The organism is Pantoea sp. CFCC18179, from assembly GCF_059412405.1.
This window is the reverse complement of record NZ_JBNBPM010000003.1, coordinates 1-428,329: the sequence shown is the minus strand read 5'-3', so window position 1 is coordinate 428,329 and position 428,329 is coordinate 1. Positions and strand designations below refer to the sequence as shown.

Sequence of the window (428,329 nt, the reverse complement as noted above, 5' to 3'; positions counted from 1 at the left end):
TGCTTCCCACCCGGCGACCAAGACACTATCCCCGGGCAGTAAAGAAAAAGCCGAAACGCTATGCGTTCCGGCATGTTTGAGGCTTAACTGACGAGCATTACACCATAAATGGCGACCCTACGAAATCTTGATGGATGCGCTACCTGCGCATCCACCCATTTCATTAGAAACGATAACTCGCCGAAACCGAGAAGTTACGCGGATCGCCGTAGACAATGCCGCCGTTGCTGACGTTGGTGTCGTACTCTTTATCGAACAGGTTGTTAATGTTGGCCTGCACCGAGACGTTTTTGGTGACATCGTAACGGGCAAACAGATCCACCAGTGCGTAGCTGCCCTGACGTGCGCGCCAGGTGCCGTTGCCATCTGGCCCACCAATATCACCGTAGGTTTTCGACTGCCAGGTCACACCACCGCCCAACGTCAGCTGATCAAGCATCGGCAAGCGATAGCTGCTGAACAAGTTGAACGAGGTTTGTGGCAGTTGTGAGTTGTAGCGTTCACCCTCGGCGTCTTCCGCTACGTAGCTAGTGCCGCCAAAGGTCATCTGCCAGTTATCGGTCAACGCGCCGTTCACTTCGAACTCGACGCCGCGGCTCACCACGCCTTTCTTACCGACATAAATCGCATTGCCGGTTTCCGCATTGGTCGCGCCAGTCGCCTGAGCCACGTTATCCAGTTCGGTACGGAACACGGAAACGGAGGTGGTCAGACGGCTGTTAAACCAATCCGATTTCACACCAGCTTCATAGTTCTTGCCGATCACTGGCGAGAGATATCCGCCCGATGCATCTTGATAATCCTGCGGCTGGAACACCGAGGTGTAACTGGCGTAGGCCGACCAGTTATCGTAGAAGTCCCAAATCACCCCACCGTATGGCGTAATGTTGTTCTTCTCCATCTCCGCATCCAGCGTCTGGCGGTTCCAGTTGGTATAGCGTGCACCTAAAATCACATGCAACGGATCGGCAAGCGAAATGCGCGTGGCTAAATAGGCCGATTTCTGACGTACCAGTTGGGTATCCGAGGCCGGTTCACGCGGATTCCAATCCGACTCTGGGAAATCGCCATTGTAATCATTGAAGTTGCCCAACTGCTCAGACGAGATATTGGTCCAGGCGCTGTAATACTTGTTGTCCTGGCGGCTGTAATTCACGCCAAGCATCAACTGATGTTGACGGCCTAACAGTTCGTATGGACCGCTGGCGAACGCATCTACTGCATCCACTTTACGTTTGCCGGTGTTGTAACCGGTACCGCCGATAACCGGCCAGCCCGCATAAGAAGACGATCCCGCGCCAGTGGCTTTATCGAAGTAGCCATCGATATACAGCTGTTTGCTGTCGAGGAACATTTCGTTGTGCGTGCCGTTAAGCGTGATGTTCCAGCCGTTGTCGAAATTCTGTTGCAGGTTAACAAAGACTTTTTTGTTTTCTTTGTTGTTGTAAGCCCAATCCGGCGCGGTGTTGTAGCCGCGACGCGCCTTGATCTGCGTGCCGTCGGTGTACCAGCGCGGAGAACCGCTCCACATCGGCGAATCGGTATTCACTTGAGTGAATTCATAACCGACAGACAGTTTGGTCGAATCGGTAAGATCGGCATCAACCACGCCATAAATGAATTTTTTGTCTGCGCCGTAACGTTCGATAAAGCTGTTGCGGTCTTCATAACCCGCCACGATACGGCCGCGCACGTTGCCTTCTGGCGACAATGGCGCGGAGAGATCGGCGACATAACGCTGCTTGTTCCAGCTGCCGTAAGTCGCCGAAACATCGCCCGTGAACTCTTTGCTATCGGCGTGTTTGCGCACCATGTTGATCGAAGCCGATGGATTGCCCGGCCCCGTCAGCAAACCGGTGGCACCGCGCACCACTTCTACCCGCTCATACAGCGCCATATCAGTTTGCGCATCGCCCAAGTTCCAGCGAGAGGCGAAAGCGGTAGGAATGCCATCAACCATGTAGTTGTCGATCAGGAAACCGCGCGAGTAGTAATTGGTGCGATCCATATCGGAAGATACGCCGTGAATACCAGTGGTATTCGACAGCACATCATTCAGCGATTGCAGCTGTTGGTCTTGCATACGCTGCTTGCTGACAATCGAAACCGATTGCGGGATATCGCGCGCGGTGAGATCCATTTTGGTGCCCGCGCGGGTGATTGGCACGCTGTAATCCTGTGCTGCCTGCTGCTGTTGATCGGCGTTCGCGTTGGCATCAACATTCAGTGTTTGTTCGGTTTGAGTGGTTTCTGCTGCTTGCGCAATACTCGACGCAACCAACATCGCCAGTAACGAGTGACGCAGCACGCGCTGCGATGTACCGGCGGTTTTCCTGACGCGCAAATCTTCGAAAGACATACAATTCCTCGATCAACTTTTCTTTATTTTGTTTTGGCGGCATCGCTGCTGACGTCGATTGAAGGGATGACAGTAAGGATGCCGTTAAGAAAGCAAATGAGAAATATACGCATTAAGGTTTTCAATGCAAGAAATTGTTACCGGTTATCTGACACTTTTACATTTAGATAAAAGCGTTATTCTTCAATGGGTAATAGTTGTGAGAGGGTATTTTTTGACAATTAACAGAGATCGCTAGCGGGTAAGTTGTTGAAGTATATAAGGATGAGAAAAAACCGAGGGAGAAAGGAAGATAGCTTTGGAGGCAATAATTTTATTCAAACTCTTAACAAAATAAAAAATGGAAGTGGTTAAATACACCCACCTCCAATAATGTCCTTTCAAACATTGGGCTGCGAAATTTTTAGTGGCTTATTTAACATTGCGCATTTTGATGACAGGCTTCTCCATTACAGCATAGTGGTTCGCGGCAATATCGGACATCACAATTGCCCCTGCACCTATAATAACGTTATCACCAATTTCAATGTCATCCCCTAGTATGCAGGAATTCACACCCATTGAGACATTGTCTCCAATAATGAATTTTTGGGGATATGGCAATTTATTTCCACCAACGGTGCAACACTGTCGAATGGTAAAATTTTCACCAATCACGCATCCGCTATTAATCACAATCGAATAAGCATGCCAAATGGTAAAACCATAACCAATTTTGGTTCGATAAGAAATCTCAACACCAAAAAAAAATTCATTTAATAACTTGTGCAGCACAACAAAAAAAAGAGTAATCGGATATAAGACCATGCCATGCTGGTTATGAAGTGACGCTAGCCTATATAACAACACAACAAGTTTTGATTTCACTCCAGGATTAGATTTAACTTCTGAAATTGTAAGCCTGATTTTATTCACTGCATTCACTTTAAGATATCCTGCTTTGTAGTCGATTTGATAAACCGGGTTGAGATTGAATTAACAGCGATAGTAAACATCCTAAGATGAAGTGTGAAAACCATCCCACCTTTAAAGAAATAGTTAAATAAGGTCAATGAAACAAATTCGGTTATTAATGTTGCAAGTGCCGCGCCATTCATACCAAAGTGGTGTATCAATGGTATGTTTACCGTGACACTGAAAATAAGAACCAGAATGGTTTTTTTAGATAAGAATGCATATCCCGAATATTTTGCAATAAACCTCGCCGATATGGTTCCCAACGCAGAAAGTAACGTAGATGCTGAAATAATCAGTAATGGTATCAATGCGGCCTCATACTTATCACCATAAAACAATTTAATAAAGAAAGGACTAAAGAAATACACCACCACGAAGATAGGCAAGGATAATAGCACCACAACGATAAGAAGCTTAGCTGTTTTAAGCAATGCACGTTCGTGGCTAGATTCAGAAAATATCGAGGGTAAAGTCGACGTTATAAATGCATTGAAGACAAAAGACCAAGATCCAGCTAAACTCGCAGCGACAGCAAAAATACCTACGCTCTCATGCCCATTGAAATACTCTAAACTCAATATAGATACGCGGGTATATAGTGCGACGGAAATAGATGTGACGACGAAGGTTAAGCCAGAAAAGAATAGATAACGGGCATAGCGTAATTGGTTCTTGAATACTATCTTTGGCTGGGCTGTGAAACGGTTAAAGATGATACGACGCAGAATAAAAGGCACCAATCCCGCTAGAATTATTGGCAAGCAAAGCCAGGCAGGTGCTAATTCGAGACTGGCAATCAACCAGCGAATAGCCAGACTGACTAGCAAGCCGAACACATTGATCAATGTATTTTTTTTCGATTCTAATTTAGCATCGAAGTACACATTATAGACGTCGAGCGTGATGAACAAACAAGATAGACAACAGGCAAATATGAAGTATATCCCCTCCTCCCCTAAGCGAAAGTAAGTAAATGCAATAAATGGGACACATAAAACCATAAAAATAAGCAGTCGAAGCCAGGTCGTGGTAATCACCAACTTAACCCCGGAATGCATATTGGCACTCATTCTTTTTAAAATTATTATATCGCCGCCCATTTGAGCAACAATTTGAGTAATTTGAAAGATCGATGTGGCAAATGCTATTTCACCAAAAACCTCCGGCCCCACATACTTTGCCACAAAAGAAGTGACAAAAATCAAGCCTAATACAGCAATCAACTTTTCGGACATGATCCAAAAAGCATTAGACATCACTCTCTTATTCAAAATACTATCCTGACGAGATGTTTATTGAGTTAATCAGTTGGCTATATTTTGGCTCGATCGTTACGATAAAGGAACGAGAGCACATATTCAGGAGCTATCCGAGTACAAACTCGAACAATCAGGAAGGCAATATTTCTAAGTGGTGAGATAATCCCAAGGCTATTTTTCAGTTTAAAAAGAATTAATTCACTTTTGATATAATTCAAACCCCTTCTCTTTTTCAACATGCCACTACCAGCGCGTACATGTAGTAGTACATCAGGTAGATTGTGGACCTGGTGGTTTGCTGCAATAATCCTCAACCATAAGTTATAGTCCTCCATAAATAGGTGGTGACGATAACCTCCCACATTTTCAACTACACTTCGTTTGAAGAATACACTCATGTGATTAAAGGGATTTTTTAATCTGGAGAATTCTTTTATTTCAGTATGGTTTACAGGCAAGCGCTTTAAACGCTGCTCTCCACACTCATCAAATTCAATCACTGCCGTGCCCAATAATGCCACGTTTGGATTCTCTTGCATGAACTGAACCTGTCGCTGGAACCGTTCAGGCAAGCAAATATCATCGGTATCCATTCGAGCAATGTATTCACACGAACAGTGTTTAATTCCCTCCGCCAGCGCCATTCCTAAACCAACATTGACAGGCAGTTGTACGCGATGAAGAATAATTTTCTTCTGCCAACGGGTTAGCACTTGTTCAAGATCAGTGCCGACTGGACCATCAATAACTAATACGATTTGTTTAGGTTGTAAAGTTTGATCATGGATACTCTGCAAACAACGTTCGAGATTATCCACACTTTCTTTAACGTATAGTGACATTAATACCGAAAATTTCATATATGACATGAAGCTTCCTTAACATGACAAGAATAAATCAGATATAGCTGTAATATTCGATATACTGCATAGCCATTTTTTTTGCAGAGTAGTTTTGTAGGTAACAACCCCTGGCATTCTTTGCCAATAATTTTTTTTCTGACGAGAAGTGATACGCTTCAAAACAATCAATAAGTCCTGATAGCGTTTTATCAAAGATGAAACCTGCGGTTTCATTATATGAATTGAGTACCTCCCTATGTGGATCAATATCTGAGCATATGAAAGTTTTCCCTAATGAAAGAGACTCCAATAAAGCTAATGGAAGTCCTTCATTATGCGATGCGGAAACAAAGCAGTCGAAACTTTCATAAATAGTTTCAGGCTTATCGCTGTGTCCATGAAAAAATATCTGTTCATTATTATATTTCTGTTGCAAATGCGTCTCATCGGAGCCGGTGCCAATGATGTGGAGTACTGCGCGCTTATCACTACACCATTGACTAAACGCTTCAAGAATCATTGCTACATTTTTTCTTTTATTCAAAACCCCTAGGTAGTAGAAGTGTGTGTAATCATCCTTCTTCTGTAAAACTTTTGATGGCTGCGGTTCGACCCCGTTGGGAATAGCAATTATTTTTTTCATGCTATGCGTTTTGACACAGTGTTCCATTACTGAATTTGAACAAGCGACTTTGTTAAAATTTCTCACGATATAGCGACCTACAAGTCCTTCCATCTTTCCTTTTATAAAACCTTTGGTCTGAACAAAATCGAGTTCAAAATAGTTGTGAATAGTGGTTACTTTTCGCGCAGGAGAATGAGATAGGTAGTTAAATATATCCGCTATAGTGCAATGACTGTGAATTATATCGAAATTATTTCTTTTGATATATTTTAATATCTGAAAAACTTCTGTTCGCTTGAATACAATAACTTTTGCTCGAGTAGAAAACGCTTCCTTCCACTCACCATCATTAAGTGCAATGACTTCAACACAGTAATCATGGGGGATATTATTTACAAGTGTCAGGCATACATTTACCGGCCCGGCATTTTTTAAACTGGGGACTATGAAAAGGATTTTATTTTTCATATTAATTTCATTGTATGGTGGAAAATTACTTGTCTCTTACCCAATAGCCATCCGAGTCAATTTCGCCAAGATATTGATTAAACTTTTCCATATTATAATTCAATAATAATATTGGACTGGTATACGCGTAAGACCATAACCCTCCCATTGTTAGCGTCCTTCTCTGCGTGTAAATATTTATAACCAACAGACTGATTAACATGAAGCCAACCAGATAAAGTTTTAGAGCCGATTTAAATGCAGGAGTCTGATAGATTGATGAGAAAAGGAATGCATAACAAATCCTAATTACCAGAAAATAGTGCGCAATGTTAAGATATCGACCCATTGCGGTATACGATATTGACATGAAAAAACAGCAAGGAATGAATAGATTCAAGAATCGATCAAAACCAGCTATTTTATCTCTACTAAGAAGATAGAATACGAGCAGTATAAAACTTAGCGTTCGTGTAATTAATGCAACAATTAGCGTATTAGTGTCATCCGGAACGGCACTCCATGACCCATCTACATAACCAGTCAAGGCATAATCGCCTATCCCCATAAATGTTATATTAGGCAATACTAAACGTAAAACATTTGAGCTTAATATGAAGAAGACGATTGAAAGTAACACAATATGTTTTTTCTTTACATTGACATATCGGCTAAAAACAAAGACCAACAGAACAAATACCATCGAGAAATGCATTAACAACGAAAGAATTATAAATATATAGGTTCTTGTCTTACTTCGGCTAAAGTAGCTGGTAATGCCATATATTATTAGAACTAAAGCTGCACCATATCTTATACCCAAAACTAAATTGAAGATATTTAATGCGCAAAATGCTGTTAGGTAGGTTAACGTGATCAGTTGTGGCGATACAATAGTTCCAGGTAAATTATTAAATTGTATGAGCTGAAGGTTTCTAAATGATGCCAGATAAAAATAGCACATCAAAAAAGCATATATCGCCGGAATATAATAAAAATCTATATGCAACAATTGAAATATCCATCCATGCATATAAAGAAGAACATCCGGATGCGAATTTAAAATTTCAGATACTTTCGTAGTTGAACTGTAAGCATTGATCTCAAGATATCGTCGGTAAAGATCGCCCAGCGGAGGTATTTTTATTACGATGAAAAAATAGAACATAGAAATACTAGCCAATGCCAACCTATTCATTCCTTTTCTATTAAATGATAGAAAAGAGAGGATTAGCCCAACTAACGGAACTGTTATACTCATGACTAAGCTGAGCGGAAGGTTTCTATTAATTTTCATTGTGATTATTTAACACCAGCGACTTTCTTTAATTTGTATTTTAAAAAAATCAATAGATTCCGAAATCCGGGGTAGAGAACTACATCATTAAAACTAATGGTGTCTTTTCTGTTTAATTTATCCTGAAAGTATAGCGAGTTTAATTTCTGTTTACTTAACGAATGATGATGAACCGATATAAATTTTTGATAACCTTTCCATGCATTGCTTCCTGTTGTGATCCTCGGCCTATCATTCTCCATGTTTACGATATAAGTAGCATCATTGGTCCTGTAGCAACTACCGAAACGTTGAATCATCCGATACCAAAGATCATAATCTTGCCAAGCTGGAAAATCAGTATCAAATCCGCCAATTTCTTTAATTAACTTTGTTTCAACAAAAACTTGATTGCCTACTTTGTTTTCAAAACCCATCATATCTAAGGTTATTTCGCCAACGTAACCTTTCCATTTCCTCTCTGTATTTTTGTTTTTAAAAATCATATTAGCACAGAGAAAGTTTATTTTGTTTTTCAGCGAGAAAGATACAAATCTTTCAATCCTATCGTTCAAAAAGTAGTCATCGTCATCTAAGCCTGTAATAAACTTCCCTGAGGCAATTTCGATACAACGGTTACGCGCATGACATGCACCTTTCGGCACCTCGTTTTTGAGGTAAATAATGCGACTATCTTTGTTTATTAAATCCGCGATAACAAACTCAGTTTCATCTGAAGAACCGTCGTCACAAATAATGATCTCAAGGTTCTTGTAGGACTGGAGTTGGACTGATGCAATGGCTTTGCTCACCAGTTGAGCACGGTTATGAGTGGGAATATATACTGTTACTAATGGACCATTGAGTTCACTCACGCAACATTCCTTTTGATTTAATATGTAATTTATAAAGCCATTTTGGTCATTGAATACAAAACAATCAAATCTTAAGAGCATAAAGATTTTAAAACTATTTTCTCAACATCAATCTGTTATATATTGTGAACTTGAAAATGATGAGGTTAAGTGATGTGAATAGGCCAATAAGCGTACCTTGAATGATAATTAAAAATTTTCGTGTGAACTCTTCCCCAGAATCGTCTATAGCTGAATCAATGACACGAATATTACTTATTGCAGATGAAGCCAGCACTTCCAATTGATTACGCTTGGTCACAGCTTGCATATATAGATTATTCCTCACCTCAACAATGTGTTTGAGATTAATGATCTCTTGATGCAGATTTGGTGTCTCTGCCAGAGTTTTTTTATGCTCTGCTTTTATTTGTAATAATAAACGACGTTTTTGAAGTAAAACCTTGTATGAAGGATGACCAACGTTAAACATTTTCAACATTTCGATTTCATCGATGGATAATTCATTGAGTCGGTCATCAATGAATGCCATTTGATTGATTAGGGATTCAGCTTGCAATTTCAGGTCTAAAACTGCAAATTTATTACGTGCGTCTATTAGCTTATCTTCATCTCGTTCCAATTGTTGATGAATACGATCCATATGTACCGAGAGGTGTTTAATCCCCTTCTCTAATTTCTCTTTACGATCTCTAACATTATATTTTATATGATTATAAATAATCGCATTTAATATCTGTGTATTAAGGTCTCGATTAGGGCCAGAAAAAGTCAACTTGATAATATCGCTAAACCTGGAAGGTGACATCAATGAAAGGTTATTTAATACGTTATCGATACTATCCTGTCGTGATAGATATGATATAATATACTTAGAACCTGAAGGTATTTTAATTGGGTTAACTAAAATCCTTACACCTGCATGTTTAGTCAGCACCCCAAATCTAGCCTTAAAAATTTCGCCTCGATAGTTAACCTGGAAAACCTCATGATCAATGACGGTCAATAAAAGGTTATCTGGTGCACCATCCGCTGCATTGGGCAAATATAATTCGTGAACCGATAATTTCTCTGACCTCTCATTATTTAGATAAGCCAAAGTTTTCCCAACTATAGGTCTATATTTAGGTTGGACATCTACTTGGAGGCTAAGCTGATCGACAGTTGCTCCAATCACTCGTCTGGACTGTAGCAACACAATATCCAGTCCAGAGCTTGCCTTAAGACTCTGTACTATTCTTCCTAACTTTGTTACATCTGAAATATTTTTTTTAGGCTCAACTTGAATAATCGCATTAGACTTATATTCGTTTGGGGTTTGAATTGCACACATAATAGACAGCATAATACAAAATGAAGTTATATATAGGATAACCCGATAAGACTTGCGCAATTCAAAAAGAACAAACTTTACGTCAATCTCTTCTTTGACGGCCGCTAAATTTACACCATCTAACTCAGTGGTCACGACTGCCACCCTTTCACTCGCTGGCTAAATAAATAAATAAAACTAAAACAGCAGTACAGTTATTAAGTTATTCAATGCTGTTTTTACGCAAAAATTTGTGGGAAACCAAAAAAAGCATCATAACAATTAGAAATTTTTACATAAAAATCAGTAACGTACTCTTTCATTGGAGAAATATCGTTTCACTACAGAAATAAAATAACCACACCGGCTTTCATTTTTAAGTTTTACGGGCAAGGTGAACACTTCAATTGGTGAGTTCAGCATTTCCCTTCGAATACGTTCGTGTAGAATAGAGTCTTGATTCACCAATCCAATGTCATCAATTTCACCACATTCAATTAAAGATCGATATATAACTAAACCTGGATAAAATTTTTTTCGTTCAAGGTCTCTTCCTATATAATTATTTAGCATATCATCCAGGACCATAGGACGTAATTTTATTTTACTTCTAAAATCTAACGCATGTATTTTTAAGCTGCTATTTTTTTTATTGTACCTATCAAGATTATGAACAAATTCTCTATCAAGATTTACATCATCATTTATTAATATATATCTACTGTAGTCTGTGCTCTCACTGATCTGTTGAGTGAAGATACTGAACAGTGATCTAGAGCCAATGTACTCTTTGATAGTAATACTCTTTACGTAAAGACCTAAAGTGTGTATGAAATCTTTATCAAATTGTAATGAAAATGGCCCTCTATTAATAATCACAAGATCTATATCTCTGAATGACTTTGTCATCATAGACTTTAATGCTTCAGAATATTTATATTCCTTCCCTTCAATAAATATCAAAATCATAGTTTCTTTCATTAATAACCTTAATTAAAGATGGTGGAATCCTATTTTGACGACACTGTTTTGCATCAAGCACGCTACCGCCCTTGGTTTACTGGCACCAATGACCTAATAGCTAATCTCGCCGAAAATAAGCCAAACTCTTTTAAAAGAGAGTCGAGTCACATCAACCCTGTCATTTACTATATCTATATAACCAATCAGCCAGTTTTATTATTTTTTTTAGTTTTCTTCATAGTGAAGATTAGCATATTGTAAAAGTTGAAATTACAAGACCACTCTCGATTTCGCTTAGGAATATACTTACGTCATTGCGATTTTTCATACAACATGGAATACAAATCGATCAAAGTGCTATACATCCATAATTGCTTAGTAGGGGGGGAAGTGCAGGGGTAAAATCTTAACTACCATAAGAATGAGATGTTTAAATTTTTGACGTGATTTTTATTTATCTTTCAGATTGCCCTTTTGAATCACCCACATAGAATAATAAACAACCTCGTTTGATGCCTATATAGCTTCCGCTTATCCACTAATATTTATGTGATAGAACATAACTAGAATCAAATCATCTTACACTTTCAGATCGTTAATTTTTCATAAAAAAATAAAATTTTAAGGAATCAAGGTGCATATAAACCTTATGGCAGCACGTATCTTGTAGATCAGCCACCCTTTAATTCTATATATCTAAATTTAAAGGGCACAGTACGGTTTTATTTATTTTTTAATAATGAAAATTAAAAATTGTTAATTTAAATTGCATACTGCAACCAAAAAAAACGAGACCATTCTCAATTCAATGCATCAATGCGAAATAAATTCACGGCATGTGTATTCTCGTTAACAATTGATAAACATGGAATAAAATCACATATTGTTAATATATTAAGATACATCCTATAGCTGCTCTTGAGCCTTCTCTTCCCCCATGTGGTTATGATTTTAATTTGGTAAAAATTTTCGTAGAATGCACGGCTTCAAACCAGTTGGAAAAGTAATAAGGATTTAACCATGAGCGATGCACTTAAAGCATTGAACAATATTCGCACGCTGCGCGCGCAAGCACGTGAAACTGAAATTGCGGTATTGGACGAAATGCTGGAAAAGTTCGCTGTAGTAGTCGCAGAGCGTCGTGAAGAAGTGGAAGCGGAAAACGCGGCACAGCGCGAGAAAGAAGAAAAATTAGCGCTATATAAAGAGATGCTGTTGAAAGATGGTATTGATATTAGTGACCTGGCGCAATTAACACCGCAGGCAAGCAAACCTAAAGCTAAACGTGCACCGCGTCCGGCGAAGTATAAATTCATCGATGAACAGGGCAACGAGAAATTGTGGACGGGTCAAGGCCGTACACCATCGCCGATTAAATCTGCCATTGATGCAGGTAGTTCACTGGATGATTTCCTGATTTAATTTGTTATTGATCGCCTGGATAATAAACAGTTGTTTCAAGTTTATCAGCAGTGTGCTTTACAAATTAACAATGAGTATTAATTAAACGCAGCAAGCTCAACAGCTTGCTGCGTTTTTTATTTATTTATGTTCAGCATTAATCTGCTTGATATACGCCTTCAGCACATCGTAGACATAATCCTGGCAAGCGATGCCGGTTTGCGCGTCGTACTTACCATTATTAGTGATGTTGTTAGATAACACGCGGATGCCAATAAACGGAATGTTGAACAGCGACGAGATTTGCGCTGCAGAAGCGGTTTCCATCTCTTCTACCGAAGTGTGGAAATTGTCGTGGAAGAAGCGGATGCGGTCTAATTCGCTGTTCCACACATCCGCTGAACCGATCACGCCCTCAACCACTTTGCCCTTTTTGTAGCTCGGTATTGCCTGTTCGGCGGCTTTCATCAACACAGGATCGGCAGCAAATTGACGAATGCTGTGGGCATTTTTATCTTCGCCAGCGCTGCCTTTAGAGGCCATTAAATCCATTGGCTTCCACTCAACCGAATTACTGCCTGCGCCCGCTAATTTGTGCGGCGTTTTGAACGCGCCAAGGTTAACCGAATATTTACCCACTACGATATCGTAGACGTTTAATGCCGGATCGTGACCACCAGCGGTGCCCTGATTAATAATCGCTTTAGGCTTGAATTCCACCGCTGCAATTGAGGTTGCCGCCGCGACATTTGACATGCCTTTCAGCGTCTCAGACACAATCACCGGATAACCATCGACGGTGCCGCGCCAAAAACGCCATTCACCAATTTGTTGTTCTTTGGCGTTATCCAGCTTGGCAGCGAAATGTTCCGCTTCCACCGGCATCGCGCCCTGAATAATGATGGGTGCTTGAGAGGTTTCTGTATTGGCGATGGCATGCAGCGGCGCAGCAATTGCCACAACACTGGCGAACAGCATATTGCGTTTCAAGGATGATTTAGACATGAAATAGTAACCGGAGAAAAATGAAAAAACGCATTATGCGTGAAGTGAGTTAACAAGCAAAGCGTTGCTTTAAAATTGCCGAAAAAGAGGAAAAGGTTAGGAATTAACCCAAGAATATTCTGATGTTTTCAGAAAATAACAAGCAGCGAAGGAAAATAATATTAACTTGTTCGCTGCTTGTTTATAGCAGGATTATTTCAACGCTGCGCACGCCTNACCCAAGAATATTCTGATGTTTTCAGAAAATAACAAGCAGCGAAGGAAAATAATATTAACTTGTTCGCTGCTTGTTTATAGCAGGATTATTTCAACGCTGCGCACGCCTGCGCAATTCTGCACCCTGCTTCACGCACCGTGTCGATATCGGTGGCAATTGACAAACGGAAATACGGTGATAATCCATAAGCGCTACCGGCAACGCCCGACACGCCGCTTTCCAATAAGTAATTCATTACGTCCTGTTCGGTTACAATTTTCTGACCATCGGGGCGCGTTTTACCGAGCAAACCGGCGCAACGGCAGAAAATAAAGAACGCGCCATCGGGATTGAGCACTTCAATTTCCGCCACCGGACGCAGCAACGTCATAATTGCATCACGACGATCTTGATAAGCACTGCGCTGCGGCGGCAGAAAATCAAGCCCGCCATTAAACGCCGCCACTGCCGCGCCCTGACTGACCGCGCTGGCACCCGAACTGTTTTGCGACTGCACCACCACCATTGCGTCAATCAACGCTTTTGGCCCGGCACCAAAGCCGATGCGCCAACCGGTCATCGCGTAGGTTTTCGACACGCCACCGACCAGCAAAATACGCTCAGCGAGATCCGGCGCAACCTGCAGCAAACTAACGTGCTCGCGTCCATCAAACAGAATATGTTCGTACAATTCGTCCAGCATGATCAGTACGTTGGGATGATCGCGCAGCACCGTCGCCAACGCCGTTAATTCGTCGGCGCTGTACACCATGCCGGAAGGATTGCCGGGATTATTCAGTACCAGCCAGCGCGTTTTGGCGGTGATCGCCTGCGCCAGTTGCTGCGGTTGCAGCTTAAATTGCTGCTCAAGCGGGCACTCTAATAGCACCGCTTCGCCGCCGTTGAAACGCACGCTATCCGGGAAGGTCGGCCAATACGGCACCGGCACCAGCACTTCGTCGCCATCATTCAGCGTGGCAGCAAAGGCATTGAAGATGATCTGCTTCGCGCCGTTGGCGATGCAAATCTGCTCCAGTGGGTAATCCAGCTGGTTCTCGCGCTGCAACTTCGCCTGCACCGCTTTACGCAACGGCGTGGTGCCGTTGGTCGGCGTATAACGCGTTTCACCGGCTTCCATCGCCGCCACGGCCGCCTGGCGAATATGCGCGGGCGTGTCAAAATCCGGCTCGCCGGTGGTGAGATCGAGAATATCCACGCCCTGCTCTTTGAGCTGACGCGTCAACTGGCGCGCCGCCGCATTGGCAGAAAGCGACACGGACTGCACACGCTTAGATAAGGTGACCATGTTGAGCTCCTGAATGGCTTAAGCGACCGGCAAACCGAGGTTTTCGCGCAGCGTGGTGAATTCGTAGTCTTCGCGGAACAAGCCACGACGACGCAGTTCTGGGATCACCAACTCGACAAACAGATCGAGTTGCTCAGACATAATCGCCGGCATGATGTTGAAACCATCCGCGCCGCCTTCTTTAATCCACAATTCGAAATCATCAGCGATATCTTCGGCGGTGCCGACAATCACGCGGTGTCCACGCGAACCGGCAGCAACCGCGGCCAATTCACGCAGCGTCAGATTTTCACGCTTCGCCATATCGGTCATCAATTTGACGCGGCTCTGGTTGCCTTCACCCAGCGGCACTTCCGGCACCGGTCCATCCAGCGGGAACTGGCTGAGATCCATGCTGAAGCGCAATGAAAGCTGACGCAGACCGTTTTCGATGTCCACCAGCGTGTTCAGCTCTTTCCACAACGCTTTGGCTTCTTCACGGGTGCGGCCGACAATTGGCATCACGCCCGGCATGATCACCACGTGATCGGGATTGCGACCGGCGGCGATCACCTGATCTTTCTGCGAGCGATAGAAGGTTTGCGCGGCTTCAAGGCTATCCGCTGCGGTGAAGATCACCTCGGCGGTTTCCGCAGCCAATTTCTGACCGTCGGCGGATGAACCCGCTTCGATAATCACCGGACGTCCTTGCGGCGAGCGCGTAATGTTCAGCGGGCCTTGCACCTGGAAGTGTTCGCCTTGGTGGTTAATCGGCTGAATCTTCTCATCAACAAAATATGCGCCGGTTTCTTTATTTGGCTGCACCGCGCCCTCTTCCCAACCCGCCCACAGCTTGTTGGCGACCTCAAGGAATTCACGCGCACGCGCATAGCGTTCGGCATGATTTGGCATGTCGTTGCGGCTAAAGTTGCGCGCCACATCGGTAGAGAACGAGGTCACCACGTTCCACGCCGCACGACCACGGCTGATGTGATCCAGCGAGGAGAAGCTGCGCGCCATGGTGAACGGATCGCTAAACGTAGTGGACGCGGTGGCCGCCAGACCAATGCGTTTGGTATTCACCGCCAGCGCCGACAGCATGGTCAGCGGTTCAAGGCGCGCCATGGTGGACGGCAAGCGATACATGCTGGTTGCCAGCGCATCGCCGACGAAAAACAGATCGAATTTACCGGCTTCAGCTTTTTTGGCGATGGTGATCAGCCAATCGATATCGGTTGGATCGCCGAGTTTTTCGGTTAAGCGCCAACCGCTAACGTGTTGTCCAACCGGTTGAACGAAAAGGCCTAAGCGAATGTGGCGTTGTTGTTGTGAGTTAGCCATGAATTTGTCCTGGTCAATAAAAGGTAAGACGTTTTAAAAGGTGTCCTCGGTTGCCAGCATCGCTTGTTCCAGCGCATCGGCAGAGATGCGAAACGGCAAACGCTCGGCGCTGGCGGCCGGGAATTTAATTTGTTCAGCGATGCTGCGAATGGTGGCCGCGCGATCGCCGGTTAATGGCGCCAGCGTCAGCGGCATATCGTATTCGCGCAGCAGCGAAAGTAGATCGGCATCCGGCACGCCATCACGTTCAATCAGCGATTGCACCAGCAGGCTGTACCCGACTTTTTCGCCGTGCAGCCACTCGTGAAGCTCTGGCTGATGCGTCAGTCGATTATGGATCGCATGGGCAAATCCCGGCGTTGGCAGCACATCGCGCACGCTGTTGGCTAAACCGGCCAGCACAATATTGGCGTCGATGATTTTCACCAGTTCCGGCGTAACCTGCTGCTGTTGGTTAGCGGCAACCGCGGCAGCGCCGAATTCTCGATAGATATCCAGCGCGCGTTTAGCGTTCATCACTTTGAGATCGAGCGCTAAGTCGTTGGGATTGTTACGCTGATAAGGATAGAACTCGTAATACTTCGCCAGCGCATCAACGATGCCAGCCTTTAAATAACGCACATCGCTACGGGCGATCACTTCGCTATCGACTAATACCAGCTCGGGCATTTTTCCCAGCCCCTGGCTGCGCACATGTCCACCGTGCTCGTTGTACACGATGGCAACCGGCGACCACGCCGCACAGGTTGCCGCAACGGTGGCAAAGTTAATCACTTTGAGATCGGGCAATTGACTGCCGACCGCTTTCGCCGCATCGAGCACGCGTCCGCCGCCGACCGCAAACAGCAATTCGGCGCCCTGCTGTTCAACATTTTGCTTGAGCGCCTCAATCGCTGCATCGGTGCATTCGCCGTGCAGATATTCCAGTTGCCAGCGTATTCCGTTGGCTTCGAGGCTTTGGCTTAATTCTGGATTTACCGCCTGCCAGGCACGTGGCGAAGTAAATATGCGGATGTGTGTGGCGTAAGGTTTAATAAATTCACCGGCACGCGCGCGCAAGCCGGATTCATGTGCATAAGCACGCGGAGATTTGATCGCTAACACGGCGTCACCCTGATTAAGAATAAGGCTATAACGAATTAAATTAAGATAATTCAGAGGGTTAATACGGAATAGTTATAGCGCTATGGCTTTTCTGCATACTACGGTAAATAACGATTTAAGCAATGCAAAACGGGCGATTTCAATTTCACAAATTCGCATTAGCTTAGTTATTTTTCACATATAGTCGGGAATGTGTTTGCTGGTAATCTGCTGGATATATGGATGGGTGTTAGCTAGGTCACCATAAATGGCGACCCTACAAAAACATGCCACAGCGCGGAATCATTTATCGCGATTCGGCAAAAACATGCCATATCGCGGGATCATCATTTATGGCGATTTGGCAAAACGCACCATACATCGTAGGGTCGCCGTTTATGGTGACCGAAAATTCACAACATATTAAGCATCAATTCTCCGCCTGAAGGCGGTTTATCCGGGGATGTCTATGTCACTTGAATTTCGTCAGGTTCGCGAAGACGAGGTGGAAACCTATCAGGCGCTGATGCATGCCGCCTACGCGCCAACGCTGGCGTTGGGTATCAAATTCGATGCCGCCAGCGCCGATCTGGCTAAAACGCTGCGCCATCTACAAAACCACGGTGTGTATGCGCTATACGCGGATGGCGTCATGGTTTCCTCTGTCACCGTGCGTTATCCGTGGGGACCGCTGCCCGGCCCGTTTGGCTTGCCGCACATCGGCTGGTTCGGCGCGCATCCCGATTATCCCGGCCTGCAATATGGTCGTCAGGTGCAAGATCGCCTTGAGCAGGAGATTCTGCTCGGCAAATTGCGCGCGCCTGCGGTATCGCTCGGCACCGCCACCAGCCATCCGTGGCTGATCGAAATGTACAAAAAACGTGGCTTCCAGTTGATGCACACCACCGATCTCGGCAAAGGCCACATTACGCAATATATGAAGAAAGTACTGGATGAAAGCGCCCATGACGCGTGGTTAACCCGTCAGGCCGCTCTACAAGGAATCAAAGCATGAGCCAAACTCTCGATAATTTAGGCGAACAGCTGATCGCATTCCGCCACGAACTGCACCGTTTCCCTGAACTCTCTAATCAAGAATTTGAAACCACCGCACGGATTCGTCAGCAACTTGAGAAACACGCTATCCGCGTGCTGGATCTGCCGCTCAAAACCGGTTTAGTAGCGGAAATAGGCAGTGAAAATGGCCCGCTGATGGTGCTACGTTCAGACATCGATGCGCTGCCAATTGAGGAGCAATCAGATGTGGCTTTTCGATCAGAACGTCCCGGCGTGATGCATGCCTGTGGGCATGATTTCCACAGCTCAGCTGCGCTGGGTGCGGCAATCTTATTGAAGCAGCAGGAAAGCAGCTTGCCGGGTCGCGTGCGCATTCTGTTCCAAGCGGCGGAAGAGACCGGACAAGGCGCGCCGGATGTGATTGCTACCGGCGCGCTGGATGATGCGGTCGCCATATTTGGTATCCATAACGATCCGTCGCTCCCGCCGGGCGTGATCGGTAGCAAAGCTGGCCCGTTAACTGCGGCGGTCGATCGCTTTGATATCAGCATCACCGGCATTGGCAGCCACGCTGCTAAACCGCATCAGGGCAACGATCCGATTGTGATTGCCGCGCACATTGTTTCGGCTGCGCAAACCTTGATCAGTCGTAATGCGCCGTCTGGTGATAACGCGGTGGTGTCGATTACTCAGATTCACAGCGGCAGCACGTGGAATGTGATTCCCGACAGCGCCTGGCTGGAAGGCACCGTGCGTTCGTTCTCGCAGGAAACTCGTGAGCGCCTGGAGCAGCGCTTCCGTGAAATTGTGCTCGGCATTGGCGCCGCCTTCGCGGCTGAGGTGAAATTCAACTGGCACGCCGGCCCGCCGTCGGTGGTCAATGACGCTCATTGGGCTGATTTTGCACTGCAACAAGCCAGCGTCAGCGGCTTTGAAGCGCGCGTGGTGGAAGCCAGCCCGATTGGCGAGGACTTTGCTTTCTACCAACAGCAATTGCCAGGCGCCTTCATGATGATTGGCACCGGCGAACCTTATGCGCTGCATCATCCGGCGTTTCGTATTAATGATGATGTGCTGCTGCCAACATCACGCTATCTGGCGAATCTGGCGGTTGCGGCGTTGCAGAGTGTTAGCGCATGAATCTGACCGCCGCGCTGGCTGAGCGCATTGTTCACAGCCAACCGGATGCCGCCGCGCGTGGTGCGGCGCGTGAAGGCGTGCGGGATTTTCTCGCCGTGAGTTGGCCGGTATTGCAAGCGCAGGTTCCCGATAGCGGTTTACCGGCGCTGCGTAGCGTTTATCACGATGGCAGTGTGCGTTCGCAGGCGCTGTTGCTGGGTTATGCCAGTCACGCGCTGGATTACGATGATTTCCACGCCGATTTTCGCGGACATCCCAGCGTGGTGATTCTGTCGGCGCTGTTTGCCTGGCAGCAACAGCAACCGTCAACGCCGGATGATTTTCTTGATGCCTACGCGATTGGCGTAGAAGTCGCCGGACGTTTGGGTTTAGCGGTAAGTCAGCAGCACTATGCATTAGGCAATCACAATACCGCAACGCTTGGCACACTCGCCGCTGCTGCTGCGCTGGCACGGTTGCTCGATTTGGATGTGGCCGCCACCGCCACCTTATTGGGCATCGCCACCACGCAAGCCAGCGGATTGCGCGCGCAGTTTGGTTCGGCAGTCAAACCGCTGCATGCCGGTTTCGCCGCTGAACGTGCGATCACATCAGCGCAACTGACGCTGGCGGGTTTTGACGGCAAGCAGGAAGGCGTAATCGAGGCCTTTATCGCTGCCAGCAGCAATGGCCAATCGCAGCCGGGTAAACTCATCGAGAATTGGGCTGAGCCGTGGCGCATCGTCGCACCTGGTTTGGAATTCAAGCCGTTCCCCACGTGCGCCGGAACGCATAGCGCTGCTGAGGCCGCGCGTATTTTGCGCCAGCAATGGTTGGCGAGCGGTGAAACGCTTGATGCGCTGTTGGAGAACATCAGCGATATCAGCGTGGCGTTTCCGCCCGGCGGCGATATTGCAGCTTCTGTTCGCGTGCCGACCAACGGCATTGAAGCGCGCTTCAGTCTGGAATATGCGATTGCCGCGATGTTGATATATGACGATTTGCGTTTGCAGGATTTTGCCGAGGGCGATCTCAATCGGGCAGTGATGCCGCTGGCGGCTAAAGTGCGTCGCACGCCGGATGAAACTGCGCCGCCGGATGCTGTTAACCCAGCGCTGCGCTTTCATCTGGTGACACTGTCACTGAAAAATGGCACGCAGTTGCAGCATCGCCGTACCCGTCAGCAATCATTGGCGGATGGCGTCGATGTCACCGCTAAACTGCGTGCGGCGTTGCAGCAAGAATCAGCGCAGCGCCAGCAGCAATTGCTAGCGTGCGCTGAACTGCGCTCTTCCGCCGATTTGGCCAGCTTAAGCCAATTGCTACGCGTGCAATAAAGTTGCGTTACAACACGCCGCTAAACAACACCGGGCCGGTCGGTTGACTGGTTGGCGAGCCGCCGTGCGGTTCAAGGCTGATGGCAACCACCGCGCCCGGCGGCAAGGTGATCTGATTGAGCGTGAGTTGTGTCGGCGTACGTTCATCAACCAATCCCAGTGAAACCGGTTTTTGACCGTTCGGAATCAGCCAGAGCTGCAAACTGTTTTGTGCCGCCACCGTCACGGGCTTAAGCGGCGTTAACACCAACCGTTGACGATCGCTGCTGCTGCTAACCACCCATTGCGCCTGCTGCTCGGCATTGCTGAGCACGGTGAGCGGCATAACGTCAGGCGCGCGACCATGAAAACTGGAGATTAAGGTGAATGCTGCCAGTCCAGCGGCAACCAACCAGCCCCAATAAGGCTTCAGCGTTTTTTTAGTCGCGGGTTGAGGCAGATTAAGCGTGATTTTTTTCCATACGCGTTCCGGTGGAATCTGTGGCACCACTTGACTATCCAGACCGCTGAGCATGTTCTGCCAACGCGCCAACTGTTGTGCCAGCTCAGGTTCTTGCGCCAGCCGTTTTTCAAAGCGTAACCGCGCATTGCCACGCAAGGTGCCAAGGGCATATTCAGCTGATAACGCATCATCTCGTTGATGTTTATCATTCATAGTCCCACACACTCCCGTAAATGCTCCATCGCGCGGCGTATCCAGCTCTTTACCGAACCCACGGGTTGATGAAGCCAGGCAGCGATGTCGCTGTGTGACATTCCCTGATAATAGGCCAGCGCCACGCTTTGCCGCTGTTCACTGCTGAGATGGCGCAAACAATGCTGTAAACGCGCCACCTGAGAATCTTCGCTTTCATTTTCAGCTTGCTGATTTTCATCGAGAAAAACCTGGTCGTCGTACTCATCCTGTAATGCTTCTTCGCGTGCAGGACGACTGCGTAACCCATCAATACAGCGATTGCGGATGATGTGCGTCATCCACGTCATCGGTGCTCCCAGCGCGGGATTGTAGCGATCGGCTTGATTCCATAAGGTGATAAAACCGTCGTGCAACACTTCTTCAGCCCAGGAACGTTGGCGTAAAGTACGTAGCGCGACGGCAAAGAGGTGTGGTGACATCTGTCGATAGAGTTGTTCAAATGCGTGGCGATCGCCTTGAGCAACCGCCTGCATCAGTTTCACCTGCTGTTCCGCCTGAGACTTATCCATGTTTTTCCCGGATGGCTTGATTGCCCATCCCGAGTATAGACAATTACTTAGGCATCAGAACGGTATCGATCACATCGATCACGCCATTTTTCTGGTTTACATCATAGGTGCTGATATTGGCCACGTTGCCTTGACCATCTTTGAGTTGAATGTTGTGCGGGCCATTATTCATAATCCACAAAGGCTGGCCGTTGACGGTTTTCAGCTCGGCATTACCGCCACCTTGTTTAATTTTCGCTTCTAACGCTTTCATATCCAACTTCCCAGCCACCACGTGGTAAGTCAGGATGCTGGTGAGCATGGCTTTGTTTTCGGGTTTCACCAGATTGTCCACGGTACCGGCGGGCAGTTTGGCAAACGCGGCGTTAGTTGGCGCAAACACGGTGAATGGCCCTTTTCCTTGCAGCGTATCAACCAAACCGGCCGCTTTCACCGCAGCCACTAATGTGGTGTGATCTTTGGAGTTGACGGCATTCTCGATGATATTTTTCTGCGGGAACATGGCAGCACCGCCGACCATTACGGAGTCGGATTGCATAGCAGCCATTGAAGTTGCGCTGAACAGTAATGCGCCTGAAACGATTGCGGTAGCGAATAACGTTTTCATCATAAATCCTCATTGTAGGGGAGCAGATTAGGTGCTCACATGGGGATATACGTAAACGGTAGGCGAACTGGATGCAGTTTTTTTAAATTTATTTTTTTATGGGATGAAAACAGCCAAAAATGACCAAAACTCAGCGCCTGCTTGAACTGGTACAGCTGTTGCGTTGCCATCGCTATCCGGTTACGGCGCAAAGCCTGGCCGAGCAACTCAGCATCAGCGTGCGCACGGTGTATCGCGATATCATTAGTCTGCAACAGCAAGGTGTGGATATTGAAGGCAGTGCCGGATTGGGCTATTTGCTGAAATCAGATGGGCATTTGCCGCCGCTGATGTTTTCTCGCCATGAGTTAGATGCGTTGATGTTGGGGCTGAATTGGGTGAGTCGTCACACCGATCCGGAGTTAAAATCGGCGGCCAATCATGCATTGGCGAAAATTCAGGCGGTGATCCCACAACATCTTAGCCTGGCGATTGATCATCAATCCTTGCTGATTGCATCACGCGGAGAAGTGGTATTTGAAACCCATCTGCCGGCCATTCGCCAGGCCATTCATCAGCGCAATAAAGTGTCATTGCAATATAAAGATCTGAAGGATGCCTCATCACAACGCGTTATTTGGCCGGTGGTGATTGGTTATTTTGATCGAGTGAGATTGTTGTGCGGCTGGTGCGAATTGCGTCAGGATTTTCGTAATTTCCGCGTGGATCGTATTGAGCAGATTGAAATTAGCCACGAAGTATATCCGGGAACGCGTCATCAATTATTGAAGCGCTGGAAGGAGTATCAACAACTGCGTTACCCGGAAAGTGGCTAACCCTGCTGTTAGCCACTGCGCTTGATATTTAGACGTTACAATCGATAACCACGCGTCCGCTGACTTTACCATCAAGTAATAAATGTGCGGCTTCAATGGCTTGGCTGAGTGGCAATACGGTGCTCATTTTTTCGAGCTTTGTCACCGGCAGATGTTCACACGCTTTCTGCCAAATCTGCGGCCTCTTTGCTGCATCAACCATCACGCTATCAATGCCTTTGAGCGTCACGCCGCGCAAGATGAACGGGGCAACACTCCCCATCAAATCCATGCCCTGCGCCATGCCACAGGCCGCCACAATGCCGGCATATTTTGTCCCTGCGCAGACATTGCATAAAGTGTGACTTCCCACGGTATCAATCGCTGCCGCCCAACGCTCTTTCTGCAACGGCTTGCCGGGTAGATTGAGCTGATTACGATCGATGATTTCGCTGGCACCCATCTCCTTGAACAAGCGCGCGTTCTCTTCTGGTCGGCCTGTCGAGGCAATGACTTGATACCCGAGCGCCGCTAAGATGATCACCGCACAACTGCCCACGCCGCCACTGGCGCCCGTCACCAACACTGGGCCGTCGGACGGTTTGACGCCATGTTCAACAATGGCATCAACGCATAACATGGCGGTGAATCCGGCGGTGCCAATCGCCATTACCTGACGCGAATTGCTACCCGATGGCAACGCTGTCAACCATTCACTTTTCACCCGTGCTTTCTGTGCGAGCCCGCCCCAATAACGCTCGCCAACCCCCCATCCGGTGAGCAGCACCGCATCACCCTGCTGAAATGTCGGGCTATCGCTATGCGTCACGGTGCCAGCAAGATCGATGCCTGGGATCATCGGAAAGCTTCTGACAATCGGTCCTTTGCCGGTGATGGCAAGCGCGTCTTTGTAGTTGATTGACGAATATTCGACATCAATAGTGACGTCACCCGCGGGCAAAACGTCATCGTTGAGTTCGGTAAATGCGGCAGCGTAAGTGCCATCGGTGTTATTGATGAGAACTGAACTAAACACTGAACCTCCAGTTACAGAGCGGCGTCTGCGTAATTAAGGTGCGATGGGTGCAGATATTGTCTGATTTAAATAATAGACCGATCGTCTAATTAATTCCATCACCAGATTTAAGCATAATTTAACTTGCTGAAATAGAAGATGATTTAGGGAATGCTACACATTTGTGCGAGGGATTAGGCCGGCAAGAAATTGCACGAGAAAATTATCTAGTGGCTTGCGGCTTTCATGCAGCTTGGCCTGAAGTACCGCCCCTTCCCATCCCGTCCAGAAGTAATCAGCTAAACCGGGTAAGTCAGCGTTGGCGGAGAGATGACCGGTTGCCGCCAGCTCGTCTAAACACCTCAGCATCATCGCCTGCCATTTTTCAAATATCACTTTCAGCTTTTGGCGGAAGCCTTCGGGCAACGTGGCGACTTCTTGCGTCAAATTGCCGACCGCACAACCACGACGAAAAGCATGTTTGGCCATGCCAATTGCCGCAGCATTAACGAACGATTCGATGCGCTGCAGTGGCGGCAGCGCGCTGTTTGCCAGCGTTTTACTTAATAGATGGTCAAAGAAGCTGTCGTATTGATCGAGTACCGCCAGACCAAAGGCTTCTTTGCTTTCAAAGTAGTGATAAAAGGACCCCTTTGGCACGCCTGCGCGCTTAAGAATGACATCAAGGCTGCTGGTGCCAAAGGCAGATTCCGTTAACACCTCAACGCCGGTACGCAGAATGGCGCGGCGCACGTCACGCTGCGCAGACTCGGCTTTAGGCGGACGTCCACGTTTTTTGGCTGTTGGCGCGAAGGGAATATTCATCAGATTATGCGGAAATGGCTAACAACCTGCTGCTAGCCATATTGATTGATTAAATCGCGTCGTCAGGTTCTAACGCATCTTGAATCGCATCGGCGAGATTAGCCACTTCGTTTGCCACCGCCTGCAAATCCCATGATGCTTTCGAACCACTTGCCGAGGTAGACGCACTTACCGACTCTTTAGCCACTGCCAGAGCGGCGGCGACCGCGATGGTACGCTTATGCTGCTCAACTGAAACGCCAATCGGCGGTTGCGTGAAGTAATCGTTTACCATGTGGATTATCCTTTTAAGTAATAAAAAATAAAAAAATGAGAACGGTCATTATGGGCGATTCCTCACAAAGTGCGAGCAATTGTGCGTTTAAAGCAACTGCGAACGTCCGATCCTCGCTCGTAGTGGGCATTCCAACCTATTAATTAGAAACCTTAAGCTAGATTCCTAACCTATCGCCCACAATGCCTGCGATATTGAAGCTGTTTTGTCATGTTATTAACTCGACAATATGAATCTTATGGCCGTCCACAGCACATAGATTCCTAGCAAAAACTGCACTGCCCAAACTCCCCATCGAACATAGCGCCACGCCTGTCGTTCTTTTTCATTGGCCGCTGCGATAATCGGGTTAGCATGGAGTTTTCTTTTTTGCGGCATAAAGTATAACCAAATCAAAATAACCGTCGTTATTGCGGCAACTATTTTGAGCATCACGTGTCCGTCCATGAAAATATTTCCTTATTTTTTTATAAAAACCAGCCCGCTAAAGCAACCAAACCGACAATTAGTGAGGCAAACACCGCACCCGTTGTGAAAGCATGCGTTGTCTTCTGCTCTTCTCTGCGGATGTCATGAAATCGGGCGAGAGCCCCCTTTTCATCCGCGGCACTTAATTCTTCAAACTGCTTATCATAACCCTGCTCAGTCAGGACGGCAGCTCCCGCGCTATCCGTTTTCTTCAGTGCTGTTATCTGGTTATCCTTTTTATAAAAACAGTATTCCGGCATATGTTCCTCCTGAGTGATACGACGCGTTACGTCAACGACCATATAATAGACGTTGACGGTGGAACATTGAGATTTTAGAGGTTGAGCTTAAGCTAGAAGGCTACTGACAGAATCTGTCATCGCTTGCTCATAGTATGCATCGCACATCCAAAGGAGAATGCCATGCTTACTGCCAATATGACCATCATCTATGTTCCAAACGTCGTAAAAAGCGCCGATTTTTATGCTGCCTTATTTGATTTAAAACCGGTGGAATTAAGTCCAACCTTTGCCATGTTTATTTTTAATGGCGGGTTTAAATTGGGCATCTGGTCTAAATACACCGTGGAACCGGCGGCGCAACAACTGCCTTTCAGCGCTAACGGCGAACTGGTATTTAAAACTGAAACCAAAGCAGACGTCGATTTCCTCTATAACGAATGGGGCACGTTCCGCGAAGTGACCATTATTCAAACACCGGTGAAAATGGATTTCGGTTATACCTTCAGCGCCATCGATCCCGATGGTCACCGCTTGCGTGTGTGTTATTTAGATTTAGATGGTGAATAATCATTAATAAGCGCGCCGCACAGGCGCGTTTATACGTTTATAATTCAGCGCGGGTCAATTAGGTCCACCACCATCGATAGAATTTCATCCATGATGTGTGGCTCAACCTTTGCTGAAAAACTCGCATTACGCGCTGCTAGATCAAGAGAGCGAAGTTGATAGCACAACGCGACACCGGTAACGTTCCCAGTGTCGGTACTATTGCCATCCAGATACACCGTCACGGCTTGCGAGCGCGAGGCGTTGCCACCACTGGTTACCGGAATGCAAACGGCTGTCCCTAGCGCGGCGACGAGTTCCCGCCGTGAAATCACCAGATAATAATGCGGCCCCTTAAACTCCCTGCCTTCAACGGGATCATCGTTGACGTGCCAGATTTCACCCAACTGCGGAACTCTACGCGATATCATCAAATAGCCTCCTTGCCTTGCGGTTCATCCTGCAAATCGTCACTGATTGCTTCATTTAGCTGGCGAATCTCATCCTGATCAATGCCTGCTAACAGTTGCTCCATGGTTTTTCTACCGCGTGCGACCCGGTTAACAGGTTTAATGTTGATTGACTCATCAGTTGCAGTCACATCAAGCTCAATGCCCACATGCCATCCCGCTTTGGTCGCAATGTCACTGGGAATCGTTAGCACGACGGCTCCGCCCTGTTGGCGCAGTTTAGTTAATGCCATACATCCTCCTGAGTGTAACTTTGTCACACTCAGCGTAGCATTAAGTGAGACAAAGTCACACTGTTCTTTTACTGCTCAATCCAACATGGTCACCATAAATGGCGACCCTACGGGATGGATGCGGAGTTGGGGGGGATAAATGCCTGCACCGGAGTTAATTCGCCGCGATATTTACGCGCCGCTACCACGGTGATTTGGCCACTGCAACCTTGCGCCAGCGAGGAAGTGCCAATGTCTAGCGTCAATACGTTGGGATTGCCATGACGGCATAACGGGCGCAGCGCCGTCGGATCTACCGGATCGTACCAGGCACCGGTAGGCAATTGCACCACGCCGCGCATGATGGTTTGCGTCACGCGCGCGCTCGCCAGCACGTGTCCACGCGGGTTATACAACTCAATAATATCGCCATCATTAATGCCCAAAGACGCCGCATCTTCAGGATGCAAGCTGCATACTTCGCGGCCGTCGCGTTTGCCGCTCAGACTGTAATCACCAAAATCCAGTTGGCTATGCAAGCGCGTTGCCGGTTGGTTGGCGATTAACCAAAACGGATGCTCAGCATCCGGTTGCTGCTGCGGCTCGCGCCATACCGGATGTCCCGGACAGTTTTCGTAATTGAAGCTGGCGATGGTGGCGGAGAAGATTTCGATTTTGCCGCTCGGCGTTGGCAGCGGCGCGGCGTCGGGATCGGCGCGGAAAGCATTGATCATGCGGCCACCATCTTTCAACTGCGGCAACTCCAGCACGCCTTGTTGCCAAAAAGTGGCGAAATCGGGGATCTCAACCTGCTGCGCCGCCAGCTTTTGTTGCAACTGCGCGTAATGATGTTCAAGCCAACCGCGCGTGTCACGACCCTCGGTGAAAGCCTGTTCATGGCCTAAGCGGCGCGCCAGCTCGGCAAAAATGGTGTAATCATCTTTGGCTTCACCAAACGGCTCGGCCACCGGCTGCATGGCAAATAGATGGCGATCGGTCGGCGCACCGCCAATGTCTTCGCGCTCCAATGTCATGGTGGCGGGCAACACGATATCGGCGTGACGCGCGCTGGCGGTCCAGGCGATTTCATGCACGATCAGCGTATCTAACTGGCAAAACGCCTGACGCAAGCGAGCCAAATCCTGATGATGATGGAACGGATTGCCGCCCGCCCAATAGGCCAAACGGATGTGCGGATAGGTTAAGCGGCGGCCATTGTAATCAAACTGTTTGCCGGGATTGAGCAGCATATCGGCAATACGCGCCACCGGAATCAGCCGATCAATGCCGTTTTTGCCCTGCGGCAGCGCCGGGAAACTCACCAAATTGTGATGCTTGCCGTAATGCCCCAACGCGCCCAGCGCATAGGTGTAACCGCCGCCCGGCAAGCCCGGCTGTCCGAGCGCCGCCGCCAACACCAATCCCAGCCACACCGGCTGTTCGCCGTGTTCGGCACGCTGCAACGCGTGCGCTACCGTGACCAACACGCGCTTGCCATAAAGGTGGCGCGCGAAGTCCTCGATAAATGCCGCATTCACGCCGCATATTTCGGCTGCCCACGCTGCATCACGCAACGTTCCATCTTCTTCACCACGAATGTAGGCGACCATTTGCGGCCAGCCAACGGTGTAACGTGCGAGGAAAGCTTCGTCGGTAAGCTGTTCATCGATCAACACTGACAATACGCCAAGGATAAAGGCCGCGTCGGTGCCCGGTCGCAGTGCCAACCATTCGCCCTGCGCTTCGTCCGGCAGATCGCTTTTCAACGGGCTAATCGAGATGAAACGCGTGCCGCGCTGTGCTGCCTGCTGCATAAAACCGCGTTCGGTGTGTTCGCTTAATCCGCCGCTGGCGACCTGTGAGTTTTTCAACGCCAGGCCGCCAAAGGCCAGCACGATTTCGCTGTGCTGGGCGATCTCTTCCCAACTCACGCCGCGTCGGGCGATTTCCGTCATATCACCGACAATGTGCGGTAGCAAAACCGAAGCGGAACCCGAGCTGTAACTGTTTACCGAACGCACGTAACCGCCGAGCGTGGTATTGAGGAAACGATGCACCTGGCTTTGCGCGTGATGGAAACGTCCGGCACTCGACCAGCCGTAAGAGCCGCCGAAGATGCCTTCCGGGCCATAATTATCTCCAACGCGTTGCAGTTCGCGCGCCACCAGCCTGTACGCTTCCTCCCAACTCACCGCGATATAGTCGTCATTGCCGCGCCGATCGTCCGGGCCAGGGCCGTTTTCCAGCCAGCCGCGACGCACCATCGGACGGGCAACACGCGCCGGATGGTTGAGTGCGGTGCGAAAATTTTGCAGTAACGGGCTGGGATCGGGATCGCCCTTGAACGGTTCGATGGTGAGTTGATCGCCCTGCTGTTGGGCATGAAAAGCGCCCCAATGCGCGCTGTGCATTACCGGTTTTTGCGTCATCATTGTTCCTGGCATTAAAAATGAAAAACGGTGCCTAAAGCACCGTTGCAATAAAGTTTCTTACGCGCCCGTTTTCCGGGTCGTCGAGGACTTGCTGGGTTGGACCGGCCGCCACGATCTTGCCGCTTTCCATAAACACAATGTTGTCGGCCACCTCGCGCGCGAAGCCGATTTCATGCGTGACCACCACCATGGTGATGCCAGAGTGCGCCAGCTGTTTGATCACCTGCAACACTTCACCGACCAGTTCCGGGTCGAGTGCTGAAGTCGGTTCATCAAACAACATCACACCGGGATCCATCGCTAGCGCGCGAGCAATCGCCACGCGCTGCTGCTGTCCTCCCGAGAGATTTTGTGGCCACTCATCTTCGCGACCCGATAATCCCACTTGCTTCAACAGCGACAGCGCTTTGCTGGTGGCTTGCTGGCGACTCTGCTTTTTAACCCGCATTGGCGCATCAACGATGTTTTGCAACACGGTACGATGCGGGAACAGGTTGAACTGCTGGAACACCATGCCGATTTCGGCACGCTGACGCGCCACATCCACGCTGCTTAATTCATGCAGCGCCTGACCTTTCTGCTTGTAGCCAATGATCTCGCCGCCAATGCGAATGGTGCCGCCATCCAGCTTTTCCAGATGGTTGATGCAACGCAACAGCGTCGATTTGCCGGAACCCGACGGTCCAAGGATCACCGTGACCGAACCGGCGGGAATATCCAGATTCACTTCATCGAGAATCGTCACGCCTGAGAAGCGTTTGGTGACTTTACGTAAGGCGATTGCTTCAGCCATTGCTCACGCTCCTTACGGCTTTCACGCCTGATAATCCCGGCAGCGATTTGAAGAAACTGCGCTTTTCACGACGCGTAACGCCACGGCCAAAATAGCGCTCAACGTAGAATTGGCCGACCGACAATACGGAAGTCATCAGCAGATACCACAAGGTTGCCACCAACAGCAGCGGAATCACTTCATAGGTGCGCTGATAAATAATCTGCGCCGAAAACAGCACGTCTTGCAGCGAGATCACCGACACCACCGCGGTGGTTTTCAGCTGACCAATAATTTCATTACCGGCAGGCGGCATGATGGCACGCATCGCTTGCGGCAACACGGTATGACGGAAAATCTGTGACGGGCGATAGCCCAGCGCGCGCGCCGCTTCCAATTGTCCGTTGCCGACACTTTGAATCCCGGCGCGCACAATTTCCGCTGCATAGGCAGATTGGTGCATCACTAATGCGATCACCGCCGCACTAAAAGGACTCACTAAGGCGTTGGATTGCGTGCTCCAGATTTCGCCGAGGCCGGGAATCGACAAGGCAATCGTCGGATAAAGTGCGGCGATGTTGTACCATAAGAATAGTTGCACCAGCATCGGCACGCCACGGAAGAACCAGGTATAGAACCAGCTCACGCCGACCAACACCGGATTCGACGAGAGACGCATCAGCGCCAGCACCGTTCCGAAAGCAAAGCCCAGCACCACAGATATTGCAGTCAGCTGCAACGTCATTAATACGCCTTGCAGGATTGATGCGCCGGTGAAGTTCTCCGCAATCACGCCCCATTCGAAGCGTGGATTGTTAATCATCGAATGCGCCATCGCCACCACGCACAACAGCACCACCAGCGCGCTGAACCAGCGTCCGTAGTAACGTTTGCCGACGATTTTCAAATCGTCGGTTGGGTGGTGAATATCACTCATTGAAAGATTTCCTGATTGCGTTTCGCTTCTTTAACTGCACCAAAACCGATACCCCAGTTATCAAGGATCTTTTTGTAGCTGCCATCTTTGATCAGCGAGTTCAGCGCAGCTTGCACCGCCGGTTCCAGCGCGGAATCTTTCGGGAAGGCGACAGAAACTGGCGCATCGTGCACAGTGATTTCGCCGCTCATGGTCAACGGTTTGATCACTTTCACCTGCCACAGCAAACCTTCGTATGGACCCAGGAACATCGGCACGCGACCGCTCACCACCGCTTGCACGCCAGCAGGACGATCCGGGAACACTGACACTTTGATCGGTTTGTTACCGGCAGCTTCACATGCTTTGCTGGCTTCTTCCAAACGCGTTACCTGCGTGGTGCCGGAACCCGCACCGACTTCTTTGCCACACACATCAGAAAGGTTTTTGAACGGCGCGATGTTGGCATCTTTGCGCGAGATAATGCCGAGCAAGCTGGCATCGTAGTAACCGACGAAGTCGATGATTTTGGCGCGCGTTGGCGTGGCGTTGATGTTAGACAGCGCGACGTCATAACGACCGGTTTTTAAGCCAGGAATGATGTTGTCGAAACCGCCGGTGTCGCGCCATTGAACCTGGATTCCCAGGCGCTCGCCCACGGCATTCATGATATCGATTTCACGTCCCGCCAGAGTTTTGTTGTCTTCTTTATAGAAGGTGGTTGGCGGCGTGTTGGGATTGGTTCCGGCCACGATGTAACCACGCTTGACCACATCCGCTGGCAGCAAACTTTTCAGCGCAGGATCGGCCTGCACGTGTAACGAGCTGTCGGTTGGCACGGATTGATCGGCGGCGAACGCGGTGTGGGCACTCAATGCGAGCGCTAAAAGAGTCATGCCTTTGGCGAGTTTCACTGGAACCTTTCTCCTGATTTATAAAAAATTTCCCGGCAGGGAAAAGGCGTTGAGGTAGCGATGGTTTTGTCTCCTGTCTCACCCGTTGGCGGCAGGAATTGTCATCCTCAAGACGTCCCAAAGACATTCTCTTTGAATGAGTGCAACGATCACAAATGCGAAAAAAACATATCTATTGCCGAAATTCGGCAATAGATATCAAAGCCATATCGGCAAGGGATTGCCGCGCCAGTAAAGACGCGGAATTAAGCGAGGATTTCAGATTTTGCCACTGAATCAATGGCCTGCTTTTGCCGTAGGAAACGCACAATTAGTTATGAGTCATCGCGGATTTGTCTAAGCGTTTGCGGATAGGCTCGAACTCTTTGGTGGCATTACGCGGAATGGTGTCAGGCAGATTTTGCTCCGCCGCCTGCCAGTAACGCCACGCCACTTTTTTATTGCCCAACTCGTAATCCATGCCGTCCCAACTGTCTTCGCGGAAACTGTAAAACGCCCAGTGCGCTTGCTGTTTGTCCAATACCTTCAGCACATCTTCAAGATATTGCGTGCAGCCTTTTAGGGTGCGTACACAACCAAATTCCCCCACCACCATTTGATGCTTGTCGATACCTTTTTCCGCTGCCCAGTTAAAGGGCAACGTTAAATAAGCGGCCACCCGCGCCGCATCCCAACGCTGCATCTGATGGGCATAAGGCACCATGCCGGGATAATTCCACGGTTTTTGCCGTTTAGCATTGGGCGCGCTGGTGGCTTCATAGGGTTCATACATATGCACGCTATAAAGAATGTGCGGATCGCTGAGCGCCTGCGGCCAATAGCTAAATGCATCGGCGGCGGCGTACCAGCCGCTATCTACCATAATTGGTGTTGCGGGATCGACTTCTCTAATCGCGGCAATAATCGTGCGATAAAAAGCAGATAAATCTCGCGCGCTGCCTTGATTACGCTGATACCAGGCTTGCATTAATTCAGGCGTCGCGTGTTCTGCCAGATCGCTATTTTTTTCCGGTGCCGGCTCATTAATGATGTTGTAGGCGGCGATGGCAGGATGATCTTTCAAGATGCTGGCCAAATCGTGCCAGTAGCGCGCGCTTTGTTGCCAATATTGTTTGTCTTGCCATAAGCGATCATCAAACTTGCCGCCGTTATTTTGCGACCAGCGCATTCCGGGCAACGATAAAGGAGTGATAACCACTTTGAGACCGGCGGCTTGAGCGTTATCCAGCACCTGCTTTAATGTGGCGACATCCTCCGCCACCAAACCTTGATAATGATCCGCACTGCCTAATAAGAAATCACGCTGCTGCTTCGGCCACTTATCCCATGATAATCGCACCCAACTCGCGCCGTAATCATGTAACGCTTTGAAATACGCTTCGTTGGGCGGCAAACGGTTAAAACTGTTGCCGCCATGCTGCGGTTGCTGCCAGAAATCCATCTTTTCGGCCGCATTTGTCGGCCCCGCCATGAGCAGGATGCTCAGCACAAATGTAAAGGTTTGTATGATATAGCGCACATTTTCTCCTTAATTTATTTTCCATCCGTATCACTGTTTTCAGCGATGGCGAGCAGCATAAAGCAAATAAAGATAATTACCGTGCGTAACCTTTATTTTTATCATTATGATTTAATTCAAAATATGTCACCCTTTCGCCATAAAACCGTCTCAATAATCTGCATTTCAACCGCGTTAGAATAACCCTACTTTCAGCACACCTTTCCATTATAAATCAGCACAATCATGGAGAGATTGTGGAGACGACCTTCGCCACTTATATACAATGATAATTGTTATCATTATCATGCGCATTTACTTACAATTGTTAACCTAACAGGGAGAAACCTTAAGTGAATGTAACTATGCGTGGCAAAAAGCGTCCAATAGCGCTTTTTTTAGCGGGAATGCTAACGTCGCCAGCCTTTGCTGCGGAAACCACTGAAAAACTGGCGGATGACGAATCGATGATTGTCACCGCCGAGCAGGAACTGAAGCAGCAACCAGGCGTATCGACCATCACAGCGGAAGACATCAAGAAAAATCCCCCTGTTAACGATCTCGCCGACATCATCCGTAAAATGCCCGGCGTGAACCTTACCGGCAACGGCGCCAGCGGCAGTCGTGGTAATAACCGTCAAATTGATATTCGTGGCATGGGCCCGGAAAACACCTTAGTGATGATCGATGGCGTGCCGGTTTCATCGCGAAATTCGGTGCGTTATAGCTGGCGCGGCGAGCGTGATTCTCGTGGCGATACCAACTGGGTGCCCGCGGAAATGGTTGAACGCATTGAAGTCATTCGTGGTCCAGCCGCGGCACGTTACGGTTCTGGCGCGGCTGGCGGCGTGGTAAACATCATCACCAAACGCCCGACTAACGACTGGCACGGATCGCTGTCGCTGTACACCAGCCAGCCGGAAAACAGCAAAGAAGGCGACACGCGCCGCGCCAACTTCAATCTCAGCGGTCCGCTGGCCGGCGATGCGCTCACCATGCGTATGTATGGCAACATTAACCGCACCGATGCCGACGCCTTTGATATCAACACCGCAGAAAACGGTTCTTATGCCGCTGGCCGTGAAGGCGTGCGCAATAAAGACATTAATACCGTGCTGTCGTGGAAAATCACCCCGCTGCAAATTGTCGATTTCTCCTACGGCTATAGCCGCCAAGGCAACATCTATGCCGGTGATACGCAAAACAGCAACAGCAACGCCAGCACCGACGGTTTAGTCGAATCGCTGTACGGCGATGAAACCAACCGCCTCTATCGCCAAACCTACGGCATCACTCACAACGGTATTTGGGATTGGGGCACCTCGAAGCTCAACTTCAACTACGAAAAAACCAATAATACTCGCTTACAGGAAGGCACTGCCGGTCGTACCGAAGGGATGATTAACAGCGAAACCTACGCTACCAGCCGCTTAGAAAGTTATCGTGCGGGCGGCGAAATCAACTTCCCGCTGCAATTGCTGGTCGATCAAACCGTCACGCTGGGCGCGGAGTGGAATCGCGATGAGTTGAACGATCCGGCTTCAATGCTATCGGCTAGCGCGACCGGCGTGAATTTGCCGGGCAGTTCGGGCGATCCGAGTGAACGCAGCAGCAAAAACAGCGCTAGCCTGAGTTCGCTCTATTTCGAGGACAACATCGCCGCCACCGACAGCACAGAAATCATTCCGGGCCTGCGCTTTGATTATCACGATGAGTTTGGTGCTAACTGGAGCCCAAGCCTGAATATCTCGCAAGGTTTGGGCGAATATTTCACTTTGAAGGCCGGTATCGCTCGCGCCTTCAAAGCGCCGAACTTGTATCAATCGACGCCAGGCTATTTGCTGACCACACGCGGCAACGGTTGCCCGATTGGCTTAACGCAATGTTATTTATTAGGGAATGACAATCTCGATCCTGAAGTCAGCGTCAATAAAGAAGTCGGATTGGAATTCACCCATACGGGCTATGTCGCGGGCATCACCTATTTCCGTAACGATTACAAAAACAAAATCGTTTCCGGCACCGATCCGATCTACACCAACGGCAGCTATAACGTGCTGCGCTGGGAAAATGGCGGCAAGGCGATTGTTGAAGGTTTAGAAGGCAATCTGACCATTCCTTTGATTACCGATACGCTGGAATGGCGATCCAACGCCACGTATATGTTCCGTTCGGAGAGCAAGAAAACCGGTAATCCGCTGTCAGTGATTCCAGAATTCACCATCAACTCGCAGTTGGAGTGGCAAGCCACGCAGGATCTGAGCGCTAACATCAACTGGACGCAATACGGTCGCCAGAAGCCGCGCCAAAATGCTGAAACCAATATCGATCAAACCAACATGACGTCGCGTGAAATCAGCCCGTATTCGGTGTTTGGTCTGAATGTGAATTACGACATCACAAAAAATCTGCGCGCTAATGCCGGTATCAATAACCTGTTTGATAAACGCATTTATCGCGAGAATTCCGGTGCTTCAACCTATAACGAGCCGGGTCGTGCCTATTATGCTGGCGTGACAATGTCGTTTTAATCTGATGTTTTGGCGCACTTCGGTGCGCCAGTTAATTAGTGAAAGAACTCAGCTAGCGCTTCAGCCAGCGTCTGCGGTTGCTCATCGGGGATGAAGTGGCCGCAGTGCGCGATCGTAATTCCGGTGACATCGTCAGCAAATTTGCGCAGCGGCTCCGCCATATCCGGAATCGAGCCTTGATCGGCGCTCACCGCCAGCAACGGCAGTTGCAGCTTGCTGAAATCTTTTTGCAATTGTTGATTCTGCCTGGCCGAATGCATGACATCACGATATGGCGCTAATCCTGCGCGCAACGCGCCGTTTTGTTGCAATAAGCGCAGATATTCCGCCATCTCTTCTTCGCCAAACACCATTGGACTGACCGCTTTGCGTTTAAGGAACCATTCGAGATATATCGCTTCGCGCCCTTCAATTAACGTTTCAGGCAAATCCGGCAATAAATGGAAGGCAAAATGCCAGGTTTTCCACGCTTTATCCGGCGTCGCAGGCAAAGCTTCCGGCAACGTGACGCCGGGAATACCCGCATCCAGCAGCGCCAGCTTCTTCACCTGATGGCGATATAACGTGGCATACGGCCAGGCAACCCACGCGCCGACATCGTGTGCGGCAAGATAATAGCGATCCAGCTTCAATTGCTGCATCAATCCTTGCACTTTCTCTGCCAGCGATATGGTGTCGTAGCCGCTGATCGGTTTGTCGGAGTCGCCCTGGCCGGGCAAATCGGGCGCGATGATAAAGTAGCGATCGGCCAACAACGCCATCACCTTGCGCCACGCAAACCAACTTTGCGGAAAACCGGCCAGCAGCAGTAAGGTTTCGCCGTTGCGATTACCGCCGCTGACATAATGCATACGCACGCCATCAACCGTGGCGTACTGATGGGTAAAACCTTCGAGCTGATCTACTGCTTGCGACCAACGTGGCGCGTCTTTCAAAGCTGATGCGGTCATTTTGTTCTCCAGTCATTTAGGAAATGATCACTTCCTAATTAAGTAAAATTTTTAATCGAGCAAGGTTAATACAGTGGCGATCAGAGAATCTTGCTGCGGCAGATTTTGCATTTTGCCTGCCACGCGCATGCCCAAAACCATGCAAAGCAACACGCCGCTTAACGGCTGAATATCATGGCGCGGGTTAATCGATCCGTCTTGCTGCCCTTGTTCGATTAACGCGACGATGGCATGCAGATTGCGCTGCAATGCGCGGCGCACCAACTCCGCCAACTCGCTATCCAGCACCTGCAATTCAATCGCGCTGCCGACCACTAAACAACCGCGCCGCCCTTCTACATCACTCGCCGATTCCAAATAAAAACGCAGCAGTTCAGCGATGCGCGCACGCGCGTCAGGTTGCTGCTCTAATCGCTGACGTAGCACCTCATTACGCAATGAGGTGTAACGCGCAAACACTTGCAAAAATAAGCCACGTTTATCACTGAAGGCTTTATAGATACTTCCCGCCGTCAATTCCATCGCCGCACTGAGATCGCTGATGGACGCGCCGTGATAACCTTTTTCCCGGAACACCAGCATGGCACGATCCAAGGCAATGTCGGTATCAAACTGGCGTGGACGTCCACGCTCACGCGTTACATTGAGTGGTTGCGCCATAACAGCACCATTAAGGAAATGATCGATTCCTAAATGATAGCCGCGAATTGCGGGGAAAGGCAACGCTATAAATGATCTGATTTGTTATGCTGCTGACAAATTTTTGTTAACTATTGTGGAACCTATGAGAACAGCGGATTTGTTGCGACTGCTAATATTGGCAGCGATTTGGGGTGCCAGTTTTCTGTTTATGCGCATTGCGGTGCCCGCGTTAGGTGCGGTGAATACTGCATTTTTGCGCGTATTTTGCGGCATGTTGGGCTTGTTGATCATCATGGCGATCATGCGTATTCCGCGCCGTTTTGATGGCAAGTTAGGCTGGGCCATGTTGCTCGGCGTCATCAATTCCGCCATTCCATTTCTGATGTATTGCCTGGCCGCACGCGTTTTGCCGGCGGGTTATTCAGCCATCCTCAATGCTACCACGCCATTAATGGGCGTGATTATTGGTGCAGCCTTCTTCGACGATAAATTAACGGTGAACAAAGTGCTTGGCATGATCGCTGGATTCAGCGGCATTATCGTCATCAGCACCACCGGTGAAGCGCACTTTTCCAGCACCTTGATCTTGGGAATTTTGGCCTGTTTAGTCGCCACCGCCTGTTACGGTGTGGCGGGTTTTCTGACCAAACGCTGGATTGGCGCACGCGGCGGGCTGGATGCCACCAAAGTAGCCTTCGGTAGCCAGCTTGGTGCATCGGTGTTCTTGCTGCCATTCTTTGCCTTCAGCGCACCGCAAACACTCGCTGCAAACTGGCAAATTCCCGAAGTGTGGGTGTGCATTTTGGCGATTGGATTTATTTGCACCGCGCTGGCCTACATTCTTTACTTCCGCCTGCTGGCCGATATCGGCCCACTGCGCACCTTAACCGTCACTTTTATGATCCCGCCGTTCGGCATTTTATGGGGCTGGTTAGTGCTGGATGAGCAAATTAACCAGGGATTTATTAGCGGTTCATTATTGATCGTCTGCGCTGTTTGGTTGGTAACCAGCAAAGGATTGGGTAAAACTGCGGTAATAAATAATCAGACCAATAAATAATCGCTCGCGCTGCGCTTGTGATTAATTGGAAGCTAACTAACCTTAATCTTGCAGCATGGGCATGGCGTTGAAGCAATTATTTCCGCCATGCAGTAACAACTCACAAGAGGATGTTTTATGGCTGAGCATAGAGGCGGTTCCGGTAATTTCGCTGACGATAAAAAGAAAGCGTCTGAAGCCGGTAAAAAAGGCGGACAAAGTAGCGGCGGGAGCTTTAAAGACAATCCCGAAAAAGCATCTGAAGCCGGTAAGAAAGGCGGTAAAAAGTAACTGCATCAATGGCTTTGATTGTATGAGCCGCCAGGGCAAGGATGCCCACTCAACATCCCTTCATTCCATCCCATCCTCTCCTATTAATTACTGACATTAACTAAATTTTATTGCTTAAATTTCGTTACCGCTTCGTCTTAATAAAACGCTTTGTAGGTTTTCAACGTGACAATTATCACATTTATGCCAGGCTTAAATTAATCACTTTCATCACAAGGAGAAATTTATGACTGCACCAACCAACAATAAAAGCTTAATTATTGAAGAATATCCGGTACCGCCTTTTAAACAACAAACACAACCGATACCGGGTTTAGCCAGCAAAATGGAACCGCGTCCCGATCACGGTGAAACCAGCTATCAGGGCAGCGGCAAATTGACCGGACGTAAAGCGCTGATCACCGGCGGTGATTCTGGGATTGGTCGCGCCGTAGCCATCGCTTACGCACGTGAAGGTGCTGATGTGGCAATTAACTATCTGCCAGAAGAGGAATCTGATGCCGCTGAGGTGGTGCAATTAATCGAGGCCGAAGGTCGTAAAGCGGTGGCGATTCCGGGCGATATTCGTTCTGAATCCTTCTGCAAACAGCTGGTGCATCAAGCCGCTGAGCGATTAGGCGGGCTGGATATTCTGGTTAACAACGCAGGACGCCAGCAGTTCAATGAATCGATTCGCACCCTTTCGACCGAAGATTTTGACGCTACTTTTAAAACCAACGTTTACGCGATGTTTTGGATCACCAAAGCGGCGCTGGATTATCTGCCAGCGGGTTCATCGATCATCAACACTTCTTCCGTGCAGGCATATAAACCCAGCGAGATTTTGCTGGACTATGCGCAGACCAAAGCAGCGATTGTTGCTTTCACCAAGTCGCTGGCGAAACAGTTGGGTAAAGAGAAGATTCGCGTCAATGCGGTAGCGCCCGGCCCCTATTGGACCGCATTGCAGGTAAGTGGCGGACAACCGCAGGAGAAAGTACAGCATTTTGGCGAGGATGCGCCGTTAGGACGTCCGGGACAACCGGCTGAAATCGCCTCGTTGTATGTGACGTTCGCGCAGTTGGATAACAGCTTCACTTCTGGTCAGGTTTGGTGTTCTGACGGCGGTACAGGAACGTTATGATTTTCCAGGTGCGCAATAATGCGCACCCTACAATTTACTTGTACATAAGTGAGTAGACGACGCTGCTGTTAACTAAGCCTGGCGTGGTTGCGCCTTCGGCGTAATATTGCACGGCGTAAACCAGAGCCGTACTGCCTTTAATCAGCACAAATCTGGTATTGCTTACCTGGTTTTGATTACCCACCTGAATGGGTGCGCTATTGTTTGGAACATCCAGTAATTGCAAGCTGACATTAGTAGCGCCGGTGAGGTTGGTGTTTTTTAAACGGCCTGTCAAAGCATTAACTGTCTGACCCGCCTCGAAAAATGCTGCAACGGCGCCTAATGAGCCCGCGCAGTTACTCAGCGTCATGCCAAATCGTTGCTGACCTGCTGTTTGACCAGAGCTTTGCAACAAACTGGTTTGTACAGTAGGCAATACTATTGTCGCATCAGGACCTTGGCCACCGATGTTGATGTCACAAGTATTTTGCGTCAGCTCACCGTTAAACGTTACTGTTCCGGTTGATGCGGCCTGTGATGTCGCGCTCAACAGTAGTGCTAAAGCTGAAGCAGCGAACAACGATTGAGTCGATTTACGCACCGAATGTCTTCCATATTGTTTATGTAATGTGGGAACGAATCGGTTCCCATCTGATCACATGAATAATATGTCGCGTTGTGAATCACGAATATCGGAGCGGCGGCGCACAGTTGTAGGCGTTTTGATCGCTTTTTGTCATCCTTGCGCGGGAAGTTTGTAGTCCTTATTCCCCTGCCAATCTTGCAGGAAATACCTCGCGCAACCATTCGATAAACACACGCAATCGCTGCGTGAGATGACGATTCTGTGGATACACCACGTGAAACGGATAGTGAGCCGGTCGCCACGCCGCTAGGATTTCCACTAACTTACCCGCCTGCAAATCCGCTTTCGCCGCGTAGCGAAAGGTTTGAATAATGCCTAATCCCGCCACTGCCGCCGCCAGATGCGCATTGCTTTCATTCACGCCAATGCGATGATCGGTCTTAATTTCCAATTTGTCCTCGCCGCTGGCAAAACGAAACGGGAACGCCCTGCCGCTTTGCGGTGCCAGATAGCTCACCAACCGATGACCGTTTTTCAATTCTTGCGGATAAGCCGGAATGCCGTAGGTTTTAAAATAGCTCGGCGCTGCGCAGGTAATCATCTCGGCATCGCCCAAATGGCGCGCCACCAGCGAGGAATCACTGAGCGGGCCGCCGCGAATCACGCAATCCACGTTGTCACTGATCAGATCCACCGCACGATCTGAAACGCCCAAATCGAGACGGATATCGGGATAATGGGCGATGAAATCGGGCAGCGCCGGAATCAGCACATCACGCGCCGTCGATCCGCCGATATCAATGCGCAGATAGCCGCTCGGCTTGCCGCTCTGCGCGTTGAAAGAGTGATCGATATCTTCCAAATCGCGCACGATGCGCAGCGCTTTTTCGTAATAGTCGCGCCCTTCCGGTGTCACCGTCACGCGTCGCGTGGTGCGTTGCAGCAAGCGAATGCCAAGATGCGCTTCCAATTCCTGCACCAATTTGCTGAGTGTGGCATTGGGCATATCGAGCGAATCCGCGGCACGCGTGAAGTTGCCCGCTTCTACCACGCGCGCAAAGACGCGAATCGCCATTAATTGATCCATTACATTATCCACACACAGAAATAGTCCTTTCGATTTTACACCATTTATTCACAAATGCCGCAGCGCTACATTGCTTGCCATGCACTGCAACGCAGTGATTAAAACCTCAACCATCATTGGAGAAGCAAACATGAACGCATTGAACGGTAAAATCGCATTAGTCACTGGCGGCACCAGCGGCATTGGTTTGGCATCGGCACAAGAGTTGGCGGCGCAAGGCGCGCGGGTATTTATCACCGGTCGTCGTCAGGCCGAATTGGATGCGGCGGTCGCCAGCATTGGCTCACAGGCCAGCGGCATTCGCGCCGATGCTTCAAAACTCAGCGATCTTGATACGGTGTATGCCGAAATCGCCAAACAGGCGGGACGTTTGGATATCCTGTTCGCCAACGCTGGCGGCGGTGACATGCTGCCGCTTGGCGCTATCACCGAAGAACATTTCGACCGTATCTTCGGCACCAACGTACGTGGCGTGTTGTTCACGGTGCAAAAAGCGCTGCCATTGCTCAGCGATAAAGCCTCGGTAATCCTCACCTCGTCAACTACGTCGATTCAAGGCACCGCCGGATTCAGCGTCTATAGCGCCAGTAAAGCCGCGGTGCGCAACTTCGCACGTTCCTGGGCGTTGGATGTGAAAGAGCGCGGCATTCGCGTCAATGTGGTCAGCCCCGGTCCGGTGCGCACGCCAGGTTTGGGTGAGTTGGTCAGCGAAGATCAACGTCAGGGATTGTTTGATGCATTAGCCGCGCAAGTACCGCTGGGTCGTCTTGGCGAGCCGGGAGAGATTGGTAAAGTGGTGGCGTTTTTGGCATCAGATGCATCCAGCTTTATCAACGCCACGGAATTGTTTGTCGATGGCGGCATGGCGCAAGTGTGATGTGAAAAGGCGATTTTACGGGCAGGTTCCCGTAGGGTCGCCATTTATGGTGACCGCATTATTACCCTGCACTCGGATCGGCTTCGACATACAAATAACCAATTCCCAACACCTGCTGTGCGCGATCCAACTGACCGAAGTGCACATTGGTGCCTTTGCTTTTCAACGCATCTCGCGGATCGAAAGGATTGAAATCAATCTGGCGCACGATGGCCTGCAACCAGTTTTCGCCAAAAGTACAACTGCGGCCATACAACCAAATCTGATTGATATTCAAGGTATTGAGGAAGTTGTACAAACTCAAGCCAATCGCTTCAGCCGATCGCTCGGCCCACGCGATAATCCAGGGTTCACCGGTTTGCCATGCCGCCAACAGCTGTTTGCTGCTCACCAGCGGCACGTCGAGTAATTGCTGCTGCGCCGCCTGTTTCAACGCGCTAAGAGATGCCACGGTTTCGAGACATCCCTGGCGGCCACAGCTGCATCGCACGCCGTTAGGCTCAATAATGGTGTGCCCAATTTGCCCGCTGCCATATAAATTACCGCGAAAGATCTCGCCATTAATCACAAAAGAGGAGCCGATGCCGTAATCAACGTTGATCACGCAGAACTCGCTCAACGCATTACGGCTCAACCACTTCTCGGCCAACGCCAGCATCACGCAATCATTATCGACGCGTACCTCAACGCCGAGCTTCTCTTCCAATAAAAACTTCAGTTGCAGCGGTGTTTTCCACGCGGCTTGCGGCATATGTTGTGACACGCCGGTCACCGGATCGACCTGGCCGTGTACCGCCAGCGCCAGATTGATACGCCGCTTCGGCCACAGTTTGCAGGTTTGTCGCCACACAATCTCAATCTCATCGAGCAATGCCTGTGGCGTCTGCGCCTTGATGCCGATTTGCTGATAACTGCCCTGCGCCACCAACTGCGCATCGGCCAGTTGCAGTTCAATGCTGGTCGGCTTGATGCACAAACACAGCGTCCACGTGCCATCCGACGGCAACTGGAAACTGCCGTTGCTGTTGCCGCGCGCGCTCATCAACGCAGCGGAATGTTGCAGTTTTCCCTCGTCTAACAACGCCTGCAAAATTTTACTCGCCGCCGGAATGGTTAATCCGCTGAGCTGTGCCAAGTGCGATTTGCTTAGCTGTTTATGTCGCCACATCAGCGCCATAAACAGCGCTTTGTTGTATTGGCGCACCTGAACGTTGTTCATGCCAACCGGTTTCATTTTCTCTCCTGCATCACTTTTCACCTCAGTTTACTAAACAGTGTTTACTAACTTCTGTGATGCTCTCGCCATCCTGTGCACGGTCATTGCTCTAGAGTTCGTCCTCATCAAATAACAATAACCCTCATCACCTCGAAGAGAACTTACAATGACAACATCACCTGCAAAACATCCGTGGCTGATCCGCCTCGGCATTCCACCGGCGCTGGCTTGGGGCTACGTCGCTGTGCTGTTATTCATGATTGGCGATGGCGTGGAATCCAACTATCTCGCGCCCTATTTGCATCAAAACGGTTTCTCACTGAATATCGCCGCTGCGGTCATCGCCTTTTATGGCGTCACCGTGACGCTCGGTTCGTGGCTGGCGGGTTCGCTTTCTACGTTGATTGGTCCACGCAAAGTGATGCTGGCGGGCGGCCTGATTTGGATCGTGTTTGAAATATTGTTTCTCGCCATTGCGCTGCCCTCGCACAGCGTGTTGCTGCTGGCGTTGACTTACGGTTTGCGCGGCATTGCTTACCCGATGTTTGCCTATGCTTTTTTGGTGTGGATTCAAGCGGCAGCTCCCGCCGATATGCGCGGATCTGCCACCGGCTGGTTCTGGCTGGCGTTTACCGGCGGATTACCGACGTTGGGTTCGTTGGTGGCAATCTTCTCCATCCAGCTGATTGGCGAATACGCCACCTTCTGGCTGTCGTTAGGTTTGGTGGCGTTGGGATTGCTGGTGATGTTGATTGCGCTGAAAGAGCGCAGCGGCTATCAATCGCTGCTGGACGATCAACATCGCCAACAAGGTGTTGCGCGCACGCTGATGGGCGGCATCGATATCCTGTGGCGTGAACCGCGCATCGCCGCAGCGGCAGTGGTACGCATCATCAACACCACGCCGTACTTTGGCTTCTTCATCTTCCTGCCGGGCTTTTTCACCGAACAAATCGGCTTTACGCAAACCGAATATCTCAGCCTGATCACCATCATGGGATTAGTGGGGATGAGCTTTAACCCGATTGTCGGCAAAATCAGCGACCGCATCGGCTGGCGCAAAGTGCTAACGGTATTTGGCGGGCTCGGTTCAGGCATCTCAATGCTGTTGATGTATTTCGTGCCGCAGTGGAGCCACGGCAGCTTTGTGCTCAGCGTGATCTGCGCCTGTTTGTACGGCATCACCTTGTGCGGCTACGTTCCGGCGGCAGCGCTGTTCTCTTCACTGTGCCAGCCGAAAGATAAAGGCAACGCGATGGCGATTTACTGCTTCGCCGCCGGACTTTCCACCTTCTTCGGACCGGCGTTATATGGCGCTTTCAACGCGCTGTTCGGCACCTCCGGCGTGATTTGGGGCTATGCGCTGCTTTATTTAATTAGTGCCATCGTCTCCTGGTGCTTCCTGCTCAGTCCGCTCGATCCGGGTGAACAACACAATCCCGAGGCGCAGCGTCTGCGTCGTTTAGATTCCGTTACTTCAGAGTAAAGAGTGAATAATGAAAGAGTTTGATTACATTGTGGTCGGCGGTGGCAGCGCGGGCTGTATCGTCGCCGCCAGGCTGGTCAAAGAGGGCAACGCGCGCGTGCTGCTGTTGGAAGCCGGTCGCGATGAATATCATCCGGTGCTGAAAATGCCAGCGGGATACATGAAGTTCCTCGCCAGCGATAAGTTTCTCACCATGCATCAAACCGAACCGCAACCGCAGCTGAATGGACGCGGCGTGATTGTGCCGCAGGCGAAAGTGCTGGGCGGCGGATCAACGGTGAATGCGATGGTGTATATGCGCGGACATCGTCAGGATTACGCCGACTGGAACAGCGCGCTCAACCATCAAGGCATCGACTGGTCGTGGGATGCGCTGCTGCCGCACTTCACCGCCATCGAAGATAACGATCATCTCGGCGCGCCCGATCACGGGGTTGGCGGGCCGATGAAAGTGTCTCATCTTGGCCACTTCAGTCCGCTGAGCCGTGCCTACGTCAAAACCATGCAGGGTTTGGGCATTCCCTACACGCCGGATTTCAACACCGGCAATCCGTTTGGCGTCGGATTTATGCAGCACACCATCAATGGGCAAACGCGCCAGCGCTGTAGCGTAGTGGATGCGTTTATCAATCCGCTGCGCGAGGATGCGCGTTTGACGATTGCCACCGGCGCACAGGTTGAAGAAATTCTGTTCGAAGGTGCTAACGCCGTCGGCGTGCGTTACCTCCAGGATGGGCATCCGCAACAAGCGCGGGCGCGCAAAGAAGTGATCCTTGCTGCCGGAGCGTATCAAACGCCGAAGCTGCTGATGCTTTCCGGCATCGGCCCACAGGAACAACTTAAGCAACATGGCATCGCATTGCGTCAGCATTTACCGGGCGTGGGCAAGAATTTGCAGGATCATTACGAAGTGCCGGTGGTCGCCAGCACCAACGGCGCGTTTGGCTATTACGGGCAGGATCGTGGCTGGCCGATGATCAAAGCGGGTTTGCAGTACATGCTGTTCAAAACCGGGCCAGTCACCACCACCGGCGTCGAAACCTGCGCCTTCTTTGATCCGCTGGATTTGAACGCCACGCCAACCATTCAAATGTTCTGCGTGCCGACGGTGTATCTCGATCGCGATGTGATGGGTGCCGATCCCGGCCACGGCGTCACGGTTAACGCATTGTTGTTGCGACCCAAAGCCACCGGCGAAGTGACGCTGCGTGACAAAAACGCCAGCAGCTTGCCGATTATCGACACGCAAATCTTCGGTCATCCCGACGATTTAGCGCGCACGCTGGCGGGTTTCCGTTTTGCGCGCAGCGTGATCGCCGCCGCGCCGATTCAGGAAATGGTGCAACAAGAGATCTTTCCCGGCGCAGAAATCACCTCAGATGAAGCCATTACCGAGCACTGTAAACGCATGGTGAAAACCGGTTATCACCCGGTCGGCACTTGCCGTATGGGCCACGATGACGATCCACTGGCGGTGCTAAGCGCTGATTTGCGCGTGCGCGGCGTGCATCGCCTGCGCGTGGTGGATGCGTCAATGATGCCCAATATCATCAGCGGCAACACCAATGCGATTGTGATGGCGGTAGCACATCGCGCCGCTGAACTGTTGATGCAGACTGAACAAATCGACGCCAGGGAGCTTGCTTATGAGTGACAAATTGATGCGCCTGCAACAGGCATTGGCTGATTGGCAACTGGACGGCGTGCTGTTGACGCGACGCGATAACATCGCCTGGCTAACCGAAGGTGCCAGCTATTACGTGGTGGAGCGCGCGGAAATCGGCGTAGCCAGTTTGCTGATCACCCGAGACAAGGTGTTGCTGATAGCGCCCGACAATGAACTGCCGCGTATTCTCGCCGAAGAAACGTTGCCATTTAGCTGCGAGACGCGCAGCTATGCGTGGTTTCAAACGCTGGAGGGCGTGTTACCGCCAGGCAAGTTCGCGAGTGATATGCCGCAACATGGCATGTCCGATGTTCAGTTACAGATGATTAATCTGCGCCAGGGTTTAAACACGGTTGAGCAGCAACGATTCCGGACTTTAGGCCGTGAAGCCGCACATATCGTGGAACGTGTTGCGCGCCAGTTACGCGCTGGCGTAACGGAATGGCAGGTAGAAGCCGAGATTGCTGCCGCCTGCCTTGCACGGGGTATTCGCCCAATGTGCACCTTAGTCGCCGCCGATGAACGCATCGCCGCATTTAAACATCCGGTTCCCACAGAGAAAAAGCTGCAACGAAAAATGCTGATTACGCTCGGCGCGGAGCGGCAAGGATTGCACGTTAGTCTGACCCGTTTAGTGCACATCGGTGAACCTGATGAAGCACTGCGCCAGCGCCATCAGGCTTTATGTGAGATTCATGCTGATATGCTGTGCGTCACACAACCAGGACGCCAGTGGAAAGCCGTATTTCAGTCGATTGAGCAAGCTTATCAAACGCATGGCTACGCCGACGGCTGGCGCGATCATCATCAAGGTGGGCCGGCTGGCTATGGCTGCCGCGATTGGATTATCACGCCCGAAACTCAAGGCGAAGTGCGGAGTGAAACGGCTTTGGTGTGGAATCCCACCTTAAGCGGCGACAAGAGCGAGGACACTTTCTTACTGCACGCCGAGGATTATGAAGCGCTCACTCGCACCGCCGATTGGCCGCTAATTAGCGTGCAGCGCGGCGAACACACATGGCAGTTTGCCGATTGGCTGGTGTTGCCGGCATCTTCATAAGGACGCGATTATGTCTCAACGATTACGCAATAAAACCGCGATTATTACCGGTGCGGGCAGCGGCATTGGTAGCGCGATTGCCCGCTTGTTTGCCGAGCATGGCGCACGCGTGGCACTGTTTGATCTCGATACACAAAACACCGAGGCGCTGGCCGCGCAATTGCAACAGCAAACCAGTCAGCGCTGCATCGCCTGCGTTGCTGACGTTACCGATCCCGACCAGGTGCAACGCGCAGTTTTGACCGCGCAACAGGCGCTGGGTGAGATTGATATTCTGATTAACTGCGCAGGCGTCAATGTGTTCCGCGATCCGCTGGCTTTGGAAGATGCAGAGTGGCAACGCTGCATGGAGGTCAATCTGAAAGGGCCGTACAACCTGATTCGCGCAGTGCTGCCGGGCATGTTGGCGCGTCAATATGGCAACATCGTCAACGTCGCCTCGGTGCATGGGCAAAAAATCATTCCCGGCGCATTTCCCTATCCGGTGGCAAAACACGGCTTAATCGGCATGACGCGCTCGCTGGGCGTGGAATATGCCAGTAAAGGGATTCGGGTGAACAGTATTTCTCCGGGTTTGATCATGACGCCCGCCGCTGAAGCCTGGCTGGCAAGCTGTCCAAATCCGCAACAGGAGCGCGACCGACAAGCGGCATTGCTGCCGTGCAAACGCATTGGTGAACCGCAAGAAGTGGCTTACACCGCACTGTTTCTCGCTTCCGATGAAGCACGCTTTATTAACGCTAGCGATATTTTGGTGGATGGCGGGCGCAGTCAGGTTTATCACGAATAAGATTGTAAGTTGCTGCCATCGTTGCCGATGGCAGCAGATTGGGATTATTTATACACCGTCGCCGTGCCCTGCACTTTATCTTCGACGCGTGCCGAGGTGATCACGTAATATTTACCGCCCTTCTCATCGGCCAGTTTTGATAATTCTTCCTTGGCATCATGAGGATCGGTGAAAGTACCCGAAGTGGAAACGGTGCCAACTTCAGTATATTGTTTTGCTTCCTCTTTAGTGATTTCCTTGGCAGCCATTGCGCCCGCAGAAACAAAGAAGAGGCTTGCCAGTACCAGGGATTTCGTCATCATGCTTTTCATCATTTACACTCCAGGGGTTTTATTTTGGCGGTAATATCATTCCCAAATGATCAATTCATTGGGTATGAATTTGTGAGCACGTCTCAGAGACATTTGCTCAGTTATTGCTGGCTGAAATCAGGGCAACGGATGGTATTCAATATCTGCTGATACTGATCTTTTTTACCGGCTTTCAATGCCGTCGCCGCCGCGCTCAACTGGTTATGATTAACTTCGCTGTTAATAAACACCGATTTCACTTTTTCATCAGGAACGGTAGCGGGAATGTCGCACTGCACGCGCAGATCTTTCACCAGCACTTGTTCATTCAACGCATAGGCTAAATTGTCATAAGGCGATGCCGTTGCAGTCAGTGCGGTTAGCAACAGCGGGAGCAATACCAATCGCATCTTCATATCTCTGAGCCTCTTATTCAGCGGAAAAACACCTTGCATTTTCTCTAAACGCAGGGCATTGGCTTATGGCGTCACAATATTGAACCAGAACTCAAAGTTATCCATATAACCCAGCAGTTCATCGACTTTCGCCGCATCGCCGCCGACTTTCACTTCGCCTTTATCTTCAGCTTGCTTCAGCGTTTCATCTTTCAGAATGATTTTGTTCAGCGTGTCGCGATTGAGCGTAAGCGTGGCGTCCGGTTTATCCGCCTGGATATTGGCGGAATGGTTCAGCACGCCATTCTCCAATTCCAACTTGTATTTGCCGCCGTCATCGCCCAAATCGACGTTAATCACCGCTTTGGCATTACCGGCTTTCTCGCCGTTGATATGCACCGCGAGGAAGTCGAAGAACATTTCTGGCGTCATGGCACGCACCGTATCCGGGCTAGCAGTATTCGGCGTTGGCAGTTTCTGCACGCCGTTACGCAACTCTTGTGCGCCGGTGAGGTAGAAGTTGCGCCACGGACCCGATTCCGCCTGATAACCTAACTGCTCCAGCGCATCAGCTTCTAAATCACGCGCCGCTTTATTTTGCGGATCGGCGAATACCACTTTGCTCACCACTTGCGCTACCCAGCGATAATTACCCTGATCGAAGTCAGTTTTGGCTTTCTTCAGGATGCTGTCGGCACCGCCCATGTATTCGACAAATTTCTTCGCCGCTTCTTCCGGTGGCAATTCATCCAAGGTTGCCGGGTTGCCATCGAACCAGCCGAGATACAGCACGTAAGTGGCTTTAACATCGTGACTAACCGATCCGTAGTAACCACGGTTCGCCCAAGTATTTGACAGACCAGCCGGTAGTTTAAAGTTGGCGGCGATTTCATCACGCGTTAGGCCCTGGTTGGCCATACGCAAGGTTTGGTCATTGATGTAGCGATAAAGATCGCGTTGCGTGCGCAGCAATTTGTTGACGTTGTCATTGCCCCACGTCGGCCAGTGATGCTGCGCGAGAATGATTTCGGCCTTGTCGCCCCACAGATTGATCGCGTCATTAATGTATTTCGACCACGGCAGCGGCTGGCGAATTTTCGCGCCACGCAATGAGTAAGTATTGTGCAAGGTATGCGTCACGTCTTCTGCGGTCTCGATGATTTTCTTCTCTTCGATGTACCACAGCATTTCTGACGGCGCTTCCGATCCCGGCGCCATCATGAAATCGTAGGTGAGACCATCGATGGTGCGCTTCTCACCGGTTTTGGTGATGTAATCGGTTGGCGCAATCAGTGTTACCGTACCGGCTGAGGTAGTGGTACCCAAACCGGCACCGACCTGACCTTTTTCATCGGCTTTTAGCAAGTTACCGTACATATAACTGGCGCGGCGACTCATCACGTTGCCGGCCATAATGTTCTCGGAAACCGCTTCTTCCATAAATCCAGCCGGCGCATAGACTTTCACTTTGCCTGATTTCACATCCGCTTCGTCAATGACGCCGCGCACGCCGCCGTAATGGTCAACGTGGCTATGGGTATATATCACCGCCACCACCGGCTTTTTGCCGCGGTTTTTGTAATATAAATCCATACCGACTTTGGCGGTTTCAGCAGAAACTAACGGGTCAACAACAGTAATCCCTTCCTTGCCTTCAATGATGGTCATATTGGAAAGATCGAGATTACGAATTTGATAGACGCCATCAGTGACCTGGAAAAGTCCGCTGATATTAATCAGCTGCGATTGGCGCCATAAACTGGGGTTTACGCTGTCGGGTGCTTTTTCACCCTCTTTGATAAATGCGTATTGTTGCGGATTCCAAATAACATTGCCGGATTCACCTTTAATAACCTCTTGCGGCAGCGCGGCAATAAAGCCTTTGTGCGCATCGGCGAAGTCAGTTTTATCAGAGAACGGTAATTGATTATATAACGCGTCGTTGGCGCTTTTGGTCGCCGCAGCAGCATCTTTTCTGCTGTCATCTGCGGCGTGGGTTAAGGTGATTGATCCTAGCGAAGCGGCAAGCGCCATGCATACTATCAGCGGTTTCAGTTTCATGATGATCCTCGAAATGTACCTTAAACGAATGAATTTAAAGCAAATAAATTTCTTTATAAGCCTGTCAGAAGTGGATCCCTTCCCCTGACAGGAAGTACATGGCGAAATGGATGAGAACTGAAACATTTCGAAGTAAACTTAGCGCAAACTTTACGTCTGACAACTTTCCTATCGCTAATTGCAGATCGAAATGCCATGAAATTGCGTTAAATTGGTTGTTTGATCTGCCGTTGCAGCATTATTTTTTCCGCATATTTTATGGGAGAAACTACAGTTAATTCAGCGCCTAAGATGCATTTCATCAACATCTTTGATAATGGTCGAATGTGATCTGTAACGCGAAATAAAAAATTTAATCTGGCACTGATTTAATTGATAAAAAATTGAACGGTTATGCTTGAATGCATTAAGTAAACATTGCAGATGCAAAAGGGAGTTTGACCTATGTTAATTAATCCCGAACACGACAAGCGCGAGTTGTTGATGACACGCACCGGTTGTGTGTGGTTTTTATTTCTTAACATCGCTTTCTCGCTTTATTTGATCATGCGGCACACGTTCCACGAAACCGCGCAGGTAAATACCCATGCGGTTTTATGGCTGAGTTTGGTGGTTTTGGGCTTTTCATTTTGGAATTTGCTGCTAACGGCGATTATTAGTCGTCACGGATTTTTTGTTCGCCGCAGCTTATTATTAATCAATATGCTGTTGTACGGGATTATCTGGGCATTATTACTGCATACGCTGTATAAAACTTTTGCCACTCACGAATTAATTTTCCTGATGTCTTTATTAATGATTTTCGCGGCAACGATTGCTTTTCACCTCTCTGCTGCGCTGATTGCCGCATTCACCCTTCCCGTCGCGCTTATTGTTATCGGTGAGGTGATTGTTTTAGGCATGAAAGCGAATCTATTTATGCTGTTCTCGTATGGGGTGGCGCTATTGATTGTGTTGTCATCACGCGTGGTGTTAATGGAATGGTTTCGCAAATCGCAAGAGAGTGAAAAACAGAACAATCTACTCATTCAACGACTGACCGATCTTGCCGATCGCGATGGCCTTACCGGTCTGGTGAATAAGCGTTATCTGCGTGAATATTTTCAGCTTAAAAGTGCGCAGAACGCGTTAAACCGCGCAGCGATCTATCTCATCATGATCGATGTCGATTTTTTTAAAGCTTACAATGACCTATACGGCCATCTCACGGGCGATGAGTGTTTGAAACAGGTGGCTGATTGTATTAAAGCCTCCATTCGTGGTGAATCCGATTTGGCAGTGCGTTTTGGTGGCGAAGAATTTGCCGTGTTGTTGCTGGCAACAGACAAAGCTGGTGCGCTGGCGGTGTGCCAACGTATTCAGCAAAACATTGCCGATGCAGCGATTGTTCATGCAGGTTCTAAGGTTAATCAACATGTCACGGTCAGCCAGGGCGTGGCGCATCTGTATAATGGTGCATCGCTGGATGCATTAATCGCAGCCGCCGATCAGCAGCTTTATATACGCAAACAGCATGGCCGAAATGGTTATAGCGTTGCTGATAAATGAACGCGGCATTTATGCTGATCGCCAGCATGGTCAACTTGCTGCAATAAAAACACATTACCGTTGTGTTACCGCTAAGCTTCTTGCCTGAAGCCATAACGCGGCATTTCAAAATCAGGAGTTTGCATAGATGTCTGAAAATCCAACTATCGCGCTGATTGGACCGGGCGCGATTGGCACCACCATTGCGGCAGCATTGCATGAAGTGGGCCGCACCCCGACCATTTGTGGCCGTACCGCACATGCGCAACTGGAATTGCGTCACGACAGCGGAAAAATCATCGTTCCCGGCCCAGTGCTGAGCAATCCGGCTGACATTGCCAAACCATTTGATCTGGTGTTCGTGGCGGTGAAAACCACCCAGGTTGCCGACACCGCGCCATGGCTGGCCGCATTGTGTGATGAAAATACCGTGGTGTGCGCACTACAAAATGGTGTTGAGCAGAAAACACAACTCGCGCCGTATGTGAACGGTGCGACGGTGCTGCCTTCGGTGGTGTGGTTCCCGGCGCAGCGCGAACCGGATGCTTCTGTGTGGCTGCGCGAGAAGCCGCGCTTAACGCTGCCTGAAACACCACAGTCCAAGCTGGTTGTGGCCGCGCTGCATGATACGCGCTGCGCCGTCGATCTCTCGGCTGATTTTATTACCATCGCCTGGCGCAAGCTGCTGCAAAACGCGGTGGCAGGATTGATGGTGCTGGCTAATCGTCGTGCAGGCATGTTTCAGCGTGACGACATCACCGCGCTGGCGCTGGCTTATCTGGGCGAATGTTTGACGGTGGCGCGCGCTGAAGGTGCTGCATTAGCCGATAGCGTGCCACAGGAGATTGTGACGCGTTTCCATCAAGCACCGCTGGATTTGGGTACTTCAATCCTTGCCGATCGCCAGGCCGATCGTCCGCTGGAGTGGGATATTCGTAACGGCGTGGTGCAGCGTCGTGGGCGCGCGCATGACATTGCCACGCCGATCAGCGATGTGATTGTGCCGTTGTTGGCGGCCGGCAGCGAAGGCCCAGGTTAATATTTGTAGGCTCGCCATTTATGGCGACCTCCAAAATATCGTTAATAAACACCAGGTCACCATAAATGGCGACCCTACGATGTTAATCGTTTTAATTTTGTCCGTTAATTCCCCTTTCTCCGCCGCAAACTTGCGTCTCGCTAGATTGTTTACTAGGGTTTGCGCTTCTTCAGCCTCTTATAGCTTTCATTTCCATTCATGAAATATCGGCTGCGAAAGCTATAAGATCGCGCCAAATTGTCTCATGGGAGGTTTATGAGCAGCGAAACAACAACCCGTACATCCAATGATTTAACCGTGGATGACATTACCGTTATCGACAACAAATTACTCAAGCGCGCGGTGAGCGCCGCGGCGTTAGGTAATGCCATGGAGTGGTTCGACTTCGGCGTATATAGCTATCTCGCGGTGATCATCGGCCAGGTGTTTTTTGCCGATGCCAGCGCCGCGGCGCAATTAATTGCGTCCTTCGGCACCTTTGCCGCGGCGTTTTTAGTGCGTCCGATTGGCGGCATGGTATTTGGCCCACTCGGCGATCGTATTGGTCGCCAGAAAGTGTTGGCGCTCACCATGATTTTGATGTCGATTGGGACGTTCTGCATTGGGCTGATACCAAGCTATGCCAGCATTGGTATCGCCGCGCCAATTCTGCTGCTGTTGGCGCGCCTGCTGCAAGGTTTCTCGACAGGCGGTGAATATGGCGGAGCCGCCACCTTTATCGCGGAATACTCCACCGATAAACGCCGTGGCTTTATGGGCAGTTTCCTTGAATTCGGCACACTTGGCGGCTATTTACTCGGTGCCAGTTTGGTTACGGCGATGATCGCCTTCGTACCGCATCAATCGATGATGGATTGGGGCTGGCGTATTCCGTTCTTCCTCGCCGCGCCATTAGGTCTATTCGGCTTGTATATCCGACTCAAATTGGAAGAGACGCCGGCGTTTAAAGATCATATGGATAAGCGCGAAGAGATGGAACATAACAAGCCGCGTTTGAGCGTGTGGCAAATGCTGCGCGACCAACGCAAACCGCTGATGAAATGCATCGGTTTAGTGCTGTTGTTCAACGTCTCAAATTATATGCTGACCGCTTACATGCCGAGCTATTTAACCGGCATTCTCGGGATGAGTGAATTATCCGGCCTGCTGTTGGTGATGGTAATTATGTTCATCATGATGCCCTTAACCTTAATGTGGGGACATTTCACCGACCGCATTGGTCGCCGTCCAGTGATTGGTTTAGGGGCGTTAGGATTATTATTGCTGGCGGTTCCAAGCTTTATGCTGATTGGTTCCGGCAATATGTGGTTGGTATTTGCAGGTTTAGCGATTCTTGGCTTATTGCATACCTGTTTCAGCGGCACCATGCCTGCCACGTTACCGGCGCTGTTTGTCACCGATATTCGTTACAGCGCACTGGCGATTGGCTTCAATTTATCGGTTTCGCTATTTGGTGGCACCACGCCATTAATCACCGCGTGGCTGGTTGATACCACGCACAATAATATGATGCCGGCTTATTACATGATGGGCGCAGGCGTGATTGGTTTGCTTACCGTGCTGACCTTGAGCGAAACGGCTCAGAAACCATTGAAAGGTTCATCGCCAGCGGTGGCCACCCAAGCCGAAGCGCATAAGTTGATCGATAAATTGCGTAAACGTAAGGTGAAGCACAAACCAGCCTAGCCTTTCGTAGGGTCGCCATTCATGGCGACCTCATTCCTCCCTCTCTCCAGACAATTTCCGAAACCCTCCGAGACGCGCCAGAAAAAGCCAAATTATCGACTATGCTCAGTTTTCCAGTGTCCTTGCGTAGACTAACGAGGCAATTGAATGGAATTCAGATCATTTGAAAAATCCTGGGGCGCTGAGATTCTTACTGACGGCAGCGCACGTTTTCGCGTCTGGGCGCCGGGGCAGCAACACATCACCTTACGGCTCGCCGAACAGGATCGCGCCATGCCAGCCATGGAAGATGGCTGGTTCGAGTTGCAAATCAGCGATATAGCCGTCGGCAGCGAATATAATTTCGTACTGGCCGATGGCACCGTGGTGCCCGATCCCGCTTCACGTGCGCAGAAAGATTCCGTCAACGGCCCATCGCTGGTGATCGATCCGCGACACTACCGCTGGCAGAACACCTGCTGGCAAGGTCGTCCGTGGCAGGAAAGTGTGGTGTACGAACTGCATATCGGCACCTTCACACCCGAAGGCACGTTTCAGGCGGCGATAGCCAAACTGCCGTGGCTGGCCGAGCTCGGCATTACGCAACTCGAAGTGCTGCCGGTTTCTCAGTTTGGTGGCAATCGCGGTTGGGGCTACGACGGCGTGTTGCTGTACGCGCCGCATGCGGCATACGGTTCACCGGATGATTTCAAAGCCTTCATCGATGCCGCGCACGCGCACGGTTTGTCGGTGGTGTTGGATATCGTGCTCAACCATTTCGGCCCGGAAGGCAATTATCTGCCGTTGCTGGCACCGGATTTTTTCCATCAGGAACGCATGACGCCGTGGGGCGCGGGGATTGCCTATGATGTCGATGCCGCACGCCGTTATATCGTCGAAGCGCCGCTGTATTGGCTGCAAGAATACAACCTTGATGGTCTGCGCTTTGATGCCATCGATCAGATTGAAGATAGCTCCAGCAAGCATGCGTTGATTGAGATCGCCGAGCGTATTCGCCAGGAAATTAATGATCGCCCAATCCATCTCACCACCGAAGATTGTCGCAACGTGATTTTCCTGCATCCGCGCGATAAGCAAGGCAACGCACCATTGTTCACCGGCGAATGGAACGACGATTTTCATAATGCGGTGCATGTATTCGCCACCGGTGAAACCCACGCGTATTACCAGGATTTTGCCGACGTGCCGGAGAAATTGGTGGCGCGCGTGCTGACCGAAGGCTTTGCTTATCAAGGTGAGCTATCGCCGCAAAGTGGTCAACGTCGCGGCGTACCGAGCGCCAGCCAACCGCCAGTGACGTTCGTTGATTTTATCCAGAACCACGATCAGGTCGGCAACCGCGCACAAGGCGATCGCTTGATCAACCTGGCTGGCAGCGATCGCACCAAAGTGTTGCTGGCGACGCTGCTGTTGTCGCCGCACATTCCTTTGCTGTTTATGGGCGAAGAGTACGGCGAAACCAATCCGTTCCTGTTCTTCACCGACTTCCACGGTGATTTAGCCAAAGCGGTACGCGAAGGCCGCGCCAGGGAATTTACTGGCCATGCCGGACACGACGAAGAGGTGCCCGATCCCAATGCGGAGCAGACCTTCATACGTTCGAAACTCGACTGGGACAAACTGCAAACGTCGTCCGGTCAGGCGTGGCTGGCGTTAACGCGTGAACTGCTGGCGCTGCGTCAGCAATATATTGTGCCGCTGCTGGCGGATGCAGGCGGTCATTGCGGCAAGGTACTCGCCACTGCGCCCGGCTTTGTGGCGGTTAGTTGGCGTTTTCCGCAAGGCGAACTGTCGCTGGCCCTCAACATCGGCAAGACAGCGCAGCGTTTACCACAGATGCCGGGCAACACGATTTTTGCCTGGCCGCAGCAAACGGAAACTTTAGCGCAGCACGCCATTGTGGTGCGTTTGTCCCAGGGAGCATCTGCATGAACATTCCAACCGCCACCTATCGCCTACAGTTCCGTAACGGCATGACGTTTGAGCGCGCCATCGATCTACTGCCATACTTAAAACGCCTCGGCATCAGCCATCTTTATGCTTCACCGATTTTCAGCGCCACGGCCGAATCGACGCACGGTTATGACGTCACCGACGCCAATCAAATCGATCCGGCAATTGGCGGACGCGACGGTTTTGACCGCTTAGTTGAGGCGTTGCAGGAGGCGAATATCGGTTTGATTCTCGATATCGTCCCGAACCACATGGCGGCGTCGCTGGAAAATGCCTGGTGGCGCGATGTGATTGAGCACGGTGAAAACAGCCGCTATGCGCAGCATTTTGATATCGATTGGTCGCGCAAACTGACGCTGCCGTTCCTCGGCGATAGCTTTGAGAACGTGCTGGAAAATGGCGAGTTGAGCGTGCAACCGCATCCTGAAACCGGCAAACCCACGCTGGCCTATTACGACAGTTTTTACCCGCTGACACCGGCAAGTTGGCAGGATCGCGCCGATGTAGTGTTAGCCATCACCGACGCCAAAGCGATCGCTGAACTGCATGCCCAACAACCGTGGCGCTTAATGAGCTGGCGTGCTGCACGCAGCGAGCTTTCTTATCGTCGCTTCTTTGAAATCACCGGTTTGGTTGGCGTACGCGTCGAGGATAAAGCGGTGTTCGCGGAATCCCACCAGCTGATTCTGGAGCTGGTGCATTCTGGTGCGGTGAACGGTTTACGTGTTGATCACGTTGATGGCTTGGCCGATCCGCAGGGCTATTTGCAGCGTTTGCGTAACGCCACCGGCCCGGATTGCTACATCACGGTGGAAAAAATTCTCGCCGCAGGGGAACAGATCCCTGCCGATTGGCCGGTTTCCGGCACCACCGGCTATGAATTTATTGCCGCCCTTTCGCATGCGTTGATTGACGATACGCAGATCGATAGTTTGCATTGGGCTTATGAAGCCGCCGCGGGTCAACGCTATGACGTTGCCGCCGGTTTACGTGCTGCGCGCGAATTGATGGTCGATCGCAATTTCGCCGGTGAATTTTCCCGCCTGGTAAAATTGGCGTCACGCATTGCATTGCTGGAGCAGCGCAACCTGGGCGAAGCGGAATTACATGTTGCCCTGCGCGAACTGCTGCTGGCGTTCCCGGTATATCGTACTTACGGTAATCTGGCTGAGATGCCGAATGAAGGTGAAGAGCTGTTACAGCGGGTGCTGGAGAGCGTGAAGAATAGCGCGTCACCCACAGCCTTGAGCTTGTTGCAGGCAGCATTGTTAGGTGCAGTGGATGAACAAAGTGAAAAGGATGCCGATGAGTTCCGCACCCGCTTCCAGCAACTCACTGGCCCGCTGATGGCGAAATCAGTGGAAGATACGCTGTTCTTCCGCAATCACGCCGCGCTAGCGATCAACGAAGTCGGTGCCGAGCCGTTACCGCACACCTTCTCGTTGGCGCATTTTCATCGTGAGATGCAAAACAGGCTGCAACATCAGCCCAATGGTATTACCTCAACCTCAACCCATGACACCAAACGCGGTGAAGATGCGCGTGCGCGCCTGTATACGCTGAGTGAAGCGCCGGGATTGTGGGCAGAAAATGTGGCGCGCTGGCGCCAGATGAATGCGGGCAAAGTGGTTGAGCTGGACGATGGCCCGGCACCGGAACCCGCAGTGGAGTGGATGCTGTATCAGGCGCTGGCGGGCGTGTGGCCCGCCAATATGCAGCAGCAAGACGTGCTACGACTTGAGGAGCGCTTCCTGCCGTTTGTGGAAAAGGCGCTGCGCGAAGCTAAGCTGCGTACCGATTGGGCTGAAACTAACGAAGCGTATGAAACGGCGGTGATGGATTATGCGCGCCATTTGCTGTCGCTCAACAATCCCCAATTCCTTGACGATTTCAGTCAGTCGTTACGTCCGTTTATTCAGGCCGGATTGATCAACAGCCTGACGCAAACCACCCTCAAATTGACTGCGCCTGGCGTGCCAGATATCTATCAAGGCAGCGAAGCACTGGACTTCAGTTTGGTTGATCCTGACAACCGCCGCCTGCCGGATTTCGGCCTGCTCGCCCAGCAATTAGATGTCGCTACGCCACCGGATTTCACCGAACCGCCTGACTGGCTGAATGGCAAAATTAAACAGCAACTGATTGCACGTTTGCTGCATTTACGCCTCAAGCATCCTGCGTTATTCCGCTTTGGCGATTATCAACCGCTCGAGGTGAGCGGCGAGCAGCGAGATCACGTCATCGCGTTTGCACGGCAATACGGCGATCACGCGTTGATTGTGGTGCTGCCGCGTCTCAGTTTTGCCGGCATCGACTGGTCGCAATGCGTAATCACCTTACCGGAACCTCTCGCCCATTGCCGTTATCGCAATCTGCTAACTGGGGAGAGTGAATTAATCAACGAACAGGTGTTACTGGAGAATGAGCCCTGGTACGCGCCACTGGTGTTAATCAGTTAGCCGTTTGAGAGGTCACCATAAATGGCGACCCTACAAAACCGCGCCCAACATTCGTAGGGTCACCATTTAGGGTGACCACTTACAACATTGGTTAACAGGATTGGAGAGTCTTTGATGTCTAACGATCAATCTTTAACAATAACATCAGGTTCCGCGCTAAAACTCGGTGCGAACTATGATGGCAATGGCGTCAACTTTGCCCTGTTTTCGGCCCATGCCGAGCGCGTGGAACTGTGTCTGTACGATCAAAGTGGCGAGAACGAAATTGCCCGTTTTGATCTGCCGGAATATACCCATGAAGTGTGGCACGGTTACATTCCAGACTTGCAGCCAGGCGCGCTGTACGGCTATCGCGTGCACGGCCCATTCGAGCCAGAAAATGGCCATCGCTTTAATCCCAACAAATTGTTGCTCGATCCTTACGCACGCGAACTGGCGGGTGAATTGCAGTGGGATGAATCGCATTTCGCTTATGACCTGCAAGATGAGGAAAAAGACCTCAGCTTTGATACCCGCGACAGCGCGCCGTTTACGCCTAAATGCCGCGTCATCGATGAAAATGAATTTGACTGGCAGGACGCCAATCGCCCAAATATTCCGTGGTCCAAAACGGTCATTTATGAAGCGCACGTTAAAGGCTTCAGCCAGCTCAATCCGGCGGTGCCAGCCGAAATGCGTGGCACTTATGACGGCATGAGCAATCAGGCTTCGATTGAGTACATCAAAAGCCTCGGCGTGACCACAGTCGAACTGTTGCCGGTACACGGCTTCCCCGACGACCAACACCTGCTGGATCGTGGCCTGAAAAATTTCTGGGGCTACAACACGCTGGCCTTCTTCGCGCCTGCCACACGTTACTTCGGTCCGCGCGGCATTCAGGGCTTCCGCGATATGGTGCGCGCCTTCCACGATGCCGGGATCGAGGTGATTCTCGATGTGGTGTACAACCACACCGCGGAAGGCAACGAGCTTGGCCCAACGTTGTCGTTCAAAGGCATCGACAACTACTCCTATTACCGCACGCTGCCCGATCAGCATCGCTACTACATCAATGACACCGGCACCGGTAATACCGTGAATACTTCGCATCCGCGCGTGTTACAGATGATCCTCGATTCGCTGCGTTATTGGGCGGAATCGATGCACGTCGATGGTTTCCGTTTCGATTTGGGTACCGTGCTGGGCCGCGAGCCTGAAGGCTTTGATCAGCGCGGCGGCTTCTTCGACGCCATCATGCAGGATCCGGTGCTTTCCAGACTGAAACTGATTGGCGAACCGTGGGATATCGGGCCTGGCGGTTATCAGGTTGGCGGCTTCCCACCAGGCTGGGCGGAGTGGAACGATAAATACCGCGATACGGTGCGTGAATACTGGAAAGGCGACATGGTGACCAATGATTTTGCCGCGCGCCTGCTCGGTTCTGGTGACCTGTATGATCAGCGCGGTCGCCGTCCGTGGGCCAGCATCAATTTCCTGACGGCGCATGATGGCTTCACGCTGAACGATTTGGTGTCGTACAACGAGAAGCACAACGAAGCCAACGGTGAAGACAATAACGACGGTCACAACGAAAACCGCTCCTACAATTACGGTGCCGAAGGGCCAACCGATGATGAAGGCATCAACGCGGTACGCGAGCGTCAGAAACGTAACTTCCTCGCCACGCTGCTGTTTTCGCACGGCACGCCGATGATCCTCGCGGGCGATGAATTTGGTCGTAGCCAACTCGGTAACAATAATGGCTATTGCCAGGACAGCGAGATTTCCTGGCTGCACTGGGAAAATCTGCCGCCATCAGCCGATGCGCTGCGCGATTTTACCCGCCATATTTTGGCGCTGAGAGCCAAACAGCCATTGCTGCGCCGTGAAAGTTGGCGCGATGGCATGGAGATTAAGTGGTTTAACGCCGGTGGCGGTTTTCAGCAGGCCGATCAATGGGATGATGGTTCGACGCTCGGCGTGTATCTTGGCCGCGCGGATTTAGAAGTTGAGGAAGGCATTTGGCATGATGTGTTGATGCTGTTTAATCCGTATGAAGGCAATGTGCCATTCCAAATTCCGCAGTTTGGTGAAGGCGGTTGGGTACTGGAATTGAGTACCTCGGATTCGGCGAAGAAAGGTTTGGTGATTACCAAAGAGAAGGATTTCGAATTGGAAGGACGGAGTTTGGCGTTGTTCCGCCGTCCTTGATTGACCTGATTATATAGGGTCGCCGGTCACCATAAATGGCGACCCTACAGATTAAGCGATTTTTGTGGGGTCACCATAAATGGCGACCCTACGGATTACATGGTTTTTGTGGGGTCGCCATTTATGGTGACCAAAAAACCTCGCGATTAGAAATTGACCTTCACGCCCACCATCGCGCTGCTGTCGCTATAACCTTTATCGCCCATCTGCTGACCGATATTGCCCCACAGATTCACGCTGTTGTTCAGCTTAGCATCAACGCCGACTTTCAGCTCGCCGAGATCACGCGCACCCGCTTGCTTCACCGTTACGCCGTTCAGGCTGCTGCCAAAGGTTTCGGTGTTATGAATCCAGTTGGCTTCGATAAACGGTTCGAAGGTACGATTTTTGCCGTCATCAATCGGGTTATGGCCTTTAACGTAGGCGCGCACGCCCAAACGAGTCTGCACATTGTTGTTGCCTTCACCGACTACGCGGGTGCCGTTACGCTCCTGATGATCATCAGCCTGCACGCCCATCCAGGTTGCCTGCGCTTTTGGTTGCAGATAGAAGCTGGAACGCTCGCTCAGATCAGCCATTTTAACGCTGTAACCCGCTTCCAGCGACGCGGTGATCCCTTTGGATTTGTAGCTTTCGGGCGCGATATCCTGGCCTTTCACGCTGTTATCAAACCAGTTGTACAACATCCAGCTATCCACATATGCGCCAGTTTGCTCGGCATTGTCCTGCAACCAGGTTGCGTACACGCCAGTGCTGTAACCGTGCACTTCGCCTTTGGCTGAATAACCGGTCACGGATGAAAGGGTGTTGCTCTGTGCGTTGGCGTATCCGCCCATCACGCCGAGGTGGAAACGATCGTCGCCATTGCTGCTCCATTGCGCGATATCGCCGCCCAACTGCATCACATAACGGTTGCCGGTGGTTTTCAACTGACCAGAACTGTCGCTGAAGCGCGTGTGTCCACCTGCATTACGCAGCCATAAGCTGGTGCTGTGTTTGTTGCCGTCCGCGCCGATGTAATGGGTTTCACCCAAACGATCATCAAGTGAAGTGGTGAACAAGGTGTTCGCCGCCGCGAGGTTGGCCGCGTAGCTGCCGGTTTCTGGACGGGTAATCGGCGCGCTTTTAACTGGCGTAATGCCATCGCCAATAACCGGTGCGCCGCTTTCCCCGCCAATCGCGCCAACCATATCGTCACGCAGTAACCATTTGTTGCCGTCCTGCACCAGATGGTAATCGTAAGCGCCCGCCACAATGCGGCCTTGCTGCGCGAACGTTCCGTTGATGTCGCCGTCAACGCGGATTAACTCGATGCCGTTGAGTGTTTGCGCGCCGGTGCCGCCCGCGTTTTTCACTACGATGTTGCTGTTGCCACTGTAATCGCCGGTGATCACCAGATCGTCAGTGACCGAATCATCGCCCTCTAAATGGGTTTTGAAATCGATGGTGCCATTGTTGCTGGTCAGATTGCCGATGGTCACTTCGCTGTAACCGGTGCCCGGTGCGGTCATATCCAGCGTGCCGTTATCCAGCGTTAAATTATCTACTGCCGAACTGCGCGTAACGTTCCATGCGCTGCCGCTGGAAACGTTCAATGTTTCCAGTGAATCTGTTGCGCCAGTCCAGGCTGAGTTATTGGTCAGATTAATGATGTTTTTTGCGGTGTTGGCACGTTGAATAATTACATCACCGTTAAATGCAGAACCATTGTCGCCGGTTAATTCCACATTACTCATCGTACCGCTGTTATTAACGCCAGCAGAGAGCAATGTTGCGCCCGTTAATAATGAGCCGGAGGTGTTCACTACAGTATCCGCCTTACCTGCAACCAAAAGAACCGTTCCTTCACTAGCGGCTATGCTGCTGTTGCTGAGTGACAAGGTATTATTGCTATCAGGCGTGGAGCTAAATTGTGCGCCGATGCTATTAGCACCGTTGAGCGTAATCTGAGAATTACTCAACGCTAATTGGTTTGTTTTACTGTTACCAATGGCAAGAGCATGAGAGGCCGCTCCGCTATCACTGCTATTAATATTAATACGGACGTTATTGCCAGTGGCCGTACCACCCGCCAATACCTCTAACCCCCGTGCATTGCCAACTTGGTTGATCTCGATATTGTCAAAGGTGGCACTGCCACCGAACGCGACTTGAAATGCGAACAAGCCATTACTGTTGTTAACCTGAACGTTATTTGCCGTCAGTTGGCTATTGGTACCCGAAACAAAAACACCTGAATTATTGGCGTTAATAGTGACACCCTCAAGATTCGCTTTCGAGCCGCCTTCAATATCAACTGCCATGTTTTCAGAATTGATTGTGGTATCCCGGATGTCCAATCGGGAATTCGACAATACCTGAACGGCAGAGTCTGCGGAATTAATCGTGGCGTTACGAATATTCATCTGTGAATTAGTAAACGCCTGAATGGTTCTGGTTGGGCCGGTTGTCGTAATGGTTCCACCATCAAAATTCACCGTGGAATTGGTGCCGTTGGTACGTAAACCGTAAGAGTTAATTCTGTCAGTGAATATAGTAGTGTTATTCAGATTAACCTTGCCGCCATTCTGCGCATAGACCGCCTCAGAAGAGGATCCCGCAGTACTGATGTTGCTGTTATTGATATTGATGGTGCTGCCTGCCCCGGTAGCATAAGCGCCAACAGACATATGTCCTGTGGCTTTAATGACGCTGTTATCTACTGTCATTTGCCCGCCGGTCATCGCATAAAGCGCATGCGCTTTTTCACCAGAAGCTTCAACCGCCGTTTTCGTTAATGTGATATTACCCGCTGCACCTTGTGACCATGCGCCTACAGCGGCTGCCCCAGAGGTTTTGATGGTGCTATTTGTCAAACTCGCTGTACCGTCAGCAGTTTGAACGCCATAAGCCGTTGATCCACTGGTGGAGATGTTCACGCCATCACCTTTTACTGTGCCACCGGTTTTTGCATAGATACCGTGCGCGCGACTACCTTTGGTGCTGATGTCAGTTTGACTCAGCGACACCACAGCTCCTGAATCGGCAAATGCGCCAAATGCAGTACCGGCGCTGGTGGCGATGCTGCCATTACTGAAATCAATCGTGCCGTTGTTGGTTGCACTTAAGCCACGCGAATTTTCTCCCGTGCCCGTTGCAACGATATCTTGCCCATCAACGACAACGGCAGAACCATTCGCCACCACAGTAGAAGCGGCAAATACGTTGGTTACAGGCAACGCCAGGGCTATCGCAACAGCCAAACCTGACAGCACAACCGTTTTTTCCGCCGTACTTGCCACCGCTCTGCGCGATGATTGGGATTTAACTTTGCCTTTAGCCAGCTCAGAGGTGACAACAAACTGCTGCATTGCTGCATTCCAGATAACACGGAAAATTTTATTCATGGGTTTGATCACTCTCAATAATTGCTGCGGCTTAGGGAAACCCGCCAGATTGCAGTGATCTTATGTTGTAGTCCTGTAGGGGAATATGGGAGGAGAAGTGGTGATTTGTAGTCCTGGGATGATCTTTTGTAGGACATTACTGACAGACAAAGTCAGTGTTGGGAATTTGCGCGACATATCACCTAAAGCTTAACGAATGGAAAAATAAATTAACTAAATCTCCCAATCTGCCGATGTTTATTAATCTGCCCTTTTCCCTGAACGGCTTTACAGGGATGCCTTTAGATTAAGGATAATAAGATGAACATCTCGCAACGTCTGTTTCTCACCTTTTCCATGCTGTTTGGCGCGATTATCCTGCAAGCAGTGCTCGCGATTTCGTTGCTGTCGGGTTTCCAGGATCGCTTTGAATATGTGCAAACCAATGCTATTCCTTCGATTAAAGATCTCGGCAAACTGATTGATAACAGCAACCAGCTCGCACTGACGTTATACAAACATAAAAGCCAGACCGATGACGGCAAAATGCCCGCGGTAGAAAATGAAATTCAACAGCAACTGGCTGCTTTGAAATCGCTCACCGATTACTACATGGCGAATGATATTTCCAACGATGAAGATCAACGGCTGACAGAGTTGGCTTACAGCAATATCAACCAGGTAACACAGGCGCTACCGGCGTTTCTTGCGGCCTCGCGTGCGCATCAGAACGATGTCAGTCTGGCATTGATGGAGGGCAATGACGGCATCGGCGCCGCGATTCATCAATTGATCCGCGATTATCAAAAGCAGCTGGTACTGAATATTTCACTCGGCGATAGCCTGCGCGCCACCAATCGTAGCACTTTCCATTCCGTGTTATGGACCACCATCGCGGGCGTGGCCGGCACCGTGGTGATTTTTGGCTTGTTATCGCTGTTCACCGTGTTGCGCATTCGTCGCAGCTTGTCTGCCGCCGGTAAAGTGATGATGGCTGCCAGCGAAAACCTCGATCTGACGCTCAAAGCCGATGAAAGCCGTCGCGATGAAGTCGGTAATATGGCGCACTCGTTCAATATTTTGATGGAGCGGGTTGCCAGTGCTCTGCTTTCAGTCCGTCAGGCTTCGCAATCGGTCAGTAGCGCGTCGGTGCAGATTTCGGCGGGTAATGAAGACCTTTCCGCGCGTACTGAGCAGCAAGCCGCTTCACTCGAACAAACCGCCGCCAGCATGACCGAGTTGAGTGAAACCGTGCGCCAAACCGCCGACAACACCCATCAAGCCAGTCAGCTAGCCGCCAACGCCAGCGGCTTATCCGAGCAAAACAGCGCCTCGCTGAGCACCATGCTATCGACGATGGATAACATCCGTGGCAGTTCACGCAAAGTGACCGAGATTGTGTCGATCATTGAAGGCATCGCCTTCCAAACCAATATTCTGGCGCTTAACGCCGCAGTCGAAGCCGCACGTGCTGGCGAACACGGTAAAGGTTTTGCGGTGGTCGCCGGTGAAGTTCGCAGCTTATCGCAGCGTTCCACCACTGCCGCACGCGAGATTAAAGCATTGATTGAAGAGTCACATCGCCTGACCGAAGCCGGTGCCGCGCAGGCCAACGATGTCGGCCGCAATATGGGCGTAATGAACGATGCGATTCATCAGGTTAGCCAGTTAGTCGAAGAGATCGCGGCGGCGGCGGTTGAGCAGAGCCAGGGCATTCTTCAGGTGCAGCAAGCGGTAAATCAAATGGATGATGTGACGCAGCAAAACGCCGCGCTGGTAGAACAGGCTTCTGCCGCTTCACAGTCGCTGCAACAGCAAGCCGGCAGTTTGAATCAGTTGGTGGGGAAATTTCAGGTTGCGGATGCGGGAATTGCACCTCAATCACCGCTGGTGATGCGTTCGCCTGCACTTGCCAAACCCGCGCGGGTTGCGGTGGTGAACGACGCTGATTGGCAGAGTTTTTAATCCACAAATTCAGGTGCGCACTCATGCGCACCTGCATGCCGAACTCACTTCATCTTAAGCATTTTCACCGTGGCATCGATGTCGACTTCATCCGCCGAGAAGATCAGCGTCGAGCCCTGGAAAGTGGTGATCGCCAGCTTTTTCAGCTCACGCATTTCGCCTGGTTTGCTGTCTGACTTCGGCTTGATGCTGTTCATCAAAATGCCGACTGACAGCACCGGATTCTCTTTATCAATGCCTGCATCTGCTGGCACTTCTTCGCTGTAAACCAGAAACGATTTGATTGCGGTGAGTTTGAGACGCTCACCGGCGATAAAGATGTATTTGCTTTCCGGCACCACTTTCACTGCATACGCAGACAAACCTTTGTTATTGGTGGTCGGTTCGAAGGTGACAGCGGCGTTTTTCTTAATCAGCTCAGGATTGGCGACCTTAATCACATGGAAATAACGGTTATCACCGTTTTCATCTTTAATAAATCCAAAACCTTTGTCTTCAAACCAGGTTGTGATTGTTCCGTTCATCGCCAGTGCCGCCTAATTAATCATTAATCTAAAAAAGTTCGACGCGCAGTTTAATGCACATCGTCCGCGCAGACCACTTAAGTCTGGACGATAAATTTCGCCTGTGCGAGCGGGCATCCAGATTCGCCAGCTCAGGCTAAATTGGTTATCATCCGCCTCCCTTTGCAACCGGGCAGCATGATGTCAGTCATTGTCGATACCTTTATCGCCCCGCCATGCCACGACGAGATAGAGATTCTCTATCAGGACGCGCATCTGGTGCTGATCAATAAACCCAGCGGCTTGCTTAGCTTGTCAGGCAAGAATCCGCAAAATCTCGATTCAGTGCATTATCGACTGGTGAAGATCTTTCCCGGCTGCACGCTGGTGCATCGATTGGATTTTGGTACATCAGGGTTAATGGTGATTGCGCGTAATAAGGCGATCAATGCCGCTTTGTGTCAGCAATTCAGCCAGCGCAGCGTCACCAAGATTTACAGCGCGCTGCTGTGTGGGCGTGTAAACCCAGAGGAAGGTGTGATTGATGCGCCGATTGCCAAAGATGCCGAGCTGTTTCCGCGCATGAAGATTTGCGCCATCAGCGGCAAACCGGCGCGCTCGCGCTATCAGGTGATTGAGCGAATTGAACGGCCGATGGAAAACGGCGTTTTGTTGTCGGTGACGCGGGTGCAACTCACGCCAGAAACCGGGCGCACCCATCAACTGCGTATTCACTGTGAGCAATTGGGGCACCCGATCTTAGGCTGCGATCTGTATGGTGGGCTGTTGGTGCCAGGCAGCGAACAAACATCTCGTTTGATGTTACACGCCAGCGAACTGCATTTTGTCCATCCAATCACCGAAGAACCGATTACTGCACACAATCCCAGCCCATTTTAATTACCACATCAAATCGTCTGGGACTTTGAAATCCGCATACGGATCGTCTTCATCCTGCGCTTCCTGACTCAGCGCACTATTTAATACAATACTGTCGGCATCGCGCTGGGCAATTTTATCCGCCACGCTAGCTGGGATGATGGCGTATTTGGCTTCACCGTTGTTGTCTGCGATTAAACGTGCAATCGCCAGGCGACCATTAATCAGCTGGGTTTGTGTCAGCTTATCCACCGCGATTTTTTTGATTAAGTTGTTGTCGGTGAAGTTGAAATCAATCGTGCCTTTGGCGATGTCGATTTTATTCATCTCAATCAGCTGCTTGACCTGCGCTTTTACTTCCTTCGCTAACGTGGCTTGCTTCTGCTGTTCACTAAGTTGCTTATCACGCTCGATTTGCGCTTTCTTATTCTCTTCTACCGCTTCTCTGGCTTCACGTGCCTGCACGCGCGATTTTTTCGCCGTGCGCTGCACTTTTTCCATCTTTTTATTGCTGACCAGTCCTGCTTTTAGCAGCTGCTCTTGTAAGGTAAGTTTTGCCATTTTGATATCTAAGCCAGTTGAAAAAATTTCAGCGATTATAGCGGCAATGCTGGTTGCTGTGCCAGCTTGCCTGCCTTGTTCGCGGGTGATACGTGGGTGCAGGACAAAATTTCATGTGGCGAGATATTGATGCTCAGGTAACAAATGGATAACATCTTCGCTTTCGGAGATAGAAAATGTCAGTCCACGATTCACTCCTCGCGTTTTCCTTTGCTGCACTGCTACTGACTTTGACGCCCGGCCTCGATACCGCGTTGATCCTGCGAACCGCCTGCGCTGAAGGCGGTAAAAAAGCCTTCCATACCGCATTGGGCATCAATACCGGTTGCTTCATTTGGGGCGCGGTTGTCGCACTGGGATTAGGGGCGCTGCTGGCGGTTTCTGAGCTGGCTTACACCATCCTGAAAATTTGCGGCGCGGCTTACTTATGCTGGCTGGGTTTGCATTTGCTGATGCGCCCGAGATCGACATTCATTCAAGAAGAAGGTGCCACTTCCCCGCGTAACAATTGGTTTATCAAAGGCATGCTGGGCAATGTGCTGAATCCAAAGGTGGGGATTTTCTACGTATCGTTTTTACCGCAGTTTATTCCTGCCGGGCATTCGCCGTTCATCTGGACATTTATTTTGGTCGGTATTCATGTGCTGATCGGTACGGTTTGGTCGACTACGCTGATTCTCTCCACCCATTTTGCCTCTGGCGTGTTGAAGAAAAGTCGCGTGATCAGGGCAATGGATCGCGCAACCGGCGGACTGTTTTTGTGTTTTGCGGCGAAATTGGCGTTCAGCACATCAGGCAAGTGATCGCGATTAGCTGAATTTTCTTCATGACCAACGTTTTCGTAGGTGCGCGACACTAATATTCGTAGGGTCGCCATTTATGGTGACCGCTTGTTACTTCCTTCGATACGTTCATTTTTTTCCAAAAAATGATATCGAACCTTCAATCCTCCGCATGAAAAACATTGAACATGAAATTCCTTCATGTTCGGTGAATTTATATCACTTTAACTTAATCAACGAGTTAGGCATAAATAGGCTCTGTTATTTTTTTGTAGTCAAGATGAAGACTATTGAAGAAGTAAGTAAATGAAAAAATCCTGAAAAGTAAGCAATTCGTTCAGGTTATATATCAGAAATTAGGATGCCAGATTGCGATGAACAACGATTTTGCCTTTACCATTAAGAGCACGCGTTTCGATGAGAACTACAACCCTTCTCAGAACACGCGTATCACTACTAACTTTGCCAATCTGGCGCGAGGAACCCATCGCCAGGCCAACTTGCGCAACGCCTTAATGATGATGGACAACCGTTTCAATTCCCTGGCGCACTGGGATAATCCCAACGGCGATCGCTATGCTGTCGAGCTGGATATCATTTCAGTGGAAATTGATATTGAAGGTAACGGCAAAACCTTCCCGGCGATTGAGATCCTAAAAACCATTATCGTTGATAAAAAAACCCATCAACGCATTGAAGGGATTGTCGGCAATAACTTCTCTTCTTACGTGCGAGATTATGACTTCAGCGTCGTGCTGTTGGATCACATGAAGAACCAGCCTGAGCAAAGATTGCCAGAGAGTTTTGGCGAGCTGCACGGCAATATTTTTAAATCCTTCGTGAACTCTGACGTTTATAAACAGCATTTCAGCAAAACACCGGTTATCTGCCTGAGTGTGTCCAGCAAAAATGTTTATCGTCGAACGGATTACCAACATCCGGTTTTGGGTATTGAATATCAGCAAGATGAATATTCTTTGACCGATAAATATTTCGCTAAAATGGGCCTGCATGCGCGCTATTTCATGCCTGCTAATAGCGTGGCGCCGTTAGCGTTCTATTTCACTGGTGATTTAACCGCTGATTACAGCGATTTGGAGCTGATTAGTACCATTAGCACCATGGAAACGTTCCAGAAAATCTACCGCCCAGAAATTTATAACGCTAATTCAGCGGCGGCAAAATGCTATCAGCCAACCCTGAATCACCAGGATTATTCATTAACGCGCATTGTTTACGATCGCGAAGAACGCAGCCAATTAGCGGTTGAACAAGGGAAGTTTACGGAAGAGACTTTCATTAAACCTTATCAATCCATTCTTGAGCAATGGTCTGCTAATTACGCGCTTTGATTAACTAAGATTACAAGGTTATTTATCATGAAAAGATTGTTACCCACTTCGACCGCTGGCAGCTTGCCAAAACCTTCCTGGCTGGCACAGCCAGAGACGCTTTGGTCACCGTGGAAATTGCAGGATCAAGCGTTAATTGAAGGCAAACAAGATGCGTTGCGTTTAACCCTGGAAGATCAACTTCAGGCCGGGATTGATATTGTTAGCGATGGCGAGCAGACGCGCCAACACTTTGTCACCACCTTTATTGAACACTTGAGCGGCGTTGATTTCGAGAAGCGTGAAACCGTGCGTATCCGTAATCGCTACGATGCCAGCGTACCAACCGTGGTGGGTGCAGTATCGCGTCAAAAACCGGTGTTCGTTGAAGATGCGAAATTCCTGCGTCAATTAACCAAGCAACCGATCAAGTGGGCGCTGCCTGGCCCGATGACCATGATCGATACGCTGTATGATGCCCATTATAAAAGCCGTGAAAAACTGGCTTGGGAATTCGCCAAGATTCTGAATGAAGAAGCGAAAGAATTAGAAGCGGCTGGCGTGGATATTATCCAATTCGATGAACCGGCCTTTAACGTGTTTTTCGATGAAGTGAATGATTGGGGCATTGCCGCATTAGAAAGAGCGGTTGAAGGCCTGAAATGCGAAACAGCGGTGCATATTTGCTACGGTTATGGCATCAAAGCCAACACCGATTGGAAAAAGACCTTAGGCACTGAATGGCGCCAATACGAAGGTATTTTCCCTAAACTGCAAAAATCAAAAATCGATATTATTTCGCTGGAGTGTCAAAACTCGCGCGTTCCAATGGAATTAATGGAGCTTATTCGCGGTAAAAAAGTGATGGTTGGCGCGATTGATGTGGCGACTCATACGATTGAAACCGCAGAAGAAGTGGCGGAGACCTTACGTAAAGCGCTGCAATTTGTTGATGCTGAAAACCTCTATCCATCCACCAACTGTGGCATGACGCCATTACCACGTGGTGTCGCGAGTGGCAAACTGCGCGCATTAAGCGCTGGTGCAGAAATCGTTCGTAACGAACTGTTGGCTAAATAATCTTTCCGCCCGCTTCGTTCCAGAAGCGGGCTTAATATACTCAACTTTAAATTCAACTTTTTCGATATCAATGATGCAGTAGGTCTTCAACAATTTCCTGTTTAGTTAACTGATACGGGAAGAATGTCGGCCAATTCTCAAGTTCGGCAAAGAGCGCTGCTTGCGAGTGATTTCCGGTGAAGATATGGAAATGCGATGATTTCCGCGGGCTGATAATATGGTCACTGAATTGCACATATTTAGGTGCAGTGCTTTTCTTTTCACTGCATTCAAAAAGATAGCGAACGCCTCTTTTACCTGAAACGTAGTTAAGCACCTTATAACCTTTGTAGTCATATTTGCAGGCACTTACTGCTCCGTTCACGGTAAATTCCATCGTGCCGTTTTCAATGCCAATATCGGTCATGGTGCTAGCATAACCCTTCAAATAGTAATTCTTAATATCAGCGAATGACTTGGTTTTATCCGCTTCAGCCTTCTTACGGAAAACCGGATCCAGGCTGCCATCTTTGGCGTATGGATAGATCGACTGCCATACGCCGTCCCAATCAGAAAGATGGCGATCTTTGATATCGCTGTTAGCAAACACGCCATTCGCCGCGCTAATTTCTTTCTCACTGAGCGGTGCGCCATGTGAATGACCCGCGTGTGCAAACGCTTGAGAACTCAATACCAACCCCAGAAGTACGGCATACTGATTCAATTTCATGATAATTTCTCAACCCACCAAAAGATTATGTTATAACATAACATTTTAGTGTTTGTTACAAATATTTCCACTTTGGCGATTAATATCATTTCCTATTCTCAGGAGATCGCTGACAACGCATTGGCTCTACTGAGTATCAGCGGTAATGAATGAATAACGGTTTTTAGCAAGATAGAAATGCCATGCTAAATTGGTTAGACGAGAGACTTTTGGCAAAAGGACATTGATTGATGACGATCCCCACGTTAATAACCGAACGCCTGCAACTTCAACCACTGATGGCGGAAGATGCGGTTCAAATTCAGAAACTCTATCCGCGTTGGGAAATAGTGCGCTATATAGTCGCCTCAGTGCCCTGGCCTTACCCTGACGACGGTGCCAGTAGTTATGTGAATAATGTGGCACTGCCTGATATGGCAAAAGGAATTGCGTGGTTCTGGACCATAAGAGGTCATAAAGCACCTGAAGATATAATGGGTTTGATCTGCCTTTATGACGTTGAAGATAACAACCGTGGATTCTGGTTGGCGCCGGAATATCAAAAGCAGGGCTATATGCGCGAGGCCAGTATTGCTGTGACAGATTACTGGTTCAATATCCTTAATAAGCCGCTGTTGCGCGCACCGAAAGCAGCGCTGAATAATCGATCTCAGCGCATCTCATCCAGTAGCGGCATGCGGCTCATCAGTACAGGCAAGAAAGAGTATGTGAGCGGTTTACTCGATTCCGAGCTGTGGGAGATCACCCGCGACGAATGGAATGCGCTTCAGTCTTGATTAAGTTTGCCCTTAGCTTCCACGTTAACGGGCAATTCAACACGCTTTTCCCTTACTCCAGTACGCCATAAAACTGACATTCTCGCTGGCGACATGGCGTTCACCGACCAGATAACGCCGGATATGTTTTACCGCAGAAGATTCAGCGGCAACCCAGCCATAAAATTGATTACCTTGGTTCTCCGCTCCGCGCCAAAGCACATCGCCTTCAACGTCGATGTCATCATTCTGTGAATTAAGGGCGTAAGCTGGAATCATTACCCGGTTTTTTAGTGCACTTAGCAAGGCAGAACCATACTCGGCATTGCCGCGCGGCAGCCAATAAACCTCAGCAAACCCATACGCACGCCAATCGAGGCGGTCTTCGTCCAGCGGGATTTCCTGAAAAATCTGCACCTTGGGCGGATGAGCCCACTTCGCCATCTGCTCTAGAATCCCCTTCACCGCTGGCAGCGCGGTTTCATCAGCAACGATCAATGCGCGCTCAACGTTTGGATGCGGACGCCATTCATAGCCGCCACTGTCAGCGATGTGTTGTTTGTTGGGCGCAACGATTTGCAGCGCATCGCCTGGCTTGGCATCAATCGCCCAGGCTGACGCGATCCCTTCGCGACCATGAATCGCAAACTCAACATCCATCAGACATTCGGCAGCCGCAACGCCGCGCAACGTGTAGGTGCGTGGAATTGGCCTGTGCGCCTGCGGCAAGCTTTTAAGCTGTTCCCACCAGGATTGGTCAGACACTAGCGCAGGCGCCAGGCCACTCAGCGATGGGAACAACAATTTTATCCGCTGATCGGGGCCATCCATCTTCATCATGCCAACCTCTGCTCCGGTGAACACGCAACGCATGATCGAAGGCGATAACCATGTTTTATGCAGTAGCGTGACATTGAATACCCGGTAGCCGAGAACGCTAGACATAGTGTTTCCTGGCGCTTAGCGCGCACGTTGAGAGTGAGTGGTGAATCCCAGACCGCAGGTGATCACGAGGAAGATAAGTGACGCGATACACGCCCCCGCCAGCAAATGGTGTTGTCCCGAAAGCCACGTGATGAAAGGGACCAGCAAGGCACTGAGGCCGTAACCCAGCGTATGGCTGGTGGCGATCAAACCCGCGCCCTTACCGAGCGAAAGCTTTTGATTAAGCAGCAATTGGTAGGCAGGCGTAGCCATCGCCGCACCGAATGATGTCACGGCAATGCCGACATACAGCGAGAGTAGCTGGCCCGTGACCATCACGCTAAGCCCGACGCTCATCAAGATGGCGGCAACCAGCAGCAGCGGTTTCACGCTTAATCGCTGCGGCCGCACAATCAGGAATTGCGCCAGCAAAGTACTCGCGGCCGCAAGACTCAACAGCCACGCAACATGATGACTAACCGCTGCCGGGGTTGCAATAAAACCACCGAGGAGCGGTGAAAGACCGATTTGCATCAAGCTAATGCTGACGGCAAGCAACGCCGCCAAACAGAGAAACGGCAGTAATCCGCGGTTCATTCGCGCTGATTGATGTGTGATGGCTTGCAGCGGAGGATCGTTGTATTGCCCGTAAATCAGCAGCAACCCAACAAGAGGCGCGATAGCCATTAACCAGAGTGGCGCGGTGGGATGAATGCTCAAGGTGAGCGCTGCCAACGGTGGCCCAAGCAATCTCCCACAACTTAAGCCTGAGCTGATAGTCGCCAGTGCTTGCATGCGCTGGTCCGTTCCTGCGCGTTGCATCGCCCATGTCTGCGCGGCAGGCACCATTCCCGACACCGTTAAGCCATAGATCACGCGTGAGATCACCAATCCGCTCAGCCCTAAACCCAAGCCGATGGTTTTTTCAGCCATCAGCCACACCACCAGCCCCATCAGGCAAAAACTGAGTAAATAGCCGACCAGCGACGTCACAACCACCCACTTACAGCCTTTCTCTTCCGAGACTCTGCCCCACCACGGCGAAGCAGGTAGAAACAGCATCGAACCAAACAGCAGCAGTCCTGCCCAGGTCGACAATGACAGGCCGGTCATCGCCACCATTTGCGGCAACACTACCAATAAGCCGTTCTGACCAATCCCCAGCAAACCGGCGCATAACGCCAGTGGCCAATTGGATTTCCTTATCACTTTCCTACTTAACAAATCAGCAAAAGAAGCCATTAATATGTAAAAACACCGTTAAAAACAGGGGAATAATCGACATAACTTGTATGTAAATATTGCAAAATCTGTTGCCAATGTAAATGAAATACTTATCATAACGATAATCATTATCAGTTGCTAAGTGAGATTATCTTATGGATTACCTGCCTCAGCCGTCAGGCGTGGACGTGGCGGCACAGTGTTTTCTCAATGCATTTTTTCGGGAAACACGTGACTGGAAGTACATTCCAGATGCACAGCAAGGACAGCAAGCCCACATCTATCTGGCGCTGTCGCCATCGCATGCACTGCGTTTGCCACTGCGCTATTTTTCTCCCACTCAGCATCATCAGTATCAGTTTCCCGCCCTGCTGGTCAGCCCAGAATCACCGCAAGGTAAACCGATCAGTTTTGAGACGCTGGTATCACTGATGATGGACATGCCCGCCATCCGCGCAGAGTTGAGCAGCAACGTCATCGATTTATTCCAGCAGCGAGTGTGTGAAAGTCATGCCAATACCTGGCAGGCGATCAATTTGCGCCATCGCTGGCCAACGTTGCGACACAAGCCACTGTCATTTGCCGATGCGGAACAGGCGCTGCTGGTGGGGCACGCGTTCCATCCCGCACCAAAATCGCATGAACCTTTTGATGAAGCAGAAGCTCGCCGCTATCTGCCTGACTTTGGTTCAGACTTCCCGCTGCATTGGTTCTCGGTCGATTGTCAGTATGTGACGGGCGAGAGTTTGGGATTGTCACTACGCGCCCGTTTGCAGCGTTTTGCCGCGCAGAGTGCGCCTGAACTGTTGAGCCAGTTTACCGACACGCGCTGGTTGGTGCCGATGCACCCATGGCAAGCGCGTCATCTGTTATCACAGGCATGGTGTCAAAAGCTGATATCCAACGGCGCGTTGGTCGATGTTGGTGAATCCGGTCATGCCTGGCTACCAACCAGCTCGTCGCGCTCGCTCTATTCGCCCATCAGCAATGACATGATTAAATTTTCCCTTAGCGTACGTCTGACCAATTCGGTACGCACCTTGTCGGTGAAAGAGGTGAAACGTGGCATGCGTCTGGCGCGTTTAGCCGATACGCCGCAATGGCAGGCGCTGCAAATGCAGCATCCCACTATGCGCGTTATGCAGGAGGATGGCTGGGCCGGATTACGTTCGGTTGATGGCAGCGTCCAGGAAGAGAGCCTGATGGCGTTTCGCGTGAACCTGCTGTTTGACACCCCACAAACCCAGACCAACGTGCTGGTGAGCTTGACGCAAGCGGCTCCGGATGGTGGAGACAGCTTACTCGCGGTGGCAGTAAGACGTCTGAGTACCCGACTGGGATTGTCGTTAGCGCAGGCGGCGCAGTGCTGGCTCAATGCTTACTGCGATCACGTCTTGTTGCCGCTATTCAGTACAGAAGCCGATTACGGCCTGGTGCTGCTGGCGCATCAGCAAAACATCCTGGTTGAAATGCAGCAGGATTTGCCGGTTGGATTGCTGTATCGCGACTGCCAGGGCAGCGGCTTCACTGCAAACGCCCGCGAGTGGATCAGCCAAATCGGTGAGGCCGATGCGGAAAATACCTTCAGTCGCGAACAGGTCTTGCGCTACTTCCCCTATTACCTGCTGGTTAATTCCACGCTTGCCGTCACCGCCGCGCTCGGTGCGGCTGGCTTTGCCTCAGAAGAACATCTGATGTCGATGGTTCGCGACAAGCTGGCTGAGTTACGCCAACGCGTCCGAAACACCGATTGCCTTGATTACGTTCTCGACAGCAAACACTGGAACTGCAAAGGCAACTTCCATTGCTACCTGCACGATCACAACGAAAACACCATCGCCGATCCGGCCGTGATCTACTTCGATTTCCACAATCCGTTTTACCGGGAGAAAGCGTGATGCCACAGGCAAATATTGTTCACGGCCTCAATGGCTTCCAATGCACGCTTACCGATCAGGCGCTGCCGTTGCAGCTGGGGCTGGATAACAGCGCGACATTGCAGTTTGTCGCCGATATTCCCGATGGCTGGCTGGTGGAAGCGATCGATCAGTTACTGATTGCCGCGCCGCAGCTTAGCGGCATCCAACTTCCGTGGGATCAATGGCGGGATGAACCGCAAGCGCAAGCGCTATTCGCTGCTGTCAACGGCGACTATGTTGTACGTGAAGCCTTCTGGCAGTTACCGCTGTGGCTCCGTGCTAAACAGGCAAAACCCCATGAAAAAATGCAGTTCGATGCGGCACGTCAGCTCTACTATCCGGTTCGTCCGCTCAGGCCCGCTGGCGAGGTCTATCGGCGTTACGATGCGCAGATCAAACGCACGCTGAGTTTCCGCGTTGCTGATGTGGCAAAGGACGCCGAGCGCTTTACCCGCTGGATGAACTCACCGCGCGTTAACGCTTTCTGGGAAATGGCCGGCCCGCAGGCCGATCAGGAAAATTACCTGCGCAAGCAACTCGACTCCGCCTACTGCTATCCGTTGATCGGTTGCTTTGACGATCAACCATTTGGCTATTTTGAGATTTACTGGGCCGCCGAAGATCGTATTGGCCGCCATTACCGCTGGCAGCCTTTTGATCGCGGTCTGCATATGCTGGTTGGCGAAGAAGCCTGGCGTGGCGCGCACTTTATCCGTAGCTGGCTGCGCGGGCTCACACATTACCTGTATCTCGATGAACCGCGCACGCAGCGCGTGGTGGCGGAACCGCGCTACGACAATCAGCGTCTGTTCCGCCATCTGCCGGTTGCAGGTTTTGACACCCTTAAAGAGTTCGATTTTCCCCACAAGCGTTCCCGCTTGGTGATGAGTGAACGCCACCGTTTCTTTGCGGAGGTGGGCTTGTGATGTGGCAACGTGTGAATCGCGAGATGATCGCCAAAATTCTCGCCGAACTTGAATATGAGCAAGCGCTCGACGCGGTCGAAAAATCATCAGGTCGCTGGGAAATCCCCGTAGGTTCAGTGTGTTGGGAACTTAATGCCAATCGCAGTATTTGGGGCTGGCTGCACATCGATCCGGCTTCATTGAGTGGTGGGCCGCTGGAAGCCGACACGCTGTTGCGCCAGCTGGCTCAGGTTTTACAGATGAACGATGCACAAACCGCCGAGCATCTGGAAGATCTCTATGCCACGCTGCGCGGCGATATGCAGTTGCTGGAAGCGCGCCAGCCGCTGTCCGCCGACGATCTGATTAATCTTGATGCTGATGAACTGCAATGCCTGCTCAGCGGGCACCCTAAATTTATTTTCAACAAAGGCCGCCGTGGATGGGGATTGGATGCGCTGCACGCCTACGCGCCAGAGTATCAAAATCGCTTTCGTCTGCACTGGATTGCGGTGCGACGCGACAAGTTAGTCTGGAGCCATGAAGAAGACTGCGATATCTCAGCACTGCTCGCCAGTGCCCTGGATAAAGCCGAATTGGCGCGCTTCCACCAGCGCTGGCAATCCTTAAATCTGGATGACAACTGGCTAGCCTTGCCGGTTCATCCGTGGCAGTGGCAGCAAAAAATTGCCCTGCATTTCCTGCCTTATCTGGCGCGCGGCGAGTTGATCGAACTGGGCGAATTTGGTGACAGCTATTTGGCCCAGCAGTCGCTGCGTACGTTGACCAATGCCAGCCGTCCTGCACGCTTTGATATCAAACTGCCGCTAACGATTTATAACACCTCGTGTTATCGCGGCATTCCCGGCAAATACATCGCTGCCGGGCCGCAAGCCTCTGCATGGTTAAAGCAGCAGTTCGCGCAAGACCCCACTTTACGCGCCACTGGCGCGCAGATTCTGGCGGAACCGGCCGCCGGCTATCTGGCTCATGAAGGTTACGCCGCCTTGCCGCAGGCGCCTTATCGCTATCAGGAAATGTTGGGAGTCATCTGGCGCGAAAATCCTTCCGTCTATCTCCAGCCGGGTGAGCAAGCGGTGCTGATGGCCGCGCTGATGGAAACCGACAACGCAGGTCGTCCGCTGATTGATGCGTGGATCAAGCGGTCGGGGCTGGATGCGGAAAGCTGGTTGAGCCGGATGTTTACCGTGGTGGTGATCCCGTTCTATCACCTGATGTGCCGTTACGGCGTGGCGCTGATTGCGCACGGTCAGAACGTGACGTTGGTGATGAAAGACCATATTCCGCAGCGCATCCTGCTGAAAGATTTTCAGGGCGATATGCGCCTCGTCGATCACGATTTCCCGGAGCTGGCTTCCCTGCCCGCCGCGGTCAAAGATGTCACCGCGCGCCTCAGCGCCGACTATCTGATCCACGATTTGCAAACCGGCCATTTTGTCACCGTGCTGCGCTTTATCTCGCGTCACACCATCAGCGCGGGCATCAGTGAACGGTATTTCTATCAACTGCTTGCCAATGTACTCCAGCAATACATGGCCAAACATCCGGCAATGGCCGATCGCTTTGCGCTGTTCGATCTGTTCAAGCCGCAGATCATCCGCGTCATCCTCAATCCGGTAAAGCTGACGTTCTCCGAGCATGACGGCGGTAGCCGTATGTTGCCGAACTACCTTACCAATCTTGCTAACCCACTCTATCTGGTCACCCAGGAGTCCGCAGAATGAAGACGTATGATTTCATTGGCATCGGCATTGGGCCGTTCAACCTCAGCGTAGCCGCGCTCGCTGAAGGGCTGGAAGGATTTAGTTCGCTGTTTCTCGAGCGGAAACCGCATTTTGCCTGGCATCCAGGCATGATGGTGCCGGACTGCGCGATGCAAACCAGTTTTCTCAAAGATCTGGTGAGCGCGGTCGAACCCACCAATCGCTACAGCTTTGTTAACTATCTGGTTCAGCGAAAAAAATTCTATCGTTTCCTGACTACCGAACAGCGCACCGTTTCGCGCGAGGAGTTCTCAGATTATCTCGCCTGGGTGGCCGCGCGCTTAAGCAATCTGGCGTTTAACCAGCCGGTTACCCGCGTCAGTTTTGATGATGCTACGCAGCTGTTCACTGTTGAAACCGCCAAAGAGCGTTTCCAGGCGCGACATGTGTGCCTCGGCATCGGTAAACAGGCCAATCTGCCCGATTGCGTGACGGAACAGAGCGATCGCTGCTTCCACGCCAGTGAAATGATGCTGCGCAAGCCGGATTTGGCCGGCAAACGCGTCACTGTGGTTGGCGGCGGTCAGAGCGGAGCCGATCTGTTCCTCAATATCTTCCGTGGCGAATGGGGCCAGCCTGCGGCCCTGAACTGGGTTTCACGCCGCAATAACTACAACGCGCTGGATGAAGCCGCCTTTGCCAACGAGTACTTCACGCCGGAATATCTCGAAAGCTTCTCGACATTAGGGGCAAGCGCACGCCAGCAGATGCTTAGCGAGCAAAAGATGACCTCCGATGGCATCACCACCGAGTCGTTACTCGCCATCTACCGCGCGATGTATCACCGTTTTGAAGTGCTGCGCGAACAGCCTTGGGCACATCTGATGCCTTCTCGTTCGGTGACGCGTATTCAGCCGCAAGCGGATGCGCAGCAGTTAACATTGCGTCATCGACTTGATCACGGTGAAGAACAACTCACCAGCGATGTGGTGATTTTCGCCACCGGCTACCAGCCCACGCGTCCTGCGTTCCTGGCGCCCATTGCCCATCGCTTGCAACTGGATCGTGATGAGAATTTCCACATCAACACCGATTTCACCCTCAACTGGGATGGATCGGCGACCAACAGCCTATTCGCCGTCAATGCCGGGATGCAAAGCCTCGGTATTGCCGAACCCCAACTCAGCCTGATGGCCTGGCGTGCTGCGCGCATCCTTAACCGCGCGCACCCGAATGAGCCTTTCGAGCTGGCGACTACCCCTGGCGTAATCCAATGGCGCACACAGCAGCCAGAAACGCACGTTCAGGATCATCAACAACCCGTTAATTCTGTTCAGTATTGAACACGTCATCGGAAAAAAATAACAAATGAAACAGCCGTATCTCTGGGTATTAAAACCTTGTTTGCTTGCAATGATCTCTTCTGGCGCCTGGGCCGAAGAAGCAAAGGACGATCAAATGGTGGTTTCTGCCAGTCGCGCGCATCGCAGTGTGGCGGAAATGGCGCAAACCACCTGGATTATCGAACAGGCCGAAATTGAGCAGCAGGTGCAAGGCGGGAAGGAATTGAAGGAAGTGCTGGCGCAGCTGATTCCGGGCATGGATGTCAGCAGTCAGGGCCGCACCAATTATGGCATGAATATGCGTGGCCGCTCGATGATGGTGATGGTTGATGGCGTGCGCCTCAACTCATCGCGCAGCGACAGTCGCCAACTGGATTCCATCGATCCGTTCAACATTGCGCATATTGAGGTGATTTCCGGCGCGACGTCACTGTACGGCGGCGGCAGCACCGGCGGCCTGATCAACATCGTGACTAAAAAAGGCCAGGCGGATAAGCAAGTTGAGCTGCAAACCGGCATGAAAAGCGGCTTTAACAGTCACAATGACCATGATGAAAACGTCGCTGCGGCGGTGAGCGGCGGCAACGATAATGCCTCTGGACGCTTGTCAGTTGCCTATCAGCGTTACGGCGGCTGGTATGACGGCAAAGGCGATGAGGTGATCATCGATAACACCCAAACCGGATTGCAATATTCCGATCGTCTGGATGTGATGGGCACCGGCACGATTAACATCGATGACAATCAGCAGCTGCAACTGACCACGCAGTATTTTAAGAGCGAATCAGACGGCAAGCATGGCTTGTATCTGGGGCAGAATTTCTCCGCCGTCACCGGATCGGGCAATGCTTACAACTCCGGCAATCTTAACTCGGATCGTTTACCTGGCACCGAACGCCATCTGATTAACCTGCAATATTCCAATACCGATTTTCTCGGTCAGGATTTGGTGGCGCAGATTTACTATCGTGATGAAAATCTGACCTTCTATCCTTTCCCGACGCTGAGCGGCGGTCGCGTGACCAGTATCGGTGCCTCGCAGCAGAAAACCGATTTTTATGGCGGCAAGTTGACCCTCAACAGCAAGCCAGTTGACGCGCTGACGCTGACTTACGGCGTTGACGCTGAGCATGAAACCTTTGATGCCAACCAACAGTTCTTTGACCTGAATACCGCAGCCCAAAGCGGTGGGATGACGTTGGATAATGCCTACAATGTCGGCCGCTATCCGGGCTACAGCATCACCAATCTCGCGCCATTCCTGCAATCCAGTTATGACTTCGATGCCATTACGCTGAGCGGTGGCGTGCGTTATCAGTACACCAAAAATAAGGTTGATGATTTTGTTGGCTACGCCCAGCAACAAGCCATCGCCACCGGCCGCGCAACCTCAGCCGATGCTGTGCCCGGTGGTTCGACCGATTACAACAATCTGCTGTTCAACGCCGGTATTTTAGGACGCATCACCGAACGTCAGCAGGTGTGGTTTAACTTCTCGCAGGGCTTTGAAATCCCCGACCTGGCAAAATATTACGGATCGGGCACCTATCAGTTAGCTAACGGGCATTACAACCTCACCAACAGCGTGAACGTTAATGACTCGAAACTGGATGGCATCAAAGTTGATGCGTACGAGCTGGGCTGGCGTTATACCGGGGATAATCTGCGTACGCAGTTGGCGGCCTATTATTCGCTGTCAGATAAAACTATCAGCATCAATAAAACCGACATGACCATCAATCTGGAAGATGACAAGCGCCGGATTTATGGTGTCGAAGGACAGGTTGATTACTTCTTTACCGACAGCGAATGGAGCACCGGTTCCAATTTCAACGTGATCAAATCAGAAACGCGCACCGACGGAAAATGGGAAAAGCTGACCATCGACACCGCCAGCCCTTCCAAAGTCAGCGCCTGGTTGAACTGGGCTCCTGGCGACTGGAATCTGCGCGTGCAGAGCACCCAAACCTTTGATGTATCCGATGCCGATGGTAAGAAAATTGATGGTTACAACACCGTTGATTTACTCGGCAGCTACAGCTTGCCGGTCGGTAAACTCAGCTTCAGCGTAGAGAATCTGCTGGATAAGGATTACACCACGGTGTGGGGACAACGCGCGCCGGGCCTTTACAGCCCAACCTACGGCGATGCTGGGCTTTACACCTATAAAGGTCGCGGCCGTACCTTTGGCCTGAATTATTCTGTGTTGTTCTGATGTAAATAACGGGTAATGACGGCCTAAATGTCTGGCCGCCATTACCCGCTTCGCACAAAACGGAGTTTAACGCACCAGCGCAGCGGAACGGTCGCGGGAATTTTTCACCAGCAGCCAGACCGCTGAAATCAGAAAATACAGCACCCCGAAAGCCGCATAAGGCGCAACTGTCGTCACATCCAACATCATTGCGCTGCTGGCCTGCTTGAACATAAATACGCCAGCTAAAGTTGATTGCGCGCCACTCAGAATCATCGCCCATTGACCGCTTGAGGTTTTCCAGCGACGAACCGACGCTGACAATTGCAGCACGCCGGAAAAAATCGCCCACAGTCCAAACACTTTGATCGTGGCATTCATGCTGATGGTCAACGCGCAGGCGATAGCGATTGCAACGATGACACTGACGATAAAGTTAAACTTCTGCGGCGGATTTTTGCTTAAACCACCACTGCGGCGCGCATCAATCACGTTGGCCAGCGCATCCCATGCCGGGTAAATCACCAGCAAAACCGCGCCAATCATGGGATGGTGTTTACCCAACACCACGGCGAGCACAATCCACAAGATCGAAACGCCAGCGCGCAGGAAGTAGTAAGTCTGAAGCCACTGATTTGAAGAAGAATTTGGTGCATCGATATCGCTGTTCATGGTTCGCCGCCCGTTAAAATTAGATGATGAGAAGAAGAAAGCTGTGTAGGTTTGCAAGCCTGTGGTTATTATATCTACCTACTAGTAGATAGATTGTCAATCGCTGGCTAAACTTCTTTCGTTAACGGTTTGAGGGATTGGTAGAAAACGCGCCATTACATTGAAGGGTCGCCATTTATGGTGACCGCAACGCTTAATTGATCTTCATTAGGCGAGATATAGCTCGAATGTTGGCAATCTTGACAGCCAACCTTCCAACGAGTAGGTTCGGTTTAACTGATTGATTTAGAGATTATTCATAAGGCATCACATGGTCGCTGAACGCTCCGCAAAATCTGTAGAAATTATTAATCACACCAGACAATTGCTCACCGCTGGAGGCTACAAAAGTTTCAGCTATGCCGACTTGGCCGAGCGGGTAAATATCCGCAAAGCCAGCATCCATCACTATTTTCCTGGCAAGGCCGATTTGGTTCTCACGGTGGTGCAGGATTATCGCGCCGAAGCGCGTGCGGGCATGGCGGCAACCAGCCAGCATTTTAACGACGATGCGTTGGGCGAGTTGCAAGGCTATATAAATTATTGGGCAACCTGCATCAGAGATAATACCTCCCCTTTCTGCATTTGCGTGATGCTGGCGGTGGAACTACCCACTTTGCCAGAAGAGATCGCCGCTGAAGTTAGCGGGCATTTTAACGACCTGTCGCAATGGTTAACATCGGTGCTCGATAAAGGTGTAAAGCGTGGGGTATTCGCGTTAGAAGATAATATCGACCATGAAGCAAGAACAATAATGGCAACAGTGCATGGTGCGATGATCACGGCTCGCGCATTGAATCAACCAGAGATGTTTGTGAAAATTACGCAGGCAATGCTCAACAAGCTGATTAATTAATCGTAGTCTCCCCTTTCTTTAGCCATAAAAAGCCGGTTTTCCGGCTTGTTATTTATCGCAGCGAGATTCTTTCATTAAGAGAACAATCACTTTATCCACCAGTAATGGCGCGATGTGATTAATTTCAACATCGTTATGCAACTGGGCCGCAATTTTCAAAGCAAACTCGCGAATAATACGGCATTCCGTTCCATCAATATCAGCCGACGTCGCTGCATCAAGGCAAGCAGCACGTTTCCCCGTGGGAAAATTAATGATATTCACTCTGCCTCCTGGTGAGATGACTGATAAGTCAATCTACTAGTTGGTAGGCAGAAGATCAACCAGGCATTGGCGAATAAATGGCAGAGTACGTTTTAAATCACCGCATATTCCGTAGCGGCGCGATTTATCGCGTTGTGTTGACCTTTAAAAATCAACTGAACGCGATAAATCGCACCGCTACGATACGTGCGTTTCAGCCATTTTCTTGCTTAAGGCGATCATGCTGCTCAAGTTCATAATCAATAAATGCATCAATCATGCTGCGGTAAATCTTCTCAATGATCACTTCCGGAAGTCCAGCATCGGCAGCTTTCTCACGGACTTTATCGATCACCTGTTGCACACGATCCGGCGCACGAACCGCAGAATGGTCGGTTTTAAATGCCGCAGCCGCTTTCACGCATTCAGCACGTTGCGCGATGATCTGGACCAATTCGCTATCAATCTGATCGATACGACTTCTTACGTCTTCAATAGTGGAAAATGTCATCATTTGAACTCATGAACTAGTACAAGAGTTCGGCAGGATACTATAAATTTGGCTGAAATCCACACCTAAAATAGTGCGGTGTAGAAGCGTAAATTATCGATAGTTGTCAAATATGTGCCAGCTTCGTTAACGAAAATCGCGGACGTAATTTGCCAGCGCCCTGAGTGCAGGCGGCACCAACCGATGCCCCGGATAGTAGAGACAAAGTGCGCCGAGATACACCTGCCATTCGGGTAACAGATGTACTAGCCTGCCCTGTTTCACATCTTCAGCAACATACGTCTCAGCAACACAGGCAATGCCCAATCCGCCTAATGCTGCTTGATGGAGTGACGCCGCATCGCTAACGGCGAAACGCGGCTGACCTTGCAACTTATAACGCTTTTCATGGCACGCCAACTCCCAGCGATAAACGCTGCCATCCGCCATACGCATACATAAGGTTTGATGCGAGTTGAGTTCTTCTGGCACTTCAGGGGTGCCGAAACGTGTCAGATAATCCGGCGAAGCCACCACAATCATGCGCAAATCCTGCGTGAGCTTAACTGCGATCATATCGATAGGCACATCCTCTGCCAGCCGAATACCCGCGTCATAGCCTTCAGCGACAATATCGACCTGTTCTTTTTGGCTGTAAATATCAGCCCGGATACGGGGGAAACGCTGCAAAAAGGGCAATAGAATGTCATCGAACCACAGAGATCCGCTGTCTGGTGGGACATTGAGTCGTAACGTCCCTGCTGGATCGCCTGCATCACCTCCAACCTCCTCTGCTGCCAACCGAATCATCTCAAGCGCCGGGCCAATCTTTGCCACATAACGCGTTCCCGCTTCTGTCAGCGCCACGCTGCGAGTGGTGCGATTAAATAACCGGACGCCAAGTTTATTTTCCAGTCCTGCAACCGCATTGGTGATCGCCGAAGGTGACATTTCCAGCTCACTGGCTGCGGCTTTGAATGTGCCACGGCGAGCTACCGCCAGCACAATTTCAAGTTCAGTTATTCCTGTCCGGCTCATTGATTATTCCGTTTTACGTAATACCCCTTGCAGGGAGAGGCGGATTATCGCCGCTGGGTGCACATGTTACTTTGCCTTAACGCAATGAGACTACGGAGTTACGCATGCACATTATTGAACACGTTTACATTAATGGTCGTTTTGTTATCCCAGAAGGAGACGAATGGCTGGATATTATCAAACCCGCCGACGGCAGCGTAATCGGGAAAGGTCGACTCGCCAACGCCGCTGATGCCGAACATGCGATCGCCGCTGCGCATGCCGCGTTCCCTGCATTTGCCAAAACCAGCGTAGCCGAACGTATCGCGCTGTTAGAGCAGATGCATGCAACAGTGAAACAGGCTGAAGCTGAACTGCATGAAGCCATTTTATTGGAGTATGGCGCACCTTCGTCACGCTCGCAGTGGATGTCAGCTTATCCGGCTGGCGTTATTCTTCAGGTCATTGAAGAGCTCAAAAACTATGCTTTTACGCAGCAAGCAGGTCGCGCCACCGTGCAAATGGTGCCACTTGGCGTGGCCGGATTGATCACGCCATGGAACAGCAACGCCGGATTTATCTGTCACAAGCTGGCGGCTGCGATTGCTGCAGGCTGTACAGCCGTGATTAAACCTAGCGAATTAAGTCTGTTACAGACAGATGTGATCACTCGCGCACTACATCAAGCTGGATTGCCTGACGGTGTATTTAATATCGTTACTGGCCGTGGCAACACGACCGGCAATGTCATCAGCTCAAGCCCATTGGTCGCGAAAATCTCTTTCACCGGATCGACCGCAAGTGGCAAAACTATTTTGCGCAACGCTGCTGATACCTTTAAACGTGTCACATTAGAGTTAGGTGGCAAATCACCCACTCTGATTTTACCGGATGCTGATGCCACGAGCGCCGCCGAGTTAGCGGTTCAGGCTGGATTCATGAACAGCGGTCAGGCATGTATTGCTGGGACTCGCATTCTGGTGCCTTCAGCGCGTAAAGAAGAATTTGAGCGGGCACTAACAGCAGCGGTTGAGGGACATCATTCCGGCGATCCGGCTGATGCAGCCACAACTATTGGTCCGATGGTGAGTGAGCAGCAGTGGCAGCGCGTGCAGCATTACATTGCTTTGGGCGAGCAAGAAGGCGCACGCTTGCTAACCGGCGGCATTGGTCGGCCCGGCGAGCTACAACGTGGCTGGTATATCAAACCCACGTTGTTTACCGATGTCACCAACGATATGCAAATTGCACGGGACGAAATATTCGGTCCGGTGTTGAGCATCCTCACTTATCACGACGAAGCTGAAGCGATTGCCATCGCTAATGACACTGACTACGGTTTGTCGGCACTGGTGATTGGCAAAGATGAGCAGCACGCACAACAGGTTGGGGAACAGATTCTGGCAGGACGCGTGATGATCAACACGCTGGCACACGAAGCGCGCGCCCCTTTTGGTGGCTTCGGTCACTCGGGTATGGGCCGGGAAATGGGCCACTGGGGTATTAGCGCTTTCCTTGAACCGCGCGCGGTAACGCGAGCTTAATGTTCTATAGTGAGGAATTAAGTTCAACGGATAGGTGGGAATGGGTAAAATGCGCCCACTTAATCTCATAACAGGCAACATCAGCAATGGCTCTGATCCCTAAAAACTACTCGCGGCTGGAAAGTGGCTATCGTGAGAAAGCATTAAAAATTTATCCGTGGGTGTGCGGTCGCTGTTCACGCGAGTTTGTTTATTCGAATCTGCGTGAATTAACTGTTCATCATATCGATCATGATCACACCAATAATCCAGAAGATGGCAGCAATTGGGAGCTTTTGTGCCTCTATTGTCATGACCACGAACATTCGAAGTACACGGAAGCCGATCAGTACGGCACATCAGTGATAGCTGGAGAAGATGCGCAGAAAGATGTTGGTGAAGCCACCTACAATCCATTTGCTGATTTGAAGGCGATGCTGAATAAGAAGAAATAACGCTATTCCGAAAGCAGGGCTGCGCAGGCAGCCCCAAAAATTACAACTTCAGTTGGCTACCTAGAATCACATCGGCTTCCTGCAAGCTGACATCCAGTCCGGCAGACGGCGTGAAGGTCAGTTCACCGAAAATAACCTCACCATTTAGCAGATAAAAATCAGCGCGTACGAATTTAAAATCAGACGCCAATTTAATCGCGTAACCTCTCATTTTATGAAAACCATCAGGCATCGGTGGATATTGCTTTTTATCAATCAGCTCAACAGTATCTTCAAAAGGAAGGGGATTCCAATCCATATCAAAATAATAGAATTTGGGGGTGCCATTTTCTCGCCCAACGCAGACCATTACCGCATAAGGCTTGCCATTGAAACAGTAGAATTTATAGTCATCAGGAAAACCACCACGATCATTTTCAATAAACTTTTCACACAAAATTTTTCGTTCAATCTTCTTATATTGGGGTTCAATAAAATGCGCAGAGAAATCCTGCTTCATCCACTCATCCAATTGAAGATTGGTTTTTGCAATATCCATGGCGGCCTTGTCATTACAGATGATGTTATAACCTGCCCCGTGATTACATTTTAGCGCAAACTTCTCAGGCAGTGATTTATAGTCAATGCTTTGAGCGTTATCATAAACACCATACAATTGATTGAGGATTTCACCACATCCTTTGGATTCGATGTACTCTCTTACCTTGTACTTATCCGCACACAGGGTGTAGATATCACCGCTGAACTCATTAAATTTCAGCCATTGTATCTTTTCGTTGAATCGGGTGGGATTGGTTAGGTTAAGTTTCTTCTTAAACTTAATAAAATAGTGCGCCTTGGCACAAAACTCAGGATAATGGTGGGCACTTAATTTTAACGCTGATTTGACTGTGTGTTTTATCATTCTCATTTGAATTATCTCGATTTGAAAATGTTAAGGTGCATTTTGATAATTGTTCTATCTCTAAAGAAATAATTAAGTAACGTGCAAGACAAAATTTCGACAATCAAAAAGCAATACGCAGCACCAATAATCCCGTAGCGATTAATCATCAGCCAGGATAAAGGTATGGTGAGTAAGCAACATAAAATCATTTTTTTTGCCAGGTAACTGTAACCTGACTCTTTGATCATATATCTATAACAAATCGTCCCTAATGAAGAGAACATGGTGCCAATGATGATAATGGGGATGATATTGATGGACTCCATGTAATCATCGCCATAAAGCAAATGCACAATGAAATTGCCGAACAGATAAAATCCACCTAAAGCCAGCAGAGAAAGCAGGATCACCAGTCGGTTGATTTTAATCAGCAAACGATCAACAACCAATTGGTTTTTCTCACTGTAAACCTTTGAGAAAAAACTGGTTATCAATGCTAATACAATGAATGACCACGCGCCGCCTATCGTCAAGGCCACGCTGTAGATGCCTAAATTTGAGTAAGAGAGCACTTTCGCCAGGAAGATACTGGATATCTGGGTATATATATCCGCGGATATACTTGATAAAATTAATGCGCCTCCCGTATATAACATATGCCGATGATAGATGCCGCCGCCTTTGCTGCTCTCTTTGGTAATGGTGGTATATTTGAAATAAATCAGCCGCATGACATACGGAATCAACGGGATGATAATGATTGGAATGGTGAAGTAATAAATAGGCAGTTTGAAATGGGCAATCAAGAATCGAACCAGCAACGCGAAGGACAAGCCAATCACATTGGTAATGGTGTTAATCTTTGATTTCAACTGCGTGTTATTGTAGATAGAAAAGAAATCCATCACGATATAATAGGTGGCGATGCAATTCGCCAAGCCAAAAAAGAAAACGATCAAATCGGTATACAAATAGAGATACAGCAATACCGCACTTGATGACAGAACAAAGAAAAGTCGTCGTTGATTCCGCGTATGCATCGCCAACGCGATACCCGAGCGAGTGTTTTCACTCATACGTTTGAAAATAATATTCTGGCCACCAAACCATGACAAGGTTTGCACAAAAATAAAAAGTGATGTGGAGATATTTATTTTGCCGAAATTATCCGGACCAATGTATTTCGCCATCAGTGAATTAATATAAATCAGTCCAATGATATTGACTGACTTTTCTAGCATGATCCATATTGCGTTAGAGTACATTTTAAGTCTCACATATAGATTGCTTTACAAATCCAATATTCCATTGCGACCGCACATTTAATTTGGGTGCTAGTGTGACCACTTGGATAAAAACAGGAAAGAGAATTTTTAATTAATCAGATTAGTGACAAGGCTTTGCCGAAAATGGATCCGATTATTTACTGGCTTTTATTCGATTGCTGCGCGGAGTACAAGGAAGGAAGATGTTAATTCTCCAATAAATTTTGGCATCAACGCCAATAGAGGTACTTTTGCAAAGAAATGAAAAAGCACCTGCAATATCATTCGCACGCGAATAGAATGCGGCGGCTAAACTGAGATCAAGATCATATAGTCAAAATAGTAATATTCTCTGCCACAAAAGCGTTATAGAAATCTTTATTGAGCTTTTCCTCAACCACCAAAATATCTATTGCTTCACAGCGGGCAACAGCGAAACGGGCGATGCCGGGAATCTTCTCTGCCGTCAGGCCGACAACGGTTTGGCTGCTTTGCGCGATGGCAGCTTTCTTGAATTCGCAATCATCGAAATTAAATCCCGTGAGTCCGGCTTCGGGGCTCATGGCACATCCACCGATGAACGCTTGATCAAACATGATGTTTTTCAATTGCTCAATGGCCGTATTCCCGACGCAACCGCCGGTGTCTTTCTGCATTCGCCCGCCCAGCATGATCACTTCTACATGCGGATATTTCAGCAGTGCGGCGGCAATATCTGGCGCATTGGTGACAGCCGTAATCGTGAGCGATTCCGGTAAAGCCTGCGCCATCGCCAGATTTGTGCTGCCTGCATCAATAAAGATGCAGCTCTGATTTTTAATCAGGCTGGCACACTTCTGCGCGATCATGTCTTTTATTGAGAGGTTTTGCTCTTTTCGCGTGGCAAAGGTGCCGGCATCCGGCAGTTGCAGCACCGCCCCGCCATACACCTTTTTGCATATCCCCTCTTTGCTGAGTTCATGCAGGTCGCGGCGCACCGTATGCTCTGAAACCCCCATTTGTTGAGCCAGTTCCACACAAACCACTCGGCCTTGGTCACGTAAAATTTGTCGAATCAGATCTTGTCGCTGATCGGGGAAAGCTGCATAATCGAGCACGAAAACTCCTTAAATCATCATAATCGAGCTTAAGTGAGCATGGTCGCGTAAGGTGCAGAGCTTGTCAATCTCTGCTGAGTTTCAACCAGCCTGCGGCCGAATTTACCCAAACGAGGAACGTCATGGTTCAGATACGCCACCGAATCTCTTCCAGCCGGGCAACGCGACTGGCCTTCTTCATCGCCGGATTTGTCACGGCAACCTGGGCAGTCATCGTCCCCTTCGCCCGCAGCAATACCGGCGTCAATGATGCAACACTGGGCATGTTGTTGCTGTGTCTGGGCGTGGGTGCGCTGATTGCGATGCCCGTAACCGGCGTATTAACCAGCCGATTCGGTTGCCGCCGCGTCATTATCGCCGCCATCATTTTAGTCATCATCAGCACGCCTTTTCTGGCAGTAATTGCCGATCCGCTACTGCTTGGCCTGACATTACTGCTGTTTGGTATTGGCGTTGGGGTAACGGATTGCGCAATGAATATTCAGGCCATCCTGGTAGAGAAAGCGTCATCGGTGCCGCTGATGTCTGGTTTTCATGGCATGTATAGCTTCGGCGGAATTGCTGGCGCCGGTTTGATGACGCTGTTGTTAGCAGCAGGCCTCAGCGTATTTAGCGCCACAATGCTGATTACGTTGATGGTTTTTGCCTTAACCGTATTGAGCTTTCCCGGCCTGCTAACCTACGCCAATCCGCAAGAAGGCCCAGCGTTCGCGATGCCACGCGGCATCGTCTTGTTGCTCGGGATTGTTTGCTTTTTGGTGTTCCTCACCGAAGGAACGGTGTTGGACTGGAGCGCCGTATATCTGACGCAGGTGAGAGAGATGCCGGAAACGCTGGGTGGCCTCGGATACACCTGTTTCGCCATCGCCATGACAGCCGCGCGACTCACCGGCGACCGCATAGTTGAAAATCTTGGCCGCTTGACCGTGGTGGTTGCCGGCGCGTTAACCGCTGCAGTCGGGCTGGCGTTGGTGACCTTCATTCCTGCCTGGCATCTGTCCCTGATTGGCTACGTTCTGATTGGTGTCGGCTGCGCGAATATTGTGCCGGTGATGTTCTCCGCCGTCGGCCAGCAAAGCGTTATGCCGCAAGCCGTCGCGGTTCCCGCCATGACCACCATGGGCTATCTCGGCGTATTGAGCGGCCCGGCATTGATTGGCTTCGTCGCGCATCTCAGTTCATTAGCGATTTCTTTCTCACTCATCATGGCGTTGATGTTGTTCGTCGGCGCAATCGCATTCACTTTGAATCTAGGTCAAACCCATTCAGCGAGGAAGAACGCATGAAAATAGCCCATGTCGCGTTGTGGACGACAAATCTTGCAGCGCAAAAAGCCTTTTGGTGTGAGTATTTTGGCGGCCAGACCAACGACTTATACATCAGCAAAAACCGCCCCGGCTTTAAGTCTTATTTCGTCAGCTTAGCCGAAGGCCCGACCATTGAATTAATGTCTCTGGAAGGCATTGAGACCGGACCGATCGGCAAGGAACTGACCGGCTGGGCGCATCTTGCCATTTCGTTGGGTGGTAGAAAGCAGGTTGATGAGATGGTCGATAAAGCCACTGCGCAAAATATTCTGGTTAGCCCAGCGCGCGTGACTGGCGATGGCTTCTATGAAGCGATCATTCGCGATCCCGACGGTAATTTGATTGAGATTGTGAGCTAGGCACCTGGACTCCACTGTATCTCTCGCTGCTGGAATATTTGAATAGGCCGGGCAACTGCGCCCGGCCTTCTATTTCAGATTAAGGAGATCAGTTGTTGCATTCGCAGTCAATTAGCTTCGTACTCATCAGCACTGTTCCTGATAATAAACATTTTCGCAGGATCGATTCCTCAAGTCAGACAGACATTTTCCAGTTCTTCAATGAAACGTGCAGCAACCTCCTGAATGGTTGCATCACCGACTTCCCGACAGTCGTAGAACAGCACAAAGCCAAAATTCTCGATATCAGGCAGCAAGCACAGTACCGTCTGATGGTTACTGCCACTGGTGCCATCAAACGGCCGCAGGGTGAAGGGTAAATCATCTGCAATTTCCGGTGCCGGCATGCTTTCAAAAACCAGCAAACTGCCAAACGGTGATGTAGGCCGCCACACGTCATCATAGTGGTTGAGCTCATGGAAGGCATATTGCTGCCTGTCCGGCTGGCTACTGGCAATATCAGCAAGCAGGTCTTCATCGCTTCTGCTGTGGATCTGTTGCAACCTCAACACTGGGCTTGCGACGAACATGCCGACCAGCTTGTCAACATGCATAATCTCAGCGGGCCGCTCACTCATGGTAGTGCCAATCACAATATCATCACCTGGAATATGTGCCGCCAGCGTCTTCATCCAGGCTAACTGCGTCAGTTGATTGACGGTATAACCCGTTTCGCTTGCAAACCGGTACAACGCAGCAGTGAGGGTGCCCGAAAGCGTGTGCTGAACTTTTCGCATCCGCTTTTCCTGCTGGAGCTGAACAAGCGGTAATGTCTCCAGCGGCAGGCGCTGGTTCAGCGGAGCATCACGCAAATAGGCTGACCAGAATGCTTCAGCTGCCTGATGGTTTGTAGAGCGAAGCCATTTAATGAAAGGTTCAAAGCCAGACGAAGTCACATCAATAGTCCGTTGAGCCTGCAGCGCGCGGTAGTCTTTTATGAGAGTGGTAAAGATATTACTGTTTGACCAGCCGTCGATAAGCACGTGATTAAATGTCTGCATCATATAATGCTTGCTGTCCGGCCCAATAATGATCACCACGCGGATCAGTGGCGGTTGCTCCAGATTAAAGGGTTTAAGGCGCTCCTCAAGCAGCCGCTGCTGAAGTGCTTCCGTCAATAAATTGAACGGTACATCGCGCCAGTCTTCAACGGCAACGGGGATTGATGTGTCTTTGCAGACAAAGGCGACCGGCTCGCCCGGGCAGGCACGGTCGCTGTAGCCCGTGCGGAATACATCATAGCGCATGGCGGCATACTGCCAACTGGTGCGCATCAGATTAGGATCAAAGTCTCCCTCTATCACAACCATCCCCTGGTCAATCTGATAGTCGCTGTTGATGCGATTGAAATAAAGCTGCTCACGCTGTGTTGGCGTAACTGGGTAAGCGTTTTCCAGCGAGTGTCGTCGCTGTAAACGGTCCAATTCCTGCAACGTCAGCACGCAATGCGGAAAATCAGCAAGGCTAAACCAACTCTCACCAGCAGCCTGTACGGTCAGACAGTGTTCAATAAGCACCTGCAAGTGATGCTGGTATGCCCGAACCAGCTTCTCCAGGTCTTCTGCAGAAAGTGATGCGCTGAAGCTCAATGACAGCTGTCCCTCTACCACCCTGCCCACCACGTCGAGCACATTACCGCTGCGGTTTTCCGCCGCCACTGTTTCACCGCACTGGGTCTGATCAATCACCCAGCTTCCATCACTCTCTTCAGTTACAAACTGGCCAAGGTAGTTGAAGCTGATAGCAGGCAGCTTGTGATGCTTCAGCGTAGTTGATTGCGCGCTGTATTTAAGCGCGGAATACCCCAGTCCTTTATCTGGGATCTGACGAAGGGTGTCTTTCACCTGTCGCAGTGTCTGTGCAGGAGAAGCCGAAAGTGCCAATTTCACCGGGTACATCACCGTAAACCAGCCTACGGTACGGCTCAGATCGACGTCCGCTGAAACGGCTTCACGCCCATGCCCCTCAAGAGTGATATAACTGTGCTTCAGGCCATGCCAGTCCGATAAGGCATACGCGAGTGGCGTCAGCAACAAATCGTTAATTTCCGTTTTATAAGCATCATGTACCTGCGTCAGCAGGGCACGCGTCTGCTGCGGGGTCAGCGTTAGCAAACGCTCAATATGCGCTGCGCCTTTCGTGTTCGTGCTTGCGGTGAGCATTTTTCGATAATCCGGCTGCCCGTCAATCATCTGCTCCCAGAAGTGAAGTTGCTGTGGAACGTTATGCGCATATTCATGCATTTTTTCTGCCCACTGACGATAGCTCGTGCCCTTGCTTTCGAGCACTCGCCCTTCGCACAGGGTTTGCAGATCACTTGCCAGCACGCGCCAGGAAACCGCATCGATAATCAGGTGATGAAAAGCGCAGAATAGCGCTGGAGGCTCAGCGACCAGACTGTTATGCAGCATAACAAATCGCAAAAGCGGCCCGTCGGTTAGACAAAAATCACGCTGCCAGTCGGTGAGCTTTTGCGCCACATCAGCGCCCGTCATGCAGGCAGCCATGTCAAACACACTAAAGGGGATGTCTTCCGTAATTGAATTAAAGCGTTGCTGTATACAGTTTTTACCAACCTGATAACGCAGGCGCAGCACATCATGGTGACTAATAAGTTTATGCAGGCTGGCTTGCAACGTCTCAGCGTCTGTTCCAGCCGGTAGCGAGAGGGTAAAGGCTTGATTAAACCAGTTTGGCTGTGCGAGCGACAGTTCAAAGAACCACTGTTGCACCGGCAGCAATGGGCAAAATCCTGCCAGCTCACCTTGCTCGCTGATGATCTCAGACTGGCTGGTGTTTTCCAGAAGTCTGGCAAGCTGCTGCACGTTTTTTGCGTTGAAAATATCGCGGGTGGTGCACTGGATTCCACGCTTACGCAGCGCGGTCGTAACGAGAATGCTCTGAATGGAATCCCCACCAATGCGGAAGAAGTTGTCAGTCACACTAATGCGTTCAGCTTTCAGTACCTGCTGCCAGACTTCGGCAATCGTCTTTTCTAAGGCCGTGACCGGAGGCTGAAAATGCACCCTACGCGCCTCAGTTGCCCTCGGCAGCCTGTCACGGGCAAGCTTGCCGTTTAGCGTTAGCGGAATTTCTGCAATGGGGATGATGCTGGCAGGGATCATGTAGTCAGGAAGGCGACTTTCCAATGCAGTAAACAGCGCCTGGAGGGACGGTTCCTCCGAAGTTTTAGAAACATACCAGGCACACAAGTGGGTCGTATTTTCTGCATCCTGCAGTAGCACCACTGATTGTTGCACACCAGGCTGCTGGTTGAGCACGGCTTCAATTTCCTGCAGTTCAACACGGTAACCGCGAATTTTCACTTGCTGGTCTTTACGTCCTAAATACTCCAGCTGACCGTTTGGTCTCATCCTTACCTGATCACCCGTTTTATAGAGTCGCCCGCTAACATGTGGCGAACTCACAAACTGTTGAACGGTCAAATCAGGGCGGTTCAAATATCCCCGGGCAAGACCACGGCCGCCGACATACAGCTCACCGACCGCGCCCGGAGGAACCGGTCGCATGGTGTTATCCAGTACGTGTAACTGCCGCCCTGCAATGGCCCGGCCAATGGGGATGCTACCGATGGCGTCATTGGCAAAGATTTCAGCCGTAGTGGTAAAGGTAGTGCATTCTGTCGGGCCATAGCCGTTGATAATGTGCTGTGGTCGGGGCGACTGGCGGGCCAGCGAATGCATAATTTCAGGCGTCAGCGCTTCTCCCCCCACTAACAGATAGTTCAGGCTGTCAAACAGATGGTTATCTCGTTTCCAGAGATTATCGAACAGCGCGCGCGTCACCCACATGACGCTCACTTGGTGCTGCTTCACAAGCGCCCGAAATGCCCGGGTATCACTCGCCAGATCCTGCGTGCTGAGCTCGGGTATCACTAACTGCCCACCATTGAGTAAAGCCCCCCAGATTTCAAAGGTTGCGGCGTCAAACACCGGGCTTGAGAGGAAGAGAACGCTGTCGCTGGCGGTCAGTGGCAGCGACGGGTTTTCCACGACCAGCTCGACCATTGCGGCCTGCTCTATCAAGACCCCCTTCGGCGTTCCCGTGGTGCCGGAGGTGTAAATGATGGCACCCAGGCTGGCGTCTACGGATACATTGATGCTCTTGCACATCTGCGGAGTGAGGGTGTCTACGCAAAGCGCATTATAATTCGTTACCAGCGCCAGGTGAGACTGCTGAGTGAGCACCAGTGGCGCTGCGGTATCATCAAGCATCCAGCGGATGCGCTCTTCCGGATAGTCAACAGAGAGAGGAACGTAGCACCCACCCGCCTTTAGAATGGCCAACATTGCCACCACAAAATCCACGCTTTTGTCCATCAGCAGAGCAATCGGTGTATCCGGCCTGAGCGCGCCCAATTGTTCTGTAATGACGCCAGCAAGATAACTGGCATGCTGGTCCAGTTGCTGGTAGGTCAGCGACGTCTTGCCACAGGAAAGAGCGACTGACTGGCCGTAATGCTGAGCACTCCAATCAAAACGCGTTGCCAGCGAAGACGTGCAGGCAGGTGGTAACAGCGGCACCTGCAGTTCCTCTGCCGGTAACCGCAGTTGTCCGTGTGCGCAGGAGACATCCTGCAGCGCCTGAGACATCAGCCTCACCACCGAATCCACCAATGTGGCGGCATGGTCGTTGCTCAGCCAGTCAGTGTGATAGTTCAGCTGAAGCGTCAGGCCATTCTCCTGTTCAAAGGCCATCAGTACTAACGGGTAGTCGAGCTTTTCATAGACCTTCTTAAGCGCCCATGCGGCAGCAATACCTTCTTTATCCCGACTTTGTGGGTAGTTTTCACAGACAACCAGGCTTTCAAAGAGCGAGACGCCTTCATCCTGAAGGCTGCTCAGCGAAATATTACTGTGGCTGTTAAAATCAACCACGGTTTCCTGAATGGCGGTGAGCAGTTGCGCGCAGCTACTCTCTGCTGCCCACTCCACTGTGAGCGGCAGAGTATTGATGAAGGGTCCGACGCACTCTTCAATGCCTGCCAGAGGAATGCCGCGACCCGACACAACGATGCCAGCCTGTGTCTGCGTATCCTGAGTGTAAATCTGGATAAGCTTATGCCAAGCGAACTGCAGCAACGTATTCAGGGTGTAACCGCTATCGGATAGCCGCTGTTTTAGCCTACCAAACGTCAGGGCTTCCAGAATATGTTGTTGTGAGGCTGTCGGAGGGTGTTTCTTATCCAGAGAGGGGCGCATCAGCACCTGAAGCCTATTAGGCATAGAAAATCGCTGCTTTTGCTGTTGCCAGAATTCTGCTGTAACGGATTTGCGGCGTTGCAGCCAGTTCAGCGCTTCTCCCCAGCTCAGTTGCTCGGTCACCTCTGGCTGTTCGTCCTTCATCAGACAATCGTAAAAACGATGCACCTGCTCGAGCAATAACGTCATACTCCAGCCATCACAAATTGCATGGTGCTCACTTTTCAGTAGATAAAACTCATCATGCTGACATTTAACGACGAGGATTCTGAATAGTGAGGGCTCAGAAAGATCAAAGCGTTTCAGCCTGTCCTGCTGTTGCAGACGTGCAATCTCCCCCTGTTGTTCTGCGAGCGGAAGGTCACTCAGGTCAATCACCTGGAACCATTGCTGTGCCAGCGTGTTGCTCTCGCTCACAACCTGCAGGATGTCTTCCCCCTGCCAGTCAAACGCCGTTCGCAGTATCGGGTACCTCTGAACCACCAGCGTCCATGCCTGTCTATAACAGGCGATGTCCAGCGGACTACGATAGTGCATTAATTGCTGCACATGATAGGCATCATCGTTGGGCGAGCGTAATGCGTGGAACAGCATGCCCTGTTGTAGAGGCGTGGCAGAGTGAATGGCTTTCATCTGCGGATAACGTTGTCGTAAACGCACCACCTCAGCATGCGCAAGAGGATTGATGCCATAGTCACTGGCCGTTTTACCTGCATGGTCTGCTAAATCAGAGGTGGCAAATTCAGCAATAGCATTAAGCGCGTCGTAAAATGCTCGGGTAAAATTCTCTGTTTGCTCGCGGGTAAGTTTGCTCTCAATCATAAAGCTGAGTTGCCCACCATTTACCGCACCGTTGATGTTCAGCAACTGACCCGGAAGGTTAGCACTGTGCACCCACTCACCTGTGTTTTTATAAGATAAGGTCCAGGGCTCATCGCAGGCGGTAGTGAGCTGACCAAGGTAATTGAAGCTTATTGTAGGCAGGGTGATATCAGGCAGGTGCTTTTGCTGAAGCAAAATCCCAAATCCAATACCTTTAGCGGGGATCTGCCGCAATCCTTCTTTGATCCCAATAATGGTTTCGTCTAAGGTGTTCCCTGCTTTGAGGACAACCGGATACAATGAGGTAAACCACCCTACTGTCCTTGATAGATCGATAGTGTCCTGCCACGATTCACGGCCATGACCTTCCATCAAAATGCCGTGCTGCTGCTCTCCTGAAACTGCCTTCAGCGCCAGCGCTAAAGCACTGAGCAGTAAATCGTTGATTTCGGTTCCCCACACCTGATTTGCCTGCCCCAGCAGACGTTGTGTCTGCGCCGTGGATAACGTCACGTCGCGCCTAAGATACAACGCTGTTGCACTCAGCGGGCAGGCGGGCAGTTTTGCCAACGCCTGTTTCCACCACAACACATCATCAGGCCAGGCATCAGCGTAGTCTGCAAGCGAATCAGCCCACTGTTGGTAATTGCTGCCGGGCGAAGGCAAAGACTGATGCTGAAGAAAATGTTCAATGTCCTGTGCGAGAACACGCCATGAGAAAACATCAATAATCAGGTGGTGAAAAGCAAACCACAAACAGTCGCCACCAGACGGATGCTGTCGAATAATAGCCGAGCGCCACAGCGCTCCTCTCGCTAAGTCAAAATCAGATTGCAGATGGGTGAGCTGTTGCGTCAATTCCGTGATTGAAGCAGGAAGCAGGGTAAGCAGCTCCGGGCATGACCATTCTTCGAAATCATGGATATAAGGTGATGAATGAGCAAAACTCGCGCGCAGCATGCCATGTTGCTGGGCCAGGGCGCGAATCGCTTCCAGCAACATCTGATCTGAGACACCCGCAGGCAAACGCAGCGTAAACGCCTGATTCCAGTAGTGTGGCTGAGGGAAGTGCTGCTTGAAGAACCACTGCTGCACCGGGAGCAACGGGATATTCCCCTGCATCGGTTTGTAAACCATCCTGGCGCAGTCATTACTCGTGTCACTGCGTGACTGCAACAGTTGTGCCATTGAGCGAATGGTCGGATGCTGGTTTATTTCATAGAGCGACAGCGCATTGCCTTGCTTACGCAGGGCGGCGATCAGCAAAATGGCCTGTACTGAGTCTCCGCCTACGCGGTAAAAATTATCATCCAGCCCGACGGAGGAAACGGGCAGCAGCTTCAGCCACTCCCTGAGCACCCGTGCCTGCCATGGCGTATTGGTTTGCGTCACCTCGCCTGACGAGACGTTATGTGTGGCCAAAAGCGCCCGGCGATCCAGCTTGCCGTTGAGATTGACCGGTATCTCATCAATGAGTTGGAATACAGCGGGTATCATGTATTCCGGCAGTCGCGCCTCTAGGCTTTCACGTAACCCCTCTGACGTAAGCGAGCCTCCAGGTTTGCACACGCACCAGGCAACTAAATAGTGGCTGTCTGGTTCGACAACGTTAAGTACGGCGGCTTGTTGCACCCCTTTACACTGATGTAATGCCGCCTCAATCTCGCTGAGATCAATCCGGTAACCACGTATTTTTACCTGAGTGTCCTTGCGCCCCCGGTAGATGAGGTTGCCATCGGCCAGTCGCGTAACCTGATCCCCGGTTTTGTATAAACGTCCCTCCCCATAGGGGTTTGGGATAAATTTGCTCTCTGTCAGCGGGATATCGCCGAGATAGCCCAGAGCGAGAGCGGAGCCACCAATATAGAGCTCGCCCTGCGCGCCGTCCGGCTGCATCTGCAACTGCTCATTCAGAACATAGAGGCTGCGGCCAGTGACAGCTTTCCCGATGGGAATGCTTTTTTGCTCTCTATCCTTGGGTATTTCATACCAGCAGCTGAAGGTCGTGCACTCTGTCGGACCGTAGGCATTCAGCACCCTTTCCGGTCTCGGATGCTGCCTGACCAAGGCCTGCATGATGTCAGCGGTCAGCGCTTCCCCGCCCACCATGACCTGACGGACAGAATCAAAGATATGGTTGTCAATCAAGTAGAGCGTATCGAATAGCGTCCGAGTCACAAACATCGCCGAGACCTGCTCAACTGCTAAGAGGGTTTTAAAGCCTTCTGGATCGCTGACTAACTGCTGGGAGGCTGCCGGGATGATGAGCCTTGCACCGTTGAGTAGCGCTCCCCAGATTTCGAACGTTGCCGCGTCAAAGGATGGGCTTGCGAGAAACAGCAAACAATCCTTCGAGCTCAGATCAACATAGTTAGTTTCCTTTACAAGGCCTGAAATTGCTTGCTGAGTAACAATGACACCCTTAGGGTTCCCGGTTGTGCCTGAGGTGAAGAAAATTGCAGCAGCCTGTTCGGGATGGCCGTGCACAACCGGATTACTCATCACCGGCATGCCGGATAAGGCGTCGATATCGCACAGCAGGACGTCGACCGGATGCTTGCAACCTGCACTCAACATACTGTTTTCTGGAGCGAAGTGAGCCTGGCTAATCATGATTTTTACGGCAGCCTGCTCAAGCTGGTATTGCTTTCTTGAAGCAGGTGCAGCGGTATCAACAGGCATATAGCTACCACCGGCTTTAATGATGGCAAGCATAGCAACGACAAACTCGCTACTTTTCTCACAGTGCAACGCCACTGGAACGTCAGGATAAATGCCTAAGGATATGAGCTGGTGGGCAAGTACATTCGCGCAGTGATTTAGCTGAGCATAAGTTAGCGGATAGTCTTTCCCCGACAGTGCTTGAGCATCAGGATGCCGTATTGCCTGTCGCTCGAATTGCTCAGCCAAAGAGCGGCCTGTGTTTACAGATTCGTTGTAGGGAGCGGTCAGCCGGTCAATTTCTTCATCACTCAGTATTGGCAGTGAAAGCAAGGGCGTATCCGGCTGCTGGACGGCAGCAGTCAGTAAACGCAGGAAGTATTCACCACAGCGATGTACCGTGGTTTTATCAAACAGCGCGCGCCGGTAACGCAGACGAAAATTGAAATTCTGCTCCGTTTCTTCATATTCCAGTGACAAATCAGCACCAGCCAGATCGTAATACTGGCCATGAACGGGTTGAGACTGGCATCCTTCAAAAGTCAGCAAATATTCTCGCTGCGGCGTCTGTGCAAAGCTAAAACGCAAATCTGTGCATTCACTTAGCGCAACGATACTGTCAGTTGGCAAATAGTTATGATAAATACCATCTGTATTTTTCATCAGACTGAAGCGGTTCTCATGTTGGCAAAGTGTTCGAAGCGTCGTATCCGCCTCAACCTCAACCAGCATCAGGCTGCTGTTAACCTGAGCGCCCATTTCAAGCCCTGACAACTGTCTGATAGCAATGGGATAAAATAGCGCAACGGCGCGCTGAGCTGTGCATCTTGCCAGCAACGCGCCCCAAATCTGTGAAAATACGATGAAAGGCCGCTGCGCGATTTTTCGCGTGCTGTGGTACGCATTCTTTGGGAAAGCGAAGCGTAATTCATCAATGGCATCCGTAGGAGAAGAAGAGTGTTCACACTCAGACTCAAAAGGCAAAATGACCGCTTCAGGCAACCTTGAAGATAATGCCTGCCAGTGCTGAACGGTATCCGCCCCTTCCAGGCTTGCTACCATTTTTTCCGCCTGCTTTATTTTTTTGACGATGTCCTCTGCTGTTACAGGTACTACGCTTGCTGTACCGTTGTAATAATTACTGATTTTATCGAAAAAATCCCGCTGAACACGCCCATCCATAATTAAGTGATGGAAAACAAACGTAAGAATAACGCTTTCATCTGATAATCGCTGTAAAGCAATGCGATATAATGGGGCTGATAACAGATCAAAAGGCATTTTTATATATTCGTCTAGCTCTCGTGCATCCGAAACATAATGGAGTGTATTTCTTTTCTTATTTCTTATCCAAAACGGCCGTCCGTCCTGTAATACAACGTGGCTATCGAAAATGATATGATCGTCGAGAAAACGCTGAATGCTTAATTCAAATCTTCGCGTATCAAACTTACCTGAAAGCTGCTGTGAGATGGAAATGTTATAATCAGCGCTGTCAGGTCTGCGAATGAACTCATTCCAGAACAACAGGGAAAAAGGGCTAAACGGAAGCTGATTCATAATGAGTCCTTTCAGAGGAAATTGAGAAAAACAATTAAAAAATCACCAAATAGAATTAACGGCGATCCAGACGGCATATCCAGGTATTATCTGGATCGAAAACACACTGAGGCTCGGCGTACCATGACATCATTAGGTTGAGTGGTTTCGTTTCCAACAGCTCACCGGTTGCATGGCAAATCTCAGATGTGCGGGTGCGGGGCAATAAGACTTTGCACCTGGCATGTAAATAGTGGCTGGACTGAATGGCCCAGATAAAATGTGCGTTGCTCGTTCCTGATATATCCAGGACTTCAACAAAGTCATCAGTGATGCCTAAAATAGCAATGAAGTCTTTATTCTGAATGGCGAGTACATCGAGATAGCAAGGGTGTTTTTGCAAATATTCCAGATAGGAACTGTCTTTAACTCTTCCCAGATAATTATCAAAGCAGGTAAAATTAATGTCATTTAATGATAAGCCATTAAAAGCTTTGACTACTGGAATGGTTTTAATTACTACTTCGTCATAAGAAATGACTTGATTGACGGTTTTTAAATTACGCTTAAATATAGCATTGTAAATGGATATTTTTCTGTCATCTGAAAAACATAGACTTGCATCAGACTCAAAACAGTGCGCTGATAATAAGAGACTTTTAACCAATGACGATGATTTTATACTGTCATCAATGCCCAGATCACCTATTAGATTAATCTTTATCAAGCCGTAGTTACTTGAGAAGTGATATTGCGTAGTAAATATTAAGCCAATCCTCTCACCTTTACTTTCACAATATGTCACTCTTTTTTTATTATCAAGCGGACTGTCTATTCGATGCTTCCAATCAAAATAGTGCTTTCCACCCAAGTCACGACCATAAAAATTCCTTAGTAAATAGTAATCAGAGTATTCGATGCGAGATGAATGGTAAAATTCCATTATTGAAAAATATCCCTGTTGTTAAATAGTTTCGTAGAGTAACGATATCACGGCATTTCGATTATAAAAATAGAGGCATTTGGATGCATTTATTCACTTGGTACTAAAGCGTTATTATAGAAAGATATTTGGAGTGTTTATTAACATCGCTTTACTGATCTTCAACAAATTTATCAAGAGTTTGAAGGGAAATTTAGCTGGAAGTTACTTAATGCTTTTTTATAAATTCCCATAAAATTGGATTCATTTTTGGACACTTTTAGACAAAAATAGAGGGGGGAAGACCCAGCACCTAACAATTGAAAAGTGCAGGATGGTGATTTTCGGGTTTGCTACTGACTTTCCTTAGGTGCTTTTTGACTGCCTGCGTTAGTCGAGAAGTTATTGCAGCGTGAAATCGGGTTTCGCTATTGTCATTATTTTTATCCCAAGAGTGTGTAAGGTAGTGAACTCAGAAATGTCAGGAACATCAATCATAGCAAAGTGATTTTTAAGCACCGCTGGCGGATAGTGTTTAAGTTATTCCTCCTCTTGCCGATGATCGTATTAGGCTCTCTTTAAAAGCCTGTTTCATCCCACTTACTGGTCACATTAAACAGGAGCGCAAAATGGATGTATCGCAAATTACGTCTTTGGCGACCGCGATGAGTCAAATGGATCTCAGCAGCCAAATCAGCACCATCATGATGAAAAAGACGCTGGATAATAAGGAATCGATGGCATCCGGCATTCTGGATGCTATCCCGCAACTGCCCGCCAATCCGGCGATTGGTCGTAACATCAATACCACTGCCTAACAGGCAAAAAAATAGGTCGCCGAATTGGGCGACCTACCTCTAATGTTCCGGCAAATTACTTATTATTCTTCGATGTATTGCTGAACTGCTCGGTGAGATAGCTGCTGGTGTTATTCAGCACGCTGACCATCTTATCCAGATTGGTGAACTGCTTTTTGTAACGCGCAATGGTGTCATCAATACGCTTGTTCGCGGTGTTGTACTGCTCGGTCAACACATTAAGTTTTTTACTGATGGTGTCCGTCGCGCCTTGCAACACGCCTTTGCTGCTCAGGAAAGAAGTGAACGTGGTGTTGAGCACCGTTGCCACGCCGGTTTTCTTGCCATCGCCGATGAACATATCGCGCACCGCTTCGGGTTTGACTTGCAGGCTGCTAGTGAGCTTCGCGGCGTCCAGTTTGAGCTTGCCGTCGGTGGGATCGGTGGTAATACCGGCTTGCGATAAGGTTTTATACACGCTGGAACCCGAGGTGTTGGCCAGAATGCTTTTCAGCTGCACCTGAATATTGCGCAGCGTGCCGTCACCTAATAGCGCTCCGTTTTTCCCATCCGGATCTTTACCCGCATCCACCGGCGTATATTTGGTTAAATTCGCCATGGTGTCTTGCAGCGAGTTGTAGGCGTTAACCCACTCTGTCACCGCCGTTTTGGCTTTATTGGTGTCACTGCTCACGGTTAAGGTTTGATTGCCAGTGGTTTCATCATTCAGGCGCAGCGTGATGCCTTCCACCGCATCGGTAATCACGTTGCTGCTGCTTTCAATCGCAACATTGTTCACCGTCAAACTGGCATTCTGCGCCGCAACGCTTTGCCCCATGCCGCTGTTGGCGGTATCGGCGGCGTCAAAGCCGATAAAGCTGTGCAAGGCATCATCACCGGTCACGCTCAACGATTTCACCGCATTGGCGGTACCCGATGCGCTGGAAGTCAGCGACAGACGATATTCGGTCGCCGAGACTTTAATCAAACTGGCGGTTACGCCGACATTGGATTTGTTAATGGTGTCGCGAATCGAGGTCAGCGAGGTCTGATCTTTGGTCAGCGTAATGCTTTTCTCTTTGCCTTCCGCCGTGACAAATTTCATGGTGCGCGAATCGGCATCGCCGCCAATCGCCGCTTTTACGTCAGTTTTTACCGCGCTGGTCAACGTCTGCGATTGCGCCAGATGCTGCACGCTAATGGTGTATTTGCCCGGCAACGCATTGCCGTTGGTATCCGCGCTAAATGCCGTGGAGCTGGATGTGGTGGTGGTCGAGGTGAACAGCGCCGCATCGTTTAATTTGCTGTTGGCGGTCTGGAACGTTTGAATCGCGGTTTTCAGTGCGCCATAGCCCGAAAGCTTGGCGGTGGCAGCCGATTGCTGTTTGGAAATCGGGGCCAGTGATTGTTTCTCTGCCGCGGTTAACTTATCGAGAATGGTGCTTAAACCCAGTCCTGAACCGACGCCTAATGTTGAAATCCCAGTCATGTCTGTAACTCCTGTTAAATTCGCGATACGGTACTATCGGCAGCCCTAAGGCAAACTTTATAGAATCTTGATCAAATCCTTACATTATCTTTACGATTGTTAGCGCAATATAATCGCAGGGAATGCCTCTGTTTTTTCAGGACTGAGAAAAATGAAAATCGCGAAGATCCTCAACAATAATGTGGCGGTGGTGCTCGGCGACAACGGCAAAGAGCAGGTGGTGATGGGACGCGGCTTAACGTTCCAGAAGCGCGTTGGCGATGTGTTAGACGCGCAGCAGGTGGAGAAAGTGTTTGCGCTGCAAAGCGATACCTTAACCGGCCGACTTAGCGAGTTGTTGTCTGATATTCCGCTGGAGATCATCACCACCAGCGAGTTGATCATCGCGAACACTCGGCAGCAATTAGGCCAACCGCTGCATGAAAGTTTGTCGATTGCGCTATGCGATCACTGCCACTTCGCGATTGAACGTCATCAGCAAGGCATTCCGATTCGCAACGTGCTGATTTGGGAAATTAAAACCTTGTATCCCAAAGAGTTCTCGCTGGGTCTCGACGCATTAGAATTGATGAAAAAACGCCTTGGCGTTGAATTGCCCGAAGATGAAGCCGGTTTTATTGCGCTGCATTTGGTCAATGCGCAACTCGGCAGTGATTTCGCTGATGTTTCCCACGTCACGCAGTTTATGCAGGAGATTCTGCAAATTGTGAAATATCGCCTGCAACTCGATTACCGCACCGACAGCCTGAGCTACAACCGTTTCGTCAACCATTTGAAATTCTTCGCACAACGCATGTTGGGCAAACGCGGCGTATGCAGTGAAGATGAATCACTGCACGATGTGGTGCGCGACAAATATCCGTTGTCTTACCAATGTGCGGAGAAGATCGATCAACATATTCAGCAAAAATATCTGTACGCGCTCTCCAGCGAAGAACGGATGTTTTTGACCATTCATATTGAACGCGTGCGCAAAGAGACGTTGGCGTTGCAAGAGGATGCGGACGAAGCTTGATACCGGATTTGTAGGATCGCCATTTATGGTGACCAGGTGCGCAAAAATGCGCACCCTACGAAAAACGTGTCGCCATTTATCATGACCGCCAACACGCTTATTTCAATGCCGCCCCATGACTACGAATCACCTCCTGATACCAGAAGAAACTCTTCTTGCGTGAACGCGCTAACGTGCCGTTGCCCGCATCGTCACGATCGACATAAATGAAACCGTAGCGTTTGGAAAACTCGGCTTTGGAGGCGCTAACCAAATCGATCGGCCCCCAGCAGGTATAACCCAGTACATCGACGCCATCCTCAATTGCTTCACGCACCTGCACCAGATGATCGTTAAGATATTGAATGCGGTAATCGTCGTTAATCCGCCCGTCAGCGTCGACCACATCCTTCGCGCCGAGTCCGTTTTCGACAATAAACAGCGGCTTTTGATAGCGGTCATAGAGGATGTTAAGCAGGATACGCAGCCCTTCGGGATCGATTTGCCAGCCCCAATCGGAACTCGGCAGATGCGGGTTCGGCACCATCGACAGAATATTGCCGCGCGCTTTCTGATTCTCTTCTTCATTAGTGGTGACGCAACCGGTCATGTAATAGCTGAAGGAGATGTAATCGACGGTATGTTGCAGGTCGCGTTTATCTTCATCGGTGATGGCAATCGCGATGTTACGATCGGCGAAGAAGCGCTTCATATACGCCGGATACGCGCCGCGCACCTGCACATCGCCAAAGAACAGCCATTCACGATTTTGTTGCAAGGTTTCCAGCACATCTGCTGGGCGACAACTTAACGGATACAACAGCGCGCCGAGCAACATGTTGCCGATTTTGCCGTCCTTCACGATTTCGTGGCAGGCTTTTACTGCGCGTCCACTGGCCACCAGCTGATGATGAATCGCCTGATAAATCGCCTGCTGATCGCTCTCTTCAGGCAACCCGACGCCGGTAAACGGTGCGTGCAGCGACATATTGATTTCATTGAAGGTCAGCCACAATTTCACTTTGTGCTGGAAGCGGGTAAACACCGCGCGCGCATAGCGCTCGAAACAATCAATGGTGATGCGATTGCCCCAACCGCCATATTTTTTGATCAAGCCATACGGCATTTCATAATGCGACAGCGTCACCAGCGGCGTGATGTTGTATTTTGCCATCTCATCAAACAGGCGATCGTAATAGGCCAGGCCCGCTTCATTCGGTTGCGCTTCATCGCCTTCAGGGAAAATACGCGTCCAGGCAATCGAGGTGCGCAGCACGGTAAAGCCCATTTCAGCGAACAGTTTGATGTCTTCCGGGAAGCGATGATAGAAATCAATCGCGGTGTCTTTAATACCAAAATCATCACCGCTGCGCTCAACGCGCGCGCCGAAAATGCCTTTCGGTTGCAGATCCGAAGTCGATAGACCTTTGCCACCTTCCTGATAAGCGCCTTCAACCTGATTGGCGGCGACTGCGCCGCCCCATAAAAATCCATCCGGGAAACGTTTAGTCATCTGCTTGTTCCTCTATTATTTCAATACTGCTAACAGCGGAGCACCTTCACTCACGGCTGAACGGCTCAGCGTTAACACATCAACAAAATCATCACTGTTGCTCACCATCACTGGCGTGGTGAGGTCATATCCGGCGGCTTTGATGGCAGCGAGATCAAACTCCAGCAATACATCGCCCACTTTCACCACTTGATCGTTGTGCACTTTGGGCTGAAAAAATTGGCCATCCAGCTTCACGGTATCGAGGCCGACGTGAATCAGCACTTCCGCGCCCTGCTCCGACGTCAAACCAATCGCGTGACCGGTGCGGAACATCGACGACACCACGCCATTAACCGGCGACACCACGCGTCCTTGCTGCGGGATGATCGCCGCGCCTTTGCCGAGCAATCCGCTGGCAAAGGTGGCGTCATTGACCTGATCGAGCGGAATCACGTCACCGATCATCGGGCTGACCACGCTTTCACGGCGCGTCAACGTCGCCGCGGGTGCAACCGGTACTGTCTCGGCTGCGGCTGGTGTTGCAGTGAGTCCGAACAAATAAGTGGTCACGCAAGCAAACAGCAATGCCACCGCCGCACCGGCAAAGGCCGCCAGCACGCTGGCATCAATCCCGCTGTTTGGAACCACCTGGATAAAGGTGAAAATGCTGGGGAAGCCAAACGAGTAAATGGTGGTGTGCCAGAAGCCGAGAATCGCCGCACCCAGCGCGCCGCCGATGCAGCCGAAAATAAACGGGCGGCGACGTGGCAGCGTTACGCCGTAAACCGCCGGTTCGGTGATGCCGAAAATGCTGGCCGTGAACGCCGATCCGGCCATCGCTTTGAGTTTGGCTTCGCGAGTACGCAAGAAGATGCCCAAAGTGGCGCCCGCTTGCCCCAATACGGCGGGCATTAACAGCGGCAGCAGCGTGTCGTGGCCGAAGTTAGCCAGATTATTCAGCATGATCGGCACCAATCCCCAATGCAGGCCGAAAATCACGCATATCTGCCAAATCGCGCCCATCACCGCGCCCGCAATCATTGGGCTGAGGCTGTAAATCCACAAATAGCCTTCAGCCAGTAAGCGGCTCAGCCAGGTAGCCGCCGGGCCGATGGCAAGGAAGGTCAATGGCACGGTGATCAGCAGACAAAATAGTGGCGTGGTGAAGTTGCGCACCGCAACCGGTGAACGCGGATGCACCCAACGCTCGATCAGGCTGGAAACCCAGGCGGCAAAGATAATCGGGATCACCGAGGAACTGTAATTCAGCACTTCCAGTGGAATGCCAAGGAAAGTGAGCGACTGCCCTTGCTGCTGCTGGTGCAGCACGTCAAGGATGATCGGATGCACCAACGCCGCCGCAATCGCCATACTGACAAACGGATTGCCGCCAAACTTTTTACCGGCGCTGTAGCCCAGCAGAATCGGCAAGAAATAGAACAAACCGTCGCTGGCGACAAACAGCACTTTGTAACTGCCGCTGTTGGCATCCATCACGCCGAGTACCAGGGCCAGCGCCAGTAAACCTTTGATGATGCCGGTGGCGATCATCACGCCAATAAACGGCGTAAAGATGCCTGAAACCAGATCGATAAAGCGCGCAAACAGGCTTTGCGGCGCGTTGTTTTCAGCGTCTTGCGGCTGATTATCCAGCGCATGGCGCGCGGTGAGTTCGCGATAAACATCGGCTACCTGATTGCCAATCACCACCTGATATTGGCCGCCGCTTTCCACCACCATGATCACGCCGGGATTGTTTTTAAGCGCCGCGGTTTGCGCCTTTTCGCTCTGTTTGAGTTTGAAGCGCAAGCGTGTCGCGCAGTGCATCACGCTGATGATGTTGTCTTTGCCGCCAACCCCAGCCACGATGTCATCCGCCAGTTCCTGAAATTGCATCACCCTTTCTCCTGAACGATTCCGGCTCTATCGGTCACCATAAATGGCGACCCTACAAACACGCGTAAGGCGTTGTGAATTTCGCGCAAAAAAAAACCTGAGGCGCGCCCTCTTCAAATGAAAAAGGGCGCGCCTCAGGTTTTGCCTGCCGAACAGTAACAATCCTTAACGGAGGCTATCGTGCGTCGGCGGTGAGAAAAGTGGCAAGTTGTTTTGTTGAACAGCGTGCAGAATTGTGAAGCAAATCACCGAAATTAGAGGGTTCCCGCGCGTTTTAACGCGGTTAAAGCCAGCGCAATCAGCAGTACACCAATCAGCATCAGCAAGTTATAGCTGATCAACTTCAACAGCCAAATCCCCAGCACGCCGCCGCCGAGAAAAGCCAGCACGGTGAAGCAATGCAGCTTCAGTCGTTCGATATACAACGGCGCGTCTTTAGGCGACTCTTTGCGGCGCAGCACATCAAATAACATCGCCATTTCGATACCAATATCCGTGGCGGTGCCCGATACATGCGTGGTGCGCACGCGCGCATTGGAAATCCGCGTCACCACCGCATTTTGCAGGCCCATCAGAAAACTCAAACTCAGCACCAACAACACGCCAGAGCCACCAAAGCGCAGCCAGCTTTCCGTCGCGCCCAAGGCCAATAGCGCAATGCCTTCGATCAGGATATTAATGGCGTAGATACCGCGAATCTGGCGTCTTCTGCCGGAGTTAATAATCAGGGTTGAAACTACCGAACCAGCGATAAACAGCAGCACGATGAGCAGGAAAAATAGCCCAACGTGCAGATTGGCTTTCGCTAAATGGTCGGAAAGCGCGGAGACGTTGCCGGTCATGTTGGCCGAGAAGAAACCGACCGTTTCGAACGCCGCAGTGTTGAGTGCGCCCGCGACCGCAGCCAGCGTACAGGCCAGTCGAATGTCGGTGTTGAAGGTGCGGGTGTTCTCGGCAGTGATCAGCATGGGAATTCCTTGCCCGGTCAAAGATGCGTATCTTCCTCCCGGCGCAAGGAATTCTCAAGTGTTGCTAAGCCGCACTATCTACCGTTTCCTGATCTTCTTCGCTGAAACGCTCGCGCATTTCATTCTCAATCTGCTCCAGTGATTTGCCTTTGGTTTCCGGCAGCATGGTGATGACGAAGATCAGTGATCCGACGTTAATCGCTGCGAAAATGAAGAAGGCACCATTGCCGGTTGCCGCCAACAGCGGTGGAAAGGCAAAAGCCACCGCCGCGTTGCAGATCCACTGGAATGAAACCGCTGCGCCGGTTAATACGCCGCGCACTTTCATCGGGAACAATTCGGACATCAGCAACCAGTAGACCGGCGAAATACACATCTGCATAAAGAACAGGAACACCAGAATGGCCGCCAACGCGCACAGGCTTTGCGTCATATCTTGTGGCATCAACAGCAGAATGCAGCCCAGTGCCAGTTGCATGGCGATCACCACTGTCAAACCGGTCATCAGCATGGCACGACGGCCAAAACGGCCGACCGCTTTAATCCCCACCATGGTGGCTAACACGGAAACCACGCCGTTACCGATGGTGGCGGTGATGGCAGCATTGGTGCCCATACCGGTCGATTTCAGAATCACTGGCGTGTAATACATAAAGGCATTCACACCGGTAAACTGAATCACAATCCCCAATCCCGCGCCCACCAGCAGCAATCTGAATACCCATTTCTGGCGCAGCAATTCACCGGCTGACGGTCCTTGTCGCGCTGCTTTGGCGTGTTGGCGCATCTCTGAAAGCTCTTTGCGCACTTCCTTTGGCGTTTCGCGCAGCTTATGCAAGATGCGGCTGGCTTCTTTGACGCGCCCTTCCGCCACCATCCAATGCGGTGAAGCGGGAACAAAGAACGTACCAATAAACAGCAACGCGCCCGGAATCATCGCCAGCGCCAGCATGTAGCGCCACATATGCGAATCGTTTAACAGGTAGCTCATTAACGCGCTGACCACATACGCCAATAATTGCCCCGAAACGATCATCAGTTCGTTGCGACTCACCAGCGGCGCACGGCGTTTTGGCCCAGCGATTTCAGCGATAAATACCGGCACGGTTGACGACCCGCCGCCCACCGCGATGCCGAGCAGAAAGCGCATCGCCACCATGATGTGCAGATTCGGTGCTAACGCGGTACCGATTGCGCCAGCGACAAAAATCAGCGCCAAACTGCGTAGCGTAATGCGACGTCCAAAACGATCGGAGAAGTAGCCACTTAAGAACGCACCCACCGCCGCACCAAAGATCAGTGATGAAGTGACAAGCCCTTCGGTGAACGGCGTGAGATCTAAGCCGCCCTGCGCCGGTGGTAACGTCATATACGGCAACGCACCGGAGATGATGCCGGTGTCATAACCAAACGCCAGCGCGCCCATAGTGGCAACCAGCACCACGAAAAACAGGCGCTGCTTTACCGTAATAGAACTGGATGATGAATCTTCTTCACTATTTTTCTGCGTTGTTTCCATAGTCATACCCTGCAAATTGAACGCGCTGAATCGCGCAAAGGCTTGAAGCCGAAAGGGTAAAGTATAGACACTAATTTCAATTTGTGACGAAGGTCACTGTTATCGGGCTAATTATTGCGTTTTTCCGGCAGCGCATTTGATGAATGCACTTCGCCAATTAGCGGTTTTGCGCGTCTTTCAGCAACCAAAGGTTGTTAAATGTGAAACAGATGGCGTAACCTATATACATAACGCATACGTTTTATATATAGGTAGCCCAATGGGAATTGTGAAAATCTCTGATTTGATGCACGAGAATCTGCGCATCGCCAGTACTTCGCTGAGTCGTTCGATCAATGCGCAAGCCGAACATTGGATGAAAATCGGCATGCTGGCTGAGATCTATCCTGCGCTCAATCACCAAGAGTTAACGCGCTTGCTGATGCGTGTTGAACGCGACAGCGGCACTGATTTAGCCCAACTGATTGACCATCCGCTCTTTACCTCGCAGGGAATCGCTTAATGACTATCAAACTACACAGCGCTGAAGAGATCGAACTGGCACGCGCCGCCGGACACGCCGCTGCTAAGGTGCTGGAAATCATCACGCCGTACGTCAAACCTGGCGTCACCACCGATGAACTGGACGCGATTTGCCACGATTACGTGGTCAATGAGCTGAAAGTGATCCCCGCGAATATTGGCTATCACGGCTATAGCAAAACCACCTGTACTTCAGTGAATCACGTGGTGTGCCACGGCATTCCCGGCGAGAAAAAGCTCAAAGATGGCGACATCGTGAATATCGACGTCGGCATTATTAAAGACGGTTGGTTTGGCGATACCAGCCGCATGTATTACGTCGGGCAACCGTCAGTGCGTGCGAAACGTCTGGTGGACATCACTTACGAATCGATGGTGGCGGGCATCAAAGTGGTGAAACCCGGCGCAACCTTGGGTGATATTGGCGCAGCCATTCAGCAAGTGGCCGAGAAAGCCGGTTTCTCAGTGGTACGTGAATATTGCGGTCACGGCGTTGGCGAGATCTATCACGGCGATCCGCAGATACTGCATTACGGCACGCCGGGTACTGGCTTGCCGCTGCAAGCCGGGATGATCTTCACTATCGAACCGATGATCAATGCCGGCAAAGCCGGGACTAGCGTGCTGTCGGATGGCTGGACGGTGGTGACAAAAGATCGCTCGTTGTCGGCACAATGGGAGCACACCATAGCGGTGACCGAAAGCGGATTTGACCTGCTGACACCGTGGCCGGAAGGCACCGGTGATTATCCCGCTATTTGATTCATTTTCACTGCCGCCAGCGATGGCGGCTATTCAAATAATCCCTATCTCGTTTTAAAATAAGCGAAGCGTTAATTTAAGCGCGCAGCGAAGAGTAATTAAACTTAACAAAGCCATTTCAGCAATCAACTATTCACACCAACAAAGCCAATTTGGCTTAAATGCCACCACCCTGCCGCTTCGCTTATTTATCCGTCTTTTAATGAATTTAAAGAAATAACTGGAAGTTAGGATAGTAAACTTCTTAAAATTAATTCTTAAGATTAATCCAGGCTTGAATCCACTAAAAACATCACTACATTTATTTTGCATCACGTTGGTATTAAAAAAAGAGGAGAACCAATGACGGACGCTAAGAAGCAACCCGATGAAGAAGAACAAAAGACGCAGCGTCGTGGTGGCTCGGGCAATTTTGCCGAGAATAAAGAACGTGCCGCCGAGGCTGGACGCAAGGGCGGACAGGCCAGCGGCGGCAACTTTAAAAACGACCCAGAGCGTGCCATTGAAGCTGGAAGAAAAGGAGGAAAAATCAGTAAGCGCAAATAGCATTTACTGAGAAGAAACCTCTTTTAGCGAAATCTCATTTTAAACTGCACTCTCCTGACGTTGTATTTACGCTTCGCTTATTCACGCGTTTAATGACGTCAAGAGAGTTATTTACGTTGTGAAATCACATTATTGATCATTTCTTGATCAAATCAGTGCTATTTACCGCTTCGCTTATCGATGCTTTTACCCTTCGCTTATTAATCCGAAAATTACATTTACACACTAATAATTCATTGGGTGATTAAGGATATATTTGTACGCGAAGATTTGGGTTGTACATCTTTAGAAGGGTTATTCTGCGGCTTTGTAGGGTCGCCATTATTGGCGCGTTTTATACTCTCTAATTTAATGCGCAGCCATTTGCGGCGGTTGCTTCAATGCGGCACGCGCTTGCGCCACCTGTTCCGCGCTCACCGCGCCTGCGGCGTTACCCCAACTATTGCGCAAATAAGTGGCGGTCGCCGCAATCTGTTGATCCGACAACTTCCGGGCAAACGCCGGCATCACGTCACTGATTGGAATTGTTCTCGGAAATTTCACATTAAGTCTCATCGATTATGTTTTTGTTATTCAACACCCTACGCTTGCTGCACGTACACTTGCTTAAAATGGATATTTTTATGAAAACTCTTTTTGCCTCTGTCAGCGCCATCATTGTTGCCACCAGCTTCTCAGCTATCGCGGCACAGCCTACAGCACCCAAAAACCCACTGAGCGTACATGTCTTGAACTTACAGTCAGGCTCACCGACTGCCGGAATTGAAGTGGAGCTTGATCGAAAGGAAAATGATAACTGGGTGAAATTGGCTACAGGCAAAACGGATAGCAATGGTCGAATTAGTGCCTTATTTCCTGAAGATAAGATGGCTAGCGCTGGCAGCTACCGGGTGGTGTTTAAAACCGGCGACTATTACAAAATGAACAATCAGAAAACGTTCTTCCCGGAAATTCCAGTCGAATTCAATATGGAAAGCAGCGGTGAGCACTACCATATCCCGCTGTTATTGAGCCCGTTTGGCTATTCAACCTATCGCGGAAACTAAGTTCATACTTTTTTTCACCATAAATGGCGGTACTTCGACCGCGAGATGCGTTTTTAGTAGGGTGCGCATTCATGCGCACCTGTCTACTCAGCTATCACTCTTTGACGAAATGCTTTACGCCAGCTTGTCGGTGTAGTGTTAAGCCGTTGCCTGAAATGATGGCGCAAGGCTTCAGCTGATCCAAAACCGGCTTGCTCGGCGACCTGATCAATACTCAGTTTTTCACTCTCCAACAGCGCACAGGCCTTTTCGATGCGCACCGTCAGCATCCACTCGCCGGGTGACGTACCCGTAGCATCCTGAAAACGACGTAAAAAGGTGCGGCGACTCATTCCCGCGCGCCTGGCAAGCTGATCAATCAGCAACGGCGTGCTGAGATCGGTGCGCAAATCATCGAGCAACGGAGCCAGGCTTTGTGCCTGATGTTGCGGCACCGGCTGCTGAATCAACTGTGCTTGATTTCCTTCACGCAATGGTGGCGTCACCATGCGGCGCGCGGTGCGGTTTGCCACCTCAATGCCATAATCGCGCCGAATCAAATGCAGACATAAATCGACGCCCGCTGCGCCACCGGCGGAAGTAATGATGCTGCCTTCATCAACATAAATCATGCCATGCTCAACCTGCACTTGCGGGAAACGTTGCGCCAAAATATCAGTGCTATTCCAGTGCGCGGTGGCACGCTTGCCATCCAGTAATCCGGTTTCGGCGAGAATAAAACTGCCCGCGCAGATCGACACAATGCGCGCTCCGTTATGGTGAGCTTGTTGTAATGCCGCGATCAAACGTGGCGAAGCTGATTCGTGCACGCTGCGCCAGCCGGGAATCACAATGGTGCCCGCATCCTCAAGCAGTTCAAACCCGCCATCCACCACCAGCCGCACGCCGCCCTGCGCGCCAAATACGCCCTCTTCTACCGACGCGACACGCAGATCATATAAAGGCGTGCCTAAAACTTCATCGACGCGGCCAAAGGCTTCAACCGCGATACCAAACTCAAAGGTACACAGGCATTCGTAGGCAAGCAGCACCAATCGGTGGTTGTTAGGCGGTAAAGGTCGGGCATTCAGCGGCGAGGTGATGTGCATTTAAGCGTTACCGATCAATTTGGCATGATCTTGACGATATATGGCATGCGCCGCGATTTCCAGGGCAATAACAATCTTTCATGCTGGTTCACTCTCAGGTTCACAGGGATTGAAGATGAAAAACACCTTGGCGCTACTCGCCGTATGCCTCGCGGCGTTAATGTCCGGTCTGGAGATTTCCAGCGTGCCGGTAATCCTGCCGGTTCTGGAGCACCAGATGCAGGCCAGTTTCAGGGAGTTACAATGGATCATGAATGCCTATACGCTTGCCTGCACCGCAGTATTAATGGCGACCGGGACACTGGCCGATGTGTATGGCCGCAAGCGCATCTTCCTCATCAGCATTGCCGCGTTTGGTTTGACATCAGTGATGTGCGGATTGGCAGGAAATCCGTGGTGGTTGATTATCGGACGCCTGTTGCAAGGCTTAAGCGGTGGCGCGATGTTAACGTGCTTGATCGCCATTCTCTCCTTCCAGTTTCCCAATGGTAAACCTCGCAGCCGCGCATTTGCCGCCTGGGGCATCACCTTTGGTTTTGGACTCGGATTCGGCCCGATCATTGGCGGCGTGCTGGTTGCCTGGCTGAGCTGGCAATGGGTGTTTCTGGTGCACGGTTTTATCGCCTTGCTGACATTCATGCTGGCGCTGAACAACGTGGTCGAATCGCGCGACAGCGAAGCAAAGCGTCTGGATCTGGGCGGATTGCTCACCCTTTCATTGAGCGTGGTCGGCACCACGTATCTCATCACGCAAGGGAGCAGCCTGGGTTGGAGCAGCATTGCAGCGCGGACAATCATGATGATTACGCTGGTCAGCGCGCTGCTGTTTATGTGCATTGAGCAACGCCATCCTCACCCAATGTTCGATTTCTCGGTATTTCGCATTCGCCGCTTTTCGGGGGCGTTGATGGGTTCAATTGGCATGAATTTTAGCTTTTGGCCGCTGATCATTTACCTGCCGATCTATTATCAAACCGGCTTGGGTTACAGCAGCATGGCAACCGGGTTGGCGCTGCTGGCTTACACCCTCCCAACGCTGTTGATGCCGCCGATCGGTGAAAAGCTGGTAGTGCGTTTTGGCGCGGCGCGCATTATTCCGCTGGGATTAGCCACCATCGGTGCGGGTTTTTTATTGATGAATCTGGCGGTTCTTTACCAGATGAGTTTACTGCCCGGCGCGCTGTTAGCGGGCATGGCGTTGGGATTGACCAATACGCCAGTCACCAACACTACAACCGGTTCGGTAGCCAGTAATCGCGTGGGCATGGCATCAGGGATTGATATCAGCGCGCGGCTGATTACCCTCGCGATCAATATTGCTTTGATGGGTAGCCTGTTAGTGGCGGGCATTGCGGCAAGTCTGCAATCGTTATTGCCAGCGGCGAGTGATGTGGCCGATTTGGCAGAGCGCATCGCTGGCGGCGGCGTTGTTTCGCTGCCACACGAAATGGTAGCCCAAGCGATCAGCGCCGGATTTTCCGCTATTTTATGGTTTGGTAGCGCAGGCGTTTGGGGATTGGCGCTGGCGAGTTATCTGCTGTTCAACGTAAAGACGCAATCTGCCGATCACGATCTAAAGAATAAAGAGTGCGTGTCATGAATTACGCATTCACCCATTTGGCGCTGGCGAGCTTGCCGTCGGCGCGATAACACAACATCGCTCGTTGATTACCTTCACGTGCCAGCTGACACCAATCCAGCGAACCCGCCTTAAAAAGCAGCACGCCAAAGTTCGCTTGGCCGTCGTGAGTCGCTTTCACATCATTAGTCGCATCACTTCCCGGCGCAGCAACGGCATAGGTTTGCTGCGTGCGGGAAGATAATTTATCCCACGCGGTTTGAGCGGTTTCGCTGCTTGCATCGTACAACGCAATCAAACCCTGAAGCCGAAGTTGCAACCGCATTTGTGGGCAGTAACCCAGCACCGTGGCATGCGGATTGTTGCTAAGTTCACGCCATTTCGGGCTACGAATGTCAGTGTGAAATTCAAGCACGCGCTCAAGCGGATCAACGTCACGCAGCACCACGGTTCTGATCTGCGGCAAACCCTGTTCATCCACCGATCCCAGCGTTAAAAAATGAAAACCGGCATCGGCCTGTTGCGCTGCATTTTGCAGTCCCGCCCAGCAATCGCGTTCAATATCGTCAAGGTCTACTCGCATCACAGAATTTGCTCGCTCAAGGTTGATTACGATGGCGTTCCACCAGCGTGATGATCAGCGACTGGAGTTCGGTTAATCCTTGCTGCTGGCTGATGTCTTCACACACCACCGCATTGGAAATGGCATCAGCGGCGCCCAAAATGCCCCACATGCTGGCTTGCGGCAAGGTGGCTTCAGCAAACCAGCCGCGAAACTTTTCGATGAAATCGAGCTGGTATTTACGCTTAACTTCCGCCAGTTCGGGCGTGCTGTCCAATGCCGATAACACGTCCGGGATTTCGCGCCCTTGCGTCAATACGCAATCGACATAGCTCGACGCCACCACCTTGGCGCGATCGGCCAAACTGCGGCCCGCGGCCTGCATCGCCGCCACGATAATCGCGTTCTGACGCTGGTCAAAATCTTCATACAACGCCGCGAGCAATCCGTGACGCGTACCAAAATGATCGTAGACCACCGGTTTGCTCACGCCCGCCTCTTCCGCCACGCGGCCCAGCGTCAGCGCATCGCTGCCCTGCTCGCGCACCAGATTCCATGCCACGCTAATCAATTGCTGGCGGCGTGCTTGATGCGTCATGCGCTGACGAGTCGGTTGATTCATCTTTAATCCTTGGCGTGAAACAGTGTGTGTCCCAATTGATGCGCCAGAGTGTAATGCGCGTCGGGATAATGGTCATCAGTCGGCAGCAGTAACTCGCTGGTTACCACCGGCGCACCACAATAGCCAAAAATACCTTCATCAATTTGTTTGCGCATGCTGCTGAAGTAGCCGCGACGCACATAAGTACGCTGGCTTGCCGCGCCGATTGCCAGCAAATGAACCTGCAACCTGCCGAGTTTTTTCTCCACCGTTTCGCCATCATCATGGTAGGCCCAGCCCTGCGTGAACACGCGATCAATCCAGCCTTTGAGTTGTGCCGGGAAGGACCACCAATAGATCGGATAAACCAGTATCAACGCATCGGCACGATTCAAACGCTGCTGTTCCGCCAACACATCGGCTGGAGATGGCGCACCGCTTTTGAACTGCTCGAAATCGGCCTGATTAAACCGTGGATCAAACTGTTCCGCAGCCAAATCGGCGATTTCATAGGTATGCAAGCCATGCGCCGCAATGCCTTGCGCCACCTGTGAAACGATTTTCTGGGTATACGAGTTGGGATCGGGATGAGCTGTAACAATCAGCGCGTGCATAGTGATGACCTCCGCAATGAATAAGTTACTAGTAGTAACTTACCAATAGTAGGTTGTCAATTTTGCGTCGCTTTAAGCGCATAAAAAAGCCCGCCGTTAACTAAACCGGCGGGCTTGTGAGGGTAGACGTTATCAAAACACCCAGCGCACACCTGCGTTGTAGTTCCAGCCTTGCACGCCGTTGCCGTCGATTTCCTTGCGATAGTTGGCTTCGGCATACAGCGAGACATTATTGGTGAAAGCCGCATTGCCACCGATGCCAGCATCCCACATCTGGCCGAATTTACCGCTGTTGAAACTTTCGCTGACGTCGCTGTTGCTGGCCCCGACATTGACTTTCGCCGTGCCGCCCCAGCCGCGATAGTAGTTGGTGCGCAGATACGGCGTGTATTGTCCGCTGCCGCTGTCCTGCCAGGTACGCGCCAGACGTGCCCCGACGCGGCCAATGGTTTGATCGTAATCGTCGTACGAGACTTTGGTTTGATCGTCGTCGGTGAAGTCATCCATCTTCAGATGCAGGTGCAGCAGTTGCGCTTGCGGCTCAAGACGAACCCCGTTCGCCAGTTGCAGCGGATAGCCGCTCTCCAGCGATGCGGTCCAGCCTTTACCTTTCAGCTTCGCGACTTCTTTCTGCCGCGCAATATCGGTGTCGCCACGATGCCAGTCGAGTGAAAGCGCGCCATCCAGATAGAAACCACTTTGGCGCTGCCAGGTACCGTAAATCGCCAGGCTGTCGCTGTCGAAATCGGTTGAGCTGTAACCATCCGCCGCATTCGGTCGGATACGTGCATTGCCGCGTGTGTAAGCCAGGCCGCCGCGCAGGCTATCTTGCTCGCCGTCCAAGCGCAGTAGATTGCCGCCGAACTGCACCGCGCTGTAATCAAGGTCAAAGTCGTAGCCATAATGCGCTGTATCGAGATTAGTTTTGTACTTCTGATTGGAGCCGGAATAACGGATGAACATTTCCGCTGAACCGTCGGGATTCTGGCGCAATTCACCCAAGCGCTGATGCAAATCGCCAATGGTTGCCAGGGTGTAATAAGCCAATCCTACTGGCGCTGAAATATAGGAAGGTAGTTGCGGAATCAGCGCCGGGCGCACTGCCCCGCTGCCTGCTGTTTGCGGCTGACAAATCGTACCGTCTTCACAAATAAAATTATTCGCCAGACGATAATCCCAACTGCTGTTGCCACTGGCAGGCGCAAAGCTGTAAAGCCCGTATTGCCATGGCCCTGCGGCGACATAACCGCGTTGCAGCGCAAAGCTATTGGCGCTGGCGCTGCCAGCAACCTGCACTAGAGAAACGCCTTCATTGGCGGTGATCACGCCATCACTATTGCTATCCGCTGGCGTGGCAGTGCTCAGCGCATCATTGATAAACGTGGTGCCGGTTACGTTGCCGTTAACGCGTAATGTGTCGCTTTGCGCGCCCTGCGTCCGCAACGACAGCTTGCCGCCCGCCGACGCCAAATCACCGTTGATGGTCAAGGTGTTGCCCGCCGCGCCGCTGCCGTTGGTGAGATCCAACGTACCGGCGTTGTTCACCACCAGCGAATCATCGGTTTCGCCCGACAACACTGGATTGACCTGATCGCCGACCAACAGCGTTGAACCGCTATCTACGTTGATAGTGCTGTGTGCCAGCTTGAGATTATCGGTGAGAGTAAATTGCGTGTTGTAAAAGTTGATGGTGCTCCAGCCCGCTCCGAGGTTGACGCCGCGCGCCAGATCATCGTTGCTGAACGAACCCCCGCGCGCATCGATCTGATTAAAGTTCAGCGTGCTGCCGCTGCCGCCTGCGGTCGTAATGTGACGCGTGTTTGCCAAACTCACGTTCGACACCGTCGCCACATTATTCGCACCGGTTCCCATCGTTACGCTGCCATCGATGGTGCCGCCGGTGAGTTCGACCACGTCGGTGCCGTTGCCGGTGTTCACATCGCCCACCACGTTGCCATCGACCAGCGCAATCTGGTCATTGGTGGCGCCGCCCGCGACCACCACGGTTTCCGGGAAAGGCGCAGTCACGTTGCCTTCGTTGATGAATATCGAGTTGCCGCCGCGCAGATCGATGATTGGCGAAGTCAGGCTAAGTGAGACAATCGTGCCGCGGTTAATCACCTCGCTGGCGGTGCTGGTGACAATCGCCGAACCGCCATCGGAACTGTTAACGATGATGTTGCCGTTGGCGATCACCTGCCCGGTGGTGTTAGCACGTACGCCGGTTGCTGGACCATACACAAAGAAGCTGTAACCTTGTGGGATGATCAAATCGTTGCTGGTGGTGGAACCATCTCTGTTGCTGAACACATAACCCGTCGCGCCTGCGCCACTCACCGTGCCTAACATGTAGCCGTTGGGATCAAATGAGGTGGCTGAGCGAATCAAGGTGCCGCCATCGGTGTTCATCCCGACATCTTGCAGCGAAATATTGCTGGTTTCGGCGCGGTTATTCAGCACCGTGCCGCCGCCGGTATTGTAGAGTCCGATGTGACTGGCGGTTAACGATGTTGCGCCTTTATCCAGCAAAATGGTGTCTGCACCCGTATTGGCGTTGATGGTGCTGTAGTAAAAATTTGGTCCCGCGCTATCGCCATTAATCGTTAGCCCGCCGTTATTGCCAACGCGCACCGCCGCGATGCCTCCGGCACTCAATCCGCTGTGATCGGTCCAATAAACGGTATTGCCTTCGGCGGTATCCAGCGCGACGCCAGACGCGATGTTGGTGCTGGATCCATCGAAGATATTTCCGCCGCCGCGAATACGCACGCCAGTGCTGTTAGGCCCAGTGAGATTGATGGTGCCGCGCGGCGTGGACTGATAGATCACGCCGTCGCTGATAGCAAAGGCAGTGGCGTTGGTTCCGTTGCCGGTGATCGGCGCGACGTTGGCAAAGAATCCGCCTTGCCCAGTGCCCGCCATCGTATTGTTGCCGTTCAGCTCAATCGGGTTGGTGATGTAAACCTCTGCACCCTCCGAGCTCTGAACCGCAATCGCCCCTTCACCGTTAACGTGATAACTGTCGGTGCCGTACAAGGTGGTGCCGTAAAGCCGTGAACCGGCACCTGACGCGACAATGCCGCGTGTGTTAGCGCCGCTCAACGTCACATCGGCAGCCACCACCGGATTGAAGATCACGCCGTCACTCAGCCGATACAGCGCCGAACCCGGCGTGGCAACATCATAACTGCCGCCGTTGCTGTCGATGTGCGCATAGTTGGTGGCTTGATAACCGGTCTGATTCGGCGCGTAAAAGTGCAGCGAACTGGCATCGCTGATAGTTAATCTGGCGTCATCACGCACATCAACGCCAACTGCGTTTTCACCGTACAGATTGATTCTGCCGTTCTGGGCAAAATTGGCCTCGCTGCCGGAAACGGCAACGCCCAGCGCGCCCTTGCCTTTGACATTGATGGTGCCGTTATTTTCACCGCTGGCATCCTCGAGTCGGATGCCAGTGCTGTTAATCGCGGTATTGATCACGCCATTATTGATGAAACGGCTGCCACCGTTGGCATACACGCCAGTGCCGCCCGCGCCAACGGTCGAGGCATCAACGCCAGTGCCATCCGCATTATTGAAAAAGCCGCTGTTAATGACGCCGTTGTTAGTGCCGCTGCTGCCATTCAACAGTTCCAGCGCGTTGCTGCCAATGCTGGCCAGCTTGCCGTCAATCACCGCCGTCGCGCCATTGCTGGCGCGCATCGCCGCGCTGCTGGCGTTCACCACTTCCAGAATGCCGCTGCTGCCAATGGTTGCCTTGGCATTGGGGCCATCGGCGCTTAACACAATGCGTTCACCAATCGGCTGCGTCACTTCGTCGTAGTATTCGTCGGCATCGATCACATATGCGATCACGTCGCTACGCAGAGAGAGCGCTTTATTGAACTCGCTGCTGTAGCTATCGGCGGCCAGATTGCCGTTTTGCAATTGCTCAATCAGCCAATTGTTGTAGTTCTGCAAGCTGCTGACGTTGGAGACATTAAATGACGTGGTGGCGTTATCCAGCGTAGTGACGCTAAACGCGCCGCGCCAGGAGACCACGTTGTCGAACCATTGCCCCAGTTGATAGGTGTACGGCGTGTAGGAGCCAAAAAAGGAGATGCGGTTAGCGGAGTTCCAGTTCATGGTGCCGCTGCCGCTGGCGGTAAATAACTCGCTCTGTTTCGCCGCCATCGACCAACCATTGGTGCTGGCGGTGGTCGCTGCGCCCTTCTGCCCGATATCAACATTGATGGTGCCATTGCTGACCTGCGCCACGCGCGCATTGATATATTGCCCATTATTGACGTTATAAAAATTCGGCAGGGTATTGGTTTCAATGGCGCTAATCGCGGCGGAATTATATACCTGCACGCTATTATTGCCGCTGCCATTGGCGTCCGGCACGTTAATCACATAATTCTGCGCCCCCAGATCGACGCGACCGGAATCTTGCCAGGAATAAGAAATAATTCTGCCGCTGCTGAGCAATTGTCCGATGGAAATAGTGCCACCGCCGTCCTGACCGGGCGCAAATCGCTGATTGCCACTTAATGTTTGAGTCGAGCCATTACAAATACAAAATACTCCGGCGCGATTGTCATTTAATTCCGGCGTAAAGGGTTGCAGTGTCGCCGCCCAAACTGGCGATAGCGGATTAAACACCCCGTAAGCGGTAATCAGGCTAATAAACAGCGGATGCAATCGAAACATCATCGTTCACTCCAGAGAAGCGTGCAACGCTGCCGCGATGCGTAAAGACATCGCCAGCAATGGGTTTGGCTAATATTAATTTGTGTAATTGAACGTAAGGAAATTCTGCGACGCGGCAATAACATCACTTTACGCGGAACAGTTCCAGCGCGACTTAAGCCAAATAGCGATGATTAGATAACTTTAAGAAAAGGCCGGGGAGTGAGTGCAATTAACCGTGGAACTGAAATAGCGGGAAGGATGTTGATCGTATTAACAATCATACAAAAATAAGAAGCCACCCTTAAGTGGCTTCTTATGATTTATTAGAATGGTCCCCAGTTGATTGCCACACCAATTAATAAGGTGACGACACAAATGGCAAACCAAATCGCCACCACCGGCGCAACGAATTTAATCCATTTGCCAAAAGAGATATTGGCAGTCGCCAAGGCGGCCATTAATACGCCAGACGTTGGACTGATGGAGTTTACGATACCTTCACCCAGCAGCACCGTTTGCACGGTAACCTGACGCGTTAAACCGAGGTTATCGCCTAACGGCGAGAAGATCGGGATTAGCAAAGCGGATTCACCGGAGCCGGAAGAAATGCCGAAATGCATCAACGCCGCGCTGATAAACATGCCCACTGCCGCAATCGCCGGATGAACCGGTGCCAGCAAATCCGACAAGAAACCGACGATCGGATCCAGCACGTTGCCTTGTTGCAGCACCACGGAGATCGCCCCGGCCATACCAACGATAAAGCCGCCTTTTACCAGGTTTGAACAGCCAGCCAGGAAGGTATTGGCAATCGCTGAACCCGACATGCGACCGATAATGCCAACCATGATCGACAGGATAATAAACATCGCCGACATTTCATTGGTGGCCCAATGCAATTGCACCGTGCCAATCATAAATATAATCAGCGTTAACGCGCAGGTAATCAGAATCAGTTTATGACGACCGGTAATCGCCAGTGATTGATCAGGCTGCGCGGTTTGCTCCGCACGCAGTTCGCCGTTATTACGTGAACGTTTTACCGAGATAATTAAATAGATCATCACCGTTAACACGAACAATAAACAGGTAATACCGCGCAATAACATGCCAGAAAACAGCGGTAGCTGCGCCAGATGCTGCGTTAATCCGGTGGTGGCTGGACCTAATACCGCAACGTTAAAACCAGCGGCACAGGTTAAATACACCAATGCCATACCAATGATCGGCGATAAACCTAACGAGCGTGCCACTAATAACCCGATCGGCACAAACGCCACTACCGAGTTTTGCACCACGCCGGTGGTACCAAGAATGGCGAATATCACACCAAAAATAATGATAATACGCGTATCACTAATTTTGGTACTGCGCGACAGTGAATTAAGCGCCGTGGCAATAGCACCGGTCGATTCGATAACCGCTAATAATCCGCCAGTAAACAGAATCAGGAAAATGATCGGCGCAGCTTTGATGACACCTTGCACAATCGCCATAAAGATTTCGCCGGGATAAACACCCGAACGCGCGACTTCATGCAAACTTCCCTTGATGGCGAAAGTAATGCCATTACGGGTTTCATGATCAAACTTGCCCGCCGGAATAATCCATGTCGCCACCGCCGCCAGCACCAGGATAATAAACAGCAGCAGATAAGGACTTTGCTCGGTTTTCCCTGCTGGCGCTTGGCGCAGAGTATTTTTCTCCACATTAACCTGAGACATGCGCATCACCTCCGAGGATCAGGCCCGCCACCAACGCCGCGCGTGAGGCAATATCGGCAATGATGATATGTTCATGACGCGCATGAATACCCGCGCCGGTTGCACCCAAACCATCCAGAGTTGGGATGCCCAATGCGGCGGTGAAATTGCCGTCGCTGCCGCCACCAACCGCTTTGCCTTCCACGGCGAAACCCAGCTGCTGGGCAACTTGCTGCGCACGCTCCATCAACACCAACGATTCCGGCGTTTGACGCATCGGCGGACGCGATTGTGCGCCGCTGATATCCAGCGTGATGCCGGCCAAATGTGGCGTGATCTGGCTGATTTCAGCGTGAATGCGCTCGGCTTCCGCTTCGCTGGTGACGCGTGTATCAATGCCTAACACCGCTTTATCTGCCACCACATTGATGCGGTTGCCGCCACGCGCGATTCCCACGTTAACGGTGGTGCCGCGCTCTGGCGCATTTAAGCCGTGCAAGAACATGATCTGATGCGCCATTTCCTGGACCGCGCTGATGCCCTCTTCAGGGTTATTCCCGGCGTGCGCCGCTAATCCGTTGATGGTGATTTCATATTGTCCGGTGCCTTTGCGTGCCGTTTTCAGTGCGCCCGTTCCCGCTTCAGCAGGCTCAACCACCAGCACTTGCTTCGATCCCAAGGCGTGCTGCGATAACCAGGCGCTGGAGCTTGGGCTGCCAACTTCTTCATCGCTGCCGCAGAGAAACACGATGCGCTTGCCCGCCAGTAAATCGTGCTGTTGCAACGCGCGCACCGCCCAGATGGCTTGCACTAAACCGGCCTTCATATCCAGCACGCCAGGGCCATAAAGCTTGCCCTCTTCTTCGCGCATCACCAACTCGCCTTCGTCCCAGACGGTATCGAAATGTCCGAGTAACACGGTTTGCTCGTCACCGCTGCCCAACGTGAATTTCAGGTGATTGCCGTAATGCGGCTGCTCATCAATCTCCGCTGCCACGCCCAGACGTTTGGCAAACAGCGCTTGTAACACCTCGCCACAACGATCCACGGCGGTTTTGTTTAATGATGGAGATTCCGCTGCAACCAATTCCTTGATATCCAGAAGAATTTCATCGGCATGTTGTTGCAGGTAATTTTTTATAGTTTTCATTTGTACTGCCCTCGCATAGTGAATCTCCGAGTATGGAGATAAAAATGCGCTTAAAAAATGGAGATAAAAGGCTATTATTGTTGACCTCAGATCAACAGATAGGAAAAACCTATGGCGATGCTGCTCTATCCAGAAAAATCCATAAGGTATCTCTATGAGGTGGGCAATTACGGCGGTATTCGTCGCGCGGCGGAAGCCTTAGATGTTGATCCCGCCGCCATCAGCCGTCAGTTATCGCAACTGGCGCGTGAGATGCAGTTGCCGCTGCTGGAGCGTCGTGGCCGTAATGTGGTGCTGACCGAAGCTGGAAAGCTGTTAGCTGAAGATTATGCACACACCCATCAGCGCCGCAGCCAGTTGGATCGCCAGTTAAAAGATCTACGCCATAAACGCGGCGGCTCGATTAAATTGCGCGTTGGTCAAGGCATGGTGGATGAAGTCGTCAGGCATGTTTTGCAGCCGTTTTCGCAAACTTATCCCGACGTATTCATCGATATCTTGTCGGGCGATATGCAAACCACCGTGTCGCTGATTGCCAAAGGTGACGTAGATATGGCGGTAGGATTTGGCCCGATTGGCCCGCCCGGCCTGAAGTGTTTGAGTTTTCATCGTGGGCCAATCTGCGCGGTGGTGCACAGTAAACATCCCATCGCGGATTATCCGCAAATCGAGGTGGCCGAACTGGTCGAGTATTCGCTGATTGGCATGGACAAAAATTTTGGCATTCAAAGTTATATGAATGCCATGTTCAGCCAGGAAGGATTTATATTCAGCCCGGCTTACAGCTGTAATCTGTTTTCCAGCGCCATCGCCTTGAGCCAGGCCGGCATGGGCATCGCGTTTATGACCGCCAAAGTGGTTGAAGACGACCTCATCGCTAAGAACTTAGTCGCCGTGCCAATTCAGCATCGCATCGCCCGCGAAAGCCAGTGCCACTTATTACGCAGCGCCGATCACCGCTTCACGCCCGCCGCGCAGCATTTGTGGCAATTGTTGGTGGCGTTTTTTGAAGGGACGGCGGGCGCGGTTTAATTGCTGCGTATTTGATTACAAATCTAATAATGGCTTGCGGCTCTCTTTTGCGGGTTCCGGTTTGAGTTTCTCAACTGGAATTAGGCACATCATCCCAGCGGTGATTCCTATAAGAGAGTTCGCCTGGAATGATTCCCACTGCCCTATTTCGGCACTCGTATGAACAAGTTCGCCTTCGGCAAAAGGTTTGGAAAAGAAAGTTCTTCCCATCACGGCACGCTGATTTTTATCACAGTTAATGACATTTATTGCCCGTGAACTGGCAATGTAAATTGGTGGATTATCAATAATCTTCGTCTGCTGCGCATAGTTATTGATTAAATAAAACCGCCGTAAGTGACTATTACCTTGGTAAGTTGAAATCACTCGGAAATCGACATAGGAGGTAATTTTGTCATCCTGAAGAATTTTCACAAAACCCGGTGGTGCCTTCTCAGGTGTTTGCGGCTGAGGTTTATTATTCATGGCACAACCCGTGAGCATCAGTAATGCTAATCCTGTCAGCTTTTTCATTTTACTGCCCCATCGGTTAAATCAGGTCGCAATGATTTAAGCATGTCAGGCGTGACATTTCCCTGAATTGAGCAGAGCAATAATGCTCCTTCTTTGCCTTGACTAAGCATCAACAGTTTCTCAGTGCTACCTTTTTCTGGCGCAATGCCGGACACTGCTTGGTTATTTTTTTCCCATGCACTGTTTTTATCCGCCTTAATCATCGCTTGAGCAATGTAATCATCGCCAGCCTTATTCCAGCTTAACTGGTTAAGCGCGGACATCACTGCTTCAGGCGATTCTTTGATAATCAATCCCCAGTAGTAATATTTACCGTAATTGATCTCTTTTAAGTCGCTGGTTTGCAGATAATAGCCGGTTAGGGTTAGGTTTAACTCTCGCAAAGGCTGAGCAAACCAAACTTTGCCATTCCCTTTTGGCGGTGCTTTGAACCAGGCATGATGTTGCTTATCGAAGGTTAAAGGGGCCACACGGCTGATTGATGTACGCTGATGATAAATTTCATTGAAGAACGACGCGTCGCAGCGCGTTAGACTTTGCGTCAATGTGTGAGCTTGAGCAGATGTTGTGATACCTGTCATACCCAGAATCAAACCAAAAGTGCAGATAATATTACGCATTGAATATCCCTATAATAAAAAACATCTTTTTTATCGGCATGCTAAGATGAAACTTTAGGTTTTTTATCATTTACCGAAAGTTCTCCAAGCGTGTGCGTGAATAAAGAAAAAAATCAAAAATAAACAAATTCATAACGAGCTAATACTTTCTTATAAATAACCTCAACAACCTTATTCTTTTCCTCAACTGACATGATTAATCCATTTTATTTACTTACCTGAATTACTCTTCCTGGTTTTTAATTATCAATATCAAGTTTCACCGTTCCACCATCAGGCAGATCTCGTATCTGAATTGCGATACTTCCTCTATATCTCATTGCTGTTACCGATTGCTTGGCGCGAAGATTGCCCACAGAAAACTCCCCCCAAGGACAAAAGGAATGGTAGGTACCAATTTCTGACCTTCCAAAATCCTGCCGTGTATGGCCTGCCACTTATGCATTAAAGAATGGCCAGTTAGAAAATCATAATCATCCAGAATTGCTTCGCACCACTCTGACAGCGTGTCACATAGCTTTTGGCTTTCACCCACTTCCGGATCAAAAGTATATATTCCATCATCTTTGAAAGAGAACTGACCGCCGAATGCATCTTGCGACCTGCCCCCAGTATTGAGTACAACGATCGGTTAGTAATGTCAGTTTGTTAATCTTCGATTTAACGCTGAATATTCTCGATTGACCTCATCAAATATCAGCCCTAAGGCTGAGGTCAAGAATTACTCCAGCATGTAATCAAACTTATCTTCCCATGAAAAATCAATGTCTTGATATTTTGTCCGCTCGAATACTTGGATGATTTTATCAAATCTATCCCCAAGACGTTGCTTTGATAATTCCGAATGCACCCATATTATTTTTACTGGTCTTTCCACATCTGTACTTAAACGATCCCATAAAGCGTCTAAATTTGAACCATAATAAGGTCCGAAATCCAGTAAATCGGCTAAATAACGGTGTACTTCTGATTCGCTAAATATGTTTAACCCATCTAAAACTACATCGTTTTTACTCATTTCCACTTACCTATAGATGTGGCTGTTTCATGGTCTGTCGTGATGTATAGCAGCCCGTCGTCTGAATGCAGCAACCTTTTACGACCTCAATATCTTGTAGGATAAGGTATTAGATCGATGCAAGACTATATTTAGATATTATTATTAATCCATTTTAAATCTTCATATAGCTCAGATCTTATTTTATCGAACTCTTCATTTTCATCAATACTGACCTTTCCATTTATATAGATCAATAAATCATTTAGCGACCCCATCCCACCATATAAACTCAAAAACTCTGAACGGACGCGTGTGGTGTAGGATTCGAAATCATTAGCAAGATGCCTAATACTTACCGACCAATCATTATAGCCGCCTAATTGCAGCAGTGCGGCCATACGATTCATTTTTTCTATTATTTTACAGTTATTATTAGACGTCATTTTAGTGGTTTTATCTCTATGATTTCGGTGCCTGCTATAGACCACGGCTTAGGTACGAAAATTTGATGAGTTCCACCCGCGTAAAATCCGATTTGTGTACCAACTTCACACAGGCATACCTTACTGCAAGCAGGCATTTTTATCGCAATTGATGAATCAATTGGGTAGGTCGCCCCGCGAAACCATTTAGCTAACATGTACATCACCTCTATTTTCGCCTACCCCTTCACCTTGAGCAGCAAGTTTCCCGTGAATGACTTTTTCAGACTTATTTTCTAAGCAGCAGAGCGGATTTACGATTTAACTTTACACTGAGATTTCTTCTTTTAGTTATGACACCTGTGTTTTTCTGAGGTGAACATCTCACTTCTGTTCAGGTGGCTAAATTTAGTAGACCACTAAATTCAGGCCTGAAGCAAGAACACACGAGCAAGTTATTGCATTATTAACTTGGCATCTTCATCAATAATTTTTTTATTTTTTACGATTCTTCGGGATGGAGGTCTACGAATCTTCCACATGCAAGTCGAATGTAATGATAAAGGCTTTCTTCACTGACTATAACTGTCTCTTCTTCAGAAGGAGGATAACCAACGGCAAACTCAACATCTTCGAAGTGTTCGCTTTCATCATAACTATGCATATCAGGAAAATTACAATAAGCCCCATCAACGTTTAGAGTCCATCTTTTAGATAATAATTCTATTACTTCTAAGAACTTATTGTCTTCGTACATACGATCAAAATATGAAACGACTACTACACTTAGGCCTGAGTCTACATCATTTTGACTAAATAATTCGCGCCTCATCTTCTAGTACCTTAATTTGGATGGAGATACCTTACTACCCAAGAATTCATACATTTATTTCAATCTGGTTTTATTGACAGTGTTTAATAGACTTTCAAGCTCAACTCCATATTTATTGGGCTCAAAATCTTCAGTGATACCATTCAACATGAATTCATTAGATATTAAATTACATATAACTTCAACTTCATCGGCAGTAAGCTCTACTGAAATTGTTTTTTCAGCAAGTGACCGTTCATACACACTACCATTACTTAATATTTTGAATATTAATTCCTTCTGATAAACGCTCAATAATTCCTTCATTTTGCCGTTCCTGATGATGATTTGGCCCAACCAGTAACTACCTTTACATGCATAGAGGCAGTGTGGTGATAGCAAGACTTATGGCAACGCTTACAATCGAATGACCGCGACCAACTTCCTGTCTAACCGTTTCAATTTTCAAATCTTCGTAGTAACCCTTAACGCCAGAATCACCTCCCCTTTGAAAAATCTTAAATGACTATGAGGTGTTTGTTAAACTTGGGGCGATTCACTATTGCTGGCCAAAATATTTCCATGCCAATGCATGTTTCTTTGACTCAACCTGAAGGTAATATTCAATCTCTTTCCAAACAGATACATTTGCATCAGATGCAGTGACTAATGACTCAATAAGTCCCGTAGCAACTGCTATTGCTAGCTCCTCGTTGTCAGAAGTCATACCCACTTCAATGTGTTGGAAAAGAGATGTTTTCTCATCTTCATTAAAAAAACTTAAATGATTAACAATTGATTTGCCAACAACTGAAAACAACAAGATCGGAGTTGGTGCCTCTGGCATCCAATACTCTACGCATTTGGTAACGTCATTTTTCAAATATTCATATTTCCCAGTAACAATACTTATGAACTCAATTGTTTTCTTATCCATGGTTACCATTTTCAAAATAATTTAAAGGTCTCAGTCATTTGTTTTTTTAAACTTGGACCCACGGTTGATATTACTTCTACAATCTCAGTGCTAGTAACAATAAGATAATGATTTAGTTTCTCATCACTATGAATTTCGAAGCTTTGTCGTTAAACCAACGTAAGTAATCAGAGTCATTCAAGGTATAAATTCCTAGGGTTAATTTACCACACAAATCATTTTGTAACTTAAGCAAATCCCCTTCATCCGTCAATCGGAAGGAATAGATCCAATCAAATGATATTTTTACATCATCTGTTCCTCCGTCTTCGCTTGGAGAAAGTTGTATCTCCAAGATTCCTCCGGAATATCCTATAGACACAAGGAACCTATTCTTAAGATCGATGCATTCCAACGTGATTTGATTCAGTTTTTCACTCATTTTCATGCCACTCAGTTGTATTAATTAACACGCTAAGTTATCAGGTCCTCTTTAATCACCATCGGGTCAACTCCCTGAGAAACTACCACATTCATCTTCTGAATATAATCACGGTCGCCCGGGTTTAACGGTGCGCCAAATGCAGAAGCTGTGAGCAGGCCGACGCACAGCGCCAGCGATATCCCTATTTTTGCTATCATAATAAGACTTAAGCGAAATTGATTGTAAGTTTTGTGTAAGCTCTTTTTTTTCAGAATATCACCTTAACCATCAGAAAGTTCCTGATCGATTATAAAAACATCAAATAGTTTGTTATTTGTCTTTCTACCAAAAAATATATTCTCTTAAGCCAAATGATCTGGCATTTCGCTTTAATTAACCGCAAGGCTGGCAATTAATATATTAGGATACTGTGCTGAATCGTTAGAAATCAGAATATCAACCCATTCGTTCTGATTCGTCGCGATTATCATTCTATGGCTGCGAGAGGGATTTAATGCTGGGATGTGTTGCTAAAGGGCACCATTCGCCCTTTAGCATCTTGGGAAGTTAAACGTGCTGGGCGTTAAGCTGTGTTAGCGAGATCGGATGATCCACGTTTGCTGACTCACTCAGTCGGAAGACACTTACGCGATCGGCCATAATCGCTGCGTGTTCAGCCATCGACTGCGCCGCAGTGGCAGATTCTTCAACCAGCGCGGCGTTTTGTTGCGTGGTGGTATCAATCTGCTCCATCGCAATGTTGATTTGCGCAATGCCGTCGTTTTGCTCGCTGGTTGCCTGAGCAATCTCATTGATCAGCTGCTCAATGCTGTTCACATTGCTGACGATATGCGCCATGCCTTTGTGCGCTTTATCCACTAATACATTGCCAGCATTGATGCGCGAAACCGAATCATCAATCAGCGTTTTAATTTCGCGCGCGGCTGACGCGCTACGCTGTGCCAGCGTGCGCACTTCGCCGGCAACAACTGCAAATCCTCGGCCCGATTCACCCGCACGCGCCGCTTCAACGGCGGCATTCAGTGCCAGAATATTGGTCTGAAACGCAATGCCATCAATCACCGAAATGATGTTCGACATCTTAGATGAGGATTCAAAAATCTCGCGCATCGTCGCGGTAACATCGCCCATCACCGCGCCGTTATCTTTGACAATTACCGTTGCTTCCGAAACAAACTGGCGCGCAGATGCCGTGTGATTGGCGGTGTTGCTGATGGTGGCGGTCAATTGCTCCAGCGTGGCAGCCGTCTGTTCAACGCTGGCAGCTTGCTCCTCAGTGCGTGATGAAAGCTCCTGATTGCCTAAGGCAATTTCATTGGCGGCGGAGTTAATGCTGTCTGATCCGTTGCGTACTTTCATCACGGTATTGCGCAGGCTTTCGGTCATTTCACGTAACGCCGCCATCAACTGACCCATTTGGTCTGTTGAATTGACCTGAACATCAACCGCCAGATTCCCCGTCGCCACAGCACGCGCGACCTGAACAGCAGAGCGCAGCGGAACCACAATGCTACGGGTGATGATTAACGCCAACAACGCGCCCAACATCACCGCCGCAAGGCCAACACCGATCAGCGTCCACACCGCTGTCATCCCCGCTTGCTGAATGTTAACGCCACTTTCATCAATCGAGTTTTGTTGATTTTTAACCACTGCCCGCACGGCAGCAGAATAGGCTTTCATGGTTGGAAACAGGCGGGTGCGAATCACATCGCTGGTTTGTTCGGCATTGCCTTGCGCGCTGATCTGCAACACCTCTTTGCGGGTTGAGTTATAGACTTCGCGTGCATCCGCTACCGCTTTCATCAGCTGCTCGCCCTCTTTAGAAAGCACCAAACTCACCAAATTTTTCTGCACGACGCTGGCGCGCGCGGAATTTTTCTTCATCTCTTCCGTCGCGTATTGCTTCACGCCTTCATCGCGCGATGTCATCACCACCAATCCAAGCGCGGCATTAGTGTCAATAATCGACAACCATTCAGTAGAGAATCGTTCACGCACCAGATAGTTGCTGGTGATGGTATGCGTATCCTGCATCATGCCGCGCAGATACATGACGCCGATGATCACCATGGCGATCATCAGCAGCAGCACTAGCGAAAAACCGCCGCCTAGCCGGGTTCCCACGCCTAAGTTTGTTATTTTCATGTAAATGCCTCACCTTTTATTCACCCTGTAATCAACTAATTTTTACGGCTCAACATTGGACAACGTTGGCCTGCTGCCTTGATACTTAGCTGGTAAATAATTAGTTGGAAAATTGTTCGATAATGTTATCGACATAATTGGGCGAAAGTTTAAAACGTGTGCACTGCATTAACGCATATTCGTTTCAATCGTAGGGTTGCCATTTATGGTGTAAACCGCTCACTAAGGTATTCAATTAGTGGTCACCATAAATGGCGACCCTACGAAAACAGCGCCAGTTTGTTGTAGGGTTGCCATTTATGGTGTAAACCGCTCACTAAGGTATTCAATTAGTGGTCACCATAAATGGCGACCCTACGAAAACAGCGCCAGTTTGTTGTAGGGTCGCCATTTATGGTGACTTGGTGCGCAGCCACTTAAGCGTGACATCCACCGATTGCCGAGGCTAATACTGCGAACCCGCCACCGTGGTGGGTTTACCCTGCATCACTCTGCCACTGGCGCAAACACCTGATGGCATTCCGGTCGGCATTGAACTGCAATTTAATGTTGGCGATGATCGTCGATTGCTGAGTGCGGCAAAGACAATTGTTACGCCTCCCCATGGTAACTAACGCCGATTTTGAGCGCGGTAATTAAGGGATTATTTAACATGCACTCCACGCTTTTTAGTCAGGTTGAAGCTAAGTTCAATACCCTCTTTCGAGTCAAATTTTATTAATGCAGCAACCCGCTCATAACTTTTAGCCAGATAATTGCTTTGTGTATCATATTCAAACTCAACGTCATCTAAATCTTCAATCAAAGCAAGCGCATATTCGACCGCTTTTTCAACCGTTGCTTTATTTGCCTTGACCAGATCCCACATATATAAACCAATAGTAAAACGATAAAAAATTTTATCCGATTTAAAGATTAATGTTTCGCTGCGTCCACGATTGTTAGTGATTGGTGCTGGTGTTTTTTTGTTTGAAAAATCTGAACTCCAAAAATCACCGATAGAAGCATTGTAGCGATAAAATTTCTTTTCAATCAGCTGTGATTTAAGCGCACTTTTCAGCAGGTCCATAGCGGCATCGATATCAATCGGCAGCTCATCATAAGGTATTGATAGATGGATGTTGTTCTCACTTAGTACGCCATCAACGTAGGTTGGTACATACTGATCATCCCGAAGCTTTATATTCGTTGAGAAAAACTTCCTATTAAATCCTCCGGTTTGAGTAAGACAATAAAGACTCAGCATTAAATCATTGAACCATGAGTAATTCATAACTTGTTCGGTTCTACACAACATGAAATCATAGCGAAACGCTAACCATCTGGATGGTTTATTATAGAAATCAGCAATAGCATAGAAAAGTTGATTATCATCGGATATATCAACAAACCTGAGCAACTCATCAAAATTCACTTGAAGCGTCATGGAGTATAATCCGTAGAACCTGAATACATTTGTCTCCTTGAATATATCCTCTACAAGCGCTAATGATTTCTTTAGGCACTCTATTAATTCGGGCCAGAATTCACAATCACGATACACATGTGAACTCGTAATCCATATACCATCGGCTTCGGTCATGTTTTCTAGAATGAAATCTTTACAGCTTTCACGTGAACCATTGCGTAACAAGTCCTGCATCCCTTTATTTTGCAATAAATCCATCGCTGCAATATTAAAATGCTCGAACAACAATGTTTGGTCTAATTCTTCCTGGGTTATCTCTTCAATTGATTTTCTAATCAAGATCAGTTTTTCGAAAGACGCTGTATTCTCCTTCTTGAATCTTCTCACCATAATCTGATGAACAAAGAATTTGTCCATTTCAATTCTGGCGTAATCATTAATCTCTTTTTTTATTTTATTTGTTGCTGTTTCATCCATTAATCAACGACTCCTGTTTATACAAATTTATGTCCCTGCAACTTGTTTAAATGCTTCCCCCCGCTTTGGCCTGCAAAAGCGGGGGTGTTCATTCATCATATCGGCACGTAGCATGGAATCTCTACTACAGGAGACAAAAAACATGAGTAATATCATCGGAACCATCAAGGATGTCATCAGTGAACCCACCGGCATGGCTCGCTTGGTTGAAGGAATGAGTAGCCTCAACCGTGCACGTGATGCCGAACTGACAAATGACCAAATCCGCAAGGTGTACACTGATTTATCGGATGTCAGCGATGATCAGTTGAATGGTTTTATCAGCGTGGGGAATATGTTTATTTCGGGCGAGGTCCGCTGCAAGGGAAAGGCTTTTAATAATAAGAACCTTACGCTGGTGAAAACCTAACGTAGCGAAAAGTGAATAATCATTAATGGCTAACTTTATAGCGTCAACATCCTATAAAGTTAGCCATGTTAATAAGCAAAAAAGATCAACTCATCACCAACCCACCATCAACATACAATGTTTGTCCGGTTACAAATTCGCTCCAATCCGAAGCAAGAAACAGCACCGGTCCAGTAACATCTTCCGGACGCGCAATGCGGCGCAGTGGGGTTTGTGCAGTGATGAGATTGCGCACATCCTGTTTGGTGGCTTGACTGGCATCCGTCGGATAGACCAATCCCGGTGCCACACAGTTGACGCGAATCCCCAGCGGGCCGAGTTCGGTTGCCAGCGTGCGGCTAAAACCGACCAACGCCGCTTTGGCGGTGATGTAATCGTGATAAGGCACCGATGGCCGCGCCACCAAATCGCTGGTCAGATTGACGATGCTGCCACGCACTCGCGTGCGCATCACTGGCAATGCTGCCTGGCAAACGTTGTAGGCCGCTTTTACCGCACCATCAAACTGCGCTTGATAATCCGACCACGGCGTTTCCCAGAAGCGCAGACGATTGTCGGTATCGAAAACGTAAGGTGCGAATGCATTGTTGATCACGGCATCCAATCGACCAGTAGCGTTGACGATCTGTTCGACCATCGCACGAACTTGTGATTCCGAGGTGACATCTGCCGCGATAGCCAGCGCATCACCGCCGAGATCGCGGCAAGCATCCACCACGTTCGCGGCGGCTTCCGCGTTGCGCAGGTAGTTCACCACCACCAATGCGCCTTCTGCCGCGAAAGCTTTGGCAATCGCGGCGCCGATGCCACGACTGGCGCCGGTGACCAATACGGTTTGGTTTGCGAATTTCATGTCGTTATCCATGTTAGTTCCGATTGGTCACCATAAATGGCGACCCTACAAAACAGCGCCATTTATGGTGACTTGGGCGTTAATCGCGATACGGCGCAAATTGCTCCGCCGCGGTTTCGGCGGCATGCTCGATTTCGGTGAGGGTGACCAAATCCAGCAAACTAAAGCGCCCATCATGGTGCCAACCCGCTTCCGGCGAAGTCATATTGCCGAACGCGGTGATACGCGTGACGCCCGCTTTACCCAATAACGCAGAGAGTCGAAACAGCTGTTCTGGAGCCGCCGCAATCCCCGCAGTTTGCAGAAAATGGCGCTGTTGCGCCACCAAATCGACGACCTGCTCCAGTGAATCAACCGGCACCACTTTCAACGTTCGGCCTAGCGCGCCAGGTGCCAGCGCTTCCGCTTGCGATACGCAAACCACATCCCAATCGTCTGCCGCATCGCCGTACAGCGTGCGATCATCTGCTAACGCGCGGATTTCCTCACCATTGCGCCATGCAGCGATGCTGTTCAACTCTTCAATCGCCAACGCCCGTCGTGGGTGCTTGTGCGCCAGCGCATGAAGTTCATGGGCGATGTAGCGGGCAAATTCATCAGGAGAAACCTGGCCACCGCGTTCAACAAACACCATCTGCGGCGAATAGCAGCCTGCCTGGTCGTAACGCATCACATCAAACGCCACGCGCCGCGCCAACTCTGCACCTTGTCGCGCGTTAAGCGCAGAACCAGCCACCATGCCGAAACTGATTTTGTGCCCGTGCGGCAGGAAACGCGTGGTGATCGGCAATCGCTGCTGAATCGCCGCCAGCGTTTTATTGCCGCCGTAAGCAAGCACCACATCTGCCTGTTTTAGCCAGGTTGGCTCAGTTTGCGCGTCGCCGCCCTTCCACCACACCACCGCAATGCACTCGCCGAGTTTGGGATCGATCTCGGCCAACAACTGCGCGAACCAACTCGCCATCAGTGGTTCGTTACCGGGCAATTTGCCGATGGTTCCCGCCTTCACCAGCAGGCCACAAATCAGACTCCATAACGGTAAGCCGGGTACGTTGCCAGCCCAGATATGCATTAGCAGCTCCGGGCCAAATGCCCGCGCAAAGCCGCCTTTCGGCCGTGGTTGGAAATCATCCAGCATCAACGGATTGGCAAAATCTTCGGCCACAAAGCGTTTAAGTTGCGGCTGGCGAAAGGTTTTGAGGTAGCCAGTTAAGCCGAGTCGCACCATTTCGGCGTCGTAGCCGGTGACAATCGGCAACAGCTTCTCGGCTTTGATGCGCAACGGATGGCTGCGATCCAGTATTCGCATCACCGCTTCATCAACAATGGCGATGATTTGTGCCACGCTCAGTTGGCTGAGATATGCGCGCGCATTGGCACGAATACGTGCCGCCAACGCCTTGATTTGCGGCTCATTCAACTTAGGCACCGCCACCTCGACCGTTGCGCCACGCTGGCTGAAACTCAAGGTTTGCCATTGCACTTCATCAGCGGAGATGCCCGGTAAATGTCCGGCAATCTCTTTCACGCTTGCACCTGCGTGGCGGCGAGAAACTCTTCCATCGCCAGCGAACATCCTTTGGCATCCGCACCGGTTACGCGTCCCAACAGATGGAAACCACCGGGCACGATCACGCCAGCATCTTCGGTTAACAGTGCCGATACGGAGTTGAAATGCGCGAGATCGTGATGTACCAGCACGCCGATTTCACCTGCAGGCACATCATCGCCGGTCAGTGGATTGACCACTCGCGTGCGAATCCAGTGCGGGCCTGATTTGACCGGCGGGCAGATCTGGTTGCCATCATCATAAAATTGCGAGCTGAGTTCGGTCATGCCGTACATGTTGATGCAACGTGCACGTGGCACGCCGAGCTGTTGCGCTAATGCCGCGTAAAACTCATCAGCGCCCACTTCGCGTGACTGGCCTTTAAATCCACCGGTGTCGAGAATGCGGCTACCCGGCGGCAGCCTGAAATGTCGTTGCTGGCGCTGCATTTCATCCAGCAATTGCACAAAGCTGTAACTGGCTCCCAGCAACGCGTACGGTTCTGCGCTGGCTTCTGCCTGTTCAAGTGCAGCAAACAAGCGCGTTGTGTTGAGTCCGTGTTCATCCACCAGCACTTCACTTGCCGCCGTGCCAAATTCCTGCCTCGCCAATTCAAGATAGGTCGCTAGCGATGAATTCGGCATCGCCGCGGTATCCGGAAACAAAATGCCCATGCGGATACGATCTGTGCCCGCCATAAAGCGGCTGCGGAAGTTCAGCCTCATCGAACACTGCCACACATCCAGCGTCGGATGATAGCTGCGGCCTTTTACCGTGCCGGTGGTGCCGCTGGTCATGAAAATCGCGGCAACGTCGTCAATCGAATGGCAGCTAAGCGTGAGATCTTTAAAGGCGGAAATAGGCAGCGCAGGAATGTTGCGCCAATGCTTTACGGTAAGCGGCGTGCGTCCGCGCTGCATCGCAAAACGTCGATAGGGCAAATTATGGGTGAATTGATAGGCGAAGATATCGTGCGCGAGTGTGTTGAAATCGTCTTCGGAGGCGTCGTCGCGCTGCATGAATGTCAGCAGAGCCTGGATAATTGCGGTTTCGGTCATCGTTCGTAGCCACCTTTGCGATTGCGCAGATGCTCTAAGGCAACGCCTTCAGAGCGCGAACTGTCCGCTACAAAGCACAAAGATGGGAAGACGAGCGATCGCCTTGAGTTCCGCATCCCTACGCCGGTATTAGCCGGATCAGGTTCAGAGGGTCACTACGTTGCCAGCACATTTTGCTGACCGGTAGAATCTCAGCCCGCTAACCGGGCACCCCTTGGAACAAGCGGCAGTCTAGGATGGAGCTTGAGCGGGTGTCAAGCAGGCGGCGGGCGAGTTTTGTGCGTAATCTATACTGTTAACTCACCTTAACAACCTTTACAGGCAATGATATGGCAGGCGGTTGGTCAGAAGACGGTGCGGTGCATAAGCAAATTGATGCCACCGTGGATGATGCAGTTGCGCGCGCCCGCGAGCATTTAGGTCACGGTGAGAGTGCCGAATATTGCGATGAATGTGGTGAGCCGATTCCACAAGCGCGACGCGCGGCGTTAGCGGGCGTGCGGTATTGCGTGAACTGTCAAAATAAGATTGATAAACAACAAGCCGTAAGCAGCGGTTATAATCGGCGAGGCAGTAAAGATAGCCAGTTACGTTGATTTCCTTTGCTAAGTTATTTCCAATTAATATTTCCTCTTTATAAGGTTCCTTCATGCTTTTAATGGACTATTTGCAGACCTTGATCCCCGATTTCAATCCTGAAATGACCAAAATTCATTTGGCTCGGCACAATGGTCATGACGATCCTTTAGATGTTTTCATCGCTGGGGAATTTGATGAATGGCAGAGCTGGCAGTCGAAACGCAACTTTTCACGACGATATGTTGTATCACTGATCCAAGCCAAAAATGCTCAGCGATGGCTTTATGCCGGGACATATGCAGTGATTAGCATTGAAGATAAACAGCCTAGAAATGAGGCGTGGCAGCAAGATTTCTATCGCTACACAATGGAAAGAGTGCCCTCAGCAGATGAATTTGCCGGACGTATGTACGTGCAGTCGGTTTATAAAGGTCGTACTTCGTACTTAAATGGTGAAACACTGCAAAATGAACTCACTATTAGCGAGATAACGGCGGTTAAACTCACTTTTGGCGATTTTCCGGGTTACAAAAGTCTCATTCTCTCAAGGGAACAACTCGAACTTATTATCAGGCATGATTTGCCTACCTGGCGAACAGCATTGCAAAATGTCAAAGGCGTTTATCTCATCACAGACACGCTAACCGGCAGGCTTTATGTCGGGAAAGCAAGTGGTTCGGGCGGCTTTTGGAGCCGGTGGAGTTATTATTTCGTCACCGTGCATGGCGGTAATGTCGGTTTGATTGAAGAACTTGGCGAGGCATCACCTGAGCGGCTTAAGGGATTACGCTTCTCTATTCTGGAAGTGATGGATCCCAATGCCACTGAAGAGGAAACGTTGGAACGAGAAAGCCACTGGAAGCAAATCCTGTTAAGTCGCCAAACCGGATATAACCATAACTAGGTTTCATTCCCCGTTATGCGATATTTGGCAGCATTGTGGAATCATCCCTGATTGCAATGCTGCTTTTATACCTTTACTCACCTTATTAGGCTGGTACTAATTCTGTAATATAAGCTTCAATTCATATCCTCAGCCAATTTACGCCGAGTACCAATGCGCAAAAGTGTTCTTCCCGATAGCTCTCCACGCCTGTTAAAAACGCCGCTTGGCCGAAGCATGGCGGTTTTCCTGTTTCTGATCAGCCTGTTGGTGGTGGTGATTAATGCATGGTCGCTGTGGAATTCGTGGCAGCAACGACTGACGGAAAAACAGGAAGATGCGCGCAACTTGTCGTTGTCACTCGCCAAGCAGGCCGAAGATGCCTTTCTTCAGGTCGATATTACCCTGGCCGATGTGGTGCGACAGCTAAGACAAAACGGCAACGATTACGCTGCGACGCCGCTTTTTTTGCATCAAATCAAGGATCAGCAGAGCAAATTGCCACAGCTTCACGGGCTGTTTGTCTACGATACCGCCGGTCATTGGGTGGCGTCGTCGGGCAACTTTACGCCCACCAGCGCCAGTAACGCGGATCGCGACTATTTCATTTGGCATCAAACCCATACCAATACCGATATTCATCTCAGCCACGTGATTCGTAGCCGTTCAACCGGCGATTTGGTGATCCCGGTTTCCGTGCGACTCAACGATAGCGCCGGTAATTTTGCTGGCGTGGCGCTCGCCACCGTTAAAGTGGATTACTTCCGCCAGTATTACAGCTATTTCACTTTGGGCCAGAAGGATGCGTTGGGCTTGATTCTGGCAGACGCGACCGCGCTGTATGTGCGCCCGTTCCCCGATACTTTTATTGGCAGAACGCTGTCGGCCAGTCCGCTGTTTAAAACCGAACTGAAAGCGGCATCCAGCGGCAGTGCAACCTGGCGCTCGGCGTTCGATGGGGTTGAGCGCGTATTTGGTTATACCCGTCTTGAGCGTTACCCGTTGATCGTCACCGCAGGTTATGACCGCAACAGCATTCGCCGCGCCTGGTTGGCCGATAACCTGGTTAATGTGCTGCTGAATGTGGCGTTGTTGCTCACCATCACCGGCATGGGCGTTTTCGTGCTGCGCCAGGTGGGGACCAACGTGCGCAACCAGATTGAGCTGACCCACGTGCGCGATGAACTCACCACCATTAATCATACCTTGCAGTCATTAGCCTTGGTGGATGGCTTGACCGGACTGGCGAATCGCCGCCAGTTTGATGCGCTGCTTGAACAAGCGCTGCTGCGTTCGGAAAAAACCGGCGAACCGCTGTCATTGGTGATGATCGATATCGACTTTTTCAAACGTTACAACGATACCTATGGTCACGTGGCGGGCGATGAGTGTTTACAGGATGTCGGGCAGGCGTTGAAGGAGAGCGTGAAATATCACGGCGACGTGGTCGCGCGTTATGGCGGCGAAGAGTTTGCCATCATTCTGCCCTGCACCCGCATTTTTGAAGCGATGAATGTCGCGGAACGCGCGGTGAATAGCGTGCAGGCATCCGGTATTGCGCATGCCACCACAGATATTATCGACGGCGTTGTCACCATCAGCGCCGGATACAGCACGTTGATCTCGTCAGGCAAAACGGGCGAAGCGGAACAGTTGAAGCAAGAAGCGGATAAAGCGTTGTATCAAGCCAAGCGCAACGGACGTAATCGTGCGGTGGCGTGGAAGGAAGTGGGTTGAGGTTTGAGTGTTTTGCGCAATTCGGTCACCATAAATGGCGACCCTACGACGGGCGCGGAGTGATGTTCAAACCAACACTCTGCGGCGAAACACCTGCATTCTGATCACCGCCAGCAAGATTCCTCCCACAATCAATAACGTGCCGATCACTTTGTTGTGATCCAAAGATTCATGCAGGATCGCCACGCCCATCAGCAGTGCCAGCGCCGGGCTGAGTAGCGACCACGGCAAGATTTGGCTGGCGGGATAACGTTTCAGCAAGCCGTACCACAACGAATAGGCAAAAATCGACGAGCCAAAGGCGCTGTAGATTACGCCCAGCCAGCCGCGCCAACCGGCCTGTATCAGCAGCGTGAATTGATGTTGCTCGGTAAGTAGCGAACTGATGCCCACCAGCGGAATGGCAAACAGCGACAGCCAGCCGGTCATCGCTAATGGCGCAATCGGCGGCAAACGTTTGATTAATACCGTGCTGCACGCCCAGCCGCAGGCGCTGATCAGCAGCCACATCATGCCTTGCCAATGTGCTAACGCCGGGCTACCGGCTAAAATAATCACGCCGATAAACGCCACGCCAACACCGGCGATCTGCCGATAGCTCAGCCGCTCTTTGAGCCAAAACGCGGCTAACAACATGGCAATCGGCGTGCCCATCTGGATAAACACCGCCGTGGTTCCGGCATCGGCGGTTTGCATGCCAATCACCATCAAGCCGAAATGCACAAAGCCGAAGGTGAAGGCCAGCAGCATCATGCCCGGCAACTGGTGGCGCGTAAGACGATGGAACGGCAACAGAATTGCCGCCACCAACGCAAAACGCAGCGTCAGCATAAACAGCGGCGGCAACTCCATCAGACCAAACTTCATGGCGATCACGTTAAATGCCCAGCCGTTGACCACCAGCAGCAGGATCAGCACATCGCGCAGCGACAACGCTTTCACGCGCGCAACCGCGTCGGCGTTTGCAGATGATAATCATGCTCAAGCTGGAATTGACGCGCCAGCGCCAGCAGTTGTCGCTCTGCGCCGTCGCGACCAATCAGCTGCATACCAATCGGCATGCCGTCGCGATCAAATCCCGCCGGTTGGCTGATTGCCGGTAGCGCCGACAAACTCGCCAACGCGTTATAACGCATATTGCCGGTTAACACACTCTCTTCGCGGTCGCCCATTTGAATCGCTTCCAAACCTTTGTGCGGCGCAGTAAACGGCAGCGTCGGCACTAAAATCACATCCACCTGATTGAGATGGTGCAGCAGTTGCATGCGCAAACCGGTGCGGAAACGCTGCGCTTGCAGGTATTCCACCGCCGTAATACTCAAACCGGCTTGCAGCAGTTTGCGCACATCCGCGCCATATTCTTGTGGACGTTCAGCCAGCCACGCCGCATGCAACGACGCTGGTTCAGCAAGGTTGATGAGCACCAGCGCGTTCACCGCCTGGTCGAGTCCGGTGAAACTCAGCGTTTGGCAACGCGCGCCCGCCGCGCTGTACCACTGCACCATTTGGTCATAGGCGGCGGCGACATCCGGCTGCACTTGTTGATGGATATCCGGCAAAAGACCGATGCGCAAACCGGTCAGTTCCGGCAAGGCGCTGAGTTGGCCGGATTGACCATCCAGCGCGTTAAACAGCACTTCACACTCTTCGGCATAGCGCGCCAGCGGGCCAACGGTATCGAGGCTGGTCGCCAGCGGGAAAATACCTTCGGTGGAAAGCCGCCCAACGCCGGGACGCAATCCAGTGATGCCGTTCATTGAAGCCGGTAAACGAATCGAGCCGCCGGTATCGGTGCCCAGCGTTGCTAGAGCGCTGCGCACCGACGCCGCCACGCCGGAACCGCCGCTGGAACCAGCCGGAATGCGCGTGTCATCCCACGGATTGCTGCTGGCACCGAAATGCGGATTGTTGGTGGTGCCGCCCCACGCGAACTCATGCATGTTGGTGCTGCCTATAATTAGCGCACCGGCTTGCTTCAGGCGCTGAACGACAACCGCATCACGGCTGGCGATATTGCCACGCAGGATTTCACTGCCCGCGTGCATCTCTTCACCGGCCAAATCAATGTTGGCTTTGATGGCGATCGGCATGCCGTGCAGTGGGCCGAGATCGTAGCCTTGCTCCAGCATGCGCTGGCTGGCTTTAGCGGTTTGGCGCACCTGCGAGAGATAAATTTCGTTAAACGCGTTGAGATCGTGGGTGATTTCTTCGCGTGCCAGGCAAGCTTCCACCAGTTCCGGCACGCTGGTTTGCCGCGTCCGCAACTGCTGCGCCAGCGTCAGCATCGAATGATCGATTAATTCACTCATGCGGCAACTCCAGCGGCGGTTGCAGCGCGGATACCCACGCATTGGCCGGTAATAAGGTTGGCGGGAAATGTTCGGCGGCGAAGGCGCAAACACCCGCCGCGCGCGCGTCACAATCGGTGAGCAGATGCTGTAATTCAGCGGCATCGGCCGCACAGTGGCGCTGAATCAGCGCCAGACGTAGTGCAATCATGTCCATTGCGGCTCCTTATTTGTCGCCCATCGCATCAACCGCGGCTTTGGCTTTAGTCGCCAGATCGACGTTGACATTGTTCTGATAAGAGGTGGCTTCTGACGGATAGGCTTTGATGTTTTTGGCATACAGCGCGATGTTCATGTTGTTGTCCCACGCCTTCTGCGACACCAGCACATTCTCTGGATAACCTTTGGCATCAATCTCACGCTGTACCGCTTTCTTGACCACGTCTTCAGGCAGCGCCGGGAAGTATTTGCGCGCAATTTGCACCGATTCATCCTGATGCTTATAGATGAAGCGCGAAGCCTGCTCGAATGCGGTTACCACCGCCTGCGCCGCCTGCGGGTTTTTGTCGATATATTGCTGCGTGGTGGTCAGGCTGGAGAAGGCAAACGGATACCAGGATTGCGCCGCCGAGAACGAATACACCACGTGCAACCCGTTCTGCTGTTCAGCCATCGTTACCTGCGGTTCTGCCGCCAGCGCGTAATCGGCGCGACCCGCGGCAACCGCCGGGATTTCGTTGCCAATCGCCACATGCACCAACTTCACGTCTTTCAGGTTGTTCTGTTTAATCAAATAGCTCATGAACGCCCACGTGGTGTCCGGCTGCGGGCTGGTCACCACGCGTTTACCGGAAAGCAGTGCCAGATTGTCCTGCAATGAGGCCGCTTCTTTGCCGAACACGAAGATGGTTGGCGCATTTTGCACGCCCGCCACCACCACGCCTTTGCCGCCGTTTTCACGGGTTTTTGGCACGAACACCGGATCTTGAATCGAGAAATCCGCCGAGCCGCCAATCACCGCCGCCCAGGATTGCGCCCCGCCGCCGCCGGTGCTGATTTTCACATCAACGCCCTGCTGTTTGAAAAAGCCCTGCTCCTGCGCCACATACAGCGGCAGATAAAGCAGCGACTGGAAAGCCTGGTTAATGCGTACCGGCGTGTCGGCAGCCAGCGCAGAATTTACACATACCAATGAAGCCAAAGAAACTGCGGCAGAGATCGTAGCGAAGCGAAATGTTTTCATGATTATTTCCTGTCCCAGGAGAGAATGAGGCGTTCAAGAAAAGCCACCAGCGCGTTAAAACACAGCATCATCAGCATGACCAGCACGATGCCAGCCAGCACAATGTTCATACCGAAGTTGGAGCTACCGAGCAGGATCATGTGTCCGACACCGGCATCCGAAGAGATGTATTCGCCGACGATGGCGCCAACCAGCGCAAATCCGACGTTGAGACGCAATCCCGACAACACCCACAACATCGCTGACGGCACCACCAGCTTGAAGAAAATGGTGCCGCGTCCGGCGTTGAAGGATCGCAGCAAGTTGATTAAGTCGGGATCGGTACGCATCGCGCCTTTGTAAGAGGTGGTCAGCGATACCACCACGCAGGAGAACGCGACAATCACCACTTTCGACAGCATTTCGGTGCCGAACCAGATGATGGTCATCGGCGCAATCGCTAGCACCGGAATCGAGCCAATCGCCGCAATAAACGGCGCAGCTAAATCGGAGATAAAGCGCGAGTACCACAGCAGCAAGCCCAGAATCGAACCGCCAATCGCGCCGACAGCAAACCCGACTAACGTTTCAACCGCCGTGATGCGAATGTCGCTGAGCATCTCACCGCTCTGGAAGCGCTGCACCAGCACATCCCACACCTGCGATGGGCTGGAGAACAGAAACGCATTGATCTTGCCGCTGCGCACGCCCAGCTCCCAACCGCCGAGTAACGCCACCACAATGGCAATCTGCAACACCAATAGCGTGTAACGTCGCGCGTTCGCCGAGCGGAAGAAGGTTTCGCGCGTGCCGCGATTGGCGGTCGCGCTGACCGTTGGGCGCGTAGACACCGTATTCATCGCCATATCATCCTCTCGTTAGTTAACCGGCTCGGGCTGCGTGCCGATGCTGCGCCAGATAAGTTCGTAATATTCGTTGAAGCGCGGCGCTAAGCGACGCTCGGGAATCGATAAACTGTCGGTGCCGAGATCGACTTCAATCTCTTGCACGATTTCGCCCGGACGCGCCTTCATCACGTAGACGCGATCCGATAACGTCACCGCTTCCTCGATATCGTGAGTAATGAAAATCACCGTTTTGTGCTGCTCCTTCACCACGCTAAGCAACTCGCTTTCCAGCGCGATTTTCAGTGGGTAATCCAGCGCTTTGTAGGCTTCATCCATCAGGATGATTTCCGGATTGGTCACCATGGTGCGCATCAGTGCCACGCGCTGTTTCATGCCGCCGGACAGCTGCGACGGATATTTCTGCTCGTAGCCGGTCATTTTGTAGAGCTCAAACAGTTCACGGGCTTTGGCGCGCGCTTCGGCTTTCGGCGTACCGCGTACTTCGAGGCCGAGAATCACGTTGTCGATCACCGTGCGCCACGGGAACAGCAAATCCTTTTGCAGCACGTAACCGAGTTCCGGCGATGGCGTGCCGGTGGTTTCGCGATTTTTCAACAAAATGCTGCCGCTATCGGGCATCAACAGGCCGGTGATGATGTTGAACAGCGTCGATTTACCGCAGCCGCTCGGACCGACAAACGAGACAAATTCATCGCGGTTGGCGTGGAAGTTCAGGTTGCGCAGCACCGTCACTTCACCATCCGGCGTGGGATAACTTTTATGGATACCGGCGGCTTCCAGAACCTTACTCATGGCTTTCCCCCAAAGGTCGCGCGTGGCGATTGTGAACCGTCAACGGCGAAGGCGGCGCCTGCACCGGAACGTAATCTTTCAAGAAGTGATAACCGAGGTAGTCGCTGCTGCGCGCACGCAAAATGGCGGATTGGATTTCTACGTTAACGATCGCCATGCCCTCGCTGGTGCCGCTGTCGGCGAGGATATTGCCGAGCGGATCGATGATGCGGCTGTGGCCGTGATAGTGCAGATTGCCGTGCTGACCGCATAGGTTGGATTCAATCATCCAGCATTGATTTTCCAGCGCGCGCACCCGGCCAAACAGCGTGTAGCTATCGACCATCGGATCAGCATCGCCTGCGCTGCCATCACCGGCATAACCCCACGCCGTCGGCATGATCATGATATCCGCGCCTTTTAACGCCAATTCCCGCGTGCTTTCCGGGAACACTTTGTCGTAGCAAATCAGCATGCCGATGCGGCCAATCGCGGTGTTGAACACCGGGAAATCGCTGCCGGGGTAGTAAACATGTTTCTCGTCGCCGGGCTGGTGCACTTTGCGGTACACGCCGATTAGCCCTTGCGGCCCCAGTAATACCGCGCTGTTGAACAGCACTTCGGCGCGTTCCGGATGGCGTTCAGTCATGCCGAACACCACATGCAAACCCAGTTCACTGGCGGCACGTTGCAACGCTAAAACGCTCTCGCCTTGCGGCACCACTTCAGCTTGTTGCATCTGCCACGCCACCGCATCGCCGTTCCAGTTAAGCGTGTCTGGCAAGTAGCCTTGCAAAACCTGCTCCGGGAACACCACCAGATCCGCGCCCTCTTCGGCGGCGTGCGCCATCCATGTCAGCAAGTTGCTGAGATTGCGTGCTTTATCGTAAAACGCCGGCAAAGTGACGCTAGCTATGGTGATCGCGTTCATGGCAACAGCTCCCAGAAGTTTTTTTCTAAACTGCTACTTAACGCACACTAAGACCAATACATTTTTCTTATAGGAAATTTTTTATCATATGTGAGAAAGTACCCTCACGTTCACTCTGCGGAAGAGAATCTGCATCATGAAAACCACCCGACAGCATGAAGCCTCCGGGCTGGGCGCAGCCACCACTGGCGAGCAGGATTTTGGTATGCGTATCAAAACGATACGTCAGGCGCGCGAGCTGACGCTGGAGCAAGTCGCCGAGTTAAGCAGCGTGTCGATTTCGACGCTTTCGAAGATTGAAAAAGGCCAGGTTTCCGCCTCGTTCGATACCATCGCCAAGATCGCCAGCGCCTTTGATTACTCGTTGGCCGAGTTGTTTGCCGAGGATTTGCCGGATTCACCCGTGACCAGCGGCGCGATTCAGGGCCGCCGAACTTATACGCTGGCAGGTAAAGGCATTGCTTTTACCAATCCCTATTTTCGCTATGAAGTGCATGCGGCTGAATTGCTGGTGAAAGGCATGATTCCGGTGGTGATGGGCATTGAAACCCAGCAATTGCCACCGCCGGAAGCCTGGTCACAACATGCGGGCGAAGAGTTTATTTATGTGCTGAGCGGCGAAGTGATGCTGCACACGCAGTTGTATGCGCCACTGCGCATGGCGCAAGGTGATAGCGCGTATATCGATAGCACCATGCGCCATACCTTTGTGCGGCTGAGCGATGAAGCGGCCAGTTTGATTTCGATTTGCCAGACTGAGAAATTGGATATTGAGGATTTGGCACGCGGGGGTTGATTGATCGTAGGGTCGCCATTTAGGGTGACCGACATAGCTATTCATGCGTTCATTAAGGCGGTCACCATAAATGGCGACCCTACAAGTGCGCATATTAATTAAGGAGTTACAGCCATGGCAGCAAAGGAACACCATTATCAGGTTACGGTACGCTGGACCGGCAATCGCGGCGAAGGCACAACATCCTATACTACGTACGATCGCAACAGCGAGTTGATTGCCGCAGGTAAAGAAACCGTGGCAATGAGTGCCGATCCGGCATTTCGCGGCGATGCATCGCGATGGAATCCTGAAGAACTGCTGCTAGCCTCGGCGTCGGCATGCCACAAACTGTGGTATTTGCACCTGTGCGCCGATGCAGGAATCGTGGTGGAAGCCTATGCAGATGCAGCGGAAGGTACCATGATTGAAGGTACGCGCGGCCGGTTTACCCAGATCACCCTCAAGCCGCGCATTGCGTTGCGCGATCCAGCGGATGAAGCGCGCGCACGTGAATTACATCATCAGGCACATGAAGCGTGTTATGTGGCTAATTCGCTTAACTTTCCGGTGAACTGCGAACCGCAGTTCGAGTGATTTACGCCGCACCGGCTAACGGAGATTGCCAGAGACGCACGCCGTTGCGGCCAGCGCGTTTGACATCGTATAGCGCTTCATCCGCGTGACGCAGCCAATGACGGATGGTTTCCGCATTGGCCGCCGCAGCAATGCCAATACTCACTGAGCAACGAAACTCCGCTGACGCCGGTAAACGCACCTGCGCGATCTTCTCTTTCAGCCGCTCCGCCAACGCCACCACCGATTCATCGGTCGCATGGTGCACAATCACACCCAGTTCATCGCCACCAAAACGTGCCGGAATATCCTGTAAGCCAACATGATTACGCAGCAGCGCCGAGATCTCCGCCAGCAGGAAATCCCCGGCTTCGTGGCCCCACGTATCGTTGACCGATTTGAAGTAATCGAGGTCCATCAACAACAAATAACCCGAACTGTCGCCACGCCGCGTGCTGAGAAATTCGCTCTCCAGACGACGTTCGAACAAACGCCGATTGGGGATTTCTAAACCGGGATCCATCAGCGCGATACGTTCCAATTCGCGGTTTCGTTTGCGCAGTTGCCAGGTGAGATTGTAGGAAGTGACGCTGAGCACCAGCATATAACAGGTCGCCAACGGCAAGGTCAGCCACACGGTTTGTGCGCTAAAGGCCAGATGCACACCGGCACCATCCACCAGCCAAACCATGACAAACGCGCAGAGAAACGCCTGCATCGCCGCGATCAACTGCGCTGCGCCACCAGCGGCATAACGATCTGATGCCAGCACCGCCATGATGATAAATGAGGGCAGCGGACTGAGCGCCATCAACGCCACCCAAATGCCGCCAAACGCGGCATCAAGGGTTAAATTGTGGCGCTCAGTCGCGGTGGAATCATCCGCGCGCAGTGCACGTTGGTAAGCCAGCCACGGCCAAATAAAAGCATTCACAAATAACAGCGCGCTAAACGCCAATCCACGATTCATCTCCATCAACACGGAGAGAATCGGAAAGAAACAGAGAAATGTGCCGAGTTGGCGCATGATCAACATGCGACGAACGAAGCGTTGGGAACGCCGCTTCAAATGGCTATCGTCAGGTGAGTAGTAGTTCATGCACGGGAAGTATCAGATCGACAAGAATTGCAGTTTAACGGGAATTGTTATCAGTTGAGTGCTTTATTTTAAGAATATTTACCTTGCACTTTCACAACCGCACAAAAAAGTCGCATTTTGATCATTTACGAATCTGCTGTTGCAGCAAAATCCCAGAGTTGCATGATTTGAACAATCGCCAGCTCCACCTCATTCAAGGGAATGTCATCGCGCGCCAGCGTTGATATGCCCAGCAGGAAACTGTCGAAACTGACCGCCAGCGCGCGTGTGCCGCGATTATCCTGCAACTCACCCGTCGCAATTCCCCGTTCGATGCAATGGCGAATCCCTTCACGCGTACGACGACGCGAATTTTCCAGCGGCAGCAATAGCGACTTACTCTCTGCGGAGCAGGTAAACAGCGCACTGAGTGCCACCATGCAGCCACGCGGATGGCTAGGTTCATATTGCATCTGCGCAGAATTGCGCAGTGCCGTTTGTAACGCGTCGCGAGGAGGTAAAGCCTCATCCCACAGCGGTTCCGTAACCTGTGCATGGGTTTTGAGATAACACTCTACCGCTTCGTTAAATAGTGCTTCTTTTGAGCCAAAGGCCGCATAAAAGCTAGGCGCGGTAATGCCTTTGCCTATCGAGGCTTTCAACATGGCGAGCGAGGTTGAATCGTAACCATTTTGCCAAAATAAATGCATGGCACTTTTCACGGCTTCTTCCCGGTCAAACTGTCTTGGTCGGCCTGTTTTCATCTGCAATTCCTCCGCGATTTATACTAATCGATACATATTTAATTGACAACGGTTGGATCCGCAACGCAACATATATACCGATCGATATATATTTAGTTGCCATTACGGCAAATTCTCAACTCACTGACAGGCTGAATGATGAAACAACAGGAAGCGACACAATTGCCGGTTTTTGCCCTGCTGGCTTTGGCAATGGCTGGCTTTATCTGTATTTTGACCGAAACCATCCCCGCCGGATTGCTGCCAGAAATCAGCGCCGGGTTAAATATCTCTCCTTCGTTAGCCGGGCAACTGGTTACCGCTTATGCGGCAGGTTCTCTGGTAGCGGCAATTCCTCTGACGTTAATGACCCGTAGCTGGTCTCGCCGCAGCGTGCTTTTGAGTACCGTGGCTGGATTTCTGATTTTCAACACGTTAACGGCGATCTCTGCAAACGTTACAGTGATCCTCGTCGCACGCTTTCTCGCCGGCGCTTCGGCAGGACTGGCGTGGAGCCTGATCGCTGGCTATGCGCGCAGAATGGTGGTTCCGTCACTGCACGGTCGCGCGCTGGCGTTGGCGATGGTCGGCACGCCGATCGCATTATCACTTGGCGTTCCGGCCGGTACGTGGATGGGCGCATTTCTGGGCTGGCGACTGACGTTTGCGGTAATGTCCGGGCTTTCGATCATCCTGATTGGCTGGATACTGCTGGCCGTGCCGAATTATGCTGGTAACGCTGACACGCAGAAAATGTCGCTGGGTGCGGTGCTGTCGATTCCCGGCGTGAAATCCGTGCTGGCGGTGGTGCTGACGTGGATGCTGGCTCACAACATTCTGTATACCTATATCGCGCCCTTTATCGCACCATCTGGCCTTGCTGGAAGAGTTGATCTGGTGCTGCTGGCATTTGGTGTGGCTGCGCTGTGCGGGATTTTTGTCACTGGAAAAATCATCGATAGCCACCTGCGCAAAGCGGTATTGCTATCACTCATGGTTTTCGCCGCGGTGGCGCTGATTTTTGGGCTTGGTGCTAAAGATCCGGCGGTGATTTATCTCGGCGTTGCCGTTTGGGGATTAACTTTCGGCGGTGCCGCAACGCTGCTGCAAACCGCGCTGGCTGATGCAGCGGGTGAACATGCCGATGTGGCTTTATCGATGAATGTGGTGACGTGGAACAGTGCGATTGCGCTGGGCGGGCTAACGGGCGGTGTGCTGCTTGATCACTTTGGTTCCGGCGCTTTTCCCTGGGCGCTTCTACTGCTGCTAATCATTGCTGTGGTGGTGGTTATACGCTCTGAACAGGGTTTCCCGCGCGCCAATAAACACTCTGCTGAGGCGGTGAGAAGCCAATAAGGTTTGCGGCCAAAGGATGATCAGATCATCCTTTGGCCGCTCTGCATATCGATTGTTTAGCGCGCGGCGCCTTGCAACCTAAACTGCGCCACCAGCCGTTCCAGCATCATCGCTTGCTCTTCCAATGAGTTTGCTGAGTGCGAAGAAGCGCTGACCAAAGTGGCGTTTTGCTGCGTGGTGGTATCGAGTTCACCGACCGCGCGCGCAATCTGCTCAATGCCGCGACTTTGTTCATCTGATGCGGCGGAAATCTCTTCCATGATGCCGTTCACCCGCGCAATGCTATTCACAATCTGTTCCATAGTTTCACCGGCACGCGCAACCTGCTGATGGCCATTGCTGATGCGTCCTACCGATTCGCTGATCAACTGCTCAATGTCTTTTGCCGCACCGGCGCTGCGCTGCGCCAGGTTACGTACTTCACTGGCAACCACCGCGAATCCACGGCCTTGCTCACCGGCGCGCGCCGCTTCGACGGCGGCGTTCAGCGCCAGAATGTTGGTCTGGAACGCGATGCTATTGATCACGGCGGTGATGTCGGCGATTTTCTTCGAGCTATCAGAAATTTCGCCCATGGTATTCACCACATCACGCACCGCAATGCCGCCCTGATTGGCATTGTGCGAGGCTTCAGCCGCGATTTGGCTGGCCTGACGCGCATTGGCGGCGTTGTTTTTCACCGTGGCGGTAAGCTGTTCCATGCTGGCGGCTGTTTCGACGACTGCCGCCGCTTGCTGTTCGGTACGCGATGATAAATCGAGATTGCCCTGATTAATCGCGCTGGCCGCCTGCGATACGCTACTGACGCTACTCAGCACATCGCCAATCATGCTGCGCAAACGTTCGTTCATGCGTCCCATCGCTGACGTCAGTTTGCCAAGTTCGTCGTGGCGATCGGTAGCGAACTGCGAACTGAGATCGCCGCTGGCAATGCGTTCCGCCAAGGCTAAGTTGTGGAATACCGGACGAGTAATCTGGCGAATGATGTACCACGCCACCAAAATACCGAACAGAATCGCCAAGCCGCCAATCAACAGGGAAATCGCCGCTGAACCGTTCGCCAGTTCATCGTTACGCGCCTTGACGATGGTGATGATCTTTTTGATCGCCGCGCTGCTGTTATCACCCGCGACTTTCACCGTATCTTCCGCCGCACGCAGCTGACCGTAAGCATCCGCCGCTTGCAGGCTGAGGCTTTTGAATTTTTCGGTGTCCTGCCAAACCGCATTAAATTCGCCCTGCTGTTCCGGCGGCAACTGCGCTAACAACGCCTTCATGCCTTGATCGGCCTGCTGGAAATGCGTTTCCAGCGTTTTACGCAGCGCATCGGTCACGTTAAAGCGCAACGCCCAGGCTTCTTCACGCACGTTGCTGATGGCAAAAAGCTGTTGGTAGATTTTATTGGTGATGTCGGGATTGGTGACGGGTGTACGAATCAGTTGCGTGTAGCGCGCAGTCATGTCCTGCTGGCTCAAGCTATCAAGCTGGGAACGCAGGCTGTTAAGTTGCTGCGTCGCTTGCGTCATCGCGCCAATGCTGTTCTGGAAGCTGGCGAGATGCGTACCCAGTTGATCCACTAATTGTCGGGTATCATCGCCCCAACTCAGCTGCTTCGCCTCATTGTTCAACTGCTGCGCATGAGTGACGTAATTCGCCATCACCTGACCGGATTTATCATCGCCATAAAGATATTTAAGTCGGTTAATTTTGGCCTGAAACACTTCGATGTTGATGTCATAAATCAGATTAGTTTTCTGATAGATGTCGTGAATAGCGTTGAAACGCTGCACGCTGAGCCCGGTTGCCAGCGCTACTAACAACAGCACGATGCCGAATCCTGCCGACAATTTACGGGTGATGCGCACATTACGTAATCGGGATACCAGCCCCATGTTCCCTACTCCTGCGATTGTTGTTTTTGTAAAGTTTGTAAAGGAGTTATCGGAGCGAAACGGGAATTGTTTAAAGCGATGGCATAAAAAAACGCAGAATGTTTAACATGCGCCGCCAGAGCACGGCGCAGCGGGATTAACGGTGGGATTGTGGCGCTAACTGGCTGATAAATAAACCTGCCGCACTGACGGCATCCACCGCTACTTTGCCCAACTGTTGGCGGATGCTGTCGCCAAGCGCGATGGTGGAAAATCCAGTGCAGGAGAAAGCAATCACTTCGATACCTTCGCGGTACAAGCTATCGGCGCAGGCCAACGCGCTGGCACGGCCTCCAGCACTCAGCAAATCGGTGGTATTCAGCACACCTTCAGGCCGCGCATAGCGTACCGATTCACCCAACAACTGACGGAATGGCGCTGGCGCAGCAGCACCAATCCCCATCACCGCAACTGGACGTTTTAACATGCGCGCAATGCTCGCCGCCGCTGAACCGGCGCTAATCACCGGAATCGAAACCGCCGCACGCAATGGCGCTAATCCAGGATCGGCGGCGCAGCTGAGAAACAGCGCATTACAACCGTCCGCTTCCAGTTGCTGGCCTAGCGCGACGATTTTTGGCACCGCCAACGCTTCGCTCGCATCATCAAAGATGCCTTTATGTTGGTCGGGAATCGCCCGGCTAAGCGAATTGATGCCGTATTCTTGCTGAATAAAGCGACCATGTTCTTCTACAAAGTGCTGATCCGGATGGGTGAGCACACGAATAATCCCCAGCATAATTAACTCCTGATGACTTTATTGTTGTCGTGATGTGGACAATAAATTGTCAGTTTTGCTAGGCAGCGGCAACTGTTGCCTGACGTCACTAATCAGTGAGCGTTGCCGCCACGCTGGTGATCACTTCGCGCAGCCAGCGATGTGCGGGATTGTCCTGCGTGCGGCGATGCCAGAATAAATCAAACGGAATGGTCGGCAACTCAATCGGTGGCTGGAATACTTTTATCAACGCTTGATTGCCAGCGTGTTTGCCGACACGACTCAGCACGGTGGCGACAAAATCGGTGCCGGGCAGCAAAGCAGGGACGGAAAACATGGTTGGCAACGTGAGGCTGACGTCACGCACCAAGCCGTGCTCACGCAATTTCTGATCCACTAATCCATAACGATTGCCTTCGGGAGAGACCAGAATATGACGCATCGCGGCAAAGGTTTTAAGGTCCATCTTTTCAGCGGCAAAAACATGATCATGTCCAACCATCGTGACAAAACCATCGCTTAACAGCGGAGACGAAAGGATGCGATTTTCCGCTTTGGTCGGCGGTACACCTATCGCGATATCAATTTTTCCAGCATCCAACAATCCCACCGATTCATCACGATCGGTGAAATAGCGCACATGAACACTGCAATTGGGCGCTAACTGCGCCAATTGATGCGTAAGCGCCGGAAGCAGCACTTGCAGCGGATATTCGGTCAATCCTAGGGTGAAACTTCGCGCCTTGGCAATCGGGTCGAAAATTTCAGCAGGATTCATCAGGCTTCTCACCTGCCCTAACGCTTCGCCCACCGGCACCGCAATCTCCTGCGCTTTGGCCGTCGGCAACAACCCTTCGGCGCTGCGGATAAACAGCGGATCATCAAATAGGCGCCGCAAACGTGATAACGCGGCACTCATCGCCGGTTGACTCACGCCCGCCATCGCTGCCGCTTTGGTGACATTGCGTTCCAGCATCAACGCGTTAAACGCCACCAGCAGATTGAGATCGAATCCATCAAAATTCATATTTTGTATAACGCTTTATATTAGCTATTTGTTGGATTGATAGTGTCAGAATCGGGAATACTGCACAAGCCGGTGAGATGCACCGTTAACCTGTTGCAAGGAATCCAAAATGTCTGAACAGAATCAACGCTTAAAAGCCGAACGTGACGCGGTGGAAATGCTGTATCGCGCTTTCAGTGATAAGAATCCGGACTTGCTGAATTTAGCAGTAACCGACGATTGGCAGGACATTCCGCTGGCGCCAGGACAAGGCCCAGGTCCGGAAGGTTTTAAACCGATGTTGGCGGGCTTTATCAGCGCCTTCCCGGATATCAACATCATCGTGCACGACATGGTGCAAGAGCCGGGGAAAATCGCGGTACGTGCTGAAATCACTGGGACGCATCAAGGTGAATTTATGGGGATTGCGCCAACCGGACGCAGCATTAGCATCCGTCTGCACGAGTTTCATTTGCTGAATGGCGAACGCGTGACCACAACCTGGCATATGGAAGATTGGCTGGCGATGTTCCAGCAGTTGGGACAATTTCCGCCGCAATAGAAGGCGAAAAAATTTAGCTTTTACTAAAAAAAGCCCAATTAATCATAAACTTAATTATTTTCGAATTGGCGATTTCAGGTTGAAATCGCCCGCAATTCTGCAGGCGATTTATTGGCTTACCAGCGTGTGGCTTGCACATCAATAACGAAACGATACTTCACATCGCCCTGCAACATGCGGGTAAAAGCGCTTTCAATCTGTTCACCGGCAATCAACTCGATGTCTGCGGTGATGTTGTGTTTGCCGCAGAAATCCAGCATTTCCTGGGTTTCCTGAATGCTGCCGATCGACGAACCACTGATGCTCAGGCGGCGATTAACCATTGGCGTCACGTTTGGCGATTGATGCGGCTGCTCTGGAATGCCGACCAACACTAAACGACCGTTGGTTTTCAACGTCGCTAAATAGGGGTCGAGATCGTGCGGCGCTGATACACAATCAATGATGAAATCCAGCGATGTTTGCGCCTCTGCCATTTGCTGCGCATCACGTGAAACCACGACATGCTTCGCACCTAAACGTCGTGCATCTGCACCTTTGGCGGGAGAAGTGGTAAACAACGTCACTTCTGCGCCCATCGCGCTAGCCAGTTTGACCGCCATATGTCCGAGTCCACCTAAACCAACCACGCCTACTTTATCACCCGCTTTCACGCCAAAATGACGCAGTGGAGACCAAACGGTAACGCCCGCGCACAGCAACGGCGCAACACCAGCCAGTGGCAAGGCTTGCGGCACAGAAACCACAAAGTGTTGATCGACCACCACATTCTGCGCGTATCCGCCCCACGTACTGTCGCCGGTGACTTTGTCGATGCCGTTGTAGGTGGCGACAAAGCCGGATTCACAATACTGCTCCTCTTTCTGCTGGCAAAAATGGCATTCGCGGCAGGAATCCACCATCACGCCAACGCCAACAATATCGCCGGCTTTGAAATGAGTCACCTCTGCGCCGATTTCTACCACGCGGCCGACAATTTCATGGCCTGGTACCAATGGATAACGACTCACCGCCCATTCGTTGCGCGCCATATGCAAATCTGAATGGCAGACGCCGCAGTAAAGGATTTCAATTTTGACGTCCTGCTGCTGCACAGGACGCAGTGCGATTTGGTCTGAAGAGAGCGGTTTTGCAGCATCGTGCGCGACTAATGCATTGATTTTCAAAGTGCCTCCTAAATGAACTGGCTTTGGCTGGGTGAAGGCGGCAGACTATAGTGAACATGGTGCGAAATTGATAGTAGTTACCATTTGGTGACCATAAGAGGAGAATGCAAACGATGCCCGCTTATGTTGATGGCAAATTATTCTTTTACGCCGATTCCCCGCCGCGCCGCTTGATGGAGCTGTTTTCCGTGAAGTGGAGCAGCATGGTGTTGCACGCGCTATATCACTGGCCAAACCATCGCGCGCGTACCGGTGAGTTGCAGCGCAGTTTGCAGGGAATATCGAAGAAGATGTTGTTTCAAACGCTGAAAGAACTGGAACAGCGCGGACTGATTACCCGCCACGTTTATGATGTGATCCCGCCGAAAGTGGATTATCGTCTGACGCCGCTCGGCATGACATTCGCCGCGCCGATTGAGCAGATGTATCAATGGGGATTAGACAATCAGGCGGCGTTAGATGCAATGGCAGCGCATTATCGCGCGGCTACGGACGCGCCATCAGACGCGCCACACAATCGCGATCCTGCTGCCGACGTGGATTGAACACCACCAAACTTAAACCCGGTTTGCCTTCCACCGCGAAGGTGCTGTATTCCAGTTCCAGCACGCCTTCATCGGGCAACCACATTTGTTTGATGCCTTCGCCATGCTGGCTGACTTCTTGCGATTGCCACAGCTGGCGAAAGGTTTCGCTCATCGCGCTCAATTCCTCGACCAGCGTACGCACGTGTTCACTGGCACCAGTGCGCGCCACATCGGCACGGAAATTTGCCACCATGCCGCGCGTAACCTGATGCCAATCCGGTAAGCGTTTTTTCATCTCTTCATGGCGGAACATCATCAATAAGATATTGCGCTGTTCAGGTGGTAATTCCGCGTAATCGACAAACACTTTGGTGGCGGCACGATTCCACGCCACCACTTGCCATTCGGCAGTTTTCACCAGCGCGGGCGAGTTTTCCATGCTATCCAGCACTCGTTGCAGCGACGGCGAAACATCAACGCCCGCTTGCCACGTCACACCCGGTAAACGATTCTGCGCCAGCAAGAACAAGTGATCGCGCTCGGCTGCGCTGAGCTCAAGTGCTTTAGCCAAACGCTCCAGCACTTCTTCCGAAGGCGCGCCGCCCCTGCCCTGCTCTAACCAGGTGTACCACGTGGTGCTAACGCAAGCGCGCACCGCCACTTCTTCACGGCGCAAACCCGGCGTGCGGCGACGCAATAACGGGTAACCGAGTTTAGTCGCATCCAATCGCTGGCGACGTTCACGCAGATAGTTGCCGAGCACATTGTCGTCTTGCTGAGTCATGGCGTTATCCTGTTAGTTCATATACCTGTATAAGCTCACGGCTGTTCGTCGCGCCGCAGGCTTTTATCATAGTGCTTCAACTTCGATTACGTGGAGCACGATTATGCGAATTTTTGTGACTGGGGCGAGCGGGTTTATCGGCTCCGCCATTGTGAAAAAATTACAGGCGCGCGGCTATCAAGTGCAAGGTTTGGCGCGCAGCGATGCCTCTGCGGAGAAACTCCAGCAGCAAGGTGTGCAAGTGATTCGCGGCGATTTAGAAAATCTCGCCAGTTTGCGTCATGCCGTCGAGCAAAGCGATGGCGTGATTCATGCCGGATATATCCACGATTTTAGCCGTATGGATCATGCCGCCGAAGTGGATCAACGCGCTATTTTGGCGATGGGGGAAGTATTAGCGGGTTCAGATCGCCCATTAATTGTCACTTCTGGCACCGCATTGGTTGCGCCTGGACGCCTTGCCACTGAGCAGATTCGCCCTGCAAGTGGCGCACATCCTCGTTCCAATTCTAACGTAGCGGCTTTGGCGTTAGCCGATCAAGGCGTGCGCGTGGCGTTGGTGCGCTTACCGCCAACCGTTCATGGCGCGGGCGATCATGGTTTCATTCCGATGATCATCAATATGGCGAAAGAGAAAGGCGCGGCGGTTTACATCACCGAAGGTGAAAATCGTTGGCCAGCCGTGCATCGCGATGATGCAGCGGAACTGTTTTGTCTTGCCGCTGAACAGGCTGAACCGGGTACTATTCTGCATGCTGTGCAAGAGGAAGGCATTGCGTTCCGCCAGATTGCCGAAACCATTGGTACAGGTTTGTCGCTGCCGGTGAAAAGCTTATCGCCTGAAGAGGCCAAAAATTGGTTGGGTTGGATGGCGTTCTTTGCCGCTACCGATAATCCTTCATCCAGCGCGTGGACGCGTAAGACGTTCAACTGGCAACCAACCGGGCCGGGATTGTTAGAGGATATGCGTGAGGCGGGATATTTTAGCTGATTGATTCGACTGCAACGCTAAGGGAAAAACTTACCTAAATCGTCACGTTGATGAACAACCGCCAACACTTCAATTCCTTGGGTGATAACGCGGTAAAAAATGATGTGGCTACCAGCTGGGAAACTCATTACTTCCGGGCCGAGTTCGTCGCGATTGCGTCCGATGCCCGGATTATTTTCTAGCTGGAGCAAGGTGTGTTTCAGGCCCTCGACATAGATTTGCGCCGTCGTTGGGCCATAGTTTATCTGCGAGTATATATTGATGGCACGGACCTGCTTTCTTGCTGGCCCAGTAAAAATGATGGTCATCCCTGAAATTACTCCCCAACAGATTTAAGTTCTTCAGCAGTCAGTGGGCTAAAAACATCTTCCATTGAGTACACATGGCCTCGCTCGGAAGCCGCAATAGAATCGGCCAACATGTTGCGCAAATTCGCCAACTTGTGGGCTTCCAGCGCCTTGTAATCGTCCACTGACATAATGACAAATTTTGGATTGCCGTTTTTGGTAATGCCGACAGGCTCACGCGTTGCTTTGCTCAGTACTTCGCCGAATTGAATTTTGGCTTCGCTGGCTGTGAAACTATGCATAAAATCACCTATTTTGGTCAAATCGTACCGATTTGTACTTATTTTAGTTGTTGCGTTAGTTTTATACAATCTCAACCTTGAGCGTTGTCGGCACTTCCTCTGACATTAACTAAACGGTTCTTCGCGTGCCAGTATGCGAGCAATCACGTTAAGCGCGCCTTCGTCATTGTTACTATCGGTTTTATAACGCGATACCGCAGCAACTGGCGCAGCGGCGTTGGCCATCGCAAAGCTGTAGCAAGCCTGGCGCAACATTTCGAGATCGTTTGCGCTATCGCCGATTGCGACCACTTCGCAATCATCAATGCCCCATTTTTCCTGCAATAGCGCGATGCCGTGTGCTTTATGGCAGCCGGGAATGATCAGATCGACAAAGCCAAAGCCGCTGGAAACCGGATGCATGATGTTTTCAATTGCGCCAAGTTCGGCATGCAAACGCGCCATTAAAGCATCGACACCTTCATGCGCCAGATTGAGCGAAAATTTGAAAATGGTGTCGTCGATATCGTACAAATTGTCGCGTTTTTCGAGGCGATGATAATGATTTGCCAACATGCCAATCACTTCGTCAGACATGGAAGTGTGCACATAGGCCCCATCGCGTCCGCATACTACGGTGCTGATATCCGGTTCTTTCGCCAGGATATCGAGGATTTGATGCACGCGCTCTGGCGCCAATTCGCCGCAAAAAATCTCTTCATTGCTATCTGAAACCCACGCGCCGTTTTCCGCGACAAAGGCGATTTCATCTTTAATCTCAGGGAAGTAGCGTTGAAGCTGATAATATTGATTGCCGCTGGCGACCACGAATCGAATGCCCTTCTCTTTGAGCAATGCATACTGACGCGCAAAGCGCTGCGCGTTGTATTGCTTGTTGTCATCAAGAAAAGTCCCATCCATATCCACCGCAATCATTTTCACTGCCATTTTGCTCTCCCGTATTGCCCATCCGGCATTAAAAAGGTTTTTGTTAAGCTTACTCGCGGTGTGGATTATTGAGAATGTGAATAATGAGTTTGTTAACCGCTTTCAGAGATTTCCAGCCCATCTTTTACTGTAAATCAGCGCCCTTTTCTCTGATCCAGGCACAGAACATCTGCGCCATATCCTGCGCGTAAGCCTGAATCTCGGCTGGCGTGCGCGGCAATTCGGAAAAATGTTTGCCGACATGGCCCAACGTGCTGTTGATTAAATCACTGGCGCGCCCCCGTTCATCGGCATCCATTTGCGGAAGGAGTTCCAGCAAAAAATCACTCATCACATTCTCACCCGCTGCACGCGCTTGCTGCACTTCTGGCGCATCACGATACAGCGGCGCAGCATCGTTGAGCGCGGTGCGCATCGCCGCTTCTTCACATTCCGAATGCAGGAATGCCAACGTAAGATGGTGGATGCGCTGACGTGGCGTATGCGCCTGATTGCGCAAAATGGTGCCGAGTAAATCGCCAGTGCGCTGCCACTCCTCACTTTGTAAACGAAACAGAATAGCCGCCTTGTTGGGAAAATATTGGTACAGCGATCCAATACTGACGCCAGCGCGTTCAGCCACGCGCGCCGTAGTAAAACGGGTGGCACCTTCCTGCTCTAAAACCTGAGTAGCTGCTTGCAAAATGGCTGAAACCAGCTCATTCGAGCGCGCTTGCTTAGGCTTTTTCCTCTGTGAAATCTTACTGTTAGGTTGCTCAGCCATCTGTCTTTCCTGAACACGAATAGTGAAACGCGAGTAATTCATCGTATTCTTTTGGTACAGCAAAATCCATCCTGATAACTAGGAACTTATGATGAATACATTGACCTCAGCGCCATTGGCACCGCTGCTGAATTACCTGTTTGAACTGGCCGATAACATGGCGCATCCGACCAATGATGCGTTCAGGAAAATGTCAGATGCCGAGCAAAATCGCCTGTTGCAGAGCAAAACCGATTACCTCGAACTTTATGGTCACTTGAAGGATGTACCGCTCGCCGTTTCGCGTGAAACCGGCAAGTTGCTGTACATGCTGGCGCGCAGCAGTAAGGCGCGCACCATTATCGAATTTGGTACCTCGTTTGGTATTTCCACGCTGCATTTAGCTGCGGCTGTGCGTGATAACGGTGGCGGCAACATCATCACCAGCGAATTTGAGCCAGGAAAAGTGGCGTTGGCGCGCAATCACTTCGCCGATGCAGGCGTCAATGATTTGATTGAAGTGCGCGTCGGCGATGCGTTAGCTACCTTGAGCCGTGATTTGCCGCCAGTAATCGACATGCTGGTGCTGGATGGTGCGAAGGCGATCTATCCAGAGATTCTGGCGTTAGTGCAGCCTTATTTGCGTGCAGGTGCGTTGATCGTCGCCGATGATGCCGACTTTAGCCCTGAATATCTCGAACGGATACACAGCAGCAAGGAATTTATGTCGCTGCCGTTTGCCGATGGCGTTGAAGTGTCAATGTGGTTAGGAAACGCGTGAATAAAGTTGGTCGCCAAAACTGGCGACCAACAGCATTAGTTAAACCAGGATTGGAACGGATCGGGCAAGCTGGCCCAATTCTCGACGCCAAGCGCCATTTCATTATCGGTCAGCAGCGCATCGTCCAGCTTTTGGCGCAGTACGCTTTCATCCATTTCGATGCCGATAAACACCAATTCCTGGCGCGCATCGCCGCTGCCTTCAACCCAGTTTTCCATAATGTAGCCGAGGTTTTCCTCATCTTGCGGCCAGCGTTCTTTGGGGACGCTCGCCCACCATAAACCGGCTAAACCTTGTCGCGATACACCGCCCGCCTGCGACCATGAACCGGCATGACGTGGACGACTCGCCAGCCAGAAATAGCCTTTAGAGCGCACCACGCCCTGCAAATCATTCTCGATTACCTGCGCGAAACGTGCCGGATGGAACGGCCGGCGCGCGCGATAGACAAAGTTGCGAATACCGTACTCTTCGGTTTCCGGCGTGTGTTCACCGCGCAACTCTTTCAGCCAACCCGGCGCCAGCGACGCGGCATCAAAATCAAACAATCCGGTGTTCAGTACCTTTTCCAGCGCGACCTTGCCAAACTCAGACGTCACAATGTTGGCGCGCGGATTTAGTGAGGTCAGAATCGCCATCAAGCGCGCTTTTTCCGCTTCGTTGATCAAGTCAGTTTTGTTGAGGATTAGCACATCGCAGAACTCAATTTGATCGACCAGCAAATCCACCACGGTGCGTTCATCCTCTTCGCCTAACGATTCGCCGCGCGATTGGATGCTTTCATTGGATTCATAATCGCGCAGGAAGTTGAAGCCATCGACCACCGTCACCATAGTATCGAGCGATGCCACCTCCGATAAACTTTGCCCATCTTCATCAGCGAAGGTGAAGGTTTCAGCTACCGGCAACGGTTCAGAAATCCCGGTCGATTCAATTACCAGGTTATCGAAGCGGCCATCTTTCGCTAAACGATTCACCTCTAACAGCAAATCTTCACGCAGCGTGCAGCAAATGCAGCCGTTGCTCATTTCCACCAGCTTCTCATCGGTGCGTGACAATTCAGCCCCGCCCTCGCGCACCAGCGCGGCATCAATGTTCACTTCCGACATATCATTGACGATTACCGCCACGCGAAGACCTTGGCGATTATTAAGAATATGGTTAAGCAGCGTGGTTTTCCCGGCACCGAGAAAACCAGAAAGAACGGTAACCGGTAGCTTTTTGAATTCACGGTTGGCTGGCGTTAAGGCTGACATTGCAACTCCTCTAAATGACAAAACTGCGCGATGTTGTGTGGATACATCGCGCTTGATTTAGTTATGTTATAACATAACAATTAATGTTGTCATTGAGGAATTCGAGAGATTTTTAGTGCTTAAGTTTCGTGGCGGTTTGAAAGGCGCTGGTCAGCATAAATGGCGACCCTACGAAATTCATTGTTGGGTGCGCATGAATGCGCACCACAAGAGAGAACTACTGATTATTCGGATAGCTTAAATCGATCGCGCTATCCGGCAGCTTGGTGAAGGTTTTCACGATAGTACGGAAATCAGCTGTTGGCGTGAGGTCGGCGAACTGTTGTGGATAAAGGTCTTTCGCCAGAATTTCCATCCCAACGATGTTGTACGGATGGTTATAGAAGTGATGATAAACGCCGTACACACGATTCTGTTTAACCGGTTCGATCTGTGCAAGGCCGGTGCGGGTTAACAGTTGCTGGAATGTCGCTTTGATCTCTTGCGGCTGCACGCCATAACCAAACGGCAATACGTTGGTATTCGGACGCTTCGAGCCAGTCATGATGTAAACATCCGGTTTCATGGCGATGATTTTTTCCAACGCGATAAATCCGGTGTTGCCTGGCAGCAATTCAGAGCCGATGTTTTTGCCGCCAACCGCTTCCACCAATCCGCCCCAACCGTTATGACTGTGGGTAAAGCAGCAGTTATCGCTGTTGCCAGCAATCGGTTCGATGAACACCGTTGGTTTGTTTTTGATTGCCGCCACGCCTTTGGTGATGCGATCAAATTTCTGCTGATAGAAATCGGTGTAGGCTTTGGCCTGGCTTTCGCGGTTCAACACTTTGCCCAGCAAGGTAACGCTTGGTGCGGTGTTTTGCGCTGGATGGAGTTCATAATCAACGAACACCACCGGAATATGCAGATTATTCAACGTGGTCAGCACGCCAGACTGTTGCAACGCCGGTTTGGCACGCAACTGCGCAATCATCAAATCCGGTTTTTGCGCCAATACGCTTTCGAGATTCACCTGACCTTGATCGCTAAAACCCATATCCACGATTTTGGTCGCTTCCGGCCAGCGTCCTTTCAGCAAATCCCAGGTTTGTGTGTCCTGTTTCTTCGGCAAATTATTCCACGCCACTACACGCTTGAACGGGTCGTCACGATCCAGCAGCGCCAGCGTCAAAATGTCGCGGCCATCCTGCAAAATGATGTGTTGTGGTTCTTTGGTGATCGTTTGCGTGTTGCCGTCCATATCGGTGACGGTCAGCGGATACGTTGAGGCAGCAGCCGCGGTGGAAGCCAATAATCCCATTGCCAAAAGCAGGCGCGTTTTCATCCCATAACTCCGTGGTAAAAAGAATAGTTATTATTATCAATTACCTTAACACAACCTTAAGTGGCGGAAATAAACGCCACTTTAATCAGTTGTAACAGAGTTTTTCGAACGCGAAATTAAGTGAAATCAGAGAGTTTTTGGCCGGAGGTGATCAGTTCCTGCAATAACATTTGTCGACGCTCTTGCGGCGTATCGCGGCTCACCATAAAGCAAATTGCCGCCACCGCCTGGCCGTTGCGCGAACGAATCGGTGCCGCCATACAGCAGGTAAAACTTTCGGAAAGCCCTTCGGTCATGCAATAACCCAGTTTGCCCGCGTGATGGATTTCATCGAGAAATGCCTGTTTATCCAGAATCTGTCCGCTGGCGAGGCGATAATCTTCTTCCGGAATCAAATCCAGAATCGCGCTATCAGACCAGTTGCTCAGCAGCAAACGGCCGGTGGCGGTCCAGGTAATGGGCACGCGCACGCCAATGTCAGAGGTGATTTTAAACGGATGCGCGTTGCTTTCAGACAGCACCACCGTGTACTTATTGCCTTCCAGCATGCAGAGCTGCACGGTTTCGCCGTGACGCGCCACAATCTCCACCATCAGCTGATGCGCGCGACGGATCAGATCGTTGTGCGCCATGTAATCCGCACCGTAATAGTGCATTTCCCGGCCAAAAAACACTGCGCCTTCCGCATCCAATTCCACCAATCCGGCTTCGCTCAGCAAGCTGACTAATTCATAGATGCTGGATCGCGGTGCGCCCGTTGCTTCAATCAAATCGCGCATCGCCATGGGTTGGCGGGCAGTGTGAAGCTGCCGAAAAATGTCGATAACCCGGTCAACGCCGCGTGCCCGCGAGGGTTTTTCATCCGGCATACAATCACTCCTCAGTTACATTGGTGCGTACAGGTTGCGTAATAAAAGAAAGGCATCATACACCGCCCTTGTCGTTTTACCCATCGAGGATAAATAAAAATATTAATCACGCAGGTTATATTTCGACGTTCTAATTTGGTGCCTCATTTTGGCGCGCTGCACTTTCTGATGTTTATTAAAATTACGATAAAGATCACACTCTGATTTAAAAATCTTATGCGCTGTTTATTATTTTGCGATCCCGACTACATCACAAAAAATTAAATAGCAGTGCACATATTGCAAAAGAAATAGTCCTGTGCAAATCTTGCCCTATCCAGTATTGCAGATTGCAGTCTGGTATACCAGACAACGCGGGATTCACAGTTTCGCTGAAAGAGGAGCAGTAAAGGATGGCGATTAAACGTTATGGCGTTGAAGGCGGAACCGGCACCGGCGGGCAGAAATTGCCGTTCGCACGGGCGGTAGAAGCCGATGGCTGGCTGTATATTTCCGGCCAAACGCCAATGCGCGACGGCGAAGTGGTTGAAGGCGGCATCATCGAACAGACGCAACTGGCGTTCGAAAACTGTCTGACCATCATGCGAGAAGCGGGTTATCGCGTTGAAGATGTGGTGCACGTTACCGCGGTATTAACCGACGCACGTTATTTCAGTTCATTCAACAAAGTATTCAGTGAGATATTCAGTGGTAATCCTCCGGCGCGTATTTGTAGCGTGCAGGACTTAGTAGTTGACTGCAAAGTGGAAGTAGATATGAAATGCTTCCGCGCCGATCGTAAATAATTATTACGAATTAAAGCAGGCTGGCGTTTTTACTTTCTACGCCCACACCAGGACAGCCTGTTATTAATTGATGCCTTTCAATTTTGCTGTGGAATAACGGCAACCTGCCGTCTCGTCAAAATTTTATAAGAGAGCATATAAATGAACACAACATCGCTAAAAACAGGCGTCAAAGCCGTAGCAGGTGCGCTGGTATTACTCACTCTGGCGGGCTGTACGCCAACTGAAGAGAAAAAAGAAGCCGGTGCGGCTCCGCAATCGGCGCTGCAAACCGTGTTGCAACGCGGCACGCTGCGTGTCGGCGATTGCCTGAGCTTCGCACCATTCGGCTTTTATGACAAAGACGGCAATCCAGATGGTTATGACGTGGATCTCGCCAAAGCGCTGGCAAAAGAGATGGGTGTGAAGCTGGAAATGGTTAACACCACCAGCGCCAACCGTATTCCGAACCTGCAAACCAATAAAGTCGATGTGGTGTTCTGTAACTTCACCCGCAACCTTGAGCGTGCCAAAGAGATCGGCTTCACCCATCCGTATGTGGTGGCGAGTGAAGCGATGCTGGTGCGCAAAAATAGCGGCATTCAATCAGCGCACGATATGGGCGGCAAAACCATCGCTACCGTTAAGGGTTCCACCAACGGTGATGAAGTGCGCAACCTCGGTATCGACGTGAAGATTCAGGAATACGATTCATCGCAAGCGGCAATCCTAGCGGTGAAACAAGGTCAGGCCGATGCGATGATCGAGGATAACAACTTCCTCGCCTATCAAGCCAAGCTCGACCCAACGTTAACCGTGACGAACGAAGCGCTGGTGCCGCTCGAATACAACGCCTTCGGCGTGAAACAAGGCGATCAGGTTTGGACTAACTACCTGAATGAGTTCCTGTTTGAGATTAACGCTTCCGGCGAAAACGCCCAGTTGTACCAGAAATGGTTCGGTAACAAACCACGTTACCCGCTGAATCCGCAATATTGATCCCAATGCGGCGCAGCGGTTGACGCTGCGTCGCTCAAAGGAGCAGAACCATGAGTTATCAATGGCTAACCTTGTGGCGCTACGCCGACACATTTCTGGAAGCCGCGTGGCTAACCTTGCAGGTTACGCTGCTGGCATTCGCACTGGCAGTGGCGTTGGGATTGATTTCCGCGCTGGCAAAAGCCTCGCCGCTGGCTCCGCTGCGCTGGATCAGCCACTGCTACGTTGAATTTATCCGCAATACGCCGGTGCTGTTGCAGATTTTCATCATCTTCTTTGGCCTGCCATCGCTCGGCATCACCATGAGCGCCTTTACCGCTGGCGTGCTGGCGTTGGGCATTAATGTTGGCGCGTATCTTTCGGAAACCTTCCGCGCCGGGATTCAATCGGTGCCGAAAGGTCAGTTGGAAGCCGCTTGGGTGCTGGGCATTCCGCGTCGTCAGGTGTTTCTTACTGTGGTGCTGCCACAAGCGGCGCGCGCAGTGTGGCCGGCGATTATCAACAACCTGATTCAGTTGCTGCTTGGCACCTCGCTGTTGTCGGCGATTGCGTTACCGGAGTTGACTGGCACCGCCACGGTGATCAACGCCCGTACGCTGCTGTATATCCAAACCTTTAGCGTGGTCGCGCTGGTGTATCTGGTGTTAAGCAATCTATTTTCCTGGCTGGGAACACTCGCAGGACGGCGCATGTTCCACCCGCCGCTGGTGACGCCAGTAAAAAAGTCCGCCTGGTGGTGGGCAAAAAGATGGCTGACTAATCCGCTGAAACGGGAGAACGCGCTATGAACGAATTAATCATCAGTTCGTTACCGATTCTGCTGAAAGGGCTCGGTATTACGCTGCTGTTATCCATCGCCGCCATCATTGGCAGCACGTTGTTAGGCTTGCTGGCGGCGGTGTTGCGCACCAGTCGCTTGCCGGTCGCCAAGCAAATTGCGGTGATCTACACCGAACTGTTTCGCGGCACGCCGGTGTTGATCACCTTGATGTTCATCTACTTCGGCGTGGCGTATTTCGGCTACGACATCAACCTGTTCGCCGCCGGTATTCTCGGACTGAGCATTTATCAGGGCGCATATATCGCCGAGGTGTTCCGCGCTGGAATTGAAGCGGTGCCAAAAGGTCAGTGGGAAGTGTCGTGGATCCTGGGGATGTCGAAGCGCCAAACCTTTATGAGCGTGATCCTGCCACAAACGCGCGGCATCGTGTTGCCACCGCTGGCAGGACAATATCTTTCGCTGATTAAAGATACCTCGATTGTCAGCATGATCGGTATGTCCGAATTGATGCATCAAGGTCAGGCGATTGTCGATCGCATCGGCCAGCCGGTGGTGGTTTACGGGCTTGTCGCCCTGCTCTACTTCGTTATCTGCTTCCCGCTTTCACGTTGGGTTCAACATCATCAAACCAGGAGCCAAATTTCATGAACAAATCCGCGATTACGCTGAGCCGGATCACCAAATCATTTGGCTCAACTCAGGTGTTGAAAGAGATCAGCCTCGATGTTTCACCCGGCGAAGTGCTGGTACTGATTGGCGCATCAGGTTCCGGTAAAAGTACCGTGTTGCGCATTATGAGCGGCCTGGAAGTGGCTGACGGCGGCGAGGTTTGGGTCAACGAAGTCCCGTTACACGAACGTAAGCGTGCCAGTGAAATTTGTGGTCACGTTGGTATGGTGTTCCAGCAGTTCAATCTGTTTCCACATAAAACCGCACTCGGCAACGTGACGTTAGCGTTGATCAAAGCGCAAAAATTATCCGAAGCCGAAGCCAATAAACGCGGCATGGCTGCGCTCACGCGTGTTGGCCTGGCGGAACGCGCACATCATTATCCGGCACAGCTTTCCGGCGGCCAGCAACAACGCGTGGCGATTGCGCGTGCATTGGCGGTTGAACCGAAAATCATGTTCTTCGATGAAGCCACTTCGGCACTGGATCCGGAATTGGTTGGTGAAGTGATGGAAGTGATGCGCAGCCTGGCGCGTGAAGGCATGACGATGGTAGTAGTGACGCATGAAATGGGCTTCGCGCGTAAAACAGCCGATCGCGTGGTGTTTATGGATCAAGGCGTGATTGCCGAACAAGGATCGCCGGAACAAATCTTCGTTAACCCGCAGAATCCGCGCACTCAGCAATTTTTATCACGCGTGCTTGAGCACTAACAGGAGGAGTTATGTCGATTCGCTTTCCGCTTCAAGCGGACGGTTTACTGGATGCGCAACAAGCCGCGCCACGCTTCAAATCGGTAGCTGACAATGGCGATGCGCCGCTGGCTATCGGCACTGCGGTGCTCAGCAGCGAGCAAGTGTTTTCACCGTTGATGATCATGAAACAATCCGCGCTGGAAAATAACCTGCGTCAGTTGGCGGCTTTCTGTGGTGAAAACGGCGTAATGCTGGCGGCGCACGGTAAAACCTCGATGTCACCGGCGATTCTGCGCCGCGCCATTAGCCAGGGCGGCGCGTGGGGTTTGGGCGCGGCAACACCCTCTCAAGTGCGTGCGCTGCGCCAGTTCGGCATTCGCAATGTGTTTCTCGCCAATGAATTGGTCGATCCGGCGGGCATTCGCTGGATTGCGCAGTGGCAGCAAGCGCATCCCGATCACGGTTTCCTTTGCTACGTCGATTCACTGCAAGGGGTGAAACTGCTGGAGCAACATCTTGGCGACAGCCAGATTTCGGTGCTGTTAGAGATGTCAGTCAGCGGCGGTCGTACCGGTTGCCGTTCGCAGCAAGAAGCGCTGGCGATTGCAGAAGCCATTGCTGCCAGTTCATCGTTGCAGCTGGTTGGCGTTGCTGGTTATGAAGGTGCATTGGGCGCTAACCGCGATGCAGCCGGTGTGCAGAAGGTGCAAGATTATTGCCAGATGATGATCGCCACCGCCGCGTTGTTGGCGGAAAAGCAGTTGTTCAGTAGCGATCACATCATTCTGAGTGCCGGTGGCGGCGCGTGGTTTGATGTGGTGACAGCATGTTTTACCGCAGCAAAATTGCCGTTAACGATGACGCCATTGATTCGTTCCGGCGCTTACATGGCGCACGACAGCGGATTGTACGCACGCATCGCTCCCTTTGCTCAGCCCGGCGCAACACATCATTTTGACGCGGCGCTGGAGATTTGGGGCCGCGTGTTATCGCGTCCGGAACCGGGATTGGCGTTTGTCGATTTTGGTCGTCGCGATGTACCGTTCGATCAGGATTTGCCGAATCCGCTGTGGATTCGCAATGCCGATGGCAGCGCACCGCGCGCGGCAACGCATTTGCGTATCAGCGATGTGAACGATCAGCACGCTTATTTGTTGCTGCCAGAAGATGAAGTGCTTGAGCCGGGCGATTGGGTTGGTTGCGGTATTTCGCATCCGTGCACCGCGTTCGATAAGTGGCGTTATTTACCGCTGGTGGATGATGATTATTGCGTCACGGATTCACTGGAAACAGCATTTTGAGGGTTTGTTGACCTGATAATGTGAGGTGAATTGGCGGTCACCATAAATGGCGACCCTACAAACCGCATTCGATTTTTGTAGGGTCGCCATTTATGGTGACCGCAGCAATTTTAAACCAACGCCAACTTCACCGCATCTTCGGCATGAATCAACGTGGTATCAAACAATGGCACGCTGGCATCTTCGGGCTTCACGAGCAACGTGATTTCGGTACAACCCAGAATGATCGCTTCCGCGCCCTGCTCCACCAGCGCAGCAATAATCTCACGATACTGCGCGCGCGATTCCTCACGAATCACGCCGAGGCACAGCTCGTGATAAATAACCTCATGCACCACTTTGCGGCCCGACGCATCAGGCACTAAAACCTCCAGCCCCGATTTTTCCAGACGACCTTTATAGAAGTCCTGCTCCATGGTGAATGCCGTCGCCAGCAAACCAACCTTCTTCACGCCCGCCTGATGAATGCGCGTTGCGGTAGCGTCAGCGATATGCAACAGCGGAATGCTCACCGCATCGGTCATCTGCTGCGCCACTTTGTGCATGGTGTTAGTACACAGCACAATGAAATCCGCCCCGCCCTTCTCCAGACTGATCGCGGCTTGCGCTAAAATCTCACCGGCTTTTTGCCATTCACCCGCGGCTTGCAGTTTTTCGATCTCATGGAAATCGACGCTATACATCAGGCTGCGCGCGGAGTGCAATCCACCCAACTGCTGTTTTACCTGCTCATTAATAATGCGGTAATACAACGCAGTCGATTCCCAGCTCATTCCGCCAATCAAACCGATCATTTTCATCTGCTTAACTCCGTTTTATACGCTCTGTTGCGCACTGTACGTGATTTCCGGCCAGCGTGCAGAAGGAAACAGCGATAAGCGGATGTTGAACAAGTGGAACATCGGCGTAAACAGCGTTTTTTCCTGCATCGCCGCGCTTTCCAGTCGCAGCAGCAAGGCGTTTAATTCCGCCAGCAATTCAGGCTGCGGCGCGGTGTGCAGCGACTTTAAGCGACGTTTGAGGAACTGGCTCAATTCGTGGAACATCGCCGCGCTCTCAATCTGGTGCGCCAAGAGCAACTCACGGTGGCGGGTGTAATAGTCGTAGCAGTTGGCGCCCAGCCAGGCTTCCGCGATCAAATTGCCGCCGGAGACCAGATCGGGCGCAGGATCAACACGTTTGCGCGGCAAGATAATGTTGACCTTATCCAGCGTGCGCGAAACAAACTGCTGGCGCGCCGTCATCGTCACGCTGTTGAGGCGCACCGTGGCGATAAAGTGCAGCAACTCACGAATCCCTTTGCGCACCGCACGTCTCGCGGTCCACGACGGACGTTTATTGCGAATCAGCGCAGTGATCACCAGTGCAAAGGTAATGCCCACCAGCGTCGAGAGAATCGCGTTCACTATAAGCTGCAAATCAGGTTTGAAATTGTGGCTCATGCCGATCAAACCGGGGATTTGCGTGGCGACGATCAAACCAATCAGGTTGGTGGATGGATTGGCAATCACCAATCCCAGCGCCAGCAATCCTGGCGCGAGGCAAATCACCAACGCTTCAAAGGTGACAGCTTGCGGGATCAACACCGTGATATAGAACAGGCTAATCGCCACCGAGATCAGCACGCCTTTGAGGAATAATTTCATCGGCGCGATGGGGCTATCCATCCCGGCGAAGAACGAGCACAGCACCGCCGCCATCATCGGCGCGGTCGCACCATCCACCCAGCCGCTACCAATCCAAAATACGCAGGTGGCAAAGGTGGCGATAAAAGCGGTAAACGACGACAGCAGCAGTAAACCTTTATCGACATGCTTGTGAGCGCGCGCCATTTTTCCGGCTTTGACGGCCGGCGTCCACTCGCTCACCCGCTCGCTAACGCTATGATAAGCATCGACGATGCGCACAAAGTTGAGTAGACGTTCCAGCAATCCCATCAGCAAAATACTCTCTTCGCTATTGAGGCGGCCTTGTTGCCAGGCGGCTTGCAACTGTTGTTGTGCGGCGACTAATTTTTCGCGGATCGGTAGCTGATCCTCGCCGTTGAGCCACAGCAAAAATTGCTGGAACACGTCAGCGATGTATTCCGGGAAAAGGATGTTCTGTTGCGCCAGCAAATTCAGGCGCGATTCGATTGCCGTCAGCGTAGGAATGAAATACGACAGATGTTGATACTGCACGCTGACTAAGCGCACTAGGCGCCGCGCCGCATCGCCTTCGTAGACGCAATGGGTGATCAGCGTTTCTACATTGAGCGGATAGTTGGCCATCTGCACCAGAATATCTTCGCGCTCGACCGATTTCTCGGCGGGCATCGCAGTAACCAATTCGCTGCACAGCTTGCGCGCGTTCTGATACCACAGATTGACGCTCTGCTCTAACAGGTTGCGCATCGAAACCGGCCACAACAGGCGATGCACCAGGCTGCTACAAATGATCGCCACAGTGATCTCTTCAATACGCGAAATTACCGTGTAGGTAATCGCCGAAGGAGAAACCACATCGGGGAAACCCATGATCGCGGCACTGTATCCCGCCAACATAAACACATAGCTTTTTGGTGTGCGATCGTGTAGCGACAAATAGAGGCAAACCGCCACCCACAGCGAAATGCACAGACTAAACAGCAGTGGATCTTCCACCGTAGCGGGATAGATCAGCAGCGTAAACAGCCCGCCTAACACGGTGCCGAAGAAGCGGAAAATCGATTTTGATACCGTCGAACCCGAATAGAGTTGCGACGCAACGTACACTGTAGTCAGTGACCAGGCTGGTTTATCAAGATTAAGTTCCAGAGCGATATAAAAAGCCAGAAAGGCAGCAAGACAAGTTTTGGCAGAGAACAACACTGCACTTGGTGAAAGCCACTTCATAGAACAGGTAAAACCTTATACAGGCAGCGGAATTGCCTATCCTGACAGAAGCTTTTTAAAATGGCATTTTGATTTGTTATACAAATTATTACCGTGCTAATTATATGGGCATCTATGGAAATATCGCCGCTGCTGCTGATTACAGTGAATGACCCAGATCACATCACCATCAGTTATAAGCGATCGAAATTCGTTATTTATTGGTTATATAAGCGCTTTGCTATCGTGGCAAAAAAACCACGAGAGAATCATCATGAAAGCCACATTTCCTGCCGTAAGCGCATTAGCACTTAGCGTTGGCCTGCTCTCCGCGCACGCCTTCGCTGCCAACCCAGAAACCGTCACCGTGGGCTATCAAAAAGCCAATATCTTTGCCTTGCTGAAGTATCGCGGCACGCTGGATGAGACGTTGAAGAAAGAAGGCATTAACGTGCGTTGGGTGGAGTTCCCCGCCGGGCCACAAATGCTGGAAGGTCTTAACGTCGGCAGTATTGATTTAGCCGCCACCGGCGATGCACCGCCCGCTTTTGCTCAGGCGGCGAAAGCGGATTTGATCTACCTCGGCCATTCACCCGCCAATCCCAAAACCGAAGCGATTGTGGTACCCAAAGACTCCGCCATCAAAAGCGTCGCCGATTTGAAAGGCAAACGCGTTGGCTTAAATAAGGGTTCCGACGTGAACTATCTGCTGGTGAAAGCGCTGGAAGATGCCGGACTTAATTACAAAGACGTCACGCCGGTATACCTGCCACCCGCCGATGCGCGTGCTGCGTTCCAGAAAGGCGCGATTGATGCGTGGGTGATTTGGGATCCGTTCCTGGCGGAAGTTGAAGCTCATGCTGATGCGCGCCAAATACGTAACGCCGAAGGTTTAGTGCCGCATTACACCTTCTATCTTGCCAGCCGTCCGTTCGCCGATGGTCATCCACAAATCGCTAAACAGGTAGTGGATGAACTGAGTAAGTTGAGTGATTGGGCCAATAAAAATCAAGATGATGCGGCGGCGATCCTCTCTAAATCAACCGGATTGGATAAAGCCATCTGGCAAACTACGTTGCAGCGTTTGCCGTACGGCGCAACGCGCATGACGCCGCAGGTGTTTGATGAGCAACAGGCGTTGGCGGATACCTTTACCCGCGTTGGGTTGTTGCCGGTCAAGGTGGATGTGCGTAGCGCGACGTGGTCGCTGGACAAGAAGTAAGTCCTCACAATTTACCAGGTCACCATAAATGGCGACCCTACGCTGACTGTGTAGGGTCGCCATTTATGGTGACCTGGTTTTATATCAGCCTTCCCCCCGACCAATCTGCCAAATACCTGTCGGTGCCGCGCCATTGACTTTCCAGTCGCCAATATCGCGCGCTTTATACACTACTGGATTATGCGACGACACGGTGCGCGCGTTGCGCCAATGACGATCCAAGGCTTTGCTGACGCGTGTATCGGATGCGCCCAACGCATTGAACAACTCGGTTGCCGCCCGCGTCACCAATTCGCTGGCAATCACTTGCGCCTGGCCAGCCTCGGCTTCCGCCAGCACATTGATTTCCGCAATCTGCGATTCATCGTGGCTTAAATGGGCGACATATGCTGATTGCAGTGAATGTGTAGCACGAATCACCGTGGCTTCCACCGCGAACGTTAGGCTAGTAATTTCGCCGATAACCTGCAAAATCTGCGCATCCTGACGCGCAACATTGCCATTGCCGTGGCTATAAACGCGATTACGCGCCGCCACTGCTTTTGCACCATCACGCGCCACCGCGCGAGCAATCCCCGCCAGCGTCGCCAGTAACACATGCTGGTAGAACGCGGTTTGATAACGAAAACGGGTAGCGAAATCATAAACGTGCGCTTGCTCGACGTGAACGCTATCGAAACGCGTGGTGCCGCTGCCGGTAAGACGCTGACCAAAGCCGTCCCAGTCGTCTTCACGTGTTACGCCCGGTTGGTGGGCGTTCACCAGAGCGATGACATCGCCCTGGTTGTCGTTGCGACGCGCGAACACATCAATCCAGTCTGCGTATAGCGTGCCAGTGCTGTAAAACTTCTCGCCGCTTAGCGTCCAGCCGGTTGATGATGGCGTGACGCGGGTGATCACATCACCCAGCTTGACCGCACCAATTTCGGTCCAGCCGCTGCCCACCAGCTCGCCGTCGATAAAGCGTCGGAACCAGCCATCGCGCTCTGAGTTGTCCGGTTGATTAAGCCGATCTTCGACAAAGGCAAAATGGGCGCGCAGCGCCTGCGGCAGATTGGAGTCCGCTTCCGCCAACTCAATGAGCAGCTGAAACAGCTGCGGCAGCGATGCGCCCCAACCGCCCTTCTCTGTTGGAATGCGCACCGTGCCAAATCCAGCTTCTTTCAACCAGGTTATTGCTTCATACGGCAATGTGCGGTTGCGTTCACGCTCAACTGCGCCTACGGCGATGCGCGCGAATATTGGGCGGAAATGCGCCGCCAGCGCGTCATAATCTGTGCCTGTTGCTAATAAGCTCATGGTTAGCCCTCAGATGAAAGTTCGTCGATATCGTGGCGAGTAGGCTCGTGACGCACCGCCAGCAAGAAGAAGATTGGAATGATCGCCGCCAGTGAAACCACCCAAAACATATTGGTGCCAAGCGCCGCTTGCAGAATCGGTAAAATGAACAGCGCCAGCGCACTGCCGATGCCAGAGAGCGCACGGCTAAAACCGACGCCGGTCGCACGAATCGAAGTGGGATAAGAGAGCGCCGGATACACCATCAATTGCGCGCCTGGGCCAAAACCTTCTGCAAACAGCCACAATCCCAACATCAACACGGCGAAAATGATGCCAGCGATGGCTTGAGGATGCCCAATCAACGCCAGGGCGATTAATGCAAAGAATTGCAGCGCAAAACCGGCAATCGCCACGTGACGCGACGGATATTTCCACGCCAAACGCATACCGAGCAGGCCGCCGGTAAACGCGAACAACGCATTGAGGCCGAGCGACGCCGAGATGGTTTCAAACACACCGGCGCCCAGGAACTGCGCCAGAATCGATGGCAGGAAGAAGGCAATTGCGGTGTATTCAAAGGAAATACAGATGTTCATCACGCCCGCCACGATGGTGCGTTCGCGCCACGGTTTTTCAAACAACACGCGGAAACTGACTTTTGGCGCGGCAGCAGCGGGCGGCGCTTCCGGTTCTGCCTCGTGTGCATGAATGCCGTAAGAATCACGCAAGATGCGCACCGCACCCTTGAGATCGCCCTGATTCGCTGCCCACAACGGCGATTCGTTCATAAACTTGCTGCGTACTGCGATGATCAGCAATGCTGGCACTGCGCCAAACAGCAGCGAAGCGCGCCATAACCAATCAAGATGATCTTTTGGCAGCAGGAAATAGAGCGCGAAGATCAGCAAGAAGCACACGGTGGAAGCGGCGTACCACATTGGGCACCATGCGGCGAGTCGCGCCGCTTTGTTGCCTTTACCAGCGAACTTCGAAAATTCGGCCAGATACGACATCGCCACCGGCAAATCGATGCCAACGCCAACCCCCATTAAAAAGCGCGCGCCAATCAACACCCAAACGTTGGGCGCTAAGCCAGCGGCAATTGCTGAGACTACAAAGAACAGCATGTCGGCCATGAACACCGAATAACGGCCGTATTTATCGGTGAGCCAGCCGCCAACCAGATTGCCGACGATGGTGCCGACCATAATCGATGACGTTACCAAGCCGGTAAGTAGCGGCGAGAGTTGGAACTCGCGCACCACATCATCAATACCATACGACAGCGTGGTGAGATCGTAGGCATCGAGGAACACGCCGCCGAGCGCAAGGAACACGATCATGCGCGCGTAATTGTCGGTTTTGGTGCGCGTGTTGATAAGCCTAGCCACATCGCTGACCGAACGTACCGGCTCTGACGCCGGCAAGGTGTTTTCTAAAGGTATGGAACTCATAACGCCTCACGTTGTTGTTTTGTAGTGCAGGTGAGGTTGTTATAAGCGCTTTATTGGCTTAGCCAAAACAACAATAATTGATATTAATTTACAATAATATCAATTAGATAAACTTATTTTTAAGCAACGCAAAAACCCGGAAACGCCAGGCGAATCCGGGTGATCGATTGAGAATCATTACTCGGCGGAAACTGGCACCAATACACCTTTAACTAGCGGATCGTCGGTGGTTTTCAGCCATTGCTGCACGCGCGGATCGGAGAAGGCTTGTTTGAGTTTCTCGATATTTTCTTGTTGCAGATAAGGCGTACCAATCACTAACTGCGACGCGAAAGTACGTGGCGCAGGCGGGAACAGAATGCCTTTTTCACGCGGCACTTTACCGGCATCGAATTGCGACACATAGCCAATTGCCGCATCGACCGAATTTAGCGCTCGTGGCATGGTCAGTAAATCCAACTCTTTGAAAACAAAACCATGTGGATTACCAACGATGTTTTTCAGCTTAGCGGTGCGCGGTTCGACGTTGGGATCAAGCGTAATCAGTCCCTGTCGCGCCAACAGCCATAATGCCTGGCCTTGGTTTGCGCCATCATCCGGCACCACGATGGTGGCGCCCTGAGGTAAATCCGCTACCGATTTATAACGATCGGAGTAGATACCAAACGCCCATTGGAACAACGGCAGCGCGGACGTTAGCGCAAAACCGTTGGCATCCACCACTTGCTTAAGCCACCACTGATGCTGATACACCGTTGCCGCATATTGCCCTTGCGCGACGGCGCGGTCGGCTTGCACCGGATCCTGCACGCCTACCGCTTCCAGCTTGAGGCCGTAATCAGGCGCGATATGTTCGCCAACGTACTCGATCAGCTTCTGCTCTCCCGCCATCGCCGGTTCGAAGTGCACTTGTAGCGTAGTACCGAAAACCACGGTCTGCGCTTGTTGCGTGCGCCAGAACCAACCGCCTGCCGCGAGTACAACGACCACTGTAATCAGTAGTAGCCACGGCCAACGGCGTGTTTTACGCAGTTCAAAATCTTGTGTTGTCATAGTGAAGTCCCCTGAGGATGGCGCAATGTGGCGACCAGGCGGTCACCGAGAAACTGGATGGTTTGGATTAAGGCAATCAGCACCACGATGGTGGCGATCATGATGTGATTGTCGAAGCGCTGATAGCCGTACACCACCGCCAGATAACCGATGCCGCCTGCGCCGATAGTCCCGGCAATCGCCGAGTACTCAATCATTGAGATCAGATTGAGCGTCACCGCCGCGACAATGGCAGGCAATGCTTCGCTAAGCTGCGCCGATCGGATGATTTGCCAACGCGAGCCGCCGCACACCAATCCCACGGCGGTGACTTCACTGGGCAATTCGCGGAGCGCGTTATCGACTAAACGACCAAAAAACGGAATTCCAGCAGCGATCATCGGTACCACTGCCGCAGGAATGCCGATAGTGGTGCCGGTTAGCCAGAAGGTGAAAGGTATGATTGCCGCCATCAATACCAGAAACGGCAACGAACGCCCCATATTGACGATCCAACTTAATACGCGATGGATGCCGCGATGTGGGAACAAACCGCGTAGCGAAGTGTTGAACAGCACCACACCCACCGCACCGCCGCAAGAGACGACAAACAGCATCACAATCGCCACCATTAAGGCGGTTTCCCCTAACGCGGGCAGCATCAATGACGGAATTTCTGGCCACGGCGTGTCCTGACTCATTACCGATACGCTCATACCACCGCCCTTAGCGGAAAGACACTTCCCGCTACGCTAGCCACCAAACCCAGTTGCTCACATTGAGCGAGCAAACGCGCCAGCGGCACGCGCTCATGCTGAAAGTGAATGCCAACCTGTAAGCGTCCCGCCTGCAAGCCGTTGAAATGCTCGACGTGCGCACCGAGTAAGTCAATGCGCAATCCAAACTGCTGGCTAAGGCGAGAAATCCAATCGCTGGCGACCGTAACATCGGTGCGATAGCTGAGCTGGAGGACTAATTCAGCATCACTGGATTGTGAGGCCAGCGGGAACAAGCGCTGACCCAAGGCGGAATCCGGCTGTGCCAGCAATTCACGCACTACGCCGTATTGCACAATCTGCCCATCGCGAATTTCCGCAACCGCATCAGCGGCTTGCCTTACCGCATCCATCTCGTGGGTGATCATCACAATCGCTAACTTGTAGTCGTCGCGCAGCTTTTTCAACAGATCAAGAATGGTGACGGTGGCTTGTGGATCGAGTCCCGAAGTGGCTTCGTCTGCCAGCAAGACCGAAGGGCGTAACGCCAGTGCGCGGGCAATGCCAATCCGTTGTCGCTGGCCGCCCGAAAGCTGGCCCGGATAAGCGTTGGCTTTGTGGCTAAGACCCACGCTTTCCAGCAGTTCGCCGACGCGTGCTTTTATGTCGCGCTCAATCACACCGAGATAATGCAGCGGCAAGGCGATGTTTTCCCAAGCGGTTTTGCGCTGCAGTAACGCCGAAGACTGAAATACGGTGCCAATCGAACGACGCGCCTGACGCAACGCGCCACCATCGAGACGCGACAGATCGCTGCCGTTCACCCGGATGCTGCCAGCGCTGGGTTGCTCCAGCAGGCTGATGCATTTCGCCAGCGTGGATTTCCCCGCGCCGCTTGGGCCAACCACCGCCGTAATATTGGCTTGCGGCACTTGCAGGCTGATGGATTTGAGTACCTCGGTAACGCGGCCATCGGGCGCCCGGTAATGTTTGCTCAACTGGTCGATCTCAATCATAAAACCTCCTGCGTGACAGAGGTTTTAACCCGATAACCGGCGCCCGGATGCGGCGCTTGTAGCTGCGGACCGGCGGCAAATAACTTCTCGCGCAATGTGCCTGCTGCGTACTCTTTTTTATACACGCCACGCTTTTGCAGTTCCGGAATCAGCAGCTCAACCACATCCTCAAAGGTTTCGTGGGTCAGCGCGTAGGCGAAGTTGAAACCATCAACATCGGTCTCTTCCACCCAGCTTTGTAATTCGTCAGCCACGGTTTGCGCGCTACCGACAATCAGCGGGCCAAAGCCGCCGATGCCGACCCAATCTGCCAGTGCTTTCACTGTCCACTGGCGATCGGGATCGGCGGTGGAGAAGGTTTCAACCGCCGACTGAATGGCGTTGGTGTGAATGTATTTGAGCACCTGGTCCGGTTGATATTGGCCGAAATCGATGCCGGTCCAGCCTGATACCAGCGCCAGCGCGCCTTCGTAGCTAACCCATTGGGTGTAATCCTTCCATTTGGCCTGCGCCGCCAAATCGGTTTCGCCTACAATCACGGTTTGCAGGTTAAAGATTTTGATGCTGTAAGGATCGCGCCCGGCTTCTGCTGCGCGGCGACGGATATCCGCCACGGTTTTCTTCAGCAGCACTTTGGATGGCGCGGCGACAAACACGCATTCGGCATGTTCAGCGGCGAACTGTTTGCCGCGGCTCGACGCACCGGCTTGATATAAAACCGGCGTGCGCTGTGGCGATGGCTCGCACAGATGAATCCCCGGCACATTAAAAAACGTGCCCTGATGATTGATAGGATGGATTTTACGCGGATCGCTGAAGATGCGACGCTCGCGGTCGCGCAGCACCGCATCTTGCTCCCAACTGCCTTCCAGCAGCTTGTAAACCACTTGCAGATACTCATCGGCGTAATCGTAGCGGCTGTCATGATCGGTTTGCGCTTGATGGCCAATATTGCGTGCGCCACTTTCAAGATACGACGTGACGATATTCCAGCCCACGCGCCCTTTGGTAAGATGATCGAGCGTTGAGAGACGACGCGCAAACGGATAAGGATGCTCAAATGATAACGACGCGGTAAGGCCGAACCCCAAATGTTCGGTGACCAGCGCCATCGGCGTGATTAACGCCAGCGGATCATTGACCGGCACCTGCGTCGCCTGACGAATCGCCGCATCGCCATTGCCGTTGAGCACGTCATAAATGCCCAGCACATCGGCAATAAACAGACCATCAAATTTGCCGCGTTCCAGCAGGCGCGCTAAATCAACCCAATATTCCAAATCTTTGTATTGCCAAGAGCGGTCACGCGGATGCGCCCACAGGCCCGGCGATTGGTGTCCAACACAGTTCATATCAAATGCATTCAAGCGAATTTCACGTTGCGATGGCATAGCAAACTCCATAGCGAGGCCGTGATCGTGCTACGACCCGGCGTTCGTCAGTTAATTTTTAGGAAGTTGAAAGAATCAGTGCGCTGAAGGGGGACATCGCTCGGCGTGAGCGATTTGCAGTTCTTGCAGAATAGTTTGTGCCACCGCAGCCGCGTGATCGGCCACTTGCGGCAGCCCCATCAATTCACCAAAGCGTGCGCGTGCGGCGGGGCCAACCACCAGCAAACGTGCATTTGGCTGGTCGTTGGAATCCAACGTTTGCGAGTGCCGATCGACATCAATGCCAAAACCGAGCGAATCGGGTCGAATCAAACCTTGCTGGCTCAGCGATTGCAGCAGCGGCTGACTGTCGGTTAGCGCCTCATGGCCCGGTCCTGTGGTGACGATCAGATGATCAATTGGATGCGTTTCGATGCCGCCGCCACGTAGATGCAGCGTGATCGCCAATTGCTTTCCGTGGTCGACGATGTTGCTGAGACGCGCAGCCATTACGTTTAAGCTGCCTTGTTGCTGACGGGCGCTGATAACCGCAGCCACCTGCGGCGCAATGCGATAACGGTGTACATCCCACCACGAACGTAAATGGCGTACAAAACGCTGCTGTTCTTGTAACGGCAACGATTGCCAAATGTCCTGACCTTGCACGCGCACTTGATCCAATACACGTTGCCACGGCAATTGCTGTTCTGCCGCTCGCGCTACCTCGGCACGAATATGGTGTAGCCATAAACGCGCATTGGACGCATTCTGCGGCGCTAACGTCCATTCAGGCCACTCACCACTTAAATTGGCGCGAGAAAGCTGTCCACGGCGCGAGAAGGCGATTAACGGGCCACGATGCTGACGTGTGTCGAGTGAGGCGACAACATCCGCCATACTCAAACCGGTGCCAATAATCGCTACCGATGCATCTGGATGGATGGCATCTAACGCGCCATGCTGCCACGGATTAGCGATCAAGGCGGGATGCTGCGCGAAAGGTTGCAGCCCACGCGGTAATGCTGGCGGCGGATGACTGATAGCTAATGCCAGTACGTCGCCTTGTAATGTCTCGCCATTGCTCAGCAGTAACTGCTCGCCTTCCCAGGCAACAGCGCTGGCTTGAACATGACGCATTTTGACATGCGGATGTAGCTGTTGCGCATGTGCGAACTGCTGCACCAGATAGCGGCCAAACATGCCGCGCTGCGGATAAACCGATCCATCGGCACAATGCGCTACTGAATCCAGTGAACATTCGGGTTGCTGGCGATACCAGCGATCAAACGCGCCCTGCTCCTCACCGCTCAGCTGCATGCGTGTAGCGGGTACGTTGATGCGGTGCGCGGGTTCGGTGGTGGAGTAGGCAACGCCGCCGCCAAGCTGATCACGCGGTTCGACCACTGTAATCAGTAAACTCACTGCGGAGGTCCGGGCGAGATGAATCGCCAGCGCCGTTCCGCTGAATCCTCCACCCACAATGATCACATGTGCCGTAGCCATCGCCTTCTCCTGCATTAACTCGCGCTCGTTTGTTTCGAAGGACGTTTATCGCCACCAATGGTTTCACCAAAGGGACCCGTGTTAACGGTGCGAGCGCGCTGCTGTTGAGCGTTCGCCAGCGGCAATAATGGCAGCAGCAACTCGGCGACGCGATGCGCCTCTTCCAGATGCGGATAACCAGACAGAATAAAGTTAGTCACACCTAAAGCTTGATATTCGCGAATGCGTTCTGCTACTTGCTCAGGGCTGCCAACCAATGCTGTACCCGCGCCGCCACGCACTAAGCCGACGCCCGCCCACAGATTTGGCGCAATGTAGAGATTATCGCGCGAACCATTATGTAGTGCGCTCATGCGCGCCTGGCCCGCCGAATCCATGCGCGCAAAAATTTTCTGCGCCTGCGCAATAGTCTCTTCATCCAGATGCGCAATCAACTTTTGCGCTGCGGCTTTGGCTTCTTCCTCGGTCTCGCGCACAATGACGTGCAAGCGAATGCCATACTCCAGCTTACGTCCTCGCGATTGCGCACGCGCGCGGACCACTTCCAGCTTCTCCGCAACCTGCGCTGGCGGTTCGCCCCACGTCAAATAGGTATCAATCTGTTCAGCTGCGACATCGATGGCTGCATCCGAGGAACCACCAAAATAGAGCGGCGGGCCATTTTCCTGCACCGGTGGGAATAACACTTCCGCGCCTTCAACGTGAATGTGTTCGCCGTGGTAATCGACCTTCTCACCGCGCATCAGTCGGCTATAGACGTCGAGAAACTCTTTGGTGACTTCATAACGTTCACTATGATTGAGGAAGATGCCGTCGCCTTTGTTCTCGACCGGATCGCCACCGGTCACCACGTTAATCAGCAAACGTCCTTCTGACAGGCGATCAAGCGTGGTTGCCATACGCGCCGCGAGTGTCGGCGGCTGCAACCCTGGACGCACGGCAACCAAATAACGCAGACGGCGCGTAATCGGCGCTAACGCTGAAGCCACCAACCACGAATCTTCACAACTTTTGCCAGTCGGAATCAAAACGCCGTAGAAGCCGAGATTGTCGGCGGCGAGCGCCACTTGCTGTAAGTAGGCCAAATCAACCTGACGTCCGCCTTCTGTGGTGCCAAGATAGCGTCCATCGCCGTGAGTCGGTAAAAACCAAAAGACGTTAATTTTCTCGTTCGCGGAATCGGCCATTATGCTTTTCCTATATAACTTTATTAAAAAATGATCATTTTTGACTGCTTATTTAGTTATATGGCTATTAGCGAGAAACGTGCCAGCTTTGAAAAAACTGTGAGTTACTGGATTTCAGACACTTAGCCATCAATCCTTTGATTAAAGCCGTTGCAATTGCAACATTGGCCCAACAGCAATTGCTGCATATGCAACTGCTTATGCTTTTTTCCTGGTATTCAAGCAATGCCGGTGGGTTTAGCCTGGCGATATCATCTTTACAGGATCGCTCGCCATGCTAACCCCTTATGCCAATCACACCGATTCCCCACGCTTAGTCGATCCGGCTTCGCTGGCATTCCAATCTTTGCTGGATAAGTTCGCTCCCACCGACGCCACGGTATTGATAATTGGTGAGACCGGCACCGGCAAAGAAGTGGTGGCGCGTTATCTGCATCACCACAGCCAGCGTCGTCACGGGCCTTTCCTTGCAGTGAACTGCGGCGCATTAACCGAAAGCCTGGCCGAAGCCGAACTGTTCGGTCATGAAAAAGGGGCGTTTACTGGCGCTACGCAAGCTCATCCCGGCTGGTTTGAATCGGCACAAGGTGGCACCTTGCTACTGGATGAGATTGGCGAATTGAGTTTGTCTTTGCAGGTAAAACTATTGCGTGTCTTGCAGGAGCGAGAGATTACGCGCGTGGGTTCACGTAAGCCAATCAAGGTGGATGTTCGAGTCATTGCCGCTACGCACGTAGATTTGGCGCAGGCGATTCGGGAGCGACGTTTCCGTGAAGATCTGTTTTATCGTCTCAACATCGCCGTGGTTCCGCTGCCGCCATTACGTCAGCGTCGCGAAGATATCCCATTGCTGGCACAACATTTCCTGGCGTTGTATGCGCGTCGTTTAGCACGTCCAGCGCGTCGTCTTTCTCCCGACGCGCTGGAAGCCTTGCTGGAATACAGTTGGCCGGGCAACATTCGTGAGCTCGAAAATACGCTGCACAACGCAGTGCTGCTGAGTCGTGAAGAGACGCTGACACCCGCTCAATTGCGAATTGCTGGTTACAGTGAACGCGGCTTTAATCTGCCAACCGACTCGACTTTGGATAGTTTCCTTCAGCAGCAACTCACTCATCAGCCGCAACAGCTGTTTGATCGCGTGATCAGCAGTTTGATAAGCAATGCTTTGACGATGACCGAACAGAACCAAACGCAAGCGGCGGCATTGTTGGGAATCAGCCGCCATACCTTACGCACTCATCTTGCCAACCAAGGCATGATTAAAGGACGCCGCAAAGTTATGACATCGAATGCTTCACTCTCGCAACGCGGTGAACAGGAGCGAGAATTGCGCATTGGTTATCAGAAATTTGGCAATCTTGGCGTGCTCAAGGCGCGTCAAAGCCTGGAACATTGCTTCGCTAAGCAGGGCATCAACGTTTTATGGAGTGAGTTTCCAGCCGGTCCGCAATTGCTGCATGCACTGCAAAACAACGAAATCGACTTCGGCACCACCGGCGAAGTGCCGCCCATCTTCGCGCAAGCCAGTGGCAATGCAGTGACCTATATCGCATGGGAACCGCCCGCACCGAGCAGCGTTGGGATCGTGGTGCCACGTGATAGCGATATTCATCGCGTTGAAGATTTACGCGGTAAGCGTATCTCGGTGAACAAGGGGTCCAACGTTCACTGGCTACTGCTGCAACTGCTTGAAGAAGTGGGAATTGGGCTTGATGAGTTAAAAGTGATTTATGCACCGCCCAAATATCCACTGACTGCCAGTGATTATTTGTCAGTTGATGCGTGGATGATGTGGGATCCGCTACTCAGTGCGGCTGAAAGTAATTCTGAATTGCGCGTTTTAGTCAATGGTGAAGGGCGCGTGCGTAATCATCAATTCTATCTTGCCCGGCGGGATTACGTTGAACAGCATGATGACATCATTAAACAGCTGGTGGAGAGCTTGCAACAAACCGGTTTATTTATAGATGAACATCGCCATCAAGCTTCGGTGATGCTAGCGCTGGAGTTGGGCCTGGAAGTGGCTTCAGTTGAAAGGGCACTCACACGCCGCAGTCACAAAACCCGCGCCATGGTATTTGAAGTGATTAAGGAACAGCAAATCATTGCCGATCGATTTTATGCTTTGGGGCTGATCAATAAGCCGGTTCGAGTGCGTGATGCGATTTGGAAATATTCATCAGCATTGGCGTTGGCTGAATAGTTTTCCCGGAGAAAGTTATCCACGCTTTCTGTGGATAAATCATTGAATATCATCTGGCTAATAGGTGGCAGTTACTTTTCTTTTAGACTGAAATGTCGATTTAAACTGGCGATTTCAGCCTGAAATTTATTTTAAAAATCGTTTATATTCATAGTGATAACCATAAAATTACTGCGGCGAGCAGATGAAATTTCATGCTGCACTCACGCCTTTTTATCCCTAACTAAAGCTGTTGCTGATTTAGCAAACAGCTGGTCAATTCGCCCTCACTTACATGATGATTATTGTTTAGTAGCGTTGTGAAACTGGCTAAATCGTGGCGATTTCAGCCTGAAATTCGAACATAGACGATTGCTATTTCAGGCACTTAGCACTGAAATTGCGCTGGCGAAGCTGTGAAACTGACATAAAAAAACCGCCCGGAGGCGGTGTTTGATTTACTGGTTAAGATATTTGTTGAGCGTCTCGTTTATCACTCGATCCAGTTCTTCCTGCAACTCTTTCGACTGGCGATTAAACTCATAGCTAAACATACGTCCACGCGTTTTCTTACGGGCGAAGCGATCTTTATCAGCAAAACTCCACAGTGGCGTAGCGACCACTTTTTCTTTACCCGGCGATTGAAGTAATGTTTGGCTGCCGTTACGCACCAAACGCAGAATACCATTCTTCACTTCATCTTCTGCCAGACCATCACGAGCACAAACGGTATCAACATCCATGCCGATAGTATCAATCAGCACATCCACCGTTTGGCCGGTTTCCTGCAACTTCTCGTAGGCCTGCAACAGCGTTTTGTAATCGGGATAAGTCAGCTCAGAATGGTTTGGGAACAGTGTGACCAGTTCAAGAGGCACGCTAGCGGCTTGCAATGCGCGCGTCACTTTCGCCTGCGACAGCCCTTCACTCTGCGCGATTTCTTTCTGCGACAAACCACCGTCTTTCAGAGCCAGCAAACGCATGCCCACTTCACGCAAGTTATGTTCGCGCGCGGTCTGAATATCCTGCGCTAAACGACGTGCTTCTTCGGCAGTAATGGCAACCTCTGTCACCAACACATCCAGCCCGGTTTTGCAGTGCAATGCCGCTGCGCGACGGCGCGAACCATCGAGAATCTCAATACGATCGTCACGTTTAACGCCAATCGCCGGGAAGAACTGCTGCAATTTGATGGTACGGATAATGTCACGCAACGACTCAGGCGTCAGACCAGACTGGTCGCGGCCGTTGGTTTCCATCTTAACGAAGGTTTTTTCTTCGATTTCTTTCGCAGTTATGTGTTCAAGCGTGAACAAGGCACGTTTGCCCGTCGACAGAATGAAGGTCTGAGAATGGCCGTCGGCGCTTTCCTCTGTCTGCAAAGGCGTCTGGCTGAAGGTGCGGCCAATGGTGATTCTTTTTGCGCTCATAGTAACCTCAGTTCAGGCGAATGAATTCAATACGGTCAAATACGGCTTTAGCGAAATCTTCCGCTGCTGAACGCGCATTCTTCAAGGCTTCGGTGCTGCCCACGTAAGTGGATGGATTGGCGGAGATCACGGTGTCAAAGGACTCACCACAGCGCTCAAAACCGTCCAGACGTGGCAGCGCTGCATCCAACATGTCGCCGCCAAAAATCTCTTTTGCCAGGCTGTGACAGAGTTTGTGGTCGGCTTTGTTGGAGAGCTTAGACATAAAGCCGATATTACCTTGCAAACGGCAAGCAGCGCCTGACTCTTCAATAATGCCAATCAGCTCGGGTAAACGCGTCAGATACTTCAGCGTCGAGTGGAAATCCACTTGCGCTGGCGGTACCGGCGTCATCAGCAAATCCGATGCAGCGATCGCGTTTTTAAGGAAGGCATCCAAATGCGGGCCGCTGTCGATAAAGATAAAGTCATAATCTTTCTTCAGTTTTGCCACTACGTTGTCGTACAACACCGCATGAATGTTTTGCTCAGGCAAATGTGCGGCACACAGCTCTTCCCAACGTGACGCGATAAAGGCGTCATCAATGGAAGCCGGCAGCACATCAACGCCCGGAATAATCGATGAGACGATGAATTCGTTAAGCAATTCTTCGCGACTGACGTTTTGTAGCATGGCTTGCGCCGCCGTGGCTTCAACCAATCCAACCGAACGTTCATGGTTGAGGAACATGGTTGCTGACGATTGTGGGTCAAGGTCGATGACCAAAATACGCAAATCTTCAAATAACAAATGCGGATGCGCGCGTAATGCGTGCGCTAACGACACGGTGGAGACGGTTTTTGAAACGCCACCTTTAAGGTTACCGACAAACATGGTAAACGCATTAGGATGGCGATCGCGATACTTCGGCACGCCACGATGATGATAGATATCGATAATGTTCTGAATCGACATCGCATACTTGGTCGAGCTGCCCGCCGCACGTTTATCAAACGGATAACCGTTCTCTTCCATCTCGTTGACAGCGTAATCCACACTGGCGCGCGTCAATTTTGGCAGCTTGGCTAACGCGGCTTTCGCGTAAACCTGGTAAAAAGTGTTCTCTTGCAACTCTTCTTTTTGCGCCTGGATTTGTTCCGTCAGGCTCATCAGCATTCTTTCTGAACGTTGTGCAACTTTCAGAACTTGCTTCTCATCGTTAGCCATACTTGCTCCACACATGTAGGATTTATGACTTTATACATAAATCCTGCACATGAGGCAAATATATCTCTTCTAATCTGGAACAATCCGTTATGAGAAAACGGCTTGATTAATAGCGAGTTAAGCAAAACATTCACTGTAATCAGTGATGGTAATTTCATCGTTTGTGATAAATCGCTCAAATTCAGACCGCGTTGGGGGAATGATTGCCTCAAAGATTCACTGTAATCAGCAGAGTGAGTTGAGATTGAAGCAGGGATATTTTGCGAGAGAAGGGCGCAGGACTTTCTTCATTTAAACGTTCACTGTAATCAGTAGTTCATGCTGTGCGGATTTCGCCAACGTTCACTGTATTCGGTGGAAGAATCACTGTAATCAGCAAGACGGCCACTTACGTTCACTGTAATCAGTAGATGAGATTCGAGACAGGATTATGGGAATGGCAATATGTGAGGAAGAGAGTGCCATAACATTCACTGTAATCAGTAGTTGTGGAATGTGATGCTGCCTTGAAAAACAAACGTTCACTGTAATCAGTAAGCCGTCTTTTGCAAGGCATCACCAACATTCACTGTAGTCAGTATAAGCGAGCGCATTAGCGTGCGACATTCACTGTAATCAGTAAGTCAAATCTGCCTGGCATTGAGAAGATTCACTGTAATCAGTAAAAGTTATGGCATGTTCAGCGCGTTCACTGTAATCAGCAAACAGCGATTCAGAATGGATTAGAGAAGCGTTCACTGTAGTCAGTAGATGGCATTTCAACGATGGGTTTTGATGGCTTCGAAGGTTAGGACTTAAGCAAACGATACGAACGAGGTAGCAACATTCACTGTAATCAGCATTTAGGTTTTGTATTCAGACTTCAAATCGGCTGAAAGTAAGCCATAAAATTACCTTTCAATTCTGCTTAGCAAGTTCGCTTTCACAGCGATAACCACGCACTAGAAACGAAAGATCGCCCTTTATGGTGACCCACTGGCGGTGCTCATTCAACTTTAAGATAGATGGCCTATTCGCAACAACCTGGCCTATGCTGGGCATCTTTCATTGCCGTGCTCAAGCCTCAAACGTTCACTGTATTCAGTAATGAATAGCATAATGCGACTGGTTAAAAGCGTTCACTATAATCAGCAAACAACAAAATTAGCTTCTCCATGCTAAGCATGAAAGAGGGATAGGGAAGGGGAGCGGGAACAAAATTCACTGTAATCAGTGACAGCGTGACGTTGTACTTTCAAGCGTATGTAGCCTGAACAGAAGGGAGCAATTGAGGCCCAATTTCACCAGCAACATTCACTGTAATCAGCTCTGTAACCCACCCTGTCACTTTTACTGGTTATATTAACAGCTACTTTACCGATTACAGTGAATTTGAGTGCTGGATAGGCATCGTTATGATTAAAAACAATAGGATAGCTATAAACGTTTACTGTAATCAGTATCTTCCTTTAACTTGAACCATCCACTGTAATCAGTAGAAGCATTGCATTAGCCCAACGTTCACTGTGATCAGTAAACAGCATCAAATAGAGAGAAGTAGTGAACGGAAAACCACCCTTGTAAGTACTCACTATCAATTTAATGCCATAAAATAGGGACATTGAATATCTCGGCATGCATCAAGCTCCCCCATTAAGCAGCGGCTTTGCTGATGACAGTGAACAGTACTGATTACAGTGAATGAGCGCCCGAAGCTGATTACAGTGAATATCAAGAAGAGAGCGAGTGTCACTTTTGCTGAAAAAGTGACACGGCTATTAGGCGTGATACTGATTACAGTGAATGGGGTGAGTTACTCTTCGAACTCAATATCTTCCAGCGAATCGATGCTTTCGAGATTGCTGATGCCATCAAGTTTTGGCGTTCTGCTATGGATGATAAAGAACACCGAACGGCCGCGTTTCACTTCTGAATAGTCCAGGTAACCAATCTCTTTGAGCTGCTCCATCGCACGACGAACCACGTGATTCTGCGTCGTGGTTTTCGAACCCAGGTTAAGGCGCATACGCAAACGTGCCAGTGAAATTGGCGCAGGATTAGTTGGCAGACTTTCGAGATAGGTATACAACGCCTGAGCAGACTCTTTGCGTTTCAAGCGAGAAATCGCCCGCAGTTGCAACAGCACCTTGTGGTCGAAATTATACAACTCGAACAACTTAGGATCGGCCTGGATACGCACCAGATCTTTTTCACGATCGTAATACGCCGATTGCACCAAGTGAGTGTGATAGGCTTTGCCATTACCTTCAAAGGACAACGTATTGGTGGCGATGCGTCGTAAAGAAGCGTCTAAACGCTTACGTAACGCAGCAGACGAATTTGCCGAAGGGATCCCGCACATCTTAACGAAATCGATGAACGGCAGCGTCACAGTGTCGCCCTTTGAGGGATAACGCGAGAACGATTGGATAATACCGGCCCAGGTTTTGAAATCATTATCCATATCCAGCCTTGCGCCGGTAATGGTAATCTTTTCATAGCCTTCCGATTTAACCAGTGAAAGGTTCTTCAGCTCTTTCGTCGCATCGGTTGAAGCCATCGCGCCAGATTTACCTCGCGCAGTTGATTTCAATGTAGGAACAAACAGACCCAGGCGCATCAGTGCGACCGGTTGTACGGTGTTATTTTTATTGGGGTGGAGCTGAATAACTTCACCACTGTTTTTTGTCACCGACAGAAAAGGCTCGAGTAACGCCTTGTTTTCACTCTCTTTATCTGCCATAGCCTGAGATCTTCATTCTGTGGATTAAAGGGGTCGTTTTCTGATTACAGTGAACATTAGCACTGTTTATAGTGAACATTCTACTCTCTATAGTGAATAAACTACTGTCTACAGTGAACACTTTACTGATTATAGTGAACTCGATCACCTTCTTAGCCCTTGTGTGGTGCGGCCTGCGACGATCGGGGATCTCTTAGGATCTCTTTTAGATCTCTCTATGATCTTTCTTTAAGATCTATTCACTGTATAACTTAATAACTCCTGATAAGAGGCGGCTTGCGCATCCATGATTGTGCAAAATAAGCCTATTGCCACAACATTGCGGCTGATCCCCTTAAACCCTTAATCATGTCGACTAAAGATCCTTTTACTTCACTGAGAGTGAACAACTTCCTCACTATTATTCATTTTTAAGCAACCTTTGATGGGCGTAAGCTGATTTTCATTGAAAATCAACTCACTTATCACGAGGACAAGCTATGACTGACAACGTTATCTCCCGCAATCCTACCAACGGCGAAATTATTGCAACCTACTCGCTGCAAACCGCAGAAGAACTGGAATCAGCATTGCAACAGAGCGCAGACGCGTTTGCTGCATGGCGATCAACCGAAATGGCACAACGTGTAAAAGTACTGCGCCAACTTGCTGAGCAGATCCGCCAACGACAGGATGAGATGGCAAAAATGGCCACGTTGGAAATGGGCAAACCGATTGCCCAAGCACGCGCCGAAGTCCTGAAATGCGCCAACCTTTGTGACTGGTATGCCGAACACGGCCCGGCAATATTGGCAGACAAACCTACGCTGGTGGAAAACCAGCAAGCCTGGCAATCATTTCGCCCGTTGGGTGTGATCCTTGCTGTGATGCCGTGGAACTTCCCTTACTGGCAAGTACTACGCGGCGCAGTCAGTATGCTGTTGGCAGGTAATACCTATGTCTTAAAACATGCGCCAAGCGTTATGGGATCGGCAAACCTAATGTCATCACTGTTTGATGCCACAGAACTGCCTAAAGGCGCGTTTAGCGTGATTAACGTCGACAATGATGGCGTTTCAACGGCGATCAAAGATCCACGTATCGCCGCGGTTGCTGTTACTGGCAGCGTGCGTGCCGGTGGCGCAATCGCTGCGCAAGCCGGTGCGGTATTGAAGAAAACAGTATTAGAACTCGGTGGCGCGGATCCTTTCATCGTACTGGCGGATGCTGATCTCGACGCAGCAGTGGCCTCAGCGGTCACAGGACGCTATCAGAACACCGGACAGGTCTGCATGGCAGCCAAGCGCTTCATCATTGAAGAAAGCGTCGCAGAAGCGTTTGAGGCGCGTTTTAGCGCGGCGGTTCAGGCATTGAAGATCGGCGATCCTTTAGAGGAAGAAACCTACATTGGTCCGATGGCACGTTACGATCTGCGCGATGAACTTGATAACCAGGTGCAGCAGACCATCCAGCAAGGTGCGCGATTAGTATTAGGCGGTCACAAGATCGAAGGCGTTGGCAATTACTACGCGCCAACGATCCTTGCCGATGTCACGCCAGACATGATCGCTTTCCAGCAGGAAATTTTTGGTCCTGTTGCCGCCATCACCATCGCTCGTGATGCACAGCATGCACTTGAACTGGCCAACGACAGCGAGTTTGGCCTGAGCGCCACCGTGTGGAGCGGCAATGAAACGCTGGCAAACGAGTTGGCGGAAAAACTCGAAACTGGCGCGGTATTCATCAACGGCAACGGCGCATCCGATCCTCGCGTCGCGATTGGTGGCGTGAAGAAGAGTGGTTATGGTCGTGAACTCTCAAGCTTTGGTGTTCATGAATTCTGTAACATTCAAACGGTCTGGAAAAACCGCCGTTAATGCTCCGCAAGGCGCGCTTGTCGCGCCTTCATTGATTTTACCCGCCTAATAATGTTGTTGCTCATCAGTTAAAATGTTGTGGGCCAGTTCAAAAAATCCGCCATTGGTATTATAAAGGTATTATCTCTGGTGCTAGATTGGGCCCACCTACACCGGGGAGTCCTAACTGATGAAAACAACAATCCCAAAACTGTCGTTCATGATGTTCTTAGAGTGGTTTATCTGGGGTGCATGGTTTGTGCCGCTCTGGGCATTTCTCAGCAAAAACGGCTTTTCGCCGGTTGAGATCGCCTGGTGCTACGCCTGTACCTCGATCGCCGCCATTCTGTCGCCGATCCTCGTTGGATCGCTGGCCGATCGCTTCTTCCAGGCACAAAAAGTGTTATCGCTGCTGACGATTGTCGGTTCGATTCTGATGTTCTTTGCCGCGCAGCAAACGCATTTCAGCGGCTTCTTCCCGCTGTTACTGCTTTATGCGCTCACCTATATGCCAACCATCGCCTTAACTAACAGCATCGCGTTTTCACATGTTGCTGATGTGGAACGTGATTATCCGCGCATTCGTGTGATGGGCACCATTGGCTGGATCGCGTCGGGCATCGTGTGTGGTTTTCTGCCGCCGCTGCTGGGTTATGGCGATATCTCTGCCAGTAATGTCCCGTTATTGATCACCGCCGCGAGTTCATTACTACTGGGTATTTTCGCCTTAACGCTGCCTGCCACCGAGCCCAAAAGCACCGGCAAATTCAGCCTGCGTGTCGCGCTGGGCTTGGATGCGTTGCACTTGCTCAAAGATCGCAGTTTCCTGGTGTTTTTCGTCTGCTCATTCCTGTTCAGCATGCCATTGGCGTTCTACTACATCTTTGCCGAAGGTTATCTGACCGAAGTCGGATTGCCACATGCAACCGGTTGGATGACGCTCGGCCAGGTCTCTGAGATTTTCTTCCTGCTGGCGCTGCCGTTCTTCATCAAGCGCTTCGGCATTGGCAAAGTCCTGTTGCTCGGTTTAGCGACCGCCGCGTTGCGCTATGTGTTCTTCGTGTTTGGCGGCGATCAGAACATGCTGACCTACGGTTTGCTGTTTATGGGCATTCTGCTGCACGGCGTCAGCTACGATTTCTACTTCATTACCGCGTACATCTACGTAGATAAAAAAGCGCCTGTGGCGATGCGCAATGCTGCACAAGGGCTGATCACGCTGGCGTGTCAGGGCATCGGCAGTTTGCTCGGTTACCGCCTGGGCGGCTATCTGATGCAAGAGATGTTCGCCTATGACCAACCGCGCAATGGGCAAACCTTCAACTGGGCCGGCATGTGGATGTTTGGCAGCGTAATGATCGTAATTATCACCATCGCCTTTATCGTTCTGTTCCGCGACGGCAAAAAACGCAGCGATGAACTGACCGCTTTCGACAATTCAGCAACCGCTGACAGCCATAAATAAGGGATTCACCATGACGATGACACAGCAAGAAAAACGGATTTTGGGCGCGTTTTATGGCCAGGCGCTGGGCGATGCGATGGGCATGCCATCCGAACTGTGGCCGAGAACGCGCGTGAAGCAGCATTTTGGCTGGATTGATGGTTTCCTGCCGGGACCAGCCGAAAACAATGCCGCCTGCTATTTTGGCCGCGCGGCCTTTACCGATGATACGTCGATGGCGCTGGCGCTGGCGGATGCTATCGTCACGCACGATGGCGCAATTAACGCGGAAACCATCGGCGCCAATATTCTTAAATGGGCTGAAAGCTTTGATGCCTTCAACAAAAACGTATTGGGGCCAACCTCAAAAATCGCGCTTAATGCGATGAAAGCCGGCACGCCGGTCTCGCAGCTGGAAAACAATGGCATGACCAACGGCGCAGCGATGCGCGTTTCACCGCTGGGATGTTTGCTGCCCGCGCGTGATTTATCGGCATTCATTGATGATGTGGCGCTGGCATCCAGCCCAACCCACAAGTCAGATGTGGCGATTTCCGGCGCAACGGTGATTGCCTGGGCGGTGTCTCGAGCAATTGATGGCGCAAGTTGGGCCACCATCCGCGATGAACTTCCTGCGATTGCGCGTGCAGCACAGGAAAAGCGCGTGACCACCTTTAGCGCCTCAATGGCGGCGCGGGTTGAACTGGCGCTTAGCGTGGTAGAGCAGGGCAGGGGCGTGGAGTCGACCATGCAGCAAATCTACGATCTGGTCGGCACCGGAACCAGCACCATTGAATCGGTTCCGGCGGCGATTGCCATGGTGGAATTGGCCGCAACCGATCCCAATCGCTGTGCCATTTTGTGCGCCAATCTGGGCGGTGACACTGACACCATTGGCGCGATGGCGGTGGCGATTTGCGGCGCGCTACACGGCATTGATGGCATCGACAGCGCATTGAAAGCCGAGTTGGATGCCGCCAACGCGCTGGATTTCACTCGCTACAGCGCAGCTTTCACCCGTTTCCGCCAGCAGCGTGAGGCCGCTTATGCTGACGCCTGATGATTTGCAGCGGCTGGAAGGTCGTCTGCCGGTATGCGTGATTGGCGCAGCAGTGGTGGATGTGATTGCCGATGCTTACTCGTTGCCGCATCGAGGCAGCGATGTTGAACTCCACCAGCAAGGCGTTAACGTGGGCGGATGTGCGTTGAATGTGGCGATTGCGCTGCATCGTCTTGGCATTCCGTCAATCAACGCGCTGCCGCTCGGCAATGGAACCTGGGCCAGTATCGTGCGGCAGAAGTTGACCGAATACGGTATTCACAGCGTGTTAGAAACGGCGAAAGGTGATAACGGCTGGTGTCTGGCGCTGGTTGAACCAGATGGCGAGCGCACGTTTCTGTCGGTGAGCGGCGTGGAAAACCAGTGGGATGCTGCGCTGTTAAGCACATTGCCGCAGCCCGCCAACCGCTGGATCTATCTTTCCGGCTATCAACTCACCAGTAAGAGTGGCGATGTGCTGATCGATTGGCTTGAGCAACAAGCGCAGCCGCATCAACTGCTGGTGGATTTTGGGCCGCGTTTAGCCGATATCGGTGATGCACAATTTGATCGCATTATGGCGCGCCATCCACTGATTACAGTGAACAGACAGGAAGCCGAACTGCTGTGGCAGGAGCGTTTGGGTATCAGCGAACCTTTTGATGCGCAGCAACTGATGACACATTGGCAACAACGCTTCGGCGGCGCAATGGTGGTGCGATTAGACAGCGAAGGTGCCGGTTTTGTTAACGCTGACACACAAGGTTGGATTCCGGCGCTGGCGACCAAAGTGGTGGATACCATTGGCGCCGGTGACAGCCACGCCGGCGGTTTGTTGGCGGGATTAGCATCAGGTTGGTCATTGGCAGAAAGCGTTGCGTTGGGCAACGCGGTGGCATCGTATGTGGTTTCCCAGCGTGGCGGCGATTGCGCGCCCGATCGCGCCACCTTAAGCACCTATTGGCAGCAGCGCCTTACTCAGCAATAAACACGTACATATCGCTACGACAGTAGCTAATGCTGTACTCCAGCGGATTGCCTTGCGCGTCCAACGCCAGTTGTTTGATCACCAACACTGGCACATTGGCGGGCAGGGCGATCTGTTGCTGGAGCGCTTCATCAGGCATGCGAGCGCTTACTCTGCTTTGCGATTTCACCGGTTGGATTTGCTGCCGATGAAAGTAGTCATACAGCGAAATCCCAATGTCATCGGCATCGGCGATGAAATGCGCCGGTACCCAGGATTCCTCCACCGACACCGCTTGTTGGTCGACGTAGCGAATGCGTTTTAGCAAATAGACATCGCTGCCTTTGCTCAATCCCAGCTTCTCGGCAATCTCCGCGCTGCAATGGATTTTGCTTTTGTTGATCCACACCGTATCAGGCTTTTTACCGCGCAACACGGCTTGCTGTGATAAGCCTTTTGGTTCTTTCAGCGAATACTCAAACTGGCTACAGATCTGCGTACCGTAACCGCGCGAACGCAGAACCACGCCCTCTTTTTCCAGTTCATCCATGGCCTTACGCACCGTAATGCGTGAAATATTCAGCGATTGACTGAAATCGCGTTCGCTTGGCAGGATCTCTTCGTGCACCAACACGCCATCGCGCACCGCGTCTTTAATCGCGGCGGCAAAGCGCTTATACAGCGGCGTGCGACTCTCATCAGCCAGCGTGGTTATCAGCCGCGAAAACAGTGCAGTTTGTTCAGTCATAGCAGAAGGATTCACTCAGTTCGGTCAGCGGCAGAATGGCTTATGATACTGACTTTTCGCCGGATATTCATTGCTAGCAACATAAAGCTAAAGATCGAAATTGTCTCGCCGATAAGCCGAGTAACTCTCTTACACAGGGCAACAACCGCAAGCGCAGGCAACGCCGCAACATCCAAAGGAATGAGCATGACAACCAGACAGGTTATAGGCATCGATCTCGGTACCACCAACAGTGCAGTTGCGTTGTGGTGCGAGGGAAAATCGCAGCTAGTTTCCAATCAAACAGGTTCACCGTTAACGCCATCGGTGGTAGGGCTCGATGATGAAGGCAATCTCATTATCGGCCAAGCCGCGCTCAATCGCATAAGTACCCATCCGCAGCTGACGCTGGCCAGTTTTAAACGTTATATGGGCACAGAAGCCAAATTGTCGCTTGGCTCGCAGCTGTTTCGCGCGGAAGAACTCTCGGCAATGTTGCTGCGTCAGCTGAAGCAGGATGCAGAAAACTGGCTGGGTGAGGCGATTCATGATGCGGTGATAACCGTTCCGGCGTATTTCAACGATGTGCAGCGCCGTGCGGTTAAAACCGCAGGAACCCTTGCGGGGCTTAACGTTTTACGCTTGCTGAATGAACCAACAGCGGCTTCGCTGGCCTTTGGTCTGCTGGAAAACCGCGAACAAAAGTATCTGACCTTCGATTTAGGCGGCGGCACTTTTGATGTCTCGATCATTGATATGTTCGATGGCGTGGTGGAGGTGCGTGCGAGCAGTGGCGACGTGCAATTAGGCGGTGATGACTTCAGTGAAGCGATCTGCAAGTGGATGTTAGCGCAACATCCACTGCTGAAATCGGCATTACCGGCGGTAAAACCCAGTTTGCTGGCGAAGGCAGAGCAATTAAAACGTGGCTTAAGCCTGCAAAATGAAGCGAGCGCCGAGCTCATTTGGCAAGGTGAAACCTGGCGCTGGACGTTAACCGAACAACAGTTCAGTGAATGCTGCCAGCCACTCATCACTCGCTTGCAGCAGCCGGTGATTCAGGCTTTGCACGATGCACGCTTTTCACTGCACGATCTCGATCATGTGCTGTTAGTTGGCGGCGCTACGCGCATGCCGTTGGTGCGTCAGGCGGTTGCGCGCCTGTTTGGTCGCTTCCCTCGTCACGATCTGCATCCTGATGAAGCCATAGCCATTGGCGCTGGTATTCAGGCCGGAATGGTGATGAAGGACGAAGCGGTGGAAGACATCATTCTCACCGACGTGATGCCGTTTTCGCTCGGTATGGAGACGGTGAAACACAGCTATGGTCAAATGGAGGATGGGTTCTTTTTACCGTTGATCGAGCGCAATACCTTCCTTCCCGTCAGTCGCAGCCAAACCGTGCAGACGGTGGGCGATAACCAAACGCATGTGCTGTTAAAGATCTATCAAGGTGAAGGTCGTCGCGTGAAGGACAATGTGTATCTCGGTGAACTGCACGTGGATGTTCCAGTGCGCAAAGCAGGCGAAGTGTCGTTAGAGGTGCGCTTTACCTATACGTTGGACGGCTTGCTGGAAGTCGAGTGCCAACATGACGCGAGTTCAACGCTATCGCGATTGGTGATTGAAAAAGTCCCCGGCCAAATGAGTGCCGAACAGATCGCTGCCAGCTTAGAAAAGTTGAGCGGGTTGAAGCAGCATCCGCGCGATCGCCAGGAAAACCAGTCATTGCTGACGCGTGGTGCGCGCTTATATCAATTTCTGTTAGGTGAAGAGCGCGCGTGGATTGATAACGTGATCCACGCATTTGAACAGGCACTAAATAGTCAGGATGAGCGGCGTATCGCCGATGTGCGGCAAAAAGTGATCGAAGCATTTGCCCATTTTGATGAGGAGACGCCGCGATGAATGCCTGGCAAATTCTGGACATCGAACCAACATCGGACGAAGCCATTATCCGACGCGCCTATTCGCGGCTGCTAAAAAAACATCGCCCGGATAGCGATCCTGAAGGTTATCAACGCTTACGAGAAGCGTTTGAACAGGCAAAAAATTGTGCCGCTAGCGAGCAAATTGAGGAATCCGAGCCGGAAGATTTGGCAGAATTCACCAGCATCATCAGTGCTCAGCAAATGAATGCGTGGCTGGCAAGCGCAGATGAGCCGCTAGCCGATGGGCAGTTATCCGATTACACGTTCACGCTGACGCCGCTGTACACCGATGGTGATCTCAACGAACTGGCTGCCTTGCTGGTTGACGATGAAATGAAAGGCATTGCATCGCTGAGAACCTTGTTCCAGCGCGTATCCTGCGAAGGGAATCTGTTGCAACAGCAGCAATTCCACAATGATTTGGCGGCTGCTTTGGCTGAACAAGCCGATCTCACCGACGGATTACTGCAACGGGTCAGCGATCAATTGGGTTGGGGACTCGACGATTATGACGTCCATCTGATTTCGCAACCGATGCAGCGCGCGCTCGGTTGGCAAGTGCGCAACACCGAACGCGAACAAGCCTGGAAAAAACTCAATAACGAAACAGTAAATGGCAGTTTTCTGCAGCGAAAAGCGGTGACGTTACTGCTTAGCGATGGTGCGGAAATGCCTTTCTGGGCGCGTTTGCTGCCTAATCTCGTCGCTACCATGTCGCAGCGTGTCAATGCGCTTTACGCCACTTTCCCTGAACTGACTGAACGCTTGAACCCGGCCATGCTGGCGTTCATTGGCTCCCAGCGGATTTGCTTAAACTGGCGCGGCATTTTCCTCGCGGTTTTTTGGATAACGATGCTGAGTTTCCTGCTGCCGGGTGCTGTTGTGATGTCTGGTGCGGGTTGGATTGGCGTGGCGCTGGTGCTGTTTTATTTGTATTTCAGCGACATGATTATGGTGGGATTACAGCAGCGAAAACGTTGGTTTAGTGCATTTCTGATATTGGAATTTTGGTTTTCGTTGTTGCTTTTTTGCATCCTATTTCTGGCGATTTCCTTCGTTATTTTCGCGCACACACCGCCTCAAGGATTGTCGCGCTTATCCGGCATATTCATGTTTGGGATTTTGATTGCCGTGTCGACAGTAGTCTGGCCAAAAAATGTACCGGGACTTCGGCGCCCTGGCATTGCGATTAGCCATCTACTCAGTGCGCCGTGGCGATTGATGGAAACGCTGGAATTCAGTGTCATGTCCTATCCGCTGTTAGCGGTATTCAGCGGTTTTTGCTACATGCTTTTGCATGCTTTAGTGACGATACCTGATCATTACTTTTAATCGCCGCTAAATGCACAAAAGGCTGAATTTTCAGCCTTTTGTGCAATGTTGGTCATAACGACTCAACGCTCATCAAATGGCACGCCGCCTTTCGACTTGTGATGCTTCGGCGTTTCAATGATGGAAACAGTCACTGAATTCGCATCGATCTCAAATGAATCGGCCACCGCAGCGGTAACGGCTTTCAATAACTTCTTCTTCTGCTCAACGGTGCGGCCTTCCGCAGCATAGACAACGATTTCTGGCATCTCAGTCTCTCCTTCACAGTGAAATTTGGTTTTCAGCATACCTCAGGCCGTGTCTGCTGTGCAGCGTGAATCATTGCAAAATGAAAGACTTGGTAAGCGGCATGGCACTCAACGTTCTGGCGGCTGACTATCACCGGGGCCGAGTGAACGCTGCATCACTACGGTGTCGAGCCAGCGACCATGTTTGAATCCCACCGACTTCATCACGCCGGTATGTTCAAAACCCAGCGCACGATGTAATGCCAGCGAACCTTCATTCGCGCTATCGCCGACAATCGCAATGATTTGGCGAAAACCTGCCGCTTCCGCCAGCGCGATGGCTTTCTGCAATAACGCACGACCAATGCCGCGACCGGTTTGTTGATGATCGAGATAGATCGAATCTTCAAGGGTAAAACGATAGGCGTAGCGCGGGCGATACGGCGCTAAATAGCAATAACCCAGCACCTGATCATCTTCTTGCGCCACCAGCCAAAAACCGCCGCGCTGCTGCACATCCTGCACGCGGTTCTGCATTTCGCTGGTGGAAGGCGGTTCGGTCTCAAAGGTCGCGGTGCCATGCAAAACATGCCAGGCGTAAATCTGCTGAATAGCCGCCGCGTGATGTGGCCGAGCGGGAATAATATCCATATGTTCCTCTGTGTTACCCAATAAAAACCACAGCATGCCATTACGCCGCATGCCAATCATCGGGTTTAACAATAGGAAATTTTTATGGCTAATTTCTAACGAATCGTAGGGTCGCCATTCATGGCGACCGCTTAATTCTGCTCTGACAATTGCACTGCCATGGTGTCTGGCTCCAGCGCTTCAAACACATGCGGCTCATCAGCGGGATAACAAATGTAATCGCCGGGATGTAATTCCACTGGCGAGTCGCTCGGGCCAACCAGCGCACGGCCACGCGCAATAATGATGTGTTCCACCGATCCAGGCGGATGCGGTTTGGATGCGCGCGGTGCGCCGGGTTGGCTGGTGACTAAATAGAGATCGCGGCGGCCGCCAGGCGGGCAGCTTGCCAGCAACGCGGCTTGGTAATCGGCCATCTCCGCTGAGACGATCATGCCTTCGCCGCGCCGAATCACCTGCAAGCGTTTCACTTCTGGCTCCATCAAACGCGCAAAGGGAATATTCAACGCCACACACAGCGCCCACAAGGTTTCGAGGCTGGGATTACCGTTGCCTGCTTCCAGTTGCGACAGCGTCGATTTCGCAATGCCAGCGCGGCGCGCCACTTCCGTCAATGAAAGTCCCGCGCGTTGGCGTTCGCGTTGTAATCCGACAGAAATGATATTAATGGGCGTGGTCAAACTGACTCCTGTTCATTATATCGAACGTTTGTTCATCTTGTAAAACAATTCAGGTGCGTTCATTATAACGGCTTTCTTGTTCGATATGAGATGAAATTGTGATGCGTCTGGGTGCAGTACCGCTTGATCGCGGCGTGATAAAAGCGATTTTCCTGGTGTGTTTGGCCGACGGCATCGTCGGTCTTTCGTATGGTTCGCTAGCGGCAGCCGAAGGATTTCCATTGTGGGTGCCGATTGCACTCTCGACCTTGGTGTTAGCAGGCGCCTCAGAATTTCTCTTTATCGGCATTGTGGCGGGCGGTGGCAGTCCACTCACCGCAGCCGCTGCCGGTTTATTAGTGAATGCACGTCATCTTCCGTTTGGCATCGCGGTAAAAGATCTGGTGGGGAAGGGCGGACGCAGCCTGTTTGGCTGCCACATCATGAACGATGAAAGTGTGGTGTTCGGCATCTCTCAACCCAAACTGGCGCAACGTAAAGCCGCGTACTGGATTTGTGGTTTGGGCATTTTTGCCGTCTGGCCATTAACCGTAATTGGCGGAGCGATGATCGGACGCTTCATTCCTGATGTTTCCGCCATCGGCTTGGATGCGGTGTTCCCGGCGATTTTGATTGCCTTGATATTCCCGGCGCTACGCCAGAAACGCACCTTGATTCCCGCCTCGTTGGGTACCGCATTATCAGTGCTTGCCACGCCGTTTGTGCCTGCGGGCATGCCGGTGCTGTTCTCTTTATTAGGCTTACTGAGCTGGCGGGAGCGCAAAAATGCAAAATAACCTGATCATTGCTGGAATCGCATTGCTGGCAGTCGGCACTTATGCGATCCGTTTCGCCGGTTACCGTCTTGGCAGCCGCATGCAGATGTCCGAAAAAGCACGCGCGATGTTATCCGATGCCGCGACGGTTTTATTGCTGGCGGTTGCGGTCACCACTGCGTTGTTTGAAGGCACTGATTTCGCCGGCGTGGCGCGCATTGCAGGCGTGCTGTTTGCGGTGTTCCTTGCCTGGCGACGCGCGCCGCTGATTGTGGTGATCATCGGAGCGGCAGTGATGACGGCGCTGTTGCGTTATTTAGGCGTTTCCTAAACGGTTTTGCTACTGTGTAGCATCACCGTTTACCCGCAAACAGGAACCGCTATGAAACCGCGTTTAGCTCGCTGCGATGAAACTGCCGTCTTATGGAAAATCCGCAATCTCGCCATTCGTCATGGCTGCCAATCTGTTTATTCTGCCGAGATTATTGCTGCCTGGACGCCCGATGCGTTGCCCAATGGCTATTTCGAAGCGGTGAAACACAATCCGTTCTTCGTGGTAGACGATCCCGAATATGGCGTGGCTGCCACCGGTTTTCTCGATCTGCACAGCGGCAGTGTAGAAGCGATCTTTACGTTGCCCGCGTGCAACGGCAAAGGTTACGCCAGCGTGATTATGCAGGCGATTATCGATGAAGCGCGCCAGCGCGGTTTCCGCAAACTGACGCTCGCCGCCACGCCCAATGCGTGTGGTTTTTATCTGCGCCACGGTTTTAGCGTGGTGCGTGAAGCGCTGTATCCGTCGGCGTTGGCGAAAGCCGATCTGGCCTGCGTCGAGATGGTACGCGAGCTATGATGATATGAGTGCAAACAACAAGGACAGTGAGAATATGGTGATTAACTGCGTAGCGTATCGTCACGGTAAGCGTGAAGAGCATGTTGATGTTGCGGACATCAGCGAAGTATTGAAAGAAGAAAAGTCGTTCGTGTGGATGGGTTTGTATCAGCCTGAACCGGCCTTTATGCAGACCTTGCAGCAAGAGTTCAGTTTGCATGAACTGGCGATCGAAGATGCTTTGGTCGCGCATCAGCGTCCTAAAATCGAGCAATATGGTGATTCAGTCTTCATCGTGGTGAAAACCGCGCACATGGATGATCAACAGCGCATCAGCTTTGGCGAAACTCACTTCTTCCTCGGCAAAAACTTTCTGATCACCGTGCGCCACGGTTCAGCGGAAGGTTATGCGGCGATCCGCGCTAAAGCGGAAAAGAACCATGCTTTGCTGTGTGAAGGACCGGGTTACGCGCTGTATTGCATCCTCGATTTCATCGTCGATAACTACAGCAAAATCACCGAATCGATGAACGGACGTATTGGCAACCTTGAAGAAGGTATGTTCACCACGCGCTTTGATAATGCTGCGTTGCAGGATGTTTACCACTTGCGGCGTGAGCTGCTGGCACTGCGCAACGCGGCGTTGCCGGTAACCGAGATTTGCCAGCAATTGGTGCGTTTTCATGACGACATCATTCCCAAAAATCTGCGCGCCTATTTGCGCGATGTGCAGGATCATGCCCATCACGTGATGATTGATGCCGAAGACATGCGTGAAATGCTTACCAGCGCGATGCAGGTCAATCTGGCGTTGGTTTCGGTGCAGCAGAGCGAAGTGAATAAAAAGCTCGCTGGTTGGGGGGCGATTCTGATCGTGCCGACCATCATATTTAGCATGTATGGCATGAACTTCCCGGATATGCCCGAGTTGCACACTCACTTTGGTTATCCTGCGGTGTTGGTGGTTACCGTGGTGATTTGCGGAGTGATGTGGTCGCGGCTGAAAAAAGCCAGTTGGCTTTAGCGCCTGGCTGATTTTTATTCAGACTTTTTTGTTATCACTGCGGGCCGATTGGGTTCGCAGTGTCAGCGTTCTTCCTCTACCTAAACTTTCCCCGATAAAAACACCAAGATGAATCAAACCGCGGCATGGCGAGCAAATTGTTCATCTTAGTGTCACCCCGCTGACATATTGATCGATTTTTCATCATCAACTTTTCCTATTACAGACTCGAATTAAATACAACATATCCCACATTAACCACATTTACTGGTCTTGATTCGGGCAACAAGCCTTGCCACTATCATTCCACAGTCAAGCAATAAAGCAGGATGTGGCGATGTCGGTTGAACGTGTAATACCGCAGGAAATGCCCGATGTGCTGAGCGCGGCACAGCAAATTCGTTCGGGCGAACTCAGCAGCGAAGCTTTGGTGGCAAGTTGCCTGAAAAACATCAAAACCCACAATCCCACATTGAATGCGTTTGGCGATGTTTATGATCAACAAGCATTAGAAGAGGCGCGCTGCTGCGATGCGGAACGTCAGCAAGGTCAACTACGCGGCCCGTTGCATGGCGTGCCATTTGGCATCAAAGATCTGTTCTCCACCGCCGGATTGCGCACCACCAAAGGTTCGCTGACCTCGCTGGATAACGTGCCAGATAGCGATGCGCCGATCATCGCGCGACTCAAGCAAGCGGGCGCCATCATCATTGGCAAAACCGCTACCACCGAATTTGGCTGGACCGGTTCGAGCTATTCGCGCGTTTTTGGTCACGGTCGCAATCCGTGGGATACGGCGCTAACCAGCGGCGGCTCCAGTTCAGGATCGGCAATAAGTGTTGCGGCACGCATGGTGCCAGCGGCGTTGGGATCGGACGGCGGCGGATCGGTGCGCATTCCCGGTGCGTTCTGCGGCATCTTCGCGCTCAAAGCCTCGCTGGGTCGCATCCCCACCTGGCCGTGGTCAGCGACCGAAATGCTTAGCCATGCTGGGCCGATGACACGCACCGTACGCGATAGCGCGCTGCTGTTCGATCTGCTTTCTGGCCCCGACGCGCGCGATCATCAAGCGCTGCCGGCCAAAAAAGAATCCTGGCTGGAACGTTGCGATGCGCCACTTGCGCCGCTGCGCGTGCATTACAGCCCAACGCTGTTTAATACGCCGGTGGACCCGCGTATTGCCGCATGCGTTGAGCAGGCAGTTGAGCAAATTGCTCACGCTTTGCCGGTGACACTGACGGTAAAACCGCTGACGTGGCAATCGCCATTCGACACTTTTGATACGTTGTGGAGCGGCGGACGCGGCGTGGCGTACGGCGCAGCACTCAAGCAGCAGTTGGACCAACTCGATCCTGGCTTCGCCGCGTTAATCGAACGGGCGCAGCGTCTGGATTTAGCCGATTACCTCGCGGCGCAAAAACAGCGTGCGGCGTTTGCCAATCAGGTACATGCGCTGTTTGACGAAATCGATTTACTGATTATGCCAACGCTGCCGATTCTGCCGTTTGCTGCCGACCGTCATGTCCCGGAATCGCAGCCAACAGGCGACAGCGGCGTGGAGTGGGCGCGCTGGACGCCGTTTACCTGGCCGTTTAATTTGAGTGGCAACCCGGCGGCGACCATTCCATGCGGCTTTACGCCAGAAGGTTTGCCGGTGGGATTACAGGTGATTGGCCGACGTTATGCCGAAGGCGATGTGCTGCAATTCTGCGCCGCGCTGGAAGCCTTAATGCCGTGGGATCACCATCGCCCGCCAAATTCGTAGGGTCGCCATTTAGGGTGACCGAAAATAAGGACAAACATGATCAATCAGCCGCGCCTCGATGAGATCAAAAGGATTCTGAGTCACGACAAACGGGTACGCGTCAACGAGCTGGCGCAAACCTTCGTGGTGTCGGAAGAGACGATTCGCCGGGATTTGAAGTATCTCGAAGAACAAGGCGTGTTAAGACGCGTGCACGGCGGCGCCATCTTGCCGGTCGCCAGTGAAGAACAGCCGCTGCAAATTCGCAGCCGCATCAAACCGCGCGCCAAAGTCCGCATTGGACAGTTAGCCAGCGAACTGGTGGAGGAGGGCATGGCGCTGTTCCTCGATACCGGCACCTCAACGCTGGCGCTGGCGCAGCAGTTAACGCGCTTTTCGCGCTTGAAGATTATTACCAATTCGATGGATATCGCCGCGTTGTTAACGCAACAAAGCGAGAACGCTGTGACGCTAACACCAGGGCGCGTTCGGCGAAATGATAACGCACTGATTGGCCCCCATACGCTGGAGTTTGCCCGGCAGTTTCACTACGACATCGCTTTTATGGGCATTGGCGCAGTGGATCGGGAAAACGGGTTTATGGACTACGAAGAGCCGGAGGCGTTATTGCGGCGCGTGCTGAGCACGCACTGTCGTCAGAGTGTGATTCTGGCGGATGAAGGCAAATTTGGACTGCGAACGTTTGTGAATACGCTGCCGTTCAGCGCGGTTGACACCTTAGTGACCAATGCGCTTCCCGCGGCAGCTTTTGTAGCGAGTCTGGAGAATGCCCATGTCAACATCCTCCATCCCGGCAACGCCGCGGATGACACCACAAGATTATCAGGCGTTTGATGCGCTGTTCGCGCTGAGCAGCAGTATCGGTGCAACGCAAGCGGGGGGATTACATCGCCTTACTGCGTCAGCCGCTGATAAGCAGATGCGCGATGCGTTTTGTAGCTGGCTAGCGCAGCAGGGTTTCAGCATTCGCATTGATGAGATTGGTAATATTTTTGGTTTGATGACGTTGCGCGAAGGTGCGCCGTGGATTCTGTGCGGTTCACATCTCGATAGCCAACCGTTGGGGGGACGCTTTGACGGCGCGTATGGCGTAACCGGCGCAGCTGCCACCATCGCCGCATTGGTGCGCCAGTTGCGCGAATTACCTGACGCGGCGCAACGCAATCTGGCGGTGGTGAACTGGACCAATGAAGAGGGCGCGCGTTTCCAGCCCAGCTTAACCGGCAGTTCGGTGTTTACTGGCGCGATGACATTAGCGCAAGCGTTGGCGTGTGAAGATAGCGATGGTGTGACTTTGCAAAGTGCATTGCACAGCATTGGCTATTGCGGCGAAGCCTTACCTGCATTGCCACTGGCGGCTTACCTTGAACTGCACGTTGAACAAGGGCCGCATCTCGAACAGCAGAATATGCAAATCGGCGTGGTGACAGAAACCTGGGCAGCGCTGAAGTGGCAAGTGACGTTTCGCGGTGAGCAAAATCATACCGGGCCTGCATTAATGCCGCGCCGCCGCGATGCGCTTTTGGCGGCAGCACAAACCATCGTTGCGGTGCGCGCCGCCGCAGAACGCTACGGCGAAGTGCTGCACACCTCGGTTGGCCGTCTCGAAACCGCACCGAATTCACCCAACGTGGTGACGCGTGAAGCCACGGTATTTATCGAATTTAGGTCGGCTGATGAAGCGCTGTTGCAGCAACTGCGCGACAGCTTCAGCCAGCAGTTGCTGGAGATCGCCCAGCAAACCGCAACTGATGTCAGCCTTGATCGCGCCCAATTGCGGCCACGCCAGCAATTGCATCACGGCTTAAGTCAGTTGGCGCTGGCGCAGGCACAAAAGCTGGGATTGAGCGCCATGCCGATGCGCACCGTGGCAGGCCACGATGCCATCAGCCTGAGTTATGTCTGCCCGAGCGCGCTGCTGTTTGTGCCGAGTGTCAATGGCTTGTCGCATAACGAGCAGGAATTTACCGCCGAGCAGGATCTGCATCGCGGTTTGGATCTGCTGATGGCGCTGTTAAGTGAACTCTGTTTGTCTCCGCACGCGTTGGAGGAAACATCATGATCAGCCGTTTACAACAGGCTTTGGCACGCTGGCAACCGGCGCAGCAATTTGAGGTTCAGGCAGGTACTGCTGGCGTCGCTTCGCCGCATCGTCTCGCCACCGAATGGGCCGGTTTTCATCTTGCCGCTGCGGGCGTGCGCTACTACGCAAAAGTGCTTTTTGATGATCAAAAAGCGTTGATCGATTTTGCTCGCAGCGCGGAAATCAGTCGCCAGGCGGGAGAATTGGGCATTGCACCCTCGCTGCTGCATGTGGATACGGAATTAAACGTGCTGATCTTCGCCGCGCTGGATGCTGATTATCGCTGGGCTAAGCTGGAAACCTTCCGCGATCCGCAACACTTTGGCGCCTTGACGCGCACGCTGGATAAATTGCACCAATCGGGTTTGCCGCTGCCTGCGCAAACTCGCCAGCACGATATGTTGCAGCTGCGCCAGCAAATCGCACTGCACAAGGTGAGCTTGCCCGACGAACTGCACTGGCTGGGCGAATGCGTCGATTTGGCCTGGCAAGCGTTGAACAGCGCGCCGTTTGAACCGGTGCTGATCCACGGCGACAACATTGCCAGCAACTGGATGATCAACAGCCGCGGCGAATGGCAAATGCTGGATTTCGATTATGCCGCGCAAGGCGATGCCTGGCACGATATCGCCACACTGATTCATGAACAATTGCCAACGGACGATCGCTGGCGTGATGCGATTCGCGCATGGCGCGGCACTTGCAGCGAAGCCGACGTGGCGCGTTGCCGCTTGTATGCGCTGGTGGACGATTATCACTGGACGCTGTGGGGCATGCTGAATGGCTGCACCAGCCCGCGCGGTTTGGAATTTGCCAAGCTGGGACAGTGGATGCTGCTGCGCTGCCGTCAAAGTGCCAGCGATGCGCGATTTGAACGATGGTTAAGCCTGACTGCGGAGGCGTCACGATGAGCAAAATGCCAGGAGAAGCACAAAGCGTGCAGGAACAGCGCGTCGAAAAAGCGATTGCCGCGATGTCTACGTGGCAGGGCAGAGCGGTGCGTTACCGTCCGGTCAGCGGCGGCATTTCCAATGCCAACTGGCGTGTGGAGGTCGAAGGCGCGCCCTGTGATTACTTCGTCAAAGTTCCCGGCGCAGGCACCGAGCGCTTTATCAATCGCGATACCGCACACGAAGCCAGCCTTAAAGCGGCAGAAACCGGCTTCGGCGTACCGGTTGTGGCCTATCTGCGCGAGTTGGGCGTGGAAGTGTTCGAGTTCATTGATGGCTGGCGTGCGTCATCGAATCTTGATTTCCAGCAGCAGGCGATTCGTCATCGCGCATTGCACGGGCTGAAAAGCTTTAACGATCAACCATTGTTGCAGCAGAGCAAAACCGTGTTCGACATGCTGAATGAACACATTGAGCAAGTCACCGCATTGAAGGTGCCGTTCTCAGCGGATGCGGCATGGTTGCACAAACAGGCTCAACGCGCACAACACGCATTGGAAGCCGCCGGGCTGGATTTGGTGCCGTGCATGAACGATACCCTCGCTGGTAATTTCATGCTCAACGCCGACAATGATATTCGGCTGGTGGATTTTGAATATGCCTCGAATAACGATCGTTGTTATGAATTAGCTTTGTGGTTTGGCGAAATGTTTTTCACGCCGCAAATTGAATTGGAATTATTAGAGGATTATTTCGGCAAGGTGGATAACGCATTATTTGCACGCGTACAAATTCATAAATATCTCGCCGATATGAAGTGGTCAACGTGGGCGATTATTCAACATAACGTCGCCGATATTGATTTTGATTTTTCTAAATACGGTGCATGGAAGAATTTACGCGCCCGCAGCGTATTAAATCATCCCGATTGGGAGAATTGGCTGCGTGCAGTGTAATTGGCCAAGGCCACGTCATACCCGCGTTCGTAGGGTCGCCATTTATGGTGACCTGTGATTAATAGGCAAATAAAGATTTTTACCACCGGGGAGAGGCTGTTTTTCAGCAGGTAATGGAGTGCGCATACCATAAATAAACGTTGAGGAAATCGCTATGAGTTCGATGGTCATCGGGCAACAACTGCGCGCCCGCATTAGCATTAAAAATAAAATCTTTTCCATATACCTGCTGGCGTTATTACTGCTAGCGCTCTGTCCGCCACTTTATTTAAGCGTAAGTGGCAGCAGTGCACTATTTCTGGGGATTCCACTACCGATTATTTACTGGCTGGCTATCGCCGTATTTCTTGGTATTGGATTGTGGGTGATGTACCTCGCGGAGTGTGCATTTGGTGAAATTCCGCAAGATGAGGAAGTATCATGAAAATCAGCGCAGCAGAACCGCATTACTTAATCACCTTTGGCATGATTGGGCTGTTTCTGGCGATCATGATCGCCGTCCTTTACGCCACCAATCGTAAAAGCACCTCGTTTTCTGATTATGCCGTTGGCGGACGTTCTTACGGTCCGTGGTACATCGCCATGAGTTACACCAACTCCTGGTGGCCGGGCGCAACGTTCACCGCTTTCTTTGCGTTATCAGTCAGCGGCGTGATTGGTTTTTATGGCGCGGTCTATTCAACGCTAGGCGTCACCGCAATGTATTTGATGGCGCGCCGCGCGTGGAAATGGGGCCAGCATTTCAACCTCACAACACAACCCGATCTGCTGGGCATGCGCTTTAACAGCCCGGCAGTGAAACGCGTGGCATCGATCATCGGCATCATCTGCGTATTCCCGTGGGTGGTAATGGGGATTCAGGCATTGGCGCTGTTGGTGGAGTTCGCCAGCTTTGGTCGCTGGGGCGTCACCACTTGCTTGATCGCGGGTGTGCTGCTGATTCTGGTACGCCAATATTGGACCGTTAGCATGGGTATGCGCGGGCTGATCATGACCGATATGTATCAGGGCATCATCGCTTACGGCTTGGGTGCGTTAGTTTGTGTGATCTTGCTGTTCACCGGCGATCACAGCTATGGACAACTCGCCACGCTGCCACCGGCAATGCTGCAAATCCCAGGCGCAGAAGGCTCGCATTATGGTCCGTGGTACATGTTCAGCCTGATTTTCACTGGCGTGATCGGTTCGATGTGTTGGCCGATGAGTTTCCAGCGCATCTACACCGCCAGCGGCATTCGTGCGGTGAAGAAGGGCACATTGTTGACCATCCTGCTGGTCGGCGGTTTCTACGCCATCCTGATGTTGTTCGCCACCGCCGTGAGCCAGGACGCCAATGTGCAAGCCAATCCACAAAACGGTTTCTTTACCGCGCTGTTTGATCAAGGCGGCCCGTGGTTGCTGGCGATAGCGCTGGTGATCGTTTTGGCAGCGAGTATCGGTCACGTCGATGGTTGCGTACAGGTGTGTGGCACGCAATTCGCCAACGACCTCGCGACCTGGAACAAACCGCGTAGCGATCGTCAGTTAACGGTATTAGCGAAATCCGGCATGGTGGTGTTTATCGTCGCCGCAGCACTGTTGGCGTATTTCACTTTCAACTATTCACGACTGCAATTGCTGGCGCAGATCTCGTATCAAGGCATCATTCAGTTAGCGGTGCCGCTGTTCTTCGGCATCTTCAGCCGCTTTGGTAATAAGCAAGGCGCATTGATGGGCATGATGACCGGCATTGTGATCGCCATCGTGCTGACGGTGTTCTACCCGGACGACATCCCGGCGCTGGGATCGCTCACCAGCGGCATTGTGGGTTTGGCGGGTAACGTCGCAGTATTTGTGGTGTGCGGTTTACTGATTCCAGTGGACGCTAAAGAGAAAGAGCGCGTCGAGGCTTTGTTTGCACTGGCTGATGGCGTAAAACAACCGGCGACGAAACCGATTCTGAATTAATTCGTTGCGTTCAAATTACAAGCAAGGCCATGATAACGCTCTGATTGCTGCTGGAGCTTATCATGGCCGCCACCTCACCACTGAATATCGGTTTTCTGCTGTTTCCCAACCTAACGCAACTCGATCTCACCGGCCCGTGGGAAGTGTTTGCCCGCATGCCCAACGTCAACAATTACCTGATTTGGAAAGATCGCCAACCGGTGATATCGGATCGGGGTATGGCGATCGTGCCTACCATGACGTTCCAAGAATGTCCTCAACTCGATTTAATCTGCATTCCCGGCGGTCCCGGACAAATTGCGTTGATGGATGATATCGAAACCCTGGATTTTGTACGCCACATGGCGGAAAACGCGCAATGGGTAACATCGGTGTGTACCGGCTCTTTGGTTTTAGGTGCGGCGGGATTGTTGCAGGGATATCGTGCGACGTCGCATTGGGGATCGTTAGATCAATTGAGCTTACTAGGCGCTACGCCGGTTGCGGAACGCGTGGTGCGTGATCGCAATCGTATTACCGGCGCGGGTGTGACGTCGGGCATCGACTTTGCTTTAACCGTGGCTGCAACATTGTTTGGTCGCGACGTAGCGGAAAATATTCAACTGCAAATGGAATATGATCCCGCTCCGCCATTCAATTCGGGTTCTCCGCGTACTGCTTCTGGAGAACGTTTAGCCCAGGCAAAACTGCAAATGAGTGACTTTATCGCCCGGCGACGTTTAGCCACTGAAATGGCCGCAGATCGGCTTAAACACTGAAGATCCCACGCCAAAGAGCTGGCGATTTCAGCCTGAAATCGCCACCTATTCATTATCAATGTGCGCTGGCCGTAGGACGCATGGTGATTTCATTGACGTCAACTTCGCCAGGCTGATCGATGGCCCAACTGACTGCTTTCGCAATCGCTTCTGGCTTGAGTGCGATCTGGCGATAACTCTTCATCGCTTCGCGCGCCACACTGTCGCTGATGGTGTCGGCGAGTTCCGATTCCACTACGCCTGGATTGATCACCGTAACGCGTAGCTGGCGCGACTCCTGACGCAATCCATCCGAAATGGCGCGCACCGCAAACTTGGTGGCGCAATACACGGCGGCGGTAGGCGAAACCGCCAGCGCACCAATCGAGGCGATATTAATGATATGGCCGAATTGCTGTGTTTGCATGGTCGGTAACACCGCTGCGATGCCGTACAACACGCCACGAACGTTGACGTCGAGCATCAAATCCCACTCATCCACTTTCAGCGAACTCATTGGCGACAGCGGCATCACACCTGCGTTGTTGATCATCACATCAATGCGACCATATTTCTCCAGCGCGAAATCCGCCAGCTGCTGCGTGTCGGCTTTTCGGGTTACGTCGGTGGCGAGATAATCCACCTCGGCGCCGTTAAAGCGCAGTTCATCGCACAGTGCGGAAAGACGATCGGTGCGGCGCGCGCCCAGTAGCAATTTGTGGCCTTCAGCCGCCAGTAAACGGGCAATGCCTTCGCCGATGCCGCTGCTGGCACCAGTTAAAATAATCACTTTGCTTGCGGTAGACATAATTAATTCCTCGTTGAGTTGACGAGGCTATTGTTGATGTTTGTCGAAAAACGCAACAGACCGGATTGTGGCGCATGATTGCCTGATCCTCTCGCCGCAGTTGTGCGGATTTCATTATTAAGGCTATGCTTTGCCTGAATCTCTCCGGGAACGTCATCATGTCGCAAACCGTGCAACAACGAACCTGCGCGTTACTCAGTCAGCTGGCGCGTCAGGAAGGCTATACCGAATCATTGCTCGATAGCGTGCGTTTTATGCGGGCCGATCGCCAATGGGCGCGCACGCCGGTGCTGTATGAACCGAGCATCATCATTATTTGTCAGGGTTCGAAACGCGCTTTCCTCGCCGACAAAATGTATCGCTACGATGCGCAACACTATTTGGTGTTATCGGTGCCGCTGCCGTTTTCCGCCGAAACAGAAGCGACCTCGGAAGAACCGTTGCTGGGAATTGCCGTGCGTTTGGATGCCACCATGGTCGCGCGGCTGGTGGCGCAATTGGTTGATGTAGAAACGGCGTTGCCACCAGCCGGGATTATCTCCACGCCGGTCAATGAGTCGTTGGCGGAAAGTACTTTGCGATTATTAGAAGCGTTGAGCGATCCGCTCGAAGCCAAAGTGTTGGGGCCAGCGCGCGTTGAGGAGATCTGTTTTCGTGTATTGATGGGCGAGCAGGGCGGAGCGGTGCGGGCGGCGTTAACCTACCAAGGTCATTTTGGGCGTATCGCGCGGGCTTTACAGCGCATCCATGCTGACTGGCGCTTGCCGTTAGATGTGCCGCATTTGGCGAATGAAGCCGGTATGAGTGTGCCGCGTTTTCATTTGCATTTCAAAACCGTCACGCAAACCTCGCCGATTCAATATGTTAAATCGTTACGTCTGCATCAGGCACGTTTAATGATGATTCGCGATAATCTCACTGCCGCCGGAGCGGCGGCACGCGTGGGCTATGAAAGCGATTCGCAGTTTAATCGTGAGTTCAAACGGATGTTTGGTCGCAGTCCTGCGGAAGAGGCGCGAGTGATGAAGCGAGCGTTTGAGTTATTACCGCCGGAGCAATTATCCGGCCAATTACAGGCGCATTAACTTAGCGAATGCCCATTACGGCAACGATCAGCAAGATCCAAAATGCAGCACAGCCTGCGAACATCAGCTGCCAAACCTGGTGGCGTTCGGTGGTGAACAGCGCAGAGATACGAGTACGTAAAATCGTTTGCATAGTAACCTCAAGTTAAAATGTTTAAAGGGAGTTCACTGAGCGAAGTAAGAAAGTGCTGTCAGTGGAATGCGAACATTCTGACGATTTGAGGGGTTGTAATCGACAAGACCGGTCTTGTTTTTTCGTTTAAAAAATAAACATTACAAACAATAAAGCTAAGCGTGGCACTGATTTACGCTTAGCTCTCAGGTAGGAAATTTCCGTTACACGCTGCGTGTGACGCCGCCATCGACGCGAATATTCTGGGCGGTGATGTAGGCTGCGCCCGGTGAAGCCAGGAAGGCGATGGTGGCCGCGACTTCTTCTGCTGTGCCGTAACGTTGCAGCGGCACGCTGTCACGACGCTGATCGGTTTTCGGCAAACTATCGATCCAGCCAGGCAAGACGTTATTGATGCGAATGTTATCGGCGGCGTAGGTATCGGCGAAGATTTTACTGAACGACGCTAAACCGGCGCGAAACACCGCTGACGTTGGGAACATATCGGTCGGTTCGAAAGTCCATGCCGAAGAGATGTTGATGATGCTGCCGCCACCTTGCTGCTGCATGATGGGCGTGACCAGACGCGTGGCGCGAATCACGTTCAACAAATAGGTTTCCATGCCGAGCTGCCATTGCTCGTCGCTCAATTCGAGAATCGGTGCGCGCGGGCCGTGACCCGCACTGTTGACCAACACATCAATACGGCCCCAGCGCGCCATCGTTTGATCAACCAGGTTCTGCAAATCTGCGACCGACTGATTTGAACCCGTCACGCCCAATCCGCCCAAACGTTGCGCTAACGCTTCGCCTTTGCCGGAAGAAGAGAGGATCGCCACTTTATAACCTTCGCTGGCTAACTTCTCTGCCGCTGCTGCGCCCATTCCGCTGCCACCAGCAACGATTACTGCGACTTTTTCTACTGTCATTTCGTCCATTCCTCATCAATTTTATTCGATTTAAGCCAGTATAAAAGGTAATTTCAGCAACAGAGAGTCAGTCTGTTTGCCAATTGACAGTAGGAAAACTATAGGATGAGCCAGGGATTTAACGATCTGCCACCCCTCAATGCGTTGAAGGTGTTCGAAGCGGTCACGCGCCATCTCAACTTCCGGTTGGCGGCCGAGGAATTGGGAGTAACGCAAGGCGCGGTGGCGCAGCAGATCCGCGGATTGGAGGCCAGCCTCGGGCTGAAACTGTTTGAGCGTTTGCCGCGTACATTGGCGTTGACCGGCGCAGGCGCGGGCTATGCCGTGAGTATTCGCCAGGCGTTTGAATTGATCGATGAAGCCACGCGCACGCTGCGCCCGGAGCCTAATCGCCTGACACTCAGCGTTACGCCCACATTTGCCAGCCGCTGGATGCTGCCACGTTTACCCAGTTTCACCGCCGCATGGCCGGAGATCGATCTGCGCGTGCTGGCTTCCGAGCGTTTGGTGCAGTTTCATCATGAAGGCGTCGATTTAGCGGTGCGTTACGGGCGGCCGCCGTTTGGCGTGGGATTGGATGCGACCTTGCTGTTCAGACAATCGCTGCTGGCGGTGATCAGCCCAACATTATTGGCAGAACACGGCGATCCGCGTGACAAGGCACATTGCCAGCGCTACGCCTTGCTCCACGATGGGCATCATCTGTGGCCGGCGTTTCTCTCTTTTATCTTCCCAGGTCAGTCGCTGCATCATCCGCATCATTTACGCTTCAACCAAACTGCGCTGGCGCTGGAAGCGGCGATCAGCGGGCAGGGCATGGCGCTCACCAGCCCGCATTTTGTGCAGAACGATCTCGCCAGCGGGCGTTTAGTTCCGGCGTTTACACAGCAGATGGAAGTGGATGCTGGATGGTATTTGGTTTGGCCGCGCCGTCCGCGTGAGCCAGCAGCGGTGATCGCCGTACGTGATTGGCTAATGTGCCAGGTTTCGTAGGGTCGCGATTGATGGTGACCGCCATTTTTGACATCAATAAATCTGATGATCCACCGTGGATCATGAATGTTATAACTGCCTAACGATGCAGAACTGGCTTTTTATCCTGCTCAGGCAGTGAATTAGAAAATTCTTGCGAAAATTCAGCAAGTAACCAAAAGGATTGCGCGTTGCAATCTGCTGGATGCTGTGAATAAATACGGAGTCAATTTTAATAAAAATGCCATAAAGGCCAGGCTCTGCCTGAGAAAGATCATTGCAAACATGACCGATCATAAAGATGTTTTAGCCAGGGACATCAGCGCCAAAAGTGAAAGCCTGCAAGCGCACCTCATCGCCATTCGCCGTGACATCCACGCGCATCCGGAGCTGGGTTTCGACACCATTCGTACCGCCAACATCGTTGAGCAAGAGCTGCTGCGTTTAGGTTTGACGCCAAAAACCGGCGTCGGTCGCACCGGCGTGATGGTGGACATCGTCGGCGATCATCCGGGTAAAACCGTGCTGTTGCGCGCTGACATGGATGCGCTGCCAATTCATGAACAAACCGGCTTGCCGTTCAGCAGCCAATATCCCGGCAAAATGCACGCCTGCGGCCACGATATTCACACGGCAACGCTGCTCGGCGTGGCAGCGATTGTGCCGCACTACCGTGCGCAACTGCATGGCACGCTGCGCCTGATTTTCCAGCCAGCCGAAGAAACCCCTGAAAGCGGTGCCGAAGCGATGATTGCCGATGGCGCGGCGGACGGCGTTGATCTCGCCATTACGCTGCACAACAAACCTGAGCTGGCGGCAGGAGAGGTTGCCCTGACACGCGGCGCTAGCACCGCATCGAGCGATGATTTTGATGTGATTGTGCACGGCAAATCGGCCCATGCGGCGCGCCCGCACATGGGCGTCGATCCGATTATTGCCGCGGTGAATTTGATCAATCAGCTGCAAACCATTATTTCACGCGAGCTGGATCCAGCTGATTCGGCGGTGCTAACCATCGGCCATATTCATGGCGGCAGCACGCACAACATCATTTCTGACAGTTGCCTGATCCAGGGCACGGTGCGTACCAAATCGCCTGACGTCCGCAAGCTGATCGAAGCGGCGTTTAAGCGTATTTGCGCGGGCGTAGCGCTGTCATTGAACACGCGTATTGACGTTAATTATCAACTTGGCGTGCCGCCGCTGATGAACGACGACGCGCTGATCGATGCGCTGGAACCGATTTTGTCGCATCAATTCGGTAAAGCGATTATCGCCAAACCCAGCGCCAGTTTTGGTGCCGAAGATTTTTCGCTGTTTACCGAACGCGCGCCGGGTTGCCAAATCCATATTGGTTCCGGCACGCCGGGCCGCGACGACCATTTGCACAACTCGGATTATCAACCCGACGAACGCAGTATCGATGCTGGCACGCAGGCGCTTGCCCGCATAGCCATTGATTTACTCTCTTAAAATAACGAACTCTGAGGTTTCATGATGATGCGTAAAGCACTGTTTGCTGCTGGTTTATTACTGGCTTCTTCCGCTCTGGTTCAGGCAAAAGATTTTGGCACCCTGAAATTCGCCACCGAAGCGGCTTATCCTCCGTTTAACCAATCCACGCCGAACGGCAAAATCGTGGGTTATGAGCCGGATATGGTGGCTGAAATCGCTAAGCGTGCCGGTTTCAAATATGAAATCGTGGCGCAGAAATGGTCGGGGCTGATTCCAGGTTTGGTTGATGGCAAATACGACGCGGTGATTGATGCGGTCACCGTCACGCCTAAACGTGAAGAAGTGGTGGATTTCTCGCGCCAGTACACCGTGAGCGTTTCCGGTTTCGTGACGTTGAAAAAGAGCGCGGTGGATACTTTGCCGGGCGATGGCGAAGTGGTGCAGGTCGCGAATGACGCCGATATGAGCAAAGCCATTGACGCACTGAAAGAGAAATTCAAAGGCAAAACCATCGCCGTGCAGGTAGCCACCATTCAGGCCGACTTCCTCAACAAATATCTGGCCGACGTTGCCACTATCCGCACTTATCAAGCCGGTCCAGAAACCTTCGCGGATTTGCTGAATGGCCGTGTGGATGCGGTGATGGCCTCGCGCACCAACCTCAATGCTTACGTGAAAAAGCATGCGGATAGCGTTAACAGTACCGGCTACGGTTTCTCCGGCGGCGTGTTGGGCCAGGGCTCAGCTATCGCGGTGCAGAAGAACAATCCTGAGCTGAAAGCGGCGCTGGATAACGCGATCAATTCCATGATCAAAGATGGCACGCTGAAGCAGCTGTCAGAAAAATGGTTCGGCGAAAACGTCGCGCCTGCGGAGTAATGCTGGACGCTTATGGCTATTGATTGGCAACTTTTAGGTTTTGGTGATGAAGGCTGGGGTGGCGTGTTGCTTAACGCCGCCACGGTCACCGTCACGGTTTCATTGTGTGCATGGCTGCTGGGCGCGGTGCTCGGCAGCGTATTGTGTTGGATGCAAATTGGCGGCGCGCGCTGGCAACAGCGCCTCGCCAATGGCTACATCACGCTGTTTCGTGGCGTGCCAGAGCTATTGGTGATCTACCTGTTTTACTTTGGTGGACGCCAGGTGGTTTCGTTTGTTGGCGAAGCGCTGGGATTGCAAGGCCCGTTCGATGTGAACGGCTTTGTCGCCGGGGCGATTGCCATTGGCCTGATTTCGGGCGCGTATCAAAGCAGCGTGTTCCGTGGTGCATTTTACGCGATCCCCAAAGGCACGCTGGAAGCCGCAACGGTGACCGGCATGGGACGCCTGATGCTGTTCCGCCGCATGATTGTGCCGCAAGCGTTGAAAACCGCGCTGCCGGGCATGGGCAATCAGTGGCAATCGGTGATCAAGGAGTCGGCGCTGGTTTCGGTCACCGGTTTGGTGGAAACCATGAACCAGATTTCTACCGCCTCGAACTCAACGCAAATGCCGTTCTTTTTCTACAGCGTTGGCGCGGTGATCTACCTGATCATCACCACCTGTTCCGATTTTGTTTTCCGCTATGTGGAAAAAGTGGCCATGCGCGGGCAACAACGCGCGCGGTTGTAAGGAGCCACGATGGATATCACTTTTCTGCAACACACCTTGTCGGCATTGCTGCGCGGCTTGCCGCTGACGCTCAATTTAGCGTTGTTATCGCTGCTGGGCGGCGGCGTGCTGGCGTTGCTGCTGAATCTGTTACGGCAAAATCGTGTTGGCAGCTATGTCACCCGTTTCTACGTTTGGGTATTTCGCGGTACGCCGCTGCTGATTCAGATTTTCATGATTTATTACGGTCTCGGCAGCTTGCCCGCGGTGCGTGAAAGCGTGCTGTGGCCGCTGCTGCGCGATCCGTACTGGTGCGGTTTAATTGCGTTGATTCTCAACGACGCGGCATACACCTCAGAAATTTTGCGCGGTGGGCTAAATGCCGTTAGCGTGCAGTCGCTGGAAGCCGCCAAGGTCAGCGGCATGTCGCGTTTCACCACGCTACGCCGCATTACGCTGCCGCTGGCGGTGCGTCAGGCGCTACCCGCGTACAGCAATGAAATCATCTCGATGATCAAAGCCACTTCGCTGGTCAGCACCATCAGCTTGATGGAAATGACCGGCATCGCCGATTCGATTGTTTCCGAAACCTTCCGCGCGCTCGAGGTGTTTATCAGCGCGGCGATTATCTATCTGCTGCTGACCGTGTTGGTGAGTAAAGCGGTGGCGCTGCTGGAGCGCCGTTTATCCCCTTATCACGTTGGAGCACGTTCATGAGTAAACCCACTATCGCCCTGAGCCACCTCAGAAAAAGTTATAGCGGGCATGAAGTGCTGCACGACATCAGCCTGACGGCGCAGGATGGCGATGTGATTTCGCTGATCGGCGCCAGCGGATCGGGCAAAAGTACGTTGCTGCGCTGCATTCCATTTTTGGAGGTGCCGCAGGGCGGGGAAATCACCGTCGGCGATGAAGTGGTGACGATTGATAATCCTGATGAAAAGCTCAGCCGTGAACAACAACGCAGTATCAAATTGATGCGTATGCAACTGGGCTTCGTGTTCCAGAGTTTCAATTTGTGGCCGCACAAAACCGTGCTGCAAAACATCATCGAAGCGCCAATTCACGTGCAGAAGCGCAGCAGCAAGGAGGCGATTGAAGAGGCGGAAGCGCTGTTGCACAAAGTCGGGCTTTACGAGAAACGTAACGCATGGCCGTCGCAGCTTTCAGGCGGACAGCAACAACGTGTGGCGATTGCGCGCGCGCTGGCGCAGCAGCCGAAAGCGATTCTGTTTGATGAACCGACGTCGGCGCTTGATCCTGAATTGGTCGGCGAAGTGTTGCGCGTTATCCGCAGCCTGGCGGAGGAGGGACGCACCATGATTATCGTTACCCATGAAATGGGCTTCGCGCGCGACGTTTCAAACAAAGCGGTGTTCTTGCATCAGGGCAAAGTTGAGGAAGCCGGCTCGCCGCAGCAAGTGTTTAGCGATCCGATCTCGGACCGTTGTCGCGCCTTTGTTAGCAGTCACTTGCAGCGCAACAGCTAACCAGATTAGTGCTAATGGTTTTCCCGGCTAAATTGTGGAAAAATCGCCCTCCCTGAACGGAGGGTTTTTTTCACTGTAGAGCGATGGAAAACGATGCCGCACACTTACCGCCCATGGATGAAAAGGTATTGGCTGGTCTGGCTACTGTTAACGCTGATCACCTTGATTGCGTTATTTGCCGATCAAATTTTACAGCAGCAACAGGCAAGCGAAGCTAACTTTCACGAGCAATTTAATCGCATCGCCACTTACCAAACGCAGAACGAAACCCTGCTGCCGCTGCTTTCCGGTGATGAAGATCTGCTGACGCTGCAAGGCAAATTCCCGCAACTGGTGATGCTGGAGCGCACGGTAAATCGCCCGCTCACCGCGCCGCGTTTTGAAGAAGTCAGCGGCGGCCGTTACTGGCTTTACAATCCTTATCGCCAAATTCGCATGCTGGTGGATCTGCATTTTGCGTTGCAAAGCGCTGACGTTGCGCTGGCGCTGGCTTTTCATATCCACGCGCCGCCTGCGATTCAGTCGGCGGCCTATTCTGAAAATGCGCGCTGGCAATGGCAACGGCCCTTTATCAATCACTATCAACCGTTTTTACTTAAGGGCAGCGCTGATCCCGATTGGCGTGCGCTGCATGTGTTGCCGTTCACGCTGGCGTTAGTGGTGTGGCTGGTGATCGGCGTGCTCGGCTGGTGGTTGCTGCTGCATTGGCGGCGACATGTCGAGATGCGGCTGCGTGCCGACTATTTCCAGCGCACGCGGCGTGAAGACCTCGGTGAGTTCACCGCGGGTATCATCCACGAAATCAATCAGCCGTTGACCGCCATTAACACCTGGTTGCACAGCAGCCAGTTACTGTTGAAGCAGGGCAAGCACGAGAATTTGCCGCAGGCGCTGAATGCTATGAACCTGCAAACCGAACGGCTTGCCGGCTTGCTCCAGCGCTTTCGCGATATCGTCAGCGAGCGTCCGGTGGCGATGAGCGCCGTCAGCCCGGAAGTTGTGTGGCGACGCGTCACGGTGCTGCTGCAACAGGAATTGGATGATGGCGATATTGAACTGCGGCAGAAATTTCAGCATGACCAGGCGCAGGTGCTGAGCGATCCACAATGGCTGGAACAGGTGTTCCATAACGTGCTGCAAAACGCCATTCACATGCAGCAAGGACGGCCCGATGCGTGGGTGAAAATTGCCTCGGAACACGTGCCGCACGGCATCAAAATCATCATTAGCGATAACGGCCCAGGCTTCACTGCGGAAGGATTAGCGCAGGCTTGCATGCCGTTTTACAGCTCGCGCGCCAACAGCATGGGATTAGGCATGACTTTGGTCGAGAGCTTGATGTTACGCATGAACGGCCAGCTGCGGCTGGCAAACCGCGCGGCAGGTGGCGCGGAAATCACCTTAATTTTCCAACTGGCGGAGTAACGGAATGGGCGCAAAGGTTTGGTTAGTGGATGATGATTTATCCGTACGGGAATCGCTCGGTTTTTTGCTGAAAACGTTGGATTACGACGTCGAGGATTTTGCTGATTTAGCCACTTTCGAAGCGGCGACTCAGGCGCAGGAGCCGCTGCAAGGTTGCTTATTGTTGGATGTACGCATGCCAGGCATTAGCGGATTAAGCTGGCTGGCGGAGCAGGGCGATCGTCATCCGCTGCTGCCGGTGATCATCATGACCGGACATGGAACTATCGAAGCCTGTCGCCGCGCGTTTCGTCAGGGCGCATTTGAGTTCTACACCAAACCATTGGATATCGAACCGCTGCTGGAAACTCTTCATCAAGCAATGAATGAGAGCGAGCAGCGTGCGCAGCGCTGGCAGTCGCAACAGGGTTTGCAGGCGCGTTTTGCCCTATTGTCATCGAGAGAAAATGAAGTGATGCAGTTGATGATTGCCGGGCAAACCAGCAAAGAGATCGCGCGGGATCTTTCGCTGTCGCCGCGCACCGTTGAGGCGCATCGCGCAGCGGTGTTTGCCAAGCTGGAGTTGAGCAACCTCGCGCAACTGATTCACGCGTGGCAGCAGTTGAACCAGGTATAACTACCTGGTCGCACGCGTAATCCTCCGAATATTTCTTTTCCCTTCGGCTAGATAAAGTGTCACTCAACTAATTCAAGGAGTGACACATGAACATTCGCCTTTCCCTGATTGCCGCTGCGGCGGCGTTCGTCTCTTTCGGCAGCCACGCGGCATTAACTGAAACTAACCTTTCACTGGCTGATGCACAGAAACTGGCTAGCGCGGCGATTCAATCCTGCGCGGCTAAAAACTACAACGTGACGGTCACCGTGGTGGATCGCGCCGGTTTGGTGAAAGCGGTGCAGCGCATGGATAACGCCGGTCCGCACACCATCGAAGCCAGCCGCATGAAGGCGTTTACCGCGTTGAGCAGCAAAAACACCAGTGGCAAAGTGATGGAAGCGGCGCAGAGTAATGCCGGTGCGCAGAACATGCGTGATATTCCAGGCTACCTGTTGTTGGCGGGCGGCGTGCCGGTGAAAAGCGGCGATCAGGTGATTGGCGCGATGGGTATCGGTGGCGCACCGGCCGGTAATTTGGATGAAGCCTGCGCGATGGATGCGTTGAAGGTGATGCAGTAAGCGTTTGAGTGGCGGTCACCATAAATGGCGACCCTACAAAACCATGCAATCCGTAGGGTCGCCATTTATGGTGACCCATTTGCGTATTACGACTTGTGTCGCGACAGCGCGAAACACACCAGCGGCAGCGGCAAGGTAAACAGCAGCAACAACCACAACAGCACATACACTGAATCAATGCCGTTGTTTTGCAGATTGTTGTACAACTGCACCGGCATGCCCTGCGGGAAGTAAGCAAAAATCATCACAATGCCAAATTCGCCCATCGCGCGCGCCCACGCTAATGCGCTGGCCGTAGCCAAACCTGGCGCGGCAATCGGCAGCGATAAGCGCCAAAAGCATTGCCACGATGACGCGCCCAGCGTACTGCCCACGTCCAAAATATCCTTTGGCACCGTGGCAAACGCAGAACGGGCTGTGGTGATGAAGTAGGGCAGCGCGCCATACCATTGCGCCAGAATAAAAGCGGCGGGATTATTCACCAGCGTCCAACCAAACTTGCTCAGCAACTCGCCCGGCACGCTATACGGGCCGTAAGCGCTCACCAGCAAAATACCCATCGCCAGCGGCGGCGTCAGCAGCGGGATCATCACCAGCAATTCGACAACGAATCGTGCCCGACCGTTGGCGCGTGAAAGCCACCACGCGACCGGCAGCCCTGTGATAAAAATCAGCAGCAGCGCAATGCCGCCTAAACCTAATGAGGTGGCGATGGCATGGCTGTCGCCCCACGCCAACTGCAAATGCTGCCAGTTAGTGACACCAATCAGCGTGATAAACGGCACTGCCAGCATCAACAGTGCTGGCAGTGACAGCCACAACGCGGTGGCGTGACGGTAGCGCATTATGGGTAGATCGAATCGCCTTTCGGCGCAGCGTAACCATTTTGTTTAAACAGCGCCTGACCCGGCTGGCTCAGCATGAAATCGACAAACGCTTTGCCCGCTGCGGTACCGTGTGGTGCATTCTTCAGCACGGCGGCGTAGTAAACCAATGGCTGCGTGTGCAGCACCTTGTCTTTACCTGCGCTGTCTTTCACGCTGAAACTCACCGTGTCGTACCACTGTTTCGACATCGCCGGATTGCTCAGATTAATCTCGTCAGGCAGCGCCACATACGGCAAGTGTGCGGAGATCACTTCGCTCTCATAACCGGCAGCGGCATCGACTTGGCCACTCTCCAGTCGCGCCAACAAACCGCCTTCCAAATGGGTTTGTGCCGGATTTTGATAGCCGCCCATAATCTTGTCGGCGATGCCTGGCTGGTGGTAATACTTCTCGGCCAGCAGCAGGGTAAAGACGATGTTTTGTCCTTTCGGATCGTTGATCGGATCGGTACGACCAAACTTCAGGCCCGGCGTCGCCAGCACCTTCAGCCAGCTGGCATCACTGCCTTTGGCCTGCGCGAACTGCTGCGCATATTTTCCTTTCGGGCTATATGCCACCACCATGCTGGTACTGGCAACCGGCACCGCATCGTCAATTAATCCGGCATCTTTCAGAATTTGCATCGGTCCCGGCGTGATGGAAACAAACACATCGGCAGTAATTTTTTTGCTGGCGAGCAAACGCGCCATGCCATATGCGCCCTGGCCCTGACCTTCATAGCTGCCGTTGTTTTGTTTAGCAAACGCTGGACCTAAAGATTGATCCATGACTTTGCCCATTGAACCGGCATAAGTGACACGGATATCGGTATTGGCTTGTGCATGCAGACTAAAACCGGCGCCAGCGGTGAGCAGCAGCGCGGTGAGGTGTGAAAAACGCATTCCCTTTCTCGCTGTATAATTAGGTAGATAACGATTATCGGAATTCGATGCGGCGGTGCAAGCAAAAATCTGTTGCGAAATCATACCAAAAGCCCGCCGCAGCGGGCTGAAACTGTTAAGCGAGGATGCGCTGCGCCCAGGATTCAATGTCATCGCCGCTGCCGATGTCCAATTGCACTAAGCCGTTGGTAATAAAGGTCGGCGAGACGTGAATGCCGTTCTGCCGCGAATATTTGCTGTGCCATTTGATCTCGTTTTGCAGCTCGGCACGCAGGAAAGCCTCGCGCGCGTTTACCCCGCTGTATTTTTCCAGGCGATCGAGGATGTGGTTTGGCGTCGCATCCATATTCGGGCCGTGGCTGTGATCGGTGAATTCAAACTCTTCACGATGATCGGCGACCGCCTGCAACACCTTTTTCGCCGCGGCTTTGCCTGCGGGCAAGGTGGAGGCGGCGAGGATATAACGCACAATCACGCCGGAATACATATGCCAGGGCTGTGATTGCAAACGAATTTTCAGCGTCATCTTCTCTTCGCCAACCAACTTCAGCAGCGCATCGAGCTTATTGAACGCACGCACTGAGAACGGGCAAGTCGGCTCAAGAAACACTTCAAACACCTTTGGGCCGTGGCCCCAAACCAGCGGATCGGCATGTAATGCAGTGGATTGGCTCATGGTAATTCCCTGTGGACGGATAAAAGTTGCCTTACTGTGGCAAAGCGCCGCCGCGACAGCCAGCGTCGGCTTATGCTTTTTTGTTACAAGGCCATTCGGCGGGCGAAAATGTGTGGAAAGAAAAATCAGGTTATAGATCCGCGAGCTACAAGAAATTCCCCGTGCCACGCCGTTGTGCAGAAAATAAGCGACTATAGTTATTTTAACTTTTTGAGTGCTGCCGATGCCGCACGTTTTGATTCATTTGCCTGGAGCCAAACGTTAAGTAACGAGGTTCAATGTGTTTGCCAATCTCTCCTGGAAAATCATCCGTCAGGTGCTCAGTGAAACCATCGCTGAAATGATGGATGAACAACAAACGCTGGATGTGCCTGCATTGCGTGGTCGCCTGATGGAGCTGGCGGAAAGCGAATCCGATGAGCTCATGGTGTTGTGCTATTGGCAGGCGAGCAAAGTGCTGATGCGTTTACCGCCCACCGTCACCGCCAGCCAGTTGCTTGAAGAGGCGCGCCTCGCCTGGCGCACGCCGCTCAATCATGATGTGCTTTAACGTTGAATGCTTTTCGTCAGTTCTGGCGTGCAAAAGCGGCTAACTGACGGATTTATCTGCAAGGCTGTAAAACTCGCTCTGCTAGACTTGCCGAGTCAAAAACGTTGATACAGAGGACAGTAATGAAAATCAAAAGTTATGCCGCCTTGAATGCGGGTGAAGCGCTGGTGCCTTACGAATATGAGGCCGGTCCACTGGCGGCTGAAGAGGTGCAAGTTGAGGTCGATTACTGCGGAGTGTGCCACTCTGATCTTTCCATGATTGATAACGAATGGGGCATTTCCTCGTTTCCTGTGATTGCCGGTCACGAAGTGATTGGTCGCATCAGCGCACTGGGCGATGCGGCGCAGGACAAAGGTTTGAAAGTGGGTCAGCGCGTCGGTATCGGCTGGACTGCCAAAAGCTGCCAGCACTGTAACGCGTGTATCAACGGTGAGCAGGTCAACTGCGAAAACGGTTCCGTGCCAACCATCATGAACAAAGGCGGTTTCGCCAGCCATCTGCGTGCCGATTGGCAATGGGTGATTCCACTGCCAGAAAGCATGGATATCACCTCAGCCGGTCCGCTGCTGTGCGGCGGCATCACCGTGTTCAAACCGTTGTTGATGCATCATGTCACCGCCACCAGCCGTGTCGGCGTGATTGGTATCGGTGGTTTGGGCCACATGGCGATCAAACTGTTGCGCGCGATGGGTGCCGAAGTCACCGCATTCAGCTCAAACGCCAGCAAAACCGAATCGATCAAAGCGATGGGCGCTGACCGTGTGGTCAATAGCCGCGATCCGCAGGCGCTGAACGCGCTGGCAGGCCAGTTTGATCTGATTATCAGCACCGTCGCGGTCGATCTTGATTGGCAGCCGTACTTCTCGGCGCTGGCACCACACGGTAAATTCCACACCGTTGGCGCAGTAATGAAGCCGTTCGAAGTGCCAGCATTTAGCCTGATTATGGGCGATCGCGCGGTAACCGGTTCATCTACCGGTTCGCCAGGCCAGCTGCGTTCACTGATGAAACTGGCATCGCGTGCGGATATCGCTCCGCATGTGGAAGAGTTCCCGATGTCGAAAATCAATGATGCGCTGGAACACGTTCGCGCCGGTAAAGCCAATTACCGCGTGGTGTTGAAGGCCGATTTCTGATTTTTTAAAGCAGGCCGCCAGCAATGGCGGCCTTTTTAACCGTTCGATCCTACCTGTAAAACAGCATCCCCTCACTCAATCCCCTGATTATTCAGCATTATATTATGTGCTGCTTTGGTAAACTGCTGTCGTCAAATCAACCTCCGAGGACAGCGATGAAGATTTCCAGCTATGCCGCTCTGCAAGCGGGTGAGGCGCTGGTGCCTTACGAATACGATGCCGGGCCACTGGCCGCCGAAGATGTGCAGGTCGAAGTGGAGTATTGCGGCGTGTGCCATTCTGATTTGTCGATGATTGATAACGAATGGGGCGGTTCGCGTTATCCGTTGATCGCTGGACATGAAGTGATTGGGCGCGTGGTGGCGTTGGGCGATGCGGCGCACAACAAAGGGCTAAACATCGGCCAGCGCGTTGGCATTGGCTGGACGGCAAAAAGCTGTCAGCACTGCGATGCCTGCATTGAAGGCGATCAGGTCAACTGTGAGAACGGCAAAACCTCGACCATCAACAACAAAGGCGGCTTTGCCAGCCATTTGCGCGCCAACTGGCAATGGGTGATTCCGCTGCCGGATGCGCTGGATATCGCCAGCGCTGGCCCGTTATTGTGCGGCGGCATTACCGTATTTAAGCCGTTGTTGATGCACAATATCTCTGCCACCAGCCGCGTCGGCGTGATTGGCATCGGCGGGTTGGGGCATATGGCGATCAAACTGCTGCGGGCGATGGGCGCGCATGTCACCGCGTTCAGTTCGTCGGCGGCAAAAACCGAGTCGATTAAAGCTATGGGCGCCGATCGCGTCGTCAACAGCCGCGATCCTGAAGCTTTGAGCGCGTTGGTTGGACAGTTTGATTTGATCATCAGCACCGTGGCGGTGGAATTGGATTGGAAGCCGTATTATCAGGCGCTGGCGCGTAAAGGTGCGTTTCACACCGTTGGCGCAGTGATGAAACCGTTTGAAGTGCCGGCGTTCAGTTTGATTGTGGGCGATCGCGCGTTGACCGGTTCATCAACTGGATCGCCAGGCCAACTGCGGGCGTTGCTGAAGCTGGCTGCACGCAGCGATATCGCGCCGCAGGTGGAGGAGTTCCCAATGTCGCAGGTGAATGAAGCGCTGGAACATGTGCGCGCGGGGAAAGCTAATTATCGCGTGGTGTTGAAGGCGGATTTTTAAACCAGGTCACCATAAATGGCGACCCTACGAAAGTTGGTGCGCATATTTGCGCACCTTTTAACAGAACGCACTTACCCGCGATCATCCTTCTCGCCGAGGAAGAAATACCACAACGGAATCGACATCAAGGCAGTAAACACCGTGGTATACAACGCAATCATAAAGCCCTGCGTGATGTACATGGTCAGCGACCAATGGCTGAACGGAATGCCGTATTGATCGATCACGCCACCAATAATCGCGTTGCTCATCACTGAACCCACAATCATCGCCAGAATGAACAAACCGCGCAGGAAGTAGCGCATCTCTTTACGCTTCACCGCAAATCGCGCGCGGATAATGCCCAGCGGCGATTGCTGCGATGCCAACAGTGCGGCTTCGTCCAGTGGCGCACGTTGTTGCTTGCGCCAGCGCAGAATATCCACCAGCAGAAACGCCACCAGACTGGCTCCCATCACCGGCAGCGCATAGCCCAGCATCAGCGCCACCATCAACCACGCACCTTTGGCGTAATGTGGCAACGCCATCCAGGTTTCGGTCAGCGTTTGCGCCGGATTGGCTTCTACGTCTTTCGGACGGCGAATCCACCACATGCGATATCCGAACACGATCATGCTGCACAAACCGAGGCCGAAGAAGGCCAGCAGCAATTGATTCGGCAAGCCAAACAGCACGCCCATGTGCGCATCCACGCCCCAACGCGTTAGCTTGGCAACCAGCGGGAAATTGGCAAAATAGACGTGATCGACCACGCTGAAGTCCTGCGGATTGACGGAAACCGCATCAACCTGAGTCGGCCAACTGCGATCAATCTCCGTTACCGCCCAGGCTTTGTCGGCACTTTTCGGCTGACGCAGTTCAAGCTTGGTGGCGCTCAGCCCATCCAGACGTGCGGCGCTTAATACGCGATCCCAATCGGTATCGGCGGCATTGTTAAGTACCGGTTTAGCCGGAGCCGCTGCCGGTTTGGTCATCGCCGACATTGGCATGCTCATACCCGACATATCCATATCCGGCATATGTTCGGCATGCGGATTAGCCGGTGTTGCCGGCGCATCGCTATTCAGCGAGGTATTCACTTGCGGCGTTAACCAATTCAGCTCGGTACGCCAGCGATCAATATTGCCGCCCGCCCATTGTGACCAGGTGAGGCCGGTGATCGAGAAGAACACCAAACCCACAACCAATGTCAGACCGAGCGTTATGTGCCAGTGGCGACTAAAGGTGAAGCCGTTACGCGGCTGTTTCAGCTTGCGCTTCGGACGCGTTCCCAGCCACAACACCACACCGCCTAACGCCGCGACCCACAACCAGGACGCTGCCAGTTCGCTGTAGTTACGGCCGAAATCGCCGAGCAGCAAACTACTGTGCAACAAGTCGATGGTGGTACGCAGCGGCAATACACCGCTGGTGCCATAAACCGGCATATCGCCTTTCACTTTTAGGCTGTAAGGATCGATAAACACCGCGCGAGTGCGTGAATCAGTGAGCGTGGCATCGCTGAATTGCACGCGCGTGGTATCGGTCGCGCCAGGTGCAGGACGAACCGCGTAGATGTGCTGGTTTTCGCCAACATAAGCGCGTGCGGCACTGATTTGTGCCGACAGTGGTTGCGCATCGCCGTGCGGCTGCACCGTTAACGCATCGGCATAAATCAGATTTTCCAGTTGTGGCGTCAGCACATACAGCGTGCCGCTGAGTGCCGCCACAAAGATGAAGGGCGCGACAAACAGCCCAATATAAAAATGTAAGCGACGTAGCAGATTAAGCACCGCACCGCGCGGTGATGCAGAGTGAGCAACAGACAAAGCCGTCTTCCTTCCGATAAAAGAATGCCAAAGTGCATGACGGGCGTACCCGACATCGTTGCACCGTAATCAATCAGCAGAGAAGCGTTGCAGGCGGGGCGCGCGGTCGATGGAGGCAACTGACGCGACGCACAATCGGCGCAACCACAACGGGCAGCGGCGGGGCGCGCGAGATCACCATGATCAGCCAAATGAACGGAATAAACACCCACAGCAGCAGCGGCACATGTACCAGCAGATCACAGTAGCCGCAGGCAAATTCCCCATCGTCCATCATGTGATGATTCATGCCCGGCATCGACATATCCGCCATCATCATTTGGTGATGGCTCATCGAATTGTCCATCATGCTGTGCTGCGGCATGGTCATGATTTGACGCTGCCGCTCCATCAACGATTTCGACACAATCGGCGCAACGAACAGCAGCAACACCGCCACAATGGCGACGCAGGCAGTTAGGCGTTGGCGGAATTGATGTGTAAACGTCATGGTTGCTAGTGGATGATTCCGTAAATGAGGCGGAAGTGTAACGCGATTGACGTGGCGGGGTTAAAAAAATAGAGACTATTTAAGGAAAAATTCGCACCTTTTGAAAATCATCACTTTCGGCTGAGCTTTTGTTAACCTTAATGCAACTTGATGAGAACAATGCAGAAACAACAAAACGGAGCCACGATGAAAATAGTCACGTTGGATGGCGATACCTTGCCGCAACCGCCTACACGTCCAACTTGGTGTACCGATTGGCACTATCACGGCAGCATGCAAGCCGCGGAGATTGTCACTGCGCTGCAAGGCGCACAAATCGCCATCACCAATAAAGTGCCGCTGCGCGCAGAAACGCTGGCACAACTGCCCGATCTGCGTTTCATCTGCGTGGCCGCCACCGGTTATGACTGCATCGATTTAGCGACCTGCCGCGAGCGCGGCATTGTGGTCAGTAACGTGCCCGGCTATTCAACGCGCAGCGTGGCCGAAGGTGTGATTGCCGCGCTGTTTGCGCTGCGTCGTCATCTGCTGGATTACGCTAACAGCACGCGTTCCGCCTGGCCGGAATCGGCCCATTTCTGTGTGCATCGCCAGCCGATTCAGGACATTTTTGGCGCGACTTTGGGTATCGTCGGTAAAGGTGATATCGGCAGCGCGGTTGGCGAGATGGCGCAGGCGCTGGGCATGCAAGTGCTGTACGCCGAACGTCCCGGAACCTCTGCACCGCGCACTGGTTATCTTCCGTTTGAGGAAGTGCTGGCGCGCTGTGATGTGCTGACATTGCACTGCCCGCTAACGCCGCAAACCGCGCAGTTAATCAATGCGCAAGCATTGGCGCAGATGAAACCTTCCGCGCTGCTGATCAACACCGCACGCGGTGGATTGATCAACGAAAGCGAATTGGCACACGCATTACGTCAAGGCGTGATTGCCGGCGCCGCGCTGGATGTGCTGACCCGCGAACCCCCGCTAGCCGATCATCCGCTGTTGCAAGCCGATGTGCCGAATCTGCTGCTAACCCCGCACATCGCCTGGGCCAGCCAGCAAGGCGTAGCGAATCTGCTGCGTGGCATCGAAAGCAATCTCGCCGCCTTTGCGCAGGGCAAAGCGCAAAATGTGGTGAGTTAAGTTGCAGCCATTGTCGTTGGGGTGTAATACATTTCAACGGCATAAATGGAGGTAACATGACAAAGTTTTCATACACAAATGCTCAAGAAAATCTGACACATATTTTAGATATGGCGATTGCAGGCGAAACTGTGGAAATAGTCCATCTTGATGGCACCTCAGTAATGGTAGTGAGCAAAGAAAAATATGAAGCTTGCCGAAAAGCATTACTGAGTGCCGAATTTAAAGAATTAATGAGTGAATTCGAAATTTCGAATAAAGCTTTGATAATCATTTAGAAAATCGATCTGCCCAGCCGCTCGGTGAGTTTCTCCAGCAGCGCGGTGCCAGCCAATGAGTTGCCCGAGTGATCCAGCGCGGGCGACCACACCGCAATACTCATGTCACCGGGAATGATCGCCACAATCCCGCCACCCACACCGGATTTAGCCGGCATGCCGACGCGCCAGGCGAATTCGCCGGCACCATCGTACATGCCGCTGGTCATCATCAGCGCATTGACTTGCCGCGCCTGACGAGGAGAAATCACCGCCGATTCGTTGTCCTGAGTGCGCCCTTGATTCGCCAGATAGAGAAAGGTGCGCGCCAGTTCTTCGCAGTTCATCGACAGAGAACAGTAATGGAAGTAGGTTTCCATCACTTTGCTCACGTCGTTATGGAAGTTGCCGAACGATTTCATTAGCCAGGCAATGGCGGCGTTACGCGCTGAATGTTCGTATTCGGAACGCGCTACTACGCGGTCATAATTGATGTCATTTTGCTGCGCCAAACGCCGCACAATTTCCAGCATGCGCTGACGTGGCGCGGTAAGGCGGCTTTCCAGCAAATCACACATCACCAAAGCACCCGCATTGATAAACGGATTGCGTGGTTTGCCTTGTTCCAGTTCCAACTGCACCAGCGAATTAAACGCCTGCCCGGACGGCTCTTTGCCCACGCGTTGCCAGATTTCTGCATCTTCATACAATGTCAGCGCAACGCTCAGTGACAACACTTTGGAAATGGATTGAATCGAGAAGCGCGTGGTGGCATCGCCCGCCTGATAACAGCGTCCATCGGGCGTGCAAATCGCGATGCCCAGTTGGTCGGCATTCACATCGGCCAACGCCGGAATGTAATCTGCCACTTTCCCCTGCTGGGTTAAGGGACGCACTTCGCTCACAATCTCTTCGAGCAATGCATTACTGAGTTCTGACACCGTCACGCTCCATGTCGCTATTGATGGCCGGGATGATGGTGATTTGCGTGCAGCGCGTCAATTGCCTGCGTAAAATTCTGTGAGCCTTCTGGGTGAAGCCTGCGTTACATTGCGGATTGTTTTCATTAAATGTCGAGCCCGCACGATGATCACTAATCTACTCCGCGATTTTCCCGCTGCGGCGAATAACGCCAGCGCGGAGACATTTGAAACCTTGCTGATGCAGCCGAATCTGCATATTGAACGCATTGTCTCGACCGGACAGGCCAGCCCGCCGGATTTTTGGTACTGCCAAACGCAAGGGGAATGGGTGCTGGTGCTGCAAGGTTCGGCGGGATTGCAGTTGGAAGGCGAAGCGCAGGAACGCCACTTACAAGTGGGTGATACGCTCAACATTCCGCCCGGTTGCCGCCATCGCGTTAACTGGACCGACAGCAACGGCCCAACCGTGTGGCTCGCCGTACATTACGGTGAATTGCCGAGTTCAGTGTAAAATTCTGTTGCGAATGATTGCGTTACACCGCGATGCATTTGAGTATGCTACTCAATTTCGTAGGATCGCCATTTATGGTGACCAAATTACGCTAACTGGCGAGCCGATATCACCGCCAGATTGTTGTTGAGGAAACCGATGTCTGCTGCACATAACGCTGCCGAAACCACCCAACCCCAAACCGCGGGACGTTTTTTGCTGCTGCAAAAATTATTGCGTCGCGATAAAACGCCGGTTGCTCTGTTGCTGCTCGCGGCGCTGGTTGGCGTGTTGACTGGATTGGTGGGCGTGGCGTTTGATCGCGCGGTGAATTTTATTTTGCACGCGCGGATAAATTGGTTAGAAGGCGCGACAACGCATCCGCTGCTAAAAGTGCTCTTCGCCTTTGCCGCGGCCGCCTTGTTGGGTAGCATCGGCTATTTCCTGGTACGCCGCTTCGCGCCGGAAGCCGGTGGTTCGGGTATACCCGAAATAGAAGGGGCGCTGGAAGAGTTGCGTCCGGTGCGCTGGTGGCGGGTATTGCCGGTGAAATTTATTGGTGGCTTAGGCGCGCTGGGATCGGGCATGGCGTTAGGGCGCGAAGGGCCAACCGTGCAGATGGGCGGCAATATCGGCGGTATGTGTTTGGATCTGTTCCGCGTGAGATCGTCTGAATCGCGCCACACTTTATTGGCAACCGGCGCGGCGGCAGGGCTTTCTGCGGCGTTCAATGCGCCGTTAGCCGGCATTTTGTTCATCATCGAAGAGATGCGGCCGCAGTTTCGCTACAGCCTGATTTCCATCAAAGCGGTATTTGTTGGCGTAATCGTGTCGAGCATCGTGTTTCGCCTGTGCAACGGCAACGAAGCGATCATTAACATCGGTCAACTGCGCGATGCGCCAACTGAAACCTTGTGGCTCTATCTGGTGCTAGGCGTGTTGTTTGGCGGTTGCGGCGTAGCGTTTAATCGTTTGATTTTTCTCGCACAGGATCAGTTTCAGCGGCTGCATAAAGGGCGCGTTGGCGCTTGGGTGATGTGGGGAAGTTTGCTGGCCGGATTGTGTGGTGTGCTGGGGCTTTGGCTGCCACATGCCGTCAGCGGCGGTATCACCTTGATCCCTGATTTTTCCAGCGGGCAATATGGCGCGCTGGCGTTATTTGGCCTGTTTATGCTGCGCACCTTGGTGACGATTTGTTGTTTCTCGTCTGGCGCGCCAGGCGGCATTTTTGCGCCGATGCTGACATTGGGCACGCTGCTCGGCACCTGTTTTGGTCAGTTGTGCCTGCAATGGTTTCCCGGCTATCACCTCGAAGCGGCGACTTTTGCCGTCGCGGGCATGGGCGCACTGTTTGCCGCCTCGGTGCGTGCGCCATTGACCGGCATCGTGCTGGTGCTGGAAATGACCAACAACTATCAGCTGATTTTGCCGATGATCATCACTTGCCTCGGCGCGACGCTGGCGGCGCAATTCTTCGGCGGCAAACCGCTGTATTCCTCCATTCTGGCGCGCACCTTAGCCAAAGCGCAGCTCAATCAACCTGCTGCGCTGCCGAAGAACAGCGGTTAAGGTCGTTTGCCAACGCTGTGCGTTAAGCGGGTCCAGCGGCGGGCCTGCTCGCTCAGGCTGAAGCCCAGGCCGTGGCGATCAGAAATCAGCATGCGTCCATCGCGCAATTCTAGTTGCTCATTGAACAGTGGATTCAGCCATTCAAAATGCTCAAGCCAGGGTTCAATCGGGTAAGCGGCGGCCAGATGAATGTGGATTTCCATGGCAAAATGCGGTGCCAATTTACGACCGTGACGCGCGGCTAAATCCATGATTTTCAAGAATGGCGTAATGCCGCCGACGCGCGGTGCATCTGGCTGCACAAAGTCGCTGGCATTGCCGAGAATCAGTTGTTCATGTTCGCGGAAACTGGTGAGCATTTCACCGGTGGCTATCGGCGTATCAAGCGCGGTAGCCAGTGCGGCGTGACCTTCAACATCGTAGGCATCCAGCGGTTCCTCAATCCACACCAGATTAAACTGCTCCATCTTGCGGCCCATGCGAATGGCGGTTTCACGGTCCCATTGTTGGTTGGCATCCACCATCAGCGGGAAGTCATCGCCCAGCGTCTGGCGCACGGCGGTTAAACGGCGTAAATCTTCGGCGGTATTCGGTTGGCCGACTTTGAGTTTGATACCACCAATGCCGCTTTCGCGCGAAATCGCCACGTTCTTGATCACCTGATCAAGCGGCGTATGCAGGAAACCGCCGGACGTGTTGTAGCACTGCACCGAATCGCGATGTGCGCCAAGTAATTTCGCCAGCGGCAACTTCGCGCGACGCGCTTTCATGTCCCACAGCGCGATATCGAATGGAGAAATCGCCTGCACCGCCATGCCGCTGCGTCCCACTGACGCGCCAGCCCACAGCAGTTTGGTGTAAATCTTGTCGATGTCATTCGGGTCTTCACCCAACAACGCATCGGCGATTTCACAGGCGTGTGCGTAGATGCCTTGCCCTCCGGCGCGCTTAGAATAACTGAAGCCGATGCCGCTAAAGCCATCGCGGGTTTCAATCTCCGCCACGATGATGGCCACTTCGGTCAACGGCTTTTGCCGTCCGGTCAATACTTTGGCATCGCTGACTGGCGTCGCTAACGGTAAAAAGGCCAGCGACAAATTGACCCAAACAATACGATCGCCGCTTTCGCTGGCATTACCCGCGCCTTGGGTTGTGGCGTAACTGACGGCATTGGAATTCACACTCGACATAAAACCTCCGCTAAATGATTGCGCTAACATTTATGTTGAAAAGAACTATGCCGCAGTAAAAGAGTTAATTAATACTGATAAGATCACATTTTGAGCATGAGGTTTGTAAAAGATGATAGCCCTAACATTTATGCGTTTTAAAATTGTCTCCTGTCTTTAGCCTGTTAAGCTAAGGCCAATTTCCCGCATTCTGAGCTGCTATGAAAGAGATTAAAACAGTGCGAAAAACCGCACCAACGCTGGAAGATGTGGCACGGGTTGCCGGGATTTCGCCGATGACGGTCAGCCGCGCCTTAAACTCGCCACAGCAAGTGCGACCGGCAACGGTGGCGAAAGTGAAAGCGGCGATCAGCGCCACCGGCTATATCCCCAATGCGCAAGCCGGCAGTTTGGCAAGCAATCGCAGCCGCTTAATCGCGGTGGTGGTACCGCAAATCAACAACAACATGTTTGTCGATACCATCCAAACGCTGAACGACACATTGAGCGCACGTGGCTATCACATGCTGCTGTGTGTGACCGGCTATGAAGCTGAAACCGAAGCGGAAACGGTAGCAACGCTGCTTTCGCGGCGTCCGGATGGCATCGTGTTGACCGGCATTCATCACAGCAGCCCATTGAAAAAGATGCTGTTACAGAACGAGGTTCCGGTGGTGGAGATCTGGGACATGACGCCCACGCCGATCGATATGCTGGTGGGATTCTCGCACGAGAAGGTTGGCGCGCGCGTGGCGGCTTACCTGGCGGAACAAGGTTATCAGCGGCCGGGTTTGATTTGGACCGACGACCGCCGCGCACTACAACGTAAACAGGGCTTGCTCGAGGCATTGAGCGTGCAGGATATCGCGCCGCTCGTTGATATGCCGGTCGCTTTGCCTGCTTTGATGTTGCGCGGCAGGGAAGCGTGTGCGCAATTACTCGATGCGCATCCGAATGTGGACGTGTTGGTGTGCAGTTCAGATACGTTGGCGCAAGGCGCGTTAATGGAAGCGCAAGCGCGCAGAATGAACATACCAAAAGAGCTAGCGGTGATTGGTTTTGGCGATTTAGATTTTGCGGCGGCTAATTTCCCCGCCATCACCACGGTCAGCATCGATCGCCATCGCATGGGTCAACTGGCGGCAGAACAATTGTTGAATCGCCTGCACGGTAAAGAGGTTAACCAACCGATTATCGATCTCGGCTTTGCCATGGTGCCACGCGATTCCGGCTAGCGGAAGATGAACTGAGAACCTCATCACATGCGAAAAATATCTTCCATGTTATAAAATATGGAAAATTAATTTCAATTGAAGGGATCTTGAACATGTCTGCACTTCCATCGTTAGAAGCGCTATTGCAACAAGAAGCTGAGCACCGCTTGCCGCAGTTTGATTTTGATTTAGCGTGGCAAATTGGGCAAAGCATCCAGCAGCGCGGGCGTGAAGAACAAGCGCCCATCGCGATTGAAGTGTATGCATTTGGTCAGGTGGCGTTTCTGGCGGCATTGCCGGGTTCCGCTCCAGAAAACCTCGAATGGGCACGCCGCAAACGTAACACTGTGCTGCTAACCGGTCACTCATCAATGTATGTGGGTTTTCTTAATGAACAGAAAGGCGAGCGGATGGCGCAACAGCGCAATATTCGTCAGGAAGATTACACCGATCATGGCGGCTCTTTCCCGCTGCTGACGCCGCAGGGCGCGATCATTGGCGCGGTGACAATTAGCGGTTTACCTTCCGAAGACGATCACGCGTTAGCGCTGTGGGGCATTGCACAGTTGCTGCACGGATAGACAACTGTACACCGCGTGAATCCTGCCTGATAATTCGTATTTATACGAACAAAAGAGAGGCTGTTCATGCTAGATAACCATCCGCAACGCGACGAAATTCGACTGGAAAATGTACTCACCGCCCTAGGCAATCCGATGCGCATGACGGTGGTGAGTATTCTGGCGGATGGCGGCGAACACACCTGTGGATCGCTGCTGAAAGGGGTATCTAAATCGACGTTGACCCATCATTGGCGCGTACTGCGTGAAGGCGGCGTGATTTGGCAAAAACCGTCCGGGCGTGAAAACCTGCTTTCGCTGCGTCGCGACGATCTCGATGCCCGTTTTCCTGGCTTGTTGGATTCACTGTTAAGCGCGACCGAGCAGGATACATTAACCCGTTCAACCCTAGATGATTTCCAAATCAAACCGTAGGGTCGCCATTTATGGTGACCTCGATCAAATCACCCGTGCGCGTCCCGCCAGCGTCGCCACCACCATCTGCACCGCCGCAATCACCAACAGCAACATCAGCGGCGCATGCCAGTTGCCGCTCGCATCATGCAACATGCCAAAACATAATGGTCCAAGCGCCGCCAGCCCATAACCGACGCACTGCGCCATGCCGGATAATTTCGAGGCCTGTAAATGATCGGCAGTACGCAGATTAAACAGTGACAAACAAATCACCATCGATGCGCCAGCGCCCAGTCCGGCCAGAATTAACCACATCAGCGCGTAGTTCGGCGCCATTAACAATCCTGCTACGGCGATGAAAATCGACAGCGATGCCAGAAAACCAATTGCCCGCTGGTCGCGTAATTTTTTCAATGCGCTCATGCATGCCAGATTCGAAACGATCGCCACAATCTGATAGACGAACAACATGCCGCCCGCTTCAAGTTGGCTAATGCCATTATCTTGCGCGAAAGGGGTGAACCAGCCGATCAAGGTGTAAAACACCAGCGACTGACACGCCATAAACAGTGAAACCTGCCAGCCCAACGCGGCGCGCCACGGCGAGCGGTTGCTGCTGGTTTTTAACGCGGTGTTTGCAGGAGCGGCGGACTTTTTCAGATAGGGCAGCCAAGCGAAAAGCGCGACGATAGCGGGAATCAACCACACGGCGAGCGAAAGACGCCAACCTGCGCGTGTCATCTCCGCCAGCGGCACCACCACGCCAGAGGCAATGCTGGCGGTGATCGCCATGGTCATGGCATACAGCCCAACATAGCGTGCGGTGTGTTCGGTGAAATCGCGTTTGATCAGCGGTGGCAGCAGCACGTTGGCGGCCGCGATACCGGAACTGAGCAGCACCGTTCCCGCCCACAACGCCGTTTCACTGCCGCTGATGCGCAGCAGCGATCCCAAGGTAATCAGCAGCAACGCGCCCCACAAACTGCGCTCCAGACCAAAGCGATTACCGAACCAGGCCGCAGGCGGCGCTAAGGTGGCGAACATTAACAGCGGTAAGAAGTTGATTACTCCCGCCGCGCTGGCGCTCAGACCAAAGGTGTGACGAATGTTCTCCAGCACCGGCCCAACGGCGGTGATTGGCGTGCGTAAATTTGCCGCGGTGAGCAGCAGCAGGAACAGGAAAAAACCAGAGCGACGCAGGGCAGGAATTGCTGAAAATGCAGATTGGGTCATTTTTCGCACCATAAGAATAAGGCAGACCAAGTCTGCATATGGTGCGTTGGTTGACGTTAACGCTTACGCAGCGGCGATGACCGCTGAAAGAGGGCAAATACTAGCGAGTGATACGCAAGATGTAAACCCGTTAAAACGCCAGTACTCATCCGACAAAAGCCCATGCAGATCTAAAATTCGGTTAAGTTCCTGCAAACCGCCGCGATCTTCTGCGGAGAGCATTCCATTTTTCAACAACTCATCTGAAACCAATGGGCTTTTAAGATGGGAAAGGGGTAAAACGTCTTCCTAATGCCCGCTAATAGGTCACCATGAATGGCGACCCTACGGCACGAACAGGGCTTTGTAGGGTGTGCATTTATGCGCACCTGACAGAATCAAAGAGTTTTACATCATGGGGATAGATGATGAAAATTGTGGATACCAATGTCATTGCTGCGAACGAATTTAAAACCAACATTAACCTGAAAATCGATGATGATCTCAAGATACGGGCATTTGCCGTTCTTGAAAAAATGAGTGTTACTCCTACCGAGGTAGTGAGACAAACATTGGAATATATCGTTGAGCATCAACGATTGCCGGTAAAAGTTGCCTTGATAAGTGAAGAAGACGCGGAGTTGTTGGACGTTGCTCGTCATCGCCTGAAAAATCCGCGGCCTGTAAGAGTGATGCTGGATGATTTGTGAGCCAACTTAACTTGCGCCGACGTCCATCCGCGTCCACCTTTACTATTCCTCTTTCGACGAATGGACGAACAATGCTCTGGATATGGAATGCGCTCATCCTGTTGGCGACGGTGGTGTTGATGGAGATTGTCGCGGCGTTGTCGCACAAATACATCATGCACGGTTGGGGATGGGGCTGGCATTTGTCGCATCACGAACCGCACAGCGGCAAGTTTGAGCTCAACGATCTCTACGCGCTGGTGTTCGCAGTACTGGCGATTGTGCTGATTTATGTCGGTGTGCAAGGCGTGTGGCCGCTGCAATGGATTGGCGCGGGGATGACCACCTACGGCGCGCTCTATTTTATGGTGCACGATGGTCTGGTGCATCAGCGTTGGCCGTTCCGCTACATTCCGCGCAAAGGTTATCTCAAGCGTTTATACATGGCGCACCGCATGCATCATGCGGTGCGTGGACGTGAAGGGTGCGTGTCGTTTGGGTTTCTGTACGCGCCGCCGCTGCACAAACTGCAAGCGGCGTTGCGTCAGCGTCACGGGCGCAAGGTTAACGTGGACGCTGCCACAAACCCGCCGGACGCGCTTCGGGACGAGCCAAACGCGAAGTAAGCGCTAAACCGGCACCTTTTATCAACAATGCCAGTTTCTCGCTACGACTGGTGCGCTGCCGGCAATCCCAGGCGTGCGCACCGGCGTGCTGTACTTTGACGCCAATTTCGCGATACACGCCGCGCGCGGTGGCAATCGCCCATGCTGACCGTAATGGCAAACCAGGCAATCCGGATTGCGCCGATTGGTAATAAGGTTCGGCTTCTGCCACCAAACGCGCCGCCAAAATTGCCAGAGCGGCGCGATGTTGCGGCGCATTGAGCGAATCGGCGCGCAATCCAACCTCATCCAGCCAGCTTTTCGGCAAATAGCAGCGACCATTACCGGCATCTTCTACGATATCGCGCGCGATGTTGGTTAACTGAAATGCCAGGCCCAAATCGCAGGCGTGATCGAGCACACTTTCATCGCGCACGCCCATTACACGCGCCATCATCAAACCGACAACGCCAGCGACGTGATAGCAGTAACGCAGCGTATCCTCGAAGCTTTCATAACGTTCTTCGCGCGCATCCATGGCAAAGCCTTCGAGATGATCAAACGCCAACTGCTGCGGAAGCTGGTGGATCAGCGCCACTTCCTGAAAGGCGCGAAACGCCGGTTCATCCATGTGCGCACCGCTGTAAGCGCGACGCGTTTCAATCTGCAAATGCAGCATGCGCGCCTGAGCATCTTCAACTGCATGTTGCGTGCCGCCTTCGCCGAGCGTTTGTCCATCAATCACATCGTCACAGTGACGACACCACGCATACAGCATCAAGGTGCTGCGGCGGGTTGGTGCATCAAATAATTTGGCGGCAGTGGAAAAGCTTTTCGAACCCAGCGCCATGGTTTGCGTGACTTCTTCCAGCAAGGGCTGTCGATTCATTCCGCGCGGTCCTCCAGCATCAGCTGGGCGGTGGCTTTGGCGGAACCAATCACGCCGGGCACGCCCGCGCCGGGATGGGTTCCCGCGCCGACCAAATAGAGATTGCGAATATCAGCATCGCGATTATGCGGACGGAACCAGGCGCTTTGCGTCAAAATCGGCTCCAGCGAAAACGCCGAGCCATGATGGGCATGCAACGTGTCGCGAAAATCAAACGGCGTAAACATTCTGTGTGTCACCAATTGCTGACGTAATCCCGGCATGTAGTGTTGCTCCAGATAAGCAAAAATTCGATCGCGCAAGCGCGGTCCTTCCTGTTGCCAGTCGATGTCGGCAGTGCCGAGATGCGGCACCGGTGCCAATACGTAAAAGCTGCCGCAGCCCGGCGGCGCCAGCGACGGATCGCTACAGCATGGCGCATGCAGATATAACGAAAAGTCATCTGCCAGTTGATTGCTGTTAAAAATTTCGTCAATCAGCTCACGATAGCGCGGACCAAAACACACGGTGTGATGCGCCAATTGAGGATGCGGCTGATTCAAACCAAAATAGAGCACAAACAACGAGTTGCTCATACGTTTTTTTTTCAGCGTAGCAGCACGTTTTTGCGCAGCAGGATGATGGCGCAACAAGCGATCGTAGGTGTGCACCACATCCGCATTCGAGGCCACGGCGGCGGCGTCAAAACGGCGTCCATCTTTCAACTGCACGCCGCTAATGCGATCGCCTTGGGTTTCCAGCTGATTCACCTCGGCATTCAGCAGCAATTCACCACCGAGATCGGTAAATAGTCGCGCCATTCCTTGCACCAGCGCGCCAGTGCCGCCGCGCGGAAACCACACGCCCCATTCGCGTTCTAGCGCATGAATTAAGGTATAGATCGATGACGTTGCAAAAGGATTACCGCCGACCAGCAGCGAGTGAAAGGAAAATGCCTGTCGCAAGTGATCATCCTGTATAAATTTTGCCACCATACTGTAAACGCTGCGCCAGGCCTGCAAACGGCCCAGCTGTGGCGCAACGCTTAACATGTCGCGGAAGTGCAGAAATGGCACCGTGCCAAGCTTGAGATAACCTTCTTTGAATACCGCGCGCGAGTAGCTAAGAAATTCCCGATAACCGGCGACATCTTGCGGGTTAAATGCGGCAATCTGCTGCTCCAGCAACGTTTGATTGTTGTCGTAATCAAAGCGTTTACCATCTTCCCAACACAAGCGATAGAAGGGCGTAACCGGCATCATCTCGACGTAATCGCTGAGTGATTTGTCCGCCAGCTGGAACAACTCTTCAATGGCGCTGGGATCGGTGATCACCGTTGGCCCGGCATCAAAAGTAAAACCCTGATCCTGCCAGACATAGGCACGTCCACCGGGCTTGTCGCGCTGCTCCAGCAATGTGGTAGGAATGCCTGCCGCTTGCAGACGAATTGCCAGCGCCAGGCCACCAAAGCCAGCGCCAATTACAAAAGTGCGTTTCATTTTGTCTTCCCTGTTGGTTCGGTCAGCAAGGCACGGATGGCTTCGCCGACCGGCACTGGCGGTTTGCCACACAGAATGCGGGTTTTATCACTGAGCCGTAGTTGCCCGGCGTAAAAGCGGCGAATCAATCCGCCATCAAGTCGGTAAAAACGTTGCATCACACGCCAGCGTTGTTGCGGTTTACCGGCGAGAAACAGCATGCGATTTAATAAGCGAAAGAAGCGCTGCTCACGCCATTGCTGGCGGGCGAAATGTTCAATGTGCTGGCTAAGCGTCTGCGCATCGCAGGGCAAATAACGGCTAATCAGATCGGCCAACGCCACGGCGGATGGCAAGGAATAGCCGGTGGTGGCATGAAACAATCCGGCACGCAGGCCGCTGCACGGTTGGTCGCGCTGATGTTGCCAGAATTGATTGATATCGCCGCTTAGGGTGATCGGCAGAATTCCGCGCTCTTCACGCAACAACGACTTCAGCATCCAACCTTGTTGTTGGGCGTATTCATTGATGTGTTGACGCGCAACGCTTTCATCCAACATAGGTTGATTGACGTAATGGGTATCTTCAATCAGCAGCCGGTCGGCGCTGAGTGGCAGCGTGTAAACAAAACGATAGCCATCGCGCTGATCGACGGTGGCATCCATCAAAATTGGCTGGGTTAAACCGTGCGGCTGCATCGTTTGCCATTCCTGGCCGATAAATACCTGAAAACCAAGCTGGAGATGCGGCGTCTGTTGCAAACCGCGGCCATCAATCACCACTTTTGCTGGCAACTTTCGCCCATCGGCAAGCGTGACGTGCGTTGGGCTAAGCGCGCTTACCGCCGCATTTGTCCACAGATGCTCGCCCATCACATCTATCAACTGACGCGCAAAATCTTCCGAAGCAATCGAGCAATATTCACCGCCACAATTACGGCGCAGCGCGGGGAAGCGCACCTGATAGCCAGGCCAGCGCACTGAAATCAGCGGCTCCAGCCAGCTAAATTGTTCTGCGCTGAGGTCGCTACGATGGAACGACCAGGTGTGATTGCCCGCTGGCTGGGCATCGCTCTCCAGCAGCAAGCATTTGAGTTGCGGTTGCAACTGGCGCAGACGCAGCGCAATCAAACCATTCGCCAGGCCAGCACCCACCAGAATCACATCATAATCAGGCTGCATCAGGTGGCCTCCGCCAGCACAACTTGCTGCTGACACAGCGCCAGTTCAACAATGTCTGCCGCACGTTCACAGCCACCCGCGCGTTGTAACTGCGCTTGAATGGCCGACATTCGCCGCTTGTAGCGATCGTCAGCCAACAGTTTTTGTAGATGATGTTCCAATTGATGAACCCGGCTAAAACGCGATGCGCGGCGGCCGACACCATGCCATTCAATCCGCGCGGCCACGCCCGGTTGATCAAAGGCAATCGGCAGCGCCAGCATCGGCGTACCGCATTCCAACGCCTCCAACGCGCTGTTCAATCCGGCATGCGTGATAAACAGTTGTGCGTGCTGCAAGGCGGCGCGCTGATCGACAAAATCAGTAACCCACGCGGCACCGGCCAGTTCAAGTTGGCGCACTTGATGGGCATCGAGGCCACCACAATGGGCGATCACTAACGATAATCGCTGCGCGCGGCACGCCTGCGCCAAGTGCTGAAACAAGCTAAAACGATGACCTTGCAGCGTGCCGAGTGAACAATAAACCACGGGTTGATGCAGTTCGGGCCACGGAATTTCAGGCTTTGGAGCCGTAACCGGCGCGCGCAGTGGCCCAACGGCATGAAAGCAGGCGGGCAGCTGCTGGCGCGGGAAATCAAAGGCCGGAACCATTTGGCTGATTTGCGCCAGCGGTGACAGGCATTGATGCAGGCCGCGACGCGGCGTTAAACCAAACGCAGCGGCATGTTTAGCGATCACCTCGGCGTGACGGCGCATCAGGCGATCGTAGATGTCGCTGCTGGTCTGAAAACGTTTGAGCGCTTTTTCATCCTGCGCGTAACGGAAAGGCATCACGGCGAGCGGAATGCTAGCTTCACGATTCACCGGCAATGCGCATGCCACCGAAACAAACGGTAGGTGCAAGGCTTCAGCCACCAAACCGCCCGCGGCCTCCATTTCATCGGCAATCACGCCATCAATATTGAGCGACTTGAACATTGCGGGCAGCTCGCGGCACAGCATGTCGGTGCTTGCCGCCAGATCGCGAATCACGTGAAACAACGATAAACCGCCCGGTGCCGCCAAACGCTGTAATACCGCCGCCAGCGAACCGGCGGGATGGGTCTGGTCACCGACTGAAGCAAAGCCGATGCGTTGATCATTCAATAAGGTGCGCGCATCAGCTTGTTGAATAAAGGTGATGCGATGGCCGCGCGCCAGCAGCGTTTGTGCTAGCGCCTGCAACGCATGGAAATGGCTATACAACGGCGGTGCGATCACCGCGAAATGGCCCATCGGCGGAGCCGCGTTCAGTGGAACATCGCCAACTGTTGATTAAACAGGGCGTGCATATATTGACGTGTGGCGATGCCGCGATGACAGGCGCAGGCGAGATGCGCATCGGCGCTTTGCAGGTGATCGCGCAAGCGGCGTTCTGCACCGTCGGCACCCAGCATCTGCACTAAGGTGGATTTACCCTGATCCTGATGGCGATCTTTGCCGGTATGCTGGCAACCGTCGATCAGATCGTCGAGCAACTGGAAAGCCTGTCCCAAATCCTGGGCGAAGAAACTGAGGCGCTGACGCACCTGCGGCGAGGCATCCGCAGCGATCGCCGCCATCTGCAAAGTGGCACGAAACAGCACGCTGGTTTTCAGTTCATTGGTGATGGCGATAGCTTCAGGGCTGCGGCTCTGCGCGCCATCATGCAGATCCTGGAATTGCCCTTGCACCAAGCCTTGTAAACCCACGGCGGAAGAGAGTTCGGCAATGGCTTCGGACTTGTGGATCGCGGGTAAACCGGGCGCAACGGCAATCACTTCAAAGGCGCGACTTAGCAGCGCGATCGCCGCCAGAATCGCCACGTTCTCACCAAATTCGCGATGTACCGTGGGACGACCACGGCGCATCTGCGCGTTATCCATCGAAGGAATATCATCGAGAATCAGCGATGCCGCGTGCACCATTTCCACCGCACAGGCGAGATCAAGCACACCATGTTGCGACGATTCACAACCCATGTCGCGCGCGGCAAGCAGCAGCAATAGCGGGCGAATGCGTTTGCCGTGCGCCAGAGTACCGGCACGCATCGCGGCTCTAACCTGATCCGATTGCTGTCCAGCAGGCAACAAATGCTCAAGATGCGCCTGTAAAATTTGCTGCAACTGGTGAAGTTCACTTTCCAGAGGTGCTGTGGTGTCGACATGGGCGGTCATAGCGGCTTTCCATGGTTGATGAAATTTTTATGCTTTTTTGATTAACCGTAGACTGCGTAAGGTGAGTTCGCCAGCGTGTAAGACGTGCTGGCAGACAATCAGAATCATTTGGGCCGTTATGCATTACGGTTGCTGTTTATATACACATGGCAACCATTTCAAGGTTTGTATGATTATCTTTGGCTAAATTACAGGCGTTGAGGTGAAAAGTTAGACTTGGTTTCGGTTATTTCGAATATTGCGCGTTTCGTTTATTTCGATTAATCTTTGGTAGGCACGTTTGGCACTCACGAACTATCAAATGGAAAACCAATGAAAAACTCAATTCTGGATGGCTTGAACTTACCGGCTCCAAAAGAAATTGAAGCCGCATTGAAAGGCCAAAGAGAGCTCGCTGCTTATCTCTCAACGGCATTGGAAACACAAAAAATTGCCATTCAGGATGAACACAATGAGACGCACTTAATTGAACTCCCCACTTCTGCTCTGACATTGCTGGTGTCAATTTTGGGCGAGTTAGCATTGGGAAATGCGGTTCAGGTTGTGCCAGTACATGCTGAGTTAACGACGCAGGAAGCGGCGAATATGCTGAATGTTTCACGTCCCCATTTAGTGAAGCTTTTGGAACAAGGTCAGCTCCCACATCATAAAACCGGCCGCCACCGCCGCGTCCTTTTTGCTGATCTCATGCGGTTCAAAGAAAATCGTGCCAAAGAGAGCAATGACGCCATGCAGGAGTTGGCAGACCATAGCCAGGATCTCAATTTATATTGATGAACCATTCGCCTTATGCCGTTGTGTTGGATGCATGCGTGTTATATCCCTCGACGTTGCGAGATTTACTGCTACGTCTTGGTCTAACCGGTTTGTATCAACCTAAGTGGAGTGACACTATTCAAAATGAGTGGCAGCGCAATTTGCTCGCGAATCGACCTGAGATAACCTCTGAGCAAATTGCACGTATTGGAATGCTGATGAATAAAGCCCTTCCTGATGCCTTAGTGACCGGGTTCGAGCCACTTATATCGAGCATTACGCTCCCCGATCCAAATGACCGGCATGTTGTAGCGGCAGCGGTAAGGTGCAAGGCAGAAGTCATTGTAACGATGAATTTAAAGGATTTTCCCCTAGCGCTTTTATCTGAGTTTGAAATTGAATCGATGCATCCGGACGAATTCATTATGGACCTGTTCGATTTAAATCAAGCCTTGGTTTTAAAAGCGGTCAATGCCCAACGCTCATCCCTTAAAAATCCCAAAATGGATTCCCCGGTTTATCTGGCGTCTTTACTGCGTCAGGGATTGCCAATGACCGTTCATGCGCTTCAACCATTTCGCTCACTGATTTAGTCCATATTCCTTGATCGTCATGGCATAATAAAGCCAATTTACTGGAAAATGATATTTTTATGCCAAATGTGGCGGATTGAACGTTTTAAATTGTTGCAAATATGTTATTACTAAACAGGTTAATCCCGATTCATCTCACACGGAGGCAGCATGAAAATTGGCATTGTGGGCTATGGCGGTGGCGGAAAATACTTTCACGCACCTTTCATTAACGCGGCGAAGGGCCTGGAGCTGGCGGGGATTGTTGCTCGTGCTCCTGAAACCGTGGCGCGAGCAAAAGCAGATTTTCCTGATGTACCGATTTACGTCAGCTTAACTGAGATGTTGGCGGCGGGCATGGATATCGTCACCATCACCACGCCGCCGCAAACGCGTCGCGAATTAGTGTTGGAAGCCATTGAAGCGGGCGTGGCGGTGATTGCCGACAAGCCGTTTGCACCGGATGCGAAGACCGGGCGCGAATTAGCCGCAGCAGCCGCGAAAAAAGGTGTGGTGCTGAGCGTTTACCACAATCGCCGTTACGATGCGGACATCTTAACGCTGAAAAAAATCCTCGATGAACAACGCGTTGGCAAAGTGTGGCGTTTGCATAACCGCATGGATTTTGACGATGCGCTGACGCTGGAAGGTGGACCAACCGGCGGCTTGCTGCGCGATTTAGGTAGCCACATTGTTGATCAGGCGATTTGGCTGATGGGGCCGGTGAAATCGGTGTATGCGCAAATGAATTTCGTTGAACTCCCGGTTGGGTCAACTGATGCCAGTTTTATGCTGACCTTGACGCATCACAACGGTACGCACTCCTACGTTTCCGCCACCAAAATCAATCATATGAAGTGCCGCGAACTGCGTTTGTACGGTGATGAAGGCAGCTACCTGTCACACGGCACCGATGTGCAGGCGCAAGATGTTTATGCCGGGAAACGTCCGGCGGATGATTTGGCCGGTTGGGGCTACGAGCCGCGCGAAAGCTGGGGCAGTTTGCACAAAACGAATGGCGACCAGTTGGTGCCATCGGAGCAGGGCGCCTATCACCAATATTACCAACAGTTTGCCGAGGCGGTGCGCAATGGCACGCTACCGCCAGTGACCACCGAGCAAGCAATCAGTGTGCTGGCGGTGTTGGATGCCGCATTTATCAGCGCGCGTGAAAACCGGGTGGTGGAATTGGAATAGTTGTTTCAATTGATCGAATGAGGTCGCCATTTATGGTGACCCATTCGCACATTTCGCTCCCTCCGTATTCTCTTAAAGTGTTCCATTTCCGCGTTATTAAATTGTCGGAATCACCGCCGTTTGTTAATTTTGAGCCACTTTTGGGGCGAAAATTGGCTACCTGCGGCAGGAATGATGAAAAACAATAAATTCAAAACACATCTGGTTTCGCTATGTTTACTGGCGGAAAAAAAATTCACTAAACGCCGCACGTTGCCGGAATACAATCCCGCGCTGGAACAAGATATCAATCTGTTTTCCCAGCAAAACGCGCCCGCCGCTATTCCACGTCAGGTATGGATGTATTGGGAAAGCGAAACCTTACCTGCTGAAGTACAAATCTTCGTGGATAAAATCATCCGTGAAAATCCAGGCTATCAGGTTACGGTGATTAATAATCTGAACATCAAATCTTATCTTCCTGATTTGGAATTTGTGCATCGCGATATGCGTCCTTCGCACAAAAGTGACGTGATCAGGCTGGAACTGCTGCATCGTTATGGCGGGATTTGGATGGATGCCACCATCATTCTTAATCGCACGCTGGACGAATTGCTGGCGGTGAATGCTGCGGATAATTATGACCTGATCGCCTTCTATCGCGACGGTTCAACTCTCGATAAAGCCTATCCGGTGATTGAATCCTGGTTCCTCGCTGCACCGAAAAATAACGCCTTTATCGGTCGCTGGCTGCACTATTTCCGTCCGATCATTGAGGTTGGCGCAGAGGAATTTTTCCGCCAGCTGTTAGCGCTGCCCAATTACGAAACCATTGTGCAGGGCATTACGCCGCCGGATTATTTAGTGGTGTATATCGCCCAGCAGCAGGCGCTGCGGGAAAACAATCAATACAACTTCTACCTGCGCAAATGCGAAGCCTGCGCGTTGTTGTATCAAAGTTTGGCGGAATGGCGGCCGGTGAAGTTAAGCCGCATGCTGATGGTGGATCGCTTACCGACGGTGCTGCCACCGTTAACAAAACTGACCGGCTTGGATCGCAAATATCTCGAAACCAACCTGAAATATGGCGTGGTCAACAAAGATAGTCTGCTGGGCCGGGTTTTGTTGCCCAGCCCGCAAAACATGCGTCCGCAGGCGCTGACGAAAATTACGAATTAATCAACTGCTGAAGCGATGTGGCGCTAATTGCATCGTCCGGCACGTAAACCAGCAAACGATCGCCGTTGCGTGAAGCCGACCACCAGTTATTCTGGCGCAGCGTCATTTCGCCGACTTCCTCGCGATAAAAACGTTTGACGCGATTCTCCACCTGGCCCAATTCGTAACGCTGCCAGGTGTGCGCAAATTCATCAGAGCTGTTCAGCAGCCGCGCGAGGAAGTTTTCCCAATGCGGATCGCCCAGATGCTCGCCCATTTGCCCACGAAACATCGCCACCATTTGCGGCATCACCTCGTCCCAATCGCGAATCACTTTGCGCCAAACCGGGTGATTGAACGCCAGCCAGATACAGTTACGATCTTCCGGCGCGATTTCCGCTAAATCCACGCCCATCAATCCGCACCACGCGGCGTTGTAGCCGAGGATGTCAAAGCGCGGCGTTTCAATAATCGCCGGTAACTGGATGGCATCCAGCATCTGCTGATTATGCGCGGCAATTTTGCAGCAGGCGGCGGCCACACGCACCGAAGGCAACGCATGTCCCGCCAGCGAGAATAAATGCTGGGTTTCCACATCATTGCATTGCAAAGCCGCCGCAATCGCGGTGAGGGTTTTCGGCGAAGCTTTGATATCGCGCCCTTGCTCCAGCCACGTGTACCAGGTCACGCCAACATCGGCCAACTGCGCCACTTCTTCACGGCGTAAACCCGGCGTGCGGCGATGGCGCATGCGCGGCAAACCGAGGCGATTGGGATCGAGATTTTCGCGTCTGGTGCGCAGAAAAGTCCCCAATAATTTGCGGTTGTTGTGTTCAGCAGTGACGGGCGTGGAAGCGAGGTGCATACACAGATCCTTAACAAGACGGGTAGTGTTTATACCATGATAAACAAGAACTGGTACCCGTTTAACGGTTAGGTGATGCTATGCCGTACTGCAACCAAAAACAAGAGTAAAACCTATGCACACATCGCAACTTCAACGAACAGGATTAATGGTCCTGCTTGCCGGACAACTGCTACCGATGATCGACTTTTCCATTGTCAACGTGGCGTTAGACGCGATGGCCCACACGCTGCAAGCCACCGCCATCGAACTGGCGCTGATTGTTGCGGTGTACGGCATTGCCTTTGCCATTTGTCTGGCGATGGGCGGACGGCTTGGCGACAACTACGGTCGTCGTCGGGTATTTCTGGCGGGAGTATGGACCTTTGGTATTGCATCTTTATTATGCGGCATCGCCAACAGCGTTGGATTGTTGATGTTTGCCCGCGCGCTGCAAGGCGTGGGTGCTGCGTTTATCGTGCCGCAAATTCTTGCCACGCTGCACATCACCTTGAAGGGCAGAGCGCATGCGCGTGCGATTGGTTTGTACGGCGGTATTGGCGGCTTGGCCTTTATCATCGGCCAGGTTTTAGGCGGATTTCTGATCAAAGCGGATATCGGTGGCTACGGCTGGCGCAGCGTGTTCCTGATTAACCTGCCGATTTGCCTGTTTGTGCTGATCACCGCGCGCCGCTTTGTGCCAGAAACGCAAAACAGCCAACGCGTGCCGGTGGATGTCAGCGGCACGTTGCTGCTGGCGGGGGCGATTGGTTGCCTGATGTTGGCGCTGGCGCTCGGCCCGTTATTGCATTGGTCATGGCCGTGCATTCTGCTGCTGGTGCTGTTCCCGCTGTTTTTACATCGTTTGCGCCAAACCTCGCTGCGACTGGAAGCCGCTAACGGCGCGCCGCTGCTGCCGCCTTCGCTGCTGCGTCTGCCGAGCGTACGTTTTGGCCTGACGCTGGCGGTGCTGTTTTTCTCCTGCTGGAGCGGCTTCATGTTCTCGGTGGCGCTGACGCTGCAAGCCGGTTTAGGGCTAACCGCATTCCAATCCGGCAACGCGTTTATCGCCCTCGGCCTGGCTTATTTTATCGGCGCGATGCAATCGACGCGCATTGTTGAACGCTTGGGCAAACGCGCCACGTTGCTGATGGGTTGCGGCATTCAAATGGTGGGTCTGCTTGCCTTGATAGCCACGTTGCAATTTGCCTGGCCGCAGGTCGGCATTTTCACCCTGATTCCTGCTACGGTGCTGATTGGTTTTGGTCAGTCGTTTATCGTTAGCACCTTCTATCGCATTGGCATGAGCGGCGTGCCGCATCATCAAGCCGGTGCGGGCAGCGCGGTGCTCTCGACAGTACAGCAATCGGCGTTGGGTTTAGGGCCGATGTTGCTGGGTGGTGTGTTCACGCAGATCAACATGCACGGTGATCATCTCACCGCGATTACCGGCACGCTCGGCGTGGAGTTGGCGATGATGGTGGTGTTGGTAATTTTAACCAGCCTTAATCGCCGTACTTTCCAGCCGGTGGCGGCAGAAGGGTAATTCTTGTGAAGTGGTTTCGACAGGGGCGTTTCAGCTTATTGTAAAACAAACGAAAATCCGTGAGTCGCGCTGAATTTACCTTTGGCTCAGCGGTCTTTTTTCCGGAACATATCGCCGCAATCACGGGCTGAACTGCATGTTCAGCCCGTTTTTATGTGGTGCGGAAGCAAGGCGCTTGAATCAGGCACAGGAAAAACGGCAGGCTCACAGCAGATGAAGAAGATGTTAACCGGGTTACTTTTCATGGTAACCACCACTGCCTTTGGTGCAGATGATTTTACCCTCAAGGACATTCACTTTGATGGTCTCCAGCGCGTTACGCCCGGTGCAGCGATGCTGAGTATGCCGCTGCGCGTTGGCGATCGCGTCAAAGATGATGATATCCGCAACACCATTCGCGCGCTGTTTGCCAGCGGCAACTTTGAGGATGTGCAGGTGCTGCGCGACGGCGATACGTTGCTGATTAAAGTCCGAGAGCGTCCGGCGATTGCCAGCATTTCGTTCTCTGGCAACAAAGCGATTAAAGAAGATCAACTCAAGCAGAATCTGGATGCTTCTGGCGTGCGCGTGGGCGAAGCACTGGATCGCACCACCTTGTCCGATATCGAAAAAGGGTTGGAGGATTTTTATTACAGTGCTGGAAAATATACCGCCAGCGTCAAAGCGGTAGTCACGCCATTGCCGCGTAACCGTGTTGATCTCAAGTTCATCTTCACCGAAGGCGTATCGGCGAAAATTCAGCAAATCAACATCGTGGGTAATAAAGCCTTTTCTTCCGATGAACTGATTTCGCATTTCCAATTACGTGATGATGTGCCGTGGTGGAATTTCATCGCTGACCAAAAATACCAGAAACAGAAACTTTCTGGCGATTTAGAAACGCTGCGCAGCTATTATCTCGATCGCGGTTATGCGCGCTTTAATCTGGATTCCACCCAAGTCAGTTTAACGCCGAACAAAAAGAGCATTTACGTCACCATCAATATTCACGAAGGCGATATTTATCACGTCAGTGACGTAACCTTAACCGGCGATATGGCAGGGCATTCAGCGGAAATCGAGAAGCTAGCAAAACTGCCTGCGGGCGATTTATACAACGGCGCTAAAATTACCGCGAACGAAGAGGCGATTAAAAGTCTGCTCGGTCGTTACGGCTATGCTTTCCCGCAGGTTTCCACGCAACCGGAAATTAACGACGCGGATAAAAGCGTCAAGCTGCACGTCAATGTCGATGCCGGACGGCGTTTTTATGTGCGTCAGGTGCGTTTCTCTGGCAATGACACTTCGAAAGATGCGGTGCTGCGCCGTGAAATGCGCCAGATGGAAGGTGCGTGGCTAGCCAGCAATCAAGTCGATCAAGGTAAAGCGCGTCTCAATCGCACCGGCTATTTTGAAAGCGTCGATGTCGATACGCAACGCGTGCCGGGCAGCCCGGATCAGGTGGATGTAGTGTACAAAGTGAAGGAGCGCAATACCGGCACCTTTAACGTCGGACTCGGCTATGGCACCGACAGCGGCATCAGTTATCAGCTCGGCGTCAGCCAGGATAACTGGATGGGCACCGGCAACACCGTGAGTTTTAGCGGCACCAAAAACAGCTACCAAACCTACGTCGAAGTGGCGGCCACCGATCCCTATTTCACCGTCGATGGCGTCAGTTTGGGCGGCAAGTTGTTCTACAACGATTACAGCGCGGAAGATAACGACCTTTCCGAATACACGCTGAAGAGTTTTGGCGCGGGCAGCACCTTAAGCTTCCCGATCAGTGAAAATAGCAGCGTGAATAGCGGCGTAGATTACGTCTATAACCGCGTCAGTAACATGGCGCCGCAGGTGGCGATGTGGCGTTATCTGGGATCGCAAGGCGTGCATCCCAAGGTGATCACCAGCGATGACGACGATGATGATGCAACGGTGGCGGATAAATTCACTGCCAACGATTTCTTCTGGAACATCGGCTGGAGCTACAACTCGCTGGATCGCGGCTTCTTCCCGACCTCGGGCGTGAGCGCAGGCTTTAATACCAAGGTGACGATTCCCGGTTCCACCAACAGTTATTACAAAAGCACGCTGAGCGCCAACGGTTATTTGCCGTTGAGTAGCGATCATCGTTGGGTGTTAATGGGGCGCAGCAAAACTGGATTCGCCGATGGTTTAGGCGGCAAAGAAGTGCCGTTCTACGACAACTTCTATGCCGGTGGTTCGAGTTCAGTACGCGGATTCTCCAGCAATACCATCGGCCCGAAAGCCGCGTATTACCGCTGTACCGGCAGCGAAAGCAGTTACGGCGCCTGTCCGGTGGAGAAATCAGATGATGCGGTCGGCGGTAATGCGATGGCGGTAGTCAGCGCTGAACTGATTATGCCGACGCCGTTTATTAGCGATCGTTATACCGATTCACTGCGTACTTCGTTATTTGTCGATGCGGGCACAGTATGGGATACCCGTTGGGAAAATACCGCCGCCACCAAAGCAGCGGGCATTCCTGATTATGGCGATCCGAGCCAGATTCGCGTATCGAGTGGTTTAGCATTGCAATGGCAATCGCCGTTAGGGCCGCTAGTGTTCTCTTATGCGTTGCCAATTAAAAAATATGAAGGCGATAAGTCGGAGCAGTTCCAGTTTAATATCGGGAAAACCTGGTAGCTGTATTTAATCTGTTAAGGGTTGAGATGAGTTTTACATTATCTTTAAACGACTAAGACAGAATAAAATTGCCAGAAGCGTAAACTATCGCTCGTGCAATGCTTAAGGAATGAGTGTTCGCGAATATCGTTGTTATGCATCTAATGAATATTATTTCGCCACCCGGATTGGGTGGCTTTTTTATTATTTGTACCAGGTCACCATAAATGGCGACCTTACAAAACTCCCGTCATCGTAGGGTCGCCATTTATGGTGACCTGGCGAATTAACCATTACGATTCGGTTAACCGCAAGCCGTTTTCGGTATCGAACAGATGAATCTTCTCAGCGTTGAAGCCGAGCATAATGTTATCACCGCTCACTGCTGCGTGGCGGCCTGCAACCTGCATATGCAACGCATATCCGTGCCAGTCGAGATGCAGCAATGTTGACTCGCCGGTAATCTCGACCACTTTTACCTGCGCCGCCGCAGTGCTGGTAGCTTCCAGCAAATCATGAGGCCGCACGCCGAGCGTCACCGATGCGCCTTCGCGTTGACGCGCGGCGGCTTGCCAACGCAGCGGTAGCGGCTGCCACAGATCCTGGCACTGCACGCCCGGCACGCCATCGCGGGTGATCAACTGTGCGGGCAACAGATTCATCGGCGGCGAACCGATAAAGCGCGCAACAAAGGTATCGGCTGGGCGATCGTAAATCGCCAGCGGCGCGCCTTGCTGCACAATACGGCCTTCCTTCATCACCACGATTTGATCGGCCAGCGTCATCGCCTCAACCTGATCGTGCGTCACATAAACCATGGTGGTTTTGAAACGCTGATGCAGCGATTTGATCTCCGCGCGCAATTCCATGCGCAACTGCGCATCGAGGTTCGACAGCGGTTCATCAAACAGGAATACTTTGGGATTGCGCACCATCGCGCGACCCATCGCCACGCGTTGGCGTTGTCCGCCAGATAATGCGCGCGGATAGCGCTGCAACAGCTTGTCGATGCCGAGAATGCCGGCGATGCGCGCAATTTTAGTTTGCTGCTCCTCGCGTTTAATCTTCTTCACCTGCATATGAAACGCCAGGTTTTCTGCCACGGTTAAATGCGGATAGAGCGCGTAGCTCTGAAACACCATGGCGATGTCGCGATCGGCCGGATCGCGATCGTTGATCTGCACGTTATCCATCAAAATCGCGCCGTCCGACAGGCTTTCCAATCCGGCTAGCAAGCGCAGCAAAGTTGATTTTCCGCAGCCAGAAGGGCCAACCAGTACGGTAAAACTGCCGTCAGGAATGGTGAGATCAAGCGGATGCAGCACCGATTGTTTCGCGTAGCGTTTGGCCACTTTTACGAGTTCAACACTGGCCATATTTAAAACTCCTGAGAAAGTTGCAGTTGATGCCAATCGGGGTAGCGACGCGGCAGGGTGCTGATGGCGAGTGACGCCACGCTGATTCCCCATTGCAGCGCCGTGGCGAGATCTTGTTGATGCAGCAGCGCGGTGAGAAATCCGGCATTAAAACTGTCACCCGCACCGATGGTGTCCACCACTGTAACCGGGCGCGCGGGTTGGCTTTGTTGCTGAGCGCCCTGCCAGCAGCGGGCACCTTGCGCGCCGCACTTCACCACGCAGCCGCCGCGTCCGCTCAATTGTTGCGCCAGATTTTGCGCGCTGTGTGACAGATCGTCTGACGCGCTTAATCCCAGCGTTTCGACTTCATTCAGCAGCAGCCAATCACACAGCGGCAGCCAGTGCGTGACCTGCTGGCGAACCTCATCCGTCCAGCCTTGCGGCGGCCAGCCGGTATCGACGGCGGTGATAAAACCACGTTGTCGTAACTCACTAAGCAGCGCCGGATAGTCTTCATACAGATGCAGACACAAAAAGGTGCCGCACAGCAGCACGATATCGCCGTCAGTGGCGGTTTCCGGTATCTGATCCAGCACATCCTGCGTGCTGAGTTTGACGATATGGCCGAGATTACTCAGGAAAGAACGCTCGTGATCGGAGTGCGTAACGCCGACGGTGAGTGAGGTTTCGCAGTGGTAGCGCGTCCAGTGCGCGGCGCTGTGCGGAAAATGACTGGCCAGCCACGCGCTTAAACCGTCATTGCCCTGATTCGCCACCGCGCGATGACGCACTTGCATGGCTTCCAGCGCCAGCGCGCAGTTGCCTGCCGATCCGCCCGGACGCAGTTCGCTGTGATTGAGCATCACTTCGGTGCCGCGCTGCGGCCAGTTGTCCAGCGTGCCCATAATCAAATCGACATTAATATTGCCCACCACATACAGCGTGGCGGTGAGTTGTGGTTCCATCATCCTTTACTCCCGCCGCTGGCGAGGCCGCTGACCAGCGTCTTCTGCAACCAGATAGCAATAAATAGCGGTGGCACCGAGGCCAAAATCCCTACGGCGGCGATCAGGCCATCGTCGGTGGCGCGCCCGGCGGTAAACCCAGCAATGGTGACCGGCAAGGTTTGCGCGGCGATGTTGCTGGTGAACAGCAAGGCATAGAAGAATTCATCCCACGCCAGCAGCCAACCAAACAGCGCCGCCGCGCCAAGGACCGGCTTCGCCAGTGGCAAGGTAATGCGCAGCAAGACTTGCCAGACACGCAAACCATCCATCCGCGCCGCTTGTTCAATATCCTGCGGCAACGTGTCGAACTGGTTTTTCAGCATCCAGGTAAGGAACGGCAAAATCAGCGAGCAGTAAACGATGATCAATCCTGGCCGAGTGTTGAGCAGACCAAAGTGTTGCAACAGGAAGTAGAGCGGCAGCACGAAGGCCACTGGCGGCACCATGTAAATGGCGAGCGACGCAAATAGCCAGCCGTCGCGCCCGCGATAGCGCGAGAAGCTGAACGCGGCGGGGATCGCCAACAGCAAGCAGATGATCGTCGCACCGGTTGCCACTAACAGACTGTTACCCATCGCGTGCAGGAACAATTCGCCTGGTTGGCCGGGTTCCATGGACAGCAGTTTGCCGTACCGGGTGAAATCCCACTGGCGCGGCAACCATTCCAGCGGCACGCGGGTGAGATCGCTGGTGGCGCTGACGCTCATCAAAAACAGCCAGCCCATCGGCGCGAGCACAGAAATCGCCACCAGCAACGCCGCCGCGTATTTGCCGGTGCTGCGTAATTTAGCCTTCATGGGCGCTTCCTTTGCGGCGTTGACGCCACAGTAACAGCATGTAGACGGTGATCAGCACCGCGCACAGCAAGGTCATCAACATGGCATATGCCGCGCCGCTGCCGGCACGCAGATAGCTAAACGACTCTTGATAAACGAAGAAGCTCAGGGTTTTGGTGCTGTCCACCGGGCCGCCGCGCGTCATCACATAGATGATGTCGAAGATTTTGAAGGCATCGATGGTACGCAGCACCAGCGCTACGCTCAGCGGGCCAACAATCGCCGGGAAGGTGATGGCACGAAAACGTCGCCATGCCGATGCGCCATCCAGCCGCGCGGCTTCAAACAGATCGTCGGGAATCGATTGCAACGCCGCCAGCACCAGCAAGGTCACCAGCGGATAGTTTTTCCATACGTCGGCGAACATCACCGCGTTGAGCGCCGAATCGGGCGATCCCAGCCAACTGCGATAACCATCGATAATGCCTAACTGCGTCAGCAAGGCGTTGATGCTGCCGTAATCCGGATTGAAGTTAAGGCGCCACATCATGGCGTTGACGATGGTTGGCAGCGCCCACGGCAAAATCACCAGTACGCGCAACAGGTTACGACCGGCGAATTTCTGATTGAGCAACAGCGCCACTAACACGCCAATCACGCCTTCGAACGCCACCGACACCAAGGTGAAGTAAAGGGTGCGCCACAGCGAACTACGAAAATCCTCATCTGTTAGGGCGAAAATATAGTTTTCCAAACCGATCCAGCCCGGCGCTTCACCACTGCCGATCAAAGCAGCATCGGTGAAACTCAGCCAGATAGTGCGTAACAGCGGCCATGCGGTGAGCAGCAGCATCACCAACAACATGGGTGCAAGTAGCACCCATGCCTGCCGTTGTTCGCGTTGACGCAAACTCAGCATGGTTGCCCCTTAGCGCAGACGCGCCGCACTCTTATCCACCGTTTGCATCGCGGCATCCGGTGTTTCGCTACCGACCAGCACTTGCTGCAACTGCTGCTGCAAGGTGTTGGAGAGGCGCGAATAGTCGGCGGTTTCCGGACGCGACAACATCACGTTCAGCGATTTATCCGCGGCGGCAATCAGGCTTTCCTGGTTTTTCAGCACCGCCGGGTCCTGATACGAGCTTTTCCAGATCGGCAAACTCAAGGTGGCGTACTTGTTCTGCACCGGCTGCGAAGTCATGTAGCTGATGTAATGCCACGCTTGATCGCCATGTGTGCTGCCTTTGGTGATGCCCAAGCCCATCGAACCGTTAACCGCACCAAATTTGCCTGGCGCATCACCCGGCGCGGGAACGATTCCCACCTGACCCGCGACTTTGCTCTGCTTCGGATCGTTCGCCATGTTGTACATGTAGGTCCAGTTCAACGCGAAAGCCGCATCGCCGTTAGAGAAGGCTTTGCGCACGTCCTCTTCGAGATATTCACGCGACGCCGGGTTGGTTAAGCCTTCATCCAGCGAGCTTTTCATCAGCTTGACCGCTTGCAGCGAAGCTGGAGAAGAAAAGTCGAGTTTGTCGTTGCTGTAGAACTTGCCACCAAACCCAGAAACCAGCGTGGTGTAATCGCACACTAGCGCTTCGGCCTGCGACCAGCTCCACACCAACGGATATTTGACGATGTTTTTTTGCTTAATGATGCGCGCATCGTCCATCACCTGCTGCCAGGTTTGCGGCGGTGTGGTGATACCGGCTTTCTCCAACATCGCTTTGTTGTAATAAAGATATTTGGTATCGAGGATCCACGGCATGCCGAGGGTTTTGCCTTTGAATTCCACGGTGTTCATCGCGCCGGAGAAGATTTTGGCTTTTTCATCAGCATTGATGCGACTGCTGACGTCCTGCAACAAATCAAACTTGGTGAATTCAGCCGGCCAGATGGCATCAAACAGCACAACGTCATAGCCGTTACCGCCCGCGCCACGCGCCGCGACGATCTTATCGTGTAGCGCTTCATACGGTACAAACTCAAGATTAACCTGCACGTCCGGGTGCGCTTTCTGAAACTCCTGCGTCATGGCGCGGATATCATTTTCGCTGTACGCCGCTTGCGTCATAAACAGCGCATTCAGCGTGGTGACCGCCGCTGCGTTGCCGACGCTGGCTAACAGAACCGCTGCAAAACATCCTTTGATCACTGGGTTGAATCGGATTTTCATGGACTTTTCCGCCTTAAAACAGAAGAGGGTGTTTAATTAAATCAATTTGATTGATTTAATAACGCGCACAGGTTGTCAGATTGCTGCGGCTGACATCGCTTAGCTAAAGCAATTGACGTGCCAGGGCATAAATCTCGTTTGCCGCTCGACACTACTTTGCATAGATTTTTGCTGCTGTCAGGTAAACAGGTTGTAAAATGTGTGGGCGATCATAGATATTGATGCGGCGATGCGTAGCGCAGGTTATTAAGGGAAGGGAGCACGGTGAAAACGTCGGGAACCAATCTGGAACATGCACGGGCGCATAATCGCCGCGTGATCATTGAAGCCATCCGCTTGCATGGCGAGCTGACGCGCGCCGAACTGGCTCGCCTGACTGCGCTGACGCCGCAAACCGTCTCGAATATCGTGGCAGAACTGGAACAAGCTGAATTGCTCACCAGCCGCGCGCCGCGTAAGCAAGGGCGCGGACAACCGGCAATTCCGGTGACCCTCAATCCCGCCAGCGCCTTTTCCATCGGCATTCATCTTGATCACCAAACGCTGCTGATTGTGCTGGTGGATCTCACCGGCGAAATTCACTTCCGTCGCCTTATGCTGGTGCAAAAACCTGAGCCGGTTGCCACTTTAGCGCGCATTGCCGAGGTGCTCAGCGAGATTAAAACGCAACTCGGCGAACGCTGGCAAAAGGTGCTGGGCATTGGCGTGGTGATGCCGGGGCCGTTTGGCGTGGAAGGCATTTCATCGGTTGGCCCGACCACCTTGCACGGCTGGGAGCAGATCGATATAGAAGCGCGATTGGCGGAGATGAGCGGCGTGCCGGTCACGCTGGAAAACGATGCCACGGTAGCGGCGATTGGCGAGCGTTTTCATGGTGTGGCGCGCCAGCTAAATTCGTTTATTTATTTGTATATCGGCACCGGTTTGGGCGCGGGTATCATCATGGACGGTCACGTTTACAGCGGCCACGCGCATAACGCCGGCGAAGTCGGGCACGTGGTAGTCGAACCGGGCGGACGCGAATGTTATTGCGGCAATCATGGTTGCCTGGAACGCTATGTATCGCTGCAAGCCGCCTATGAATTTTGTGGTCTCGATCCAATGACTGCACTGCCGGAAGATCTGTTGGAAGTCGATCCGGCCCGATTTGATAGTTGGATTGATACGGTGCTGACGCCACTGCGGCAGGCGATTAATCTGCTGGAATGTGTGTTTGATGCCGAAAGCGTGATCATCGGCGGCATGATGCCCGCCGCGCTGCTGGAGAAAATTATTCGCCGTTTGCCGCCGCTATACCAATCAGTACGCGGCCGCTATTTGACCGGAACGCGCTTAAAAATCGGCATGACCGGCAGCGACACCGCCGCGCTGGGTGCTGCGGCGCTACCGATTTTTGACGAATTTAATCCGCAGTTTCAGGTGTTAATGAAGTAATGATTATTTGATATCTGAGATCACGGACAATTTAACAAGTCGATTCTTATATATTGTGTTGATGAGTTTTAGTTAGTTAACGTATTAATTTTGGTTTAAAAAAAGGGTTAACATGTTACCTATTCGCAAGATACTCCTGTTCAGTACACTATTTTTTTCTATTCAAGTTATGTCGAGCGAACAACAGGCGGAGATTCGTTTTGATGCGCTGTGTGATTTTAAAACGCTGAATATGAACATGATAAAATTCAAGGAAATCGATCTGGCATTAGATGTTACCTTGCAGCCTGAAGCACAAGCCAGATTGGCAAAAGTGACGCGTGAAAATATCAGTAAAAAATTAGTGATTGATATCAATGGATTCAAGTTGCATCCAGTTACTGTTCAAAATGAAATGACTAGCGAAAATATACGCGTGTCGATTGAAAAGCAGAAAGCGAAAGCATTATTTTCTGCGTTACTAAATGAGCATGATTGTTAAGTTATCTTAAGGAAATTATTTTTCGCCATCAGGGTTATTACGATGGCGTTTAAACAAAACTTACGCCAAATTTACCCCACGTAAACCTGACCAGCAGCGCGCCGAAGATTCTGTCACTAGCACCGCCGGATCAGGGCTGAACGCGCTGACTAAACTCACCACACGGTCGGTTAAATGCCGAATATTGTCTGCACCAACATAGACATACTCATTGGCGGGCAGCACATAAGCAAAGCCTTTTTCACATACTAAGCTGCGCGAAAAGCCATTATCGAGCATGGCGTACAGCAATTCGATATACGTGCTGGCAGTAGGTTCTTTCAATTCGATACGGATCGTGTAACTGGTCATAAGATGATCCTCCGATAAGATGTTATTTAAGTTTACTTAAATTATATCAAATTGAATAGGGTTAGATTTTTTTAAGAATTATCTCACTAATGAAAATTTTAATATTGAGAGTAATTCAAAGGGGTAGGGAAATATTAAACAGTAAAGGTTGGATCTAATAAGCGAAACGTTAATCGAGTGTTTTACTAATTAATCTCCTAAGCTATTTTACAAAGAATAAATAAATCAATTGACGAGACGAATGGCCGCAACAATCTGTTTTTGCATAACAGGCCGGTTTAAGACCGGCCTGTTAATGATTACGCTTCTCTGCGCGCGCTGTGTTCATCCAGCTTTTGGTTAAACTCCGTTGTACTCCACTCGTGTTGCACCGCCTGATGCACCAGCGCCTGCTGTGTTTGCGGCACCATCCCGCCGACCGGCGGATCGGTATCCAGATTGGTTGGGAACGAATACCCGCGCGCTGCCACATTGATCACGGTGTTTAATTCTTGCGGCGTAAGTTGGCTGTTTTTCAGCAGCGGATAGATCAGCTTCAACATCTGTTCGTGATTCACTTTTTCCATCGGCACACCGAATGCAGAGGAAATCTGCAACAGATTGGCGGTGCGTACATGATCGGTAGTGGTGTTATTCCCGGCGGCATGGAATAGCGCTGGGTTAAAGAACAAGCCATCGCCTTTATCCAGCGGCAATTGCACAAAGCTCTGGTTGAAGAATTCGACAAAAGCCGGATCGCGATAGGCGATGTAACCCAATTCGTATTGGTGCGACCACGGCAACAAACGCGTCGGGCCAGAAGGTAACGGCATATCGCTGTGCGCCACTGCGCCTTGCAGCGTCAGATACTGTGAAAGGATCTGTACCGGAATTGGGAATTCACTGGCAAAGGCACTTTGCTGGAATCCCAAATGATAATCACGATGCGGCTGCTGCGCTTCACCGCCCGGACGCACCTGGTTAACTTGTGAAGTCATGCTCCAGGCTGGGCCAAGCCAGGCCTGACATATCAGCTCCAGCGTGGGGTTGGCATAATAGTCGACGAACGTTTGTGGATCGGTTTCCGCCAGTTTTTGTAATGCGTTCCAGATACGGCCATTATTGCCCGCGCGTGAGAAGTGGTCGGCTTGCACTTTGGATTTGGCTTCGTCGCTCATGATGGTTTCAAATACCTGCGAAGCGCGATCCACCACCGCCAAATCATCATATAACCCGCGCACCACAAATACGCCGGGGCCGTAAGAAAGTGCTTTATGCAACTCGCTAAGCACGGCTCGTTTATTGGCTTTATCCAGCGTCTGACGATCGTAGATCAATACATTGGCGACAGCTTTGCTGGCGAGCGGATACTCGCTGACATCAAGTTGTTGGGCGCAGAAGGTTTTAAAGTCTTCGATTGAGATTTGATCTTCTTGAGCGAAATAGGATGACATCATTATGACCTCATTTTTTCGATGATGGGTTGTCACCTTATGTGCAGGGAAAAGGCCATTTAGCCGCCACAACATAAGGTTGATGCTTGTTAAAATAGCAGCTACATTTCATTAACAGCACATCAAAAAGACCTCACTCAATCATCATGTGATCTATGCCTAAATTTACTCAGAAGCAGATTTCAGCGCAGTCAGGATTAAGCCTCGCCACCATTGATCGCGCGATGCACAACCGCGGCCGCGTCCACCCGCAAACGCAACACCGTATTAAGCAAGCGTTGGCTGATTTGGAGTTGCAGCAAAAAAGCAGTCTGGCGCAAGGGCGCACCATTTATTTCGACGTCATCATGCATACGCCCGAACGTTTCAGCGAGTTGGTTAAAGAAGCGTTTAGCAGTCAAATTTCCAGCTTCGCCTCGTTCAAGATCCAACTGCGTTTTCATTGCAGCGAAGAGATGACGGTGGATGAAGTCGAACGTTTATTGAAGAAATGCTCGCTCAGCACCCACGGCATTATTCTCAAGGCGATGAATGCCAGCCAGCTGGTGCCGGTGATCAATAACCTGATTAAGCAGCGGATTCCGGTGGTAACGGTGGTAACGGACATTCCAGGCAGTCAGCGTTTGCGCTATATCGGCATCGACAATGTGAGCGCGGGGAAATCGGCGGCATTTTTGATGGCGAAATGGCTGGGGAAAGAGACGGCCACCATTGCCGCGATTACCGGCGATAAAGCCTTTGTCGGCGAGCAAGAACGTATTCGCGGTTTTGAAGAGGGGATGAAATCCTTTGCACCGCAGCATCAAGTCAAGGTGATCGCCGGCGGTTTTGGCATTGATCATTTAATGTATGAAACCTTGCAAAACTTTCTGCAGGTCCATCCACAGATTGACGCGCTGTATACGGTTGGCGGCGGCAATGCCGGGATATTGCGTGCGCTTGATGAGCATAACATCCAACCGCAAGTGTTTGTCGGGCACGATCTCGATCGGGAAAACCGCGCCTTAATGCAGGCGGGAAAAATCGACGCCTTGATTGAACACAACCTGCAATTGGATGCGCAGCATTCTTTTAAGGCGTTATTAGAGTTTCACGGTTTTCTGCCTGAAGAGCGCAATTACGCGCCGTATTCGCGCACCAATATCATCATGCGTTACAACATGTATACGTAACGTTTTAAAACCGGTCACCATAAATGGCGACCCTACAGAAAACGCCGATTTGGCTTCGTAGGGTCGCCATTTATGGTGACCGATTGAGGTTTAGCGGTATTTCGGCTGTACCCAAATGTTGCCTTGCTGATGACTATCGACCACTGCATCGACAAATGCCACGCCTTTCAGGCCGTCGGCAATCTGCGGGATCACCGCGCCAATCCCGGCAGGCGCGCGTTGTTCATCTCGCGCCCTTAACGCCGCCGCGAAGCCGCTGTACAAATTGGTGAAGGCCTCAATATATCCTTCAGGATGACCGGGCGGGGTACGGGTGCGCGCTTGGGTGATCGCGTCCAAATCATAGCGTCCGCGTTTGATGATTTGCGTGGCACCTTCCAGCGGGGTGAATATCAGTTCATTAGGTTGCTCCTGCGCCCAACTCAAGCTGCCGGTTTCACCAAACACACGCAATCGCAGCGCGTTGGAACAACCAATCGCCACCTGTGATGACCACAACATGCCGCGTGCGCCGCCTTCATAACGAATCAGCACGTGCGCATTATCATCTAGCGCGCGCCCTTCAACGAAAGTAGCTAAATCCGCTAACACGCTCTCTGCTTTTAACCCGCTGACATAACCGGCGAGATGATAGGCATGCGTGCCGATATCGCCAATCGAGCCACCACGCCCGTTTTTATGCGGATCAACGCGCCAGGCCGCTTGCTGATTGTTTTGCAGCTCAACGCCGGTCGCCATCCACTCCAGCGGATATTCAACCTGCACCGTGCGCACCTTGCCAATTAATCCGGCGGCAATGCGTGCGCGGGCTTCCGCAATTAGCGGATAGCCGGAATAGGTGTAGGTTACGCCGAGAAAACCGCCGGTCTGGCTCACCACTTCGGCCAGTGCTTCAGCATCTTGCAGCGTGGTGGTGAGCGGCTTCTCGCAAATCACATCGATACCCGCTTCGAGAAACGCTTTAGCGATGGGGAAGTGGGTGAAGTTGGGCGTGCAGATTGCCACCACATCAATGCCATCCTCACGTGCTGCTTCCGCTTGCGCCATGGTGAGGTAATCGCTGTAAGAACGATCTGGCGCGATATAGTTTTGCGCGGCGAAAAGATGCCCGCGCTCGGCATCGACGTCAAACGCACCCGCAACCAACTGATAGTGATCATCCAAACGCGCGGCAAAACGGTGAATACCACCAATATAGGCACCTTCACCGCCGCCTATCATGCCGAGTCTGATGCGGCGTCCACTCAATGATTTACTCATGCTGTGCTCCTTCAAGCCCCAATATTTTGCGGTTAAGTGATTGTTCGGCATACGATTTACAGAAATCATCAAACGATTTTTCGGTGACGCGGATAATGTGATCGCTGATGAATTGGGCGCCTTCGCGTGCGCCATCTTCCGGGTTTTTAAAGCAGCATTCCCACTCCAGCACCGCCCAGCCATCGAAGCCGTAGCCGGTTAATTTGGAGAAAATTCCGTTGAAATCGATTTGTCCATCGCCCGGCGAACGAAAGCGTCCGGCGCGGCTGGTCCACGGTTGATAGCCGCCGTAAGCGCCGGTTTTGCCGTTGGGACGAAATTCGGCATCTTTGACGTGAAACGCTTTGATGTGTGCGTGGTAATGATCGATATAGCTCAGGTAATCAATGCCCTGTAGCACCAGATGACTTGGGTCATACATGATGTGGCAACGCGCATGATGCTGAGTTTTCTCGAGGAAGCGCTCAAAGGTTAAGCCGTCATGCAAATCCTCGGTGGGATGGATTTCATAACAGAGATCGATGCCTTGCTCATCAAACGCGTTGAGGATCGGCATCCAGCGGCGAGCCAGCTCATTGAATCCTTCATCAATCAAACCTTCCGGCCATTGTGGATAGGGATAGAGATACGGCCACAGAAGCGTGCCCGAAAAGGTCACATGTTTATCCAGGCCAAGTCGGCGTGAGGCTTTAGCCGCCAACAACAGTTGCTCAGTGGCCCATTGCTGCCGCGCGTGAGGATCATTGCGCACGCTGGCCGGCGCAAAGCTGTCGGCCGGTAAATCAAACGCCGGGTGGAGCGCCACCAACTGGCCCTGCAAGTGGCTGGCAAGATCGGTTAATTGCAGTTGATGTTCAGCCAGCACGCCGAGAATTTCATCGGCATAGGTTTGGCTTTCGGCGGCTTTTTTCACATCGATTAACCGCGTATCCCAACTGGGAATTTCTACCGCCTTAAAGCCTTTATTAGCTGCCCACGCCGCCATGCCGGATAAGCTATTAAAAGGCGCATCATCTCCGGCGAATTGAGCGAGAAATACCGCTGGACCTTTAATGGTTTTCATCACGCCTCCGGATTAATTGGTCATGAATTTCTGGTAGTTCTGCGGTGTCACGAGCTGGAAGGGAATAAATTTAATGTCATCCACTTTCTCACCCTTGGACGCTTTCTCTGCCATATCCACTGCGCCGAATGCCTGTGATTTTGCATCCTGGAATACAGTAACAGTTAATAATCCGCTTTTAATTGCCTGCAAGCCATTGGGGCCGCCATCGGTGCCACCGACTAAAATATCTTTACCGATTTTAATGCCGTTGCTTTTAATCGCCATTGCGGCGCCTATTGCCATTTCATCAGCGTTGGCGGAAAGAATGTCAATTTTATCGCCGGATAAAATCCAGTTATTCATTAAGTTCATACCGTCTTCACGCATCCATTTTGCTGTGTCTTCGACAATGACATGCATATTCGGATTTTTCGCGATCACTTCTTTCGCACCTTGAGTTCTAAAACGCGTGGCGTCGTTGCTTAATAACCCTTTCATGATCGCAACGTTGACGCTTTTACGATCTTTAACCAGATCGGCGAGATATTGCATTTGCAGGCGACCGGCCTCGATTTCATCGCTGCCGATGTAGCTCACGCCATCTCCCATTTTTGCGTCAGAAGGCATACGGTTGAGGAAGATCAGCGGCACCTTGGCGGCACGCGCTGCATCGGCCATATTTTTGGTGCCTTGGGTATCCACCGGGTTGACGATGATGACATCGACTTTACTGTTAATAAAACTTTGTACCTGGCTCAGTTGTTTATCTACTGCACCTTGTGCATCTTCAAATTGTATTTTCATATCGGGATAGGTTTTTGCTTGCTCGATAATATAACCGCGCAAGCGCGAGAGAAATACATCATCCATTTGTGCAATACTGACACCAACTTGAACCGCAAATACTGCTGGGCTAATAGAGAGTAGGGTGAGGCAGAGTAAGATTATTTTTTTCATGATGATCTTCCAGATTAATAGGGTTTTATAATTGTATAGGTCACCATAAATGGCGACCCTACGAATGTCGGGTGAGTTTTTGTAGGGTCGCCATTTATGGTGACCTTTTGAGAACAATAAATTAGATATTTAGTAAATCTAGATTTAATCTAATTTAACCACTGCATGCGTATCAGCAGATAATTGCGCAGCATCGGCTAATTTTAATGCCTGACAACCGTCGCGTACGCTAACCGGTATCGAAGTGTTATTACTGATTGCCTGAATAAACGCATCAATTTCTAACCGATACGCATCGGTATAACGCTGCATAAAGAAATCCAATAACGGACCGCGCACTTCGGTGTGCTGCTTACCAAAATGACGCACCGTGGTTTCACGGTGATTGTCATTGATCATCATGCCGCCAGAACCAAAAGCTTCGAGGCGCTGATCGTAGCCATACACCGCCTGACGGCTGCAATTGATTTGGCACTGTTTGCCGGAGGCGGTACGCAGTTGCACCATCACCGTGTCGTAATCGCCGAGTGCTTCCAGTGATGGCTCAAACAGGCGGCTGCCGCTGGCAAACACGTCTACCGGTTCTTCGCCCAGTATCCAGCGCGCGAGATCAAAATCATGAATCACCATATCGCGGAAGATACCGCCGGAATGTTTGAGGTAGTTCAGCGGCGCTAAACCCGGATCGCGGCTGGTGATCACCACTTGATGCAGATCGCCAATATCGCCTTGCGCAATGCGCCGATGAATTTCACTGAAGCCTGGATCGAAACGGCGATTGAAGCCCAGCATCACGCGATTGGCGTGCTCGCCTAACGCTTTTTCTGCCGCCAGCGCTTTATCAATATCAAGATCCACCGGTTTCTCACACAACACCGCTTTACCGGCTTTTGCCGCTGCCAGCATCAAATCAATATGGGTATCGGTTGGCGTACCAATCACCACCGCATCTATATCTGGGTGATTGATCGCGTCGAGCGGATTTTGCACCGCCGTGCCGCCCCAAAGCGCGGTTAATGCCTGTGCATTTTCAATAAAGGGATCGGCAACCATCACTAACTGCGCGTTGTTGTGACGCGCCACATTCGCCGCATGAACCTGACCAATTCGGCCCGCGCCGAGGATAGCAATTTTGAGCATGATGTTCTCCGCAACAGAGTTTAGGGTAGTTGGCTCATCAACTGGTTAAGCGCCAGCACTGGTTTGTTCACTACCAGATCGCTATCGAGTTGGCCGTTAAAGTAATTGACGATATTGCTGGCGGCCGAGACCGACATGCGCATCGCCGCTTCTTGCGTCAGCCCCGCTGAATGTGGGCTGAGAATCAGTTTGTCGCGCTGTGCCAGCAACGCAGAACTCAACGCCGGGGGTTCTTGCTGCAAAACGTCAAGCCCGGCACCGCCCAATGCATTATTTTGCAGCGCCTTTGCCAGCGCCGCTTCATCGACAATTCCGCCACGCGCGGTGTTGATCAGGATGGCGTGCGGTTGCATCAATGCCAGTTCATTGGCGCCAATTAGCGCTTGGTCACCGCTGAGCGGCAGATGAACGGTGACCGCATCGGCTTGTTGCAGGCCGTCATGGATGGCTGCGATGCGCGTTACGCCGCTCTCGGCAAAAACGCTGTCAGGCAAAAAGGGATCGTAGGCAATAACCTGCATGCGGAAGCTTTGCGCCAAGCGCGCCACTTGGCGTCCGATACGACCAAAACCGAGGATGAACAAGGTTCTGCCCGCCACTTCCACCGCCGAAAAGCTGTTGCGGCGATTCCATTCACCCACGCGAATGCTGTTGTCGAAATAGCAAAGACGTTTTGCCAGTGACAGCAGCATCGCCAGCGTGTGTTCCGCCACCGATTGCGAATTGACGTTGCCGACAATGGTCAGCGGAATCTGGCGCGCAGTCAGCGCCTCAACGTCCACCGAGTCATAACCGACGCCGTGACGTGACACCACGCGCAGCTTTTTACCGGCAGCGATCTCTTTGGCGGTAAGTGGTTGCGTGCGAATCAGCAGGGCATCGGCTTCGGCGATATAAGGCGCGTAACTTTCCACGCTGACTTCAGGCACCAGTAGCACATTAAAATCAGGCGCGTTGTGCAGAATATCCAATCCGGCGGGATGAATTTTCCCGGCAACCAGAATCGTTGGCATCTCAGTAACCCCCGCTGTGTGCAGGTTTGGCGGTTGCTCCGCCATTCAGTTCGCGGAACTGCTGCACGCTGGCCGCGGCGGCACCGCGCAACAGCTGTACGTCATTGGATAGCGTCACTAAATCGAATCCCCATTCTGCTGCTTTAGCCGCATAGGCAGCGGAACCGTTGTGCAATCCGGCTTTTTTACCGGCGCGATGGGCGGTGGCGAGGATGTGCTTGATCGCCTCAACGATCTCGGGTTCGGTGCGATCAAAGCCGGTGCGATATTTTCTACCGGTTAGCCCCAACGTCAGATCGGCGGGGCCGATATACACGCCATCAAGTCCGGGCGTGGCAACAATCGCTTCGATGTTGTCAAAAGCTTCGGCGGTTTCGATCATTGCCAAACACACCACCTGCTCATCGGCATGCTGACCGTAATCCTGCCCGGCAGAAAAGGTCACGCGTGTTGGGCCAAAACTGCGGCTGCCATTGGGTGGATAGCGCACGCAGGAAACCAGCGCCTGCGCCTGTTCGGCGGTGCTGATCATCGGACAAATAATGCCCCACGCTCCGGCATCCAACGCTTTCATAATGATGCCCGGTTCCAGCCACGGCACGCGCACCATCGGCGCGACTCCGCTGGCGCGCATCGCTTGCAGCATGTGCGTAGCCTGTTCATAGCCGACAAAGCCGTGTTGGAGGTCGATGGTGAGGGCGTCGTAACCCTGTTCGGCCATGATCTCGGCGCTAAACGCGTTGGCGATGCTAAGCCAGCCATTGAGCACCGTTTGCCCATCATTCCAGCGGGCTTTGATATTGTTCAGTTTCATCCTCAAGCTCCTTACAACACGATTTGCGCCAGTTTGACGTTCATATAGTCGTGAATACCTTCACTGCCGCCTTCGCGACCCATGCCGCTGGCTTTGATGCCACCAAACGGCACTTCGGCGGCGGCAAGCGCGTAGCTGTTAATGCCAACCATGCCGGATTCAAGTCGTGCGACGGTTTCGCGGATGCGCGCAGGATCGCGCGTGAAGGCATACGCTGAGAGGGCGAAGTCAGAGTTATTGACGCGACGCCACAGATCTTCGCTGTTGCTAAATGAGGTGATGGCGGCAATCGGTCCAAAATTTTCCTCGGCAATCGCCAGCGCATCATCCGGCACATCGGCAATCACCGTCGGCGCGTAGAAATAACCACCATGCAATTCAATGCGTTCACCGCCGGTGACGATGCTTGCGCCTTTATCACGCGCATTGGCGACAATCGCTTCGATGGCTTTGAGACGGCGTGGATTGATCAACGGGCCCATTTGCGTGGCTTCATCAAGCCCGTAACCAACGTTGAGACGCGCGGCGCGTTCGGCAAAGCCTTTGACAAATTCGTGGTAGCGACTTTCATGCACATAGAAACGATCGCAGGTAACGCACACCTGGCCGCAGTTGGCGAACTTGGTGGCGACCGACAAATCGAGCGCTTTTTCCAGGTCGGCATCATCAAAGATGATCACTGGCGCGTTGCCGCCCAGTTCCATGCTGAGCCGTTTGATGGTGGCGGCAGAATCGCGAATCATCTGCTGGCCTAATTGCGTTGATCCGGTCAGCGAGACTTTTTTGACGATTGGCGAGGTAATTAACGGTTGGTAAGTTTCAGCGGTGGGGCCGACCACCAAATTAGCCACGCCCGCCGGTAATCCCGCTTTGCGTAAGCATTCGAAAATTAGCATCGCCGAACCGGGTACTTCGCTGGATGGTCGCAGCACCACAGTACAACCCGCCGCCAGCGCCGGGGCTAATTTGCGTGCCACTAACACCACCGGGAAATTCCACGCGGTGAAAGCCGCGACCACGCCGACCGGTTCATGTGAAATCTCGCAGCGCCCACCCGGCACGCGGCTTTCCACGATGCGACCGTAGATGCGTCGAGCTTCCTCAGCGTGCCAGATAAATTGGTCGGTGGATAATTCCCACTCACGTTTGGCCTGCGCCAGCGGTTTACCACTTTCCATAGAGATCATGCGTGCGGCATCTGCGGTGAGGGTCGCCATTTGTTGGGCGACTGCTTGCAGTAGATCGGCGCGTGCCCAGCCGCTGGTTGCTCGCCAGTTGATTAAAGCAGCTTCGGCGCTCGCTAAGGCTTCTAGCGTGTCGGCGCTCGAGGCAGCGGCGATTTCACCGAGGATTTTGCCATTGCCGGGATCGGTAACGATCACCGGTTCAGCGCCACGGCCTTGCCGCCACGCGCCATGAATAAACTGTCCGAAATGTTGGTACATGGTGATCCGTTCCTCCGATAGCATTGATAGTTGCAATGTTAGGATCGTGGCAATAAAAATTGCAATGAGTTAGCTGGCGTGAGGTGAATATGAGGGGGAATGATTAATTTGCGTTTAATTTCAACTGATTGCCGTCGTTAAAGTTGAATGGATGAGGTGTTTCATTTGCACTAAAAGTGAATTCTTCGAAGCGAATCACAAATCGCGTGAAGAGTTTTTCCGTGTTGGGCGCGAATCGGTTAGAACTAATTGCATTAGCGTTTTACTTGCAATTTTTATTGCGTTAGCGTGCAGATGCGATGGGCAAAGAGCTCGAATAGGAATGATCAATGAGCAAGATTGAAAAGAGCAAAGCCGCCGCTAGCGTGCTGCCACACCAAAATTACGAACAGATTGTCGATGAGATTTCGCAACGTTATGCGCAGCTTTCGGTGCGCCATCAACAAGCGGCGCGCTACGTTACGCAAAACCCGAATACCGTGGCGCTGGAATCGATTAATGCGGTGGCCGCCAAATGCGGTTTGCATCCGTCGGTGCTGGTGCGTTTTGCGCAAGTATTTGGCTACAGCGGCTTTAAACAGATGCAGAGCGTGTTTCAAACCCGGCTGGCCACCGCCGCGCCGGGCTATAACGAGCGTATTACTGCGTTGGAAAATGACCTGCGCAAGAACGAACAGAAGGGCAATCTCGGTTTTCTGCAAAGTCTGGTGATTCGTGATATCGCCACGTTACAGGAGCTGCTGAGCAACGTGACGGAAAAAGATCTGGATGCCACTGCGCAATGGTTGAAGCAGGCGGAAACCATCTACATCGCTGGTCAATTGCGCTCTGAACCGGTGGCGATGTTGCTGCGTTACCTGCTAACCATGCTCAATCGGCGGGTGATCCTGCTGGATGCTGCTGGCGGATTGGCACCGCAAATGGCGAATAATATGCGCGACAATGATGTGTTGTTTGCCATCGCCTTTCGCCATTACGCCAAAGAGGTGGTGGCGATTGCCGAATCAGCCAGCGCACGCAATATTCCGGTGATCGCCATTTCTGATGGCCCGCTGTCGCCTTTAGCCAAAAGCGCCAGTGTGTTGTTCAACATCCCGGAAGAGGAGTACAGCTTTTCGCGCTCGCTGGCCGCGCCGGTTTGTCTGGCGCAAAGCATCGCGATGGCGTTAGCCGCGGTGTTGCAGCCAGAAGAAGCGCAGCCGCGCATAGAAACCATTACCGAACGCGAAAAAAGTGCGGCAACACCGCGCAAACGCAGCCGCGCGTAAGCTGATTTAACTGACTCTCGCTCGCTTTAAGCGGGAGTTTTATCGCCTGAAGTTGCAACGTTTATTGCTAATGATTGATGTAAGCAATTTACGTTGTGAAATGAAACCTGATGCTGCGTTGGGGCATCTTTAAGGAGTGAGTAAGGATATGGCTACGATTCGTTGCACGACAGCTCAGGCGATAGTTCGCTATTTGAGCAATCAGTTTACTGAAGTGGATGGCAAGCGCGTGCCGCTGTTCCCCGGCGTGTATGGCATTTTTGGTCACGGCAATGTCACTTGCCTTGGCGAAGCATTGGAAGCGGCGCAGGATGTGCTGCCTACGTGGCGCGGGCAAAACGAGCAGTCAATGGCGTTCGCCGCCGTCGGTTTTGCCAAAGCGAGGGTACGTCGTCAGATCATGGTGGTTACTGCCTCGATTGGACCGGGCACCACCAATCTGCTGACGGCGGCGGGCGTAGCACATACCAGCCGCTTGCCGTTGCTGATGATCTGCGGCGACAGCTTTGCGCGCCGTCATCCTGATCCGGTGATGCAGCAAGTCGAACATTTCAACGATCCGACGCAAACCGTGAATGATGCGTTTAAAGCGGTTTCACGTTACTGGGATCGCATCACTTATCCTGAGCAAATCCTCTCCTCATTGCCGCAGGCAGTGGCGACCATGCTTGATCCCGGCGATTGCGGCCCGGCGTTTATCGGCGTGTGTCAGGATGTGCAGGAGATGGCCTGGGATTATCCAGAAGCATTCTTTGCGCCGCGCCTGCATGTGATGCCGCGTCCGCGTCCCGATCGTTTGCTGCTGGCGCGCGCCGTCGAAACCCTTAAAAATGCCAAACGCCCGCTGATTATTTCTGGCGGCGGCGTGCGTTATTCGCAGGCAGAAGCGCAACTGGCGCAATTTGCTGAGGCGCATGCCATTCCGGTGGTGGAAACCATCGCCGGTAAAGGCGCGTTGACGCACGATGATCCGGTGCATTGCGGGCCGATTGGCATCCTGGGTTCGACGTCTGCCAACGCGCTGGCCGCCGAAGCCGATGTGGTGATCGCCGTTGGCACGCGTCTGATGGATTTCGTTACCGGTTCGTGGACGGTGTTTCACCCTCAAGCGCAGTTTATCGCTCTCAACGCGGCACGTTTTGATGCGCATAAACATCTGGCGATTCCGCTGGTGTGTGATGCACGTGAAGGGATCAGCGAACTGCACGCGGCGCTCGGCGACTGGCACGCTGCCGAGAGTTGGCTGGCGCAAGGTCAGGCTGATTTTGCCAAGTGGAATGCGCTGATCGCCGCGCGCCAGGAACGCGGTGCGACCGATGGCGATCCCACTTATGCGCAGGTGATCGGCGTGGTGAACGCTGCCGCTGCCGCCGAAGATTACATCATCAGCGCTGCCGGTGGCTTACCTGGCGAACTGGTTAAAGGCTGGCGGGTAAAAAATCCCGGCACTTTTGATTGCGAATTCGGCTTCTCGTGCATGGGATATGAACTCTCAGCCGGTTGGGGTGTGGCGATGGCGGAGCAGGACCGTGATGTGTTTGTCATGATTGGCGACGGCACCTACATGATGATGAATTCAGACATTTATTCCAGCGTGCTCTCCGGCCACAAGTTCATTTTATTGGTGTGCGACAACGGCGGCTACGCCGTGATCAACCGGCTGCAAAATGCCAAAGGCGGTGCCTCTTTCAATAACCTGCTGGTGGATTGCCGGGTGAAAGAGCCTTTCCACGTCGATTTCGTCGCGCATGCACAAGCGATGGGCGCGTTGGCGCGCAAAGTGACGTCGTTGGATGAACTGGCCGAGGCGATTCATTGGGCCAAAGGTAACGATCGCACCACGGTGATTTCCATTGCTACTCATCCATTTGACTGGACGCCCGGCGATGCCTGGTGGGATGTCGGCGTGCCGGAAGTCAGCGCGCGCGACAGCGTTAAGCATGCGCGCGAGGAACATGTTAAAGGCCGCCTGGCGCAGCGCATCGGCATTTAAAAAACCAACGGTCTGCGTATGCCGCAGCCGGCTACTTAATCGTGGAAGGAGCAAAAGAATGAGCCAGTTAACAGGTAAAGTTGCGGTAGTCACCGGTGGCACCCAAGGCGTGGGCGCGGCGATTGCACGCCAGTTCACGTTGTTGGGCGCTAGCGCGGTAGTGATTTGCGGGCGAAATCAGGATAAAGGTGAAAAAGTGGCGCAGCGCTTAAACAGTGAAAGCGAAACGAAGGTGGATTTTGTGCGTGCCGATCTGTCGAATGTTGGGGATTGTCGCAACGTAATTGCCACTGCCGATCGTTTGCACGGGCGCGTGGATATTCTGGTCAATGCCGGCGGCATGAGCGATCGCGGCACCATTCTGGATACCGATCCCGAACTGTTTGATCGCATCTTTGCCACCAACGTGCGCGGGCCATTTTTCCTGATGCAAGAAGCCATCAAGCTGATGCGCCGCGACAATATCGCTGGCAGCATCGTCAATATCTGTTCGATGTCGTCGCTGGCCGGGCAACCGTTTATCGCCGCCTACTGTTCTTCAAAAGGTGCGCTGGCAACGCTGACGCGCAATACCGCCTATGCCTTACTACGCAATCGCATTCGGGTAAATGGTCTGAACATCGGTTGGATGGCGTCGGAAGGGGAAGACCGCATTATGAAGCAGTATCACAATGCGGAAGATAACTGGCTGGAAAAAGCGGCGGCCGCGCAGCCGTTTGGTCGGCTGATTCAACCAGAGGAAGTGGCGCGAGCGGTGGCGTTCCTTGCCAGCGAAGAGTCCGGTTTGATGACCGGTTCAATGATCGAGTTCGATCAATCAGTTTGGGGTGGTTACGACCAAGCCGCTGCACCTGCTGGACCGTTATAACGTGCTTCCGGTCGCCAAAAATGGCGACCCTACGAATTTCCCGGCACGCAACTTAATCCATTGATTTAATTCGGGTAAATTGCTGCTCCGTCATCATTTTACCCCACTGATCGCCTTGCCACTCTTTTGTCAGCGTGAAGCCAAATTTTTCGTAAAGGCGGCGCGCCGCATTGAGTCCGCTGAAAGTCCAAAGCTCGGTCGCGGCAAAGTTTCTGGCATCGCAAAACGCCATGGCTTCGCCGATCAGTTTGCGGCCAACGCCAGCGCCCTGACAGGCTTCATCAAGAATAAACCAACGTAAATGGGCCTGATTATCGCCCAAATCCTGCCCATCAATCGCCACTGAACCGACGATCTGATTGCCGCGTAGCGCCAGCCAGATTTGGTTTTTCTCGTCATTCAAACGACCGGCAAATTCTGCCAATCCTGCTGCCACCTTGCCCTCAAAAAAATGACCAAATTGGTGATGTTCGGCGTAATAACGTCCGTGCATCTCGGCGATGCGGCCAATCATGCCGGGCTGATATCCGGTGACAATCGAGATTTCCGCGTGAGTGAGTTCGCTGGCTCGACAGGCTTTGAGCGCGCCAGCATAGGCAGAAAGTCCCTCGGCAATAACACGTTGTTGCTGGATATCGAGATGCGCCAACGCATCCACCACGCGGGCCGCGCCGTAGGCATTAATATTGCGAACGGTGCGCATTCCCTGCGCGGAGAGCGACAGTTTTTTCGAGCGCGCATCCAACTCTGAAGGAAGCTCATCCAACTCGCCCGAGGAAATAAGCTTGGCGAGCATGCGGCTGACGCTGGATTTTTCCAGGCCAAGAATATCAACCAATTGCGCCGCAGTGAGTGCGCCGTGCTTCTCGATTTCAACCAGCGAGTGCACGGCTGAGGGGGAATATTGGGTCGCAGCCAATGTCGGTTGCATAAAACCTAGTTCGCGAACCATTAAGCGTGATGACGAGCGGATTTGTTCAATCAGTGAATCGGAAATCATGACAACAGCCTGGCGATTAAAAGTTGTATAATACAACTATTATTTCCCGGCGCTGTCAAGATGCCGATAAGCGGTTATCAACTTGCCATTTTCTTTATGGCGTCTTGCACGGCAATGTCTCCGCCAGTTAGCTCAATGATGATGCGATTGACCGCAGGTTGTTCGATGATCGCCATCAGCGTAGCGGCGACATCATCGCGTGAGATGCTGCCATAAGGAATGGCCAAACCGCTGCGAACCAAGCCGCTGCCTGGCTCATCGGTCAAAGTGCCTGGCCGTAGAATCACCCAATCCAAACCGCTTTCCGCTAACGCCACGTCGGCTAATTTTTTCACGCGCATGTAGTTTTCGAAGGTTGGCGAAAGGTTTTTGGCGCGTCCCGCTTCCGGGAACGCTGAAACCAACAAGAAACGAGAAATTCCCGCCTGTTGCGCGGCAGCGACGGCGGTTTCTAAGCCTTCGCCATCAATGGCGTTGGTCATCTTCTCGCCGCCTTTGCCGCCAGCGCCAGCGGTGAACACCACCACATCGCTGCCGTTCATCAAGGCCGCCAGTTCGCTGACACTCAATGCGGTTAAGTCGCCTTTAATCGGTTCGGCACCTGAATCGAGCAACGACGCTTCCTGCTCCGCATGGCGGAACAGCGGGCGGGCAATATGCCCTTTGGTTGAAAGTTGAGCCGCCAGACGACGGCCAATTTTTCCTGCACCACCAATAATAAACACCTTCGACATATTGACCTCTTAATCCAATCACAAGTCAGTCAGTATAGTCGGCGCAATCGGCATAGTTTTACTCGATTAATTCCAGGCTAAGTTGGGATTGCGAGGTCTTTGGCTGGGTGACGCGGGCATCGTCTTCCGGCACCAGCGGTTCGACCTCTATGCGCGCGCTGAGCGTTTTTCCCGTCAACCGTTGTCCGTTATGAGTGGCGGCAAGATATTGGCCGGGTTGCAGCAGCAGGTCAGTTGTGGCGGCGGCATCACCCTGCGCAGCAGTATCAACCATCTGCACATGTTGACCATCCAGGCTGACGTCAAGCAGGCGCAAGATTACCTCACCACGGTCACCATAACGCAGGTTGCCATTGGCGGCACGATCGCCTTGAATCGCAATCACCATGGTTTGTGCGAACGGGCAAACCACGTTAATCATCAGGTTACGTTTGCCGGGAGAGAGACGACGTCCGCCGTTACTCTCCTGCAATTGACCGCGGGACTGCACGCCAAAATCAATATCGCGTTCGCTGGCAGAAATAATGCAGCGTCTATCGGGGGGCAGAGAGGGATTGAACTCTGAACCTAATGCTGAGGCGGAAAACATCAAGATTAGTGCACTGGCGATGGCTTTCATTCTGTCTTCCTATTAGAGACAAACGGCAGTTGACGTTTCATATAATCCGCTGGTGTCAGCTTGCTCTGGGAGTGAAAGGCTAAAAGAACACAATGTTTCTCCCGAAGATTGAACATCAAGTTGCTGCGAGGTGGCATCAGGAATAAAAACATTGCCCTGACTGCCAACAACGGTCACGAAGTTGCCTGCGCTATCAAAGACGCTGGCACCGTGGCGTAGATCATTTCCCCGACTGTCTTTGAGGCTCACCAATACGCGACGCGTCCGAACCACAGTGAAATTCAGATGTGAGACGGAACCGCGTGCGGCGGCGGTTTCCTGCCAGGCATTTTCAATATCGACGTTTTTAGCCAGGCTGCGCGTATCGACCTGCACGCTTGAGCGTTGGTAAGTGGTTACTGAGGGCAAAACCGCATAACCACGGCTGTCGGTCCATGTTGGGCCGCTGGCAGTTTGCAGGCGTACACCCAATTCGTCGCCGACTTTGGCGATGCCGAAGGTGTCGCTGATACGATAAGGCGAGAGCGTGACGCCGCCACCGTGCGCCACCAATCCGCCGGAAGCTCTTGCGAGCCAACTGGTGGTGCTGTCGGAACGTTGACTCACTGAACTATTGAGTTGGGAAAATGGTGTCACGTAATCCAGCGTGGCGGTGTTGGTAGTTTGATGGTGGCGAAAATCACGCTCACTGGCGAGGCTCCAGTTACGATCCTGGCTGGCACGATTGCTGTAACGCACGCCACCACGCGTATTGCGGTTCGAGCTGTTTAAATAGCTGCTGAAATTCTGAGCATTACCAAAAGGCACGCTTAGCGTGACATAGAAACGGTCATCGCTGCGAGTATTGCGGCTGCCGGTATCATGCTCGAGGCTGGCTCCAACATAAGTGCGACCCATTTGTTTGCTCCAGCCTGCGCGCAGGTAAGAGGTGCTATCACCATCAAAAGTGCGGGTGCGAGCCCATGAAAACGACAGATTACCCAAGGTTTTCTCAGACCAGCTAACGGTGCTGCCGATTTGGTCGCGGCTTCTGCCATTTTTGCTACGCGCATTGTTTTGAAGAGCATCACTGAGTTCTGCGTACCCCTCAGTTTGTTGCGTTACATTTGCGCTAATCGAAACGCGATCGGTCAGTTGATGGTTCAGCGCCGCACGTGCCAGCAAGCCGCTGTTACCGTGATGATTGTCGCGCGCTGCGGTGGTTTGCACAGAGAGCACTGTCGCGTCAAAAATTTGGCTATCAATGCCTACTGCGCCTGCTCGGTAAATATTGGAGCCTAAAACGCCGACGTTAAACGCAGTCGCAGGAGATAGCGCCCAACCGGTCGCCAGCGTTGCCAGCAATGGTGATGGCGAATCCCCTTGTTGATCGAGTCGCCCCGCACCGAATGACCATCCTGGAGAAACCGCAGTCCCACTTTGCAAAAGCGCCGCAGCGGGGACGATAAAATCCCGTTTATCACCGTCACTGCTGGTCACCGTCACGTTGAGGTCGGTGCGCGTATTCAGCAGCGAGAAACCTTGCAGTCTAAACGGCCCGGCAGGAACGGTGGTGCTATACACCAATAAGCCTGATTGGCGAACTTCAACCACCGATTGGCTCGTGGCAATTCCCTCAACCAACCCCGCACCCATGCGACCATTTTGCAACGCCGCTTCGGGCACCATTTGCAATCCAATTACCTGACCCGTACCGAACATTGAGTTCGATAAGCTGATCTGGCCCGCTTGCAGTGTTTTCTTCAGACTCGTGAAGGTGCGTTGCGCATAGGCGCCTTGATGTTGCAGCGTTTTTTTACCATCAAAGTTGGAATAGGTCTGACGGCTACGCACAATCCAGTCACCGATATTCAGTCCGGCTTCGGTATTTGTCTGGAAAAAGTTGATGTTGGAAGCGGAGCCGGAAGAATCCAGATATTGCGCATCGTAGTTAAGTATGCCCGCGGTTCCGCCGTGATTGAGGTCATCGAGATCATCACGAGATTGCGCAACAGCTGCGGCGGGAACCACGACAGACACTTTTTCTTCTCCCGGATCCAGCGTGACTTCAGTTTGTGGCCACAGGCTGGTCAGGTGCGGGCAAGCTTGCTGAGCTGCTGCGCGAGCAGGCGGGATTAACCCGGCTTTTTTCAGGAATTCTGCATCTGCGCACAACGCACCTTTGTCGTCAAATTGCACTTTGATTTTACCGCGCGTGCGGCCATTGACGACCAGCGTTACGGATGATTCACCGGCCAAAAATCTCGGCGTTTGGCGGAACCACTCGGCAAGTTTGGGATCGACTCCACGCAACTGCAACGAAGTGCGGTCAAACTCGATATCACCTGTTTCAGCGATGACTTCGTTCGCAAAAGCAGAGTTGAAATGACAAAGCGCGACAAGCGACACCGTCATTAATGCAATGCAGACATTCCCTGGTATGTTGTCATTCCGTTGCACCGGCTTACTCCGTTAGTGACTTAATGGTGCTTCATATTTCGCAACGCTAAAGCCCCATGTGGTGGCAGGGAAAATTCGAACCTGTTGAGCCGACTCAGGTTTTTTATCTCCGGTAGATTTAAGGCTGATAGTTTGTCCTGGCAGCAGGTAACTATTGGGCAGCGTCCACTCAAGGTTTTCGGGCAGCGTTTTGACCATCCGTGAAAGTCGGACGACATACGGCGAGGGATTATTGACGGTTAAGGTATCGCCCTGTTGTTGCCAAAGCAGATGTGTCCACGGGGATAAATCTTTCACCAGCCCGGCGGGACGGATGATCACCGGTAGATTCTGGCGCACCATTATTCTTACTTCGCTTTTATCTTTCTTTTGTGGCGGAACGCCTTCGAAAATAACCCGTTTGAGGCGCTCAGTTTTAAGCGGTTCTTTACTGGTTAAAATAAAACGTACACGTTGCGTTTTTCCGGGTTCCACGCGGGCGGCGGGTGGTGTAATAACCAGCAAGGCGTCGTTATCGTCGGAGGTATTCTCAAGTGTAGTTAACAACAGCACCGGAAAGGTATCGCTATTCTTAACATTCATTGCACCTTCGCCATCGCTTTGTTCAACAATGACAACGGACGATTCGGGTTGCATACCGGTGGCTTGCACGTTTGCGGCAGATAATAGGAGAGATAACCCTACGATTTTAAATAAGGATGACATTTTTATCATGATTACCTGGTTAAGAATAAAAATATTTATGCTGTAATGTTAATAAATAAATAGCCAGATAAAGTTAAAAAAGCCCCTCAAAAAAGGGGCTGAATAGATGTTGTTATTAATGCTATATAATGATCTTGACTATCAAATTATAAGTAAACTAATTCGATTGTGGTTGAACCATCAAGTTCAACAGGTTTAGACAGATCAAGTTCAGAGGTTTTATTAATATAAGCTTGAATATCCATTTCAGCGCTTAAGGTGGTCAGAGCTTCCGGTTCTGTACCGGCGTTAGTTTTGGTCCAGGAAAGGTGAGCGAGCGTATCAGTGCCGTATAGAGGTTGAGAAACCGACTGGGCCAGCCAGGTATTTTTATCATCGATAGAACGTAACGTGGTTGCTGCTACGCCATCAGCAATGGCACTCAGCGTAAAGCGTGTTGCATAACCACCAATTTTGCTGGTGCCATCAAGACCCAAACCGGTAACTGGCAGTGAGCTTTGATTGCCAAAGAAACGCAAACCGGCTGGGGATATTGCAGCACCGCCAATACCTTCTACACCAGTGGCATTCGAACCCGCACGGTTATTAATCGCTTTAATCGCGACTTTAGTTGGCGCATCACAGTTAATCGAGAACTCGACACTTTTCACATCCAACACCGTATAATTATCCGGCGACAGCTTTTCAGCTTTAATATCACCATAATCGATTGCACCACCGCCAGCAATTGTCGGAACACAAGCAGAAGGTGTAATTGTGCCTTTTACTGTGAAGTCAACGCTATCTGCTAAAGCAGGTAGTGTAGTCGTTGCCAAAATAGCCAGTGCGCAGGCGCTTTTTTGCATTGCTTTCATCATTTGTTAATTCCTTTTATTAATGGGGTTCGGATGTACCTTACCAATCCACGAGTATGGAGTTATTTAAGAATTGGCTTGAAACTAGGACAAGGCACGAAATTTATATAAATATTTTTTATGCTTGCATTGCTGCTAATGAGAGCTTTGTGATGGAGACCATTAGTATGGGTGGTTAAAAAAACAGCTAGTAAGTCATTCGCTAATTAACGAATGACAAATACGAGAGTGATTTCTTTAGAATTGAACGGACGGCTTTAGGCTGTAATTAAACCGGCATAAACCAGCGTAATTTTTGCTGTTCACGTCCGTTGTCATCCATATTTGCTGCGCTAAGCCAGTGGTTCAAGGCTCGCTGAATCTGCGGCCATTCCTGATCGATGATCGACAACCAATCGGTGTCGCGATTGCGTTGTTTGCGCGTCATGGCCTGGCGAAAGCGGCCTTCAAAGGTAAAACCGAGGCGCTCTGCTGCGCGGCGGGAAGCATGATTAAGCGAATCGCAACGCCAAGCCACGCGGCGATAACCTAACGCAAACGCCTGTTGGATCAGTAAAGACAACGCTTCGCTGCCCAGCACGTTGCGCTGCATCAGCGGCGACCAAGTGACATGACCAATTTCAATCGCGCCGTTCTGTAAATCAATATTGGCGAAACACACTGCGCCAACCGCTTGCTGGCTGGCTTTGTCGATTACTGCATAACAGACTAATCCGCTGTCATCGAGTTTCGCCGCAATCCAGTTGCTCATTTCGATTAACGATTGCGGTTGCGATGCGCCAAGCCAGGTCCAGTCACGATCGTCCAGTGCCAGTGAGAAAGCGGCAAACAACGCCGCGCTGTGTTCAAGTGTTAATGGCGCGAGTTGGCAGAAGCGTCCGGTGAGAATAGTGGCGGGAGGTGTGGTAGCCGGCTGCCAGTCGGGCAGAGCAACGCCGACTGGCTGACCGTATTGATTGACGTGTGTCACCGGAATTCCTCATGTTGAGCACTTTTTCCGGTTTATTTCTAACACATTAATGGAACAAGCTAAAAAACTTCCACAGTAAGAATGACAGAACATGTGAGCCCTGATCGAGCGACGAAATCTCGCTGGTGCCGGGCGGGATGTTAAAGCCGATGTTGTGCGCAACCTGAGTTATCAGCGGTGCCATCGCGGTGCCAATCCACAAAATCGCGCACACCACCACAATCGATGAAAGCAACGAACGGAACAAGTTGCCGGCGCAAGGGATAATCACCCAGGTCAGGAAGATCGGAATGACCGGCAAATCCGCAAAAGGCAGGATCTTATTGCCCGGCAAGATAGCGGCAATAAACAGCGTGAGCGGCACCATCAGAATACCGACGGAAAGGATCTTTGGATGTCCTAATGCAATCGCGCCATCCAGTCCGATATACACCTTACGACCGGGAAACTTTTTCGACATATAGCTTTGCGCGCCAATCGAAATGGCGGATAAGCCTTCCATTAATTTGCGCGTCATCATTGGCAGCAAAATCATCACCGCGGCGAGCTGCGTCATCAGTACTAGGGTGCCTTTCACGTCATATCCTGCCAACAGTCCAATCCCTAAACCAATTAACAAGCCGAGAATGCCGGGATCGCCGATGATTTTATACAGCACGCCAATACGATTTTCATTTTGGCTTTCGGCGCTATCGCCAGCCTGGTGAGTAGAGAAAATTTTCTCCATAATCTGATCATAAATTTCATTGCCTGCTGCACCCGCGAGGATTTTCACACCCAACCAGGAAGGGCAATCAAGCTGCGTTCCCGGCGGCAACGCAGCAGAGTGAATAACAAAGTCAGGTTTAACCGATTGCGTATATTGTTCAACTTCCGCCAATTTGCACTGTGAAATCTCTAATTGAATATTCAGGTCATCAAAGTGTTTTTGTACTTTCTTGATGATCATCGAAGATGTCGCCACGCCGGAAGGGCAGCACACCAAACATTTGGCGCGGGTTTGACGGTTAATTACATCCTCAGCATCACGGCTTTTTTCACCGATTTTATTGATGCCGGGAATAATGCTCCATAATTTGTTTAATCCATAACCGACCGGCAACCAGTTGATGGTTTCCAAATGCGCAAAGGTTACGCCCGGCATCTGGAAATATTTCTCGACAATGGGCGCGCCCCAATCCGCTAACTTCAATACCACGATAATACTGATAGCAATCGCCAGCAGGCTTAGGAAAATTGAGCCGGTGGAGTAATACACCAGCGCGCCGGTGAAGATGAAGTGCCAGTAATTCCACAAATCAACATTCAGCACATTGGTCCAGTTGCGCCACAGCATGATGCCGTTAATCAGGAAATGCAGGACGAATACCCAGAGCACCAATGGCGTCGCGTAAGATATCGCCGCGCCAACCGACCAGCCGGTATCTAAAACTGTTAGATGGATGTCAAAGCGTTCTGTCATTAATTTGGTCGCCGCGCCGAGATTAGTCACCATAAAACCAATCATCAGGTTGATACCAATAAAACCCACCGATATCGCAATGGCGCTTTTAATTGCATCCAGCAACTTCACTCTAAAAAATAGCGCCACAAATAGAATTAATATTGGCACAACAATGGTTGCGCCATAAGAGAGGAAATTATCGATGTAACTCATAATCAGAGCAACCATGGTACAACCTCTATGTTTTATAAATATGTGGGGCCGCCAGATAGGGCGACCACGAACCCTGGTATTGACGACTTAATCTTTTAATGCGGCAACAAATGATGAAAGGGTATTTAATGCCGCCTCTTCATCAGGCCCATCGGCGCTGATGGATATTTTGTCCTGATAAGAAATACCTACTTGCAGCAGTTTCATCAGGCTTTTGCCGTTTGCTGTTTTCTCACCTTTCTGCACGGTTATTTCTGATTGGAAAAGTTTGGCTTCTTTAACAAAGGCGGCACCGGGCCGGGTATGTAATCCAGTGGGATTAGAGATCACGATTTCTATAGATTTCACCTCGTCCTCCTTATTAACTAACTAACGCGCGCAGCGTGTCGGCATCTTTCGCCTGAGTTAGTTGCTCAATGAGTTGTTCATCATCCAGTAGCTCCATGATTTCCATCAGAATGCCTTCGTTGAGATCCTCAGTACTTTTCGCTGCCATGGTAAAAAGCAGACTGACCGGATCATGATCTTCGTGTCCAAACACCACCGGCTCTTTAAGAATCACCAAGCTGCAACCGGTTTTCAGCGCACCGGCTTCTGGCCGGGCGTGCGGCATAGCGATGCCCGGCAGGATCACGAAATAAGGTCCGTGTTCCGCTACGCTGGCGAGAATGCCGTGATAATAATCGGCGGTGATATAGCCTTTTTCTTCGAGTAGCGAGCAACCGTGTTTAACTGCTGTTTGCCAATCGCTGGCAATATAGTGTGTCGAGAATAAGTTATCCGCGATAATTCTGGCACCTAATTTCATAATCAATCCTATTAATCAAATGAACGAGGGAATTAATGCGTGTCGCTTAATCCATAACCGTGGAATTTAATCAGCACTTCATCAATTTGCGCATCGGATAATATCGGCGCTGGATCCATAATCGGCAGAATAGACAGATAAAGTTTGGCTAACACTTCCACTTCCTGCGCCAGCCACAAGGCTTTTTCCAATGTTTTCGCCGTGGTGATCATGCCGTGATGCTGTAACAACGTGGCTTTATAACCTTGCAGGGCTTTAACCGCATGTTCAGATAAGGCTTGGGTGCCATAGGTAGCGTAAGGCGCACAAGGAATCACTTTGCCACCCGCCGCAGCCACCATGTAATGAATGGCTGGAATCTCTTTATTCATTACCGCAACCGCCGTGGCGCAAATCGCGTGGTTATGCAGCACCACATTTTCTTCCGGTTTGGACTTTAAAATATCCAGATGGAAGCGCCATTCGGAAGAGGGATTTTTGCCCGCATCGGCGTGTCCGTGTTCATCGACGAAGACAATGTCTGCTGGACTGAGATCTTCATACGGCACGCTGGTGGGGGTAATTAACATGCCATTTTGGTAGCGCACGCTGATATTGCCCGACGTTCCCTGGTTCAAGCCCATGGCACTCATCTTCAAGCAGGTATCGATAATTTGCTGGCTAATCTCTGCACGACTCATATTTCGCTCCTTAGGTTGATTGGCTAAGAAGGTAAATGCGTCACGTAATTAGGTGGCTGAGGATTTGCGGCAAGCTGTGATACTAATCATAAAAAATGGCGGTAATAGACGATTTTATTGGGTATTCATCACAGTTCATTTTGACTATTTGATACGGTTTTGTATCAAACGGTCATTCGGGAGCGTGAAAGGGCGGTCACCATAAATGGCGACCCTACGGAAATTCAGCTGTAGAATATTGAGGTGACGTCATTCAGATTGAAAAGATTCAGTTCACCGCGTGAACCTATTTTGCTTTTATCGATTAGCAGAACTTTGTTTTTCGCCCAGCTAAATACATACTTTTTGAATTTAGCATTGCCATTATTGGTGTCCCAAATATTGCCGAGATTATCAATGCTGTCGCAAGAGAAAATAAACACATCAATCTGTTTCGATTTGATGGTTGAAATCGCATCGCTGTTAATAAAGAAACTTGAATATTTTCTAACCAAAGTGCCGCCGGTACAGATCAACGTGATGTTTTCTTTCTTCTCCAATTCACAGCAAATGCGGAAGCTATTGGTGATCACGGTCAGCGGAATATCGGGCAACTGTTTCGACAGATACCAGCAGGTGCTACTGGCGTCGAGTGCAATACACATCTGCGGTTTAATCAATGAAAGCACCTGCGAAACCACATCTTTCTTATTTCTGGCGTGACGGCGAAAGCGGTCAACAAATGACAATCCGTTATCACTGTTATCATCCGCCAGACCTTTAATTTTGCCGTGCTGACGAATGATTTTTCCCTGCTGATGCAGCTCACGAATATCACGCCGTACCGTCTCAACACTGACGCCCAGTTTTGCCGCTAACGCATGAGTCGCTAAGGATTGTTGGCTGTCGATCAGTGCCAAAATGGTGCGTTGTCGTTGCTGTTTCATCGCCCGTGATATCTCATAAAATCCGATTCCGCACTATACCCTAAATAATTCAGGTTTCAGCCAGGCGGCGCAATGGCATCGCAACGTTCCGATGCGCTATCATGCGCGTCTCAATCTTTTCAGTCATCACGATGGTTGTTTTCAAGGCAACCACGATTTTGGCTGAACTTTTCACCTGTGGTTCGGAAAAATCATGTCATCAGTACAACCTCAACTTACGCAGTTGCCCAATGAGGCATCGCTGCCGCGTGCCAGCGTGCTCAAAGCCCTGTTTGCGCTCGGCACCGGCGGTTTCGCCATTGGCACCGGCGAATTCGTCATCATGGGCTTGCTGCCCGACGCCGCCAAAGGCCTTAACGTCTCGATTCCTTCCGCCGGGCATCTGATCAGTATTTATGCGCTGGGTGTGGTGATTGGCGCGCCGCTGCTCGCGATTTTGGGTGCGCGCGCTTCACGTCGTAACTTCCTGATGACCTTAATGGGATTGTTTGCGGCGGGCAATTTACTCAGCGCCATTGCGCCGGGTTATTACTCGATGCTGCTGGCGCGTTTTTTAGCCGGTTTCCCGCATGGCACTTTCTTTGGTGTTGCCGCGCTGGTGGCGGCGGGATTGGTGGAGCGCGGCAAACGGGCGCAGGCGGTGTCGATGGTGCTGTTTGGCCTGACCATTGCCAACTTGCTTGGCGTCCCGGCGGTCACCGCCATTGGTCAATGGTTTGGCTGGCGTGATGCGTTCGCCATTGTGGGCGGTTTGGCGCTGATCACCTTGCTGCTGGTGTGGATGTGGGTGCCGAACGTGGCGGGCGATAAGAATGCCAGCCCGCTGCGTGAGCTTTCGGCGTTAACCCGCAAGCAGGTGTTGTTGACGCTGGCGATTGGTGCGGTCGGCAGCGGTGGCTTGTTCTCGGTGTTTAGCTACGTCAAGCCGACCATGACTGAACTGGCGCACATGCCGGTGAGTTGGATCCCGGCGGTATTGGCGCTGTTTGGTTTAGGCATGATTGTCGGCAACGTGGCCGGTGGTCGTCTGGCCGATCGCGGCATCGAAAAAACCATTCGCATTTTGCTGGTGTGGTCGATTCTGGTGCTAAGCGCGTTTGTGTTTGCCGCGCACTATGCGTTGGCAGGCGCGATTAACGTGATGTTGGTCGGCACCATGGTGGCATTAGCTAGCGTGCTGCAAATCCGCTTAATGGATGTGGCGGGTGACGCGCAAACCATGGCGGCGGCGATGAACCACTCGGCGTTTAATCTCGCCAATGCGTTAGGTGCCTGGTTGGGCGGCGTGACCATTTCTGCTGGCATGGGTTGGCAGTCAACCGGTTGGGTTGGCGCGATTCTGGCGGTGTTCGGTTTGCTGATTCACAGTGTAGCGATGCGTGACGCGCGCCGTAAATCCATCACATTTGCCCACGAAAGCGTTTAGTTATGATGGTCGCCAAACATGGCGACCTTACGCCAACTTCTGCTGCAAAAACGCCATAAATACCCGGTTAATCTCGCTGCGCTGGCGATGTTGCGGATACAGCGCATTGAGATTGAGCGAAGCCGGTTGCCAATCATCCAGCACGCTTACCAACTCACCACTGGCTAAAGCAGGGGCGACGATAAATTCCGGCAGCAGAATCAAACCCAAACCCGCCACCGCCGCATCACGTAGCATTTCCCCGTTATTACTCACCATCGGCCCTTGCACGCTAATCACCTTACGTATGTCGCCATTAAACAACTCCCAGCCGGTTTGGCTTTCGCGTCCGTAGCGCAGGCATAAATGGTCGGTGAGATCTTCCGGCGTGCATGGCGCGCCTGCACCCTGAAGATAAGCCGGGCTGGCACAAATCACGCGACGAAACTCACCCAGCCGTTTAGCGATCAGGCTGGAATCCGGCAACGTACCAATGCGAATGGCCATATCAAAGCCTTCACCAATCACATCCACATAGCGATCGGCCAATTCAACCTGAAACTGCAAACCGGGATGCACGCTGAGGAATTCGGCGATATACGGTGAAAGGTGGCTGATGCCAAACGACATCGGCACGCTCAGGCGAAAATTGCCCTGCAAAACCTGCTGGCGGCCGGAAACCGCCAGTTCAGCTTCTTGCACATCATCCAAAATGCGCTGCGCGTGTTGGGCAAAAATCTGCCCGTTATCGGTGACGGAAAGCTTACGCGTGTTGCGATTCAGCAGGCGTGCGCCCAATGAATCCTCCAGCGCGGCGATGCGGCGACTGACGTATTGCTTCGATAGCAATAACTGCTCGGCGGCGGCGGTGAAGTTACCGGCCTTAATCACGGCTACATAAATGCGGAGATCTTCAATCTGCATATTGTCCACTTATCGGTGACAGTCATTGTCTTTGTGACGCATTGTTGGGCAAATCAGTTTACGTATACTGATGTGCATCGGGAAGCGCAATCGCCTTCCAACCGCACAATTGAGGAGTAGATCATGATTGAACAACGCCTGGCAGAACAACGCGGAGTAGGTGACCACGGTTGGCTGAACTCGCATCACACCTTCTCGTTTGCCAATTATTGGGATCCAAAACAGAGTGGCTTCTCGGATTTGCTGGTGATCAACGATGACCGCGTGGCGCCGGGTCGTGGTTTCGGTGCACATCCGCACAACAACATGGAAATCATCTCCTACGTGCTGGAAGGCGCGTTGGAGCACAAAGATTCGATGGGCACCGGATCAGTGATTGTACCGGGCGATGTGCAGTTGATGAGCGCGGGCAGCGGCGTGACGCACAGCGAGTTTAATCACTCCAAAAGCGAAAACGTGCATTTCCTGCAAATCTGGATTGTGCCGGGCGAACGCAACAGCGCGCCGGGTTATCAGCAGATTTCGGTGGCGGAAAGTGAAAAGCGTGGCCAACTGCGTCTGATCATCTCACCGGAAGGTGAAAACGGTGCGCTCAGCGTGCGTCAGGATATCCGCATTTATGCCGGATTCTTTGACGGTGCCGAGCAGCAAACTTTCGCCCTCGACGCCGATCGTTATGCCTACATTCACGTGGCACGCGGCAGCATCGAAGTGAATGGCGTAAAGTTTAAAGAAGGTGACGGCGCGCGCGTGCGCAATGAAACTGCGCTGCACTTTGCCAACGGTAACGATGCCGAAGTGTTGGTGTTTGATTTGCGTCCGCTGGAAGTCAATCATCCACAACGTTAATCATTCATAGCCTAATTAAAAGCAGCGTGCTTGATGACGCTGCTTTTTTTATGCCCGATCACAGCGGTTGTAACACTTTTTCTTAACATTGATCGCAGTGATTAAGATCGCAATAAAGTTTCCCATTCCCTCTTAAATAGTTAGCCAAACAACGTTCGCATCATGGCTAAACATGGAGAGGGCAACATGCACGAAAAAATTCCCGGAACCCGTTGGTATCGCGTTATCGCGCCGATTCTGATTACCTGCATTGTCTCGTTCATGGATCGCGTCAACATCAGTTTTGCCTTACCCGGCGGCATGGATCAGGATTTGGCGATCACCAGCCAAATGGCCGGCGTGGTCAGCGGCATCTTCTTTATTGGCTATCTGTTTTTGCAGGTGCCGGGCGGGCGCATCGCGGTGAACGGTAGCGGCAAACGCTTTATTGCCTGGTCACTCACCGCGTGGATGGTGGTGTCGATCGCCACCGGTTTCGTCACCAACCATTATCAGCTGCTGGCGCTGCGTTTTGTGTTGGGCATTTCGGAAGGCGGTATGCTGCCGGTGGTGTTGACCATGGTCAGCAACTGGTTCCCGGAGAAAGAGTTAGGACGCGCCAACGCCTTCGTGATGATGTTCGCGCCGTTGGGCGGCATGTTCACCGCACCGATTTCCGGTTACATCATCAACGTGCTGGATTGGCGCTGGCTGTTCATCATCGAAGGGCTGCTTTCCGCTGCGGTGCTGCTGGTGTGGTGGCTGGTGATCGCCGACCGCCCGGAAGAGGCGCGCTGGCTGCCAGAACGTGAAAAGCAGTATCTGTTGAGCGAACTGGCGCGCGAAAAAGCCCAACACCGCTTGCAGCAACCGGTCAGCAATGCGCCGTTGAAAGCGGTGTTTCGCAATTCGGGATTAATGAAGTTAGTGGCGCTTAACTTCTTTTATCAAACCGGCGATTACGGTTACACGCTGTGGCTGCCTAGCATTCTGAAAAATCTCACCGGTTCAAATATGGCGGGCGTTGGCTTGCTGGCGGCGATCCCCTTTGTCGCCACGGTGCTCGGCATTTACACCATTTCGTGGTTAAGCGATCGCACCGGCAAGCGGCGTTTGTGGGTGATGGTGTCGCTGTTCTGCTTTGCGGCGGCGCTGCTGGCTTCGGTGGTGTTACACGACAATGTGGTTGCCGCTTATATCGCGTTGGTAGTGTGCGGATTCTTCCTCAAAGCCGCCACCAGCCCGTTTTGGTCGATTCCCGGACGCATCGCCTCGCCGGAAGTGGCAGGCAGCGCACGCGGCGTGATCAATGGCTTAGGCAATTTAGGCGGATTCTGCGGGCCGTATTTGGTGGGCATTATAACGCTGCTCTACAGTCAAAACGTGGCGATTTGCTGGCTGGCCGGATCGCTGGTGGTGGCGGGGATTTTGACGCTGATGTTGCCGAGGGCGTGTGATATCAATCCATCGTTGCCGCGTGAAGCGTTAGGCCAAAAGCCGCTTCATCATTGAGTTCAGCAGCGGAGCGCATGCTCCGCTGTTTACTCATTTGCGCATCAACGCATCCTGCCAGCGGCGCGTGAGATAATTGTGCTCATCCATCACTGAATTCCACACCGCAATATGGCCCATGCGCTGGGCGTAGCTGCCGCCGTCACGCACTTCTCCGGCGGGAATCAACGGCGCGCCCCACGCATCGAACAGCATTTCCGCCGCGGGTTTGCCGCCATACCAAAAATCCCATTCGGCGGCGGAGAGATGAGCGCGACTGCGTTCGGGGTTGGAGATGTAATAGCCCTGACGCGCCATCACTGCGCCCGGCCAGCCGGATTGCCACCAGTTGAGGTAATCGTAAGCGGCGTCTTTGATATGGCCGGTGGCGCAGCGTGATAACGACATGCCGCCGTACCACGCACGATAACCTTCACGCGGATGCGCCATTTTGTAGCCGCGCTGGTGGAAATGATGACGAAAATAGATCGGTGCCCACAGACTCTGCACTTCCACTTGACGATTGTCGATCAGTTCGCAGGCTTGCTCCTGGCTGGCCCAAAAGGCGGCAAAATGGCCCTGACGATTGAGCCGCGCCAGCGCTTGAGTGAGCACATCAATCTCTTCCAGCGACAAATTTCCGGTGTTGGCGAAGCGCGCCAATCCTGCACCTTGCATCGCCAACGCCGCATCCAATCCGCCCATTGCGGCATCTTCCTGCAACGCCACTTGCCCGGTAAGCGCTTCATGCAGCAGCCAGCCCCAACTCTCGGCTTCATTGCGCAGCGCAGCGGGCAGGCGATCAACGTGGTAAGCAAAGCTGTCGGCATTATGAGTCAACGGCAACATGCTGATGCGGTCGCTGGGTTGGCTGCTGAGATGCAAATCGCGCTGCACATAAAGCCGCTGCGACGGCACGCTACCATCAGCAATAATGCCATCGCCGGTTAGAGTGCCGGTTTTTGCCAGCGCATTGACTTCATCCCAATAGTGCAGACGCGTGATCTCTAACGGCTGAATGGCGCGCGCCGGCCAGACAAAATCAATGTTATGAAACCATTGATCGTAGATGTCGTAGCTTTCCGGATGCATCACCGCGATGCGCTGCGCATCTTCCACGCTGTGCAACAGATATTCAATTTTGATGCCGAGATCTTGCTCGGCACGCACCCGTAACATCTCCAGCAGCGTAACCGAGGTGCCAAGCACGCGTAAGGTCAGTTGGTTGTTCACCCTCGCCGCAGAATTCATGGCTTAATTACTCCTGTAATGCCTGCATGTAGCGGCTAAACGCCTGTTGTAAACGGTCGGTATCCAGACCGCGCAGAATAAACACCAGCTTCGAACTGGCTAATTCTCCCGGCCAGTCACGCAGATGGACCGGCGGATGCAGCGTGTGCTGTACGCCATGAATTACAATCGGTGTGCTGCTATCGCTGACGCGCAAAATGCCTTTCATCCGCAGCACCGTGCTGCCATGGCAATGTAATAGCATTGATAACCAGATGGCAAATGCTGGCCAGTTTAGCGACTGCTGCAAGGTGATGACGCAGGTTTGCGTTGCCGGATGTGAGGCACTGTGAGCTGTGGGGTGCAGCGTAAATTGCTCATCGGCACACGCGCCGAGCCAGCGAAAACGCTGTTCGCGTGAACCCCGTATTACCTGTGATTGAAACAGTTGCTGCGGCGTTTGCAGCGCCTGTTGCGTATCACTCAATTGCGCCAGCGGATTGAGTTGTTGCAACCAAGTATGCAATTGCTGCGCTTGATCTTCACTGACGCGATCGCGTTTGCTGATCAGCAGTTTATCGGCGGCACTCACCTGCGCCAGCCATTCAGGTTGGGCATCGGCCTGCATTCTGCCGTGTTCGGCATCCACTAAGGTCACCAGCGTGCCTTGCACAAAATGGTGCTGTAATTGGCGATCGTGCAGCAAAGTGGACAGGATCGGCGAAGGATCGGCCAAGCCGGTGGTTTCGAGAATCACCTGCGTAAACGGCGGCAGCAAACCGCGCGCGCGGCGTTCATACAGATCGAGCAGGGCGGTTTTCAATTCGCCACGAATCTGGCAGCAGACGCAGCCGCTCGGCAGTAAAACCGTGTCCGGTGCGACTTCATTCAACAGATGGTGATCGATGCCAACTTCACCAAATTCGTTGACCAGTAACGCAATATCGTTGAGGTTTTGCTGCGCCAGCCAGCTTTTTAATAAAGTGGTTTTGCCGCTGCCGAGAAAGCCGCTGAGTACATGTAGCGGCAGTTTTTCTTCGTATTGCATGGTGGAATTCCTCAGCAATCAGACGCTGTCGGTCACCCTAAATGGCGACCCTACAAAATTGCGCCGGACGGTTGTAGGGTCGCCATTTATGGTGACCGATTTCAGTTCAGATGCCGCGCATTGGACCGTTGATGGTGACATCACAATGACGCGAGCCACTGTTCATCCAACGGATCAATCGGGCGACGAATCATCTTTTCAGCTTCTTTCCACAACACATCCAGCGAATGCACCAGCGTTTGCTGGCCGGTTGGGCTAGCTAACAACCAACTGTTGTGAAATTCGCTCAAGGTTAAGCGCCAGGGTTTCAAGGCGCGATTCAGTAGCTTCAACTGCTGCAAACGCAGTTGGCGTTGAGGCACATCTTGCCGCAGTGGATCGCTCCACTGCGGCCCACTATCGAGCAGGCCGCATACTCCACACATCGTTTACTCCGTTACGGCATCACATCGCCGGAATTCGGGCCAAGCGTTTGACCAACAAACAAATTACCGCCCGGCTCGCTGGCTAACAGCAGCGCAACCGGGGCGACTTCTTCGGCGCGGCCAAAGCGTCCCAGCGGCAATTCGGCGGCTTTGGCCTGTTTCCATGCGCTGTTGATGCCGTCGATCAGCGGCGTTTCAATCGGGCCGGGCGCAATGGCGTTGACCAGCACATTGCTGGCTGAGACTTCCAGCGCCAGCGATTTGGTAAAGCCAATCACGCCGGCTTTGGCTGCCGCGTAGTGACAGAGTTCTGCGCCACCTTTGATACCCAACTGCGAGGCGATATTGATCACTCGTCCCCAACGTTGCGCCAGCATGGATGGCAAAGCACGCTGCGTGGCGAGAAACACGCTACGCAGATCGACCGCCATCATCTCCTCCCACATTTGCAGCGTGATATCGCTACACCTTGCCTGGGTTAACATGCCCGCGTTATTCACCAACACATCAATGCCTTCATATAGCGCGATGCAGCGGTCAACGCCGGCAGTTGCGCCCGCCACGTCGCCCACGTCGGCCACCACGCCTTCGCAGGTGGCACCCAGCTGGCGACAAATCTCCACCATGCTGGCGAGTTTGTCGCTGTCACGATCGGTCAGCACTAACTTCGCGCCTTCACCTGCATAAAGCTGCGCGATGGCCGCACCAATGCCGCTGGCCGCGCCGCTGATCACGCAGCGTTTGTTATTGAGTTGCATGGCTGCTCCTTAATCCGGCCAACGCACGGTTAAACCGCCATCGACAATCAGGCTTTGCCCGGTGAGATAGCTGCTCTCTTCGCTGGTTAGGAAGGCGATCACTTTAGCGATCTCCTCTGGACGACCGACACGATTGAGCGGGATAGCTTTGGCGGCTTTTGCCAGACCTTCTGGGCCGAGTGAGTTTTGCTTATCCAGCGACTGCGGCGTCTCAATTAGGCCAGGAATAATGGCATTACAACGCACACCTTGCGGAGCCAGCTCCACGGCCAGCGAACGACAGATGCCCGGCACCGCGGCTTTGGCCGCCGCATAATGCGTATGATCCTGCCAGCCATACACGCCACCGGCGATGGAGGAAACCGCCACCAAACTGGCACCTGATCCCAAATGAGGCGCCGCTGCGCGGAAGCAGCGCATCACGCCGGTGAGATCGACGTTTAGCATGTCGTCCCAACGCGCATCGGTCATCTCGGCGATTGGTGCGCGGCGCAAAATCCCAGCATTGGCAATCACATAATCCAACCGACCAAAATGGGCGATGCCTTGGGCAATAAAGCCATCAACTGATTCTGTCGCTGCCACATCCAGCGGCAGCCAGATAGCGTCACCGCCAGCGGCTTCAACTTGCGCCGCCGCCACTGCCGGATCGTGTGGATCGGCAGGGTAATAACCGGCAATCACCCGCACGCCGCGCTGGGCGTACAGTGTTGCCAACGCCAGGCCAATACCGCTGGCGGCACCGCTGATGGCAGCAACCGGTTGTGTAGAAGAATGTTGTTGCATGAAAACTCCTTAAGCCTGCGGCTGCGTGGTGGCGGTGGCGTTAACATCCACGCTCTGATGCGCGCCAGCACGGGCAAACAGAATGATGATGCCGGAGATGAAGCACGGCACGGCGCCAAACCACAGCGCAGCATCCTGCCAGTGGCCGCCGCTGCTCAGCACGCTGGTGGTTCCCACGCCAGCAATGATGGCGCCAACCGGGCCCATTGCGCCGATCAATGCCCCGGCGGTCGCGCGGATCGCAGTCGGGAAGCTTTCGCTGATGAAGAACAGGGCAGCGGCGTACGGGCCGATCAGGAAGAACAAACCGATGCTGTACAGCGCAACGATGGTGGCGAAGTTGTCCGGGCAGAACAGCATGCCAGCAAACGCCACGCCACCGAGCATCCAGCCCACCGCGATGGTATTGCGACGGCCAATGCGATCGCCAAGCCAGCCGTGTACCAGATAACCGCAGTAGCCGACGAGGTTCGACAAGATCAAAATCAGCAGCGAGTTGTTAAAGGAAACATCGTGAGTTTTGGTGATCACCGTGGTGCCAAGCACGCTGAAAATCTGAATCGCAAACCAGTTAATCAACACCGCTGCGCCGAGTACCAAGGTGGCGCGCAGTGACGGGCCACGGAAAGCCGCAGCCAAACCGGCGCGATGCTGTTCTTCATAAGGAACCTGATAATCCGCTGCGACCTGGCGAGCATCTTTATCATTGCCTGCCGCGCGCAGTTGCTGGATCTTTTTCTGTACTTCGAACTGTGGCGTCTCTTTCAACTTCAAGGCCAATAGCGCGATCACCAGCGAGGGCAGTGCAGCAAAAATAAAGCTGCCTTGCCAACCGATGATCGGCATCAAAATGGCGGTTAATGCCGAAGCCACCAACGCGCCAACCGGCCAGCCGCCTTGTACCAGGCTATAGACAAAGCCTTTGCGCTTGTTGAGTTTGGGGTCATCAATGGCGGTGTACAACTCGGATAAATAGGTGGCGTTGACGGTCTGTTCGGCGTAACCCAAGCCCGCTACCGAACGAATCGCAGTCAGCGCGCCTTTGCCCCAGGAACCGCCAACAGCGGTGAGCAGTGAACACAGCGCCGCGCCACCCACGGTGACGACAATGCCCATGCGGCGTCCGAGGCGATCCACCAATGGTCCAATCGCCAGCGCGATCACCGCGCCACCGACCGCCACCCAAGTGGCGATTTCGGCTTGCTCAACCTCGCTCCAGCCAAAATGGCCGCCAATTTCCGGCAGCAAGGTACCGAAAAGAATGAAATCGTATACGGCAAAAACCCAGGCGAAAAAAGCAATCCAGGTGGCAAATTTCACATCCCTGATGGTCAACTGCTGCGGCTGCCAGCCATTTACGGAGATTTTGTTAAAGATGCTCATAGCGCTATCACTCTGTCAGGGGTTAAAAAACGGTTAATGGGCGCAGTGCAATACGCCCTTAAGCGCAGGCTCAGCGCGGTTGGCGCGCTTTAAAGTCATCGGCGATTTCATCGAAAGTCACGAAACGCACGCCTTCGTGGCTGCGGATGTACTGGATCAAACGCTCCAGCATCAGCAACACTTGCGGACGACCAGACACATCCGGGTGAATCGTCATGGTGAATACCGCGTAATCGTTCTCGCGATAGACCCAATCGAACTGATCGCGCCACATCTCTTCCAGGTGACGCGGATTGACGAAGCCGTGGCTGTTAGGCGACTTTTTGATGAACATCATTGGCGGTAGATCGTCGAGATACCAGTTGGCCGGAATCTCAACCAAGTCCGTTTCTTCGCCACGCTCCAGCGGTTTCATCCACGTATCCGGATGCTGGCTGTAATCGATCTTGGTCCAGCTGTCGCCGACGCGAACGTAATAAGGATGGAAATCGTTGTGCATCAGGCTGTGGTCATACTTGATGCCTTTTTTCAGCAGCAATTCGTTGGTGACATTGCTGAATTCCCACCATGGCGCGACGTAACCGGTTGGACGTTTGCCCGCCAGTTGGCTGACCAGTTCGATACTGCGATCAAGCACCGCTTCTTCCTGTGCTGGCGTCATGGCAATCGGGTTTTCATGGCTATAACCGTGAATACCAATTTCATGCCCGGCATCAACCACCGCTTTCATCTGCTCAGGGAAGGTTTCGATCGAGTGACCGGGAATAAACCACGTGGTGCGCAGATTGTGTTCGGCAAACATTTTCAGTAAGCGCGGCGCACCCACTTCACCGGCGAACAGCCCGCGAGAGATGTCATCTGGCGAATCTTCACCGCCGTATGAACCTAACCAGCCGGCGACGGCATCAACGTCTACACCAAATGCGCAAAGGATTTCTTTGGCCATTTTTGAGTTCCTTCAGGGTTGTGTTGCAGAAAATTCAGCGCGAGCAATATTGCCCTGCGCGAGTACATCGGCTGCCGCTTGGGCAGCGCGTAACAATCGGCGGTCTTCACCGCGGGGTAACGAGAAAAGCAGGCTGGTGAACAAGCCGTTATCTGCCACGCCGCTCGGCAACGCCACGCCGGGCATATCCAGCAAACTGCCGGGCATGGTCAGGCGCAGCGTGGCGGCATTGGTGGCAGCAAACGCCTTGGCGTCAGCCATCAATGGGGCATACAACGGCGCAGTGTGATTGACGGTGGGGGTGATCAGCACCGCGCCATCGAGTTCGTTTTGCAGCGCTTGCTGCCAATTCGCGCGCTGGCGCAGAAAATCGCTGAGCAGCGTTGGATTTAATTGTCCGGAAGCCAATAAACGACTGCGAATAAAAGGATCCATTTTTTCGGATTCCGGCGAATTCAGCAGTGCGGCATGCAATTGATAGGCTTCAATCGCGCCGGGCCAACCGTGGGTGGCAATCCACTGCAACGCCTGATGGAAGGCTGAAATCTGGCGGAATTCCACCGCGTAACCGGCGGCCGTCAGCAGCGCCAAACATTGATAACCGTTGGCGCGTACCACGGAATCGGCGTGATCGAGCAGGGCGGGATCGGCGACAAAACGCGGCTTGGCAGCAAGTTCGTGCGTAGTGCCACACAGAATGTCATCCAGCGCACGGGCGTCACGCACGCTGCGACACAACGGGCCGAGCGTATCCAGTGAAGCCGCCAGCGGGAACACACCGAGATCGTTATAGCGTTGACGACTGGCGCGATAACCGGTGATGCCATTGAATGCCGCCGGAATGCGAATCGATCCGGCGGTATCGGTGCCCATCGCAAAACAGGCCAAACCGGCTGCCACCGCGCGCGCCGAACCGCTCGATGACCCGCCCGGCACATGCTGCGTGGCGTGATTCGAATCCAGCAATGGCGTACCAAACGCCGGATTGATGCCCAAGCCGGAAAAGGCGAATTCGCTGAGATTGGTTTTGCCGATTGTGACCATGCCCGCTTGGGTGAGTTGGGCCACCAGTGCGGCATCTTGTTGTTCGAGCATCACATTATTGCGCGTAGCGGAACCCGCTGTGGTGCGGGTTGCAGCGAGGTTAAACAGATCTTTCCACGCCAACGGAATGCCATCTAATGCACTTAAGGGCGCGCCTTGTTGCCAGCGCGACGTGGCGGCCGCCGCTTCCGCGCGGGCGCGTTGTGGCGTCAACGTAATAAAGATGCTGCTGCTTTGCTCAGCGGCACTCAGGCAAGCATCAACAAATGCAGATGGCGTGATCTTCCCCTGCGCGTACAGAGCGGCAATCGCACAGGCATCAATCTGACCTTGTTGGAACTGTTGGCGGACAATCTCAGCGTTCATACTCACCTTAAATGTACATTTAAAAACAAAATCCATTTAAACATAGCAAGTACGATGCCAAACCAGAGAGATCAAAGGGACTAAATTGTGATCTTTGTGTATTAAATTTGATAAAGAAGCGCTATTTCAGTAGGTTGAGTTGAGCATTTTAGCGGTGAATTGCGATCGTTTTGAAATCGTGGATATTTCTACAAGATGGATATTTAATTTAATGATCCGTTATTGTGCACTCTGCACTACAACAGTGCTGCTGCATGATGCGGGTTTGTCCGAGGGAAGATGTGATAATGTATCGCGATAAAAACAGGACCGATGAAATGAGTATGCCGACAAACAGTGCTCGCGCGCCCAAGGATGAAACGGGATCTGCGCGATATGAAGCCATTCGCCAGGTTTTACATAACATTCTGGTTCAACAGCGAATTCCGCAGGGTTTAGTGTTGCTGGAAGGGCCGTTAGCGCAGCTGTTTGGCACCAGTCGTGTGCCGGTGCGTCGCGCGTTGAGTTTGTTGCACGAAGAAGGGCTGATTGCACGCTTCGAAGGGCGTGGCTTCATCGTGGCGCAGGATGCCGAGGAAGTTGAACCGCTGCGTGTGGCGTTAACGCGTGAACTGTTTGGGCTGGATGAGCAACAAGAGTTGGTCGATACCCGCAGCAGCGGCGAGAAAGTGCTGGAGAATCTGCAAATCGTCCTGTCCACCGCGATGGTGTTTGGCTGTTATCAGGTTGATGAGCAGAAAGCGGCGCAGCATTACAACATCAGCCGTTCGGTGATCCGTGAAAGTTTGATGCGGCTACGCGATAAAGGTCTGGTAGAGAAAGAGCCGTATTCGCAATGGTTAACCGGCCCGCTGACGGCGCGCGAAATCGCTGACCATTTTGAAATTCGCGCCAGCCTTGAACCCACCGCGCTGCGCAAGGCCGGACAACATTTGTCGGTAGAGTGGCTCACCGCTTCGTTAGAGAAAGCGCAAAAATACAAAGGCAAGCAGCTCACCGCGACAGAATTGGAGTGGTTGGAAGAAGATCTGCACGTGCGCTGCCTCGAACCGGCGGGCAATAAGTTGATGATGCAAATCCTGCGGCAGAATCAATCGCCGTTTATCGTCACGCGTATCTTTTATGATCTGCTGGCGATTCCGGTAGAAACCGCGATGCTGGAAGAGCATTGCCTGGTGTATGAAATGTTGCTGAAGGGAAATTGGGAACTGGCCGCGGCTTGTTTACGCGATCATCTGGAACGTGCGCAGGTACGCACCCTGCAACGACTTAAAGTGTTGTCAGTGTTGCCTGTGCCGAGTTTGCCGGAATTTATGGAAGCGCGTTAAGTTTAGGGGTATGAGCAGAAGTTATAGAAGCTGAAATAGCATTGCTGCGCGGATGAATATAATTTTTTTAATTTAATTATAAGAAATAAATATAAGAAAGATCACTTCACAACAATTATGAAGTGATCCTCAATTGCACATCAATCAATTGAAAGCTGATGAATGGCTAATGCAGCGCGAGCGGCTTCTTTGCCTTTCTTGATAAAGTGTTCGGTATAGAAGTTTTCAATCACATCAACCGGCTGGAAATTATGCGGGGTTAATGACACGGAAAATACCGGCACATTGGTGCTCAGCTGCACATTCATTAGGCCATCAACTACCGCTGCGGCAACGAAATCATGGCGATAGATACCGCCGTCAACCACCAGCGCGGCGCAGACAATCGCATCGTATTTGCCGGTTTCTGCCAAACGTTTTGCTAATAATGGCATTTCAAATGCGCCCGGTACTTCCAGCACTTTTAATTCTGCTTGCACGGATTGATCGGCTAATTCTTTTTCAAAACCCACCAACGCATTGTGGACGATTTCTTTGTGCCAGCCGGCTTTAATAAATGCAATTCTAATATTGTTCATAATTATTCCGACATCACCTGTAATTTGTTTCGCGCCAATAAAATTAATGTCTTTATATATCATATGTTACGGTTGTGATCCACCGGCGGCGCGTAGCGATAAATGCCGTTTATGGAAGGTCGCCATTTAAGGTGACCGCGATTAACACCAATCCCATGCTAATGCTGCGGTTATTCCATGCTTGACGGCAGCCAGCCGCTGCAATACAAATAGACGCGTCGGGGGAGTCTCACCAAAGAGACTGAGAGGCTAATAGCGCACTGCGCGGTTTAGCGACCCTTTGAACCTGACCCAGTTGATACTGGCGTAGGAAGACTGACAGTCTGTGGTTTGGGCTGTCTGGCGCAAAGGTTACCTCTCTCGCGCCATTTCCCTTCTTCGGTATCTGCGGGTCTCAGCTAACACTGAGAGGCCGATGTGAATTCCCCATTTTGCAACAACCTGGAAGCTGCGCTGTGAGTCGCTGGAGCGTGCTCGGCTGCGGCGTGGCCGGTTTGTGTGTCTCCACTCTGCTGGCAGAACGCGGTGAAGACGTTGAGGTGATCGACGATGAATCGCGCCGCCCGGCATCGTGGTTTGCTGGCGGTATGCTCGCGCCATGGTGCGAAGCGGAAAGCGCGCCGCGCGAAGTGATTACTCTCGGACAACACTCCGCAGCGTGGTGGCAGCAACGCGTCAGTGGCGTTGAACATCACGGCACGCTGGTGGTTGCACCGCCGCGCGATAGCCAGGAACTCAATCGCTTTGCGCGCATGACCGAGCAGCACCAATGGGTTAATCCCGGCGAGATTGAACCGGCACTGGAAGGGCGTTTTGCGCGCGGTTTGTTCTTCGCCGGGGAAGCGCATCTTGATCCGCGTCGCGCGCTAACGGAAATGCGCGAGCAGCTAACGCAGCGCGGCGTGCGATTCAAAACAGAACATCCTCAAGGCCAGATTATCGATTGCCGTGGCATTCACGCCGCCCCTGAATTGCCGCGCCTGCGTGCAGTACGCGGTGAGATGGTGATCTTGCACAGCGACGAGGTGCAGTTTTCCCGTCCGATTCGCCTGCTGCATCCGCGTTTCCCGTGCTATTTAGTGCCGCGCCGCGATGGCCATTTCATGCTCGGCGCCACCATGATCGAGAGCGACGATGCTAGCGCTATCAGTGCGCGCGCCATGATGGAGTTGCTTAGCGCGGCCTATGCCATTCATCCGGCACTTGCCGAAGCGCGTATTGTGGAAAGCGGTAGCGGGCTGCGCCCGGCCTATCCGGCGAATTTGCCAGAAATCGATTATCAAAACGACACCTATTATCTTAACGGCATGTATCGTCACGGTTTTCTGCTGGCCCCAATGTTGGCAGAGCAACTGATGCAGCGCCTTTTCGCGGAGCAATCTCATGAATATTCAGCTTAATGGTCGGGCGATCAGCACCCAGGCCAGCAATCTCAGTGAATTGTTGATCGAACAGCAAATTGATGCTGCCTGCGTCGCCACCGCCTTCAATGGCGCGTTTGTGCCGAAAAGCCAGTATGACGCGCAACTGCTCGACGAAGGTTGTCAGCTGGAAGTGCTATCACCGATGCAAGGAGGCTGACCATGTTTTACGATTTTGCCGGTCAATCACGCTTCCTGTTGGGCACCGCGGGCTATCCTTCGCCAGCGATTTTGCAGCAGGCAATTGCCGCGTCAGGCACCGAAATCATCACCGTGAGTTTGCGACGCGAAGGCACAGCGGGCGCAGCATTTCGCGAATTGCTAACCGGACTGAATCTGCGCGTGCTGCCCAACACCGCCGGTTGCCACACGGTGAAAGAAGCGGTCACCACTGCGCACATGGCACGTGAATTGTTCAACACCGCGTGGATCAAACTGGAAGTGATCGGTCATGCCGACACGTTGCAACCCGATCCCTTTGCGTTAGTGGAAGCCGCGCGCATCCTGTGCGATGACGGTTTTCAGGTGTTTCCCTACACCACCGAAGACCTGATCGTCGGTGAAAAATTGCTGGCAGCAGGCTGCGAGTTGTTAATGCCGTGGGGCGCGCCGATCGGATCGGGTCAAGGCTTACGCAATATTGAAGGCTTGCGCGCGATGCGTGCGTGGTTCAGCGATGTTCCGTTGATCATTGATGCGGGCATTGGCGCGCCATCACAGGCGGCGCAGGCGATGGAGATGGGCTTCGACGGCATCTTGCTGAATACCGCCGTAGCGAAAGCGGGCGATCCGGTGGTGATGGCTAACGCTTTCCGCCAGGCGATTGAAGCCGGACACGCCGCATCCCGCGCCGGATTGATGGAAAAACGCGATATGGCCGCTGCTTCCACGCCGATTTTTGGCCTGGCCAACTTAAGCTGAGAGGCGGAGATATGGAACGTTATCAGCGCCAAATGATGTTGCCGGAAATCGGTGAAGCCGGGCAGCGCAAACTCCGCAACGCGCGGGTGCTGGTGGTGGGGGCGGGCGGATTAGGCGCGACCTTGTTGCCACAATTGGTCGGCGCTGGCGTCGGCTATATCCGTTTGTATGATGACGATCAGGTGGCGCTGCACAATCTGCATCGTCAAACGCTGTTCACCATGCAGGATATCGGTCAGCCCAAACCCAGCAGCGCGCAGCAAGCATTGCAGCTGCGCAATCCTGAAGTGCAGATCGACGCCGTGCAGCAACCGCTAAGCGTCAGCAATATGCAAACTGCGCTGGCCGGTTGCGATTTGGTCATCGATGCCGCCGATAACTTTGCCGTGACCTATCAACTTTCTGATGCCTGTTGGCCCGCAGGCATTCCCTTAATCAGCGCGTCGGTGTTAGCAAGGCAAGGTTATGTCGGTGGATTTTGCGGCACAGCGCCGAGCTATCGCGCGCTGTTTCCAACCTTGCCGCGCTCGGCCGCTAACTGTAACACCGCAGGCGTGATGGGCCCGGCGGTCGCCACATTGGGTGCGATGCAAGCGCAGATGGCGCTCAGCGTGCTACTGGATTTGCAACCATCGCCGCTCGGCTGCGTGGTCAACTGCGACTTCGTAAACTGGCACTTCCGCCAATTTCGTTTTGATGGTGCGGAAGAACCGGCCAACAGCGTGCCGTTTATTGATCGCACCTTGTTGCGTGCCGACGATTGCATTGTGGAGCTGCGCAGCCATGAAGAAGCGCCGACCAGCGTGGCGCAGCAGGTGCAACGCATCCTGCCGCCCGCCATTGCAACGTGGCAGCCGCCGCAGGATAGGCGCATCGTGCTGGTGTGCGCCAGCGGCATACGCGCCGCGCAGGCAGCGACAGAACTTGCACAGCGTGGATGTGATCGCTTAGCGATTTTGGCAGCAAATCGTCCATGAGCCAGGATATTGTTTTCAACCACGTCAGTTTTGGCTGGGATGACAAACCGTTGTGCCAGCAGCTTAATCTGCATCTGCGCGGCGGTAAAACTACGGTAATGCTGGGGCGCAGCGGCATCGGCAAAAGTACCCTATTGCGTCTTCTGGCAGGATTGCTCACGCCGCAGCAAGGAGAAGTGCAGGGCGTTTCAGGCCAAGTCGCGTGGATGGGGCAGCAAGACCTGCTCTATCCGTGGCTGACGGTGCTGGAGAACGTAATGCTGTCGGCACGGCTCAGCGGTGAGAAGCCGGATCGACAACGCGCCTTATCGCTGCTGGAGCAGGTAAAACTCGGCGACGTGGCGCATGCGCCGCCCAATCATCTTTCCGGTGGCATGCGTCAACGTGTGGCTCTGGCTCGAACGTTGTATGCACAACGCGAGGTGGTGCTGATGGATGAGCCGTTTGCCACGCTGGATGTGATGACCAAACTCAGCCTGCAAACGCTGACCGCCAGCTTGTTGAAAGGCAAAACCGTGCTGCTGGTAACGCACGATCCGCTGGAAGCCTGCCGTATGGCCGACGATATCCTGCTGCTGGAAGGGCAACCGTTAACCATTGAAAACTGGCCCATTCCCGGCGGTGATGCGCCACGCAAACTCGACGATCCCGGCCTGTTATTGGCGCAGGGCCAACTCTTTTCCCGACTGAATCAACATGAAAAATCTGTTTAGCGCGATCTATTTGATCGTGGTGTTGCTGTGCGCGTGGCTATTGGCGCGCCACAGCGGCGTACCCACTTTTCTGCTGCCTGAGCCGCAGTCGGTGTTGGAAGCGCTGTGGCAACATCGCCAACTGTTGTGGCATCACGCGCTGTATACGCTGGCGGAAATCGTGTTGGCGCTGTTGGTCGGCGTTGGTGCGGGCGTCACGTTGGCGGTAACGATGGCGGCCAGTCCGCTGATGCGCCGTATGCTGTTCCCGCTGGTGACGGCCAGCCAGGCGATTCCGGTGTTTGCGCTAGCACCTTTGCTGGTGCTGTGGCTCGGCTTTGGTATCGCTTCGAAAGTGGTGGTGGCGGCATTGATCCTGTTCTTTCCGTTATGTCTGTCGCTGTTTGATGGACTCTGCCGCACGCCCAGCGGCTGGCTGGAACTGGCGCAAACCACCACGCAATCACGCTGGCGTATTTTCTGGCAGGTGCGCTGGCCCGCAGCCTTGCCACAGTTCTTCTCTGGCTTACAAATGGCGGTGGTGCTGGCACCGATTGGCGTGGTGATTGGCGAATGGGTTGGCGCCAGCGAAGGGTTGGGCTATCTGATGATGCAATCCAACGCCCGGCTGGAAACCGCCACCAGTTTTGCCGCGCTATTGCTGTTACTGATTTTGGCGCTGCTGCTGTCTGGCAGCGTGGCGCTGATCCGCAAGAAAACCCTCTGGCAATCACAATAAGGACACATCTTGAACACCTTACGTACTGCAATCACCGCATTGCTGCTGCTGGTTACTGCCAGCGCACACGCTGAAGAAAAAGTTCGCCTGCTGCTTGATTGGTTCATCAATCCGAACCACGCAGCGATTTTTGCCGCGCAATACAGCGGTGCATTCAAAAAAGAAGGGCTGGATGTCGAGATGATCGCGCCTGCCGATTCCGCTTCCGTACCGCTGTTATTGGCGGCGGGAAAGGCCGATCTGGCGATCAGCTATCAGCCGCAGTTGTATACGCTGGTGGATAAAGATGTGCCGGTGATCCGCGTGGGTACGCTGATCAATCAGCCGCTTAACACCTTGACCACAGTTTCCAGCGATATTCACTCACTGAAAGATTTTGCCGGTAAAACGCTGGGATATGCGGTGCCTGGCACCGAAGATGTGGCGATCCGCAACATGCTGAAATCGCAGGGTGTCGATGCGGACTCGGTGAAACTGATCAACCTGAATATGGACGGCGTTTCCGCGCTATTGACGCACAAAATTGATGGTGCGATGACGGTGTTTCGTAATTACGAATTACTGGATTTAAAGGATAAAGGCGCCAGCCCAACGGTATTTAAACCGGAAGATTTCGGTGTGCCCGCTTATGACGAATTGATCATTCTGGCCAACCAGAAAAGCGCCGCAACCGACAAACGTATTCCGGCGTTTTTGCGCGGTTTAGATGCGGGCGTTGCTTGGCTTCGTGCGCATCCGCAAGAGGCATGGCAGGCATTTATTAAACAGTATCCCGAACTGAATACGCCATTGAATCAGCAAGCCTGGCAGGCGACATTGCCGTATTTCGCTACCCATAGCGCTGAATTTGATCAAACGCGTTACCAGGCATTTGGTGAATATATGAAGGCTAATGGCGTGATTAAGCAAATTGCGCCGATGAATCGGTATTCATTGTAGTGTGATCTAACCAACATCTTTCTTTCATGTTAACGCCCCGGTATTCTACCGAGGCGTTAATGCAACTTAATATTTATTAATCTTTTATAAAGTGCGCGGGCTTTATCTCTCCTTTCATAATTTAAGAATTCATTCAGAAGTATCTTATTATTTGGCTCGGTATTTTTAAGGTGGCATTCTTTTTTTTGTGACCTTATTATTTTTTTTGCGATCGCAGGATGCAAATTCATTCATTAAATAAAAATGGACAAAAAAATGAATAACCACAGCGAAAAAATACCTCTGGCTCGCAAGGCTGTGGGTTGGGCGACAATATGTTTTCAATTTGCCCTGCCTGTAATCACTCCTTTTTCCGCGCAAGCTAACCAGAATGAAAAATATGTTCATCATACAAATGGTGATGAAAGATACGATCAACGGTTTGCGGAAGTCGCCTCGCGTACCGGAAGTTTTTTCGCTGACAAACCTGATGCTGATGCAGCAAATACGATGATGCGGAGCTATGCTGCCAGTGAAGCCGGTACGCAGGCACAGCAATGGCTAAGCCAGTTTGGCACAGCACGTGTGCAACTCGAAGTTGATGAAAAATTCTCACTTAAAAATTCACAGTTCGATCTTCTGGTGCCGTTTTATGACAGTCAGGAAAAAATCTTATTCTCACAAGGCAGTCTGCACCGAACCGATGATCGCACACAATCTAACCTTGGGTTGGGTTATCGTCAGTTCGATAATAACTGGATGTTTGGGCTGAATAGTTTTATTGATTACGATATTTCAAGACAACATACGCGGATTGGATTTGGCGCGGAATATTGGCGGGATTATTTTAAATTTGGCGTAAATAGTTATCATCGTCTAACCAGTTGGAAAGATTCCCCAGATTTAGAAGATTATCAGGAACGCCCAGCTAATGGTTGGGATGTACGTACTGAAGGCTGGTTGCCAGCCTTCCCGCAGCTCGGCGGTAAATTGCGTTATGAGCAATATTATGGCGATGAAGTAGCGTTATTCGGCCGTAATAGTCGTCAACAAGACCCACGTGCTATTACTGCGGGAATTAGCTATACACCTATTCCGTTATTCACACTTAGCGCTGAACAACGCCAGGGACAGAGCGGTATTCATGATACGCGCTTTGGCTTGGAAATGAATTATCAGTTGGGTCTGCCATGGCAATACCAATTTAATACCGATAATGTGGCGGCTATGCGTAGTCTGGCGGGAAGCCGTTATGACTTAGTCACGCGTAATAACAACATCGTGCTGGATTATCGCAAGAAGGAGGTGATCTCCTTCAATGTGATGAAAAACTTGCAAGGCGTCAGCGGTGAACAAAAACCGCTGAATGTGCAGGTTAGCAGCAAACACGGGTTGAATCGCATCGACTGGACGGCAGCAGAAATGACGGCGGCAGGTGGCAAGATTTTGTCCGATGGTTCCAGTCACAGTGTCGTCTTCCCGAGCTGGCGATCAGGCGCGGATGCCGTGAATCGCTATACCTTGCATGGGGTGGCAGTGGACAGCAAAGGCAACCGTTCAGCGCGCAGCGAAACCGTTATCGAAGTTAATCCTGCCGCAATGAACGTCCAAAACAGCAGCTTAACGCCAATTGATGGTGCGCTGCCTGCTGATGGTCAAAGCCAATTGGTGATGACGTTAAATGTACGAGATGAACATCAACAGCCCATCGACATAGATATAGCTGAAGTTTCAGTCGCTCTAAAAGCGACGCGACAGGCACAAAGTGCCACCTTATCCGCTCCTATACGCAAGGCGGCTGGTGTGTTTGAAGTGTCATTAACTTCAGGTTTGCAGGAAGAAGCGTTAATTATCACGCCGAAGGTGCAAGGTATTGCCTTAGCCGAGGTTACGGTAAACGTGCTCAAAGGCTTGCCTGATAGCAACGCGTCTTCGATGGCAATTTCCACAGAGCAGGGCGATACATCAATTCTTTCGTTTAGAGCAAAAGATGCTGATGGAAATCCGATTAGCGGCATCGCCGACAAACTGGATTTTGCAGTGAAAACTCGCAGTGGCTCAGATGCCAGTTCAGCGGTTCGCTTTGGCCCAATTATCGAAACGCGTGCAGGCGGAAATTATCGAACTACGTTAAAAGCCTCCCAGGCTGATGCGTATGAGATCACGCCGCAATATAGTGGCGTGCCGATGAATAATTTGACTACGTCCATCAATTTGGCTGGGAATTCAGCGCCAAATATTGATACAGATATCTCCTCATTTGATGCTTCGCCGGTGTATGTTGCCACCCGTCAAGAGTCTTCGACACTCAGCCTGTATATCGTAAATGATCAGGGTGAGCCGATAACAGGGTTGGCTGATTCCCTGCAATTTGACATTAAAGCATCTGACGGTTCGATTGCCGGCAGTCGCATAGGTCTTAGTACAATTGTTGAGCACGGCGCCAGCGGCTTTTATACCGCGACGGTAGAGGGGACAAAAGCGGATGGTTACATCATCACTCCCAAGATTCATGGGCATTTAATTGGCAAACTTGCCACTACCGTATTGGTTTACGACATACCTGCTGGAGCGCGCTCTACTTTGATTGGCACCGTTGATCAACACTCGTCGGCAAACCAGGCTCGTGTCGCCCTTGCTTTCACCGCAAGAGATACTGAAGGGAATTTAATCAACAACATTACTGAGAAACTCTCAGTGCGCGTTGACACCCAAAAGGGGTCAGTGGTATCGGAACCTGAGTTTGCTATGCGTTCTACGGACGGCGTTTACAATGCCACTTTTATTGCGAGTCGAGATGATGTTTACACCTTGACCATGCAATTTGAAGGACGCGATCTGGTTGGTAACCAACCACTGGTATTGAATTTCAAATCAGAAGTCGCTGAAGTTGATTATTTAGACGTTAATTCTCACAACTTTACGGCTAACAGTGGTTTCCCGACAACGGCTTATCCTGGCGCATCATTCAAGGTTCGGCTAAAAGATGCGTCACCTGCAGATTATGAATGGCGTGCGAACGGTGCGGCAGACGCTGTTACTGTTGATGCGGATGGGGTAGTCACCTTGCACAACAGTGGCGCGGCGGGCAAAGATATCACCATCACAGCCACGGCAAAGCAGGGAACGGCAACGGCAGCATTTAATTTCCGTGTCCGTCAGTGGTTCAGTCCAACAGGAAGGAAGTCGGCTGCTTCTTCATTGCCAATTCTTTGTGACGGTTCAAATAACAATCATCAACCTGAGCTCAGTAATATGTCACAAGGCACCAATGTGCGAGGTGTCGGTACGTTGTGGTCTGAGTGGGGTGATGGCTTGCCTTACTTGATGTGGGCTAAGAATGAACGCAGCGGCTTAAGTTACAACTCTTACATGAACGGGCGGAACGGCCTTAAAGGATTCTTTTCAGCAAGTAACTTGATGGATATCGTTTGTACTAGCCAGCATAACTAACTGGATTGAATGAAACCGTAAAAGATGAAAGCACTTGTCCGTCTTACTTTCATCTTTACAGTTAGCCAATGTTAGTTGTTTTCGCGAGTATTACTTCCGGCGGCCTCTCTGGCCGCCGTTTCCCTTACACATTCTGTGCGGCGGTTTACCTCGCGATACAGTTCATCGCGGGTTTTCAGAAAAAACTGTATTTGTGTGACTGTCATCACTCTGCGAGGCACGCTAATATTAACACTTCTCATTTAGCAGAGGTTTTTTCGTCGCGATGTTATCCCGTTTCACACTAGCCACTTTGATGGCGACACTCATGCTTACCGCCTGTGCACGTCTTGCTGCCGTTACCGGCACATCTACCGACAAGACCGCAACCGCTGATGCCGCAGCTCAGCCTGCCACCACTGGCGCGCCAATCGACAACCAGGATTCGCCATCGCCGTTCGAAAGCGGCCCTACGGTGATCAATGTTTCACATCTGGTCACGCGTACCGATGATGGTTCTTCCGTATATGTCACAGTGGATGGACAGGATGCGGGCCTGTTGAAGAAGGGCGAGAAGCGCGAGATTCACGTCGCACCGGGTAAACACCAGATTGGTGGTTACGTGCAGACACTGTTTGGCTTCGGCAAAGTGACCATCGCCTCAGTGGATGTCACCACCGATCCTAAAGCGCCGAAAAACGTGGTGTATTCTGTAACACGTCAGAAGCCTGCGTTTACCGAAACCGACACACCGCCAAACAACTCTTGATCGCGATGTTTGTAGGGTCGCCATTGATGGCGACCTTATCCTATCAGCTACGGCTAAAAACCAACTTCAATCCTGCGATTGCAAAGCAGCAGGCCAGTAGCGCATCCAGTCCGCGTCGAATCCGGCGATAAAATGCCGCCATCAGCGCAGTGGAAAACAACAGCGCGTAGCCGCCAAACACCAACACACAAATCGTTGCGCATCCGCCAATAATCATCGGCAAAGTCGATGCTGCCGCGCCGGGTTTTAATGCCACTGACATGATGGCAACCCACGTCAAAATCGCTTTTGGATTGCCAACGTGCATCAATATTCCCTGACGAAACATTTTGCCGAAGCGGGCTTTATCGCTGATGGCAGCGAATTCTTCCTCGTCAGGACGGCGCATCGCTGATTTTCCCGCCTTAAACGCCAGCCACAGCAAATACAATCCGCCGCCAACTTTCAGCACAATCAGCAGTTGTGCAAAAGTGGCTAAGACGGTTAACACGCCGCAGGCCGCCAATAACGCCCACATCATTGATCCGCCGATTACCCCGCTGGCCAGTGCCAGAGCTGCGCCACGTCCTTGCTTCATCGCCGTGCCCATAATCGCCATATTGCTTGGACCGGGGCTAGCGGTGGCAACAAAGTAGGTGGTGTAGATCAATATCAATTCATGTGACAGCGTCATACGCTTTCCTTTATTGGCAATCCCGACCTTTTTTATAACGGTTAAGAACACAATTTTCTATGGCGGATCTGTTAATTAGGTGTTAATTCGCTATGCTGTGGTTTCGCTTTGAACCGGCGTGTAACCCGCGCTGATGCAGGAGAACAGCTGTGAACTTTAGCCAGCGTGAGCACATCGCTAATGTGGTCGCTCAAGTTGAAAACGCGCACGCAGCCAGCGTGCTCAATCCGCTGGACAATGCGGTTCAGGCTTCGTGGTTACGCTGCGTCAGCGAGCATGGTTTAGATCCCAGCCGCATGCAGGCTGCGCGTATTCTGCCTGCACACCAATTACGCGAACATCGCCAGCAACTGGATGAACTGCGCTTCGTGGCGCAATCCGCTTTGCAGACGCTTTATCAGCAAATCGCTCCCGCTGGCTACATTCTGTTGCTGGCCGATGCGCAAGGCGTGGCGGTAGATTATTACGGCGACAGCAATGCCGAGATCAGCTTGCGTCGTGCCGGGTTATTTCTGGGTTCACAATGGTCTGAAGCATTGTCGGGAACCTGTGCGGTGGGCACGGCGCTTGCTACGGGTAGCGCGATTACCGTGCATCAGACCGATCATTTCGATGCTACACATATTCCTCTCACCTGCAGCGCTGTGCCGCTGTTTGATTCGGAAGGTGTCGTTCAGGCGGTGCTGGATATTTCTGCGTTGACCTCGCCACAACCTCGCAGTAGCCAACATCTGGTGATGCAACTAGCACTGAATCAGGCACAGCAAATTGAGAACGCATGGTTTCTGCATCACCATCGACAAGACTGGATCCTCAAACTCAGCCGCACCTTCGCGTGGGCGGATGTGCATCCAGAACTGCTGCTGGCATTCGATGCCGCAGGTAGTCTGGTCGGCATGAACCAACCCGCACGCCAGCAGCTTGGCGATGTGCTGGGTTCATCGATCTCGACACTGTTTCGTACCTCGGTTGATCAACTGCCAAATTGGTCTTCGACTGCGCAACAGTTAGAAGACATCAGCGGTCAGCAGCGTTTCTTTGCACGCACTCAGCAGCCTGCGCCACTGCGCATTAAAGCGTCGACAGTAAAAACAGCGCCTGAACTGGCGAAATTAAGCGGCGGCGATAAGCAATTAGATCAGCAGTTGCAGCGTGCTTCGCGATTGCTCAATGCCTCACTGAACGTGCTGGTGCAAGGGGAAACTGGCTGCGGTAAGGAATATTTTGCGCGGGCTTTCCATCAGGCCAGTTCGCGCCATCACGGACCATTTGTCGCGATTAACTGTGCGGCGATTGCCCCCTCATTAATCGAAAGCGAATTATTTGGCTATTTGCCGGGCAGTTTTTCCGGGGCAGGCAATCGGGCGCGCAGCGGGCTGATTCAGGCGGCGCACGGTGGCACTTTGTTCCTTGATGAAATAGGTGATATGCCGCTGGAGATGCAAACGCGTTTGCTGCGGGTACTGGCCGAACAAGAGGTGTTACCGATTGGTGCACGTCAGGCGCAAAAAGTGGATATTCGCGTGATTTCGGCTTCCCATCATACGCTGACGCAGCGAGTGAATCAGGGCCTGTTCCGTGAAGATCTGTTGTACCGCTTGCAGGGCGCGACCATCACGCTGCCACCTTTACGCGAGCGCGACGATATCGACTGGTTAATCGATCATCTGCTGCAAGCACAGGCGCAACTCAGCGAAAATGCACGAGAATTGCTGCGTTGCCATCGCTGGCCGGGCAATGTACGTGAACTGCACCACGCGCTGCAATTTGCCTTGGTGATGTGCGAGGATGGCAAGATTCAGGCGGCAGATTTACCGGATGCCTTGCAGATTTGTATATCTTCATCGACGTCAGAAAATGAAGCACAACGATTATTACGTCAGCTCAACGCGGCAGGCTGGAATCAAAGTGAAGCGGCGCGGCAATTGGGGATTAGCCGTATGACGTTGTATCGCCATATGCAGAAGTTGGGTATTAAACCGCCAAATAGCCTTTCGTCATCATAAGGTCGCCATATTTGGCGACCAATTTACGCATGAATTTATGCAATTATTGTGGTGGACGCACCAGAATTTTCACCTGCTGCTTCTCTTTCACCAGCGCTTCAAAACCTTGCTCGACTAAATCATCAAGTTCAATACGCTTAGTCACCAGCTTATCTGCCTGGAAATAACCCTGAACCATCAATTCCATTACTGCCGGGAAAATATGACGATAGGCAATAATGCCTTTTACATTGCGTTCGGCCAGCACCACTTTATTTGGATGGAACGAGGCTTCACCTTCCCAAATTGAAACAATAATGGTTTCGCCTTCATAGCGGGTGCTATCAATGCATTGTTTCAATACTACCGGCACGCCGGTGACTTCAAACGCCACATCGACGCCGCCATTGCTGAGATTGCGGATTTTCGCCACCGCATCCTCTTTGCTCGGATCGATCACCACGTTGGCGCCCAGTTCACGCGCTTTCGCGCCACGTTGCGGCGACAACTCTACCACGTAAATCTCAGCGGCACCGGCGGCGCGCAACGCTTCGATCACCAGCAAACCAATGGGACCTGCGCCAAACACCGCAGCTTTATCACCGGCTTTGAGTTTGCTCATGCGCACCGCATGCAGCGCCACGGCGGCGGGTTCAACCAATGCGCCTTGTTCATAAGAGAGCGCATCAGGCATGCGATGCACCATGTGTTCCGCGACCACGGTGAAGCTGGAGAAACCGCCGCCGCCGCCGGATAAACCGTGGAAGCCAAGATCGCCGCACAGGTTATATTTGCCTTCACGGCAGGCTTCACATGCGCCACAGGAAAGAATCGGTTCGACGACCACGCGATCGCCGGCTTTCACGCGGGTTACACCTGCACCGACTTCAACAACTTCGCCGGAAAATTCGTGTCCCATGACAATCGGCGCGATGTCGTGGCTGATTTTGTGCGGTTGTTCAACCGGAACAAAGATCGGTCCAGCCAAATATTCATGCAAGTCGCTGCCGCAAATACCGGTCCACGCCACTTTAATTTTAACTTTACCGGCTGAAACCTGCGGTTCTTCAATCTCATCGACGCGAATATCGCGTGCTTTATACCAACGTGCCGCTTTCATTATTTTCTCCTTGAGGTTGGCTGTATTTCTGTCCATTGCCGATAGAGGCCGGTGCAGAATCTCAATGCGGAGGTTGCGAGAAGCGTGCCAACATTTACCTTCGATATAATTTGAATAAAAACAATGCGTTGAGGTTAACCGCATCAGCGATGCTGATGTAACAGCGTTACAGGTGTAACACCTGCAATTGTCACACTGTTACACCCTGGTCTTAATATGGTTGCGCGCTGCAATTACTCTGATTATTCGCCTGCATATTGCTTCGCTTTGGCACAATCCTTACATTCAGACACATATCCCGCGAGTGGACACAATGAGATGAAATTCCGTGCTGATATAAACGGCCTGCGCGCCTACGCCGTTATTTTGGTGGTGCTATATCACGTCGGTGCGGTTGGCGTCAGCGGTGGATTTATTGGTGTTGACGTATTCTTTGTTATTTCTGGTTTTCTGATGACCGGCGTTATTTTAACCGGGCTGAAAAATAGCACCTTCTCTTTATTAACCTTTTATGCAGCGCGTTGCCGCCGCATTATTCCCGCGTTAGCCGTAATGTGTGCAGCGTTATTATTGCTGGGTTATTTCTTCATTCCGCCGGAAGAATATAAAACCTTAGCCAGTCATATTGTTGCCAGCCTGACGTTTACCTCCAATATCGTCTATTTCAAAGAAGCGGGTTATTTTGAAGCGGGTTCCGTCTATAAATGGCTGCTGCATACCTGGTCGTTGAGCGTGGAGTGGCAATTTTATCTGCTATTGCCGCTGGTATTGATGTTCACCGCGCGCTTCTTGCGTCGCCGCTTTGCCTGGGTAATGGGTGTTGGCGCGTTGCTGTCCTTTGCGCTGGCGTTGGTCGTGGCTCATTTCAGCGCTAGCGCCGCGTACTTTATGCTGCCAACCCGAGCGTGGGAAATGCTGGTTGGCGGTTTGCTTTTCCTTGCTCCGAAAAGCGGATTGAGTGGCCAATCTTGGGTGCCAATTGTGGCTGTTATCGGTTTGGTTCTCAGCGTGTTTTACATCGATTCCGACATGATGTGGCCGGGCATGATGACGTTGATTCCGGTGGCATTGACCGCGTTGATTATCCATGCTGGTGGCAGCAACAGCGTGTTGTTTAACCATCGCGTCGCGCAAGCCCTCGGTAAATGGTCGTATTCGATTTATCTCTGGCATTGGCCATTATGGGTGTACTGGCATCTGGCGGATTTGCCAGTCGATATGGCATCGCAAATTGTGCTTGTCGCGTTGTCGATTTTCGCCGGTTGGGCTTCCTTTAGCCTGGTCGAAAGTCAGCGCAGTTGGCTCAGTGCACGAACCGCAACAGCATTAGGTCAACCGGCATTAGTGCTGTGTGTTGGACTGCTGGTGATGGCTAAAGATGGTTTTCCAGCACGCGCACCAGAAGTGGTTGCCAGCATCAATCACTATGCACAACAACGCTTTAACGCAGCACGCGGTTGTTTCACGCTGGATGGCATTCAATCACCGCAATGTGTATTTGGCCGCGCGGAACACGTCAATTTGGTGGTGCTGGGCGACAGCCATGCGAACGCGCTGTTATCGTCGGTGATCGCCACCGCTGATCAACAATCTGATTCCGTGGTGTTTATCGCCCAATCGAGTTGCCCAACTATTCCCGACATCAATCGTCGAACCCGCCCGGGATGCGGCGCCTTCGTGAAAAATGCGTTTGCGCTGGTTGAGCAGAAATATCCCAACGCGTCGGTGCTGATTATCAACCGCTTCTCGCTTTACCTGCACGGCGAGCAGGGCAGCGTGGGTAGACCGGAATATTCGTTTGCGCAGGATGGCAGTTCGCTGGCGGCTTATCAGAAACATTTTGCCGCGGCGGTGCAGCAGCTCGCGCTGCATCGCAAAGTGTTCATTATGACGCCGGTGCCAGAATTTGGTTACGACGTGATTTATCGCATGTCACGTAACGCGATGCGCGGCAATGCGTTGGCGATGACCTTGCCGCGCGCAGATTACGATGCGCGCAATCGCGATGCATTGGCGATGCTAAACCAGATTGTGGCGCAAACGCCGAACGTCACGCTGCTTGATGCCGCACAAGCGTTGTGCGATCAGCAATTCTGTTACGGTGCGAAAGACAATGTGCCGCTGTATCGTGACGACAACCATTTATCAGAAATCGGCAATAAAGCGCTGAGCAATGTGTTCTCTGGTATGTGGCGATCGATTAATCGAACATAGGCTTAGATGTTTGTTTATACCTTCGGTGGCTGAAGTTGGATCCCAGGTCACCATAAATGGCGACCCTACAAACGTTGCATCAAAGCTGCGCCGTCAAAGCCCGCAAATGCCCGCGCAATAATGCATGCAGCGCGCGGATGGCGGGTGAGAACTGTTTGCGGTGTGGGCAGATCAGGTGCAGCGGCGTGCTTTCGCCGGGTAGGTGCGGCAGCACGATTTCCAGCCGTCCCGCCTGCACATCGTCACACACATCAATCCACGATTTATAAGCGATGCCCATGCCAGCCATCGACCAACGGCGCGCCACTTCCGCGTCATCACAGAGCATGCGACTTTTCACGGTGATCTGTCGGCGCATGCCATCTTGCGGAAACGTCCATTTGTCGTAAACGTGGCCGCCCATAATGAACAGCAAACAGTGGTGATGCTGGGCGATCTCTTCGAGATGCTGCGGACGACCAAAACGCTCCAGATATTCCGGTGACGCCACCATCACGCGGCGATTGTCTTCGGCCAGCGGCAGCGCGACGTAACTGCTGTCTTCTAATTTTCCGTAGCGAATCGCGATATCCACCGGATCGCGGAATACATCACTGATCTGATCAGAAAAGGCGAGACGCACAGACAATGCCGGATGCTCGCGGCAGAAGTCAGTGATCAGCGGCAGCAGGATATTGCGGCCAATATCCGAAGGCAGCGCGATTTTCAGTTCACCGCTCAGCGCATCTTCATCGCTTTGCAAACTGTCGGCACCGGCATGCATCAGCGCCAGCATCTCTTGTGCATACGGCAGATACTTTTCACCTTCAGCGGTTAGACGCAGGCTGCGGGTGGAGCGGGCAAACAGGCGTCGATCCAGTTCGCGCTCGAGCCGCTGAATCGCCGCGCTGACCTGGCCGGGCAGCAAATTTACCTCACGTGCCGCGCGCGAAAAGCTACCAAGTGCCGCCGAGCGCACAAACAGCGTGACGTCTTCCAGTCGAACCATCTTCTTTTTAACCGTAATAGTGCTCAGGGATTTTCACTCTAAAAGTGAAAGTGTTGCTCTGCAACCGGCATTTTTCATCGCACGCTGGCTCGCTATGCTCAATGTCACTGACCAAAACTGCTCACCAATAAGGAATTGCCGAATGAAAGCCATCGTTTATAGCCAAAACGGTTTACCGATTTCTGATGAAAAGGCGCTGTATGAACTTGATGTGGCGAAACCCACGCCTGGAGCACGTGATCTGCTGGTAAAAATTCACGCCATTGCGGTGAATCCGGTGGATACCAAAGTGCGTGCCGGTGCGCCAACCGACAAACCGCGCATTCTGGGTTGGGATGCGGTTGGTGTGGTGGAAGCGGTGGGCGCGGACGTCAGTTTGTTCAAGGTGGGCGATGAGGTGTTTTACGCCGGTGATATCACCCGCGCGGGCAGCTATGCCGAATACGGTTTGGTGGACGAGCGCATTGCCGGGCATAAGCCACAATCGCTTAACGACGCCGATGCTGCTGCGCTACCACTGACTTCATTAACCGCGTGGGAATTACTGTTTGATCGTCTGGAAGTGCAGGCCGATGACAACTCCGCGCTGCTGATTATCGGTGCAGGCGGCGGTGTGGGCTCGATCCTGACGCAGCTCGCCAGCAAGTTGACCAAGTTAACAGTGATTGGTACCGCATCACGCCCGGAAACGGCGGATTGGGTGCGTTCGCTCGGTGCGCATCATGTGATTGATCATTCTCAATCACTGGCAGAACAGTTGGCAGGAATTGGACATAAAGAAGTGCGCTACGTCGCTTCGCTAACGCACACCGACAGCTATTACGATCAGCTGATTGATGTGATAGCCCCGCAAGGCAAACTGGCGTTGATCGACGATCCGCGAACGCTGGATGCGGTGCCGCTGAAGCGTAAAGCGATTTCCCTGCATTGGGAATTGATGTTCACGCGTTCGTTATTCCACACCGCAGATATGCAACGTCAGCATGATATCCTGCAACGCGTGAGCCAACTAATTGATAATAAAACGTTGCAAACCACCGCTGGCGAGCATCACGGCACTATTAACGCCGCCAATTTGCGTAAAGCGCATGCGTTGATCGAGAGCGGACGCGCCCGCGGAAAGATTGTGTTGAGCGGGTTTTGATTCTGTCAGGTCGCCATTTATGGTGACCGAGAAAACGTATTAATTTTATTAGATTAAGGATATGTCATGACACTGAACGATGCAGTCGCACGCCGCCATACCGTAAAAGCCTTTGAACAGGGCAAAAGCTTGCCGCAGGAAGAGATTGAAACCTTGCTCAACGTGCTGCGAAACAGCCCGTCCTCGGTGAATTCACAGCCGTGGCATTTTGTGGTGGCATCCACCGCCGCCGGTCGTGAGCAAATCGCGCAATCCACTGATGGCGCATTTGCTTATAACAGCCCAAAAGTGCTGAACGCGTCGCATGTTATCGCCTTATGTATGCGCACCGACATTGATGATGCGCATTTAAATAATGTGCTGGATCAGGAAGATGCAGATGGCCGCTACGCGAAGCCAGAAAGCAAAGCCGGGACCGATACGGTGCGTCGCAGCTACGTGGATATGCATCGTTATGAATCGCGCGATATTCCACAGTGGATGGAAAAGCAGGTTTATCTGGCGCTGGGTGGATTGTTGCTAGGTGCCGCGATGTTGGGCATTGATGCTACGCCGATGGAAGGCTTCGATCAGAGCGCATTGGATAAAGCATTGGGCCTGCGTGAAAAAGGCTTTACCAGCGTGGTGCTGGTGTCGCTAGGTTATCGCAGCGAGGCTGATTTCAACGCCGAATTGCCAAAATCACGCCTGCCGCGCGAAGAGATTTTTACCTTTATTTAATTGCGCGAGTCGTTGTTGGTCGCCATGAATGGCGACCTTACGAACCCTGCTCCGGAAATTGCAGCGTAAAGCGGTTCACGCCATCTTCGCTGCGCACGCTGCAACTGCCCTGATGTAATTGCATAATGCTGCGCACAATCGACAAACCTAATCCGCTGCTGCTGTGCTGACGTGCAGTATCCGCGCGCCAGAAGCGATCAAAAATACGTGCCTGCTGCTCTGCACTTATCGCCGGGCCGTGATTTTCCACCATCAACGCATTGCCTTGATTGAAAATGCGCACCGTTGAATGGCGTTCGCCGTAACGCAATGCGTTCGCCATCAAATTGGCCAGCGCGCGTTGCAGCAATTGCGCATCGGCGTGAAGTTCGCCGTGCAGCGCCATTTCAATCTGCATCGCTTGTTCTTCCGCCATGCCGTCAAAATAGTCCTGTAATTTATCGCCAAGCCGTGTCAGATCGATGGGCTGCAAATTCAGCAGCTGGCTGGCATCTTCCGCTTTCGCCAGAAACAGCATGTTGTCGATCATCTTGGCAAGCCGTTCCAGCTCTTCATAATTGGAACCGAGCAGCGCTTGATAATCGCCAACGCTGCGCGTTTGGCTGAGCGCGACTTCAGTTTGTCCGATGAGCGTATTGATTGGCGTGCGCAGATCGTGCGCCATATCGGCGGAAACCTGGCTAAGTTGCTGATAACCGCGTTCCAGACGGCTGAGCATCTGATTAAACGACGCGACCAGCGGCTGCAACTCCGTCAATGTGGGATCGGGCATGCGACGGGAAAGATGGCGCGCATCAATCGCATCCGCTTCTGCCGCCAGATGGCGCACCGGCGCTAAACTGCGTCGCACCAGAGCAATGCTGATTGCTGCTACGATTAACGCTGCCAACGCGGTAGCAACAATGATTTGATTGCGATAACTGTTGAGCGTTTGTGTGCGATCGCTCATCAAGCGGCCCGTGACGATCTCAATCTCGCCACTGCCATCGCGCGTGGAAGTCAGCGCCGCCGCCGAGATAAAGGGCGTGCCATCGTCGCTAACCTGATGATGCACCGACGAAAGCGCCAAAGCTTGATCGGCGGGAACCGGGGTAATCGTGGGCACGGGACGCTGGCCGGGATTCACCACAATCAATGGCGGCTGGCCGGGAAAGCGCAACACCAGCAGCGACTCGGTATTGCCGAGCATGTTAGCGAACAAGCGCGGTTTCTGCTGAATCAGCGTGATGGCATCTTCATCACGCAGCAAGGTGCGGATTTGGTCAATACGCGTCAATAACGCCGCATCATCGCGCACGCCAATTTGCGCAGCTAAGGAGTGGTAAAGCGCAATGCCGCTGAGGGAAAAAATCGCCATCACCACGAGGCTCAGCAGCAGCGACAGGCGATTGGCGAGAGAATGGCGCTTCATGATTCCGCTTCGCAGCGATAACCGACACCGTGCACGGTATGAATCAGCGGCTGGCTAAACGGGCCATCGATTTTATGCCGCAGACGTTTAACCGCCACATCCACCACGTTGGTGTCGCTGTCGAAATTCATATCCCATACGCGTGAAGCAATTACCGTGCGCGTTAATACTTCACCTTGATGATGCATAAACAGAAGCAACAGATTGAACTCTTTATTGGTGAGATCGATGCGCTGACCGCCGCGTTCCACGCGACGTTTCAGGATATCGAGTTGCAAGTCAGCGAGCGTGAGCACATCCGGCAGCTTTTGCTGGCTGCCGCGCCGTAACTGGGTGCGCACTCGCGCCAGCAATTCGGCAAAGGAGAACGGCTTGACCAGATAATCATCAGCGCCCAACTCCAGCCCTTTAATGCGATCTTCCAGCGTGCCTTTGGCGGTAAGGAAGATCACCGGCGTGTGGATCTGTTTATCCAACGTCGCCATCACTTGCCAGCCGTCCATGCCGGGCATCATTACGTCGAGCAAAATCAGATCGTAATGATGCTCCTGGGCATAGAACACGCCATCCTGACCGTTTTCCGCTACATCGACGATAAATCCCGCTTCGGCCAATCCTTTGCGCATGTACTCGCGCGCTTTGGCTTCATCTTCAATCACCAAAATTTTCATGCGCATCTCCACGGGAGGGTTATTTATGGCTGAGCGTGTTGGGCGGCTTGTTCAATCAACTTCGCGACATCATCAGGATGCGATTGATACACCGAATGGCTGGCACCGGCAATTTCTACCGTGTGGCTGTGCGCGCGTTTGGCGTACATGCGTTCCAAATCAGGACTGATGATTTTGTCAGCTTTCGCCACCATGTACCAGCTAGGCTTGGTCTTCCACGCTGGGTCAAGAATATTCGCCGTGAACACTGCGGCGTTGGTTGGCATCTGGGCGTGCGCTTCAAAATCGGCCTGCGCGGCAGGCAAATCGGCGGCAAAATCGCTGTGATAATACTGTGGCGCGATGGTCAGATAGCCATCGCTCGATTTAGCAAAAGGATGCGCACTGTTGGGGAATTTCTTGCCGTTGCTGGCTTCGGTTTCGCCGTTATCCAGCGCATGCGCGGCGATATACACCAAACCCGCCACTTTATTATCGTTGCCCGCTTCACTGATAATGGCGCCGCCGTAGCTGTGGCCGACCAAAATCACCGGGCCATCTTGTTGATCGATGATGCGGCGCGTGGCGGTGACATCTTCCGGGAAGCTGGTTAGCGGTTCCTGCACCAGCGTCACTTTATAGCCATCATGCGTCAGACGATCGTACACCGGACGCCATCCGGCACCGCCGACAAACGCGCCGTGCACCAACACAATATTCTTCACGGTTTGCGCCTGAGCCGCGCCGCCTGCCATCGCCAGCAAAATACCCGCTGTCAGCGTGAGTTTTTTCAATGTCATTTTCGTGCTCCTGATTGAAAAGGTTCGTCCACAGGATATGAAAAGCGCGCTGACAACGTGGTGAGTGAGTTATGACAAAAGAATGACATCGGACCTAAAATAGATATTTTCATCGCGTAATTATTGGTCCTGGCTTTGAATCAACGTTATCATCACCCGCACTTTCTATAAGGATATAGGGTGCGTAACGGATATGTATAACAACAGTGAAGTCATTAGTTATCTTCAGGCCAATAAAATTCTCGCAATGAAGTTTGATCGTGCGGTGAGCGCCGTCGGAAAGCAGGTTGCTGAACAGGCCAAATCAATTGGAGCCGGTGCTACCCGGGCCTTATATTACACGTCATGTTTCACTGATGAATATAATGACGTATGCCAGCGTCAAAAAGATGAAGATCTTCGCTTCAGAGATGGTGTTTACCGACTTCTCCGGCACGGAGATATTGGCTATGAGATGCTCAGAATCTATTTTGAAGAATTATTCAAATTTAAAACATCGCAGCAGTTAGATCATATCAAGCAACTTCTTATGTCCGTAAATATCCATGTCGCTGCTAGCTCACTGACTAACGCAGGTTTTGCAATGGCGGCTGCTAGCGCTGTTCGTTTAGGATTGAACCTGAGTATGGAAATCAGTGCACTGACAGGCCGGATATCTGGTGGTATTGTTGGCGCGGCTGCATTGTACGGCATTGTCCAAAAGGCTGCTGATAGTGCTCGTCGTCTGCAAACTCAATATCCTGCTTATTATTCAGCGTTATATATGCAAAATCTCGAAATGATATATTTCCTGATCGAGCCAGTACTGAAACGCGCGGGAGCCTTGGAAGCACAATGGGCAACTGATTCAGATATAGCAAATATCATTACCAGACTAATTAGATAGCTATGATTAAATTTATAAAAGACTCGTTACGGACGTTAGGCAGGTCGTTAATCTGGATATACGGACCCGCAATAATGACCATTATATTTTCACTACTTCAGGCCCATTTTTTTCCAGGGAGCCCTATATGGCCTGTAGCTGTTTTTTTTATATTTTCGCTGGTCATTGTAGCCCGTTATGTAAAATGAAGATGGATTGTTCAATTTGTTAAATAATAAGGAAATTGTATGTCAACTCCCGCACATTTATGGCTTGAAGACGAAAATGGTTCACCGATTTTAGGCAGTTGTTTAATGCCACTTCGCTTAGGTTCTATCGAGTTAAAATCATATTCGCATGGTGTTACCATCCCCGTGGATCCTAACAGGGGCAAACTTACCGCCACACGACTTCACCAGCCAATTGTGATCGTGAAAGAGTTCGATCAAACTACGCCGATTCTTTATCGTGCTGTATGTGAAGCACGAACATTAAAGAAAGCCATCATCAAGATGTATCGAATACTTGAATCTGGCATTGAATCTGAATATTTCAATATCATTCTGGAAAATATCAAAATCACAACGGTTTCACCTTACCTTGCCCCCAACGGTATGAGCAGCACTCATGTGGAAACTCTAGAATTGCGTTATGAGGCGATCACTTGGAAATACACAGAGGGCAATATTATTTACCGTGATACATGGAATGATCGTGCTTATGCCTGACGTTTGTAAACATCGACTTCGCGAAAGTCTGTCCGTAAAAGAACATTGATTCCACATAAATGTTGACCCCATCAGCAGCAGGTGCGTATGCATGCGCACCTCGATTTTCAACTTCTTAAACCTTCTAATTGCACATCCCGGCCTCTGACGGATGCAAAACCTCACCCAAATTTCGTGAACATCCTCGCAAATTGAACAGTTGCTGCGCATGACGACTTGCCAAACTTCGCGGCGTATGTAATTTATTCCATAACTTCACAAATAATCGTGAAGAAGGAAAGTACATTACAACTCGTTGCCAAGGATCCTTCCTCATGTCCGAACTCAAGTTTGCTACACGTTTGAACTCTTTTGCCTCCGGGGCACACCTGTATTGGCCTGATCTGCAGGGCAAACCCTCTGTGCTGCAAATGATTGCGCGTGCCGGAAAAGTAAAGGGGTTAACCCATCTGGATCTCAACTATCCACAGCATATTACCAGCGATATCAGCACCATGCGTCAGACGATTACTGATGCGGGTTTAGCCGTGAACGGTATGCAGATGCGTTGGGATGCGCCGCAATTCAAAATCGGGGCTTTCACCAATCCGGATGCAAAGATTCGTCGTGAAGCGATCGAACTGACCAAACGCGGTATTGATGCCGGGCGTGAATTTGGTTCCAGCTTGATGACGTTGTGGATGGGGCAGGATGGTTTCGATTACTGCTTCCAGGCCGATTACAAAAAAATGTGGGAAGACGCAGTCAGCGCAGTGCGTGAAGTGGCGGAATATGCGCCAGATATCGACGTCAGCATTGAATACAAACCCAATGAACCGCGCGCATACAGCATCTTCCCCAATGCCACCACGTGCTTGCTGGCGGTGGAAGAGGCCGGTTGCGCCAACCTCGGCATCACCTTGGATTTCGCGCACGTGCTGTTTGCCAACGAAATTCCGGCCTTTGCCGCCGCGATGGTCGCGCGCCGTTCGCGTCTGCTTGGTTTGGATCTGAATGATGGCTGGGGCAAACGCGACGATGGCCTGATGGCCGGTTCCGTCAACCCACGCGCCACGCTGGAATTCCTCTGGCAGATGCAGCGCGATGGTTATCAAGGCGCTTACTACTTTGACACCTTCCCGGATGCCAGCGGCCTTGATCCGATTCGTGAAGCCGAAATTAACATCGCCACTGTGACGCGCCTGCTGAAATTATGCGAAAAACTCAATAATAATCCGGCACTGGAAGAAGCGATCAGTCGTCAGGATGCGGTGGCATCGCAGCAAATTGTCAATGACATCATGCTGGCCCGTTAAGCACCAGCCAACCCTGCAATTCTCGCTAAAACTATAAAAAGGTTAACACCATGAAAAAGCTCTTACTCTCTGCTCTCACCTCGGCGCTGCTGTGCTCCAGCGTATACGCTGCCACTTTAGCGCCGCTGAAATCTGACTCTGAACCCGATCGCACCGATTGGACGCAGTTGGAAAGCAAATATGGCCCAATGCCGAAAGTGGATGCCAAACTGAAAATTGGCGGCGTGTCGAAAACGCTGACCAACGAATACTGGCGTTCGCTCGGCGAAGGCTACCAAAACGTCGCGAAACAATATGGCTTCACCGTGGCGTATCAAGCGGCAGCCAATGAAGATGATCAATTAGGTCAGTTGTCGATTGCCGAAACGCTGATTGCGCAAGGTTTTAACGGCTTGCTGGTGTCGCCGCAAACCGATATCAACCTGGAACCGGCGCTGGAAAGTGCCAGCAGCAAGGGCATTCCGGTAGTTAACGTCAACGATGCGGTAGTGCCAAGCGCGCAGTATTACGTCGGCAACGTGCAGAAAGATAACGGCGTGCGCGTGGCGAAATGGTTTATCCAGCACCATCCGGAGGGTGGAAAGGTGGCGGTGATCGAAGGCCAGCCAGGTGTGTATGCCGCCGGTCAACGCACCGCCGGATTCAAAGAGACGCTGCAAGCCAACGGCAAATTCAACATCGTTGCCAGCGTACCCGCCAACTGGAGCCGCGAACAGGCGTTCAACGCTGCATCGACCATTTTACAGCAACATCCTGATTTGATTGGTTTCTACGCCAACAACGACACCATGGCGCTGGGCGTGGTGGAAGCGGTTGCGGCGCAAAGCAAGTCGAAGCAAACCGCGGTGTTTGGTACTGATGGCATTTCAGATGCTTACGCATCAATCAAACGCGGCGAATTGACCGGCACGGTGGATAGCTTCCCGGTGTTGACCGGCGAAGTGGCAACTGAAGTGATCCTGCGCATTATCGGCGGGCAGAAACTGTCGCGCGTAGTGGCAACGCCGCAAGCGCTGATCACCAAAGACAACGCCGATGCATTCTCAACCAAAGACAACAACAAGCTGCGTCAGTTGCTGGCTCAGCAATAAAACAGGCGGAGAGCGTATGGAACAGTATCGCTTAATGATGCGTGGCATCACGAAAACCTACGGCAGCGCGATAGCGTTGCAAGAGGTGGATTTTATGGTGCGCCCCGGTGAAGTTCACGCGCTGATTGGGGAAAACGGCGCGGGTAAATCCACGCTGCTGAACATCCTTTCGGGCGTGCGTCCGGCGGATAGCGGTGAGATTCAGGTCAACGGCCAATTGGTGCAGATGAAGAACCCGTTGAGTGCGCGCCATGCTGGTATCGCCATGATTCATCAGGAGTTGCAGCATGTTCCAGAGCTCTCCGTAGCGCAGAATATGTTTTTGGGCCGCCCGCTGACCACCATGAACGGCTTGTTTGTCGATAAGCGGGCGCAACTGGCGCGTGCGGTACACATTCTTAAGCAGCTCGATCCCAGCATTAATCCCGCTGAGCCGATTAAGAATCTCAAAGTGTCGCAACAGCAAATTGTGGAAATCGCCCGAGCCTTGCTGGATGAAGCCAAAATTATCGCGATGGATGAACCGACTTCCAGCCTGACGCCGCGCGAGTTTGAGCGTCTGGCGGAGTTGATCAGCGATCTCAAATCGACCGGCGTGTCACTGATTTACGTGTCGCACAAGATGAACGAGATTTTCCAGGTCTGCGATCGCGCCACTATCATGCGTGATGGTCGCCAGGTGGGTGTGGTGAACATCTGCGACGAAACTGAAGAGAGCATCGTCGCCAAAATGGTCGGCCGTAAAATTGAGAAGCTGGAGCACCACTCGTGGGCTACCGATCGTCAGGTGTTGCAGGTGGAAAATGTGGCGCGCGGCCATGAAATCAAACCGGCCAGTTTCAACGTCTGCGCCGGGGAAGTTTTAGGCATTGCCGGATTAGTGGGTGCAGGACGTACCGAACTGCTGAAGCTGATCGCTGGCATCGACAAACGCAGCGCTGGTGAAGTGCGGGTGAATGGCAAAGCGGTGAAGAATCACAATGTCAGCGCGGCAATTCGAGCGGGCATTGGTTTGGTGCCTGAAGATCGTAAGAAAGAGGGCATCATCAAGGCGCGTGCAGTGAAAATGAATATGGCGTTGCCTTCGATGCGCAACTTCACGCTCGGCGGCGTAATCCGTAAAGCGAAGCTGGATGAAGTGGCGCAGGAAGTGATGTCAGATTTAAAACTGCGCCCGCTCAATATCGAAAAGCCAATCGGCACGCTCAGCGGCGGTAATCAGCAAAAGGTGATTATTGGACGCTGGGTGGCGGCGGATGCGGAAGTGTTTTTATTTGATGAGCCAACCCGGGGAATTGATATTGGTGCCAAATCAGAAATCTACAATCTGATTGAGAAACTGGCGCAGCAAGGCAAAGCGATTGTGGTGGTCTCTTCGGAAATGACGGAGATATTGCGCGTGTCCGATCGGGTATTAGTGATGCGCGAAGGGAAAATAACGCGAGAATTGCAGGGCTCAGAGATTACTGAAGAGAATATAGCTCGCTTTGCTATTAATGATCTTAAAGAAGCCGTTTAACGCTTACTCTATCAAGGCTAAATTATGATGACGCAAACAACTACTCAGCCTGCGGCTGCGACGTCGGCACTGTTGAAATTCAATCTGCGTGATGCCGGTACCTTAATCGGGCTGGTGATTATCGTGGTGACTTTTTCATTCTTATCGCCGGTATTTTTCACCGTACCGAATTTACTGAATATTCTGCAACAGTCATCGATTAATGCGTTGATTGCATTAGGCATGACGTTGGTGATTATTTCAGGCGGTATTGATTTATCGGTTGGGCCAACCGCGGCGCTTTCCGCCGTATTAGGCGCGACCATGATGGTGTTGGGCGTGCCGGTGCCGCTGGCAATCATGGCAACATTAGGTATTGGCGCGCTATGCGGCGTATTTAGTGGCACGTTGATCGCTTATGCCGGATTACAACCGTTTATCGTGACGCTGGGCGGATTATCATTATTCCGCGCCATTGCGTTAATTTTTACTGGCGGCAATCCGGTGTTTGGTATTCCAATGGAATTTCGCAGCATTATTAATAGCGCCGTATTTGGCGTGCCGACGCCGATTGTTATTGTGGCGGTGATCGCACTGTTATTGTGGGTGGTGATGAATAAAACCCCGCTCGGCGAATATATTCTCGCAGTCGGCGGCAATGAAGAAGCGGCACGCGTCGCCGGTGTGCCGGTAAAACGCACCAAAGTCACGGTGTATATTATTTCTGGCACCTTAGCGTCACTGGCTTCTTTAATCCTGATTGGGCGCTTAGGCGCGGCAGAACCGACTATCGGTAATCTGTGGGAATTGGATGCCATCGCGGCGGCGGCGATTGGTGGCGCATCGTTGATGGGTGGTAAAGGCAGCATCATCGGCACGTTGATCGGTGCGATTATCCTCGGTGCGTTGCGTAATGGCTTGACTCTGCTAAATATTCAGGCTTTTTATCAATTGCTTGCTACCGGCCTAATCATTATCATAGCGATGTTGATTGACCGGGCGACAAGAGGCAGGTAATGAAGCAAGATCCGCGAGCCATTGGCGCTCAAATTCGCATGCGCTTACCGCAACTGACGCCGCTAGAACGACGCGTAGCAGAAGCGATAATTGCCAGAACCGACATTAATGAACAAACATCGTTGCAGGAAATCGCCGAAGAAAATGGCGTTTCACAAGCGATGATTGTGAAAATTACTAAAAAGCTTAACTTCACTGGCTTTCGTAATTTTCGTACCGGATTGATTTATTATAATCAGTCAGAAGTGGCCGGTTTGCATGCGGAAATTGAGCCGGATGATTCGTCGGAACAATTGCTGGCGAAAGTATTCAGAACCTCGATTCAGGCAATAGAAGAAACCTTATCAATTCTGGATATTGCGCAGTTTAACCGTGCAGCAGAAATATTATTTAAAGCACGTCATATTGATTTATATGCAGTGGGTGGCTCGGCGACGGTAGCGCGTGATTTATCGCACAAGTTGCTGAAGATTGGTATTAAATCCACCGCCTATGACGATGCCCATATTATGCTGATGTCGGCAGCGGTTTTGTCTGATGATGATGTGGTTATTGCCATCAGTCATTCCGGTGCCACGCGTGCGGTAAATGATCCTATTAAGCTAGCGGCACGCAATGGCGCAAAAATCATTGCGATTACCAATTATGCCGAGTCGCCTATTGCGCGTAATGCGCATGTGGTTCTTACATCAACTTCTCAGGGATCGCATCTGCTTGGCGAAAATGCCGCATCACGTATCGCGCAGTTAAATATTCTCGATGCGTTATTCGTCGCGATTGCCAAAAAAGATTTAAAGCTGGCCGAAACCAATTTGATGAAAACCCAGCGAGCGGTTCAGGATCTGCGGGATTTTTAAATCATGAACAAAATCATTGTTGCCGGCAGCTTGCATTACGACATTATGCTGGCGGCTCATCATCGCCCGGAAAAAGGCGAAACGGTGATGGGCAGCGGTTGCAGTTATAAATTTGGCGGTAAAGGTGGCAATCAAGCCGTTGCTGCGGCGCGTGCAGGCGTGCCGGTGAGTTTTATCGGCGCGGTTGGCGATGATGCGCAGGGCGAATTTTTGCTAACTGCGCTGCGTGAAGCGGGCGTGGATAGCACATCTGTCGCGATTTTAGCCGGTCAACCTTCTGGCATGAGCGTGGCGATCAGTGATGCGGAAGGTGATTACGGCGCGGTGGTGGTATCCAATGCCAATCTGCACATTGATGCGGCGGCGGTAGGTGAAGAAGTATGGCGCGATGCGGGTTTGCTGGTGCTGCAAAATGAAGTGCCGCCGCGGGTGAATTTGCAATTGGCGCAACAGGCCAAACAGCGTGGTATTGCGGTGTGTATTAATGCGGCACCGGCGCGAGATATCGAACCTGGGCTGGCGGAATGTGTGCAACTGCTGATCGTTAATGCGGTTGAAGCGCGCGATATGTGCCAGATTGCGGTCAACGATTTGGCCTCGGCCTGTGAAGCGGCACAAGCGTTGGCGCAGCGTTTCCCGCAGGTGATCGTTACCGCCGGTGAACACGGATTGGCGCTGTGCGAGCAGGGCGGCAACGCGTTCAGCATCGCGGCGATTCCGGTCAAACTGGTGAGCACGCACGGCGCGGGCGACTGCTTTGTCGGCGTGCTGAGTCAATCGCTGCTGGCCGGTTACAGCCTGGTTGAAGCAGCGAATCATGCCAATCACGCTGCTGCGGCACACGTTTCCCGCCCCACTTAAGTATTCAGTTAACGGTCACCATAAATGGTGACCCTACGGAAATCGCGCTAATCATTTGTAGGGTCGCCATTTATGGTGACCGAAAATACTTAGCCGTCGTAAGATTCTCTTACTGCCGGAGTTAAAATCGCTTAACTCCTTCTGTTTAATAAGAAATTCCTCTGCACTAAAACCCTTTTTTAGTGGTGGCTTTGTATCCGCCATGTTATTAACTCTGCATGCTGTTGTGAATTTCACTGCCTGCCGGAGATAACAATGAAGAAAAACCTGTCCTTCGCGTTACTGCTGTCACTGACCGCTTTTAGCCATGTGGCGTTGGCTGAACAAACCCTGCGTTTTGGCGTCGATCCCACTTTCCCACCGTTTGAATCCAAAGCCAGCGACGGCACCTTGCAGGGCTTCGATATCGATATCGGTAACGCGATTTGCGCGCAAGCCAAAGTGAAGTGTGAATGGGTGCAAATGGGCTTTGATAGCAGCATTCCGGCACTGCAAGCCAAGAAGTTTGACGCGATTTTGTCGGCGATGTCGATGACCGAAAAACGTCGCGCGCAGGTGGCATTCAGCGACATGCTGTACAACACGCCAAGTGCGCTGCTAACGCCAGCCAACAGTAAACTCACTGACGATCTCGCTACGCTGCACGGCAAAACCATTGGCGTAGCGCAGGGCACCATTCAGGAAACTTACGCCAAAACCAAATGGGCGACACATGGCGTGAATGTGGTGTCGTATGCCAATCAGATGGAAGTGTATCCGGATTTAGTGGCGGGCCGTTTGGACGCCAGCGTGGCGAATGCGGTATCGGCTGAGCAAGGTTTCCTGCAATCGCCGGAAGGCAAAGGTTTTACTATCAAAGCGACCTTAGTGGATAAACAGATCTTCGGCGATGGCGTGGGAATCGCGCTGCGCAAAGATGATGAAGCCAATCTGAAATTGATCAACAGCGCGTTAGCGGAATTGCACAGCAACGGCACCTACGATCAATTGGCGAAAAAGTATTTTAAATTCAAGGTGTATCCGTAAGGTTACTGCTGTCATTGAAACGGTGCGTATAAATGCGCACCCTACAAAACCTGTAGGGTCGCCATTAATGGCGACCTGTTCTGCAAACCGCACCAACACTGAACAACAACCATGATCAACTTACCGCATTACACCACGCAACGTGCGCGCTTCCTGGCCGCCGTCCACCGCCAGAATGGCGCATTAACCTCTTATCCGCACCCATTGCCTGGCCCGCAGGGCGAAGAGCTGTTCACCGATGTCGCAGTGATCGGCGATGCCAACGCCGCAAAAATCATGCTGGTGATCTCCGGCACGCATGGCGTGGAAGGTTATTACGGCTCTGATTGCCAAATTGCCTGGCTGGATCTGTTCAACCTCACAGCGCTGCCCGATGACACCGCGATTGTGCTGCTGCACTTGCTCAATCCGTGGGGCGCGGCGCACTTGCGGCGCGTCAATGAAGACAACATCGACCTGAATCGTAACTTCGTGGATTTCTCACAACCTACACCGGCTAATCCTGATTACGCCGCATGGCACGCGATGTATCACGGCGATCGTCAGCAGGCCGACGATTTGCTAAGCATAACGCTGAATAGCGCCGGTTGGCCGGCGGTTAAACGCGTGGTGGAAGCGGGACAATATGTCGCGGCGGATGGTTTCTTTTACGGTGGAAAGCAGCCGAGTTGGTCACATCAAACTCTGCAACGCATCATTGCCGAACACTTATCGCAGGCGAAAAGCATTATCAGCTTTGATCTGCATACCGGCGCAGGCGCATGGGGACATCCGATGTTGCTGTCGATTGCCGAGCAGCGCGTTACGGCGCACAACTGGGGCAAAGCCATTTACGCCGAATGGCTGACGTTATTGTTCACCGGCGCAGGACGCGATAGCGAAACTGGCGTAACCGCGACAGCCACCGGTTATGTGTCGCAGTTTTTGCTCACATCACTGCCGAACACGCAACTGTTGCCGCTGGTGGTGGAGTGCGGCACTTATGCCGGTGAAGAGATGCATCGCCGGGTGCGCGAGGATCATTGGCTGCATCTGTATGGCGATCCGGCGAGTGAGGCGGGGCAGGCGATCAAGCAACAGTTGGTGGAAGGATTTTGGCCCGCCGACGCCGATTGGCGCGCCTTGGTGGCGTTTCGTACCCAGCAAATTTTCGTGCGCGGCTGGCGGGCATTGTTGGAAAACAGGTCACCATAAATGGCGACCTTACGAAAACCGCACCTCACTCTTGTAGGGTCGCCATTTATGGTGACCGAAAAGCGTGACGTACGAGCATTACGACATAATTGACGACTACAAGCGTCCATAAAACGTCATGCGTGCAGTTTCCGAGAGCGCAATACCCGGTTCGGTGTTGTAGGCCAACACCGCCAACATCCGGGTGATATCGCCCTCAGTTGGCGTCACGCGATGCAACGAATTACGGCCACGAAACAGCACCAAATCTCCGGCATCAATCGCCAGCGCCTCTACCGGCTGGCGCTGATCTAGCACCGCTGCCACGCCAGCGAAATTCATCTCGCCCGCATCGGCGTTACGCAGATCCTTCACATATTGGAAAACGCCGCCCGCGCGCGGTTTTTGTATCAGCAAAGTGATGGCAAAAGAGGAGTTATCAAAATGCCAGCCCAACTCCTGGCCATCCGGCGCGTAATGCAGATTGATTGAGGAGAGCGGATCGGCGTAAGGATAAAGCGCCTCTTCACCGAGCACATCGCACAAGAAGCTTTTAAATAATTCGTCGTTGTAGAGCTGACGCAGTGGGGAATCGGCGGCAATTACATCATCAGTGATGCAACCTTTGGTGCTGATGACATCACGATTGCGTGGATGATCGGCATCGAACGCTTCATCCTTTTTCATCAAATAGACATTGTGTTTGCTGGCGGTGTGATACGCCAGATGGCGCTGCGCATCGCCTTCGCGAATAATCGCTTGCAGCGCGGCGGGCTGCAGGAATTGACGCAATACTAATGCGCCGTGCTGATTCAGTTGCTCGCGGCAGGCGCGGCGCCAATCGGCGTCAGCCAAAGGATGCTGTTCGAAACGGATCAATGCAGACATGGCTACAGTTCTCATATTTTGCAGAGGTGTAATGACTGTAACTCGCTGATATGTTAGTGCGTAACGATAAATTTTTACCACCTTGCTAAGGAAACCTTAATGCCCGCGCCTTCCTCGCGTTTGCCAAAAATCAGCGTCATCCAGTCATTTAAAGTGGCGGCGGAGTTGGGTAGTTTGGCAAAAGCCGCTGCGCAGTTGGCGTTAACGCCTGCTGCGGTGAGCCAGCAGATTCGCCAGTTGGAAGAACAACTCGGCAGCGCGTTGTTTGTACGCACGCAAAGCGGCGTGATGCTGACCGACATCGGCAAGGAGTATCTACGCTATGTCACCGAAGCTTTCGACATTCTGCATCTTGGCCAGCAAAATCTGCGTCACGCCGCCGCTGCACCAAAACTGACGCTTTATTCGCTGCCCGCGTTGGCCTCAAAATGGCTGTTGCCCAACATCACGCAGTGGCGCGAGCGCTGCCCGGATATCGATTTATCGTTGCACGGCACGCACGCGCAGGTGGATTTTAATGCCGCGCCTGCGGATTTCGTGGTGTGTTTCGGTGAAGATCGCTACCCGCAATTGGACAAACAGTTGCTGTTTCGCGATGAGGTGCTGCCGGTCGCCAGCCCCGCGTTATTGCAGCGTTATGCCGGACAAACGGTGTTGCAGCAAGCGCCACTCATCCATCTCGATTGGGGCAACGAAGGGCGTTTCCTACCGGATTGGCGCAGCTGGTTTCAGGTCAAAGGTGTGGTCGAGCCGCCTGCACAGCCGTCGTTCAGTTTTAATCTCACCTCACTGGCGATTGATGCCGCCGTGGCGGGCGCCGGTTTGCTGCTGGGCCAGCGCCGCTTGATTGCGCACGAATTGGCGCGCGGTGATTTAGTGGTGGTCGATGCGCTCAGCTTGCCGCTCAGCAAACCCTATTTCCTCGCCTGGCCGCAGCGTTCATTGAGCCAGCCTGGCAGCCAGAATTTAATTCACTGGCTAAGTGAGTTGTCGAGTTAAATAAAGGTTAATAAACTCATCTCTCCGCTGACGAGTGCGATCTGTAGCGGCGCAATTCATTGCGCAATCTTGCCGCGATACCGATATCAAAATTGCGCGATAAATCGCGCCGCTACGGTATGTGCAGCCATCCGATTTGGGACATAACCACGATAGGAAAGGGAGTTCAGCTGTGACATCAGATCTCATTATTTGGCTCACCGCGCTAGTGGTAGGCTGCACCATCCTGCTGTGGGCCAGCGCAAAACTGCCCGAATATCTCACCGCATTGTTGTTCTTCGCCGCCGCGATGTTGTTGCATCTCGCACCCGCCAGCACGGTATTTAGCGGTTTTGCCTCATCGGCTTTTTGGCTGGTGCTAAGCGGATTTGTGCTCGGTACAGCAATTCCCAAAGTCGGCCTGGCGAAGCGCTGGGCCAATTATCTGGTGGTGCCATTCAGCCAAAGCTGGCCACGGATGATCGCCGGAACCGTGTTAATCAGCTACTTGCTGGCCTTTTTTATGCCGTCAAACATGGGACGCATTGCGCTGCTGATGCCGGTGGTGCTGGCAATGGGTGAAAGAGCCGGGATCAAAGCCGGCAGTCGCGGCAGCATTGGCTTGGCGCTGGCGGTGGGATTCGGCACTTTCCAACTTTCGGCCAGCATTTTACCGGCCAATGTGCCCAATTTGGTACTGAGCGGTGCGGCGGAAAGCGCCTATAAACTGCATTTGCAATGGTTACCGTGGTGGTTGCTGCATATGCCAATAGTGGGCATATGCAAAGGGCTGATATTGGTCGGCTGCTTGTTATGGCTGTTTCGCGCCCAAACTACGCCGGTGCAACAGCGTGATAGTTTAGTGCCGTTAAGTGCCAGTGAATGGCGCTTGATGGTCATATTGGCGGTGACGCTGTTGCTGTGGATGACCGACAGCCTGCACGGTTTATCCGCCGCCTGGGTAGGATTGGCGGCGGCCTGCATTTGTCTGCTGCCGCGCGTTGGTTTCCTCTCTGGCGAAGATTTTGCCAGCGGCGTGAACATCCGCACCTGCATCTACATTGGCGGTATTCTCGGTGTGGCAACGCTGGTGGTGGAGTCTGGTTTAGGTCGCCTCATCGCCAACGCACTGCTTAACGTGTTGCCGTTGCAGCCTGAAGCGTCATTCAGCAATTTCGCGGTGCTGAATGCGCTGGTATCGCTGCTGAATTTTGTTCTCACCGCCAACGGCGTGCCAGCCATGGTGACGCCAATGGCGCAAGAGTTGGCTAGCGCTTCCGGCTTCCCGCTGCTGACGGTGATTATGTTGCAGGTATTGGCTTACGCCACGCCTTTGCTGCCGTATCAGGCATCGCCAGTGGTGGTGGCAATGGGGCTGGGTAACGTGCCAGCCAAAGCGGGATTACAGTTGTGTGCACTGATTTTTGTCTTTAGCGCGCTGCTGTTGTTGCCACTGGATTATCTGTGGTTCCGACTGCTAGGCTATGCCTGAGATGCTTACCTGATATGTTTGCCTGAGAACGCCTATGCCAGCCAATAACGATTGGGTTGATTTTCGTCGTGATGAAGAGACCGGAATTGAAAGCGTCAACGCGCATTTTCGCGGTCATGCTTACGATCCGCATGATCACGACGAATTGCTGGTGGGCGTGACGCAGCAAGGTCTTCAGCGCTTCAACTGTCATCGCTCGCTGCACACCAGCACGCCAGGCCGGGCGATTTTGATTGAGCCGGGCGCGGTGCACGATGGCCACGCGCCCGATGCTGATGGCTTCACCTATGTGATGCTGTATCTGCCACAAACGTGGGTGGCGGAGATGATGCAACGTCGCGGTTTGGGCGATGTGTCGAATATTGAAGGTGCGTTCCGCCACACGCTCACCGATGACGCGCTGCTCGCCAGCGCTATCCAACAAGCCTGGTTTGCGGTGCATCAAGGCGAAGGGCGGTTGGCGCGCGATCAAAGCCTCGATCATCTGTTAACCATGCTCTCCCGCCATCTGGATACCAAACCCAGCGTGCAGCACAGCGAAGCGATGCGCCAGATGCAGCTGCTGCGTGACTATCTGCATGACTTTATGGCACAGGATATTGGCCTGGACGAACTCTCACGCCTTTCCGGCATCGACCGTTTTCGCTTAACTCGTCAGTTCAAACAGGCGTTCGGCCAATCACCGCATGCTTATTTAGTGCGTTTGCGCCTGCGCAGCGCGCGCGCGTTATTGGCGCAAGGCGTCGAGCCGGTGAACGTTGCCGCGCAGGTGGGATTTGCCGATCAAAGCCATCTGGGCCGCTGGTTCCAGCGCGCCTATCGCATGACGCCCGCCACTTATCAACGTCAGTGCACAAACGTTCTATACCCGCAGGTACCGGCTCTTAGATGATGAGGTTTTCGTTGTCATCGGAGAGTTGTTACAGATGTTTGATACCAAAATCGCCCTGATAGTACGTGATGATTTAGCCACTTGGCAGCGCCTGAATGTGGTGGCGTTTCTTGCCACCGGCATTGCCTCTGCCGCGCCGGAGATGATGGGTGAACCTTACGTGGATGCGAAACTGCGGCAGTACGGCAATATGGCGGGGCAACCGATGCTGGTGTTCGCCGGTGATTTGGCTGGCTTGCAGCGCGCGCATCGTCAGGGGCTGGAACGCGAGCTAACCTTGATTCCATACGTGGAAGCGATGTTTTCCACTGGTCACGACGCGGCGAACCGCGAAGTGTTTAAAGCCGAAGATGCAGATAATTTGAATCTGGTCGGCATCGCGCTGCGCGGGCCGAAGAAAGCGGTGGATAAGGCGATTAAGGGGTTGGCGTTGCACAGTTAGTCCATGTTGTTGCAACGGTCACCATAAATGGCGACCCTACAAAAGCGCACTTAACATTCGTAGGGTCGCCATTTATGGTGACCAAAAGAGGCTTAACTGCTGATATTTACACCATTAACGTGACCCTACAAAAATCTTTCCGCCGCCGCTAACAGCAGATCCTCCCGCCCACGCAATGCCAGCAGCTCCAATCCAATTGGCAAACCTTCATCGCTCAACCCGGCTGGAATGCTGATCGCGGGCATCCCAGTCACCGCTGAAATCAACGCGTTGCTGCCTTCCTGCATCTCGCCGTGCTTCACCGGCGCGTGGCGCACCACGGGATAAGCCAACAAATCAATCTGCTGCGCACTGAAGAACGCGGTTAATTGCTTAAGCAAGGCGCGCTGGCGCTCAAGTACAACTTGATAGGCTTCCGTATCCGTACCCGGATGGTGGGCGCGGGCGCTAAAAATCGCCTCCAGCTGCGGATGAAAACGCTTCGAAGCCACAATTTCTGGCAGCGTATGGCATTCCGCCGCCGGTTTATCCGCCAGATACGCCGCCAATGCTTCGGCGAATTCATAGCCGATAATGTTGGCTTCCGTCGCCAGCGTGGCGAGTTCAGGAAAACTCACCTCACGCGTCATAAACTGACTTAGCGCAGCGCGCACCGACTGATTGATTTCATCCTCTCCGGCAGCAAATCCTTCATGCCAAATGCCGATGCGCAGCGGTGGGTCATACGCTTCAAAGCGTTGTCCGCTTAACACTTCGGTTGCCAGGCGCAAGTCAGCTGCTGAACGTGCCAGCGGGCCGGGTATATCCTGCGTTGGCGAAAGCGGCACAATGCCATCAATGCTGATGGCACCACGCGTCATACGCAAACCAAACAAGCCATTAAATGCCGCCGGAATGCGCACGGAACCGGCTGTATCGCTGCCGATCGCCAGCGGCACATATCCGGCAGCGACGGCCACCGCGGAACCGCTGCTCGATCCGCCCGGAGAGCGGCCTTCCAGCCACGCATTGTGGGTAAAGCCGCTTAACGATGATGCGCCAGTAATACCCGCCGCCAGTTCATGCATGGCGGTTTTGCCAATCAGAATCGCGCCTGAATTTCGCAGCCTGGTCACCAGCGGCGCATCTTCTTCGGCAATCACCTCACGCAGCAGTACTGAACCGGCGCTGGTTGGCCAACCTTTGACCTGAATATTGTCTTTGATCAGCATGGGAATGCCCTCCAGCGGACCCATCCCCTCGCCGTGCTGGCGACGCGCATCGCTCGCGTCCGCCGCTGCTAGCGCCTCATCGGCAAACAACCAGGTCATGGCGTTGTAGCGCGGTTGATCCACGTCAGCAATGCGTTGCAAGGCAAAAGTGGTTAACTGGCGCGCGCTCACCGCACCTTGTTGTAGCGCCTGCTGTAATGCGTCAATCGACGCGCCGAGATAATCGGTGTACTGCATTGGGTTAAACCTCCAGCGGAATCCATTGCCCGTCACGCGAGACGCGTCCGCACGAGCTGCCAGCAAAATGTGTGCTGAACCAGATGGCCTGATGTTGCTGACACCAGTCTACAACGCGTTGGCGGGAATGGATGGCAAGCGGTTGATCAACACAAAACAGCGAGTTCCACGCAGGGTATCGAAACTGAATCTCATTGTGCATCACGTCACCGGCAAAAATAGCCGATTCGCCGCCACTTTCCAGCACAATAGAAGCATGATCGCTGCAATGGCCGGGGGTGGACATATAGCGCAGCGCACCGGCAAACAGCGGGGAATCCTGTACGTTGATGGTGTCCAACTGACCGGCTTCGATCAGCGGTAAAATGCTGTCAAGGTAGAGTTCCTGCGCCGCAGGATCGTTCTGGCAGCGCGCCAATTCCAGCGCCGAGCAGACATAGCGCGCATTAGGAAACATCGGTTGCCATTGGCCGTCACGTTGGGTGGTGTTCCAGCCAACGTGATCGGTATGAATGTGCGTCATCAGCACCAGTGTCACTGCGGCGGGATCGACGCCTGCCGCAGCGAGGTTTTCGGCATAGGCGGTGTTGAGCTGGTGAAACAGCGGCTTATTGGCACGATTGCGCCCATTTCCTGTCGCGGTATCAATGATGATGGTGTGTTCCGCGTTACGCAGCACCCAACTATGAATCGACATTTCCGCTGTTTGTTGCGCCAATTCCTCGCTCATCTCCGCGCGATGTGGCGTAAAAAGCACGCCCATCGGGAAGGGCGCGACTTGTTCACACACTTTCGTTATCTGCCAATCGCCAACACCAATCGTCATGCTGTATTCCTCAAGGGTTATCGTGATGTGGTCTCACTATACTGACGGCATCACGATTTTGTTAGCCCATCAATACGCGCCCTGATTCACCACGGCACCACACGCCCCAAATAATCCAGATAATGTATACCGCCTTTGCCTGCTTGTGCCTGCATGGTATTCAGCAAATTCGGGATGCTCTCCTCAATGGTTAATCGCGCCTCTGGTCCGCCCATATCGGTGCGCACCCAACCCGGTGCCATCAGCAATAACGTGTGTTGATCGGGATTACGCGCCGCAAAACTGCGCATGAACATATTCAGTGCCGCTTTACTGCCGCGATATACCTCGTAATTGCCGTTGGTGTTATTGGTCAAACTGCCTTGCCCGGAAGACATCACCGCAATGGTGCCGGTGGCGATGACCTGATCTTTGAAAGTTTCAATCACGCGCAGCGGGCTTAGCGCATTCGTGACCATCACACGGGTAAATTCCTCGGTTGAAACATCGGCGATGGTTTCAGCGTCGTCATTTTTCACACCCGCATTAACGAACAGCATTTCGAACTGGCGATCGGCCAATCGTGTATGCAGCGCCTTAACCTGCTCAGGTTGATTGATATCCACGCATTCCACGCTGAGTTGTTGCGGGTAACGCTGTGCTAGTTGTTGCAGATTGTCGGTCGAATTTTCTCGTCCGGTTGCTACCACCTGAAAACCGCGTTGGAGCATGGTTTCCGCCAGAGCAAATCCCAGGCCGCGTGAAGCGCCAATCAGTAATACGCGCATTGGTGTTGTCATGTTCACTTCCTCTCTTTAAGTGGTGAGCACAGTGTAGCGTGGCACAAGAGCAGGCGGAACACGCAGTATCTGCATTGATAACCTGCACCAAACGCCTTGTGTTATAGGAGTGAATGATCAACGATAACCGCCATGAATGATGCCGACCTGAACTTACTGATTGCGCTGGATGCGTTGCTGATTGAAGGCAGCGTAGTCGGTGCTGCACGCCGCTTAGGATTAAGCGAATCGGCGATGAGCCGCACCTTGGGACGTTTACGCGCCACCGCCGGCGATGCGTTATTGGTGCGCGCTGGGCGTCACATGGTGTTAACGCCGTATGCCGAAGCGATACGTGAACGCACCCATCACACGGTTACGGAAGCGCGTGCCGTGTTAAGCCCGGCAGCACAAACGCTGGATTTACAACAATTGGAACGCTGCTTCACTTTGCGCACCAATGAAGGATTTGTTGAGACCTTCGGCAGCGCGCTGATCGCTGCCGTGGCCGATCAAGCGCCTAAATCATGGTTATGCTTTGTGCCAAAGCCGGAGAAAAGCGCGCGCGATTTACGTGAAGGTAATATTGATGTGGAAATCGGCGTGCTGGGCAATATGGGGCCGGAGATCCGTTTGCAGGCGCTGTTTCGCGACCGTTTTGTCGGCGTAGTGCGCGCTGAACATCCTTTGACTGAACATTGCGATATCCCGCAGTTTGCTGCCTTCGGGCAGATTGTCGCCTCGCGTCGTGGTGAATTGGGCGGTCCGATTCACGATGCGCTGCAACAGGCGGGATACACGCGCAAGATTGCGGCGCTGGTCCCGGCATTCTCCAGCGCCGTGACGCTGGTGCAGAATACGGATTTCATTGCCTTAGTACCGCATTCGTTGTTCCTCCATCATCCGTTGATCAAAAACAGCGCCTCGCTAGCGATGATTGAACTCCCTTTCGCTACGCCAGAAATGACCGTGTCGCAATTGTGGCATCCGCGTTTGGAAAATGACGCGGCGCATCGCTGGCTGCGCAGTGTGGTAAAGCAGGTCTGTCACAGCAAATAGCGCCTACAATCAGATAATTGTCATGAATAAAGGTGATATTGCCTGATTGCCAGTTGAGCTGAGGATGGATGATGAGTGAATTAGATTACGACCCGCTGTTATCGCGCCTGATTCTGGCGGAGAAAGTCGCCCGTGCAGGCGGTGCTAAGGCGCTGGAGTATTTCCATCAGCGCGACACTTTAGTGGTGGAAACCAAATACGATTTGCAGGATGTGGTATCACGCGCTGACCGCGAAGTGGAACAGATGATCGACCAGCAAATTCGCGCGCAGTTTGCCGACGATGGTTTTCTCGGCGAAGAGTATGGTTTGCAAGATGGCACATCGGGTTACACATGGGTGGTTGACCCGATTGATGGCACCAGCCCGTTCCTCAACGGCATGCCGAACTGGTGTGTTTCCGTCGCCGTGCTGCATGATGGCGTGCCGGTGATTGGCGTGATCTTCGCGCCGACTTATCAAGAGTGCTACGTGGCGGCGATTGGCCAAGGCGCAACGCTGAATGGTCAGCGCTTGCAGGTGGACGCAACACGCACGCTGCAAAATCATGTCACCGGTTTCGGTGCCAATAGCCATGTAAGCCCGGCAGAAGTCGGCAGAATTCTTGCGTCGTTGCTGGAAGCCGGTGGCAACTTTATTCGCATTGGTTCAGGTGCGTTGATGCTGGCGTGGGTCGCGGCGGGGCGGGTGGTCGGTTATTACGAACCTTGCATGCACGCGTGGGATTGTCTGGCGGGTTATTGTCTGGTGAAAGAGGCGGGCGGTTGGTTTCACCCGTTCAATACCGAAGGCGAGCGATTGCTGCAAGGGGCGAAAGTGTTAGCGGTTGCGCCCGGTGCGGAGGCCGATTTGAAACGTATTGCCGGAATATAATGCCGCTGGCGGTCGCCATTGATGGTGACCGCTTTTGCAATCACACCAAAATAAACTCACGATATCCCGACCAAATCACATAAACCGCGAAATAGACGAAAATAATCGCTGATGCTAAATAGGAATATTTCAGCAAGCGCTGGCCGAGCAATTTGCCACCCATACTGCCAACCAAACACAGCACGCAGGTCCACACCACACCGGCAATAAAGAAGCCGCCAAGGAACGAGGATGTCGCCGCGGTGCTGCCGTGTCCCATGCGTGAAATTAACGCACCGCCGACGCTGGCAAACCACAAAATGGCGGTCGGCGACGACATTGCTAACATCACGCCACGACTAAACTCGCGCAGCAGCGATCGATACGGTTGTTGTTCGCTTTCTGGCAAAGCGGCCTGTTGCTTCAACGCCGCGTGCAGCATTTTACCGGCAAACCACAACAGCAAAATGCCACCGCCAATCCACAATGCCCAACGCACCGCGGTAAACTGCAACACAATCGCCATGCCGGCCAGCGCCAGCACGGCGTAAATCAAATCGCCAATGCAGGTGCCAATCCCCAGCCAGAAACCATGAAAATAGCCGCGCTGCATCGCCAGCGTAATCATGGCAATGTTGGCAAGGCCGATATCGAGGCATAACGACAAACTCAGCAGAAAACCATTTGAAAACTGCAACATAGCAAGGTCAACGTCCTTGATTCGATTAATGAGCGTTATTAAAGCATGTTGCGAATTGATTCGCACTCGCTGCCCGCTAGAGTCACACGCGCAATTATGTTTAGATGCACAGATACGAAATCTGCTGACCGAACGCCATGAATCTTCGAGAAAATATTGTTAACCAGTTCAACGCGCTGTCACCTGAATTGCAACGCGCCGCCGAGTTTTCCCTGCAAAACAGCAATCAGCTGGTGGTGCAATCGATGCGCGGCTTTGCAGCGGAAGCAGGGGTGAAACCGGCCACCTTGTTACGATTGGCCCAGCGCCTCGGCTTTGATGGCTGGAACGAGCTGAAAGATGCGTTTATTGATGATCTCGGATTGCGCAGTGATACATATGGATCAAAAGCCGAGAAGCTGATCGCCAAAGGCCCGCAATCTGAGCTGTATCTGGAAGTGTTTGCCGCGCATCAAACCAATCTGGCTTTCACGCAAAATGAGAACCAAGCGGCGATGGAGCAGGCGGTTACACTGTTAGATGCCGCAGAGAACGTCTATATCTGCGGCTTTCGCGCCAGCTTTCCCATCGCGTGGTCGCTGTTTTACGTTTATCGGCTGTTCAATCGTCAGGTCTCGTTGATAGATGGTTTAGCCAGCAATATCGAAGTTTTTACCCGCGAACTCAGTGCTAAAGATTGTGTACTACTGACCAGCTTTGCGCCGTATTCGCGCGAATCGCTGGATGTGCTGCATGCCGCCAAACAGGCGGGCGCGCAGATCATCACTATCACCGATTCACCGGTTTCGCCGTTGGCGCAAGCCGCCGATTGCACGCTGCTTTTCTCCACCGACAGCCCTTCATTTTTCCCTTCAGTGGTTTCCGGCATGGGTATCGCCGAGTGTTTAATGGCGATGCTGGTGGCGCGACATGGGCGTGATGCGGTCAACAAAATCGAAAATGCAGAACGCTATTTGATTGATTCGGGTGCTTACGTGGTGCCGGGCAAAAGCTGGAAATGATTCATCTGTTTCCATCATAAGAAAATACAATGCATTTGAATCATTATTGCGTTGACGTGATCCAAATGAATCCTGCACTATGACGTCATCAATTGATGAGCGAGCATTTTCAGGAGCTGTATTTTCATGAGTCACATCATTCACCGTAGCCTGCGCAGCACGCCTGCTGTGGCGGTTGGCGCAGCAGGCGCTTACATCACCGATGAACAGGGTAAACATTATCTGGATGCCTGCGGTGGCGCGGCGGTTTCGTGTTTAGGTCATGCACATCCTGATGTGCTCGCGGCGATGCATCGCCAAATCGATCAGCTGGCGTATGCCCACACCAGTTTCTTCACCAGTGACACGGTTGAACAACTGGCGGAGCAATTAACGCGCACCGCGCCTGGCGATCTCAATTATGCCTATTTTGTTTCCGGTGGCTCAGAAGCGGTAGAAACCGCGCTGAAACTGGCGCGCCAGTATTTCGTGGAAATCGGTCAGCCTAAGCGCACCAAATTCATCGCCCGCAAGCAGAGCTATCACGGCAACACCTTGGGTGCGCTGGCGGTTGGCGGTAATGAGTGGCGACGTCGCCAATTTGCCCCGTTACTGATCGATGTGATTCGCGTCTCGGCCTGCAATGAATATCGCGATCGCCGCGCCGACGAGAGCCAACAGCAATATACCCAACGTCTATTGAAGGAACTTGAGCAGGCGATCATCGATGCTGGCCCGGAAACCATTATCGGGTTCTGCGCCGAAACGGTGGTCGGTGCCACTACCGGCGCAACACCGCCGACGCCGGGATATCTGCAAGGCGTGCGCCGTATTTGCGATCAATACGGCATCTTGTATATCGCTGATGAAGTGATGTGCGGCATGGGACGTACCGGCACCTTGTATGCGTTTGAGCAGGATGAGGTGGTGCCAGATCTGGTCACCATCGCCAAGGGTTTGGGCGGCGGTTATCAGCCGATTGGTGCAGTGCTCGCCAGCGAGAAAATTGTCACAGCGCTGCAAGCTGGGAGCGGTTTGTTCCAACACGGTCACACCTACATTTGTCACGCCACTGCGGCTGCGGCGGCGCTGGCGGTGCAGCAGGTGATCGAGCGCGACAATCTACTCGATGCAGTAAAACAGCAGGGCTCTTATCTGCAAAAAAGGTTGCGCGAGGTGCTCGGTGAGCTGCCACACGTTGGTGACACGCGCGGACGCGGATTGTTTGCTGGCGTTGAGTTGGTGCAGGACAAAGCCAGCAAAACGCCGTTTGATCCCGCATTGAAACTGCACGCGGCGATCAAAGCCAACTGCATGGCGCGCGGTTTACTGGTTTATCCGATGGGCGGCACGATTGACGGCCAATATGGCGATCATATTCTGATCGCGCCGCCGTTTATTGTCACCACCGAACAACTCGATTTTATCGTTGATACGCTGCATCAGGTGATCAGCGAAGAGACCAGCAAATTGGCGGAGCGCGTATGATCAATCGCTTACCGCCGTTGCCGCCATCGGCCTGGGACGATCAGCAGCGCCTGTTAGCCGAAGAGATCATTAACGGCCCGCGCGGCGCATTGCTGCCGCCGTTCGAGCCCTTGTTACGCAGCCCAGAATTAATGGCGCATGCGCAACGCATGGGCGAGTATCTGCGTTATCGCAGCTCAATCGGCCAGCGTTTATCAGAATTGGCGATATTGATGACGGCGCGACATTGGGCACAGCCGGTTGAGTGGGCAATTCATGCACCCATCGCACGTGATAAAGGTATTTCCGCGGCGGCGGTGCAGGCGATTAATCAAAACCGCTTGCCGGACGATCTGCTGGACGATGAATGGGTTGTTTATCATTTTTGCCAGCAATTACATCAACAGAAAAAAGTCAGCGACGAGATTTGGCAACAAGCCATTGCCCTGTGGGGTGAAAAAGGCGTGGTCGATCTGATTGGTATCAACGGTTATTACAGTTTTCTCTCGATGATCATGAACGGTGCACAGACGCCGGTACCCGACACCCAGGATTTTATTATTCCTGAGTAAGTGCTCGATGTGCGAATAGAACGTTATTTCTATTCGCACAGCAATACCACTTTAATATTGCTATCGCTGGCCGATCTTATTCTGCTGCGCGATCTTCTTTGCATACTGTTTCACTGACACTGAGGATTATTATGTCTACGTTTCTCACCAAATTAAAAGTGACGCTGGCGTTAGTGGCCTGTTCAGCGAGCTTTATTGCTGCGGCACAGGATAAAATTGTGGTTGGGGTTGATACCGCGTTCGTGCCGTTTGAATTTAAGCAGGGCGATAAATATGTCGGCTTTGACATTGATTTATGGGATGCCATCGCTCAAAAAATGCATGTCAGCTATGAATTACGCCCGATGGATTTTGGCGGCCTAATTCCTGGCCTGCAATCACGTAATCTTGATGTGGCAATGGCGGGAATTACCATTACCGATGCGCGTAAACAAGTGGTGGATTTCAGTGACGGATATTATGATGCTGATTTGTTGATGGCGGTAAAAAGCAGCGACAATGGCATCAGCAAATTTAGCGATTTAGCCGGTAAGCGCGTTGGATTAAAACAAGGCACCGCTGCTGCCAGCTTTATGAAAAGCCAATATAAAGCCAATTACGTTGAATTCCCGAATATTGATAATGCCTATCTGGATCTGCAAGCAGGCAATCTCGATGCGGTGGTGCATGACTCGCCAAACGTGTTGTATTACGTCAAAACGGCTGGCGGCGGTAAGGTGAAGTCCACCGGCGAAACCGACAGCATTCTGCCGCAGCAGTACGGCTTTGCGATGCAGAAAAACAGCAGCTTGACGCCGAAAGTCAACGCGGCATTGCAAGCGTTGCGCGCCGATGGCACTTACAATCGCATCTACGTTAAGTGGTTCGACAAACAACCTAAATAACTGGTTATGGCCGGAGATATCCGGCCTTATTTCGCCACAACGGATCGTATTATGAATTTCGAAACCAAATATATTTGGGAGTCCTTGCCGCTGTTATTGCAAGGATTGCAGTTAACGCTGATTATTTCACTCTCGGGCTTGTTAGGTGGCTTTATTATTGGCCTGTTTGCGGGCACCTGCCGCGCCTTAGGCGGACGGATCAGTAAAACATTATCACTGATATTTGTTGAGGTGATTCGCGGCACGCCGATTATGGTGCAAGTGATGTTTATTTACTTTGCTTTACCGATGGTGATGCCGATTCGTATTGATCCAGTTACCGCCGCGATTGTTACCATTATTATCAACTCCGGTGCTTATATCGCCGAGATAACGCGCGGCGCGATTTTATCAATTAACAAAGGCTTTAAGGAAGCGAGCCTGGCAATGGGGTTATCACAGCGCAGTACCTTGTTATACGTGATTATGCCGCTGGCATTACGCCGCATGATTCCGGCGTTGGGTAATCAATGGATAATTAGCATTAAAGATACCTCACTGTTTATTGTGATTGGCGTTGCGGAATTAACCCGCCAGGGCCAGGAAATTATTGCCGGTAACTTCCGGGCATTGGAAGTGTGGAGCGCGGTGGCGATGATTTATCTGTTAGTCACCTTATGTCTTAGCTTCCTGCTCAAACAGTTGGAAAAGAGGATGCATATTTTATGAGCATGGTTGAATTTAGCGGCGTGGCAAAAAGTTTCGGCAGCACGCAGGTGCTGCACGATATCAATTTGAAGATTGAAGCCGGTGAAGTGGTGGTGATCATTGGGCCATCGGGTTCGGGCAAATCAACCTTGCTGCGCTGTATCAACAAACTGGAAGAGATTTCCTCCGGGACGTTGCTGGTGGCTGGCATGCACATCACCGATCCGCACGCAAATGAGTGCGATATCCGCCGCGAAGCGGGCATGGTGTTCCAGCAATTTCATCTGTTCCCGCACCTAACCGCGCTGGAGAACGTGATGTTTGGCCCGATTCGCGTGCGTAAGCTCAGCAAGGCAGCGGCGCGTGAGCAAGCCATGCAGCTGTTGGATCGCGTTGGTTTACGCGAGCGCGCCAATCATTTTCCGTCTGAACTTTCTGGCGGCCAGCAGCAGCGCGTTGCTATCGCCCGCGCGCTGGCGGTCAAACCCAAAATGATGCTGTTTGATGAGCCAACTTCGGCGCTCGATCCTGAACTGCGTCATGAAGTGTTAAAGGTGATGCGCTCGCTGGCAGAAGAGGGCATGACGATGGTGATCGTCACCCATGAAATCGGCTTTGCGCGTGATGTCGCTTCACGTTTGATCTTTATTGACGGTGGAACCATTGCCGAAGATGGCGCACCTGATAAGCTGCTCACCGCCAGCAGCAATCCGCGACTGAAAGAATTTTTGCAACACGTATCCTGATTAGCAATGAAGACACTCCCTATGAAAAAAATCACCCTTAGCGGTTCATCGTTCGAAGTCGGTCAGCAACTCGGTGAATTTGGCCGCGCCGCCTGGCATAACAAACTGACGAAAATCGCGCTGTGGCAAACCGTCATCGCCATGAAAGATGCGCCCCCAACGCTGGCGATGCGCGCGGCAGTGCAAACACAGTTTCCGCTGATCTGGCAGGAGCTCGAAGGCATGGCGGCGGGTTTACACGCGCCGATAGATGAGGTGTTTGCGTGGAACTGTCGCGGCGATCTGGTGCGCTCAACCTCGGATGGCTGCACCACCGTGGCTGGCGTAAGCGCCAACGGTGAGCGGGTGATTGCACATAACGAAGACGGTTTCCCGCAGCTGCGCGAGGATTGTGCGCTGGTCAGCATCACGCCAAACGATGGTTTGGCCTTCACCAGCTTTGCTTATCCCGGCTCGATTTGCGGTCATACTTTTGCGGTGAATGAAAAAGGGCTGGTCAACACCGTTAACAACATTCGCGCTGTCGAACGTCCCGTTGGCATGCCGCGCCAGATTTTGGCGCGCGCCGCGTTGAATGCGCATACGCTGGATGAAGCCGTTGCCATTCTCACCGCCACGCCGCGCGCGGGCGCGTTTCATCACACTTTAGGGCAACTCGGTGATGATCGGATTTTCAGTGTGGAAGCTACCGGCAGCGGCTGTTCGGTACAGCCACTCAATGCCGTTTTTGGTCACGCTAATCATCTGATTCATCAGCAACTTGCGCCGCTGGAACAAGTGGTGACGGCAAGTTCCGGCTCGCGTCAGGCGCGGTTACAAGATTGGCAGCAAACGCAGGCGCAACTGAATGCAGAGGATGCGCTGAAGATTCTGTCGGATCAGCATGATGCAGAATTGCCGATTTACCGTCTGTCACCGCACGATCCTGATGAAGAGAACACGCTGGCAACCGCGATTTTAGTGCTCAGCGCCCAGCAGGTCAGCGTGCAAATATTCACCCACAATCGTGAAATCGCCGCATTGAAGCTGTCGCTGTAACGTTTATTTCCTAACAAATCCGCAACATTGTGAGCCCGATCACCTTGCTCGGGCCCCATTCGATTCAATCCCACTATAGTCGTTAAGCGGCCCGCATCTGAGGCAGCCATCCCGATAATAAATCCAATTTTTCAGTGATGTTTTGCTTAGAAAATTCCGATTATGGTGAGGTAGATCTATGAATAAGCACAATAAATCCGCTTGTGGCGGTTTGGCATCGCGTTTATCCGTGGCATTATCGCTAGCTGTTATTACTTTAGCGGGGAGTGCAATGGCAAACGCAGCGCAACACACCAATCAGACAGCTTTAGTGGGCACATGGACCAGCATCCCGGATGCGCCGTTGGTGCAAAATCCTGGTCATCCCAGCGAAGGTTTATACCGTTTGCAGGTCAATCACGACGGAAGCCTGACGCAACTTGATTTCATCAAAATGAAAAGCCCATCGTGGATTGTGAAATCGCATGATGGCCATTTTGCTTACACCACCAATGAAGAAAACGCCGGTGCGGTCACGGCGCTGGCGATTGATAACAGCGGTAAAGTCCGCGTCATCAATGCAGTGGACAGCCACGGCCAGCAGCCAACGCACGCGACCATCAGCCCGGACGGTAAATTCCTGTTTGTCGCTAACTATTCGGTGGCCAAAGGCGGCGCGAGCGTGGCGGTGTTCCCGATCCATCATGACGGATCGCTGGGCGAACAGGTGCAGAATTTCCCCTTTGCCAGCGGAACGGGCGCGGTGAAAGATCGTCAGGATGGCGGCCATGCGCATTCGACCACCTTCACCCATGATGGCAAATATCTGTATGCGGCGGATCTCGGCGGCGACAAGTTGCATGCTTTTGCTTATCACGCCGGAAAAACCCAGCCATTAGTGGCCGATACCGCGCGTGATGTCAGCTTTACGCCAGGTTCTGGTCCGCGCCACATGCTGTTCTCGCCAGACGGCAAACATGCTTATGTCACCACCGAAATGGCCGGTGAAGTGGTGGTGTTTGCGGTGAAAGACGATCGTCTGGAGCAGCAAGCAAAAGTGAAGTTGAACACGGAAAACAGCAGCACCGAGTTCAAAAGTGCCGGTGGCATCATCTTGAGCCCGAACGGCAAATTCGTGATTGCCGCTAATCGTGGCTCGGATAACAGTTTGGTGGTGTTCAAAATCGGTGCGGATGGCATGCTTACCGAGCCGAAACGCTACAAAGCCGATGGCATTGAACCGCGCGCCTTCTCTTTTGATGCCAGCGGCAAATATCTTTACGTTGCCAATGTGTTCACCAACAACATCACCCTGTTCCATTTCGATGCGCAAACCGGCGTACTGCAAGCGGCGGGTGAAGTGGCGAAGATGCCGAATCCTACCGATATCAAATTCTTTAACTAACTTTTGATGAAGGTGCGCATTAATGCGCACCTTTAATTCGTGCCAACTCTCGCGGTCACCACAAATGGCGACCCTACGAATGTCCGAGTGTGTTTGTAAGGTCGCCATTTATGGTGACCACATCACATAAACGTGGCTAAAGCTATCCATCCCGATGCCGATAACTCTCAGGAATAGTACACAACGAGGATTATTTTCATGCTAAACGGGATTGGCAGCAGCGTACTAAGAAATCTCATTGCGTCGAATGCGGTGGTCACGCCGTCGATCAACAACAAAAACGCGCAAAACGCCTTAACGGCGGAGGCGTCAACTAAAGTGACGTTCAGCGAGGCCAGCGACGAAATCGCGGCGATCTATAAAATCGAACCGGCTAAGGTACAAAGTTCGGGCGATATCAGCAGCAAGCTGCAAGCACAATTAAATGGTGCGGCAAATTCTGACGGCGTGGCAATGAACGGCCTCGGCAGCACCTTGCTGAGTAATTTGGTCAGCCAGCGCGGCGATGTGACTTTAAGTGTCCCTGCCAGCGCAGCGGTTAGTGGCGCGCAAAGTAGCAGCCAAAGCGCATTGGCAATGACCATCACCACGCAATCTGGCGTGCAGGTCAGTTTGCAGATGACGCGTCAGCAAGACGGCATGGTTGTTGAGTTGAAAACCAGCGGCGGCCAGTTGAGTAATGACGAGGCGATGGCGATCGGCCAGCTATCCGCCGGTTTACAAAAGACATTGGATGGACTCGATTCCAGCAGCACCAAGCTCGACATCAGCGATTTAATGAAGTTTGATAGTTCGCAATTGAAAAGCGTCGATGTGAAGACCGATCTGCGTAATGGCGACAAGGTGACACAATCACTGAATCTGCATGCGGATGATCAGGAGCGCTGGCTCGGTTTCCATAATGGGGATGTCAGTATCAAGCTCGATACTGATGTGTCGAAACTGACCCAAGCGGGCAGCGCAGCACAGCAACAGGCGGCGTTGGATCAGTGGAGCAGCAAGTTCGATCAGGCTGCGGCGCGCGGTCACGGCAATCGTGACATGCTGGATTTGTTCAAAGACAGCTTCCGCGCGCTCAATACCACCGACGGTAAAGCCAGCGAAAGCATTAATACCCAGCGCGTGAAGTCGATTGATGCCAATGCGGCGAAGAATGGTGCTATCAGCGGTCTGGCGGATTTCTCCGCTTCGTATCAGCAGACGCCGGTTTCCGGTAATCCGTACAAGCCGGAAGAGGAAGATACCTTCTCGCTCAACGTGGCGCAGAAAACCACCTCGCAGCAGCACGACGACACGCAGGAGCTCAGCCAACAAACGCTGTTTAAACTCAAAGCCAGTTTCCATACCGCACTGGATTCCGCTTCAGCGGCGAAACTCACTGAGCAGAAATCCTCGCAAAACTACAAATACCATTTAATCGATGATGAAGAACGCAGCCAAACGGCGGTGACGCAGAATAAGAAAGGCGAACTGACGGCACACTATTCGCAGCAATTAACGCAGAACGAAACGGTGCAAACCTATCAGCTGGCGAAATTGGTGGATAGCGTGCAGATTCCGCATAGCGCGAAAAAAGAATCCACGCGCAGTTTTGCCGCTGCGCTGTTTGATGCAAAATTTAAATCGTAGGGTCGCCATTAATGGCGACCTAATAAAATCCCGCAAAATGCCATAAGATCACCATAAATGGCGACCCTACGAATTCCGCGCGGTTTTGTAGGGCCGTCATTTATGGTGAGCGCCGTAAAAATAATCATTTGCACAACCTAAAATTGCATAGCGTTATTTGATCTTAAGAATTACTCGTCGCATTTATATACGCATTAATTCCCCGCAGCGCCGCCGCCAGCCTATTGTTGTGCTTCAATAAATCCATAGATTAATAATAGAAACCCATTGCAAGATATAGCATAACCGCGCTATTTACTTGTTTTAATCGCACTGATTATCATCGCGCTCAATGTGTTATTCATTTTATGGTTCGCAGTATTTTTATTGCGGACTGACTCTTCTGCACGTCGTAAAAATGGTATTCGCGATGACTCACATCAGTGACCTTATTCTTAACCCGGTCGCAGTATTAAGCAGTGATGCCGCAGCCATTGAAGCTGCGCGCCAAATTGCCGAACAGGCGAAAAAAGGTGCGCTAGAGCGCGATCAGCAGCGCATTTACCCTGTCGATCTACTCAACCAATTCACTGCATCCGGCTTGGGCAGTATCAGCGTGCCGCGTGAATTTGGCGGGGCGGGATTGTCGTTCCAAACCCTGGCAGAGGTTTTTCGGCTGATCTCCGCCAGCGATCCCTCGCTGGGACAAATTCCCCAAAATCACTTTGGCTTAATTCAGTTCATCCTCGGTGAAGGCACACCCCAGCAACAGCAGCAGTTGTTGCGTGCGGTGGTCGGTGGTCAGCGTCTCGGCAACGGTGGTCCAGAGAAAAACACCAAACACACGCGCGATGTGCAGGCACAACTGGTGACGACGTCACACGGTATGCAACTCAATGGCGAGAAGTTTTATTCCACTGGCGCGTTGTTCGCCGACATTCTGGCTACCACCGCCATGCAGGATCAGCAACCGATGATGGCGTTTATACCGTTGCCCGTCAGCGGCGTGGAGATTGTGGATGATTGGTCTGGCATTGGCCAACGGACCACCGCCAGCGGCACGGTAAAACTGCAACAGGTAGCGATTGATCCGGCGCTGTTAATTCCGCTGCCTGCCGCCGAAAAGCCGACGCTGCGCGGTGCGGTTTCCCAGCTGATTCAGGCGGCGATTGATGCCGGTATTGCGCAGGGAGCGTTGGATGACGCTCTGGAATTTGTGCGCAGCAGTTCGCGTCCATGGGTTGATGCCAATGTCAGTCGCAACGCTGACGACCCCTACATCCTCGCCGATGTCGGGCGCATCAGCACCGAGCTTAGCGCCGCAAATGCGCTGCTAGTGCGGGCGGCAAAAGTGCTGGACCGTATCGACCCGCAATCATTGACTGCCGAAAACTGCGCTCAGGCATCGATTGCGGTGGCCGAAGCCAAAGTGCTCACCACTGAAGTTGCCCTTCGCGCCAGTGAGAAGCTGCTCGAATGGGGCGGCAGTCGCGCAACGTTATTGCGCCATGGGCTTGATCGCCACTGGCGCAATGCGCGAACCCATACGTTGCACGATCCGGTGCGCTGGAAGACGCACGCCATCGGCAACTATTACCTCAACGACGCGCTGCCTGCGCGTCATGCGTGGATTTAAGGAGCGAACATGACGCAGGTATCGCCGAAGCAGCGGGCTTCGCGCATTAACAGTGCTCAGCAAGCCTTGCAGCTGGCGCAAGAATTAGCCACACGTTTTCAAACTGGCTCCGCGCAGCGCGATCGCCAGCGAGAGTTGCCGCATCTTGAGTTGCAGCAACTGTTTCAATCTGGATTCGGTGCCATCACCGTGCCGCGTGCCTTCGGCGGGATTGAGATTTCCACCGCCGCATTGACCGAGATATTCGTGATATTGAGTGCCGCGGATGGCTCGATTGGTCAGGTGCCACAAAACCACTTTTACGCGTTAGAAGTGTTGCGCATCAACGGTAGCGAGGCACAAAAACAGCGTTTGTATGCCGAAGTGTTAGCCGGTGTCCATCATGGTAATGCATTGGCGGAGTTCAGTTCAGCGGCAGCACATCAGCGTTCAACCTCGGTGTCGCTGCAGGCGCAAGGCTTACGTCTCAACGGCAACAAGTTCTACTGCACCGGCGCGCTGTATGCCGACCGCATTCCAACGTTAGCGATTGCCGATGACGGTAAAGAACAACTGGTGTTTGTACCGCGCCAGCAACCTGGCGTCGCCGTCATCGACGACTGGAGCGGTTTTGGGCAACGCACCACCGGCAGCGGCAGCGTGCAATTTCGTGATGTGGCGATTGCAGTGGAGGATGTGGTGCCATTCCAGACGGCATTCGAGCGCCCAACCACCGTGGGTCCATTTGCGCAAATCATGCATGCCGCTATTGATCAAGGCATCGCACGTGCGGCGTTCAACGACATGCTGAATTTCCTGCGTCAGCGAGCGCGTCCGTGGCCAGACAGCGGCGTGGATCACGCTACAAACGATCCGTTAACACTGGATCGTACCGGGCGTTTGGCGGCACGACTGAGTGCGGGCGATGCCTTGCTGGCGCTGGCAGGCGATGCTGTTGATGCTGCGCAACGCGATTCCAGTGCAGAAAAGGTGGCGCTGGCATCGATTGAAGTGGCGAAGGCTCGCGCCTGGACCACCGAGGTGTCACTGGAAGCCAGCAATCTGCTGTTTGAACTCGGCGGTTCACGTGCCAGCCTGCGCGAACACAATCTCGATCGCCATTGGCGCAACGCGCGTACCCATACGTTGCACGATCCGGTGCGCTGGAAATATCCGGCGATTGGCAACTATCTGCTGAATGGCGTACTGCCGCCTCGTCGGGGGACGATATGAGCCAGAAACAGATTCTGCTCAACGCGTTCAATATGAATTGTGTTGGGCATATTCATCACGGTATGTGGACGCATCCACAAGATCGTTCGGTGGATTTCAATTCGTTAGATTACTGGCTGGATCTGGCACGACTGTTGGAGCGCGGACTGTTTGATGGACTGTTTATTGCCGACATTCTTGGCGTGTATGACGTCTATCAGCACAGCATCGGCTTAACGGCGAAAGAGTCGATCCAGTTACCGGTAAACGATCCTTTAATGCTGATTTCCGGCATGGCGAGCGTTACGCAGCATCTCGGTTTTGGCGTCACTGCCAATCTCAGTTATGAAGCGCCTTATCCGTTCGCGCGTCGCTTTTCAACGCTTGACCATCTTACTAAAGGCCGCATTGGCTGGAATATCGTCACCGGTTATCTCGACAGCGCCGCGCGCGCCATGGGCCAGCAGCAGTTACTGGCTCACGATCGTCGTTACGATCAGGCCGATGAATTTCTCGATGTGGCCTATCAGCTGTGGGAAGGCAGTTGGCAGGATGATGCGCTAAAGCAGGACAAAGTGAATCGGGTGTACGCCGATGCCGATAAAATCCGGCAAATCAATCATCAAGGCGAATTCTATCAGGTACAAGGCTATCACCTGAGTAGTCCCTCGCCGCAGCGCACGCCGCTGCTGTTTCAGGCGGGATCATCGGCGCGCGGCGTGCAGTTTGCCGGACGTCATGCTGAGTGCAGCTTTGTGAATGCCGCTTCGCCAGCGGCAATGCGCGAGCAATCGTCCCGCTTACGTCATGCGGCGGTAGCGGCCGGCCGCCATCCTGACGATCTGCGCATCTTTATGGGCGTAAGCGTGATCGTGGCTCCGACGGAGCGTGAGGCGCAGGAAAAACAGCGCAGCTATCTCGAATACGCCAGCCCGGAAGCGGGGATCGCGCACTTTTCCAGTTCGATTGGCCTGGATTTGGCGGCCTTCGAACTGGATGAGCCAATTCAAACCGGCGACACGCGCGCCATTGAATCGGTGAGCAAAGCCTTTAGCGGCTGGACGCGACGTCGCTTGCTGGAGCAACACGCCATGGGCAGCCGTTATCCGCTGATTGTTGGCAATCCTAACCAGGTCGCGGATGCGCTGATTAGGTGGATCGATGAGGGTGATATCGACGGTTTTAACCTGACGCGCATTCTTAATCCGCAGAGTTACCGCGATTTTATCGATTTAGTGGTGCCAGAACTGCAACAGCGCGGGCGCTTCAAAACCGCTTACCAGCCCGGTTCGCTACGGCAAAAAATCTTTCAACAACACGACCGTTTGCCCGATCGCCATCCGGCGGCGCGCTGGCGTAACACTTTTAACCTTCGTTAATTTAACCTCAGGGATCTGCTATGAACATGACTCGTCATATTGCGCTGGCCGCCAGCGCCGCATTGCTGGCGTTTAGCGCCGTCGCCGCCAATAACTACAGCGGCACGCTGAAAGTGGGTACCACGGCCGCCTTTGCGCCACCGCTGGAAACTGCGGTGGCTGAAGCCAAAAAACAGGGCTTGAATGTTGAGCTAGTGGAATTCACCGACTGGACTGCACCAAACGTCAGCGTGGAAAACGGTGATATTGATGTGAACCTTTTCCAGCACAAACCTTTCCTCGAGAACGCGAATCAGCAGGGCGGATTCCATCTGGTGCCCTTTGCACCGGCGATCATCAATAACATCGGCCTTTATTCCAAAAAACATAGCGCGATTGACCAGATTCCCGATGGCGGCACGGTGGCGATTGCCAACGATCCGATCAACGGCGCACGCGGCCTGCTGCTGTTGCAAAAAGCCAAACTGATTACTCTGAAACCGGGCGCGGGACTCAAATCCACCGTCGATGACATTGTCGAGAATCCTAAGCATCTCAAGATTATCGAAGTCGAAGCGGTGCAGCTTTCACGCTCGCTGGATGAAGTGGATCTCGCGCAAGGCTATCCGCACTATCTGCGCCTGTCGAAAACCATCGATCCCAATAATGCGCTGCTGTTTGATGGCCTTGAGCATCCTGAGTACGTGATTCAATTTGTGGTACGTGATGGACATCAGAACGATCCGCGTCTGGCGAAGTTTGTTGATATCTATCAACATTCTCCGGTGGTACGCGCCAAACTGGATGACTTCTACGGCAAGCTGTATCAGCCAGGCTGGAGCCAGTAAGCATGGTTAGCCTGAGCCTCCCCGGGGAGCGCGATGCGCTGCTGTCACCGACGGCTGAGACGGCTGGGAACGTTCATGTGCAGATTCGTGGCTTGACGAAGCGCTATGCTGGACAAACGCAGGAAGCGCTGAAAAATGTCGATTTGCAGGTCAAGCGTGGTGAGATCTTCGGCATTATTGGCCGCAGCGGCGCCGGTAAATCGACGCTGATTCGCTGCCTCAATCGGCTGGAAAATCCCACCGGCGGTCAGGTGGTGATTGATGGTATCGATCTCGGCAGCTTGAGCGATCGGCAGCTGGTGGATTGGCGGCGGCGCACCGGAATGATTTTTCAGCATTTCAACTTACTGTCGGCGAAAACGGTGCGTGAAAACATTGAGTTGCCACTGAAAGTGGCCGGTGTGCCGAAGGCAGAACGGCAGCGCAAAGTAGACGAATTGCTGGCGCTGGTTGGACTGGAAGCGCGCCAGCATGCGTGGCCCGCGCAGCTTTCTGGTGGGCAGAAACAGCGCGTCGGTATTGCGCGTGCGCTAGTGCACGATCCTGAGTTGCTGCTCTGTGATGAGGCCACGTCGGCGCTCGATCCAGAAACCACGCGATCCATCCTAGCTCTGTTGAAGAAAATCAATCAGCAGCGACACATCACTATCGTGCTGATTACCCACGAAATGGATGTGGTGCACGATCTCTGTCATCAAGTCGCGGTGATCGATCAGGGTGAAATCATTGAGCGCGGTGCGGTGTGGCAGGTTTATAGCAATCCGCAGCAAGAAACGACGCGGCACCTGCTTAATCCGCAATTCAGCACGCTGCCGGAAGCGCTTCAACCGTTACTCACGCCAACACGTCAGCGGGCAGATTCCCGCGTGTTGGTGCGCTTACGTTATACCGGACAAGGCGCGCAGCCGGATTTGGCCGCGCTCAGTGCGCGGGTTTCCGGCGAGTTAACGCTGGTGTACAGCGCCGTTGAGTGGGTGGATGGCAAACCCACTGGGCAGATGTTGCTGCTGCTGGATGCGCGCCATGAAACGGACGCGGTGCAGCCGGTGTTGACGCAACTGGCTGATCAACTGGAGATACCCGGCTATGTCACTGGCTATTGATCGTTTATGGATAGGATTGTTGGATACGCTGCTGATGGTGGGCGTGTCATCACTATTGGCGCTGGCGTTGGGGTTACCGATGGCAGTGATTTTAGTGGTAACCGGGCGCGGCGATCTGTTTCCCAATCCACTGTTAAATCGCGTGCTAGGTTGGCTGGTGAATCTGTTTCGCTCGATTCCGTTCTTAATTTTGATGGTGGCGCTGATTCCATTTACCCGTTGGATTGTCGGCACCACTTACGGCGTATGGGCGGCAGTGGTGCCCTTAACGCTGGCGGCGACGCCATTCTTTGCGCGCATTGCGGAAGTGAGCCTGCGCGAAGTGGACAAAGGGTTGACTGAAGCGGCGCAGGCTATGGGTTTTCATCGCTGGCACATTATCTGGCATGTGCTGCTGCCTGAAGCGCGCCCCGGAATTGTCAGTGGATTTACCATCACGTTGGTGACGATGATCAACGCCTCGGCAATGGCGGGTGCGATTGGTGCGGGCGGTTTAGGCGATCTGGCGTATCGCTACGGTTACCAGCGTTTTGATATGCAAGTGATGTTGACGGTGATTGTGGTGTTGGTGGCGTTAGTGACCGTATTGCAGTTTTGCGGCGATCGGTTGTCGCGCCGGTTGAATCATCGTTGATTGCGGTGCGGTGATGGGCAAGGTCGCCATTTATGGTGACCGAAAAGTGCTTAACTGATGAGCATTACGCCATGAATGGCGATCCTACGGCGCGTTTGCATTCACCGGATTTGCAATCCCTCTAACGCCGCCAGCAACGCATCCACTTTCGGTAACAGCTGTTTGCGGCGCGGCCAGATCAGAGATAATGCCAAACCATCCGGCTGCTGCTCGGGCAGAATAATCTCCAGCGCACCGCGCGCCAACGCTTCGCGCACCAGCCAAGACGGCATTTGCGCCACGCCCAGCCCGGCGATCAATGCCTGCATCTGCGCATCAACATCCCCCAGCGCCATGCGGTGCGGCACATTGCGCCAGTGCGGATGCCCATCTTCGGTCATAAACAGCCACGGCTTGGTGCTGCCATCCACGCGTTCATACATGATCGCTTGATGCTGCAATAATTCACTTTCATTGTGCGGACAGCCAACGCGGTTTAGATAGGCGGGTGCCGCGCAAAACACCATGCGCTCGCGGCCCAGCTGTCGGCATCCCAACGAAGCAGGCAGATCCGGCGAACCGCCAATGCGAACCGCCATATCAATCCCTTCATCAAACAGATCGATAAAACGATCAGAGAAACTCAGATTGAGTTCTACCTCCGGATGCTGCTGACAAAACGGGATCAGCAGCGGCATCACTTCCAGCCGACCATAAGTATTCGGCACCGCCAGGCGTAAACGTCCAGAAGGAATGGTGCGCTGCGCCGCCAGCACCGCTTCGGCTTCGGCCAACTCTTCCATAATCCGCAAGCAGGTTTGGTAATAGGCATTACCGGCATCGGTGAGTTTCAGGCTGCGCGTGGTGCGTTCCAGCAAACGCGAGCCGAGGCGCGTTTCCAGTCGCGTGACGCTTTTGCTGATTGCGGAACCGGTGAGATGCAGACGTTCAGCAGCAGCGGCGAAACTGCCGCTTTCGACGCTGGCAACAAAAGGGACGATATCTTTCAAGCGCTGATCGTGCATCGATTAGTGAACTCAGGTTGTGAATGCTGTGAATTAATGCCAGAGATGAGAATTTTATTCTCTATTAAACTCATCATTACTGAAACAGAGGAGAATTGAAATGCAAAAGCAGGCATTGATTGTAGGCATCAGCGGCGTGATTGGTCGCGCGCTGGCAGAAAAATTGCAGCATGAAGGTTGGCAAGTGACCGGCTTGTCGCGTGGACGTGGCGCGGTGCCAGACGGTTGCCGTAGTTTGACCGCCGATCTCACCGATGCAGATGCCGTGCGCGCGGCGCTGGCGCAGGAGAAACCGGATGCGCTGTTCTTTAGCGTGTGGTCGCGTCAGGAAAATGAGAAAGAGAACATCCGCGTGAATGGCGCGATGGTGCGTAATGTTATTGAGGCGTTGGGTGAGCGGTTGAACGGCGCGCATGTAGCGTTGGTTACTGGCCTCAAACATTATCTCGGCCCATTCGAAGCTTACGGCAAAGGCGCCGTGCCGACCACGCCGTTCCGCGAGGAGCAGGGGCGTCAGCCAGTGGATAATTTCTATTACGCACAAGAAGACGAAGTGTTTGCTGGTGCGGAGAAATATGGTTATCGCTGGAGCGTACATCGTCCGCACACCATTGTTGGCTATGCGCTGGGTAATGCGATGAATATGGGCCAAACGCTGGCGGTGTACGCCACGCTGTGCCGCGAACAAGGTTTGCCGTTTATCTTCCCTGGATCACCAGAGCAATGGAATGGCGTCTCGGATGTCACCGATGCCGGTTTGCTGGCGGAACAACTGGTGTGGGCGGCAACTTCAATTGAAGCGGCTAATCAGGACTTCAATGCGGTAAATGGCGACGTGTTCCGCTGGAACTGGTTGTGGCCACGTTTGGCGGCTTATTTCGGCGTGGAAGCGGCGGCTTATCCGGCACAGATGATGCCGCTGGAAGGGCGCATGCAGGATGCGGCAGAGAAATGGCGCGAAATCGCGGCACATTATCAATTGCGTGAAGCCGATATTAACAAACTGGCTTCGTGGTGGCACACCGATGCGGATTTAGGGCGTCCGATGGAAGCGTTTACCGATATGAGCAAAAGCCGCAAAGCGGGATTTACCGGTTATCGCTCAACGTTGGATGCGTTTACCCAACTGTTTGATCGGTTAAAAGCGGAGAAGGTGATTCCGCAGTAAGTTGCCGGAGGTGCGCAAAAATGCGCACCCAACGCTGTAAGGTCGCCATTTATGGTGACCCGATCATTTCATCGTCACCCAACGTTTCCCCACCAGCACGGTCATCGCCACAATCGTCACGATGGCCGCCAGATGCATCACAAAATCCAGCGGATGCAGATGCACCGGATGGCAAAACGCCAGCAGCGTCACCGCCATGCAGGACACGCCTAAACCTGCCATCGCCAAACTGCGCACCGGATGCAGCGCGCGGGTGCGGCGCAGGCTGGCGATCATCAACACCATCATTGGCGTACTGACCACCAGCAGAAAGGTGAAGCAGCGCGTACTGTCGTTGTCATGCTCGATCGGTGCCTGACCGGGGATTTGGCTAAGGCTAATGCCGAGCCACAGCAGTGCGATCGGTAACAACGCTTTCCAGCTAATGCTGCGGCGTCCTGGAATGCTCATGTTGAAGGCGCTACGAATCGCCAATGTGCCAAGCACAAAAGCCAGCACCAGTTGCACCATCGCTTGTAGCGCGCCGGGCTGCGACCAGTCGGTGAAGCTGCGTTGTACCAACAGGCTCGCCAGTATGCCACACGGCAAGGCCAGCGCGATCCAGCGGATGACGCGCCAACCGGTGGATCGCAGCGGTTTAACCGGCCGCATTTCGCGCCCGAGTTTTTCAATTAACAGGTCATGATCGGTCATGATTGGCTCCAAAACGGCGCAGATTGGTTAGCGCACGGTGCAACAGCGATTTCACTGCTGCCACACTTAAATTGTTATGCGCGGCCGCTTCCGTCAGGCTCATTTCGCGCAGATGCACATGCTCCACAATTTCACGCTGACGCGAAGGTAACTGGCGCAAATAACCGGCCAATTCATCCTGCGTATCTTGCTGTCGCGGCGATTCCGGTGCGCTGGCCGCCGCCGACTGCGCTTCATCGTGTATTTCCCATTGTTGATGACGACCGCGGCGACGCAGCGCATCAATGGCACGCGCCGAGATGATGGCCATCAACCAAGGCAAAAAAGGGTAGGCCGGATCGTAGGTGTGACGCACCCGATGCACCGTTAGCAGCACATCCTGAATCACATCTTCTACCAGTGCATCATCGGTTAATTGTTTGCGTATTTGCCCACGAATTACCGGCACCAGTGCTTTCAGCAGTCGGGTATAGGCGCGCTGATCGCCCGCCTGCGCCCGTTCCATTAGCGCGGGCCAACTTTCGCGCGCGCTATCGCTTGTTTGCATAATCCGCCTTGTTAATCTTTACGCCTTTTTGCTTGCCGCCTCGTTCAGTGCATTCACCACAATGCTCGGTGTCAGCACCTGCGGCAACACTTTCGGCGGTCCGCCGTCAGCGGGGTACACCAAATACATCGGTAAGCCACCTTGACCGAACTCGCTCATGGTGTCATCCACGTCCGGGTTAAATTTAGTGGAATCTGCCACCATGTACAGCGTACCGGTTTTGGCTAAGGCGTCCTTAACGGCTTGGGTCGAGAGTGAGGTTTTCTCATTCACCTGGCAGGTGATGCACCACGATGCGGTGAAATCGACAAAAATGGCTTTACCGTGCCCGCGTTGCGCTTCGACCGCTTGCGGCGTCCATTTGGCTTTAGCCACTTCAGCGGTGACTTGATCGCCCGCTAATCCCGCGCCGGGTTTGATCAGGCTGGGTAACGGGGCGATAACCGCTACGATCAGCACCGCGGTCACCGCAAATAATACCTTGTGGCTTTTGCCGGCAAAGTGGCGATGTTGCGCCATGCCGTACAACCAGCCGGCGAAAGCGACAATCACCGAGGCAGCCAGCAAGGTTGCCAGCGCGGCGCTACCGGCTTGTTGCGCCAGAATCCACACTAACCAGGCATAAGCGCCAAACATTGGGAAGGCCAGGCCGCGCTTTAACACATCCATCCACGCGCCAGGACGTGGCAGGAATTTTGCCAGCACCGGGAACAGCGAAACCAAGGTGAATGGCGCGGCAAAACCTAACGCCAGCGCGAAGAAGATCACCAATGCGATGGCGGGCGGCTGCACCAGCGCATAGCCAATTGCACTCGCCATAAACGGTGCCGCGCACGGTGTAGCGACAATGATCGCCAGCGCGCCAGTTAACGCTGAGCGTACAAATGCACCGCGACCGACTTCCATCGATCCTACCCGCTGCACGCTTAAACCCACTTCAAATACGCCGAGCAGATTGAGCGCAGCGGCAAGGATTACCAGCGAAAGCAAGGCAATAACTAATGGCGATTGCAGCTGGAAACCCCAGCCAACGGCGGCACCGCCAGCGCGTGCTGCCAGCAATATACCGGCCAGCGCCATCATGGTGACGACCACGCCGAGTAAAAAGCCCAAACCTTCTCGCCGCGCATTCGCGGCATTGTCGGTGTGACGTAATAAACCCAGCGCTTTCAGCGAGATCACCGGAAACACGCAGGGCATTAAGTTGAGAATGATGCCGCCAATAAAGGCGGCCAGCATGGCGGTTAACATCGCTGGCCTCTTTGCTTAGTTAGTTTGCGGATGAGAGGCGTCGTATTGCTTCACGGCGTCCATCGCTTTGGCGATATGCGTTTCAGGGTTTCTATCAGTGTAACTCAGCAGAATGTTGCCATCTGGCGCGATCACGTACGAGGTGCGGTCCGACAAGGTTTTGCCTTTCATCTGCATGGTGGTTTCATATTGTGCCGCCACTTTCGCGCCAGGATCGGCTGCTACCGCAAACTTATCGCGGCATTCCAGTTTGGAGAAATCGCTGACCTGATCGGTATTACCGGCGGTAACACCGACAACAGTGGCACCCATTTTGGTGAAGCTGTCGGTGGCTTCCGCAAAATCGTGTGCTTCGATGGTACAACCGGCACTAAACGCCGCTGGGAAGAAGTAAAGAACAACCGGGCCTTTCTGGAGCGCTTTTTGCAGCGAGAACGTCATTGGTTTACCCGCCAGCGCACCTTGCAACTGGAAGTCAGGTGCTTTCGCGCCCACCGGCAATGCGGCACCGGCGTTAAATGCCGATAAGCCCAGCGCGGCGGTAATGCTAAGGGTACAAACAAGGGATTTCATGCGTTTCATTTTCTGCTCCTGCGAAGTAGGGGAGTTCCGATTTGGGTGACTCATTAATGCAGTTCGCTGGGGCAGGGAGGAAAGTTTCGGTCGGGATGAAAAAATTATAAATAGAGTCGATCAACCCGATGCAAGCTGTTCTCAAAAAGCTGCTCGGCAATACGCTCAGGGAAACTTTTAGGCAATTTTTTTTCAACGCGATGAATTGCCGGTCCAATTTCCTTAGCCATGAAGTTGATGATTTCAATCATTTGGTTGGGGTCAAAATTCACTTCTTTAGCCGTTGCCAGAAAGTGGCGCGGGAATATTTTATCAATTTCACGCTTTTTTCCTTTACTGGCTTTTAAACCCATTGCGAGCTTTAGGTCGCGGACATTTAGACCGTTCCCTCCTGTAGTAGGGAAAACAGACAAAATGTCGTAGAAAGGAGTAAGACGATAGCTGCCGCCGCGCTCGATGAAAATGGAAAAGTTTTTAGCATGGCCATCTGTGGCGCCAATTAACCACTGAAAAACCTGAAACTTCATAAAGGTATAACGATCTTCTAATGCATTACTCGAACCCATCAAAAAACGCATAATATCTGCGATTCCCGGTCCGCCGTCAGTTTCATATTTACGTGCGGAAGGCAGACCAAATGCCTGGCACATATCTTCTTGAGGCAAACGTAGCAATTTTGTGTGATCGCTATTCCAGCGTCGATCAAAGCGCTCAACAGCAAGAGCTTTCATCTTACCGGCATTAATGATGCTGGCCTCGGGCACGATAAATCCAAGTTCTTTTGCTAAAGCCAGGCAGATGAATTCATTTTCCACGCTATCGCGCATATCCAGTGTGGCAAAGGGTTGCTTAATTTCACCAATGGGCAATTTGATGATATGCGAAGTTGGCGTTGCACCATGTGGAATGGCCCAACCTTCCGCCGTCGCCAGTAAAGCGGTTTTCTCCTGTGCTCCGGCTACCGATATGCGGAAATCGTCATCTTCATTAATCATCCCCAGCGGGATATCTGATTGATAAGCTGAAAGAATGTGTTCGAGCTTATCCTCATTCAGCACTTCGTATTGCAAAGCGGAACCCAGCGGTTGAACCTCTGGCGGCAGCAACATAACCGCACCCACGCTGTCTTTGCCAATTTCGCTTAATAAGTCGAAAGGTTGGCGTGATTTGGCGTGATAACGTGCAAGAATTCGGTCACGAACTTGTGGGTTATCGGGGAGCAAATTATCAAAATAGTTAAGCACAGCCGCGCTAGAAATTACGGGAAGTTGTAAAGGCAACGAAAGTGAAAGTGGCCTGGCGAGACGGTTCCCTAACCAACGCTTATCGTACTGGAAAGTGTGTGCGCCGTTAGTGTTGCGTGTGAGTACGCCAATGCGTTCACCATTCATCCATGCCGCCAGTTCCTGCTTCACCAATCATTCTCCTGAGCTGAAACATCAAGATCCGTGCTTTTTTCTTGTATAACCAGCTGCAGTTCAAGTGACTGAATGATCTTGAAAAGCGTGGCAAGTGTGGTGAGGTCCGGATTATTTTCAAAGTGGGAGATAGTCGATTGTTTTAACCCAACCTTTTGTGCCAATTCAGTTTGCGTCCATTGGTTCTTTTGGCGTATGAGTCTGATGTGATTAGCCAGTTGGCGTGGGCTGTAAATCATCTCTAAATCTCACGGTGAGTTTAGGGAATAAATCTTCATTATCCCCTGTAGCGGATAGTTAAGAGTTTATCCCTTGCTGGGGATATTGTCAATAATATCCCTAGGAGAGGATATTCAATCGGTATCCTTAGCAGGGGATATCTGGTTTAATCCCACGACAAAACAAACTCAACGTGTGCTGCACGATGATTTCGCGGTTAAAAGCGGGATCGTTGGCAAAGCGGGTAAACGGCACTAGCACCAAACTCAGGATCGACGTCATTAGCAGTTGCGGTTCCAAATCCGCATTGAGTAGGCCTTGCTGCTGCCAGCCTTCGATCAGCTTTTTCACCTCATCGCGTTCACCGTGGCCAAAACGTTTTTTGATGTGCTGCCCTAAACCGCCTTCGCCTTGCATCACTTCCTGCATCCACAACGGGGCAAACCAACTATTCGAACTGACAATATCCGCCACTTCGCGGATGAACGCACTGAAAGTGGTGACAGGGTCACGCGGGTCATTCATGAAATGCGACACTAAGCGTTGACGCAACGGTAAAAAACGCTCCTCGACCACGATATCCAGCAAACTTTCCCGCGACTGAAAATAGTAATTGAGCATCGCCGGACTCACGCCCGCCTTGCGCGCAATTGCATTCAATGAAGTTTCACCGATGCCATTTTCGGCATACAGCGCCAGTGTGATATCCAGCAGCAATTCACGTTGCTGAACGTTGATCGCACCACCGCGCGGCCTACCGGGACGGCGCGGTTTTGCGGCTGGCGCTTTCTCATCTTCAGGGACTTTTCGTGCGGCCATCTTTACTCGCTTGCTTGATTCGTGTCAGACTGTGCTCAATATTAATTGTGTATTTAATTAATTTCAATCGGTGTCTGTTATGAAACCCCAAACACTCGCGCCGCAATCGACCAGCGAGAAGGACAATCCTCCTTCAGTCCGCTTACTGATGGGCGCTTTATTACTGGTCATGCTGCTATCTGCATTAGACCAAACCATCGTTTCTACCGCCTTGCCAACCATCGTTGGTGAGCTGGGCGGGCTTGATCGCCTGTCGTGGATCGTCACCGCTTATATGCTGGCCTCGACCATTGTGGTGCCGCTGTACGGCAAATTTGGCGATCTGTTCGGCCGTAAAACCGTACTGCAAATCTCGGTGATTCTATTCCTGATTGGCTCGGCGCTATGCGGGCTGGCGCAAAATATGGAGCAGTTGATCTTTACGCGTGCGTTGCAAGGTTTAGGCGGCGGCGGCCTGATGGTGGTGAGTATGGCGGCGGTGGCCGACGTCATTCCGCCGCAAGATCGCGGCAAATATCAGGGTTTGTTCGGCGGCGTGTTTGGCCTCGCTACGGTGATTGGCCCGCTGCTGGGCGGTTTTATCGTGCAGCATGCTTCATGGCGCTGGATTTTCTACATTAATCTGCCGCTGGGTTTGTTCGCCTTAGTGATCATCAACGCGGTGTTCAAAACCGATAACAAGCGCAAGCCGCATGAAATCGATTATCCCGGCGCGGTATTTCTTAGCCTGGCGTTAGTCGGCATTACGCTGTTCACCAGCGAAGGTGGCACGCTGCGCGAGTGGTCTGATCCGATTTTATGGTGCGTGCTGGCATTTGGTTTAATTGGCGTGATTGGCTTTATCTACGAGGAGCGTCGCGCGTGGGAACCGATTATTCCGCTGTCGCTGTTCCGCAATCGTAGCTTTTCACTCGCCAGTTTGATGGCGTTTATTGTTGGGATGTCACTGTTTGGCAGCGTGACGTTTTTGCCGCTCTATTTGCAAGTAGTCAAAGGCTCCACGCCAACCGAAGCCGGTTTGCAGCTGCTGCCATTAATGGGCGGATTGCTGGTTACCTCGATTATCAGCGGCCGTATTATTAGCCGCACTGGCAAATATCGTCTGTTTCCGATTTTCGGCACGCTGTTGGCGACCATCGGCATGGCGCTGCTCACCACACTGACGTTGGATGCGCCGTTGTGGCACATTTATCTGTTCGCCTGCGTGTTGGGAATGGGCATGGGGATGGTGATGCAAGTGCTGGTGCTGGCGGTGCAGAACACAGTAACGCCGGAGAGCATTGGCGTGGCGACGTCATCGGTGACGCTGTTTCGTTCGGTCGGCGGTTCGATTGGTGTGGCGTTGTTTGGTGCGGTATTTAGCCAGGTGTTGAAATCGGGGCTGACTTCGCTGGTGGAGCAGGGCAAAGAGTTACCCCGCGCGTTAGATCCGGTTGCAGTGCATCATTTGCCGATTGATGTGCAACAAGCTTATTTACAGGTATTTGGTGACGCGGTACACGCGGCGTTCCAAATGGCGGCGGGCGTGATGTTACTCGCATTTATATTGTCGCTGTTCCTGCCTGAATCACCGTTACGTAATCAAGCCAAACGCTAAGATAATTCTGCACCGATGTCGTGACATCGGCGCAGAATAAATTATCAGCACAGATTGACGGTTAAATAATCTTCGCTCAGTTAAACCTGCCTCGTAAAATAGATTTTTAACTCAAATACAAGATGTTACCGTTACGTAAACTTAGGTAAAAACCCTCAGCAATTAAAAGTTTTCAGTACGCAGCTATTTATTTCTGCAACTTTTTTACGGTATAAGTCTCTAAACACCGTCTCCCTCAGCGAAAACATCATCACATGATCAATTCTGCGGCCACCAAAGTTATTGCCTGCCTGTTCCTTTTTGCTCTGGCAGGGTGTTCATCAAAGTCTTCGCATGCACCAGCCGATGAAAGCGTGGATACTTCCGCAGACGGTGGCAAGCAGCCGGATTTGATTCCGGTGATCGCGGCACTGCACGATCAAATGCATTCGTGGGAAGGCACCAAATATCAGTGGGGCGGCACGCAATTAACCGGCGTAGATTGTTCAGGTTTTGTCTGGCGCACGCTGAAAGATCGTTTCAATATTCCAATGGATCGCGTTACCACCAAAGAATTAATCGCCATGGGCAAGCCGGTTGATCAAGCGCATTTGCAACCCGGTGATTTAGTGTTCTTTCGTATCAAGCGCGAGCTGCACGTCGGCTTTTATGACACCGATCACCAGTTCCTGCACGCATCCGTTAGCCAAGGCGTAATGCGTTCGTCGCTGAATAATCCGTATTGGAAATCAGTTTATCTAGAAGCCCGCCGCTTACCGAAAGAGCAAAATTCTCAGATCAGTTTCAATTATAAAAACAAGGTGTGATGTTGGGTGGCCTTTAACCGCCACCGCATTAGATTAAAACTGATACGAAACGCTGATTGAGAAACTGCGCGGCGCACCATAAACATAACTGTTCATGTAGCTGTAATACTCGCGGTCAAATAGGTTATCGACGTTAGCTTGTACCGCCACTTGTTTTGTGACTTGATATTTCGCAAACAGCGACGCCAGCGGGAAGCTCCCTTGATACACGCGTACGGTATCGCCAGCTGCATTCGTCGCATCCTCAAAGACGCGATTTTGCCAGTTCAGCCCGCCGCCCACGGTCAAATCCGGCATCATCGGCAATTGATAGCGGGTAAACAGTTTGAATGAGGTTTGCGGCTGATAACTGTTAAAGCGTCCCTGTTTATCGCGCGCCACATAGCGTGTCGCGCCGAAAGTGAGTTGTAGATTGTCCGTCAACGCGCCATTTAGCTCAAATTCCGCACCTTTACTGATCGCCCCTTTCGCTGGCGCATAAGCCTGTTCGCTACCGCTGAGATAAACCCCATCAATAGCCTGACCCACGTTATCCTGCTCAATGCGGAATATCGCCATCGTGGCTGTCAATCGTCCATCAAACCACGCTGATTTCAAACCGGTTTCGTAGCTTTTACCGGTGACCGGCGGCAGGTATTTTCCGCTGGTATCGCGGTAAGTTTGTGGCAGGAAGATCGAGGTGTAACTGCCATAAGCCGACCACGTATCGTTGATGTCGTACACCAATCCGGCGTACGGCGTAGTGTTGTTTTTGGTCATATCGCCGCTGCTGCCGTTGGTGCTCCATTGGGTGTAGCGCGCGCCGATGATCAACGACAAGGGATCGGCCAACGAGAAGCGGGCGGCGGTGTAAGCGGATTTTTGGCGGATGGTGTCGTTGGCATTCAGATACCAACCTTGCCATTGCGGCTCGGCAATATTGCCATTCCAGCTGTTGTTGAAAATGCCCATATCGCTGGCTGCAATATCGTAGTTTTCCAGGTCGGTCACGCCATCCTGGCTATAGGTGGCATTGTGCTGACGACTGTAGCTTACGCCGGCCATTAATTGATGCTGGCGTCCTAATAGCTCAAATGGGCCGCTGGCATAGCCGTCGAACGAATCCATCTGACGCTTGCCGCGATCCATGCTGCCGTAGCCGGTGACACCTTCACCGCTGTCCTGATCGGCGTAGCCCGTGACATACAGCAATTTGTCGTTAAAAGTGTTTTCCGCATGCGTGCCATTGACGTGGATATTCCAGCCGTTATCAAAATTGTGGTCGATGTCGGCGAAGACTTTGCGCGAGTTGGTGTTATAGCGCGCCCAGTTCGCGGCGGAATTGAGGCTGCGATCGTAATGTGTGGTGGCGTTGTTGCTGTAGAACATCGGCAAGCCGCCCCACGTGGGATTGCCGGTATTGGCATCTTCGTAGTCATAGCCCAATGACAGCGTGGTGTGTTCGCTGATATCGGCATCAATTACGCCGTACAGAAACTTTTTGGTTTTGCGGTAGCGATCGAGCCAACTGTCTTCATCGCTGTAACCGGTCACCACGCGACCACGCAAACTGCCATCCTGATTGAGCGGTGATGAGATGTCGGCAACGTAACGCTGTTTGTTCCAACTGCCATAACTGGCGCTAACCGTGCCGGTGAACGTTTTGCTGTCGGCATGTTTGCGCACCATGTTAATTGAGGCAGAAGGGCTGCCCGCGCCAGTCATCAAACCGGTCGCACCGCGCACGATTTCAATGCGATCGTAAATCGCGGTATCGGAAGCGGCATCACCGTAGTTCCAACTGTCATTGACCGATGTTGGGATGCCATCAAAGCTGAAATTGCTGATTTTGAAGCCGCGTGAGTAGTATTCCGAACGTTCGCTATCAATCAGATTGGTCGAGATGCCGGTGGCATTGGTTAGCACATCATTAACCGATTGCAGATTTTGATCCTGCATGCGCTGTTGCGTCACCACGCTAACGGATTGCGGCACATCGCGCGGCGTCAGTAGCAATTTGGTGCCAGCGCGCGTGGTCTTCACTGCGTAATCCTGCTTTTCGTTCTCGCCATTACTGTTGGTATCGGCGTTAACCACTAAGTCTTGTTGATCTTCGTCGCTGGTTGCGGCGGCTTGTGCCATTGCGGGGATCAACAAGGCGTGAATCGCCATCGCCAGCAATGAGACGTTAAAGGTTTTCATAAACATTCCCTGAAAATAATTTTAATTGAGGCTTTGCTGCCTCGTTTTTATTTGTCTGCCACTTCCGTGTATGCCGATGCTGGGGCAGGGGAATGGCATACAATGCGCCACTGATTTTTGTTGAGAAAGATAATGATAATCATTTGCTTTAAATAATCTCGCGAGGTTTTATCGGCAATTGTAATCAGATGTAAAAACATAGTTAATCAATGAGTTAGAGGCATGATTGACCGCTTAATTACTGATGTTTATGGTTTTTTTGAAGTGTAGGTATCGTAGCGGCGCGCATTGATGTGCAACTCGTTTCAGACATCGTTATCAAAAAGTTGCTTCCTGCATGCTAATGCGTATGATTCTCATTCTTCTTGTACTCTTCCGTGCGCGTGCTCGCGTAACGGAGTCGTTCATCCATTGATGGAGTTGAGCATGAAATCGTTATTTAGCCCGCGCAAAGCCGCCGTTGCCGCAGCGATTGTTGCGGCATTCAGCCTGACTGCTTGCCAGGCACCTGCCAAAAAAGCCGAAGCACCTGCCGCAGCTGAAACTATGAAATCTGTCGATAGCGCAGTAACGCAACGCACCTTGGGTGATGGTCTGTACGAAATGGCCTATTCTCCAGCCGCTAATGCGCTTTATGTTGCCAGCGCACAGAGTTTCAAAGACGTTAACGGTGGCGTGATTTATCGCCTCGATCCAACGAGCCTGGAAACGAAAGGTCAGACGCATACCGATCTGAAAAACTTCGGCACCGCAACTGATGAGCAGGGCAACGTTTTCTACACCACCAACTCGCTGGATGGCGCCATCTCGAAAGTAGATGCGCAGAGCGGCAAAGTGCTTGAGCGTTTGGTATTCCCAGGCAAAAAGGATAAAGAAGGATATCCGGCGGGCGCACGTGAAGTGTTGTGGCATGGCAACGAATTGTATGTCGGTCGCGTCGCGGATCCTGGCTACATTTCAGTGGTGGATGTTAAAACCTTCAAGCTGAAAGCCACGATTCAAAATGCAGGCAAGTGGGTAACCGGCATTATCTATTCACCGCTGACCGAGCGCATTTATGCCACCAATGGCGCAGGCGAAATCCTGGTGATCAATCCACGCACGCACAAAATCGAAAAACGCTGGACTGCGGGCGATGGCAAAGAGTATCTGTTCCTGAACATGGCTGAAGATCCAGCCACCGGTCGTCTATTTGTGACCGATGATTCCAAGGGCAAAGCCACGCTGGTATTTGATGAGCGCACCGGTAAAGTGATTAAACGTATTGAAGGCGATGCATTGGGCATTAAATTCAACGCCAAGCGCAATGAGCTGTATATCAGCCAGCGCGAATCGAAGAAAGTGCTGCAATTGGATGCGACGACCTATGCGGTGAAGAACAGCTGGTCATTTGATAATAATCCAAATAGCTTGTTAATTGGACCAGACAACAACACGTTATATGTCACGTTGAAAGCCGAGTTCAATAAAGACTCTTCAACCAAAGGGCAGGATCAGATTGCGCGTATCGCTCTGAAATAAGCTGTGCAGAATGGTTTGGCGTAAGCAGGTGCGCATTAATGCGCACCCTACAACATCGTGCCAAATGAACGTTGGGTCGCCATTATTGGCGACCGATTTGCCCGGTAAGCCAGAATTTCTTATAGCGCGCTGGCGGATGACCGACCAAATTATGAAAGATACGATGAAAATTATTCACGTTATCGTAACCTACCGCATTCGCCACTTCCGTCACGCCTAGTTCGGTACTTAATAATAAATTTTGTGCTTCGCCAATGCGACGGCGCGTTTGATATTGTTTGGGTGAGTAGCCTGAATACGCTTTAAAGACATGCGCCAGATAAAACTGGTTCATGTTCATGGCGGCGGTAATTGAACTGAGAGCAATGTCTTCTTTATAATGGTTATCGATATAATCTTTAATGCGCTGACCTAACAAAGTATTGCTGCTTTCTTGTTCCTGTTTATTCTCAATCCAAATATTACGACACAGCAGCAATAACACGCCTAATAAATGATCGCCCATTTCTGAACTGTATAAACGCTTACTGCTGACGTGCGACCACATTTGATCAAACAGTTGGCAAATCTCCTGATAAAACTCACCGCTCGGCATCACCGCGGTTTGATTGCGCGGGGTAAGCACATTCATCGGTAAACCATCAATTTTTAACTGCTCAACACCGCAGCTATAAATCAGCAAATCTTCCGTCGCGTCTGGATTTTCGTCATGTAATACGTTGGCATTAAACAGCAGTAAATCGCCTTGTTTAACGTGGTAGCCGCGCCCATCAATATTATAAATGCCGCGACCAGCGCGGATAAACATCACCTCAAAGCGATCGTCATGCTTATGCATCACCCGTGGAATGGCTTCTTCTGGGCCTTCAGCGCGGCAGATAAAGCTCAAGCGCGGCCGCCGATTGTTGTCGAAGCCGCGCGCAGAGGGATGCTCGTTCAGGCAAAAAGTGATCATAATCTCTCCTTTGAGGATGCCGCTATTCTGGCATGAGTTCAGACCGTGCGTAATCATCAATATTGCTTTTTATTAACCTCATTAAAATTATCGCAACATTCTTTAGTGTCGCAATAAGCTTGCAGGCCTGCTTGCTAGCAAAAAATAGCGACAAAAAGTCTGTTTTTAATCTATCTCCAATCTTGCTTTGTCAATGCGCCAATTCTCCAGTGTGATAACGATCACTGCATAACGTGCTTTGTCGATTATTTTTTTGATCGCCAGCACGCCGTGAAATCAGGCGCTGAGTCGCGACTGGTGTTTGTATTTAACTTCGGTATAACGTTGTTGTAACGATAAGGGCAGATAAACACTTCCTGTGAAAATAAATAATGATAATCAAACTCTGATTCCGGCTGAATTAATTAGCAGTCTGTAACTGACCGAAATAAACGGCCTGTAACGGTATTATCTTAAAACCAGATGGAACAGCTATGTATAACAAAACAAACCTGCAAAATCCGCAGCGCATGCGGCTGATTACTCTCGTCTCAACTATTGGTGGATTGTGTTTTGGCTATGATACCGGCGTTATTTCCGGTGCACTGATTTTTATGAAGTACGATTTAAATTTAACCCCAACCCAGGAAGGATTTATTACTTCATTCCTGTTATTTGGTGCGGCGCTGGGTTCATTATGCGGCGGCTATTTATCCGATAAACAAGGGCGACGTAAAAATCTTTTATGGGTGGCGGCAATATTCATGCTCGGTGCATTAGGCACCGCGTTTGCCTGGGATGTGCCATCGATGATAGTCGCGCGCTTTGTGTTGGGATTAGCGGTGGGTTGCGCATCGGTAACGGTGCCGATTTATATTTCTGAACTGGCGCGCGCCGACCAGCGTGAAAAGATGGTCACCGTTAATGAACTGATGATCGTTACCGGACAATTTCTTGCTTATTCGATCAACGCCGCCATCGTTAATCTTTATCCAGAAATGCAGCACAACTGGCGCATTATGTTAGCGATTCCCGCGTTACCCGGCGCGCTATTGTGGATTGGCATGTTAATGATGCCGGAATCTCCGCGCTTCTTTATTCGTCGTGGCGAAACCGATAAAGCCGTCAAAGTATTAAAAACCTTGCGACTGCCGGAAGAGGTCGATCGCGAAGTGAGAGAGATCCAGCAAATTGTGAAAGCCGACGCGGTGAAATTCAATTTGCTCGATGAGTTAAAACATCGCTGGGTGATTCAGCTGGTGCTGATTGGCTTAATGATTGTGCTGGCCACGCGCGTCACCGGCGTGAATACCATTATGTATTACGCGCCAACTGTCCTCAAAGCCACCGGATTGGGTGATGCGGCGGCGGTAACCGGCGCCGTGGCTAACGGCATTATTTCGGTGTTAGCAACGCTGCTGGGTATGGCGCTGATCGGCAAACATTCACGCCGCCGAATGTTCTTTACCGGGCAGGCGGGCGTCACGTTGAGTTTGGTCTCTATTGGTTTGGCATTTAACTTCTTTTTCCACACCGAAACCGTTAATGGCGTTGAAAGCTTGCACGCCAATTTCGCCAACGCCCCTTACGTTATTCTCGGTTTGATGCTGGTATTCCTGGTGTTTATGCAAGGCTGGATTGCCCCGGTATTTTGGTTGATGTTGGCAGAAATTTATCCATTAAGAATGCGCGGTGTCGGCATGGGCTTTGCGGTATTTGGTCTGTGGATATTTGATTTCATCATTCAATCACTCTTCCCGCTCCTGCTCAGCCATTATGGTGGCGGCATGACATTCGGCTTCTTTGGTGCCAGCAACGTCATCATGCTTATTTTGTTGGTGAAATATCTGCCGGAAACACGTGGCCTGACGTTAGAAAAAATCGAAAAGAAATTCCGTTTTTAATTACTGAGGATATTTAAATGACTGTCAAAATTGGCTTAATTGGTCTGGGCATGATTGGCCGCGACCATCTGAAACGTTTCCAACAGGTTATTTCCGGTGCGCAGGTCACGGCGGTTTGCGATATTAATCGCGCGGCGGCAGATGCCATCGCCAGCGAATATTATGCCACGGCGTTTTATGATGCCGAAGAGATGATTAATTCTGAATTGGTCGATGCGGTCTTTATCTGCTCAATTGGCCCGGTACATAAAGCGCAAATTCTGGCGGCGTTTAATGCGGGCAAGCCGGTATTTTGCGAAAAGCCGCTGACGCCAACTGCGGATGAATCACAGGAGATTATTGCGGCGGAAGTTAAAGCAGGAAAACGTCTGCTGCAACTCGGCTTTATGCGCCGTTTTGATCCCGGCTATCAGGCGCTGAAACAAACATTGGACAGCGGAGAATTGGGCGAAGTGATGTTGATTCACTGCGCGCACCGCAATCCTTCAGTGCCAGACAGCTATACGCTGGAAATGGCGGTGAACGATTCTGCCACGCACGAAATCGATATCATTCGTTATCTGCTGAATGAAAACATCACCTCAGTACGGGTAGATAAACCGGGTAAAAAGACGCGCCGCGCATTGCCACATCTGCAAGATCCCCTGATCGTGATTTTTGAAACCGAATCGGGCGTGCGCATTGATGATGAGTTGTTTGTGAATTGCCATTACGGCTACGACATTCGTTGCGAAGTGATTGGCGAAGAGGCGATTGCAGCCTTAACCGAACAACAAACCATCAGCACGCGTTCCCGTCACGGCAATGCGCATCATATTGCGCAAACCTGTATGGAACGTTTTGCCATCGCCTACGATCGTGAAGTGCAGCATTTCGTGGATAACGTTAAAGCCGGGCGTGAAATGAGCGGGCCATCATCATGGGATGGCTATGTAGTGGCGCTGGTGTGCGATGCCGGTTTGGCTTCGCTAAAAGACGGCGAAAAACATCAGGTAAATATTCCTGAGCAACCGGCGCTGTATCGCTAACTCTCTTCGGCCAATTAATAAGGAATAAAGATGAAACTTGCATTGTGTACCGACGTTCTGGCGGATTTATCGTTTACTGCGATGCTGGATAAAGTCAAAGCTTACGGAATTAACGGCGTTGAAATGACGGCTGGCGGTTGGTCGCCCTGTCCGCATGTCAAAACCGAAGCATTATTGTCTTCACCGGAAAAACTGGAACAATTCAAAAAAGAGCTGGCCGATCGCGATATGCGTATCGTGGCGTTGAACTGTTCGGGTAACCCATTGGCGCCGGGCGCATTGGGCGAAGCGCACAGCCACAGCAGTTACCGCACTGTCGAATTGGCCGCCAAACTGGGTGTGAATAAGATCGTGATGATGAGCGGTTTGCCGGGTGGCGGCCCAGAAGACAAGGTGCCGAACTGGATCACGTCTACCGTTTCATGGCCGGATTACATGCCGGGCGTTATCGATTATCAGTGGAATCAGGTGGCGATTCCGTGGTGGAAAAAGTTTGTGCAGTACGCGAAACAGCACGGTATTCAACACATCGCACTGGAAGAGTTTCCAGGCCAGTTGGTGTACAACCCATCAACGCTGCTACGCCTGCGCAATGCGGTGGATGAGAAGATTGGCATCAACCTTGATCCGTCGCATCTGATTGCGATGGGTGCCGATCCGATTGCGGCAGCACGTGCGCTGGAAGGTGCGGTGTTCCATGTGCATGGCAAAGATGCCCGTATCGAACGCGGTTTGGCGGATATCGATGGATTGATGGAATACCAGCCGGTAACCAACACAAAAACCCGCACGTGGAATTATGTGGCGGTGGGTTGCGGCCAGGATCTGAAGTGGTGGAAGGAGTTTTTCTCGGTGCTGCGTATGACCGGCTACGACGGTGATGTGTCGCTAGAAATGGAAGATCTCACCATGAGCGTGGAAGCGGGATTGGAAACATCGATAGAAGCGTTAAACGCCACCTTGAGCCGATAATAAACTGCCGGTCACCATAAATGGCGACCCTACAAAACCTGCCTCGTCGTAGGGTCGCCATTTATGGTGACCGATTTACCGGTGCGCAACAATGCGCACCTTACGTTTAAAGCGTTATTCCGCCGGCTTATCCATTCCAGCCTCAGTCAGTGTCGCCCTCAAACGAGGCAGGCTTTGCGGGTAATTTTGCTGAACAAACTCAATCATTTTTTCTCGCACATGGCAGCGTAAATCCCATGCTGTGGGTGAATTTTGTGCTGTCATTAATAAACGAATGGTCATGGTTTTATCTGTGGTGTCCGTCACCTGGAGCACCTGAGTTTGTTGATCCCACAACTTGGTTTCACTGAGCACTTTTTCAAAATGCTTGCGTAACGGTTCCAAAGGCATGGAGTAATCAAGATAGAGAAACACTGAGCCCAATATTTGCGCGTTATTACGCGTCCAGTTCTGGAAGGCATTTTCGGTGAAGTAGGTAATGGGTAGCACCAGTCGTCGCAGATCCCAGATGCGCACCACCACGTAAGTCAGGTTTATTTCCTCAATCCAACCCCACTCATTTTCAACCACCACCGCGTCATCAATTTTAATCGGCTGGGTAAAGGCAATCTGAATGCCTGCAAACAGGTTGACCAGCGACTTCTGTAAGGCAAAGCCAATGATGATTCCCGCCACGCCCGCACCGGCAAGGATCGTCGTGCCGAATTTTCGTACACCGGGGAAGCTCAGCAAAATCAACGTCAGGCAAAAGGAGACTAGAATGACAATCGCGACCTTTTTGACATAGATGATTTGCGTGCGAATTTTACGCGCACGAAGATTATTAGACAGGTTGATGTCATAGCGGATAAATAACATATCCTGCGCGACGTTAGTCAGGCGAATTAACACGGAACACAACGACAATATAATAAAGATATTCAGCGTAGTAATAATAAAGGAGAGCGAATCTGGGCTAACATTGACGTAACTTACCCCAACATTGATGAGCAATAACGGGATGAATAAAAACATCGATCCGCGCAAATGCTTTTCAAGTGATTTAAAGAGTTTCCTATCACGATTCTGCCAGTAGCGGATGAAGCGTAAGAGCAGAAATCGGGCGAGAAAACCCACGATTAAAGAGAGGGTGACGAGCAATACAGCAGGCACCCAAGTTGGAGCGCCAGATAACTCACCAAAAATTAACGGCATTATTTCTCCTTATATTGTGCTAACAATCTGTGATTGTCAGATAAATCTCAAAAATTTCGCCATAGAAAACCTATTAGTTATCTAAGGATGACAACATCTACCGCTATTAGTTTATGAAAGATTAAGCTGATCAGTGTTGCTGAGTTTCTTCAGCATGCAATGCGTCCTGCGGTGCTGGACGTGTATCGATGTCATCTGAGCCTTTGGTACTGTTCAAGCTATGATGATGTTTAGCTAATTTACTTCTTCAGCACCATCAATAAGGTTAAGCGCAATGAACGTGGAACGGTTTGAAATCAACGTGCCAGATGAGGAGCTTGCTGATCTACATCTGCGACTGAAAAACACGCGCTGGCTTGAAGATCTCAACGCAAACGTGAACGAAGGGATTAGCCAAGCTCTTTTAAAACGCGTGGTGAACTACTGGACGGACGAGTTTGACTGGCGTGAGCAGGAAAGGCGGCTTAATACTTTTAGCCATTTTAAAGCCAACATCAACGGTCACAGCATTCACTTCATTCACCAGCGTGGAAACGGGCAGAACCCGATGCCGCTTATCCTGACGCACGGGTGGCCTGGCTCATTTGTGGAAATGGTGTCACTCATTCCTTTGCTGACCGATCCCGGCGCTCATGGCGGGGATCCCGCAGATGCCTTTGATGTGGTTATTCCGTCACTGCCGGGCTATGGATTTTCCTCCATCCCCACGGAAAAGGGCATTGGGTCATACGAAGTGGCAGCGCTTTGGAAAACGTTAATGAATGGATTGGGGTATCAGCAATTTGGCGCGCAGGGCGGGGATCTGGGGGCGGGAGTTTCAACGTGGTTGGCGTACCGATATCCGCAGGCGGTAACGGGCATTCATCTCAACTATATTCCGGGCTCCTATGCTCCTCCGCTTAGTGGCACCGAACCGCCCGTTACGGATCAAGAGCAAAAGTATCTGGATTATGTTCAGGCGTGGAGTAATGAGAATGCGGCCTACAGCCGGCTACAAAGCACCAAACCGCAGAGTCTTGCTGCCGGTTTAAATGACTCACCAGCGGGTTTGGCTGCCTGGATAACCGAGAAGTTTGCAGCATGGTCAGATAACCATGGAAACCTCGAAAATGCTGTACCGCTTGATGTCTTACTGACAAACATTTCCCTGTATTGGTTTACGCAAACTATCGGCTCATCATTCAGGATGTACGTTGAGGGCAAAGCCAGACCCGCAGCATTCAAAAGCGGTGAGCGTGTTTACCCTCCGCTGGGTGTCGCCTTATTTCCTGCCGAACTTCCCCTGCCACCACGTTCGTGGGTGGAGCGTTGTTATAACCTGACACACTGGGAATCGATGCCTGCAGGCGGGCACTTTGCTGCACTGGAGCAGCCACAGATTTTGGCCGCCGATATTCGAAAATTCTTTCGCCCTTTACGCAAGTAGTGATCGATTCAGAACGGGAAGGCACTTTTAACAACGCGATTAACAAGTCTCGCGGTTAAGTCGAACGTTTTTAGATTTTCAGCTCAGCAAGGATGGCGGCCTCCATGTTCGCTGGGGTGGAAATCGGGGCAAAACGTTTGAGCGGTTTGCCGTCGCGTCCGATCAGGAATTTGGTGAAATTCCACTTAATTCGCTCACCCAACACGCCGGGCAAGGCATGTTTCAGATAACTGAATATCGGGTGGGTTTCGCTGCCGTTAACCTCCACTTTCTCGAACATTGGGAAGCTCACACCGTAATTGACGTAGCAGGTTTGCGCGATTTCGTCGGCAGCGCCGGGTTCTTGCTTGCCGAATTGGTTGCAGGGGAAACCCAGCACCACCAAACCTTGGTCGGCATATTTCTTGTAAAGCGCTTCAAGGCCGGCGTATTGTGGCGTGAATCCACAAAGGCTAGCGGTATTCACCACCAAAATCAGCTTGCCAGCGTAATCACGCATAGAGATCGGCTGGCCATTCAGGCTGGTGGCCGTAAAGTGATAAAAATTCGTCATATTAGAATCCTCTCAGCAAGAACTGCGCTCTATTTTTATTATATCTCGTTCCAGCCCTATGCGGTTCGGCTCCCATTCAGAGTTAATTATCATCGAATTGTGCTCTGGAATCCCGGAAATAATCGGCGGAGGTAATAATCCACGACCATAAAGGCAACATGTTAAGCAGCATTTCTTTTCCCATAGCGGTAATTGTATAAACTACCCGAGGCAATTTTTCCTGATAATCACAGCGATAAATAAGCCCGTCGCGTTCAAGATGACGCAATGTTCGCGTCAGCATTCTTTGCGTAACGCCCTGAAGATTTCGGCGTATTTCCCCATAACGCAAAGGGCCGCAAGTGCCGAGAATATGCAACACACCTAGTGACCAGCGATTACCGGCATGCGCCAGAATCTCACGTTTAAGTCCTTCATCATCGTCACTTAATTCTTCGCAAAATTCCTTTGAAAACCGCAATAATTCTTCCCGCTCTGATTCCATATCACCTCCGGTATCATTTATGTGCCTAATTGAGCCAATCTCTGTCGGCTGTCATGATGACCTGACAATATGACAGGAGGCAAGAATGAATACTGAATCTAAATCTGTAAATAGCGTTCTCATACTTGGGGCCGGGGAGCTTGGTTTGCAGGTGTTGCGAGCGATGAGTAATAAAGCCAGGCAACACGATCAGTTAAAAATAAGTGTATTGCTAAGGCCAGAAGCCGCTAACGCTATTTCTGGCTTGCGCAAGGAAAGATTGGATGCACTCGATAAACTGGGCATTTCAGTTGTAGAAGGGGATCTGCAGAAAAATAATATCGATGAACTGAGCGAGATATTTCACTCTTTCGACGCCGTGATTAATTGCAGTGGTTTTGTCGGTGGAGAGGGAACACAAATAAAGATTACTCAAGCCGTATTAAATGCCAAAGTGGCACGTTACTTCCCATGGCAGTTCGGCGTTGATTATGACGCCATCGGCAAAGGCAGTGGACAACAAGTGTGGGATGAACAACTTGAGGTACGCGATCTGATTCGCGGTCAAAACACCACTGAATGGGTGATTGTATCCACTGGCATATTCACCAGCTATCTGTTTGAACCGAGTTTTGGTGTCGTTGACGCACCAACTAAAACTGTTTTTGGTTTGGGTGACTGGCAGCATGCAGTCACTCTGACGACCCCTGAAGATATCGGCCGGCTGACTGCGGAGATCTTTTGCAATCAACCCACTTTGAGTAACCAGATTGTCTTTATCGCTGGAGACACGCTGACATACCGTGAGCTGGCAGATTTAATGCAGTTCCATTGGAATAGTGAAATAAAGAGAAAATTACTGAGCAGAGAACAGCTATTAGCTGATGTAAAGCACACTCCTGATGATGTTGCGGCAAAATACCGGCTGGCTTTTGCCAGAGCTGATGGGGTTGCGTGGCCTAAAGAAACCACCTTCAATCATCTTCGAGGTTTTGAAACCACTACGGCCGCGCAGTGGCTGGCAAAACAGCCATAAAATTCAGTTTTGCATTTCTCCACTCATACCTGATTTGAAAACGTCATTTACGTATGGCTTTTGTTTAAGATCCATTTATTATATTAATAATCCACGTAACTATGAGTTATCGAATTAATGTAACGTTGCGTGATTGTTAACTATCAATAGATTTACCGTTACTACCAATAATAAATGCCGTTTTCACCGCCGCCTTGCGGGGGTTTTGAGTAATGTCACTAATCAGGGATATACCATGAGTGCTTCGCATGACCTGCCTTTCGGCGAGGTCCAACTGTCACGTCGTAGAGTGCTGCTCTCCGGCGTGGTGATCGTGGCTGCTGGCCTTGTCACCTCAGCCTTACCGCGTTTTGCTTTTGCTGACTCATCTAAAAACTTCATACCTTTCATGCAGCTATCTCGCCTGTTGGTTAATCATCAACTTGATGATGCGGTAGGTCAGCGCATGCTGGCGTTGCTGGAACTGGAACAGCCGACGCTGATGGAAAATCTCAATCATCTGTTGGCGATTGCCAAGGCGAATAACGCGCAGATCGTTGAGGATTTCTTCCCAGCGATTCCGCAGGGTGCGTTGCAGGATCTGGCGCACAAAATCATCTTTGGCTGGTACACCGGTTGCCTTGAGCCTAAGCGCTCGGTGAAGGCATTCGCCTATGAACAGGCGCTGACTTGGCACACCACGCTGGACGCCATCACCATTCCATCGTATGGCATCAGTGGTCCTAACCACTGGCAGCGCGCCAACACACCGGTTCTTCCCGTACCGCAATTCTGACCTGAAAGAAGAAGATAATTATGGCAGCCCCTTCACAATCACCTGTGGTGATCGTTGGCACCGGCGTGGTCGGTGTGGTGATCGCAGAGCAACTGTTGGACGCCGGAATTCCGGTATTGATGTTAGAAGCCGGTCCGCGCGTGTCGCGTGCCGAAATCGTGGAAAATTACCGCAATCTGCCGCTGGCGGCGAAAGGCAACCCGATCGAGTGTTATCCCTCGCGCGATTGGGCGCCGCATCCGGAACCGGCGGGCGCAGGCAAAGGTTATCTGCAATTAAGCGGAGTCGATTCCTATGCGCAAAGCTACGTGCGTTATGCCGGTGGATCGACCTGGCATTGGGCGGGTACCTGCTGGCGTTTGACCCCGGCCGATATGCAACTGCATACCCGTTACGGCGTGGGACGTGACTGGGCGTTTGATTACGACACGCTGGAGCCGTATTACGCGCGCGCGGAATACAAACTCGGCATCTGTGGCCCAGACGATCCGGCCTTGCAATGGCCGCCGCTGCGTTCCAAACCTTATCCGATGCCAGCGCTGCCATTTGGTCCCGGCGAAGCGCGCTTTACCGAAGTGGTGCGCGAAAAACTCGGCTTGCACAACATTCCTACCGCGCAAGCACGTAACAGCGGCACGTCATATGACGATCGCCCGGCGTGCTGCGCCAATAACAACTGCGTGCCGGTGTGTCCGGTTGGCGCGAAATATGATGGTGCTACCGCGCTGTCACGCCTCGAAGCCAAAGGCGCTACCATCCTCGATAACGCGGTGGTATGGCGCATTGAAACCAACGCCAGTAACCAGATCGAAGCGGTGCATTATTACGATCAGCACAAGCAAACCCATCGCGTCAGCGGCAAGTTGTTTATTGTCGCCTGTAATGGTTTAGAAACGCCAAAACTGCTGCTGATGTCGGCGGACGCACGTAATCCAAATGGTCTCGCCAACAGCTCGGATCAAGTTGGCCGCAACATGATGGATCACCCGCAAATCACCATGACGGTGACGCTGGATGAACCGTATTGGGCGGGCGTTGGCCCGGTGGTGAACAGCGGCATTATGGAAACCTCGCAGGGCGATTTCCGCTCGGAGCATGCGGGCGCTTATTTCCGCTTTAACAACTTTGCACGCAATCGCTTCGTCACCTTCGGCGCATTGGAAAAAGGCCTGGTCGGCAAAGCGTTGGATGAAGAGATCCGCCGCATGACCGCCTGCACCGCCGATATCGTGCTGGCGCATGAAATCCTGCCTGACGCCAACAATCGTCTGACGCTAAGTGATAAGAAAGATTGGCTTGGCTTGCCGAAACCGACGATTCACTACGACGTAGGCGATTATGTGCGCCGCTCGTTGCAAAACTATTCGATGCCGATCGCTAACCGCATTGCCGAAGCGATGGGCGCCACCGAGAAAAAATTCTCCAAACAGTTCAATCAGAGCAAACACATCATGGGCGGCACCATCATGGGCAACGATCCGGCCAATTCGGTGGTGGATAACGAATGTCGTGCGCACGATCACCGCAATCTGTTCCTGCCTGGCGGTGGCGCGATGGCGAGTACCGCTTGCGGCAACAGCACCTTGACGATGGTCGCTCTGGCTTTTAAAGCCGCTGATGCGATTGTTAAACAAGCGCAGGAGGCGTGATGATGTTGCAGCTTAAACACCTCGCGCTGGCCTTGGCGCTGGCAACCGGCGCGGCGCATGCTGCGGATGATGCGCTGATCAAGAAGGGTGAATATCTGGCAGTGGCGTCGGATTGTACTGCGTGCCACACCGCGGAACATGGTCAGCCGTTTGCTGGTGGCAAAGCCATTGAATCGCCGGTCGGCGAGATCATCGCCACCAACATCACGCCATCGAAAACCGCTGGTATCGGCAATTACAGCGAGCAGCAATTTGCCGCAGCACTGCGCAAAGGCGTGCGCGCCGACGGCGCCAATCTCTATCCGGCGATGCCGTACACCGCGTATGCCACGTTGACCGATGACGATGTGCATGCGCTATATGCCTATTTCATGTCCGGCGTAAAGCCGGTTGATCAGCCGACGGCGCAGACGCATTTGCCATTTCCGCTCAATCTGCGTTTCTCAATGATGTTCTGGAATGCGCTGTTCCTCAAAGCGCCAGGTTACACGCCAGATACCACGCAAAGCGACAGCTGGAATCGCGGCCGTTATCTGGTGGAAGGCGCGGCGCACTGTAGCACTTGCCACACGCCGCGCGGTTTCCTGATGCAGGAAAAAGAGAGCGAAGCCTTTACCGGTGCGCAGGTTGGGCCGTGGTTCGCGCCGAACATCACCGCGAATAAAGTCAGCGGCATTGGGCAATGGTCGCAGCAGGATTTGATCACTTATCTGCAAACCGGTCGTTTAGCGGGCAAAGCGCAAGCTGCGGGCAGCATGGCAGAAGCCATCAGCCACAGCTTCCAGCATCTGTCACATGATGATGTGGCAGCGATGGCTGAATATATGAGTAGCGTTGCGGATAGCAATGCACCTGCCAGCGGCGCATCACGTTTTGAACAAGGCAAAGCGGCAAACAATTTGGTGGCATTTCGCGGCCAGCCGTTTAACGCGGCAGTGAATGATGAAGGCGCGCGTTTGTTCTCTGGCAACTGTGCGTCTTGTCACGGCAGCAGTGGGCAAGGCACGCCGGATGCGTTCTATCCGAGCTTGTTCCACAACAGCGCCACGGCGGAAAACAATCCTTCTAACTTAATCGCCACCATTTTGTTTGGTGTGGAACGCAAAACCCAACAGGGCGATGTGTTTATGCCGCCGTTTGGCGCCCAGCCGAATGCGCTTAATCATCTTGATGATCAGCAAGTCGCGACCTTGTCGAACTGGATTTTGCACCACTACGGCAACGTTGACGTGACGGTGTCACCCGAGCAAGTGGCGGAAATCCGTCGCGGCGGGCCATCCTCGCCGTTGGTGCTGATGGCGCAGATCGGCGTCGGCGCGGGCATGCTGGTGGTGATCGTGCTGCTCGGCTGGTTACTGTATCGCCGTAAACGTTGATGTAGGGCGGCCAGTGCGTTGCATGTTGTTCGGTCACCATAAATGGCGACCCTACAACAGATACGCGCGTTTTATGTAGGGTCGCCATTTAGGGTGACCGTTAATTCTCTTTTGGAACTTGAAAATGAATCACTATTCACGCCGCCGCGTGTTGAAGCTGGCCGGGCTGGTGACTCTCGCCAGCGCTGCCGGACAGCTTCTGCCGTTGCCGCGTTTACGCGCTGCCCAACCTGACGCGCATGTTGCCGGTCTTGATGATCTAATGCAGGTTTCGCGTTGGTTAACGCAGCAAGACGGCCTCAATCTCACCGTGGGACGCGCGCTGTTGCAGGCGTTAAACCAAACGCAGAAAGGCTTTATCGGCAGTTTGTTGCAGCTAAAAAACTTGCTGCAAAGCCAGCCAGAATTGTTGCAGCAAGATCATCTGACCTTTGCCGATGCCGACAGCGAGAAGTTGGCGAAAGTGATTTTAGGCGGCTGGTACAACGGCGTGGTCGGTAAAGGCCAGCACGCGCTGTACGTCACCTATGTGAATACGCTGGCGAATCAGCTGGTGGATGACAAATTAGTCCCGCCGAGTTTTTCTTACGGTGAATGTGGTAGCTGGGCGCAGCAGCCCTGATTTAAGTGAGCTAAGCAGTTAATGAAAACTAAGAATTCTGCCGATGTGGTGGTCATTGGTGCGGGCGTCAACGGCTCGCTGCTGGCAACCCGTTTGGCAAAAGCCGGGAAATCGGTATTGTTACTTGAATCCGGCCCGAAAGTGGCGCGCGATCAACTGGTCGAACGCTTCCGCGCTTCGGCCTTCAAATCTGATTTTATGTCGCCGTATCCGTTCTCGCCGCAGGCACCGCATCCGCGTTATACGCCGGAACCGAATGATTATCTGCATCAGGCCGGTCCGCACCCGTTTGCCGCGCAATACATCCGCATGTTTGGTGGCACCAGTTGGCACTGGGCGGCGCAACTGTGGCGCTTTGTGCCGAATGATTTTCGTCAGCACAGCCAATATGGTATCGGCAAAGATTGGCCGATCGGCTACGACGATCTGGAAGAGTATTACTATCAGGCTGAAGTGATCGCCGGTGTCGGTGGATCACCAGACAATGGATCGCCGCGCAGCAAGCCTTATCCAATGGAACGCGTACCGGCTTCCTGGCTGCAACAGCGTGTTACCGCGCGTTTGGCTCCAGATTTCACCGTGCTGGATGACAGCACCGGCCGTAACAGCCACAGCTATGATGGCCGTCCAGCCTGTTGCGGCAACAATAACTGCATGCCGTTATGTCCGATTGATGCGCAATATCACGGCGGATTAGCGGCGCAGCAAGCCGAAGACAGCGGCGTGCAGGTGATCACTGAAGCGGTGGTGTATCAGTTGGAACACGATGCGCAAGGCAAGATTGTGGCTGCCAACTATTACGACTGGAATAAAGTCAGCCATCGCGTCACCGCAGAAACCTTCGTGCTGGCGGCGAATGCGATTGAAACGCCAAAACTACTGTTGATGTCGGTGAGCGATAAATTCCCGCACGGCATCGCCAACGCGCGCGATAACGTGGGCCGCAATCTGTGCGATCACCCGGCGATTGGCGTGACTTTCGACGTAGATGAAGAGATCTGGCCAGGTCGCGGTCCGGTGAGTCCGTGCTCGATTGGTCAATTCCGCGACGGCGATTTCCGCAGCGAACACGCGCCGTTCCGCATCGACATTTCCAACGCTTCTCAGGTCGCGTCAGTGACCAAAGAAGTGCTGGCAGAAGGCTTGTTCGGCAAGAAATTGCAGGAACAAATCCGCTTCCGCGCTGCGCGTCGTCTCAGCATCAAGAATGCGCTGGAACAGCTGCCCGATCCTAACAACCGCGTGACATTGAGCGATAACAAAGATGCGCTTGGCTTGCCAACGCCATCGCTGTTTTGGGATGTGAATGATTACGTGGTGAAAGGTACCGAGAAAACCCGCGAGTGCTATGACGCGATTGCTGCCAAACTCGGCGCAACCAACATCAAACACAGCAAAAGCGGCAAATTCTCCAACCGCCAGCACATCACCGGCACGCTATCGATGGGACTGGATCCCGCCACCAGCGTTACCGATGCGTGGGGACGCGCACACGATCACGCCAACTTATTTATGGTTGGCACCGGCGTGATGCCAACCGTTGGCACTTGTAACGTGACGTTGACCGCGATGGCACTGGCGTTACGTACCGCCGACAAAATCTTGCAGGAGACGCAACATGGCTAAGCAAGGGAAAAGCGGGCTGGCGGCCGTTGCGTTATTGATGCTGTGCACATCCGTGCAGGCAGCGGATCAAAACCTGATCAAACGTGGCGAATATCTGGCGATTGCCGGTGACTGCGCCGCGTGCCACAGCGAGGAGGGCAAAGCGCCGTTCAGCGGCGGCCATGCTATCGCTAGCCCGCTAGGCACCATTTTCAGCACCAATATAACGCCGTCGAAAGTGGCGGGTATCGGCAATTACAGCGAGCAGCAGTTTGCCGCGGCACTGCGCAAAGGTGTGCGCGGCGATGGCAGTCAACTCTATCCGGCAATGCCGTATACCGCCTATGCCAAACTGACGGATGAAGATGTAGCGGCGCTGTACGTTTACTTCATGCAAGGCGTGCAGCCGGTGGATGTGCAGCCGGAACAAACCGCGCTGCCGTTCCCGTTCAATCTGCGCTTCAGCATGGCAGCGTGGAATCTATTGTTCCTCGATAGCAAACCGTTCCAACCGGATGCGGCGCAATCTGCGCAGTGGAATCGCGGTGCCTATTTGGTCGAAGGCTTAACCCATTGCAGCACTTGCCACACGCCACGCAATTTGCTGATGGCTGAGCAGCAGGATAAAAAACTGCAAGGTGCTTCATTGGGAACCTGGTTCGCGCCGGATATCAGCGCCGATGCGCTGCAAGGCAAAGCACATTGGACGCGTGAAATGCTGGCTGACTATCTTGCCACTGGTCACGCCAGCAATGGCGCGACCGCTGGCGGACCGATGCTGGAAGCGATCGATAAAAGCTTCGCGCGCATGACACCAGACGACCGTCAGGCCATCGCCAGCTATTTATTGCCCGCTTCTGGCAAGGAAATTTCGCCAGCAGTAACAAGCGGCTTAACTAAAGTGCAGGGCGATGACACGCCAGCGGCGTGGTCGGGATTAGGCGAAGGTGCGCAAATCTACCGTAACAACTGCGCATCCTGCCATAACTTGTCGGGACAAGGTCTGAACGGTTTACCGGCCTTGCAGCACCATCCGGTGCTGGATAAACCCAACGCCGATAACGTGGCAATGGCGATTCTGCAAGGTGTGTGGCCGGAGAAGCAGCAGGGGATGATCGGCTTTACGGATGAGTTGAATGACCAGCAAATCGCTTCGGTGACTAATTATTTGATGCAGGATTTTGGTCACAGCCAGGTGCAAATCAGTGCTGAACGCGTAGCAACCTTGCGTGCGGGCGGTGAAGCTTCGCCGCTGATGATGTTGTCGCGTATTGGCATGGCGGCGGCGGGCGTTATCGTGTTGCTGGCGTTATGGTGGTGGCGCAGAAAACGCAGTTAACAGTATTCTGAGTCCTTTCAAACCAGGTCACCATAAATGGCGTCCCGACGAAAACCGTTTAGGCCGTTTGTAGGGTCGCCATTTATGGTGACCTGGTTATGTCTAGGATCAGGAGCTAATCATGTTCAAAGGACTCAGTGCGTTTCCGCTTACTCCGTTCAATGCGTCCGGCATTGATGAAACCGCCTTTCTCAATCTCCTCGCGCGTCTCACTTCTGCCAAAGTGGATTCGTTAGGCGTGCTCGGTTCCACCGGCAGCTACGCCTATCTCACCCGCGAACAACGCAAGCGCATCGCCACGTTGGCGGTCCAGCACGCGGAGAAAATTCCGGTGATTGTCAGCATTGGTGCAATCAGTACCGATGAAGTGCTGCGCCTGGCGGATGATGCGCAGCAAGCCGGTGCCAGCGCACTGCTGCTGCCCGCCGTTGCCTATCAAAAACTCACTGATGACGAAGTGTTTGGTCTGTATCAAGACGTCACGCGACATGTCTCTGTACCGATCTGCATTTATGACAATCCGGGCACCAGTCACACCCTTTTCTCCGATGCGCTGCACGCGCGCATTGCCACGTTGCCGCATATTCAGTCGATCAAAATTCCCGGCGTTCCGGCGGATCTGGCCGCCGCGCGGCAGCGTGTCGAGAGCTTGCGTGCGCAGATTCCAACGCATGTCAGCATTGGCGTCAGCGGTGATGCCTTTGCCGCAAACGGATTAATCGCTGGCTGCGATTTATGGTATTCAGTGTGCGGTGGCTTGTTCCCGCGCAGCGCCAAAGCGATGACCGATGCCGCACAAGCGGGGGATTTCGCCTCAGTAGAACAACAAGCACAACGGCTCGCACCGCTGTGGGCGCTGTTCAGCAAACACGGCGGCAGCATCCGCGTTATTGCCGCTGCCGCCGCTGTTTTGGGCTTAGCTGAAGAGGATTGTTTGCCACGTCCGCTACGTTCGCTGGCAGCGGCAGACATTGAGGAACTGCGTCAGGTGCTAAACCAACACCAATTGGAATAATTAGCTCGATCATCGTGATCGCACTAATAGTTAATCTGATAATAGTTTCTATGGTTATTATTGTTTCCATCGAAGGCGCACAGCCTTCACAACAAACAACCAAAGGATTATGACCATGAAAACTATCAAAACTCTGACTATCGCCGCTGCTGCCGCTCTTTCACTGATGTCAGCTGCAAGCTTCGCACAAACCGTTTCAGCCACTTCAACCACGCTGGACGGCGCAGAAGCCAAAATCGCCGCACAAGCACAGCAACATGGCGACCAATACCGCATCCTGGAAGCCAGCAACGGTAACATCGTCCACATGACTGCTGAACTGTATAAATAACGGAATGGTTGCATAAGGATGTGCCAGAACAGGTCGCCTTACGAGGCGGCCTTTTTTGTGAAAGTGGACATTATTAGCAAGATCACGATTACCGCACTAATAGTTAATATTGAAACGATAACTAGAGTTATTATTGTTTCATCGAAAGCAAATAGCCTTCGTAACCAACCAAACCATTAAGGATTATGACCATGAAAACTTCAAAATTACTGACTATCGCCGCTGCCGCTACTCTTTCACTGATGTCAGCTGCCAGCTTTGCACAGAGCATCTCCGTTGAGTCTTCTACACTTGATGGCGCAGAAGCTAAAGTAGCCGCTCAGGCACAGCAGCAGGGCGCACAGTATAAAATCACCGAAGCCAACACCAACAATCGCGTTCATATGACCGCTGAGTTGTACAAATAAGATTTCTGATGTTGTGTTAAGGCCGCCTCCGGGCGGCTTTGCTGTTTCTAAATGTCCGTAAAGCATCCCATCTTGTCCCGCATGAATCGGTTGTTGCCAGTATCATCAGCGCAAATTCTTCTATGCGGATCACTCATGAAAATCACCCGTAGTAAAAATTTCACGCCAGCCAAAGCCTGGGAAGCGTTAGACATCGCTAATTTCGATGGCACCAGCGTGCGTCTGCATTGGACCGACAAACCCTACAAATGGCACATCAATGATGGGCAAGAAGTGTTTGCGGTGCTGGATGGTGTGGTGGAGATGCATTATCGCGAGGCGGGCGAAGTGAAAAAAGCCATGTTGCAAAGCGGCGATATTTTTTACGCCAGCATCGGCACCGAACATGTGGCACATCCGCAAGGCGCGGCGCGCGTGTTGGTGATTGAAAAAGAAGATTCGGTTTAACGCGCCACTAACGCTTCAATCTCAACTTTCGCCTGCAACAAAGACGCTAACAGATGGGCGAACTGCTCATCAAAACGCAACGCTGGTGCGGCAATCGCCAGCGCATAACATTCGCCGACACCGGTTTGCAACGCCACGCTGATCCCACAGACTCCACGCGCATGTTCTTCGCGATCAATCGCATAACCTTGCTGACGGATAAGCGCAATCTCTGCCATTAACGGTTGACGAGTTTGCAAGGTGTTGCGGGTGCGGGCTTCGGTTAGCTGCGGTAACAACACATCAAGTGATTCATCACTTTGTTGCGCCAATAACACTTTACCGTGCGCCGCGCAGTGCGATGGAAACGCGGTGCTCACTGGCGACACCACCCGCAACTCTTGATCCGATACACACTGACTCACCAACACAGTATGGCTGCCGCGCCAGACGCAAAGATCCACGGTTTCGCGTGTGCGACGATTTAACGTCGCCATCGCCGGTTGTGCCAGCGCTATGATATCGATGTGCGCCGATGCCGCTAATCGCGCCAGCGCCGGGCCCAGTTTGATGCCGTCGCTATCCTGCAACAGCATTTGCTGAGTGATTAACGAGGTCACTAAACGGTGCACGGTGGTGCGCGGCAAAGCAGTGGCCTTCGCCAGTGCCGACATCGACAATCCAGCCGGTTGATCTTCCAGCGCGCGCAAAATCGTCGCCGCGCGCGCGATGACTTGAGAACCGTTACCTTCTGAATCCGCAACCATTTTTGTCTCTTCTGCCGATGAAAAAGTGGCAAGACTATAGCATGTAACACTTTGCCAAATAATAACCTGCGTAATTGTTCTTTCGGAATTGTCCGTTATATGGGTATATTGTCCGAATAGTGGATAGAAGGTAAAGAGCATGTCAACCATCAATAAAGTCGGTGCAATGACCTTACTGGCCGTCAGTTGCCTAACGATTATGGTCGGCTGCGTAATTGTGCCGGGATTGAGTGAGATTGCCGCGCAGCTTGGCGTGAGTCATTTAGCGAACTGGCTGGTTACGTTGCCTTCGCTGGGCGTAGTTTTAGCCGGCACGCTGGCAGGGCGCGCCATCGATCGCTGGGGGGCGTATTCGCTGTTGCTGGTGGGCTTATTCAGCTACGGCTTGCTCGGCGTAGCCGGTGCGTGGCTACCGGGCGCGCTGCCGCAGATCATTGATCGACTGCTGCTGGGCTGCGCCACCGCGATTGTCATGGCATCTGGCACCAGCTTGATCGCCAGCTTTTATGCCGGCGACGCGCGTTTAAAAATGATGGCGCGGCAGGGCATGGCCATCGAATTGGGCGGCGTGCTGTTTTTGTTTATCGGCGGCATTTTGGCGTCGATCAGCTGGCGCTGGCCTTACGCGCTGTACCTGTTCGCGTGGCTGATGTTGCTGCTGGTGGCGATCACTGTGCCGCGATCAATGCCATCTTCAACGGAGCCGGAAGAAAATCTTTCAACCAACAGCGATCGCTTGCTACGCCCGGTTTTACTGGCCGCGGTGTGCTCAATGATGTGCTTTTTCACCGCGGTAATTATGTTACCGCAGCGCTTTGCGGCGATGCACGTCAACGCCGCACAGATTGGTTATTTCCTCTCCTTTGTCTCGCTGGTGGCGGTGCTCGCCGCCGCGATGATGCCGGATGTGACGCAGCGTTTCGGCAGTTACGCTACATTGGTGATGGCGTTTATTTGCTATCTTTTGGCTCATCTGGAATTTGCCGCTGCGCCGAATATGCTGCTGTGCCTACCCGGCGGCATTTTGTTAGGTATGGGGTTCGGTTTGTCGATTCCGCTGGTCAATCATATGACAGTGGAAATCAGTCAGCCGCAAGAACGTGGTCGGCAATTGGCGCGCCTATCGATGGCGATTTTCTCAGGACAGTTTTTGGCGGCATTTATGGCGTATCTGCCCGGCGGCATCGTCAGCGCGTTTATCGCGGCAGCGGTATTGGCGGCGGTGAATGTGTTTGCTATGGGAAAATGCGGTCGCTCAATGACTGCCAACGCCAAATAATCGTGCGAAAAGTAACCGCAGGCGCGCATCGGGCGCTGCATGCTGCAATGCGAGATTTATCCACAGGTTAGCGCGGCTTCTACGCACGGGGATTGTGGATAACCGGCCTTATACCTGCAGAAATAACAAAGCCGCCAAATAGGCGGCCTTGAAAAAGCAAGCAAAAAGAGTGGAATTAACCGGCCCAATCACCCACTAAATGGCTGAGATGCGCTGTCATCAGCTTCATGGTCAGTTTGGCATCGCCTTTCACCATCGCATCCAAAATCGGCTGATGTTCTTCAGCGGATTTAATCAGGCCGCCGGTATCACGCAGATTTTTTAAGCCGAACTGGCGTGACTGATCACGCAGGTTTTCTACGATAGTCACTAACTGCTCATTATCCAGAATCGCCAGCAAACCAAGGTGGAATTGGCGATCCATCTCCAGATAACTCACGATGTCGCCTTCTTTGGCGAAGTTGACCATATCGCTAGCGATTTTGGTAAATTCCGCTGCACGCGCCTGAATTTTTTCCTGCATGCCCGCCAGTTTTCCCATTGAGGGGATTTCCAGCAAGATGCGCAATTCATAAATGTTTTGGCGTTCTTTGGTGCTTAACGGCAACACGCGAAAACCGCGATTGCGCACCGCTTCCATCAATCCCTGATTCACCAGCGTTAACATCGCTTCGCGAACCGGACTGTTTGACACGCCCAATTCTTCTGCCAACGCCGATGCTGAATAAATCTGGCCTGGAACGAGATCGCCGGAGACCAGGCGCAATTTCAAGATCGACAACGCCTGATCGCGCAGATTGGTTTGTCGTAGTTGCAGTTCCGGTTCCATGTGTACTCCGCTTGTAAACTAAGTAGTCGATAACAGGCTACATTTTATTCTTTTTACTTATAGTTCTCAATATGGTTATTTCACGCGGTAAACCACTAATCCGTTTGAGTCATGTATCGGTCACCAAAAATGGCGACCCTACGGGAAGAGGTGTTGTAGGGTGGCCATTTTTGGTGACCGATAACATGCACATGCAGAGATTAATTAAATGCGTAAGTCGGCGGTGTCGAATCTTGCTGATAGATCACCGCGGTTTTGGCAGCGCCGTATGCGGTATCGTTATTTTGCAAAATCTTCATGTAATCTCCGCTCTGTATCAGGCTGTCATAAGCGGCTTTTATTGCAGGCAGCAACTGTTCAGAATTTCCATTGCGTGCCACCGCCGTCGCGGTTGGGCCGCCACCGATTTCACCCGATGCATCCAGCTTGCTGTCCATATGAATCGCTTCCTGCGCGCCGCCTCGGTTAATTAAAACGCCTTCGACGCGACTGCTGTTAAGCGCCAAAATCGCCTGATTAATCGAAGCAAACGCGCTGATCATCGGCGCTTTACTGCCGCACGGCGCGACCGCCGTTTTCAGCGTGGCGAGCTCGGCAGAACCGGCCATCGCGCCCACTTTATGGCCGCAGATTTCCTTCAGCGTCGTTGGTTTGAAATCGTTGGCTTTGGCTACCAGGAATGAGCTGTAATCTTGCCAATTGGTGACGAAATCAGCCACTTTCAGGCGTTCGGCGGTGACGTAAAACTCGCCGTAGGAGACATCATATTTATCCGCCTGCAAACCGGTCAACGCCGCAGCGAACGGCACCAGATGCACATCCGCTTTCAACCCCATTACCTGAGCGATAGCGTGCCCCAATTCGACATCCATGCCTTTTAACTCACCATTTTCTTTATATGCCAATGGCTTACCGATATCTGGAATCGCGATACGTAGCGTACCGGATGATTTCATCGCTTCGGGTAGCAGAGCCGCAACCTGATCGTTTTTGGCAATAGCAGCCTGAACGGAAGCCGTCAAAACGCTGGTGGCGGCGAGCAGGGCATAACAAACCATTTTGCTTTTATACATTTTCACGATAACGCTCCTCTGGATGACCTATGGCACGCTGGTGTTTGAACAAAAGACGACACATTGACAGCTGGAAGTTGCGTGTAATATATTACCCATTACAGATGACGCTGGCAAGATGCTTGTGTAAAGCGCCCCAAAATCGGCTCAGCCAGCACCATAACTCCATGCTTTTACGATGATTCAGTACACACACGCTATTGAGGTAAGTGAATAATGGATAAACCAGATTTTGATGTGATTGTGGTGGGTGGTGGACCTTCCGGCCTTTCAGCGGCTTGGGAGTTGCGTGACAGAAAGATCATGATTCTGGAAAAAACCCACCGTTTGGGTGGTCGACTTTTCTCCATGAGCCGTGGTGATTACTGGATCAACCTTGGCGGTCATCTGTTTCCTCCGGCAGGTTCGCACATGCGCAATATCCTGCACTCCATTGGGCTGGAGGTGATCGGCATTCCGGGCAATAAATTTGCCATCTGTTGGGATGGAAAAGTGTATAAACCGAAGTCAGTTTCTGCGTTGCCGCTCACCATGAAGATGAAAATTGGTGAACGCATTGCATTGGCGTGGAATGGCTTACGCATTATGAAAGCGGTGCGCGGCTGGCAGGAAGAGATGAAGCCGATCTATGGTGAAAGCAATCAACATCGCCGTGCGCGCGTGGCGCGTTATATGTCTGACCAATCATTCCGCAAATTTATGGGACCGCTACCGAAACGCCTCGAAGCGCTGTTCCAATCGGCGGCACGACGTGCAGCGGCGGAGATGGAAGATCAGCATGCGGGCGTGGGCGTATCACTGTTTGGTGCGGTATGGGCGGGCAAGGGCGATTCAATGGCGCTGAATCTCAACGGCGGCTCCGGCCGTTTTGGTGAAGTGATGATGGAATTGATGGGCAGCCGCGCCACCTATCACACCACCGTGAAAGCCGTCACCAAAACCGGCAGCTACAACACCGTGGTATATGAGACCAACGGCGTTGAACATACTGCCACGGCGGCGCAGGTGATCATTGCGGTACCGGCGTATCAGGCAGCGCAAATCGTCAAAGATCTGCCAACCGATGTACGCGAAACGCTGCAAGGCGTGCAGTATGGCCCGTTCCCCACCATGGGCATTATCACCGATGAAATTGGGCCGATGCCGTATGACGATATCTATGCCATCACCACGCCTGATGCGTCGTTCGACATGTTCTTCAATCACGCCAACCCATTACGTACCGGACCACGCAAACCCGGCGGCAGTTTAATGGTTTATTCCGGCGGCGAACCAGCGCGCGCCATGCTGAAGTTGAGCGACGATGAGATTCGCGATCGTTATCTGACCGATGTCTACAAAATGTTCCCAGAGCTGAAAGGGCATGTGGTGGAAACCATCGTGCAGCGCTGGGAACCGGGCAATACTTATCGTCCGGCTGGCTTCAACTTCGATCCGATGCTGGCGTATTGCGAACGTAAGGATGTGGATATTCACTTTGCGGGTGATTATTTTGCTGAGATCGGCAACATGGAGATCGCCACCGGCACCGGCCATGAAGCCGCGCGCCGCGCCAGAACACGTTTGATGAGTGGTGAAGGCAAGGTGACGCCATTTCGACCCGCCGCTGAGCCGGTAGCGATGGAGAAGAAGGCCTGATTTTTGGCGATTGCATCGCTATTTAACAGCGGCTTTTGCCGCTGTTTTTGTATCTCGAGCTTAAAACCAGGTCACCATAAATGGCGACCCTACGGATGGATGCGAGGTTTTATAGGGTCGCCATTTATGGTGACCACCAAATTCAAGGCAAAAAAAAGCGATGAAACAATCATCGCTTTTTCATTGCTAGCGCACTCAAACTTTATAATCTTGCACCACGCCCGGTAACTGGCTCCATGATGCATACCATTGATTAAACAGCGCAAACTGTTTCTCAACGTAAACTTGCTGGCTGCCGGTCAACGCATCGCTGGCATTGAAATGCAGCTGATATTCGCTGTCGCCTTTCAACACCATCATATGTTTGAAATAGAGCACCAAATCCGGGCCGGCATCAAAGGAAGAAAGCACCGCCAACGCTTCTTCCAACTCTTGCGCACGTTGGCGTGCCTCGGCATTACCCGCTGCGGCGGCTTTGGCCAGATTGCACAGATGCAGCACTTCTTTTGGCAACACATTGCCGATACCGGTGATCGCACCAACTGCGCCGCAATTGACGAAACCGTGGAATACCGCGGTATCAACGCCAATCATCAAGGTGACATCATCATCGCGGCTGGTGATGTTCTCGGCGGCATAGCGCAAATCGTCGTTGCCACCAAACTCTTTGAAACCAATCAGATTGGGATGCTCAGCGCGCAGTGCAAAGAACAGATCCGCGCGGGTCGCAAAGCCGTAATAGGGGCTGTTATAAATCACCGCCGGCAACTCAGAGGCGGCGGTCAAAATTGCTTTGAAGTGCTCTTTCTGCGCGGCAATCACCGAGCCACGCGACAGCACGCGCGGGATCACCATCAAACCTTTCGCACCCACTTTTTGCGCGTGTGCCGCATGCGCCACCGCTGAAGCGGTATTCACCGCGCCGGTGCCGACAATCACCGGAATGCCCGCCGCCACTAAACGTTCAACGCCTTCCATACGCTGAGCATCGGTGAGCAACGGCCAGTCGCCCATCGAGCCGCAATACACCACTGAAGACATGCCCGTTGCAATCAGTTGGCGCGCCTTTTTCACCAGCGCATCAAAATCCGGTGACCGATCTGCTTTACAAGGCGTCATTAACGCCGGAATGACGCCAGAAAAAATATCCGATTTCATATTCATCTCCAGTGATGAAATAAGCGTAATAAAGCGCCCAGCACTTTATTGCATGATGGTTTAACGTTGATGAGAAATTTCATATTCACACGGGTTTCGTAGCGGCGCGATTTATCGCGCAATAAATTGCGCCGCTACGATGAGTACATGTTTTTGTAACGGCAATGGTTATTTATTGGCTGCTTTGGTTAATAATGATGGATCAAGTTGATTCAGGATGAGTTTTAATTGCTCTTTCTGCGCCGCGGTAAATTGTGGAATTGGCGCACGTACCGGGCCGACAGTTAAGCCCAGTAGCTCACAGGCGGCTTTTACGCCGCTGCTGTAGCGGTTGCTGGCGAGGAAACGAATCAACGGATTAATTTCGCGCCAGATATCGACAATAATTTGATCATCACCGGTTTCACTGGCGCGCTGTAATTTCGCCAAACCCGGCGACATAAAGTTAGCCACGCCCATCACCATGCCCGGCGCTTTTAACATTAATGCCGGCAGCATTAAAACATCTTCGCCATTTAAAAACGTAATGTTGTTAGCGTGATCGGCTAATAAAGTATTCATCTGCATAATATTCGACGATGAATCTTTGACATAGTTAACCTGGGGAATTTCACGCGCTAATTTAACCAGAAAATCGACGTCCAAATGCAGGCCGGTGGCTGGCGGGAAGTTGTAGGCGCAAATCGGCAGCGAAGTGGCATCGGCCACACCGGCGTAATAACTCCAGGCTTCATCAAAGCCAATCGGCTCATAATACGGCGTGGCTAACATCAATGCGGTGGCACCGACTTCCTCGGCGTGCTTACTTAGCTTGACCGCTTCACGCGTCGATGTCGCACCGGTATGCGCCAGCACGCTGGCGCGTCCAGCGGTTTGATCGACCACCACTTCAATCAGGCGCATTCTCTCGGCTTGCGACAACACCGAAAACTCACCGGTGCCGCCCGCCGGAACAAAGCCATCCACGCCATCTTCGATACCTTGTTCTACCAGCGCACGCAGCGCCGCTTCATCAATTTGCTCACCATCTGGCGTGAAGGGGGTCACGATGGCGGAAAGTACACCTTTAAGCGTCATGTTATTTCTTCTCCATTGAGTCAGTCAGAGTGGGGCAAAGCCGTCTGCGAGTTCATCCTCGGCATCTGCGGCGATATGCAGAAAACCATTGATACGGGCGCGCCCGGTTAAAGCGGGCGTGATGTATATCCGTTGTGGCGTGCGGCGCAGTTGATGCGTAGCGACGCTAAACGTCGAACCGATAATGCTGGTAGTGGTGAGTGATTGATGCTCGGCTAACAATCCTTCGGTCACCAGCTTGGCAAAAAACGCGCTGCTGCCGGTGCCGCACGGCGAGCGATCGATGACGCCGGGTGGGGCGATCACCACGATTTTGGCCTGATCGGGCATCGTCGCATCGTAGTGATAAAACAGCACTTGGTAGACGTCGAGCAACGCATCATCGAGCGGATCGCGCACGCCGTGTTGTGTGTAGCTGGCCCGCAGCGCGCGCGCCATGCGCACGATTTCGGTGGCATTGTCGCGATCCAATGACAAACCTAATGCGCTGGCATCGACGGAAATGTAGTAATCGCCGCCGTACAGTAGTTCGACCTCAACGGTTTTGCCGTCGATAAGGTGATGATCTTTACGCACCACAAAGGATTCGACATTGGTCAGCGTCACGCTTTGCAGTTCGCCATTATCGCAGTGCGAGATGACGCCAATCGCACCTGCCGGCGTGCGAATGCGAAAGGCCAAACTGCCGTCGTCCTGCGGCTGCAAGTTGGGCAGCCAATTCAACTCCACAATTACTGAGGCAAAGCCAATCATGCAGTGGCCACACATCGGTGGATAGGAACCCGGTTCCAGCAATACTGCGCCGATGTCGCAATCATCTTCTTGCGTGGCGATGGGCAACACCGCACAGGTTAATCCGCCGCCGCGCGGTTCGTGCACTAAACGACGACGCCAATGATCGGCATGATCGCGCAGCCAGCCGCGCGCCGCATCAACGCCCTGAATCTCTGCGGGCAGTTCGATGCCAGACATCACGATACGCGTTGGGTTACCGCCGGTGTGCGAATCAATGGCGGTAATCAACTGGCGATCGCTTTTCTCCAGCCAGCGTTGCATCGCGGCGGGCAGGGCGTATTGTTCGCTCATCAACGCGTTACCTCAAACAGTGCCGGGCCTAAAGCCGCGCGATCAACCGTGATGCCTAATCCCGGCGCGGTTGGCGCGGTGCCGCGACCGCGTACTGAACGCGGTTGATAGCCTGCGACATGTTCCTGCGTCCAGTCATTGAAGAACGAGGCGTGCATCAGCGCGTCCGGATGCGTACTGGCGGCAACATGCGCCACCGCTGCGCTGGTGACATCGCCGCCCCAAACGTCTTCAATGCAGATGGTCATGCCCAGCGACTGTGCCAAATCGCGCATGCGCATCGCGCCGGTTATGCCGCCAACGCGTGCCAGTTTGATATTGAGCGAACTGGCTCCGGCATCATATTTAGCGCGGTACAGCTCCGCCGCATTGGTTACCGATTCGTCCATCGACAGCGGCAAGCTGCTCATGCGTTGCACCAGCGCGCAATCGGCGGTGTCACGACAAGGTTGTTCGACAATTACGTTCAATCCGGCCATTTCGCGCACCGCGATGGTGGCGCGCGGCAAATTCCAGCCGCCGTTGGCATCAGCCACAATCACCGCATCTGCCGGACAGGCTTCCACCACGCTGCGGGTGCGCAAGGCATCTTCGAACGGATCGTTACCGACTTTAAGCTGAAAGCGATTAATGCCCACTTCCTGGCGCTGACGCACAAACGCCACCATCGCTTCTGGTGAGGCGAGCGGCACTGCTTCATATAAAGGAAAATCAGGTTGTGCGATGCCGCCGATCAGCATCGAGATTGGCAAGCCCGCCGCCTGACCAAGCAGATCCCAGCAGGCGATATCGATGGCGCTTTTTGCGCCTTCCTGCCCGAGCAGCAGCGCATCCATTTGCTGATGGATCAGCGACAGATTGGTAGCATCCATTCCGATCAGCGAGGGAGCCATAACCTGCACCGCTGCGCGAATCCCTTCAGCAAACGCTGGCAAATAGGTGCCGCCCAGCGTGCTGCTCTCGCCCCAGCCTGCCAGTCCTTCGGCAGTACGAATGCGCACCAGCGTGGAAGCCTGGCGCTGCGCCGCGCGTCCACCGGACATCACGTATTCGCCGTGGGCGTACGTTAACTCGTAACCAAAAACGTCAATCGCAGCAATCTTCATCAGTCGATGCACTCACAGTGGTTGGTAATGGGTAATATATTACATGCGACACTTAAGCTGTCAATGGGGTTTTAATCGGTCACCATAAATGGCGACCTTACGGAGCATTGCGCGCTTTTGTAGGGTCGCCATTTATGGTGACCGCTCGCGCCTTTAATCACGGAACAGCGCCGCCAAATGCGGATTCAGGAACAAATCATGCGGATCAAATTGCTGACGAATCTGCTGGAAACGCGCGTAATCGGGATAAATTTCTTCCACGCGCTGACGATCAAGAAAATGTAATTTGCCCCAATGCGGACGCGCCTGGAACGGACGCAATGTTTCATCCACCGCTCTAAGGAAAGGCTGATAATCGCGGCCAATTTCACCGGAAACCGAAATTGATGTGCTGTCACGCCCTGACTGCGCCGAGAGAAAACCGCGATCCGCTTGCTGCCAGCGCACCTGCAACGGCGAAATATCATCTGGAAAACGGGTTTTCATCAGTTGGCACATTTCCGCCACTGCATCTTTGGCATCGCTCGCCGCCACCATATATTCCAGTTCGTGGAATTCGGCGTCGGTGGTGCCATCGGGATAGATGCGGTAGGCGCGGTCAGTGCGACGATTGGCGTCGCCGGGCGGCAGATCCAAACCGTCATCGGGGATTTCTCGCAGCAGTTTGACGAAACAGTGATCGGCGGGCACATCGCCCAATTTATACATATCCGCTGAGCGATCGGTTGGCATCCACCAGAAGGAGAAGTGGCGATATTCCGCCAGTAAATAATCCCACTGGCTCAGCACTTCGCTCATCGGCAGGATGATATTTTCCTCGCGCAACTTATACGCCGGCACCAATTGCAAACCGACGCGCAGCACCGGGCCGAGCAACCCTAACGAAACCTGTGCCGCATGCAACCAATCCGGCTGCGAGTCATCAATATCCACCACTTCGCCGAGGCCGTTCACCACGCGCAGGCTGGTGACGCGTGATGAAAGCGAACCAAATTGCGTTCCCGACCCTTTGGTGCCGGTAGCAATTGCTCCGGCAATCGACTGCACATCAATATCGCCCTGATTGGCGATGGATAATCCGCTGTTCCACAGCGGTTCACCGAGATCGGCGATGCGTGAACCGGCCCACACATTGGCCTGCTGTTTAGCGCGATCAATATCAATCACCCCGCTGATTGCCGAGAGGTCCACCAACAATCCCGACGTTGCCACCACCGGCGTAAACGAGTGCCCGCTGCCCGCCACGCGCACCGCTTGCTGCTGGTTAATGGCGTGCTGAATTTGCGCTATCGCGTGATCTTCATTATCCGGTCGCAGGTAACCCGCGGCGGTGAATGCCTGGTTCTTGCCCCAGTTTTTCCATGTAAATGACGTCATAAGTTTTTCCTCGGTATTTGCGGTTGTTTTGGACTTGACTCACAAATTTGAAACAAACAAGATGTAAGCGGCTATCGGTTATCGATTACTATAGATTCTTAACACATCCATATCGAGTTTCAAGACTGTCAGGGGAACAAACGTGGCACAGACACAATTGTTAAATCGTCAGGTAGTGAGAGATATGCGTGAAATTGAAAAGATGCCAGTGGTTCCATTGAAGCACCGCGGGCGTTGGATCGCGGCGGCAGTCATGATGCTGGTAGCCGCCGGATTGGTGATGTCGATGGTCACCAACCCACGCTTTGAGTGGAACGTGGTGGCGCAATACATGTTCGATCCTTCGATTCTCAGCGGATTGCTGACCACGGTGTGGTTAACGCTGGCGGCGATGACCATTGGCATTGTGTTGGGCACGCTGGTGGCGTTGATGCGGCTGTCGCAAAACCCGGTGTTGGAGAGCATCGCCAATGGCTATTTATGGATCTTTCGCGGTACGCCGCTGCTGGTGCAGCTGATTTTCTGGTTCAACCTTTCCGCGCTGTACCCAAAAATCACGCTAGGTTTCCCCATCGGGCCGAATCTCGGCACCTTCGACGCCAACACCTATATCACCGTATATGTCGCTGCGCTGCTGGGATTGGGACTGAATGAAGGCGCGTATATGTCGGAGATTGTGCGATCCGGGCTGAAATCGGTGCCAAACGGTCAACGTGAAGCCGCCGAAGCGCTGGGGATGTCGAGCTTCCGCGTGATGTTCCGCGTGATTCTGCCGCAGGCGATGAAAATCATTATTCCGCCCACCGGCAACCAATTGATTGGCATGCTGAAAACCACCTCGCTGGTCAGCGTGATCGCGCTGGAAGAGTTGCTCTATTCGGCGCAGCTGATTTACACCGCCAACTTCCAAACCATTCCGCTGCTGATTGTGGCGTCGATTTGGTATCTGGTGCTGACTACCGTGCTGACGCTGCTGCAACACTTCCTCGAACGTCACTTTGGCCGCAGCGATCGCCGCACATTGCCGACTGCCGCGCCTTGTGATGATGCGCCAACTGCGAAAGGAGCCTGATATGTCTGTTGCTCAAACTCATGCGCATGCGGTGGTTGCACGCGGCGTCGAGAAATCGTTCGACCATTTGGCGGTGCTGAAAGGCATCGATCTCACCGTTGAGTACGGCAAAGTGTGCTGCATTCTTGGCCCGTCCGGCTCCGGTAAAAGCACCTTTCTGCGCTGCATGAACCACCTCGAGCGTATCGATAAAGGCTTGCTGCAAGTCGGCGGCAGTTTGGTGGGTTATCGCGAGCACAACGGCAAACTGTATGAAATGAAGAAGTCGGAGATTGCCAAACAGCGCGCCGACATCGGCATGGTGTTTCAGGGGTTCAATCTGTTCCCGCATATGACGGTGCTGGAAAACATTATCGAAGCGCCGGTTGGCGTGCGCGGCATCAGCAAGCGTGAAGCCACCGAACACGCGCATCAATTGCTGGCGAAAGTCGGCCTGGCGGCGAAAGCCAACTCCTATCCGCAAACCCTTTCTGGCGGCCAACAGCAACGCGTGGCGATTGCGCGGGCGTTGGCGATGAAACCGCGTTTGATGCTGTTTGATGAGCCAACCTCGGCGCTCGATCCTGAGTTGGTGGGCGAAGTGCTTACCGTGATGCGCGAACTCGCCGATGAAGGCATGACCATGGTGGTGGTCACCCATGAATTGGGCTTTGCGCGTGAAGTCAGCGATCAGGTGGTGTTTATGGATAACGGCGTGGTGGTTGAGCAGGGTAATCCAGAACAATTTTTCAATCACACGCAGCATGCGCGTGCCAAGGCATTTCTTGGAAAAGTCTTATAAATTAACTTTTTGGAGTATTTATGACTTCTTTACCCGAAACAGTGCGTACCCGCGCCTTTATTAATGGCGAATTCAGCGATGCGGAAAATCAGGCGGTATTCGACAACCTCAATCCTTCAACCGGCGAAGTGCTGAATCAAATCGCCTTTTGCTCAGCGTCGGATGTTGATCGTGCGGTGGCCGTGGCGCGTGAAAGCTTTAAGCAAGGCAGTTGGAGTAAACTGGCACCGCGTGAACGTAAAAAAATCTTGCTGCAATTTGCCGATTTAATCGATGCCAATGCCGCTGAACTGGCGCTGTTGGATTCCATCGATGCTGGTAAACCGCTGTGGGATTGCGAAAACCTCGATCTGCCGGATGTTGCAAACAACATTCGCTGGTACGCCGAAGCCGCCGACAAGCTGTTTGGCAAAATCTCACCCACTGGCGACAGCAATCTCGGCCTGATTGTGCGTGAAGCGGTGGGCGTGGTTGGCATGGTGTTGCCGTGGAATTTCCCCGCGGGCACGCTGTCGTGGAAGATCGCTCCGGCGCTGGCGGCGGGCAATTCGATTGTGGTGAAACCAGCGGAATTGGCCTCGCTTTCAGCGCTACGCATTGCCGAATTAGCCCATCAAGCGGGGATTCCCGCTGGCGTATTCAATGTGGTACCGGGTTTGGGGCACGTTACCGGCAAAGCGCTGGGGCTGCATGCGGATGTCGATATGCTGACGTTTACCGGTTCAACCGAAATCGGTCGCCAATTCCTGCGTTATGCCGCCGACAGCAACCTGAAAAAAGTGGTGCTGGAGTGTGGCGGCAAAAGCCCGCAAATCGTGATGAACGATATGGCGGAACAACTCGATGACATCGCAGAAAACCTCGCCAACGCGGCCTTCTGGAATATGGGGCAAAACTGCACCTGCGGGTCGCGCATTCTGGTGCAATCCGGCATTAAAGACGCCTTTACTCAAGCGCTGATCAAAGCGGCTGAAGTGTGGAAAGTCGGCGAACCCACCGATCGCAGCAGCAAACTGGGACCGTTAATTGAAGCTTCTGCGCTAAAACGGGTGCTCGGTGCCATCGAAACCGCCAAACAACAAGGCGCGCAAGTGGTGCACGGTGGTCATCAGGCTCTGCCGGAAAGCGGCGGTTGGTTTGTTGAAGCCACCATTATTGATGGTGTTACGCCGGACATGCGCCTGGCGCGCGATGAAATCTTTGGCCCGGTAGTGGCGCTGATGAGTTTTGAGACCGAAGAGCAAGCCATCGCACTGGCCAATGATTCTGCCTATGGTTTGGCCGCGACGCTGTTTACCAACGATCTCAACGTGGCGATCCGCATGGCGCGACAGATTCAGGCCGGTACCGTGGCGGTGAACGGTTATGGCGAAGGCGATATCACCACGCCGTTCGGCGGCTTTAAAACCTCGGGCTTTGGCGGTTATGACAAAGGCACTGAAGCGCTCGATCAGTACACACAATTAAAAACCATCTGGGTTTCACTGAGCTGAAACGGGAGCCAGCATGAAGATTAGCGGTTTGAATTTTATTAATGGCGAGCGCAGCGGCGAAAATCCGCAAACGCTCTCCAGTTTTGATGCCCACACCGGGGAAGCTTTACCGTGGCAATTCCATCAGGCCAGCCGTAAAGAAGCCGAAGCGGCCTGCCATGCGGCAGCGGCAGCTTTCACGGCCTATCAAGCCACTTCGCCATCGCAACGCGCCGAGTTTCTTGATGCGATTGCCGATGAGTTAGATGCATTAAATGACGAGTTTATTCAGTTAGTGATGCGGGAAACTGCGCTGCCGGAAGGGCGTATTCGCGGGGAACGCGCGCGCACCAGCGGCCAGATGCGCTTGTTCGCCACTGTACTACGGCGCGGCGATTTCCTCGGTGCGCGTATCGATCAGGCGCTGCCGGATCGCACGCCGCTGCCGCGTCCGGACCTGCGCCAGGTTAAGCGCGGCATCGGCCCGGTCGCGGTATTTGGTGCCAGCAATTTTCCGTTAGCGTTTTCCACGGCCGGTGGTGATACCGCCGCAGCGTTGGCGGCAGGTTGTCCGGTGGTGATGAAGGCGCACAGTGGACATATGGCGACGGCGGAATGTGTGGCGCAGGCCATCACCAATGCCATTACACGCTGCAATCTGCCTGCGGGCGTATTCAATATGATTTATGGCGGCGGCATCGGCGAAGTGCTGGTGCGTCATCCGTTGATTCAGGCCGTCGGTTTTACTGGTTCGCTGAAAGGCGGCCGTGCGTTGTGCGACATGGCGGCTTCGCGACCCAGCCCGATTCCGGTATTTGCCGAGATGAGCAGCATCAACCCGATGATCGTGTTACCGGCGGCACTCAAGGCACGCGGTGCCAGTATCGCCGCCGATTTATCCGCTTCGGTGGTGATGGGATGCGGGCAATTCTGTACCAATCCCGGCTTGTTTATTGGTATTAAATCGCCAGAGTTCTCGCAGTTGCTGGAAGAGATGAAAACGCGGCTGGCGCAAAGTCCGGCGCAAACCATGCTCAATCGCGGTGTATTGAGCAGCTACGAAAAAGGGTTGAACCATCTGCATCTCCATCCTGAAGTGACGCATTTAGCCGGCGAATTGCAGCAAGGTTTCCAGGCGTTCCCGCAGTTATTTCAGGCATCCGCGCAGATGCTCATTAGTGGCGATGCGTTGTTGCAGGAAGAGGTGTTTGGCCCGGTGACCATCGCGGTGGAAGTCGCCGGTCGGAACGAACTTGAGCGGGCGCTGGCAGGTTTGCGCGGCCAGTTAACGGCGAGCTTGCTGGCCGATCCTGAGGACTTGCAGCAATTTGGCGCGCTGGTGCCGTTGCTGGAGCAAAAAGTCGGGCGCTTGCTGCTGAACAGTTATCCTACCGGCGTGGAAGTGAGTGATGCGATGGTGCACGGCGGGCCGTATCCAGCGACGTCTGATGCGCGCGGCACCTCGGTGGGAACCCTGGCGATTGATCGCTTCCTGCGCCCAATTTGTTATCAGGGTTATCCGCAGGAATTATTGCCAGATGCGCTAAAAGACGCCAATCCGTGGAATATCCGCCGCCTGGTAAATGGCGAGTGGAGCGAAGCGGCGTTGTAATGTCAGCAGGTCACCATAAATGGCGACCCTACGCCGGATTTGTAGGGCCGCCATTTATGGTGACCTGATTTACCACATTTATAACGCGTTAATAGCCTTCACAAAACGCTGAGTGATCTGCTGCGGGCGGGTGATGGCGCCGCCGACCACGACAGCATGCGCGCCTAGCGCCAGACAGTGCGCGGCCATTTCTGGCGTTTCCACATTTCCTTCGGCAATCACCGGCACCTTTACAACTGCCAAAACCTCGCGCAGAAAACGGCAATCATCCGCCGCCAAATAACAGCCCTGCGTTTCGACGGTGTAACCGTGCAGCGTGGTGCCGACGCAATCAAAACCTAGCTCGGATGCCTGACGCGCTTCCTCCACGGTGGCGATATCCGCCATCAACAACAACTGCGGATAACGCGCGCGAATGGCCGCCACTAATTCCGGCAACTGCAAATCGCCCGGACGCGGATGCAGCGTGGCATCCAGCGCTATCATCGCCGGATTCGCCGCCATCAACTCATCCACTTCGCGCAGGGTTGCAGTGATGTAAACATTGCTGCCCGCGTAATCGCGTTTGATGATGGCGATGATCGGCAAATCCACGGTTTGCATGATGTGCTGCACATCAACCAAGCTGTTGGCGCGAATCGCTGCCGCGCCGCCTTGCATTGCCGCCAAAGCCATACGCGACATAATCAACGGGCTGTGTAACGGCTCGTCTTCCAGAGCCTGGCACGAGACCACCAGTTTTCCTTTAATCTGTGCCAGCATCGGTGCTTTCATAGCGCGAGTAACTCCTCTACTTCATTTTTGATAATGGTGACGTGCGGGCCGTAAATCACCTGCACGCCATTGCCACGTTGGATCACGGCACGTGCGCCGGTGGCTTTTAATCCGGGTTCATTGAGTTTGCTGCTATCGATCAGCGTGATGCGCAAGCGAGTGGCACAGCAATCCAGTTCGGCGATGTTCTCTCGTCCACCCAAGGCTTCGATCACTTGTTGTGGCCGTTCACCGGCGGCGATTGGTGCGCTTTCAACGCTGACATCTTCGCGGCCCGGCGTTTTGAAATTGAAGCGAGTGATCAGCAAACGGAAGGTGAAGTAATAGAGCAGGAACCAGGGCACGCCGACCAACGGCACATACCACCAATGGGTTTTAGCTTCGCCTTGCAACACGCCGAACAGGATGAAATCAATCAATCCACCGGAGAAGGTTTGCCCGATGGTGATGTGCAGCATGTGAGCGATCATAAAGGCCAAACCATCGAACACCGCGTGAATCACATACAGCACCGGCGCGACAAACAGGAACGAGAACTCAATCGGTTCGGTAATGCCAGTCAGGAATGAGGTCAATGCGGCAGAGAGCAGCAAACCGGCGACACGTTTGCGGTTTTCTGGCTTCGCGGTGTTATACATCGCTAAACATGCGCCAATCAGGCCAAACATCATGGTGATGAAACGTCCTGACATAAAACGCGAGGTGCCGACATAGAACTGCTGCGTGTTGGGATCGGCGAGCTGCGCAAAGAAGATGCGCTGCGTACCCTCGACTAAATGCCCGTTGATCACTTCGCTGCCGCCAAGCGCGGTGGCCCAGAACGGTAAATAGAAAATGTGATGCAGGCCAAACGGGCCGAGCATGCGCAGCACGAAGCCGTAGATAAAGGTGCCAAAATAGCCGGTGGCATCGACCAAACCGCCCAGGCCAAAGATCACTTTCTGGAAATGCGGCCAAACGATGGTCATCGCCGCACCGACCAGAATCGCTACGAATGAACTGATGATCGGCACAAAGCGTGAGCCGCCAAAGAAGCCGAGGAACTGCGGCAGGGCGATTTTGTTGTAGCGGTTGTGCAACATTGCCGTGACTAAGCCGATCACCACGCCGCCAAATACGCCGGTTTCCAATGTTTGAATGCCGAGCGCCATGCCTTGTCCGGCGGCGCTGAGATTGCCTTGCGCCAGCACGCCGGTCAGCGTCAATAGCGCATTGATGGTGGCGTTCATTACCAGATAAGCCAGCAAAGATGCCAATCCCGCGGTGCCTTTGTCGCTTTTCGCTAATCCTACCGCCACGCCCACCGCGAACAGCACCGCGAGGTTGGCAAACACTACCGAACCGGCGCTGGCCATGATGGTGAACACGCCTTGTAACCACGCCACATCCAGGAACGGATAGGCTTTAACGGTGTTGGGATTGGATAACGCGCCGCCAATGCCCAGCAGCAGACCGGCGGCAGGTAACACCGCAATCGGTAACATGAACGATTTGCCAAAACGTTGTGCTTTCTCGAACCAGCCTCCCGAAGAGGCACCGCTGAACAATGACATAAATTTTTATCCCCGAAGCGTTGTTATGGTAAAAATTATTACCACAATCTAATTCATCGGTTGAAAATTTCCATCATTATTGTGATAGCTTTCACTTATAGGCCGATCTGCTGCACACTGTGCGCCATTAACGACGTGAAGAAGGACCGCCGCCATGACGGATAATGAAAATATTTTGCTGCACCTGCGCCAGGGTTTGCCGGGATACAGCCCAACGCTGCAAAAGTTGGGCGACTTCATCCTGACTGAACCGCAACGCGTGCTGTATCTCACCATCACCGAACTGGCGCGCGAGACCGATACCAGCGAAGCCAGTGTGACGCGTTTGTGTCGTCATCTGGGTTGTAAAGGCTATACCGAATTTAAAATGGCGCTGGCGTTGGACGTGCAACACAGCCAACCGGCGGCGATGGCTAACGGCGATAGCATTTACATGCTGGTGGAAGAAACGGTGCAGGCGCTGCGCGATACTGGCAAATTCATCAATCGCGAGGTGTTGCAGCAAGCGGTTGAAGCGCTGCATCAGGCGAAAACTATCCAGATTTATGGCGTGGCGGCCAGCGCGATTACCGGAGAATATTTGCACTATCGCTTGTTGCGTTTGGGCAAATCAGCACAGTTGTTTGGTGATATGCATCGCGCGGCGATGAACGCCGCAACGTTGCAGCAGGGCGATTTGGTGATCGCTATCTCGGCATCGGGATCGACCAAAGATGTGATGCATGTGGTCAAGGTGGCGAAAAAGCAGCAGGCGCAGGTGCTGATGTTGAGTAACACGCTGCGCAGCCCGATGGGCAATCTAGCCGATATGTTGCTGGTGGCGGCGCGCCCGGAAGGGCCATTTAATGCCGGTGCGTTGAGCGGCAAAGTGGGCGCGATGATGCTGGTGGAAGTGTTGATCAACGAATTGATGACGCACGATGCGCGGTATCTGGCGGCCAGCCAGCAAACGGCAACCGCCACGTTGCCGATGCTGATTTAAGTCGGTGCGGTTTGCCGGTCACCATAAATGGCGACCCTACAACACCGCACTGAACCCGTAAGGTCGCCATTTATGGTGACCAAATTACTCACTCGCCAGTGCCGCTACCGGATCCATGCGTGCGGCTTTGCGGGCGGGCAGATAACCAAAAATCATGCCGATAATGGTCGAGCAGGCAAACGCCGCGCCTGCCGATTGCCATGAGAAAATCGCGGTGATTAAGCCACCGGCCAGCAAGCCGATAATTGGGCCAATCACCAACGCCAGCGCTACGCCGAGCGACCCGCCAACCAAACATACCAGCACCGCTTCAATCATAAATTGCTGCATGATGTCGCCGCGCCGTGCGCCCACCGCCATACGTACGCCGATTTCATGAGTACGTTCGGTGACGGACACCAGCATGATATTCATCACGCCGATGCTGCCAATCATCAACGCAATCGACGCCACCAATAAAATCAGCAAGGTCAACGTGGCGGCGGCATCTTCAATCGCTTTGCGGTATTTGTCGCGGTTAAACATCAGGAAATCTTTGGTGCCGTGACGCGCGGTGAGCAGTTGCGTCAGCGATTCAACCGCCGGGCCACTGACCACATCGTCTTTTAACTTGATGCTGATGCTGGTGAGCGCGGTTTGTCCGCTGATGCGATACATCACCGTGCTCCACGGCAACCACACGCTGAGGCGATTGGGGGAAATGCCGTCGTTATTATCCGCCACGCCAATCACCCGCACCGGCACCGAACCTAAAACGATCATCTTGCCAACCGGGCTGCCGCTGTCGGCACCAAACAGCTTATTGCGCGTGTTGGTATCAATAATGATCTCCTGGCGCGCATGGCGTTCATCGCTAAAGTTGCTGCCTTCCAGCAATTTGATGCCCTGAATCTGGAAGTAATCCTTACCCACGCCATACACCGCGGTTTTCGAGGAATTGGAAAGATAGCGAATCGGCTGATTGGCAATCATTTCCGGGCTAACTGCTGCCACGAACTGCTGGCGCGCGATCACTTCCGCATCGGCCATCACCAACGTCAGCACCGGATGCGCCTCATCTTCCACGAAATCGCCACCGGCATATACCGACACCACATTGGTGCCGAGTCCGGAGATACTCTCCAGCGTTTTTTGTCGCGCGCCCTGGCCGAGCGCCACCACAGTGACCACCGCTGCAATACCAAAAATAATCCCGGTCATGGTGAGCGCGGTGCGCAGGCGATGCGCGTTCATCGCATTCAACGCCATACGCAGCGATTCGCCCAAGCGATCAAGAAAACCACGCAGTGGGCTCTGTTTTTTGCGCGCTGGCGGCGTGTAGCGTGCAACGGTTTTATCCGCTTTGCGCCCACTATCAGCGACGATTTCGCCGTCCTGAATCTCAATGATGCGATCGGCATGCTGTGCGACTTTCATATCGTGCGTAACGATGATCACCGTGTGGCCCTGGCGATTGAGATCGTGCAGGATGCGCAGCACCTCTTCGCCGGAATGCGAATCCAGCGCGCCGGTTGGTTCATCGGCAAGGATGATCTCCGCGCCATTAATCAAGGCACGTGCGATACTGACGCGCTGCTGCTGGCCGCCTGATAATTCACCGGGTTTGTGCTGCTCGCGGCCCTGCAAGCCCAAACTCGCCAGTAAATCCGCCGCGCGCTGCAAGCGTGCTTTGCTTTGCGCATTGGCGTAAATCGCCGGGATTTCTACATTGCTGAGCGCGCTAAGATCCGGCATCAAGTGATAACGTTGGAAGATAAAACCGATATGCTCGCGGCGCACTTTCGCCAGCGCATCCGGCGATAAACTGGCGGTATTTTGTCCGCTAATCCAATAGTCACCGCTGTCGGGCGCATCGAGGCAACCGAGAATGTTCAGCAGCGTTGATTTACCCGAACCGGAAGGGCCGATAATCGCCACCAATTCGCCGCTGCTGATGCTGAGATTAATATTTTTCAGCACATGCAACGCTTCCGCACCGTTCACATAGCTGCGCTGAATGTTTTTCAGTTCGATGATGTTCACATCACCACCTTGTCAGCACCCGCCGTTTGTGTGGCAAGAATCACTTTCTCGCCGGCTTTTAACCCGCTCAGCACCTGAATATCCACGCTGTCGGTGATGCCGGTGGTGATGATTCGTTTCACCGGTTTGTTGTCGTTATCCGGGATTTCGACGTAGGTTTTGCCATCGGCATCCTTTTTAGTGGCTTGCACCGGCACCAACAACACATCTTTAGCGGAGTCGCGTAACAGATTGACCTGCGCCGTCATGGAGATGCGCAGCGCGTTGTCCGGATTAGGCACATCCAGCAGCGCGTTGTAATAGACCGCCGCGTTGCTGTTACTGCTTGCTGTGCTCTCGGCGTTGCCCATCAGCGCGTCATCTTTCATCACCGATTCCGGCGCCAGTTCGAGGCTACGCAAGGTGGCGTTGTAGCGTTTATCGGGATTGGAGAAGGTGGTGAACCACGCTTGCTGGCCCGGCTGCACGTTATTGATATCCGCTTCGGAGATCTGCACTTTGATGGTCATGGTGCCGAGCTGAGCCAGCTTGGCGATGGTCGGCGCAGTTTGCACCGCATTCACCGTTTGGCCTTGCTTGGTGACGATGGCAATCACCGTGCCGTCCATCGGTGCCATGATGCGGGTATAACCGAGATCGAGTTGTTTCTTATCGACTTCAATTTGCGCCTGAATCACTCGTGCCTTTTGCGCGGTTAACTCAGCCCGCGCGCTGCGCCAATCGTTTTCCGCTGTATCAAAATCCTGGCGTGAAACCGCATTGGTTTTCACCATCTGCTGTAAACGCTGGAACTGCGCCTGTTGGCGCACCAGCGCGGCTTCGCGGGTTTCCAAATCGGCCTGCGCCACGCTCAGTGCCGCTTGTGCATTGCGCAAATCGCTACGTTGCGGTTGATCGTCGATTTCGGCGATCAGCTGGCCTTTTTTCACCCCATCGCCGGCTTTGATATACAGCTGTTTAACCTGGCCGGAAACCTGCGCACCGACGTTGACGCGTTCAACCGCATCCATTTTGCCCGTGGCGGCAATCACGTTTTCAATGTTGCCCTGGCGCACCACGGCGGTAACCACCGCATTGGGCTGATGGCTTGAAACGGCGTAACGCCAGACAATCAGGATGATGACGAGTACGGCGGCAGCGATTAACCACCGTTTCTTAGAGATATTGAGCATAAGCGTCCTTTTTATGAAGTGAGAATAGTAATCACTAAACGCAATAAAAAGGAGGAAATTCGTCAGAAGATTCTCAGTAAATCGTCAGCGTTGAGAAAAGATTAAAATTTTCCGAATAGAAACTCAGGCTGAGTTGTTTACAGCGTATCTGAGTGACTTTTTGGGAAAACACCATGCCTGCACAACCTGCTTCACCACGCCAACGCTACGATGCGTTCAGCATGACGCTGCACTGGATCACCGCCTTGAGCGTGATTTTTCTGTTTGCCTCCGCGCACATTTGGGAGCAGTTGGAGAAAGGCACGCCACTGCGCAAAGGCTTACAGGCCTGGCATATTTCGTTTGGCATTTTACTGGCGCTGGTGATGATTGTGCGTCCGTTATGGCGCATCTATAGCCAGCGCAATTCGCAACTGGCGGTGACGCCGGCGGAAAACAGCGCAGCGCTGCGCATCATGGCGCATGCGGTGCACGGTGCGCTATATCTGCTGTTGTTCTTGCAAGTTGCGCTCGGCTTTATGTTCCGCTGGTCGCAGCAGGAACCGTTTCAATTCTTCGGCTTGTTCAACATTCCACTGATTGATGTTGATCCGGCGCTACGTCATACGTTGGGCGGTTTACACAACAATGTGGCGTGGGCGCTGATCGTGCTGGCTGGTGCGCACGCGCTAGCAGCGCTGTTCCATCACTATGTTATGCGTGACAACGTGCTGCGCCGCATGCTGCCGTTGCGCGACTCCGTACCACTCCGCGAGGATAAATGATGAAAACGATCACCAAAGTTCGCTGGTTTGCCGTTTCTACCTTGCTGCTGGCGCTGCACGCGCCGGTTGCCATGGCGATGGGCGATGACGACAGCGATAAGAAAACGCCGGATTGTCCAAAAGGGCAAGTGTATGACAGCAAATCCAAGTCTTGCGTGCCGGAAAAAACCAGCATGCTCAGCGACAGTGATAAGACCAATTACGCTTATCACCTGGCGAAGAAGGGCGAGTATCAGGCGGCGCTCAATCTGCTGGATACGCTGCATAATCAAAACACCAAAGAAGCGTGGAATTATCGCGGTTACGCCACGCGTAAGCTGGGCCGCACCGACGAAGGCATGAGCTACTATCAGAAATCGATCGCCTTAGATCCAAAATATGCCAAAGTGCGCGAATATCTCGGCGAAGCCTGGATGATTAAGGGGCGCCCGGATTTGGCGAAGCAACAACTGACGATTATCAAATCGTTGTGTGGTGTGAATTGCGAAGAGTACCGCGATTTGGATGCGGCGATTCAGGGGCATCCAGAAACGTGATGTTTGGAGGACGAGAAAATCACCAGCACTGAAGTCCGCCAGCACTTAGCGGCGCATTTGGCGCGCATGTGGCGTTACGCGATGGTGTTATCGCGCAACCGCGACGTGGCCGAAGAACTGGTGCAATCCACCTGTGTACGGGCGCTGGAACGCAGCGCTCAGTACCAGCCCGGCACGCGGATTGACCGCTGGTTGTTTACCGTGCTGCATTCAGTGTGGATCAACGAACTGCGTGCCCAACGGGTGCGCAGCGGGCAAGGTTTTGTCGCCAGCGACGAGTTGATAGCGCCGGATCGCCAGCACCATGACGAGCAACGTCGGCAATACGAGAAAGTGATGCAGCGCGTGAGCCAATTACCTGAAGCACAGCGAAACGCGGTATTTCTGGTTTACGTTGAAGGATTTACCTATCAGGAAGCCGCTGACACGCTGGCGGTGCCGATTGGCACCATCATGAGTCGCCTTGCGGCGGCGCGCACCACATTAGCCAGCGCGGTTGCGCGACCGGCGGTACAGGAGAAGCGTTTGTGAAGGCTGCACGTTTTAGTTTGCCCTATGCGGATGAAGCCATTGTTGCCTGGCTGGATGGCGAAATGCGCCCGGACGAAGCGCAGGCGTTTGAAACGGAGCTCAAGCGCAGTGAAGTGCTGTCAGCGCGCACTGCTGAACTGATGAAAAGCAATCAACCTTTTGCCGAGGCATTTGCGCCGCTGCTGGATGAAGCGCCGCTGGAGCGTATGTCGCAACGTGTAGATTATCTGTTGGCGAATACGCCTGCGAAGCCCGCAGGGCAAGTCAGTCGCCGCGCGTTGATTGCCGCTTCGGTAGGATTTTTGTTGGCTGGCAGCGGCGTGGGATTTTTGGCTCGGCCGGTGGCGCAGGTTGAGCAGGGTGAAAGTGCGCGCATTCGGGAATTGGAAGCGCAATATATGTCGCTTTACAGTCCGGAAACATTGGCCGATGTTGATAGCTCGCCTGCGACGTTACAACGATCGCTGGCGCGAACCGCGCGTGATTTGGATTTGCAGCTTAGCGCGGCGCAATTAACCTTGCCGGAAGCCAGTTTGAAAAGCGTGCGCATGTTGCGTTACGACGATGCGCTGATTACGCAAATCGCCTGGAATCACAGCAATTATGGCCCGATGGCGCTGTGTATTTCGCGTGAAGATCATCAGCGCACCAGCGATGTGGCGCTGGAAAAACGTCACGGCATGAACGTGGTGTGGTGGCATCGTGCGGGATATCAATATGTGTTGATTGGCCGTAATCCGGCGGATCAGTTAAAGAAAACCGCGCAGTGGTTAAATCATACGTTACAGGCGTAAATCGGTCGCCAATAAGGTACGACCGGGCACATAGGTAACAGATCAGACCGGGCACATAGGTGACACATTTGTGCTCAGTCGATTCGGATAATACGTCTTTCTGCCCGGTCATAATATGCCAGTATCAGCCTGTTG

General features: G+C 52.2%; 398 protein-coding genes and 2 riboswitches. Of the genes, 194 read left to right on the top strand and 204 right to left on the bottom strand.

Annotation, left to right across the window (positions count from 1 at the left end):
• Positions 1 to 163 precede the first annotated feature (163 nt).
• The 9 genes from fhuE (ACPUC7_RS09580) to ACPUC7_RS09540 all read right to left on the bottom strand — a co-directional run bounded on the left by fhuE (ACPUC7_RS09580) (position 164) and on the right by ACPUC7_RS09540 (position 10,933).
• Entirely contained in the window at positions 164 to 2,359 is a 2,196-nt protein-coding gene (gene fhuE / locus ACPUC7_RS09580; RefSeq protein ID WP_494922740.1) for a ferric-rhodotorulic acid/ferric-coprogen receptor FhuE, read from the bottom strand.
• A 411-nt stretch (positions 2,360 to 2,770) separates the two neighbouring features.
• Positions 2,771 to 3,283: a serine acetyltransferase gene (locus tag ACPUC7_RS09575; RefSeq protein ID WP_494922739.1), complete on the bottom strand. Its 513-nt coding sequence runs from the start codon at positions 3,281 to 3,283 to the stop codon at positions 2,771 to 2,773.
• Entirely contained in the window at positions 3,280 to 4,587 is a 1,308-nt protein-coding gene (locus ACPUC7_RS09570) for an oligosaccharide flippase family protein (protein ID WP_494922738.1), read from the bottom strand. Before ACPUC7_RS09570 ends, ACPUC7_RS09575 begins: the two co-directional genes overlap by 4 nt.
• Positions 4,588 to 4,628: 41 nt before the next feature.
• Positions 4,629 to 5,444, bottom strand: a complete 816-nt coding sequence (locus ACPUC7_RS09565) for a glycosyltransferase (RefSeq protein WP_494922737.1) — start codon at positions 5,442 to 5,444, stop codon at positions 4,629 to 4,631.
• A gap of 28 nt (positions 5,445 to 5,472) precedes the next feature.
• Positions 5,473 to 6,510, bottom strand: a complete 1,038-nt coding sequence (locus ACPUC7_RS09560; RefSeq protein ID WP_494922736.1) for a glycosyltransferase family 4 protein — start codon at positions 6,508 to 6,510, stop codon at positions 5,473 to 5,475.
• A gap of 25 nt (positions 6,511 to 6,535) precedes the next feature.
• Complete coding sequence (locus tag ACPUC7_RS09555) at positions 6,536 to 7,657, bottom strand: EpsG family protein (protein WP_494922764.1); 1,122 nt, start codon at positions 7,655 to 7,657, stop codon at positions 6,536 to 6,538.
• Between the two features lie 134 nt (positions 7,658 to 7,791).
• Positions 7,792 to 8,640, bottom strand: coding sequence for a glycosyltransferase (locus tag ACPUC7_RS09550; protein WP_494922735.1), 849 nt, complete (start codon positions 8,638 to 8,640; stop codon positions 7,792 to 7,794).
• Between the two features lie 94 nt (positions 8,641 to 8,734).
• The gene (locus ACPUC7_RS09545) at positions 8,735 to 10,108 is read right to left on the bottom strand and encodes a GNVR domain-containing protein (RefSeq protein ID WP_494922734.1); all 1,374 of its coding nucleotides are present in this window, start codon (positions 10,106 to 10,108) and stop codon (positions 8,735 to 8,737) included.
• 147 nt (positions 10,109 to 10,255) lie between these two features.
• Positions 10,256 to 10,933 (bottom strand): hypothetical protein, encoded by a 678-nt coding sequence (locus ACPUC7_RS09540; RefSeq protein WP_494922733.1) that lies wholly within the window; start codon positions 10,931 to 10,933, stop codon positions 10,256 to 10,258.
• Between the two features lie 1,002 nt (positions 10,934 to 11,935).
• Here ACPUC7_RS09540 and ACPUC7_RS09535 point away from each other — a divergent pair.
• Positions 11,936 to 12,337, top strand: a complete 402-nt coding sequence (locus ACPUC7_RS09535; RefSeq protein WP_494922732.1) for an H-NS family histone-like protein — start codon at positions 11,936 to 11,938, stop codon at positions 12,335 to 12,337.
• 120 nt (positions 12,338 to 12,457) lie between these two features.
• Here the strand turns inward: ACPUC7_RS09535 and ACPUC7_RS09530 are convergent, their stop codons facing one another.
• The 4 genes from ACPUC7_RS09530 to ACPUC7_RS09515 all read right to left on the bottom strand — a co-directional run bounded on the left by ACPUC7_RS09530 (position 12,458) and on the right by ACPUC7_RS09515 (position 17,247).
• Entirely contained in the window at positions 12,458 to 13,321 is an 864-nt protein-coding gene (locus ACPUC7_RS09530) for a 5'-methylthioadenosine/S-adenosylhomocysteine nucleosidase (RefSeq protein ID WP_494922731.1), read from the bottom strand.
• 302 nt (positions 13,322 to 13,623) lie between these two features.
• A complete protein-coding gene (locus ACPUC7_RS09525; protein WP_494922730.1) occupies positions 13,624 to 14,823 on the bottom strand; it encodes an aminotransferase class I/II-fold pyridoxal phosphate-dependent enzyme in 1,200 nt (399 codons plus the stop codon).
• A gap of 18 nt (positions 14,824 to 14,841) precedes the next feature.
• Positions 14,842 to 16,143, bottom strand: coding sequence for an LLM class flavin-dependent oxidoreductase (locus tag ACPUC7_RS09520; protein WP_494922729.1), 1,302 nt, complete (start codon positions 16,141 to 16,143; stop codon positions 14,842 to 14,844).
• A 33-nt stretch (positions 16,144 to 16,176) separates the two neighbouring features.
• Complete coding sequence (locus tag ACPUC7_RS09515) at positions 16,177 to 17,247, bottom strand: iron-containing alcohol dehydrogenase family protein (RefSeq protein ID WP_494922728.1); 1,071 nt, start codon at positions 17,245 to 17,247, stop codon at positions 16,177 to 16,179.
• A 448-nt stretch (positions 17,248 to 17,695) separates the two neighbouring features.
• Here ACPUC7_RS09515 and ACPUC7_RS09510 point away from each other — a divergent pair, with 448 nt between their 5' ends.
• From ACPUC7_RS09510 to ACPUC7_RS09500, 3 genes are read left to right on the top strand one after another with little or no spacing between them, the layout of a single operon-like run.
• Positions 17,696 to 18,241 carry a GNAT family N-acetyltransferase gene (locus ACPUC7_RS09510; RefSeq protein ID WP_494922727.1) on the top strand — a complete coding sequence of 182 codons (546 nt, stop codon included), beginning with the start codon at positions 17,696 to 17,698 and terminating at the stop codon, positions 18,239 to 18,241.
• Complete coding sequence (locus ACPUC7_RS09505; protein WP_494922726.1) at positions 18,238 to 19,383, top strand: amidohydrolase; 1,146 nt, start codon at positions 18,238 to 18,240, stop codon at positions 19,381 to 19,383. Before ACPUC7_RS09510 ends, ACPUC7_RS09505 begins: the two co-directional genes overlap by 4 nt.
• Entirely contained in the window at positions 19,380 to 20,699 is a 1,320-nt protein-coding gene (locus tag ACPUC7_RS09500; protein ID WP_494922725.1) for an MmgE/PrpD family protein, read from the top strand. The genes ACPUC7_RS09505 and ACPUC7_RS09500 overlap by 4 nt, the downstream gene beginning before the upstream one ends.
• Positions 20,700 to 20,706: 7 nt before the next feature.
• Here ACPUC7_RS09500 and ACPUC7_RS09495 read toward each other — a convergent pair whose 3' ends face one another.
• Genes ACPUC7_RS09495 through ACPUC7_RS09485 form a run of 3 tightly spaced genes read right to left on the bottom strand, consistent with a single transcriptional unit; the run spans position 20,707 to position 22,512 of the window.
• Positions 20,707 to 21,354 (bottom strand): anti-sigma factor, encoded by a 648-nt coding sequence (locus tag ACPUC7_RS09495; protein WP_494922724.1) that lies wholly within the window; start codon positions 21,352 to 21,354, stop codon positions 20,707 to 20,709.
• The gene (locus tag ACPUC7_RS09490) at positions 21,351 to 21,905 is read right to left on the bottom strand and encodes a sigma-70 family RNA polymerase sigma factor (RefSeq protein WP_494922723.1); all 555 of its coding nucleotides are present in this window, start codon (positions 21,903 to 21,905) and stop codon (positions 21,351 to 21,353) included. The genes ACPUC7_RS09495 and ACPUC7_RS09490 overlap by 4 nt, the downstream gene beginning before the upstream one ends.
• A 43-nt stretch (positions 21,906 to 21,948) precedes the next feature.
• Positions 21,949 to 22,512 carry a fasciclin domain-containing protein gene (locus tag ACPUC7_RS09485; RefSeq protein WP_494922763.1) on the bottom strand — a complete coding sequence of 188 codons (564 nt, stop codon included), beginning with the start codon at positions 22,510 to 22,512 and terminating at the stop codon, positions 21,949 to 21,951.
• Between the two features lie 119 nt (positions 22,513 to 22,631).
• Here ACPUC7_RS09485 and ACPUC7_RS09480 point away from each other — a divergent pair, with 119 nt between their 5' ends.
• A complete protein-coding gene (locus tag ACPUC7_RS09480) occupies positions 22,632 to 23,327 on the top strand; it encodes a helix-turn-helix transcriptional regulator (RefSeq protein WP_494922722.1) in 696 nt (231 codons plus the stop codon).
• Between the two features lie 28 nt (positions 23,328 to 23,355).
• Here the strand turns inward: ACPUC7_RS09480 and acuI are convergent, their stop codons facing one another.
• From acuI to ACPUC7_RS09455, 5 genes are all read right to left on the bottom strand, one after another.
• Positions 23,356 to 24,342, bottom strand: a complete 987-nt coding sequence (acuI, locus tag ACPUC7_RS09475) for an acrylyl-CoA reductase (NADPH) (protein ID WP_494922721.1) — start codon at positions 24,340 to 24,342, stop codon at positions 23,356 to 23,358.
• 153 nt (positions 24,343 to 24,495) lie between these two features.
• Positions 24,496 to 25,146: an acrylate utilization transcriptional regulator AcuR gene (gene acuR, locus ACPUC7_RS09470; RefSeq protein WP_494922720.1), complete on the bottom strand. Its 651-nt coding sequence runs from the start codon at positions 25,144 to 25,146 to the stop codon at positions 24,496 to 24,498.
• Between the two features lie 49 nt (positions 25,147 to 25,195).
• The gene (locus ACPUC7_RS09465; protein ID WP_343550483.1) at positions 25,196 to 25,420 is read right to left on the bottom strand and encodes a hypothetical protein; all 225 of its coding nucleotides are present in this window, start codon (positions 25,418 to 25,420) and stop codon (positions 25,196 to 25,198) included.
• A gap of 216 nt (positions 25,421 to 25,636) precedes the next feature.
• Entirely contained in the window at positions 25,637 to 25,867 is a 231-nt protein-coding gene (locus ACPUC7_RS09460) for a hypothetical protein (protein WP_494922719.1), read from the bottom strand.
• Positions 25,868 to 25,887: 20 nt separating this feature from the next.
• Positions 25,888 to 26,148 carry a hypothetical protein gene (locus tag ACPUC7_RS09455; RefSeq protein ID WP_494922718.1) on the bottom strand — a complete coding sequence of 87 codons (261 nt, stop codon included), beginning with the start codon at positions 26,146 to 26,148 and terminating at the stop codon, positions 25,888 to 25,890.
• A gap of 162 nt (positions 26,149 to 26,310) precedes the next feature.
• Here ACPUC7_RS09455 and ACPUC7_RS09450 point away from each other — a divergent pair, with 162 nt between their 5' ends.
• Entirely contained in the window at positions 26,311 to 26,697 is a 387-nt protein-coding gene (locus ACPUC7_RS09450; protein ID WP_494922717.1) for a VOC family protein, read from the top strand.
• 44 nt (positions 26,698 to 26,741) lie between these two features.
• On the opposite strand, the gene ACPUC7_RS09445 is transcribed toward ACPUC7_RS09450, so the two are convergent.
• The 7 genes from ACPUC7_RS09445 to ACPUC7_RS09415 form a co-directional block, all read right to left on the bottom strand.
• Complete coding sequence (locus tag ACPUC7_RS09445; protein WP_494922762.1) at positions 26,742 to 27,107, bottom strand: type II toxin-antitoxin system PemK/MazF family toxin; 366 nt, start codon at positions 27,105 to 27,107, stop codon at positions 26,742 to 26,744.
• Positions 27,107 to 27,379, bottom strand: a complete 273-nt coding sequence (locus tag ACPUC7_RS09440; protein WP_494922716.1) for an AbrB/MazE/SpoVT family DNA-binding domain-containing protein — start codon at positions 27,377 to 27,379, stop codon at positions 27,107 to 27,109. The genes ACPUC7_RS09445 and ACPUC7_RS09440 overlap by 1 nt, the downstream gene beginning before the upstream one ends.
• Before the next feature lie 107 nt (positions 27,380 to 27,486).
• On the bottom strand, positions 27,487 to 29,787 hold the full coding sequence (locus ACPUC7_RS09435; RefSeq protein ID WP_494922761.1) for a molybdopterin-dependent oxidoreductase: 2,301 nt from the start codon (positions 29,785 to 29,787) through the stop codon (positions 27,487 to 27,489).
• A 34-nt stretch (positions 29,788 to 29,821) separates the two neighbouring features.
• Positions 29,822 to 30,583, bottom strand: a complete 762-nt coding sequence (locus ACPUC7_RS09430) for an amino acid ABC transporter ATP-binding protein (protein ID WP_494922715.1) — start codon at positions 30,581 to 30,583, stop codon at positions 29,822 to 29,824.
• The gene (locus ACPUC7_RS09425) at positions 30,576 to 31,499 is read right to left on the bottom strand and encodes an amino acid ABC transporter permease (protein ID WP_494922714.1); all 924 of its coding nucleotides are present in this window, start codon (positions 31,497 to 31,499) and stop codon (positions 30,576 to 30,578) included. The genes ACPUC7_RS09430 and ACPUC7_RS09425 overlap by 8 nt, the downstream gene beginning before the upstream one ends.
• Positions 31,496 to 32,392 (bottom strand): ABC transporter substrate-binding protein, encoded by an 897-nt coding sequence (locus ACPUC7_RS09420; RefSeq protein WP_494922713.1) that lies wholly within the window; start codon positions 32,390 to 32,392, stop codon positions 31,496 to 31,498. Before ACPUC7_RS09420 ends, ACPUC7_RS09425 begins: the two co-directional genes overlap by 4 nt.
• Before the next feature lie 310 nt (positions 32,393 to 32,702).
• Positions 32,703 to 33,911, bottom strand: a complete 1,209-nt coding sequence (locus ACPUC7_RS09415; protein WP_494922712.1) for a glycoside hydrolase family 5 protein — start codon at positions 33,909 to 33,911, stop codon at positions 32,703 to 32,705.
• 344 nt (positions 33,912 to 34,255) lie between these two features.
• Here ACPUC7_RS09415 and ACPUC7_RS09410 point away from each other — a divergent pair, with 344 nt between their 5' ends.
• Entirely contained in the window at positions 34,256 to 36,421 is a 2,166-nt protein-coding gene (locus ACPUC7_RS09410; RefSeq protein ID WP_494922760.1) for a TonB-dependent siderophore receptor, read from the top strand.
• 35 nt (positions 36,422 to 36,456) lie between these two features.
• On the opposite strand, the gene ACPUC7_RS09405 is transcribed toward ACPUC7_RS09410, so the two are convergent.
• Together ACPUC7_RS09405 and ACPUC7_RS09400 are read right to left on the bottom strand one after the other, a co-directional pair.
• A complete protein-coding gene (locus tag ACPUC7_RS09405) occupies positions 36,457 to 37,371 on the bottom strand; it encodes an alpha/beta fold hydrolase (RefSeq protein ID WP_494922711.1) in 915 nt (304 codons plus the stop codon).
• 51 nt (positions 37,372 to 37,422) lie between these two features.
• Positions 37,423 to 38,031, bottom strand: a complete 609-nt coding sequence (locus ACPUC7_RS09400; RefSeq protein ID WP_494922710.1) for a TetR/AcrR family transcriptional regulator — start codon at positions 38,029 to 38,031, stop codon at positions 37,423 to 37,425.
• A gap of 124 nt (positions 38,032 to 38,155) precedes the next feature.
• Between ACPUC7_RS09400 and ACPUC7_RS09395 the strand changes: the two genes are divergently transcribed.
• The 3 genes from ACPUC7_RS09395 (at position 38,156) to ACPUC7_RS09385 (ending at position 40,466) form a co-directional block, all read left to right on the top strand.
• Positions 38,156 to 39,073: a DMT family transporter gene (locus tag ACPUC7_RS09395; protein ID WP_494922709.1), complete on the top strand. Its 918-nt coding sequence runs from the start codon at positions 38,156 to 38,158 to the stop codon at positions 39,071 to 39,073.
• 117 nt (positions 39,074 to 39,190) lie between these two features.
• Positions 39,191 to 39,343 carry a KGG domain-containing protein gene (locus ACPUC7_RS09390; protein ID WP_494922708.1) on the top strand — a complete coding sequence of 51 codons (153 nt, stop codon included), beginning with the start codon at positions 39,191 to 39,193 and terminating at the stop codon, positions 39,341 to 39,343.
• 226 nt (positions 39,344 to 39,569) lie between these two features.
• Positions 39,570 to 40,466 (top strand): SDR family oxidoreductase, encoded by an 897-nt coding sequence (locus tag ACPUC7_RS09385; protein ID WP_494922707.1) that lies wholly within the window; start codon positions 39,570 to 39,572, stop codon positions 40,464 to 40,466.
• 34 nt (positions 40,467 to 40,500) lie between these two features.
• Here the strand turns inward: ACPUC7_RS09385 and ACPUC7_RS09380 are convergent, their stop codons facing one another.
• Positions 40,501 to 41,049: a fimbrial protein gene (locus ACPUC7_RS09380; protein WP_494922706.1), complete on the bottom strand. Its 549-nt coding sequence runs from the start codon at positions 41,047 to 41,049 to the stop codon at positions 40,501 to 40,503.
• 163 nt (positions 41,050 to 41,212) lie between these two features.
• Positions 41,213 to 42,121 carry a LysR family transcriptional regulator gene (locus ACPUC7_RS09375; protein WP_494922705.1) on the bottom strand — a complete coding sequence of 303 codons (909 nt, stop codon included), beginning with the start codon at positions 42,119 to 42,121 and terminating at the stop codon, positions 41,213 to 41,215.
• A gap of 130 nt (positions 42,122 to 42,251) precedes the next feature.
• Between ACPUC7_RS09375 and ACPUC7_RS09370 the strand changes: the two genes are divergently transcribed.
• Positions 42,252 to 42,998: an SDR family NAD(P)-dependent oxidoreductase gene (locus ACPUC7_RS09370; protein ID WP_494922704.1), complete on the top strand. Its 747-nt coding sequence runs from the start codon at positions 42,252 to 42,254 to the stop codon at positions 42,996 to 42,998.
• Between the two features lie 61 nt (positions 42,999 to 43,059).
• Here the strand turns inward: ACPUC7_RS09370 and ACPUC7_RS09365 are convergent, their stop codons facing one another.
• Complete coding sequence (locus tag ACPUC7_RS09365; protein ID WP_494922703.1) at positions 43,060 to 44,232, bottom strand: ROK family protein; 1,173 nt, start codon at positions 44,230 to 44,232, stop codon at positions 43,060 to 43,062.
• A 148-nt stretch (positions 44,233 to 44,380) separates the two neighbouring features.
• On the opposite strand from ACPUC7_RS09365, the gene ACPUC7_RS09360 reads away from it, so the two are divergent.
• The 4 genes from ACPUC7_RS09360 to ACPUC7_RS09345 are packed head-to-tail and all read left to right on the top strand — an operon-like array spanning position 44,381 to position 49,216.
• Positions 44,381 to 45,700: an MFS transporter gene (locus tag ACPUC7_RS09360; protein ID WP_494922702.1), complete on the top strand. Its 1,320-nt coding sequence runs from the start codon at positions 44,381 to 44,383 to the stop codon at positions 45,698 to 45,700.
• 10 nt (positions 45,701 to 45,710) lie between these two features.
• The gene (locus tag ACPUC7_RS09355; RefSeq protein ID WP_494922701.1) at positions 45,711 to 47,354 is read left to right on the top strand and encodes a GMC family oxidoreductase; all 1,644 of its coding nucleotides are present in this window, start codon (positions 45,711 to 45,713) and stop codon (positions 47,352 to 47,354) included.
• Complete coding sequence (locus tag ACPUC7_RS09350) at positions 47,347 to 48,426, top strand: M24 family metallopeptidase (protein WP_494922700.1); 1,080 nt, start codon at positions 47,347 to 47,349, stop codon at positions 48,424 to 48,426. Before ACPUC7_RS09355 ends, ACPUC7_RS09350 begins: the two co-directional genes overlap by 8 nt.
• A gap of 10 nt (positions 48,427 to 48,436) precedes the next feature.
• Complete coding sequence (locus ACPUC7_RS09345; protein ID WP_494922699.1) at positions 48,437 to 49,216, top strand: SDR family oxidoreductase; 780 nt, start codon at positions 48,437 to 48,439, stop codon at positions 49,214 to 49,216.
• A gap of 44 nt (positions 49,217 to 49,260) precedes the next feature.
• On the opposite strand, the gene ACPUC7_RS09340 is transcribed toward ACPUC7_RS09345, so the two are convergent.
• The 3 genes from ACPUC7_RS09340 to ACPUC7_RS09330 form a co-directional block, all read right to left on the bottom strand.
• Positions 49,261 to 49,527: a YdgH/BhsA/McbA-like domain containing protein gene (locus ACPUC7_RS09340; RefSeq protein WP_494922759.1), complete on the bottom strand. Its 267-nt coding sequence runs from the start codon at positions 49,525 to 49,527 to the stop codon at positions 49,261 to 49,263.
• Between the two features lie 101 nt (positions 49,528 to 49,628).
• On the bottom strand, positions 49,629 to 49,922 hold the full coding sequence (locus ACPUC7_RS09335; RefSeq protein WP_494922698.1) for a YicS family protein: 294 nt from the start codon (positions 49,920 to 49,922) through the stop codon (positions 49,629 to 49,631).
• Positions 49,923 to 49,985: 63 nt separating this feature from the next.
• Positions 49,986 to 51,962: an alkyl/aryl-sulfatase gene (locus ACPUC7_RS09330; RefSeq protein WP_494922697.1), complete on the bottom strand. Its 1,977-nt coding sequence runs from the start codon at positions 51,960 to 51,962 to the stop codon at positions 49,986 to 49,988.
• A gap of 444 nt (positions 51,963 to 52,406) precedes the next feature.
• Here ACPUC7_RS09330 and ACPUC7_RS09325 point away from each other — a divergent pair, with 444 nt between their 5' ends.
• The 6 genes from ACPUC7_RS09325 (at position 52,407) to glgX (ending at position 62,816) form a co-directional block, all read left to right on the top strand.
• A complete protein-coding gene (locus ACPUC7_RS09325; protein ID WP_494922696.1) occupies positions 52,407 to 53,510 on the top strand; it encodes a GGDEF domain-containing protein in 1,104 nt (367 codons plus the stop codon).
• 127 nt (positions 53,511 to 53,637) lie between these two features.
• Positions 53,638 to 54,528 (top strand): oxidoreductase, encoded by an 891-nt coding sequence (locus tag ACPUC7_RS09320; RefSeq protein ID WP_494922695.1) that lies wholly within the window; start codon positions 53,638 to 53,640, stop codon positions 54,526 to 54,528.
• A 255-nt stretch (positions 54,529 to 54,783) separates the two neighbouring features.
• Positions 54,784 to 56,214: a glycine betaine/L-proline transporter ProP gene (proP, locus tag ACPUC7_RS09315; protein ID WP_494922694.1), complete on the top strand. Its 1,431-nt coding sequence runs from the start codon at positions 54,784 to 54,786 to the stop codon at positions 56,212 to 56,214.
• A gap of 147 nt (positions 56,215 to 56,361) precedes the next feature.
• The gene (gene treZ / locus ACPUC7_RS09310; protein WP_494922693.1) at positions 56,362 to 58,146 is read left to right on the top strand and encodes a malto-oligosyltrehalose trehalohydrolase; all 1,785 of its coding nucleotides are present in this window, start codon (positions 56,362 to 56,364) and stop codon (positions 58,144 to 58,146) included.
• Entirely contained in the window at positions 58,143 to 60,626 is a 2,484-nt protein-coding gene (gene treY, locus ACPUC7_RS09305; RefSeq protein WP_494922692.1) for a malto-oligosyltrehalose synthase, read from the top strand. The genes treZ and treY overlap by 4 nt, the downstream gene beginning before the upstream one ends.
• Positions 60,627 to 60,740: 114 nt before the next feature.
• A complete protein-coding gene (gene glgX / locus ACPUC7_RS09300; protein WP_494922691.1) occupies positions 60,741 to 62,816 on the top strand; it encodes a glycogen debranching protein GlgX in 2,076 nt (691 codons plus the stop codon).
• Between the two features lie 146 nt (positions 62,817 to 62,962).
• Here glgX and ACPUC7_RS09295 read toward each other — a convergent pair whose 3' ends face one another.
• Entirely contained in the window at positions 62,963 to 66,166 is a 3,204-nt protein-coding gene (locus tag ACPUC7_RS09295; protein WP_494922690.1) for an autotransporter outer membrane beta-barrel domain-containing protein, read from the bottom strand.
• Between the two features lie 336 nt (positions 66,167 to 66,502).
• On the opposite strand from ACPUC7_RS09295, the gene ACPUC7_RS09290 reads away from it, so the two are divergent.
• Positions 66,503 to 68,146: a methyl-accepting chemotaxis protein gene (locus tag ACPUC7_RS09290; protein WP_494922689.1), complete on the top strand. Its 1,644-nt coding sequence runs from the start codon at positions 66,503 to 66,505 to the stop codon at positions 68,144 to 68,146.
• A 44-nt stretch (positions 68,147 to 68,190) separates the two neighbouring features.
• On the opposite strand, the gene ACPUC7_RS09285 is transcribed toward ACPUC7_RS09290, so the two are convergent.
• A complete protein-coding gene (locus ACPUC7_RS09285; protein WP_494922758.1) occupies positions 68,191 to 68,676 on the bottom strand; it encodes a cold-shock protein in 486 nt (161 codons plus the stop codon).
• Between the two features lie 174 nt (positions 68,677 to 68,850).
• Between ACPUC7_RS09285 and ACPUC7_RS09280 the strand changes: the two genes are divergently transcribed.
• A complete protein-coding gene (locus tag ACPUC7_RS09280; RefSeq protein ID WP_494922757.1) occupies positions 68,851 to 69,549 on the top strand; it encodes an RluA family pseudouridine synthase in 699 nt (232 codons plus the stop codon).
• On the opposite strand, the gene ACPUC7_RS09275 is transcribed toward ACPUC7_RS09280, so the two are convergent.
• Complete coding sequence (locus ACPUC7_RS09275; RefSeq protein WP_494922688.1) at positions 69,550 to 70,089, bottom strand: DUF2058 domain-containing protein; 540 nt, start codon at positions 70,087 to 70,089, stop codon at positions 69,550 to 69,552.
• A 176-nt stretch (positions 70,090 to 70,265) separates the two neighbouring features.
• Here ACPUC7_RS09275 and ACPUC7_RS09270 point away from each other — a divergent pair, with 176 nt between their 5' ends.
• From ACPUC7_RS09270 to ACPUC7_RS09260, 3 genes are all read left to right on the top strand, one after another.
• On the top strand, positions 70,266 to 70,892 hold the full coding sequence (locus tag ACPUC7_RS09270; RefSeq protein WP_494922687.1) for a LysE family translocator: 627 nt from the start codon (positions 70,266 to 70,268) through the stop codon (positions 70,890 to 70,892).
• A gap of 353 nt (positions 70,893 to 71,245) precedes the next feature.
• A complete protein-coding gene (locus ACPUC7_RS09265; protein ID WP_494922686.1) occupies positions 71,246 to 72,223 on the top strand; it encodes a DUF1852 domain-containing protein in 978 nt (325 codons plus the stop codon).
• Positions 72,224 to 72,250: 27 nt separating this feature from the next.
• Positions 72,251 to 73,282, top strand: coding sequence for a methionine synthase (locus tag ACPUC7_RS09260; RefSeq protein WP_494922685.1), 1,032 nt, complete (start codon positions 72,251 to 72,253; stop codon positions 73,280 to 73,282).
• 67 nt (positions 73,283 to 73,349) lie between these two features.
• On the opposite strand, the gene zinT is transcribed toward ACPUC7_RS09260, so the two are convergent.
• Positions 73,350 to 73,997, bottom strand: a complete 648-nt coding sequence (gene zinT, locus ACPUC7_RS09255; RefSeq protein WP_494922756.1) for a metal-binding protein ZinT — start codon at positions 73,995 to 73,997, stop codon at positions 73,350 to 73,352.
• Positions 73,998 to 74,221: 224 nt separating this feature from the next.
• On the opposite strand from zinT, the gene ACPUC7_RS09250 reads away from it, so the two are divergent.
• The gene (locus ACPUC7_RS09250) at positions 74,222 to 74,767 is read left to right on the top strand and encodes a GNAT family N-acetyltransferase (protein ID WP_494922684.1); all 546 of its coding nucleotides are present in this window, start codon (positions 74,222 to 74,224) and stop codon (positions 74,765 to 74,767) included.
• 36 nt (positions 74,768 to 74,803) lie between these two features.
• Here ACPUC7_RS09250 and ACPUC7_RS09245 read toward each other — a convergent pair whose 3' ends face one another.
• Both ACPUC7_RS09245 and ACPUC7_RS09240 read right to left on the bottom strand, forming a co-directional pair.
• Positions 74,804 to 75,691, bottom strand: coding sequence for a siderophore-interacting protein (locus ACPUC7_RS09245; RefSeq protein ID WP_494922683.1), 888 nt, complete (start codon positions 75,689 to 75,691; stop codon positions 74,804 to 74,806).
• A gap of 15 nt (positions 75,692 to 75,706) precedes the next feature.
• Positions 75,707 to 76,912, bottom strand: coding sequence for an MFS transporter (locus ACPUC7_RS09240; protein WP_494922682.1), 1,206 nt, complete (start codon positions 76,910 to 76,912; stop codon positions 75,707 to 75,709).
• A 137-nt stretch (positions 76,913 to 77,049) separates the two neighbouring features.
• On the opposite strand from ACPUC7_RS09240, the gene ACPUC7_RS09235 reads away from it, so the two are divergent.
• From ACPUC7_RS09235 to ACPUC7_RS09215, 5 genes are read left to right on the top strand one after another with little or no spacing between them, the layout of a single operon-like run.
• Positions 77,050 to 78,792 (top strand): IucA/IucC family protein, encoded by a 1,743-nt coding sequence (locus ACPUC7_RS09235; RefSeq protein ID WP_494922681.1) that lies wholly within the window; start codon positions 77,050 to 77,052, stop codon positions 78,790 to 78,792.
• Positions 78,792 to 79,739: a GNAT family N-acetyltransferase gene (locus tag ACPUC7_RS09230; protein ID WP_494922680.1), complete on the top strand. Its 948-nt coding sequence runs from the start codon at positions 78,792 to 78,794 to the stop codon at positions 79,737 to 79,739. The genes ACPUC7_RS09235 and ACPUC7_RS09230 overlap by 1 nt, the downstream gene beginning before the upstream one ends.
• The gene (gene iucC / locus ACPUC7_RS09225; protein WP_494922755.1) at positions 79,739 to 81,463 is read left to right on the top strand and encodes an aerobactin synthase IucC; all 1,725 of its coding nucleotides are present in this window, start codon (positions 79,739 to 79,741) and stop codon (positions 81,461 to 81,463) included. The genes ACPUC7_RS09230 and iucC overlap by 1 nt, the downstream gene beginning before the upstream one ends.
• Positions 81,460 to 82,785, top strand: coding sequence for a lysine N(6)-hydroxylase/L-ornithine N(5)-oxygenase family protein (locus ACPUC7_RS09220; RefSeq protein WP_494922679.1), 1,326 nt, complete (start codon positions 81,460 to 81,462; stop codon positions 82,783 to 82,785). Before iucC ends, ACPUC7_RS09220 begins: the two co-directional genes overlap by 4 nt.
• A gap of 25 nt (positions 82,786 to 82,810) precedes the next feature.
• Complete coding sequence (locus ACPUC7_RS09215) at positions 82,811 to 85,000, top strand: TonB-dependent siderophore receptor (RefSeq protein ID WP_494922678.1); 2,190 nt, start codon at positions 82,811 to 82,813, stop codon at positions 84,998 to 85,000.
• A 66-nt stretch (positions 85,001 to 85,066) separates the two neighbouring features.
• Here the strand turns inward: ACPUC7_RS09215 and ACPUC7_RS09210 are convergent, their stop codons facing one another.
• Complete coding sequence (locus ACPUC7_RS09210; protein ID WP_494922677.1) at positions 85,067 to 85,651, bottom strand: DUF308 domain-containing protein; 585 nt, start codon at positions 85,649 to 85,651, stop codon at positions 85,067 to 85,069.
• 310 nt (positions 85,652 to 85,961) lie between these two features.
• Here ACPUC7_RS09210 and ACPUC7_RS09205 point away from each other — a divergent pair, with 310 nt between their 5' ends.
• A complete protein-coding gene (locus ACPUC7_RS09205; RefSeq protein WP_494922676.1) occupies positions 85,962 to 86,546 on the top strand; it encodes a TetR/AcrR family transcriptional regulator in 585 nt (194 codons plus the stop codon).
• Positions 86,547 to 86,594: 48 nt separating this feature from the next.
• On the opposite strand, the gene ACPUC7_RS09200 is transcribed toward ACPUC7_RS09205, so the two are convergent.
• The 3 genes from ACPUC7_RS09200 to ACPUC7_RS09190 all read right to left on the bottom strand — a co-directional run bounded on the left by ACPUC7_RS09200 (position 86,595) and on the right by ACPUC7_RS09190 (position 88,317).
• A complete protein-coding gene (locus tag ACPUC7_RS09200; protein ID WP_494922675.1) occupies positions 86,595 to 86,810 on the bottom strand; it encodes a hypothetical protein in 216 nt (71 codons plus the stop codon).
• Positions 86,811 to 87,003: 193 nt separating this feature from the next.
• Complete coding sequence (locus ACPUC7_RS09195; RefSeq protein WP_494922754.1) at positions 87,004 to 87,300, bottom strand: chorismate mutase; 297 nt, start codon at positions 87,298 to 87,300, stop codon at positions 87,004 to 87,006.
• A 126-nt stretch (positions 87,301 to 87,426) separates the two neighbouring features.
• On the bottom strand, positions 87,427 to 88,317 hold the full coding sequence (locus ACPUC7_RS09190; RefSeq protein ID WP_494922674.1) for a LysR family transcriptional regulator: 891 nt from the start codon (positions 88,315 to 88,317) through the stop codon (positions 87,427 to 87,429).
• A gap of 104 nt (positions 88,318 to 88,421) precedes the next feature.
• On the opposite strand from ACPUC7_RS09190, the gene ACPUC7_RS09185 reads away from it, so the two are divergent.
• Positions 88,422 to 89,840, top strand: coding sequence for an aldehyde dehydrogenase family protein (locus ACPUC7_RS09185; protein WP_494922673.1), 1,419 nt, complete (start codon positions 88,422 to 88,424; stop codon positions 89,838 to 89,840).
• 86 nt (positions 89,841 to 89,926) lie between these two features.
• Positions 89,927 to 90,274, top strand: a complete 348-nt coding sequence (yajD, locus tag ACPUC7_RS09180) for an HNH nuclease YajD (protein WP_343550534.1) — start codon at positions 89,927 to 89,929, stop codon at positions 90,272 to 90,274.
• A gap of 40 nt (positions 90,275 to 90,314) precedes the next feature.
• Here the strand turns inward: yajD and ACPUC7_RS09175 are convergent, their stop codons facing one another.
• The 3 genes from ACPUC7_RS09175 to ACPUC7_RS09165 all read right to left on the bottom strand — a co-directional run bounded on the left by ACPUC7_RS09175 (position 90,315) and on the right by ACPUC7_RS09165 (position 93,522).
• Positions 90,315 to 91,184, bottom strand: a complete 870-nt coding sequence (locus ACPUC7_RS09175) for an ATP-grasp fold amidoligase family protein (RefSeq protein WP_494922672.1) — start codon at positions 91,182 to 91,184, stop codon at positions 90,315 to 90,317.
• Between the two features lie 5 nt (positions 91,185 to 91,189).
• Complete coding sequence (locus tag ACPUC7_RS09170; RefSeq protein WP_494922671.1) at positions 91,190 to 92,425, bottom strand: oligosaccharide flippase family protein; 1,236 nt, start codon at positions 92,423 to 92,425, stop codon at positions 91,190 to 91,192.
• A gap of 326 nt (positions 92,426 to 92,751) precedes the next feature.
• On the bottom strand, positions 92,752 to 93,522 hold the full coding sequence (locus ACPUC7_RS09165; RefSeq protein ID WP_494922670.1) for a DeoR/GlpR family DNA-binding transcription regulator: 771 nt from the start codon (positions 93,520 to 93,522) through the stop codon (positions 92,752 to 92,754).
• A 122-nt stretch (positions 93,523 to 93,644) separates the two neighbouring features.
• On the opposite strand from ACPUC7_RS09165, the gene ACPUC7_RS09160 reads away from it, so the two are divergent.
• The gene (locus ACPUC7_RS09160) at positions 93,645 to 94,808 is read left to right on the top strand and encodes an MFS transporter (RefSeq protein WP_494922669.1); all 1,164 of its coding nucleotides are present in this window, start codon (positions 93,645 to 93,647) and stop codon (positions 94,806 to 94,808) included.
• The gene (locus ACPUC7_RS09155) at positions 94,805 to 95,188 is read left to right on the top strand and encodes a VOC family protein (RefSeq protein WP_494922668.1); all 384 of its coding nucleotides are present in this window, start codon (positions 94,805 to 94,807) and stop codon (positions 95,186 to 95,188) included. The genes ACPUC7_RS09160 and ACPUC7_RS09155 overlap by 4 nt, the downstream gene beginning before the upstream one ends.
• 170 nt (positions 95,189 to 95,358) lie before the next feature.
• Here ACPUC7_RS09155 and ACPUC7_RS09150 read toward each other — a convergent pair whose 3' ends face one another.
• Both ACPUC7_RS09150 and ACPUC7_RS09145 read right to left on the bottom strand, forming a co-directional pair.
• Positions 95,359 to 105,492 carry an amino acid adenylation domain-containing protein gene (locus tag ACPUC7_RS09150; protein ID WP_494922667.1) on the bottom strand — a complete coding sequence of 3,378 codons (10,134 nt, stop codon included), beginning with the start codon at positions 105,490 to 105,492 and terminating at the stop codon, positions 95,359 to 95,361.
• Positions 105,493 to 105,547: 55 nt separating this feature from the next.
• Complete coding sequence (locus tag ACPUC7_RS09145) at positions 105,548 to 106,414, bottom strand: hypothetical protein (RefSeq protein ID WP_494922666.1); 867 nt, start codon at positions 106,412 to 106,414, stop codon at positions 105,548 to 105,550.
• A gap of 608 nt (positions 106,415 to 107,022) precedes the next feature.
• Between ACPUC7_RS09145 and ACPUC7_RS09140 the strand changes: the two genes are divergently transcribed.
• On the top strand, positions 107,023 to 107,211 hold the full coding sequence (locus tag ACPUC7_RS09140; protein WP_494922665.1) for a YjfB family protein: 189 nt from the start codon (positions 107,023 to 107,025) through the stop codon (positions 107,209 to 107,211).
• Positions 107,212 to 107,266: 55 nt separating this feature from the next.
• On the opposite strand, the gene fliD is transcribed toward ACPUC7_RS09140, so the two are convergent.
• A complete protein-coding gene (gene fliD, locus ACPUC7_RS09135) occupies positions 107,267 to 108,679 on the bottom strand; it encodes a flagellar filament capping protein FliD (RefSeq protein WP_343550564.1) in 1,413 nt (470 codons plus the stop codon).
• Between the two features lie 151 nt (positions 108,680 to 108,830).
• Between fliD and licT the strand changes: the two genes are divergently transcribed.
• Positions 108,831 to 109,694 carry a BglG family transcription antiterminator LicT gene (licT, locus tag ACPUC7_RS09130; protein ID WP_494922664.1) on the top strand — a complete coding sequence of 288 codons (864 nt, stop codon included), beginning with the start codon at positions 108,831 to 108,833 and terminating at the stop codon, positions 109,692 to 109,694.
• A gap of 97 nt (positions 109,695 to 109,791) precedes the next feature.
• Here the strand turns inward: licT and ACPUC7_RS09125 are convergent, their stop codons facing one another.
• The 4 genes from ACPUC7_RS09125 to ACPUC7_RS09110 form a co-directional block, all read right to left on the bottom strand.
• Entirely contained in the window at positions 109,792 to 111,186 is a 1,395-nt protein-coding gene (locus ACPUC7_RS09125) for a glycoside hydrolase family 1 protein (RefSeq protein WP_494922663.1), read from the bottom strand.
• A gap of 15 nt (positions 111,187 to 111,201) precedes the next feature.
• On the bottom strand, positions 111,202 to 113,064 hold the full coding sequence (gene bglF, locus ACPUC7_RS09120; RefSeq protein ID WP_494922662.1) for a PTS beta-glucoside transporter subunit IIABC: 1,863 nt from the start codon (positions 113,062 to 113,064) through the stop codon (positions 111,202 to 111,204).
• Positions 113,065 to 113,318: 254 nt separating this feature from the next.
• Complete coding sequence (locus ACPUC7_RS09115; RefSeq protein WP_494922661.1) at positions 113,319 to 114,032, bottom strand: YoaK family protein; 714 nt, start codon at positions 114,030 to 114,032, stop codon at positions 113,319 to 113,321.
• Between the two features lie 64 nt (positions 114,033 to 114,096).
• Positions 114,097 to 115,551, bottom strand: a complete 1,455-nt coding sequence (locus ACPUC7_RS09110) for a sugar porter family MFS transporter (RefSeq protein WP_494922660.1) — start codon at positions 115,549 to 115,551, stop codon at positions 114,097 to 114,099.
• Positions 115,552 to 115,810: 259 nt separating this feature from the next.
• On the opposite strand from ACPUC7_RS09110, the gene ACPUC7_RS09105 reads away from it, so the two are divergent.
• From ACPUC7_RS09105 to ACPUC7_RS09095, 3 genes are all read left to right on the top strand, one after another.
• Positions 115,811 to 116,053 carry a ParD-like family protein gene (locus ACPUC7_RS09105; protein WP_343550570.1) on the top strand — a complete coding sequence of 81 codons (243 nt, stop codon included), beginning with the start codon at positions 115,811 to 115,813 and terminating at the stop codon, positions 116,051 to 116,053.
• Complete coding sequence (gene map, locus ACPUC7_RS09100; protein WP_494922659.1) at positions 116,053 to 116,835, top strand: type I methionyl aminopeptidase; 783 nt, start codon at positions 116,053 to 116,055, stop codon at positions 116,833 to 116,835. The genes ACPUC7_RS09105 and map overlap by 1 nt, the downstream gene beginning before the upstream one ends.
• Before the next feature lie 342 nt (positions 116,836 to 117,177).
• Positions 117,178 to 117,381, top strand: coding sequence for a con-10 family general stress protein (locus ACPUC7_RS09095; RefSeq protein ID WP_343550572.1), 204 nt, complete (start codon positions 117,178 to 117,180; stop codon positions 117,379 to 117,381).
• A 348-nt stretch (positions 117,382 to 117,729) separates the two neighbouring features.
• Here the strand turns inward: ACPUC7_RS09095 and ACPUC7_RS09090 are convergent, their stop codons facing one another.
• Positions 117,730 to 117,924, bottom strand: a complete 195-nt coding sequence (locus ACPUC7_RS09090) for a c-type cytochrome (RefSeq protein ID WP_494922658.1) — start codon at positions 117,922 to 117,924, stop codon at positions 117,730 to 117,732.
• An 80-nt stretch (positions 117,925 to 118,004) separates the two neighbouring features.
• Here ACPUC7_RS09090 and uraH point away from each other — a divergent pair, with 80 nt between their 5' ends.
• On the top strand, positions 118,005 to 118,427 hold the full coding sequence (gene uraH / locus ACPUC7_RS09085) for a hydroxyisourate hydrolase (RefSeq protein ID WP_494922657.1): 423 nt from the start codon (positions 118,005 to 118,007) through the stop codon (positions 118,425 to 118,427).
• Between the two features lie 83 nt (positions 118,428 to 118,510).
• On the opposite strand, the gene ftrA is transcribed toward uraH, so the two are convergent.
• Entirely contained in the window at positions 118,511 to 119,515 is a 1,005-nt protein-coding gene (ftrA, locus tag ACPUC7_RS09080; RefSeq protein ID WP_494922656.1) for a transcriptional regulator FtrA, read from the bottom strand.
• Positions 119,516 to 119,630: 115 nt separating this feature from the next.
• Here ftrA and ACPUC7_RS09075 point away from each other — a divergent pair, with 115 nt between their 5' ends.
• Entirely contained in the window at positions 119,631 to 121,115 is a 1,485-nt protein-coding gene (locus ACPUC7_RS09075) for an MFS transporter (protein WP_494922655.1), read from the top strand.
• A 1-nt stretch (position 121,116) separates the two neighbouring features.
• Here the strand turns inward: ACPUC7_RS09075 and ACPUC7_RS09070 are convergent, their stop codons facing one another.
• The 6 genes from ACPUC7_RS09070 to ACPUC7_RS09045 form a co-directional block, all read right to left on the bottom strand.
• Positions 121,117 to 121,677, bottom strand: a complete 561-nt coding sequence (locus tag ACPUC7_RS09070; protein WP_494922753.1) for a pyridoxamine 5'-phosphate oxidase family protein — start codon at positions 121,675 to 121,677, stop codon at positions 121,117 to 121,119.
• Positions 121,678 to 121,693: 16 nt separating this feature from the next.
• Entirely contained in the window at positions 121,694 to 122,278 is a 585-nt protein-coding gene (locus ACPUC7_RS09065) for a TetR/AcrR family transcriptional regulator (RefSeq protein ID WP_494922654.1), read from the bottom strand.
• Between the two features lie 2 nt (positions 122,279 to 122,280).
• The gene (locus tag ACPUC7_RS09060; RefSeq protein ID WP_494922653.1) at positions 122,281 to 122,871 is read right to left on the bottom strand and encodes an NAD(P)H-dependent oxidoreductase; all 591 of its coding nucleotides are present in this window, start codon (positions 122,869 to 122,871) and stop codon (positions 122,281 to 122,283) included.
• A gap of 132 nt (positions 122,872 to 123,003) precedes the next feature.
• On the bottom strand, positions 123,004 to 127,569 hold the full coding sequence (locus ACPUC7_RS09055) for an autotransporter outer membrane beta-barrel domain-containing protein (RefSeq protein ID WP_494922652.1): 4,566 nt from the start codon (positions 127,567 to 127,569) through the stop codon (positions 123,004 to 123,006).
• A 302-nt stretch (positions 127,570 to 127,871) separates the two neighbouring features.
• Positions 127,872 to 129,272 carry a YfcC family protein gene (locus tag ACPUC7_RS09050; RefSeq protein WP_494922651.1) on the bottom strand — a complete coding sequence of 467 codons (1,401 nt, stop codon included), beginning with the start codon at positions 129,270 to 129,272 and terminating at the stop codon, positions 127,872 to 127,874.
• Positions 129,259 to 130,401, bottom strand: coding sequence for a M20 family metallopeptidase (locus ACPUC7_RS09045; RefSeq protein ID WP_494922650.1), 1,143 nt, complete (start codon positions 130,399 to 130,401; stop codon positions 129,259 to 129,261). The genes ACPUC7_RS09050 and ACPUC7_RS09045 overlap by 14 nt, the downstream gene beginning before the upstream one ends.
• 111 nt (positions 130,402 to 130,512) lie before the next feature.
• Between ACPUC7_RS09045 and ACPUC7_RS09040 the strand changes: the two genes are divergently transcribed.
• Positions 130,513 to 131,433 (top strand): LysR family transcriptional regulator, encoded by a 921-nt coding sequence (locus ACPUC7_RS09040; protein ID WP_494922649.1) that lies wholly within the window; start codon positions 130,513 to 130,515, stop codon positions 131,431 to 131,433.
• Positions 131,434 to 131,448: 15 nt separating this feature from the next.
• Here ACPUC7_RS09040 and ACPUC7_RS09035 read toward each other — a convergent pair whose 3' ends face one another.
• From ACPUC7_RS09035 to ACPUC7_RS08990, 10 genes are all read right to left on the bottom strand, one after another.
• Entirely contained in the window at positions 131,449 to 131,946 is a 498-nt protein-coding gene (locus tag ACPUC7_RS09035; RefSeq protein WP_494922648.1) for a surface-adhesin E family protein, read from the bottom strand.
• The gene (locus ACPUC7_RS09030) at positions 131,943 to 132,566 is read right to left on the bottom strand and encodes a hypothetical protein (RefSeq protein ID WP_494922647.1); all 624 of its coding nucleotides are present in this window, start codon (positions 132,564 to 132,566) and stop codon (positions 131,943 to 131,945) included. The genes ACPUC7_RS09035 and ACPUC7_RS09030 overlap by 4 nt, the downstream gene beginning before the upstream one ends.
• Positions 132,567 to 133,287: 721 nt before the next feature.
• A complete protein-coding gene (locus tag ACPUC7_RS09025; RefSeq protein ID WP_494922646.1) occupies positions 133,288 to 133,584 on the bottom strand; it encodes a barstar family protein in 297 nt (98 codons plus the stop codon).
• Positions 133,585 to 133,715: 131 nt separating this feature from the next.
• Entirely contained in the window at positions 133,716 to 133,964 is a 249-nt protein-coding gene (locus tag ACPUC7_RS09020; protein WP_494922645.1) for a DUF6966 domain-containing protein, read from the bottom strand.
• A gap of 526 nt (positions 133,965 to 134,490) precedes the next feature.
• Positions 134,491 to 134,820, bottom strand: coding sequence for a ribonuclease toxin immunity protein CdiI (cdiI, locus tag ACPUC7_RS09015; protein WP_494922644.1), 330 nt, complete (start codon positions 134,818 to 134,820; stop codon positions 134,491 to 134,493).
• Between the two features lie 54 nt (positions 134,821 to 134,874).
• On the bottom strand, positions 134,875 to 135,126 hold the full coding sequence (locus ACPUC7_RS09010; protein ID WP_494922643.1) for a hypothetical protein: 252 nt from the start codon (positions 135,124 to 135,126) through the stop codon (positions 134,875 to 134,877).
• A gap of 232 nt (positions 135,127 to 135,358) precedes the next feature.
• Positions 135,359 to 135,736: a hypothetical protein gene (locus ACPUC7_RS09005; protein ID WP_494922642.1), complete on the bottom strand. Its 378-nt coding sequence runs from the start codon at positions 135,734 to 135,736 to the stop codon at positions 135,359 to 135,361.
• Between the two features lie 112 nt (positions 135,737 to 135,848).
• Complete coding sequence (locus ACPUC7_RS09000) at positions 135,849 to 136,157, bottom strand: hypothetical protein (RefSeq protein WP_494922641.1); 309 nt, start codon at positions 136,155 to 136,157, stop codon at positions 135,849 to 135,851.
• A gap of 549 nt (positions 136,158 to 136,706) precedes the next feature.
• Entirely contained in the window at positions 136,707 to 138,308 is a 1,602-nt protein-coding gene (locus ACPUC7_RS08995; RefSeq protein ID WP_494922640.1) for a methyl-accepting chemotaxis protein, read from the bottom strand.
• Between the two features lie 643 nt (positions 138,309 to 138,951).
• Entirely contained in the window at positions 138,952 to 140,193 is a 1,242-nt protein-coding gene (locus tag ACPUC7_RS08990; RefSeq protein WP_494922639.1) for a hypothetical protein, read from the bottom strand.
• Positions 140,194 to 140,335: 142 nt separating this feature from the next.
• On the opposite strand from ACPUC7_RS08990, the gene ACPUC7_RS08985 reads away from it, so the two are divergent.
• Positions 140,336 to 140,602, top strand: coding sequence for a hypothetical protein (locus ACPUC7_RS08985; RefSeq protein ID WP_494922638.1), 267 nt, complete (start codon positions 140,336 to 140,338; stop codon positions 140,600 to 140,602).
• An 85-nt stretch (positions 140,603 to 140,687) separates the two neighbouring features.
• On the opposite strand, the gene ACPUC7_RS08980 is transcribed toward ACPUC7_RS08985, so the two are convergent.
• From ACPUC7_RS08980 to ACPUC7_RS08970, 3 genes are all read right to left on the bottom strand, one after another.
• Positions 140,688 to 141,455, bottom strand: coding sequence for a 3-oxoacyl-ACP reductase (locus ACPUC7_RS08980; RefSeq protein ID WP_494922637.1), 768 nt, complete (start codon positions 141,453 to 141,455; stop codon positions 140,688 to 140,690).
• Positions 141,456 to 141,534: 79 nt separating this feature from the next.
• Positions 141,535 to 142,983, bottom strand: coding sequence for an acyl-CoA reductase (locus tag ACPUC7_RS08975; RefSeq protein WP_494922636.1), 1,449 nt, complete (start codon positions 142,981 to 142,983; stop codon positions 141,535 to 141,537).
• On the bottom strand, positions 142,980 to 144,062 hold the full coding sequence (locus tag ACPUC7_RS08970) for a LuxE/PaaK family acyltransferase (RefSeq protein WP_494922635.1): 1,083 nt from the start codon (positions 144,060 to 144,062) through the stop codon (positions 142,980 to 142,982). Before ACPUC7_RS08970 ends, ACPUC7_RS08975 begins: the two co-directional genes overlap by 4 nt.
• Before the next feature lie 98 nt (positions 144,063 to 144,160).
• Positions 144,161 to 144,287, bottom strand: a riboswitch (TPP riboswitch).
• Positions 144,288 to 144,391: 104 nt separating this feature from the next.
• On the opposite strand from ACPUC7_RS08970, the gene ACPUC7_RS08965 reads away from it, so the two are divergent.
• The 3 genes from ACPUC7_RS08965 (at position 144,392) to ACPUC7_RS08955 (ending at position 147,261) form a co-directional block, all read left to right on the top strand.
• Positions 144,392 to 144,658, top strand: a complete 267-nt coding sequence (locus tag ACPUC7_RS08965; protein ID WP_494922634.1) for a DksA/TraR family C4-type zinc finger protein — start codon at positions 144,392 to 144,394, stop codon at positions 144,656 to 144,658.
• Positions 144,659 to 144,711: 53 nt separating this feature from the next.
• On the top strand, positions 144,712 to 145,545 hold the full coding sequence (locus tag ACPUC7_RS08960) for a GIY-YIG nuclease family protein (protein ID WP_494922633.1): 834 nt from the start codon (positions 144,712 to 144,714) through the stop codon (positions 145,543 to 145,545).
• A gap of 153 nt (positions 145,546 to 145,698) precedes the next feature.
• Complete coding sequence (locus ACPUC7_RS08955; RefSeq protein ID WP_494922632.1) at positions 145,699 to 147,261, top strand: sensor domain-containing diguanylate cyclase; 1,563 nt, start codon at positions 145,699 to 145,701, stop codon at positions 147,259 to 147,261.
• A 66-nt stretch (positions 147,262 to 147,327) separates the two neighbouring features.
• On the opposite strand, the gene ACPUC7_RS08950 is transcribed toward ACPUC7_RS08955, so the two are convergent.
• From ACPUC7_RS08950 to ACPUC7_RS08920, 7 genes are read right to left on the bottom strand one after another with little or no spacing between them, the layout of a single operon-like run.
• Positions 147,328 to 148,194: a DMT family transporter gene (locus ACPUC7_RS08950; RefSeq protein WP_494922752.1), complete on the bottom strand. Its 867-nt coding sequence runs from the start codon at positions 148,192 to 148,194 to the stop codon at positions 147,328 to 147,330.
• A gap of 5 nt (positions 148,195 to 148,199) precedes the next feature.
• Positions 148,200 to 149,570, bottom strand: a complete 1,371-nt coding sequence (locus ACPUC7_RS08945; protein ID WP_494922631.1) for an amidase — start codon at positions 149,568 to 149,570, stop codon at positions 148,200 to 148,202.
• Positions 149,563 to 149,766, bottom strand: coding sequence for a hypothetical protein (locus ACPUC7_RS08940; protein ID WP_494922630.1), 204 nt, complete (start codon positions 149,764 to 149,766; stop codon positions 149,563 to 149,565). Before ACPUC7_RS08940 ends, ACPUC7_RS08945 begins: the two co-directional genes overlap by 8 nt.
• A gap of 9 nt (positions 149,767 to 149,775) precedes the next feature.
• Positions 149,776 to 150,792: an ABC transporter substrate-binding protein gene (locus tag ACPUC7_RS08935; protein WP_494922629.1), complete on the bottom strand. Its 1,017-nt coding sequence runs from the start codon at positions 150,790 to 150,792 to the stop codon at positions 149,776 to 149,778.
• A 2-nt stretch (positions 150,793 to 150,794) separates the two neighbouring features.
• Positions 150,795 to 151,631 (bottom strand): ABC transporter permease, encoded by an 837-nt coding sequence (locus ACPUC7_RS08930; protein ID WP_494922628.1) that lies wholly within the window; start codon positions 151,629 to 151,631, stop codon positions 150,795 to 150,797.
• A gap of 18 nt (positions 151,632 to 151,649) precedes the next feature.
• Positions 151,650 to 152,432, bottom strand: coding sequence for an ABC transporter ATP-binding protein (locus ACPUC7_RS08925; RefSeq protein ID WP_343550613.1), 783 nt, complete (start codon positions 152,430 to 152,432; stop codon positions 151,650 to 151,652).
• Positions 152,425 to 153,342, bottom strand: a complete 918-nt coding sequence (locus tag ACPUC7_RS08920) for a carbon-nitrogen hydrolase family protein (RefSeq protein ID WP_343550615.1) — start codon at positions 153,340 to 153,342, stop codon at positions 152,425 to 152,427. The genes ACPUC7_RS08925 and ACPUC7_RS08920 overlap by 8 nt, the downstream gene beginning before the upstream one ends.
• Positions 153,343 to 153,478: 136 nt before the next feature.
• Here ACPUC7_RS08920 and ACPUC7_RS08915 point away from each other — a divergent pair, with 136 nt between their 5' ends.
• Positions 153,479 to 154,138 (top strand): helix-turn-helix domain-containing protein, encoded by a 660-nt coding sequence (locus ACPUC7_RS08915; RefSeq protein ID WP_494922627.1) that lies wholly within the window; start codon positions 153,479 to 153,481, stop codon positions 154,136 to 154,138.
• A gap of 114 nt (positions 154,139 to 154,252) precedes the next feature.
• Entirely contained in the window at positions 154,253 to 154,714 is a 462-nt protein-coding gene (locus tag ACPUC7_RS08910) for an OsmC family protein (protein ID WP_494922626.1), read from the top strand.
• A 1-nt stretch (position 154,715) separates the two neighbouring features.
• Here ACPUC7_RS08910 and ACPUC7_RS08905 read toward each other — a convergent pair whose 3' ends face one another.
• Together ACPUC7_RS08905 and ACPUC7_RS08900 are read right to left on the bottom strand one after the other, a co-directional pair.
• Positions 154,716 to 155,792: a diguanylate cyclase gene (locus ACPUC7_RS08905; protein WP_343550620.1), complete on the bottom strand. Its 1,077-nt coding sequence runs from the start codon at positions 155,790 to 155,792 to the stop codon at positions 154,716 to 154,718.
• Between the two features lie 125 nt (positions 155,793 to 155,917).
• Entirely contained in the window at positions 155,918 to 156,535 is a 618-nt protein-coding gene (locus ACPUC7_RS08900; RefSeq protein WP_494922625.1) for a TetR/AcrR family transcriptional regulator, read from the bottom strand.
• Between the two features lie 135 nt (positions 156,536 to 156,670).
• Here ACPUC7_RS08900 and ACPUC7_RS08895 point away from each other — a divergent pair, with 135 nt between their 5' ends.
• Complete coding sequence (locus ACPUC7_RS08895; protein ID WP_494922624.1) at positions 156,671 to 157,870, top strand: MFS transporter; 1,200 nt, start codon at positions 156,671 to 156,673, stop codon at positions 157,868 to 157,870.
• Between the two features lie 56 nt (positions 157,871 to 157,926).
• Here ACPUC7_RS08895 and ACPUC7_RS08890 read toward each other — a convergent pair whose 3' ends face one another.
• The 3 genes from ACPUC7_RS08890 to ACPUC7_RS08880 all read right to left on the bottom strand — a co-directional run bounded on the left by ACPUC7_RS08890 (position 157,927) and on the right by ACPUC7_RS08880 (position 161,546).
• Positions 157,927 to 159,762 (bottom strand): methyl-accepting chemotaxis protein, encoded by a 1,836-nt coding sequence (locus ACPUC7_RS08890; protein ID WP_494922623.1) that lies wholly within the window; start codon positions 159,760 to 159,762, stop codon positions 157,927 to 157,929.
• 136 nt (positions 159,763 to 159,898) lie between these two features.
• Positions 159,899 to 160,540, bottom strand: coding sequence for an aspartate/glutamate racemase family protein (locus ACPUC7_RS08885; protein WP_494922622.1), 642 nt, complete (start codon positions 160,538 to 160,540; stop codon positions 159,899 to 159,901).
• An 88-nt stretch (positions 160,541 to 160,628) separates the two neighbouring features.
• A complete protein-coding gene (locus ACPUC7_RS08880) occupies positions 160,629 to 161,546 on the bottom strand; it encodes a LysR family transcriptional regulator (protein WP_494922621.1) in 918 nt (305 codons plus the stop codon).
• 109 nt (positions 161,547 to 161,655) lie between these two features.
• Between ACPUC7_RS08880 and ACPUC7_RS08875 the strand changes: the two genes are divergently transcribed.
• On the top strand, positions 161,656 to 162,087 hold the full coding sequence (locus ACPUC7_RS08875; protein ID WP_343550626.1) for an ester cyclase: 432 nt from the start codon (positions 161,656 to 161,658) through the stop codon (positions 162,085 to 162,087).
• A 116-nt stretch (positions 162,088 to 162,203) separates the two neighbouring features.
• Here ACPUC7_RS08875 and ACPUC7_RS08870 read toward each other — a convergent pair whose 3' ends face one another.
• Positions 162,204 to 163,253: an NAD(P)-dependent alcohol dehydrogenase gene (locus tag ACPUC7_RS08870; RefSeq protein ID WP_494922620.1), complete on the bottom strand. Its 1,050-nt coding sequence runs from the start codon at positions 163,251 to 163,253 to the stop codon at positions 162,204 to 162,206.
• Positions 163,254 to 163,366: 113 nt separating this feature from the next.
• Here ACPUC7_RS08870 and ACPUC7_RS08865 point away from each other — a divergent pair, with 113 nt between their 5' ends.
• On the top strand, positions 163,367 to 163,798 hold the full coding sequence (locus ACPUC7_RS08865) for a winged helix-turn-helix transcriptional regulator (protein ID WP_494922751.1): 432 nt from the start codon (positions 163,367 to 163,369) through the stop codon (positions 163,796 to 163,798).
• On the opposite strand, the gene ACPUC7_RS08860 is transcribed toward ACPUC7_RS08865, so the two are convergent.
• Positions 163,740 to 164,564, bottom strand: a complete 825-nt coding sequence (locus ACPUC7_RS08860; RefSeq protein ID WP_494922619.1) for a helix-turn-helix transcriptional regulator — start codon at positions 164,562 to 164,564, stop codon at positions 163,740 to 163,742. The genes ACPUC7_RS08865 and ACPUC7_RS08860 overlap by 59 nt on opposite strands.
• Positions 164,565 to 164,667: 103 nt before the next feature.
• Between ACPUC7_RS08860 and ACPUC7_RS08855 the strand changes: the two genes are divergently transcribed.
• Positions 164,668 to 165,555: an SDR family oxidoreductase gene (locus ACPUC7_RS08855; protein ID WP_494922618.1), complete on the top strand. Its 888-nt coding sequence runs from the start codon at positions 164,668 to 164,670 to the stop codon at positions 165,553 to 165,555.
• A 17-nt stretch (positions 165,556 to 165,572) separates the two neighbouring features.
• On the opposite strand, the gene ACPUC7_RS08850 is transcribed toward ACPUC7_RS08855, so the two are convergent.
• From ACPUC7_RS08850 to ACPUC7_RS08835, 4 genes are all read right to left on the bottom strand, one after another.
• Positions 165,573 to 165,863, bottom strand: a complete 291-nt coding sequence (locus ACPUC7_RS08850; protein WP_494922617.1) for a type II toxin-antitoxin system RelE/ParE family toxin — start codon at positions 165,861 to 165,863, stop codon at positions 165,573 to 165,575.
• An 8-nt stretch (positions 165,864 to 165,871) separates the two neighbouring features.
• Positions 165,872 to 166,144: a type II toxin-antitoxin system Phd/YefM family antitoxin gene (locus ACPUC7_RS08845; protein WP_494922616.1), complete on the bottom strand. Its 273-nt coding sequence runs from the start codon at positions 166,142 to 166,144 to the stop codon at positions 165,872 to 165,874.
• 105 nt (positions 166,145 to 166,249) lie between these two features.
• Positions 166,250 to 167,071: a Cof-type HAD-IIB family hydrolase gene (locus ACPUC7_RS08840; RefSeq protein ID WP_494922615.1), complete on the bottom strand. Its 822-nt coding sequence runs from the start codon at positions 167,069 to 167,071 to the stop codon at positions 166,250 to 166,252.
• A 124-nt stretch (positions 167,072 to 167,195) separates the two neighbouring features.
• A complete protein-coding gene (locus ACPUC7_RS08835) occupies positions 167,196 to 167,834 on the bottom strand; it encodes a TetR/AcrR family transcriptional regulator (protein WP_494922614.1) in 639 nt (212 codons plus the stop codon).
• Between the two features lie 91 nt (positions 167,835 to 167,925).
• Between ACPUC7_RS08835 and ACPUC7_RS08830 the strand changes: the two genes are divergently transcribed.
• Complete coding sequence (locus ACPUC7_RS08830) at positions 167,926 to 168,594, top strand: O-methyltransferase (RefSeq protein ID WP_494922750.1); 669 nt, start codon at positions 167,926 to 167,928, stop codon at positions 168,592 to 168,594.
• Between the two features lie 35 nt (positions 168,595 to 168,629).
• Here ACPUC7_RS08830 and zigA read toward each other — a convergent pair whose 3' ends face one another.
• The 3 genes from zigA to ACPUC7_RS08815 form a co-directional block, all read right to left on the bottom strand.
• A complete protein-coding gene (gene zigA / locus ACPUC7_RS08825; protein ID WP_494922613.1) occupies positions 168,630 to 169,850 on the bottom strand; it encodes a zinc metallochaperone GTPase ZigA in 1,221 nt (406 codons plus the stop codon).
• 217 nt (positions 169,851 to 170,067) lie between these two features.
• Positions 170,068 to 171,174: an ABC transporter substrate-binding protein gene (locus ACPUC7_RS08820; RefSeq protein ID WP_494922612.1), complete on the bottom strand. Its 1,107-nt coding sequence runs from the start codon at positions 171,172 to 171,174 to the stop codon at positions 170,068 to 170,070.
• Between the two features lie 116 nt (positions 171,175 to 171,290).
• Positions 171,291 to 172,043 carry an IclR family transcriptional regulator gene (locus ACPUC7_RS08815; RefSeq protein WP_343550635.1) on the bottom strand — a complete coding sequence of 251 codons (753 nt, stop codon included), beginning with the start codon at positions 172,041 to 172,043 and terminating at the stop codon, positions 171,291 to 171,293.
• Between the two features lie 392 nt (positions 172,044 to 172,435).
• Between ACPUC7_RS08815 and ACPUC7_RS08810 the strand changes: the two genes are divergently transcribed.
• The 6 genes from ACPUC7_RS08810 (at position 172,436) to ACPUC7_RS08785 (ending at position 177,252) form a co-directional block, all read left to right on the top strand.
• Positions 172,436 to 172,828, top strand: coding sequence for a RidA family protein (locus ACPUC7_RS08810; RefSeq protein WP_343550636.1), 393 nt, complete (start codon positions 172,436 to 172,438; stop codon positions 172,826 to 172,828).
• A gap of 141 nt (positions 172,829 to 172,969) precedes the next feature.
• Positions 172,970 to 173,806, top strand: coding sequence for an ABC transporter substrate-binding protein (locus ACPUC7_RS08805; protein ID WP_494922611.1), 837 nt, complete (start codon positions 172,970 to 172,972; stop codon positions 173,804 to 173,806).
• Between the two features lie 50 nt (positions 173,807 to 173,856).
• Positions 173,857 to 174,594, top strand: coding sequence for an amino acid ABC transporter permease (locus ACPUC7_RS08800; RefSeq protein ID WP_343550638.1), 738 nt, complete (start codon positions 173,857 to 173,859; stop codon positions 174,592 to 174,594).
• Positions 174,591 to 175,235: an amino acid ABC transporter permease gene (locus ACPUC7_RS08795; protein WP_494922610.1), complete on the top strand. Its 645-nt coding sequence runs from the start codon at positions 174,591 to 174,593 to the stop codon at positions 175,233 to 175,235. The genes ACPUC7_RS08800 and ACPUC7_RS08795 overlap by 4 nt, the downstream gene beginning before the upstream one ends.
• Positions 175,232 to 175,969 (top strand): amino acid ABC transporter ATP-binding protein, encoded by a 738-nt coding sequence (locus ACPUC7_RS08790; RefSeq protein WP_343550640.1) that lies wholly within the window; start codon positions 175,232 to 175,234, stop codon positions 175,967 to 175,969. Before ACPUC7_RS08795 ends, ACPUC7_RS08790 begins: the two co-directional genes overlap by 4 nt.
• 11 nt (positions 175,970 to 175,980) lie before the next feature.
• Complete coding sequence (locus ACPUC7_RS08785; protein ID WP_494922609.1) at positions 175,981 to 177,252, top strand: alanine racemase; 1,272 nt, start codon at positions 175,981 to 175,983, stop codon at positions 177,250 to 177,252.
• A gap of 110 nt (positions 177,253 to 177,362) precedes the next feature.
• Here the strand turns inward: ACPUC7_RS08785 and ACPUC7_RS08780 are convergent, their stop codons facing one another.
• Together ACPUC7_RS08780 and ACPUC7_RS08775 are read right to left on the bottom strand one after the other, a co-directional pair.
• Positions 177,363 to 178,052, bottom strand: coding sequence for an aspartate/glutamate racemase family protein (locus ACPUC7_RS08780; protein ID WP_494922608.1), 690 nt, complete (start codon positions 178,050 to 178,052; stop codon positions 177,363 to 177,365).
• Between the two features lie 15 nt (positions 178,053 to 178,067).
• Positions 178,068 to 180,125 (bottom strand): FUSC family protein, encoded by a 2,058-nt coding sequence (locus ACPUC7_RS08775; protein WP_494922607.1) that lies wholly within the window; start codon positions 180,123 to 180,125, stop codon positions 178,068 to 178,070.
• Between the two features lie 253 nt (positions 180,126 to 180,378).
• Here ACPUC7_RS08775 and ACPUC7_RS08770 point away from each other — a divergent pair, with 253 nt between their 5' ends.
• Complete coding sequence (locus tag ACPUC7_RS08770; RefSeq protein WP_494922606.1) at positions 180,379 to 181,326, top strand: sulfonate ABC transporter substrate-binding protein; 948 nt, start codon at positions 180,379 to 180,381, stop codon at positions 181,324 to 181,326.
• Positions 181,327 to 181,410: 84 nt separating this feature from the next.
• Here ACPUC7_RS08770 and ACPUC7_RS08765 read toward each other — a convergent pair whose 3' ends face one another.
• From ACPUC7_RS08765 to ssuD, 8 genes are all read right to left on the bottom strand, one after another.
• The gene (locus ACPUC7_RS08765; RefSeq protein ID WP_494922605.1) at positions 181,411 to 182,625 is read right to left on the bottom strand and encodes an acyl-CoA dehydrogenase family protein; all 1,215 of its coding nucleotides are present in this window, start codon (positions 182,623 to 182,625) and stop codon (positions 181,411 to 181,413) included.
• 2 nt (positions 182,626 to 182,627) lie between these two features.
• Entirely contained in the window at positions 182,628 to 184,061 is a 1,434-nt protein-coding gene (locus ACPUC7_RS08760; protein WP_494922604.1) for an MFS transporter, read from the bottom strand.
• Positions 184,062 to 184,238: 177 nt separating this feature from the next.
• Positions 184,239 to 185,114, bottom strand: coding sequence for a MetQ/NlpA family ABC transporter substrate-binding protein (locus tag ACPUC7_RS08755; protein ID WP_494922603.1), 876 nt, complete (start codon positions 185,112 to 185,114; stop codon positions 184,239 to 184,241).
• Positions 185,111 to 185,809: a methionine ABC transporter permease gene (locus ACPUC7_RS08750; protein ID WP_494922602.1), complete on the bottom strand. Its 699-nt coding sequence runs from the start codon at positions 185,807 to 185,809 to the stop codon at positions 185,111 to 185,113. The genes ACPUC7_RS08755 and ACPUC7_RS08750 overlap by 4 nt, the downstream gene beginning before the upstream one ends.
• Positions 185,806 to 186,825, bottom strand: coding sequence for a methionine ABC transporter ATP-binding protein (locus ACPUC7_RS08745; RefSeq protein ID WP_494922601.1), 1,020 nt, complete (start codon positions 186,823 to 186,825; stop codon positions 185,806 to 185,808). Before ACPUC7_RS08745 ends, ACPUC7_RS08750 begins: the two co-directional genes overlap by 4 nt.
• Complete coding sequence (locus tag ACPUC7_RS08740) at positions 186,822 to 188,216, bottom strand: LLM class flavin-dependent oxidoreductase (RefSeq protein WP_494922600.1); 1,395 nt, start codon at positions 188,214 to 188,216, stop codon at positions 186,822 to 186,824. Before ACPUC7_RS08740 ends, ACPUC7_RS08745 begins: the two co-directional genes overlap by 4 nt.
• Before the next feature lie 75 nt (positions 188,217 to 188,291).
• Entirely contained in the window at positions 188,292 to 189,698 is a 1,407-nt protein-coding gene (locus ACPUC7_RS08735) for an FAD/NAD(P)-binding protein (RefSeq protein WP_494922599.1), read from the bottom strand.
• A gap of 14 nt (positions 189,699 to 189,712) precedes the next feature.
• Positions 189,713 to 190,885: an FMNH2-dependent alkanesulfonate monooxygenase gene (ssuD, locus tag ACPUC7_RS08730; RefSeq protein WP_494922598.1), complete on the bottom strand. Its 1,173-nt coding sequence runs from the start codon at positions 190,883 to 190,885 to the stop codon at positions 189,713 to 189,715.
• Positions 190,886 to 191,159: 274 nt separating this feature from the next.
• On the opposite strand from ssuD, the gene ACPUC7_RS08725 reads away from it, so the two are divergent.
• On the top strand, positions 191,160 to 193,091 hold the full coding sequence (locus tag ACPUC7_RS08725) for a sigma-54-dependent Fis family transcriptional regulator (protein WP_494922597.1): 1,932 nt from the start codon (positions 191,160 to 191,162) through the stop codon (positions 193,089 to 193,091).
• A 437-nt stretch (positions 193,092 to 193,528) separates the two neighbouring features.
• On the opposite strand, the gene ACPUC7_RS08720 is transcribed toward ACPUC7_RS08725, so the two are convergent.
• The 3 genes from ACPUC7_RS08720 to ACPUC7_RS08710 all read right to left on the bottom strand — a co-directional run bounded on the left by ACPUC7_RS08720 (position 193,529) and on the right by ACPUC7_RS08710 (position 198,429).
• The gene (locus ACPUC7_RS08720) at positions 193,529 to 194,500 is read right to left on the bottom strand and encodes a ParB family protein (protein ID WP_494922596.1); all 972 of its coding nucleotides are present in this window, start codon (positions 194,498 to 194,500) and stop codon (positions 193,529 to 193,531) included.
• A gap of 7 nt (positions 194,501 to 194,507) precedes the next feature.
• Entirely contained in the window at positions 194,508 to 195,707 is a 1,200-nt protein-coding gene (locus ACPUC7_RS08715; protein ID WP_494922595.1) for an AAA family ATPase, read from the bottom strand.
• A 1,792-nt stretch (positions 195,708 to 197,499) separates the two neighbouring features.
• Positions 197,500 to 198,429 (bottom strand): RepB family plasmid replication initiator protein, encoded by a 930-nt coding sequence (locus ACPUC7_RS08710; protein ID WP_007886110.1) that lies wholly within the window; start codon positions 198,427 to 198,429, stop codon positions 197,500 to 197,502.
• A 479-nt stretch (positions 198,430 to 198,908) separates the two neighbouring features.
• On the opposite strand from ACPUC7_RS08710, the gene ACPUC7_RS08705 reads away from it, so the two are divergent.
• The 4 genes from ACPUC7_RS08705 to ACPUC7_RS08690 all read left to right on the top strand — a co-directional run bounded on the left by ACPUC7_RS08705 (position 198,909) and on the right by ACPUC7_RS08690 (position 203,735).
• Positions 198,909 to 200,285: an aldehyde dehydrogenase family protein gene (locus ACPUC7_RS08705; RefSeq protein ID WP_494922594.1), complete on the top strand. Its 1,377-nt coding sequence runs from the start codon at positions 198,909 to 198,911 to the stop codon at positions 200,283 to 200,285.
• A 169-nt stretch (positions 200,286 to 200,454) separates the two neighbouring features.
• Entirely contained in the window at positions 200,455 to 201,729 is a 1,275-nt protein-coding gene (locus ACPUC7_RS08700; protein WP_343553006.1) for a nucleoside permease, read from the top strand.
• Positions 201,730 to 201,739: 10 nt separating this feature from the next.
• Positions 201,740 to 202,768 (top strand): ADP-ribosylglycohydrolase family protein, encoded by a 1,029-nt coding sequence (locus ACPUC7_RS08695; protein WP_494922593.1) that lies wholly within the window; start codon positions 201,740 to 201,742, stop codon positions 202,766 to 202,768.
• Positions 202,755 to 203,735, top strand: a complete 981-nt coding sequence (locus tag ACPUC7_RS08690) for a PfkB family carbohydrate kinase (protein WP_494922592.1) — start codon at positions 202,755 to 202,757, stop codon at positions 203,733 to 203,735. Before ACPUC7_RS08695 ends, ACPUC7_RS08690 begins: the two co-directional genes overlap by 14 nt.
• Here the strand turns inward: ACPUC7_RS08690 and ACPUC7_RS08685 are convergent.
• Positions 203,722 to 204,462: a GntR family transcriptional regulator gene (locus ACPUC7_RS08685; protein ID WP_494922591.1), complete on the bottom strand. Its 741-nt coding sequence runs from the start codon at positions 204,460 to 204,462 to the stop codon at positions 203,722 to 203,724. The two genes, ACPUC7_RS08690 and ACPUC7_RS08685, sit on opposite strands and share 14 nt — an antisense overlap.
• Positions 204,463 to 204,648: 186 nt before the next feature.
• On the opposite strand from ACPUC7_RS08685, the gene ACPUC7_RS08680 reads away from it, so the two are divergent.
• A complete protein-coding gene (locus tag ACPUC7_RS08680) occupies positions 204,649 to 206,349 on the top strand; it encodes an Hsp70 family protein (RefSeq protein WP_494922590.1) in 1,701 nt (566 codons plus the stop codon).
• Positions 206,346 to 207,704, top strand: a complete 1,359-nt coding sequence (locus ACPUC7_RS08675) for a J domain-containing protein (protein ID WP_494922589.1) — start codon at positions 206,346 to 206,348, stop codon at positions 207,702 to 207,704. Before ACPUC7_RS08680 ends, ACPUC7_RS08675 begins: the two co-directional genes overlap by 4 nt.
• 62 nt (positions 207,705 to 207,766) lie before the next feature.
• On the opposite strand, the gene ACPUC7_RS08670 is transcribed toward ACPUC7_RS08675, so the two are convergent.
• The 3 genes from ACPUC7_RS08670 to ACPUC7_RS08660 form a co-directional block, all read right to left on the bottom strand.
• Entirely contained in the window at positions 207,767 to 207,952 is a 186-nt protein-coding gene (locus ACPUC7_RS08670) for a tautomerase family protein (RefSeq protein ID WP_034822328.1), read from the bottom strand.
• Positions 207,953 to 208,060: 108 nt separating this feature from the next.
• Positions 208,061 to 208,582 (bottom strand): GNAT family N-acetyltransferase, encoded by a 522-nt coding sequence (locus tag ACPUC7_RS08665; protein WP_494922588.1) that lies wholly within the window; start codon positions 208,580 to 208,582, stop codon positions 208,061 to 208,063.
• A 131-nt stretch (positions 208,583 to 208,713) separates the two neighbouring features.
• Positions 208,714 to 209,262, bottom strand: coding sequence for a helix-turn-helix domain-containing protein (locus ACPUC7_RS08660; protein ID WP_494922587.1), 549 nt, complete (start codon positions 209,260 to 209,262; stop codon positions 208,714 to 208,716).
• A 101-nt stretch (positions 209,263 to 209,363) separates the two neighbouring features.
• Here ACPUC7_RS08660 and ACPUC7_RS08655 point away from each other — a divergent pair, with 101 nt between their 5' ends.
• The 12 genes from ACPUC7_RS08655 (at position 209,364) to ACPUC7_RS08600 (ending at position 220,251) form a co-directional block, all read left to right on the top strand.
• Complete coding sequence (locus tag ACPUC7_RS08655) at positions 209,364 to 210,038, top strand: AzlC family ABC transporter permease (protein ID WP_343552996.1); 675 nt, start codon at positions 209,364 to 209,366, stop codon at positions 210,036 to 210,038.
• Positions 210,028 to 210,348: an AzlD domain-containing protein gene (locus ACPUC7_RS08650; RefSeq protein ID WP_494922586.1), complete on the top strand. Its 321-nt coding sequence runs from the start codon at positions 210,028 to 210,030 to the stop codon at positions 210,346 to 210,348. Before ACPUC7_RS08655 ends, ACPUC7_RS08650 begins: the two co-directional genes overlap by 11 nt.
• Positions 210,349 to 210,399: 51 nt before the next feature.
• Entirely contained in the window at positions 210,400 to 210,870 is a 471-nt protein-coding gene (locus ACPUC7_RS08645; protein ID WP_494922585.1) for a GNAT family N-acetyltransferase, read from the top strand.
• Positions 210,871 to 210,904: 34 nt separating this feature from the next.
• Positions 210,905 to 211,873 carry a magnesium/cobalt transporter CorA gene (gene corA, locus ACPUC7_RS08640; RefSeq protein ID WP_494922749.1) on the top strand — a complete coding sequence of 323 codons (969 nt, stop codon included), beginning with the start codon at positions 210,905 to 210,907 and terminating at the stop codon, positions 211,871 to 211,873.
• A gap of 316 nt (positions 211,874 to 212,189) precedes the next feature.
• A complete protein-coding gene (locus ACPUC7_RS08635) occupies positions 212,190 to 213,617 on the top strand; it encodes an amidase (RefSeq protein WP_494922584.1) in 1,428 nt (475 codons plus the stop codon).
• A 36-nt stretch (positions 213,618 to 213,653) separates the two neighbouring features.
• A complete protein-coding gene (locus ACPUC7_RS08630) occupies positions 213,654 to 214,451 on the top strand; it encodes a DeoR/GlpR family DNA-binding transcription regulator (protein ID WP_343552992.1) in 798 nt (265 codons plus the stop codon).
• Positions 214,390 to 215,679, top strand: coding sequence for a M20 family metallo-hydrolase (locus ACPUC7_RS08625; protein ID WP_494922583.1), 1,290 nt, complete (start codon positions 214,390 to 214,392; stop codon positions 215,677 to 215,679). The genes ACPUC7_RS08630 and ACPUC7_RS08625 overlap by 62 nt, the downstream gene beginning before the upstream one ends.
• Positions 215,676 to 216,611, top strand: a complete 936-nt coding sequence (locus tag ACPUC7_RS08620) for a phosphotransferase (RefSeq protein WP_494922582.1) — start codon at positions 215,676 to 215,678, stop codon at positions 216,609 to 216,611. The genes ACPUC7_RS08625 and ACPUC7_RS08620 overlap by 4 nt, the downstream gene beginning before the upstream one ends.
• Positions 216,608 to 217,546 carry a phosphotransferase gene (locus ACPUC7_RS08615; protein WP_494922581.1) on the top strand — a complete coding sequence of 313 codons (939 nt, stop codon included), beginning with the start codon at positions 216,608 to 216,610 and terminating at the stop codon, positions 217,544 to 217,546. The genes ACPUC7_RS08620 and ACPUC7_RS08615 overlap by 4 nt, the downstream gene beginning before the upstream one ends.
• A 154-nt stretch (positions 217,547 to 217,700) precedes the next feature.
• Positions 217,701 to 217,970, top strand: coding sequence for a hypothetical protein (locus tag ACPUC7_RS08610; protein ID WP_343552988.1), 270 nt, complete (start codon positions 217,701 to 217,703; stop codon positions 217,968 to 217,970).
• On the top strand, positions 217,967 to 219,493 hold the full coding sequence (locus ACPUC7_RS08605; RefSeq protein WP_494922580.1) for a sodium:solute symporter family protein: 1,527 nt from the start codon (positions 217,967 to 217,969) through the stop codon (positions 219,491 to 219,493). The genes ACPUC7_RS08610 and ACPUC7_RS08605 overlap by 4 nt, the downstream gene beginning before the upstream one ends.
• 62 nt (positions 219,494 to 219,555) lie before the next feature.
• Entirely contained in the window at positions 219,556 to 220,251 is a 696-nt protein-coding gene (locus tag ACPUC7_RS08600) for a DJ-1/PfpI family protein (RefSeq protein WP_494922579.1), read from the top strand.
• Between the two features lie 55 nt (positions 220,252 to 220,306).
• Here ACPUC7_RS08600 and ACPUC7_RS08595 read toward each other — a convergent pair whose 3' ends face one another.
• Positions 220,307 to 221,038, bottom strand: a complete 732-nt coding sequence (locus tag ACPUC7_RS08595; RefSeq protein WP_494922578.1) for an SDR family oxidoreductase — start codon at positions 221,036 to 221,038, stop codon at positions 220,307 to 220,309.
• Positions 221,039 to 221,196: 158 nt separating this feature from the next.
• Between ACPUC7_RS08595 and ACPUC7_RS08590 the strand changes: the two genes are divergently transcribed.
• Entirely contained in the window at positions 221,197 to 222,123 is a 927-nt protein-coding gene (locus ACPUC7_RS08590) for an AraC family transcriptional regulator (RefSeq protein WP_494922577.1), read from the top strand.
• Position 222,124: 1 nt separating this feature from the next.
• Here ACPUC7_RS08590 and ACPUC7_RS08585 read toward each other — a convergent pair whose 3' ends face one another.
• Both ACPUC7_RS08585 and ACPUC7_RS08580 read right to left on the bottom strand, forming a co-directional pair.
• Entirely contained in the window at positions 222,125 to 222,256 is a 132-nt protein-coding gene (locus tag ACPUC7_RS08585; protein ID WP_343552982.1) for a hypothetical protein, read from the bottom strand.
• A 203-nt stretch (positions 222,257 to 222,459) separates the two neighbouring features.
• The gene (locus ACPUC7_RS08580; RefSeq protein ID WP_494922576.1) at positions 222,460 to 223,164 is read right to left on the bottom strand and encodes an SDR family oxidoreductase; all 705 of its coding nucleotides are present in this window, start codon (positions 223,162 to 223,164) and stop codon (positions 222,460 to 222,462) included.
• Positions 223,165 to 223,269: 105 nt separating this feature from the next.
• On the opposite strand from ACPUC7_RS08580, the gene ACPUC7_RS08575 reads away from it, so the two are divergent.
• The 9 genes from ACPUC7_RS08575 (at position 223,270) to ACPUC7_RS08535 (ending at position 231,272) form a co-directional block, all read left to right on the top strand.
• On the top strand, positions 223,270 to 224,157 hold the full coding sequence (locus ACPUC7_RS08575; protein WP_494922575.1) for a LysR substrate-binding domain-containing protein: 888 nt from the start codon (positions 223,270 to 223,272) through the stop codon (positions 224,155 to 224,157).
• 264 nt (positions 224,158 to 224,421) lie between these two features.
• Positions 224,422 to 225,609 carry a M20 metallopeptidase family protein gene (locus ACPUC7_RS08570; protein WP_494922574.1) on the top strand — a complete coding sequence of 396 codons (1,188 nt, stop codon included), beginning with the start codon at positions 224,422 to 224,424 and terminating at the stop codon, positions 225,607 to 225,609.
• A 21-nt stretch (positions 225,610 to 225,630) separates the two neighbouring features.
• Positions 225,631 to 226,470 carry a transporter substrate-binding domain-containing protein gene (locus tag ACPUC7_RS08565; RefSeq protein ID WP_494922573.1) on the top strand — a complete coding sequence of 280 codons (840 nt, stop codon included), beginning with the start codon at positions 225,631 to 225,633 and terminating at the stop codon, positions 226,468 to 226,470.
• 12 nt (positions 226,471 to 226,482) lie between these two features.
• The gene (locus ACPUC7_RS08560; protein WP_494922572.1) at positions 226,483 to 227,202 is read left to right on the top strand and encodes an ABC transporter permease; all 720 of its coding nucleotides are present in this window, start codon (positions 226,483 to 226,485) and stop codon (positions 227,200 to 227,202) included.
• 9 nt (positions 227,203 to 227,211) lie between these two features.
• Positions 227,212 to 227,898, top strand: a complete 687-nt coding sequence (locus ACPUC7_RS08555; protein WP_343552976.1) for an ABC transporter permease — start codon at positions 227,212 to 227,214, stop codon at positions 227,896 to 227,898.
• A complete protein-coding gene (locus ACPUC7_RS08550; RefSeq protein WP_494922571.1) occupies positions 227,895 to 228,671 on the top strand; it encodes an ABC transporter ATP-binding protein in 777 nt (258 codons plus the stop codon). The genes ACPUC7_RS08555 and ACPUC7_RS08550 overlap by 4 nt, the downstream gene beginning before the upstream one ends.
• A 93-nt stretch (positions 228,672 to 228,764) precedes the next feature.
• Positions 228,765 to 230,096 (top strand): sensor histidine kinase, encoded by a 1,332-nt coding sequence (locus ACPUC7_RS08545; protein ID WP_494922570.1) that lies wholly within the window; start codon positions 228,765 to 228,767, stop codon positions 230,094 to 230,096.
• Between the two features lie 4 nt (positions 230,097 to 230,100).
• Positions 230,101 to 230,712, top strand: a complete 612-nt coding sequence (locus ACPUC7_RS08540; protein ID WP_343552973.1) for a response regulator transcription factor — start codon at positions 230,101 to 230,103, stop codon at positions 230,710 to 230,712.
• 86 nt (positions 230,713 to 230,798) lie between these two features.
• Positions 230,799 to 231,272, top strand: coding sequence for a GlcG/HbpS family heme-binding protein (locus ACPUC7_RS08535; RefSeq protein WP_494922569.1), 474 nt, complete (start codon positions 230,799 to 230,801; stop codon positions 231,270 to 231,272).
• Positions 231,273 to 231,358: 86 nt separating this feature from the next.
• Here the strand turns inward: ACPUC7_RS08535 and ACPUC7_RS08530 are convergent, their stop codons facing one another.
• The 3 genes from ACPUC7_RS08530 to ACPUC7_RS08520 all read right to left on the bottom strand — a co-directional run bounded on the left by ACPUC7_RS08530 (position 231,359) and on the right by ACPUC7_RS08520 (position 233,716).
• Positions 231,359 to 232,117, bottom strand: a complete 759-nt coding sequence (locus ACPUC7_RS08530) for a molybdate ABC transporter permease subunit (RefSeq protein WP_494922568.1) — start codon at positions 232,115 to 232,117, stop codon at positions 231,359 to 231,361.
• Entirely contained in the window at positions 232,117 to 233,040 is a 924-nt protein-coding gene (locus ACPUC7_RS08525) for an extracellular solute-binding protein (RefSeq protein WP_494922567.1), read from the bottom strand. The genes ACPUC7_RS08530 and ACPUC7_RS08525 overlap by 1 nt, the downstream gene beginning before the upstream one ends.
• 115 nt (positions 233,041 to 233,155) lie before the next feature.
• Positions 233,156 to 233,716, bottom strand: a complete 561-nt coding sequence (locus tag ACPUC7_RS08520; protein WP_494922566.1) for a thioredoxin — start codon at positions 233,714 to 233,716, stop codon at positions 233,156 to 233,158.
• 280 nt (positions 233,717 to 233,996) lie between these two features.
• On the opposite strand from ACPUC7_RS08520, the gene ACPUC7_RS08515 reads away from it, so the two are divergent.
• The 3 genes from ACPUC7_RS08515 (at position 233,997) to ahr (ACPUC7_RS08505) (ending at position 236,577) form a co-directional block, all read left to right on the top strand.
• Positions 233,997 to 234,266, top strand: a complete 270-nt coding sequence (locus ACPUC7_RS08515; RefSeq protein WP_494922565.1) for a hypothetical protein — start codon at positions 233,997 to 233,999, stop codon at positions 234,264 to 234,266.
• Positions 234,267 to 234,388: 122 nt separating this feature from the next.
• Entirely contained in the window at positions 234,389 to 235,405 is a 1,017-nt protein-coding gene (gene ahr / locus ACPUC7_RS08510; RefSeq protein WP_343552967.1) for an NADPH-dependent aldehyde reductase Ahr, read from the top strand.
• Positions 235,406 to 235,560: 155 nt separating this feature from the next.
• A complete protein-coding gene (ahr, locus tag ACPUC7_RS08505; RefSeq protein WP_494922564.1) occupies positions 235,561 to 236,577 on the top strand; it encodes an NADPH-dependent aldehyde reductase Ahr in 1,017 nt (338 codons plus the stop codon).
• Positions 236,578 to 236,648: 71 nt separating this feature from the next.
• Here the strand turns inward: ahr (ACPUC7_RS08505) and ACPUC7_RS08500 are convergent, their stop codons facing one another.
• Positions 236,649 to 238,385 carry a DUF2534 family protein gene (locus ACPUC7_RS08500; protein ID WP_494922562.1) on the bottom strand — a complete coding sequence of 579 codons (1,737 nt, stop codon included), beginning with the start codon at positions 238,383 to 238,385 and terminating at the stop codon, positions 236,649 to 236,651.
• 73 nt (positions 238,386 to 238,458) lie between these two features.
• On the bottom strand, positions 238,459 to 238,875 hold the full coding sequence (locus ACPUC7_RS08495) for a DUF2946 domain-containing protein (protein WP_494922561.1): 417 nt from the start codon (positions 238,873 to 238,875) through the stop codon (positions 238,459 to 238,461).
• Between the two features lie 186 nt (positions 238,876 to 239,061).
• Between ACPUC7_RS08495 and ACPUC7_RS08490 the strand changes: the two genes are divergently transcribed.
• Both ACPUC7_RS08490 and ACPUC7_RS08485 read left to right on the top strand, forming a co-directional pair.
• Positions 239,062 to 240,003, top strand: coding sequence for a D-2-hydroxyacid dehydrogenase (locus ACPUC7_RS08490; RefSeq protein WP_494922560.1), 942 nt, complete (start codon positions 239,062 to 239,064; stop codon positions 240,001 to 240,003).
• A gap of 56 nt (positions 240,004 to 240,059) precedes the next feature.
• Positions 240,060 to 240,281 carry a hypothetical protein gene (locus ACPUC7_RS08485; RefSeq protein WP_494922559.1) on the top strand — a complete coding sequence of 74 codons (222 nt, stop codon included), beginning with the start codon at positions 240,060 to 240,062 and terminating at the stop codon, positions 240,279 to 240,281.
• On the opposite strand, the gene glsB is transcribed toward ACPUC7_RS08485, so the two are convergent.
• On the bottom strand, positions 240,278 to 241,201 hold the full coding sequence (gene glsB / locus ACPUC7_RS08480) for a glutaminase B (RefSeq protein ID WP_494922558.1): 924 nt from the start codon (positions 241,199 to 241,201) through the stop codon (positions 240,278 to 240,280). The genes ACPUC7_RS08485 and glsB overlap by 4 nt on opposite strands.
• 145 nt (positions 241,202 to 241,346) lie before the next feature.
• Here glsB and ACPUC7_RS08475 point away from each other — a divergent pair, with 145 nt between their 5' ends.
• Both ACPUC7_RS08475 and clcA read left to right on the top strand, forming a co-directional pair.
• A complete protein-coding gene (locus ACPUC7_RS08475; RefSeq protein ID WP_494922557.1) occupies positions 241,347 to 241,694 on the top strand; it encodes a cupin domain-containing protein in 348 nt (115 codons plus the stop codon).
• A gap of 138 nt (positions 241,695 to 241,832) precedes the next feature.
• The gene (clcA, locus tag ACPUC7_RS08470; RefSeq protein WP_494922556.1) at positions 241,833 to 243,242 is read left to right on the top strand and encodes a H(+)/Cl(-) exchange transporter ClcA; all 1,410 of its coding nucleotides are present in this window, start codon (positions 241,833 to 241,835) and stop codon (positions 243,240 to 243,242) included.
• Here the strand turns inward: clcA and ACPUC7_RS08465 are convergent.
• A complete protein-coding gene (locus ACPUC7_RS08465) occupies positions 243,239 to 244,432 on the bottom strand; it encodes an L-talarate/galactarate dehydratase (protein WP_494922555.1) in 1,194 nt (397 codons plus the stop codon). The genes clcA and ACPUC7_RS08465 overlap by 4 nt on opposite strands.
• Before the next feature lie 200 nt (positions 244,433 to 244,632).
• Here ACPUC7_RS08465 and ACPUC7_RS08460 point away from each other — a divergent pair, with 200 nt between their 5' ends.
• The 3 genes from ACPUC7_RS08460 (at position 244,633) to ACPUC7_RS08450 (ending at position 246,620) form a co-directional block, all read left to right on the top strand.
• Complete coding sequence (locus tag ACPUC7_RS08460) at positions 244,633 to 245,646, top strand: LacI family DNA-binding transcriptional regulator (RefSeq protein WP_494922554.1); 1,014 nt, start codon at positions 244,633 to 244,635, stop codon at positions 245,644 to 245,646.
• A 92-nt stretch (positions 245,647 to 245,738) separates the two neighbouring features.
• Positions 245,739 to 246,206: a heme-degrading domain-containing protein gene (locus ACPUC7_RS08455; protein WP_494922553.1), complete on the top strand. Its 468-nt coding sequence runs from the start codon at positions 245,739 to 245,741 to the stop codon at positions 246,204 to 246,206.
• Positions 246,207 to 246,272: 66 nt separating this feature from the next.
• A complete protein-coding gene (locus ACPUC7_RS08450; protein WP_494922552.1) occupies positions 246,273 to 246,620 on the top strand; it encodes an ArsR/SmtB family transcription factor in 348 nt (115 codons plus the stop codon).
• Positions 246,621 to 246,644: 24 nt separating this feature from the next.
• Here ACPUC7_RS08450 and ACPUC7_RS08445 read toward each other — a convergent pair whose 3' ends face one another.
• Entirely contained in the window at positions 246,645 to 247,835 is a 1,191-nt protein-coding gene (locus ACPUC7_RS08445; protein WP_494922551.1) for an MFS transporter, read from the bottom strand.
• A 407-nt stretch (positions 247,836 to 248,242) separates the two neighbouring features.
• Between ACPUC7_RS08445 and ACPUC7_RS08440 the strand changes: the two genes are divergently transcribed.
• Positions 248,243 to 248,524 (top strand): type II toxin-antitoxin system RelB/DinJ family antitoxin, encoded by a 282-nt coding sequence (locus ACPUC7_RS08440; protein ID WP_494922748.1) that lies wholly within the window; start codon positions 248,243 to 248,245, stop codon positions 248,522 to 248,524.
• A 71-nt stretch (positions 248,525 to 248,595) separates the two neighbouring features.
• Positions 248,596 to 249,129, top strand: a complete 534-nt coding sequence (locus ACPUC7_RS08435; protein ID WP_494922550.1) for a sterol desaturase family protein — start codon at positions 248,596 to 248,598, stop codon at positions 249,127 to 249,129.
• Here ACPUC7_RS08435 and crtB read toward each other — a convergent pair.
• The 5 genes from crtB to ACPUC7_RS08410 are packed head-to-tail and all read right to left on the bottom strand — an operon-like array spanning position 249,068 to position 254,832.
• A complete protein-coding gene (crtB, locus tag ACPUC7_RS08430) occupies positions 249,068 to 249,997 on the bottom strand; it encodes a 15-cis-phytoene synthase CrtB (RefSeq protein ID WP_494922549.1) in 930 nt (309 codons plus the stop codon). The two genes, ACPUC7_RS08435 and crtB, sit on opposite strands and share 62 nt — an antisense overlap.
• Positions 249,994 to 251,475 (bottom strand): phytoene desaturase, encoded by a 1,482-nt coding sequence (locus ACPUC7_RS08425; RefSeq protein ID WP_494922548.1) that lies wholly within the window; start codon positions 251,473 to 251,475, stop codon positions 249,994 to 249,996. Before ACPUC7_RS08425 ends, crtB begins: the two co-directional genes overlap by 4 nt.
• Positions 251,472 to 252,635, bottom strand: coding sequence for a lycopene beta-cyclase CrtY (gene crtY / locus ACPUC7_RS08420; protein WP_494922547.1), 1,164 nt, complete (start codon positions 252,633 to 252,635; stop codon positions 251,472 to 251,474). Before crtY ends, ACPUC7_RS08425 begins: the two co-directional genes overlap by 4 nt.
• Complete coding sequence (locus tag ACPUC7_RS08415; RefSeq protein WP_494922546.1) at positions 252,635 to 253,912, bottom strand: glycosyltransferase; 1,278 nt, start codon at positions 253,910 to 253,912, stop codon at positions 252,635 to 252,637. The genes crtY and ACPUC7_RS08415 overlap by 1 nt, the downstream gene beginning before the upstream one ends.
• Before the next feature lie 14 nt (positions 253,913 to 253,926).
• A complete protein-coding gene (locus tag ACPUC7_RS08410) occupies positions 253,927 to 254,832 on the bottom strand; it encodes a polyprenyl synthetase family protein (protein ID WP_494922545.1) in 906 nt (301 codons plus the stop codon).
• 312 nt (positions 254,833 to 255,144) lie between these two features.
• Here ACPUC7_RS08410 and ACPUC7_RS08405 point away from each other — a divergent pair, with 312 nt between their 5' ends.
• The 4 genes from ACPUC7_RS08405 to ACPUC7_RS08390 all read left to right on the top strand — a co-directional run bounded on the left by ACPUC7_RS08405 (position 255,145) and on the right by ACPUC7_RS08390 (position 258,515).
• The gene (locus ACPUC7_RS08405) at positions 255,145 to 255,606 is read left to right on the top strand and encodes a helix-turn-helix domain-containing protein (RefSeq protein WP_494922544.1); all 462 of its coding nucleotides are present in this window, start codon (positions 255,145 to 255,147) and stop codon (positions 255,604 to 255,606) included.
• A complete protein-coding gene (locus tag ACPUC7_RS08400; RefSeq protein WP_494922543.1) occupies positions 255,606 to 256,181 on the top strand; it encodes a VapC50 family PIN domain-containing toxin in 576 nt (191 codons plus the stop codon). The genes ACPUC7_RS08405 and ACPUC7_RS08400 overlap by 1 nt, the downstream gene beginning before the upstream one ends.
• 150 nt (positions 256,182 to 256,331) lie before the next feature.
• Positions 256,332 to 257,357 carry a Gfo/Idh/MocA family protein gene (locus tag ACPUC7_RS08395; protein WP_494922542.1) on the top strand — a complete coding sequence of 342 codons (1,026 nt, stop codon included), beginning with the start codon at positions 256,332 to 256,334 and terminating at the stop codon, positions 257,355 to 257,357.
• Between the two features lie 174 nt (positions 257,358 to 257,531).
• On the top strand, positions 257,532 to 258,515 hold the full coding sequence (locus ACPUC7_RS08390) for a glycosyltransferase family 32 protein (RefSeq protein ID WP_494922541.1): 984 nt from the start codon (positions 257,532 to 257,534) through the stop codon (positions 258,513 to 258,515).
• On the opposite strand, the gene ACPUC7_RS08385 is transcribed toward ACPUC7_RS08390, so the two are convergent.
• Positions 258,505 to 259,359: a helix-turn-helix transcriptional regulator gene (locus tag ACPUC7_RS08385; RefSeq protein ID WP_494922540.1), complete on the bottom strand. Its 855-nt coding sequence runs from the start codon at positions 259,357 to 259,359 to the stop codon at positions 258,505 to 258,507. The two genes, ACPUC7_RS08390 and ACPUC7_RS08385, sit on opposite strands and share 11 nt — an antisense overlap.
• 115 nt (positions 259,360 to 259,474) lie before the next feature.
• Between ACPUC7_RS08385 and ACPUC7_RS08380 the strand changes: the two genes are divergently transcribed.
• Positions 259,475 to 260,884: an MFS transporter gene (locus tag ACPUC7_RS08380; RefSeq protein WP_494922539.1), complete on the top strand. Its 1,410-nt coding sequence runs from the start codon at positions 259,475 to 259,477 to the stop codon at positions 260,882 to 260,884.
• 213 nt (positions 260,885 to 261,097) lie between these two features.
• A complete protein-coding gene (gene bamA, locus ACPUC7_RS08375; RefSeq protein ID WP_494922538.1) occupies positions 261,098 to 263,530 on the top strand; it encodes an outer membrane protein assembly factor BamA in 2,433 nt (810 codons plus the stop codon).
• Between the two features lie 272 nt (positions 263,531 to 263,802).
• Here the strand turns inward: bamA and ACPUC7_RS08370 are convergent, their stop codons facing one another.
• From ACPUC7_RS08370 to ACPUC7_RS08350, 5 genes are read right to left on the bottom strand one after another with little or no spacing between them, the layout of a single operon-like run.
• Entirely contained in the window at positions 263,803 to 264,885 is a 1,083-nt protein-coding gene (locus ACPUC7_RS08370; protein WP_494922537.1) for an ABC transporter ATP-binding protein, read from the bottom strand.
• Between the two features lie 2 nt (positions 264,886 to 264,887).
• Positions 264,888 to 265,832, bottom strand: coding sequence for a carbohydrate kinase family protein (locus ACPUC7_RS08365; RefSeq protein WP_494922747.1), 945 nt, complete (start codon positions 265,830 to 265,832; stop codon positions 264,888 to 264,890).
• Entirely contained in the window at positions 265,832 to 266,671 is an 840-nt protein-coding gene (locus ACPUC7_RS08360; RefSeq protein WP_494922536.1) for a carbohydrate ABC transporter permease, read from the bottom strand. Before ACPUC7_RS08360 ends, ACPUC7_RS08365 begins: the two co-directional genes overlap by 1 nt.
• Positions 266,661 to 267,569 carry a carbohydrate ABC transporter permease gene (locus tag ACPUC7_RS08355; protein ID WP_494922535.1) on the bottom strand — a complete coding sequence of 303 codons (909 nt, stop codon included), beginning with the start codon at positions 267,567 to 267,569 and terminating at the stop codon, positions 266,661 to 266,663. Before ACPUC7_RS08355 ends, ACPUC7_RS08360 begins: the two co-directional genes overlap by 11 nt.
• A gap of 9 nt (positions 267,570 to 267,578) precedes the next feature.
• The gene (locus tag ACPUC7_RS08350) at positions 267,579 to 268,826 is read right to left on the bottom strand and encodes an extracellular solute-binding protein (protein ID WP_494922534.1); all 1,248 of its coding nucleotides are present in this window, start codon (positions 268,824 to 268,826) and stop codon (positions 267,579 to 267,581) included.
• Positions 268,827 to 269,090: 264 nt separating this feature from the next.
• Between ACPUC7_RS08350 and ACPUC7_RS08345 the strand changes: the two genes are divergently transcribed.
• Positions 269,091 to 270,260, top strand: coding sequence for an ROK family transcriptional regulator (locus tag ACPUC7_RS08345; RefSeq protein ID WP_494922533.1), 1,170 nt, complete (start codon positions 269,091 to 269,093; stop codon positions 270,258 to 270,260).
• A gap of 112 nt (positions 270,261 to 270,372) precedes the next feature.
• Positions 270,373 to 270,741, top strand: coding sequence for a hypothetical protein (locus ACPUC7_RS08340; RefSeq protein WP_494922532.1), 369 nt, complete (start codon positions 270,373 to 270,375; stop codon positions 270,739 to 270,741).
• 60 nt (positions 270,742 to 270,801) lie between these two features.
• Here the strand turns inward: ACPUC7_RS08340 and ACPUC7_RS08335 are convergent, their stop codons facing one another.
• Complete coding sequence (locus ACPUC7_RS08335; protein ID WP_494922531.1) at positions 270,802 to 271,092, bottom strand: hypothetical protein; 291 nt, start codon at positions 271,090 to 271,092, stop codon at positions 270,802 to 270,804.
• 299 nt (positions 271,093 to 271,391) lie between these two features.
• The gene (locus tag ACPUC7_RS08330; protein WP_494922530.1) at positions 271,392 to 272,528 is read right to left on the bottom strand and encodes a phytanoyl-CoA dioxygenase family protein; all 1,137 of its coding nucleotides are present in this window, start codon (positions 272,526 to 272,528) and stop codon (positions 271,392 to 271,394) included.
• A gap of 152 nt (positions 272,529 to 272,680) precedes the next feature.
• Here ACPUC7_RS08330 and ACPUC7_RS08325 point away from each other — a divergent pair, with 152 nt between their 5' ends.
• Positions 272,681 to 273,697 (top strand): substrate-binding domain-containing protein, encoded by a 1,017-nt coding sequence (locus ACPUC7_RS08325; RefSeq protein WP_494922529.1) that lies wholly within the window; start codon positions 272,681 to 272,683, stop codon positions 273,695 to 273,697.
• 90 nt (positions 273,698 to 273,787) lie between these two features.
• On the opposite strand, the gene ACPUC7_RS08320 is transcribed toward ACPUC7_RS08325, so the two are convergent.
• From ACPUC7_RS08320 to ACPUC7_RS08290, 7 genes are all read right to left on the bottom strand, one after another.
• On the bottom strand, positions 273,788 to 274,957 hold the full coding sequence (locus ACPUC7_RS08320) for a Gfo/Idh/MocA family protein (protein WP_494922528.1): 1,170 nt from the start codon (positions 274,955 to 274,957) through the stop codon (positions 273,788 to 273,790).
• Positions 274,950 to 276,020 (bottom strand): sugar phosphate isomerase/epimerase family protein, encoded by a 1,071-nt coding sequence (locus tag ACPUC7_RS08315; protein WP_494922527.1) that lies wholly within the window; start codon positions 276,018 to 276,020, stop codon positions 274,950 to 274,952. The genes ACPUC7_RS08320 and ACPUC7_RS08315 overlap by 8 nt, the downstream gene beginning before the upstream one ends.
• 12 nt (positions 276,021 to 276,032) lie before the next feature.
• Positions 276,033 to 276,959 carry a sugar ABC transporter substrate-binding protein gene (locus ACPUC7_RS08310; protein ID WP_494922526.1) on the bottom strand — a complete coding sequence of 309 codons (927 nt, stop codon included), beginning with the start codon at positions 276,957 to 276,959 and terminating at the stop codon, positions 276,033 to 276,035.
• 144 nt (positions 276,960 to 277,103) lie between these two features.
• Complete coding sequence (gene iolG / locus ACPUC7_RS08305; RefSeq protein ID WP_494922525.1) at positions 277,104 to 278,099, bottom strand: inositol 2-dehydrogenase; 996 nt, start codon at positions 278,097 to 278,099, stop codon at positions 277,104 to 277,106.
• A gap of 20 nt (positions 278,100 to 278,119) precedes the next feature.
• Positions 278,120 to 279,112, bottom strand: coding sequence for a hydroxyacid dehydrogenase (locus ACPUC7_RS08300; protein ID WP_494922524.1), 993 nt, complete (start codon positions 279,110 to 279,112; stop codon positions 278,120 to 278,122).
• Position 279,113: 1 nt separating this feature from the next.
• A complete protein-coding gene (locus ACPUC7_RS08295; protein WP_494922523.1) occupies positions 279,114 to 279,926 on the bottom strand; it encodes an HpcH/HpaI aldolase family protein in 813 nt (270 codons plus the stop codon).
• Positions 279,927 to 279,937: 11 nt separating this feature from the next.
• Complete coding sequence (locus ACPUC7_RS08290) at positions 279,938 to 281,371, bottom strand: NAD-dependent succinate-semialdehyde dehydrogenase (RefSeq protein WP_494922522.1); 1,434 nt, start codon at positions 281,369 to 281,371, stop codon at positions 279,938 to 279,940.
• A gap of 329 nt (positions 281,372 to 281,700) precedes the next feature.
• On the opposite strand from ACPUC7_RS08290, the gene ACPUC7_RS08285 reads away from it, so the two are divergent.
• The 3 genes from ACPUC7_RS08285 (at position 281,701) to ACPUC7_RS08275 (ending at position 285,500) form a co-directional block, all read left to right on the top strand.
• Positions 281,701 to 282,639 carry a MurR/RpiR family transcriptional regulator gene (locus tag ACPUC7_RS08285; RefSeq protein ID WP_494922521.1) on the top strand — a complete coding sequence of 313 codons (939 nt, stop codon included), beginning with the start codon at positions 281,701 to 281,703 and terminating at the stop codon, positions 282,637 to 282,639.
• 148 nt (positions 282,640 to 282,787) lie between these two features.
• Positions 282,788 to 284,632 (top strand): 3D-(3,5/4)-trihydroxycyclohexane-1,2-dione acylhydrolase (decyclizing), encoded by a 1,845-nt coding sequence (gene iolD, locus ACPUC7_RS08280; protein WP_494922520.1) that lies wholly within the window; start codon positions 282,788 to 282,790, stop codon positions 284,630 to 284,632.
• A 58-nt stretch (positions 284,633 to 284,690) separates the two neighbouring features.
• A complete protein-coding gene (locus ACPUC7_RS08275; RefSeq protein ID WP_494922519.1) occupies positions 284,691 to 285,500 on the top strand; it encodes an SDR family oxidoreductase in 810 nt (269 codons plus the stop codon).
• Positions 285,501 to 285,552: 52 nt separating this feature from the next.
• Here the strand turns inward: ACPUC7_RS08275 and ACPUC7_RS08270 are convergent, their stop codons facing one another.
• From ACPUC7_RS08270 to fucR, 12 genes are all read right to left on the bottom strand, one after another.
• Positions 285,553 to 286,500 carry a bifunctional helix-turn-helix transcriptional regulator/GNAT family N-acetyltransferase gene (locus ACPUC7_RS08270; protein ID WP_494922518.1) on the bottom strand — a complete coding sequence of 316 codons (948 nt, stop codon included), beginning with the start codon at positions 286,498 to 286,500 and terminating at the stop codon, positions 285,553 to 285,555.
• Positions 286,501 to 286,577: 77 nt separating this feature from the next.
• Complete coding sequence (locus ACPUC7_RS08265; protein WP_494922517.1) at positions 286,578 to 287,234, bottom strand: SDR family oxidoreductase; 657 nt, start codon at positions 287,232 to 287,234, stop codon at positions 286,578 to 286,580.
• Between the two features lie 58 nt (positions 287,235 to 287,292).
• Positions 287,293 to 287,853 carry a DUF1120 domain-containing protein gene (locus tag ACPUC7_RS08260; RefSeq protein WP_494922516.1) on the bottom strand — a complete coding sequence of 187 codons (561 nt, stop codon included), beginning with the start codon at positions 287,851 to 287,853 and terminating at the stop codon, positions 287,293 to 287,295.
• A 12-nt stretch (positions 287,854 to 287,865) separates the two neighbouring features.
• Positions 287,866 to 290,247, bottom strand: coding sequence for a fimbria/pilus outer membrane usher protein (locus ACPUC7_RS08255; RefSeq protein ID WP_494922515.1), 2,382 nt, complete (start codon positions 290,245 to 290,247; stop codon positions 287,866 to 287,868).
• Between the two features lie 57 nt (positions 290,248 to 290,304).
• On the bottom strand, positions 290,305 to 291,003 hold the full coding sequence (locus ACPUC7_RS08250) for a fimbria/pilus chaperone family protein (protein WP_494922746.1): 699 nt from the start codon (positions 291,001 to 291,003) through the stop codon (positions 290,305 to 290,307).
• Between the two features lie 140 nt (positions 291,004 to 291,143).
• A complete protein-coding gene (locus ACPUC7_RS08245; protein WP_494922514.1) occupies positions 291,144 to 291,854 on the bottom strand; it encodes a DUF1120 domain-containing protein in 711 nt (236 codons plus the stop codon).
• 265 nt (positions 291,855 to 292,119) lie between these two features.
• The gene (locus tag ACPUC7_RS08240) at positions 292,120 to 292,821 is read right to left on the bottom strand and encodes a GNAT family N-acetyltransferase (RefSeq protein ID WP_494922513.1); all 702 of its coding nucleotides are present in this window, start codon (positions 292,819 to 292,821) and stop codon (positions 292,120 to 292,122) included.
• A 46-nt stretch (positions 292,822 to 292,867) separates the two neighbouring features.
• Positions 292,868 to 294,493 carry a PTS transporter subunit IIC gene (locus tag ACPUC7_RS08235; protein ID WP_494922512.1) on the bottom strand — a complete coding sequence of 542 codons (1,626 nt, stop codon included), beginning with the start codon at positions 294,491 to 294,493 and terminating at the stop codon, positions 292,868 to 292,870.
• A gap of 72 nt (positions 294,494 to 294,565) precedes the next feature.
• A complete protein-coding gene (locus ACPUC7_RS08230) occupies positions 294,566 to 294,826 on the bottom strand; it encodes an HPr family phosphocarrier protein (RefSeq protein ID WP_494922511.1) in 261 nt (86 codons plus the stop codon).
• Positions 294,827 to 294,839: 13 nt separating this feature from the next.
• Complete coding sequence (locus tag ACPUC7_RS08225) at positions 294,840 to 295,286, bottom strand: PTS sugar transporter subunit IIA (RefSeq protein WP_494922510.1); 447 nt, start codon at positions 295,284 to 295,286, stop codon at positions 294,840 to 294,842.
• Between the two features lie 32 nt (positions 295,287 to 295,318).
• Positions 295,319 to 295,966 carry an L-fuculose-phosphate aldolase gene (locus tag ACPUC7_RS08220; RefSeq protein WP_494922509.1) on the bottom strand — a complete coding sequence of 216 codons (648 nt, stop codon included), beginning with the start codon at positions 295,964 to 295,966 and terminating at the stop codon, positions 295,319 to 295,321.
• A gap of 224 nt (positions 295,967 to 296,190) precedes the next feature.
• Positions 296,191 to 296,892, bottom strand: a complete 702-nt coding sequence (gene fucR / locus ACPUC7_RS08215; protein WP_494922508.1) for an L-fucose operon activator — start codon at positions 296,890 to 296,892, stop codon at positions 296,191 to 296,193.
• 193 nt (positions 296,893 to 297,085) lie between these two features.
• Here fucR and ACPUC7_RS08210 point away from each other — a divergent pair, with 193 nt between their 5' ends.
• Positions 297,086 to 298,318 carry an MFS transporter gene (locus ACPUC7_RS08210; protein ID WP_494922507.1) on the top strand — a complete coding sequence of 411 codons (1,233 nt, stop codon included), beginning with the start codon at positions 297,086 to 297,088 and terminating at the stop codon, positions 298,316 to 298,318.
• A 27-nt stretch (positions 298,319 to 298,345) separates the two neighbouring features.
• On the opposite strand, the gene ACPUC7_RS08205 is transcribed toward ACPUC7_RS08210, so the two are convergent.
• Positions 298,346 to 299,221: a LysR family transcriptional regulator gene (locus tag ACPUC7_RS08205; protein ID WP_494922506.1), complete on the bottom strand. Its 876-nt coding sequence runs from the start codon at positions 299,219 to 299,221 to the stop codon at positions 298,346 to 298,348.
• Positions 299,222 to 299,344: 123 nt separating this feature from the next.
• Between ACPUC7_RS08205 and ACPUC7_RS08200 the strand changes: the two genes are divergently transcribed.
• Together ACPUC7_RS08200 and ACPUC7_RS08195 are read left to right on the top strand one after the other, a co-directional pair.
• Positions 299,345 to 300,070 (top strand): pirin family protein, encoded by a 726-nt coding sequence (locus tag ACPUC7_RS08200; protein WP_494922505.1) that lies wholly within the window; start codon positions 299,345 to 299,347, stop codon positions 300,068 to 300,070.
• A gap of 186 nt (positions 300,071 to 300,256) precedes the next feature.
• Positions 300,257 to 301,561, top strand: a complete 1,305-nt coding sequence (locus ACPUC7_RS08195; RefSeq protein ID WP_494922504.1) for an MFS transporter — start codon at positions 300,257 to 300,259, stop codon at positions 301,559 to 301,561.
• A gap of 33 nt (positions 301,562 to 301,594) precedes the next feature.
• On the opposite strand, the gene ACPUC7_RS08190 is transcribed toward ACPUC7_RS08195, so the two are convergent.
• The 8 genes from ACPUC7_RS08190 to ACPUC7_RS08155 form a co-directional block, all read right to left on the bottom strand.
• Complete coding sequence (locus ACPUC7_RS08190; RefSeq protein WP_494922503.1) at positions 301,595 to 302,791, bottom strand: ABC transporter substrate-binding protein; 1,197 nt, start codon at positions 302,789 to 302,791, stop codon at positions 301,595 to 301,597.
• Positions 302,792 to 302,798: 7 nt separating this feature from the next.
• Positions 302,799 to 303,818 carry a CobW family GTP-binding protein gene (locus ACPUC7_RS08185; RefSeq protein WP_494922502.1) on the bottom strand — a complete coding sequence of 340 codons (1,020 nt, stop codon included), beginning with the start codon at positions 303,816 to 303,818 and terminating at the stop codon, positions 302,799 to 302,801.
• A 140-nt stretch (positions 303,819 to 303,958) separates the two neighbouring features.
• Positions 303,959 to 304,243 (bottom strand): hypothetical protein, encoded by a 285-nt coding sequence (locus tag ACPUC7_RS08180; protein ID WP_494922501.1) that lies wholly within the window; start codon positions 304,241 to 304,243, stop codon positions 303,959 to 303,961.
• A gap of 11 nt (positions 304,244 to 304,254) precedes the next feature.
• Positions 304,255 to 305,001, bottom strand: a complete 747-nt coding sequence (locus ACPUC7_RS08175) for an SDR family NAD(P)-dependent oxidoreductase (RefSeq protein ID WP_494922500.1) — start codon at positions 304,999 to 305,001, stop codon at positions 304,255 to 304,257.
• Between the two features lie 9 nt (positions 305,002 to 305,010).
• Positions 305,011 to 305,787 (bottom strand): SDR family NAD(P)-dependent oxidoreductase, encoded by a 777-nt coding sequence (locus ACPUC7_RS08170; RefSeq protein WP_494922499.1) that lies wholly within the window; start codon positions 305,785 to 305,787, stop codon positions 305,011 to 305,013.
• A gap of 9 nt (positions 305,788 to 305,796) precedes the next feature.
• Complete coding sequence (locus ACPUC7_RS08165) at positions 305,797 to 307,170, bottom strand: MFS transporter (RefSeq protein ID WP_494922498.1); 1,374 nt, start codon at positions 307,168 to 307,170, stop codon at positions 305,797 to 305,799.
• A 70-nt stretch (positions 307,171 to 307,240) separates the two neighbouring features.
• A complete protein-coding gene (locus ACPUC7_RS08160) occupies positions 307,241 to 308,116 on the bottom strand; it encodes a polysaccharide deacetylase family protein (RefSeq protein WP_494922497.1) in 876 nt (291 codons plus the stop codon).
• A gap of 12 nt (positions 308,117 to 308,128) precedes the next feature.
• The gene (locus ACPUC7_RS08155; protein ID WP_494922496.1) at positions 308,129 to 309,526 is read right to left on the bottom strand and encodes an amidase family protein; all 1,398 of its coding nucleotides are present in this window, start codon (positions 309,524 to 309,526) and stop codon (positions 308,129 to 308,131) included.
• A gap of 317 nt (positions 309,527 to 309,843) precedes the next feature.
• Between ACPUC7_RS08155 and ACPUC7_RS08150 the strand changes: the two genes are divergently transcribed.
• On the top strand, positions 309,844 to 310,854 hold the full coding sequence (locus tag ACPUC7_RS08150) for a GntR family transcriptional regulator (protein WP_494922495.1): 1,011 nt from the start codon (positions 309,844 to 309,846) through the stop codon (positions 310,852 to 310,854).
• 140 nt (positions 310,855 to 310,994) lie between these two features.
• Here ACPUC7_RS08150 and ACPUC7_RS08145 read toward each other — a convergent pair whose 3' ends face one another.
• The gene (locus tag ACPUC7_RS08145) at positions 310,995 to 311,432 is read right to left on the bottom strand and encodes a 6,7-dimethyl-8-ribityllumazine synthase (RefSeq protein ID WP_494922494.1); all 438 of its coding nucleotides are present in this window, start codon (positions 311,430 to 311,432) and stop codon (positions 310,995 to 310,997) included.
• A gap of 210 nt (positions 311,433 to 311,642) precedes the next feature.
• Positions 311,643 to 311,762, top strand: a riboswitch (TPP riboswitch).
• Positions 311,763 to 311,887: 125 nt separating this feature from the next.
• On the opposite strand from ACPUC7_RS08145, the gene ACPUC7_RS08140 reads away from it, so the two are divergent.
• From ACPUC7_RS08140 to ACPUC7_RS08100, 9 genes are all read left to right on the top strand, one after another.
• Positions 311,888 to 312,832 carry an FAD-dependent oxidoreductase gene (locus tag ACPUC7_RS08140; protein WP_494922493.1) on the top strand — a complete coding sequence of 315 codons (945 nt, stop codon included), beginning with the start codon at positions 311,888 to 311,890 and terminating at the stop codon, positions 312,830 to 312,832.
• Positions 312,816 to 313,013, top strand: a complete 198-nt coding sequence (gene thiS, locus ACPUC7_RS08135) for a sulfur carrier protein ThiS (RefSeq protein ID WP_494922492.1) — start codon at positions 312,816 to 312,818, stop codon at positions 313,011 to 313,013. The genes ACPUC7_RS08140 and thiS overlap by 17 nt, the downstream gene beginning before the upstream one ends.
• Before the next feature lie 2 nt (positions 313,014 to 313,015).
• Entirely contained in the window at positions 313,016 to 313,774 is a 759-nt protein-coding gene (locus ACPUC7_RS08130) for a thiazole synthase (RefSeq protein ID WP_494922491.1), read from the top strand.
• Positions 313,775 to 313,785: 11 nt separating this feature from the next.
• Positions 313,786 to 314,751 carry a ThiF family adenylyltransferase gene (locus ACPUC7_RS08125; RefSeq protein ID WP_494922490.1) on the top strand — a complete coding sequence of 322 codons (966 nt, stop codon included), beginning with the start codon at positions 313,786 to 313,788 and terminating at the stop codon, positions 314,749 to 314,751.
• Positions 314,748 to 315,464, top strand: a complete 717-nt coding sequence (locus ACPUC7_RS08120; RefSeq protein ID WP_494922489.1) for an ABC transporter ATP-binding protein — start codon at positions 314,748 to 314,750, stop codon at positions 315,462 to 315,464. The genes ACPUC7_RS08125 and ACPUC7_RS08120 overlap by 4 nt, the downstream gene beginning before the upstream one ends.
• A complete protein-coding gene (locus tag ACPUC7_RS08115; RefSeq protein WP_494922488.1) occupies positions 315,448 to 316,182 on the top strand; it encodes an ABC transporter permease in 735 nt (244 codons plus the stop codon). The genes ACPUC7_RS08120 and ACPUC7_RS08115 overlap by 17 nt, the downstream gene beginning before the upstream one ends.
• A 9-nt stretch (positions 316,183 to 316,191) precedes the next feature.
• Positions 316,192 to 317,121 (top strand): ABC transporter substrate-binding protein, encoded by a 930-nt coding sequence (locus ACPUC7_RS08110; RefSeq protein WP_494922487.1) that lies wholly within the window; start codon positions 316,192 to 316,194, stop codon positions 317,119 to 317,121.
• Between the two features lie 255 nt (positions 317,122 to 317,376).
• A complete protein-coding gene (locus tag ACPUC7_RS08105) occupies positions 317,377 to 320,553 on the top strand; it encodes an inverse autotransporter beta domain-containing protein (RefSeq protein WP_494922486.1) in 3,177 nt (1,058 codons plus the stop codon).
• A 265-nt stretch (positions 320,554 to 320,818) separates the two neighbouring features.
• Positions 320,819 to 321,301 (top strand): hypothetical protein, encoded by a 483-nt coding sequence (locus tag ACPUC7_RS08100; RefSeq protein WP_494922485.1) that lies wholly within the window; start codon positions 320,819 to 320,821, stop codon positions 321,299 to 321,301.
• Between the two features lie 43 nt (positions 321,302 to 321,344).
• On the opposite strand, the gene ACPUC7_RS08095 is transcribed toward ACPUC7_RS08100, so the two are convergent.
• Positions 321,345 to 321,974 carry a LysE family translocator gene (locus ACPUC7_RS08095; protein WP_494922484.1) on the bottom strand — a complete coding sequence of 210 codons (630 nt, stop codon included), beginning with the start codon at positions 321,972 to 321,974 and terminating at the stop codon, positions 321,345 to 321,347.
• Positions 321,975 to 322,123: 149 nt separating this feature from the next.
• Here ACPUC7_RS08095 and ACPUC7_RS08090 point away from each other — a divergent pair, with 149 nt between their 5' ends.
• The gene (locus ACPUC7_RS08090; RefSeq protein WP_494922483.1) at positions 322,124 to 323,980 is read left to right on the top strand and encodes a sigma-54-dependent Fis family transcriptional regulator; all 1,857 of its coding nucleotides are present in this window, start codon (positions 322,124 to 322,126) and stop codon (positions 323,978 to 323,980) included.
• A gap of 43 nt (positions 323,981 to 324,023) precedes the next feature.
• Here the strand turns inward: ACPUC7_RS08090 and ACPUC7_RS08085 are convergent, their stop codons facing one another.
• Positions 324,024 to 325,079, bottom strand: coding sequence for a 2,3-butanediol dehydrogenase (locus tag ACPUC7_RS08085; RefSeq protein WP_494922482.1), 1,056 nt, complete (start codon positions 325,077 to 325,079; stop codon positions 324,024 to 324,026).
• A gap of 318 nt (positions 325,080 to 325,397) precedes the next feature.
• Between ACPUC7_RS08085 and ACPUC7_RS08080 the strand changes: the two genes are divergently transcribed.
• Positions 325,398 to 327,293, top strand: coding sequence for an acyltransferase family protein (locus ACPUC7_RS08080; protein WP_494922481.1), 1,896 nt, complete (start codon positions 325,398 to 325,400; stop codon positions 327,291 to 327,293).
• Positions 327,294 to 327,372: 79 nt separating this feature from the next.
• On the opposite strand, the gene ACPUC7_RS08075 is transcribed toward ACPUC7_RS08080, so the two are convergent.
• Entirely contained in the window at positions 327,373 to 328,281 is a 909-nt protein-coding gene (locus tag ACPUC7_RS08075) for a LysR family transcriptional regulator (RefSeq protein WP_494922480.1), read from the bottom strand.
• A 142-nt stretch (positions 328,282 to 328,423) separates the two neighbouring features.
• Here ACPUC7_RS08075 and ACPUC7_RS08070 point away from each other — a divergent pair, with 142 nt between their 5' ends.
• Together ACPUC7_RS08070 and nfsB are read left to right on the top strand one after the other, a co-directional pair.
• On the top strand, positions 328,424 to 329,425 hold the full coding sequence (locus ACPUC7_RS08070) for a zinc-binding alcohol dehydrogenase family protein (RefSeq protein WP_494922479.1): 1,002 nt from the start codon (positions 328,424 to 328,426) through the stop codon (positions 329,423 to 329,425).
• A gap of 66 nt (positions 329,426 to 329,491) precedes the next feature.
• Positions 329,492 to 330,145 (top strand): oxygen-insensitive NAD(P)H nitroreductase, encoded by a 654-nt coding sequence (nfsB, locus tag ACPUC7_RS08065; RefSeq protein ID WP_494922478.1) that lies wholly within the window; start codon positions 329,492 to 329,494, stop codon positions 330,143 to 330,145.
• A 37-nt stretch (positions 330,146 to 330,182) separates the two neighbouring features.
• On the opposite strand, the gene ACPUC7_RS08060 is transcribed toward nfsB, so the two are convergent.
• The 3 genes from ACPUC7_RS08060 to ACPUC7_RS08050 are packed head-to-tail and all read right to left on the bottom strand — an operon-like array spanning position 330,183 to position 333,006.
• On the bottom strand, positions 330,183 to 331,556 hold the full coding sequence (locus ACPUC7_RS08060; RefSeq protein ID WP_494922477.1) for a heavy metal sensor histidine kinase: 1,374 nt from the start codon (positions 331,554 to 331,556) through the stop codon (positions 330,183 to 330,185).
• Positions 331,553 to 332,227 (bottom strand): heavy metal response regulator transcription factor, encoded by a 675-nt coding sequence (locus tag ACPUC7_RS08055; RefSeq protein ID WP_494922476.1) that lies wholly within the window; start codon positions 332,225 to 332,227, stop codon positions 331,553 to 331,555. Before ACPUC7_RS08055 ends, ACPUC7_RS08060 begins: the two co-directional genes overlap by 4 nt.
• Before the next feature lie 23 nt (positions 332,228 to 332,250).
• Positions 332,251 to 333,006, bottom strand: coding sequence for an alpha/beta hydrolase (locus ACPUC7_RS08050; RefSeq protein WP_494922475.1), 756 nt, complete (start codon positions 333,004 to 333,006; stop codon positions 332,251 to 332,253).
• Positions 333,007 to 333,199: 193 nt separating this feature from the next.
• Between ACPUC7_RS08050 and ACPUC7_RS08045 the strand changes: the two genes are divergently transcribed.
• The 10 genes from ACPUC7_RS08045 to ACPUC7_RS08000 all read left to right on the top strand — a co-directional run bounded on the left by ACPUC7_RS08045 (position 333,200) and on the right by ACPUC7_RS08000 (position 343,438).
• The gene (locus tag ACPUC7_RS08045) at positions 333,200 to 333,892 is read left to right on the top strand and encodes a hypothetical protein (protein ID WP_494922474.1); all 693 of its coding nucleotides are present in this window, start codon (positions 333,200 to 333,202) and stop codon (positions 333,890 to 333,892) included.
• Positions 333,893 to 334,119: 227 nt separating this feature from the next.
• Positions 334,120 to 334,599 (top strand): Hcp family type VI secretion system effector, encoded by a 480-nt coding sequence (locus ACPUC7_RS08040; RefSeq protein ID WP_494922473.1) that lies wholly within the window; start codon positions 334,120 to 334,122, stop codon positions 334,597 to 334,599.
• 314 nt (positions 334,600 to 334,913) lie between these two features.
• Positions 334,914 to 335,894: a TIM barrel protein gene (locus tag ACPUC7_RS08035; protein WP_494922472.1), complete on the top strand. Its 981-nt coding sequence runs from the start codon at positions 334,914 to 334,916 to the stop codon at positions 335,892 to 335,894.
• 50 nt (positions 335,895 to 335,944) lie between these two features.
• A complete protein-coding gene (locus ACPUC7_RS08030) occupies positions 335,945 to 336,985 on the top strand; it encodes a sugar ABC transporter substrate-binding protein (protein WP_343551024.1) in 1,041 nt (346 codons plus the stop codon).
• 16 nt (positions 336,986 to 337,001) lie between these two features.
• On the top strand, positions 337,002 to 338,504 hold the full coding sequence (locus ACPUC7_RS08025) for a sugar ABC transporter ATP-binding protein (RefSeq protein ID WP_494922471.1): 1,503 nt from the start codon (positions 337,002 to 337,004) through the stop codon (positions 338,502 to 338,504).
• Between the two features lie 24 nt (positions 338,505 to 338,528).
• Positions 338,529 to 339,500: an ABC transporter permease gene (locus ACPUC7_RS08020; RefSeq protein ID WP_494922470.1), complete on the top strand. Its 972-nt coding sequence runs from the start codon at positions 338,529 to 338,531 to the stop codon at positions 339,498 to 339,500.
• The gene (locus ACPUC7_RS08015; RefSeq protein ID WP_343551027.1) at positions 339,500 to 340,357 is read left to right on the top strand and encodes a MurR/RpiR family transcriptional regulator; all 858 of its coding nucleotides are present in this window, start codon (positions 339,500 to 339,502) and stop codon (positions 340,355 to 340,357) included. Before ACPUC7_RS08020 ends, ACPUC7_RS08015 begins: the two co-directional genes overlap by 1 nt.
• A gap of 3 nt (positions 340,358 to 340,360) precedes the next feature.
• Positions 340,361 to 341,218, top strand: a complete 858-nt coding sequence (locus ACPUC7_RS08010; protein ID WP_494922469.1) for a PfkB family carbohydrate kinase — start codon at positions 340,361 to 340,363, stop codon at positions 341,216 to 341,218.
• Positions 341,219 to 341,473: 255 nt separating this feature from the next.
• The gene (locus tag ACPUC7_RS08005) at positions 341,474 to 342,244 is read left to right on the top strand and encodes an ABC transporter substrate-binding protein (RefSeq protein ID WP_343551029.1); all 771 of its coding nucleotides are present in this window, start codon (positions 341,474 to 341,476) and stop codon (positions 342,242 to 342,244) included.
• 114 nt (positions 342,245 to 342,358) lie between these two features.
• Positions 342,359 to 343,438, top strand: a complete 1,080-nt coding sequence (locus ACPUC7_RS08000) for a DUF2817 domain-containing protein (protein ID WP_494922745.1) — start codon at positions 342,359 to 342,361, stop codon at positions 343,436 to 343,438.
• Positions 343,439 to 343,534: 96 nt separating this feature from the next.
• Here the strand turns inward: ACPUC7_RS08000 and ACPUC7_RS07995 are convergent, their stop codons facing one another.
• Complete coding sequence (locus tag ACPUC7_RS07995; protein WP_494922468.1) at positions 343,535 to 344,305, bottom strand: 2OG-Fe(II) oxygenase; 771 nt, start codon at positions 344,303 to 344,305, stop codon at positions 343,535 to 343,537.
• 99 nt (positions 344,306 to 344,404) lie between these two features.
• Between ACPUC7_RS07995 and ACPUC7_RS07990 the strand changes: the two genes are divergently transcribed.
• From ACPUC7_RS07990 to ACPUC7_RS07975, 4 genes are all read left to right on the top strand, one after another.
• Positions 344,405 to 345,304, top strand: coding sequence for a LysR substrate-binding domain-containing protein (locus ACPUC7_RS07990; protein ID WP_494922467.1), 900 nt, complete (start codon positions 344,405 to 344,407; stop codon positions 345,302 to 345,304).
• Between the two features lie 172 nt (positions 345,305 to 345,476).
• A complete protein-coding gene (locus ACPUC7_RS07985) occupies positions 345,477 to 346,775 on the top strand; it encodes an SLC13 family permease (RefSeq protein ID WP_494922466.1) in 1,299 nt (432 codons plus the stop codon).
• A gap of 34 nt (positions 346,776 to 346,809) precedes the next feature.
• Positions 346,810 to 347,667, top strand: coding sequence for a helix-turn-helix domain-containing protein (locus ACPUC7_RS07980; protein WP_494922465.1), 858 nt, complete (start codon positions 346,810 to 346,812; stop codon positions 347,665 to 347,667).
• Between the two features lie 34 nt (positions 347,668 to 347,701).
• Positions 347,702 to 348,109: a DUF2000 family protein gene (locus ACPUC7_RS07975; RefSeq protein ID WP_494922464.1), complete on the top strand. Its 408-nt coding sequence runs from the start codon at positions 347,702 to 347,704 to the stop codon at positions 348,107 to 348,109.
• A gap of 125 nt (positions 348,110 to 348,234) precedes the next feature.
• On the opposite strand, the gene ACPUC7_RS07970 is transcribed toward ACPUC7_RS07975, so the two are convergent.
• The 3 genes from ACPUC7_RS07970 to ACPUC7_RS07960 all read right to left on the bottom strand — a co-directional run bounded on the left by ACPUC7_RS07970 (position 348,235) and on the right by ACPUC7_RS07960 (position 351,162).
• Positions 348,235 to 349,557, bottom strand: coding sequence for an amidase (locus ACPUC7_RS07970; RefSeq protein ID WP_494922463.1), 1,323 nt, complete (start codon positions 349,555 to 349,557; stop codon positions 348,235 to 348,237).
• Positions 349,558 to 349,561: 4 nt separating this feature from the next.
• Positions 349,562 to 350,383, bottom strand: coding sequence for an MBL fold metallo-hydrolase (locus ACPUC7_RS07965; protein WP_494922462.1), 822 nt, complete (start codon positions 350,381 to 350,383; stop codon positions 349,562 to 349,564).
• 86 nt (positions 350,384 to 350,469) lie between these two features.
• A complete protein-coding gene (locus tag ACPUC7_RS07960; protein ID WP_494922461.1) occupies positions 350,470 to 351,162 on the bottom strand; it encodes an SDR family NAD(P)-dependent oxidoreductase in 693 nt (230 codons plus the stop codon).
• Positions 351,163 to 351,294: 132 nt separating this feature from the next.
• Here ACPUC7_RS07960 and ACPUC7_RS07955 point away from each other — a divergent pair, with 132 nt between their 5' ends.
• Together ACPUC7_RS07955 and ACPUC7_RS07950 are read left to right on the top strand one after the other, a co-directional pair.
• Complete coding sequence (locus tag ACPUC7_RS07955) at positions 351,295 to 352,200, top strand: LysR family transcriptional regulator (protein ID WP_494922460.1); 906 nt, start codon at positions 351,295 to 351,297, stop codon at positions 352,198 to 352,200.
• Positions 352,201 to 352,271: 71 nt separating this feature from the next.
• Entirely contained in the window at positions 352,272 to 353,072 is an 801-nt protein-coding gene (locus ACPUC7_RS07950) for an inositol monophosphatase family protein (protein ID WP_494922744.1), read from the top strand.
• A gap of 40 nt (positions 353,073 to 353,112) precedes the next feature.
• On the opposite strand, the gene ACPUC7_RS07945 is transcribed toward ACPUC7_RS07950, so the two are convergent.
• Complete coding sequence (locus ACPUC7_RS07945) at positions 353,113 to 353,751, bottom strand: LysE family translocator (protein WP_494922459.1); 639 nt, start codon at positions 353,749 to 353,751, stop codon at positions 353,113 to 353,115.
• 137 nt (positions 353,752 to 353,888) lie between these two features.
• Between ACPUC7_RS07945 and ACPUC7_RS07940 the strand changes: the two genes are divergently transcribed.
• From ACPUC7_RS07940 to ACPUC7_RS07870, 15 genes are all read left to right on the top strand, one after another.
• Entirely contained in the window at positions 353,889 to 354,752 is an 864-nt protein-coding gene (locus tag ACPUC7_RS07940; RefSeq protein ID WP_494922458.1) for a MurR/RpiR family transcriptional regulator, read from the top strand.
• Positions 354,753 to 354,878: 126 nt separating this feature from the next.
• Complete coding sequence (locus ACPUC7_RS07935) at positions 354,879 to 356,219, top strand: aspartate aminotransferase family protein (protein WP_494922457.1); 1,341 nt, start codon at positions 354,879 to 354,881, stop codon at positions 356,217 to 356,219.
• Positions 356,216 to 356,770 carry a carboxymuconolactone decarboxylase family protein gene (locus ACPUC7_RS07930; protein WP_494922456.1) on the top strand — a complete coding sequence of 185 codons (555 nt, stop codon included), beginning with the start codon at positions 356,216 to 356,218 and terminating at the stop codon, positions 356,768 to 356,770. The genes ACPUC7_RS07935 and ACPUC7_RS07930 overlap by 4 nt, the downstream gene beginning before the upstream one ends.
• A 131-nt stretch (positions 356,771 to 356,901) precedes the next feature.
• A complete protein-coding gene (gene glnH, locus ACPUC7_RS07925) occupies positions 356,902 to 357,654 on the top strand; it encodes a glutamine ABC transporter substrate-binding protein GlnH (RefSeq protein ID WP_494922455.1) in 753 nt (250 codons plus the stop codon).
• A gap of 51 nt (positions 357,655 to 357,705) precedes the next feature.
• Positions 357,706 to 358,362, top strand: a complete 657-nt coding sequence (gene glnP, locus ACPUC7_RS07920; RefSeq protein WP_494922454.1) for a glutamine ABC transporter permease GlnP — start codon at positions 357,706 to 357,708, stop codon at positions 358,360 to 358,362.
• Between the two features lie 2 nt (positions 358,363 to 358,364).
• Positions 358,365 to 359,087, top strand: a complete 723-nt coding sequence (glnQ, locus tag ACPUC7_RS07915) for a glutamine ABC transporter ATP-binding protein GlnQ (RefSeq protein ID WP_494922743.1) — start codon at positions 358,365 to 358,367, stop codon at positions 359,085 to 359,087.
• Positions 359,088 to 359,108: 21 nt separating this feature from the next.
• Positions 359,109 to 360,125 carry a C45 family autoproteolytic acyltransferase/hydrolase gene (locus ACPUC7_RS07910; protein WP_494922453.1) on the top strand — a complete coding sequence of 339 codons (1,017 nt, stop codon included), beginning with the start codon at positions 359,109 to 359,111 and terminating at the stop codon, positions 360,123 to 360,125.
• Positions 360,126 to 360,303: 178 nt separating this feature from the next.
• Positions 360,304 to 361,509 carry a lactonase family protein gene (locus ACPUC7_RS07905; RefSeq protein WP_494922452.1) on the top strand — a complete coding sequence of 402 codons (1,206 nt, stop codon included), beginning with the start codon at positions 360,304 to 360,306 and terminating at the stop codon, positions 361,507 to 361,509.
• 198 nt (positions 361,510 to 361,707) lie between these two features.
• Positions 361,708 to 363,138, top strand: a complete 1,431-nt coding sequence (locus ACPUC7_RS07900) for a hypothetical protein (RefSeq protein WP_494922451.1) — start codon at positions 361,708 to 361,710, stop codon at positions 363,136 to 363,138.
• 409 nt (positions 363,139 to 363,547) lie between these two features.
• Positions 363,548 to 364,753, top strand: coding sequence for an SfnB family sulfur acquisition oxidoreductase (locus tag ACPUC7_RS07895; RefSeq protein WP_494922450.1), 1,206 nt, complete (start codon positions 363,548 to 363,550; stop codon positions 364,751 to 364,753).
• A 9-nt stretch (positions 364,754 to 364,762) separates the two neighbouring features.
• Positions 364,763 to 365,965: an SfnB family sulfur acquisition oxidoreductase gene (locus tag ACPUC7_RS07890; protein ID WP_494922449.1), complete on the top strand. Its 1,203-nt coding sequence runs from the start codon at positions 364,763 to 364,765 to the stop codon at positions 365,963 to 365,965.
• Positions 365,962 to 367,323: an LLM class flavin-dependent oxidoreductase gene (locus tag ACPUC7_RS07885; protein ID WP_494922448.1), complete on the top strand. Its 1,362-nt coding sequence runs from the start codon at positions 365,962 to 365,964 to the stop codon at positions 367,321 to 367,323. The genes ACPUC7_RS07890 and ACPUC7_RS07885 overlap by 4 nt, the downstream gene beginning before the upstream one ends.
• 20 nt (positions 367,324 to 367,343) lie before the next feature.
• Positions 367,344 to 368,150: a MetQ/NlpA family ABC transporter substrate-binding protein gene (locus tag ACPUC7_RS07880; protein ID WP_494922447.1), complete on the top strand. Its 807-nt coding sequence runs from the start codon at positions 367,344 to 367,346 to the stop codon at positions 368,148 to 368,150.
• Positions 368,151 to 368,152: 2 nt separating this feature from the next.
• On the top strand, positions 368,153 to 369,253 hold the full coding sequence (locus ACPUC7_RS07875) for a methionine ABC transporter ATP-binding protein (RefSeq protein WP_494922446.1): 1,101 nt from the start codon (positions 368,153 to 368,155) through the stop codon (positions 369,251 to 369,253).
• The gene (locus ACPUC7_RS07870; RefSeq protein WP_343551055.1) at positions 369,237 to 369,887 is read left to right on the top strand and encodes a methionine ABC transporter permease; all 651 of its coding nucleotides are present in this window, start codon (positions 369,237 to 369,239) and stop codon (positions 369,885 to 369,887) included. Before ACPUC7_RS07875 ends, ACPUC7_RS07870 begins: the two co-directional genes overlap by 17 nt.
• 101 nt (positions 369,888 to 369,988) lie before the next feature.
• Here the strand turns inward: ACPUC7_RS07870 and ACPUC7_RS07865 are convergent, their stop codons facing one another.
• On the bottom strand, positions 369,989 to 370,891 hold the full coding sequence (locus ACPUC7_RS07865; protein ID WP_494922445.1) for a LysR family transcriptional regulator: 903 nt from the start codon (positions 370,889 to 370,891) through the stop codon (positions 369,989 to 369,991).
• 100 nt (positions 370,892 to 370,991) lie between these two features.
• On the opposite strand from ACPUC7_RS07865, the gene ACPUC7_RS07860 reads away from it, so the two are divergent.
• The gene (locus ACPUC7_RS07860) at positions 370,992 to 372,059 is read left to right on the top strand and encodes an SDR family oxidoreductase (RefSeq protein WP_494922444.1); all 1,068 of its coding nucleotides are present in this window, start codon (positions 370,992 to 370,994) and stop codon (positions 372,057 to 372,059) included.
• A gap of 63 nt (positions 372,060 to 372,122) precedes the next feature.
• On the opposite strand, the gene ACPUC7_RS07855 is transcribed toward ACPUC7_RS07860, so the two are convergent.
• The 7 genes from ACPUC7_RS07855 to ACPUC7_RS07825 all read right to left on the bottom strand — a co-directional run bounded on the left by ACPUC7_RS07855 (position 372,123) and on the right by ACPUC7_RS07825 (position 377,579).
• A complete protein-coding gene (locus ACPUC7_RS07855) occupies positions 372,123 to 372,752 on the bottom strand; it encodes an NrsF family protein (protein ID WP_494922443.1) in 630 nt (209 codons plus the stop codon).
• Positions 372,739 to 373,299: a sigma-70 family RNA polymerase sigma factor gene (locus ACPUC7_RS07850; RefSeq protein WP_494922442.1), complete on the bottom strand. Its 561-nt coding sequence runs from the start codon at positions 373,297 to 373,299 to the stop codon at positions 372,739 to 372,741. Before ACPUC7_RS07850 ends, ACPUC7_RS07855 begins: the two co-directional genes overlap by 14 nt.
• An 18-nt stretch (positions 373,300 to 373,317) precedes the next feature.
• Positions 373,318 to 374,550 (bottom strand): protein-disulfide reductase DsbD family protein, encoded by a 1,233-nt coding sequence (locus tag ACPUC7_RS07845; protein WP_494922441.1) that lies wholly within the window; start codon positions 374,548 to 374,550, stop codon positions 373,318 to 373,320.
• A 15-nt stretch (positions 374,551 to 374,565) separates the two neighbouring features.
• The gene (locus ACPUC7_RS07840; protein ID WP_343551061.1) at positions 374,566 to 375,132 is read right to left on the bottom strand and encodes a peroxiredoxin; all 567 of its coding nucleotides are present in this window, start codon (positions 375,130 to 375,132) and stop codon (positions 374,566 to 374,568) included.
• Between the two features lie 95 nt (positions 375,133 to 375,227).
• Positions 375,228 to 376,541, bottom strand: coding sequence for a type II toxin-antitoxin system HipA family toxin (locus ACPUC7_RS07835; protein WP_494922440.1), 1,314 nt, complete (start codon positions 376,539 to 376,541; stop codon positions 375,228 to 375,230).
• Positions 376,535 to 376,780 (bottom strand): type II toxin-antitoxin system antitoxin HipB, encoded by a 246-nt coding sequence (hipB, locus tag ACPUC7_RS07830; RefSeq protein WP_494922439.1) that lies wholly within the window; start codon positions 376,778 to 376,780, stop codon positions 376,535 to 376,537. The genes ACPUC7_RS07835 and hipB overlap by 7 nt, the downstream gene beginning before the upstream one ends.
• Before the next feature lie 127 nt (positions 376,781 to 376,907).
• Entirely contained in the window at positions 376,908 to 377,579 is a 672-nt protein-coding gene (locus tag ACPUC7_RS07825; RefSeq protein WP_494922438.1) for a TetR/AcrR family transcriptional regulator, read from the bottom strand.
• A 79-nt stretch (positions 377,580 to 377,658) separates the two neighbouring features.
• On the opposite strand from ACPUC7_RS07825, the gene ACPUC7_RS07820 reads away from it, so the two are divergent.
• Together ACPUC7_RS07820 and ACPUC7_RS07815 are read left to right on the top strand one after the other, a co-directional pair.
• Positions 377,659 to 379,176 (top strand): MDR family MFS transporter, encoded by a 1,518-nt coding sequence (locus tag ACPUC7_RS07820; protein WP_494922437.1) that lies wholly within the window; start codon positions 377,659 to 377,661, stop codon positions 379,174 to 379,176.
• 254 nt (positions 379,177 to 379,430) lie between these two features.
• Positions 379,431 to 379,982: a C40 family peptidase gene (locus ACPUC7_RS07815; protein WP_343551066.1), complete on the top strand. Its 552-nt coding sequence runs from the start codon at positions 379,431 to 379,433 to the stop codon at positions 379,980 to 379,982.
• 33 nt (positions 379,983 to 380,015) lie between these two features.
• Here the strand turns inward: ACPUC7_RS07815 and fhuE (ACPUC7_RS07810) are convergent, their stop codons facing one another.
• Positions 380,016 to 382,163 carry a ferric-rhodotorulic acid/ferric-coprogen receptor FhuE gene (gene fhuE / locus ACPUC7_RS07810; protein ID WP_494922436.1) on the bottom strand — a complete coding sequence of 716 codons (2,148 nt, stop codon included), beginning with the start codon at positions 382,161 to 382,163 and terminating at the stop codon, positions 380,016 to 380,018.
• A gap of 426 nt (positions 382,164 to 382,589) precedes the next feature.
• Between fhuE (ACPUC7_RS07810) and ACPUC7_RS07805 the strand changes: the two genes are divergently transcribed.
• Positions 382,590 to 383,684: a YncE family protein gene (locus ACPUC7_RS07805; protein WP_494922435.1), complete on the top strand. Its 1,095-nt coding sequence runs from the start codon at positions 382,590 to 382,592 to the stop codon at positions 383,682 to 383,684.
• Positions 383,685 to 383,766: 82 nt separating this feature from the next.
• Here the strand turns inward: ACPUC7_RS07805 and ACPUC7_RS07800 are convergent, their stop codons facing one another.
• Positions 383,767 to 384,639, bottom strand: a complete 873-nt coding sequence (locus ACPUC7_RS07800) for an AraC family transcriptional regulator (RefSeq protein ID WP_494922434.1) — start codon at positions 384,637 to 384,639, stop codon at positions 383,767 to 383,769.
• Between the two features lie 473 nt (positions 384,640 to 385,112).
• Here ACPUC7_RS07800 and ACPUC7_RS07795 point away from each other — a divergent pair, with 473 nt between their 5' ends.
• Genes ACPUC7_RS07795 through ACPUC7_RS07785 form a run of 3 tightly spaced genes read left to right on the top strand, consistent with a single transcriptional unit; the run spans position 385,113 to position 388,522 of the window.
• Positions 385,113 to 386,522 (top strand): sugar porter family MFS transporter, encoded by a 1,410-nt coding sequence (locus tag ACPUC7_RS07795; RefSeq protein ID WP_494922433.1) that lies wholly within the window; start codon positions 385,113 to 385,115, stop codon positions 386,520 to 386,522.
• 17 nt (positions 386,523 to 386,539) lie between these two features.
• On the top strand, positions 386,540 to 387,550 hold the full coding sequence (locus ACPUC7_RS07790; protein WP_494922432.1) for a Gfo/Idh/MocA family protein: 1,011 nt from the start codon (positions 386,540 to 386,542) through the stop codon (positions 387,548 to 387,550).
• A 30-nt stretch (positions 387,551 to 387,580) separates the two neighbouring features.
• Positions 387,581 to 388,522, top strand: a complete 942-nt coding sequence (locus tag ACPUC7_RS07785) for a sugar phosphate isomerase/epimerase family protein (RefSeq protein WP_494922431.1) — start codon at positions 387,581 to 387,583, stop codon at positions 388,520 to 388,522.
• 114 nt (positions 388,523 to 388,636) lie between these two features.
• Here ACPUC7_RS07785 and ACPUC7_RS07780 read toward each other — a convergent pair whose 3' ends face one another.
• Complete coding sequence (locus ACPUC7_RS07780) at positions 388,637 to 389,716, bottom strand: mechanosensitive ion channel family protein (RefSeq protein WP_494922430.1); 1,080 nt, start codon at positions 389,714 to 389,716, stop codon at positions 388,637 to 388,639.
• A 274-nt stretch (positions 389,717 to 389,990) separates the two neighbouring features.
• Between ACPUC7_RS07780 and ACPUC7_RS07775 the strand changes: the two genes are divergently transcribed.
• Entirely contained in the window at positions 389,991 to 391,142 is a 1,152-nt protein-coding gene (locus ACPUC7_RS07775) for an epoxide hydrolase family protein (RefSeq protein WP_494922429.1), read from the top strand.
• Positions 391,143 to 391,212: 70 nt separating this feature from the next.
• On the opposite strand, the gene ACPUC7_RS07770 is transcribed toward ACPUC7_RS07775, so the two are convergent.
• Both ACPUC7_RS07770 and ACPUC7_RS07765 read right to left on the bottom strand, forming a co-directional pair.
• Positions 391,213 to 391,695, bottom strand: a complete 483-nt coding sequence (locus ACPUC7_RS07770) for a glutathione peroxidase (protein ID WP_494922428.1) — start codon at positions 391,693 to 391,695, stop codon at positions 391,213 to 391,215.
• An 82-nt stretch (positions 391,696 to 391,777) separates the two neighbouring features.
• Positions 391,778 to 392,179 (bottom strand): winged helix-turn-helix transcriptional regulator, encoded by a 402-nt coding sequence (locus ACPUC7_RS07765; protein WP_494922427.1) that lies wholly within the window; start codon positions 392,177 to 392,179, stop codon positions 391,778 to 391,780.
• A gap of 85 nt (positions 392,180 to 392,264) precedes the next feature.
• On the opposite strand from ACPUC7_RS07765, the gene ACPUC7_RS07760 reads away from it, so the two are divergent.
• From ACPUC7_RS07760 to ACPUC7_RS07710, 11 genes are all read left to right on the top strand, one after another.
• Entirely contained in the window at positions 392,265 to 393,194 is a 930-nt protein-coding gene (locus ACPUC7_RS07760; RefSeq protein WP_494922426.1) for an aromatic alcohol reductase, read from the top strand.
• A 235-nt stretch (positions 393,195 to 393,429) separates the two neighbouring features.
• On the top strand, positions 393,430 to 393,969 hold the full coding sequence (locus ACPUC7_RS07755) for a sugar dehydrogenase complex small subunit (protein ID WP_494922425.1): 540 nt from the start codon (positions 393,430 to 393,432) through the stop codon (positions 393,967 to 393,969).
• A 20-nt stretch (positions 393,970 to 393,989) separates the two neighbouring features.
• The gene (locus ACPUC7_RS07750) at positions 393,990 to 395,618 is read left to right on the top strand and encodes a GMC family oxidoreductase (protein WP_494922424.1); all 1,629 of its coding nucleotides are present in this window, start codon (positions 393,990 to 393,992) and stop codon (positions 395,616 to 395,618) included.
• Positions 395,618 to 396,994: a c-type cytochrome gene (locus ACPUC7_RS07745; RefSeq protein ID WP_494922423.1), complete on the top strand. Its 1,377-nt coding sequence runs from the start codon at positions 395,618 to 395,620 to the stop codon at positions 396,992 to 396,994. The genes ACPUC7_RS07750 and ACPUC7_RS07745 overlap by 1 nt, the downstream gene beginning before the upstream one ends.
• A gap of 124 nt (positions 396,995 to 397,118) precedes the next feature.
• On the top strand, positions 397,119 to 397,616 hold the full coding sequence (locus tag ACPUC7_RS07740) for a sugar dehydrogenase complex small subunit (protein WP_494922422.1): 498 nt from the start codon (positions 397,119 to 397,121) through the stop codon (positions 397,614 to 397,616).
• Positions 397,617 to 397,637: 21 nt separating this feature from the next.
• Positions 397,638 to 399,242, top strand: coding sequence for a GMC family oxidoreductase (locus tag ACPUC7_RS07735; RefSeq protein ID WP_494922421.1), 1,605 nt, complete (start codon positions 397,638 to 397,640; stop codon positions 399,240 to 399,242).
• Entirely contained in the window at positions 399,235 to 400,560 is a 1,326-nt protein-coding gene (locus ACPUC7_RS07730; protein WP_494922420.1) for a cytochrome c, read from the top strand. Before ACPUC7_RS07735 ends, ACPUC7_RS07730 begins: the two co-directional genes overlap by 8 nt.
• Before the next feature lie 121 nt (positions 400,561 to 400,681).
• Entirely contained in the window at positions 400,682 to 401,575 is an 894-nt protein-coding gene (locus tag ACPUC7_RS07725) for a dihydrodipicolinate synthase family protein (protein ID WP_494922419.1), read from the top strand.
• A 115-nt stretch (positions 401,576 to 401,690) separates the two neighbouring features.
• Positions 401,691 to 401,906, top strand: coding sequence for a YdgH/BhsA/McbA-like domain containing protein (locus ACPUC7_RS07720; RefSeq protein WP_494922418.1), 216 nt, complete (start codon positions 401,691 to 401,693; stop codon positions 401,904 to 401,906).
• A gap of 191 nt (positions 401,907 to 402,097) precedes the next feature.
• Positions 402,098 to 402,313, top strand: coding sequence for a YdgH/BhsA/McbA-like domain containing protein (locus ACPUC7_RS07715; RefSeq protein ID WP_343551086.1), 216 nt, complete (start codon positions 402,098 to 402,100; stop codon positions 402,311 to 402,313).
• Between the two features lie 135 nt (positions 402,314 to 402,448).
• Entirely contained in the window at positions 402,449 to 402,760 is a 312-nt protein-coding gene (locus tag ACPUC7_RS07710; RefSeq protein ID WP_494922417.1) for a cupin domain-containing protein, read from the top strand.
• Here the strand turns inward: ACPUC7_RS07710 and ACPUC7_RS07705 are convergent.
• The gene (locus tag ACPUC7_RS07705) at positions 402,757 to 403,506 is read right to left on the bottom strand and encodes an IclR family transcriptional regulator (RefSeq protein WP_494922416.1); all 750 of its coding nucleotides are present in this window, start codon (positions 403,504 to 403,506) and stop codon (positions 402,757 to 402,759) included. The two genes, ACPUC7_RS07710 and ACPUC7_RS07705, sit on opposite strands and share 4 nt — an antisense overlap.
• Positions 403,507 to 403,645: 139 nt before the next feature.
• Between ACPUC7_RS07705 and ACPUC7_RS07700 the strand changes: the two genes are divergently transcribed.
• Complete coding sequence (locus ACPUC7_RS07700; protein WP_494922415.1) at positions 403,646 to 404,785, top strand: MFS transporter; 1,140 nt, start codon at positions 403,646 to 403,648, stop codon at positions 404,783 to 404,785.
• Between the two features lie 175 nt (positions 404,786 to 404,960).
• On the opposite strand, the gene ACPUC7_RS07695 is transcribed toward ACPUC7_RS07700, so the two are convergent.
• Both ACPUC7_RS07695 and ACPUC7_RS07690 read right to left on the bottom strand, forming a co-directional pair.
• The gene (locus ACPUC7_RS07695) at positions 404,961 to 405,614 is read right to left on the bottom strand and encodes a GntR family transcriptional regulator (RefSeq protein ID WP_494922414.1); all 654 of its coding nucleotides are present in this window, start codon (positions 405,612 to 405,614) and stop codon (positions 404,961 to 404,963) included.
• Positions 405,615 to 405,814: 200 nt separating this feature from the next.
• Entirely contained in the window at positions 405,815 to 406,687 is an 873-nt protein-coding gene (locus ACPUC7_RS07690) for a transporter substrate-binding domain-containing protein (protein ID WP_494922742.1), read from the bottom strand.
• Between the two features lie 216 nt (positions 406,688 to 406,903).
• Between ACPUC7_RS07690 and ACPUC7_RS07685 the strand changes: the two genes are divergently transcribed.
• The gene (locus ACPUC7_RS07685; RefSeq protein ID WP_494922413.1) at positions 406,904 to 408,325 is read left to right on the top strand and encodes a protoporphyrinogen/coproporphyrinogen oxidase; all 1,422 of its coding nucleotides are present in this window, start codon (positions 406,904 to 406,906) and stop codon (positions 408,323 to 408,325) included.
• 195 nt (positions 408,326 to 408,520) lie between these two features.
• Here the strand turns inward: ACPUC7_RS07685 and ACPUC7_RS07680 are convergent, their stop codons facing one another.
• The 5 genes from ACPUC7_RS07680 to ACPUC7_RS07660 form a co-directional block, all read right to left on the bottom strand.
• Positions 408,521 to 409,483 (bottom strand): dihydrodipicolinate synthase family protein, encoded by a 963-nt coding sequence (locus ACPUC7_RS07680; RefSeq protein WP_494922412.1) that lies wholly within the window; start codon positions 409,481 to 409,483, stop codon positions 408,521 to 408,523.
• Positions 409,484 to 409,651: 168 nt separating this feature from the next.
• A complete protein-coding gene (locus tag ACPUC7_RS07675) occupies positions 409,652 to 410,560 on the bottom strand; it encodes a dihydrodipicolinate synthase family protein (RefSeq protein ID WP_494922411.1) in 909 nt (302 codons plus the stop codon).
• A gap of 24 nt (positions 410,561 to 410,584) precedes the next feature.
• Complete coding sequence (locus tag ACPUC7_RS07670) at positions 410,585 to 411,646, bottom strand: proline racemase family protein (RefSeq protein ID WP_494922410.1); 1,062 nt, start codon at positions 411,644 to 411,646, stop codon at positions 410,585 to 410,587.
• On the bottom strand, positions 411,646 to 412,752 hold the full coding sequence (locus ACPUC7_RS07665; RefSeq protein WP_494922409.1) for a mandelate racemase/muconate lactonizing enzyme family protein: 1,107 nt from the start codon (positions 412,750 to 412,752) through the stop codon (positions 411,646 to 411,648). The genes ACPUC7_RS07670 and ACPUC7_RS07665 overlap by 1 nt, the downstream gene beginning before the upstream one ends.
• A 153-nt stretch (positions 412,753 to 412,905) precedes the next feature.
• On the bottom strand, positions 412,906 to 414,129 hold the full coding sequence (locus tag ACPUC7_RS07660) for a D-arabinono-1,4-lactone oxidase (protein ID WP_494922408.1): 1,224 nt from the start codon (positions 414,127 to 414,129) through the stop codon (positions 412,906 to 412,908).
• A gap of 142 nt (positions 414,130 to 414,271) precedes the next feature.
• Between ACPUC7_RS07660 and ACPUC7_RS07655 the strand changes: the two genes are divergently transcribed.
• From ACPUC7_RS07655 to ACPUC7_RS07640, 4 genes are read left to right on the top strand one after another with little or no spacing between them, the layout of a single operon-like run.
• The gene (locus tag ACPUC7_RS07655; protein WP_494922407.1) at positions 414,272 to 415,201 is read left to right on the top strand and encodes an amino acid ABC transporter permease; all 930 of its coding nucleotides are present in this window, start codon (positions 414,272 to 414,274) and stop codon (positions 415,199 to 415,201) included.
• 1 nt (position 415,202) lies between these two features.
• Positions 415,203 to 415,982 carry an amino acid ABC transporter ATP-binding protein gene (locus tag ACPUC7_RS07650; RefSeq protein WP_494922406.1) on the top strand — a complete coding sequence of 260 codons (780 nt, stop codon included), beginning with the start codon at positions 415,203 to 415,205 and terminating at the stop codon, positions 415,980 to 415,982.
• A 20-nt stretch (positions 415,983 to 416,002) separates the two neighbouring features.
• Complete coding sequence (locus tag ACPUC7_RS07645; RefSeq protein WP_494922405.1) at positions 416,003 to 417,475, top strand: aldehyde dehydrogenase; 1,473 nt, start codon at positions 416,003 to 416,005, stop codon at positions 417,473 to 417,475.
• 13 nt (positions 417,476 to 417,488) lie between these two features.
• The gene (locus ACPUC7_RS07640; protein ID WP_494922404.1) at positions 417,489 to 419,066 is read left to right on the top strand and encodes an aldehyde dehydrogenase (NADP(+)); all 1,578 of its coding nucleotides are present in this window, start codon (positions 417,489 to 417,491) and stop codon (positions 419,064 to 419,066) included.
• 78 nt (positions 419,067 to 419,144) lie between these two features.
• Here ACPUC7_RS07640 and ACPUC7_RS07635 read toward each other — a convergent pair whose 3' ends face one another.
• Entirely contained in the window at positions 419,145 to 419,840 is a 696-nt protein-coding gene (locus tag ACPUC7_RS07635; protein ID WP_494922403.1) for an N-acetylmannosamine-6-phosphate 2-epimerase, read from the bottom strand.
• Complete coding sequence (locus ACPUC7_RS07630; protein ID WP_494922402.1) at positions 419,837 to 421,393, bottom strand: PTS transporter subunit EIIC; 1,557 nt, start codon at positions 421,391 to 421,393, stop codon at positions 419,837 to 419,839. The genes ACPUC7_RS07635 and ACPUC7_RS07630 overlap by 4 nt, the downstream gene beginning before the upstream one ends.
• A gap of 154 nt (positions 421,394 to 421,547) precedes the next feature.
• Between ACPUC7_RS07630 and ACPUC7_RS07625 the strand changes: the two genes are divergently transcribed.
• A complete protein-coding gene (locus ACPUC7_RS07625; RefSeq protein ID WP_494922401.1) occupies positions 421,548 to 422,375 on the top strand; it encodes a MurR/RpiR family transcriptional regulator in 828 nt (275 codons plus the stop codon).
• Between the two features lie 84 nt (positions 422,376 to 422,459).
• Here the strand turns inward: ACPUC7_RS07625 and ACPUC7_RS07620 are convergent, their stop codons facing one another.
• Positions 422,460 to 424,397: a MacB family efflux pump subunit gene (locus ACPUC7_RS07620; protein ID WP_494922400.1), complete on the bottom strand. Its 1,938-nt coding sequence runs from the start codon at positions 424,395 to 424,397 to the stop codon at positions 422,460 to 422,462.
• Positions 424,394 to 425,569, bottom strand: a complete 1,176-nt coding sequence (locus ACPUC7_RS07615; RefSeq protein WP_494922399.1) for an efflux RND transporter periplasmic adaptor subunit — start codon at positions 425,567 to 425,569, stop codon at positions 424,394 to 424,396. The genes ACPUC7_RS07620 and ACPUC7_RS07615 overlap by 4 nt, the downstream gene beginning before the upstream one ends.
• Positions 425,570 to 425,742: 173 nt before the next feature.
• Here ACPUC7_RS07615 and ACPUC7_RS07610 point away from each other — a divergent pair, with 173 nt between their 5' ends.
• From ACPUC7_RS07610 to ACPUC7_RS07595, 4 genes are read left to right on the top strand one after another with little or no spacing between them, the layout of a single operon-like run.
• Positions 425,743 to 426,333 carry a cytochrome b gene (locus tag ACPUC7_RS07610; protein ID WP_494922398.1) on the top strand — a complete coding sequence of 197 codons (591 nt, stop codon included), beginning with the start codon at positions 425,743 to 425,745 and terminating at the stop codon, positions 426,331 to 426,333.
• Positions 426,333 to 426,869, top strand: a complete 537-nt coding sequence (locus ACPUC7_RS07605; protein ID WP_494922741.1) for a tetratricopeptide repeat protein — start codon at positions 426,333 to 426,335, stop codon at positions 426,867 to 426,869. The genes ACPUC7_RS07610 and ACPUC7_RS07605 overlap by 1 nt, the downstream gene beginning before the upstream one ends.
• Positions 426,870 to 426,872: 3 nt before the next feature.
• Positions 426,873 to 427,400 (top strand): sigma-70 family RNA polymerase sigma factor, encoded by a 528-nt coding sequence (locus ACPUC7_RS07600; RefSeq protein WP_343551108.1) that lies wholly within the window; start codon positions 426,873 to 426,875, stop codon positions 427,398 to 427,400.
• Positions 427,397 to 428,194: an anti-sigma factor family protein gene (locus tag ACPUC7_RS07595; RefSeq protein ID WP_494922397.1), complete on the top strand. Its 798-nt coding sequence runs from the start codon at positions 427,397 to 427,399 to the stop codon at positions 428,192 to 428,194. The genes ACPUC7_RS07600 and ACPUC7_RS07595 overlap by 4 nt, the downstream gene beginning before the upstream one ends.
• Positions 428,195 to 428,329 lie beyond the last annotated feature (135 nt).

What these genes read in the sequence shown, in the direction of transcription:
- fhuE (WP_494922740.1), bottom strand. Translation starts at nt 2,359, where the DNA reads ATGTCTTTCGAAGATTTGCGCGTCAGGAAAACCGCCGGTACATCGCAG.
- ACPUC7_RS09565 (WP_494922737.1), bottom strand. Translation starts at nt 5,444, where the DNA reads ATGTCATATATGAAATTTTCGGTATTAATGTCACTATACGTTAAAGAA.
- ACPUC7_RS09560 (WP_494922736.1), bottom strand. Translation starts at nt 6,510, where the DNA reads ATGAAAAATAAAATCCTTTTCATAGTCCCCAGTTTAAAAAATGCCGGG.
- ACPUC7_RS09555 (WP_494922764.1), bottom strand. Translation starts at nt 7,657, where the DNA reads ATGTTCTATTTTTTCATCGTAATAAAAATACCTCCGCTGGGCGATCTT.
- ACPUC7_RS09540 (WP_494922733.1), bottom strand. Translation starts at nt 10,933, where the DNA reads ATGAAAGAAACTATGATTTTGATATTTATTGAAGGGAAGGAATATAAA.
- ACPUC7_RS09535 (WP_494922732.1), top strand. Translation starts at nt 11,936, where the DNA reads ATGAGCGATGCACTTAAAGCATTGAACAATATTCGCACGCTGCGCGCG.
- ACPUC7_RS09530 (WP_494922731.1), bottom strand. Translation starts at nt 13,321, where the DNA reads ATGTCTAAATCATCCTTGAAACGCAATATGCTGTTCGCCAGTGTTGTG.
- ACPUC7_RS09525 (WP_494922730.1), bottom strand. Translation starts at nt 14,823, where the DNA reads ATGGTCACCTTATCTAAGCGTGTGCAGTCCGTGTCGCTTTCTGCCAAT.
- ACPUC7_RS09520 (WP_494922729.1), bottom strand. Translation starts at nt 16,143, where the DNA reads ATGGCTAACTCACAACAACAACGCCACATTCGCTTAGGCCTTTTCGTT.
- ACPUC7_RS09510 (WP_494922727.1), top strand. Translation starts at nt 17,696, where the DNA reads ATGTCACTTGAATTTCGTCAGGTTCGCGAAGACGAGGTGGAAACCTAT.
- ACPUC7_RS09505 (WP_494922726.1), top strand. Translation starts at nt 18,238, where the DNA reads ATGAGCCAAACTCTCGATAATTTAGGCGAACAGCTGATCGCATTCCGC.
- ACPUC7_RS09500 (WP_494922725.1), top strand. Translation starts at nt 19,380, where the DNA reads ATGAATCTGACCGCCGCGCTGGCTGAGCGCATTGTTCACAGCCAACCG.
- ACPUC7_RS09495 (WP_494922724.1), bottom strand. Translation starts at nt 21,354, where the DNA reads ATGAATGATAAACATCAACGAGATGATGCGTTATCAGCTGAATATGCC.
- ACPUC7_RS09490 (WP_494922723.1), bottom strand. Translation starts at nt 21,905, where the DNA reads ATGGATAAGTCTCAGGCGGAACAGCAGGTGAAACTGATGCAGGCGGTT.
- ACPUC7_RS09485 (WP_494922763.1), bottom strand. Translation starts at nt 22,512, where the DNA reads ATGAAAACGTTATTCGCTACCGCAATCGTTTCAGGCGCATTACTGTTC.
- ACPUC7_RS09480 (WP_494922722.1), top strand. Translation starts at nt 22,632, where the DNA reads ATGACCAAAACTCAGCGCCTGCTTGAACTGGTACAGCTGTTGCGTTGC.
- acuR (WP_494922720.1), bottom strand. Translation starts at nt 25,146, where the DNA reads ATGAATATTCCCTTCGCGCCAACAGCCAAAAAACGTGGACGTCCGCCT.
- ACPUC7_RS09465 (WP_343550483.1), bottom strand. Translation starts at nt 25,420, where the DNA reads ATGGTAAACGATTACTTCACGCAACCGCCGATTGGCGTTTCAGTTGAG.
- ACPUC7_RS09460 (WP_494922719.1), bottom strand. Translation starts at nt 25,867, where the DNA reads ATGGACGGACACGTGATGCTCAAAATAGTTGCCGCAATAACGACGGTT.
- ACPUC7_RS09455 (WP_494922718.1), bottom strand. Translation starts at nt 26,148, where the DNA reads ATGCCGGAATACTGTTTTTATAAAAAGGATAACCAGATAACAGCACTG.
- ACPUC7_RS09450 (WP_494922717.1), top strand. Translation starts at nt 26,311, where the DNA reads ATGCTTACTGCCAATATGACCATCATCTATGTTCCAAACGTCGTAAAA.
- ACPUC7_RS09445 (WP_494922762.1), bottom strand. Translation starts at nt 27,107, where the DNA reads ATGATATCGCGTAGAGTTCCGCAGTTGGGTGAAATCTGGCACGTCAAC.
- ACPUC7_RS09440 (WP_494922716.1), bottom strand. Translation starts at nt 27,379, where the DNA reads ATGGCATTAACTAAACTGCGCCAACAGGGCGGAGCCGTCGTGCTAACG.
- ACPUC7_RS09435 (WP_494922761.1), bottom strand. Translation starts at nt 29,787, where the DNA reads ATGACGCAAAAACCGGTAATGCACAGCGCGCATTGGGGCGCTTTTCAT.
- ACPUC7_RS09430 (WP_494922715.1), bottom strand. Translation starts at nt 30,583, where the DNA reads ATGGCTGAAGCAATCGCCTTACGTAAAGTCACCAAACGCTTCTCAGGC.
- ACPUC7_RS09425 (WP_494922714.1), bottom strand. Translation starts at nt 31,499, where the DNA reads ATGAGTGATATTCACCACCCAACCGACGATTTGAAAATCGTCGGCAAA.
- ACPUC7_RS09410 (WP_494922760.1), top strand. Translation starts at nt 34,256, where the DNA reads ATGCGTGGCAAAAAGCGTCCAATAGCGCTTTTTTTAGCGGGAATGCTA.
- ACPUC7_RS09405 (WP_494922711.1), bottom strand. Translation starts at nt 37,371, where the DNA reads ATGACCGCATCAGCTTTGAAAGACGCGCCACGTTGGTCGCAAGCAGTA.
- ACPUC7_RS09400 (WP_494922710.1), bottom strand. Translation starts at nt 38,031, where the DNA reads ATGGCGCAACCACTCAATGTAACGCGTGAGCGTGGACGTCCACGCCAG.
- ACPUC7_RS09395 (WP_494922709.1), top strand. Translation starts at nt 38,156, where the DNA reads ATGAGAACAGCGGATTTGTTGCGACTGCTAATATTGGCAGCGATTTGG.
- ACPUC7_RS09390 (WP_494922708.1), top strand. Translation starts at nt 39,191, where the DNA reads ATGGCTGAGCATAGAGGCGGTTCCGGTAATTTCGCTGACGATAAAAAG.
- ACPUC7_RS09385 (WP_494922707.1), top strand. Translation starts at nt 39,570, where the DNA reads ATGACTGCACCAACCAACAATAAAAGCTTAATTATTGAAGAATATCCG.
- ACPUC7_RS09375 (WP_494922705.1), bottom strand. Translation starts at nt 42,121, where the DNA reads ATGGATCAATTAATGGCGATTCGCGTCTTTGCGCGCGTGGTAGAAGCG.
- ACPUC7_RS09370 (WP_494922704.1), top strand. Translation starts at nt 42,252, where the DNA reads ATGAACGCATTGAACGGTAAAATCGCATTAGTCACTGGCGGCACCAGC.
- ACPUC7_RS09365 (WP_494922703.1), bottom strand. Translation starts at nt 44,232, where the DNA reads ATGAAACCGGTTGGCATGAACAACGTTCAGGTGCGCCAATACAACAAA.
- ACPUC7_RS09360 (WP_494922702.1), top strand. Translation starts at nt 44,381, where the DNA reads ATGACAACATCACCTGCAAAACATCCGTGGCTGATCCGCCTCGGCATT.
- ACPUC7_RS09355 (WP_494922701.1), top strand. Translation starts at nt 45,711, where the DNA reads ATGAAAGAGTTTGATTACATTGTGGTCGGCGGTGGCAGCGCGGGCTGT.
- ACPUC7_RS09350 (WP_494922700.1), top strand. Translation starts at nt 47,347, where the DNA reads ATGAGTGACAAATTGATGCGCCTGCAACAGGCATTGGCTGATTGGCAA.
- ACPUC7_RS09345 (WP_494922699.1), top strand. Translation starts at nt 48,437, where the DNA reads ATGTCTCAACGATTACGCAATAAAACCGCGATTATTACCGGTGCGGGC.
- ACPUC7_RS09340 (WP_494922759.1), bottom strand. Translation starts at nt 49,527, where the DNA reads ATGAAAAGCATGATGACGAAATCCCTGGTACTGGCAAGCCTCTTCTTT.
- ACPUC7_RS09335 (WP_494922698.1), bottom strand. Translation starts at nt 49,922, where the DNA reads ATGAAGATGCGATTGGTATTGCTCCCGCTGTTGCTAACCGCACTGACT.
- ACPUC7_RS09330 (WP_494922697.1), bottom strand. Translation starts at nt 51,962, where the DNA reads ATGAAACTGAAACCGCTGATAGTATGCATGGCGCTTGCCGCTTCGCTA.
- ACPUC7_RS09325 (WP_494922696.1), top strand. Translation starts at nt 52,407, where the DNA reads ATGTTAATTAATCCCGAACACGACAAGCGCGAGTTGTTGATGACACGC.
- ACPUC7_RS09320 (WP_494922695.1), top strand. Translation starts at nt 53,638, where the DNA reads ATGTCTGAAAATCCAACTATCGCGCTGATTGGACCGGGCGCGATTGGC.
- proP (WP_494922694.1), top strand. Translation starts at nt 54,784, where the DNA reads ATGAGCAGCGAAACAACAACCCGTACATCCAATGATTTAACCGTGGAT.
- treZ (WP_494922693.1), top strand. Translation starts at nt 56,362, where the DNA reads ATGGAATTCAGATCATTTGAAAAATCCTGGGGCGCTGAGATTCTTACT.
- treY (WP_494922692.1), top strand. Translation starts at nt 58,143, where the DNA reads ATGAACATTCCAACCGCCACCTATCGCCTACAGTTCCGTAACGGCATG.
- glgX (WP_494922691.1), top strand. Translation starts at nt 60,741, where the DNA reads ATGTCTAACGATCAATCTTTAACAATAACATCAGGTTCCGCGCTAAAA.
- ACPUC7_RS09295 (WP_494922690.1), bottom strand. Translation starts at nt 66,166, where the DNA reads ATGCAGCAGTTTGTTGTCACCTCTGAGCTGGCTAAAGGCAAAGTTAAA.
- ACPUC7_RS09290 (WP_494922689.1), top strand. Translation starts at nt 66,503, where the DNA reads ATGAACATCTCGCAACGTCTGTTTCTCACCTTTTCCATGCTGTTTGGC.
- ACPUC7_RS09280 (WP_494922757.1), top strand. Translation starts at nt 68,851, where the DNA reads ATGTCAGTCATTGTCGATACCTTTATCGCCCCGCCATGCCACGACGAG.
- ACPUC7_RS09275 (WP_494922688.1), bottom strand. Translation starts at nt 70,089, where the DNA reads ATGGCAAAACTTACCTTACAAGAGCAGCTGCTAAAAGCAGGACTGGTC.
- ACPUC7_RS09270 (WP_494922687.1), top strand. Translation starts at nt 70,266, where the DNA reads ATGTCAGTCCACGATTCACTCCTCGCGTTTTCCTTTGCTGCACTGCTA.
- ACPUC7_RS09265 (WP_494922686.1), top strand. Translation starts at nt 71,246, where the DNA reads ATGAACAACGATTTTGCCTTTACCATTAAGAGCACGCGTTTCGATGAG.
- ACPUC7_RS09260 (WP_494922685.1), top strand. Translation starts at nt 72,251, where the DNA reads ATGAAAAGATTGTTACCCACTTCGACCGCTGGCAGCTTGCCAAAACCT.
- ACPUC7_RS09250 (WP_494922684.1), top strand. Translation starts at nt 74,222, where the DNA reads ATGACGATCCCCACGTTAATAACCGAACGCCTGCAACTTCAACCACTG.
- ACPUC7_RS09245 (WP_494922683.1), bottom strand. Translation starts at nt 75,691, where the DNA reads ATGTCTAGCGTTCTCGGCTACCGGGTATTCAATGTCACGCTACTGCAT.
- ACPUC7_RS09240 (WP_494922682.1), bottom strand. Translation starts at nt 76,912, where the DNA reads ATGGCTTCTTTTGCTGATTTGTTAAGTAGGAAAGTGATAAGGAAATCC.
- ACPUC7_RS09235 (WP_494922681.1), top strand. Translation starts at nt 77,050, where the DNA reads ATGGATTACCTGCCTCAGCCGTCAGGCGTGGACGTGGCGGCACAGTGT.
- ACPUC7_RS09230 (WP_494922680.1), top strand. Translation starts at nt 78,792, where the DNA reads ATGCCACAGGCAAATATTGTTCACGGCCTCAATGGCTTCCAATGCACG.
- iucC (WP_494922755.1), top strand. Translation starts at nt 79,739, where the DNA reads ATGTGGCAACGTGTGAATCGCGAGATGATCGCCAAAATTCTCGCCGAA.
- ACPUC7_RS09220 (WP_494922679.1), top strand. Translation starts at nt 81,460, where the DNA reads ATGAAGACGTATGATTTCATTGGCATCGGCATTGGGCCGTTCAACCTC.
- ACPUC7_RS09215 (WP_494922678.1), top strand. Translation starts at nt 82,811, where the DNA reads ATGAAACAGCCGTATCTCTGGGTATTAAAACCTTGTTTGCTTGCAATG.
- ACPUC7_RS09210 (WP_494922677.1), bottom strand. Translation starts at nt 85,651, where the DNA reads ATGAACAGCGATATCGATGCACCAAATTCTTCTTCAAATCAGTGGCTT.
- ACPUC7_RS09205 (WP_494922676.1), top strand. Translation starts at nt 85,962, where the DNA reads ATGGTCGCTGAACGCTCCGCAAAATCTGTAGAAATTATTAATCACACC.
- ACPUC7_RS09195 (WP_494922754.1), bottom strand. Translation starts at nt 87,300, where the DNA reads ATGACATTTTCCACTATTGAAGACGTAAGAAGTCGTATCGATCAGATT.
- ACPUC7_RS09190 (WP_494922674.1), bottom strand. Translation starts at nt 88,317, where the DNA reads ATGAGCCGGACAGGAATAACTGAACTTGAAATTGTGCTGGCGGTAGCT.
- ACPUC7_RS09185 (WP_494922673.1), top strand. Translation starts at nt 88,422, where the DNA reads ATGCACATTATTGAACACGTTTACATTAATGGTCGTTTTGTTATCCCA.
- yajD (WP_343550534.1), top strand. Translation starts at nt 89,927, where the DNA reads ATGGCTCTGATCCCTAAAAACTACTCGCGGCTGGAAAGTGGCTATCGT.
- ACPUC7_RS09175 (WP_494922672.1), bottom strand. Translation starts at nt 91,184, where the DNA reads ATGAGAATGATAAAACACACAGTCAAATCAGCGTTAAAATTAAGTGCC.
- ACPUC7_RS09170 (WP_494922671.1), bottom strand. Translation starts at nt 92,425, where the DNA reads ATGTACTCTAACGCAATATGGATCATGCTAGAAAAGTCAGTCAATATC.
- ACPUC7_RS09160 (WP_494922669.1), top strand. Translation starts at nt 93,645, where the DNA reads ATGGTTCAGATACGCCACCGAATCTCTTCCAGCCGGGCAACGCGACTG.
- ACPUC7_RS09155 (WP_494922668.1), top strand. Translation starts at nt 94,805, where the DNA reads ATGAAAATAGCCCATGTCGCGTTGTGGACGACAAATCTTGCAGCGCAA.
- ACPUC7_RS09150 (WP_494922667.1), bottom strand. Translation starts at nt 105,492, where the DNA reads ATGAATCAGCTTCCGTTTAGCCCTTTTTCCCTGTTGTTCTGGAATGAG.
- ACPUC7_RS09145 (WP_494922666.1), bottom strand. Translation starts at nt 106,414, where the DNA reads ATGGAATTTTACCATTCATCTCGCATCGAATACTCTGATTACTATTTA.
- ACPUC7_RS09140 (WP_494922665.1), top strand. Translation starts at nt 107,023, where the DNA reads ATGGATGTATCGCAAATTACGTCTTTGGCGACCGCGATGAGTCAAATG.
- fliD (WP_343550564.1), bottom strand. Translation starts at nt 108,679, where the DNA reads ATGACTGGGATTTCAACATTAGGCGTCGGTTCAGGACTGGGTTTAAGC.
- licT (WP_494922664.1), top strand. Translation starts at nt 108,831, where the DNA reads ATGAAAATCGCGAAGATCCTCAACAATAATGTGGCGGTGGTGCTCGGC.
- ACPUC7_RS09125 (WP_494922663.1), bottom strand. Translation starts at nt 111,186, where the DNA reads ATGACTAAACGTTTCCCGGATGGATTTTTATGGGGCGGCGCAGTCGCC.
- bglF (WP_494922662.1), bottom strand. Translation starts at nt 113,064, where the DNA reads ATGCAATTTCAGGAACTGGCGGATGACATCGTGGCTGGGGTTGGCGGC.
- ACPUC7_RS09115 (WP_494922661.1), bottom strand. Translation starts at nt 114,032, where the DNA reads ATGCTGATCACTGCCGAGAACACCCGCACCTTCAACACCGACATTCGA.
- ACPUC7_RS09110 (WP_494922660.1), bottom strand. Translation starts at nt 115,551, where the DNA reads ATGGAAACAACGCAGAAAAATAGTGAAGAAGATTCATCATCCAGTTCT.
- ACPUC7_RS09105 (WP_343550570.1), top strand. Translation starts at nt 115,811, where the DNA reads ATGGGAATTGTGAAAATCTCTGATTTGATGCACGAGAATCTGCGCATC.
- map (WP_494922659.1), top strand. Translation starts at nt 116,053, where the DNA reads ATGACTATCAAACTACACAGCGCTGAAGAGATCGAACTGGCACGCGCC.
- ACPUC7_RS09095 (WP_343550572.1), top strand. Translation starts at nt 117,178, where the DNA reads ATGACGGACGCTAAGAAGCAACCCGATGAAGAAGAACAAAAGACGCAG.
- uraH (WP_494922657.1), top strand. Translation starts at nt 118,005, where the DNA reads ATGAAAACTCTTTTTGCCTCTGTCAGCGCCATCATTGTTGCCACCAGC.
- ftrA (WP_494922656.1), bottom strand. Translation starts at nt 119,515, where the DNA reads ATGCACATCACCTCGCCGCTGAATGCCCGACCTTTACCGCCTAACAAC.
- ACPUC7_RS09075 (WP_494922655.1), top strand. Translation starts at nt 119,631, where the DNA reads ATGAAAAACACCTTGGCGCTACTCGCCGTATGCCTCGCGGCGTTAATG.
- ACPUC7_RS09070 (WP_494922753.1), bottom strand. Translation starts at nt 121,677, where the DNA reads ATGCGAGTAGACCTTGACGATATTGAACGCGATTGCTGGGCGGGACTG.
- ACPUC7_RS09065 (WP_494922654.1), bottom strand. Translation starts at nt 122,278, where the DNA reads ATGAATCAACCGACTCGTCAGCGCATGACGCATCAAGCACGCCGCCAG.
- ACPUC7_RS09060 (WP_494922653.1), bottom strand. Translation starts at nt 122,871, where the DNA reads ATGCACGCGCTGATTGTTACAGCTCATCCCGATCCCAACTCGTATACC.
- ACPUC7_RS09055 (WP_494922652.1), bottom strand. Translation starts at nt 127,569, where the DNA reads ATGATGTTTCGATTGCATCCGCTGTTTATTAGCCTGATTACCGCTTAC.
- ACPUC7_RS09050 (WP_494922651.1), bottom strand. Translation starts at nt 129,272, where the DNA reads ATGTCTCAGGTTAATGTGGAGAAAAATACTCTGCGCCAAGCGCCAGCA.
- ACPUC7_RS09045 (WP_494922650.1), bottom strand. Translation starts at nt 130,401, where the DNA reads ATGAAAACTATAAAAAATTACCTGCAACAACATGCCGATGAAATTCTT.
- ACPUC7_RS09040 (WP_494922649.1), top strand. Translation starts at nt 130,513, where the DNA reads ATGGCGATGCTGCTCTATCCAGAAAAATCCATAAGGTATCTCTATGAG.
- ACPUC7_RS09035 (WP_494922648.1), bottom strand. Translation starts at nt 131,946, where the DNA reads ATGAAAAAGCTGACAGGATTAGCATTACTGATGCTCACGGGTTGTGCC.
- ACPUC7_RS09030 (WP_494922647.1), bottom strand. Translation starts at nt 132,566, where the DNA reads ATGCGTAATATTATCTGCACTTTTGGTTTGATTCTGGGTATGACAGGT.
- ACPUC7_RS09025 (WP_494922646.1), bottom strand. Translation starts at nt 133,584, where the DNA reads ATGAGTAAAAACGATGTAGTTTTAGATGGGTTAAACATATTTAGCGAA.
- ACPUC7_RS09020 (WP_494922645.1), bottom strand. Translation starts at nt 133,964, where the DNA reads ATGGCCGCACTGCTGCAATTAGGCGGCTATAATGATTGGTCGGTAAGT.
- cdiI (WP_494922644.1), bottom strand. Translation starts at nt 134,820, where the DNA reads ATGAGGCGCGAATTATTTAGTCAAAATGATGTAGACTCAGGCCTAAGT.
- ACPUC7_RS09010 (WP_494922643.1), bottom strand. Translation starts at nt 135,126, where the DNA reads ATGAAGGAATTATTGAGCGTTTATCAGAAGGAATTAATATTCAAAATA.
- ACPUC7_RS09005 (WP_494922642.1), bottom strand. Translation starts at nt 135,736, where the DNA reads ATGGATAAGAAAACAATTGAGTTCATAAGTATTGTTACTGGGAAATAT.
- ACPUC7_RS09000 (WP_494922641.1), bottom strand. Translation starts at nt 136,157, where the DNA reads ATGAGTGAAAAACTGAATCAAATCACGTTGGAATGCATCGATCTTAAG.
- ACPUC7_RS08995 (WP_494922640.1), bottom strand. Translation starts at nt 138,308, where the DNA reads ATGAAAATAACAAACTTAGGCGTGGGAACCCGGCTAGGCGGCGGTTTT.
- ACPUC7_RS08990 (WP_494922639.1), bottom strand. Translation starts at nt 140,193, where the DNA reads ATGGATGAAACAGCAACAAATAAAATAAAAAAAGAGATTAATGATTAC.
- ACPUC7_RS08985 (WP_494922638.1), top strand. Translation starts at nt 140,336, where the DNA reads ATGAGTAATATCATCGGAACCATCAAGGATGTCATCAGTGAACCCACC.
- ACPUC7_RS08980 (WP_494922637.1), bottom strand. Translation starts at nt 141,455, where the DNA reads ATGAAATTCGCAAACCAAACCGTATTGGTCACCGGCGCCAGTCGTGGC.
- ACPUC7_RS08970 (WP_494922635.1), bottom strand. Translation starts at nt 144,062, where the DNA reads ATGACCGAAACCGCAATTATCCAGGCTCTGCTGACATTCATGCAGCGC.
- ACPUC7_RS08965 (WP_494922634.1), top strand. Translation starts at nt 144,392, where the DNA reads ATGGCAGGCGGTTGGTCAGAAGACGGTGCGGTGCATAAGCAAATTGAT.
- ACPUC7_RS08960 (WP_494922633.1), top strand. Translation starts at nt 144,712, where the DNA reads ATGCTTTTAATGGACTATTTGCAGACCTTGATCCCCGATTTCAATCCT.
- ACPUC7_RS08955 (WP_494922632.1), top strand. Translation starts at nt 145,699, where the DNA reads ATGCGCAAAAGTGTTCTTCCCGATAGCTCTCCACGCCTGTTAAAAACG.
- ACPUC7_RS08945 (WP_494922631.1), bottom strand. Translation starts at nt 149,570, where the DNA reads ATGAGTGAATTAATCGATCATTCGATGCTGACGCTGGCGCAGCAGTTG.
- ACPUC7_RS08940 (WP_494922630.1), bottom strand. Translation starts at nt 149,766, where the DNA reads ATGGACATGATTGCACTACGTCTGGCGCTGATTCAGCGCCACTGTGCG.
- ACPUC7_RS08935 (WP_494922629.1), bottom strand. Translation starts at nt 150,792, where the DNA reads ATGAAAACATTTCGCTTCGCTACGATCTCTGCCGCAGTTTCTTTGGCT.
- ACPUC7_RS08930 (WP_494922628.1), bottom strand. Translation starts at nt 151,631, where the DNA reads ATGAATACGGTGTCTACGCGCCCAACGGTCAGCGCGACCGCCAATCGC.
- ACPUC7_RS08925 (WP_343550613.1), bottom strand. Translation starts at nt 152,432, where the DNA reads ATGAGTAAGGTTCTGGAAGCCGCCGGTATCCATAAAAGTTATCCCACG.
- ACPUC7_RS08920 (WP_343550615.1), bottom strand. Translation starts at nt 153,342, where the DNA reads ATGAACGCGATCACCATAGCTAGCGTCACTTTGCCGGCGTTTTACGAT.
- ACPUC7_RS08915 (WP_494922627.1), top strand. Translation starts at nt 153,479, where the DNA reads ATGAAAACCACCCGACAGCATGAAGCCTCCGGGCTGGGCGCAGCCACC.
- ACPUC7_RS08910 (WP_494922626.1), top strand. Translation starts at nt 154,253, where the DNA reads ATGGCAGCAAAGGAACACCATTATCAGGTTACGGTACGCTGGACCGGC.
- ACPUC7_RS08905 (WP_343550620.1), bottom strand. Translation starts at nt 155,792, where the DNA reads ATGAACTACTACTCACCTGACGATAGCCATTTGAAGCGGCGTTCCCAA.
- ACPUC7_RS08900 (WP_494922625.1), bottom strand. Translation starts at nt 156,535, where the DNA reads ATGAAAACAGGCCGACCAAGACAGTTTGACCGGGAAGAAGCCGTGAAA.
- ACPUC7_RS08895 (WP_494922624.1), top strand. Translation starts at nt 156,671, where the DNA reads ATGATGAAACAACAGGAAGCGACACAATTGCCGGTTTTTGCCCTGCTG.
- ACPUC7_RS08890 (WP_494922623.1), bottom strand. Translation starts at nt 159,762, where the DNA reads ATGGGGCTGGTATCCCGATTACGTAATGTGCGCATCACCCGTAAATTG.
- ACPUC7_RS08885 (WP_494922622.1), bottom strand. Translation starts at nt 160,540, where the DNA reads ATGCTGGGGATTATTCGTGTGCTCACCCATCCGGATCAGCACTTTGTA.
- ACPUC7_RS08880 (WP_494922621.1), bottom strand. Translation starts at nt 161,546, where the DNA reads ATGAATTTTGATGGATTCGATCTCAATCTGCTGGTGGCGTTTAACGCG.
- ACPUC7_RS08875 (WP_343550626.1), top strand. Translation starts at nt 161,656, where the DNA reads ATGTCTGAACAGAATCAACGCTTAAAAGCCGAACGTGACGCGGTGGAA.
- ACPUC7_RS08865 (WP_494922751.1), top strand. Translation starts at nt 163,367, where the DNA reads ATGCCCGCTTATGTTGATGGCAAATTATTCTTTTACGCCGATTCCCCG.
- ACPUC7_RS08860 (WP_494922619.1), bottom strand. Translation starts at nt 164,564, where the DNA reads ATGACTCAGCAAGACGACAATGTGCTCGGCAACTATCTGCGTGAACGT.
- ACPUC7_RS08855 (WP_494922618.1), top strand. Translation starts at nt 164,668, where the DNA reads ATGCGAATTTTTGTGACTGGGGCGAGCGGGTTTATCGGCTCCGCCATT.
- ACPUC7_RS08850 (WP_494922617.1), bottom strand. Translation starts at nt 165,863, where the DNA reads ATGACCATCATTTTTACTGGGCCAGCAAGAAAGCAGGTCCGTGCCATC.
- ACPUC7_RS08845 (WP_494922616.1), bottom strand. Translation starts at nt 166,144, where the DNA reads ATGCATAGTTTCACAGCCAGCGAAGCCAAAATTCAATTCGGCGAAGTA.
- ACPUC7_RS08840 (WP_494922615.1), bottom strand. Translation starts at nt 167,071, where the DNA reads ATGGCAGTGAAAATGATTGCGGTGGATATGGATGGGACTTTTCTTGAT.
- ACPUC7_RS08835 (WP_494922614.1), bottom strand. Translation starts at nt 167,834, where the DNA reads ATGGCTGAGCAACCTAACAGTAAGATTTCACAGAGGAAAAAGCCTAAG.
- ACPUC7_RS08830 (WP_494922750.1), top strand. Translation starts at nt 167,926, where the DNA reads ATGAATACATTGACCTCAGCGCCATTGGCACCGCTGCTGAATTACCTG.
- zigA (WP_494922613.1), bottom strand. Translation starts at nt 169,850, where the DNA reads ATGTCAGCCTTAACGCCAGCCAACCGTGAATTCAAAAAGCTACCGGTT.
- ACPUC7_RS08820 (WP_494922612.1), bottom strand. Translation starts at nt 171,174, where the DNA reads ATGAAAACGCGCCTGCTTTTGGCAATGGGATTATTGGCTTCCACCGCG.
- ACPUC7_RS08815 (WP_343550635.1), bottom strand. Translation starts at nt 172,043, where the DNA reads ATGCCGGATGAAAAACCCTCGCGGGCACGCGGCGTTGACCGGGTTATC.
- ACPUC7_RS08810 (WP_343550636.1), top strand. Translation starts at nt 172,436, where the DNA reads ATGGCGATTAAACGTTATGGCGTTGAAGGCGGAACCGGCACCGGCGGG.
- ACPUC7_RS08805 (WP_494922611.1), top strand. Translation starts at nt 172,970, where the DNA reads ATGAACACAACATCGCTAAAAACAGGCGTCAAAGCCGTAGCAGGTGCG.
- ACPUC7_RS08800 (WP_343550638.1), top strand. Translation starts at nt 173,857, where the DNA reads ATGAGTTATCAATGGCTAACCTTGTGGCGCTACGCCGACACATTTCTG.
- ACPUC7_RS08795 (WP_494922610.1), top strand. Translation starts at nt 174,591, where the DNA reads ATGAACGAATTAATCATCAGTTCGTTACCGATTCTGCTGAAAGGGCTC.
- ACPUC7_RS08790 (WP_343550640.1), top strand. Translation starts at nt 175,232, where the DNA reads ATGAACAAATCCGCGATTACGCTGAGCCGGATCACCAAATCATTTGGC.
- ACPUC7_RS08785 (WP_494922609.1), top strand. Translation starts at nt 175,981, where the DNA reads ATGTCGATTCGCTTTCCGCTTCAAGCGGACGGTTTACTGGATGCGCAA.
- ACPUC7_RS08780 (WP_494922608.1), bottom strand. Translation starts at nt 178,052, where the DNA reads ATGAAAATGATCGGTTTGATTGGCGGAATGAGCTGGGAATCGACTGCG.
- ACPUC7_RS08775 (WP_494922607.1), bottom strand. Translation starts at nt 180,125, where the DNA reads ATGAAGTGGCTTTCACCAAGTGCAGTGTTGTTCTCTGCCAAAACTTGT.
- ACPUC7_RS08770 (WP_494922606.1), top strand. Translation starts at nt 180,379, where the DNA reads ATGAAAGCCACATTTCCTGCCGTAAGCGCATTAGCACTTAGCGTTGGC.
- ACPUC7_RS08765 (WP_494922605.1), bottom strand. Translation starts at nt 182,625, where the DNA reads ATGAGCTTATTAGCAACAGGCACAGATTATGACGCGCTGGCGGCGCAT.
- ACPUC7_RS08760 (WP_494922604.1), bottom strand. Translation starts at nt 184,061, where the DNA reads ATGAGTTCCATACCTTTAGAAAACACCTTGCCGGCGTCAGAGCCGGTA.
- ACPUC7_RS08755 (WP_494922603.1), bottom strand. Translation starts at nt 185,114, where the DNA reads ATGACAACACAAGATTTTGAACTGCGTAAAACACGCCGTTGGCCGTGG.
- ACPUC7_RS08750 (WP_494922602.1), bottom strand. Translation starts at nt 185,809, where the DNA reads ATGAGCGTATCGGTAATGAGTCAGGACACGCCGTGGCCAGAAATTCCG.
- ACPUC7_RS08745 (WP_494922601.1), bottom strand. Translation starts at nt 186,825, where the DNA reads ATGATTGAGATCGACCAGTTGAGCAAACATTACCGGGCGCCCGATGGC.
- ACPUC7_RS08740 (WP_494922600.1), bottom strand. Translation starts at nt 188,216, where the DNA reads ATGCCATCGCAACGTGAAATTCGCTTGAATGCATTTGATATGAACTGT.
- ACPUC7_RS08735 (WP_494922599.1), bottom strand. Translation starts at nt 189,698, where the DNA reads ATGGCTACGGCACATGTGATCATTGTGGGTGGAGGATTCAGCGGAACG.
- ssuD (WP_494922598.1), bottom strand. Translation starts at nt 190,885, where the DNA reads ATGGCCGATTCCGCGAACGAGAAAATTAACGTCTTTTGGTTTTTACCG.
- ACPUC7_RS08725 (WP_494922597.1), top strand. Translation starts at nt 191,160, where the DNA reads ATGCTAACCCCTTATGCCAATCACACCGATTCCCCACGCTTAGTCGAT.
- ACPUC7_RS08720 (WP_494922596.1), bottom strand. Translation starts at nt 194,500, where the DNA reads ATGAGCGCAAAAAGAATCACCATTGGCCGCACCTTCAGCCAGACGCCT.
- ACPUC7_RS08715 (WP_494922595.1), bottom strand. Translation starts at nt 195,707, where the DNA reads ATGGCTAACGATGAGAAGCAAGTTCTGAAAGTTGCACAACGTTCAGAA.
- ACPUC7_RS08710 (WP_007886110.1), bottom strand. Translation starts at nt 198,429, where the DNA reads ATGGCAGATAAAGAGAGTGAAAACAAGGCGTTACTCGAGCCTTTTCTG.
- ACPUC7_RS08705 (WP_494922594.1), top strand. Translation starts at nt 198,909, where the DNA reads ATGACTGACAACGTTATCTCCCGCAATCCTACCAACGGCGAAATTATT.
- ACPUC7_RS08700 (WP_343553006.1), top strand. Translation starts at nt 200,455, where the DNA reads ATGAAAACAACAATCCCAAAACTGTCGTTCATGATGTTCTTAGAGTGG.
- ACPUC7_RS08695 (WP_494922593.1), top strand. Translation starts at nt 201,740, where the DNA reads ATGACGATGACACAGCAAGAAAAACGGATTTTGGGCGCGTTTTATGGC.
- ACPUC7_RS08690 (WP_494922592.1), top strand. Translation starts at nt 202,755, where the DNA reads ATGCTGACGCCTGATGATTTGCAGCGGCTGGAAGGTCGTCTGCCGGTA.
- ACPUC7_RS08685 (WP_494922591.1), bottom strand. Translation starts at nt 204,462, where the DNA reads ATGACTGAACAAACTGCACTGTTTTCGCGGCTGATAACCACGCTGGCT.
- ACPUC7_RS08680 (WP_494922590.1), top strand. Translation starts at nt 204,649, where the DNA reads ATGACAACCAGACAGGTTATAGGCATCGATCTCGGTACCACCAACAGT.
- ACPUC7_RS08675 (WP_494922589.1), top strand. Translation starts at nt 206,346, where the DNA reads ATGAATGCCTGGCAAATTCTGGACATCGAACCAACATCGGACGAAGCC.
- ACPUC7_RS08670 (WP_034822328.1), bottom strand. Translation starts at nt 207,952, where the DNA reads ATGCCAGAAATCGTTGTCTATGCTGCGGAAGGCCGCACCGTTGAGCAG.
- ACPUC7_RS08665 (WP_494922588.1), bottom strand. Translation starts at nt 208,582, where the DNA reads ATGGATATTATTCCCGCTCGGCCACATCACGCGGCGGCTATTCAGCAG.
- ACPUC7_RS08655 (WP_343552996.1), top strand. Translation starts at nt 209,364, where the DNA reads ATGCGTCTGGGTGCAGTACCGCTTGATCGCGGCGTGATAAAAGCGATT.
- ACPUC7_RS08650 (WP_494922586.1), top strand. Translation starts at nt 210,028, where the DNA reads ATGCAAAATAACCTGATCATTGCTGGAATCGCATTGCTGGCAGTCGGC.
- ACPUC7_RS08645 (WP_494922585.1), top strand. Translation starts at nt 210,400, where the DNA reads ATGAAACCGCGTTTAGCTCGCTGCGATGAAACTGCCGTCTTATGGAAA.
- corA (WP_494922749.1), top strand. Translation starts at nt 210,905, where the DNA reads ATGGTGATTAACTGCGTAGCGTATCGTCACGGTAAGCGTGAAGAGCAT.
- ACPUC7_RS08635 (WP_494922584.1), top strand. Translation starts at nt 212,190, where the DNA reads ATGTCGGTTGAACGTGTAATACCGCAGGAAATGCCCGATGTGCTGAGC.
- ACPUC7_RS08630 (WP_343552992.1), top strand. Translation starts at nt 213,654, where the DNA reads ATGATCAATCAGCCGCGCCTCGATGAGATCAAAAGGATTCTGAGTCAC.
- ACPUC7_RS08625 (WP_494922583.1), top strand. Translation starts at nt 214,390, where the DNA reads ATGTCAACATCCTCCATCCCGGCAACGCCGCGGATGACACCACAAGAT.
- ACPUC7_RS08620 (WP_494922582.1), top strand. Translation starts at nt 215,676, where the DNA reads ATGATCAGCCGTTTACAACAGGCTTTGGCACGCTGGCAACCGGCGCAG.
- ACPUC7_RS08615 (WP_494922581.1), top strand. Translation starts at nt 216,608, where the DNA reads ATGAGCAAAATGCCAGGAGAAGCACAAAGCGTGCAGGAACAGCGCGTC.
- ACPUC7_RS08610 (WP_343552988.1), top strand. Translation starts at nt 217,701, where the DNA reads ATGAGTTCGATGGTCATCGGGCAACAACTGCGCGCCCGCATTAGCATT.
- ACPUC7_RS08605 (WP_494922580.1), top strand. Translation starts at nt 217,967, where the DNA reads ATGAAAATCAGCGCAGCAGAACCGCATTACTTAATCACCTTTGGCATG.
- ACPUC7_RS08600 (WP_494922579.1), top strand. Translation starts at nt 219,556, where the DNA reads ATGGCCGCCACCTCACCACTGAATATCGGTTTTCTGCTGTTTCCCAAC.
- ACPUC7_RS08595 (WP_494922578.1), bottom strand. Translation starts at nt 221,038, where the DNA reads ATGTCTACCGCAAGCAAAGTGATTATTTTAACTGGTGCCAGCAGCGGC.
- ACPUC7_RS08590 (WP_494922577.1), top strand. Translation starts at nt 221,197, where the DNA reads ATGTCGCAAACCGTGCAACAACGAACCTGCGCGTTACTCAGTCAGCTG.
- ACPUC7_RS08585 (WP_343552982.1), bottom strand. Translation starts at nt 222,256, where the DNA reads ATGCAAACGATTTTACGTACTCGTATCTCTGCGCTGTTCACCACCGAA.
- ACPUC7_RS08580 (WP_494922576.1), bottom strand. Translation starts at nt 223,164, where the DNA reads ATGACAGTAGAAAAAGTCGCAGTAATCGTTGCTGGTGGCAGCGGAATG.
- ACPUC7_RS08575 (WP_494922575.1), top strand. Translation starts at nt 223,270, where the DNA reads ATGAGCCAGGGATTTAACGATCTGCCACCCCTCAATGCGTTGAAGGTG.
- ACPUC7_RS08570 (WP_494922574.1), top strand. Translation starts at nt 224,422, where the DNA reads ATGACCGATCATAAAGATGTTTTAGCCAGGGACATCAGCGCCAAAAGT.
- ACPUC7_RS08565 (WP_494922573.1), top strand. Translation starts at nt 225,631, where the DNA reads ATGATGATGCGTAAAGCACTGTTTGCTGCTGGTTTATTACTGGCTTCT.
- ACPUC7_RS08560 (WP_494922572.1), top strand. Translation starts at nt 226,483, where the DNA reads ATGGCTATTGATTGGCAACTTTTAGGTTTTGGTGATGAAGGCTGGGGT.
- ACPUC7_RS08555 (WP_343552976.1), top strand. Translation starts at nt 227,212, where the DNA reads ATGGATATCACTTTTCTGCAACACACCTTGTCGGCATTGCTGCGCGGC.
- ACPUC7_RS08550 (WP_494922571.1), top strand. Translation starts at nt 227,895, where the DNA reads ATGAGTAAACCCACTATCGCCCTGAGCCACCTCAGAAAAAGTTATAGC.
- ACPUC7_RS08545 (WP_494922570.1), top strand. Translation starts at nt 228,765, where the DNA reads ATGCCGCACACTTACCGCCCATGGATGAAAAGGTATTGGCTGGTCTGG.
- ACPUC7_RS08540 (WP_343552973.1), top strand. Translation starts at nt 230,101, where the DNA reads ATGGGCGCAAAGGTTTGGTTAGTGGATGATGATTTATCCGTACGGGAA.
- ACPUC7_RS08535 (WP_494922569.1), top strand. Translation starts at nt 230,799, where the DNA reads ATGAACATTCGCCTTTCCCTGATTGCCGCTGCGGCGGCGTTCGTCTCT.
- ACPUC7_RS08530 (WP_494922568.1), bottom strand. Translation starts at nt 232,117, where the DNA reads ATGCGCTACCGTCACGCCACCGCGTTGTGGCTGTCACTGCCAGCACTG.
- ACPUC7_RS08525 (WP_494922567.1), bottom strand. Translation starts at nt 233,040, where the DNA reads ATGCGTTTTTCACACCTCACCGCGCTGCTGCTCACCGCTGGCGCCGGT.
- ACPUC7_RS08520 (WP_494922566.1), bottom strand. Translation starts at nt 233,716, where the DNA reads ATGAGCCAATCCACTGCATTACATGCCGATCCGCTGGTTTGGGGCCAC.
- ahr (WP_343552967.1), top strand. Translation starts at nt 234,389, where the DNA reads ATGAAAATCAAAAGTTATGCCGCCTTGAATGCGGGTGAAGCGCTGGTG.
- ahr (WP_494922564.1), top strand. Translation starts at nt 235,561, where the DNA reads ATGAAGATTTCCAGCTATGCCGCTCTGCAAGCGGGTGAGGCGCTGGTG.
- ACPUC7_RS08495 (WP_494922561.1), bottom strand. Translation starts at nt 238,875, where the DNA reads ATGACGTTTACACATCAATTCCGCCAACGCCTAACTGCCTGCGTCGCC.
- ACPUC7_RS08490 (WP_494922560.1), top strand. Translation starts at nt 239,062, where the DNA reads ATGAAAATAGTCACGTTGGATGGCGATACCTTGCCGCAACCGCCTACA.
- ACPUC7_RS08485 (WP_494922559.1), top strand. Translation starts at nt 240,060, where the DNA reads ATGACAAAGTTTTCATACACAAATGCTCAAGAAAATCTGACACATATT.
- ACPUC7_RS08475 (WP_494922557.1), top strand. Translation starts at nt 241,347, where the DNA reads ATGATCACTAATCTACTCCGCGATTTTCCCGCTGCGGCGAATAACGCC.
- clcA (WP_494922556.1), top strand. Translation starts at nt 241,833, where the DNA reads ATGTCTGCTGCACATAACGCTGCCGAAACCACCCAACCCCAAACCGCG.
- ACPUC7_RS08465 (WP_494922555.1), bottom strand. Translation starts at nt 244,432, where the DNA reads ATGTCGAGTGTGAATTCCAATGCCGTCAGTTACGCCACAACCCAAGGC.
- ACPUC7_RS08460 (WP_494922554.1), top strand. Translation starts at nt 244,633, where the DNA reads ATGAAAGAGATTAAAACAGTGCGAAAAACCGCACCAACGCTGGAAGAT.
- ACPUC7_RS08455 (WP_494922553.1), top strand. Translation starts at nt 245,739, where the DNA reads ATGTCTGCACTTCCATCGTTAGAAGCGCTATTGCAACAAGAAGCTGAG.
- ACPUC7_RS08450 (WP_494922552.1), top strand. Translation starts at nt 246,273, where the DNA reads ATGCTAGATAACCATCCGCAACGCGACGAAATTCGACTGGAAAATGTA.
- ACPUC7_RS08445 (WP_494922551.1), bottom strand. Translation starts at nt 247,835, where the DNA reads ATGACCCAATCTGCATTTTCAGCAATTCCTGCCCTGCGTCGCTCTGGT.
- ACPUC7_RS08440 (WP_494922748.1), top strand. Translation starts at nt 248,243, where the DNA reads ATGAAAATTGTGGATACCAATGTCATTGCTGCGAACGAATTTAAAACC.
- ACPUC7_RS08435 (WP_494922550.1), top strand. Translation starts at nt 248,596, where the DNA reads ATGCTCTGGATATGGAATGCGCTCATCCTGTTGGCGACGGTGGTGTTG.
- crtB (WP_494922549.1), bottom strand. Translation starts at nt 249,997, where the DNA reads ATGAATCGACAGCCCTTGCTGGAAGAAGTCACGCAAACCATGGCGCTG.
- ACPUC7_RS08425 (WP_494922548.1), bottom strand. Translation starts at nt 251,475, where the DNA reads ATGAAACGCACTTTTGTAATTGGCGCTGGCTTTGGTGGCCTGGCGCTG.
- crtY (WP_494922547.1), bottom strand. Translation starts at nt 252,635, where the DNA reads ATGCAGCCTGATTATGATGTGATTCTGGTGGGTGCTGGCCTGGCGAAT.
- ACPUC7_RS08415 (WP_494922546.1), bottom strand. Translation starts at nt 253,912, where the DNA reads ATGGGCCATTTCGCGGTGATCGCACCGCCGTTGTATAGCCATTTCCAT.
- ACPUC7_RS08410 (WP_494922545.1), bottom strand. Translation starts at nt 254,832, where the DNA reads ATGACCGCCCATGTCGACACCACAGCACCTCTGGAAAGTGAACTTCAC.
- ACPUC7_RS08405 (WP_494922544.1), top strand. Translation starts at nt 255,145, where the DNA reads ATGAAAAACTCAATTCTGGATGGCTTGAACTTACCGGCTCCAAAAGAA.
- ACPUC7_RS08400 (WP_494922543.1), top strand. Translation starts at nt 255,606, where the DNA reads ATGAACCATTCGCCTTATGCCGTTGTGTTGGATGCATGCGTGTTATAT.
- ACPUC7_RS08395 (WP_494922542.1), top strand. Translation starts at nt 256,332, where the DNA reads ATGAAAATTGGCATTGTGGGCTATGGCGGTGGCGGAAAATACTTTCAC.
- ACPUC7_RS08390 (WP_494922541.1), top strand. Translation starts at nt 257,532, where the DNA reads ATGAAAAACAATAAATTCAAAACACATCTGGTTTCGCTATGTTTACTG.
- ACPUC7_RS08385 (WP_494922540.1), bottom strand. Translation starts at nt 259,359, where the DNA reads ATGCACCTCGCTTCCACGCCCGTCACTGCTGAACACAACAACCGCAAA.
- ACPUC7_RS08380 (WP_494922539.1), top strand. Translation starts at nt 259,475, where the DNA reads ATGCACACATCGCAACTTCAACGAACAGGATTAATGGTCCTGCTTGCC.
- bamA (WP_494922538.1), top strand. Translation starts at nt 261,098, where the DNA reads ATGAAGAAGATGTTAACCGGGTTACTTTTCATGGTAACCACCACTGCC.
- ACPUC7_RS08370 (WP_494922537.1), bottom strand. Translation starts at nt 264,885, where the DNA reads ATGGCCAGTGTTGAACTCGTAAAAGTGGCCAAACGCTACGCGAAACAA.
- ACPUC7_RS08365 (WP_494922747.1), bottom strand. Translation starts at nt 265,832, where the DNA reads ATGGAACCACAACTCACCGCCACGCTGTATGTGGTGGGCAATATTAAT.
- ACPUC7_RS08360 (WP_494922536.1), bottom strand. Translation starts at nt 266,671, where the DNA reads ATGAAGGCTAAATTACGCAGCACCGGCAAATACGCGGCGGCGTTGCTG.
- ACPUC7_RS08355 (WP_494922535.1), bottom strand. Translation starts at nt 267,569, where the DNA reads ATGCTGAGTTTGCGTCAACGCGAACAACGGCAGGCATGGGTGCTACTT.
- ACPUC7_RS08350 (WP_494922534.1), bottom strand. Translation starts at nt 268,826, where the DNA reads ATGAAAATCCGATTCAACCCAGTGATCAAAGGATGTTTTGCAGCGGTT.
- ACPUC7_RS08340 (WP_494922532.1), top strand. Translation starts at nt 270,373, where the DNA reads ATGTTACCTATTCGCAAGATACTCCTGTTCAGTACACTATTTTTTTCT.
- ACPUC7_RS08335 (WP_494922531.1), bottom strand. Translation starts at nt 271,092, where the DNA reads ATGACCAGTTACACGATCCGTATCGAATTGAAAGAACCTACTGCCAGC.
- ACPUC7_RS08330 (WP_494922530.1), bottom strand. Translation starts at nt 272,528, where the DNA reads ATGATGTCATCCTATTTCGCTCAAGAAGATCAAATCTCAATCGAAGAC.
- ACPUC7_RS08325 (WP_494922529.1), top strand. Translation starts at nt 272,681, where the DNA reads ATGCCTAAATTTACTCAGAAGCAGATTTCAGCGCAGTCAGGATTAAGC.
- ACPUC7_RS08320 (WP_494922528.1), bottom strand. Translation starts at nt 274,957, where the DNA reads ATGAGTAAATCATTGAGTGGACGCCGCATCAGACTCGGCATGATAGGC.
- ACPUC7_RS08315 (WP_494922527.1), bottom strand. Translation starts at nt 276,020, where the DNA reads ATGAAAACCATTAAAGGTCCAGCGGTATTTCTCGCTCAATTCGCCGGA.
- ACPUC7_RS08310 (WP_494922526.1), bottom strand. Translation starts at nt 276,959, where the DNA reads ATGAAAAAAATAATCTTACTCTGCCTCACCCTACTCTCTATTAGCCCA.
- iolG (WP_494922525.1), bottom strand. Translation starts at nt 278,099, where the DNA reads ATGCTCAAAATTGCTATCCTCGGCGCGGGCCGAATTGGTCAGGTTCAT.
- ACPUC7_RS08300 (WP_494922524.1), bottom strand. Translation starts at nt 279,112, where the DNA reads ATGCCAACGATTCTGGTTGCCGGGAAAATTCATCCCGCCGGATTGGAT.
- ACPUC7_RS08295 (WP_494922523.1), bottom strand. Translation starts at nt 279,926, where the DNA reads ATGAAACTGAACAATATCAAAGCCCGCTGGAATGATGGGCAAACGGTG.
- ACPUC7_RS08290 (WP_494922522.1), bottom strand. Translation starts at nt 281,371, where the DNA reads ATGTACCAACATTTCGGACAGTTTATTCATGGCGCGTGGCGGCAAGGC.
- ACPUC7_RS08285 (WP_494922521.1), top strand. Translation starts at nt 281,701, where the DNA reads ATGAGCAAGATTGAAAAGAGCAAAGCCGCCGCTAGCGTGCTGCCACAC.
- iolD (WP_494922520.1), top strand. Translation starts at nt 282,788, where the DNA reads ATGGCTACGATTCGTTGCACGACAGCTCAGGCGATAGTTCGCTATTTG.
- ACPUC7_RS08275 (WP_494922519.1), top strand. Translation starts at nt 284,691, where the DNA reads ATGAGCCAGTTAACAGGTAAAGTTGCGGTAGTCACCGGTGGCACCCAA.
- ACPUC7_RS08270 (WP_494922518.1), bottom strand. Translation starts at nt 286,500, where the DNA reads ATGATTTCCGATTCACTGATTGAACAAATCCGCTCGTCATCACGCTTA.
- ACPUC7_RS08265 (WP_494922517.1), bottom strand. Translation starts at nt 287,234, where the DNA reads ATGTCGAAGGTGTTTATTATTGGTGGTGCAGGAAAAATTGGCCGTCGT.
- ACPUC7_RS08260 (WP_494922516.1), bottom strand. Translation starts at nt 287,853, where the DNA reads ATGAAAGCCATCGCCAGTGCACTAATCTTGATGTTTTCCGCCTCAGCA.
- ACPUC7_RS08255 (WP_494922515.1), bottom strand. Translation starts at nt 290,247, where the DNA reads ATGACGGTGTCGCTTGTCGCGCTTTGTCATTTCAACTCTGCTTTTGCG.
- ACPUC7_RS08245 (WP_494922514.1), bottom strand. Translation starts at nt 291,854, where the DNA reads ATGATGAAAGCAATGCAAAAAAGCGCCTGCGCACTGGCTATTTTGGCA.
- ACPUC7_RS08235 (WP_494922512.1), bottom strand. Translation starts at nt 294,493, where the DNA reads ATGGTTGCTCTGATTATGAGTTACATCGATAATTTCCTCTCTTATGGC.
- ACPUC7_RS08225 (WP_494922510.1), bottom strand. Translation starts at nt 295,286, where the DNA reads ATGAAATTAGGTGCCAGAATTATCGCGGATAACTTATTCTCGACACAC.
- ACPUC7_RS08220 (WP_494922509.1), bottom strand. Translation starts at nt 295,966, where the DNA reads ATGAGTCGTGCAGAGATTAGCCAGCAAATTATCGATACCTGCTTGAAG.
- fucR (WP_494922508.1), bottom strand. Translation starts at nt 296,892, where the DNA reads ATGAAACAGCAACGACAACGCACCATTTTGGCACTGATCGACAGCCAA.
- ACPUC7_RS08210 (WP_494922507.1), top strand. Translation starts at nt 297,086, where the DNA reads ATGTCATCAGTACAACCTCAACTTACGCAGTTGCCCAATGAGGCATCG.
- ACPUC7_RS08205 (WP_494922506.1), bottom strand. Translation starts at nt 299,221, where the DNA reads ATGCAGATTGAAGATCTCCGCATTTATGTAGCCGTGATTAAGGCCGGT.
- ACPUC7_RS08200 (WP_494922505.1), top strand. Translation starts at nt 299,345, where the DNA reads ATGATTGAACAACGCCTGGCAGAACAACGCGGAGTAGGTGACCACGGT.
- ACPUC7_RS08195 (WP_494922504.1), top strand. Translation starts at nt 300,257, where the DNA reads ATGCACGAAAAAATTCCCGGAACCCGTTGGTATCGCGTTATCGCGCCG.
- ACPUC7_RS08190 (WP_494922503.1), bottom strand. Translation starts at nt 302,791, where the DNA reads ATGAATTCTGCGGCGAGGGTGAACAACCAACTGACCTTACGCGTGCTT.
- ACPUC7_RS08185 (WP_494922502.1), bottom strand. Translation starts at nt 303,818, where the DNA reads ATGCAATACGAAGAAAAACTGCCGCTACATGTACTCAGCGGCTTTCTC.
- ACPUC7_RS08180 (WP_494922501.1), bottom strand. Translation starts at nt 304,243, where the DNA reads ATGTGTGGAGTATGCGGCCTGCTCGATAGTGGGCCGCAGTGGAGCGAT.
- ACPUC7_RS08175 (WP_494922500.1), bottom strand. Translation starts at nt 305,001, where the DNA reads ATGCAACTCAATAACAAACGCTGCGTGATCAGCGGCGCGGCCAGCGGC.
- ACPUC7_RS08170 (WP_494922499.1), bottom strand. Translation starts at nt 305,787, where the DNA reads ATGCAACAACATTCTTCTACACAACCGGTTGCTGCCATCAGCGGTGCC.
- ACPUC7_RS08165 (WP_494922498.1), bottom strand. Translation starts at nt 307,170, where the DNA reads ATGAGCATCTTTAACAAAATCTCCGTAAATGGCTGGCAGCCGCAGCAG.
- ACPUC7_RS08160 (WP_494922497.1), bottom strand. Translation starts at nt 308,116, where the DNA reads ATGGCCAAAGAAATCCTTTGCGCATTTGGTGTAGACGTTGATGCCGTC.
- ACPUC7_RS08155 (WP_494922496.1), bottom strand. Translation starts at nt 309,526, where the DNA reads ATGAACGCTGAGATTGTCCGCCAACAGTTCCAACAAGGTCAGATTGAT.
- ACPUC7_RS08150 (WP_494922495.1), top strand. Translation starts at nt 309,844, where the DNA reads ATGAGTATGCCGACAAACAGTGCTCGCGCGCCCAAGGATGAAACGGGA.
- ACPUC7_RS08145 (WP_494922494.1), bottom strand. Translation starts at nt 311,432, where the DNA reads ATGAACAATATTAGAATTGCATTTATTAAAGCCGGCTGGCACAAAGAA.
- thiS (WP_494922492.1), top strand. Translation starts at nt 312,816, where the DNA reads ATGAATATTCAGCTTAATGGTCGGGCGATCAGCACCCAGGCCAGCAAT.
- ACPUC7_RS08130 (WP_494922491.1), top strand. Translation starts at nt 313,016, where the DNA reads ATGTTTTACGATTTTGCCGGTCAATCACGCTTCCTGTTGGGCACCGCG.
- ACPUC7_RS08125 (WP_494922490.1), top strand. Translation starts at nt 313,786, where the DNA reads ATGGAACGTTATCAGCGCCAAATGATGTTGCCGGAAATCGGTGAAGCC.
- ACPUC7_RS08120 (WP_494922489.1), top strand. Translation starts at nt 314,748, where the DNA reads ATGAGCCAGGATATTGTTTTCAACCACGTCAGTTTTGGCTGGGATGAC.
- ACPUC7_RS08115 (WP_494922488.1), top strand. Translation starts at nt 315,448, where the DNA reads ATGAAAAATCTGTTTAGCGCGATCTATTTGATCGTGGTGTTGCTGTGC.
- ACPUC7_RS08105 (WP_494922486.1), top strand. Translation starts at nt 317,377, where the DNA reads ATGAATAACCACAGCGAAAAAATACCTCTGGCTCGCAAGGCTGTGGGT.
- ACPUC7_RS08100 (WP_494922485.1), top strand. Translation starts at nt 320,819, where the DNA reads ATGTTATCCCGTTTCACACTAGCCACTTTGATGGCGACACTCATGCTT.
- ACPUC7_RS08095 (WP_494922484.1), bottom strand. Translation starts at nt 321,974, where the DNA reads ATGACGCTGTCACATGAATTGATATTGATCTACACCACCTACTTTGTT.
- ACPUC7_RS08085 (WP_494922482.1), bottom strand. Translation starts at nt 325,079, where the DNA reads ATGAAAGCGGCACGTTGGTATAAAGCACGCGATATTCGCGTCGATGAG.
- ACPUC7_RS08080 (WP_494922481.1), top strand. Translation starts at nt 325,398, where the DNA reads ATGAAATTCCGTGCTGATATAAACGGCCTGCGCGCCTACGCCGTTATT.
- ACPUC7_RS08075 (WP_494922480.1), bottom strand. Translation starts at nt 328,281, where the DNA reads ATGGTTCGACTGGAAGACGTCACGCTGTTTGTGCGCTCGGCGGCACTT.
- ACPUC7_RS08070 (WP_494922479.1), top strand. Translation starts at nt 328,424, where the DNA reads ATGAAAGCCATCGTTTATAGCCAAAACGGTTTACCGATTTCTGATGAA.
- nfsB (WP_494922478.1), top strand. Translation starts at nt 329,492, where the DNA reads ATGACACTGAACGATGCAGTCGCACGCCGCCATACCGTAAAAGCCTTT.
- ACPUC7_RS08060 (WP_494922477.1), bottom strand. Translation starts at nt 331,556, where the DNA reads ATGAAGCGCCATTCTCTCGCCAATCGCCTGTCGCTGCTGCTGAGCCTC.
- ACPUC7_RS08055 (WP_494922476.1), bottom strand. Translation starts at nt 332,227, where the DNA reads ATGAAAATTTTGGTGATTGAAGATGAAGCCAAAGCGCGCGAGTACATG.
- ACPUC7_RS08050 (WP_494922475.1), bottom strand. Translation starts at nt 333,006, where the DNA reads ATGACATTGAAAAAACTCACGCTGACAGCGGGTATTTTGCTGGCGATG.
- ACPUC7_RS08045 (WP_494922474.1), top strand. Translation starts at nt 333,200, where the DNA reads ATGTATAACAACAGTGAAGTCATTAGTTATCTTCAGGCCAATAAAATT.
- ACPUC7_RS08040 (WP_494922473.1), top strand. Translation starts at nt 334,120, where the DNA reads ATGTCAACTCCCGCACATTTATGGCTTGAAGACGAAAATGGTTCACCG.
- ACPUC7_RS08035 (WP_494922472.1), top strand. Translation starts at nt 334,914, where the DNA reads ATGTCCGAACTCAAGTTTGCTACACGTTTGAACTCTTTTGCCTCCGGG.
- ACPUC7_RS08030 (WP_343551024.1), top strand. Translation starts at nt 335,945, where the DNA reads ATGAAAAAGCTCTTACTCTCTGCTCTCACCTCGGCGCTGCTGTGCTCC.
- ACPUC7_RS08025 (WP_494922471.1), top strand. Translation starts at nt 337,002, where the DNA reads ATGGAACAGTATCGCTTAATGATGCGTGGCATCACGAAAACCTACGGC.
- ACPUC7_RS08020 (WP_494922470.1), top strand. Translation starts at nt 338,529, where the DNA reads ATGATGACGCAAACAACTACTCAGCCTGCGGCTGCGACGTCGGCACTG.
- ACPUC7_RS08015 (WP_343551027.1), top strand. Translation starts at nt 339,500, where the DNA reads ATGAAGCAAGATCCGCGAGCCATTGGCGCTCAAATTCGCATGCGCTTA.
- ACPUC7_RS08010 (WP_494922469.1), top strand. Translation starts at nt 340,361, where the DNA reads ATGAACAAAATCATTGTTGCCGGCAGCTTGCATTACGACATTATGCTG.
- ACPUC7_RS08005 (WP_343551029.1), top strand. Translation starts at nt 341,474, where the DNA reads ATGAAGAAAAACCTGTCCTTCGCGTTACTGCTGTCACTGACCGCTTTT.
- ACPUC7_RS07995 (WP_494922468.1), bottom strand. Translation starts at nt 344,305, where the DNA reads ATGTCTGCATTGATCCGTTTCGAACAGCATCCTTTGGCTGACGCCGAT.
- ACPUC7_RS07990 (WP_494922467.1), top strand. Translation starts at nt 344,405, where the DNA reads ATGCCCGCGCCTTCCTCGCGTTTGCCAAAAATCAGCGTCATCCAGTCA.
- ACPUC7_RS07980 (WP_494922465.1), top strand. Translation starts at nt 346,810, where the DNA reads ATGCCAGCCAATAACGATTGGGTTGATTTTCGTCGTGATGAAGAGACC.
- ACPUC7_RS07975 (WP_494922464.1), top strand. Translation starts at nt 347,702, where the DNA reads ATGTTTGATACCAAAATCGCCCTGATAGTACGTGATGATTTAGCCACT.
- ACPUC7_RS07970 (WP_494922463.1), bottom strand. Translation starts at nt 349,557, where the DNA reads ATGCAGTACACCGATTATCTCGGCGCGTCGATTGACGCATTACAGCAG.
- ACPUC7_RS07965 (WP_494922462.1), bottom strand. Translation starts at nt 350,383, where the DNA reads ATGACGATTGGTGTTGGCGATTGGCAGATAACGAAAGTGTGTGAACAA.
- ACPUC7_RS07960 (WP_494922461.1), bottom strand. Translation starts at nt 351,162, where the DNA reads ATGACAACACCAATGCGCGTATTACTGATTGGCGCTTCACGCGGCCTG.
- ACPUC7_RS07955 (WP_494922460.1), top strand. Translation starts at nt 351,295, where the DNA reads ATGAATGATGCCGACCTGAACTTACTGATTGCGCTGGATGCGTTGCTG.
- ACPUC7_RS07950 (WP_494922744.1), top strand. Translation starts at nt 352,272, where the DNA reads ATGAGTGAATTAGATTACGACCCGCTGTTATCGCGCCTGATTCTGGCG.
- ACPUC7_RS07945 (WP_494922459.1), bottom strand. Translation starts at nt 353,751, where the DNA reads ATGTTGCAGTTTTCAAATGGTTTTCTGCTGAGTTTGTCGTTATGCCTC.
- ACPUC7_RS07940 (WP_494922458.1), top strand. Translation starts at nt 353,889, where the DNA reads ATGAATCTTCGAGAAAATATTGTTAACCAGTTCAACGCGCTGTCACCT.
- ACPUC7_RS07935 (WP_494922457.1), top strand. Translation starts at nt 354,879, where the DNA reads ATGAGTCACATCATTCACCGTAGCCTGCGCAGCACGCCTGCTGTGGCG.
- ACPUC7_RS07930 (WP_494922456.1), top strand. Translation starts at nt 356,216, where the DNA reads ATGATCAATCGCTTACCGCCGTTGCCGCCATCGGCCTGGGACGATCAG.
- glnH (WP_494922455.1), top strand. Translation starts at nt 356,902, where the DNA reads ATGTCTACGTTTCTCACCAAATTAAAAGTGACGCTGGCGTTAGTGGCC.
- glnP (WP_494922454.1), top strand. Translation starts at nt 357,706, where the DNA reads ATGAATTTCGAAACCAAATATATTTGGGAGTCCTTGCCGCTGTTATTG.
- glnQ (WP_494922743.1), top strand. Translation starts at nt 358,365, where the DNA reads ATGGTTGAATTTAGCGGCGTGGCAAAAAGTTTCGGCAGCACGCAGGTG.
- ACPUC7_RS07910 (WP_494922453.1), top strand. Translation starts at nt 359,109, where the DNA reads ATGAAAAAAATCACCCTTAGCGGTTCATCGTTCGAAGTCGGTCAGCAA.
- ACPUC7_RS07905 (WP_494922452.1), top strand. Translation starts at nt 360,304, where the DNA reads ATGAATAAGCACAATAAATCCGCTTGTGGCGGTTTGGCATCGCGTTTA.
- ACPUC7_RS07900 (WP_494922451.1), top strand. Translation starts at nt 361,708, where the DNA reads ATGCTAAACGGGATTGGCAGCAGCGTACTAAGAAATCTCATTGCGTCG.
- ACPUC7_RS07895 (WP_494922450.1), top strand. Translation starts at nt 363,548, where the DNA reads ATGACTCACATCAGTGACCTTATTCTTAACCCGGTCGCAGTATTAAGC.
- ACPUC7_RS07890 (WP_494922449.1), top strand. Translation starts at nt 364,763, where the DNA reads ATGACGCAGGTATCGCCGAAGCAGCGGGCTTCGCGCATTAACAGTGCT.
- ACPUC7_RS07885 (WP_494922448.1), top strand. Translation starts at nt 365,962, where the DNA reads ATGAGCCAGAAACAGATTCTGCTCAACGCGTTCAATATGAATTGTGTT.
- ACPUC7_RS07880 (WP_494922447.1), top strand. Translation starts at nt 367,344, where the DNA reads ATGAACATGACTCGTCATATTGCGCTGGCCGCCAGCGCCGCATTGCTG.
- ACPUC7_RS07875 (WP_494922446.1), top strand. Translation starts at nt 368,153, where the DNA reads ATGGTTAGCCTGAGCCTCCCCGGGGAGCGCGATGCGCTGCTGTCACCG.
- ACPUC7_RS07870 (WP_343551055.1), top strand. Translation starts at nt 369,237, where the DNA reads ATGTCACTGGCTATTGATCGTTTATGGATAGGATTGTTGGATACGCTG.
- ACPUC7_RS07865 (WP_494922445.1), bottom strand. Translation starts at nt 370,891, where the DNA reads ATGCACGATCAGCGCTTGAAAGATATCGTCCCTTTTGTTGCCAGCGTC.
- ACPUC7_RS07860 (WP_494922444.1), top strand. Translation starts at nt 370,992, where the DNA reads ATGCAAAAGCAGGCATTGATTGTAGGCATCAGCGGCGTGATTGGTCGC.
- ACPUC7_RS07855 (WP_494922443.1), bottom strand. Translation starts at nt 372,752, where the DNA reads ATGACCGATCATGACCTGTTAATTGAAAAACTCGGGCGCGAAATGCGG.
- ACPUC7_RS07850 (WP_494922442.1), bottom strand. Translation starts at nt 373,299, where the DNA reads ATGCAAACAAGCGATAGCGCGCGCGAAAGTTGGCCCGCGCTAATGGAA.
- ACPUC7_RS07845 (WP_494922441.1), bottom strand. Translation starts at nt 374,550, where the DNA reads ATGTTAACCGCCATGCTGGCCGCCTTTATTGGCGGCATCATTCTCAAC.
- ACPUC7_RS07840 (WP_343551061.1), bottom strand. Translation starts at nt 375,132, where the DNA reads ATGAAACGCATGAAATCCCTTGTTTGTACCCTTAGCATTACCGCCGCG.
- hipB (WP_494922439.1), bottom strand. Translation starts at nt 376,780, where the DNA reads ATGATTTACAGCCCACGCCAACTGGCTAATCACATCAGACTCATACGC.
- ACPUC7_RS07825 (WP_494922438.1), bottom strand. Translation starts at nt 377,579, where the DNA reads ATGGCCGCACGAAAAGTCCCTGAAGATGAGAAAGCGCCAGCCGCAAAA.
- ACPUC7_RS07820 (WP_494922437.1), top strand. Translation starts at nt 377,659, where the DNA reads ATGAAACCCCAAACACTCGCGCCGCAATCGACCAGCGAGAAGGACAAT.
- ACPUC7_RS07815 (WP_343551066.1), top strand. Translation starts at nt 379,431, where the DNA reads ATGATCAATTCTGCGGCCACCAAAGTTATTGCCTGCCTGTTCCTTTTT.
- fhuE (WP_494922436.1), bottom strand. Translation starts at nt 382,163, where the DNA reads ATGAAAACCTTTAACGTCTCATTGCTGGCGATGGCGATTCACGCCTTG.
- ACPUC7_RS07805 (WP_494922435.1), top strand. Translation starts at nt 382,590, where the DNA reads ATGAAATCGTTATTTAGCCCGCGCAAAGCCGCCGTTGCCGCAGCGATT.
- ACPUC7_RS07800 (WP_494922434.1), bottom strand. Translation starts at nt 384,639, where the DNA reads ATGATCACTTTTTGCCTGAACGAGCATCCCTCTGCGCGCGGCTTCGAC.
- ACPUC7_RS07795 (WP_494922433.1), top strand. Translation starts at nt 385,113, where the DNA reads ATGTATAACAAAACAAACCTGCAAAATCCGCAGCGCATGCGGCTGATT.
- ACPUC7_RS07790 (WP_494922432.1), top strand. Translation starts at nt 386,540, where the DNA reads ATGACTGTCAAAATTGGCTTAATTGGTCTGGGCATGATTGGCCGCGAC.
- ACPUC7_RS07785 (WP_494922431.1), top strand. Translation starts at nt 387,581, where the DNA reads ATGAAACTTGCATTGTGTACCGACGTTCTGGCGGATTTATCGTTTACT.
- ACPUC7_RS07780 (WP_494922430.1), bottom strand. Translation starts at nt 389,716, where the DNA reads ATGCCGTTAATTTTTGGTGAGTTATCTGGCGCTCCAACTTGGGTGCCT.
- ACPUC7_RS07775 (WP_494922429.1), top strand. Translation starts at nt 389,991, where the DNA reads ATGAACGTGGAACGGTTTGAAATCAACGTGCCAGATGAGGAGCTTGCT.
- ACPUC7_RS07770 (WP_494922428.1), bottom strand. Translation starts at nt 391,695, where the DNA reads ATGACGAATTTTTATCACTTTACGGCCACCAGCCTGAATGGCCAGCCG.
- ACPUC7_RS07765 (WP_494922427.1), bottom strand. Translation starts at nt 392,179, where the DNA reads ATGGAATCAGAGCGGGAAGAATTATTGCGGTTTTCAAAGGAATTTTGC.
- ACPUC7_RS07760 (WP_494922426.1), top strand. Translation starts at nt 392,265, where the DNA reads ATGAATACTGAATCTAAATCTGTAAATAGCGTTCTCATACTTGGGGCC.
- ACPUC7_RS07755 (WP_494922425.1), top strand. Translation starts at nt 393,430, where the DNA reads ATGAGTGCTTCGCATGACCTGCCTTTCGGCGAGGTCCAACTGTCACGT.
- ACPUC7_RS07750 (WP_494922424.1), top strand. Translation starts at nt 393,990, where the DNA reads ATGGCAGCCCCTTCACAATCACCTGTGGTGATCGTTGGCACCGGCGTG.
- ACPUC7_RS07745 (WP_494922423.1), top strand. Translation starts at nt 395,618, where the DNA reads ATGATGTTGCAGCTTAAACACCTCGCGCTGGCCTTGGCGCTGGCAACC.
- ACPUC7_RS07740 (WP_494922422.1), top strand. Translation starts at nt 397,119, where the DNA reads ATGAATCACTATTCACGCCGCCGCGTGTTGAAGCTGGCCGGGCTGGTG.
- ACPUC7_RS07735 (WP_494922421.1), top strand. Translation starts at nt 397,638, where the DNA reads ATGAAAACTAAGAATTCTGCCGATGTGGTGGTCATTGGTGCGGGCGTC.
- ACPUC7_RS07730 (WP_494922420.1), top strand. Translation starts at nt 399,235, where the DNA reads ATGGCTAAGCAAGGGAAAAGCGGGCTGGCGGCCGTTGCGTTATTGATG.
- ACPUC7_RS07725 (WP_494922419.1), top strand. Translation starts at nt 400,682, where the DNA reads ATGTTCAAAGGACTCAGTGCGTTTCCGCTTACTCCGTTCAATGCGTCC.
- ACPUC7_RS07720 (WP_494922418.1), top strand. Translation starts at nt 401,691, where the DNA reads ATGAAAACTATCAAAACTCTGACTATCGCCGCTGCTGCCGCTCTTTCA.
- ACPUC7_RS07715 (WP_343551086.1), top strand. Translation starts at nt 402,098, where the DNA reads ATGAAAACTTCAAAATTACTGACTATCGCCGCTGCCGCTACTCTTTCA.
- ACPUC7_RS07710 (WP_494922417.1), top strand. Translation starts at nt 402,449, where the DNA reads ATGAAAATCACCCGTAGTAAAAATTTCACGCCAGCCAAAGCCTGGGAA.
- ACPUC7_RS07705 (WP_494922416.1), bottom strand. Translation starts at nt 403,506, where the DNA reads ATGGTTGCGGATTCAGAAGGTAACGGTTCTCAAGTCATCGCGCGCGCG.
- ACPUC7_RS07700 (WP_494922415.1), top strand. Translation starts at nt 403,646, where the DNA reads ATGTCAACCATCAATAAAGTCGGTGCAATGACCTTACTGGCCGTCAGT.
- ACPUC7_RS07695 (WP_494922414.1), bottom strand. Translation starts at nt 405,614, where the DNA reads ATGGAACCGGAACTGCAACTACGACAAACCAATCTGCGCGATCAGGCG.
- ACPUC7_RS07690 (WP_494922742.1), bottom strand. Translation starts at nt 406,687, where the DNA reads ATGTATAAAAGCAAAATGGTTTGTTATGCCCTGCTCGCCGCCACCAGC.
- ACPUC7_RS07685 (WP_494922413.1), top strand. Translation starts at nt 406,904, where the DNA reads ATGGATAAACCAGATTTTGATGTGATTGTGGTGGGTGGTGGACCTTCC.
- ACPUC7_RS07680 (WP_494922412.1), bottom strand. Translation starts at nt 409,483, where the DNA reads ATGAAATCGGATATTTTTTCTGGCGTCATTCCGGCGTTAATGACGCCT.
- ACPUC7_RS07675 (WP_494922411.1), bottom strand. Translation starts at nt 410,560, where the DNA reads ATGACGCTTAAAGGTGTACTTTCCGCCATCGTGACCCCCTTCACGCCA.
- ACPUC7_RS07670 (WP_494922410.1), bottom strand. Translation starts at nt 411,646, where the DNA reads ATGAGCGAACAATACGCCCTGCCCGCCGCGATGCAACGCTGGCTGGAG.
- ACPUC7_RS07665 (WP_494922409.1), bottom strand. Translation starts at nt 412,752, where the DNA reads ATGAAGATTGCTGCGATTGACGTTTTTGGTTACGAGTTAACGTACGCC.
- ACPUC7_RS07660 (WP_494922408.1), bottom strand. Translation starts at nt 414,129, where the DNA reads ATGACGTCATTTACATGGAAAAACTGGGGCAAGAACCAGGCATTCACC.
- ACPUC7_RS07650 (WP_494922406.1), top strand. Translation starts at nt 415,203, where the DNA reads ATGTCTGTTGCTCAAACTCATGCGCATGCGGTGGTTGCACGCGGCGTC.
- ACPUC7_RS07645 (WP_494922405.1), top strand. Translation starts at nt 416,003, where the DNA reads ATGACTTCTTTACCCGAAACAGTGCGTACCCGCGCCTTTATTAATGGC.
- ACPUC7_RS07640 (WP_494922404.1), top strand. Translation starts at nt 417,489, where the DNA reads ATGAAGATTAGCGGTTTGAATTTTATTAATGGCGAGCGCAGCGGCGAA.
- ACPUC7_RS07635 (WP_494922403.1), bottom strand. Translation starts at nt 419,840, where the DNA reads ATGAAAGCACCGATGCTGGCACAGATTAAAGGAAAACTGGTGGTCTCG.
- ACPUC7_RS07630 (WP_494922402.1), bottom strand. Translation starts at nt 421,393, where the DNA reads ATGTCATTGTTCAGCGGTGCCTCTTCGGGAGGCTGGTTCGAGAAAGCA.
- ACPUC7_RS07625 (WP_494922401.1), top strand. Translation starts at nt 421,548, where the DNA reads ATGACGGATAATGAAAATATTTTGCTGCACCTGCGCCAGGGTTTGCCG.
- ACPUC7_RS07615 (WP_494922399.1), bottom strand. Translation starts at nt 425,569, where the DNA reads ATGCTCAATATCTCTAAGAAACGGTGGTTAATCGCTGCCGCCGTACTC.
- ACPUC7_RS07610 (WP_494922398.1), top strand. Translation starts at nt 425,743, where the DNA reads ATGCCTGCACAACCTGCTTCACCACGCCAACGCTACGATGCGTTCAGC.
- ACPUC7_RS07605 (WP_494922741.1), top strand. Translation starts at nt 426,333, where the DNA reads ATGAAAACGATCACCAAAGTTCGCTGGTTTGCCGTTTCTACCTTGCTG.